This window comes from Agrobacterium larrymoorei, assembly GCF_005145045.1.
In the GTDB taxonomy this organism is placed as follows: domain Bacteria; phylum Pseudomonadota; class Alphaproteobacteria; order Rhizobiales; family Rhizobiaceae; genus Agrobacterium; species Agrobacterium larrymoorei.
In genome coordinates this window covers 2,431,003-2,892,375 of the sequence record NZ_CP039691.1, presented here as the reverse complement: position 1 = coordinate 2,892,375, position 461,373 = coordinate 2,431,003, and the positions used below count along the sequence as shown (strand labels likewise).

The window sequence follows — 461,373 nt, the reverse complement described above, 5'->3', positions numbered from 1 at the left end:
GCTCAGGAAAACGCTGTCGCCCATGCCGAATTCAGGAATACGAGGACGGTTCTGAATGCGGTAGAGTGGGTTTTCACATTCGGGATTGGCGAAGATGGTATTGGAATCCCAGTAGCCGTCCTCGATAAAGCGCAGATTGGGACGCATCGTTCGCAAGTAATAATAGAGCAGATGCAGATGAGTTCTGCCTGCCAGCTGGCACATGGTTACGGCGTCGTGGAAATGGCCAAGTGCCTTCTTGCCTATGATGTGAACGGCATCTCCGACCCGGTAATGGTCGCGCCAGTGGTTGCGATATTCCCGCCAAGGGAAAAAGATAGAGGTGTCGTCAGGCGCAACGTTCCAGGCATCGAAACTCTTTCTGAAATCGAGGTCGAAGCGCGAAACGATCAGCGCGTCGCAATCCTGTCGTTCAAATACGGTCTTGAGGCCTGCCTTGTAGGTTTCGGCTTGCGAGCTGCCCTTGGCGTCCAGAAGTATCGTCTCGCAATCACCGATTTTTTCCTGAATCTCGGCCAGTGCCGGACTGTCATATGTCGCAAGGTAAATCTTGGCTCCGGGACTTGCGGCACGAACAGGGTCAATCAACTTCTCGATTAGGGAGTCGATGTTGTTGCGCCCGTCCAGCGGCAGACCGAACCGGTCGTTCTCTAAAAAATTATTGCCTCGTATCAATATAGAATATTTCATTCAATTCTCTCTAGCGCTTTCAGAAAGCAATTCGTCGGCCCAAAGCTGCTCTTGCCTTGTCCATTACCGTTAAGTCTTCAAACTCTTATTTGCTGTAGCCGTCGCCAAGCTTGCCTTGCGGAAACCGATGAGGCGGCAGAGACACACCATTCCTCAAAAGCAACCGCTGATACCGCCATCGCGGCTGGTCTATGCCAAACCATTCTGTAATAAACGGAACGGTTGATTGCCGAGGCCTTGCCTCAGCCTGTTCCTGGAGTATCGGAATGGCCGCAAGGCTTGTTGCTTTTGTCACTATGCTTGCAGTTCTAGCCAGTTGCGGTGGCAGGCCAATCGGGGTCATGACGCCGACGGGGCAGGTGGTTGCGGGGACGACGCCTGTTAGCCTGCTGGTGGCGACCACGCGGGCGCCTTCCGATGACAAGGCCATTCTGTTTGGAGGCGAGCGCGGTACGGGCTTGAAGGTGGATGCTGTTACCGTGTCCATCCCGCCGGATGCCAATCGCAAGGCGGGGCAGGTGCAGTGGCCGAAGAAACTTCCGGCAGATCCGCTGAAGGATTTCACCACGATTTCGGTTGCGCCGGTCACGTCCGAAGCCGAAACGCGAAGCTGGATCAGGCAGCACAGTCCCAAAGATCGCCGCGTGCTGGTCTTCGTGCATGGCTTCAACAATCGATACGAGGAATCGGTCTATCGCTTTGCCCAGATCGTCCATGATTCCGGCACGGATGTCGTGCCGGTGGTCTTCACATGGCCGTCACGCGCCAGCATCTTCGATTACAATTATGACAAGGAAAGCACGAATTACTCGCGCGATGCGCTGGAAGAGATGCTGACCCGTCTGGCAAAGGACAGCTCCGTCAGCGATATCACCGTCATGGCCCATTCCATGGGAACCTGGCTTGCGGTGGAAGCCCTGCGCCAGATGGCGATCCGCAACAAACGCGTGCTGCCGAAGATCAACAATGTCATCCTCGCCGCGCCCGATCTGGATGTGGATGTGTTTGGCCGCCAATATGCAAGCCTCGGCAAGGATAAGCCCAAATTCACCCTGTTCGTTTCGCAGGATGACCGCGCACTCAGCCTCTCGCGCCGCATCTCCGGCAATGTGGATCGTCTCGGCCAGATCGATCCTTCCGCAGAACCCTATCGCAGCGAGCTGGAAAAGGCTGGGATCACCGTTCTCGACCTGACGAAACTCCAGTCGGGAGATCGTCTGAACCACGGCAAATTCGCCGAAAGTCCCGAAGTCGTGCGCCTGATTGGAGATCGCCTCATTGCGGGCCAGACGGTGACGGACTCGGATGTCGGTTTGGGCGAAGCCATCGGGGCCGTAGGCATCGGTGCCGCACAAACGGTCGGCACCGCGGCCAGCGTCGCCATCAGCGCGCCGATTGCAGTGTTCGACCCGCGCACCCGCGAGAATTACGGTCGCCAGGTCGAACGGCTCGGTCGCTCCGTGGAGAACACTGTCGGCTCCGTCGGCGATACCGCAACAAGCGTTGTCGATCCGCAAGCCAACTCCGGCAGGCGCGCATCCAGCGATTGCTCGCAAGGCGTCAATCGAGGCACCTCCGAGTGCCGGGACAGATAAAGCGCCAATATACAAACAGTATTTTATCGTCTAAGACAGGAAAAATCTCATTTCGGAGTAGTGTCCCATGCGCTGGAAACGCACCCTTCAGCTTCTCGATGTTCATTGCGAAGGGGAGATCGGTCGCGTTGCCACCGGCGGCGTGCCGAAAATTCCGGGCGCCACCGTTGCCGAGCAGCTGCACTGGCTAAACACCGATCCGAAAGGCGAGGAGCTTCGCCGTTTCCTGACGCTCGAGCCGCGCGGCACGCCTATCGGTTCGGTCAACCTGCTTCTGCCGCCCAAGCACCCGGATGCCGATGCCGCCTTCGTCATTCTCCAGCCGGATCAGGCCCATGCCAGCTCCGGGTCCAACTCCATCTGCGCCACCACGGCCCTTCTCGAAAGCGGCATGGTGGAAATGAAGGAGCCGGAAACCATCGTGATGCTGGAAACTGCGGCGGGGCTGGTGAAGGCCACCGCCACCTGCCGGGACGGACGCTGCGAAAAGGTGAAGCTCACCATGGTCCCGTCCTTCGTGCATGAGCTGGATGTCGAGATCGACACGCCCGATTGGGGCCGTATCCGCATGGACATCTCCTATGGCGGTATTTTCTATGCGCTGGTGGATGTGAAGCAGATTGGGCTGACCATAGACAAGGCCAATGCCGCAAAGCTGGTGGCTGCCGGCATGGTGCTGAAGGATATCGTCAATCGTGATATTCCCGTGGTTCATCCGGAAATTCCCGCCATATCAGGCGTGGCCTATGTCATGTTCCGCGATACGGAAGAGGATGGCACCATCCGCACCTGCACCACCATGTGGCCGGGCAGGGCGGATCGCTCCCCCTGCGGCACGGGCAATTCCGCCAATCTCGCCACGCTGCACGCGCGCGGCAAGGTGAAGGTGGGTGATACCTACAAGTCCCGCTCCATCATCGGCACGGAATTCGAGGTCGGCCTTTCGGCTTTGACGGACGTTGCTGGCAAGCCAGCCGTCATCCCCACCATTACCGGGCGCGGCTTCACCTTCGGCCTGCACCAGATCGCGCTCGATCCTTTCGATCCGCTGGCGGATGGTTTTGCCATGACCGATGTCTGGGGTCCGCAGGCGGGCTCCATCGGGGATGCGAAAAAGTAGCATTTGGGCGCTGTTTTCTCATTCGGAATGATGTTAAACGGGCGCAATTCCAGAGCGCTCCGAGGCTAATACGATGAAGACGATCACCCTTCGCCGCCCAGATGACTGGCACCTGCACCTGCGCGATGGCGCAATGTTGGAAGGCGTAATCGGTGATACGAGCCGCCACTTTGCGCGCGCCATCATCATGCCGAACCTCGTTCCGCCGGTCGTGACGACGGCGGATGCGCGCGCCTACAAGGATCGCATCGTCAAGGCCATTCCCGCTGGTGATCGCTTCGAGCCGCTGATGACGCTCTATCTCACCGAGCATACCAGCGCCGATGACGTGGAAGAGGGCAAGGCAAGCGGCCTCATCACCGCCGTCAAGCTTTATCCCGCTGGCGCCACCACCAATTCCCACGGCGGCGTGCGGGATATGGATAAGGCCATGCCGGTGCTTGAGCGTATGGCCAAGGTAGGCCTGCCGCTCTGCGTCCACGGCGAAGTCACCACGCCGGAAGTCGATATCTTCGACCGTGAGAAGGTCTTCATCGATACCGTTCTGGAGCCGCTGCGCCAGCGCCTGCCTGAACTGAAGGTAACGATGGAGCATGTGACGACGAAAGATGGCGTGGACTACATCAAGGCGTCCAAGACCAATCTCGCGGGCAGCATCACCACGCATCACCTCATCATCAACCGCAACGCCATTCTGGTTGGCGGCATCAAGCCGCATTATTATTGCCTGCCGGTCGCCAAGCGTGAGGAGCACCGCCTTGCGCTGCGCGCTGCCGCAACATCCGGCGACGCCCGTTTCTTCCTCGGCACGGATTCCGCCCCGCATGTGGACCCGTTGAAGGAGTGCGCCTGCGGCTGCGCTGGCATCTACACTTCCATCAATACCATGAGCTGCCTTGCTCATGTCTTCGAACAGGATAATGCGCTGGACAAGCTCGAGGCCTTCGCCTCGCTGAACGGCCCTGCCTGGTACGGCCTTGCGCCCAACGAAGACACGATCACGCTCGTCAAGCGGGATGAGCCGGTGGCATTTCCGGAAAAGATCGAGACGGGCGCAGGCCCGGTCACGGTTTTCGACCCGATGTTCCCGCTGCATTGGGACGTTGCCTGATTACTCGGTGGCTCAAGTCACCACCGCGCTGTTGTTGATGAAAGTGCCGCCAAAACCCCGGCGTCATCCTCGGGCTTGACCCGAGGATCCACCACCGCCCTGCGGAGATCAATGGATCCTCGCCTCAAGGGCGAGGATGACGGAGAGAGTGTGGTGGGAGCCTTTCTTGGATTTAAAACCGGCTGGCCCAGTCGTTTATGTAGATGATCACAAAGAGGAAAACGCCGATGTCCCAGTTCACATTCACTGATCGCGCCGTGGTGGCGGAGCTTGTCGCGAAGATGTTGTGGGAGATCAAGGCCGTCCACTTCAATTCAGAGACGCCCTACACCTTCGCTTCCGGCATGAAGAGCCCCGTCTATATCGACATGCGCAAGCTCATCTCCTATCCGCGCATCCGCTCGGCGGTGATGGATTTCGCCGCCGCAAAGATCGTCGCGGATGCGGGCTTCGAAAAGTTCGATTGCGTCGCAGGTGGCGAGACGGCGGGCATTCCCTTTGCCGCTTTCCTCGCCGAACGCCTCAATCTGCCAATGATCTATTGCCGCAAGAAGCCGAAGGGCCATGGCCGCAATGCGCAGATCGAAGGCCATATGCCGAAAGGCGCGCGCGTGCTGGTCATCGAGGACCTGACGACGGCAGGCGGCTCCATGTTTACTTTCATCGATGCCATCCGCGCCGCTGGCGGCATTGTCGATCACGGCATCGCGCTCTTCTATTACGATATCTTCCCGGAAGGGATCGCGCGCTTCACCAACGGTGATGTGAAGCTGCATTACCTCAGCACATGGCGCAATGTGCTGGAAGCGGCGCGCAGCGAAAAGCTGTTCGATGACAAGACCTTGTCGGAAGTGGAAGCCTTTCTGGACAACCCGCTGCCCTGGTCCGCCGCACGCGGTGGCGTCAGCGAATTGCCGCAATCCTGATTTTGGTTGAGGCCGAAAAATCGACAAGTGCACGACTGGCCATTTCAGGCGAAGTTGTTTAAATCGATTTAGTTTTGAGACTGGAGGAGAACCGGATGATCCTGTGTTGTGGTGAAGCCCTGATCGACATGCTGCCGCGTGAAACCACGAAAGGCGAAGCGGGTTTTGCGCCCTATGCGGGCGGGGCAGTCTTCAACACGGCAATAGCCTTGGGTCGCCTCGGCGTTCCCTCCGCCTTCTTCTCCGGCATTGCCGATGACATGATGGGCGAAATCCTGAAGGAGACGCTGAAGGCCAGCAATGTGGATTACAGCCTCTGCGCCTTCTCCAACCGCCCCTCCACGATTGCCTTCGTGAAGCTGGTCGATGGCCACGCGACCTATGCCTTCTATGACGAAGGCACCGCAGGCCGCATGCTTTCGGAAACGGACCTGCCGAACCTCGGCGGAGATTGCGAAGCCATGCATTTCGGGGCCATCAGCCTCATCCCGGAACCCTGTGGCAGCACCTATGAAGCACTTTTGGTGCGCGAACACGAAAAGCGCGTCATCTCGCTGGACCCCAACATCCGCCCGGGCTTCATCAAGGACAAGCAGAAGCACCTTGACCGTATCAACCGCATGGCCGCCCTGTCGGATATCGTCAAATTCTCGGATGAAGACCTCGCATGGTTCGGCCTTGAAGGCGACGAAGATACGCTCGCCCGCCACTGGCTCCACCACGGCGCCAAACTCGTCGTCGTCACCCGCGGCTCGAAAGGCGCCGTTGGCTACACCCAGCAGCTTCGCGTCGAAGTCCCCAGCGAACGCGTAGAAGTCGTCGATACCGTTGGCGCAGGCGACACCTTCGACGCCGGCATCCTCGCCTCCCTCAAACTCCAAGGCCTCCTCACCAAACCGCAAGTCGCCTCGCTCACGCAAGACCAGATCGCCAAGGCATTGGCGCTGGGCGCAAAGGCTGCGGCGGTGACGGTTTCACGCGCGGGGGCAAACCCCCCTCGGGCGAATGAGATTGGGTTGTAAGATTAAGGACGCTCAACATTTTCTCCGGCACGGACATAAAGGTATTTAACAATCCGGATTCTACCCGCGCAACATACAGTTGAAGTTGCCTAGTGCCTGGTGTACCACCTAAATAGCTGGAGCGGGTGGGATGAAATTACGAGCAGGAGAACCTTGGAAGCCGACGCGTATAGAACGCATCAGTGATGTGCTGAACACCAGTACTAGGCCTCTCTTGGTGGTTACTGATGTTGGTCTGGCTGTGCTCAAATATGTTGGTAATGCACAGGGTGAGGACGCGCTCGTTGCAGAATTAATAGCTGCTGAATTAGCCGGAATGGTGGGTCTCCGAACGCCGGACTTTGCCGTCGAAAGAATCCCTGAGATTCCTACAAGAGACCCATTTATAACGGCTCGTGCTGGACCAGCATTCTTCTCTCGGTGGGAGCCCTCAACCAATCTCGCGCCAAATTCCCAACTTTTGCGAAGTTTGAGAGATCCAAAAGATATCGCGAGACTTGTCGTCTTTGATACATGGTTGCGTAACAAGGACAGATTTTCTGAAGATACACCCGGTGGTGTCACCAACTATGACAACATCTTGATCGTTCCTGACAAGCGAAAGACAAAACTCCTAATTATCGATCATAGCCATGCCTTCGCAGAAACTACGCTCGAGAATGAAATCAATGATGATTGGGCAAATGAAGAGCAGGTTTATGGATTGTTTAACGAATTTACTCCCATGCTGCGACGTACCGATGTAGAATCAGCCATTAATGTCATTTGCTCTCTGGTGTTCAGTGACATAAAGGATATATGCCGTTCGCCGCCGCTTGAATGGGGCTTCAGTCCGAAGCTGGCCGAAACCCTCGCTGAGTTGTTAGTCGAGCGCGCTATTAAAATGCGTCGATGGTTACCAACTGCGATTTTCGACCAATTTGAAATGGATTTTAACAGGAAGGAGGATTGAAATGGACGCTCTAAAACTTCTCTACAGCATAATTCAATTCAGTCCTTTCCCGGACCGTTTCGAGTATGTAAATGTTGGGGTTGCTGTTTTTGATGTCAGTAGTGGTGACGTTTCAATTAAGGTCGCTGACAATCTGTCAAGGGTAAAAAAATTCTTCGGCGAAATTAATGCAGCTTTTTTGAAGAGCGCGCTTAAGGATTTCGCTACGAGGGTGAAGTACGATTTCTTTAGCAGAGGGGTTTCTATCTCCTCTATCAACGACTTTAACTCCAGACGAGCAGATTTGTTTCGTCTGACTCCATTGAACTCGGTAGCTGGTAATCGTCCCATAGTGGTCGCTAATAAATTATTTCGTGATCTGGTCGAATGGGATGCTCACCCGAAAAAGATCGAGCGGATCAACAGCGTACTTACCAGCGCTTTTCGTGAAGCAGGAGTGCTTCAACTACTTGATAAGCGACCGGAACCTGTGCGCATAGAACAATACGGTGTTAGTATCCAAGCTGATTATGGGTACCAAAATGGCGTTTATAACCTTATCGATTCTGCGCGCTTTGACACACCTAGTCGCGGGCTCGCCGAAGCTGGTAAACGTGTACTAGAGGGTAAAGCCCTCCGCGAAAATTTGGCAAAACGTCTAATCGTAGTGGCTGAATTCGGATCGCAGTCAGACAATTTCGCCGACAATCTACGCGAGGACTTCGAAAGGGTCGGGGCAAAGCTATTTAAGATAGATGAAGTCGATGATCTCGCTGAAGAAATTCGCCGCACGGCGCATAACTGATTGCTGTCTCTTATATTATTTGGCCAACGTCAAAACATTAATAATAGGTGCACTCGTTAAGCAGTTGTGCCGGAAATAAAACAAAATTCTCCCAGTCAACACCTTCGAGCAATGCTATTCGTTGAAATTTTGTGCGGCATGCTGAATATAAGGGCAATCCTTCCATCTGCGCGTTAGATGCCCTCCGGCACCTCCACGCCTTCACGGAATTCAAAACATGTCTGCTTCATCTTCCTCAGCCCGTTCTCCAAGAGCGCCTAAGAAGCCCATTTATGCGTCCTTCGGGTTTCAGGTTTTCGCCGCCATGGTGGTCGGTCTTGTGCTGGGTTATGTGGCCCGGCAAATGGGCGCGACGGAGGCGGGGCCGAACTGGCTGGTCCAGACGCTGTCCACCATCGGCTCTATTTTCGTGCAGCTGCTGCGGGCGCTCGTCCCGCTGCTGATCTTTACCGCCATCGTTGCCAGTATCGCCAATTTGCGGGAGCTGAACAATGCCGCGCGGCTGGTGTGGCAGACGCTTCTGTGGTTCGCCATCACCGCGCTGATTGCGGTGGTCATCGGTATCACGCTCGGCCTCGTCATCCAGCCCGGCCTCAACACCGGCGTTGCGGCCACGGCAGCTGCGGCACCCTCCAGCACCGGCTCGTGGCTGGATTTCCTGAAAGGGCTCATCCCCTCCAACATTCTCGGCCTTCAGGCCTCCACCAAGGTAACGCCGAGCGGGGCGACGACGTCGCTTAATTTCAACGTCCTGCAAATCCTTGTCGTTTCGATTGCCGTTGGTATCGCGGCCTTGCAGGTGGGTGAAAAGGCGGAAGCCTTCCTGTCCTTCAACCGCTCGCTGCTGGCCATCACCCGCAAGATCCTCTGGTGGGTCATTCGCCTGACGCCCATCGGCACCATCGGCCTGCTCGGCAATGCCGTTGCCGTCTATGGCTGGGAGGCGCTGGCCTCGCTCGGCTGGTTTTCGGCGGCTATCTATATCGGCCTCGCCATCGTTCTTTTCGTGGTCTACCCGATCATCCTCAGCCTCAATGGCCTGAATCCGTTGCGTTTCTTCGCAGGCGCATGGCCGGCCATTCAGCTGGCTTTCGTCTCCCGCTCCTCCATCGGCACACTGCCGGTCACGGAACAGGTAACGGAACGCAATCTCGGTGTTCCGCGTGAATATTCAGCCTTCGCCGTGCCGCTGGGCGCCACCACCAAGATGGATGGCTGCGCAGCGATCTACCCGGCCATCTCGGCAATTTTCGTGGCACAATTCTATGGCCTGCCGCTCGGCATTCAGGAATATGTGCTGATCGTCTTCGTCTCGGTGCTCGGTTCCGCCGCAACCGCAGGGCTGACGGGCGCGACGGTTATGCTGACGCTCACGCTCTCCACGCTCGGCCTGCCCCTGCAGGGCGTCGGCCTGCTGCTGGCTGTCGATCCGATCCTCGATATGGGCCGTACCGCGGTTAATGTCGCGGGGCAGGCGCTCATCCCCACCATCGTCGCCAAGCGTCAGGGTATTCTCGATCAGGCTGCCTATGACCGGCAGGAACGCATCGATGCGCTCGATCCGGCTGCAACGCCCGCCGAGTGAAAAGAACGGCCGCTGAAACGAAAAATCGCCGGTCGCCCGGCGGTTTTTTATGGAAGCTCAGTCATTCCGCAGCCTGCGTCAAGCCGCTCCCGCGCGCCGGAATGGAACCGGGGGGATGGCCGATAATGCGCTTGAAGGCGCGGCTGAAGGCGGCTTGGGAGCCATAGCCGAGCTTGATGGCCGCAGCCTCGATGGGCATGTTTTCCCGGCCGATCCATTGCATTGCCAGCCGCATGCGCAATTCGGTCAGATACCGCACCGGCGTCATGCCGGTGATTTCCAGAAAGCGCTCGGCGAAGACGGAGCGGGAAGCGCCCATCACGCTTGCGAGTTCCGCCAGCGACCAGTCGTGACCCGGATTGTTGTGAATGGCGAGGATGACGCGCCCGAGACGCGGGTCGCGCAGTGCCGCGACCCAGCCGGAGGAATCGCCGCAGCCGCATTCCACCCATGCCCGCACGATGAAGGCCGCCACCACGTCTGCCAGCCGCGCCAGAATTCCGGCAAAGCCCGCGCGCGCCTGCCGCGTTTCCCGCTCCATCGCCTCCAGCATCGGCAAAAGCTCGGGGTAGCGGGAAATCAGCGTGCCAACGAACATCACCTCCGGCATCAGCCCAACAATCGGGTGAAGGCCGCCGAGATCGAACTCCATGCAGCCGCTGAACACCAGCACGCGCTCCTGGCTCGGCACATCGGGGCCGCATGTCTTGATGGCGCTGACGGAGTTGCAGAGCGGCGCGGCATCCAGCGAGCGGATATTCTGGCAGGGAATGTCCGGGCTAGACACCAGTGAATGCGCACCGCCGCGCGGCAAAAGCACCGCATCGCCCGTGTTCATCGCATGTATGATGCCGGATGCCGTGCGCAGATAAACCGGCCCGCAGGCAACGAAGTGAAATTGGGCACGCCCCTCCACCTCTCCGAAACCCAGCCCAAAGGGTGCAGAGGCCTCGATGCGACGGTAATCCAGCCCGACCAGCCGCATTCCCATCAGCAATTCGCTGATGAGGTCGGGATCGGGCACAGTGTGATTTTCGGACTTTCGATCAAACATAACGGATTTTGTGGCATGGATAGTCCGAAAAGTCCAGTCTATGTTCATGTCATCCACCTCCTCCCAAAGGACAAGACCGATGAACCCGACCTACACTTCCATCTCGCCCCAGGATGGCGCGCAAGCCCCTGCCTGGGGCGCCGTCACCTCCATGGCGCTCGGTGTCTTCGGGCTGGTCACGGCAGAATTTCTGCCCGCCAGTCTGTTGACGCCAATTGCCGCTGAACTCGGCATCACCGAAGGCGCCGCAGGCCAGGCGGTCACCGTCACCGCCGTCGTCGGCATGGTGGCCAGCCTTTTGATCACTTCTGCCGCCCGCCGCATCGACCGGCGGCATTTGATGATGGCGTTTTCCGCGCTGCTCGTCATTTCCAACCTCATGGTGGCAGCCGCCCCCGGCCTGACGATGCTTTTGATCGGACGTCTTCTGCTAGGCGTCGCACTTGGCGGCTTCTGGGCCATGTCCACCGCCATCGTCATCCGCCTCGTCCCGCCACAAAGCGTTCCGCGTGCGCTCTCCATGGTGTTCAGCGGCGTGTCGGCGGCAACCATCGTTGCGGCTCCCGTCGGCAGCTATGTCGGTGAACTTGCCGGTTGGCGCTTCGTCTTCGTGCTCACCGCACTTCTCGGCGTCATCGCCTTCATCATGCAGTTCCTCACCCTGCCCAAGCTTGCGCCCAGCGGCACCAGCAGCCTCAAGACATTGGGCGTGGTGCTGACGAGACCCGGCATCGCTCTCGGCCTCATTGCCGCAACGCTGGTCTTCGGCGGCCACTTCGCCTTCTTCACCTATCTGCGCCCCTATCTGGAGGCTGATATCGGTGCGAATATCGGCATGGTATCTGCCCTGCTGCTCGGTTTCGGTCTGGCGAATTTCGTCGGCACGCTCACGGCGGGCTCGCTGATCAGCCGCAGCCTGCGCTTCTCGCTGGCCGCCCTGCCGCTGCTCATGGCATTCATCGCCTTCCTGATCGTTGCGACAGAACCGCCGCTGCCCGTTGCCGCCGTTCTGGTGGCTGCATGGGGCTTCCTCTTCGGCGCGGTACCCGTTTCCTGGTCCACCTGGCTTGCCCGAACCATTCCCGATGAAGCGGAAAGTGCAGGCGGTCTTCTGGTTGCCTCCATCCAGTTCGCCATCGCCATGGGCGCAGCCGTCGGCGGCATCATCTTCGATATGAATGGAGCGATAAGCGTTTTCGCCACCAGCGGTCTGGTTCTGGCACTGGCTGCCATCGGCATCATTCTCGGCGTCAGGCCAAAGCCGCAGGTCAGCATTGCCTGAGACTGTCTGACATACACACATGAAAAAGCCGGGGCTCTCAACCCCGGCTTTTGTCATTCTGAATATGTCTTATTTCGCCAGACCTGCCAGAGCCTTCACCAGACCCTGAGTCGAGCTGTCATGTCCTTCGGCACTTTCCTTGCCTTCCACCACGGGCAGCAGGCCGGTTGCCAGTTCCTTGCCAAGCTCCACGCCCCACTGGTCGAAGGAGTTGATGCGGAAGAGCACGCCCTCGACGAAGACGCGGTGTTCGTAAAGCGCGATCAGGCGGCCCAGCGCGAACGGGGTCAGCTTGTCATAGACGAAGGTGATCGAGGGGCGGTTGCCGGTGAAGACGCGGTGCGGCGCAATGAAGTCCGCCTTTTTGTCTTCCATGCCCTTGGAGGTCAGCTGCTCTTTGGCTTCCGCCAAGGTGCGGCCCTTCATCAGCGCTTCGGATTGCGCAAGGCAATTGGCGATCAATAGCTGGTGCTGGTGGCGCAGGTTCTGCTCGAAGCCATTGGCGGCAATCATGAACTCGGCGGGAATGATGCTCGTGCCCTGATGGATCAGCTGGTAGAAGGCGTGCTGGCCGTTGGTGCCGGGCTCGCCCCACACGACCGGACCGGAATTGCCTTCGACCGGCGTACCGTCGATGGTCACGCCTTTGCCGTTCGATTCCATATCCAGCTGCTGGAGATAGGCCGGGAAGCGGGAGAGACGCTGGTCATAGGGCAGAATGGCGCGGGTCGGATAATCCAGCACATTGCGGTGGTAGAAGCCGATAAGGCCCAGCAGCATCGGCAGGTTCTGCCGGAAAGGAGCCTCGCGGAAATGCGTGTCCATGGCATGCGCGCCGTCAAGGAACTTGCCGAAATTCTCCGGTCCGATGGCAATCATCAGCGGCAGGCCAATGGCCGACCAGATGGAATAGCGACCGCCGACCCAATCCCAGAAGCCGAACACGCGCTCGCTGTCGATGCCGAAATTCGCGACCTTGTCGAGCGCTGTGGAAACGGCGCAGAAATGGTGCTTCACCGCCTCTTCGCCCAGCTTGTCGGCAATGAACTTGCGGGCAGTGGCCGCATTCGTCATCGTCTCGATGGTGGTGAAGGTCTTGGAAGCGATGATGAAAAGCGAGGTTTCCGGGTCGATCAGCTTCAGCGTATCGGCAATATGCGCGCCATCGATGTTGGACACGAAATGCGCGCGCGGGCCATCATGGAAGGGCGCCAGCGCCAGCGTCGCCATAACTGGGCCGAGGTCCGAACCGCCAATACCGATATTGATGACGTCGGTAATCTTTTTGCCCGTTGCACCCTTCAGCGAGCCGGAGCGGATTGCATCGGCAAACTTGCCCATGGCCGAAACTACGCCGTTCACATCCGGCATCACATCCTTGCCATCCACCAGAACCGGCGTGTTGGAACGGTTGCGAAGCGCGGTGTGAAGCACGGCGCGGCCTTCGGTGAAGTTGATCTCCTTGCCGGAGAACATCTCGTCGCGCTTTGCCGCAACGCCGCCTTCGGACGCCAGCTTTTCCAGGAGCGCCAGAATATCGTCATTGACGGCGCATTTGGAGAAATCCATCAGCAGGTCGTCAAACTTCGCGCTGAACCGCGCAAACCGGTCGGCGTCCTTGGCAAAGGCTGCGCGAATATCGGTTGCGTGGGTGGCGGCTGCGGTGGATTTCAGGGTCTCGATGATGGCCTGCATGGAAAGCTCCTCATGCTCCGTGGAAGGATGAGGAAACTATTCTTTTTCATCGGGCCAAATCAAGGCGCGATATTTTAAATCGATTGAATTTTCATCGCCTATTGGCGCTACGCACACCTCATTCCCGTCCTTGTGACAGGAATCCAGTCGACGCGCGTCTGCGCGGCAACGAGGTCTTTACGCCCAAAGACTTGGGCTGGCTGGATTCCTGTGACAAGCACAGGAATGAGGGTAAGCTAGGGTGCCTTCACGCGCTCAACTCGCAGGCGTCCAGACGCGGCACTGCCTACCAGATCAGTTCGCCAGCTTGCGAAGTTCACGCCGCAGGATCTTGCCGACATTGGTTTTCGGCATTTCCTGAATGAACTCGATATGCTTGGGCCGCTTGTAGTTGGTCAGGCTCTTGGCGCAGAAGGCTTTCAGCTCTTCCACCGTCAGCGCCTGATCCTTCTTCACCACATAAAGCTTCACCGCTTCGCCGGAATGTTCGTCCGTCACACCCACGGCAGCGCATTCCTGCACGCCCGGATGGGCGGCGGCCACTTCCTCGATTTCGTTGGGATAAACGTTGAAGCCGGAAACCAGGATCATGTCCTTCTTGCGGTCCACGATCTTGATGTAGCCCCGCTCATCCATGAAGCCCATGTCGCCGGAGCGGAAGAAGTTGTCCGCCGTCATCACCTTTGCGGTTTCATCCGGTCGCTGCCAGTAACCCGGCATGACCTGTGGGCCGCGAATGCAGATCTCACCCACTTCGCCGAGCGGCAGACTGTTGCCGTCATCGTCGCGGATATCCACGTCCGTAGATGGCACGGGGAGACCGATGGTGCCGCTGAAATCCGACTGGCCCAGCGGATTGACCGTTGCGACCGGAGATGTCTCGGAAAGCCCGTAGCCTTCGCAAATCGTGGTACCGGTTATGGATTTCCAGCGTTCCGCCACCGGGCGCTGGACGGACATGCCGCCACCCATCACGAGAACCAGCGAGGACAGGTCCAGCTTGCGGAAATCCTCATTGTTCAGCAGCGCATTGAACAGCGTGTTGATGGCCGGGAACACGTGCGGCGTGTAGCCGGAAAGCTCCTTGACGAAGCCCGGAATATCACGGGGATTGGCAATCAGCAGGTTATGGCCGCCGAGTGCCACGCCCATCAGCGAATTCACCGTCAACGCAAATATATGGTAGAGCGGCAGCGCGCAGACGAAGTTCATGACGTCCGGGCGCTTCTTGTGCAGGAATACGGCATCCATCCACAGCGCGATCTGCGCCTTGTTGGCCAGAAGGTTGCTATGGGTTAGCACCGCGCCCTTGGAAACGCCCGTGGTGCCACCGGTGTATTGCAGGAAGGCGATATCGCTGCGCTTGATCTCTACCGGCTTCAGCGACAGGCCGCGCGATTGCTTTAGCACATCCTTGAAGCTGATCGACTGCGGCAGCGCAAAGGCCGGAACCATCTTCTTGACCTTGCGCACGACGAAATTGACGATGTGGCCCTTGAAGCCCAGCAGGTCGCCCATGGTCGCCACGATCACGTGCTTGACGTCCGTCTTCGGCAGCGCCTGCTGCACCACATGGGCGAAATTTTCCAGCACGAACAGCGCCTTGGCACCCGAGTCCTTCAGCTGGTGTTCCAGCTCGCGTGGCGTATAGAGCGGGTTGACGTTGACCACGGTGAGGCCCGCGCGAAGAATGGCGTAAGTGGCGACAGGGTTCTGCAGAATATTCGGCATCATCACCGCAACGCGGTCGCCTTTTTGCAGGCCGATGCTTTGCAGCCACGCGGCAATGGCGCGGGTCTGCTGTTCCAGTTCACGGTAGGTGAGCGATTTTCCCATGCTGGAAAAGGCCTTGCGACCCGCATATTGGGCGCAGCTCTTTTCCAGAAGCTCGGCCAGCGATGCGTAGCCAAGATCGGGCAGTTCCGCCGGTACGCCCTGCGGGTAAGATGCAAGCCACGGACGCTGCGCAGCGCCGGGTTCCTGACGTATCGGATTGGTATCGCTCATTCCTGTCCTCCCACACTGATGCCGCAACGTTCCGAGCGTTTAGTCCATCTGCGGGTTCCTCATCCAGCAGATTACGGCCTCAAAGCATTGCAAGCGTAGATGATGCTCCCGCAATCATCCACTCACATCAGCGTATTTAACTCTAACGTAAACGTCAACTGCGCTTTGGCGGCTTTCGCGGTGCCGGGGTACGGCTTCGAACAATTGCTTTTTGACTTTAATCCTGATTTGCGCAATCAACAAACCGACCGCATCATATGGACATTTGGAATGGCAGAAGTTGCAGCGCTACAGCTGAACGGTATCGGCAAGACATTTGCCGGTGTCCCCGTATTGGCGGATATCGATCTTTCGGTTTCGAAGGGAGAGATCATCTGCCTCGTCGGGCGTTCGGGCTGCGGCAAGTCCACACTTCTGCGCATCATCGCGGGCGTCGAAACGCCGGATTTCGGTGCGGTGCGCATGAATGGTGCGGAGATTGCCGGGCCTTCCGTCTTCGTGGAGCCGGAAAAGCGCCGCATCGGCTTCGTCTTTCAGGATTACGCACTTTTTCCCCATCTCACTGTCGAGCAGAACGTCATGTTCGGGCTGAAAGGGCTGCCGAAGGCCGAGGCGAGGGCACGCGCCGCCGAGATGATCGAGCATGTGCGCCTGTCCGATCTGGCCAAGCGCTATCCCCACACGCTGTCGGGCGGCGAGCAGCAGCGCGTGGCACTGGCGCGCGCGCTTGCGCCGAAGCCGGATATTCTTCTCATGGATGAGCCATTCTCCAACCTCGACCGCGGCCTTCGCGATAGCGTTCGTGAAGAGACGCTGGGGCTTCTGCGTGCGCTGAACACCACCGCCATCATGGTCACACACGATCCGGAAGAGGCGCTCTCCGCCGGAGATCGCGTCGTTCTCATGCAGAAAGGCCGCATCGTGCAATCGGGTACGGGATATGAGGTGCATGACAATCCTGTCAGCCGTTACGCGGCGGATTTCTTCTGCGCCTTCAACAAGGTGGAGGGCAGGGTGCGAAACGGCCATCTCGAAACGCCGCTCGGACATTTCCCGCATGGCGGAAATCTGCCGGAAGGCACCTCCGCCTTCGCCTATATTCGCCCCGGCGCGATCGATATTTCGGGTGATCCGAACGCCGCTGCGGTCAACGGCCACATCTCCTCCCGCGTCTTCATGGGAGAGATCGAGCAGCTCTCGATCCGCGTCCCCGGCCTTGCCGACGATCTGCGCGTTCGCAGCATGAAACGCGCCCCCGCAGGGCTGAGAGACGTCCGTCTTTCCGTCGATCCCAGTCGCGTACTGATATTTACCCAGGATTGAATATAAGAATTTCCTACTAAAATAAGAGCCCCATTTTCAACTCAAAGTGATTTCGAACATAGGAATTGGCCGATGAAATAACTTGATTTGTTTCGTCATGTATGGTCGATGCCTCCCCGACACCATTTGAGTCTAAAGGGGATGGACATGGGTTCTTTCTACGCCAAGAAGATTGCACTGCTTGCCGGTGCCGCCACTATCGCACTGTCCGGCGCTGCCAATGCGGCAGAGCTGAACATTTACACCACGCGCGAACCGGCCCTGATCCAGCCATTGCTGGAAGCCTTCACCAAGGAAAGCGGCGTCAAGGTCAACACCGTGTTCCTGAAGGACGGTCTGGCTGAGCGTGTCTTGAGCGAAGGCGCAAGCTCTCCGGCAGATGTTCTGATGACGGTGGATGCGGGCAATCTGGTCGATCTGGTCGAAAAGGGCGTCACCCAGCCGGTCGAGTCCGAAGTTCTCACCAAGGCTATTCCGGCTGAATTGCGTGATGCCAAGGGCAACTGGTTTGCGCTTTCCATGCGTGCCCGCGTTCTTTATGCCGCCAAGGATCTGGACCTGAGCAGCTTCAATTACGAAGATCTGGCGGACGCCAAGTGGAAGGGCAAGGTCTGCATTCGCTCCGGCCAGCATCCCTACAACACCGCCCTTTTTGCCGATTACGTCGCTCACTACGGCGCTGAAAAGACCGAAGAATGGCTGAAGGGCGTGAAGGATAATCTCGCCCGCAAGGCTGGCGGCGGTGACCGCGACGTGGCCAAGGACATCCTCGGCGGCATTTGCGATATCGGCCTTGCCAATTCCTACTATGTCGGCCTTATGCGCTCCGGCAAGGGCGGCGAGGATCAGGTGAAGTGGGGCGAGGCGATCAAGGTCGTTCTGCCAACCTTCAAGGATGGCGGCACGCAGGTCAATATTTCCGGTGCAGCCGTTGCCAAGAATGCGCCGAACAAGGCTGAGGCCGTTAAGCTTCTCGAATATCTGGCTTCCGATGAGGCGCAGAAGATTTATGCCGAAGCCAATTACGAATATCCGGTCAAGCAGGGTGCCGCCCTCAACGAAATCGTCGCCTCCTTCGGCACGCTCAAGATCGACAACAAGCCGCTGACGGAAATCGTGTCCCACCGCAAGGAAGCCAGCCAGCTGGTGGATAAGGTCGGCTTCGACAATTAAGACAAAGGTCGCTCGACGTCCTCTCGGGTCGGCTCACCCACACGCGTCGTCATCCTCGGGCTTGACCCGAGGATCTACGCTCTGGCATCCCGATCATGGATCCTCGCATAAAGGGCGAGGATGACGGAGAGGGAATGAGCACAGGACCCAATCTCAGGCGCCCGTTTCACACGGGCGCCTTCACCGTTTCAAGCATCCCCGCGTGACGAGCGCAACAAGGCCTTAAAATCCGCATGGTCTCCGAAACTGCCAGCCACACACCGATCAATTCCAGACCGCGCGTCACATCGGCGATCTGGTGGCTGGTGGCGTCCGTCTGCGTAGCAGCGCTGGCGCTTCTGCCAATTCTGGCACTGGTAACGGAGGCGGTTCAGGGCTCGCAAGGGCTTTGGGCGCATCTTGGCGAAACGGTACTTGCCAATGCCCTGCCTGAAACACTGATCCTGCTGTCAGGCGTCGGTCTTCTTGCCGGTGTGCTGGGAACGGCAACCGCATGGCTTGTTGCGGCGCATGATTTTCCCGGTCGAAAAATCCTGGAATGGGCGCTGCTTCTGCCGCTCGCCATGCCGACCTATATCATGGCCTACGCCTATCTCGATATTCTCCATCCGCTCGGGCCGGTGCAGGGGGCAATCCGTTGGCTGCTGGGCTATTCCAGCCCGAGAGAATTTCGCCTCGCCGATATTCGCTCCATGACTGGCTGCATCCTGCTGCTCGGCTTCGTGCTTTACCCTTATGTCTATATTCCCGTGCGGGCCATGTTTCTCACGCAGGCGGGCAATCTGCTCGAAGCCGCGCGCATGCTCGGCACCTCTCGACGCTCCCTGTTCCTTCGCGTTGCCGTTCCGCTCGCCCGCCCGGCGATCGCAGTCGGCGTCAGCCTGGCATTGATGGAAGCCTTGAACGATATCGGGGCCTCCGAATTCCTCGGTGTTCGAACGTTGACCGTATCTATCTATACGACCTGGGTCACCAAATCGGATTTGCCGGGGGCAGCGCAAATTGCGCTTTGCATGCTGCTGCTCGTCGTGGCGCTGGTCGCCCTGGAACGCTGGGCGCGACGCAGGCAGCGCTACTCGCTGTCTGCCCAAAAAAGCAAGGTGCTGGAGCCTCTGCGAATAAAGGGCGCGTATGGCTGGCTGGCTCTCGGCCTCTGCGGCCTGCCGATCCTCATCGGATTTGCCGGTCCCGCACTCTACCTCGTCGTGGAAGCCTGGAAGCGCTATCAGTTCAGCGGGCTTTCTTCGCGCTTTGCCGCGGAAGCCTTCAACACTGTCGCCTTCGCAGGCACAGCTACCATCGTCACGCTCTTCTTCGGCCTTGTGGTGGCTTATGCCCTGCGCCTCGTTCCCGGAAAAGCCTCTCTCTGGTCCTTCCGTTTGGCAACGGTCGGCTATGCCGCCCCCGGCACGGTGATTGCCATCGGCGTCCTGATCGCGCTTGGCAGCTTCGACCGCTTCGTTGATCAAACCATGCAAACGTTGTTCGGCATCTCCACCGGCCTGTTGTTGATCGGCAGCGGCGCAGCACTCATCTTTGCCTATACGGCCCGCTTTCTGACGATTGCCGCTGGCGGCATCGATGCCGGGCTCAGCCGCATTCCAACGTCTTTCGATCATGCCGCCCGCACCCTTGGCCGCACGCCGGGCGCAACGTTCCGCCATGTCCATCTGCCCCTGTCGAAAGCCGCTCTTGCCGCAGCAGGGCTGCTGGTCTTTGTGGATTGCGTGAAGGAACTACCGGCAACTCTCCTCCTGCGCCCGCTCAATTTCGAGACCTTCTCCACCCAGCTTTATGGCGAAGCCGCGCGCGGAACCTATGAGGAAGCCTCCATCGCAGCCCTCGCAATCGTCCTCATCGGCATTCTTCCGGTCATGCTTCTTGCGCGCATCGGCAGGCATCAAACAGGCAAGCCTTGAGAAGAGCGGCAGAAATAATCTGTTGGCGAGCGATTTTTCGCCCAAGAATGTTCAAATCTCCCCGAAAGCGAACAAGCGTTACACCTTAATCTTGATGTAATTACTCATCTTAATTACATCACGCGCGCCAGCCCATGCTCGGCGCGTTTCTCCGGGGCGTTACGTGAAAAAGACCAACCATATCCTCCTCACCCGTCTTCTGACGGGAACAGCACTCCTCGTTCTCGGCGTGCCGCATGCGTCCTTTGCCCAAGAAGCCGGCACGACTGTCCTCGAACAGATCACCGTGCAGGGCGCAGGAGACGCGACAGGCACCGGCCCCGTGGATGGCTATGTCGCCAAGAAATCCACCTCCGGCTCCAAGTCGGACACGCCGCTGAAGGAAATTCCGCAGTCGGTGTCGGTCATTGGTCGCGAAGAGCTCGATGACCGTGCAGTCGTCACAAAGGTAGACGAAGCACTGCGCTACACACCGGGAGTTCTGACCCAGCAATTCGGTGTCGATGCGGATACTGACTGGTTCTATCTGCGAGGCTTCGATGCGAGCCAGACAGGGGTTTTTCTCGACGGTCTCAACCTGTTTTCTTACGCGTTTGGAAACTTTCAAATCGATGCTTACAGCCTCGAACGCGTGGAGGTATTGAAGGGTGCGTCTTCAGTAATCTACGGTGGCGCAAATCCCGGCGGTATCGTTCAGTTGACCAGCAAACGTCCGCAGGACGAGCCGATCCGTCAGACTGAAGTCGGCATCAATAATTTTGGCAACGCATTCTTCGGTTTCGATCTGGGTGACAAGATCGATGAAGAGGGTGTCTGGAAATATCGCGTAACGGGCAAGGTTGCCGGTGGGGATACCTACACCGACTATTCCAATGATCTTCGTGGCTTCATCATGCCGCAAATTTCATTCGAGCCGGACGCGCAGACAAGCGCTACGGTGTACGGCTACTTCTCGGCACTGGATCAGGTGCACACAGGTAACAGCTTCCTTCCATATGAAGGAACTGTGGTGAACGGTTCTTTCGGCAAGATTTCTCGGGATAGTTTCTTCTCGGAACCGGACATGGACAAGGGCCGCGCCTATCAGTCGTTGGTCGGTTACGAAATCAGCCACGAATTCGACAATGGCTGGAAGCTAAGCCAGAACGCTCGCTACGCATATTTGAACAAGCACGAGACTGGCGTCTTCGGTAACGGCTTGACAGCTGTCGGTTCCGATACCCTCAATCGTTTTGCGTCTGACGAAGTGAGTAAAGTCGACAGTTTCAATATCGACAATCGCGCGGAAAAAGAGTTCGAAACCGGCGCGCTCGATCACAATCTACTGCTGGGTCTGGATTACAAACACTTCCAGCTGGACCGCGTTCAGCGCGCTGGCAGTGCGGACCCAATCAATGTCGTAAACCCTGTCTATACGGGAAATTACACGCTCGGCTCGCCCTATGCGGATGAACTCATCACGCAGCAGCAACTCGGTGTTTATGCGCAGGACCGCATTCGGTTCGGTGATGGCTGGCTGGTTACGCTCAATGGCCGCTATGACTATGTCGACACGGATGTCGAAAACCGGATAGGTGCATCAAGAAGCTCCAACGACAGCGCCTTGAGCGGTCGCGCTGGGCTTGCCTATGAATTCGACAACGGTTTGACGCCTTACGTTTCGGCCTCCACCTTTTTCAATCCGCTGGTCGATAGTCTCGCAAACGGCGAAACCGCAAAGCCGGAAGAAGGACATCAATTCGAAACCGGCGTGAAATATGAGCCGGACTTCTTCGACGGTACCTTGAACGCCTCTGTCTTCAAACTCGTCAAGCAGAACGCCATTGTTTCTTATACCGACAGTAACAATAAGTTCGTCAGCGGCCAGTTCGGAGAGGTCGAGTCTCAAGGTGTTGAGCTTGAAGCCAAGGTCAATCTCAATGAAAACTGGAAGGCGCTTGCAGCTTATTCCTATACGGATATCGAAATCACGGAAGACGCCAATCCTAATCTCATCGGCAAGTCCCCTTGGCTCATTCCCAACCACACCGCGTCTCTCTGGCTTGATTACAGTTTTACAAACGATACACTCGAGGGCTTGAGCCTCGGTGGTGGAGTGCGTTTCAAGGGCAAATCCTATGCTGATCAGTTGAACCAGCTGGAAGTTCCAAGTGCGGCAGTGTTCGATGCAGCGATCCGCTACGAGAAGAATGATTGGACGGCTTCGGTCAATGTCGCAAATCTGTTCGACAAGGAATATGTCGCAGGTTGCGCTGGCGCAAATGTCTGCGCATGGGGCGATAGCCGCACCATCACCTTCAAGCTCTCCAAAAAGTGGTAACGCGGGAAGGGCAGGGCGCTCCTGCCCTTCATTACCATCAATTCATTTGCGCTGCCCGTATCACGGCGATAAAAGATGAGTGAATTAATCTTCTTTAGAAAGGTATCGTCATGCTGGAAGCAAGGTCGGAGCTCAAGACGGAGAGCGGTTCCAAATATCTCGTTCAGCTATTCAAGCATTTCGCCCACAAGATCGATGTCACCTATGACGAAAAGCATGGCGAATGCCAGTTCGATTTCGGTGCGGCAAAGCTCGATGCGGAAGCAGAACGCCTGAATATCTTCGTCTCGGCACCCGATCAGGAAAAGCTGGAGCGGGCAAAGTCCGTGGTGGAAAGCCACCTCCTGCGCTTCGCGTTTCGCGAAGAAATCGAGAGCCTGAGCTGGCACTGAGCCGTTCTCGCGCCGCACCTTGCGGCGGCAGGGCTTGCCCGGTATAAACATGATCAATCAATTCATGTTTGCCGAGTAACACGCAATGGCGTTCCGCCCCCGAATGGAAACTGATATCAGCGGCTTCTCCGTCATCGGAGGGCCGCGCACCCGTGTCTGGGATGGCGTGGTGGCGGATCTCTGGGATGTGCGCTGCTCGCCAAATGCAGGCGGCCATTATGTCGGCAAGGACCCGCGGCTCGTTTTCATGCTGGATGTGCAGGCGGATGCGGGCGGGCGCTTCACCATGCAGCACCGCAAGCGCGGCCAGCATAATTTCTCCATCGCCGAGCCGATCACCTATGTTCCCGCCGATGAGCAGCTCTGGACCGATCTCTCCGGCGTGCGTTTTCTAAGACATCTCGATCTGCATTTCGATGCAGCAGCCCTCAGCAAACGACTGATGCAGGATCTCGATCAGGAGGCGCTGCTCAGCCCGCGCCTGATGTTCCATGATGAGCGACTTCTCGCATTGGCCGGTCTCATCGCCTCCGAATGCGATAACGACAATCCGCTGCACCAGCTTTACGGTGAAAGCCTCGTGCTGGCGCTGCTGACGGATTTCCTGAAAGTCCGGCCCGGCCCTGCGAAAAAGCGCACGAAGCTTGCGGCATGGCAGTTGCGCAGCGCCACCGATTATATGCGCGAACATTGCCTGCGCGGCATCCGCCTTCAGGAACTGGCTGAGCTTACCAACCTTTCCCAATCCCAGTTCAGCCACGCTTTCAAGGCCTCCACCGGCCTGCCTCCACATCAATGGCAGATGCGCGCACGCATCGACCGGGTGAAGGAGATGCTACGCGAGGGCAAGATGCCGCTCACCGAGGTCGCCATGCTTACCGGCTTTTCGGATCAGGCACATTTCTCCCGTGTTTTCAGAAAGATGGTCGGCGTCTCCCCCTCCATCTGGCAGCGCCACCACCACTAAGACGTGGCGCGATTCCGTCTATGTGAGCAATGCGTGAAGGAACGATTTTCCGCCCAACGCGGTTAGTCCACCATCACACATGCAAAAAGAGGAGATTGCATCATGGTCCATCATGAACCCCGCGCCGGTCAGGATCCTTATGTGAAGGACACGCCAAGCTTCATTGCCAGCGACAAGGTCGAAGGCACGAATGTCTATGGCGCAGATGGCAAGAAGATCGGCTCCATCCAGCGCATCATCTTGGAAAAGCGCGGCGGCCGCGTGGCTTATGCGGTGCTGAGCTTCGGCGGTTTCATGGGCATCGGTGATGAATATTATCCGCTGCCGTGGGAAAAGCTGCATTACGATGAAGAGCTGGATGGCTATCGCGTCGATCTCACCAAGGACCAGATCGAAAACGCACCGCGTTTTGCAGATCGTGAAGACGATAGCTGGTATGGCCGCGATGACCGCAAGGTCTATGACTATTACGGCGTGCCGCCATACTGGATGTAAAACTCATGAGGATGCGGCCCCAAAAGGGGCCGTTTCTTTATGTTCGAATTTATGTTGCAAAGAAAAGGGCCGCTTAATGCGGCCCGTTCAACTTCGCTTCCGAAATGGCATCTTCAAAGCAGCGGCGTGCTTCTTCCGGGGTCTTGCGCCCGTCAAGCGCCGCGCGGCACGCGCTTCTGGCCCGAACGAACGTCAGGCCACGCACATGCGGCCAATTTTCCGACATCAGCGCCAGTGCATCAAATGGGCCGGAAATAACGTTTCTGGTATTTTTGTCGAAATTCACTTCGACAGGCTCTGTCCATACAGTCTGTTTCATCGGACACCTCCCTAACAACCCATGTCAACGCTCCACACGATGACATGGTTCCCATTAGTGAGATTATGCGCAAAAGTTGAAATTTACAACTGGCTTATGCGCCTTACCGAAAACCGAAGAAAGAAAGGATTGCCAGAACGATGACGACCAGGCCGACGATGTAGATGATCTGATTCATAAGGCTTGCCTCCGCGTAACGGCTCAGGTGTCATCCTGATACCTATGCTAATATTCACCGTAACGTGAACGGAGGCGCGAAGTTCCCGAAAAAGACATATTTTCCGTTGTGTCGAGTGGATCGTGCCTGTCTTCAGTTCTCCAGGGTAAACTGCACGACATCGATCCGCTCTGTGCGGAAGCCAGCCGCACAATAATGCAGGTAGTACTGCCACATCCGGCGGAAGCGCTCATCGAAGCCGAGGGGTTCGATCCGCTCCCAGTTGGAGATGAAGGCGCGGTCCCAGAGCATCAGCGTGCGGTCATAGTCTTTGCCGAAGCGCAACTCGTCGGTGGTGGTCAGGCCTTGGGCAGAGGCAGCCTCGCGGAAAGCGGTGATCGAGGGCAGCATGCCGCCGGGGAAAATGTAGGTCTGAATGAAATCGGCATTGCGCCGGTATTCATCGAACCGCGCCTCATCGATGGTGATGACCTGAACCACGGCCTTGCCGCCCGGTGCCAGAAGCTCGCGCACGCGCCGGAAATAGGTCGGCCAGTTTTCCTCGCCCACGGCTTCGAACATCTCGATGGAAACGATCTTGGAAAACTGCCCCTGGCAGTCGCGGTAATCTTCCAGCCGGATATCGGACCGGGCGGAGAGACCCGCTTCGGCAAGCCGGTTGCGGGCAAAACTTGCCTGTTCCTGCGAAAGCGTCAGCCCCGTCACGCGGCAACCGGTTTTGGCCATGGCATATTCGGCAAAGCCGCCCCAGCCGCAGCCAATTTCCAGCACATGATCGTCAGGACCGATGTTCAACTCCTCAACGATGCGGTCATATTTCGCATTCTGCGCTTCCGCCAGCGTTTCTCCGGGACGCGTGAACAGCGCGGAGGAGTAGGTCATGGTCTCGTCCAGCCATGCCCGGTAGAAATCGTTGCCCAGATCGTAATGGAAAGCGATGTTGCGGCGGCTGCCCGCCTTGGAGTTGCGGCGCAGGCGGTGGCGTAGATAGTCTATCGCGGCCACGAGGCGCGATGGCTCGGAAAGCGAAAGCCAGTTGTGTTCGTTGGCCAGCGTCACTTCGATCAGCGTGGAAATATCAGGGCTGTCCCAATCGCCATCCATATAGGCACGGGCAAATCCCATATTGCCGCCGGTCAGAAGACGCCGGACCAGCCGTCCGCGATTGATCGAAATCACGCCATGCGGGCCGTTCTCGGCCCCTTGCAGCACATATTCCTGCCCCCCCGGAAACACCAGGGTAAGGCGTCCATGGGTCAGGCCGCTCAGTCTGCGGCAGATCATTCGCTGCCACAGAGGCGCACTGGAGGTGAGAAACGGACGCGTTTCCTGTTCAGCGTGGCTCATTGTTCATGCCTCCCAAAGTTGCGGCAGTTGCGGGCACAGAGCTCGCAATGCGGCTTTCAGCCGCCTTGTGCCGGTAAAGCGGATTGCCCTTCACCCAGAGGATCAGGGCCTCCCAGTGAATGGCGCCCATGATTTTTAGCGTCATCAGCGGGTGAGAAAGAAAAGATCTGGCCAGAGCGCCATCGGTCAGCGGGCGGCGCTTGCCGGAAAAGGATGCAAACAGAAGATCGCCTTCCGCATCGCGTTCATTGATGGCGATCTGCACCGCCTCCTGCGGCGGCTGGATGCGGAAATCATAGGTGCAGTCCATCGGCACGAAGGGCGAGACATACATCTCCTTGCCGCAGGAGTGGCGGACCGTTTTCGCCTCGGCATCCGGCGTGGGAATGATGTAGGTGTGGCGCTCGTGAAAGGTGTTGCACACCTCATAGAGAATGGCGACCAGCCGGTCTCCATCCGTGCGGTCATGGCAGAAATAGACCGTCAGCGGATTGAACACATAGCCGAAAATGCGCGGATAACAAAGCATCTCCACCCGCAGGTCATCGGTCTTGAGTTCGATGCCCGCATCGCGCAGCCGCGTTCCGCACCAGTCCTTCAGTCCGCCCTTTTCGCCAAGGCCATGGTCCTTGTCGTGAAAGCTGAAGACGGCAAAACGATTATGCGAAAACAGCCGCAGCGTCGCGTCCATCAACGGCAGTTCATCCAGATCGAGCAGCAGCGAGAAGACGCGGTAATTGAGCTTGTGCGCATGCGGGCGGTGGCGCGCATGCGCCACTTTTCCGGCATAGATCGCAGAGCGCAACGTCATCAGACGCGCTCCTTGACCGGTGTCAGGAAGATACGACCGGATTCGTTTTCGACGTTCCACGGACGCTTCACGCCGCCAAGCGCTTCGGCAACTGCCAGACCCGACTGAATTCCATCCTCATGAAAACCACTGCCGAAATGCGCGCCGCAGAACCACGTATTACGGCGGCCCTGCAGCGACCAGAGCGTCTTCTGCGCTTCCATCGCGTCTGCATTGAAAAGCGGATGGGCATAATCGAAGGTCTGGATGATCTTCGCCCGGTCGATCGGACGGGATGGGTTGAGCGTCACGAACAGCAGCGTTGCCTCGTCTAAATGCTGGAGCTTGTTCATCCAGTAGGTCACGCAAAGCTGTTCCGTGCCTTTCGCACCCGGTTCGCTCAGGTAGTTCCAACTGGACCAGACCGCGCGCCGGTCCGGCATCAGCCGCGCATCGCTGTGCAGAACGGCTGCGTTGCGGGTATATTGAAAAGCGCCGAGCAAAGACTGTTCACTCTCGTCCGCATCAGCCAGAAGCGAAAGCGCCTGATCCGCATGGGTGGCGATCACGACATCGTCGAACATGGAGAGATGGCCGGCGCGATCCAGTATCTTCACGCCCTCATTGGTGCGCTTGATGCCGGAAATTCGGCTGTCGAGAACCACCGTTCCCCGGAATTCCGCCATGATGCGCGATACATATTCCCGGCTACCACCCTTCACCGTGCGCCATTGCGGACGCCCGGAAAGCTGCACCAGACCATGGTTGACGAAGAAGCGGATAAAGGCCTGCAACGGATAATCGCGCATATCCTTCGCCGTCATCGACCAGATGGCGGCACCCATGGGCAGCAGATGGTCATCCACGAAGCCGTCGGAGTAATCGTTGCGATCCAGATAATCACCAAGGCTGACACCTTGCAGCGCCGGATCATTCAGCAGATCGGGCGCGATTTTGTAGAAGCGCATGATATCGCGCACCATCTTCCAGAAGCGCGGGCGCAGCAGATTGGTTTTCTGTCCAAGAAGACCGCCGAGGCCGGAACCCGAATATTCAAGCTTGCCGCCATGCAGGGAAGCGGCAAAGGACATTTCTGTCTCAAGTGTCGGCACACTCAGATGGGCAAAGAGCGCAACGAGATTGGGGTAGTTCTTTTCATTATAGACGATGAAGCCCGTATCGACGGCGATAGGCTTTTTACCGGGGCGCTCCACCGTTACCGTGTTGGCATGGCCGCCCAGCCTGCTATCGGCTTCGAAAAGCGTCACATCGGCGGATTTATCCAGCAGCCAAGCGGCTGAAAGTCCGGAGATGCCGGAGCCGATGACGGCGACCTTGCGCCGTGTCCGCCCCTGTTCTGTCCGCGCCGAAATATTCATGACATCAAGGTCCATCTTCTTCATGTCGGGTTTTACGCAGCATGCAGCGGGATGGATTTCCGGCAGGCGAAAATTTTGTCATCTACCGTACTTTTGGTGATCCACCGGAATTATCGACCCGTAATCGTGGTCATGACAATAAACGTTTCCATAGCTACGGCGTCGTGCCACTATATTAGCAGTAACGGGCAAGAGCCCGTTGCCCGGAAAAAGCATGGAAGCAGGATAAAGCCGATCCGCATGGGTGAAACGGTCCAGAACAATATCGAGGTCGAACTCCCCGGCCTGCTGAGAGCGATTGCTTCGGATCGAAGTGTCGAAGCATTCGAAACAGTCTTTCGATATTTCGGGCCACGCGTGCGGGTCTACATGTTACGGCAGGTGCGCGATGCACAGGCCGCCGAGGAACTGATGCAGGAAACCATGATGACGGTCTGGAACAAGGCCGCCCTCTTCGATCCGGCGCGGGGCAATGTCTCCGCCTGGATTTTCAGAATAGCCCGAAACTTGAGAATTGATGCGCATCGTCGCGACAAGCGCCCGGAATTCGACATGAACGACCCGGCCTTCGTGGCCGATGACGCGCCGCCTGCGGATGCGCAGATGGAAGAGGTTCAGGATGCCGAGCGCCTGCACCGCGCACTGGCGGAACTGCCGCCCGAGCAGCGGGACCTGCTGAAGCGCTCCTTCTTCGAAGAGAAATCCCATAGCGTCATTGCGCAGCAGCTTGGCCTTCCTATTGGCACGGTCAAATCGCGCATCCGGCTGGCATTCGCGAAACTCCGCACGGCGCTGGAGTCACGCACATGAATATTCAGCACCACATGAGCGACGAATTGCTGCTGGATTACGCATCCGGCAGCCTGGCCGAAAGCTGGAGCTTGGCCGTCGCCACGCATCTGGCGCTCTGCCCCGCTTGCCGCAAGCGTCTCGCCGCCATGGAAATGGCAGGTGGCGCGCTTCTAAGCGAGATTGGCCCAGCAGAAGAGGTTTCCGACGACCAGTGGCAATCGATGAAGGCCCGTCTTCGCGAAACACCATCGCCAAAACCAGCCACGGCTTCGTCTTCCGACGTGAGAATGTCCGTCCTGCCCGAACCCCTCCGCTCCTATGCGGGCGGTGATGTGGACAAGTTGAAATGGAAACCACTCGGCCCCGGTGCCTACCATTTCCCCATCCCGACGCGCGATGGTGAAGCGCAGGTTCGCCTGCTCCGCATCCCTGCGGGCAAGCCGGTGCCGGAACACACCCATGGCGGTCGCGAACTCACTGTTGTCCTTTCCGGCTGCTTCCGCGATGGCGACGACGTTTTCCACCGCGGCGATTTCGAAGAGGCGGATGAAGACCTGACCCACCAGCCGATCGCAGGCGAGGGGGAAGACTGCATCTGTCTCGCGGTCACGGACGCACCGCTCAAGTTCAAAAGCTGGATCGTGCGGCTGGTCCAGCCGGTTTTGGGGATTTGAGGGGTGATAGGCGTTCTCTACGCTCCCTCATTCCTGTCCTCGTGACAGGAATCCAGCCAGCCCAAGTCATTGGGCTGAAAAGACTAATCTCGCCTCGCAGACGCGAGCCAGCTGGATTCCCGTGACAGGCACGGGAATGAAGGCGGTGAAGAAGGAAACACATATGATGCAACTCCTCATCGCCTACATCACCACAGCCATCGTCTTCTTCGGCATAGACTTCATCTGGCTGTCGAAACTCGCGGTCAACTTCTACAAGCGGGAGATCGGCGGTCTCATGCTGGCAAAGCCGAATTTCGTTGCAGCAGGTATCTTCTACCTCTTCTACATTGCCGGTATCGTCTATTTCGCCGTTGCGCCCGCGCTGCGGGATGGAAATGCTGGTGAAGCACTCCTTTCCGGCGCCATCTTCGGCTTCCTCGCCTATGGCACCTACGACATGACCAACCTCTCGACCCTAAAGGGCTGGACCTGGCGTCTTTGCGTCGTGGATATCATCTGGGGCACGGTGCTGACCGGCGGTGCCGCCATTGCTGGTTTCTTCCTCACTCAGGCCTTCATCTGAACGGCGTCCACCATGCCGCGCCATTTTACGTGATAGTCCGATAATCCCGCAAGCGGCTTTACCGGATGGTAAGACTGACGTGGGGCATGGCGGGTGGCGAGAAGCGCTGCGCCCAGCGCCGTGCCGGAAGGGCTTTTTCCATCCGCGACCAGAACTTCCGCACCCGTCACGGCGGCCAGTGCGCCCGCATAAACAAGGTTCCCAGCAAAAGGCCCTTCGATGATGGCAGGTCCGGAATTCCCCACCAGATCGAGGCATGTGCCCGTCATCATCGCCGCATAGAGGCAAGCCGCGACATACCGCTCCGCATCGTCTCTTGGCTCACGTAGCCAGTACCCGGCTTTCCCCGGAAACGGCCCCGAACCATCGACTGCGCTCGGAAGATAGATGATCCCTTCCATCACGACACGCTCACACGCCCGCTCGAGCGCATCCGGCGAGACCGGACCAATGCCAGAGGTCAATATTTCGAACTCGCGCCCACCCATGAAGCGGGCCGAAGGTACAGGCTTGCCGAAAGCATCGACATTGACCAGCGTATCGCGTGCCGGGTCCAGCTTTTCCAGCGAAGCGCCGACGCCGAAACAGACGACCCATGTTCCGGTGGAAACGACGGCGAAGGAACCTTCCCGTACCATCAGATGCGGCAGCAGCGATGCATTGGAATCATGCAGGCCGCAATAGACCGGCATGTCGCTGCCAATTCCGATCTGCCCTGCAATCTCCGGCAAGACCGGCCCGAGCCTATCGAAAGCCGACCGCACCTGCGGGAACAGTCCGTCGATGCCCAGCCGTTTCGGCAGGCTCGAAAACACGCCCGCATCCGGCCGCCAAAGGTCCGTATGGCACCCGAGCGACGTAGCCTCACTGGCTTTGATGCCGGTCAGCCGATAGGCCCAATATTGCGGATAGGTGAGAATGGCCGAGACATGCGCAAAGGCATCGTGAAAAGCGCTCTTCTGATAATGCAGCTGTGCGCCAAGATTGAGCCCGATGGGCAGACCCGGTGAATAGGTTTCGCGAAAGGCTGGCCGCAATTCGGCATAATTCTTCTGGATATCCAGCGGGTAGGCATGCTCGTAATCCAGAACCGGCAGCGCCAACGCGCCCGCAGCATCGATCAGCGCGGCACTCGCACCATGGGTCGTGATCGAAATCGCCTGATAGCCGGGCGCTTGCGAGAAAGCAGTCAGCCCTTCCAGAATGAAATTCCACAGAGCGTCTATATCGTAATGCGGGTAGGGCGGGCCGCTCAGAACCCGGTTGGCGGTTCTGAGGGATGCAAGCTCCTCGCCGCTTGCGCCATCCACCACGATCAGCTTGGCGTGCGTCTTGCCGATATCGATGACGGCGACGTTGCGGATGGCTTCGCTCATGGCAGATGAAACAGCGTGACGAGATCGGTCGCGACCGGGGAATTGTCCGGGTTGCTTTCCATGATGTCGGCCATGTGCGCCCACCAGCGTTTCATCACCGGATGCTCGGGCAGCGCCGCCATGCCGTGGTTCTTGGGGCGTGTCAGCACGCCGAAGAGGATATTGGTTTCGGGGTCGAGATGGATGGAATAATCGCTCACCCCAGCCTCATGCAGCAGCGCCACCAGCTCCGGCCAGATCTCGTCATGACGCTTTTTGTACTCGGCCTGCCTGCCCGCAAAGAGCTTCATCTTGAAGGCATGTTTCTCAAGTTCCGGCATGTTTACCTCATGGCCCGCAGGCGGCGAACGACGATTGGAATGGCGATGGTGATGATCAGAAGCAGGCCGACGAAGATCGACATGACGATGCCCGGCACGTTGAGAAGCCCCAGCCCGAAGGTCACAAGCCCCATCACGAAGGCCGCAATCACCACGCCGCCTATGGTGCCGGAACCGCCAAGGATAGATACGCCGCCCAGCACCACCATCGTCACGACCTCCAGTTCCCAACCTTGCGCGATGGAAGGTCGCGTGGAGCCGAGCCGCGAGGTGAGGCAAACGGCGGCAATGCCGCTTATCAGACCCGTCAGCAAAAACAGAATGAACTTCACGCGCTCCACCGGAATGCCGGAAAAGCGGGCGGCAAAAGGATTGTTGCCGATGACATAGACCTGCCGCCCGAAATTCGTTGCATGCAGCAGGATGGCGAAGATCACCGCCATGACGACGAAGAGGACGAATTCGAAGGAGATCACCCAGAACACGTAACCCTGTCCGAAGTAAGCGAAATCCGCCGGATATTTCCCGAAGGCCTGATCGCCCAGAACCATATAGGAAATGCCGCGAAACAGGCTCATCGTGCCGATGGTGACGACGATGGAGGGCAGCTTCAGCCCGGCCACGAGAAAGCCGTTGAACGCACCGCAGGCAAGCCCGACACCGATGCCGATAGCGACCAGTCCCGGCGTTCCCACACCCATCTGCACCGCATAGCCCATGGCGGTGGAGGCAAGCGCGATAATGGCCGCCACCGAAAGATCGATTTCTCCGGCGATGATCAGCAGCGCCATGGCAAAGGCAATCAACGCCTTTTCGGTAAAGTTGAAGGTCGCGTCGGAAAGATTGAAGGCGTTGAGGAAGTAAGGCGAGGCGAAGGAATTGATGATGAAGATCAGGATCGCGACGCCCAGCAAAAGCACTTCCCAGCTTGCCATCACACGGCGGAAAGGCGTGCCGAGCTTGTCGGGAATGATGCGGGCTGTCGCTTGCGTTTCAGGGTGTACCATGCTCATGCCGCGGCCTCCTTCGTCTCTTCGGTGGCCGCTCTATCCCGCAGAATGATGCGGCCCTTCTTGGCTTCGGCCCGCGCATTGAACACCACGGCCAGCACAATGACGACGCCGGAAATCGCCATCTGCGCAAAGGGTGAAATGCCGATAACCGGCAGCGCATTCTTGATGACGCCGAGCAACAGCGCGCCCAGCACCGCACCCAGAACCGAGCCGATGCCACCCGCAATCGAAATGCCGCCGATCACATTCGCCGCGACACTATCCAGCTCGAACCCGGCTGCGATATCCACATAAGCCACCGCATAGCGCGAGACCCAGAGATAGCTCGCGAGCCCGGCCAGCGCGCCAGACAGCACGAAGGCCAGAAACCGCGTGCGCCCCACATCGATACCCGCATAGACCGCCGCACTCGGATTGCCGCCAGACGCATAGGCCGAGCGCCCGAAGGATGTGCGGCTCAAAACCAGCCAGGCACCCGCAATGATGAGGATCGCCACCCATGAAAGCACCGGCATTCCAAGGATCGGCGTTCGCGGCACGTTGAGAAAGGTCGGCGACATTTGGTGTGCATTCACCCATGCCCCGCCAGAGAGAACGAAGGCCATGCCGCGATAGATCGTTAGCGTTCCCAACGTCACCACGATGGAGGGCAGGCCTAGCCACCAGACGAGAATACCGTTGATGGACCCTAGAAACGCGCCGATGGCGACGGCCATGACGATCAGAAAGGGCAGGGGAATACCGGGAAAGGCCGCATTCGTCATCGCCACCGCCATGCCGGTAAAGGCGAGATTGGCGGCAACGGAAAGATCGATGGATTTCGTCAGGATCACCGTCATCTGGCCCAGTGCCAGAATGATCAGGATCGACGTATCGTTGAAAATATTGACGAGATTTGCCGGGCGCTCGAAGCCCGGAGAACGCAGCGAAAAGCCGATGATCAGCAAAACGATGATGCCTGCCAGCAGCCATTCGCGGTTTTTCAAAAGTGTTTTCATGGCTTAGGCCCCCCCACGCATTGCCAAATCACGCGTTTCCTGTGGCGGCGCGCACCAGCTTTTCCGGTGAAAATTCCGCCCGCTCGAACGTGCCCGCCATCAGCCCTTCGCGCATCACGATGGCGCGGTCGGACATGCCGAGAATTTCCGGCAGTTCTGATGAAATCATGATGATCGACAGCCCCTCCGCCGCCAACTCGCTGATGAAACCATGGACGGCAGCCTTGGAGCCAATATCGATGCCCTTGGTCGGCTCGTCCAGAATGATCACCTTCGGCTGCGTCGCCAGCCACTTGCCGATCACCACCTTCTGCTGGTTGCCACCAGACAGCGTGCCCACCGGCACGGACAAGGCGGCGGCGCGAAGATCGAGCCGCGAGGCATATTTGCGCGCCAGTGCAAACTCTTCCGCAGCCTTCAGAAAGCCTTTTCGCGATGTTCGGGCCAGCGAAGGCAGCGACATGTTCTGGTAAATCGGCATCTCCAGCGCCAGCCCATGACGCCCGCGCTCTTCCGGCACATAGACGATGCCCGCCCGGATCGCATCTTCCGGCGAGCGGATGGAAATCGTCTGCCCGTCCAGCGCCAGCGTGCCGGAGGCTGGCCGAGTGATGCCGAACAGCGACTGGCAAAGCTCCGAGCGCCCCGCGCCGATCAGCCCGTAGAGCCCCAGAATTTCCCCCTTGCGCAGATCGAGCGAAATGCCACGAAACTCCGTCTCATGGCTGTAATCTCGGATCGACAGCACCGTGCCGCCAATGTTCACGCTCTGCTTGGGAAAAGCATCCTTCACATCGCGACCCACCATCAACCGCACGATCTCGTTCTGCGGCGTGGCGGCAAGCTCGCCCGCACCCACCATCCGCCCATCGCGGAAGACGGCATAATTCTCGGCGATTTCGTAGACCTCATCGAATTTGTGGCTGATGAAAAGGATCGCCTTGCCCTGCCGTTTCAGGTTCTCGACAATGCGGAACAGGTCATCGATTTCCTTGCGCGACAGCGCCGCCGTCGGCTCGTCCATGATGACGATGCGCGCTTCCACCGATAGCGCGCGCGCAATCGCCACCAGATGCCGCTGCGCAATCGACAAATCCTTCAGCCGTATCGTCGGGTCGATCTTGCTTTCCAGCCGTTCCAGCAGCGCCCGCGATTTCTCGTTGATCGTCTTCCAGTCGATCAGCCCGAATTTACCCTTCGGCGCATGGCCGAGGAATATGTTTTCGCCCACCGACAACTCATCGAACAGCACCGTTTCCTGATGGATCGCCGTCACGCCCGCATCGATGGCATCCTGCGCGCTGTGAAAATTCACCGGCTGCCCATCCAGCAGGATTTCGCCCTCATTGGGCCGGTAAATGCCGGTCAGGATTTTGACCAGCGTGGATTTCCCCGCACCGTTTTCGCCGATGAGCGCCGTGACCTTGCCAGGATAGAGCCGGATGTCGACGCCATCCAGCGCTTTGACGCCGGGGAAAATCTGGCTGATGCCGCGCATTTCCAGAATGGGAGCTGAACTTCCCATTGCCTGTGCGTAAGGCGCTGTCGCATCGGTCATTTGTTCTACAGCCATCGTCATTTTCAGAAATCCAGAGGCTCACTTTGGAGTAGGTGAAGCCCACACACTCGACGTCATCCTCGGCCTGACCCGAGGATCCATCCCCGTATCCACAGCTGCGACGTCAATGGATCCTCGGGTCAAGCCCGAGGATGACGCCGAGGGTGGGGTGAGTGAGAGTGCCTCATCAACGCGGTCAGTGAGGCACTCGTCAACAATCAGAAAATCTTCGAAAACTGATCGATGTTCTTCGCATCGTAAACGAACGGATCAGCCATGGCCGCTTCGCTGTTTTCACCGACCTTGATCTTGCCCATGCGACCGGCTTCGATTTCCGAACCGGGCTTACCATCGGCATCGCCCTTCACGAGATGATAGGCGATCTGGGTGGCGGAGTAGCCGAGGTCGATCGGGTTCCAGATGGCGAATTCCTTCGTTGCACCGGACTTGATCGCGCCCGCCATTTCCGAAGGAAGCCCGAGACCCGTGACGAAGACCTGACCGATTTTGCCCGCATCCTTCACCGCCTGAGAGGCGGCCAGAACGCCGACTGTGGTCGGGGCAACGATAACCTTTACATTCGGCTGCGAGGTGAGCAGGCCCTGCGCTTCGCGGTAGCTCTTGTCGGCCAGATCGTCACCGTAAACCGTGGTTACGAGGTTGAGGCCGGGGAAGTCCTTCAGCTGCTTCTTCATCTCATCGATCCAGATATTCTGGTTCGTGGAGGTGGTGGTGGCAGACAGAATGGCGAAATCACCCTTGCCGCCTTCCAGATGGTCTGCCGCCAGCTGCAGGCACATCTTGCCGATCAGGGCGTTGGAAGAAGGGTTGAGCTGAAGAATACGGCCTTCAGGCGCTACACCCGAATCCCAGGAAATAACCTTGATGCCGCGCTGCGCGGCCTTCTTCAGGGCAGGCACGACCGCATCCGGGTCGTTGGCGGAGATGGCGATTGCATCTACGCCTTGAGCGATCAGCGAATTGATCACTTCGATCTGGCCTTCGGCGGTGGTGGTGGTCGGGCCGGTATAGATGATTTCTACGCCGCCAAGTTCTTTTGCTGCTTCCTGCGCGCCTTTATTGGCCGCCTCGAAGAAGCCGTTGCCGAGCGACTTGACGACCAGCGCGATCTTCATGTCCTTGGCCTGCGCCATGCCGCCGAAGCCTGCTACGCCGATCGCAACACTAAGGGCCAGCGCTTGTGTCAATTTTCTGCGTGTAAGTTTCATTCCCTTTTTCCTCCCGTTTGAAACTCTTCCCCCCGGTGCTCCTCAAGCAACCGAAGCGGAATCCTCCTCTGTCGGCGGTCTTCCCGCCTGCGAAGCTGTCGCCCCGGCAATGACCAGCGTCACGCCAGCGGCTTCCACCATGCGCGCCGCCTCGTCTGAAATATCCTCATCGGTAATGATGGTCGAAACCGTTTCCAGTGGCGTCAGGATGAGGCTTGAGCGTTTGCGGAACTTGGAGCTGTCGATCATCACGATCAGCTCTTCCGCCTGCCGCATCAGCTTTTGCTCGCTCTGGATCACCAGCGCGTCCGATTCCATGATGCCGAGTGCGCCCACACCCTGCGCGCCGATGAAGATGCGCCGCGCATAAAAATTACGGATCGCGTCATTCTCGAAAGGCGACAGGATCAGGCTCTGGTCGCGATAGATCGCCCCGCCCGGCACACTGACATTGCACTTGGAATGCTTCACCAGATGTTCGGCAATCGCAAACGAATTTGTCATTACCTGCAAGCGCCGCGCAGACATGTAATGCACCATCTGGAACGTCGTGGTGCCGCCATTGATGATGATGGCGTCACCCTCTTCGCAAAGGTCCACCGCCTTGCGTGCAATTGCGCGTTTCTTGTCGATATTGACCGATTCCGACACGCGGAACGGGCGTGCCGCGAGATTCCCAAGCTGCGGCGGGTGCACCGCTTCGGCTCCGCCACGCACGCGGCGCAGCTTTCCCTGAACGTGCAGAGATGCGATATCGCGCCGGATCGTCGCCTCGGACGCATCCGTCAATTCGGCAATATCCTGTACCGTCACCACAGGCTTTTCCTGTACGGCGCTTAGGATAATGCGATGGCGTTCGCTCTCGTGCATGGGGTCCTCCTGCTCGCAATCTTTCGCAAACTTCTTATGTTGTCAATCAAGAACGATCAAATTGTTTAATGTTGCGCCGCACAATGAAAAATTATGATCGTTTATGATTGACATTGCGCTTTTGAATGCGCGATACCTGCACATCAAGGGAGGCGGGTTCATTCGAAATCCGCAGCAATCGATGTGGGAGGATATCGCGATGGGACAATCCCGTCTTCTCGAAAACCGCTGGGACGATGCTTACGCGGCAAAGCTGAACGAGCCGGGAAAGCTGCTCTATCGCTCCAACCTGCTGGGCGCAGACAAGCGCATCACCAATTACGGCGGTGGCAACACCTCCGCCAAGGTACTGGAAACCGATCCGCTGACGGGCGAAAAGGTCCGCGTCATGTGGGTCAAGGGTTCCGGCGGTGATGTCGGCACCATCAAGCTGGATGGCTTTGCCACGCTCTACATGGAAAAGCTGGAAGCGCTGAAGGGCATCTACAAGGGTGTGGAAGATGAAGACCGCATGGTCGGCTTCTTGCCCCATTGCACCTTCAATCTCAACCCGCGCGCCGCCTCCATCGACACACCTTTGCATGGTTTCGTCCCTTTCGATCATGTCGATCACATGCACCCGGATGCGATCATCGCCATCGCCGCTTCGAAGAATTCGAAGGAACTGACGCAACAGATTTTCGGTGAGGACATCGGCTGGCTACCATGGCGTCGCCCCGGCTTCCAGCTGGGTCTCGATCTCGAAGCCTTCGTGAAAGCCAACCCCAACGCCAAGGGCGTCGTGCTGGAAAGCCACGGCCTCTTCACCTGGGATAATGACGCGAAAAAGTGCTACGAACTGACGCTCGCCATCATCAACAAGGCCATAGAGTGGTTTGCCAGGGAAACCGAAGGCAAGACCATCTTCGGCGGTGCTGTCGCCAAGACGTTGCCGCAGGAAGAGCGCCGCGCCATCGCCGCCCGCCTGATGCCGGAAATCCGTGGCCGCATTGGCCGCGATGAGCGCAAGCTCGGCCATTTCGATGATCAGGATGCCGTGCTGGAATTCGTCAACTCCGCGCAGTTGAAACCGCTAGGCAGCCTCGGCACCTCCTGCCCGGACCACTTTCTGCGCACCAAAATCCGCCCGCTGATCCTCGATCTCGACACATCCAAGCCGGATGTGGATGCGCTGCTCGCCGGTCTGGACAAGGCGCTGGAGGACTACCGCGCCGATTACACTCGCTATTACGAGAGTTGCAAACACGATAATTCGCCGAAAATCCGCGATCCTAATCCCGTCATCTTCCTCATCCCCGGCGTTGGCATGTTCTCCTTCGCCAAGGACAAGGCGACGGCCCGCATCGCCGGTGAGTTCTACGTCAACGCCATCAACGTCATGCGTGGCGCTTCCACCGTGTCCGAATATCAGGGCCTTCCCGAACAGGAAGCTTTCGATATCGAATACTGGCTGCTGGAAGAGGCGAAGCTTCAACGTATGCCCAAGCCCAAGAGCCTCGCAGGCCGCGTCGCCTTCATCACCGGCGGTGCCGGTGGCATCGGTCGCGCCACGGCGGAGCGCTTGGCAAGCGAAGGCGCCTGCGTCGTGCTGGCCGATATCGATGAGGGCGCTCTGGAAACGACCAAGGGCGATTTCGAAAAGCGTTACAGCACCGATGCCGTCCGCACCGTGAAGCTGGACGTGACCAAGGAAGATGCGGTCCTTTCCGCATTCACCGAGGCCAGCGTCGAATTCGGCGGCGTCGATATCCTCGTCTCCAACGCAGGCATCGCCTCATCCGCGCCGGTGGAAGATACCACGCTTGCCATGTGGAACAAGAATATCGACATTCTCGCGACAGGTTATTTCCTCGTCTCGCGCGAAGCCTTCCGCCTGTTCCGCCGCCAGAAGCTCGGCGGCAACGTCGTCTTCGTTGCCTCCAAGAACGGCCTTGCTTCTTCGCCCAACGCATCCGCCTATTGCACGGCAAAGGCCGCGGAAATCCATCTCGCCCGCTGCCTCGCACTGGAAGGCGCAGACGCCGGCATCCGCGTCAACACGGTCAACCCGGATGCGGTTCTGCGTGGCTCGAAAATCTGGAACGGCGAGTGGCGCGAGCAGCGTGCGGCGTCCTCTAAGATCGAGGTGGACGATCTCGAGGAACATTACCGCAAGCGCTCCATGCTGAAGCTGAACGTGTTCCCGGAGGATATAGCGGAGGCGATCTACTTCCTGGCCTCGGACGTATCGGCAAAGTCTACCGGCAATATTATCAATGTCGATGCGGGGAATGCGCAGAGCTTTACGCGGTGAGGGAGAGTGGCGGAGACCATTCCTCCACCCGTCATCCTCGGGCTTGACCCGAGGATCCATCCAAGCCTACCCAATCCATCGGTAGTGGATCCTCGGGTCAAGCCCGAGGATGACGGCAACGGGGAGCGGAGTAAGTGTCTACTTACGCAGAATAACCCAAATCGCATGAATGATGCCGGGCAGATAGCCGCACAGCGTCAAAAGAATATTGAGCCAGAAATGAAGACCGAGGCCAACCTGCAAAAACACGCCGACCGGCGGCAGGATGATGGCGAGAAGAATGCGAATGACGTCCACGATTGATAATCCCGTCTGATTGTTACCGTGCCAGTAACGTGAAGAGGGCGGGAATGGTTCAATGACAGCGTGGAGCAAAGGGAGGAAGAGATGACGGAATTGAGGATTGCGGCGGATATCGTCGCCCACGAAAACGAACAGCGTGAAAAAGCCCACAGCGCGGATTACGCGGCGCTGGGCGAGCACCTGTCCCGCCGCAACATCGATATAGATGCGATCACACGCAAAGTCTCCGAATTCTTCGTCGCGGTCCCGTCCTGGGGCGTCGGCACCGGCGGCACGCGCTTTGCCCGCTTCCCCGGTAAAGGCGAGCCACGCGGCATTTTCGACAAGCTGGATGATTGCGCCGTCATCAACCAACTGACCGCCGCAACACCCACCGTCTCGCTCCATATTCCATGGGACAAGCAAGACCCGGCGCGCCTAAAGTCGCACGCAAGCGCGCTCGGCCTCGGCTTCGACGCCATGAATTCCAACACCTTTTCGGACAGCGCGGACCAGAAGCATTCCTACAAATACGGCTCGCTCAGCCACACCGATGCCGCCACGCGCCAACAGGCGGTCGAACATAACATCGAATGTATCGAGATCGGCAACGCGCTTGGCTCGAAAGCACTGACCGTGTGGATCGGCGATGGCTCCAACTTCCCCGGCCAGAGCAATTTCACCAGAAGCTTCGAGCGCTATCTCGATGGCATGGCGCAAATCTACAAGGCGCTGCCGGATGACTGGCGCATCTTCTCCGAACACAAGATGTACGAGCCTGCCTTCTACTCGACGGTGGTGCAGGATTGGGGCACGAACTACCTCATCGCCAACACGCTCGGCGAAAAGGCCTTCTGCCTCGTAGATCTCGGCCACCACGCGCCCAACACCAACATCGAAATGATCGTCGCCCGCCTCATCCAGTTCGGCAAGCTCGGCGGTTTTCATTTCAACGACAGCAAATATGGCGACGACGATCTGGATGCGGGCGCAATCGAACCCTACCGCCTCTTCCTCGTCTTCAATGAGCTGGTGGATGCGGACCATCGCGGCGTAAAAGGCTTCCACCCCGCCCACATGATCGACCAGTCACACAACGTGACCGACCCTATCGAAAGCCTGATCTCCAGCGCCAACGAAATCCGCCGCGCCTACGCTCAAGCCCTGCTGGTGGACCGCACCGCGCTTGAAAGCTTCCAGCAGGAAAACGATGCCCTCATGGCATCCGACACACTGAAACGCGCGTACCGAACCGACGTGGAACCCATTTTGGCCGAAGCCCGCAAACGCGCCAACGCCGCCATAGACCCCATCGCCACCTACCGCGCCAGCGGCTACCGCGCAAAGGTCGCTTCCGAGCGCCCCGAATCCAAGGCTGGCAGCGGCGGCATCATCTAAACCTTGGTAAGATGCACGCTACGATAACCCCACCCACCGTCGTCCTCGGGTTTGACCCGAGGATCCACGAACCACGCAGCTATGGACATTCATCTCGGGCGAGAATGACGTCGAACTCGCGTCAAAACCATTAACAAACCAGCATGCGAACCGATGCGCCTTCACCCTTCTGTAACCAAATATGTCTGCCGGTAAGAGATTGTGAGTTTCGCCCCACCATCTCCACATTCACGTCTATGTTAGCGCTCATGAGAAAGCCGATAGACAAAGCCGGACTGATCTTCGTCGCACTCTTATGCGTCCTGATCGGCCTCGTCCTGAGCATCGTCCTCTTCGACGACAAAATCCAACTCGCGCCCCAGACGCAGGATGGCTCGCTGATACCGAGAACGGTGCCACAGCAGCAGTAATTTAGTAATCGACTACATTACTGGAATGCCACCAACCCGTTGATGCCTTCAACGCACTTCGGCCTCCGTTAGAGGGTCCGGTCGACTTACATGCATGATGGTTGGTGAATAATATGCCTTCGGGTAGAGCCCAGGTAGTTCCTCTACTATACCGAGTTCGATTAGTTTATCGATTGTTCCCTTTGCTGCTGCATAGGTCACGTTTAGTTTCTCTGCTGCTTCACTAACTGTAATCACAGGTCTCTCAAAAAGAGAATCGATTATAATCAACGGATTTGAAGAGCGACTGGATTTGGATGCGAGTGCTCTAAAGTTTTCATGGAGTGAGATAATTCGATCGATAGCGACGATAACGCTGGTGCATGTTTCGCAAATACGTTCGCAAAAAAAGTGAATCCAAGACGCCCATTCGCCTTTTGCTGAGACATTGAACATTCTGTCTATATATTCATCTTTATGATGCTCCATCGCGGGGCTAATATATAAGATTGGCATGTCTAGCAGACCATTATGCACGGCCATCAGTGAAATGAGCATTCTACCCATTCTTCCATTGCCGTCAGCAAACGGATGAATGGCTTCTATTTGATAATGAACGAGCGCTAAATCGATAAGTTTTTTGAAAGCAGATGCTTCCGTATCTCGATTAAGATAGGCTTCAAGGTCATCCATGCATTTTTGAGTTTCTGCTGGCGGTGGAGGGACATACCGAGCGCCGTCAATAGTACGGCCGCCAATCCAGTTTTGATCCCTTTTATATTCTCCCGGTCGCTTTTGCGCGCCACGAGTAGAACTGAGTCCACTTAAAAGAATTTCATGGCCTTTTTTTATTACTCGGTGAGAGATAGGAAGGGATGCTAACATCTCAAGCGAGGCATTCAACGCGTTTAGATAGTTAACTACTTCTCTTGTAGAGTCGTCGCTGTCTGTTTCCAGACCCGCTTCCGCTAGGAGTAGATGACTGTCCGTGGTGAAGGTTCCTTCCATCGCTGATGATGTGAGCGCTTCGTTTCGCTGTAAAGGGCGGACAAGAATGTAAGGGTTGGTGAGACGCCTACATGCGCCTTTCAATTCGCCCAATTTTTGAAGCGCTTCTCCGACGCATGTTGCAATAGTCGCAAAATCCAACGGAGGAGGGAGAGGTGCAGGGACAAACGCATACTGGTTCTGGATAGTCGGGACCAAGATACCTGTTTCGTTAGATGTAAACGATGAACGGTGCATTTATAGCTTCCTATAAGGTTTGAACCAACCTTATAGCAAAATCGGGTTTAGCTATAAAGTGAGAATGAGACCTTATAGCTGTCGAATCAGCATGTTGACGATTAACTCCGTGATCCTCTAAATATTGAGACCATTAGCAAATCGAGATGCTGAAATACGTTGTCACCAGCGATGATAACTTGGCCTCTTGTGCAACGGAAGTTTTTGATTTCAAAGGAAATGGTGCCGCTTACGTGACTCGAACACGTGACCCCGTCATTACGAATGACGTGCTCTACCAACTGAGCTAAAGCGGCCTGGCCGTTGCGCCGAATAAGGCTTCGGCGTGGCGTATGGCGGGCTGATACAGCCATTGGCGGAGGATTTCAAGTGTTCAAATTCGGCTTCTTGAAATTTTCCCCGCCTGCTGCGCGTCCCGACGCGTCAAAGGTTGAGCAGGCGGGCTTTTGCGCTTTGATATTCCGCGGCCAGCCGGTCGACCAGAGCGGACACGGGTTCTACGGCTTTCACCGCGCCCACGCCTTGGCCCGCGCCCCAAATGTCTTTCCATGCCTTTGCGCCGGTCGAGGCGGCGGCGAAGTCCATCTTGGAGGGGTCGGCCACGGGCAGGTTGTCTGGGTCCATGCCTGAGGCGAGGATCGAGGCTTTCAGGTAGTTGCCGTGCACGCCGGTAAAATAGTTGGAGTAAACAATGTCATTGGCCTGCGCATCGACGATGGCCTGCTTATGGGCATCGGTAGCGCGGGCTTCCGTCGTGGCGATGAAGGGTGAGCCGATATAGGCCATGTCCGCGCCCATGGCCTGTGCCGCAAGGATCGCGCCGCCATTGGCAATCGCGCCCGCAAGAAGCAGAGGCCCATCGAACCATTCGCGGATTTCCTGCACCAGCGCAAACGGAGACAGCGTTCCCGCGTGGCCGCCAGCGCCGGTCGCAACCGCGATCAGGCCATCCGCGCCCTTGCGAATAGCGGAGTTGGCGTGGCGGTTGTTGATGACGTCATGCAGAACGATGCCGCCATAGGAATGGATCGCGGCGTTGACCTCCGGCACCGCACCGAGAGACGAAATCACGATCGGCACCTTGTATTTCACGCACAGCCCCAGATCATGTTCCAGCCGCTTGTTGGACATGTGCACGATCTGGTTCACGGCAAAGGGCGCCGCCGGGCGGTCCGGGTTTGCCGCATTGTGTGCTGCCAGTTCTTCGGTCATCATGGCCAGCCATTCGTCCAGCTGGCTTTCGGGCCGCGCATTGAGGGCGGGGAACGCACCCACGACGCCCGCCTTGCACTGCGCCAGCGTCAATTCGGGGTGCGAAATGATGAAAAGCGGCGATGCGATGACCGGCAGACGAAGATTGTCCTTGAGAATGGACGGCAGCATGGTTCCTCCCACAGAATTGACGTTTACGCGCACGTAAGATGTAGCGAAGCGGGCAGAGCTTGAAAAGCGAAAAAGTTCGATGAACGTCGCAAACCCTTTTGCGCTGGAACGCCGATACCGCCATGCCGCTTCGCTGTCCGTTTGCAGACACTTCGTTCCCGCCTCGCCATAGTGGTGACGTTTTCCCCAAGCCAATCTGCGCTTTACGGGCGAGGTGGCTTGCGGTTGCGCGCGCTAAACGTTACCGAATCGTAAACAGCATGGCGAGACAGCGGCCTCGCGCGGCCTCGAGAAAGAAGGACCGAGAGTGAGCGGACTGGAAACGGCAATCAGGAATGCCCTCGAAAAATCGGATAGATCGAATGCCGAGGTGCGCGCGCGCATTTACCAGTCTTCCCGGCAGGCGCTGGAAGCGGGGCTGCGCAAGCAGGGCGTAGACGATCCGAATGTGGTTGCCCAGCAGCGCCAGCGTCTCGAAGGCCTCATCCACGCCATCGAAACGGAAGAGCGCAACCGGCTTCTGGATGTGGTGGAAGATCACGTCCGCCGCGAAGCTGCCCGAACGCCCCCTCCGCCCGTGCCACAGCAAACCCAGCGACCCGCCGATTCGTCCGCCGCCCCCTCCGTCGCGCCAGAGCGTCGGCACGAGGATGATGTCGATGAGGCCGCCATGGCGGTGGAGCCCGAATTGCGCAGCGAGAAGCGCGGTCATGTTGCGCCGCAGCCAGCCCCGAGCATGGATGATTTCCGCGTCGAGCGCTCCGATGACGCGCTTCGCAACATGACATCGTCTGCCGGGCCGTCATTCGAAGCGTCTTCGCTTGCCTTCAAGCCGGAGCGCGCTGCAAAGGCGCGCCGCAAGAGGGGCATCATCACCCGTCTTTTCATCTGGTTCACCTTTCTGGCTTTCATCGCCTTGGGCGCATGGTGGGTCTATAGTTCCGGCTTGCTGCTCAGCCCGGCGGATCGCGATACCAGCGTGCCGAACCCGCCGCCACAGGTGCAGTCGGAAGATTTCAACGGCCATGAGGCAACGCCGGAGCCAACGCTGTCGGCCGGTCGCGGTTTCTCCTCGGACTGGCAGGAAGTCTATAATGCCGAACGCGGCAATGCCGGGCTTCAGCCCGGTTCGCTTGCAGGCGTCGAAGATGTCGTCACCGGCGGCGGAAAGGCCGTGCGCGTCACCTCCCGCACGGCGGAACAGGGCGGCAATATCGCCATCGCCGTTCCCGTGGACGTGCTACGCGAAATGGCCGGAAAATCCTCCACCATCGCCATCACCCTGCAATCGGCCAGCGACCGCCAGACCCAGGTCTCCGTCGCCTGTGATTTCGGCAGCCTCGGAGATTGCTCCCGCCACCGCTTCACCGCCACGCAGGAGCGCGCGGATATGCTGATCAACGTCAATTTCGACCGCGCCATGGCTCCCAACACCCCGGGCCGCATCCTCATCAACAGCGATATCGACGGCAGCGCGCGCCCGATCAATCTCTATTCGGTCAGGATTTTGCCGGGGGAGTGAGGGGAGACCGCGTGGCAAAAACCCCTCACCAAGAACACCTAGGACTTCGCTCTGCGAAGTCGAGGTTTTCTATCCTCTCCCACAAGGGGAGAGGAAAATTTGCCTCACCGTCTCGGCCTTCTTAGGCGTTATGGGACGAGAAACAGTGCCGCGGGGCTACCTCTACCTCATCCTGAGCCTGTCGAAGGGGTGGGAGAGGAAGAAAAATCATGATCTTAGCTTCAGCTAAGTCATAGATTTTTTTCGGTAGAGGGGTTACGCTTTAAACTCCACCTCACTTCAAAAACTTAGGCCCGCTTCCCAAAATCTTGTCATCTATCTCGCCAATCGCCTTTTTATCCTTACCGTCATAATCCAGAGACGTCAGAATATGGCGGATGAGGTTCAGCCGCAGGCGGCGTTTGTCGTTGGCGCGGATGACGGTCCAGGGGGCGTCGTCTATGTTGGTCTTGTCCAGCATCTCGTCGCGGGCTGCGGTGTAGTCGTCCCATTTGGTGAGTGCCGCGATGTCCATGTCGGAAAGCTTCCAGGATTTCAGCAGACTTTGCCGCCGGTCATGGAAGCGCTCGAGCTGGGTTTCCTGGCCGATATCGAGATAGAACTTGAACAGGTGCACGCCCTCATGCACCAGCATCTTTTCCAGCCGCGGCACTTCCTTAAGGAAGCGTTTGTGTTCGTCCGGCGTGCAGAACCCCATCACGGGCTCCACGCCTGCGCGGTTATACCAGGAACGGTCGAACAGCACGAATTCTCCGGCCGTCGGAAAATGCGCGATGTAGCGCTGGAAATACCATTGGCCGCGCTCTGTTTCCGTCGGCTTCGTCAGCGCCACGATGCGCGCATAGCGGGGGTTCAGATATTCCCGCACCGCGCCAATCGAGCCGCCCTTGCCAGCCGCGTCGCGCCCTTCGAAAAGGGCGATGATGCGGTGGCCGGTGGCCTGCTGCCAGAACTGCACCTTGACGAGTTCAACCTGCAAAGCCTCTAGCGCTTCCTCATATTCCTTGCGATCAAGCTTCTTGTCATAGGGAAACCCGCCGGAGGTCAGCTTCTGGTCCTCCACCCAGTCCGGCAGAACCGGATCGTCGATGTTGAAGACGCGCTCTTTGCCGTCGATTTTCAGTGTGACGGACCGGTCCTTGGCGGTTTCGCTCATGATCTCTCCCTTTTGAAACGCGTCGGCTTCTTTCTCTAACTTCAGCCTGAAGAACATGGATTTCAAGAGCGAAACGGTCGCTTCCGTTCCCTAGCTCTGTCCACATAATTCTTCGCGCCTTCACCAAGGGAAAAGACAGGGCGAAGAATCTCTGTCATGAAAGGGGTCTATGAGGGGGAGATTGGGACATGAGCAGATCGGGCAGCGAAAGCAATGGCAATGGCAGTCATGGAAGGAGATAGTGCATTCCGGCGGTATTGGCGCAGAATGCGCAGCAACTGGCTTGCCGTTCTCGTCGTCTCCATGCTTGCCGTCGTCGCGCTCACGGAATTCCGCACGCCCTATCTGCCGGTTGCCCTGTGGCTGGCCTCGATTGTCGCCATCTTCTCCATCAACACCGGCTCCTCGGCAAAAAGCCGGGAGGAAAAGAAGCAGAAGGTAGAGGCGGAGCCGCAGGAAGCCGTCAATCCGGGGCTGATTGCAGGCGTGCGCGCAGGGCTTGCCGTGCTGGATACGCCCGTCTTCATTCTGGATCAGAATGCCAGCGTGCTGTTTGAAAACACCGCTGCCGAACGTGCCTTCGGCACGCTTCCGGTCGGCTCGCATATTTCCGGTCGCCTGCGCTCTCCCGGTCTTCTCGATGTCATTCGCGAAACCATCGCCACCGGCACGCCAAATCAGGTGGAGCATTCGGAGCGGCTGCCTTCGGAGCGCGTCTTCATCGTCCGCATCGCACCGGCGGATATGCCGCAGGCCGCAGGTGCGCCTTTCTATATCCTCTCCTTCCGCGATATTTCGGATCTGCGCCGCATAGACCGCATGCGTAGCGATTTCGTTGCCAATGCCAGCCATGAACTCAGAACGCCGCTCGCATCGCTGCGCGGCTTCATCGAAACCATGCAGGGACCGGCAAAGGAAGATCCGAAGGCGAGAGAGCGCTTCCTCGGCATCATGCTGGATCAGGCCACCCGCATGAGCCGTCTGGTGGATGACCTCATGTCACTGTCGCGGCTGGAGCTTCGCGCCAACATCGCGCCGGATCAGAAGGTGGATCTGGTGCCGCTTCTCGGCCATGTCCGCGATAGTCTTCTGCCGCTCGCCAGCGATCTCGAAGTCGCGATCAACCTCCATATGCCGGAGGGTCCGGTGGAGATAACGGGTGATCGGGACGAGCTGGTGCAGGTGTTCCAGAACCTTGTCGAGAATGCCTGTAAATATGGTCAGGATGGCAAAACCGTCGATGTTTTCCTGCGCGCGGAAACGGGCCAGCAGGTCGAAGTCAGCGTGCTGGACAAGGGTCCGGGCATTCCCGCAGAGCATGTTCCGCGCTTAACGGAGCGTTTTTATCGCGTCAGCGTCGCCGATAGCAGATCGAAAAAAGGCACCGGGTTGGGGCTTGCCATCGTCAAGCATATCCTCACCCGCCATCGCGCGCGCCTCATCATCCGCTCGGAAATCGATGTGGGCACGGACTTCACCGTGCGTTTTTGACATAAAACCCTCATGTGGTTTTGTGTCATCTTAATTTCTCCTTTTAAACCAATAGGTTGATATGTCACAAATCTTTCATCGAAGTGACATAAAAGGGTGTGGCAAGACTGGTTATGAAGAGGCCGCCGGGGCAGTCCAGAAAAGGACTTAAGGGGTAAGTCTCTTGCCGGCAGAGTTCACAAATGCCCTTAAGGGCCCCACGACGGGAGAGTCACATGAATATCGTTAAATTGTCCGCAGCAGCTCTGGTGGCTTCCGTTGCCTTCGCAGGTGCCGCTTCTGCTCGCGACCAGATCCAGGTTGCCGGTTCCTCCACGGTTCTGCCTTACGCAAAGATCGTTGCTGAAAGCTTCGCTGAAGCATTCCCGAACTTCAAGGCTCCTGTTGTTGAGTCCGGCGGCACGGGCGGTGGTCTGAAGGCATTCTGCTCCGGCGTTGGTGAAGGCACCATCGACATCGCGAACGCTTCGCGCCCAATCAAGGCTGATGAGCTTGCAGCTTGCAAGTCCGCTGGCGTTGCAGACGTTCAGGAAGTCAAGATCGGCTATGACGGTATCGTTTTCGCCATGGACTCGTCCAACAAGGACGTGAAGCTCGAGCCTAAGGATCTGTATCTCGGTCTCGCCGCTGAAGTCGTCAAGGATGGCAAGCTCGTTGCCAACCCTTACAAGAAGTGGTCCGAAATCAACAAGGAACTGCCGGACGTAGCAATCGCTGCCTACATCCCTGGCTCCAAGCACGGCACGCGCGAAGTCTTCGAAGAGAAGATCATGGCTGACGGCTGCAAGGAAGCCAAGGCAACCGACGCGATCAAGGGTCTGGTTCCAGATGCCAAGCAGGCTGCTGCAAAGTGCATCGCAGTTCGCAAGGACGGCGCTGCTGTCGACATCGACGGCGACTACACCGAAACGCTTGCTCGTATCGCTGCAAACAAGACCGGCGTTGGCGTATTCGGCCTCGCTTTCTACGAAAACAACAAGGACAAGCTGAAGGTTGCAACCGTCAGCGGCGTCGTTCCTTCCACGGAAACCGTTGCTTCCGGCAAGTACCCTGTTTCTCGCCCGCTGTTCTTCTACGTCAAGAAGGCTCACCTCGGCGTGATCCCTGGCCTGAAGGAATATGTTGAGTTCTTCACGTCCGACGAAATGATCGGCCCTGACTCTCCGCTGGCTAACTACGGCCTGGTTGCTGCTCCAGAAGCTGAGCGCAAGGAAATCCGCGCCAAGTTCGAAGCCGGCACCACCATGTAATGATATCCGGTAAGCGCAGCATAATTGCTGCGCTTACCATCCTTCCTGTTGGCAATGTGCGATTGCGGGCAGGGTGGTGCGGACCGAGGGTTGACAGTTCCTATTTATCGTAAGACCAAGCCGCCGATAAATATGATGTATCAACCCGGAATGCGTGCGCTGAATAGAAAGACGGTGCTGATGGCTTTCACAGCCTGAAGCGGTCCGCATCTTTGCAAAGTATCTGATACCGCATCGTACCTTTAGGTGCGCCGAGGAAAGTCTCCATGAACACATCCCTTCTTTTGGCTATACTGGCGCTGATTGGCATCGCCAGCTACGTGCTCGGCACACGCCGCGCCGTGGCGCTTGCGGGCGGTCGTCCCTCCAGCATGCATTCCCGCGCCGGTTATCACGGCTCGTACGTCCTCGTCTGGGCGATCATTCCCTCGGCGCTCATTCTGGCGCTGTGGCTCGTCATCAGCCCCATGATCATTACGTCTTCGGTTCGTGCCGGTTTCCCCGAGGAGATCAAGGCGCAGCCGGAAGCGCAGCAGAGCCTGACATACGGCATGGTCGGTTCCATTGCGCGCGGTCTCGACCGCCTGTCTTCGGAAGAATATGCGCAGGTCAAGGCCGATCCGGCCACGACACGCGCGCTTCTGGCCTCCAAGGGCGTCGCCATCGCCGGTGATCCAGAGCCCTATATGGTCGAAGCAGCGGAAACGCTGAACACGCTGACGGCAACCAGCCGCCTCGCCATGGTCGCCGTCGTTCTTCTAGCAGCCCTCGGCGGTGCCTTCTATGCGCTGCGCGGCATCGCTCCGCGCTTCCGTGCCCGTAACACGGTGGAGAAGGTCATTCTCGGCGCGCTGCTCGTCGCCTCTTCCATCGCGATCCTGACCACCATCGGCATCGTGCTGTCCATGCTGACGGAAGCGATCCAGTTCTTCAACATGGTGCCAGCGCACGAGTTCTTCTTCGGAACCGTATGGGACCCGCGTTTCGCCGCGGCTGGCTCCACCGATAGCTCCGGTCAGTTCGGCCTCATCCCGCTTCTCGCCGGCACGCTCTATATCGGCTTCGTCGCCATGCTGGTTGCTGTTCCGGTCGGTCTGTTCTCGGCCATCTACATGGCGGAGTATGCCACGCCGCGCTTCCGCTCCATCGCAAAGCCGCTGCTCGAAGTTCTCGCCGGTATCCCGACCATCGTTTACGGCTTCTTCGCGCTCACCACGGTCGGCCCGTTCCTGCGTGACATTTCCGCCCAGATCAACGGCCTGACGACGGGCGATTACTCCAACTTCATCCAGGCACAGAGCGTCATCACCGCAGGCTTCGTCATGGGCATCATGCTGATCCCATACGTCTCCTCGCTGTCGGATGACATCATCACCGCCGTTCCCCGCGCTCTTCGCGATGGTTCGCTCGGTCTCGGTGCCACTCGTTCGGAAACGGTCAAGAAGGTCATCCTTCCCGCCGCTCTGCCAGGCATCGTCGGCGCCATCCTGATGACCGCCTCGCGCGCCATCGGTGAAACCATGATCGTGGTTCTCGCCGCCGGTGTCGCCGCCCGCCTACAGCTCGATCCGTTCGAGCCGATGACGACGGTAACGGTCAAGATCGTCAGCCAGCTGACGGGCGACCTTGAGTTCACCTCGCCGCAGACGCTCGTTGCCTTCGCGCTTGGCATCACCCTCTTTGCCATCACGCTTTGCCTCAATATCTACGCGCTCTACATCGTGCGCAAATACCGGGAGCAGTACGAATGACCGAGGTCGTTACTCCGGGCAGCCTTGCCCCAGCCGCAACGAAGAAGGTCCGTCGCGATATCGGCATCAAGCGCCGCTACGCTGCAGAACGTCGCTTCCGCGCCTATGGTCTTGCCGCCATCTCGTTTGGCCTGCTGTTTCTCTTCCTTCTGCTCTGGTCGGTTGTCGGCAAAGGCTATACCGCCTTCCAGCAGACGATGATCACCATCCCGGTCGAGTTCTCGCAGCAGATCATCGATCCGGACAATGTGCGCGCACAGAACCCCTCCAAGCTGATGACCGCCAATTATCCGGTCGTCGCCCGCAACTCGCTGGCAAAGGTGCTTGGCGTTTCGCTGGATGACCGCACCGGTCTTCGCGCCGTCAACGCGCTGATTTCGGATGGCGTGCGCACCCAGCTGCGTGACATCGTTACCTCCGACCCAAGCGTCATCGGCACCACGCGCACCGTATCGCTTCTGGCCTCAGGTGATGTCGACAGCGCCTTCAAGGGCCAGATCGACATGACGGTGGACCAGCAGAACCGCCGCATCTCCGACCAGCAGGTCGGCTGGATGAACCAGCTCGTGGAAAAAGGCCAGCTGGGCAAACAGTTCAACACCGGCATCTTCTTCAACGGCGCATCCAGCCGTCCAGAAGCCGCAGGTGTCGGCGTTGCCCTCATCGGCTCCTTCTACATGATGCTGATCGTTCTGGTGCTCTCGCTGCCCATCGGCGTCGCAGCCTCCATCTATCTGGAAGAATTCGCGCCGAAGAACCGCCTGACGGACCTCATCGAAGTCAACATCAACAACCTGGCCGCCGTACCTTCCATCGTTTACGGTCTGCTCGGCCTGTCGGTCTTCATCAACTTCATGGGCTTCCCGCGCTCGGCCTCGCTGGTCGGCGGCCTGGTGCTGACCCTGATGACGTTGCCGACCATCATCATCGCCACCCGCGCTGCCCTGAAGGCCGTGCCGCCATCCATCCGTGCTGCGGCTCTCGGTCTCGGTGCATCCAAGATGCAGACCATCTTCCATCACGTGCTGCCGCTCGCCATGCCCGGTATCTTGACCGGCACCATCATTGGCCTCGCGCACGCCCTCGGCGAAACCGCACCGCTGCTCCTCATCGGCATGGTCGCATTCGTCGCAAACTATCCGACGACGCCCATGGACCCGTCCACGGCGCTGCCGGTGCAGATTTACATGTGGGCGAACGAAGCGGAACGCGCCTTTGTCGAAAGGACATCTGGCGCTATCATCATCCTGCTTCTGTTCCTCCTCGTCATGAATGTTGGAGCAATCCTGTTGCGCCGCCGCTTCGAGCGTCGTTGGTAGAGGGAGAACCGAACTATGAACATGTTGTCGGAAGCAGCAGTTGAAAAGGCGCTGGACAAGAAAATGAATGAAGTTTCGTACAAGATGATCGGCAAGGACGTTTCCGTCTATTACGGCGAAAAGCGTGCCCTTTACGATGTGAACCTCAATGTTCGCGAAAACACGGTAACGGCTCTCATCGGCCCTTCTGGTTGCGGCAAGTCCACCTTCCTGCGGACGCTCAACCGCATGAACGACACCATCGATGGCTGCCGCGTCACCGGCAAGATCACGCTGGATCAGGACGATATCTACGATCCGTCCATCGACGTCGTGGAACTTCGCGCCCGCGTCGGCATGGTGTTCCAGAAGCCGAACCCGTTCCCGAAGTCCATCTACGAAAACATCGCCTACGGCCCGCGGATCCACGGTCTCGCCCGCAACAAGGCGGATATGGACCAGATCGTGGAGCAGAGCCTGCAGAAGGCTGGTCTCTGGAACGAAGCCAAGGATCGCCTGCACGAATCCGGCACGGGTCTCTCCGGCGGTCAGCAGCAGCGTCTGTGCATCGCACGCGCCGTTGCCGTTTCGCCGGAAGTCATCCTCATGGACGAGCCCTGCTCGGCACTCGACCCGATTGCGACGGCCAAGGTGGAAGAGCTCATTCACGAGCTTCGCGCCAACTATACCATCGTCATCGTCACGCACTCCATGCAGCAGGCCGCCCGCGTTTCGCAGCGCACGGCCATGTTCCACCTCGGCCACCTGGTGGAAGAGAACGATACGGACAAGATGTTCACCAACCCGGATGACCAGCGCACCCAGGATTACATCATGGGTCGCTTCGGCTGATCAGCCACGAGTGACGTCATCACACCGCGCCAGCCGCTCGAGCCCAGAAGGTGGGCTTGCGGCAAGGCGTTTCGAAACCGGAGAATTCGAACATGACAAATTCCCATATCATGTCAGCCTATGATGAAGAGCTGAAGTTCCTCACCCGCCGTATCGCTGAAATGGGCGGTCTGGCCGAACAGATGTGCGCCGATGCCGTGCGTGCGCTGGTCAATTCCGATGCGGCTCTTGCCCAGAAAGTCATCTCCGACGACACGATCCTCGATCATGCCGAGCGTGAAATCGGCGATAAGGCCATCGTCACCATCGCAAAGCGCCAGCCCATGGCTGCCGACCTTCGCGAAATCATCGGTTCGCTGCGTATCGCAGCCGATCTGGAGCGCGTCGGCGATCTCGGCAAGAACACTGCCAAGCGCGTGATCGCGGTTGCCGGAACCGGCGTTCCGCGCAAGCTCGCCCGTGGCCTAGAGCATCTCTCCGAACTCGCGCTCGTGCAGCTGAAAGAAGTGCTGGATGTCTACTCCACCCGTTCTGCGGAAAAGGCTCAGGCCATCCGCGAGCGCGATGAGGAAATCGACGCCATGTACACCTCGCTCTTCCGCGAGCTCCTGACCTACATGATGGAAGATCCGCGCAACATCACCACCTGCACGCATCTTCTGTTCTGCGCCAAGAACATCGAGCGCGTCGGCGATCACGCCACCAACATCGCCGAAACGATCTACTACATGACGACCGGCAGCCAGCCGGAAGGCGAGCGCCCGAAGGACGATAGCTCCAACACGCTCGGCGCTGTCACGGAATAAGTTTTGCAGCATCGGCTTGGAAAGATCGGGAAGGTCTTCGAAAGGCTCGATGCTTGGATCAACACGCTGGAGCGTCATCATGGGTCCGGGGGGACTGACGCTCCAGAGAAGACTGGCGGAGTTTGAAGCCAATGGTGCCTAAAATTGCAGTTGTCGAAGATGAAGAGGCCCTTAGCGTTCTTCTTCGCTACAATCTGGAATCCGAAGGTTATGACGTCGATACGATCCCGCGCGGCGATGAGGCGGAAATTCGCCTTCAGGAACGCACGCCGGATTTGCTGATCCTCGACTGGATGCTGCCCGGCGTCTCCGGCATCGAGCTTTGCCGCCGTCTGCGCATGCGCCCCGAAACCGAGCGCCTGCCGATCATCATGCTGACCGCCCGCGGCGAAGAAAGCGAACGCGTTCGCGGACTGGCCACCGGCGCGGATGATTATGTGGTCAAGCCCTTCTCCACACCGGAACTCATGGCTCGCGTCAAAGCCATGCTGCGCCGCGCCAAGCCGGAAGTGCTGTCTTCAGTGCTCAAATGCGGCGATATCGAACTGGACCGCGAAACCCACCGCGTCCACCGCAAAAGCCGCGAAGTCCGCCTCGGCCCAACCGAATTCCGCCTCTTGGAATTCCTCATGACCTCGCCGGGCCGCGTTTTCTCCCGCTCGCAACTGCTGGACGGCGTCTGGGGCCACGATATCTACGTCGACGAACGCACCGTAGACGTCCACGTCGGCCGCCTCCGCAAAGCCCTCAACTTCTCCAGCATGCAGGACGTCATCCGCACGGTGCGCGGCGCTGGATATTCGATGGAAGCGTGATTGCGGTCTTTGGCACTCATTCCAACCGCCATCGCCATCCTCGGACGTGACCACTTGCCTTTTGCGAGTTCGCGGTCGAAGCACAACCCCTCACCTGAAAAATCTATGACTTAGCTAAAGCTAAGATCATGATTTTTCTTCCTCTCCCACCCCTTCGACAAGCTCAGGGGGAGAGGTAACCCGCGGCGCCGCTTTTACTGGATCGTAAACGCGAAGATGGGGTAGAAACGGTGCGGTCTTTTCCTCTCCCCCTGTGGGAGAGGATAGAAAACCTCGACTTCGCAAAGCGAAGTCCTAGGTTTTCTTGGTGAGGGGTAACCTCTGCCCACCAACGCACACCCCACCCGCGTCATCCTCGGGTCAAGCCCACCGCTGTCCGGTTTAAATGTGCGGATGTGCGGATGTGCGGATGCGCGGCAAGGCTTTGAATGCATTGCAGTTCCATCCTTGAAATCCGGTTGGGACACGCTTTGACCGCGTTTGCTGCGGGGTGGCGAAAGTGCAGCCCCACTTCCGTCATCCCGGACTTGATCCGGGATCCAGCCAGACCAAGTCTTTGGTCTGAAAGACTTTTTCGACGCGCAGACGCGCGTCTGCTGGACCCCGCATCAAGTGCGGGGTGACGGGTGGGGCAGCTGTTCTCGTTCCAAACTAGCCGCCCAGTTTAAACCGGACAGCAGCTGGCCAAGCCCGAGGATGACGGCAGTGGGTGCCTTAGCCTTGTTGCCGAATTACGGCCGCATCAGCACGCCCAATAGTGACCCGCCCCGTAATGGGACAAATCCCAGCATAAAGAATTTTTCAAAAAAAAAATCCCCCCAACATTTTTCCCCACCCCCAAAACCACCCGTACACTCCCCCTCATCCCGCCGCGGATACACCGCAAGGCGTTGCGGCGAGGCGGGGTCGGTGCTGGGGGTGAGGAGGTTACGCGGCCTCTCCATTCCCAGGGTCGAGCAGCAATCCCCCCGGCGGCAACGGGAGGAGGACATGGCGTCGGTTTCGGACCGGCTGGCGCAGTTCTCCCGATGCCCGACCTGGCCGGATCGACAAGCGGCGGTGCGAACAACGGCTGTCGGGTTTCGATCCATCCGTCAGGATTTCGCCGCCGGGCGTACCGACAGCTCATCGTCTCATGGTCGAACGCGATCATGAAGATAGAAGCGAAAGTCAGGCGGTACACAGGAAGACGCTGCATCTGCCGCGTTCACCCCGAAAAGGTGAACGGACGGATCGTAAGGCAACCATCTGGCCAGCACTCGAAACGTGCTGGCGAGTGGGAGCCTTGCGGAGAACGGATCGGGACTGCGGGCTGTACGAGATGTTCGGCGCCCGCATCCTCGAAGGCAGGTGTGGCTGAACTGGCAGGGCGATGGCGGGCAACCATCATCGCACCCGGATGGGAAGGGTTGGGCCTTGATCAAGTCCGACCGGTTCTCCGGCAAGGTTTTTAACCCTTGCCATCCGGGTTATGCCAGCCGTGGCAAGAGGATTGCGGCTCTGCCGAAAGAGCCGAACGGGGCGCTGAGAGGTGCCACATACTAAACTACCCAACGAGGCAGCTTTCTGCGCCCCGTCCGAAATGCCATGGCCCGAACAAGGCGATGGAGAGAATGAGAAGATCAAGCCACGGGCAGATGCTGCCGCGTGAACGGCGAAGCTTGGCATGAAGCTGGCCGGGATTTTTGACATTTTGTTTGCGAGGGAGAACCCCTCACCAAGAAAACCTAAGATTTCGCCTTGCGAAGATCGAGGTTTTCTATCCTCTCCCACAAGGGGAGAGGAAAAGGCGGCACCGTTTCAACGCCATCAAAAAGAAAACGCCGCAAGGGTGCGGCAGGTTATCTCTCCCCCAGCATCCTGAGCCCGCCGAAGGGGTGGGAGAGAAAGCAATTTCAACACCTTAGCGCCAGCTAAGTGTTAGAAATTGCAAGTGAGGGGTTTCATTTTATCGCGTCCATAGCAAAAATAGGACGCCGGGTCTGATAATAGAACCCAGACCTTTTACCACCCAGATATCCTCTCACCACGAAAACAAAATCCACCACCCACACAACAAAAAGCGGACCGAAGCCCGCTCTCCAAAACTCAAAATGTCGCCAAATCCATCAGGCCTTGCGGCGTTCGCTGACGGGCTGATACGCCATCTTGGCGTGGAACTTGCAGTAGGGCGAAGACTCGGAAGCTTCGCAGCCGCAGAAGTGGAAGTCGTCCTTCAGCGGGTCGCCGACCGGCCACTTGCAGGTGCGTTCGGTCAGTTCCGTCAGCGTCAGGCGGCGGGAGATCGGGATGACGACGTTGGAGGAAGGGCGCGCATATTCGAGCGTCTCGACCGCGTCGATGTCCATGTCTTCCTTGAAGGCGACGGCACCGGAGGTGCGCACTGGAACCGGGCGGTTTGCTGCCGGGCGGGCGGCGGCGAAATTGGCCGGGCGTTGTGGCGCGGAGGCCGGGCGCTTTACCGCAGGACGGGAGGTTGCAACCGTGCCGCCAGCCTTGGCGCGGCCCGGCAGGTTCAGCCGGTGCACCTTGCCGATGACGGCGTTGCGGCTGACGCCGCCCAGCTGTGCTGCGATCTGGCTTGCGCTCAGGCCTTCGGCCCATAGCTTCTTGAGCTTTTCAACCCGTTCATCCGTCCAGTTCATACCGCTTCTCCGCTCGTCGCTCAGGCAGAATCCGTCTCCAATGCCGTGGAGCAAACCACGCGCAGAGCATCTGCCAGATTGTAGGTGACTAGTTCCGCCGCATTGCAGTCTAGTAATTGACGATTAACCTAATCGCCGGTTGACTCCGTGACAAGAGTCGCAGGAATCATCTGGAATCGATTTCTCGGTTTTCCCCAACTTGCTTGGTCTGTGAGTCAGAAAGGCAACAGTTGGTGGCTCGGCGCCCAGCCTCTACTAAGGCTTGAGAAAGCGCTCAAGTGCCGAGATTTGTTGACATCCGACGGCGAAGTGACAATAGTGCGCTTGCAGTGAAGAGAACATGCAGGCCGCCGCGAGGCGGCATTTTTGATTTTCAGGGCAGGGATAACCCCTTAGCCCTATTGACAGAGGTCTTGACCGACCTGACGTAAGGAGTGATGCAGCCATGGCCGAAACTTCGCCCGAAACTGGGTCGTTGTTCGATACGTTTTCCAGAGCCCCCTTGCGCTTCGACCGAGGCGAAGGCGTTTGGCTGATCACGGAAAGCGGCGAGCGATATCTCGATTTCGGCGCAGGCGTCGCCGTCACCTCCGTCGGCCACAGCCATCCGCACATGGTCGAGGCGCTCAAAGGTCAGGTCGAGAAGGTCTGGCACCTCTCCAACCTCTATGAAGTGCCGGGTCAGGAAGTGCTGTCCAGGCGGCTGACCGATGCAACCTTTGCGGATAAGGTGTTCTTCACCAACTCCGGCGCAGAGGCGCTGGAATGCGCCATCAAGACCGCGCGCCGTTACCACTATACGCACGGCCACCCGGAAAAATTCCGCATCATCACATTCGAAGGCGCCTTCCATGGCCGCACGCTGGCAACCATCGCGGCTGGCGGACAGGCGAAGTATCTGGAAGGTTTCGGCCCCAAGGTCGAAGGCTTCGATCAGGTGCCGTTCGGTGATCTGGAAGCGCTGAAGGCGGCCATCGTGCCGGAAACGGCGGCGCTGCTGATCGAGCCTATTCAAGGTGAGGGCGGCATCCGCGTCGTTGAGCCGGAATTCCTGCGGACGCTGCGCGCACTGTGCGAAGAGCATGGCCTGCTGCTGATTTTCGATGAGGTCCAGACCGGCGTTGGCCGCACGGGCAAGTTCTTCGCTTATGAATGGTCGGGTGTGACGCCGGATATCATGGCCGTTGCCAAGGGCATCGGCGGTGGTTTTCCCTTCGGCGCCTGCCTTGCAACGGCAGAAGCGGCTTCGGGAATGACGGCGGGTGTGCATGGCACGACCTATGGCGGCAACCCGCTTGCCATGGCCGCTGGCAATGCAGTTTTGGATATCGTGCTGGGAGATGGTTTCGTTCAGCATGTGCGCGATGTCGCGCTCGTCTTCCGTCAGGGTCTGGCATCACTGAAGGATCGTTATCCCGACGTGATCGAGGAAATCCGTGGCGAGGGCTTGCTGCTGGGCATCAAGGCCAAGGTGCCTTCGGGCGATCTGCTTCAGGCCATGCGTGCGGAGCATCTGCTGGGTGTTCCGGCTGGCGATAACGTCATCCGCCTTCTGCCGCCGCTGGTCGTGACTGCGGAAGAGGCTCGCGAGGGCTTGGCGCGCGTCGAAAAGGCCGCCGAAGCACTCACCACCAAACTGGCAAAGAGCGCCTGATTTTTCAAAGAGGCGCGCGAGGGCCGGCATAGGGTGGCCCGCATCCATGGGACTATATTGAAATGGCATCTGCAAAGCATTTTCTAGACCTTTCGGCCGTCGGTTCGGAAGACCTGCGGGTCATTCTCGAAGACGCCAAGACACGCAAGATCGCAACGAAGAACGGCATGGCGGACAAGCCGCTGGCGGGCAAGATGCTGGCCATGATCTTCGAAAAGCCGTCCACCCGTACCCGCGTTTCCTTCGATGTCGGTATGCGCCAGCTGGGTGGCGAGACGCTGTTTCTCTCCGGCACCGAAATGCAGCTCGGTCGCGCCGAAACCATTGGCGATACGGCCAAGGTTCTGTCGCGCTATGTCGATGCGATCATGATCCGCACCACGGACCATTCGCGCCTGCTGGAACTTGCAGAACATGCGACCGTGCCCGTCATCAACGGCCTGACGGACGAGACGCATCCGTGCCAGATCATGGCCGATATCATGACCTTCGAAGAACATCGCGGCCCGGTGAAGGGCAAGACGATTGCCTGGACGGGTGATGGCAACAACGTGCTGCATTCGCTGGTCGAAGGCTCGGCACGCTTCGGCTACAAGATGAACATGGCCGTGCCCATGGGCTCGGAGCCGCTGGACAAGTATCTCAATTGGGCGCGCAACAATGGCGGCGAAATCATGCTGTGCCATGATGCCGACCGCGCGGTTGCCGGGTCCGATTGCATTGTGACGGATACCTGGGTTTCGATGAACCAGGAACACAAGGCGCGCGGCCACAACATCTTCCAGCCCTTCCAAGTCAATGATGCGCTGATGAAGAAGGCCAATGGCGACGCGCTGTTTATGCACTGCCTGCCTGCGCATCGCGGCGAGGAAGTAACGGATGCGGTAATCGACGGCCCGCAGTCCGTGGTTTTCGATGAGGCGGAAAACCGCCTGCATGCGCAAAAGGCCGTCATCGCCTGGTGCATGGGCGTCATCTGACGCTTCGCTTTGCCTTAGAGGCTTGGCTGAGCCGGAAACTTGAATTTCCGGCACGGCTCCCCATTTCTAGGCCAAGCAGTGCTGCCGGTCTCTTCGGCAGCCTTTCATCCATTGTTTATCGTGACAAATGAGCCGGGAGTGGTTTTGTTTTGCCAGTCTCCGCTCTATCTTTGCGAAAACTGACGATTAGAGCCTTAGAGCCGCCGCTTATGGCAGTGGCCGTTTTCTGCAATATCGGAAAGCAGGCGTGAAGGAGTAGGACCATGGCAGACGTAACCGTAGAACTGGACGATCTCGATTTCGCTGGCGATGACAAGGTTGTCCCCTTTCAGGTGGAAGGGCTGGACGTTCGCGGTCGCGCCGTGCAGGTCGGCCCGCTGCTGAACGCCATTCTTCAGCGCCACGAATATCCGCCGGTCGTCGCCCGCCTGCTGGCAGAGGCGCTTGTACTGACGGCTTTGATCGGCACCTCGCTGAAATTTTCCGGCAAGCTGACGGTGCAGACGAAGGGCGATGGCCCGGTCGATCTGCTGGTGGCGGATTTCAGCGCGCCGCAGAACATGCGCGCCTATGCCCGCTTCGATGAGGAGCGTCTGGCGGAAGCGACAGCGGCAGGGCAGACCTCGCCGGAACAGCTTCTGGGCACCGGCATCCTTGCCTTCACCATCGATCAGGGTATGGGCATGCAGCCCTATCAGGGCATCGTGCCGCTGGACGGCTCTTCGCTGGAGGAAATTGCGGGCGTTTATTTCCGCCAGTCGGAACAGCTTCCGACAAGGGTGCGTCTCGGTGTGGCCGAGTTCTTCGACCGCGACGCCGAGGGCAAGCCGCGCCATGGCTGGCGTGCGGGCGGCCTGATTGCGCAGTTCCTGCCGCAGGCACCGGAGCGTCTGCGCAACCGCGATCTTCACGGCGGCGATGGCGATGAGGGCACCTTCGAACAGTCGGAAGACGACGCCTGGACCGAAGCCGTCACGCTGATCGACACGGTGGACACGGACGAGTTGACCGACCCGCAGGTGCCGGTGGAGCGGCTGCTGTTCCGCCTGTTCCACGAACAGGGCGTGCGCGTTTACGAGCCGCAGGCCATCATCGACAAGTGCAGCTGCTCGCGCGACAAGATCAAGGGCGTGCTCTCCGGCTTCTCCGCAGAGGAAATCGAAGACAGCCAGGAAGACGGCGTCGTGGCAGTGAGCTGCGAATTCTGCTCCACCACCTACCGCTTTCCGGTGGAAGAGCTGACGGCCTGAGCCTCAGGACGGCTCGAAATTTAGCAAAGGGCGGGATCATCATCCCGCCCTTGCTTTTCGCTGAGATCAAGGAGCCGCGCAGGCGAAGTTGCTGCCATCCTTCACGTCGCCATTGCCGGAATATTTGGCCGATTGGGGGTAGGGGCAGAGCGGTCGGGTCATCGTTGTCTTGCCAGCGATGACCTGTTTGGCCTGAATGACCTCCGGCGCTTTGCCGTTCTCCACCCAATCCATCAGCGGCGTAAACGCATCGAACGTATCGGTGCCATAACCCATGCGGCAGTGGAACATGCCGGGCACCATGAACAGACGGTAGAAGTTCTCCGTTTCCTTCTCGCCCATCGCCTTGCGCACGGCTTCATAATATTCCACGCCCATCAGCGGGTTCAGCGCTGGGTCGGACCAGCCGAAATAGGTGATCATCCGACCGCCGCGCTTGTGGAATTCACTGAGATCGGGATTGTCCGCATCCACCAGTCCCTTGACGATGCCCGTCTTTTCGAACTGCGTGTTGAAATCATAGGTCTTCCAGTCCAGCTGCTTGCCGGAGGCGGGCAGCAACGCCATGTTCTTCACGAAGGTTTCGCCATAGGCCAGCTGTCGGCTCGGGCCTTTTTCGCTGATCACCCATTCTTCCCAACCGCTTACCCCGGCAGGGTCCAGACCCTCGGTTCCGGGCACGACGCCCGGAAAGACCTGCTTTCCATTCACCTGAACGCCACCCGCTATGGTCTTCAGGGTTTCCACCTGCGCCTTGGTGAAGCAGTCGTCGCCGCCGGTCTCGCAGATTTTCAGGTCGGCAACGGGGTCGAATGTGCACTGTCGCGGATCGGCAATCAGCCCATCCTTCGCGCCATCGATGGCATCGCATTTCTCCATCACCGCTTTCGCCAATGCGGGAAGCTGCGCCTTCCTGATCGGCGCTTTGGCCAGCGCCTGGGCGTTCCAGATGTTCCACAGCCCGGTATCGCTGAACCGCAGCACCGGAGCGCCCGCAAGAATGCCGTCGAAATCCCCCGGATAACGCTGCGCCGCCATCAAGCCCTGCCGCCCGCCGGTAGAGCAGCCATCCCAATAGGAGAAGCTCGGATGCCGGTCATAATAGATTTCGGCCAGTTCCTTCGCCGTATTGACGGTAACATGCACCGCGCGCGAGCCGTAATCGATCAGAAGCGCCATATCGGAGGCGAAATCGCCGAGATTATAGGTCTGCGCGTCGTGTCCCGTATTCTGCTGGACGGTAAGAAATCCACGCGAAAGTGCTGCATTGCGGGTTTCAATGCGCGATGGCGCGGCCAAATCTTCTCCAGCATATCCCCCGTTGCCGAACATGTAGACACGCCGGTTCCACTGGTCCGGAAACGCAAGCTCGAAACGGATTTGCGGTCGAATATATCCCGTCACATGGCAATAGCCTGGAAGCTTGTCGGTTGCCTCCACATGCCGGGCACTAAGCGTCGTCACCTCGTCCATCAGACGATTGTTCAACATCGCGCAGGAGATGTTTGCCGAAACCGTTGCCGATTTCAGATCGTCTCTCCCGTCCTGATCGATAAAGCGGCTTCGATTTTGCGCCATGGAGGGCGCTGCTACCAATAGGCCTGCAATGGCAGTGGCTGCCAGCAAGTAATATCGCGTCATGTGTTTTCCTCCCGAGAAACCTGTGACGGACCGAGAGTGCCGCAAGGTTTCAGCGAGGACAAATAACGAAACGGGCGCGATTCATAACCAAAGCTGTTGGCTAGATCAGTTCAGCACCCGCGCAAGACCGGGGCTATCCAGCGAGAAGGCGGGAATGGCGACGATGAACACTTCGCCGGTATCGGACTGCATCTCGTAATGGCCGAACATCATGCCGGACGGCGTATCCAGCGGGCAGCCAGATGAATATTCATAGGTATCGCCGGGTTTGAGATGCGGCTGCTCCCCCACCACGCCCGGCCCGGAAACCTCGTCCACCTGTCCGTTCTGGTCGGTTATGTGCCAATAACGGTTGACGAGTGTGATGGCATTGCCAGAGTTGTTCGAGATGACGACCGTGTATCCCCAGACGTAACGATTGTCATCCGGGTCAGATTGTTCTTCAAGATAATAAGGGTCGACTGTGACCTCTATCTCTCTCGTCAATGCACGATACATGTACGCGGCCTTGAGTAATTTCGCCTTCACCAATCTACACTAGCGCATTGGCGCGCAAATCGGAATCGATTTCGTGTGAGGTGATGCGTAGTTTCAATGTGTTAGAGCGCTGAATGTCTGGCGATCCGGGTTGTTGCTACACCCAATACACACAAAATCGTGAAAAGATCGTAGAAGAATGCGCATCTTCCGCGCGAAAATCACGGCGCATAATAAAAGGTCTCGCGACCTCAGGTCGTCTCCAGAAGAAGAAAAGCCCGGCGCTGAGGCTGGGCTTTCGATTATCAGGCAGAGACCTTCGCCAGCGCCGCGGCGAAATCTTCCAGCAGATCGTCGGTATCTTCGATGCCGCAGGACAGGCGCAGCGTGCCGCCGGAAATGCCGAGTTCGGCACGCGCCTCGTCTGTCAGGTTCTTGTGCGTGGTGGTGCCCGGATGCGTGATCAGGCTCTTCGCATCGCCCAGATTGTTGGAAATCTTGACGACTTCCAGCGCGTTCTGCAGCTTGAACGCCGCTTCCTTGCCGCCCTTCAGCTCAAAGCAGACGAGCGTCGAGCCGCCGGTCATCTGGCGGGCGATGATATTCGCCTGCGGGTGGTCGGCACGGCCCGGATAGATGACTTTGGCGATCTTGCCCTGATCGGCGAGGAAATCGGCAATCTTACCCGCATTGGCCGTCTGCTGGCGCACGCGCAGCGGCATAGTCTCGATACCCTTCAGCAGCGTCCAGGCATTGAAAGGCGAAAGCGCAGGGCCGGTATGGCGGAAGTAATCCTGAAACTCTTCCTCGATCCACTTCTTGTCGGAAAGCACCACGCCGCCAAGGCAGCGGCCCTGACCATCAATGTGCTTGGTGGCGGAATAGACGACGATATGCGCGCCCAGTTCCAGCGGCTTCTGGAAGAGCGGCGTGGCGAACACGTTGTCGACGACCAGCTTCGCACCGACCTGATTGGCAAGCTTGGCAACGCCTGCAATATCCACGATTTCGAGCGTCGGGTTGGTCGGGCTTTCGAGGAAGAACAGCTTGGTGTTCGGCTGGATTGCCTTTTCCCAATTGGCAAGATCGCGGCCATCGACCAGCGTGCATTCGATGCCGTATTTCGGAGCAAGCGTTTCCACCACCCAGCGGCAGGAGCCGAAGAGCGCACGGGCGGCAACGATATGGTCGCCCGCCTTCAACTGGCACATGATGGCAGCGGTGACGGCGGCCATGCCGGACGCGGTGGCGCGGGCGTCTTCGGCACCTTCCAGCAGGCACATGCGCTTTTCAAACATGTCATTGGTCGGACCGGCATAGCGCGCATAGATAAAGCCTTCGGTCTCACCCTTGAAGCGCGCTTCGGCAGCTTCGGAGCTTTCGTAGACGAAGCCTTGTGTCAGGTAGAGTGCTTCCGAGGTTTCACCGTAAGGGGAGCGCTGCGTTCCGCCGTGAACCAACTGGGTTGCCGGGCGCCATTTCTTGCTCATGTCATCACCTTCAAAACAAAAAAAACCGGCCGCAAAAGCAGACCGGTTACAAGCACCCGGTCTTTTTAGCCACTTGTTTAACGTGGCTGCAAGCCGACCGGCCAAATCACCACGGGATAAGCTTGCCTTAACTCCGTTAACGACTTGCGTCAATGCTTTCCTTTTGGTTTTGTCGCGCTGAACAGGGATGATGAAAATGACGAGAACGACGGGCATATTGGCCGATGGCGCAATCAAAGAGCTGTTCGCTTCCGGCCACCTGACAAGCGAGCGCGAGCTGGATGTGGACCAGATCCAGCCAGCTAGCCTTGATCTGCGTCTCGGCGCGAAGGCTTATCGCGTGCGCGCCAGCTTCATGCCCGGCCCCTCGACCAGGGTCATCGAAAAGCTCGACCGGCTTCGCCTGCATGAGATCGATCTCAGCGAAGGTGCGGTGCTGGAAACAGGCTGCGTCTATATCGTGCCGCTGATGGAGGCCTTGGCTTTGCCAGCGGAGATGTCTGCCTCGGCAAACCCGAAAAGCTCTACCGGTCGTCTCGATATCTTCACCCGCGTCATCACCGATTGCGCGCAGGAATTCGACAAGATTCCGGCGGGATATAAAGGGCCGCTCTATCTGGAAGTCAGCCCGCGCACCTTCCCGATCGTCGTTCGGCAGGGCTCGCGCCTGTCACAGATCCGTTTCCGCATCGGCCATTCGGTGCTGAGCGAAGGACAGTTGCAGACGCTGCATGAAAACGAAATTCTGGTTGCCAGCGATACCCCCAACGTCTCCGGCGGCGGCATCGCGCTTTCCATCGATCTCGAAGGTTTCGGCAAGGATGGTCTGATCGGCTATCGCGGCAAGCACCACACCGCTGTCGTGGATGTGGACCAGAAGGCGGCGCATGACGTGCTGGATTTCTGGGAGCCGCTTTATTCTCGCGGTCGCGCCGAACTGATCCTCGACCCGGATGAATTCTACATCCTCGTCTCCCGCGAGGCCGTGCACGTACCCCCGCTCTACGCCGCCGAAATGACGCCTTTCGACCCGCTGGTGGGCGAATTCCGCGTCCACTACGCAGGCTTCTTCGACCCCGGCTTCGGCCACGCCAGCGCCGGCGGCACCGGCAGCCGCGCGGTGCTGGAAGTCCGCAGCCACGAAGTGCCCTTCATCCTCGAACACGGCCAAATCGTCGGCCGCCTCGTCTATGAACACATGCTGACAACCCCCGAAGGCCTCTACGGCACCGGCCTCGGCTCCAACTACCAGGCCCAGGGCCTCAAACTCTCCAAACACTTCCGCGCGGAGTAAAAGACCACGTCTCAGCCGCGCTTGACAGCCGCGACGTTCTATTGGAAGTTTTCGGGCGTTGCGGGTGTAGCTCAATGGTAGAGCAGCAGCTTCCCAAGCTGAATACGAGGGTTCGATTCCCTTCACCCGCTCCGGCGACCTTTCCAACAAGATCAACAAAGTCCAATAAACGCTGTTTTTTGAACTTTTTTGCCTCGCGCGCGCGTAGCGACGTGCAACGGTGAGCAGTGACATCCAGCAGTTTTGACGGTAATAATCGCGGTATTCGTCAACACGGTCGGAAGTCGATACCGTAAATGAAACTGACAGACATTCAGGTTAAGAACGCTAAAGCCGACAGCAAGTCGCGTAAACTTTCTGACGGGAGGGGGCTTTATCTGTTCATATCAGTCGCTGGTGGCAAGTCCTGGCGGTTCGATTACGACTTTTTCGGCAAGCGGAAAACCCTGACGATTGGGGCGTACCCCCAAGTTGGATTGGCAGATGCCCGCAGATTGCTTGAAGAAGCAAAGAACAAGCTCTCAGAAGGTTTGGACCCGTCGCTCGCAAAGAAGCGTGACCAACTGGCTGCGGCAGCTACTGCGGGGAATACGTTCGGTGTGATTGCTGACGAATTTATCGATAAGCTCAAGCGTGACAAGCGCGCAGAGCCTACCATCACGAAAAATAAATGGATGTTGAACGAGCTAGCAAAAAAGCTCAGGCAATATCCGATCACTCAGATCACGGCCAAGGACGTTCTCGCGGTACTGACGAGTATTGAGAAAAGCGGGAGGGTAGAGAGTGCACTGGCGACCCGATCAACGATCGGCCGAGTTTTCCGCTATGCCATTGCGACGGCGAGGGCTGAGAACGATCCGACGTCTGCACTACGCGGAGCTCTTCAACGTCATGTACCCGTCAGCCATGCTGCTCTTACTTCAAAGCCTGAGATGGGCGGGTTAATGCGAGCTATTTACGGCTATGAAGGCTGGCCTTCTCTGGTCGCCGCATTGAAAATTCAAGCGCTCTGTTTCGCTCGCCCAGGAGAAACACGTTCTATGGAATGGGCTGAGTTGGACCTTGAAAAGGCTATTTGGACGATACCGGCGACAAAAAGCAAAATGCGTCGTGAACACTACGTACCGTTGTCGCGACAAGCGGTCAAAGTCATTGAGGAAATGAAGGAGCTATTTAGCGAGCGCCGCCATGTTTTCCCATCAATGATGTCAGGAAAGAAGGTGTTATCTGAAAACTCGATGAATTCAGCGTTGCGCCGAATGGGCATCACTGAGACGCAGCATACGGCACACGGCTTTCGGTCCTCAGCGAGTAGCATCCTGAATGAGAGCGGAAAGTTCCGATCTGACGCAATCGAGGCGCAACTTGCTCATTTAGACGGGTCAAAGATCCGGAGAGTTTATAACAGGGCCATCTATTGGGATGAGCGTGTCCGTATGATGCAGTGGTGGGCCGACATGCTGGATGATGAGCGACTATTGAAAGTGTAGTTTGCTGATCATACGATTGTTAAAGTTTCGTATTGATTGAAAGAATCAAATGAGTCGTAAAAAATTCATTCAGTCTCTCGGGGCAACATGTTCGAATTGGACATGGAGCTGGTCATTTGTAAATAACGATGCTCGTTTCGTCGTTTTTGGCCTATGGCAGGACAAAGACGACGGTAAGCTTGGCTTAATATTGCACAAAAATTGGGAGCACCTTGGCGAGCGGAAGCAGTATGGTTATGCTCAGGCGATCAGACACATCCAACTGGTGGAGAAGGAGAGCTACAAAATCTACACCTTTCCGATGGTGGGAGAGCGTCGCGACCCGGCGAGAGGCGAGCTATCACCATCTGCCATATCAAAGTTCACGCCCGTAACGACTGAGCGCCTTTTGGTGCCACTCCCGCACGGGTGGTATGTAGCGCCGCTGTCTGCGAATTACGAAACCGTCGCTGAGATCGTTAAAGATGAAGATGAGTATGGAGACTTTATTGAGGGTGCCGTTTCACCCGTGCTTGTGAATGCCTACGAACGAAATCCACACGCTCGCAAGGCTTGCATCGCGCACTACGGAGCAGCATGTCAAGCATGCGGACTTGACTTCGGTACGATCTACGGCCCCCTCGGCTCAGGCTATATCCACGTACATCATGTGAGGCCCATCCATCTTCGTGGCGGTGCCTACGTAGTCAATCCGGTGAGAGACCTGATCCCCTTGTGCGCAAACTGCCATGCTATGGTGCATCGGGGAAGCGAGCCGCTAACAGTTGACGAGCTGCGCTGCATTTTGGACGAGAGGAGGCGTGCTGTTCTTCCGCAGGTACACTCAGTGTAATAATGAAAGATGCGGACGGGGCTTTCGTTTGCAGTAAAGCGAGTGTTCCCGTTCTTTTTGTGAGGCGCTCAAGTTCCTTTGATCAGCGATCTTTCCGAGACTAACTAGTCGACTACTCACCAAAAAAACAAGGTCCCGCCGATGCGTAGTTGCCGTAGCGAATTGATGTCGCGTGTCCGTAGCAAGGACACCAAAATCGAGATTGCTGTTCGAAAACTTGCTCATAGGCTTGGTTACAGATTTCGAACCAACGTTGCAAAGCTTCCAGGTAAGCCTGATGTGGTCTTCCCTCGTTTCAACACAGCCTTATTTGTGCACGGTTGTTTTTGGCATGGTCATTCTTGTGAAAAGGGCCGTCTTCCGAAGACCAATGCCTCGTTTTGGGCAGAAAAAATCGAGACAACTAAAATCAGAGACAGGCGGAACGCTCGGGAGCTTGAAGATCTTGGATGGCGTGTTTTTGAGTTGTGGGAATGTCAATTGAAGGATGAGGCTCAAACCATCGACTTCCTCAAAACGATTCTTCGACGGTGATAAGGCGGAGCAAAAAGTGAATTGAACTAGAAGTTTTCGTGCCGTTGTCTAGAGTGTGCATTTGATTCGGTTGGAAGTTTTTTAGGGGGTTTCATGGCGGACAGTTACACTAAGACGTTGCCGGAACCCAAACCCATTTACGTAGTTGATTTCTTTAGTGGTTGCGGCGGTGTCAGCTACGGATTCAAGACGACTCGGTCAACGACACACGCGTTCGAAGTGTTGGCTGGTATTGATATCAATCCTGATTCTCTTGCCACTTATGCCGAAAATGTCGAGACTTCAGCTATTCTCAAGGACGTGTTCACCATTGCTGAACAGCCCGAGTTGTTGATGGACCTCGTACCTCGACTGCGGGATCGGCAGCCGGATCAACCTCTGGTTTTCATCGGTTGCGCTCCGTGTCAAGGGTTTAGCGCTCACCGAAAAAAGGACCCTAGGGATGACCGGCGAAACAATCTGATGCTAGCCTTTGCGCGAATTTGCGCTCATTACCTGCCAGACTTCGTGGTGATGGAAAACGTTCCCGAGATCTTGCGCGGCCGTTTTAGCCAGTACTACGGTCACGCGAAAGCCGAATTTGAAAGCGTCGGATACAATGTATCCGACGGTATTTTGGACCTGAGTCTATTTGGAGTGCCGCAAAAACGCAGGCGCGCTGTTGTCCTTGCATCGATCCGCGGAAAAGTTGAGTTGCCCGAAGCCCCCCTTTCAGTGAAGCAAGCTCGCACCGTACGAGATGCTATATCTCACTTAAGGCCGCTTGGGGCTGGTGAGGTGGATCCTTACGATGCCTATCACAGGGCTCCGAAGCACATTGACCGCATCTTAGATAAGATAAAAAAAATTCCCGCCGATGGCGGTGACCGAAGGCACTTGCCGAGAGATGAGCAGTTAGCATGCCACGCCGACATTGACGAGGGGGAGGCGCCGGGGTTTACCGACGTATACGGTAGGCTTCGCTGGGATACTCCGAGTGTGACGATCACAGCTAAAAGCAGTACTCCATCGTGTGGTCGTTTCCTTCACCCAGAGCAGGATCGAAATATCACCCCCCGAGAAGCAGCGATTTTGCAGGGGTTTCCTCATTCCTATATGTTTAAGGGAGCTTTCATTAGCCAGTATCGGCAAATCGGTGAGGCGGTGCCCCCTCTGTTTGCCCGGTTTCTTGCAAAAGCTGTGCTAGATGCAGTGCAGCCCACTCGGCGTTTTACCCCGGCGTCGACTAAAATGAACGACCGCAGTGTCAAGCCTGTCGTGGTCGACGCTTTCTCTGGAGCGGGAGGGTTGTCGCTCGGGTTTCATTGGGCTGGCTTCGAGACCGGCTTAGCTTTCGATGTTGATCAGGATGCAATCGCTACCTTCAACAAGAATTTCGGCCCAGTTGGTCGGGTTGCTGACGTCAGAGATCAGGCGTTAAGGGGTGCAATTCGCGCTAGAGCCGGGGATAGGCCACTCGTGCTCGTCGGTGGTCCGCCGTGTCAAGGTTTTTCGCAGCAGCGGCGAGGTAATGATGACGATCCAAGAAATAATTTGGTACTCGAGTTTGCTCAGTTGGTTGAGGACCTCAAAAGCCTCCCGTCGGTTATCATCCTTGAAAACGTTACGTACCTGAACTCCCCACGTGGGCGAGATATCCTACGTACATTTAGATCTAGGCTTGATAGTGCAGGATACGAAGTTGAGAGATTTGATCTCAACTCAGCTGAATTTGGGGTGCCGCAGCTGCGTCACCGAATAATCCTAATTGCCAAACGCCGTGATCTTGCCAATCCTCTAATTGCTCCATCGCCGGGCATTGGAAACTGGCCAACTGTTGGCGATGTTTTGAGGGGACTTCCAGAGGATGGAGCGCCAACAGAATTATCAAATCATCAGGTCAGCGCTGAAGGCAGCAAAAACAAGCAACGAATCGCTTATGTTGATATGGGGCGGGGCCGATTGGCGATACCACAAGATTTGCAACTTGACTGCCACAGTTCGTACAACGGGCACTTAGATGTTTATGGGCGGCTGGATTGGTTCGGACAAGCGAGAACTATTACTGGTGGATTTGACAGCTTTACTCGAGGTGAATTTGGGCATCCATTTTTCAATAGATCAATAACTCACAGAGAGGCAGCGCGGCTTCAAGGGTTTCCCGATTGGTTCGAATTTATGGGAAATCGTTCGGCGGTCAGACGGCAAATCGGCAACGCCGTTCCGCCTCCGCTAGGGTATTCGTTGGCGGTATGCGCGCAAAGTCTTATTGGGTTTGAGGTTGAACGGCAGCCGAGCACGGAGTTCGCTGCATGACTTCCGATATTGTTAAATCTTACACACTTACCCGCAATGTTCTAGGTGATACAATTGCCCGATCAGCCGAACGTGTCTCCAAATACATCAATTTGATTGGTGACGGCCTCCTTGGAGACGACTATCGGAATTTGAGCAAGGTTCAGAAAAATGATATTTCGGCCCTTGCATCTAATACAGGATTATTTGTTCAGGCGGACGAGGGTGGGTATTTGCCTACTGAGCTTAACAGAAACTACAGGATCCTTCAGGCGCAAAATCCAAATGATTCGTGGCAGTGGTTGCTTACGCGGACGTTGTGGCATCAGCAGGTCCCAAACGGGTCAAACGGAAGATATAATGCGCCAGCGAAAGCAGCAGGCGTTGAGTTTAATCTATTCAAAAGCATAGTTACCGTTACCCAGATACTTGCGGGTATGTCAAATGACGAGCGTTTTTTATACTACTCAGAACTCCTTTTTATCCTCAAAAATGATGAAAACTGGGCTCTCGAACCTTTAAGTTTTCTCGCTCAGCTTATGCATCTACGTAAGGCTGGGCTTGTAGATAGAAATCGTGCTTTGCTGGAAGACTTAGAGGACGAGTACGGGGCCGGTCGAGACAACCTCAATACTGTCTTTGTAAAGGCGTATCGTCAAACAGGGCTTTTTTCATTCAAGGTTCTTGGCGGCGCGAATGTCGGTATAGCTCTTGCAGCCGACCTGACGCCGGTGCTCCAGCGTCGCGTCCGACATGTCATCGACACAGACTTGAGTGGCGATCCGATAAACGAATGGACGAAGTTCATTGGCCATCATGCGAATGATATTCCACTTGAGGTTGATTTAGTGGACCAGCATGATGAAGTTGAAGAGGATACGGTGGCTGCCGAAGTCATCGAACAGCGCGACATTGCGGACTTAGTATCTGATTTTCATGAACATTTAGCCGCAGCTGGTCTCAGGTTCTCACGCCAGTTTGTAGCGCGCTTTGTCGCCGCCGTGCTCACAAAGCCGTTTGTTATACTTTCAGGTCTCAGTGGTTCTGGCAAAACGAAACTCGCCGAGGCTTTCGCAATCTGGCTGACGGGTTTATACGTTAATAACGATGCACTCAGCGCTGGCACGGAGGTGCGAGCTACCACTGCAAAATATCGCGTTGTGCACTCTGATAGCCACGCAGTAACGTTGCGATCGGAGGACGACGCGGGCGGCGAAAAGCTCACAACGCTGCCAAGAGGTCTTATCGACGATTGGGTCTCGGTCATTCTCAGGGAAAGCCTGACACGTGAAACCAAGGCACGAGACATACGTGAATTAGTTGGGCCTGAGACGAGTTACGATCTTCATTTAAATGGGCTAGAAAGCCACCTTAAGGCTGTTGCGTTCGCTGTCGTGGAGAATAAGGCTCGGCTAGTTCCGCAAAACAGATTTTGTGTTGTCCCCGTCGGGGCGGATTGGACGAGTAGCGACCGTGTTTTGGGATACCCAGATGCCCTAGATGTACAAGCTTACGTGAAGACACCGTCTCTTAACGTACTTCTCGGTGCCCATCTAAACGCAAAGAATGTCCATCTGCTCATAATGGACGAAATGAATCTATCTCATGTCGAGCGTTACTTTGCTGAGTTGCTTTCTGCTATAGAAACAAGGAGCACGATAAACCTTTATGATCCCGTATCCGGACCGCGCGGGGACGTCCCACATAGTATATCGAAGTATCCGCCTAACTTCGTGGTGATTGGAACGATCAACGTCGATGAAACGACGTATATGTTTTCGCCAAAAGTTCTCGACAGATCTAATGTCTTGGAGTTTCGAATGAACGCGGAGGATCTAAGAGATTATCTAAAGGTCCCAGCTAAACCCGATTTCACGAAGCTTACCGGGTTGGGTGAGGGATTTGCTTTCCTTTTCGATGGATGTTTTGAAGCGCCCAAGTTGGACGCTGGAATGATAGCAGACCTGACGGAAGAGTTAGCGATTGTGTTTGAGATCATGCAAACTTATGGCTCTGAATTCGGTTACCGTGTCGCTTCGGAAATAACTAATTACATCGAGATTTACTTGGCCCTGCAGCCGCAAAATGCGAACGCTTTCGACGAAGCACTTGATGCTCAGCTCGTGCAGAAAATTCTTCCGAAGCTACACGGGGGTGAGCGGGAATTAAGGCCGATCCTATGGGCCTTTGCAGCACTGGCGGTGGGCAGCGACGTGACGCTAGCGAAATCTTCTGGGCTAGAGCACACTCGTAGCCGTGTCCGGGCTGCATTGCTGTCGGAGGGTGGCGATCCTACCTCCGAAGCTGTCGGGCCGGCAAGATTTCCGCTTACGTTGGAAAAAGTCACACGGATGCTGCGGCGATTGCGCCAGAATGGATACGTGAGCTTTGCTGAGAACTAGACATTATGATCTTGAGCTTTTTCAACGAAAAGTTAGATTTGGTCGGCAGTGTCACAATTGTCGCGAAGTCTGACATTGTGGGTCTAGCTCCGCCGCTGATCGTTATGTCAGGTGCGGAAGCACAAGCTCTTGGGGAGCCCCCATTCCAGCTCTTGGAGGGCAGTTCATATGAATACGTCGTTCAAAAAGTGGGCTTAGAGCTCAAAGAAATCCCGACTATAATTCAAAAGACCCGTTTAAAGGGAGAGCTTGACCGCGGCACCATGGCGACTGGTCTCAATGTGGGCACGATCCATCTAACCTTAATAGATCAGGCAGGGAATGAGCTTGGCACGGCAGCCGTCGAGGTTCGGTCAAGGAAGCTGGATTATCGTGTCGAATATAGAGACATGATGGATGACATATCTCGTTGCGCTGTCGACCTGATCGGTACTATGGCAAGTTACGCCCAGGGGCGTCGTGAAATAACTTTGAAGGGTGACCCCAATACATTACAGCAGCGCTATTTTCTGTTGCGCGGTATTCTTCAAGGACGACCCTTCCGTCAGGCAGTTGCTCAAATTCTCGAGTCGCCACATTCCAAGATGAGTGCAGTGGAAAGCATCGGTGATGTGCGCAAGGGCATCAAGCCGACCAGGACCGTACTAAATCAGATTGCTGCGGCAAGACGGCGTATTAAGGTACCAAATGGTCACGCTCTTCAGGACCGAGGAATAAGCTCTATCCCCCACGAAGTGGCCACTACTGTTTCAGTAGTTAGCTATGACACTCCAGAAAATCAGTTCGTAAAACGGGTTTTGGAGATTCTGCGAGCCACACTAAGCGGGATAAAGCATCTTTATGAGACAATCGCAGATCTAAAGTCTCAGCAACATCTCAGCGTACTGTCGGACATGCAAAGCATGACCGATTGGCTGGATTCCGTTTTAAATTCCGATCTCATGCGAAGAATTAGTCGCGCTGGTGCACTAAGCTATTCGAGTCCCGTACTTCAGAGAAAGGTTGGATACCGCGAGTTGCTTCGCGGCTGGCTTGCTGCTCAGATGGCGTCTCAACTGAGTTGGTCAGGAGGAGAACTTGTTTTCGGAGCGGGCCAAAAGAACGTGGCTACACTCTATGAGTACTGGTGTTTTCTACGGGTTGTTGAAGCTGTCCAACAAGTAGCCCATTTGCCGGCTGACTTCGCTAAGGGGCTTATCCGACAAAATGGAGGTGGGCTTGAATTCACTTTGGCTAGAGGCAAGCAAGCAGACATAATCGGTGTCACCGAGATACTGGGTCGTCGCTTGAAGGTCAAAGTTTCGTTCAATGAAACGTTCAGACAGCGGGCGAAGTATCACAATGCAGGATCGTGGTCTCGAGAAATGCGCCCAGATGTAACTTTAACGTTTTGGCCCAGTGACTTAGCTCCGAACGACGCTGAAGCGGTTGGACTTGTCTCGCGCATTCATTTCGATGCAAAATACAAATCAAAGGTGTCTTCGTTCAGAAAAGACCCTGACGATAATGAAGACGCTTCTGTGATCTACAAACGCGACGACTTAGCAAAGATGCACGCTTACCGCGACGCGATACGCAGGTCGGAGGCAGCCTACATACTATATCCTGGGGAGAGTGGCGGTGACGACTCGTTCGAGATCTACGATGAAATATTGCCGGGATTGGGCGCCATCTCGCTAAGGCCGGGCGATCCCCGCGGCCTAGAGATCTTAGTGGCTAAGATCCGCCTCTTGGCTCAGAACTGCAGTATGCAACTCTCACAACGCGAATATTTATCGTACTCGCAAAATTATACTAAGCGGATCGAGCCGAGTTTATTGAATGCGCTTCTGCCCGATCTTTCTCCGACGATAATTGGCGAAACACAAGCACCCTCGATCCGACTAGATATTCAACGAATTCGCCATATTTTTATGTGCAACATCAACACTGCCAAGGACATTAGATTTGATGGGGCAACTAGGGTACTTTCCGTGCCGGTCAGAGAGCTCGTACCTGAAGCTTTTTCAATTGGACTGAAAGACCGACTCATTTTCATAACTGAGGGTACCGTCAAGAGGCTAGCGTACGTTGATCAAGTAGGGCTTGGAGTTGGGGAGGTACGGCTCTCGGTTTCACTCTACGACTCGGATGCGCTAGTTGCACTAACCGATGAACTCACAGTGCGAGGCTCTGGCGCTTCGTCAGACTTCTGGCTTATCAGTCTTTGACGGCAACGTGGTCAAACGCTGTCTGAAGATCGTGATTTGATAACGCGATAAACCTGCATTCTACTGCAACCGACCGCTCTCCCGATTGCTGCAGGGCGCTCGCCTGCTGCATGAAGCCGAAGAATGGCTTCATGGTCTACACGCACTTTCCCACCCTTATAGACCCCATTGAGCTTTGCATTCCGAATTCCTTCGCGTTGGCGTTCTTTTATGAATCGCCGCTCCATTTGTGCGACCATCCCAAGAACGGTGAGAATGACTTTGCCCATTTCGCCTTTGGTCGTAACGTGAGGCTCAAGCACCGTGATGAACGCGCCGCGTTGTTCGCATTCGTAAACGATGTTGAGTACGTCGCGGGTATCGCGCCCTAGTCGATCAAGCCGGGTGACGATTAATTCGTCCCCTTGGCGCATGAATTCGATAACGGTCTCTAGCTCGGTTCGGCCTTCACGGCTACCGCCCGACACCTTTTCTGAGCGAATGATTCCGCAACCCTCAGTTCGAAGTCGGTCAAGCTGAACCTGCAAATCCTGATCAATAGTGCTGACGCGTGCGTAACCGATGCGAGCCATGTGTAACCTCAAGGTTTAGGCCTTAGGCTACCTTGTCACAAATAGTCGCTGTCAACCCAGATGTTACATCGAGGGCTGTAACTATCGCAGCGTCACATAGGGGTATACCCTGATGTGCAAGTGCTTTTACGTCGTTGAATAGTCAGTGCGCCCTTCCAGCAGCCTGCCGCATCAGCGTCACAACTTTTCTTCGAGCGCCCCCAGAGTAAAACAGATTGAGCCCACTACGGTACAATTCGGGAACGAAAAACTCATCTCCGTACCGAAAAAGAACGCCATTGTCTTCAAGAACCCTAAGGTCTTCACCGCCAAGCAGTTCGTGCGCGCGTTCGAACGACCAAGGCAGTTCACGCTGATTACCAACTAGGTCCTCAATCTTGCGGAATATTCTCTTTAGATCGACGTTCTCCTCGCCGGTTTCAGATACTCGCTCCTTGCTACAAGGTCCAATTGCATCGCGCATTGCGCGCGGACTTAAAAGTCTTTGGTCGTAGTAAACGTCGCTAGGGGTAGACCTCGAAGCTGACTCCGCAAGAAAGCGCACGAGGTCTCGAGCTTTTATGCTGCGATTGAAATCCGAAAGCGACGACATTGTCCATTCGAGAGATCTTGCTTCCCGTGAGGTATTTGGCCCCATTTTCCAACCCCATAGCTCAACAAGTGCCTGACTGCGCTGCTCTTCGTCTAACGTCGCTAAGCTCTCTGGAGCAATGGTTGACGATAAGCTGCCAGCTTGTTCCGCGACCCATAGAGCCAATGCAGACGCCTCTGCCCAATTCCAACGGAGAGCAAATGCGGAGTAACGATCGGCGAATTGCTTATAATTATTGACCATGGCGTATCGAGCCAAGTCTTCTCGAACAAAAATAACACATCCTACGCTTTTGGCCGGAAGCTGAGAAAGCCAATCTGGGACAAGTCTAAGCAGGGCCTCTACCGCTGCTTGCTCTTCTACACTTGTCCGGAGTTTTGAAAATAATGTCTCCACCCCATCGAATATGCCCACTACTGCTTGGCCGGGCTGGAGCGAGTCAATGAATGGTCCAAATGCGTTAGGCTTTCCGGTCTGAAAACCTGCACGCCACGCGATCATATCCAGCCAGAACTCTCGCCACGCAACTGCACTACCAGCATCCGGCCGTTGCAATTGATCCTGAACAGCGTCAGCAATTACCTGATCATTGAGAGGGATTCCACCTGTTAACGCGGCGGCGGCGTCAGAGGTTACTCTACGCTCTTCCTCTCGAGCTTTTAGGTCTAAATCCTGAGGTGGAGTCACGGGCAATACTAACGCGCCAGTGGTTCGATTATCTTGTGAATATTCTACCCCGAGCTTCTGAATAAAATTTCCCCATGTCTTAGATAACGCAAGTGACATGAAGGTATATGATTTGCCTGATCCTTTTTCTCCGATCACCGTAACTGTTGGTGGCGTGCTTTGGTGCCGTTCAGCTAGGTTTACCAAAGAGGCTGTTGGGTATATCTCAGCTTGTGGCTTGCTCTCCGCAAAAATGCTTCTTTTCGCGTATTCAGCGAGGTTTTCACGACGCGCTTTTGCGTCAGCGAGAACGCCGTGATGTTTAGAGTCTAACGATTGTGGTGCCGGGAGGAGTGAGCCGAAAATCGAATGCATTTGGTCTGGGAGAGTGGTTTTAGCTAAACTGCGTAGTGCTTCTCTTAGATCGCGGGGCAGTATTGTTACAGTCGGCTCTGCATCAACAACGGAGGTAGTTATGGACGCCTCCTGAAAAGGGTTCCCGTGTTGGTCATCATTTTCGTCAGACGACGCTAATTGCGCCAAGAACAAACGTATTTCTTCCTCAAATGCCGACATTGCATTCAGCGCGCTCTCTTGTCCAAACCCTGCATCCTTAAGTCCAGGCGGGCTTTGGTTAATAATGACTGTTGGCAGACTTGCGTCGAATCTGGTGTTTGACGCTCCTCGCCACTTGGCGGCCATCTCTCGCATCCGCTCCAGAAGCATGATAGTTCCGTCGATAGCTTGGCCGTTCAACGTACTGACGAGAACATGCTGAAGCCTAGGGTCAAGAAAAAGAGATGCAACCAACTCAGAGAGACCAGCACGAAGATCGACGATGACGAGATCAGCGCCCATTTTTTTCCCAAGGCGCGCGACTAATGAGCCCACAAAGAAAGGAGATCTTTTTCCAGAAACAGTGAGCGACTCAGGTGATACGCTTGGTAAGCCGAGGTCTCGTGTGCAGGGAAGAACAGTCAAGCCGTCGATATCTTGGTCTGCGAGTCTACTGGCAACAATCTCAATCGCATCGTTCGCTTCAATCTCCAGAGAAGTCGAGGCGATTGCAAGTAGATCCGCAAAGGCAATTCGTGGATTTGGCATCGAATGTTTAAGAAGGCTGGATATTCCAGGAGCTTCGAAATCTGCGTCGATGAACAAAACACGACCGTGAGATTTTTGCACTGCCGACGATAAAGCAAGTGCCAGTGTGGTTCGTCCCATCCCACCTTTAAACGAATGAAAAGTAAGAACTGGGGGGCAGTCACCTAAGTCATCTGTCTCGGCGACTTCATAAGGCATATTATAAACCACTACTGATCCCGACATAAGGGTGGGGCGAAGCCGCAGTCGCTGTCCCGATTTCCAGTCTTCGTCAACTCTTTCAAACTCTACTGGAACAACGCGAGGCGAGCCGGAACTCGTAGGCTCGAGCGCGATCGCAAGCTCTCCCTCCAAAAATCGCGGGCCAAAAACTTGTCTGAGCCAAGTTTTAACTGGCTCTAGTGTCGCTTGAGGGAGAAGATAAAGCGCCAAGCGGGAAGGTAACGGTTGTGCTCTAAGTACCTCAGGAGGGGCGGAGCGAACCGTTTCATCGTCTCGGAGGCGGTCGAGCAAGTCGAGATAGGTATAAAGCTCTGTCATTTTAGATTCCCTGCGTCGCCATTCGTGTTTCAACCGCATCCAATATGTTTTCCAGCCACAGTTCGACATTGACCACATAGACGTCGGCTATCTTGACACCGTAGCGGGCGGCTTCATGTAATTTGTAAGGCGGAAAAGCGGTACCGTTTACGGTGAATGAAAGAGGGGAGGTTCCAATATCTACCGGGAGGAGTCCAGCGGCTTGGCATAGCTGCTCGATATTGTGCAGATCAATATCGCGTTTCGGCAGCCCCAAACTCGCTGTCAAGGCAGTCTTGAGGTCGCCGGTAGTGGCAAGCGAACCCGCCGTCATTAATAAATACTTCAAACCGCACTCTGTGGCGTAGAAAAGTGAAACAAACCGAGAGCGTCTCGGCACTCCGGTTACGCCTGACGCTAATCGATGGCGTTGGAAAGCCCGTCTGACATCTACAGAATCGGACGAAACTTGAGCCATGAGCATCCTCCACAATTACCGCTATCTTGTTCACGACCGTCCACGTCGTATACAAGTCAGGTTACTATCATAAGTCGAACACACAGGCCAAGCCTGCACCATGATATAGAGATCTAAGATAAAGCCTGAAGCATTGGCGTTCCCCGCCTCTGCCACTGCGAATTTGCCGGACTCGTGTTCCCAAGTTCTTAATTCGGCTAAACGCCAGAGATTTTTCTACTTAAATTGTTGTTGCAATCTTGCCAAAGCGTGTAGCTCAAAGATGACAGTATATGCGTTCTCTGTTCATGGGCTTCGTTTGTTTATACATCCGATGAATTGCTCGAACGGCTTCGACGCCGAGGCGAGACTGATGGTGGTGATCGTCTCACCGCCCTTGTCGCTGATCGTCAGTTGCTTGCCGTCTTTGGCGTCTGTCAGGATGTCTTTCGGCAACCCGTAGAATTCATGCCATCCCGAATAGTCAGCAACATCCCCATCGGCGACATATGAGCGAGCGCCGTCGATTTTCCACGTGGTCGTGACGTTGCCGGTGAAGCCATTTTCCACGAAGCCAGCGAGTGCTTCCCCGGGCGCTCCCATGAAGCCGACCAGTATGTCGCCTTGTTTTGTCTCCACATAACAAGTATCGCCCCAGTCCTCTTCCCGTTTTGCGAACGTCCATGAAGACTTTGCTGTTTGGGCCGGTCCGTCAGATTGGGCCAAGAAGTCTTGGATGTTTGCATTCTGATCAGTCGATGGTCTCGATGTGTCGACATTATTGTTGGGAGCTGAACCGAAGTTCAAACCGCTTTGACCTGAAGACTTTGCGAACGGTGAAGTGGTAGATGGTTCTGCTGATTTGAAAATAGACGGGCCCAGCCTCGTCAGTTCAGTCAGGCAATTTTTAAGTTCGCTGCTGAACGCCACTGCTTCACCGAAATCGACAGCAGGAACAACCCAAATCGGCTCGTCCCCGTCGAAGTAAACGATGAAAGAAGCAGGTTTTATTGGTTTGGTCATGACTTTCACCATGTTGTCCACCATGGATGCCAATTCGCTTGCGTGTGGTGCGGGGATCTCTCCGTATAATTCATTGCCGTTGAGAACTTTGGCATCAAATACGACCGTTCCTGCGCCGCGCGCACCTATCCTGACTTTGGTTGTCTGATTAACCGGCAAGTTCCACTGTTGCTTGATGACCCGCAATCTAGGCATGACTTCATCGATGCCGACCAGATCATATTCGATGGCCACCGACTTCGCCGCCCAGTTAACACTTCGCAGTACGCAGGAAGCCGTTTTGTCTTCAGTATCCGAGGTTTTTGATAGAACCTCCCATGTGCTGCCCTTATAGTAAGACTGTTCTTCGGCGCGTGCGTGCGTTGCGACGGCAGCGGCGACGCTGACACCCAGCACTGCGAGGATCATATGGGCTTTCTTGTTCATCAGGATTTCTTTCGCTTCGCTACTTGCAGCACGTAGGCTTCAGGCCAGTCTTTGCGATGGCTGAAGGTTTTGGAGGATGTTGGCTTTCATCCTAGTGAACTCATCGTCGGTGATTGCACCCGAGGCACGTAGAGCGGCCAGTTTTTCGATACGTTCGATCTGGTCAGCCGAACCGGACGAATTGACCTGACGCGTTGGGTGACTACTGCCACCCGTACTTGCGGCAGCTTCCTGCCTGCGAGGCTTCGACGGCGTGCTTCCGACCACGATGAAGGCGATGATGCCGATGAGCGGGATGAGGCATGTCAGCGCCAGCCAGCCGCTTTTATCGAGGTCATGCAAGCGCCTGACGATGATGGCGAGTGACGGCAGGTAATGGCCGATGACAATCACCGCAGAAACGAGTGGTTGCGGTTCATTCGGCCCGGCAATGATCACGTCGATGATCAGACCGCCGAATGCAAGGGCGAGTATCACAAGATGAAAGTACCAAAACTCACTCCGGGTGGATCGACCTGCAAAGGTCGCGTAGCGGCGCATGGCCTCGATATAGGCGGTCATGATGATTCCGATGCGTGTGTGATGTGATCAGGGCCGGGTGAACGGGGGCGTTATGCCGTGGGCTGGCTTTTCTTCCGCTTGGCCGAACGCCATGTGAAGAAGCCCATGACTGCCAGCGCGATGGCGATGTAGCCCCAGATCGTGATGTCACCGAAGTTGCCCTGCGTTGAAGCAAGGAAAGCCAGCAGCCCGGCGATGAAAAACATGATGGCCCCCACCAGCGGCAATGCGAACGAAAAGGCCCCTGCAATGAAAAATACGAGGCCGACCAGCATTCCGATTGATGCAGCAGCACCCGTGGCGCTGTCATTGGCCAAGCCACTGCCTGCGGTCACTGCGCACGACTGCAGCAACACGAGGAGGCCAAGAAACAGGCCGATAATTCCTACTGCGATTTTCATAGTACCCCCGTAGCGATGCGTCGGCATCCATCTAAGATTGAAATTTAATATGTCGGATATATGCCATGGCGTAATGGTAGGCAAGGTGGTCGCCATGCGAGTATGGAACATCGTGAGCGTATTGGAAGAAACCTTAGAACAGTCAGGGTCGCACAACGTATGACGCAAGAGGATCTTGCTGGATTGGCGCGCGTTGACCGAACGACCATAAGTGGAATCGAGCGTGGCGATTTCAATGCGTCGGTCGACCTTTTGGCACGGTTGGCCGATGGACTATCTGCTGACATTTCTGCTTTTTTCGCCATTCCCGAAAGCGACGAACGGCCAGAGCCGTTGAAAGCTGGCCGCAAACCGGGCCGGTAACTGCCGCCCAAACGCTGCTGTTTTATCAAGGGCAATATGCTTGGTCGGAGTTTCATCGCTCAATACTCCCCTGCCAGCATGATGGTCAGCACCTTGCAGGTCACTGCATCAGGGTCAGGCGAGCCGTTCTGTAAATCGCGGTCGTAGTAATCGATCTTCCAGAAGAACAAGGCTTCGTTGACCTTCACAGCGCCGAAGTCATGTTCACCGTAAGGGTCGTTGCCGGGTGAGAAATCAGCAAAGGCCTGAACAGCCCTGATCACGTTGCGACGGGTGTTCTCATCGAGAGCGTTCACCCCCTGTGTCAGCATCACACGCCCTCCGACCAAACTTGATCGAAAGGCGTCGTTCTTGGCGCGGATGGTTGAGGTTCGTTGAACCGCAGCCGCATTCAATGCTTGCGTAAGTGCGCAGGCCATCGCTGATCAAGCCTCGACATAGGCAGGGTGAATGATGGCGACCTGATCGATACGGCGCGTAAATGCCGGGTCATCAAGATAATCACGCCACTGAAGCCGCAAGCTACCTTCAGCTTTCACCTCCATGACTTTCGCCTCATACCAGCCTTCAAGCGGGCCTTCCGTCGCCAGTACCACGCTACCGACGATGATCTTGTCGAAGCTGTCGGGCAGGCTTTTCGGGCGCACTGGATGAGTGACATCGGCAGGCGGTGGTTCAGGCGCGGCGCGTGGCTGTTCAAGCCGTTCGCGTTCTTCATCGGAAAGGTGCGCTGCAATTTCGTTATAGAGGTCTTGCTTGACGAACGGCACGAAGGCCTTGCCGCTGTCGAATAGCTTGCCTTGAGGCAATCGCGTCAGAAGCGACCTGATCTCATCGCTCTCAACTTTCAGGGCAAACATACCCATCAATTCGGCGGCCTTTTCGGCGGGGCGGGTGTCGGTAGCTGGGAAGAACGATGCATGCGGCTTTCGCTTGTCGTCGCGGCCCAAAATGATGATTGGGCAAGGTAGGGTGATGGGCGAAGCAGCGGTCGTGGTTGCGGTGGTCATATTTGTATCTCTCCAAATAGAAGAGGGGCCGTAACGGGCCCCTCACGCTGGCAATATTGCCAACTTGTAATGATATATCATTACAATTAGGAGTTGTCAACAAAGGCGACATGCGGCGCGCTTGGGAACATCACGTTACATTGAGGTCAAGAGATTTGAATCAAGCTGGATCTCCCACTAGTTGTAATATACGAGGCTACTGCAGCCTCCGACATGCTGGAGCAAAACGCTTTATTTTAGCATCGCTCTTAATTCATCGATCGACAACATCGGCTCGCGCCGGTGGATCATGGCGTGACAATTGGGGCAAACTGGCCTTAGGTGTTCAACGGGGTTCACCACGTAAGTCTTCTTGATTTTTTTAAGGGGAAGAAGATGGTGCACATGGATGAAATTTTTTCCTCGCTCACCGTAACGTTCGCCAAAGTCGAGGTCGCACCCCTGACAGCGTGTACCGTAGTAACTCAAGCAAGCCGCGCGGGCAGCTTCACTTCGCTCGTAGCGGTTGACTTTGACGCCTGTCACCGCTCCCTCTTCATAAGTTTCCTGTGGAGCCGCCTCGTCTGGAAACAACTGATCAGAGTAACCGCCGGGACCGTTCCAGTACCTAGGCTCAGGACTCATTAATCGAGCCAGTAGCAGCAAGTTGCTGCGATGAGGATTGCGGATAGGAAGGTGTGAGCGCATCGGTCGTATCGGGTGGCGATGCGCCTCCAATCCTTGATCCTACCAAACATGTTCTCGATACGATATCTTTGCCTATAGAGGACTTTGTCGTAGTGGGCCGGGTTGCGTCGCTTCTTACGTGGTGGGATGCAGGGTGAAATGCCTTTGTCTTTCAATCCATTGCGGAACCAGTCGGCGTCGTAACCACGATCTGCCAGTAATTCCTTGGCGTTGGGTAGGCGATCAAGCAGGTGCCGGGCACCCTGATAGTCGCTGGCCTGACCCTGAGTGAGGAAAAACAGCAAGGGCCGTCCCAAGCCGTCGGTGACAGCGTGTAGCTTGGAATTCAGGCCGCCTTTCGTTCGTCCGATGCAGCGGGAAAGAGCCCCTTTTTTAGCAGGCTGGCTGCGGTGCGATGGGCTTTCAAATGGGTGGCATCGATCATCAGCCTGTCGGGTTGACCTGCCTTCCCCGCAAGTGCCTCGAAGATTCGGTTGAAGACGCCGAGCCTGCTCCAGCGGACGAACCGGTTATAAAGCGTCTTATGTGGACCGTATTCCTTCGGCGCATCCTTCCATTGAAGTCCATGTTTCAACACGTAAATGATGCCGCTCACGACCCTCAGATCATCCACGCGCTCGATGCCGTGGGCAAGAGGGAAATAGGGCCGGATGCGGTTGAACTGAGATGGCGTCAGCAAAAACAAATCACTCATGGCAAGTCCTCCTACCATGAGTGAATCAAAAGATCGTCAAATTGGAAAGGATGATTAATTAATAGGGCCTGAGCCTAATGACTGGGCTTCCCCACTTTAGATCAGGCGGCGCGGTGACATAGTTCTCTAACTTGACGAGTACTCCTCTACTCGCCGCCCGATGAAGCGCATGTGCGACCGCAGAAAAGGCGGAGTAGTGGGTACCCGCACCCTGTCCACCTTCACCATAGCGAGTGACGAGTGACTTCCAAAGCTCAGGGCGAGCAGAACGAAGAGCGTCTATGAAATGAGCGGTGTGAAAAGGGCGTGGCGCGACGCTTTTCATCGTCGCAACGATTATGTCATCCGATAAAAGACTGGAGACACGTGACGCGAAGGCTTTCTGCCCGGCAGCACGAGCATCCTCCACGTTTCGGAACTGCTCACTTAGCTCCTCTCCAAGTACGAAGACTGTGTAGATACCACTATTGGTATGCGTATGAGTCTTGTTCTTCAAAATGGTGACTGCTGCAATCTCATCTATTTTGCCTTCGGACATGGGTCGGTGTCCATGGGCATCGAACGCAAGCGCATCTTTGGAAGTAGTCATATCAAGCATTCCAAAAAAAACGGTCTGATGAAACCATTTATCTCGACATATTGCCAGCTGTCGTCACTCATCGGAGGCACCCGTCGCCCCGAAAGATGTGGCCGTAAACAAGCTACGGCGAAACGCCAATTAAATTCGTAAGCAAACGACACGCGGGGATATCGCCACGCGTGCACGCGCTTGCCTCATCAGGAAACGCAAATGCCGGAACCCGCGAGGGTAAAGGCATATGGGTCAACTGTACCTATAGGACACGAGTAGTACCCAACAACACACCCACACAAATAATCAAACCAACCATGAAGGAATACAACATGACCGATGCGCAGATAATCGATGGTTACATCACCATGATGGAGGAAAGGGTATTTGGGGGCTGGGAACCATACCTCATCACTCTCATGTTCAATCAGTTGACAGGCAACGAACAGACCAAGCAACGCCAGATGCTGAAAGAATGTGAAATCGTTTATGCTCGCCTTCTCACAAGGCTGATCAAAAGGCCGCACAATACCCCGACTGAGCAAATGCCGTTCTGGATATCATGCTTCGATTGGCCCGTGAACAAAAGGGAGAAAGCGGCTCTCCCGGATATTCTGACCAATGATGGAATGCATGTTCATGCGTTTTTCATGGTGCCGCCAAATGCGAAAACCGGCGATAGGCTGGGTGACATCGTGGCGCGTTCGCCAAAATCTTTTCTAGTAGGAGAGGGAATGTCGTTGGCGCGGCTGCATGTCGAGCCGATAGAAAAGACTGCGCCGAGGGCAGCGTTGTACACGTTGAAACAGGTGCCGCGAAAAAGAATGACTTCGGCAGACATTTTGGTGCTGCCGAAGTCACAGAGTGAACTTATCTAACCGAGTGCCACCCTTTAAAGGTCAGGCGCAGACTCTTTGGCCTTAGGTTTTGCCGTTCCTACTTTGTGCACATGTAGTTCGAGCGGCGGACCTAACGCCGCCAGCGTCGCCTTCATCCAGAGCTCCGAACCCACTTTATGGGCCATCAAAGACTTCTTGATGTTTGTGAACCGCAAGACCGCATTCACGTCGAATTTCGCACTTTTCATTTCTTTTTGGCGGGAAGAATCGCCGCTTTTGTTCGCAATTAGCGGATTGCTTTTCTTGCTTTCTTTTGTGACCGCCGTGGTACGAGTCGCTTCTTTTTTTTCTTTTTTATCGTCCTCGGCCAGTTGCTTCTCAAGCTTCTTTTTCTCAGAATTGGCCGTAGAGAGCTTTTTGAGGCCCTCTGTCATCATTAGCTTTTTCAGCTTCTTACCGGTGATGCCTTCCTCTACCGCCGACGCAACAGCATTGTAGTAGAAACTAGCTTTCTGCTGCGCCTTCTTTCCAGGTCCCACCATGAATTTAATGGCAAATCGCACTGCATGTTCGATCTGATGAGGCTTTGGCGGCTTTGTTTTTTGCCAAGAACCGTCACAGAATAGCTTCCACTCATTTTTGTCAGCTTTCAACGCTAGACCAATCTCAACGGCTGAAACGATATCACTATAAACCGCCTTGCGATGAGCTTTTCGCCTAGCCTTGAAGGCGTCGTGAAGTGCATCAAGCCTTTCGATCAGAGACTTCCCCCTTTCTTTCTCGGATTTTTTCGGATTATCCGATTTTTCTATACTTCTGCCAAAAGAGCCGGCGTTGGCTTTCTTTAAAGTTTGGACGGAAGACATATTATTTTCCTCCCATATCAATTTCGCGCAGGAGGGCATTGATATCCTCAGCCCGCCATACGGTAACCCGTGGTGAAATCTTGCGTGGTTGCGGAAATTTTCCGGTTTTTACGCCTGCCCAAAAACCTGACTTACTGATTGGTAGGGGGCCATCGGGTCGAACGATCTGGTTAAGGCGTACAAATCCCGTTTGCGGGAAGATGCGGGTCGCAATGTTTTCAGGCTGTTTTTCGTCGCGGATACTTAGGTGTTTCATCGGTTTCTCCGTGTGAGTTGTTGAACACGGAGAAATGATGGCTCGAAACTTATCGATTTATAATTCTGTATTTATCCATGGATGGGGCGTCCAAAAATGGACAGGTATGATGTATTTAAATATTGATTACATTGCGAAAAGCCGTGTTAAATGCTGCGGTCTCAACGATACTCAACTTTTGAGGTGCGAAGGCGGTGGCATGCCCGCCACCAATTAAGCTTATGGTTTTCCGTTCGAGGTCCGGGTCGCCCATCCGAGCAAATATATGAGCGGCAACATAGCGAGCCCGACATACCCAAATGTCGAGATAAGGTTGGTGATTTTCGTACGAAAAGAAGCCGTCCAGAATGAGTTGCAAAAGCGTTTTCCTATTTATGCGGATAGTTGACGCCGCGTATAACAGTGCCAGCGTTTGCTTGTTCTGGCTCCAGCGCTGGTGAAGCAGGGATCGGGACACATATTTTTCTTTGTATGGAAAGGGTGGCTTCGTCGCTTTTAACTCGTCCAGTACGAGCACCGCTTTATTGAGACTTGGAATAAAAGGGCGGCCACGGACACTGAATTGATCAATAGCGTGGTGAAGAAAGGTCATGGCTAGAACTGCCGTGTTTATAACTTTCTCGTCTCGTTCGAATGCGATCCACATCATCTCGAACGAAGGATTCTGTGCGAACGCTTGATAGCCGCCCAAGCTGTCATAAATTTCGATCAAAAAGTCCATGCTTGTGAGGATGTAACGGGCCGTTATGTCTCTCTCCAAACTCAACTGAGCTTCGCCCAGTTTCCATTCAGTATCGTGCATATGGTTTAGTGCTGCGTGCACCATGAGAATTTCCCGCACGCGACGCTCTCTAGGCATAATTAGCCATCCGCCAAAACTTGCGGCGAGAACCTCCTTGTAGCCGGGGTAATACTCCTTGCTATCGAGCAGCACCTGCAAGATTTCCTTGGCTTTGTATTTGCCGACAAGCGCGAGGACGGTTGGACGAATGTGATCTGTCACTTGATGACTGGGAGCCCAGCGCCGCTTCAGTGCATCGAGAGCGGTGACGACATCTCGCATCTCTTCTGATTCCATTACTTCTTTGATGTCGACCATGCTATCCCGCCTACCGTTGGTGAACCGGGCGACCGTATCTGATTCACCAACATTTAAGCAGTGCGATGCGGCATCCACCTTCCAGTAAGAGCAGGTTCGTCCAGTGACATCCGCTTAGTTTTCGGTATTTTAAGCGGTATAGATGTCGATAATCATATATTATATGATATATATCAAAGACTTGTATATCTGTTTCGATTCCCTTCACCCGCTCCAGCTTTCCGCACCTTTACCCGTTAAGTTCAGACAGCATAAGTCTCACAGTGCCGACCAAGCTCTCGCGCAAATTCTCCGCTATAATCGCTGTCTTCATCACAAAATACATCTTTTCGTTGAGATAAGATGCGATGCGTGTTTCGATGCGGCCTGTACGTGCGATTCTTTTGTTTTTGGCATTTATAGTATCTTCGAGAGGCCCATGTCCGTTTCAGATGTGATTTTCCGCCCGTTCGAGACGATGATACGTCCGCTGGATATTCCGTTTCGACCCCTTCCGTCCAAAGGGCCGATTTCGGTTTTGTGGCATTTCATTTCGATGTTTCGCGGCGTTCTTCTGGCGCTGGCCTTGTCGTCCATGGCCTTTGAGGCGATCAATCTGGCGATTATCTGGGGGTTGTCGGTCATCGTTGACGGCGTGACTGCTCAAGGGGCGGCAGCCTTCCTGAATAATGAAATGCCTCTCCTTATTTTCCTGGGATTGCTGATCTTTCCGGCGATGCCTATCGCGTCGTTTCTGCTGAACACGCTGAATTCTCACACGCTCGGTATTGCAATGCCCGCCGCCATTCAGTGGCAGGGGCATAAGGCGGTGGAGCGGCAGGACCTTGCTTTCTTCCACGAGCTTTATGCGGGGCAGGTTGCATCAAGGCTGTCGCAGGTGGCCTCAGCGGTGCAGCAGCAGATTATCAATGCCTTCCAGATTGGGCCGCGTTTCCTGTTGCAGATGGTCGGATCGGTGCTGTTGCTTGCAACGCTTTCTTGGCAGCTGGCGCTGCCGGTTCTGATATGGATTGTTCTCAACGTGCTGCTTGCGGTGAAGCTGGCGCCCGTTTTCACCGAAAGATCGCGGCAATCGGCAAAGCAGCGCAGCCTCGTGTCGGGAGCCATTACCGATCTCTACAGCAATATGCAGATGATCAAGCAATTTGCCGCAGAGGATAGCGAGGCGGGCGCAATCCGCAGGATTTTGAACAAGGCGGTCCACACGCAGCACAAAGAGCAACGGGTCTTTCGGACATCCGAACTCATTGTCGTTTTGTTGAATATGGCGCTTTGGCTGGCCATTCTGTCTGTGGGTCTTTCCGGTCTTGTGAAAGGCTTCATCACCATCGGTGAGTTCGTTGCCGCGGTTTACATTCTTCAGCGCTTGTCCGGGCACACCTTCACCTTTTTGCAGATGGGTCAGCAGATTTTTCAAGCCATAGGCACGATCAAGGACGCTATGCCGGTGATGACCACCCCACCGACGATTTGCGACAATGAGGATGCGTCCGAGCTGAAGGTTGGTCGGGGAGAAATCCGGTTTGACCACATCCGTTTTGCCTATAAGTCTGGCAAGCCGATTATCGATGATCTGTCGCTTACGGTGCATGCGGGAGAGAAGGTTGGGCTCGTTGGGCTTTCGGGTGCGGGCAAAACGACGCTCGTCAATCTGCTGCTGCGTTTCTACGACATACAGGATGGGTCGATCCGTATCGATGACCAGAATATTCGCGATGTCACGCAGGCAAGCCTGCGACGCAATATCGGCGTCATCGCGCAGGATGTTGCGCTGCTGCACAGATCTGTCGGTGACAATATTCGCTACGGGCAACCGGAGGCGACGCAGGAGGATATCGAGCGCGCGGCGAAGGTTGCGAAGGCAGATGGCTTTATCGCGGAACTGGCGGATGGCGACGGGCGGAAGGGGTATCAGGCTTTCGTCGGGGATCGCGGGATCAAGCTGTCCGGCGGACAGCGACAGCGCGTTGCCATTGCAAGGGTGCTGCTGAAAGACGCGCCGATACTTATCCTCGACGAGGCAACCTCTGCGCTCGACAGCGAATCCGAAGCCGCCATTCAGGAGAAGCTGGACCTCGTGATGGAGGGCAAGACCGTCATTGCCATCGCCCATCGCCTGTCCACGATTGCGCAGATGGACAGGATTATCGTGCTCGATAAAGGCCGCATCATCGAGGAGGGGACACCGGAGGAATTGGTAAGGCAGGATGGCCTTTTCGCCCGGCTCTGGAAGCGACAGATTGGCGGGTTCATTCCGGAGGATTGATTTCCACCTATTGGCACTGTCCGGCGTCCGGTTGAGAACTCTGCCGCCTGACCCCATATGGGATCAAACGAAGGAGTTTTTCCATGGGCAAGATAATCGTCGGTTCCGCTCTGCTGGTCTCGACCCTCATGATCAGCGGGTGTCAGACGTGGCATAGTCCTTATCGTGGTACCCAGTGGCGTATGGATCAGGTGATGGATGGTGATCCGTTCCGGGAGGGGGATGGAAACCGGGGTGGAGATTCCGGGAATATTTATATCCGGCGCTGATCCTCTCCGTGACTGATGGCGGCGGAATTTCAGCCGCCTTTATTGCTCGGCTTGTGCGGGGTCTTGTTCCAGACGAAGGGCTTGTAGCGAAGTTCATAAACCGCGCGCCAGGCGGCAGCCGAGAGCATCAGCCAGTAGAGCGGTGTGAACAGCCATTTTCGCCCGACCAGTTTTCGCTCGTGCGCGATCATGCCGCGCAGGCCCATCATCAGGAAGATTGCGTAGCTGGCGATGATGTTGGTGGTATCGATGGCGAAGAAGGTGAGTTGGTAGGGCGAGATTGCGCTCAAGCCACCTGTCCAGAGCATGCACGCAATATAGGCTATATAGGTGAGGAAGAGGGGATGCGTCAGCGATGAGAGCAGCATTCCGCCGATCATGAGATGAAAGACGAGGTAAGCGCGCCAGCCCATCTGGCGTGCAGTGGAAAGCGGTGAGCGCATCATTACCAGCCATGTCTGCAGCCAGCCCTTGAACCAGCGTGCCCGCTGGGCCATCCAGACGGGCAGTTCGGTCGGCGCGTCTTCAAGCGTGGGATAATGGATGACGTCGCAGCGGTAGCCGAAGCGATAGAGCCGCAGCCCCAGATCCGCATCTTCGGTGACATTATAGGGATCCCAGGCTCCGACTTCCTTCAAGGTCGAGGCGCGGAAATGGTTGGAGGTTCCGCCGAGCGGCAGGGGCATCCTGGTTCTGGCCAGCATTGGCAGCATGCGCCGGAACAGTGCCGAATATTCCAGCGAGAAGGATGAGGTGATCCAGGATGTCTCCGCATTGCTGATGATGAGCGGGGCTTGCAGGCAGGCGAGACTATCCGGTGCGTGGCGGAAGCGGGCATAGGCTTCTCGCAACTGGCTGCGATGTGGCCTGTCTTCCGCATCGTAGACGGCAACGAATTCTCCCCGGACGCCTGCCAGCGCGTAATCGAGCGCTTTCGGCTTGGTGCGCGGCAGGGAGGGCGGAACGCGCACCACCTCGAAATGGCGCCCGAGTTCAAGCCGATCGATCGCGTTGAGCGTCATGGGATCGTCTGCTTCACAAACAAGCTTGATATCGAGCCGGGATTTGGGCCAATCCAGACGGTCCAGCGCGGTGACAAGCTGTTCGATGATGGCTTCTTCGCGGTGTAGTGCGACGAGTATGGTGTAGACCGGAAGCTGGTCGTCCTGGGCTGCATCCAGCAGCAGGAGCGTGTTGCGGTCAGGGGCTCGCTGAAGCGGAGAGAGCCGGAAAAGGAGCGCTGCCAGATAGAGCAGCGATGTGAAGATGTGCAGGAGCTGAAGCGTTGGCACGGCGGAGATGCACAGGGAAACCGCAAAGAGCGCGGCACCCGCGCCGATGAAAAAGCCCTGCTTGCCTTCCATGACGATGCGCGCCGAATAATGCGGGCGGGCCTCGAAAAGCTGATTGATCGTCTGGCGGGTTCGTCGCTCCGACCCTGCCTGCCAGACGGCTTCGCGAAGGGCGCTTGGCGTTGTTACCACCAAATCTTTGCGGATGGCGGGCCGCGCCTTCAGCGCTTGCCGGAGCCTGCCGATGGTCTCGAGGTCTGGAACGACCGCGATATATGGTTTGCTGTCTTTTGGCGAAATGCGCACCATCCGGCTGTCTGCCAGCTGAGTGTCGAGTGCGGGTGTATCGACAACGATAGTGGCATCCAGCGTCTCGACAAAGGCAAGGCGAAGGTATCGCGCAAAGGCGCCGTACCACGCATTTTCGGTAACGAGCCCGTTTGCCAGCAATTCGTCTTCAAGCGTCGTGCCGTTACGCTCGGCCAGTTCCGAAAACGTATCGATATAGGGTTTTCCGATGCCGAGCTCGGCCAGAAATGCGAGGTCGTCGCGGTCCGGCGGTGCCGGGCTTAGCAGGAAGGGGTCGTCCTCCAGCGGCTCGAAGGCAACAAAATCGTCCTGCACAAGCATCGCGTTGGGCGAATCTTGTGTATACTCATCCAAACGCAACATCGTACCCAGCCACCCGCAAGTGGTACCCTTACCCAATACCCGTGTCGGATCATATACATGCGCTCTTTGGTTGCACCCCTGAAATTGCTGGGTATTTCTGCATCTCTTCTTTGTGTTTCACTTTTTTCTTCTCAAGGCGCGCTGGCGGAAAGCGCAAGCCTTCCGGTTCTGTTCGACAAGCAGGAGCGTTTGCCCGGCGCCGATCTATCGACCGTGCCGCGGGTGCGCTTTCTGATGTCGGTGGATTTTCCGCCCTTTAATTTTACCGATCAGGACGGACGTCTGGTTGGTTTCCATGTGGATCTGGCGCGCGAAATCTGCGCGCAGCTGAAGATCGAGAGCAAATGCCAGGTGCAGGCGCTGCCATTCGATGAGCTGGAAGCAGCACTGGAAATGGGGGAGGGCGAAGCGGTGATGTCCGGTGTCGCGTCATCCTCTGATCTGCGGCGCAGTTTCAGCTTCACGCGGCCCTATCTGCTTTTGCCCGCGCGTTTTGCCGTGGCGAAATCCGCCAAGCTGGATGGCCAGACCGCTTTGGCACTTTCCGGCAAGAAGGTCGGTGTCATCACCAATTCGCGCCACGAGCAGATGCTGAAGGCATTTTTTCCCAAGGTGGCGGTAAACGGTTTCGGCGGTTACGAGCCCATGTATGAAGCGCTGAAAACCGGCAAGGTGGATGCCATCTTTGCCGATAGCCTGCGCCTGCCGTTCTGGGTTGCTGGCACGGCTTCGGATAATTGCTGCGCCATGTTCGATGGGCCCTATATGTCCGACAAATTTCTGGGCGAGGGGCTTTCCATCATGACGGTCGATCCCGAGAACAAGCTGGTTCCGGCCTTCGATCAGGCACTTGCCGCACTCTCCCGTAATGGACGGCTGGAAGAGATTTACCGGCGCTATTTCCCTTACGGGCTGTTTTAGCGTTTCCAGCAAAAGTGCGAAGCGGTTTTGCGTCTGGACAACGCGTTAGACAAACAATTAGATCACTGGCTGGCCCAGATGATGCGGGCCACCCACTCCACTTCGGCAAGCTCGAAGCTGCGGTTTGGGTGTTCCGGGTTGAGGGATAGAAGCTCGATGGTCTTGGCGGTCTGGCGGGCCAGAATTTTTGCCATGACCTCGCCATCCCGGCTTTTGACGACGACGCGGTCGCCACGGCGCACCTGGGCACCGGGCTCCACGATCAGCACATCGCCGTCGCGGTAAAGCGGCATCATGCTTTCGCCCTGCACTTCCAGTGCATAAACGCCCGCCTTGTTGGCGGGCGAGGCGGGAAAATCCACCACATCCCAGCCCTGACCGACAGGAAAGCCACCATCATCGAAAAAGCCGCCGGAGCCCGCCTGCGCAAAGCCGAGCAGCGGAATGGCGCTGACTTTTCCCACCGTCACATCTTCCGCGGCAATGGCTCTTTCGCTTTTGCCGAAGGCATATCCGAAGAACTGATCGATGGTCGCACCGGTGGCATCGAGGATTTTGGAAACGGATTCCGTCGATGGCCAGCGCTGTCGCCCATCGGGACCAAGCCGCTTGGATTTGTTGAAGGAAGTGGGGTCGAGCCCCGCCTTGCGGGCAAGGCCTGAGGGCGTCAGGTGATGACGGTCGGCAAGCGTATCGATCGCGCTCCAGATATTGTCATGTGAAAGCATCGTTCAATGGCCCGGATGAAACTGCGGCGTCAGGCGGCGTCTGTCAGTCGATGGTAAAATAGCCAACACTCCGAAAAGAGTAAAGAGAAAAAGGAATAAAATCCTTTTCTGCTTTCATTGTGGAAGCGGAGTGTATGCCGCTTTCCAAGCCATTGAACATAAACCCTCTTTCATACACCGGCATGACGTGACGCCGGTTTTTGCCTCATGCAACCAGCATGGGCACGTTGAGCTTGGATAGCTGAATGACCGCCTGCGTGCGGCTATCGACATTCAGCTTCAGTAGAATGGCAGAGACATGCGCCTTGATCGTGGCCTCGGAAACATTCAGCTCATAGGCGATCTGCTTGTTCAAAAGCCCTTCACCCAACATGCCGAGAACGCGGCTTTGCTGCGGTGTCAGCGTTCTGAGCCTGCCGATCAGATCGGTCACGTCCGGGTCCTGATCGCGGCTGGATTGGCAGGCGGCGGGAATATAGACATCGCCTTCCAGAACGGCGCGGATACCGGCGCGAATGTCCTCGATGCCGGAGGATTTGGAGATGAAGCCGGAAGCGCCAAGTTCGATGGCGCGGCGCATCGTGGCGGGATCGTCTGTGGCGGAGACGATGATGATGGGCAGGCTGGAAAATTCCGCGCGCAATGCCATCAGGCCGGAAAAGCCGCTGACGCCCGGCATGGCGAGGTCGAGCAGCATGAGATCGGCCTCCGCTTCGGCATCTGCACAGGCTCTTGCCGCTTCGAAATCACCCGCCTCGATGATCCTGTTGTCGCCTTCGAGCCCGCTGACCGCCTGACGCAGAGCGCCGCGAAAAAGCGGATGGTCATCTGCAATGATGATTGTGAGTTCTGACATGCCGCGCCCCCTCCCAAGAGCATTTCATGTGTACCTCCCCGGACAGGCTGCATGCAGCTATCCTTGACGTGGAGGATTGCGCCAAATCGGCTGCAATACAAGCACTAGATTTGCCAGGGCGGGCCATACACGCGGTTTGGCCGTAAAAATCTGTGTGAAGCGATGGACATCAGCCACCTTTTACGGCACACCCCCTGCAAATGAAGGAGACGCCGCATGAGTGAAACGCCCCCCGTCATCTACAAGATCGTGCCTTCCTCTCTTTGGCAGGAGGCAAGGGAAGCGGGCGTTTTCAAGGGGGCGGCAATCGATTTGACAGATGGCTACATCCATTTCTCCACTGCAGAACAGGTGAAGGAAACGGCGCTGCGCCACTTCACCGGTCAGGAAGATTTGCTGCTGGTAGCCGTCGATGGCGGCGCGCTGGGTGAAAAGCTGGTATTCGAGCCCTCGCGTGGCGGAGACCTCTTCCCGCATCTTTACGGCGATCTGTCGCTGAATACCGTGCTGTGGGAAACGCCGCTGACGCTGGCCGATGACGGCGCACACCAGTTTCCGGAGATTTGAGCATGAGCGGACTATTTTCCTCTGTCGGCCGCAAGGGGCTGTTCCTGCTGGACCCCGAAGTGGCACATGGCGCCTCGATTGCAGCGCTGCGCAGCGGCTTCATTCCCACCTGCCATGTGCCGCATGATCCGCGCTTGCAGCAGAGCGTTGCGGGTCTGGTCTTCCCCAACCCGCTCGGCATGGCGGCGGGTTATGACAAGAATGCGGAAGTGCCCGGTCCGCTGTTGAAGCTCGGCTTCGGCTTTACGGAAATCGGCACGGTGACGCCGCGTGCGCAATCCGGCAATCCCAAGCCGCGCATCTTTCGTCTGGTGGAAAACGGGGCGGTCATCAACCGCCTCGGCTTCAACAATGAAGGACATGCGGCGGCGCTGTCCCGACTGATCGCCGCTGGCCTGCGCGGCATCGTCGGCGTCAATATCGGTGCCAACAAGGATAGTGACGACAGAATCGCGGATTATGTGAAGGGGATCGAGACATTTTCCTCGGTCGCCTCCTATTTCACCGCCAACATCTCCTCGCCCAACACGCCGGGCCTGCGCGATCTTCAGGCGCGGGAAAGCCTTGCCGCGTTGTTGACCGCGGTTCTTGCGCAGCGGGACCTCGAGGCGGAAAAGCTCAACCGCCATATCCCGGTTTTCCTGAAAATCGCACCTGATCTGACCGAAGAAGGCCTTGACGATATCGCCGCCGAAGTGCTGGCGCACAAGCTCGATGGCCTGATCGTGTCCAACACCACGCTCTCGCGCGATGGTCTGAAACCGGGCCGCAACAACCACGAAACCGGCGGCCTTTCCGGCAAGCCACTGTTCGACCTTTCAACCACGGTGCTGGCCAAAATGCGCAAGCGCGTCGGCCCGGACCTGCCGCTCATCGGCGTCGGTGGCGTATCTTCGGCAGAAACCGCTCTTGAAAAGATCAAGGCCGGTGCCGATCTCGTGCAGCTCTATTCCTGCATGGTTTATGAGGGGCCGGGCCTGCCGGGAACGATTGTCCGCGGGCTTTCGCGCATTCTGGAACGCGATGGTGTGGTGAATGTGCGGGAGTTGCGCGATAGCTCGGTGGAGAGCTGGGCGGCGAGCGGGATTTGAACGGCTGACCAGTCGCATCTTCAGAACCTAAAGCGGGTCGCAGTGAATAGGATTCACCGCGACCCGCTTTAGATCATTATTTTCTCGCATGTACGTTATCGTTTAATTGAAGACAATTAAACGCGACATGCTTTAGCCCAGCAGGTTCCCAAACCGCACCGAGTAAATCCGGTCACGCCCCATCAGATGCGCAATAAGCGCATCGTGATTAAACAGCCCGCGCATGGCCTTGTGCCGAAGGTCCAGCCCTCCGCTCATGACGCCGAAGGCAGGCATCAGCAGCCGCGCGCCATCCGTCGCAAAGCAGGGGCGGCGCACGGTTTTGTCGCGGCGGCGGACTGTTGCGGAGGGGTGCAGGTGGCCGGCGATTTCGCCCAGCGCTTCCGCTGCTTTCGCCTTCGGCTCGTGGCGGAAAACGAGGTTTGCGTAGAACATCTCATCGGTGGAAGAACCCGGCAGATCGACCGTGCCATCGGGATCGTGGTTGCCGTTGATCCAGATCCATTCGCGGCCCCGCGCCATTTCGCGGATGATGTCGCGCAGCGGCAGCGGCAGGTGTTCTGAACCTTTGCGATCATGAAAATTATCACCGAGGCTGACGACGATCTTCGGGTCGTAGCGGGTGATGAGGGAGGCGAGGATTTTCAGCGTCGCAATCGTATCATAGGGCGGCAGCATCATGCCGCGGCGGGCAAAGGCCGCGCCCTTTTCCAGATGCAGATCAGACACGACAAGCAGTGAAAGATCCGGCAGATAAAGCCCGCCCAACGGATCGCACAGGGCCGCGACGCCGTTGATGGCGGTCTCGGCGCCCTGGCATTCGAAGCCGGTGGAAAATCTTTCGCTCAAGGCAAGGCGGCTCAGCAATTCCGGTTCAAGCTTTCTTCATTTCGTCAGTTCACGGCACCGCTTGTCAGCGGCTCAGGACATGGCCTCGGCGATCAGCTCGTCGGCGGCTTCGGCCAGCACGTCGTCCTGCGCTTGTCCGATTACCGTCTCGCGTCCGATTTCCAGCATGACCGGCACGGCAAGCGGAGAAACATGCTCAAGCGCGCGGTGATGCGTGTGGCCCTTGATTCGCCTTAGCATATCGCCAAGTCGGGCAATGTCCAAAAGCCCCGCCGAAGCATCGCGTCGCGTGGCTTCCAGCAGGATGTGGTCTGGCTCATGGCTGCGAAGAACGTCATAAATAAGGTCTGACGAAACAGTCACCTGCCGCCCGGTCTTTTCCTTGCCGGGATGGCGGCGCTCGATCAGGCCGGAGATGACGGCGCAGTTACGGAAGGTGCGTTTGAGCAGGTAGGATTCGTCCAGCCACGCTTCGAGATCATCGCCCAGCATATCTTCGTCCAGCAGGTCCGGCAGCGAAAGGCGACCCGATTCAAGGCGACGGCCCATATCCTCCATCGCCCAGATCGCCAGCGAATAATCGGTGGCGACGAAGCCCATCGGCTTCGCGCCAGCGCGCTCCAGCCTGCGGGTGAGCAACATGCCGAGCGTCTGGTGCGCCAGTCGCCCCTCGAAGGGGTACATGACCATGAAGAAGCGCTTGCGGAACGGGAATGTTTCCACCAGAAGCTCGTCGCGCTTGGGGATGATCGACTTTTCCTTCTGGATTGCCAGCCAGTCCCGCACCTGATCCGGCAGGGCATGCCAGCGGGAGGGATCGGCCAGCATGGAGCGGACTTGGTCTGCGAGATAGGTGGACAGCGGAAACTTGCCGCCTGCATAGGACGGTATCTTCGGGTCCAGCGAGAAGGCCTGACTGACGAGGCATTCGTTTTCGCGGATGCCTTCGAAACGCAGCACCTTGCCTGCAAAGAGGAAGGTATCACCCTGCACCAGCTGTTCGAGGAAATGCTCTTCCACCTTGCCGAGAGACATGCCCCCGCGCCCGACCGTGCCCTTGGCGTTGCGCTTGACCATGCGGACATTGAGTTCGGCTGCTTCGACAATGGTGCCGAGGTTCAGCCGATATTGCTGCGCCACCTGCGGGTTGGACACACGCCAGCGCCCGTCCTTCATCTGGCGGATGCGGGCATAACGCTCATAGGTGCGCAGCGCATAGCCGCCAGTCGCGGTAAAATCCACCACGCGGTCGAAGGTCTCGCGCGGCAGGCCGAAGTAAGGCGACGCGCTAGTCACTTCGCGGTAAAGCTCATCGGCATCGAAAGGCTCGGCGCAGGCCATGCCCAGCACATGCTGGGCCAGCACATCCAGCGCGCCCTCGGCAATGGGCGGCGTGTCCTGCGCGCCGATATAGTTCGCATCGAGCGCGGCGCGGCACTCCATTACCTCGAAGCGGTTGGCGGGCACGAGAATGGCTTTGGACGGCTCATCCATGCGGTGGTTTGCGCGGCCTATGCGCTGGGCAAGACGGCTTGCCCCCTTCGGCGCACCGACATGCACGACGAGATCGACATCGCCCCAGTCGATCCCGAGATCGAGCGTTGAGGTGGCGACGACGGCGCGCAGCTTGTTCTCCGCCATCGCGGATTCCACCCGTCGCCTCTGCCCGGCATCCAGCGAGCCGTGATGCAGCGCAATCGGCAGATTGTCCTCATTGATCGTCCAGAGTTCCTGAAAAATGCGTTCGGCCTGCGAGCGTGTGTTGACGAAGATCAGCGTCGTCTGGTGTGATTTCAGCTCGGGATAGAGATCCTGCATAGCATAGCGCGCCGAATGGCCGGACCATGGAATGCGCTCTTCCGTATCGAGGATCGAAATATTGGGCTTCGCGCCGCCCTCGACGGTGATGAGACCGGCAGGCCCTTCCCCCTCCACCTGCGGCGCGAGATAGCGCTGCAAATCCATCGGGTCGGCAACAGTCGCTGATAGCCCGATGGTGCGCATGGCAGGCGCGTGGCGGCGGATGCGGGCGAGCGCGAGCGAGAGCAGATGCCCGCGCTTGGAGGTGACGAGCGAGTGAAGCTCATCCAGCACGACATATTTCAGGTCCTTGAAGAAGCGTTCGGCTTCCTTGTTGGCGAGCAGCAGCGATACCTGCTCCGGCGTCGTCAGCAGAATATCCGGCGGCTTCACCTTCTGCCGCTGGCGCTTGGCCTGCGGCGTGTCACCCGTGCGGGTCTCGACCGTGATCGGCAGCCCCATCTCCGACACCGGCTTCATCAGGTTGCGCTCGATATCGACAGCCAGCGCCTTCAGCGGCGAGATATAGAGCGTGTGCACACCGACGAAGGCCGAACCCGGCGGCACCTTGCCGCGCTCCGCGAGATCGGTGAGCGAAGCCATGAAGCCACCCAGCGTCTTGCCCGCGCCCGTCGGCGCAATCAGCAACATGTTTTCCCCGCCGCGAGCGCGGGCGGAAAGCTCCAGCTGGTGCGCACGCGGGCTCCATCCCTTTTCCGCAAACCATTTCTGGAAGGGGAGCGGTAGCGTGCCAACATGCGTGCCGGCTATCTGAGGGTCGGTGTGTTTCACACCACTAAAGTAGTGAAATTATTCCGTAAAAGAAGGGTGCTTATTGGATGGAAGCATTCCTTTTTTCCGTCATCGTGGGCTTTAAGCCACTGCTGTCCGATTTAAGTTGACGAGCGTTCCTGCACCCTTCCCCAACTGGGGTGTCTCGACGGTTCCACCCCCTCGACGTCATCCTCGGGCTTGACCCGAGGATCCATGACCCTTTGATTTCGTTGAGAAGAATGGATCCTCGGCTCAAGGCCGAGGATGACGGCAGTGGGCTTGTGTTCGAGGACGACGTTCGTCGGCGTGGCGCGGTTACATCGCGATATAACGATCATTCCGGTGATTGATCGCAATCACCAAATTCATCACCAGCGCACCGAGAATGGAGCAGAGAATGATGAAGGGGGTGGCGACGAAGAAGGAGAAGAACAGGACCGTGCAATCGAATGCGAGTTGCGTGAGGCCAGCGCGGATGCCGAAACGGTCCTGAATATAGAGCGCCAGAATGCCGAAGCCGCCGAGGCTGGCGCGGTGGCGGAAAAGGGCGAGCATGCCAGCCGCCACCGTCAGCCCGCCGAAGGCTGCGGCGATGACCGGGTTGACATTCTGCAAGACGATGAGGTGCGGCAGATATTCCGAAAGCAGCGCCGTCGAGCCCACGGCGCAGAAGGTCTTGATGGTGAAGGCAAGCCCGAGGCGGCGCAGCGCCAGATAATAGAATGGCAAGTTGGCGAGGAAGAAGATCAGGCCGAAGCTGAGGCCTGTCGCATAATGCAGGAGAAAGGCGACGCCCACCACGCCGCCGGTCAGCAGCCCGCCGCCGGAGAGAAGAACGACGCCGAGCGAGATCAGCATGCTGCCTGCGATCACGGCCAGTGCATCTTCCAGCAACGAATGCTTCGCCGATGTCGATGTCCAGAATTTCGCCAGTTTTCGTTGCGCAACGTCGCTCATGATCGCCCCCGATAAGCTCATGCCTGTCTTTGCGCCGGGTGAGGCAAAAATTCAAGCGTCAGCGCACGACGATGTAGCGATCCGAGCGGTGGTTGATGGTGAGGAACAGGTTCAGCACGAAAGCGCCGACGATGGAGTAAAGCACCGTCTGCGGATTGATGACGGAAAAGGCGGCGATCATCACGCAGATATCGAAAGCAAGCTGAAGGAGACCGGCGCGAATGCCGAAGCGATCCTGAATATAGATCGCCAGAATGCCGACGCCGCCAAGGCTTGCACGGTGGCGGTAGAGCGCGAGCAACCCGTAGCCTAAAAGCAGGCCACCGAGAACGGAGGCGAAAAGCGGATTGATGCTATCTATCACCATCCAGCGCTGCTCCAGTTCCGTCAGCACCGAAACGAGTCCGATGGCAATGAAGGTTTTCAGCGAGAAGGCAAGCCCAAGGCGGCGGAAGGAAAGATAATAGAAGGGCAGATTGACGAGGAAGAACATGAGCCCGAAGCTGATGCCGAAAGCATAGTGGATCAGGAAGGCAACGCCCGCCGTACCGCCGGTCAGCAGACCGACTTTACTCAGCAGATAGAAGCCGAGGGCAGAAACGATGCTGCCAGTCACGATGCCCTGAATGTCTTCCACCGGCGCATGTTTTGCAGGATCGGCACTCCACATGCCATAGACGCTTCTCGTGAATGCCATGCCGAACTCCGGGAAAAAACCGCTTCGATTTTTATGAGATGTCCCGCGTCCTGCCATTCGCAGAAGCCCTGAGACGCCTTTATTTTGCACTGCAAAAAGCGTCTCGACAACATGCTTCCGTCAGCAGTGCTGACCTATCGATAAAAATGCAATAAGCGAGAAGGTCAGCCCTGTTTTCTGGCAAGAAACAGAATGCCGGACAGGGGTTTTCCGGCATCTTTGCGAATGGTGGTTTTTCGGGTTTGCAGCACTTCCATGCCAAACGAGGTCAGCAGCGTGCGGACATAGGCTTCGGAATGCGCATAACGCAGCGAGGGTTGCAACACGAAACCCTCCTCGCCATCCGCATCCTCCACTGAAAAGGCGAAGAGCCCCTGGTCGGCCAGCAGCGCCCTCACCAGCGGCATCACGGCTTCGAGGCTTCCGAGATACATCATCACATCCGCTGCGGCGACAAGATCGGCCCGGTCCTTCGCAAGCCCTTCGGCAAACAGCCCGGACGCATCCTCATCCAGCGAAAGATCTGCCTGTGCCAGATGGTGATAAATGCCTTTTTCTTCCGCCTTGGACAGCATGTTGGTGGAAATGTCGAAGCCTTCCAGCCGCTCGGTCCAGTCGTGAATTTCCACGCCGAGAAGCCCGGTGCCACAGCCGATATCCACGATACAGCCAAAACGTCCGCCTTCCGGGCGAACGGTTTCGATCAGCGCCGCCAGCTTTTCCGGCACGCTATATTCCAGCTTTTTGACGAGAGACGTCTCGAAACGGTCGGCGTAATCGTCGAACAGACCTTCCACATAGCGGCTCGACGGCTGTTCCGGGGTTTCGGCGGCGCCCAGCACGGCGAGTTTCAAGGGAGCGGCGAAAATCCCCTCATCATCCAGCTCGGCTACCTTTTCATAGGCCTCGACTGCCTTTTCCGCGGCACCCGCCTTCTCGCTATATTCTCCCAGCCGAAACCAGCCCGCCGCCCATTGCGGCGTCAGTTCCAGCGCCTGCTCGATCAGCTCTGCGGCAGCGGCATGGTCTCCGCTTTCAGCCAGCATGCGGGCATAATCGGCGCGACGGTCCGCAATGACATCGCCGGAAGAAAGCTGGTTCTGGGCCATTCGCAAATTTTTCCTGAAGGAGGTGGGCTCTCTTTCATCAAGCCATAAAAAAACTCAAGTCCTATTTCATGGCGGCAACAAGATGGCTCGCCAAAGCTTGCATGGAAGCCATAGTCTTCATATGTCTTGCTTTGGAAATTAGGAGATTTGCTGATGGCCGGTGAGGTCAACAAAGTGCTGGGTGACAGCGTTGGGCGCACGATCGTCAAGCTTCTGGTCGTATCGCTGATCGTCGGTTTTGTGATGGCCGTGTTCGGCCTGACCCCGTGGAGCATCATTTATGGCGTCAGGGATTTCGTACTGAACCTTTGGCACACCGGCTTCCGTGCGCTCGGAAGCGTCGGAGATTATCTCCTTGCGGGTGCGGTGATCGTCATCCCCGTCTTCATCATTCTTCGACTTTTGAGTTTCCGCGGCTGACATGACCGAACATTCCCTGACGACATTTTCCCGGCGCGGCTTCGTGCTGCTTTCCGCTGGCTCCGTTCTATCCGCCTGCGTTTCCGTTCCCACCAACAAGGGCGTCTCTTCCGGCGCGCGGGATGAAACGGCAGCGGCACTGCCCATGGTCAACGAGCTTCGCCGTTCCAAGGGCCTATCCACGCTTTCCGCCAACAGCGCCGCGCAACAGGCTGCCATCTTTCAGGCCAACCGCATGGTCAAGGCCCAGAAAATGGCCCACCTCATCGGCCTTACCGACAGCTTCCTCATCCGCATGAAAAATGGCAACGTCCCACTGCCCGCAGCCGAAAACGTGGCCGCCGGACAGGACACGGTGGAGCGCGTGGTCAAAGCCTGGATCGGCTCTCCGCACCATCTGGAGAATATGCTGGGCAATTATGGCGGGCTCGGCTTGGCGGTTGCTTACGACGGGGCTTCGAAGAACCGGCCTTACTGGGCCATGGTTTTGTGTGCTTGACGCGGCCTAATCGCGCCGGAACAGCAAACTTGCACCCCAGCCGGTGATCACAGCCAGCAGCACGCAAAGAATGCCATAAACCACCGGTGTCTGATGGGCAGCGTTGGTTATGGCCTGTTCCATGCCGGTTTTTACCACGCGCAGGCGTAGTTCTTTTTGGGCAATCGGGGCGCCACTCTTGAAGAGGAAGGCGCGGGCGGTGTGGACGCCGTTGGGAACGTTTGCAGGGAGGCGCAGTGTGGCCCAGAACAGGCCGGTACGTTCCAAGCGAACGCCGGTCGTATCGTTGCGGTAGATGCCGCTGGACAGTTTCAGGCGGCGGAAAGCGTCTTGGAAGTCATAGACATTATCCGGCACGCCGGAGAAGACCGCGCTGTTCAGCGGCAGGTGTTCCACGCCAAGGCCCATGGCCTTCAACGTGCCGGCAGATGCGATATCGTTGATGTTGCGCGTGCTGGCCATGGAATAGGATTCCGGCAGCGGCGCGAATGTGATGGCGCTGGTATTGATCCAGATGCCCGCAACGCGGCTTTTCTTGCGCACCGTCGTATATTCGTTCGGGCCTTCCAAAGTCACGACAATGTCATATTGACCGATGGCGAGCAGCAGCTGATCGGCATTGTTGAGCGCGCCGAACATCGTGAAATCGGCACCGCGAAAATCCGAGGCGATGGAGATTTCAGAGGTCGACGCGCCGATCTCGATATTTTCCTGAAGCGTGCGGGGCTGGCCATCCGCGCTTGGCGATATGGCGAGCGGCGGCGTCTGTGCCGTGGCAAGACCTGCCGAAATACCAAGCATCATCACGATCAGGGCAGCGCGGATCAATAGCCCAGCCCTCCGACGGCAACGGAAAACAGGTCGTCCGGGTGAACCACCAGGCCGATGGCAAGGCGGATGCCGACGGCAAGAACCAGAAGTGCCAGCAGCGCGCGCAGCTGTTCGCCACGCAGCTTCTGACCCACGCGCACGCCATATTGCGCACCGACGACACCCGCCAGCATGAGGATGAAGGCAAGCACGATATCGACGGAGTAGTTCGTCGCGGCCTGCACGATAGTCGTATAGGCGGTGACGAAAATGATCTGGAACAGCGATGTGCCGACAACGACATTGGTGGGGATGCGCAGGAGATAGATCATGGCCGGGACCATGATGAAGCCGCCGCCCACACCCATGACGGAGGTGAGAATGCCGATGCCGAAGCCGAGAACGATGATGGGGATGACGCTGAGATAGAGCTTCGATTTCTTGAAGCGCATCTTCAGCGGCAGGCGGTGCACCCAGTTGTGGTGGCCGGGGCGGCGAAGCGTCACGGTCTCATTGCGCGCGCTGCGGCGAATGGCCGAGATGCTTTCCTTCAGCATCAACCCGCCCACGGTGGATAGAAGGATGACGTAAAGCAGCGAAATGATGAGATCGAGCTGGCCGATGCTGCGCAGAAGCGTGAACAGCCATACGCCGACCGTTGCCCCGCAGAGACCGCCGATCAACAGCATGAAGCCCAGCTTCACATCCAGCGTGCCGCGACGGAAATGGGTGATCGACCCTGAAACGGAGGAGGCGACGACCTGATTTGCGCCCGTTGCGACGGCAACGACCGGGGGGATATTGTAGAAGATGAGCAGCGGCGTGATGAGGAAGCCGCCGCCGACCCCGAACATGCCGGAAAGAAAGCCGACAGCCGCGCCCATGCCGAGGATGATGAAAATATTCACCGACAGTTCTGCAATGGGCAGATAGACAGTCACATCAGGACCCCGGACATCGTTCCGTGCAAAAGGCAAAGCCGCCGTCAGACGCGCTTCAAGGACATTTTTCTCATGTGCAGGCAGGGGCAGCGAAGCCCGCCGCGTTGCCATGGTCATGCCCATGGAGGCAGTGACTGTCAATTATTCAAAGGCAAATACGTTGATATTTTGGAAAGAAGAACAGGCCGTGATGTTTCCATCACGGCCTGTCGCGTTTTCCTACAGAAAATCGGCTTATTTGTTGCGTGCCAGAAGCGCCGTCACCAGTTCGTCGGTGATGCGCCCATCGGGGCTCTGGCCAACGGATTTCTGGAATTCCTTGATGGCGGTGACGGTGTTCTTGCCGAGCTTGCCATCTGGGTTTCCCGCGTTGAAGCCGTTATTGTTGAGGATTGCCTGAATGTTGCGGATGGCCTTCTGCATATCGACCGATGAGGTCTTCACGGCATCGCCATTCGTCCACTCGTCGGGCAGGTTCACGCCATTGGCATCTTCGTTGAGAGGAAGAACCTTCCACGCCTCGACCTTTGCCTTGGCGCTGGCAAGCTGTTCCGGTTTCATGGCCTTTGCCACATCTTCGCGCTTCTGCGCGGCATCGGCATCGCCATCGCGGGCGGCAATGGCAAACCACTTGTAGGATTCTTCCAGGCTCTGCTGAACGCCGCTGCCGCGGGCATAGAGAATGGCGAGGTTGAACTGGCTGTCACGAACGCCAAGATCGGACGCCTTAATGAACCAATCGGCAGCAGCCTTGAAATCCGGCTGACCGGCGGCATCGGATGCAAGCAGCACGGCGAGATTGTGCATAGCACCCGCATTGCCCTGACTTGCGGCCATTTCGTAATAGCGCTTGGCTTCCGGCAGGTTGCGCTCCACGCCGTTCGCCTTCTCGTACATGTTGCCCAGACGGTACTGCGCGGGGGCAAAGCCACGGTCCGCCGAAAGCTTGTACCACTTGGCCGCTTCTGCGCGATCCGCAGCAACGCCGAGGCCATCGGTGTAACGCGATGCGATTTCGAAGAGAGCGAGCTTGTCACCCTTGGCAGCGGCTTCGGAAAGAGAAGCAGGCGTGATGCCAGCGGGCACGGAGATGGTCTCTGCGGGCTGTTCGGCAACAGGCTGCGCTTCCACCGGCTGCGGTGCATTCTGCCGAAGGCCAGCGGACTGGAAGGTTGACGGTTGCGGAATGTCGTCTGCGTTGCGGATTGCCGCTTCGACACTTGTGCTCGGCTGAAGATGCTCGGCCACGTCATTGCCGTGGGCAGGTGCCGGAGCCTGAACGGCGGGCGCTTCATCCGGCAGTTTCGCGCCGCCAATGGGGCGCGTGTCGATCAGGTGCTGGCCCTTGTCCGCATCGGCCTGCATGCGGTCGGCTGCGGCCTGTACCTTCTCATCCACGGGCGCAACGGAGGGAACCGTGACAGCAGGTTCGATGACGGGCATTTGCGGGGCCGCAGTGGATGCAGCGGTCGGTTCGACGGCAGGCGTACCGGTGGTCAGCGGCGCGAGGGGTGCCTGCTCCGGGCTGACGAGGGACTTGACCATGGGCATGGCCATCATTGCCAGCAGAATTGCGCCGATGCCGAGAAGCAGCGGGCGGCGATAGCGCGCCAGCGCGGATTCGCTTTTTGCAGCCTGACCATCGCGCTGTACAGCGGAGGAGGAGGCTTTTTCGGGCAGCGTTTCCTGAGCGGCGGCCTGTGCGGCACGGCGGGCGGCGGCAATGAAATCGGCGCGGTTATCGCCATCCTTGGCACCGGCGCGTGCGGCGGCGTTCTGGCTGGCGCGCACGCGCTCAAGGATTTTCTTGACGTCCGGTGCGCCGGAGCCGGGCTCCAGCAACTCGTTATCCTCATCCGAAGACAGAACGTCGATAGGGTCGAGCGCTGGCGCGGGATTGACCTGCGTGCGTGCCCTGACTTCAACGACCGGCGCTTCCTCGGTCTTGGCCGCGCTGGACTTGAAGCGGCGCGTGAGGCTGGACAGCAGACCGCGTTTTTCCTCGACCACCGGCTTTACGGCTGCGGGCGGAACGATGGTATCGACAGCAAGATCACCCTGCACGGCCTGCGCCTGAGTTGCGGCGATCAGCCCTTCTTCGGGATAGGCGGCGGCAGGCATGCGTGCCGGGGAGGAGGGTTCCTCTTCCTCGTAAACGGGTTCTGCTGCACGGGGATTGTCCAGCGCATCCAGACGGCCTGCGATTTGCACCAGCGTTTCATGCAGCGCCTCGAAGGTGCGGTGCGTGCGCTCTTCCGTGTTGCGGCTTAGGCCTTCCAGCTTGCGCAGGTCGTTGGCAAGTTCCGCCAGGACAGCCATGTCAGCCGGGCTCGCGGTGTTTGCGAGATTGTTGCGGGTATGCGATTCCAAGACCGCTTCCGCCGCCTGACGGGCCGCCTCGATGATATATTCGTCGTTGGACGCCATATAGTCTTCGATGGCACTCATGCGGGCATCGAGTTCCGGTGGCATGCCCATTGGCTGAGGGCCGCTCTGCTCCTTCAGGATCGACGACAGGCTGGCGATCTGGTTTTCAAGGCTTGCAAGCGCGCCGGTGTCGGTGTGGCCGGAACGCGTCGTTTCGTCCAGCTTGGCGGCAATCTTGCCGAGGCGCTCTTCAAGGCGCAGGAAGGCGGAATCGTACGACGCGGTCTTGCCGGAAGCCGGGCGGGCTTCGATATCCTCGATTCGGCGAGCGATCTTTTCCAGACGCTCGGCAAGCTTCTCGTTGACGGCACCGCTGCCCAGCTGATCGATTTTCTTGGAAATATCGCTGAGGAACGAGGTCAGTTCCGGTTGGCTGGAAGGGCGCTGCGAACGCTCCAGAAGCAACGAGAGCTGGTCCAGCCTTTCGCTGAGCTTTGAGACGTGGCGCTCGGAGGACAGGTCCTCGATCCGGTTTGCCAGCGCATCGAGACGCGATGTCAGCGCTTCGGACGGCTTGTCCTTGGCGGCAACGTCCTTCAGCTGATCCAGCTGGCGTGACAGGCCGCTGAGGCGGTTTTCCAGCCGTTCTGCAAGCGCGTTGTCTGCGGACTGTTGCGGACGATTGCTGGCCGCGGCAATGGCGCGGCTGATCTCATCCAGCCGATGATCGAGACCGGAGAAATGTTCGCTGAGAATGCGGTCGTTCGGCTGGACGTGGCGGCCCAGCTGCTCGACGAAACCGGCAATGGTGATGAGCTTGTCTTCCAGCGCGCGAATGGCTGGGCTTTCGCTCATGCTGCCGATCTGGCCCTTGATGTCATCCAGACGATAGGCAAGCGCAACGATTTCTTCCTGCAAGGGGGCCGTATCGAAGCCGCGCAGCGTATCCTCGACATTGTCCCAACGGCGCTCCATGCGGTGCACGCTGTCTTCGCGCGCCATCTGGTCCACGAGCGCGCGCAGCTCCTCGAATTCGGAACGCAGCGCATCCGCATCCGGCGCGGAGGTGTTGCCGAGGAGGTTGATGCTGGCGGCAAGGCGCGCCACATCCTCACGGATATCCTCGGCGAAATCCTGATTTTCGGCAAAAGAGCGAATGTTGCGCAGCTCGCTGCGAACGCCCTGCATTTCGCGCGCAACGCCTTCGGAAATCTCGTTCTTCAGCTCCTGGCGCAGATTGACCAGAGCTTCGGCGACTTCGCGAAGTGCCGCATCGCTTTCTGCAGGCGCTGGAGCGGGCGCCGTCGCAGGTGTTGGCCGCATGCGTTCGGCGCGCGGCTGTTCCACGGGGGCGGAAGGGCGGGGGCGATGGGCGGGAATAGCGGTCGAGGTGCGGTAATCGCGCTCGTCGTAGCGGCGCTCCTCATAACGGTCGCTCGCGCGGGCAGGGCGGCTGATTTCGGACTGCTCGCGCTCCCAGCGGGCATCCAGGGCCTGCTGGCGCTTGCGAATTTCATCGACGGGATCGAAGCGTGGCGGCTCTGGCTCGCGCGCGGCACGCGGCGGCTGAGGCCGGGCTTCCGCACGGCTGTCACGATCCGGATCCTGACGGTTGCGGCCTGTCTGCGCGCCGAGCAAATCCTCGAGGCGAGCTTCCAGACCTTCGATGGTACGATTGAGCGCGTCCAGAGACGACCTGTCACTGTTTCGCTGGGAATTCGATCGCAATCCGCTCATCTTCCTGCTCGCTTCGTCTTTTGCCTGTTGTGTTGCTTCACCCGCTGGCCAGTGGGCGAAACAAAGGTCTTTTGCATTTCATGACAGGAACCACATTGCATTTCGAAGCAGTCCCCCTGAACAGGAACAATTGCCGGGATATGGTTAATTAATTATTAATTAGAGATTCCTGTATTAACACTTATTTAAATATCAGGCTTGCGCGAGGCTTAATCAGAATGACACCTTCTTGAAGCAAGCTGTCTTCCACGCCCAAAATTTCTCCACAAAGCAAATTGACGTTTACGCGCACGTCAAATATTGTGACGTCATCTTGAGGCCGGATCAGGTCCGGCGAGCGATGCGGAGGAACATCGGTAATGCCTGTTTACAAGGCCCCTGTTAAGGATACGCTTTTCATTCTCAACGACGTTCTGGGTCTGGAGCGTTACAATAATCTGCCCGGTTTCGAAGACGCAACGCCCGACATGATCGAGGCGATTACCGGCGAGGCTGCAAAGCTTGCCGAAGAACAGCTTTTCCCGCTCAACCTTTCCGGCGACCAGCAGGGTTGCAAGCGCGCCGACGACGGCTCGGTTTCCGTGCCGGATGGCTTCAAACAGGCATATGACGCCTATTGCGAAGGTGGCTGGAGCGGTCTTGCCGTACCGGCAGAGTTTGGCGGGCAGGGCCTTCCCTATACGCTTCACGCGGCTGTCGGCGAATATATGTCTTCGGCCAACCTGTCGCTGATGATGTATCCGGGCCTGACGCAGGGCGCAATTGCCGCGATCCTCGTGCACGGCACGGACGAGCAGAAGCAGACCTATCTGCCGAACATGGTTGCTGGCACATGGTCCGGCACCATGAACCTGACCGAGCCCCATTGCGGCACGGACCTCGGCCTTCTGCGCACCAAGGCGGTGCCGCAGGGCGATGGTTCCTACAAGATCACTGGCCAGAAGATTTTCATCTCTGCTGGCGAACATTCCATGACGGGCAATATCGTCCATCTGGTTCTCGCCCGCATCGAAGGCGCGCCGGAAGGCACGAAGGGCATTTCGCTCTTCATCGTGCCGAAGTTCATGGTCAAGGAAGACGGTTCGCTGGGTGATCGCAACGGCGTCGTCTGCGGCGCCATCGAGCACAAGATGGGCATCCACGGCAACGCGACCTGCGTGATGAACTATGATGACGCGACCGGCTATCTCATCGGCGCGGAGAACAAGGGCCTGTCGGCCATGTTCGTGATGATGAATGAAGCCCGCCTCGGCGTTGGTCTTCAGGGTCTTTCTATCGGCGAAATCGCCTACCAGAACGCCGCCGATTATGCGCGTGAGCGCATTCAGGGCCGTTCGCTTTCCGGTGCCAAGAGCCCGGACAAAAAGGCCGATCCAATCATCGTTCACCCGGACATTCGCCGCACGCTGCTGACGATCCGCGCCTATAACGAAGCGGGCCGCGCCTTCCTGCTGTGGACCGCGCTGCAATCGGATATCGCGCACCGCTCGACAGACGAGAAGGAGCGCCAGACGGCTGACGATCTTCTCGGGCTCGTTACACCGATCCTGAAAGGTGTGCTGACCGACAAGGGTTTTGACCACGCGGTTGCCGCCCAGCAGGTCTATGGCGGCCACGGGTACATCGAGGAACATGGCATGAGCCAGTATGTCCGCGATGCCCGCATCACCATGATCTATGAGGGTGCCAACGGCATTCAGGCGCTCGATCTCGTGGGCCGCAAGCTCGGCCTCAATGGCGGCCGCGCCGTCATGGCCTTGTTCAAGGAAATCGGCGATTTCTGCGAGGAAAACCGCGCCGACGAAAACCTCGTCATCTACACCAAGGGCCTGAAGAAGGGCTTGAACGACCTGCAGGCCGCGACCATGTGGTTCATGCAGAACGCCATGGCGAAGCCCGACAATGCCGGTGCCGGATCCACCGATTACATGCACCTCTTCGGCGTGGTGGTGCTGGGTTACATGCACGCCCGCATGGCAAAGGCCGCGCAGGCAGCCTTGGCTTCCGGCTCTTCGGATGAAGAGTATCTGAAGGCCAAGCTGGTAACGGCGAAGTTCTTCATGGAGCGCATCATGCCGGAAACGGTACTGCGCAAGACCCGCATCGAGGCTGGTAGCGATACGATGATGGAGCTGGCTGCGGAGGCATTTTGAGGGCGGTCGAGGCAAGATTGACCCCTCACTTGCAATTTCTGAAACTTAGCTGACGCTAAGATTTCGAAATTGCTTTCTCTCCCACAAGGGGAGAGATAGGTGGCTGCCGTGCCACTTGCGCCTTTACCTCTCCCCTTGTGGGAGAGGATACAAAATCAAGATCTTAGCAAAGCTAAGTCTTAGATTTTGTTGGTGAGGGGTTTTCTTCTCACCCGAGAGATCAAAGGGCCTTGCGCCCACAGGGAGATGAGAAATGACCGACGTTTATATCTACGACCACGTCCGCACCCCTCGCGGACGCGGCAAAAAGGACGGTAGCCTGCACGAAGTGCCGTCCGTTCGCCTCGCCGCAAAGACGCTGGAAGCGATACGCGACCGCAACGGCCTCGATACAGCAACCGTCGATGACATCATCATGGGCTGCGTCGACCCCGTCATGGATGCCGGTGCCGTGATCCCGAAGGCCGCCGCCTTCGAGGCTGGCTACTCTACCAAGGCACCGGGCATGCAGATTTCGCGCTTCTGCGCCTCAGGTCTCGATGCCGTCAACTTCGCCGCGGGCAAGGTCGCAGCCGGTTCGGACGAAATCGTTATCGCGGGTGGTGTCGAAAGCATGTCGCGCGTCGGCATGGGCATGTCCGGCGGTGCCTGGTATATGGACCCATCGGTCAACTTCCCCGGCTTTTTCATGCCGCAGGGCGTGTCTGCCGATCTCATCGCCACCAAATACGGCTTCTCCCGCGATGACGTCGATGCCTACGCCGTCGAAAGCCAGAAGCGCGCCGCCCACGCCTGGGAAAACGGCTACTTCAAAAATTCCGTCGTTCCCGTAAAAGACCAGAACGGCATCACCATTCTCGACCGCGACGAACACATGCGCCCCGGCACGGACATGCAGGCGCTGGCCTCGCTCAACGCATCCTTCCAGATGCCGGGCGAAATGGGCGGCTTCGAAGCCGTCGGCATCATGGCCCACCCGGAAGTGGAGCGCATCAACTACGTCCATCACGCCGGTAACTCCTCGGGTATCGTCGATGGCGCGGCTGCCGTGCTGGTCGGCTCGAAAGCCGGTGGCGAGAGCATGGGCCTGAAACCCCGCGCCCGCATCCGCTCCTTCGCCAATATCGGCTCCGACCCGGCACTGATGCTGACCGGCCCCGTCGATGTCACCGAAAAGCTGCTGAAGAAGACCGGCATGTCGATTTCCGATATCGACCTCTTCGAACTCAACGAAGCCTTCGCCGCCGTCGTGCTGCGCTACATGCAGGCCTTCGACATCAGCCACGACAAGATGAACGTCAACGGCGGCGCCATCGCCATGGGCCATCCGCTCGGTGCCACCGGCGCGATGATCCTCGGCACGGTGCTGGACGAGCTTGAACGCCGCGATTTGAATACGGCGCTGGTCACGCTCTGCATCGGCGCGGGCATGGGCACGGCGACTGTTATCGAGCGGGTTTGATCGAGGCTTCATACCTCTCCGCCGTCATCCTCGGGCTTGACCCGAGGATCCACAGCGACGCCGCTGGATGGTCGGGTCAAGCCCGACCATGACGGAGAGAGAGGCAGCCGGGCAGAAAAATTCAGGGAAGAGGAATCCCACAATGAGCACTTACACCAATTTCACCGTCGAAACCGACACAGACGGCGTCGCCCTCGTCACTTGGGACATGCCGGAAAAATCCATGAATGTCTTCACCGCAGAAGTGCTGGAAGAGCTGGACGCCATCGTCGATGCGACCGTTGCAGACGCTGCCGTCAAAGGCGTGGTCTTCACCTCCGGCAAGAGCACCTTTTCCGGCGGTGCCGATCTCTCCATGATCAAGTCGATGTTCTCCTTCTACCATGAAGAGAAGGAAAAGAACCCGGACGAGGCGGCGCAGAAGCTGTTCGATCTGGTCGGCAAGATGAACTGGCTCTATCGCAAGATCGAAACCAACGGCAAGCCATGGGTTTCGGCCATCAACGGCACCTGCATGGGCGGTGCGCTGGAGCTTTCGCTGGCCTGCCATGGCCGTGTGGCCTCCAACGCGAAAAGCGTAAAAATGGCTCTGCCGGAAGTCAAGGTCGGCATCTTCCCCGGTGCCGGTGGTACGCAGCGCGTGCCGCGCCTCACCGATGCCCAGTCCGCGTTGCAGATGATGACGACAGGCCAGACGCTGACAGCGCAGCGGGCCAAGGCCATGAACCTCGTCCATCAGGTCGTGGAGCCGGATCAGCTGATCCCAGCCGCAAAGCAGATGATCAAGGATGGGTTGAAGCCCGTTGCTCCATGGGATGAAAAGGGCTTCAAGGCCCCCGGCGGCGGCATCTGGACGCCAGCCGCAGCCCAGCTCTGGCCTGCCGCGCCCGCCATTTTGCGCCGCGAAAGTGCTGGCAACTACCCGGCTGCTCTCGCCATCCTCAAATGCGTTTATGAAGGCCTGCAACTGCCCTTCGATACGGCGTTGAAGGTCGAGCAGCGCTACTTCACGGAAATTCTCCGCTCGAAGGAAGCATTCGCGATGATCCGCTCGCTGTTCATCTCCATGCAGGAACTGGGCAAGGGCGCGCGCCGTCCCGCCGGTCAGCCGAAGAGCGACCTCCAGCATGTCGGCGTCGTCGGCGCTGGCTTCATGGGCGCATCGATTGCTTACGTCACCGCCGTTGCCGGTCTCGAGGTCACGCTCATCGACCGTGACGACGAAGCCGCCGCCAAGGGCAAGGCCACCTGCGAAGGTCTGGTGAAGGATTCGGTCGGCAAGGGCCGCATGACGCAGGAAGAGGCCGCCGCCATTCTCGCCCGCATCACGCCAAGCTCCGATTACGCATCGCTAAAGACCGCGAACCTCGTCATCGAGGCCGTGTTCGAAGACCGTGACGTGAAGAAGGCCGTTATCGAGGCCGTGGAGGCCGTGCTGCCGGAAGGCGCAATCTTCGCCTCCAACACCTCGACGCTGCCGATCACCGGGCTTGCAAAGAACTCCAAGCGTCCAGCGGATTTCATCGGCATCCACTTCTTCTCGCCGGTCGAAAAGATGATGCTGACGGAAGTCATCCTCGGCAAGGAAACCGGCGACAAGGCTCTGGCCGTGGCGCTGGATTATGTCGCCAAGATCAAGAAGACCCCGATCGTCGTCAACGACACCCGCGGCTTCTTCGTCAACCGCTGCGTGCTGCGCTACATGGCCGAAAGCTATGAAATGCTGATCGAAGGCGTTCCCGCAGCCATGATCGAAAATGCCGCGAAGTTCGCAGGCATGCCGGTCGGCCCGCTGGCGCTGAACGATGAAGTCGCCATCGACCTCTCCTACAAGATCCTGAAGGCCACCGCTGCCGATCTCGGCGACAAGGCGGTCGACCCGCGCCATATGGAACTGGTCAAGAAGCTGGTGGAAGACGAGGGACGCTTCGGTCGCAAGAACGCCAAGGGCTTCTATGACTACCCGGCAAAGCCTGCCAAGAAGTCTCTCTGGCCCGGCCTGAAAGACCTCTATGCGCAGAAGAAGCCGGAAGATTTGGACATGGACGTGTTGAAGCAGCGCTTCCTCGTCACCGTCGCTCTGGAAGCGGCCCGCACGGTGGAAGAAGGCATCGTCACCGATCCGCGTGAGGCCGATGTCGGCTCCATCCTCGGCTTCGGCTTCGCGCCTTACACGGGCGGTGCCCTCTCTTATATCGATGGCATGGGCGTCGCCAACTTCGTGGCGCTGGCGCAAAAGCTCGAAAGCGAATACGGCTCGCGCTTTGCGCCAACCCCGCTGCTGAAGGATCTGGCCGCAAAGGGCGAGACGTTCTACAGCCGTTTCGATCCCTATGCGGACGCTGCCAAAGCGGCCTGATCTGCCATCACTCAACCACAGACAGGCCCTTCGGGGCCTGTTTTGCTTTATGCGACAATTTTTAATTGTTTTATCGATGTATAATATGGCGCTATTACATAGCGTTAGGACGCGTCCTGCAAATTAACTCTGCTTCTATATTTATCCGTTACTTCGATGTTATTCTAATGACTCAGCAGCGGATTTCCCTCTATATGCGGTCAGGCAACAGGTGAGGCCCTGTCGTCATTCCCGTTTCGCGCCTCGACCCAGAGGACTTCTCATGAAAAGAACCATCCTAGCGGCAGCCATTGTTCTCGCGCCATTTTTCGCGCAGGCTGAAACGCTGAAATTCCCCAGCGAAGCGCCAATCGCATCGGTCAAGATTCCCGATGACTGGGGCCCGAAGGAAACCGAATCCGGCATTGACGCCACGTCTCCCGATACCGCCATATACTTCTCCATCGATGTCGCAAACGACAAGACCATGGACAAGGTCATCGATGACGCCATCAAGTTCCTGACCGACAACGGCGTGGAAATCGATGCCAGTTCGAAGTCCGACTCCGGCGATGTCGAAATCAACGGCATGAAGTTCGGCAGCCTCGAATTCGACGGCAAGGACGAAGACGGCCCCGTCGATGTCTCCCTCGGTTTCGCGTCTCCTCGCGACGGCAAGATGCTGGTCGTGACCTATTGGGGCTCCAAGGAAATGGGCGAAAAACATCACAACGAACTGGTCGGCATTCTCCAGTCCCTCAAGCCGGTTCGGTAATTCATTCCGCTGAATTACGATTTCATATAACTGAAAAGAGCCCGCGGCAACTTCACTCCCGCGGGCTTTGTTCGTCTTTAAAGAATGGCTGGCGGCCCATGGCACTATCCCAGCATTTCAGCGAAGAGCTGCATCCTTTTGGCTGTTACCGCGTTTGGAAACTATCGATGTCGGACTGCGGCGATCGCAGTCAAAAACGCTGTATTTCAGAGGAGCATTACATGAAGGCGCCCGCACGATCCCACGGTTTTGAAAAGCCATCCGATCTGGAAGACGAGTTGGCGCAACTGGACGAGGAGCGCGCCGATCCCGAGTTGAACACGGCATCTGACGCCACTCCGGCGCGGCGAGGAATATCCACGAGCGCAAACCGCTCCATTCAGCGACAGATTGACGATCTGCGCACCGATCTCGAAGCGCTACGCAGACAGGTGGAGAAGCTTAGCGGCAAGAAGCCGCATCCCAAACATAAAAACGAAGAACTCGCAGCCTGGCTACCCATGATCCGCTCCATTGCGGTAACCTCGCTGGCAGGCCGAATTTTCGCATCCTCTCCAGTCATGGCCCTGCTGGTGGCCGCCGTGCCATTCGCGTTGGGCGTCTCCGCAGGTTCGAAATAAGCGGGCACATTCATCCTTCCTCAGAGTGGCAGGGTTGGAACTGTGGGGCTTTCACAAGTCCCACCCTTTCATCTTTGGGGCATCGAACGACGATCCACAGGCGCTTCTAAAAAACTGTCAAAAAAGTTGTTTTGGGCGCTTGCCATGGCCGAACAAGATGCTATAACCCCGCTCACTTCCGGGGCGGCAAACACTCCGGCGCTTGAAAAAGCAAAGGTTCACCAGAGCCTGTAGTGCCCGAATAGCTCAGTTGGTAGAGCAGCGGATTGAAAATCCGCGTGTCGGTGGTTCAAATCCGCCTTCGGGCACCATTTTTCTTCAATAATATCAAGATTTTATGGTGTGGATGCTTATCGGCGCTTTGTGATGTATCTCGTTTGGGTGTCATTCTGGGTGTCAATTGCTTGTGTAAGGCAATTCGCGGTGCAAAGATGACTGCTTAGGAATTTCTCTTAAATAGTGGCCACATCCTTATAACCCTGCAGTTTCTGAGGTCGGCGCGAGAGCTAAGAGTTATCGGGCCAAGTCGATAACAACGACATTGATTCGAGCCTTCAACTCGCTAGGCATATTGTCCAGAAGCTTCTGTCGAAGCTCCCTTGCAGACTTAATGTCATGCTTTTTTACGCCTGCAACGTCGGTCTCAGCTCCAAACCAGTAAACCAGATAGATACCCTGTCGGGCAGCGCTTGGATGAATTGAATAGCGTGCGTCCAATTGCTCTGCTGCTGCTGTGTAGAGTTCTCTGTGCCATTGCCCTTTCGCTTCGATTACCAGCAAAGCGTTTTGCCCGGCAATATTGCAGAGAATGCCGATATCCGTGCGATTGCTGTCGCGTTGATGCAGCTCAATGGCCACGTTCAAGCCCAACGTTTCGCAGCGCTGCTTGAGGCGGTCAGCAATGATTTTTGTCGTGCCGTTTTCATCCTTTCGGATGAACGTGCCATCACTCTGTTTGTCGTAGAACAGATTCACCGGATCAGTTTCTGAACCATTCAACCAGTCTTGAATTTCTTCAAATATTTCTATCAGTAACGCTCTCATATCCTCAACAGAAGCAATCTTCTGATTGTCGAGCATTTGTGTGACATCTTCCGGCGTGGGAGGTTCGAAACCCTCTAACGCTTGCTTTTTCAACGCACTTGCCTTGGTTGCCTTCAGGGAGATTGTGAAATCGGCAAAGCGCGTATCAGCAAGAAGGTTGTTGAGCACAGGGATTGAATGCATCGGCTTATCACGACCGATAGCCCACACGATGTCCGTTAGGAATCGATAGGCCGTTTGCTCTGGAGGATCGCCGGTGCCCCAGTGGTTTGGAAGGTGAACCTTGGGCCACAGATCAATGAACGTGGTTAAAATGATCTCAACCTTTTTTGCCGAGAGTTCCTTCCAACCAGAATGCTCATCGCGATTTAACCGACTTGCGACGGTTTCCAACGCCAAAAGTCTTTCTTTACTCTCTGATAGCCAATTGAGGGTGGCTTCATCAGGCATTTCACAGATAAAGAATTTTCGAAGACGCCAGAAGTCATGGGCAATTGTCCAGCGTTCGCTCTGCTTGTCGGTGCCGCTTGCGTTATCGAGATCAGCGAGACGTTCATCAACATACGTTTCGAGCCAACTGTTATCACAGCTGATCGAGACGAAGTCGAATAGGCTTTTCATCGTGTTCAGATGCATATGCGGGTAGCGCTGAATCCACTCTAAACATAGCTTATCACGTATAGGCTCGAATTGCGGTTTGTGCAGAATCCAATAGATTTTGGAGTGCTCTAGCTCAGTGCTGGCAATCTGAGGTTCGACGTAGCGGCGGGCGAAGTTTTCAGCGTCATCGGCGGTGGCCCAGATTTCTCTCTCTAGCTCATTACGGAAGGCCGGGATATCGTCTTTATTACCACCGCTATAAGATACGTCAGCGTCCGTTCTAACTGCCTGAAGGATTGATCGGTCAATCCCGCGTAGTGTTCCATTCTTGCGATAGTGTGCAAGGCATGCAGCATAAGCAACAGTAACTATTTTGAAAGTGCCACGTTCGATGGCTATTTTTTCCAACGGAGGGATGTCCGGCTTTAAGAAATCAAAGCTGTTGCAGAGTGCTCGGATATGAAACTCGTCGTCACCCATTTCGGGCAAGCGATCTATTTTGCCGAATAGGTAATTTCGCCCTATTTCTTTGAGCCATCCCCAATGGCGTCCTGATTCGATCTGAGCGCGGTTTTCGTCAAAATGTTCCTGATCTTTTCTACGGATTTCATCTTGTCTCCGATCTCGCTTACGTATCATCGCGGACCGCCGCAATAAGCACGGTTTTGATTGAGCGGAGTGCTCATTCATTGCCCTGTGCGCTAGCGTCCATTGTCTTAAGAAGGCCGGTTTTTCCAACGCCTGTTTCCGCATATGGGCGCGATAAGTATTTTGGAAATTTACCTTCTCGTACCGGCGATGGTGTTCAATGAAATACGACCAAAGAAGATCGTTGTCATGTTCGAAGGCAAAGTCAGTAAGCGCCTCAAGGTCAGCCTTTTTAAATGAGAGGCCTGAGTGACCGGGACCGGAGAACATACTGAATTTTAGATCAAATATTAAATCTCGGTCATCCAGTTCTTGGAAAGCAAGCCGATGTACGGCTTGACGAAGTTCGTCATTGGCCTGCAACTCCAAAACCGCCCGGCTATCGCTCCCGGAGCGTCCATATCTATATCGAACATTTTGAAGCCAACGCCAAAGCTGTTCCGCGTTTGGTTCCTGCACGCCAATTTCGAATAGGCGGTCCAACAACTTTCCGATCAAATAGCTTCGACCGTAACGGCAATAACAATTATGAAGCTCATTTTTATCGCAGTCGCATGTCAGGCCATCGCTTAAAGTATCAATTAGCGAAATCAATGCCCCCGCATCAAATATACTGATGAGTGATATGAGGAAATATCGGGACGTTTCTTCATCATATGTGTCGGGATCGGTCTGAAAGCAGTTTTCTGCAATTGAATAAAATAATCGATGTCCATCATTCAAAGAAAGGTGATTTGTATAACTAGCCTCGAAAAGTTCAGAGGCAAGTTCCACTGCTTGATGCGATTCTTCCGCTAGCAGAGCTTCAAACGTCCTAACGGTTTCAAAATTCGAATTTTCCGAAAGCACGCGCAGTGCGCGTGTGCGCTGGTATATATCCTGGCTTCTATCGAGCAAAAGCGTCGTCAAAAGATCGGTTAACTTCTCTGCCGCAGTTGTTCCTCTCAGAAGTTCCAACAACAAAGAACTTAATCCGTCAGATGTCGGCGTTTCCTCCAGAATTTTTTCGACGTCAGCAACAACATCTTCGGTAAAGAAGCCGTTCGCGCTGAACTCGCGCCACACGTCAGATCCCCTGAAATGGGGATTGATTTCGGCCACCTCAGCAAGCTTTTTAAGCAGGTAGGACTTAGATGACGCCGAAAGGAAAGATGGGTCACCGTTTGAGATGATGGCGTATGGATCAATGTCGATCACGGCACGTTCGACCGAAACTCCGCCTTCTGTGGCCATCCATGCCAGCAGTCCACGAAGTTCATCACGCGCTACATCGTTGGGTGCGATCACCGACATTAGGCGCTTAAGTGAAAGCCGATCTGATGGGGCTTCAATGCGTCGCGTTAGATACCGTGCAGCAGCATGTTCGGCGATGATGCGGTGAATTGGCTCATGCTGATCCTCTGAGTCAGCTGGCTTGAACAATCCGGTATGCGCGGCTTCATAGCCACTTCTACCTGTGCCCAATAATGCTGAAACAGATGGGAAGTCACGGTCGGCGTTTCGTTCCGTCAAACTGATACCGGACGCACCGCTCAAAAGCAGTTTGGAAAATAGTTCTTCCGCATGTGCTACCAGCTGTGGAGTGGGCGTCCTATCCGCTTTAATGATTTCCTCATTATTTTCACTCGCAAGCTGATTGATAGCGTCTGCAAATACCTTGCGCTTTGTTCCGAAATTTCCACCATTCTGCGTGTAGGCGTCTGCGAATATCTTCAGCATTTGAGGGTTGCCGAGCAAAGGGCCAATATCCAGACTGGCTAAGCCATCTTTGAATTTCTCGTAGCTATGATCCGGTTTGTAGGTTTCGAATAGTTTGAGCTGTTCATCTTGGTTTAGGGGCTTCAAATACGCTATTCGCGGCTCGACGCCGAAAACTTGCTTAACAGCCATCGTCCGTGCGTTTTCCCACTGCGCTGACCTACTGGCAAAAAATACTCTATCAGGGTTCAGTTCTTCCGCCTTGATAATCAACTGGTCAACAGCGGACTGGTCGATCTTGGCGACCTCATCAACACCGTCGATTATTAGAACAGTATTATCTTCGAATTTGGTTTTGTGCCGGAACTGACTGGCGCGAATACGTTGTACGCCAAAATGCGCGGCAAGCGACTTCATGAGTTCAGTTTTACCTGCGCCGGGTTCAGCGAGCAGAATGGTGACTCTATCGCCATTCTGCAAAAGCTGACCGCTTTCCAGCTTATCTCCGATCTGAACAAGGCGCTCTATGTACGTCATTTTGTCGGTGATCGCTGTGTTTAATGACCCTCTTAAATAACTTTAGTATACGCTTAGGGTCGGGTTGGCACCCTGTTGCATTCCAATGCCCACAACTTTTAAGTTACTTATTTGAAAGCAACTCCCTCGCTTTCGCCGACATGACGATGCCTTGACGCACAGCCACAGTTCGTGCGGCGTGCTTCTTTGCCCGTGCTTGATATTCCACGCCTTCGCAGCACAAATATGTTATAAGAGTAGAATAGGTTCGTTATCGAGAGCCGCCTCAAAATACGGCGTGATTTTCAGCACGTTATAAAACGCCCCGGCTATTCATCTTTTTGCACACATCGAAAATCGATTTTCCGACTTCGTTTATGTTCATTACTCGATTAACTTCATAAAATATGTCACCGCTTCTGGCAGTCATGTGCCTGATACGCTCCATCGTCTTCCACAGATTACCTTCTTTAAACGCAAGATAATGCAACTGGTCGACGCTTAGCCACCACGTAGACATAGCAAAATCAAAAAGACCACGTTCGTTTGCTGGCGCATATGAGGACACAATTTCGTTGAGCGCCTGGTTGATGAATTTAAGTCTTTTATTGACATCTGTAAGGATTTTTTGTGCTTCAGGCACGCTCGAAGTCATGTAAGTATTGGACAAAGCCTCAATAAAACTCATCGTCATATCGCGGTTCTGTAGTGATCCATGATCGAAAAGGTTTAACGCTACCTTCTCCACGGAACGTCCCCCTAAACGGACCACTTGGCCGTCTTCAAATTCGATCATTCCTACTTTTCGAAGGTGTGCCTCATGCTGAGCGAGTTGTTGAAGTAATTTCAGGAAACTGCCGCTAAAGTCCCGAAGCCCATCTAGCGTATGTCCGCTCCGTGCGCGGTTAGTTAGAGGCTTCTTTGTGCACTCGACTAAAAAAATTTTCTCACCAGTTTCGAAAACTAGATCAGCTTCTAATATCTCGTCCCTTATGGCATTCCGATATTTTTTGCCGCTAACAGATACCGGCATTCCTGCGCTCTCAAAAATTTTAAGAGCTAAACGCTCCAACGCTCGACCCATAATATTTTCAAGATCGGGGACCTGAGCTTTTCGCATTTCTGAGTAGATGCACTCCACAAAAGCTCGGCCGACAACAGCCCGGGGCTGAATTAGGAGGCGATTGTATGATGCACGTAAGATTGGAAAGTTTGTAGCCGAACGATGCTGAGTATCTGAGGGGGTCTTGTATGATTGATTGACCCCGGACGCAGGTGACGAGATAGCTTTAAGGAGTGCTCTTGAAGCTTCCTTAGATGATTGTGCTGCCTTCAATATCCGCTCATCTGCGATCGATAATCTGTATTCCAAAGCGCATTTCAGAATCTGCTTTCCCAAGAGTTTCCAATCTGCGGCACTAGCAATCGGAAACTCGCAACCTTCCGCCTCTAATGAATCAATCCAAAGCGTTAACAGTGGTTCACTTATTTTCGGTTGCCACTGAGGGATGGCGAACAACTCATCATAGATTACTGTCTCAAACATAAATCCTGTAAAGGACATTCGGGATAGACTCAAGTTTTCATAAGATGAGTGCGGCTCTACATCTAATGTCGCAGCCATCGCAACCGCCAGCGATTCCATGGCCTCCAACACGGGTTCAGGATTGCGTGCGGTTGGTGAGGCCACATGCTTCAGGGCCAGCGAGTAAATATAATGCCATGGTGTGCCTGATCTCGTTTTACTGTACAGGGTCGTAGGCATCCGAGCATGTAGAAGAGTGCCATCCTCAATGCGCCCTGATTTTTTCATCAGGCCTAGCAGAGCGTTAGCTGCATGTTCTCCGCCAGCCCGCTTGATTTTCTTTTCGATTAGATTGCAAACATCTTTGTAAGAGCGTTTAGTCAGGCTGGCGCCTCTGCCATCAATTCGAAATGGGAAACCTTTATGTGCAAGCTTTAGTAAGGCTTCACCCAAGAATCTCTGTCTGTCAGAAACTTGCACTCCACGGCGAAAACTGCTTCCCTGCATGTGAATGAGAATCTGATCGAATGCTTGCGACCATTGCTCAGTCTTTGCTAATTCTATGATGTATTCGCTATCTCGAAGAGTTTCCCACAACTCCCACAAAATCTGAAGTTGATCCCTATGAAGCTTCTTTGCGCAGAACGCAGCTTCAGCAATCTTCAAGAGCCGAAACAAAGCGTCTATCGGCCAACCTCGGTCAAATTCGCAATAAAGTAGATTTTTTACGTTATCACGCGCGGTTCGTGCTTCATCATTTCCTGTACTTGGCAAACTGCTGTCTACTGGCGGCAATTTTCCAATATACGGCCTCGTCAGAATATCAATTTGGCTAAAGGCTTCAATCGGTAAGGTGCGAAACAACTTGCGACTTTCTTTAATTTTGTAAGCCTAAAAACCTCCGCAGATGACTTGGGACGGCTACGAAAGAATCACAACAGAGAAGTAACAATAGCAACTCTGCCGTGAAAGATGCACGACAGAGAAATGTCGCTTAAACAATATTCAAAGCATCAAGCTATTTATTAGGTGGGGTCTGAGCAAACAGTTCTCTCACATCCTTCTCTCCTGCTGACCCCTTAACCCATTGCCACGGTGATTTAGGTTTGTGGGACTTTGCTAACTCCGGATACTTTTTCTGATCGCGGACAGCATCGCGAAGACGTTCCCGCGCCTCCTTTGGGTGGATTTTCAGTTCGGCGCAAAGAGCTTTCAGAGTGATGATTTCAGGTGCTTTGTCTGTCATTGATCGTCTCCTTCGGATTAAGACGATCTATCTATTAAGATGACCACAAAGAGCGTGTCAGGGAAAATCTTGCGATCTTTCGAGTTTTTCAATGGCGGCAAGCAGCCTATCGAGCAACGCCGTTGGGCTTTCGTCCATGGCCTTGGCTAGCTTCGCGAATTCGATTACGTCGATACGCCGTTCAGCACCTTCCACTTTCGCCACATAGGACTGCGGCTTGCCGATACGGTTGGCAAGCTGTTGTTGCGTCAGTTTAGCCTCCCGCCGCGTTTCTATGAGAAGTTCGACAAGACGCCTATACTCGGGTGTGTGGGTGGATTTCGTCACGGGTTCCGATGTCCAAAGAATTCTGGAGCAATCGCAGTAATCCCGATTTAGAATTATCCCACTTCGGGATATTGTGTTGCATAATCTTCGTGGAGTGCAGCAATGGATATCGTCGCATCAAACTATATGCCCCTGTTTGGAATGGCGGCCTTTGTTGCCGGTATCTTCCTGTGGCTGCAATGGCAGGGCCGGTTCCGACCGATGCTCATTCCACGCTTGGAGATCGAACGTATTGCTGACGAACTGGTCGAGCAGCATGATGATCGTGCCGAGGAGTTCGCTGCGATGGAGGAAGATCGCGCTTGGCGTTATTCGAAGAGCTTCGAGCAAGGCAAGTGGAGACGGGTTCGCGCTGAGCTTGAGCGTCGGAGCAATCTGTAGTTGACCGACAGACCGTGCGGGCATTAGCGCACGCGGCCGCGTAATATGAGCCAGCGCGCCTGTGACACAAGCATCGGCGCGGTGAATACGTCAATGACGACAAACGCGCTGATGGCGCGAATGTGTCGATTTCCAACGCATGAATATGCCCACATGACACCCAGTAAATCCTGATGGCATCGCACAGCAATCAGAATGCTTGCTTTCATTAGTGAATTCGCCCCATCCTTTGTCCCGACAGATTGATGAAATGTTTTGTTGTCGGTCCGTTGGCTCCGGCGCGCATCAGTCAACATGGGACACGAAGCGCGCCTACATCATGTGGCCACAGGTAGGGGGAGGGCGTTTTTTTATTTGCGACATGCACAGTCGCGGATCAGCAGGGTTACACACCACCAAGGTTTTGATCCTGTAGCTTCTGGTAAAGAGCGCCAAGAACGCCAAGGGCGTCATGTTTTCGCTCGGCGATGTTGAGAAATGTAAGTGCGCCATGAATATACCTGACGATGTTGGCGTTCTTGGCGCACTTGCTTTTAGCGGTTGTCACTCTTCATCCGGCAAACTCAGATACCATTTGTCCCTAGCCTTTGAAGATTTGACGCTCAGCGAGTGCCGGGCGCGTTCCAGCGTCTTTTCAGAAATGCCTCGCGCTGCTGCCTCCTTCTCAACTGTGGTTGTCGGTTGACGACCATTTTTCAGATAGACACGCAAGAACTCTATGGCTTCATCGAGCGAGGACATGCGCTTCTTTCCCTCGGTCGGACTCATCAGATCATCAACAGTGATGTCTGACGGGCCAAGCCAGTTGAGGCGGGCAATGTCGCCTTCTTTCTCGGAGTAAAGCTCGTATGTCTGCGTTTGCCCCCTCGGCGCGATATTATGCTTGATATGCACTATCAGTTTCGTACCGCTGTCATTCGGATGCTCGCAGACCAGAAACGCCGAACGCGCTGCACCGATTACATCCATCGACCCACCACCTTGATAGATCGCCTTGTCATGCTTCGCTTTCGTCAAATGCCGAATAATCAAAACGGCAGTCTCGCCAGCTTCGGCGATTTCTTTAGGAAAGACAAAAGCTGCCTGATGACATTCGGTTTGTACATATCCTGCCCACTCGGCACATACGCGAACAGCGGATAAAGAATGAGCAAGTCAGGTGGTTGCCGTCGCACCTCGCGCATTAGCGCAGCCAGCCCCTTTTCATCAAGGGACAGGAAATCGCCCTGCACCCGAATGCGCTCGACGTTGCCTCCCATCGCGTCAATGCGCGGACGTATCGTGTAGGCTGCGTCATCTTCAGCACTCAGATACAAAACGCGGCCCTTCCTGAGTTTTTGCCCATCCGGCAATTTACCCCCTATGGAAACCTGCGCGGCCAAATGCATGGCAAGATATGACTTCCCGATACCTGGGTCGCCTTCCATGATGGTGATCATGCTGAAGGGAATGAACGGCTCCCAGAGCCATTTAACCTCTTTCGGTTCGATGGACACGAGGTCAACGAACAGCTCTTTTTTCTGTTTCTTGATCATTTCCTGCCCTCAATTTTGCAGATGACACGAGAAATTTCATCGTTGAGCTTGTCGATATCGCGTCCGTATTTTTCGATGAAGTAGGGGTTCTGCCACAGCACAGAGCCTATCTCGTCTGGTGTTGCACCAGCCTCATGCAGCCCGGCAATCATGTGGTAGACTTGCGCAGATCGATCTCGCTCGTAGGCTTTCTTACTGCGAATGAGGGTGCGAACCTTCGGGTGAAGGGACTTGAAGTAGCGTTTCAAAACCGCATCACGGTCATGCTTGGTGGATTGGCATCGATAGTGGGCAACGCAGACGCAACTGCATGACGAACGCCTTCTAATGGCCGAGGGCGCGATGTAATTTCTGACCAGTCGCTTTTGATGATCTTGACGAACGGCTCGTTATATTGGGGTTTATGGTTCACCGATCCGGGGATACGCAGCATCTTTGTCGCGGACCAGCCGCTATTGTCACCACCATGCCGATAGGCGAGCGACTTGGAGAATAGTTCAGCATCGGTCGCCCGGTGCGTCCTATCCCACAACCATAGACCTTGATAACTCTGAGGAGATGTTTCCCAGAGGATACTTGGCACAGGCTCGTAAATGGATGGTTCGCTGCGATCTATGTCGCACCAGCCGAAAGATGTCGGCAGCGCGTATAGCTGCTTGCGGCGCTCCTCTGAAAAAGAATTTGGGCAAAAATACTGGTCGTAATCCCAGCGGGAATACTCTCGCAGCAAATCTAGGGTTTCCCGCCAAGAACCAGCGTTTTTTATGGCGTGGTCTTCCCATTTACCTGTGGTCACCTGTTTAAAGGCGAGAAATGTATAGCTGCCCTCTGCGATGTCGTTACAAACATCCTGCAAGAACTGGTGCTGACTACGGATAATATGATCATCGTCGTTGAGGTCGCGGAAAAGCTGAGAGTTGCTATGCGTCCGTTTCGGGCTTGATAGATTTTCATGTTTTAAGCCTTGGAAATGCTGGCAACGCACACAGATGTCCGTTCACGCTGGGACAGCGTGCTGTTGCCAATAAATTGTAGGGAGAGGGTCGGGGCGCTAGTGAGCGTCCGGCGAAAGCATTTTTCGGGTGTCGCGAGATAGAATCTAAAGGCCGCGCTTCATCTCATCGGCCATGATGCGGTCGATTATTTCAGGATCGCACTGTGTGTCGATGAGGAACTCGCGGATACCGCCGTCCCACGTCCTGATGTCGGCAAGTAGGCTTTGAAGTTCTTTGATGCCGTTCTCGGTCAGACCCTTCGTGCCATCTTCAGTGCCATCGCTGACGTAAACCAGTTCGCCTTCGGAGATGTTGTCCGAGTTGGCCGTCACTTCTTCGATCAGTTCGAGGTTCTCGCCGATCATGCCGGCGACTTGGTTGAGTGTGTAAATGAACCTTGAGCGTGCCATCAGGCAGCCTCGCACCGAGCGTTTGCCGGCGTCCAGTTCCAAGGCAGCAGATTTTCAAGTCGGTCTTTGGGATGATCCTGGATCCGGGCCAGCACATCGGTCAGATAGGCTTCCGGATTGTGGCCATGAAGCTTTGCGGTTTCGATGATGCTCAAGATATTTGCGATGCGCTCACCACCCTTGTCGGAGCCCGCAAATAACCAGTTCTTTCGGCCAATTCCCAGTGGTCGCATGGCACGCTCAGCTATGTTGTTGTCGATTTCAACCCGGCCGTCATCAAGATAGACGCTCAATGCTGCCCATCGTGACAGCGCATACCGCATCGCTTCCGCCAGCTTCTGTTTCTGTGGCAGTGTTGTCTGGACATCCTCAATCCACTCTTTCAGCTCGTCCAGGATGGGTTTGGCATGCTGCTGGCGCAAATCCCGCCTCTCGTCAGGCAACATGCCACGGATACGATCCTCGATATCGTAGAGAGCACCAATGCGCGACAGCGCTTCCTGCGCGATCGTTGATGGCTTGAGTTTGATCACGTCATGGAATTTGCGGCGTACATGCGCCATGCAGGCAGCCTCTATGATCTGATTGCCGTACAGCTTGTTGTAGCCAGCATAGCCGTCCGCGTGCATCACGCCACTGAAGTTGGAAAGATGTTCGGCTGGGTGAACCCCCTTGCGGTCAGGGCTGTAATAATAAGCGATCGCTCCGGGCCTGGGATCTTGATAGCCACGCCCATCGAAGACGTAGACCCAGACCCTCCCGGTCCTGGTCTTTCCTCGTCCAGGGTCGAGAACATCGACCGGAGTGTCGTCGGTATGGATCCGATCGACGGCCGCGATATGCGCTCTGATCAGCAAAATCAGGGGGCCGAGCAAAGCCGATGCATGCCCCATCCAGTCGGCCATCACGGAACGGGAGATATCGATCCCAAGCCGATCGTACATCTCCGACAGTCGGTAAAGTGGGATGTGATCGTCGAATTTGGCGACCATGATATGGGCAAGCAATCCGGGACCGGGTTTGCCGCGCTCGATCGGCAGGGTCGGCATCTTGCCAGACAACGAAGTGTCGCAGTCCTTGCAAACGAAGCGCTTTTCGACATGGCGAACAATCTTCACGGATGCCGGCACATGCTCCATGACCTGGACCACCTTATCAGGTGCTTTCAGGAACGATGTCCCGCCGCAGGTCGGGCAATTGCACGGCGCCGGATAGATCCGCTCTTCTGTCGGCAGCCCATCCGGCAAAGGTCTGCGTTTTGGCTTTTCGCAGGCATCTTCCAGCTCCGGCAGTGGTGTCCTTCCAGAGCGAACCTCAGCCTCGGCGCGGGACGCTTCAATCTCCTCGAGCATCAGTTCGAATTGTTCGATCTTGCGGTCTATTTTCTCGGACGAGGCCCCATGCTGTCGATGGCGCAGCAACTCCAACTGCGCGCGCAAAATGTCGATTATGGTATCGCGCTTGGTAACTTCCGCGTCTTGTCGCTCGAGTTTCGCCGCCTGTTCAGCAACCAATGCACGCAGTGCAGATAGCTCGTCCTGACCCTGTGGCGGCGTTGTTTCCATACCCAAAAATGTAACTGATTTGGCCCTTTAGCGCCAGCATTTTACCCCTGACACCCTTGCAAAATAACGCTTTCAGCCCGTGCGATGAGGCGCTGACGTCCATGTCGGTCGTCGCCAGTCGATCCCCTCGACGAGCATCGACAACTGAGCCTGCGTCAGATGCACAACGCCATCTTTGGCCGCCGGCCATGGGAAGTATCCGCGTTCCAAAACCTTGTAAAACAGGCAAAAGCCTTGGCCGTCCCACCATAAAAGCTTGATTCGGTCCGCGCGCCTGCCGCGGAACCCGAAGATCGCGCCAGAACCAGGCGCTTGTCTGATCACCCCCTCGACCAGCGCTGACAAACCGTCGATACCGCGACGCATGTCAGTCACTCCGCAGGCCAGATAAACCTGTACATTCCCTGACGGCCCGATCATGCCGCCTCCACGCAAGCGACGAGCGGGCCAAGCAGTTTCAACTCAACGTCAACAGGAACCTTCAAACTCCGACCGTTTCGAAGCAAGATCTCGACGATCGCCAGCCTCGTTGCCGTCGTAGACGCCTGACTTACGCCAAACTCCTCCACGATTTCCACTGGAAGGAACACCGTCGGTCGATCAACATAGTTGAACGACTTTCGCCACAAGCGGATCTGGCCAGGATGAACGTCATGCCGGCGCGCCACGTCACCAATGCGAGCACCCGGCTCATCAGCTTCCGCCAGTATCCTCAGCTTCGCCTCGTCCGACCAGCGCCGTCTGCGCTCGGTACCGGACATGATCTCCATGCGGGCCATGAAACCTCTTTGCTCTGGTATTTATGTCAGCACTAATGCTGGTTCTAATGCCAGAACATCGCCTGATTTGCCCGATCAGCAAAAACAGCTCACCGGACGCTCACGGGCGCTATGCCCCGATGTCAGAAGTCGGCGTAGGTGAAGTTCTCACCGTCTTTGATGGATTTCTCGCACCACGCCATGACCTTATCTCTAGGCCATGCGAGTCTTGTGCCACCGAGACGCGCCGCTTTTGGAAAACGTCCAGCATTTTGCCATCTAATTAGGGTTGCTGAAGATACACGAATTCCCAAATCATGCAGGTCTTTCCTGCTTAGGAAAATCTGGTTTTCGAGCGAGATTTCAGTTCGTTGCTTTGTCATGGTAACACCTTTCTGCATTAGCCGCCCCGATCTCTGTCAGGAATATGCAGATGATGCCGAATGCTCTCGCTTCAGTCTTTGAACAATAATGCGCTGTTATTCTTCGTTGACGTATTCGCGCAACAACCGAGTGACGATTGGCCGAATCTGATCCGGGCCAGCAGGCTTCGTGAAAATCTTACCCTGCCAGTCGGAAGCAGCATTTATCAGTGTTGCGCTTAGTTCACCTGTCATGTCCTTCAAAACGGCGTTCCTTTCGAGCTGGTCGCGGCACCAGCGCTCAATTTTATTAAGATCATATGCAGGTGGAGCACCCCTTGTTTCGTTTTGCCTGATTAGGTGCTCAATCAAATCTTTGGCGTCGACTTTGACATCTATCTGCCGTGAGATCATTCGCCCAACTGTAGAGTTGGCGATGCGAACCTCTTCAAAGTCGTCCCTTGCCAGCGGACGGTTGACGGGCTGAGATCCTCTATGGGGCAAAGCGATATTACGCATTGGCCCATGAAAATAACGAACGTCTCCTCGGACAAGAATTTTTTGAAGGAAACTGTGGACCACATTCCTCCTGTGGTCACCGGCAGCGCGATACCGAACACTAGCCGGTTTCATCAATGGGCGCTTGAGAGGAATCTCTTGATTTGAGGCTTCGCGGGCCATGCCTTCATAGGGCATTTTGTCAGCGTCGGTCAGCGCTTTGAACTCGCTCCAGTGCCAACCCACCGGAAAAAGAAAATATCCTATAAGGTTGGCTGCTGGGCGAAGCCTGATTTCCCAATCATCTCTGTGGTGTTCCCTGACCGTAAGCCAGACTGATGGGAATGGGAGTTTGTCAATTGCATCACGCGATCCGCCCATATTTGCAACGCTCCTGCTTCTCATCGAAATACGCGTGGCGATTGTAGATGGATGCGACCCCGGAGACTATCCCGGATTTATGGTTCAACACAGCTTCGATGATGTGCGGTTGCACCTTGAGGATTGCCATATTCGTTGCAGCGGTGCGGCGAACATCATGAAAGCGCCAGTTCTCAGCTTCTAGACCGACAAAGATGTCCAGACGATCCTTGAAGCGGCCAAAGCCTGAAATCGGCGTCTTGCCTGTCGAAGTGAATACGTATTCGGAACCAAGAAAGCGCGGAATAGATCGCAGAATGTCGAGTGCCTGCCGGGACAGAGGCACGATATGCGCAGAGCCGTTTTTCGTACGCTCAGCTTTGAGCGTCAGAGTTCCACGTTGTAGGTCGATTTTCGACCAGCGCATGGATGCGATTTCGTTGCGGCGCTGGCCGGTCAGCAAAAGAAGTTTGCCGAACTGCTCGAAGGGGTAGCCTTCAGCTTCACATCCATTCCAATAGGCAATGATTTCGTTATCTGTCAGGACACGGTCGCGCGACTCCTCCTTGATAGGGGGCTTCAGGCCGACCACGGGCGAGATTTCTACGATGCCCTGATCGACGCACCACGTATAAAGTTTCTTGATCGCGGCCAATCCACGGTTCGCCCGTGTGCCTTTGCCTCCCTTTGCGCCGATGTCGCTAATCAGGCGTTCAAGTTCACGCGTTACATCCCCACGCTTGATGGAGTTGATTGGTATTGCATGAAGGCCGCTCATGCGCATCAAAATGCTTTGAGTACCCTTCCAGTCCTTGGTGTGCCGCTGGGCGTGTCGCGTGATGAACTGGGGTATGATACCACCGAGCGTCAAAACTGGCGGTGCTGGCTCAACCTCGCGCTGTTGGAATGTGCCCAGTTGAATATCGCGCAGCAGTGTTTGTGCCTTTTCACGCGCATCCTTCAAAGACAGAACCGGATACGTGCCGAGCTTGATGCGTTTCGGCTTCTCATCAACGCGGGTCGCCAGATACCAGACCTTTCCACCGGCATTCGATACGCGAACATGAAGGCCGGACAACAATTCGTCGCGGACCTCGTACCGCTTGCCTTCGGCGGGAGGGAGATTGTCGAGGAGTTTTGGTGTAAGTTTCTTTCTCATGACGCAACAATAAGATTGCAACGTCCGCGTGTCAGGGTGCGATTTGGGACGCGTAGAGATATAGCGGAGCCAATTTGATGGTCTCCCCAAGCTCGATGGCGTTTAGATTAGCTGATTACGTTGGTGTTTTGGATATGCCAACCACTATCATTCGCTTTATATCTCCAGCCCGATCTCTAACGAAATAGACCTGCACGTAAACGAGATCGCGTTTCATGTTGTCGATCAACGTTTTTTTCACCGTTGGGAGAATATCGTAGGGGATACTAAAGTTTAGAGTTTTAGCTCCATTCTCAATTTTAATTTTCCCCCAGCCATTGTCTTTGTTGAACTGCGTAATATCGCCAAGTATCAGGTTCGGGGTTTTGTCAACAATTGCAGTTTCAATCTCCGAAGCCATTTTTCGATTTAGGAACAGTACCGGGCGCGTGTCCTCGTGAGCGGATGACCTGATTTCTAAGGTGTCGGCACTTGTTCTCAACGCTGTCGCCATCTCACTAATCAACGGAGCGGACATTGCAATCAGTTTCTGGCTCTGACTAGAGCTAATCGAAGATACAGCCGCCTCGTTCTCTACTAGTCTTTGCTCTCGATGGTATTCCGATATCCGGCGCTTGACTAATTCTTGGGTAGAATCCGAAAAGCTGTCAGCAGACACCCGCCCAGCAATCACGTCATCTACAAGAACACTGAGTTTGGATGTCGAGCTTGTTGGTTGTTGGCCATCGGACGGTGCTGACACTGTGGATAGCGTTGGCTCATCGATTTTTTCGATTACTCGTTCACTAACATAAGCGACAAGGTCAGCCAAAGATATGTTGATGAATGGATTCTCGTCTTCAGACTGACCTGGGTCCTCTACATTAATATTGAACGAACCCTCAGACTGACTTTTCAGTTGTATGCTGAAATTGGATTTGTTCGTAATGCTCTTTACGAATCTGCCGTGTTGTCGAAATTGCGCCAACTTAACGACGAGACGCGCAGCGGCATATTGAAAGCGGGCAGACTCATAGAAGTTCATTCTGTGTGAATCTGCTAACGCACCCTCGAAATGAAAGGTCAAAGTCTCCGACATCTAAAAACTATTCCCCTGCGACGCCCATCGCACCCTTGCTACCGTTCACCGTACGTTGCATCTTTCGCTTATTATTTCAACCTTTCCTTATCTAGATGTAACCGTAGCAAAGCTAAACAGAGAACGAGATAGAATGAACGAAATCAGTATAGGAGCCGTCGGGGCTGCCGCGATAGCAGGTTTAGTTTCTCTGTTAGGGCTTGTTATTGGCAAAGAGCAAAAAGTATCGGAGTTTAGGCAGGCGTGGATAGATGAACTGAGAAAATGTGTGGTGTCATATCTCGTAAATATCAATGCAATATGTGACGCCCTACGCCTAGCAAGAGCCGGCAGAGCAATTGATGATGCAGCGTTGCTAGCAAATTACAAACTGCTCAATGAGGCGAGCCATGGAATTACGCTTCGTGTGAACCCATCTGAGGAGCCTGCAAAAGCACTTCTAAAATCGATGTCTGAGTTTGAATCCATCTCTCAGAGCAATTCAAATTTAACTCCTGAAAAAATACGAGAGCTGGAAAAGGGATTCATCGACTCTTCACAAAAGCTCCTGAAATTTGAATGGACGCGTGTAAAAGAAGGCGAAGCTAATTTCGTTTGGACGAAGAGAATTGTCTATGTGATCATTTTATTGATGCTCGCACTTTTAGCTTATGCATGGTTCACTGAAAAAAAGACAGAAAGAGGAGCGGTAAGCGTCCCTTGCTTTTATTTGCTTCAAACAAATGGCAACAGTTGTTCATAGTGCGTTGAGCCAACAACTGAGTTCGAGCGATAATGGGTAATAGTTACCGTGAAGCTGAGCGACACAGGTATCTGGGTGTCTTATGGGAGCCACAGCCGCTGAGATTGAACGGTTGGCGATGAAATTTGATGATACGGTTTGGCAGCTCTGATCTTAATGCGTTCAACATCTTACTGAAGCTGATTGATACGAGATGAGCCCAACGTATCCCTCCGGCGTGGACCGCCTTGCGAGTTTTTGGCGATAACGTGATTTTGCGCTCTTGAGAGTGGACTTAAGAGCGCAATGAGGAACTATGGCACAGGCCATTTTGCTGACGGGTCAAGAACGGCGTCGTCGTTGGTCACCGGACCGACGGCTGGAAATTCTGGAGGCAGCATTTGCTCCTGGGGCAAATGTCTCGGAGGTAGCGCGTCGTTTTGATGTTTCGACGGGGCTGCTCTACACGTGGCGGCGCCAAGCGCTGACTGTGAAAGATGGGCCTGCTTTTGTGCCGGCAACAGTTCTGGATGTTTCTAGCGGTGGCGATGGTGGTGCGGCAACCATAGTTGTGGACTTTGCGAACTGTATCAAGGTGAGGATTGCCTCCGGCGTGCCTTGTGATCTTGCCGCTGCAGTGATGCGAGCGCTCAAATGATCCCGATCAGTTCGAGCGTGCGGGTTTGGATTGCGAGCGGCCATTGCGATATGCGCAAGGGAATGCAGGGTCTTGCTCTGATCGTGCAGGAAGGTCTTGGTCGTGATCCGTTCAAGGGGGACGTTTTTGTTTTCCGCGGTAAAAGCGGCCGGCTGATCAAGGCTCTTTGGCATGACGGAATTGGGCTTTCGCTGTACGCAAAGCGGCTCGAGCGTGGCCGTTTTATTTGGCCGGTGACTGAGGGCGGAGCAATTGCGCTGACGGCTGGCCAGATGTCCTACTTGCTTGAGGGAATTGACTGGCGAAACCCGCAGCAGACATGGCGTCCGACGAGCGCTGGATAGCGAATTTTGGCGAGGATTTGCCGCCATTGCCATCAAGAAAAGCTGTGCAAATCAGGGGTTTTGTGATTCACTTCGAGCATGGAACCGGGCTTCGAAAATCACCGCGATCATGCTGCTGCTCTTGAAGCAGAATTGGCGACAGCGCGGGCGGAGCGTGCTGCTGCTTTGGCCGAATTGGCTGTTGCCAAGGCCAAGGAGGCCGACGATCAGGCCATCATTCTTCGCCAGAAAGTCTATATCGAAAAGCTGCAACGGGAGCTTCGCGGTCAGAAGTCGGAACGGACGGCGCGGCTGATTGCGCAGATGGAGCTGATGCTGGAGGACGCCGAAGCGACGGCGACCGAAGATGAGCTTGCCGCCGAAATGGCCGTTGCTGCAGCATCTGCGATTGCGGTCACCGGCTTTACGCGCAAGCGGCCGGTCAAGAAGCCATTCCCGGAACATCTGCCGCGTGAGCGTGTTGTGGTGCCAGGGCCGGTTGCCTGCAGTTGCTGTGGCGGTGAACGGCTTCGCAAGCTCGGCGAAGACATCACCGAAACGATGGAGAGCGTACCGCGGAGCTGGAAGGTCATTCAGACGGTGCGGGAAAAGTTCACCTGCCGTGACTGCGAGAAGATCAGCCAGGCACCTGCACCCTTCCATGTCATCCCGAGAGGATGGGCGGGGCCAAGCCTTTTGGCGATGATGCTCTGCGACAAGTTCGGCCAGCATATTCCCCTCAATCGCCAGGTCGAACGTTTTGCCTTGGAGGGTGTGCCGATCAGCCTGTCGACTGCAGCAGACGCGATTGGTGCGTGCTGCCAGGTCCTTGACCCGCTGGTGCGACGGATTGAAAGCCATACGTTCGCGTCTGAACGGATCCACGGTGATGACACGACCGTGCCGGTTCTAGCTCTCGGCAAGACCGCAACCGGCCGGATATGGAGCTATGTCAGGGACGATGCTCCGTTCGGCGGAACGGCTCCACCGTCGGTGATGTTCTATTATTCCCGGGACCGGGCCGGCGAACATCCACAGGCACATCTGGCCAATTATAGCGGTATCCTTCAGGCGGACGCCTATACCGGCTATGGCCAGCTCTATCTTCCTGATCGAAGTCCGGGCCCGATTTATGAAGCGGCGTGTTGGGCGCATGCCAGGCGGCCATTCTTTGCGCAAGCCGATCTGGAGGCCAATGCGCGCCGAAAAGGGCAGGGTAAAAGTGCCGCCGTTATCTCACCAATCGCCTTGAACATGGTGCAGCGGATCGACGCGCTGTTCGAGATCGAACGCCAGATCAATGGCCGCACTGCCGATGAGAGAAAAGCGATCCGCCAGCAATTATCAAAGCCGTTGATCGACGAGATGGAAATATGGATACGCGACCACCGCGCCAGGTTGCCGCGTGACAACGACCTGGCAAAGGCATTTGACTATATGCTGAACCGCTGGGAATCCTTCACCCGCTTCCTCGACGACGGCCGGATTTGCCTGTCGAACAATTGCGCGGAGCGATCTCTGCGTGGTGTGGCCCTTGGACGAAAAGCCTGGCTATTTGCCGGTTCCGACCGCGGAGGGCAAAGGGCGGCAGCCATGTACAGCCTGATCGTCACCGCGAAAATGAACCGCACTGATCCACAGACCTGGCTTGCAGATGTTCTCGCCCGCATCGCCGATCATCCTGCCAGCCTGATCGATGAACTTCTTCCCTGGAATTGGCGGAACCCCGCAACAAAATCTCTGCAGCAGGCGGCCTGATGGCAGGTCCTCTCGTTCGCTTGAAGATCACGCTCGATGACGTTGATCCCTTGGTGATGCGGCGCGTTGTCGTGCCGTTCCGCATTCGGCTCGACCGGCTTCATGATGTTCTCCAGCAGGCTTTCGGCTGGACCAACAGTCATCTCTATGAGTTCAGGATCCGTGACATCGGATTCGGCGTGCCTGATGGCGGCTTTGATGACCCCATTGATGCTCGCAAGGAAACGCTTCTTGCCGCCATCGAAGATATCGGCGCGAAGTCATTCAAGTATCTCTATGACTTCGGTGACGGCTGGACGCACACAGTGAAAATCGAAAAGACCTTTCCGGCTACCCCCGGCTTTGATGATCCTTTCCTTCTCGAGGCTGTCGGAAGGTGCCCGCCAGAGGATGTTGGCGGCCCTTGGGGCTATGAAGAGTTCCGTGAGGCTATTGCCGACGTCAACCATGAGCGACATCAAGAACTGCTCGAATGGTGGGGAAGTTCAGACTACGACCCCAGCCAGGCCGATGCAAGAAATCTCGGCAAAAACGTCGAGGCTCTGGCTGCGAAATGGAAGCGCAGATCGCGCAAAAAAACCTGACACTGCGGTCCTCGGCGAATGCTTACAGCCCAACTGTGGTATTTCCCAGTCCTGTTGAAAATCCGCGTGTCCGTGGTTCAAATCCGCGTTCGGGCACCATTAACTCACTAAATTAATTGGTGTTTCAAAAGATTTTTTGGATTCCCTGTAGTGGAAATGTATTAGGCTGTACCGGCAAATCAATTATTATCTAGAGTCGCAAAGCACGGGCAGCATCGAAAATTTGATCAAAATATGCAGTGCTCGATCCAGCGATAAGGGCGTCGTTAACAGTAATTTAGCTGAAACAGTCTGGCAACTCACGCCAGTGTGCGCCTAGACCGGCCGAGGCACGTGTTGCGCCGAAGGGTTTGTCACTCATCACCAAGTTTAAAACTGAAGTTGACTCTGATTTGCGGCCTAAACGAAATCCAATTTAATTAATTGTCACCACATTCTAAGCGCTTTTCGCTCTATTGACTTCTGCCGAGGCGTGGACGGAGCTTTATGTGAATTTCCAATTCGACGCCTTCTTCGCTTCGTAGTGCTCAGCGATATTGGAAAGGATGCAATGTACTGATGGCTAATTGGGCGCCTAAAGCTAGAGGTGGAAATAGGTGAGGTGCACCTGATCGGTGGCTAGTCAGATGTTCGTACACCCTTACAACGTTGTTGCTTCTCCCAAACGTTTCTCATAAATCAAGTTAAAATTTTGGAGGAAATTGCTGTGGCTCTTGCCGATTGCCGCATTTTACAGTTGCCGAAAATCTCGGACGTTCGAGGCAGTCTCACTTTTATTGAGGGCAGCAACCATATACCATTCGAGGTCAAGAGGGTTTATTATCTATACGACGTTCCGGGCGGTGCAGATCGTGGGAGCCATGCCCACAAAAATCTGCATCAATTTATGATTTCGATCTCCGGAAGCTTTGACGTCCGGCTGGATGATGGTACTGCTCAAAAGACATTTCATCTCAATCGGTCCTATCAAGGCCTCTATATTTGCCCTATGACCTGGCGATATCTGGATAACTTTTCTTCTGGCGCGGTGTGTTTGGTGTTGGCCTCCGAGGCATACGACGAGGTGGACTACATTCGCGATTATCAAGATTTTCGAAACACGGTGCTGAAATGAACGTTCCCTTCTTAAATCTCAAACTGAGTTATGACGAGCTTGCTGAAGACATCGAAGCAGCTGCGCTAAGGGCTTTGAGATCGGGATGGTATATCGGCGGTGAAGAGGTCGCAGAGTTCGAAGCCGATTTTGCCCGATATTGCGGGGTAACGGACGCAGTGGCGGTTGCAAATGGCCTAGAGGCTCTTGAGCTTGCTTTGCGCGCCTTTAATGTAGGTGTGGGTGATGAGGTCATAGTGCCTTCGAATACGTTCATCGCCACTTGGCTTGCTGTGACGAGAACAGGTGCCACTATAGTTCCAGCCGAGCCGAACAACGACACTTACTGTATCGACGCTGACTCTGTCCGGCACTTGATTACTGCAAAAACGAGAGCAATTATTCCGGTTCATCTTTACGGCCAAGCTGCGGATGTTGATGGGATCGCCGAAGTGGTTAAAGGTACCGATATTGCAATCATAGAGGATGCTGCGCAGGCGCATGGTGCCAGATATAAAACGCGCAGAGTGGGCACTACGCGTTTTGCAGCTGCGTGGAGTTTCTATCCAGGAAAGAACCTGGGCGCATTAGGTGACGCAGGTGGGATAACGACAAGCGACACGAACGTGGCTGACCGGCTCAGGCTTCTCCGCAATTACGGTTCTAAAGAAAAGTATGTTAACGAGATTGCCGGGTTTAATAGCCGCATGGATCCCGTTCAAGCTGCTGTACTGAAGGTTAAGCTGGGCGTATTGGACGACTGGAATGCTCGTCGCTGCGAAATCGCGCGAAGATATATGAATGCATTTAGAGATACCGCACTTATTTTGCCCCTTGTTCCGACTTGGTCTCAGCCAGTTTGGCATCTCTTTGTAATACGTCATGCCAAAAGAGACTGGTTGATGGATCAGTTGAGCCAGAGGGGGGTGCAGACGCAAATCCACTATCCAATTCCACCACACATGCAAAAAGCCTATCAACATCTCGAATATGAGCCTCAGTCCTTCCCAATTGCGGCTCAACAAGCGCGAGAAATGTTGAGCTTGCCCATCGGCCCGCAGATGACGGATAATGAAATAGATCACGTCATTTCATCTGTGCTTGCAGTTTTGGATAATGCGTGACCATGAGAGAAGCCGAAGAAAAGGCGAGCCCCCTTTGCTCTGTTGTTTGCACCACCTATAATCACGCAAAATTCTCACGAGCGTCGATACAGTCGATAGCAGATCAAGATTATCCCAACATAGAGATCATTGTCGTTGATGATGGATCCACTGATGGGAATGTGGACATTGTAAGAGATGCTCTGGAAGCTAGTGGAAGGCCGTACACACTTTTAGCTCAAAACAACACAGGTAACGTTCCTATGAACGTTAATCGAGGCCTCGCTGCCGCGAGGGGCGAGTATGTGTCACTAACTTCGCTTGACGACATTCTACTTCCCAGTTGCATTTCAACGAAAATAAAGCGACTGGAAACTGACCAAAATCTGACATTCGTAGCAAACATCTACACCGTAGAAATTGATGCTGGAGACAACGTTCTAAGTGAGGCGACATCAAGGGCTGGCTTGAACCAGCAGATATTCAGCTGCACGCTAGATTTGCTTGAGTACGATTTCAAAAGTTTAGGTGCGTTTTACGTGCAGGGTGCAGTATTTAGACTGTCGGTTATACGCGCCTTCGGCGGTTACGATGAAGACTTGATCGGGGACGACATCATTTTCCGCACGAAGTTGCTTAATTATATGGTGGCTTTTCCAAATCTCACTTTTGCTTTCGAAGATAATGCCGGGGTTGCCTATCGTAAGCATGGAGGCAACATTCATGCTAATTTACTGCGGCAGATCAAATGCTTGGTTCAATGGAAAGAGCGGTATTACAAAGATCGCCCATTCCCGAACCGGATGTGGCGATCAGTGAATCTCTTTTTCAAAGAGGGATTATTAAACGGTCGCCGACATGAAATCGAGCAGGCAAGAAATCTCCACCATGATATCGACAGGCAGTACTTGGGTTTCCGGTCGACATGGAAGGCTAGAGGATATCGCTTTAGGCATATGTGGAACAAAGTCAGTGGGCGCGTATGATGAGCTATCTACTTGAGTCCGCCCGATGTGGCTTGTCCCTGAACCACCATTTTAAGCACAAATTCTTTTGGGTATGCGTTCACTTGCGCGTTGCAGCCTGCTAGCCGTAAATCTCAGCCCCGAAAGAACAAGGTACTAATGAGAAGAAGTCATGACTAAAAAGCTTTTAATCGTCGGTGCTGGTGAATTCGCCGATATCGCTTATGAGTATTTCACGAATGATTCCTCTTATGATGTCGTCGGCTTTGCCGTTGAAGAAACTTATCGGACTGGCCATCAGCACCATGGTCTTCCTCTCGTCGACGTTGAGCGCTGCGAGCAAGAATTTCCACCGGACGATGTTTCTGTTCATATCGCCATAACGAGCACCGAACTTAACCGTGTGCGCGAACGTCTTTATCTTTTGATGAAGTCTAAGGGCTACGTGTTCGCCAATTACATAAGTTCTCACGCTTTCGTTTGGCGAACGGCAATCGTAGGGGAAAACGTTTTCATTTTTGAAAACAACGTTGTCCAGCATGGCGTAGAGATAGGTGACGGCGTCGTAATGTGGAGCGGTAACCACATCGGACACCAAAGCAAGATAGGTGCATTCTCCTTTTTGTCATCCCACTGCGTCATTTCAGGCTACTGTAAAATTGGCCGCAGAAGCTTTATTGGGGTCAATGCAACTTTTGCGGACCACATCGTGACGGGTGACGACTGCTTTGTAGCTTTGGCTGCTGTCGTTAACAAGTCATTCCCAGATCCAGGGATTTTGCTTACCGGTCATCCTGCTGCGCCGTCCAAGGTCAGTAGTTATCGCTATTTTAAGTTAAAGGCTTAGGATGAGTTGGAAGAAGCTTGGAAGAGTTTTTTGCCCTGAAGGCGTATATGAGTGGGCCGAACATTCCTTTATGACCCCGGTGCCCTTGCAGATCACCGAAGACGTAATTCGTATCTTTGGCGGAGTCAGGGATAAAGCTGGCGTATCTCGTATTTCATGGATTGATGTTGATCGAGTTGATCCAACCAAAGTTCTTCGGGTTGCAGATAAACCAGCACTCGGAACTGGTCAGCCAGGCATGTTTGACGATAATGGCGTCATACTCGGCGACATAATTCGACAGACATCTTCTGAGTTATGGATGTACTATGTTGGCTTCCAAATCGTTCAAGAAGTGAAATTTCTCGCTTTTACTGGTTTGGCTATTAGCCACGATGGCGGATCGAGTTTTACAAGGGTGCAAAATACTCCGGTCCTAGACCGATCGCCCAAGTCTCCATTCATTGGAGCACTTCACAGTATTGAGAAACTGACTACAGGGTATCGAGCGTGGATATCATGTGGTCACGGCTGGAAAAACATACAAGGAATTTCTTACCCCGAATACAACTGTTGGATGATAGAAAGCCCTGATGGGGTTAGTTTCGATATGAATAATGCAATAAAGATAATGGATGTTGAAGGATCCGAATATCGTATTGGCAGACCTAGAGCGAACAGAAACGGTGATGGATATGAACTTCGGGTAACTTCCGATACGGTGGATAAGAGATATGAGTCCTTTTTAGCCGTGTCCAAAAATGGAATCACTTTCGAAAGGACCAAACTTGTAGAACTACCTCGCGGCTCCGTAGGTGACTGGGATAGCGAGATGACGTGTTATCCGGCCAAGATTGTCACGGAGCAGGGCGACACCTATTTGTTTTACAACGGTAATGGCATGGGTCGCTCAGGTGTCGGTGTGGCGATTTGGGAGGAGTCTGGTGGCTGATATCAGTGTTCACTCATATCGTTCCGAAAACAAGCTGGAATGGAACGATTGGATATCGAGTTCGAAGAATGGTACTTTTCTCCACAATCGCGACTTTATGGATTACCACGCTGATCGATTTCATGACGCCTCAATTATGGTTAGGCAAGATGGAGTATTGATCGCGGTATTGCCGGCAAATAGCGCGGAGGGAGCGATATTTTCCCATGGTGGTCTCACCTACGGCGGCGTAGTTACGGGGTCGAAAATGCGGATTGAGATTTTTCTCAAGACGTTTAACGCGATTTTGGAATTCTACCGGGAGCAGGATGCAAAAAGGCTCTACTACAAGCCTGTTCCTCATATCTACCAGACGCAGCCTGCTGATGAAGACCTCTACGCACTATTTCGCCATAATGCCCGATTGATACGATGCGATTTGTCCTCCGCCATTCCTCTTGCACGGCGCCTCAAGCCATCAAAGTCAAGGAAACAGGCTGTAGCGTTGGCGAAGAAGGCTAATTTGGTTGTACGTCAAAGCCGGGATTGGCAAGCTTATTGGAATATACTTTCTGAGGTCTTGGCTCATCGTCATGAGGCTTCGCCCACGCATTCTCTTAGAGAAATTGAAATGTTGGCTCGAAGTTTTCCCGATGAAATCAGTCTCTTCGGCGCGTTTGAGAATGATAAGATGGTTGCCGGCTTAGTTATTTTTGACTGCGGCAGAACCGTCCATGTCCAGTATATAGCCGCGTCTGCACGGGGCCGGGAAATCGGAAGCGTAGATTTCATCGTTTCATATTTAATGGAAAATATATTTATGGGACGCGATTGGTTCGACTTCGGGATTTCAACGACTTCTCAAGGGCGTCAGTTGAACGAGGGATTGGCTCTGCAGAAAGAGATGTTCGGCGCTCGCAGCGTCGTTTATCAGCAGTTTGAGATCGATCTGGCATAACTCCATCACTCCAAAACAAACCGATACCCCACCCCAGGTTCCGTCTGAATAATCTTCGGCTGAGCGGGATCGCGTTCTATTTTCTGTCTCAGCTGGCCGATGAAGACGCGGAGGTAGTGGAGGTCTTCGCTGTGGGCGGGGCCCCAGACGGAGGTTAGGAGCGTTCGGTGGGTGACGACGCGGCCGGCGTGGTGGGCGAGGAGGATGAGGAGATCGTATTCCTTTGGCGTCAGCTTGATGCCGGTGCCTTCGCGGGCGACGAGGCGGCGTTGGGTGTCGATGGAAAGGCCGTCCACGTCAATCGAGGAGGGTTGCGTTTCGGTTTTGCCGACGTGGCGCATGGCGGTGCGGATGCGGGCGGTGAGTTCTCCGATGCCAAAGGGTTTTTCGATATAGTCGTCAGCACCGAGATCGAGTGCAGCGATTTTTTCGGTTTCGCGGTCGCGGGCGGACAATATGATGATGGGAAGCCTGGACCAGCCGCGCAGATTGGCGATCACATCCTTGCCGTCCATGTCTGGCAGACCAAGATCGAGGATGATGATATCCGGGGCGGCGGTGGCGACGGCCTTGATGGCGTCTGCACCATTCTCCGCTTCGATGACGTCATATCCGGCAGCGGCGAGCGCTGGCCGCAGAAACCGCCGGATTTGCGGCTCGTCATCCACCACCAGAATACGTCCCAGCGTCATTGTTTCTGCCTGCCTTCGCTCTGCTCGTTCAACGGAAAACGCATGACGATGCGCGTACCACGCTTCTTCACGGCAGGGCTTTCCGCATGAATGTGCCCGCCCATCGCCTCGATAAAGCCGCGGGCGATGGAAAGGCCGAGACCCGTTCCCGGAGAGCGTCCGTCCGATTTTGAGCGACGATAGAATTTTTCAAAGACGCGGTCGAGGTCCTCGGCGGGAATACCCTTGCCGTGATCCGTGACCGAAACCACGATCTCGTTTGCATCGCGCCGCGCATAGACATTGACCGGATCGCCACCGCCATATTTGGCGGCATTGTCCAGCAGGTTGAAGAGAACCTGGCCGAGAAGAACGGAATCCGCACGGATGACCGGCAAATCTTTTGCGATGCCTGTCTCGAAGCTTTGGCTCGGAAAGTACTTTCGGGCACGGTCGACTGCGGAGCGGACCACGTCGGCGACATCCACCCAGTCTCGTTTTGCCTGCAAGGTGCCTGCGGTGATGCGGGTCATGTCCAGCAGGTTGGCGACGAAGCGGGTGAGGCGCGCACTTTCCTCTTCGATAGATTGCAGCAGATCGTCCCGGCTTTCCGGCGGCATGCGGTCGCCCAGTTCCCGCAGGCTGGTGACGGAGCCGGTGATCGTTGCCAGGGGCGTGCGCAGATCGTGGGAGATGGAGGAGAGAAGCGCCTCGCGGTATCGCTCACCCTCCAGCCGCGCGGCCTGCTCGGTGCTTTCGGAGGAAAGGCGGGCGCGGTCGATTGCCGTTGCGGCCTGATCGAGAATGGCGGCAAGTTTGCGCTCGGCGTTGGAATCGAGCCCGTCTTCACCCGGCTCAAAACCGCACACGCCGACGACACCATGGGGGCTCATCAGCGGGCGGAACTGGAAGCGGCAGTTGGGCAGAGTACCGGTGCCGGAGCCTGAAGGTTCGGAGCGGCTGTTGGCCCAACGTGCTGCCGTCAGTTCGGAGACGCCGAGTTCCGTATCCGGCGGCCAGGCGGCCACGACTTCCAGATCCTCGCCCTTGGGCAGAAGCATGACGACATTGCGCCTTACGCTGCCTTGCAACTGCGTGACGGAGGCCCAGAGCACTTCTTCAGGCTTTGCCGTTCCGGCCAGTTTGCGGGAAAAATCGTAAAGCGCCTGCATATCGGCGGCACGCTGGCGAGCGGCCTGCGCCTGCTCGCGAATGCGCGAGGCAAGGCTTCCTGCCAAGAGCGCGGCGACGATGAAGACGGCGAGTGCAAACACTTCATGCGGAGAGGCGATGGTGAAGGTTTCGACCGGCGCGATGAAGAAGAAGTTATAGGCAAGGGCCGAAAGAATCGCCGCCATCATGGCCGCGATGAAGCCCGCAGCGGAGGCCGCGCCAAGAACGGCGAGCAGGAAGAGAAGCGAGATATTCGGCAGGTGGGTGACCTGATCCAGCGCAAGGCCAGCCACCGTGGCAGCTGCGACCGTGCCGACCGCGCAAAGCAGCGATCTGGACAGGGCGGAAAGATGTGGCAGGCGAGAGCGCTTGGCCGCCGCGGATTGCGGGGTGGCGGCGCTGTCGGCGGTCACCAGATGCAGGCCGATGCCTGTTGCCTCTTTGGCCAAGGCGTCTGAAAGGGTAGGGCGAAGCGGATTGGAGAGCCACCTGCGGCGCTGTGAGCCTATGACGATCTGCGTTGCGTGTTCGCGCCGGGCGAGCTTGAGGATTTCGGTTACGAAGTCGTTGCCGGTCACATGGCGGGTTTCCGCACCGAGCTTTTCGGCGAAACGGAAGATGTCGTCGATGCGGCGCAGGCTTTCCTCGTCCATGGTTTCCTGATCGTCGCGCAACATGCTGACGACTGTCCAAGGCGCATTGAGGCCGGATGCGAGCCTGCTTGCCACGCGCACAACCTTGTCCGAAAGCACATCCGGGCCGATGCAGACGAGCAGCCTTTCCGCAGTTGCCCAAGGCCCTTCAATAGCGTTCTGGCGAAGATAATCGACCATCTGGTCGTCCACGCGGTCTGCGGTGCGGCGCAGGGCCAGTTCGCGCAGGGCGGTAAGATTTCCGAGGCGGAAGAAGCGGTCGGTCGCGCGCTTGGCGCTATCCGGCAGATAGACCTTGCCTTCGTTCAGACGCTGGATCAGCTCGCCCGGTGGAAGATCGACCAACACGACCTCGTCTGCGCGTTTGAGCACCGTGTCCGGCACGCGCTCGCGAATGGTGACGCCGGTGATTTGGGCAACGAGATCGGACAGGCTTTCCAGATGCTGGATGTTGAGCGCGGTCCAGACCTCGATGCCAGCGGCAATCAGCTCTTCGATATCCTGATAGCGCTTCGGGTGCCGGAAGCCTTTCGGGTTGGAATGGGCTAACTCATCCACCAGGATGACGCGCGGTTTGCGGGAAAGCGCGGCGTCCAGATCGAATTCCTGCAAGGGCTTGCCGCGATAGTCGAATTCAAGGCGGGGGAGGACTTCAAGACCTTCGAGGAGGGCGGAGGTTTCCGCGCGCGCATGGGTTTCCACCAGCCCCACGACGACATCCACGCCATCGGCTTTCAGGCGACGGGCGCGGGCGAGCATGGCGTAGGTTTTGCCCACGCCGGGTGCGGCACCCAGAAAAATAGTAAGCTTGCCCCGGCGGTCTTTCTCCGCCAGGGCAAGCAATGCATCCGGGTCAGGCCTGTTCAGGCCGTCACGATCATTTGGCGCCATTCGTCTCAGCTCTTCAGCGCATCCAGCGCAAGGTTAAGCTCTAGCACATTCACACGCGGTTCGCCGACTATGCCAAGCTGGCGTCCTTCGGTTTTTGTTTGCACCAGAGCCTGCACATCTGCCGGGGAGAGATTGCGTGCCTTGGCAACGCGTTCCACCTGTGCCGCGGCAAAGGCCGGGGTGATGTGCGGATCGAGGCCCGAGCCGGATGTGGTGACGGCATCGGCAGGGACGGGAGAGGCGATGCCCGCCCCGTTCAGGCGCGCGACATCGCCTCCAACCCGCTCCTTCAGCTTGGCAGATGTGGTGCCAAGGTTGGAGCCGGAAGAAGCGGCAGCATTGTAAGCATCCGGGCTTGTCGCGGAGGGGCGCGGCCAGAAGTAACGATCGGACGTGAAGTTCTGGCCGATCAGGCTGGAGCCGATCACGGCGTCACCTTTGCGGATCAGCGAGCCGTTGGCCTGTGCTGGCATCAGCGTTTGGGCAATGCCGGTGATGGCAAGCGGGTAGCCGAGCCCTGTGAGGGCGATGAAGAAAGCCAGAATGACGATGGCGGGGCGAATTTGGTTCAGCATGATTACACCAGATGAAGCGCGGAAACGGCGATATCGATGACCTTGATACCGGCAAACGGCAGAAGCAGACCGCCGAGGCCGTAAACAAGGAGGTTGCGCCTAAGAAGCGCAGCCGCGGCAGAGGGACGATAGGCCACGCCCTTGAGGGCAAGCGGAATCAACGCGATGATGATCAGGGCATTGAAGATGACCGCCGAGAGGATGGCCGATTGCGGTGAAGACAGCGCCATGATGTTGAGGCTGCCGAGCGCCGGATAGGTGGTGACGAACAGCGCCGGGATGATGGCGAAATATTTGGCGACATCGTTGGCGATGGAGAAGGTGGTCAGCGAGCCGCGCGTCATCAGCAACTGCTTGCCGATTTCCACGATCTCGATGAGCTTGGTCGGGCTGGAATCGAGATCCACCATATTGGCTGCCTCGCGCGCGGCCTGCGTTCCCGTCTGCATCGCAACGCCGACATCGGCCTGGGCAAGCGCTGGGGCATCGTTGGTGCCATCGCCGCACATGGCAATCAGCCTGCCGCCCTTCTGTTCACGGCGAATATAGTCGAGCTTGTCCTCCGGCGTCGCTTCCGCCAGAAAGTCATCGACACCCGCTTCAGAGGCGATTGCCGCAGCCGTAACCGGGTTATCGCCCGTAACCATGACGGTGCGGATACCCATGGAGCGCAGGGCGGCGAAGCGCTCCTTGATCCCGGGCTTCACCACGTCTTTCAGGTGAATGACGCCGAGAAGGCGGCTGCCTTCAGCAACACCAAGCGGCGTACCGCCAGTGCGGGCGATGCGATCCACCGCCTGATGAAACTCTGCCGGGGCATTGCCATCGGCTGCACCGCTGAATTTGAGGATGGCGTCGATGGCGCCCTTGCGGAAGGATTTGCCGTTCGTATCTACGCCGGAAAGACGGGTCTGGGCGGAGAAGGGAACGACGGCATCCACAGTGATCTTCGGCGTCTTCAGGCCGAATTCACCTGTGGCGAGTGCGGCGATGGAGCGGCCTTCGGGCGTTTCATCGGAAAGGCTGGCAAGCAGCGCGGCTTCGGCCACCTGTTCGGCGGTGACGCCGGGAACCGGAATGAAATCCGCCGCCATGCGGTTGCCGAAGGTGATGGTGCCGGTCTTGTCCAGAAGCAGCGTATCGACATCGCCTGCAGCTTCCACCGCGCGGCCCGAGGTGGCGATGACATTGAAGCGCACGAGACGATCCATGCCTGCAATGCCGATGGCCGAAAGAAGGCCGCCGATGGTGGTGGGGATAAGGGTGACCAGAAGGGCAGCGAGAACCGTGACCGAGACCAGCGTGCCAGAATATCCCGCCAGACCCCAGACCGTGACGACCACGATGAGGAAGACGAGGGTAAGGCCCGAAAGCAGAATGGAAAGCGCGATTTCATTCGGTGTCTTCTGGCGCTCCGCGCCTTCGATCAGCGCAATCATGCGGTCCACGAAGCTGGCGCCGGGCGGGGTGGTGATGCGGATTTTCAGCTGGTCGGAGAGAACCTGCGTACCACCGGTAACGGCGGAGCGGTCGCCGCCCGATTCACGGATGACGGGAGCGGATTCGCCTGTGATTGCACTTTCATTGACCGAGGCCACGCCTTCGATGACTTCGCCATCGCCGGGGATCAGCTCGCCTGCATCTACGATGACGATATCACCGACCTTGAGCATTGTGGCCGCAACGCTTTCCTCTTTGCCGCCGGCAACGATGCGGCGGGCGGTGAGATCGGAACGGGTGCGCTTGAGGCTATCGGCCTGCGCCCGCCCGCGCCCCTCCGCCACGGCTTCGGCAAAGGTGGCGAAGAGAACGGTGAACCAGAGCCATGCGGCGATCTGGCCGGAAAAGACAGCGGTGCCATCGTTCAAGATAAGGTCACGGATGAAGAAGATAGTGACCACTGCGGCGACGATTTCCGTGACGAAGATGACGGGGTTGCGCATCAACTGTCGCGGATTGAGCTTTATGAAAGCATTTTTGACGGCGGGCACGATGATGGCCGGGTCGAAGAGGCTTGGCCTTGCGGGAGCCGATGGGTGTTGGTTGGATGACATGGGGTTCGCCTCTTAGAAAGTCTGGCCAGCAAGCATCGCGAAATGTTCGACGATGGGGCCGAGTGCGAGGGCAGGGAAGAATTGCAGCCCGCCGAGGATGAGGATGATGCCGATGAGAAGGCCGACGAAAAGCGGACCATCCGTTGGGAATGTGCCGCTGGATGCAGGCACGCGCACCTTGGCGGCAAGCGACCCGGCAATGGCCATGACCGGTACGACATAGGCGAAGCGACCGAGCAGCATCGAGATGCCGAGCGTGGTGTTGTACCAGGTCGTGTTGCCGGAAAGGCCGCCGAAAGCCGAGCCGTTATTGCCCGCAGCGGAGGTGAAGGCATAGAGAATTTCCGACAAGCCATGCGGACCCGCCGTGCCGATACTGGCGACGGCAGACGGCAGGATGGCCGAGATTGCGGTGAAGCCGAGAATGACGGTGGGCAGGATGAGAACCGCCAGCATGGCATATTTCATCTCGCGGCCTTCGATCTTCTTGCCGAGAAATTCCGGCGTGCGACCGACCATGAGACCGGCGACGAAGACGGAAAGAAGCGCAAAGACGATCATGCCATAAAGGCCCGAACCGACGCCGCCGGGCAGAACTTCGCCCAGCTGAATGAGGAACATCGGAGCGAGGCCACCAAGCCCGGTGAAGGAACCGTGCATGCCGTTGACGCCGCCATCCGAAAGGCCGGTGGTCACTGCGGCATAAAGAGCAGTCATGGCCTGACCGAAACGGACTTCCTTGCCTTCCATATTGCCTTGCGCGGCATCGACGCCAATCGAGGTAAGGATCGGGTTTCCGGCGCTTTCCGCCCAGTAAACGGTGGCGACGCCTGCAATCAGAAGAACTGCCATGGCGCTGAGCAGCACCCAGCCCTGACGGCGGCTACCGACCATCTGGCCGAAAGTATAGATGAAAGCCGCCGAAATGCTGAGCATGGCGAAGATGTTGAGATAGTTGGCAAATGCCGTGGGATTTTCGAAAGGATGGGCGGCGTTGGCATTGAAGAAACCGCCGCCATTGGTTCCGAGCTGCTTGATGGCTTCCTGGCTGGCGACGGGCCCGAGCGAAATGACCTGCTGGCTTCCCTCAAGCGTCGTTGCCGTCACGCTTGCATCCATGGTCTGCGGCAGACCCATGGCAACGAAAGCGAGCGCCACGACGACGGCGAGCGGCAACAGCACATAAAGCGTGGCGCGGGTCATATCGACCCAGAAATTACCGAGCGTGCTTGCCTGCGAGCGGACGAAAGCGCGGGTAAAAGCAATGGCAAGGGCCATGCCGACTGCCGCTGAGAGGAAGTTCTGCACCGTCAATCCAGCCATCTGACTGAAATTGCTCATCGTGGATTCACCGGCATAATTCTGCCAGTTGGTGTTGGTCACGAAGCTGACGGCGGTGTTGAAGGCAAGATCCGGCGGCACGTTGGCAAAGCCCTGCGGATTGAACGGCAGGACGGCCTGAAGGCGCAGGATGGCATAAAGCGCGAGAAAGCTGGCAATGGAAAAGACGAGCATGGACAGCGTGTAGCCGAGCCAGCCCTGCTCCTTCTTCATATCCACGCCTGCCGCAGCATAAAGACCGCGTTCGACTGGAGAGAGGACGGGCGACAGCCATGTCCGTTCACCGGAAAAGACTTTCGCCATGTAAAGGCCGAGCGGTTTGACAGCCAGAAGCACGGCAACAAAGAGGAGGCTGATCTGCAGCCACCCGAGAATGGTCATGGGGATTCTCCAAAAAGATCAGAAGCGTTCCGGGCGCAGCAATGTGATGATGAGATAGATGCCGAGGGCGAGCGCTACGACGAGGCCGAAAAGGGGTTCCAGCATGGCAGCACCCTCAAAGCCTGTTGAGGGCGCGGGCATAAAGCGCCAGCGCGATCAACGTGCCGAAACCGAGCGCCAGAAATAGAAAGTCGGGCATGTAGTTCTCCTGTTATTTCAGGAGATCATGATGAGCCGCTTGAGGTCAGGTTTCGATTGGGAAGATGGCCTGCCTGCATAAGGAAAACATAAAGATGGGCGCAGAGCCTTTCAGCTCGCGCCCAGTTAAATGCCACAGATGAAAGCCTCAGAGGCTTTCGCGATTGCTCGGGTTCTGTTCGGCGCGGTCACGGTAAAGTGCGGCGCGGCCCAGCAGCATCAGGGAAACCGGCGTCGTGATCGTCATGAATATGCCGATGAAGATTTCGTGGAAAACGAGGCGGTCGCCGGATACGGAAAAGTAGATCATCGACGCCATGACGATGCCGCCTGTGCCCCAGCTGGTGCCGAGAGTGGGGGCGTGAAGCCGTTCATAGAAGCTTTGCAGCTTGGCGAAGCCGATAGTGCCGATCAGCGTCAGCGACGAGCCGAGCAGGACGAAGAAGGCGACCAGAATAGCGGCCCAGAGCGGAAATTCAGCAGCGTTGCTCATTCGATGACCTCCCCACGCATCAGGAATTTCGACAGTGCGACCGTCGAGACGAAGCCAAGGACGGCGATCAGAAGCGCTGCCTCGAAATAGATGTCATTGCCGGTACGCAGCCCGAAGGTCATCAGCAGCAGCATGGAGCTGACATAGAGCGTATCGACGCCCAGCACGCGGTCCTGCGCGCGCGGTCCAATCGCTATGCGATAGACGGAGATCGCCATGGCAATCGCGAGGAAGATCTGGGCCAAGGAAAATGACCAGAAAAGGATAATCGAACTCATTCGAATATCTCCATCAGCATTTTTTCGTAACGGTTCTTGATAAGGTTTACCCAGGTACTTTCGCTGACATTATCCAGAACATGGATCAGCAGCGTGCCCTGCGATGAATTATATTCCAGCCAGGCGCTGCCCGGCGTTGCGGTCAGCACGATGGCGAGAACGGACAGCCCGAGCGGATCGCGTATATCGAGCGGGATTGTGAGGAAGCCCGAGCGGCTGTTCTTCTTGCGCCCGAAGAGGATGAGCGTGGCAACCGCGATGTTGGAGCGGATGATATCGTAAAGCACGACGAAGGTCAGCTTCACCACCACATGCCAGTTGCGGATGCGAGGCTTCGCCGGTCGCAGGGATGCCATCGACCAGCAGGCGATCAATGCCACCGCCGTTCCCAGAAGAAAATGACCGGGCGAGAAGCTGTTGATCGTCATCCAGAAGATGATGAGTGCGACGGTGAGGACAGGGTAGGGAAGGATGCGGCTGATCATTGCGCGGCCTCCCCGGGATTGCCCGCCCGCGGCGCTGTCATCACGCCCTGAATGTAGCTTTCCGGCAGGTCCAGAATGCGCGCCGTTTCCTGCATATAACGCATGATCGGCCCGGCCTGAACCGTCATCGCCAGCGTCATGGCCAGAAGCAGCATAACGGGCGCGATTTCGATGACGAAGACGCGCGGAACTGTTCCTTCCAGCGAGCCCCAGAAAGTGCGGATGCCCGCACGCGTCATCGAGATGAGGGCGGCAAGGCCGGAGAAGACGATGAGGAAGACGATCCACCAGGACAGCGTGGAGATGTTGTTATCCGCGCCGAGGCCATCGGGATTGAGGATGGCGGACAGCATGGAAAACTTGGCAATGAAGCCGGAGAGCGGCGGCAGACCGGCAAGCAGGATGCCGCAGGCGGCAAAGCAGGTGCCGAGAACCGCCATGGTGCCGGGCATTGTCACGCCGACTTCCTCTTCCTCTTCGTCCTCGTCACCCTCACCATAGGCTTCCATGGTAACGGCAAGAACGTTTGCACCCGCATCCTGCCCGCGCTCCACCAGTTCGATCAGCATGAAGAAGGCGCTGATGGTGAGGGTGGAGCTGACGAGGTAATAAAGCGCACCGGCGGCAACAGTGGGATTGCCCGTGCCCATGGCCGCCAGAAGCGTGCCGGAAGAAACGAGAACCGAGAAACCTGCAAGACGCCCCAGCGCCTGCGATGCGAGAACGCCAATCGTGCCGAAGACGATGGTGGCAATGCCGCCGATCAGCAGCGCATCATGCCCGAAGCCAGCGGAATCGCCCGCCGTCTGGCCGAAAAGCAGGAAGGACAGGCGCGCGATGACATAGATGCCCACTTTACTCATGATGGCGAAGATGGCGCCGACCGGGGCAGATGCCGCGCCATAGGCCGACGGTAGCCAGAAGTTCAGCGGCCACATGCCTGCCTTGACGAGGAAGGCGATGCCCAGAACGGCGGCACCCGTTTCCAGCAGCATGCGCTGATCCGGGTTGAGACCCGCAATGCGCTGCGCCAGATCGCCCATATTGAGCGTGCCGGTGACGCCATAGATCAGGCTGACGCCGATGAGGAAGAAAAGTGCTGCAACCAGATTGATGGCGACATAATGCAGCCCGGCCTTGACCCTCAGCTGACCGGAACCATGCAGCAGCAGGCCGTAGGATGCGGCGAGCATGACTTCGAAGAAGACGAAGAGATTGAACAGGTCACCCGTCAGGAAGGCACCGTTCACGCCCATCAGCATCAGATGGAAGAGTGAATGGTAATGCGCACCCGCCTTGTGCCACTTCGCCAGAGAATAGACGAGCGAAGGTATGGCAAGCAGCGAGACCAGCAGCACCATCAAGCCTGAAAGCCGGTCTGCTACCAGCACGATGCCGAAGGGAGCGGGCCAGTTGCCGAGAAGATAGACGCCGGTCGAGATGATCGCCGCGATCTCGGTGTTGACCGTGGAATTGACTTCCATGAACAGCGCGATGGAGACGGCGAGCAGTATCAGCGTCGAGATGAAGCTGATGGCCGCCTTCGTCTTGCGCTTGCGCTCGTCGATGAAGAGCAGGATTGCGCCCGTCAAAAGCGGAACCATGATGGGGGCGATGACGACGTGGGAAGGGAAGGAATTCACTTGCTCTCCCTCCCGTCGACATGGTCGGTGCCGGTAAGGCCGCGTGCCGCGAGAAGCACGACGAGAAAGAGTGCCGTCGTGGCAAAACCGATGACGATGGCCGTCAGCACCAGTGCCTGCGGAACGGGATCTGTCAGCGTGGAGGTGGCCACACCATCGAGCAGGACCGGCGGCGCGTTGGTCTTGATGCCGCCGACACCGAAGATGAACAGGTTGACCGCGTATGACAGCAGCGAGAGGCCGACGATGACCTGATAGGTGCGCGGGCGCAGGATGAGCCAAACGCCCGATCCGGTCATGATGCCGATGCCCAGAGCCAGAATGAGTTCCATTACACCTCCTCCGCTTTAGCGGCGTCTGGCGTGCGAACCTTGTAATTACGCAGCGATTGGTGCGCCAATGCTATCAAAATAAGAACCGTCGAGCCGACCACGAGCGAGAAGACGCCAAGGTCGAACAGCAGCGCCGATGCCGTCGGCATTTTGCCGATATAGGGGATTTCCGTGTACTGGAAATAGGAGGTCAGGAACGGATATCCGAAATACCAGGAACCCATGCCGGTTGCCGCCGCCATCAGAAGGCCGAAGCCCATCCAGCGCAGCGGCAGGATGCGGATGCGATCTTCCGCCCAGCGCGCACCGCCTGCCAGATATTGCAGCAGGAAGGCGACCGCCATGGTGATACCGGCAGAGAAACCGCCGCCTGGCAGATCATGCCCGCGCATGAAGAGGAACACCGAGAAGGTGATGATGACCGGGAACATCCACTGCATGATGACCGAAGGCACCAGCAGATAATCCCGCACCGTATCGCCCTTGCTGCGATCCGGGTTTTCCGCATCGAAGGCGTTCTGGATCAGCTGCTGCTCCGGCAGGCCGATACTGTCATGCGCCGGGCGGAAACGGCGAAGCAGGGAGAAGACGGTCAGGCCGACGATTGCCAGAACCACGATTTCGCCCATCGTGTCGAAGCCGCGGAAATCGACAAGGATGACGTTAACGACATTCGTTCCGCCACCTTCCGAATAAGCGCGCTCGAGGAAGTAGTTGGCGATTGTGTTCGGCACGGGAAGCGTCATCACCGCATAGGCGATGACGGTCATGCCGATGCCGCAGAAGACGGCGAGCAGGAAATCCCGGCCGCGACGAAGCTGGGCAGGAAGCTCGTTGTTGTTATCCACCTTCTCCACACGCTTCGGCAGCCAGCGCAGTCCGAGCAGAATGAGAACCAGCGTTACGATTTCCACGAGTAACTGGGTGATGGCAAGATCGGGTGCCGATAGCCAGATGAAGGTGAGGCAGGTGACGAGACCGGAGACGCCGAGCATGACGAGGGCGGCGAGGCGGTGATATTTCGCCTGCCAGGCGGCACCCATGGCCGCAATCATGCCGATGCCCCATAGCACGGCGAAGATCGGATCGAAGGAGGTGACCTGCGGCAGAGTGAGCGCGAATTCAGAGGATACGAGCGGCGAGAAACCGGCAAGCAGCGCGACGAAGATAAGGATGCGCAACTGCGGCTGCAGGCGGCGCGTTCCCAGCGTGCTTTCCAGCCAGCGCGCCCACTTCCAGGACACGGTGACGATGATACGCTCGAAAATGCGCTGTCCTCGCAGATGGCGGAAAATCGGAGGGCCGTCATCGCATTTGGAGAAATAGCCGCCGAGCGCCGCATAAAGTGCAACGCCGCCGATCAGCGCCACGATACTCATGGCAAGCGGCAGGTTGAAGCCGTGCCAGATGGCCAGGCTGTAAACCGGCGTTTGCGGACCGAGAACCGAAAGTACCGCTGAATGCAGGAACGGGCCGATGGACAGGCTGGGCACGATGCCGACGATCAGGCAGGCCAGCACCAGAAATTCGATGGGGAAACGCATCCAGCGCGGCGGCTCATGCGGCTTCGGGTTCGGAATATCATGCGGCGGCGGGCCGAAGAAGACCGTGTGAATGAAACGCAGCGAATAGGCGACGGCGAATGCGCCAGACAGCGTTGCGACATAGGGCAGGGCCTTGTCCAACAGCGAATCCGCATGGGTTTCCACCGACTCGGCAAAGAACATTTCCTTGGACAGGAAGCCGTTGAACAGCGGAACCCCGGCCATGGCCGCGCTCGCCGCCATGGCAAGCGTCGCCGTGGCCGGAAGGTAGCGGTAAAGACCGCTTAAGCGCCGCATGTCGCGGGTGCCGGTTTCATGGTCGATGATGCCTGCCGCCATGAAGAGCGATGCCTTGAAGGTGGCATGGTTCATCATATGGAAGATGGCGGCGACGGCGGCAAGCGGGCTTCCGAGGCTCAGGAGTGTCGTGATCAGGCCGAGATGGCTGATGGTCGAATAGGCGAGCAGGCCTTTGAGATCCTGCTGGAACATGGCGAAATAGGCGCCGAGCAGCAGGGTGATGATGCCACAGAAGCCGAGCAGCCAGAACCATTCCGGCGTTCCCGCAAGGACCGGCCACAAGCGCGCAAGCAGGAACACGCCCGCCTTCACCATGGTTGCCGAATGCAGATAAGCCGAAACCGGTGTCGGTGCTGCCATGGCATTCGGAAGCCAGAAGTGGAAGGGAAACTGCGCACTCTTCGTCAGCGCACCGATCAGGATCAGGATAAGCGCGGTCACATAAAGCGGATGGGCGCGAATATCCGCCGCTTTGGCGATGATCGCGTCGAGATCATAGCTCCCCGCCATGTGGCCGAGAACCAGCAGACCGGCCAGCAGGCAGAAGCCGCCGATACCCGTGACCGTCAAGGCCATACGCGCGCCATCGCGGGCCGTGGCGTTGTTGTGCCAGTAACCGATCAGCAGGAAGGAGAAGATACTGGTCATCTCCCAGAAGATCGAAAGAAGAATGACGTTGCCGGACAGAACGATACCCAGCATGGAGCCCATGAAGGCAAGGAAAAAGGCAAAAAAACGCGGAATGGGATCTTCTGCGGACATGTAATAGCGGGCGTAAAGCACCACCAGAAAGCCGATGCCGGTAATCAGAACGGTAAACATCCATGCAAAGGCATCGAGCCTCAGCGTGAAGTTCAGGCCGAGCTGCGGCAGCCATTCCACATCATATTTGAGAACCGCGCCGCCTTTGACGCTGCTGTAGAGAAAAATCGTGGCGATGAGGCCGAAAAGCGCGATGCCGCCTGCGACCGCTACCGGACCGCGAGCCGCACCTTCGCGGGGCATCATCGCCGTGGCGAAGCTGCCGATGAAAGGAAGGGCGATCAAAATGGGAAGAATGACGTCAAGTCTCATAAAGGGCGGCAATTTTCTCTGGCGTTAAGGTTCCGTGGTCGTTGCCCGCTAGAGATGCCCATGCCTGCAAACAAGCAGGCGGCGCAGCTGAAGCGCGGCTTATGAGGTTGTTGTGGGAGGCCCGCGAGGCGAAGCCGTTCCGGTGAGTTGCGCGGCGTGCAGAACCGGTTGCTCGCTGCCCAACCCGATCTGGGTCTGCATGTACTCCGTTACCAGCCCCGGCACGGATAAAAATGCGTAAACAAAATCGTGAACGCTTGTGAGACGCCAGCAGGCCGACATATCGGCGGATGTTGCGCACTGGGCCTTTTCAAAGGCTGCGGAAAAACGGTTCTGCTCGGGAAGGTGAGAACGTTCAAGCCGCTGGGGCTTGAGCGCCGGTCCGAGCGTAACGGAGGCCTGCACACCGATGAACACGAGCATGCCCGCAACGAAAAGGCTGATCAACCTGACAGGATGGCGCGGGGTCCCGCGATGTCTCCCCATCCATGGCAAAGTCATGAACTCCTTCGTCGTATCAGCGTTTCGTTAAACCATCACCGTAAAGCGAATATCCTATGGGTTTGTTTTAGGGTAACGTCGCAGCCATTGTCCAGCGCAAGCCCGCGAAAAATATGAAAACCTTACACAATTTGGGAAATGTTCATCGACTGAACTTTCGCTAGGGCAGGTGGAACCTGTAAATTCAATGACAAATTTTAGCATTTAGTGTCCCCGCACTGCTTTCTTAACTTTCGAGCAAGGAATTAACCATAAAGATTGGACGTATTTCACGGCGGAATGGAGACATTATCTCCTTCCAGGCATGACGCCGCGCTGCCGTACCGGGTCGATCCGGTATTTCATTGGTTGCAGAAGGCTCAGCTTGCGTTGGTGCGGCATCTTTTTCGGTGCTCATTTCGTGAAAAATCCCTCCCGGATACTGGCATTCTCCATCCTTAATCCGCCGATTATTGCATCGGTAACTTTGGGGACGTCGCTTGGGGCAGGAATTGCCAACAGATCAAACGCGAAAGGCCGCAGGCGGTAGCCTGGGTGGCCGCTTGCGTTTTGCTGGTCTCGATCAGGACCAGTGCGATCTGCTGCGCCGTTACCGCACGATGCTCGAGCCGCACGTCAAGGCCGGGCTCCGCGACCTCATGGTCCGCTTCCAGTCCATGCCGGACTGTTCTCCGTCCTTCGAAAGCGAAAACCAGCTTGACCGTCTGCACGACATGCAGACGGCGCACTGGTCCGTGCTGACCGACGCCCGTTTCGATGCGCTCTATGCCGAACGCGTCAAGGTTCTTTCCGATACCGAAAGCCGCATGGGGCTCGACCCGCGTTGGCACGTTGCCGGTCACGCCGTCGTTCTGGAAAATCTGCTTGCCGGTTTGATTGCCGAAAAGGCGCCGCGTTCGCTGCTGCCCGGCTCCCGCAAGCGCCAGCAGGAACTGACGGACGCGGTCAAGGCCGTGGTTCGGCTGGTGATGGTCGATACCGAGATTGCCGTTTCCCTGCGCTTCAACGAATTGCGCATCCGCCACACTCAGGAACTTGCGCGCCAGCGCGAAGGCGATCAGGCCGAAGCGGTGACGATATTGGGCGATGCGCTCAATGCTTTTGCCGCAGGCGATCTGACCGCTCGCATTCAGGGCGACCTGCCAGAGGCCTATCGCGATCTCGCCAACGCCTTCAACAGCGCATTGGACAAGATCAGCGCCTCCATGTCTGCCACACAGATGAGCGTTCAGCAGGCCCATGCGGCTGCCGAGCGTATTTCGCAGAATGGTCATGCTCTGGCATCCTTCTCCGCCGAGCAATCGCGCCGCCTGACCGATGCTTCCGAAGTTCTGGGCACCGTCATTCATGATGTGCGCGACAGCAGCGAGCGCATATCCGCAGCCGAAGCCGCAGTTTCGCAGGCGCGCAATGCGGCGACTGCAAGCGGCATGGCCGTAGGCGAAGCGATCACCGCCATGTCCGATATCGAACAGTCGGCAGAGCAGATCGGTCGCATTATCGGCTCTATCGACGAGATCGCGTTCCAGACCAATCTGCTGGCGCTGAATGCCGGTATCGAAGCTGCCCGTGCTGGCGAAAGCGGTCGCGGATTTGCCGTGGTCGCTCAGGAAGTGCGCGCGCTCGCCCAGCGTTCCGCCGATGCGGCGCGCGAGATCAAGAGCCTCGTCAACGGCACCAAATCCCAGGTGGATGAGGGCGTTCGCATGGTTCACCGCACGCAGGAAGCCATCGAGGGCGTGGTGCGTCAGGTATCCGGCATCAGCGACATGATCGGTGACGTCGCCCGCCGCACCAGCGAGAATTCCGGCAGCCTCGGCAATGTTTCGCAGGAACTGAACGCCATCGGCACCGATGCCGATCGCTCCGCCCAGCGCCTTTCGTCTTCCGCCAAGGAAGCAGACGACCTTCATACGGTCATCCTCGAACTCGGACGCACCGTGCGCGAGTTCCGCATTGCCCGGCAGATGCATGCCGAAGAGGCGAAAGAGGCCAGACCGCCAAAGACTTACGCGACCGCCATGCGCCAGGAAGAGCCCATGGACTACGGCTACGCGCAACAACAATTCAGACGCCAAGGAGTGATTTGATGGCAGCAAGGAAAGCAGCGCAGTCGGCACTGAAGTTGTCACCGGTGCTGGACCTCAACCAGGCATCCGTTCTGCACGGAAAGCTGACGGAGATGAGAGGTTCGCCGGTTGCCGTCGATGCCTCCGAGGTCGAGCGCGTCGGTGCACAGTGCGCACAGGTATTGATGGCCGCCATCAAGGCATGGGAGGCCGATGGCAAGCCATTCACAATTTCCAAGGCATCGGATGCCTTTGACAAAACCCTTAAACTGATCGGCGTAGATATCGATCATATGCTCCCGAAGGAGGCATAGAAATGAAGAAGAAGGTTCTGACCGTCGACGATTCCAGAACGATCCGCAACATGCTGCTGGTCACGCTCAACAATGCGGGTTTCGAAACGATCCAGGCTGAAGACGGCGTCGAAGGTCTCGAAGTTCTCGAGGGCTGCGATCCTGACGTCATCGTCACGGATATCAACATGCCGCGTCTCGATGGCTTCGGCTTCATCGAGGGCGTTCGTCGCAACGAAAAGTACCGTGCGGTTCCAATTCTGGTTCTGACGACCGAAAGCGATGCAGAGAAGAAGAACCGTGCCCGCCAGGCAGGCGCGACCGGCTGGATCGTCAAGCCGTTCGATCCCGCAAAACTCATCGATGCCATTGAACGCGTAACTGCCTGATACGGGACCCTTCACGATGGATATGAACGAAATCAAAGAAATCTTCTTCCAGGAGTGCGAGGAGCAGCTCGCTGAACTGGAATCGGGTCTTCTTAAACTGAATGACGGCGACCGCGACCCGGAAACCGTGAATGCCGTCTTTCGTGCCGTTCATTCCATCAAGGGTGGAGCAGGTGCATTCGGTCTCGACGAACTGGTGGCTTTCGCCCACGTCTTCGAAACCACGCTCGATTGCGTTCGCTCCAACAAGCTAGAGCCTGATCAGGACGTCCTGAAAGTCATGCTCAAATCCGCCGACGTGCTGGCCGACCTGACCAACGCCGCCCGCGATGGCGGCAGCGTCGAAGAAAGCCGCACACGCGGTCTGGTCAAGGAACTGGAAGCGCTTGCCCATGGCGAGAAGCTTTCGCCCGGTGCAGCCGCTGAACCGGCTGCCCCGAAGGCTGCCGCTCCGGCTCCGGCTGCCGCGGCATCCTTGCCGAAGCCGACGGATGAGAGCGGTTTCCAGCCGGTTGCCTTCTCTTTCGGCGATTTCGAGGACGACACCATTCCTCTGATGGAAACGCCGACCTTCAACGTCACCTTCAAGCCGAAGGCGTCGCTCTATTCCAAGGGCAATGAAGCGGCTCTCCTGCTGCGCGATCTCTCCCGCATCGGCGAGATGAGCATCAATTGCGACATGAGCGCGCTGCCCGCCTTCGAAAGTGTGGATCCGGAAGCTGCCTACTTCTTCTGGACGATCTCGATCAAGACCGACAAGGGCGAAGAGGGTATCCGCACCGTCTTCGAATTTGCCGAGTGGGATTGCGATCTCGAGATTACCGAAGTGATCAACGAGACACCTGCCGACGAAGAGCTGCCGATGATCCCGGTTCCCTTCGATCTGTCGGTTCTGGATGACGACACGCCGGAAGAACCCGCTGTTCAGCCTGCGTCCATCGAAGAGCCGGTCGCAAAGGCCGTTTCGACGGCTTCCGCTGCAACCGAAGTCACCCGCTCCGTTGCCGCTGCCGCCGAGAAGAAGGAAGCCGCTGCCGCCAATAACGCCGCTGCTGCCAATGCAAGCGCTGGCCAGACGATCCGCGTCGATCTCGACCGCGTCGACCGCCTGATCAACCTCGTGGGCGAGCTCGTCATCAACCAGGCGATGCTTTCGCAGAGCGTCATCGAAAACGACACGACCGGAACCTCCGCCGTCAACATGGGTCTGGAAGAACTCCAGCAGCTGACGCGCGAGATTCAGGATAGCGTCATGGCCATCCGCGCGCAGCCGGTGAAGCCGGTCTTCCAGCGCATGTCGCGTATCGTTCGCGAAGTGGCGGACATGATCGGCAAGCAGATCCGTCTGATCACCGAGGGTGAAAATACCGAAGTGGACAAGACGGTCATCGACAAGTTGGCCGAGCCGCTGACGCATATGATCCGTAATGCCGTCGACCACGGCATCGAAACGCCTGAAAAGCGCGAAGCCGCGGGCAAGAACCCGGAAGGCACCGTCAAGCTTTCGGCCAAGCATCGCTCGGGCCGCATCCTGATCGAACTTGCAGACGACGGCGCGGGTATCAACCGCGAGCGCGTGCGCCAGAAGGCCATCGACAACGACCTGATCGCAGCCGATGCCAACCTGACGGATGAGGAAATCGATAACCTCATCTTCATGCCGGGCTTCTCCACTGCCGACAAGATTTCCGACATTTCGGGTCGTGGCGTGGGCATGGACGTGGTCAAGCGCTCGATCCAGGCACTTGGCGGTCGTATCAGCATCACGTCGCGTCCGGGTCTCGGCTCCACCTTCACCATGAGCCTGCCACTGACGCTTGCCGTTCTTGACGGCATGGTGGTGACGGTTGCCGGTCAGACGCTTGTCGTGCCGTTGACGGCAATCGTCGAAACGCTGCAGCCGGAAGCCGCGAACATTCATTCGTTCGGCGCCAACCAGCGCCTGATCTCGATCCGCAACTCCTTCTGCCCGCTGGTGGATGTGGGCCGCATTCTCAACTTCCGTGCCACCCAGGCAAACCCCGTCGAAGGCGTGGCGCTGCTGGTGGAATCGGAAGGCGGCGGTCAGCGCGCACTGATGGTGGACGCGATCCAGGGTCAGCGTCAGGTCGTCATCAAGTCGCTCGAAGCGAACTACACCCACGTACCGGGCATCGCTGCGGCAACCATTCTCGGCGACGGTCGCGTCGCTCTCATTCTCGATGTGGATGCAGTTGTCGGCGCTTCGCGCGGGCAGTCGTTGAAGCAGGAAATGTCTCTCGCGGCAGCCGGTTGAAAGTGGTGATGAATGACAGCGCTTAAGTTCAACGATCAACGCCAGTCCCCGGACGAAGTGCTCGCCAGCGGAGAATATCCGCTGACGCGCAAGGACCTGTCCGAGATCGCCGCGATGATTTACGCGGATGCGGGTATCTATCTCAACGATACCAAGGCGTCGCTCGTCTATTCGCGCCTGTCCAAACATATCCGCAATCTCGGCCTCTCCGGTTTCCGGGAATATTGCGCGCTCGTTTCCTCGCAGGAAGGCGCGCATGCGCGTCGTGAAATGCTGTCGCATCTCACGACCAATTTCACGCGCTTCTTCCGCGAGAACCACCATTTCGATCACCTTCGCGATGAGGTCCTTCCGGGCCTGATCTCGCGCGCGAAAAACGGTGGCCGGGTTCGCATCTGGTCTGCTGCCTGCTCGGACGGGCAGGAGCCTTACTCGATCGCGCTCACCGTTCTCGGCATGTTTCCCAATGCTGCCGATTACGACTTCAAGATTCTGGCAACCGACATCGATCCCAAGATCCTCGCGCAGGCGCGGGCAGGGGTCTATGATGAGAACTCGCTGGAAACCGTCTCGCCTGCCATGCGCAAGCAGTGGTTCCAGGATGTGGATGCCGGTGGCCGCCGCAAGTTCCAGATCAGTGACAAGGTCAAGCGCCTGATCACCTTCAACGAACTGAACCTGATGACGCAGTGGCCGTTCAAGGGCGGCTTCGACGTGATCTTCTGCCGCAACGTCGTCATCTATTTCGATGAGCCGACGCAAATGAAAATCTGGTCGCGCTTTGCGGGCCTGCTGCCGGAAGGCGGACATCTTTATATCGGCCACTCCGAACGCGTTTCGGGCGATGCCAAGTCGCTCTTCGACAATACCGGCATCACCACCTACAAGTTCATCGGAAAATCTGCCGGGAGGAGAGCATGAGCGCCCCGGCAAGAGTACTCGTCGTTGATGACTCGCCCACCATGCGTGGGCTGATCTCGGCTGTTCTCAAGGCCGATCCGGACGTTCAGGTTGTCGGCCAGGCCGGCAACGCCATGGAAGCGCGCGCCGCCATCAAGGAACTCAATCCAGACGTCGTGACGCTGGATATCGAGATGCCGGAGATGAACGGGCTCGAATTCCTCGAAAAAATCATGCGCCTGCGCCCGATGCCCGTCATCATGGTATCGACGCTGACCCATCGCGGTGCCGACGCTTCGCTAGCGGCGCTCGAAATCGGTGCATTCGACTGCGTTGGAAAGCCGGGACCGGGCGATAGCCGCCCCTTTGGCGATCTGGCTGAAAAGGTGAAGGCCGCAGCCCGCTCGCAGCACCAGACCTATCGCAACGTGACGGTGGAAAAACCGCAGGCACCGCCGCAGCCGACCGCAGTTGCGGATTACCGTGTTGGTCGCAAGATCGTCGCCATCGGTTCTTCGACCGGCGGCGTCGAGGCGCTGATCACGGTGTTGCAGAAGTTTCCGGCCAATTGCCCACCGACCGTCATTACCCAGCACATGCCGCCGACATTCACAAAAAGCTTCGCCGAGCGCCTCAACCGCCTCTGCGCGCCTGTCGTGGAAGAGGCGACCGATGGCGCACGCCTGCAGACCGGCAAGATTTATCTGGCCCCGGGCGGAGAGCGCCATTTGCAGGTCGTTAATCATGCCGCACCATGCTGCAGGCTTTTGGAACGCGAACCTGTTAATGGCCATCGACCGTCCGTCGATGTTCTGTTCGATTCCGTGGCTGAACTGGCTGGACGCAACGCCGTCGGTGTCATTCTGACCGGTATGGGACGCGATGGCGCAGCAGGCTTGCTGAAGATGCGCCATGCCGGTGCCCGCACCGTCGGACAGAACGAAAAAACCTGTGTCGTCTACGGTATGCCGAGGGTCGCTTACGAACTCGGTGCCGTCGAACATCAACTTCCGCTGACCGCAATCGGCGAAGAAATTCTGAAACTAACCGCCGCCCGAAAAGAAGGTTCTGACTAATGTCTCTCGCAGAAAAAATCAAAGTTTTGATCGTTGACGATCAGGTCACAAGTCGCCTGCTCCTGAGTGATGCGCTCACGCAGCTCGGCTTCAAGCAGATCACTGCCGCCGGTGACGGTGAGCAGGGCATGAAGATCATGGAGCAGCAGCCCCATCATCTGGTGATCTCCGACTTCAACATGCCGAAGATGGATGGTCTGGGCTTCCTTCAGGCGGTTCGCACGAACCCGACGACGAAGAAGGCCGCCTTCATCATTCTGACCGCGCAGGGCGACCGCGCGCTGGTTCAGAAGGCAGCGCAGCTGGGCGCGAACAACGTTCTGGCCAAGCCGTTCTCCATCGACAAAATGAAAGCGGCAATCGAAGCCGTATTTGGATCGCTGAAATGATCGAAACCGCAGTCAAGCGCGTGCATATAATTCAAGGCGAGTTCAAAATCGCCAACGATCCCGATGTGGTTCTTTCGACCATTCTCGGCTCGTGCGTGGCTGCGTGTCTCAGAGACCCCGTTGCGGGCGTCGGCGGCATGAACCATTTCCTGCTGCCGGGTACGGGGGGTATGGGGGGTGGAGATGCAACCCGTTATGGGGTGCATCTCATGGAACTTCTGATCAACGGCTTGCTCAAGCAAGGCGCACGCCGTGATCGACTTGAGGCGAAGGTCTTTGGGGGCGCGAAGACCATCGCCAGCTTCTCCAATGTCGGGGAACAGAATGCTCTGTTTGCCAATCAGTTTTTGCGGGACGAAGGCATTCGGGTCGTCGGCGGTTCCACCGGCGGAGACCTTGGGCGCAAGGTGGAATTCTGGCCGGTCTCCGGTCGCGCACGTCAGCATCCGTTGAGCGGCGCGGAAACCCAGAAGACCGTCGCGCTGGAAACGCGTCCCGCACCAGCACCGAAGCCAGTTGCAAGCGATATCGAGTTTTTTTAATCACGGAGTTTTATATGCATATCGCCGAGCAGGCCGGATTTACCGCATTCGAAGAGGCGCTTCCCGACGTGTTGATGCGGGTCGTTTCCGAATTGCACGACGTGGCATATCTGATTGAACGCATCGAACCGCAATTGCTGGAAGTGACATCGGGCGCCGTTACGCCGGAAGGCATGAAGCTTCTGCAGGGCATCGATCTTGCCGTTCAGAAGACCCGTGGCCTCGCAGAATTCATCGACACCATCACGGGCTCCATCCCGGCGAATTGGGCGGTCGACGTAACGACGGCCCTCAGCCTCGTCAAGCTGGCGGAAATGCAGAAGGCGCTCGGCGCAGGCATGCGCCACGGCCATTCACAGCCTCTCGACAAGGCATCGGGCGATTTCGACCTGTTTTAGACTATAATTTTGGATTGCCTACCGTGCTTCCGGCCGCGATTTGGGTCGAAAGCACGGCTTTTCATCACGTTTCTTCAATTAATATCACCGAAGGCGCCAACTTCCGTTGCAAGTAAAGCGCCGCACAAGCTTGAGTGTATTATCTAAGCGTCAGTTTCCAACAGCTGTAGGCCGTCGTTGAGTGGTGGCCGCTTCAAAGGTTCTGATTGCTATGAATGCATTAAGTGGTGGCAAGACTAACGATTCGCTTCTTCCGAATTTGGTGGAGCTGGCGAGAACCCAAAGACTGTCACTGATCGATCTTTTGAAGTTCGTCGAAAGTCTCACGTCTACCGGCAGAAGCCACGACGCTATACAGCTCTACAAGACATGGATTGCATATAACGAGACGCATCCTGCGTTGAAGATGGTGTATTTCAACTACTCCGTCCTCTTGCGCCAGCTTGATGATCTTGCAGGTTCAATCAATGCCATGCAGGCAGCGTTGAGATATGACGCCGAGTTTGGACCGGCCCACATCAATCTCGGTCGCGCCTATGAAGATAGCGGGCTTGCACCGCTGGCTATTCAGCAATGGCAAAGCTTTGCCCAAGCCACGTCTGAATCGACGCCGGACCGTGTTTCGTACCGCCTGATGGCGTTGCAGCATATCGGTCGCGTCATGGAAAATGCCAGTCTGATGGAAGAGGCGGAAGCAGCACTTTGGCAGGCAATGGAATTACGGCCTGAGAAGCTGGAATCCGGTCAACATTGGAGCGCGCTTCGCCAGCGTCAGTGCAAATGGCCGATCCTGACACCGTCCAGCCACGTCACGATGCGCCAGCTGACGGATTCCATGTCGCCTTTGACATTGGGATGCTATTCCGACGATCCGATGTACCAGCTTGCCAAGGCTTGTGAATATGCCAAGGGCTTCGTCGGTCGTCCGGATATCAAGGATTTCCCTCGCGGGAAGGTGCGTCAAAAGTCTGGCACAGGCCAGCGCCTGCGCGTCGGCTACGTTTCATCGGATTTGCGTGATCATGCCGTTGGCTTCGCACTTCGGGAAGTGCTGGAATTGCACGACAAGAAGAGCGTGGAAATCTACGCCTATTACTGCGGTGACCCTGTCACGAACGACCCGACGCAGACGCGCATGAAGGCGGTTGTGGATTGCTGGCGCGATATCGGCGCGCTTTCGGATGAGGCCGCAGCACGGCAGATTTCCAGCGATGACATCGATGTTCTGATCGACGTCAACGGTTTCACCAAGCACGCACGCACGAAAATATTCGCCTATCGCCCGGCTCCGGTCATCGTCAATTTCTGCGGCTATCCGGGTTCGATGGGCACGCCGTTCCATCAATATATGATTGCGGATCCGCAGATCGTTCCGCCTTCCAGCGAAATTTATTACTCCGAAAAGGTACTGCGTATCGCCTGCAACCAGCCGCTGGACCGCAAGCGCGTCATCGCGGACCGTCCATCGAGGCAGGAATCTGGTCTGCCGGAAGACGCTTTCGTCTTCGCCTGCTTCAACGGCATGCAAAAGATCACGCCAAGCACCTTCGACCACTGGATGAAAATCCTGCTCGAAACGCCGGGCAGCATTCTCTGGCTGCTCAGCGGCAGCGAAAAGACGGATCAGCGCCTGCGCGAACTTGCAGAGGCTGCAGGCGTTTCGGCAGAACGCATCTTCTTTGCGCCCAAAGCACCGAATGCGAAGCACCTTGCGCGTATTGCGGTCGCCGACCTCTTCCTAGATACCTTCCCCTATGGTGCTCATTCCACAGCGGGAGACTCGCTGACCGCTGGCCTTCCAGTCCTGACGTTCCCGGGTAAGTCGTTCGCCGCGCGCTTCTGCAGCAGCGTCGTATCCGCAGCAGGTGTCTCCGAACTGCTTTGCAAAAACCCTGAAGACTACATCGCCAAGGCGATTGGTTTTGCCAGGAAACCAGCAACCCTCAAGAAGCTCAGGGACAAGCTCGAAGCTAATCGCGAGAAGAGCGTGCTTCGCGATATTCCAGGGACTGCACGGCGTCTGGAGGAATTATACTGGCAGATGCAAGGCGAGGCAGAGCGTGGCGAAACGCCGGTGCCAGATCTGCGCAACATGGATGTGTATTTCGAGATCGGCTCTGAACTCGTTCTCGAAAATCTCGAATATGTCGATGAACAGGCATATCGCACTCGCTATCTTCAGAAGCTGAAGGAGTGGCATGATTTCTCACCGATCCCGCATGACAACCGTCTGTGGACGCAAGAAGCTTTCGCCAACCTTTGAATTCGGTCAGGTCTATCGTGTCCCAGCAGAAAAAAATCGCCATCGTCGGCGCTGGATTGTCCGGCGCCGTCATTGGTCGCGAACTGGCTCAGGCCGGTCATCAGGTCGAGATTTTCGATAAGCGCTCTCATATCGCAGGCAACTGCCACACTGAACGCGACAGCGAAACCGGCGTCATGGTCCATGTCTATGGACCGCATATCTTCCATACTGACGATGCGGAAGTGTGGGATTACGTCAATCGTTTCCAGACCTTCATGCCCTATAAGAACCGCGTGAAGACGACCAGCCGCGATCAGGTCTTCTCGCTGCCGGTCAATCTGCACACGATCAACCAGTTCTTCGGCAAGACATTCCGCCCGGATGAAGCGAAGGCCTTTATCGAAGAGCAGGCCGACAAGACCATCACAGATCCCCAGACCTTCGAGGAACAGGCGCTCCGTTTCGTCGGGCGCGATCTCTATGAGGCGTTTTTCCAGGGCTACACGCAAAAGCAATGGGGGTGCTCGCCAACCGCACTTCCGGCCTCGATCCTGAAGCGCCTGCCGGTGCGTTTCAACTATGACGACGATTATTTTTTCCACAAATTCCAAGGCATGCCGGAGAATGGCTATACCGAGATGGTGGAGCGTATTCTCGACCAGCCAGGTATCGATGTTCGACTGAACAGCGGCTTCGAGCGTGCGGATGCAGACGATTACGATCACACCTTTTATTCCGGCGCGCTGGACGGGTACTTCCAGTACGTCAATGGGCGGCTCGGTTATCGCACGCTCGATTTCGAGCGCTTCACCTATGACGGCGACTATCAGGGCTGCGCCGTAATGAATTACGGTGAGGTGTCAATTCCGTTCACCCGCATCACGGAGCACAAGCATTTCTCTCCATGGGAAAAGCACGAGGCTTCCGTTTGCTACAGAGAGTTTTCGCGCGAGTGCGGCCCTGAGGATGTGCCTTACTATCCGATCCGGTTGGTCGAAGAGAAAGAGCAACTCGCACAATATGTGGAGTTGGCAAAGGCGGAGAAGGCGATCACCTTCGTCGGTCGTCTGGGCACGTATCGCTATCTCGACATGGATGTCACGATCCGCGAGGCACTCGATACAGCGCGCCTCTTCTTGTCGTTGAAGGATAGCGACGGATCCATGCCATCCTTCCTCAATCCTCCGCTGTAAAGCTGCCCATCATTCGGGAAAACTGACAGCCTCGCACAAGCAATCAAACCTAGGATTGTCCTTACGTAAAGATGGGCGCGGCTTGAGAGAAATCCGGCGGCGTTCGTCCGGACATGTCGTCCATATTTGAGCTCGTGTTCAGGGTTAGCACATGACATCGATCGTTCCTTCGCTCAGCGTCAGCCAGATCAGAAGCATGACGACGTCGCAGATATCAGAGTGGACGACCGAGGACATTTCCTTCCTGAGCACTGCCCAGATCAAGGCTCTGTCGTCAGATCAGATTTCCGCGCTCGATGTGGAAGACGTAGAAACGTTCACAACCAAGCAGCTGAGCGCGATATCGACCGGCTCCATTGTTGGCCTCAGCCTCGATCAGCTCGCGGTATTGACCAAGATTTCGATTGCAAGCCTGAGCAATGGCCAGGTTTCCGCACTGACTGCCTCGCAGCTGGAGGCATTGACCACGGATCAGGCTGAGGCACTGACCCCCTCGCAAATCGGGTCGCTGACGTCCGAGCAGCTGGCTGCGATGGAAGATGAGGATATTCGGACATTCTCGACCGCAGATATGGCGGCGATATCTAGCAAGGCTATCGCGGGCTTGAGATTGGCCGTGATGGACGATTTCACCCCAGCGCAATTCGCCGCCATCAGTACGAGTGCATTTCGCGCTTTGACGACTGATCAGATCAAGGAATTGACCGAAGTTCAGCTGGGTGCGCTGACCCCGGCGCAGGCAGCGGTGCTTACCGCAACGCAAGCCTCTGCCCTTTCTGCAGGGTCAATTACAATCGGTAGTCTCTCTTCAGGCACTATTGCAGCATTAAGCGCCAGCGCGATATCGGGTCTGACGAACGACGTACTGGACTTTTTCTCCGATGCGCAGTTTCAGGCCATCACGACCAAAGCCATTACCGGTCTTACTACCGAGCAGATCGGGCAGCTGGATTCCGGTCAGATCGGTGCGTTGACCGCGGCTCAAATTGCGGCATTCAAGCCGACCCAGCTTGCAGCGCTCGGGCCCGACTACGTCAGCGATCTTTCACCGGAGGCAATAGCAGGCCTCAGCACAACGAAAATCGCATCCCTTTCGACGGATCAGATTGCGGCCCTGACCACCGACCAGATAGCTGGGCTCACAACGGCCCAGATGAAAGTGCTGAAATCGACACAGGTGGCAGCACTTGGTGAGGCGGGGGTCAAGGCGTTGACCCCCGTCCAGATCGAAGCCATGGGCACACGTGCCATCTCGGGCCTCACGTCTGAGCAGATCGACGCACTAACGGATTTGCAGGTTGAAGCCTTCACGTCCGCGCAGGTGAAAGCTTTGGGCTCCGATCAGATCGCGGCGCTTAAGGAAGAGCAGATCAAGAAATTTTCCACCGCCGATATGGCGGCAATCGGCACCGGCGCTGCGGCAGGGCTAAGCAAGGCAATCATAGCCACGCTTAGCGAAGCTCAAATCGCAGCGCTCAGCTCGACAACATTTTCGAAGCTGACGACCGATCAGATCGGTGCGCTAACGACGTCGCAACTGGGCGCTTTGACCAGTGTTCAACTGGCCGCACTAACTTCTACGCAGGTCACGGTTTTTGATACGAAAACGATTGCAAAGCTGTCTTCCCTGGCCATTACCGCGCTCTCCAGCAAAGCGGTTTCCGGCCTCGACACCGAGATAATTGCAGCGCTGACAACCGCTCAGATCGCCGCTTTGAGTACTGGCGTAGTCGCAAGACTGACCTCTGATCAGATTGCCGCACTCTCTGTTGATCACATCGAAGCCTTGACGTCTGTGCAGATCAAAGTCCTGAGCTCATCTCAGGTTAGTGCGCTGGGTACAGATGATATAGCAAAATTTACGACCGACGAAATCGCAGCGCTTTCGACGAAGGGCATCACTGGTCTCAGCACCGCTGCCGTTGCTGCGTTGACCACGTCGCAGATCAAGGCGTTATCGACGGCAGCCTTTGCGGCGCTCTCTACAGATCAACTCGGCGCTTTGGATGCAGATCAGCTCGAGCAATTGACGACGCTTCAGTTGAGTGTCTTGAAATCGGCACAGATCAAGTCGCTATCGACAGACTACATCAATTCTCTCACAACCGAACAGGTAGGGTCACTCAGCACGGTCGCGGTGGCAAACCTGACGACTGCCCAAGTTGGAGCCTTGACGACGGCGCAGCTGGCAGCTCTGACGTCGGTACAGGTCAGAGCCATGACCTCCGCACAGATGTCTGTATTGGAGTCTACCGATCTCGCAGTCTTTTCGGCGGCAGACATCAATGCCATCAGTTCCAAGGCGATCCAGGGTCTTTCGACAGCGGTCGTTGCGTCGTTGTCTGTCGACAAGATTGCCGCTCTGGCGACAGCGGCAGTGGCTGCACTGACAACCGCGCAGATGGATGTGCTGACCGCCAGTCAGATGTTGAGTTTCTCATCTGCGCAAGCGGCCGTATTGAGCTCTACGCAGCTTTCTGTCCTGTCGTCGGAGCAAGTCGTCGCTACTCTGGTTACGATTGATGAAAAGATCGTTCAAACCGGCGGTTTCTCGACCAATGCCATCGCTGCTCTCAGCACGAAGGGCATTCCCGGGCTCGCGACCTCGATTATCGCCGGTTTGACCACTGCACAGGTGGCCGCATTGAGCACCAGTGCCGTCTCCAAGCTCAGTAATGACCAGGTAAGTGCCCTGTCGAGCACGCAAGTTGCGGCCTTCGATGAGAGCCGAGTCAAAGCATTCGCTTCAACGCAGATCGGCTCCTTGTCCACAGCGGCCATTGCATCCCTGACTGACACGCAGATTGCTGCTCTTTCGGCGAACGCTGCCAAAGGGTTGACCTCGGATCAGATCAAGGCACTCTCCACCAAGCAGATCGCATCATTGACGAGCGCTCAGATCGCCGTTCTCACATCGTCCCAGCTGGAAGGTCTTCAGGCGGAAGACATTGGCGTCATTTCCGATGCAGCTATTCAAGCCATAAGCTCGAAGGGCATCGCAGGCCTCTCCAAAAGCGTTGTCGAAGCGCTGACGACAAAGCAGATCGCCAAGTTGAGCACCAGCGCGGTCGCGGCATTGAGCGCGTCGCAGATCGAGGCCCTCACGACACTTCAAGTCAGCGCTTTTACGACAAGTCAGATATCTGCTCTGGGTTCCCTTCAGGCAGCAGCGCTGGATGTCGACGACGTTGCGACATTTGATGCCTCAGAAATAAAGTATCTTTCGGGCGCGGCGGCTTCAGGCCTCAGTACAGCGGTGATCAAATCGCTGACGACGGACAAGATGGCAGCTTTATCGACTTCGGCCATTTCGAAACTGACTTCTGACCAGATCGATGTTCTCAGTCAGGATCAGTTGAAGGCAATGACGACCAATCAGATGGCGGCGTTGAGCTCCACGCAGATCGCGGTGTTGAGCACTGCCGATCTTGCCGTCCTGACAGCAGATCAGGTCAAAGCTTTACAGACTGGGGCTGTGACAAACCTTTCAGATGCACATCTCGCTGCATTGACGGCTGATCAGCTGAAAGTGCTGACGACAACGCAAGTCGCAGCACTGACTTCAACCCAGATAGCAGCGCTGAGCACGGCACAGATCGAAGCTCTTACGACTGATCAGATTGCCGCAATCGGAACTGCGGGTATTACCGGGCTGACCGGCAAGCAGATCGCTGCTTTCACTACAAGTCAGGCGAAGGCACTGACCTCTCTACAAATCTCCAAATTGACCGAGGATCAGATCGAGGGATTTGAGGCAGAGGATCTTGCGGTCTTCTCGACCGAAGATATCGCAGCGATCACATCGGGCGCAGTGGTGGGTCTTTCGACCCAAGTTTTGGCGGCGTTGTCGACCACCAATCTTTCGGCATTAAGCAAGGCGGCGATTGGTGGACTTTCGACCAAGCAAATCGGGGCTCTGACCACCGATCAGGTGGGCGCCTTGACAACGGGGCAAATTGCCGGCCTAACCGCCGATCAGGTCTCTTCCCTGGGCACCGATGACATAACAAAATTGACGACAGTCCAGGTAGCAGCTTTCAGTGCCAGCGGAATGTCGGGCTTTAGTACCACTCAGATTGCTGCTTTTACATCGGACAAGGTTGAAGCACTGACGGCTGTTCAGGTTGGTGCATTAAGTGCAGCGCAGATCGAGGTCATCGGTACTGAGAACATCAAAAAGTTCTCTAACGCTGACGTTGGAGCGATCAGCGCCAGCGTCATCGATTCCCTTTCAACGGCGATTATTGCAGCACTGACGACGGCCCAGATCACTGCTCTGAGCACTGCCACGGTGGCTGGTATGACGACGGCTCAGATCGGTGTACTGACGACCGGACAGCTGGTCGCGCTTTCTACCAAGCAGATTGCAGCGCTGACGTCACAGCAGGTTGCTGCGCTTACCTCGGACCACATTGCATCGCTTGGCACGGCAGCCTTCGGCGCACTCAGTTCGTCGGCGATAGCCGGGCTTTCCACCGCGACGCTCGCAGCATTGACAAACGAAGATCTGAAAGCCATCAGCGCGGGAGGCATTTCAGGCCTGACGACAGCGCAGGTGGCAGCCTTGACCATTGCCCAGATACCGTCGCTGACAACGAAACAGATCGCTGCCTTGTCCTCCAGACAGGTTTCGGCGCTTGGAACGGCAGGTATCGGTGCTTTCGACACCTATCAGATTGCTGCACTGACGACAGACGGTGTCACGGGCCTTTCGACCGCCCAGGTTTCGCAACTCAGCCTGACCCATGCCGAGGCGCTGACCTATCAGCAGGTAGCGGTGCTAAACTCGTCGCAGGTGGCGGCACTGAGTGCCGATCAACTCGGCAAGTTCTCGACAAAGGAAATTGCGTCTCTATCCGCAGGCGCGGTAACCGGTCTTTCCACCGATACGATAGCGGGACTGACGACTGAAATCGTTGCAGCTCTGTCATCGACCGGGATTGCCGGACTGACAACGGCTCAGGTCGCGGCTCTAACCGCAGCCCAGATCGGTAATCTGACGACGTCTCAGGTCGCGTCACTGTCTTCCCGTCAGGTCGCTGCGCTGGGAACGGTTGGCGTCGGCGCATTGACAGCGGCCCAGATTTCGGCGCTCAGCGATACCAGCGTACCTGGACTGACATCTGATCAAATCGTGGCTTTGAACACGTTGCAGATCGAAGCGCTCAAGACTTCCCAGGTTGCGTCGCTGACGTCGGCACAGGTGGCGGCGCTCGGAACGGATGATCTTGCGGTGTTCTCGACGGCGGAGCTTGCCGCCCTGAGTTCCAGCGCGATCCTTGGTCTTTCTTCTGCAACGCTCGCGGCACTACCAAGCGACCGCATTGCCTATCTCGGCAGCACGGGCGGCATTCAGGGACTGTCTACATCGCAGATTGCCGCACTGACGAGTGCCCAGCTTGGAGCGCTGACAACGGCGCAGATCGCTTCGCTAGGATCACGTCAGCTTGCGGCACTCGGCACGGCGTCCATCGGCGCCCTGACGACGGCGCAGATTGCGGCTATCAGCTCCGCCAGCATTCCGGGGCTGACGTCGGATCAGATTGCAGCGCTCAATACGTCCCAGATCGAGGCCTTTACATCCACTCAGGTCGCAGCCTTCACCTCGACGCAGGTGAGTGGACTTGGAACGGACGACATTGCCGTCTTCTCGACAGCGGAGCTTTCCGCTCTTTCTTCCTCGGCTATCGCAGGCATGTCCGCGGATACGATTGCAAGCCTTGCTCCGGATCGTATTCCAACGCTCGGAACGGCCAGCATCTCCGGCCTATCCAGTGCGCAGATCGCTGCGTTGACGAGCCTGCAAATCGAGGCGCTGACAACGGCGCAGGTGGGAGCGCTTGGCGCCAAGCATGTGGTGGCGCTGGGAACAGCAGGTGTCAGCTCTCTGTCTACGACGCAGATTGCCGCGCTCAGCATTGCGGGCGTTGCTGCGCTCACCACTGGCCAGATCACAGCGCTTTCGACTTCACAGGTCGAAGCACTCACCGCCACACAGATCGTCGCGCTAAGCTCTGGTCAGGTCGCAGCCTTGGGAGCAGACGACATTCTGGTCTTCTCCACCGAAGACATCGCTGCTCTGACATCCAACGGCGTAGCCGGTCTGTCCGATGGCGCGATCGCAGCCCTGACGCCGGAGCGTGTCGCTCTTCTCAACGCCTCTGCGGTCTCCGGGCTGACCTCCAGCCAGATCAGCACCATGACCGTCGATCAGGTCGAGGCGTTCACGCCTGAACAGGTGGCGGGTCTGGGGTCAAAGCAGATCGGCGCACTGAGCGCAGAAAAGCTGAAGGCCTTCTCCACTGCCGATATCGCTGCAATCAGCGCGACGGGTATCGGGGGATTGTCGACCGCAATCATCGCCTCGCTGACCACCGATGTCATTGCCTCCCTGAGCACGCTCGGTATCTCCGGGCTGGCAACGTCACAAATCGCTGCCCTGACCGGCGACCAGATCGGCGCTCTTTCCACCGCGCAGGTGGGGGCGCTGACGTCGAAGCAGGTTGCTGCGCTGGAGACATCGGATATCGCGGAGCTTTCAAGCGCGCAGGTCGCGGCTCTCAGCGTCAGCGGCGTAGCCGGTCTCACCAGCGATCAGATCGCGCATCTCACGCTTGAGCAGCTGCATGCCTTCTCAACCGGCCAGATCAACGCGCTGACTTCCACCGCGATCTCTGGCCTGACGGCGGAGATGCTGGATACGTTTACCGCCGAAAAGCTGTCGGCCATCAGTTCTGCCGCCATGCCGGGTCTAACGACGGACTTCATCGCGGCCCTGTCGACCGGCGAACTCGCGGCACTGAGCACCGGGGCGGTATCCGGACTGACGAGCAAGCAGATTGCAGCGCTGACGCCGGAGCAGATCGACGCCTTCTCGACGACGCAGATTGCGGCGCTCAGCGCCGATGGTCTCGCGGGGATTTCGGCAGATGCGATGGCGACATTCTCGACAGCCGATATTGCCGCGATCAGCGCCGCTTCGATCAGCGGCCTGTCGACAGCGATCATCGCTGCACTGACCACGGCTGATCTTGCAGCTCTCAGTGCAAGCCAGATGGGTTCTCTCGGTTACAATCAGGTTGTCGCGTTGAGCACCGCGCAGATCGATTCGTTGAGCACGAAGCAGTTGAACGGGCTGACAGCAATTCAGGCGGCAGCTCTTGGCACCGATGACATTCACGTCCTGACAACCGAGGACATCATTTCCCTCGGTACGAGTGCGGTCTCTGGTCTGTCGACAAGCGTGATCGCGGCATTGACCACGGCACAGAGCGAAGCGCTGACGCCTGCACAGGTGGGGGCGCTCACCTCGGCACAGATCGCGGCTCTGTCCAAGGAGAATATCGCGACATTCTCCACGGCAGATATCGCGGCCTTCAGCTCGAACGGTGTCGCGGGTCTTTCGACCGATACGCTGGTCAGCCTGTCCAGCGCGCAGATCAACACGTTGCTCAACACCCACATGGGTTCGCTGACATCGGATCAGGTCGCGGCTGTTATATCCACCTATCTGGCGGCCTGATCGGGCCGTTAGGGGTGGCTTACGAAAGCAAGAAGGGAAATGCTCGCGCAAGCTTCGTCATCTAGTTTGGTATCGGGACCATAAGGTCTCGGACTTATTGAATGACGGTCGGGACAGAATGAATCTGTTAAATCAAATCCCTCAGATTTTTAAAAATTTCGCGGCTTTAGGCCAGACGCGGCTTTTGGTGCTGGGTGGTGTGGGCGTTTTGTCCATGGCGATCATTCTCGCCGCCGCTCTCTACGTCAACAAGCCAGCTTACGAAACACTTTACGTCGGCCTCGAAACGATGGATCTGAACAAGATCAGCATCGCGCTCGCCGAATCGAACATGGATTTTCAGGTCGGAACGGATGGAACGAGTATCCAGGTTCCGGTAGGGATGACGAGCAAGGCAAGACTTCTTCTGGCCGAGCGCGGTCTGCCTGACAGCGCCAATGCAGGTTACGAACTGTTCGACCATGTGGGCTCTCTGGGCCTCACTTCGTTTATGCAGGAAGTGACGCGTGTTCGCGCGCTTGAGGGCGAAATCGGACGCTCCATTCAGCAGATCGATGGTGTGGCCGCAGCACGCGTGCACATCGTCATGCCGGATGTGGGCAACTTCCGCCGCGGCGAACAGAAGCCGACGGCCTCCGTCATGATCCGCGCAAGCGCTTCCGCCGGTCGCAAGGCCGCAGCTTCCATTCGCCACCTCGTTGCTTCCGCCGTACCCGGGCTGGAGGTGGACGACGTGACACTTCTCGATTCCACCGGCCAGCTGCTCGCTTCGGGTGATGAGGTCGGCAACGGCGCGATGAACCGCTCGCTGACGCTGGCGCAGAATGTTCAGCAGGAACTGGAAACCAAGATCGACAAGGCGCTTGCGCCTTTCCTCGGTATGGACAACTTCCGCTCCAGCGTAACGGCTGAACTGAATACGGACAGCCAGCAAATTCAGGAAACGGTCTACGATCCCGAATCGCGTGTAGAACGCTCCGTTCGCACGACGAAGGAAGACCAGAAATCTCAGGAAACGACGCCGGATTCTGCTGCGACCGTGGAGCAGAACGTTCCGCAGGCAGCGCCGCAAAGTGGCGGCGGCGGACCGAAGTCTTCCGACGAATCGGCCAAGAAGGAAGAGCAGACCAACTACGAAATCAACTCGAAGACGACGGCGACCGTTCGCAACGGCTACACCATCGACAAGATTTCCGTTGCAGTCGTGGTCAACAAGGGTCGCCTTGCCAAGATGATCGGCGAACCTGCCGATCAGGCCAAGATCGACGCCTACCTTGCCGAAATGCAGAAGATCGTGACCTCGGCAGCCGGTACATCGTCCCAGCGCGGCGATATCGTAACCATCACCGCCATGGACTTCCTCGAAACGCAGCTGCTTGACGAGGCTGTGGCTGGACCGGGCTTCGGTGAAGTGCTGAGCCGCAATTCCGCAGGCATCATCAACTCCCTCGCTTTCGTCGCTGTTGCCTTCCTCGTCGTCTGGTTCGCAGTCCGCCCGGTTGTCCGCACCATGTCCGGTGGCGCCGCTGGCTCCACTGCGGAACTTGGTCAGGAATCCGCAGGCCTCGAACTGCCGGACTTCTCCCCAGCCATGGGTGGCGTCGGCGGTGGCGGTGGCCTCATGGACGGCTTCGGCGCGGACTTCGGCTTCGACAGCACCGACGATCTTCTGTCGGGCGACTCGGGCGAGGGCGACTTCAACCGCCGCGTTCGCGAAGGGCCGGAACGCCGTCTCTCCCGCATGGTGGAAATCAGCGAAGAACGCGCCGCCAAGATTCTGCGCAAATGGGCAGTCGAAAAAGCAGCATAAAGACAAAAGGCCGGATTATTCCGGCCTTTTTTGTTTCTTCTAAAATTCGGGCTTTGGATCATTCCGCAACATGGTTTACTATTTGTTCATCAAGGTGCCAAATTAACCTGCGTAAGTTCAGAAAGATGACTGTGCGAGGACGAGAACGTGAATATGGTTCTTGTTGCGTAGTGGGAGACGAAAAGAGTGGATACCGCGTTTCAAAGCGATGGTATTTCCCTCACCGTCTCCTAAAATGTAATGATTCGGTCACCAGGGGTGTCAGTCGTTTCGGCGATCGTCCTTCTCTGTATGGAAATGAATTCCATCCCGGTTAAGCATCTCCGCAAGGGGAACAAGAGGGCGTAGGCTATTGAAAGTGGATGTCGATGTTCGCAGGCTGTCGGCTACGCCAGTTGAAACGGTGGTGAGACCTTTGCCTCGCGATCAACTCATTCGAAGAATTTCTGCCACGGCTGCGGACGGAAACGTTACAGCTGCGCTGGAGCATTTGACCTCCTATGCAGGCGCCTCGCATTATCTGCTGGCACGCGAAGACCTGCTGCAGGAAGCAAGCCTCAATTTCATCGTTACATCCGACTGGCCGTTCGATCTGGTGCGAAAGCTTGCCAACGAACTGACCAGCGCGCAGAGCCGCTCCAGCGAGATGGAAAAGTGCCTGACGCTGTTGAAACCAAGGCTGATGTATCTGCCAGACGATGCATTGGTGCCAGTGGGCATAGACCGCCAATACTGGGCGCTCACCTTCTGCGTGGGGCGCATTCGTTTTTCGCTGCTTCTAATGTTTGCCGAAGGGGCTTTGCCTGCTGAAGAGCGCCTTCAGGAAGCCGCTATGCTGGCGGGTTATTTCGCAAGCTTCGGCATCGTCGCGGAAGCGCGCACCGAGCGTGATATCGAATTGACGGAGCGCGAGCTCGAATGCCTGTTCTGGATTGCCGAAGGCAAGACGAGCGATGAAATGGCCATGATTCTTGGCATCTCGCGAAACACGATCAATAACTACATCACCAGCGTCATGCGCAAGACGGCAACCAAGACCCGGTCGGAGGCTATTGCCTACGCGGTTCGCAACAATCTGGTTTGAGGAGCGCATCATGGGCTTTATCAAGGATATGGACAGCGAAGCGACCGGGCACCAGTCCCACGCAAAGCTCATCCCTTCCGTCACGCGCTCCGATCTCTTCCCGAAGCTGATTGCGATGCAGCGAAGCCTGGGAGCGAAGAACTTCGTTGTCTTCCGGGCCATCGCGGCGGGCTTTCCCAACAAGAGAAAACTTTCCTGCGAACTCGAAAACTGGGGCATGAACGCCAGCGAGCAGAGCACGAGGCTGGTGCAGGCCCTTGGCGACCGCCTTCTCGATCATCTGGAACGGTCTCTTCTTCCCGTCGCCTGGAAAAACGAGAATGATTCGGGTTTTGCCGATCTTCCCGATGTTCCATCTCTGCTGCTGCGCGTCGATAATGACGTGCTGGCCTATTCGGGTATCGCTTTTCCGGTCAGGCTCGGAACCATTGGCAACGGTTATATCATTTTCTGCGGCGGCAACCTGTTGCTCGACAATGAATTGATGCTCGAGCAGCATATAAAATGTAGCCAGATCATGGTCGACCTGCTCGCGTTGGACGAGCGCCGGGTTGCGCCGTCGGAAGCGCTCAGTGAGCGCGAGGTGGCCTGCCTTCAATTGGCGGGAGACGGCCGCATCAGCGAAGAAATTGCCACCAAGCTTGGCCTTTCTGTGCACACGGTCAATGCCTATCTCGGCTCCGCCACGATAAAGCTGGACTCCGTCAACCGCATCCAGGCCATCGCAAAAGCCATTCGGCTTGGATATATTCACTGAGCAAATAGTTCAGAAAAATATCTGTAACATATTATTAGTGATACTTTTTCGCCGAGGCCTTGCTCTGCCTAGCAATCAGTAGGTTTTTACTTCATCCCAAGAAAACACTGATTTTATAGGCTTATCAGCACTTGATAAGCATCAAGCGGCAGTGAAAAGCCCAATTAAATCCAGCATTTAAAGTTGTACCGGATTCCCCGAATTTTAACACTTTTGCTTCAGATTGCAAAAATCAATAAATCTCGGGGATATGGTATGGTGAGTTTTTTTTCGAGATCCATCGTGGTTCAGATGGTGTGTCTGACCATTGGTCTCATCTTCCTGGGCATCGTTGCCGTAGGCACCTCGACGTATGTCCGGTTGAAGGAAGACGTGATGCAGAGCGCGCTGCTGGATACGCAAAGAGCGGTCCGCACGATGGCGATTCTGTATGAAATGAAGGTGGGCGGCGCGACCGTTTCCATGCAGGACGGTGAATTGAAGTCCGTGAGCCGGCCAAGCGTCGGTACGCTGCTCGATTTCGATCTGGTGGATCGCACGGGTACGGCCAATGGCGGCGTTGCAACCGTATTTGCCACGCAAGGCACGGATTACGTCCGTATTTCTACCAACGTGAAGAACGAAAAGGGCGAGCGCGCTGTCGGCACCAAGCTGGCACTCGATAGCCCGGCCTATCCGAAAATGGCCAAGGGCGAAGCCTATTTCGGCGAAGCCAAGCTGTTCGGCAAGAATTTCATGACGGGCTATATGCCGGTCCTTTCCAAGAATGGCACGACGGTCGGTATTCTCTTCGTCGGCGTTCCGATGGAAGTGTATCAGGGACACATCAACGGCCTGCGCGATATCGTTGCGCTCTGTGGCCTCGGCGTCATGCTGGTTTTCGGCTTCCTCGGCTACTACGTCATCAAGCGCGGCCTTCGCCCTCTGGGCATCCTGACCTCCGCGGTCAAGTCGCTTTCCGAAGGTAAGCTGGAAACGGACATTCCATACACAACGCGCCAGAACGAGTTCGGCAACATTGCCCGCGCACTGGAAGTGTTCCGTGAAAATGCGCGCGAAAAGCTGCGCATCGAAGGCCAGAGCGCTGAAGAGCGTGCGGAAGCGGAAGCTGAGCGTGGCCGTAACGATGCTGAAAAGCGCGAAACGGACCGTCAGATCGAGTTTGCCGTCAATCAGCTTGCAGGCGGCCTTGCACGTCTTTCCAGCGGCGACCTGACGCAGACCATCGACACGCCGTTCTCCGGTCGTCTCGAGCAGCTGCGCACGGACTTCAACGGTTCGCTGGCAAACCTGAAGGACGTTCTGAACCAGATTCGTGAAAGAACCGTGGTCATTCAGCACAACGGCATGGAGATGCGCGAATCGTCCAACGACCTGTCCCGCCGGACAGAATCGCAGGCGGCTTCGCTTGAGCAGACAGCTGCTGCGGTCGAGGAAATCACTGTTACCGTGAAGTCTTCGGCTGAACGTGCCCGCGAAGCCAACCAGGCCGTTCGTGTGACGCAGCAGAGCGCCGATAGCTCCGGCTCCGTCGTCAAGAACGCCGTGGATGCCATGGGTCGTATCGAAGATGCGTCGAAGAAGATCGAACAGATCATCGAGGTTATCGATGATATCGCCTTCCAGACCAACCTTCTTGCGCTCAATGCCGGTATCGAAGCGGCGCGTGCAGGCGAGGCAGGTAAGGGCTTTGCGGTCGTGGCACAGGAAGTTCGCGAACTTGCCCAGCGTTCTGCCGATGCGGCACGCGAGATCAAGACGCTGATCAACCAGTCCACGCAGGAAGTGAATTCCGGTTCGCTGCTGGTTCAGGAAGCCGGTCAGGTTCTCTCCAACATCAGCCAGCAGATCGTCACCGTCAGCAAGCACGTCGAAACCATCGCAACGGCAACGCAGGACCAGTCTTCCGCGCTGCAAGAGGTCAACAGCTCCGTCAACCAGATGGACCAGATGACCCAGCAGAATGCCGCCATGGCCGAAGAGTCCAGCGCTGCAAGCCAGATGCTGGCAGACGAAGTCGAGGCTCTGCTCGGTCTCGTTCAGCGCTTCCGCATGGACAATGGACATGCCACGCAGCAGACGCGCTACAGCCGCGCTGCCTGATATAGGCCAGATACTTTCAAAACGAGAGCCGCCCTACCGATGGGCGGCTCTTTTCATTTGTGAAACCGACACTATTCGGCGGCTGCGCGACGAATATTGAAAACCTGCGTCATATAGGCCCGCAGTGCTGCCGGGCGAACCGGCTTGTGCTGCACGCCGATGCCATGCTTCTCAGCTTCCGCCCGCACCTCTGGCGTGCGATCCGCGGTAATGAGAAGTGCTGGTATTTGCGACTTATAAGCTTCTCGCAGATGCAGAATGACATCGATACCGGTGCCATCGCCAAGATGATAATCCGCGATGATCATGTCAGGCGCAGCGCTTGCAGCGGAACCGGCCTCGGCAAGAGAGGCAGCCTGTGAGACCTGACAACCCCAACCGGACATGAGCAGCGTCATGCCCTCCAGAATCTTCGGCTCATTGTCGATGCAGAGGACGCGAAACCCGTTAAGCTGTGTTCGTTCGGGCGCTACAGTTCCGCGTTCGGCAAGCTTGCTGCTGCGCGCATGAATGGTCTCGCGCGGCAATTGCACGGTGAAGGACGTTCCTTTGCCCGGAACGGAGGAAAGGTGAACCGGGTGATGCAGGATGCGCGAGAGGCGGTCCACGATGGAAAGACCGAGCCCGAGACCCGCCGCAGCCTTCATCCCCTCATCCAGACGCGCAAATTCCTTGAAGATGGTCCGGAACTTGGAGGAGGGGATGCCGATCCCCGAATCCATCACCTGAATGACGACATCCTTGCCGCGCCGCCGCGCGCCGATCAGCACCTTGCCGGACACGGTATATTTGATGGCGTTGGAAACGAGGTTCTGGATCAGCCGCCGCAACAGATTGATGTCTGAGCGCACCATGAGTGAGGTGGGCATGACGACGAGCTTCAGGTTCTTCTCGCGCGCCATGGGCGCAAAGTCGGTTTCGATGCGCTTCAGCAATTCATTCAGCGGAACAGGCGCCACACGCGGCTTCATGGAGCCGGTATCGAGCCGTGAAATATCGAGAACGGCGCCGAGGATGGTTTCGACCGATTCGAGAGCCGAATCGATATTCTGCACCAGATTGCTGTTGTCCGACGGCCCGATCCGCTCCACCAGGGCGGAAGAATAAAGCCGTGCGGCATTCAGAGGCTGGAGAATATCGTGACCAGCCGCGGCGAAGAAGCGGGTCTTGCCGATATTGGCCTGATCCGCTGCTGCCCGCGCTTCCGCCAGTTCGTGGTTGACCCGCATCAACTCGCCGGTGCGTTCCGCCACACGCTGCTCCAGCGTCTCATTGGCCTGTTTCAGCGCCTGATCGCTCGCCACGCGCTGGGTGATATCGGTAAAGGTCGCGACGACGCCCTTATCCGGCATCCCATTGGAGCGCACCTCGATGATGCGCGCGCCGCCCGCAAGCACAAGCGAGAAGGGCCTGTCCATGGTGAGAAACTGGTTGATGCTATGCGCCTGATCGCCCGAGGCAATATCCCCGCGCTCCTCCAGCATCGTTACAATTTCACTCAAGGGCAGACCGACGCGACCGAAATGTTCGGGCAAATCCAGAAGCGTGCGGAAGCGCCTGTTCCAGATCGTCAGCTGTTGCGAACTGTCGAAAACGGCGATGCCCTGGTCCATCTGCGCCAGCGCCGTCTGCAACATGTCCTGATTATATTGCAGTGCCTCGCTCGCCTGATCAAGCAGCCAGGCCGTATCGGCGCTGGTGTCTTCGGCTTTCTGCAATATCAGGGAAAGCACCAGCCGCGCTGAGGAAGAACCGATGGCGCTTCCCAGAAGCTGTTCGGAAAAATGGATCAGCGCCATATCCGCAGGCTGTTCGTCCCCGAGCGTTCGTCCTGCGGATTTTTCATAAGCGGAGAGGGAGCGCAGCATCCGCTCCTCGCCGAGATAGCGTGCCACCGCGCTCTTCAGATCGCCGACGCTGACCCGGGTCTTCCAGCCGCGGGTGGCGAATTGCGATCTGGAATGACGCTTCACGAAGATGCCGGACTGGATGCGTTCAACGGGTTTAGGATTGCGGGACAGAGAGCCAAGGACGAAGGCAAGGCAGTTTATGAGCAGGCTCAGCGTCACGGCATTGACCAGCGGATCGGCTCCCGGCGCGCTGAACACCTCCGATCCCGGAAAGACGAAGCTGAGCACGGTTGCCGCGACATGAGAATAATCGGGGCCGCCGAGGCTTGGCAGGAACAGCAGATAGGCCCAGACGATGAAGCCGGAGGTCAGCCCCGCAATGGCGCCCCGCGCATTGGCACGTCGCCAAATGAGGCCGCCAAAGAGGGCAGGGGCCATCTGCGCGATGGCGGCAAAGGCAAGCAGGCCGATGGAGGCGAGGCCGGATGTGCTGTCTGCCGCGCGATAATAGCAATAGCCCAGCAGCAGAACGACGAAGATGGCAGTTCGGCGGATGTTGAGCAGCGTCTTGGCGAAATCATCGCTATGGGGTGAGCGGGTGAGAAGCTTCTGCCGCAGAAAGATCGGCATCAATATGTCGTTGGACACCATGATCGAAAGCGCCACGGACGCGACGATGACCATGGCCGTGGCCGCGGAAAAGCCGCCGATGAAGGTGATGAGCGACACGACCGGCATGTCGTTGAACAATGGCAATTGCAGCACATAGAGATCGGCATCGCCATTGCCGCCGATGTTGAGCAGACCCGCAACGGCAATGGGCAGCACGAAGAGATTGATGGCGATGAGATAGAGCGGCAGGAGAAAGCCCGCCATGCGCAATTCCTTCGGCGTCCGGTTCTCCACCACGGTAACGTGGAATTGCCGGGGCAGAAGAATGATCGCAAATGCGGAGAGAAGCGTCAGAACGATCCAGCGACTGATGGGCGTGTGGTAGGACACCGCGTCCATGACCTGCGCATTCTCGGATGCAAGCTGCCACAGCTGCGAAGGGCCGTCGAACAGAAAGAAGATGACATAGACGCCTGCGGTACAGATCGCGAGCAGCTTGACGACCGATTCCATCGAGATAGCGAGGATCAGCCCATCCTGATGCTCGGTGGCATCGGTATGGCGTGTGCCGAACATGACGGCGAAGCCAGCCATGACGACAGTGACGATCAAGGGCAGATCGAGAAAATAGAGATTGCCGCTGCCAATTCCGTAGTCGCGCGGATCGACCATGGCAGCAACGGAGCTGGAAACGGCCTTCAATTGCAGGGCGATATAGGGAATTGCACCCACCAGCGCGATGACGGAAACGATGGTCGCGACCGTTGGGTTCTTGCCATAGCGCGCGGCGATAAAATCCGCGACGGAGGTCAGCTTCTCCGCCTTGGCCAGCTCCACGATGCGGCGGATGATCGGCATGCCCAGCGTGAAGGCGAGGATGGGGCCGGTATAGATGCCGAGGAATTCCAGCCCGCGCTCGGAGGCAAGCCCGACACCGCCGAAATAAGTCCATGACGTGCAATAGATCGCAAGGCTGAGTGAATAGACGATGGGCCTGCCCCTGTTGGGCGCCGTTTTGCGACGGCCTTTACGGTCGCCATAACTCGCTACTGCAAAGAGCAGGAGAATATAGGCGAAAGCCGAAACAAATATGATCCACCCAGGAAGCACTCCGGTTCCCCCTCAACCTGATGCATAACCATATGACAGATTGGGAAAAATGAGAATTGGGCGCACATTGGCATAAAGTTCAATGCGCCCCGGAACCGAACAATTCCGTTGTGCGTCATATATCTGCATATTCGCAAATAAGTGATATGTTCAGTGCGCTGGCAGACTCAGGGTCAGCAAGGAAGAGGGCTTCAAAGAGGGACGTCTTTATGCTCAACGAATTCAAAACATTCATCGCGCGCGGTAACGTCATGGACCTTGCCGTGGGCGTCATCATCGGCGCGGCCTTCAGCAAGATCGTCGATTCGGTGGTCAACGATCTGATCATGCCGATCGTCGGCGCCATTTTCGGTGGCTTCGATTTCTCCAACTACTTCATCCCGCTCAGCTCCAGCGTCACGGCACCGTCACTTGCCGCAGCGCGTGCGCAGGGTGCGGTGTTTGCCTATGGTAACTTCATCACCATCGTCATCAACTTCCTCATCCTCGCTTGGATCATCTTCCTGATGGTCAAGGGCGTGAACAGGATCCGCGCCTCGGTAGAGCGTGAGAAGGTTGAAGAGAAGAAGGCACCGGCTCCACCGCCGGAGGACGTAAAGCTGTTGACGGAAATCCGCGATCTGCTGAAGACACGCTGATCCATAAGCAAAATCCGTGGTTCCTTCACGGAATATCATGCACAGCTTACGCATCATGAGATAAGAAGGCACTCGAACGGAGTGCCTTTTTAATGTCGATCCTGAACAGTCTCAGCAGCCGCTCGCTGGCGGCCCCTGAAAGCGGTATTGTCGAAGTCAAGAAATACGCCCATGCCCGCGCCAACCTTCTGCCCCTTTGGGTGGGCGAAGGTGATCTCCCAACCCCGGACTTCATTGCGAAAGCCGCCGCCGATGCGCTAACTTCGGGTGAGACCTTCTACACCTGGCAGCGCGGCATCCCCGAGCTCCGCGATGCGCTTGGCCGCTACTACCAACGCCACTTTGGCAAAAGCCTGTCCCCGGACCATTTCTATGTCACGGGCTCAGGCATGCAGGCCATCGTGCTGGCCGTTCAGGCGCTGACTTCGCCGGGCGACGAGATGATCTACCTCACGCCCACCTGGCCGAATATCGTCGCCGCCATCGGCGTTGCGGGTGCAAAGGCCGTTCCGGTCGGTATCGATTTCACCAATGGCAAATGGGATATCGATATCGCCAAGCTGGAACAGGCGATCACGCCAAAAACCAAGGCGCTCTTCATCAACACACCTTCCAACCCAACGGGCTGGACGGCGACCGAAGACAATCTTCGCGATATTCTGGCGCTCGCCCGAAAGCACGGCCTGTGGATCATCGCGGATGAAATCTACGCGCTCTATTATTATGCCGGGGCTCGCGCACCATCTTTCCTCGACATCATGGAAGAGGGCGACAGGATCGTCTTTGCCAACTCTTTTTCCAAGAACTGGTCGATGACCGGCTGGCGCGTCGGCTGGCTGGTTGCACCGCCGGAGATCGGGCAGGTGATCGAGAACCTGATCCAGTATTCCACATCCGGCGTCGCGCAGTTCATGCAGCGCGGCGCAATCGCTGCGCTCGATCATGGCGATGATTTCGTGGCGCAGAATTTTGCGCGCGCCGCACAGTCCCGCGATATTCTCTGCGATGCCTTGATCGCCACCAATCGCGTCGAGACGCTGAAACCGGATGGTGCGCTCTATGCCTTCCTGAAGATCGATGGCGTTACCGACACCCGCGCAGCCGCCTTCGACATCGTCGACAAGGTCGGTGTCGGTCTCGCGCCCGGTCGCGCTTTCGGTGCAGGCGGAGAGCTTTTCCTGCGCGCATGCTTCCTGCGCAACCCGCAGCAGATTGCCGACGCAGCCGAAAGACTGTCGGATTATATTCTGGGCAAAGCGGCCTGAAGGTCAGTTTCTTCGGGCATTGCCATGGGTAAAGAAGGCGCACGAAATGTCGTGCGCCTTTTCTTTTGAGACATCCTCATCGTCCAGATCGATAAACGATTTGGGCTCAGCGTCTCGAAATGTAGCTACGGGACGCGCCGTCATGCGGTCTGTAGCATAGTTCTGGTTTGGAAATGCAGCGAAGCTGCGAGGAGGGGGTCAGTGCGTCGCGTTCATCGCAGACGTATCGACTTTCTTGTAGAATTTCGCATTTCGCAGGCTGTCTGCCAGAAATGCGGTATTCTCGTTCGGATCGTTCGAAGGGTTCTGGAAGTTGATGTAATTGATATTCACACCAGCATGATCCTTGCCCAGCATCAGCTGCGCGTAGATCGTCACACCCTTCGGCTTGATCTCAAGGTCCAGCGTGATCGATGGGTACGTGTCCCAGTCGAGCGTGTAGTCTCCCCCAATGCCGAAATAGACAGTGCCCGGATGGAAGTAGAGTTCCGCCGCCGAATCAACGAGATCCGACAGGCTGTTGTAATATTCAAACTTTAACAGAGATATCAGGTCAGCCGCGTCAATCAGGCGAAGCTCAGCCGCTACGGGGCTGATTGCACGTGCAAGTATCTCTTCTCTTTCAGCCGAATATGGGCATTTTTTCATATTGATCAGTTTACCCGTCTTTTGTTTTGGCGCGCGGCGTAAACCTTGTGAATGAGTTCCGCAACGGCCTTATAAAATACTGACGGGATGACACTATCCACCGAGACTTGCGCAAACATGGAGCGTGCAAGCGGAGGGTCCTCAAAAATGGGGATATTGTTTTCTCTGGCTATTTCCCTGATGCGAAGCGCAATGAGATCCTGGCCCTTGGCGACTACCACGGGCGCATCGCTTTCTTCGCGAACATAGCGAAGGGCAACGGCATAGTGGGTCGGGTTCGTAATCACGAGCGTCGCGCGCGGCACGCCGTCCATCATGCGGCGACGGGCGCGGTCGCGCGCAATGGAGCGCTGGCGGGCCTTGACCATCGGGTCGCCCTGGGACTGCTTGTGCTCGTCCTTGATTTCCTGCTTGGACATTTTCAGTTCGCTGTGCCAGCGATAATTCGTCCAGAAATAGTCGCCGACGGCAAGAATCCCGGTCGCGAAGAGAATCACCATCATCATCTTCTTCAGCAGTTCATAACCGGTCGGCATAATGAGTTGCGGATCGGAAATCAGTGCTGTCAGAAGCTTGTAGTAGTCATTCTTGAGCACCATCACCATGATGATGGCGACGACGACGACCTTGAACAGCGATTTTCCGAAATTCACCAGACCGTTGACGCTGTAGATACGCTTGAAGCCCCCGACCGGCGATATCCGCTCGAACTTCGGGGTAATACGATCGCCAACGAATTGCGGAAGGTTCTGCGCGAAGGACTGGCCGAGACCGAAGACGATGAACAGGATCGCCGCCGGAAGCAGAAGCGCGCTGATTTCCTTTGCCAGATGAAGACCGAGCGAAATGAGATCGCTTGCATTATTGAGATGCCATTGCTCGGGCCGCTCGAGAATATCAGCCAGCGTTTCGCTGAGGCGCCTGACCCCGTCCGGTGCGAAGAAAACAAGAAAAAGATAGAATGCGAGGGAGGACGCGAAGAGAGAGGCTTCGGTGGACGCAGGGATGTTGCCCTTTTCTATCGCGTCGCGAAGTTTTTTCTCTGTTGGTTCTTCTGTTTTACTGTCCTTGTCATCGTCTGCCAAGGCAATATCCCTTCAATCGAAAAGGCCCGCCATTGGCTGGCAGGCCATCGATGAGAAGGTACAGGCCGGAACGGAACCCGGCAAGATATAAGGTCTTTGCTCCCGGCTTTATCAACCGGGAACAGATCATGCCGCTGCGGGCTGACCGCCTTCCGGCACTTCCTTGAGCAGGATCTGGCCGGAATTGGCCAGACGAATGGCTTCCTGAGCAACGGCGCGGCGGGCCATGGCCACTTCGCGGGTGTTGATCGAGGCCGCTGGCACTGCAAGATCGGACTCGATCATGCGGCGCTGGCGCGGGCTGATGCTGGACAGCACGCATTCCTTGATTTCCGCCGTGGCGCCGCGAAGCGCCATGGTGAGGATATCTGCCGAAACGTCGTTGAGCAGCATGAGGCGGCTGCGCTGCGGCATGTACATGAGGTCTTCGAAGAGGAAGATCTTCGGCTTGACCTTGTTGGCGGCTTCCTTGCTGAGCGTTTCCAGCGAGCTGAGAAGCGTGTCGACCTGTGGCTTGTCCAGCTCGTTCATGAGGTCTGCGACCTTCGCCGAACCGGCTGCATTGCGTTCCGCTTCGATTTCCGCGATCAGCGCCATGACGCGCTTTTCGATGATCTGCGTTGCGGTGGGGCTGACTTCCTTCATGTTGACGGTACGGTTCATGATGTCCGCACGCTGCTCGTCCGGGATCGTTAGAAGAACCTTGGCGCCGAAGGACGAAGGAAGCATGGAGAGGATATAGGCAATGGTCTGCGGATGCTCGCGCATCAGGAACTTGCCGATGAACTGGGGATCTGCATCCTGAAGCTGGTCCCAGATGGAGGTCTCGTAGGCCTGGAAGGTTGCGCGGCGACCAAGAAGGCCGTCCACCTCTTCAGGGGTCAGGCCTTCTTCGAGAATGGCTTCGATGGCCTTGGCATTATCCATAAGGCCGGTGCCCTCCGTGAAGAGGTCTTCGAATTCCGCAACGATCTGGGCAAGCTCATCCGGTGGGATGACGCGAAGTGTCTGGGCCGAATTGATGATCAACTGCAATTCGGCCTGCGTGAAAAACTTCAACAGCTTTCCAGCCACGCCTTTGCCCATCGCCAGCAGTACCGCGGCGGCCTTGTCAGCCTGAGACAACGGTTTCCCTAAAACCGGGTTACCGAAATCCTCAAAGTCCATCATGGTCTTTTCTCCGTCCCCACAGGGATTAGGCCTTCTTGGTACTTAGCACTTCAATAAGCTTTACACCAAAACGAGTATCGTCATTTTCAAGTACGGTGATTTCGCCGCGCGCAATACAGCGGCCATTCACCATGATTTCCACTGGCTCGCCAATTCTGCGGTCCAGCGCAATTGTTGCTCCCTCTTCCAGACCCATCAGACCAGACACCAGCATACGGCTGGTTCCCAGAACGATCTGGACATCGATAGGGATGTCCATGATGAGGTCCATGTTTTCCGCCAGACCGCTGCCAAGCGGCGGTGCGGAAAAGGATGAGGCCGCAGGGGCCGCACCGAAGTCGTCCATCCCGAAGCCGCCGGTATCGCCACCGAAGGCATCCAGACCGCCGCCTGCCGGTTCTGCATCGGTCGTGCCGAAGTCACCGAAATCGCCGAAGCTGGAGAGAGAACCCTCAGCGTCGCTTTTCAGCACATCCCGCAGACCACCGATAGCTTGATCCAGCTCGCCCGGGTCGTTGAGCGAGGCCATCAGATCGTCGTCGGGTACAGGTGTCTTTTTCGTAGCCATGCGATAATTATTCCCTTTGAAACTTGCGTCAGCCTGCCCAAAACCCTAAGTGGTATCGGCGAGTTTTAACCCATCAAATGTCTTAGAATTTCGTCATCCGTCGTGACGTTGTTTTTGACCCGGACCGTGTAACGGTCACCGGCGCGCCCAAACTCGCAATTATACATTTTTGCTCCGTTTGCGCTGACTTCGACGCAGATATCATCCTGCTTCGCGTCCCGGAAAGGAATGACGTCTCCTTCCACGAGGCGTGAGATTGTTTTGAGCGTGAGCGTCTGAAGCCTGATCTTGGCCTCAAGCGTTACCTGGGAACGCTTCACCTGCTCGGAAATCATCTCCATCCACTCTTCCTGCTTCTTCAAAGCCTGTGCCGATGGCTTCGGTGCAACGATGGTGGTTTTCAGCAGCGTGCGCTGCGGGATGATCAAAGCGAACTCTGAAGCAACCTTGCCGATTTCGATTTTCACCCGGATCAGCATGCCGAACTGGCCGAACATGGCCTCTTCGAAGGCGCTCTTTCCGGTTGCATTGAAGGGAGGCTCGATGGTCGCCTCGAAGCCGCCCGGCGCGTTGACGGCAGAGCGAAGCACGCCGCCAACCCGACCAAGCACCAATGCTGCAAGATCGAGTTCGATCTGCGACAGCTGTCTCGATTCCGGTTCCGTAATCGTGTCGGGTGCCGCACCCAGCATGCGCTCCATCAGCGCCATGATGAAGCCGTTGCCGATACCCAGCATGAAATTGCTGCACCAGTTGCGCAGCGAACAATCCGCAACGGCGAAGTCGCGGTTGAGCTTCTGGATCAGATCGGTCATCAACCCCGATTCGCAACCGGCATATTCCACATCGATGGAAATGCCGGTCTCGCTGTGGAAGATATCCGGCAGGAAGGCGCTGTAGAGCTGGCCGATATCCGTGCCGATCTTGCCGATGGTCTTGCTGTCGCCCAGCCCGCCGGTAAGCTTGGCGAGCAGCGAGGATTCCATCGCAACTGGGATTGTCTGTTCAGCAGCATTCGCCATATCAAGCCGCCTTCTGATCGCCGCCGGGGTTCATCATTTCCTGCTCGACCGCATCGATCGAAGGACGCTCGTAACCGGAAATCGTCTTGCGGCCATATTCGAGAGCGACCTGCGGAACCGAACCGTTCATATAGGCGATCAGGGTCTGCTTCACGATGATGTAGAGCCGGTGCTGTTTGGTGCGGACGATCTTGATCTGCGACGTCAGCGGATTACAGATCGAGTAGGACAGGATAATCCCGAGCATGGTGCCGACGAGTGCGGCACCGATGAGACCGCCGAGAACCGCAGGCGATTCGTTGATCTTGCCCATGGCCTTGATAACGCCGAGAACGGCGGCCACGATACCGATGGCCGGGAAGGAATCACCCATAGCCGTGATGGCGTGGTAAGGCTTGAGCTTGTCGTTGAGGATCGTCTCGATTTCCTCGTCCATCAGCGCTTCGATTTCATGGCTGCGGGCGTTGCCGATGATGATCAGGCGAACATAATCGCAGATGAAGGAGGTCAGTTCCTTGTTTTTAAGGACCGACGGAGCCGTCTGGAAGATGGAGGATTCGTCCGGGTTGTCGATGTGAGCTTCGATCTCGTTACGCGACTTCGTGCGCAGATCACGCATCAGCGAGTAGAGAACGCCCAGCACGTCCAGATAATGGCGCTCTTTCGGCACGGCGAACTTGAACGCTTCGCCAATGGCCTTACCGGAGTCTTTCACGACCTTCATCGGGTTGGCCATGATGAAGCCACCGATACCGGCGCCGCCGATGATGACAAGCTCGAACGGCTGGAAAAGTACGTCCAGATGTCCGCCCATGGCCATGTAACCGCCGATAATACAGCCGAAAGTAATAACCAGTCCGATAATAATGTTCATCTGAAGCTCGCACCTGACGCCAATTTCACACCCCGATGGATAGGCATCATGCCTTGCGCGAGGCTGGCTTGAAGGCCGGTCCGGCTTTTTCTTTCCCTTCCTGAAGCGCGGTCAGCCCGCGTCCCTGTCAAAAGCGGCGATCAAAAGTTTCGCGCAAGCAAACCTCGCTAGGTCTCAAGCCAACATGCGGTCGTTCCGGCTGCACGTCTTTGCTCTGATGTCCGAACAGGAGAAGAACATGCAATCTGGTCTTTACGTTGGTATCTCGTCCCAGATCGCGTTGGAACGTCGTCTCACCACCATCGCCGACAACATCGCCAACATGAATACGGCTGGCTTTCGCGGTACCGAGGTCAAGTTCGATGAGGTCATGAGCCACACGAAAAACGATCTCAAGGCGAACATTGCCTTCGTGACGCAGGGTAACGACTATCTCTCCACCCGTAACGGCGAGTTGGAGCGCACCGGCAACTCCTTCGATTTCGCGATCAAGGGCGATGCCTGGTTTGCGATCAACACACCGGCGGGTCAGGTTCTGACGCGCGACGGACGTTTCTCCATGTCCACGACAGGCGAACTCATCTCCACGAAGGGCTTCCCGGTTCTCGACGCCGGTGGCGCGCCGATACAGCTAAACCTCACCGCAGGCGAGCCAACAGTTGGAACGGATGGCCGCATCATTCAGAACGGTGCGACGGTCGGGCAGATCGGTCTCTTTGAAGCAGACGCGAACAAGGGTTTCGTCCGTTATGAAAACAGCGGTGTGATCTTCTCCGAAGCGCCGCAGCCGGTGGTCGATACCGCAGGCGTCGGCGTGCTTCAGGGCTATGTCGAGCAGTCCAACGTCAATGCCATTTCGCAGATGACGCAGCTGGTTCAGGTGAACCGCGCCTTCGAAGGCATCTCTTCGCTGATGAAATCCACCGAAGACAACTTCTCTCAAGCCATCCGCACGCTTGGCGGCGGGCAGTAATAGGCGCTCAGGCAGATGGATAGCGAGACAGAGACCGACATTGCACTTCAGCCAGCCGCAGAACCGTCTGAGGCACCGGAAACGCTTGAGGTCGCGCAGGCTCAGTCGCCGATTTTTGCAAGATTGGAAATGCTTGCACACATCGCTGGGGCGCAGCTGTCATCGGGCAAGCTGTATGCCCGCGGCGGCAGGGTCAGAACCATTGCCGCCGGCCACTATACCGTCAGCGGCCTTTCCGAGCATGTTCGCCTGGGTGAATTCGTGGTGCACAAGAGCGCGAATGGCCTGCATCTGGGCGAAGTCGTTCGCGTCGAGCCAGATCTGATCTATGTTTGCCCCATCGAGCCCGGCGACCCCATCGGCGTCAACGATGTGGTGCTGCGGGAAGGCGAGTTCCGCGTTCAGCCGGACGATAGCTGGTGCGGGCGCACTATCAGTTCACTATGCAAGCCTATCGACGGAAAGGGGCCGCTCATCAAAGGTCCGCGCAGCCGCTCCGTCATGACCCTGCCTCCGCCCTCCATGACGCGCAGCCGCGTCGATACGGGCTTCCGCACGGGCGTCAAGGCAATCGACATCTTCACGCCGCTTTGCCTCGGCCAGCGTCTGGGTATCTTTGCCGGATCGGGTGTCGGTAAATCGACCCTGCTTTCCATGCTTGCGCGCGCGGACTCTTTCGACAAGGTCGTGATCGCACTCGTGGGCGAACGCGGACGCGAAGTGCGTGAATTCATCGAGGACACGCTCGTCGACAATATGAAGAAATCCATCGCTATCGTGGCAACGAGCGATGAGAGCCCGATGCTGCGCAAGATGGCGCCGCTGGTTGCTATGACGGTGGCCGAGCATTTCCGTGACAAGGGCGAGAACGTTCTGTTCATTGCCGACAGTATCACGCGCTTTGCCCAGGCCATCCGCGAAGTGGCGATTGCCGCTGGCGAGCCGCCGATTGCGCGAGGCTACCCTGCTTCCGTTTTCACCGAACTGCCAAAGCTGCTGGAGCGGGCAGGGCCGGGCGAAGAGGGCGCCGGTACGATAACGGCGATCATCTCCATTCTCGTCGATGGCGATAACCACAACGATCCGATTGCCGATTCGACGCGCGGTATTCTCGATGGGCACATCGTGCTCGACCGTTCGCTTGCAGATGAGGGGCGATATCCGCCGATCAATCCGCTCGCGTCCATCTCGCGCCTGTCCCACAAGGCGTGGACGCCGGACCAGCAGAAACTGGTCTCGCGCCTCAAATCGCTCATTCACAATTTCGAAGAAACGAAGGACCTGCGCCTGATCGGCGGCTACCGACCCGGTGTCGATGCCGAACTCGATATGGCCGTAAGGCAGGTTCCTTTTATCTACGACGTCCTCAAGCAGTCGCCGGGAGACCGAAAGGTCATCGATGCCTATGCCGAACTGGCGACCGCACTTCGAAACGCGCCGGCCAATAACCAGCCGGTGCCTGCTCAGCGGCGGGGGCCCTGATGATTAGAATCAAGAAGAAGATCAAAAATGCTGCATCAGGCGGTCAGGAAAATGCCAGGCGCAGCCGGGAACTGGACCGGTTCCTCACGGGCGGCCTGCTGTTCGTCGCAGCCGCGGCTGCCGGTTTGCCTTGGTATGTATTTCTCAATCCCGATAAATTCGGCATCAGCGGCAATGGCTGGGAAGCGCTGAAACACGTTCCGCAGCGCGGCGGCGGCGGAGTGGAGACTATCGTTCCACATTACGACGAAGGCATTGCTGGCAATGGAAAAGCCGCTGTCCCGGATGTCCAGATCGATAATGTCGTAACCGCGACCGTTCCCGCCAATGGCAAGGGCAACAACAATGCCGACGAAACATCGGTTCAGCCGTTCCCCGATGGCACGCGGTTCAAGCTTTTGCACGTCTCGAACGGTCGGGCACTGATCGAAGACAAGTCAGGCATGTTCCTCGTCCAGATCGGCTCCATCCTCCCCGACGAAAGCCGCCTTCTGTCCCTGTCGAATGTTCAGGGTAAGTGGCAGATCGTGACGTCTGCGGGAGAGGTTTACTCCGAATAGCGATCTTCACCGCAGCCGGTGTTCTCCATGAGCATACAAAAAAGGCCGCCTCTTGCGAGACGGCCTTTTTTCTTATCCGGCATTTCACCGCGTCATGAATGGCCCATCGCGTTTCGGCAGGGCGGGCACGTCGAAGTGATCCGGCTCGAGACCCTGCTTTGCCCGTTCGACCATCGTTTCGTAAGCCGATTCCAGATGACGGCAGTACCGTTCCGCGTCGAATAGCGGCGTGACGAAGCGGTTCGCATCGATGCGATCACGGATCGGCTTTAGGCTTGCCGGATCTTTCGCGTAGGCGACGGCCTGTTCGACGTAATCGCGTTCATTTTCGGTTATCAGCTCCGGTGCGCCGATGGCGTTCAGAAGGCTTTCGCTGACGCGCGAAGCAAAGTTCGTACCCTTCATGGTCAACACAGGCAGGCCTGACCAGAGCTGCTCGGAGGTGGTGGTGTGGCCGTTGACGGGGAAGGTATCGAGGCCGAGATCTGCTGCCGTAATACGGTTCAGGTGGAGTTCGAACTGCAATTTCTTCATGAAGAAGACGCGCTTGGCAGGAATGCCGCAGGCGATGAACTTTGCCAGAATATTGGTTCGGCTCGCATCGCTATTGTGCAGGATCCAGATAACGCTATTCGGCGTCTTCTTCAAAATCTCGCACCATAGCTCAACCACTTTCGGAGTGATCTTGCGGTTGGCGTTGAAGGAGGCAAAGACGAACGCGTCTTCGGGAAGCCCGACTTCCGACCTGCTGACCTTGTTTGCCAGCGGGCGGTTGGCGGGATCGTTGGGCTGATAGGTTTCCGGCAGGCGGACGAATTTTTCGTGGTAATGCGGCTTGGAGCTATCGGGCAGAACGTAATGGTCGCCGATGGTATAATCGAGATCGACATTGACCACGGAACCGGGGAAGCCGATCCAGGTGACTTGAACGGGCGCCCCGCCCATGTTGAGGATCGATGTGCGGTTACCCGCCGTATGTCCCTTCAGATCGACCAGAATGTCGATGTTGCGCGCCCTGATTTCGTCCAGTGCTTCCTGGTTCGTCATGTCACGGACGGTAACGACATCGCCCCAGAGACTGCGGTCGGCCTCGTTGCTCTCCATCGAATCCGGAGCCGAGTGGCAGAAAAGCGTGACTTCGAAACGATCACGATCATGCAGCTCGAGCACGCCGCGGATGAGCTTCATCGTCGCGTGTTTGTCGAAAAAGTCGGACGAGAGATAGCCGATGCGAATCTTCTGGCCCCACTGATGGGGAAGCGCACGGCGCTTGACGGTCATCTCCGGAGAGAAGGCTGGCGTGTTGCTTCGCGCGAGCTGGTTGATGTGCTCGTCGCCGCTCCAGTGGATGTTGAAGAACGTACCGTCGCGCGAGACGAATTCCAGATCGCCCGCGGCAACAGCTGCATCGATGATCGGCTGATGCTTCTCGATGGCGTCATATTTGCTGTGTTCACGGCTGAAGACGAGATACATCAGTCGCACGCCGTTCTGGCGGGGAATTCTGGAGAGAAGAACGCGCGCGGTCTCGATATCTCTTGGATCGAACAGATCCCAGGTCATGATAGCAATGCGCGCGCCGAGCTTCATATGCTCGATGTCGTCGCTTTTCATCAGAATGGTTTTCAGCGTGCGGGCAATCCGAAGTTCACCGCGTTCGACCAGCAATGTGCCGACGATATAGGCGATGTCCGGGTGTTTGTGGAAGCGGTGGATCAGCTTGTTGGAAAGAGCGAGCGCCTTGTCCTTTTCCCCGCAGGCAAAAAACAGTCTGATGCTTTCAACGAGATGGTCTTCAGCATCCAGTCCGCCCTGCATATAGGCCAGCTCATAGGAAGTTGCTGCCTGATCTTGCAGGCCAAGCCGGGACAGTGTCTTTGCCAGGAGGCCATAAGTCCGGGCATCGCGGTGGGTGTCGATCAACCGGTTTAACGTCACCAGTGCATCTGTATAACGCCCTGTCTTGAAGTGTTTTGAGGCGGTTGCATAGCTGACTTCGTTCAACATCGATCTCGTGTCTTCCCTTTGCTCGTCATCATCGACGCGCCAAAAAATCCGGATGCGCCATTTCTGCCGATAGAAAAATTCGACCAAGCATAAGGGCCGAAGCTTGCTCGAAACGGGTATGTTTGAGGCTACTTATTTATAACCTGCCGCATTTACCGAACATTAACCATCAAATCGATTGGGGGCGGTCTGATCCTCTAAATTAAGAACTTGGAAATGCTTCAAGCCCATTTTCATCCTCACGTGACGGGTTTGGTGTCCGACGAAAAATGGAACCGAGTGGCATGATGCCGAACCGTTTGCGCCGGTAAAAACCCGGCATGTCCCTCTCTTGTACCGCGTTAAAGGGGCAACTATGTCTAGCATTAACTTCAATTCGAGCGCTACGACCGCTCTCCAGACTCTGCGCAACGTCAACAGCAAGCTGAGCGACACGCAGAACGCCGTTTCCACAGGCCTCAAGGTCTCGTCCGCTTCCGACAACGCAGCTTACTGGTCCATTTCCACGACCATGAAGTCCGACAACAAGGCTCTGAACGCTGCGACTGATTCGCTGGGCGTTGGCGCTGCGAAAGTCGACACGGCTTACGCTGCAATGGACAGCGCGATCGAAGTCGTTAACGAAATCAAGACCAAGCTGACGACCGCAAGTGAAACGTCGGTCGACAAGGACCAGGTCCAGCTCGAAATCACCAAGCTGCAGCAGCAGCTTTCTGCTATCGGCCAGGCTGCATCCTTCAACGGCGAAAACTGGGTCGTTCAGGGCAACACTGCCTCCACGACGTCGGTTGTCGATGGCTTCATTCGTGAAAGCAACGGCGCAGTCAAGGTTACGACGGCATCCTTCGAAGCCGGCAGCTACGCAATGTTCGAATCCATCGATGATGGTGAGGGTTCCGGCGGCGTTCTCGGCAGCGTCATGGAAATCTCGCTGACCAGCTCTATGACTCAGGGCGATATCGACGACTACATGACGACTGTTGAGACGGCTCTCAACACGCTGACGAAGGGCGCAGCTGCTCTCGGCGCTCTGTCCACCCGTATCGATCTGCAGAGCGATTTCGCAAGCAAGATTTCCGATGCCATGGACGCCGGTGTCAGCAAGCTGGTCGATGCCGACATGGAAGAAGAGTCTGCCAAGCTTTCTGCTCTGCAGACGCAGCAGCAGCTGGCAGTTCAGTCCCTGTCGATTGCAAACTCCAGCTCGCAGACAATCCTGTCGCTGTTCCGCTAAGCCGGATCGAAATTCTAAAAGGCCGGGTTTTGCACCAGGCCTTTTTCTTTGTCTTAATCTTGGTTAACAAAGTATTTACTTCTTTTTTCTCAAATTAACCATATGTTCATCAATTATTTTCCAGTTGTTAACCTTAATAAGTTTAGATCAGGTCATCGAAGCGACGGCTGGGGATTGATATATATCATTCAGCAGGCATGAGGCTGATTGTCGTTTACCGGTAAAACCGGAATGTCCCTTCAATTATATTTGCCAAAGGGGCAATTAATACTATGACCAGCATTTTGACCAACACTTCTGCTATGTCTGCACTGCAGACGCTGCGCACGATCAACTCCAATCTTTCTACGACTCAGGATCGGGTTTCTTCTGGTGAGAAGGTCGGTCAGGCTTCTGACAACGTGGCCTACTGGTCGATTTCCACCACCATGAATTCCGACAAGAAGTCGCTGAACGCTGCAACGGACGCTCTGGGCGTTGGTGCTGCAAAGGTCGACACCGCTTACGCCGCCATGGACAGCGCTCTGGACGTCGTAGACGAAATCAAGGCTAAGCTGACGACTGCCAGCGAAACTTCCGTCGACAAGGATCAGGTCCAGCTCGAAATCACCAAGCTTCAGCAGCAGCTGACGGCAATCGGCCAGGCTGCATCCTTCAACGGCGAAAACTGGGTCATCCAGAGCGACTCCAGCTCTGAAACGACTGTTGTCGATGGCTTCATCCGCAATTCGGATGGCACCGTTAAGGTAACGACTGCCACGCACGAAGCTGGCACCTATGCAATGTTTGCCACGATTGACGATGGCAAGGGCAGCGGCGGCGTTCTGGGCAGCGTTATGGACATCGTTCTGGACAGCTCCGCAACGCAGGGCGACATCGACGCATTCATGACGACCGTTCAGACAGCGTTCGACAAGCTGACGATCGGTGCTGCTGCTCTTGGCGCGCTCAAGACCCGTATCGATATGCAGGACGACTTCTCCAGCAAGCTGAGCGACGCAATCGAGTCGGGCGTAAGCCGCCTGGTCGATGCCGACATGGAAGAAGAATCAGCCAAGCTTTCCGCTCTGCAGACGCAGCAGCAGCTTGCAGTTCAGTCCCTGTCGATTGCAAACTCCAGCTCGCAGAACCTGCTTACCCTCTTCAGAGGTTAATTTCAGCTTCAAGTTTAGAAAAAGCCGCGCTTCTGCGCGGCTTTTTTTTGTTTTTCTTGGGAGGATTAAAGTCATTTATTTACAAATAGTTAGCATATATTAACGCTCAGATCTGTTGTTAACTTGGCGTTCATCTAGGTAAAAAAACTCCTACGATTAAAGCTTTGTTAACCATAAGGCTGTTTTCTGTGGTCATCGAAACAGCGCACCGAACGAACAGGTCGGTAAGCATGAAGCTGCCTGTCGCGTTTCCCGGCAAGACCGGAATGTCCCTTCTTATAAAGATTGCCAAAGGGGCCAATTAGATGACCAGTATTTTGACCAACACTTCCGCGATGTCCGCCCTCCAGACGTTGCGTTCGATCAATACCGATCTCTCCGGCACGCAGGATCGCGTTTCGTCCGGTTATAAGGTCGCACAGGCCAAGGATAACGTCGCTTACTGGTCCATCTCCACGACCATGAACTCGGACAACAAGGCGCTGAACGCCGCATCCGACGCGCTTGGTGTTGGCGCTGCAAAGGTTGACACGGCTTACGCTGCGATGGAAAGCGCGATCAGCGCCGTTGACGAAATCAAGTCCAAGCTCGTGACTTCCTCCGAAGAATCCACGGACAAGGGACAGATTCAGCTCGAAATCAGCAAGCTTCAAGAGCAGCTTTCCGCAATTGCTCAGGGCGCGTCCTTCTCCGGCGAAAACTGGATGGTGACCGGCGACTCGACGCAGGCAAGCGTTGTTGACGGCTTCATTCGTCAGAATGACGGTACGGTAAAAGTTACCACCGCAACCTTCGCAATTGCATCTTACGCAATGTTCGAAACGATCTCCGATGGCGTGGGTGAGGGCGGCCTTCTGGGCGACGTCATGACCATCATGCTGACCAGCGAATCGACGCAGGAAGATATCGATGGCTTCATGACAACCGTCGAGAACGCCATGAGCTCGCTGACGGACGCTGCCGCTGCTATCGGTGCTCTTCAGACCCGCGTCGATCTGCAGGATACCTACTCCGCCAAGCTTTCCGACGCCATCGAATCGGGTGTCAGCCGCCTGATCGACGCAGACATGGAAGAGGAATCGGCCAAGCTTTCCGCGCTCCAGACGCAGCAGCAGCTGGCAATCCAGTCTCTGTCGATTGCGAACTCCAGCGCACAGAACATTCTCTCGCTCTTCCAGCAGTAAGTCTGGGCACGGGGATAACAGGATTGGCCGCGCCTCCACCGGAGCGCGGCCTTTTGTATTAAGGTCAAGGGTTTGATCTCCCGTGATTTTTTACCTGACGCAAGCTTCGCCATAGCTTCGCGTGGTAATTCACTTGCGCGGGGTTTCGCCTTTGGTTAACTCAAGGTTAACCGGTTGCGCCGGCCTGCTTCGCACCTCTTCATGATGAGAGCGTATACCGCCAGAGCATGGCATGTCCTTCTACTCGTCGCGATATTGGTGCCATGACAAAGATCATTTCCTCAAGCTACGTGCAGAGCGCTCTTCAAACGCTTCTTTTCAGCAACGATACTTTGCAAAAGACGCAGGAGAGAACGACGTCCGGCCTCAAGGTGGGTTCGGCGGCGGATAATGCTGGCTATTGGTCCGTTGCCACGAACTTGAAGTCGGAAGGAAGTGTCTTGAGCAGCGTGGGTGACGCGCTCAACCTCGGTGCCTCCAAAGCCGATACGGCCTATGAAGGCGTCAACTCCATGATCGACATCGTCGACCAGATCATGACGCAGCTGACGACCGCTTATGAATCGGGAACAGATCGGGATTCTATCAACAAATCCATAACGGCTCTAAAGAGCAACCTTGTTTCCGTCGCTCAGGCCGCAAGCTTTTCCGGCGATAACTGGTTGTATAATACCTCGGACCAACTGGCCGAAAACCGGTCCATTCCCTATTCCTACAAGAAGGGTGCAGACGGCGGTGTGACGCTTCAGTCGCTGACCGTTCCCACGGCTGAAACGACCATGGTCGATACCAGCGATGCAAGCAGAGGCCTGCTCACCAAGACGATAGATGCCAGCGCTTTGAACCCCGATGGCACGTCCACCGGTTCACGCGAGTATTATCTCGTAGACGTCGATGCCGCCTCCGGCACCACCGGGCAGGAAATTTCCATCTCCAACGATACGACCCAGGAAGAACTGGACGATATGGTTGCCGTCGTTGGCGAGATTTCCTCTCGGCTCAACCAGCTCGGCAGTTCGCTTGGCACCATGTCCAACCGAATCGATCAGCAGACGACATTCGTCGGCGCGCTGAACAAATCGCTGGATACCAGCGTAAGCCGTCTCGTTGACGCTAACATGGAAGAGGAGTCGACCAAGCTCACCGCCTATAAAACCCAGCGCGACCTGGCGGTCGAGGTGGTTTCGATGGCGAACAGCCATCGCAAGAGCCTCGCCAATCTCTTCGCTTAAGGTGGCTTCATCCTCGCACAAGTTTGGCTCTCTAGCTTGCATCCTTGAATAGCTGCCATTGTGCGGGGTGCTTTTTGAAGCAGTCCTTCTGGCAGCACCAAACGGCTTGCGGATGAACGCGGGCCCTTCTCAAGTTGAAGAAGACAACTGCCATGTCTGGTGCCGGGTGCGTCGATGAGTGAAGCGCTGACTAAATATCTCAAGGACTTCAGCCAGTTCGTTCCGGCGGAAGAGCCTGCGCCGCTCGCCATCGAGATGCCGGCCTTGTCCCTCGACGATGATTGGGCGATTGAGCCTGAGCCAGCCGTCGATATCGAAGAAGAAAAGCGAAAAGCCGCTGCGGAGGCTGAGGAAGTCACGCAGCAGAAGCTCCGTGCCGAGCATGAGGCCGAACTGGAAGCCCTGAAAGCCCAGCACCAGCAAGAGCTGGAAGCCCAGCGCGTCAGGTTCGAGGATGAGATTGCCGGGCACCTTGCGACTTCCGTCATCTCCATGAAGCAGGCAATCGCGTCGAATGTCGAAGATGCATGCTTCAAGCTTTTCGCGAATCTTATGGAGCGTGACATGGCCGAAAGGGCCGCGTCAGAGCTTTCTCAGCAGGTGCTTCGCGAGATCGAGGGCGGCTTTGCAGGCACGATCAGGATCAGCGGTCCCGACCGTCTTTTGACGAAGATGCGCGAAGACCTGCGGGATGTCGACAACCACATCGATTACGATGCTTCGGACGATATTGATATTCAAGTTCAAATGGATAGTTCGGTTTTGATGACGAGACTGGCAGAGTTTTTCCAGACCCTAAGAGGATTGTCGGATGAGTGAGAGCGAAAATCACCACCACGGCAAGAACGAAATCATCATCGTGAAACGCCACAAGGGCGGTCATGACGGTGCCCATGGTGGTGCCTGGAAAATCGCTTACGCCGATTTCATGACGGCGATGATGGCCTTCTTCCTCGTCATGTGGCTGGTCAACGCCTCCAACGAAGAGACGAAGGCCTCCGTCGCGAGCTATTTCAACCCGATCAAGTTGACGGATGAGAAGCCCGCGGAACGCGGCTTGAAGCAACCCGCCAAAACCGCCAAGGGCGAGGAAAATCAGCAGAAATCCGAAACCAAGGCTGAAAAGCCTCGGGAAGGTGACGCTGCTGCCAGCGGTCAGGATATGACCTCGTCTTCGGGCGAAAATGTCAATTACTCGGAACAGGCCCTTTTTGAAAACCCTTATGCCGTTCTTGCAGAAATTGCGCAGGAAGTTGGCCAGCAGGCAAATATCAGCGTGAAGGGCGAGGGTGGCGCAGCCGAATCCGGCCCGGCGACCGGTGCTTCTGGCGGTGAGGCATATCGCGATCCTTTCGACCCGGACTTCTGGAGCAAGCAGGTAGACGTACCAAATCAGCCGAACGCCATTTCGGTGCAGGATACGAGCCTGCCGGAGAAGGCGCCGAAGCCTCAGGATGCAAAGGCGGCAGCGCAAAAGCAGGATGTTGCAGGCATTATTGGAGACCCGAACGACTTGGGGCTCCCTCCAAACGCGAAGGCGCAAGCGACTGCGGAAGTCTCAGATGACGCGACGGATGTTCAGGATGCAAAGCCTGTAAAAGTCGCGGCAGCCACACCGCAGGCCAAGCCGGATGTCGCTCCAGCAAAGCCGGATGCTCAGCCGAAGCCGTCACAAGCTCAGGACAAGACGGCAAAAGAACTGCGCGACGAGATTTCCCAGCAGGTCGCCGGTGTTGCCGGCAAATTGGCGGAAGGCATCGTGGTGACGCCTGCCGAGGGTGGAACGCTGATTACCATTTCGGAAAAGGCAAGCAATGCGATGTTCGATGTCGGCTCTGCCGTGCCGCAGAGAAACCTTGTGCTTGCAATGGCAAAGATCGGCGAAGTGCTGAGCAAGCAGCAGGGTGCGGTGGTTATTCGCGGCCATACGGATGGTCGCGCCTATAATAGCGGTGGCAAGGACAACTGGACGCTGTCCATGGATCGCGCGCACGCAGCCTATTACATGCTGGTGCGCGGCGGGCTGGATGAAACGCGCATAAAGCAGCTGTCCGGCTTCGCCGACCGCCGCCTGCAAAGCTCTGACGATCCATTGAATGGCGCGAACCGCCGTATCGAAATTCTGCTAGAGGACGGTTGAGGCGACACAATGATGAGAGCCACTCACATTGCTGCTTTGCTGATGAGCGCTTCCGGGCTTCTGGGGGCGGGCACAAGCCATGCGCAGAGCGATCTGCCGCCATCGAAAATTCTGCGTTCCTTGCAGTTCGTGCAGGATTCGGTGGTGATGGGCGATCATGCCGCGCGCGATATGCAGAAATATCTGCTCGAAACCTTCGACACGACGCTTCGGACCTCGGATCCGTCGATCTTTTCCGATTCCAAAAACGCCGATGCGGCTTTGGCATACATCATGAGTGGCGGTAATCCCGCGACGCTGGATTATCTCGTCGCGCGTGATGTGCAGGGCTATTTCGACAGTCGCGTCATCAACGTCTTGCAGAAATATTTCACCGGTCGGGGTGGGCAGGTAGAGAAGGTCGTGGCCGATCTGATCCCTGAATATCAGAAAAACCGGCTCGGACCCTACCTGATGCTGATTGCGGGCAATATCGCAATCAACCGCGATCCGGTAGCGTCTCTCGCCTTCTTTGACGATGCAAGACTGACGGCTCCCGGAACGATTATCGAAGAGGCCGCGTTGCGCCGTTCGATTGCGGCGGCCATGCAGGCGAAGCAGCATGAAAAGGGCCTGATCTACATCCGGAAATACGCGGTGCGATTTCTGCATTCGCCATACGCATCGCAATTCGCCGATCTTTTCGTGAGCTTTACGATCGAGAACTACGGCCCGGTGACGACGCAGGATGTGGAAGAAATTGCGGAGTTGATGGATGCCGAGCGCGCGGAGGAAGTCTATCTGCGCATAGCCCGGCAGGCTTCGCTGCGAGGTCAGGTGCCACTGGCGCAGTTTGCCACGGAAAAGGCGAATGCTCTTTCCGACGAAACCGGCGACAAGACGCGCGAAGCGCTATCGAAACTCTATTCCGGCTTGGCCAATGTTTCGAGCGATGCCGTCGAGATTGCCAATGAGGCGCTGTCTAGCATTCCCGCCGACGAGTTGTCGCCGCGTGATCTGGCCCTGCGTGATGCTGCAAAAGCAATCGCCGAACAGATCGTGCGGGATCCGGCCACCTCACGCGCAGGCAATGCTGCCGAAAACCAAATGATTGCCAGCGGCGACGATCCCCGTGCGCCCGCTGCCGTAGAGCCCGTGAGCGGCTCTTCCCCGAGCACCCAGGATGCGGTGCCGCTGAAAACCTTTTTCGACAAGAACCGCGCTCGGCTGAACGAGATCGATTCCCTGTTGAAGCTGGAGGAGAGATGAAATGAACGTTGTCACCAATCTCATGCCCAACCCGTCCGATACGGCGAAGGTGAATGCCCGGCAGGATAGGAGCGGATCTTCTAACCAGGGCGGTTCCGGTTTTTCCGATACGCTCGGTTCCTTCGACAAGAAGCCGACCGCATCCCAGCCCTCCAGCAGCGGGTCGAGTTCGGCTGCATCGAACTCATCTTCCTCCAGCGCCAGCAGCACGACCAGCAGCAGCGCCAGCACGGCTTCATCGGCCTCTTCGCAGTCAACGACGGCCAATAACGGGACCGCATCGCAGACGAGTGGAAGTGCGACGCCAGCCAACGCGGCGGCTGCGAAACCTGCGACGACACTTCCAGCTGTGAAGGGCCTCCCAGACACGACTTCATTGGGAGGCGCTCTGACGGCGGCCACCGGCGAAGTTCCTGCCGCTACCGCCCTGCCACAGACGGGTGTCGCGATGCCGACGGAGCCGCTGGACCAGAGCGAAATCGCGGGCATCACGGATGCGCTCAGCGATCTGGCGAAGCTTGTCAACGCTTTGGCAAATGGCAAGCCTCTTGAGGCGACCGCCGAGGGAGAAGATGCCGAGGGCGTAGTCGAAGACACGACGGATGAAGAGGGTGACGCGGCGGATACACCCATAGCCGACGATAACCTTCTATCGCTTCTAGCGGCAAGCACGATGCCGAAAGAGCAAGCCGCGACAGCTGTTGGCGGCTCCGATGATAAGCAACCGGCAAAGGGCGCGTTGACCGGCCTGGCGGGTCTTGCCGATGGCACTACTGCGGTGGACGGTGACGCGACTGCCTCCACGACCGTCGTAAAGCTGACGAAGGAAAATGCACCTTCTATCGATATGCATATCGCCGCTGCCGAAGATGGTAAGGTGAAGGTGGATGTTTCCATGGCATCGGGCGCACATACGGACGTCGTCCAGGTGGTCGATAGTCGCCGATATCTTGCGCTGGCACCGACAGCCAACGCGGCTGCCATCACATCGGCAGTCACTTCCGATCCGGATTGGGCGACTGCCATGAGCGGCCAGACCAGTTCGACGCCGTTGGTAACCAGCACTGGCCAAGTGGTCCACACGCTGAAAATCCAGATGAACCCGGTCGAGCTTGGCCACGTAACCGCGGCGCTGAAACTGGTCGGCGATGAGCTGAGCGTTCATCTCACGGCCCACACGCTGAAGGGTTATGCGGAACTGCAGAAGGATGGCTCCAGCATCATGGACGCTCTCAAGGCTCAAGGCTTCAGCGTGGATCAGGTAACTGTTTCGGTCGCCACCGGTGCCGATCGTCAGGATAGCGCCACTGCCAACAGGCAGCAGGGCGATATGAACCAGCAGAGCGCCCAGCAGGGCAGCCAGCGCGGCAACGAAGAGCGGTCGCAGGAACAGTTCTATCGGCAATCACGCACCAGCGTCTCCGAGGAAATAAGCAGCAATGATATTTCGGTTCAGCCTGAAGCACTTGATCGCGTTACCAGCGCTCGTCCTGACCACGTTTACCTGTGAGGCTTCCCAACCGGTCGCCACTGTGGAATGCGAACGGCAGATCCACAGTGCGGCGGGCAGCTACGACATTCCTGAGGGTATTCTCTATTCCGTGGGATTGACGGAGACGGGCCGCAAGGGCTCGCTGAGCCCCTATGCGATCAACATCGAGGGCAAGGCTTACTTCCCGGCAAGTCTGAACGAGGCCTATCAGCTGGTACAGGATGCGCAGCGACGCGGTGCCAAGCTGATCGATATTGGCTGCATGCAGATCAATGTCTATTTTCATGGCACCGAATTCAACTCCATCGGCGAGATGTTCGACCCGGCGAAGAACGTTGCCTATGCCGCAAAGTTTCTAAGGCGGCTCCACGACAGGCATGAGACCTGGACGATGGCGGTAGCAAGATACCACGCAGGTCCAAACAACGACCCCGCCCAGCAGCGCTATGTCTGCCGTGTGATCAGCAATCTGGTTGCCACCGGCTACGGTCAATGGACCGCCAACGCCCGAAATTTTTGCCAGAGCTAACCAACTTTAAGTTGTTGTTAACCTCTTTGGATTAGCCCTTCCGGGAAATGAGGCAGGATTCCGTCAAATGTGACGAGTCAATCCCCAAGATATTTTCCACAGCCTTATCCCACAAAAAAATATCCTAATTTGAGCGAAGGCATACTATATATAGTTCAAATCAGCACAATATGGTTAATCAACTATTAATTTGTACCTGTGTTTTCCCATAATTGTGGGAGATTCGCCCGATTCGTACACCCTAGGACGTAGGTGAGCTACACTGATTCGGAGGCGGACGAATGATCGTGGTAGTTGATGAGCGAAAGCTCGTTAAGGACGGGTACACAGCCCTTTTCGGGCGAGAGGGAATTCCCTCGACTGGATTTGATCCAGCAGAATTTGGAGAGTGGGTTAACACCGCAGCGGACTCGGACATCGCTGCGATTGAAGCGTTTCTGATCGGCCAGGCAGAGACAACGCATGAACTCCCAAGAACGATCCGTGATCGTTCGCAGGCACCGGTTATTGCAGTCAGCGATCAGCACTCGCTCGACGCAACACTGGCCCTGTTCGATTGCGGTGTGGATGATGTCGTGCGCAAGCCGGTTCATCCGCGTGAAATCCTTGCACGGGCAGCGGCCATTCGCCGCCGCCTTCAGGCGATTACGCAGTTTACGGATATCGGCCCGATCCGCGTTTTTTCGGACGGTCGCGACCCGGAGGTCAACGGCGAAGTATTTGCACTTCCCCGCCGTGAGCGCCGTATCCTTGAATACTTAATCGCCAATCGCGGACGTCGCGTTTCCAAGTCGCAAATCTTCAACGCGATCTACGGCATTTTCGACGAGGAAGTCGAAGAAAACGTGGTTGAAAGCCACATCAGCAAGCTGCGCAAGAAACTGCGCAAGAAGCTGGGCTTCGACCCAATCGACTCGAAGCGGTTCCTCGGATACTGCATCGACTGGTCCTGATAGACATCGCGGGTTTCAACGGAACCCGCGATTTTTGTTTAGAGCATTTTCGCCTTTCTCAAAAACGCTTCAATGCTCTAAGTCTTTGTTTTTACGAATTGTCCAGACGCAAAACCGCTTCGCACTTTTGCTGGAAATGCTCTCGTCAATTCAATTGCGTATTTCAGTTTCGACCGGCTTCTGCCGGTCTTTCTTTCTGGGCCAAGCCTGCCTGCCGCCAACCTCGCAACCGATGAAATTTTCGATCAGCGACGAAAGCAGACAGCCTCACGCAAGGCCCGCATCTTAACTTCATTACCAACAGGATTAGAGGATTCGACATGAGCCTTTTTGGAACGATGAAAACCGCCGTATCCGGCATGGGCGCGCAGGCCAACAAGCTCGGCACGGTTGGTGACAATATCGCCAATGCCAGCACCACCGGCTACAAAGGAGCATCAACTGCTTTTTCCACGTTGGTCCTCTCTTCCAGTGGCGGCAACTACAACTCCGGTGGCGTGTCTACGAGCGTCAACTATTCTATCTCGCAGCAGGGCGCGCTTCAGGCAACGCAGTCTTCGACAGACCTTGCCATTTCGGGCGATGGTTTCTTCGTCGTACAGGATACCGCAGGCAACGTTTTTCTGACGCGCGCAGGATCGTTCACAGCAGACTCTGACGGCAATCTGGTCAATGACTCTGGCTTTACGTTGCTGGGCTATGAATACACCGGAACAACGCCGACCACCGTTATCAATAGTTACGACGGCCTTGTGCCGGTTAACGTCAAGGCCAATGGCATGACGGCAACGCCCTCCACCACCGGTTCGTTGACTGGTAACCTCAGCGACTCAGCGCCTATTCTGGATCCCACGGTAGATTTGAACGACAATACGTCCACAGTCACCGTGGACCAAATCAGCGTCGTGAAGACCTCAGCCACTGGCTATGATTCCTTAGGCAATACTATCAAGTATGACTTCTACTTCGCAAAGAATGGCGACGGCACATGGGACGTCGCGGTCTACGACTCGTCGAAGGGGTCCTCTACTGGTTTCCCGTATTCCGAGGGGCCTGTTGCAACCGACACAATGGTCTTCGATTCAGATACAAAGACATTTGATGTCACGGAACTTACGATCGATGATACCGAAAATGATGTCAGCATCACGATGGATCTGTCCGGCATGACGCAATTTGCCGCATCTACATCGGTAATCGAAGAAGGCGCAATCAACGGCAATCCAGCTGAACAGGTGCAGTCCATCTCCATCTCTGCCGACGGAACTGTCTCTGCAACTTATGCAAAGTCGCAGCCAAGGCCGCTCTTTCAGATACCTCTTGCTGATGTTGCAAGCCCGGATAAGCTTAGCGTTCTCTCTGGCAACGTATTCCAGACCAGCGCCGAGTCCGGTGTCGTAACACTCGGATTTGCCGGTCAGACAGGCTTCGGCACGATCAATCAGAAGCAGCTTGAATCGTCCAACGTCGATATCGCTACCGAACTGACGGAGATGATCCAGGCTCAGCGCAGCTACACGGCAAATTCCAAGGTCTTCCAGACGGGTTCCGATCTGATGGAAACTCTCATCAATCTGGTACGATAAGTCTTAGGGGACGAGTGGATGTCGCTTAACACGGCGCTTAATACAGCAAAGGCAACTCTGAGCAATACTGCGCTCCAGAGCGCTGTCGTCTCGAACAATATTTCGAGCGCCAGTTCTACAGATTATAATCGCCGGGCAGCGATAACCACTACCAATGCGTCCACGGGTGCAATTACCGTAAAGGTAGAACGTGCAGAAGATTCAGCGCTTCTAAAGCAGACGCTCGCTGCAAGTTCTGACGATGCTGGCAAGCAGAAGTTCCTCGACGGCATGAACTCGTTGAGCGTCGTTCTCGGCGGCGAGGAATACTCTGCAGCTCCATCCACATATCTGGCAACGCTGCAGAACTCTTTGCAGAACTACGCGGCTTCGCCAAGCGATGTGACCCTTGCTTCTGCCGTTATCAGCGCATCGACAGACGTCGCCAATGCCCTGAACACTTCCACTCAGTCGGTCCAAAATCTGAGAGCGGATGCTGACACGGAAATTGCCACGACGGTAAAGACGCTTAATCAGCTTCTGTCTGACTTCGAACAGGCCAACAACGCTGTTAGGTCGGCTACTGCATCTGGCGCGGATCCTAATAACGCACTCGACCAGCGAGAGGGATTGCTCAAGCAAATCTCCCAGATCGTCGGTATTTCTACCACGGTTCGCTCGAACAACGATGTCGTCATCTACACAACTGATGGCACGACGCTTTTCGAAACCACGGCTAGAAACGTATCCTTCGAACCTCAGGCCGCTTACGACGCGGATTCCGTTGGCAACAGTCTCTACATCGATGGCGTCGCCGTAAAGACTGGTTCCGGCAGCAACACGAATGCCAAGGGTAGCCTGCCTGCGCTGCTTCAGCTGCGTGACGAAGTTTACCCAAGCTACCAGTCCCAACTGGATGAAATCGCGCGCGGTCTGATCAGCACCTTTTCGGAAAAGGACGGTTCCGACAATCCTATTGCCGGACTTTTCACGACCAGTGATGGCTCCGATGTCGATTTTGAGACCGCTGAAATCATTCCTGGGCTGGCCGGTCTGCTGACGGTTTCGCCAGATGCAATATCTGACACAACCAAGCTGCGCGACGGCAGCATTGCGGGCGACAGTCCAAACACGGATGGATCGAGTGGTTATTCGGACGTACTCTACAAGTATATCGCAGGCATGAGCACTCAGGTCGAGTTCGATCCCAAGGCTGGAATTTCTACCAATGCCAGCTTGCTGAGCTTTGCGACGGACTCGGTCGGTTGGGTTGAGGAATACCGTAGCAACGCTACATCGGCTGCTGAAAACACGTCCGCCATGCTGACGAAGTCCAAGGAAGCCTATTCCAACGCGACAGGCGTCAATCTGGACGAGGAACTGATCCAGCTTCTGGATATCGAGCAATCCTACAAGGCGGCGGCGAAACTCATGTCCACCGTTGACGACCTGCTGAAAACATTGATGGAGGCAGCGAACTGATATGAAAACATCTTCCATCTCCTCTCAAACCATTAGCAACGCCATGCAGCTGACCGTCTCCAATGCCCAAACGGAAATTGCCAAGCTTCAGAAAGAAGCCGTGACCGGCACCTATGCCGATACCGGACTGGAGCTCGGGACAAGAACGTCCACAAGTCTCGATTACACGCGCGAGAGCAGCCGGCTTCAGTCCATCATCGACTCCAACTCGGTTGCCGAGCAGCGTATGGATGCTTCCCAGCTGGCAATGGAGAACATGTCTTCATCTGCGCAGACGCTTCTCAATTCGGTCATCGCGCTCAGCGGCAACACGGATGGTAGCAGCCTTGCAGTTGCGGCAAACACCGCGACCTCGGTTCTTGAGAACTTCACCAGCTACGGCAATACGGCTGTGAACGGTGAGTATCTGTTCTCGGGCATCAATACGGATGCGCAGACGTTGGGTGATAGCTTCATCAGCGACATCACGACGGATTTCAACGACGCATTCAACACAGCCTTTCCGGATCCATCATCTGCGACTGCAGACGATATGAAGACGTTCCTTGAGGACTATCAGAGCGGCTTCGACTGGTCTTCCTGGACCAGCGCGTCGGAAACGACGATGAGCAGCCGCATTAGCACTTCGGAAACCGTATCTACATCCACGACCGCCAACTCGGATGGTTTCAAAAGCCTGGTACTGGCGAGTGTGATATCGTCCCAGCTGGTAAACTCTGGATTGAGCACCGGTGCCCTGGCGGTGGTGAACGATACGACGACCAAACTTGCTGGATCTGCCATTTCGGGCATCGACACTCAGCGCGCACAGATAGGCTTGTCCCAAGAGCGCGTCGAAAAGGCGAATACCTATATGAGCGCGCAGAAGACCATTATCGATACGCAGCTGAACGACCTCGTCGGCGTGGATACCTATGAGGCGTCGACGCGCCTGACCACGCTGCTGAACCAGGTCGAGACTTCCTACACGATTACTTCGAAGATTCAGGGGCTTAGCCTCGTGAACTTCCTCTAGCAGGAACTATACCGCCGATGACGGGCGGCAAATTGGGCCATGAAGGAAAGATAAATGTTCCAGTTTTCATATGCGGAGATAATGGAGGATGACCCCAATATCGCCCGTGATAGGGAAAGACAGGTTTTAGAAAGATCGATCGAGCTTTTGGAGGTCGCCAAGCTTCGGGAGAGCTACGGCAAGGACGGTATAGAGGCAATATTTTACACCAGACGCGTTTGGACACGGTTCATAGACGATCTCAAGCAACCCGAGAACGAGCTGCCCGTGGAACTGAAAGCCAATCTGATTTCCATCGCCATCTGGATTTTGCGGGAATGCGAACAGATACGCAAACGCAAATCGAAGAACTATCAGGGCATTATTGACGTTACAACCATCATCAAGGATGGATTAAAATGAAAAGTACACTGCGGATTTCCTTGAAGTCTGGGGAAAAGATCTTCATCAACGGCGCGGTATTGCGCGTCGATAGAAAAGTATCTCTCGAATTCCTCAATGACGTGACATTTCTTCTTGAAAATCACGTTCTACAGCTTGAGGATACGACGACGCCTCTGCGCCAGCTGTATTTCATCGTGCAGATGATGCTGATCAACCCGGAAGGCAAGGAGCAGTCCCTGACCCTCTTCCGCAAGTCGATCACGATGCTGCTTGCGACATTCAAGAACGAGGAAATCCGTTCCGAATTGAAACGCATAGATGCCACCGTTTCCTCCGGTCGTCCTTTCGACGCGCTGAAGACGATCCGTGGCCTCTATGCCAAGGAAGAAGCGATCCTCAATAGCCAGGAGATCACTCCGGCGGTAGTCAACGAACTGAGAAGGGAAATCGCACCATGGTAGACGCCGTCACCGGTACGACATCCACGACAACCACGACGTCCACCGCCAAGACCGATGCGGCCAAGGCGACGCTGGATTACGATAACTTCCTGCAGTTGCTCATCACGCAGATGAAGAACCAGGATCCGACGGATCCAATGGACGCCACCGAGCAGGTTTCCCAGCTTGCGACGTTCTCGAACGTCGAACAGTCGATCAAGATGAACACGAATCTGGAGAGCCTTATCTCCGCTTCGTCGCTGTCAAACGCTTCGTCCTACATCGGCAAGACGATTACGAGCGCTGACGGAAATACATCTGGTGTGGTTGCTTCGGTAGAGGTGACCTCTGACGGCTTGACTGCCACGACCGTTGCCGGCTCCAAGATCGCCATCGGCGAAGGCATCAAAATCTCTCAGACAGCGTCTTAACGGGTTCTGTCGAATCGTATAGCATGGTTTGCAGTGGCCGCATGACGCAGGCCACTGATCAAATCGATGATCCGGCGTTGCGACGCCGGATAGACTGAGCGGACTGAGATGAACGAGGCGGACGCTCTCGATATCATGCAAAATGCGATCTGGACGGTGCTGATCGCAGCCGGTCCTGCTGTTTTGGCGGGCATGCTGGTCGGCATTATCATCGCGTTCATTCAGGCATTGACGCAAATCCAGGAAATGACGCTGACCTTCGTTCCGAAGATCATCGCCGTCATGGTCGCAATCGCCTTGTCCGCCCCCTTCGTCGGCGCACAGATTTCCCTTTTCACCAATATGGTCTTCTCACGCGTCCAGTCTGGCTTCTAGCTCGGTTGACGGCGGTCTCTGTCGCGATACGTAACGCCGCTGTTTTCAGTGACGTTCTCGGAAATATTCCAGATCAGCCGTATCTGCTATCCTGGGACGAATTTTAACGGGCCTAAGCTACAGCCTGCGCCACCATCTCGGGGTGCTGTCCGATAACGCGTACATAGGCAACAGCGAAGTCCGGGGCCGTCGCTCTTGCTTGCTCCCAATCTCTCAAAGTTCCAACAGGAACGTGGAAGCGGCTCGCGAACTCCGATTGGGACAGGCCGAGAGCCGTTCTTGTCTTGCGAATCAACCGCGCCCGCTGGCCTCGGTCCATGGCTTCTGCTGTAATATCGAAGTCTTCTTCATCAGACGGGTCAGCAGGCAGAGTGATATGCTCTTTCTTTACCTTTATTGCTCCTTCTAACCGATATGAAACGAGGCTGTTCGTTTCGCCAAACCTTACGAATTGACGGAATTATCAGGTGGTCATCAGCGAGATGGTGCGGCCCCTAAAGTTTGGCCCTGATGAATATGAGAGCCCAGGTTTCCTGGGGTTTCGGAGAAAAATCGTTCATCTGCCCATTGCAGAAAGTGCGATTATCGGTGGCCGGAATAGCCTTATAGGCAAAGAAAAACCCGCTTTCGCGGGTTTTAAAAACTGTATCCGGATGCTGCGTTACGCCAATCCAAGCCGTTGAACGTCAGACCTTCGATAGAATCTGGCAATTTTGCCGGTCGGTTCAAAGATCGGTTTGATCCCTTCCTTGTCCAACGTCTGCTTCAAACCGGCAATCTGTTTGCCATTCTCACGGGCCATTGTGCTCAACGAAATGTGCTTATCCAGAAATTGCTCGACGGCTACCGGATGGACGAAACGTTGGTGGACGCGAGTGCGAGGATGACGCCGCATCTCTACCGGGAGGACCTCGCGCTTAAGAAGTTCGTCGATGGTGACGGTCGTCGTGCGCAGTGCTTTCTCCAGCGCAGCTACATCAAGATAGTTCTCGGCCTCATCAAGGGCCACGTGCGGAAGGACCTCCTGCGGATCAACGAGCAGGTTCTTAAGGAGCAGCTCATCGCCTGACCACGACACCTTTGTCAGCTTGCCGCCGAAAATGAGATCAACGATCTCGGGAACCTTGCAATGGCAGATAGCTGTGGCGATGTGGATCGAGACGAGGCCATCGTGCGACACACAGTTCCGTTGCGCCTTGAGCCGTGCCAGGAGGCTTACCACGCTTTCACGAGAGATGCGCCGGAATACCCTTGCATAGTCCTCCGAGTTCGCATGATGCGGCAGGTGTCCCTGCTGCAGAAGGATATCAAGGAATTGCCATGTGCAGCCCAGGAGGCTGGCTGCCTCAGATGTCGTGAGGAGCTGTGTCTCCAGGACCAGCTGTTCATGCAGAGCTGCACGAGGAAACACGCGTGCGGCCTTTATACCACCATCCGGGGTGGTCGTAGTGTATCCGTATTTCTCAATTACGTTCTTCACCCGGTCAGGCGTAAGCTGGTACTTGACGGCCGCAGAGCGAACGGTGTGGACTTGACGTTCCTTGACTTCGGTGAGGAAGACATCGCCTGCCTCCATGGGAATGTGCTGCTCGGCGTGGCGCTGAAACAGCTCAACGACCGGTCGATAGTCAGGGTCATTCACGAACTTCCGCAGCCAACGACGTGCTACGCCATAGATATCCATGAATTCGGTGGCAGTTTCGATAGCCGCATGAACATGGTGGGAGAGAAAAGACAGGACCGCTTCTTTGCCCTGCTTGGCAATCAGGAAGCCCTCCCGGCGGCATGAGCCATTCATGAATCCATCCGGAATGCGGTTTCGCGCACGTCCGTCCTCAGGAAGGTTTTGAAAATGCCCGATGACGGTGCAGAACTCTGCCGCCACATAGGCCGGGAGTTCGTCCAGAAACTCGGACGCCTTTCCTGCGCCGTTCACGCGATTAGAGAAGTAGGCATCAGCCAGGTCCGGCTCGCGAATTTCAGGAAGGTTCAAACCCAGTGCGTCAGCGCGCCGAGCAATCCATGCGGTGATATCGCCAGCCGAGATTGCCTCCAGGTCGCACCCGTGGATCGGGCATGTGCCGATCACCATCCACCGCCATGCAGCACGAACATAAGGACGTGTGACCGCGCGACCATGCCCTGCAGCCATGTCCTGACAAAGGCAATGGCGGCAAACCCGGAGAGTTGCCATTTCCAATTGTGACCGCCGGACGGATGTCGCCCCGAAGGTCGTCACATTATGCCCGGTTAGCGCAAACCTTTGGAGGCGTCGTGTTGGAACGCCAGACCAAGCCGACAACAAGCCCGCAGTCTCATCATTCATGGTCTGCAGCCCGGACAGGGGCAGGTTGGTCATCCAGCAAAACTCATCCAGATTACGGTAGCTGTTGGCTTTCGCCATCCTGGAAACGAACATTACGCGGCACTCGTCATCATGGAGAGCGACTTCTCGGGCAAGCTTTAAACCGAACATCATTACTTCTTTCGTTTGGCAACTGGTTTACGCAGGTCGGTGAGCGCGTTCTGGGGTACGATGTCCCGCCACTTGCTTCCACGGAAAGGGTTGTCCTCGCGCAGACAGGCCTTGCGGACTTGGTACACACCTTCAAAATCAGACAGCGTGACCTTCCGGCGATTAGCGTCCATCGCGGCAAAGCAGGCTTTTTTGACGTCGTCACAGATCGTGCCGAAGCGTCCTTGCCCTGCCAGTATGAGGCGCGCCGGAAGCTCGTCCTTTTCAGTCCAGCCGGGTTCAAGGCCTGCGTGCTTTACGACGATATTGGACAAAATCTGGTCCGCCGCCCTCAGGTCCCTTGGGTCTTTCAAGAGTTCAAGGCGAACGGTGTTAGAGCGATTGCTCAGCTGATCATCACCACCGCTGATGAAGTTTGCCAAGTCATCGACGCCAGAGAAGATGGCGTGGAGCGGCCAGTTCTTGATCTGGAGAAGGCTCTTCACGTCGCTTTGCACCGACTTGATAGCGTGTTCCGTATTGTGGAGCACCGTGTCCTGCATTTCGTCGATATGAAGGTACTCGACCCTGTGATCACGCAACTGATCTTTCAGGAAGTCGTAAAGTTCTGGATTGCTAATTCGTTTGTTCCGGACGACCGTGCCAAGTTCCTTCAGTATTTTCAGGGCGAGTTCCCTGGAACTGCAGGGCGACGGCGCTTCAATGCTGATCATGGGTCGTACCCACTCGCCCTCCTCATCCTGGTAAGGCTGAAAGCTCGGCTTCTCTCGGAAAAGCTCCTCCAGCATGCGCGACTTTCCCGTATTGGATTCACCGATCACGAAAAGGGCGCGTTCCTTAAAGCCACCACCCTCACGACAGGCTTTCGCGTTGGCAATGAGGTCATCAAGGTGTTTGCTGACCTCATGATATTTTGCGTAGCGCAGGTACAGCTTGTGGAGATGCAGCTTGCGGTCCGACGGGGTCATAGTGGGGGAGTTCATGGCGATGCTGGCGTCGGTCATTCGATCTCTCCAAAATGCGAAGGTTCGTCATTGTTGTTGTCGGAATAGGCGCGAGCTTCCGCCGTGCTTTCCAGCATCTCCTCGGGGGTCGGAGGACCGGCGAACTCACCGCCCTGCGGACCTACGTAGCCGTCGTGGAGCGGGTCGTAGGCGATTTCGTCTTCGTGCAGTTCCACTTCGTTCACCGCGTCTTCCTCCGTGAACGGGCGGCCTTCGAACAACTGGTCGGTAGCGTACGAAATCTCTTCCGGGCGTAGTGTATGAAGGGAGATTCCCGCGCGCATTGCAGCGCTGGTACCAGCACGACGCATGACGTTGATAGCCTCGTACATGATCGGCAGGTTGGCTTCGGACTTCACCCCGTTGCGGCGGTTGAGGTCCTGCTTGGCAAGGTACCATTCTGCCAGCGAGATGTTCGTCGGCATCCCAATGCAATTTTCGACCGTCAGCCAACCTTCGCCGGTATAGACAGACACAGCCGAGAGATCGTTGCGATGCGTGCGCACCGGGTACTCCTTCGAACCATCCTTGCGGCGGAGGGTTTGCAAAACGTCTGAGTTGTAAGGAATCCCGTGAACCGTCACGCCCGCGCTGTCGATGATGCGTTTCTTGATGACACCGAAGATGTGGCGTTTCTCATGACGTCCGGGCATGGCACGCACACGGTAGGTTTTGGTTTTCTGAACCCAGGCTTCGTGCGGGGTCAGATTGTTGAGGCGTGCAGACGGGCGATTGTGGTGGATGTCGCAGATTGCGCGGATCACCAGATTGATGAACTCATCGACTGCCAGAGCCGCGTTTTTCTCAGCGTCATAGTCGTTCTTCTCCACCACGTTGGAGAAGGTGCGCCCGTCGAAGAACATCATGATGTCGCGCGCAAGCGTTTTGAACAGGCTCTCGATGAAGGGGCGCTTCCAAGCTTGACCAGCGGGCGGACGCGTCAACGCAATCTTGCACATGAGGAATGCATCACGCGTCGCATCTGCAATGTAGGGCGCACCATTGTCTGTGTAGACCACCTCAGGACGAACACCGAACCACGGGGTCTTCGCACCCACCAGCTTGGCAATATCCGTCTTGTCGGTCATCACCATTTCGAGGGTATCGACAACAAGGGCCGAGGACGGATTACGTCCTCCTTTGAGTGCCAGCACATAGTTGGTGGACGTGTCTACAGCACCGCAGAACCAGATGCGCTGCGGATTCTCCATCAGGTATTCCTGAATTGCTTTCGGAAGCATTTGCCAAAAGCCGGACCCCTGCATGGCCGTCATGGCATCGGCGTTCCAATCGTCCATCTCGACGTGTTCGCCGGGACGCTCGGTATCATAGGAATCCATTTTGGGCTTGAACTGGGCGCGAGCGTAGGGAAGCCCTTCGCGGCCCGCAACGACCTCGAACTCGTCCATGGCATCAATCAGAGCTTCGAAACGTTTGCGCCCGGGAGTAATGAGCGGTGCCTTTCCAACACGGCTTTTGTTTTCCTCTGCGATGCGGGCATGGACATCACGGAGCAGCTTTGCCTTCGACGGCTTGCGGCGGCTAGCATAGTTGCGTGCTTCCTCCAGCCAGATCGCATAGCTTTCGGCGCACTCGACCTTCGGATTGCGGAACCCGGGTCCATTGCGACGGTAAATGAGAGCGCGAACATCACGACCGCAGCTCATGTACTCGCGAAAATGACGGTTAAAGCTGCGGACGGACGGTGTGTTGAAAAAGCTCGTGCTGGCATCGCAGCGCGTTTTCCGCTTAGTGCCATCCTGTTCCGTCAGTTCCTGCGCCTCGATCTGGATTTCGAGGCTCCATTTCTTGAGCAGACCCGCAAGTTTCTCGCTACGGGGGAACTTGCGACCGGTTTCCGCGCAATGCTGCTCATAGCGAAGGATCAACGCTTCGTGGAAACGAGCGATGGCCACGTCACGCGGCTTGAAGTCGTCGACGCGCTTGTCGCCGACGAGATGACGCAGCCTCGTCTCCGTCTTGGTGTGGAAATTGTAGTGGACCGATGCCTTGTCGTTCATCAGCGCCTGGCGGATTTCAGCATGGGAAATACGCGTCTCGAAACGGTGGTCCGTTTCCCGTTGGAAACGATATTCGTTGTTGTCGTAGTCAACAGGGACCCAGTTGGTGCCACGGTAGGTGAAACGGTCGAGCGGGCCCATTTCGGTGATCGGAGTGTATTCGGTCATCTTAATTTCCTTTGGACATAGCTTCGCCGTGCTCAGGCACGACGTGTCTGAGTGAGGGCAGGATTGGGGTTGGCTAGAGGTTGATGGTGAACCAGGTCAGTTCATTGACCCGGCCGCGTTGAACTGGTTTGAGGACTTGCAGATCGATCAGCCGCCAGATCGCGATGGTGCGATCCGTCCGTTCGACATGCGGCACATACAGCTGGAAGAACTGTATCTGGCTACCGCTCTGCCCATGCAGCTCTCTCAACAGCGTGCGTACATGGCCCTCATCATGAAATTCGCGAGACCAGAGGATGGTCTTTGCATTGCGAAAATCGTCCTTGGTCGCGTGCCGCTCAGTCATGATTCTCATGTCATCGAACAGCGCGCGATGTATTCTCTGGACACCAGCGAAGACGGGGTAGAGTTCGGCTTTTTCGCGCTCGTATTTGACCGCAATGGCCAAACGGAAGCCGCTTTTGAACCGGGCCCAGTAATCGAAGGTGTGTTCCCGCAGATGTCCCTCCGGGTCGACATACGTCACCTTCGGAAATTGGGAACGAACTTCCACGATGCCGTGGCGGGCCTGGATGACAGCAGATACCTGCTGCTCAAGCTCGCTTTCATGCTGGACCTGGCGATTGTCGAACACCGACGCGCCGTTGGTTTTCAGCATGTGTTTCACAGGAACGTTGCGTGCGCCACCGTGAAGACGAGGTGGCACCCAATGCTCAGGTTCAACGTGGGAATTGGGGGGAAAGCTGGTCGCGCTTACCATTTGGACGTACGCATCCCGACCATCGCGTTTTTGTCGGCATCAATCCCGCCATCCTGGAAAACCTGGAAGCGAGAATGAACGCCCTCTCCGTTGCCGGAGCGCAATTCGGTCAAGATGGCACGACGCACCAAAACATGGTGCAGCACATTTTTCGATGGGCGCATAGATACCTCCTGGGCGCACATGGGTGGCAGCCCATCCGGAGGTAGAGGACACAGTGTCCTTACTTCAGATGGAGCTGAGGAAGGTCGTTCCTAGATTGACGATGCGTATCATCGTGGGGCTCCGTGTTTGAAACTGGAACAGAAGATAGTCAGAGGTGGTACCGGGAGTCTAGCGAGGGAATCTGTGCGTTCAAACTATGGTTAACGAAATCTATACTCGCAGTCCGAGCTTACGGCTCACAACGGTTTGAGCGGCGGTATCATCTCTGTGTCCACCACCTCAGTGTTGCTGTTCGCCACGTACCTCTGAACTTTCGCCACAGCAACTGAGCAAAAAGGCTCGTTTTCCTCTTTTGGTTGTGGGTAATTGCCATCTCGTCCAATGTTTAGGTAACTTTTGCTCGTTAGGCTCGCCGCAATTCAAACGAATCTGACGGCAAAAAATGACCATCGCGATCAAATACAAGAAAATCGACGACTCGGAGGGCGAGTATTATGTCAGCCTGGACGGAAACGCTGGAGAATCGGTAGGCACGGGCGACGACGGCCGGGTCAAGGCTTTGGGAAAAGTCGCTCACAGTAGGGCGTCGAAAGAAGTTCAAAAGAAATGGCTGGAGACACTGAAAGAAGCAGAAGCAAAGTGCGAGAAGGAGTTCTCGCTCAGCACTAGCAGGGTTTTTCTAACGCTTACAGTGGATGGCAAAGAGTCCTACAAGAGAGCGTCCATCGACGAACTAGCTGTTGTCATCAGCCAAATTGAAGCGCCCACAAAGGGTCACCGGCCACCCGGTTTTTAGAGGCCTGAAAACGCTTAGCGTTAGCGATTCTCTCCAAGCCAACGACGTCTGCGGGAGAGCTTTCAAGCCAATACTCATAGTCCAGCAGTGCCCCGTTGCCATGTATAGCTTCGAGTTGCTGCCAGCTATTCAAAAGCAATCTCGCATCAATGACCGCAGCTTCATACTTGCCAATGGGATCGATAATGAGGTTTTCATCAATTCGCTGAAGCCAAGTAGACAACCCATTGGTATCTCCACGTTCAACGCAACTGAAGGCAATACTGACCCTGAAAGGGACTTCTGACGTCCATTGCCAGTCCGGGTCCTTTGCCTTTTCAGTCCGCTCAATGATTGCCGCCTGTAAGGCACCCAGATAGTCGATACTCATCAGCTTAATCCGCTAAGTCATTCATTGGATTCTCGCTGAAGATTTCCATCGGCGCAAATACGCTCACTCGCGTTTAACGCTTCCTCTCTCCTATAATGTCAATCGGGGATTGATTCGGGGGTGGTATGCTGGAAGTCGACAAAAAACGCGAAGCAACAGCTTCGATCAGGGGCTATTTCTACCAGCTCGATGCAGCGTTACTCGAAATCCTGAACGCGGGCCTGGACGAGAGCGTTGTCATCGAGGGCATTGAAGACTTCGACCGCTACACCGATGAAGGTGTCATCTACGGCCAGGTAAAATACTACGCTGAGCAGAACCTAACAGACTCGGTGCTGCGCGATCCCCTGCATAAGCTCTTTGTTCATTTTCACGGGCTCGAAGAAGCACGACGCGAAGGCCGGAAATACCTGCTGTACGGGCATTTTTCGGAAGTCAAGATCGATATTGGTGAGCTTTCGGTCGAGCGCTTTAAATCGGTGATGGAATACCGGAAGGAAGTGAAGGCCGCTGACGGTACGAAATCCTACGAAAAGAAGTCTTTGCTCGACGGCATGGCCGCACCAGATGAGCTAATCGAGGCGTTCTGCAAGAGCTTCAGCATACAAATCTCGACGGAATTTTCTGAACATCGCAACATCGTCATCGAAACAATACGGAAAAACCAAAACGTCTCCGCGTTTGAGGCCGAAGGCTTTCACTATCCAATGGCCTTCGACTACATCGCCACACTCGCCACGAAAAAAGATCACAACGACCGCAAGGTCACCCGTCGTGACCTGCAGGAACTGCTCAAAGGTACTCAAGCTATCCATAATCGCTGGCTTCTCCGGGAGAAGGATGCAAGCGAGTACGCGAAGCATATGAAGCGCCTGTACTTTTCGCCCACGAACGGCGCAGGAATCGTCCGTGCTTTCATCATTGAATGCGATGCGGCAACCGACGCTTCGGTTGTCTGCGACCAACTCAGGGCAATCGGCAACAACTGGAGTTCGGCTAAGAAGCGCCGCATCCAGAGTTCCGAGCGCTACGCGCCATTCATCCTGTTGCGCGGCGCGGATGAACAACTCATCATGCAAGTGAAGAACGAGCTTTTCGATACTGGAACAGTTTTCGTAGACGGTTTCCCATATCGCGGGTCTCTATTCCGCATCGATCACGTTCATAGCCAACAGACCCATGAGCACCAGATCGAGATTCGTCTTGTTGACGACGTTGACCAGTTGCTGGAGGTCCTGGATGGGGTGGGGCGGAAGTTGTGCCACATATACGACTTCTTCCTTAAACGCCCTGCAACCATGGCGCTGCCGGGTCCAAAGAGTCGGATGTATTCGATCCCCGTCAGTAGCATCTCCACAATCACGAAAATTATCTGAGGACATACAATGACTGAGGAAATCGCCAATGCCGAGGTTGTCGCCGTTTACCCCAACAAAGTCCGAGTGGCCGTCGATGATCTCTTGAACTTCCAGGCGGCGGGAGAGTCTCTTCGCGTTGGGTCCTTTCTCAAGGTCTCGGACAATGACAACGTTTCTCTAATCTGCATCATCGAAAGCTTTTCAATCGAGATGAAAGAGGTGAAGGGCGACGGCAGCAGTGACTACAAGCGCGTCTATATGATCGATGCGTATCCCCTCGGGACCCTTAAAGACGGAAAGTTCAATCGCGGCGGTGACGAACTCGCCATTCCACCAAAGAAGGTCGTCCCGGCGACGAAAGCGGAAATCGCAGCCATCTATGCAGACTGCTATGCGGCTGAAGACCGCTTTTGCTTTTCGTCATTGACTAGGCAGCGCGATATCGTGGTCCCTGTCCATGGCGACCGGTTTTTCAACAAGCATATTGCTGTTGTCGGTGCGTCAGGATCGGGCAAGTCGTCGAGTGTGTCGTCAGTTCTGCAAAAGGCAATATCTGCCAGAACCGGCGAATACCACGGCCTCAACAACTCCCATGTCCTAATATTCGATCTTCATTCTGAATACGCCTCTGCCTTCCCGAAGGCCAAAGTGATCACCGTCGATGACCTCGTGCTGCCCTACTGGCTCCTCAATGAGGATGAGATGGAGGACATGTTCCTGGAGTCCGGGGACAACAACAACTACAACCAGGAGGCATTACTTCGCTCAATCATCACGGTTGCGAAGCGCATAGCCAACCCAAAAGTTCTGAAAGTCAATTTCGACAGCCCGCTGCCATACAACATAGACCATCTGGCTAATGCTCTTCGCCATCTCACACGTGAGAAGGTCGACAGTGAGAACTCGCTGACCATCAAACTGAAAGACGGTTCGCAGAAAGAATTCACGGACACGGATGACCAGCTCACGCATTATTGCACCGAGAGCTATGAATTTGCGATCAAGGCTACGGGTGTAAAAAAAGGCCCCTACGCCGAGGGGAGCATCGACAAATTCGAGAGACGCGTAAGGTCGAAGATCACCAACTCCCGCTTAGGGTTCATCTTCGGTGACAAGGCGAAAAACGCAACCTTAGAAGATGTCATAAAGCAGTTTACTGGTTACCGTGATGCGTTGGAGACCAACGTCACCATAATCGATCTCAGCGGCATCCCCTTTGAACTGCTCAGCATCACCGTTTCGCTAATCTCCCGCCTTATGTTTGATTTTTGCTACTATGCTCGTCGGGTCGAGAGCAAAACAGAACAGCCATTTTTGATGGTATATGAGGAAGCTCATAAGTATGCTCCGAAGAGTGGTCTTGCCCGCTACAAGGCTTCACTAGCCGCAATCGAACGCATTGCCAAAGAAGGCAGAAAGTACGGAATCAGCCTCCTGATTTCGAGCCAGCGGCCGTCTGAGATATCAGAGACTATCTTTTCGCAGTGCTCCAACTTCTTGGCAATGCGCCTCACCAACCCTGATGACCAGAGCTATGTCCGCCGACTATTGCCGGATACCCTTGGCAATCTGACCGAGGGAATGCCTGCGCTTGAGCAAGGAGAAGCACTTCTTATCGGAGACGCGGTCATCATGCCGTGCGTCGTGTACGTGGAGAAATGCGATCCAGAGCCTTCTTCCAGCGATGTGAAATATCTCACGCTCTGGAAAGAGGAATGGAAGAAAATTGATTTCAAAAAGCGCGCGGACAATTGGCGAGGATAGTTATTGTCTGCCGATATGAAGCTCATTCAGTCACGGAGATGGCAATGAATACCACGAAGGGGAAGCCTTCACTGAAAGTAACATATAATCTCGACCGGATCGTCCGTGCAATCCAACTGAGTGGCGATGCTATGTCTAGGACGAAACTGAGGAACCAGCTTCAGTTGACGGACGACGAATTGAACGCCGCGTTAGATCATGGCTGCAACGAAAAATTCCTACAGAAAGGGGATTATAATTTTTACGCTGTAAAAAAGCCGTTCGTGATCAGTGAAGAACGTTTTTATCCGGCGGTTGAAATTGGCCTAAAGAGGCTGTGGGTCGCAGAAAATTTCCACGAGAACGAGTTTTACCTGGAAGAAACCGCGAACAAGGACAGCAAGATCGCTGGACGCTGGACGCGTCCAGATTTTACGATGATCTCGCATAAGAAATTTGCGTGGACTATAGGGCACGAGTTCGACGTTGTGACGTTTGAGGTGAAGCGCCCTGACAGTTGCAATGTTTTGGCGGTCTTCGAGGCCCTGTCGCATGCTACAGCTGCGACACGCGCTTACGTGGTTTTCCCGATTGACGCATCTGAGTGGGCTAAATCTGATCCGGCACAGGAAGCCCGAGTTAAAGACGAATGTTCTCGCCACGGTGTCGGACTGATCTTGATTGAGAATGTCTACATCGATCCCCAACCCGTTCATGTGATCAAAGCGGTCAAGCGGGAGATCGATCACGAACGCTGCAGTAACTTCCTAGAAGCCGTAGTGTCTACCGAGGGAAAGCAGCGCATCTCAGTGTGGAAGTAGTGATGACATGAAGGTTGGGTACACCGAGTTCTCCTTTGGATACGCGTTTACCGAAAGTCTCATTCGGTCACACCCCGCCGGAGCAACGGGCGCGCCGGTTTTCCCTAATTTGGTCCAAGAGGCGCAACTTGGATACGACGTCCAAATCCAAATGCCAGCAGTGCCACTTTTCTTTCAGTTTAAGTTGCCTGACCGTATGAAGAAGGAAACCGCGTTCGAGGTATCTACCGGCAGCTGTCCATGCACAGTTGTTCCCCGCAATGGACAAACGGGCATGCTGGAAGGGATATCGGTTCGATTTCGCTACCTTAAAACAGCAAGCGCTGGTCAACAATCCAAGCGCATATCAAGGCGGCCTGGAGCCCCGGATTTATACCCCAACCCAGTTTGGAGCCGTAGACCTTTTCGTTGTCTCTGGGCCTCGCGATAGTGTGGCAGCTGACGCCGACCAGATCGAGATGGATGCCTTCTATTCGTTCGGCGATCCTGGGAGCGTACTTACGAAATGCGATGGCTCATCGAATCCATTCGGAAACCAGCTGTTGACATTTGGAAGGGCCGATCCCAGCGATCACTGCCCGATAGTAATGGTACTTAAGGACGCCAACTGAAGCATCGATATGCTGACATTTGACATCAAGCCGCCTGGCGTAGATCGGTAATTTTCTGAAATTCCGACAGGAGGTCTGGATGGAATTGCGCGAGGTACCGGACAACTCGGGCATTCCGAGCAGGCGGGCTAAGTAGCCAGTCGCAAGAACAAGATCGAGGTGATCCGTGCCGTAGTCCTGCTCGATAGTTTTGAACTCCCTGTCGAGCGATGTCGTTTCGTGCTCCATAAGCGCAATTTGTTCCTCGCTTAAGCCGCCGATCTTTTTCTTCGGGCGAACGAGCATCGTATCTGGTGTCGCAGCCACCAGCGATTGCGCATACGTCACTGTGAATTTGTTCATTGCGATCATTAACTGTGACGCCTCGATCTGGCGCATAGGCTTCATTTTCTTCAGCTGCCCAATCGTGTTCAGTGGAACGTGCTTCTCCTTCAACATCTCGACAGCCTCTGGGCAAATGCCTTCCAACAGGCTTCGTTTGTGTCGGATACTGGAGATGTTGACATTGAGCGCGCGAGCCAATCGCTCCTCCGGCACACCCTTTTCGATGGCCTTCAATATCATCTTATGTTCTTGGATCGTAGCCAGGCGGCTTATTCGTCGATTGTAGGTATAGGCTTCGTCTTCAGTCGCGACCAAGCAGACGACTTCCGTTTCACCGCGTTTAGCGAGAACGTCCAACCGGATGTGTCCGTCAAGCAAATGAAACTTTTCGTGGTCATGCCGATCCCTAATAACAACTGGCGGCTCGATGATACCGACTTCCGCAATCGATGCCGCTATCTGAGAATACTTCACAGATTTCACGGCAGAAGGCGAGAGCTGCTTAAGCGGCATTATTTCTTCAATCGGAATTCGAAGGCTTGTGCTCTCGAATGACAACGGTACGGCGTTGCTCGGTGCGGTCATTGCCGATCCCTTTCGTTTCCCAGCCTGGAAACCAAGGCTTCTGGAAGTGAAACCAGCCCTTCTTCCGCCAGCATGTTGGAGAAATGTTTGTCCGATAAAAGTTTGCGCATCGCTTCTATGACAAACACCAGGCGAGCTTTCGCCGTTTCGGCGCGACGGATAAGTATCCTCTTACGATCAACGTCCTCCTGAAAGGCCCTCAACAACGCCTCCGATGACACCGGTCTTGTCCTGGGTTTCGATTCGACCTGTTTTAGCCCTTTCCCTTGCTGTCGACGCTGCTCGATAAGTCGCTTGGCAGCCATGAGCTTTTTGCCGCGCAGGAGCTTTCTTTCATAGGCTGATTGAAGGGCAGCCTGAATATCATGGTCTTCGGCTTCGGCGATTTCCAGAGCTACGCTAAAGGGTATCTGGCCAGTTTCCACCGAGCGCAGAAGTCGTTCCTCTCCCTTTTCCAAAAGCCGAACTACGGCGTAGACATACTCGCCTGACAGACCCGTCATGCGCGCAATTTCCGGCACACTGTGCCCACGCCCTTTCATTGCTCCAATGTCTTGAAGATAGTCGATTGCCCGATGCTGTCGTCGCGCACAGTTCTCAACGATGCTGGCGACGAGGCAATCCTCCTTGTTCGCGTTCACGACGAGGGCCGGTACTTCCTGCTGCCCCAGAGCCTTAAAGGCTTCGAGCCGCCCCTGTCCGCAAACCAGATCATAATATGGTCCACCAGCTTCCATTCGGCGGGTGACGGTGATGGGGCGTTTAAGTCCGACCTGTCCTATGTTCGAGATTATCTCTCTAAAATGCTTCTTGTTACGCTCACGTGGATTTACAACGGTTATCCGGGAGATGGGGATCATCTCAACCTTCTGAGCCGGTATAGCTGTCATCGGACGACCTCCATCAATGTACGGCGCGTTGCCATCGCATAGAACCGCGAGAGGGATTCATAACGGTATGCGTCGAGCGACAAGCCATTGAACTCGCATAGCCTCAATACGGCTTCGTGCATGTCCAGCAGCGGCAACAGATAGTAGTCGTATGGCTCGGTGTTGCCGGGAGCCATGCGAACCACCAAGGTGATGTCGGGCTTGAGCAGGGAATCTAATCTCACCTTCCACCGAAGAGCGCCGGAAGACGTTTGGATGCACCGAACGATGACTATCGATGTGGTGAACTCATGGTTGATTGTTAGCAGGTCGGTTGCCGGAGCCTGGTCGACGTCACCCCCTGCCAAACGAATACCTTCAAGCACCTCTTCCAAAAGTTTGGGGTACAAACGGCGCAGAGACCGGTTGATCTCCAGATACTTGTAGTCATGGTCGGGCACGAAACCCACAAGTGCGTATGCACGTAATAGACTGCCAAAGCGATGCGAATACGAACTACTGGAAGGGCAATCAGATGCTTCGTCGATAATCAGGCCTGACAAGTAGCCCTGTTGTTGGAACACCTCTGCGAGCTTCTTGAGCATAATTTCATCGGACAGGCGTTCCGACCTCCGAGTGATTATCGCCCGAGCTTGTGCGAAAAGCTCGATGGGCACAATTCCGGTGAATGCACCGTCAGCGCGAACCCAGTCCTCCTCAGGATTGTTCACGTGGGATTGTTTCAGCTTACACGACGTGCGCGCCCAAACGTTGTTGCCAACATATTTCTCGTTAATCAGCACCTGATGCACGGTGCCTCGTGTCCACGACCGGCCCCAATCCGTGAGGATTCCCTCCTGATTTAGAATTGACGCGATTTCGGCTTCGGTCCGCTCCGACCTGACAAATAGATCGTAAATCCTCCGGACCACCTGGACTTCTTGCTCTGGGCCGGGCACCAGAATGACACGGTCCGTCGCGATACTCTTGTGTTCCCCCCGTACCAATTCACCTTTCGGGTTGCCATTTTGGTCGATTAACTGACGGCGAAGGCCGAAGCCTGGAGCGCCACCTTGCCGATAGCCAAGCCGAATAAGATTGGCTTGCCCGTTGAATACCTTGACCGACAGTTCCCTGCTATACTCACCGGCCATTGCTCGCTTGACGGTCTTGATGATGGATGAGCCCATGCTGCCGTCATTCTCGAATTGCTCTGCGCAATAGTGGACCAGAATGCCGTGACGCTTGCAGCGCAGTTCGACCTCGGCAGCTTCATCAGGGTCCTGAAACCGGCCCCATCTGCTAACATCATAGACAAGTACGACTTTGTAGTTGGCTCGGCCAGATTCGACATCTGCAAGCAGACTTTGAAGCGCATCCCGCCCAACCAAGCGAAGCCCGCTTTTGCCCTGATCGGCATAAGAGCGGACGATCTCAAATCCAACCTTCTCGGCGTATCGGCGGATGACCGCGAACTGATTGTCAGTCGAATACTTCTGATGCTCGGTGGACATCCGAACATAAGTTGCAGCAGGAACTCTTGGTTCTTCGGGTGTCGCTGAGCGACCGCCCTTTTGGCTCCAGTCGATGACCATCAGATGTCAACAATTCTCGCTACCGTTCATTCGGGGCGGCCGGAGTATATATCGAGGAGACTAGGAACATGGTTCGGAAATCGGGCACAACTGTTCCGCCTTCTGCGGCGGAAAGTCGTCATGAATATTCGCTTGCGGTGTCCCGTGCACTTCGAGAGGAGTTGGGTCGAAGCGCACGGGCAGCGAAAACCATCATGCAATGGACTGGAGCGAGTGAACGGGCCGCCAAATATTGGCTTGCCGGGTCCAGAGCACCAAGTGGACCACAGCTTGTCTTGCTGGCAAGGAATTCAGATGCTGTCCTTCACGAATTCCTTCGAATGTCTGCACGTGATCTATTCTCCGTCTCCATCGAGCTAGAGGCCGCCGAAGCCTCACTTGCCAGGGCGAGCGCCATTTTACGAGCGTTGCGCCTCAACGGTTCATAGGTTCTTGCCTGAGCGATCAAAATCTGAGGGGAAAACGACCTCCGTCCTCTGATGACGGCAGGGACGCTCTCCTCTACTGGCCGATAGCCAAGATTTAGGCACGGCTTGCAAGAAACAGCGCCAGGGATTGCGGGCAGGAGCCGCCAGCATTGGTCGGGAACGCAGCAGGAGGCAACTGGATTGGATTGCGGCTGGATTTAAATGGAGTGCACCTGGTCGATGCGGCCCACTAAGTCGCAGAAATTCGATTTGATGACCTGAGCTACCTTGGCTTCAGGATAGTTCAAGACTTCACTAATAATTGGCAGTGCTCTTTCGACGTGCCAAGGCATCAACGGCGCATCGCCGTCGGTTGCGAAAGGCCCGTCAGTTTCGGTCAGGAGCCGATTGCGCGGCATGGAGGAGAGCAATTCGCGTCCTTTGCGGCTCCGCAACATCGCTGGTCCGACGCTGAACCAGCAACCCAGCTCGATTGCTCGGTCTAACTCCTTCCTAGTGCCGCTAAACCAGTGGAGAACCGGCAAACTCTTGCTCAGATTCGCTTCGATGACATTCAACACCGCTGTTGCTGCGCCACGAGAATGGATCGACAATATCCTGCCGCCGTAGCCCTCAGCGTACTTCAAAATGATCGAAAAGACCTCGGTCTGAAGCTTGAGGCTAGGCGAATGATCTGGTGATCCATCGATGCCGATTTCTCCGACATACTTGGTCTGCTCCATGAATTTTCGCACGTCGTCGACTTCGCGATGACGGGCGGCGACCAGCTCGGGGTGAAGCCCGACGGCCACTCGAATGCGCTTTCGGCCTTCGGTCAGCCTGATGTTGCCGAGAAAAGCCTTCGGCGTGGTGGTAACCGCCAAAACAAAGGCATCGCGTTTATCTGCCTCTGCGATCACCCGACCAGGATTTGGGTAGAGGTCCAGATGGCAATGCATGTCAATCATCGGAGTCCGGTCGCTTCGAGAAACTCGCCTATTTCCAGAAGACCTTCCTCAGCCACTTTCCGGTACTCATCAGCCTTTACGCCGAAGGATGTTGCTCCAATCGCCGGACCAATCCAACGGCGAGCGCCATGCCGATTTACATAGTCGAGGGCGGTCAACGTTTGCATGACGTCGTCATACTCAGCGAACGCCTTACCATGAAACTCGTTGTTGATGCGACCCTGCACGGTGAGTTCCACCTTGGGATGGATATAGGCTGTGGTATCTCCGTCGATACGCCCACTCCATTTCAAGAATGCAGATCGACGGACCAGGCAAGGTAGGCACCGACCACAATGCGTGTAGCTGCGCCCAGCGCGTCCGCAACTCATCGATATCGGAGCGAGTTCGGCCAGAAGCTCTTGGCTTCGGCATTCCGCCATCATCACGCCCTTTGTTTTGAACTGGTACAGGTTGCAAAGCCGGACCTTTATGCCAAGTTCGTCGAGTAGGCTCTGGAGCATCTCAATGAACTTCGGATGCGTCGTTCTCGTGCTGAGGCTACCTCTCCTCATCGTCGTGAGAGGCACATTCAAACTGATAAACCCGTTCTCCGGCGTATGAAGGTCGACGGTTTCACCAGCAACATATTTATCCAAGAGCGTAGCAGCGAGCACTCCAAACGCGATGAACACAATGGAACGGGGGCGCTGAGAGATTTCGGCAGCAACGCCTGCAGTCCTCGGATCAGCGTTGAGCGAGAGAAGTCGTTGTCCAGCACCGGTTCGCGCGGCAAACTTCTCTTGTTTGGCAACGTCTCCGCGAACCCTATTCGATACATATACTGGGTGATCAACACCCTTGGTTTCCATATCAATGGCACCAATAAGACTGTCCAGGCCGCCTGACAGGAGAGCCACGCAGGTTTCCGGTCGTGAACCAGCGATCTTCTTGGGAGGAGCTGGATGATATCCGCCTTCAACAAAGGTCAGATTCCAGAAGTCACCCGTCAGGAACGAGAGCATTGCCGAAATCTTTTCGGACAGCACTTGCCATCGATGAGGGTCGCTGACTCCGACGGTCAGTTCGATCTCACGGGTCCAGCCATCAGGGCTGACGGTTGCTCGGTTCACCAGTCGGTCAGCACCCACCACGCCGAGCGCCAACGCAGTAAAATCCCATGCCATTGTCGATGGCGACCGCCCCGCCCATTTGAAGAGTTCGCTGGCAACGGATAATCCTGCGTGGCCAGATGTCCGGCTCAGAGCGCCTAGATCACCTTCGAATATGCTGATGCGATGATCCATGCCGGAGGGGGATGGCTGATCGGGTCGGAGCGCTGCGATCTTCATTCGAGATAGCTTTCGAAAATGTCCATAACCTGGGCAGTGACGTCGCGGGCGATTTTCGCCGATGTGCTGCGGCTGATTTTTGAGCCGCTTGCCTTCACCTTCACGTATTGCGTCCGGTACGCTTCCCGAACGAAGTCGCTGATTTCCTTGAGCCGGTCATTTGCCAGAACAGCGCTACCATGGGCCGCTCGCTGGACGGAGGCACCAATGTCAGCAACCAGTATATTGAAGGCGGAGTACGACAGGGTTCTAACGAAGCACTCCTCCGCCAATTCAGGTGGGAGATTGGTGACATCGGCATTTTCGTTCTCATTGAGAACCGAACTGACGGCCTCGGCAATCGCTTCGCGTACACCGGCATCGTCGAGCGACACTTCACCAGGATTGACTGCCTCCGCAATCCGTTCGGCAACCTCACTGTGCGATAACCCCGCCAAGGTCGAAACATCGAGTTCTGACTTCTCACCGTCAACGGTAGCAGCGCCATCGCCCCGAGATAAGATATCGAACACCCCTGCGGCAGCAGAAGAGGACTTAATCATTCGACGGGAAGTCGTTGCCGACCCACCGTATCCCTTCTTCACATAGTTGCCGAGTGCACTTCGAAGACTACGGCTATCACCTGTCTTGGCAAAGTTGCCGATTGCGCGACGGGCTGACGTGAATCTCCGAGCGGGAGCTAGGTCAGTCGGTGTTGCATTATCCTGACCCTCATCTGGTGGTGCCTCATTCGGCTTTTTGGGAGGCGTCGGTCCATCAGGTCGCTTTTCCGGTGGCTTTTGTGAAGGCGACGGCGAACCACCATCTCCTGGACGCGTCAAAGGCTTAGGCGGCACTTGCGGCGTTGGCGCATCTGGTCCCACCCAGTTCGGCACCAGAGGGACATTTTTTCCGGGTCCGCTACTCGTCTTCGACGTGCCCATTATTTGCCCGCCTTTAATTCGGCAGCTACGGCTTTGCTGACTGTGGTCGGAAGATCGGGACGCTTTGCCAGCCCAACTATAACTTTCTTTCCCCACTCGGACGTGGCTAGTCGCGGGATGAGGCCAGCTTTGAGTGCTGAAGAGGGCACATTCCCGAAGAACACGATCAAGCGTTCAGCCTGTACGACGTCATTCTCCGCCATCGCGCTAAGCCCATAAAGTATCGAAGGCGTTCCCCATTCGGTCTCAGCACTCGCTTTGTCCAACAAGCTGGTCATGATCAGTGCCCGCTCGTCAGGTGTAACAGTAGTGAACTGTACTTTGACCGACTGTGTCGGCTGAATCTTCAGGGCCAGAAGTTGAGTGAGAAGTGATGCCGCGTTTTTTGACAGTTTGTTCTCGGCAGCGATAATCGGGGCGCTTTCCCGACCTACATGAAGTGCCCCTCGAAGATCGATCCCTCCCAAGTCAGGCGGAAGTTTCAGCCAGTCTTCAATGAGCTTTGCGTCTTCTTTCCATCCTGATGGCCAGCGCGCTTCATCGATAGCTTCGCCCTTACGAACATCGGCTTCCAGATCACGAAGGATTTCCGATTTTCCGTGCGATGCGGTGCTAATCAGTTCGGCTAGCGAATTGAATGACGTTGCTGAGGCAAATCGCTCAAACAGCATAAGCTTTGCAAACATTGCGTCGTTGACAGTGATATGCTGCACCTTCGCAAGGCTTCGCCGGATGGATAGGGTATTCATGAAGCGCTTTATAAGGCGAGGATTTCCGTTCACTTTGGGCGAAACAATCATCTGGCGTGCAAGACGGTCAGCAAGCTCAAGCTCTGCTTTCAGCGATGCCGGACACTGCTTGATCAGTCCCTGCACGAATTCGGCATCTACAGCCTCCCCTTTCCAACTGGTGGCGAGGCGCTGGTTGACGGCAATTCGAACCTGTTCCTTTGCTTGTTTATCGGTGGCGCTGTCCTCGCAAATCACAGTATTCTCGACGAAGAGCATCATCAGGTAAGCCTTCACCTCATTCGTGCCGAGCGGCGGGACTCGGAGCGGAACTTGGATGAGCTTGTCGAAGTAACTAATGACGATGTCATCATCCACCTTGGTGCCTGGAAAGTGGACCCGAACCGCTTCTTTGATCATTTTGTCGTCAGCCGCGATAATGAAGGCTGTCCGCTTCATAAAGAGGAAGAGGCGCATCGCCTCAAGTGTCCCGATCACTGTCGGCGGAAGACAACGATCCAGGTCGTCGACAAACACCACCAAAGTTACCTTCAGATCATCCAGTAGCTCCTCGAACTCGGTCCGAATTGCGTGGATCATCTGAGGAGGAGTCTGTTGGCGCTTCTCGGACGGCTTAAGCAGACCTTGCGCCGACTCCGCGTGTTCTTTTATCGTTGAAGAGGCGGAGTCATAGTCGTCACTGGTAATGTCGCCGTCGGTGAGGCTATCGTAAACGCCTTTTCCGGCGCGTGCGAGCGCCCCGATTGGCACGCCAGTGTAAACGGTCGCTGCGAGTTCGCCCACAAATCTGAGGCTCCTAAAAACATCGATGCGCTTGAGAAGTTTGACGCCTTTTTCAACGCTCGTTTCTTGTTCCGTTGCGCATTTCGTTAGAGCGTCAGCGATTTCCTCCATGAGGGCCGCCTTCGCGTCATCGTGTCCTTGATAGAGCCAAGCATTGAAATTGACGAAGAGTAGTGACTGCTTTCCTTTGGCCCCTCCGGTGTCTTGCTTTTGCGCTTCCTTAATCCGAGCATTCAGATCAGCTTCGACAAGTTTCACCATTGACGATTTGCCAACGCCCCAGCCGCCCGAGATGCCAATGCTCAGTGCCTGGCCTTTCGCGTCGAGGATCATCTGCGAGACCAAACTCGCCATGACATTGAAATTCAGGAAATCACGACCAGTTTCTACGTCCGCCCACATCCCAGCCATCCTCAATGAGAGGGTGAGCGTCGCTGTTGATTGCAACCGATGCAAGCGCAGTCAGAGCGTATTTGTGTTTTAATCTACGTTCATCCACAGAATCAGACGATTGTTCGAGCGGGGTACTCGTTGTAATCGCCTCGGGATGTCGTCGACATTTGACTATAGTCAATCCCAGTGGCATCGACACAAATGCAGGTAGCATGGATACACAAAGTAAATGTTCGATCCAGTTCTTCAAGCGATACAGGGCGCAATCATTAATATATGCGTTTCGGACCCAAAGACTGGTTCGATGCTGGGACGGCTGAAGCTGCAGCCGAGTGTAGACATCAAGACCGCGTTGAAGGTGGATCGAGGCGTGCTCCTCTACAGCCCAGAGCATGTGAAAAGTCTAACCATGGCCGAATTGAAGAAGGCTCTGGCGAACTGCGTGGAGAAATAGCCATTGTCGCCTCCCTCAAAAATGCCGTTGACACGCTCGATATTGTTCTCTATTTGTTCCATTCATGAAGAACGGAACCCTACACATCATACGAATATCCCGCTGATCCACCGCCTCGCGAGAGGCTGTCGTCAATTGCGTGTATATTCGAGTTGTGTAGATGAGTATTCAGTCGTTGCCTTCTGGCAAGAAGTCCCGCACGTCGCAAACAATTTTCTCCCAGCCCAAATTTAACCGCTGCGTAGGCCGTTTCGTCGCCAGGGACCAACTGGCGCGGGATGTGGCGTGCTTGTTGGAATTCGAAGACGAGGTTTCGAGCTGGAACTGCCGGTCTCTGCAGCTGCGCCACGGGTTTGATACCTATTCTCCGGATTTCGTCGCCGAACGTCCATCTGATATCCTGGTGATTGATGTCGTTGGCCATCGACGCCCGCCCCCTTGGGTTGCCGAGGCGGTTGCTCGGGAAGGGTTCACCTACAGGACAATGTCGCGCGGAGATATTGATCCTATCCGGCTGAAGAACTGTAAGGACCTGCTTCAAAGCGCTGTTGGCGAAGTGAGTTTGGGCGACCGGGTGCGATTGCTGTCCGTTCTCGATGAACAATCGTCCCTGACCCTAGCTGAGAGCCTCACCGTATTCCAGGAAACCCAGCCAATACGTGGCTTGGCAAATATGGTCGTAACGCGTCTTATCGAGATCGATATCGACACCGCGCTGATTGGACCAGAGACCGTTGTTCGCCGCTATCGCGGCTAGACCCATCACCAAGACATTCGATGTTCGAAGTTCGTGGCTCAAGGCCGCGAGGAGGATAACTGTGCCTAAAACAAAGTATTCGCTGAAGACGCCACAAGATGCCGCGCTGTACTGCACACTCAGGCGTGCGCTCAGGAAGGCTCCGGACTTTATCAGAGGCGCTGACAGCGTAGTCCTGCTGAATGTTCCGTCAGACCGATCTGGCGAGGATTACGATCCATGCGCCGAAAATCTCCTGCTTCGATTCTCTGCGGACCGGGATGACATCGCCTACATGATGATCGCGGCTACCGATAAGCCAAGGACCATTCTCAAGAGGATGGATGGGGACTTCAGCCGAAAGCGCCGACTTCTTATTTTCAGGGAACAGGGTGCCGAGGTTCCTTTTCAAGTCTCCTTGAAAGTTGACGTTGAAGCCGACCTCCCACCGATCTCGACAATGGACTTTCGGATCGGATGCCGGATTGCTTATCAGATCGACGTCAGTCCCTCTGAGGCAGAAACGGCAATGTCGTATCCGCTGCCGCATGTTTGGGCAGCACTGCGGCGAGGTCGTCCAATCGGGAACGCGTTGGCGCGTCTGGCCGAGGCTACTGCCCTTAATGCCAAACCGTCGAAAACCAAGAGCGAAAGCCTGCCGCCTTTACAGGACACGTTTGGCTATGGCCAGGCAAAGGACTGGGGCCTTGAGCTGGCCCGAGACTTGATCGACTGGCAGCGCGGCAAGATTGATTGGTCGGAAGTCGATACCGGGATCGTTCTGTCAGGACCGCCTGGAGTTGGGAAGACGCAGTTTGCCGCCGCCCTGGCCCGACAGTGCAATGTGCCCATCATCGCAACGTCTCTGGCGCGATGGCAGTCAAGGGGACATCTTGGTGACCTCCTGAAAGCCATGAGAGGTGACTTCGAAAAAGCGAAGGAAACTGCGCCATGTATTCTATTCTGCGACGAGTTGGACAGCTTCGGCGACCGTAATTCCTTCTCGGCAGATAACAGAGACTACAGCACGCAGGTGGTGAACGGGTTTCTCGAACACCTGGACGGCCTCGACGGGCGTGAAGGCGTCGTGGTGATCGGCGCAACCAATGCTCTGGATCGTATCGACCCTGCCATTTTGAGACCCGGGCGACTGAACAGACATGTTGCTATTCCCCTGCCAACAGCGACAGACAGGATCGCCATCCTGCAGCAACAGATTGGTCAAACGCTGCCAAGAAAACATCATCCAAAGTTGATCGCAGCCACCAACGGGTTTTCCGGAGCTGATCTCGCCAAGGTGGCCCGAGACGCTAAGCGCATTGCCCGACGAGCTAAACGGGATGTCACTATGGCTGACATTGCAAAATCGTTACCAGAAATGGTGGCGATCACAGGCGAACTGCGGCGGGCGCTCGCGGTTCACGAGGCGGGCCATACCGTCGCGGTCCTCGCGCTAGATCATGGGAAATTTTACGGTGCCATGATCATCGATCATACGCGCAACGACAGTGAGACTGTGCCCGGTGGTGGCGCATACTTCGAGGTGCCCAACGTCGCATACCGCACGGTTCGAACCTACAGGGATCGTATTGCAGTGTTGCTAGCAGGGATTGCTGCCGAGGAGGTGGTCCTTGGGGCTGTGAGTGATGGAGCTGGCGCAGGCCCGAATTCTGATCTCGCCCAAGCGACCCGTATTGCCACGATGTTGCAGAGCGGTATGGGCATGGGTAATCGCCTTCGTCATAGCCTGGCAAAGAGTGACCGCGACCTTGAGGCACTTCGCCTTCGGGACCCGAGTGTCGCGGTCTGGGTGGACGATGTACTTCTTACCGAATTTAAGCGTGCGAAGCAGATGGTCCGCAGTCACCGAAAACTCGTGGAGGCTATTGCCGACGAGCTGGAGGTGAAGGGGAAAGTTTCTGCTGATCAGGTCGCAGCGATGGCGGCAAAGCTCGAAGCACCGCCAAAGTGCACAGTAGATATCGCTGTAGTTGAAAAATTGTCGACCACTACTTGACCAAGATTACGAGCCTCTGCGATGTTGATTTAGGGGGCGCTTATGAAAAAAAGATACTGGCTGTTGTGCGGCATACTTTTGTTTGGGCTCTCCAAACTTGGCGGCATGCACACCCAGCAGCAGTACGCGGTAGCGCCCTCGACTCCTTCTAGAAGTGCGCAGCCCGCGCCAGCGAATCCGTTGCGGGATCAAATTAAGACGACTTCTACACCCTCAAGTTCCGCGAGTATCGAGCAGCCTGACCACGAAATACCCACGAAGCCTGAGCCGCAAACAAAGTTCGTCGGAGGAAGTAGTGTCGCCTTACGGCAAAGCCCGACCCAGAAAGGTTCGATCCTAGATAGGCTCGACGCCGGGAGACGAGTTACTGTTCTGGATAGTGAAGGCCAGTGGTCCCGCGTGAAGGATAACCTGACTCAGCGGGAGGGTTGGATTGCGAGCCGTTTGCTGACGAGCAAAGAGGCAACCGTCGAGCAAAAGAAGCACAAAGCTGAAGAGACAGCTGTAGTTGCGCCGAAAATTTCGCCTTCTATTATCATCCAGCGAATAATCGCCGAGTCGATAGCGGGTTATCCTGGCACTTGCGCTTGCCCTTACAGCACGGATCGACGTGGTCGGAAATGTGGAAACAGAAGCGCCTACTCAAAGCCTGGCGGTTATGCACCTATCTGTTTCGCTGGCGACGTAACGAAATCAATGATCGAGGCCTACAACTAATTGACCAGCTTGCGATAATTCTCTGTCTACAGTTTCGCAACGGGTGCATCGGCATCTAGTTTAGCTTGCGCCTCTCCTAAGTAAAACGACTTGACCGCCTCGTGGTTACGCAGCCCCTCAGGCCGATAAGGTTTTGTCTCATCATAATGGATGACGCCCGGCAACTTAAACCTCGCCAAAACGCTCGGATGGATCGGTGCATTCGGCGGAATCGGCCGAACGCATGACTTCCATGGAAGCCACCCGGACTTGATCTCGTCATGCTGGATGCCTGCACTAGATGGGTAGAGGTGGAGCCATGTTTGATCGACGGTTATCGGATTTGGCACATTGGTGGCCCTATCCACCATCCAGGCCAAGGCTATGTCCGAAAGCCGCGACTCCGTTTCTAGATAGCTTCCGCCGATATCGGAGTGTACGCCAGCGAACCAGACCTGCTCAAACCATGCGTCCGCCTTTCCTGCCACATCGGTAGACTGGGGCGTCCACGGTACACGCTCAAACTTTGCCCGGTTCTCATCTATTGAAAGGGCATGTTTAGCGAAGGCGACTCTGGGATTGAGGAAGGTGTCATAAAACTTCATCCGCCAGCCGGTCAGATGGATGGTTTTCCACCAAGGATCACTGAGCCCGGTTGCCCATTTCAAGTGCGTTGCTACATACCAGGCGACACCAGCAACCGCACAGAATGCAAACACAGAGAACAACCACGTGAAAGGGTTAATTGGCCAAGGCATCAAAGCCCAAACTAACGCTCCGAGCCCAAGCACGACTATCGCCGCCACAATGATGATTATTGCTTGCTGGATCGCGTTGACACCCAATGCGCCGACGGTGTCCCAAACGCCTATGAAATAGGGCACGACATTAGCTTGCGCCTCCGCATCTGCGGATTTGTATTTGCTGCGAAATTTTGCTGCTAGCTCTCTGCGCTGGGCGTCCAACTGGTTGTCGCGCCGTCCCGCTCCGTGTTGATACACGTTTTTGATTGCTTCGTTAGCAACCTCGCGGGCAGTCTTTGGGTCGCGGTAAAACGGCGTCTTCCCATCTTCCATTGTCGTTGGGACACCACATAAGCCTAGCACGCCTCCTACGCATCGAGCAGTGTAAGCACCACGGCTAAACCCGAATAGGAATATTCTGTCGCCCGGCTCCCACGACTGAAGAATGAATGTATAGCAATCGACAATGTTCTTCGTAATTCCGAGGCCAGTCGCTTGAGAGAGAACGTTGTACATTCTTCGCAGAGGGCCGATTTTGATGTCATCGGCATCTGACGCCGATCCCAGGCCCGCGTCGTAAAATGCGACTTGTTGATCTGGGTTGATCGCAGAGTCTGGCCCACATCTTGTCGCTCGAAACAATTTGTAAACGTTGCTGCGTCGCTCATCAGGCAACAGGCCACCTGCTTGTCCGGTACCGTCAGAGAATATGAGGATATTCTTGGGCATCGTCAGTGACCTTCTCCTAATGTAAGTCAGTCACAAGTATTACCAGAAAAGTTTGTCTAACCGAAATCTCAACCTGAAGTTATCCAAAAGAACTTCGGATATGCCGAAGTCTGCAAAGCACTCCGGTGAATGCGTTCACCGGGTCAACTCGCGTTCGTGTCGTTTAGATTTGATTAAGCTCGTTCCCTTAGCAAGCCGCCCCCGGGCTGGGCTATCATTTGGAACGGTAACCTGAATGAGCATAGATCAATCAGCTGTCGTCTTTCGGCGAAAGATCGCGAGCTTCTGCGAGATGAAGCTAGCACCCCTTACAAATTCGGAGCAACTCCAGGCTTTATCAGAATACATGATTGGCCTTGTTGACGACAAAATGCCTCCTCCAATGTCCGGCAAGCATGTCGACTGGAGCGAAGTGTCCGTGACCTGCAGACTTGGCCGTTCGTCAGAAAAACTTCGGCGCGTTGCGCAGTACGGGTTTGATGCTATCGTCCGTTGGCTCGATCAATCCAGTCCGCAAATCGCCAAACCTGCGATCATCAAAAAGAAACGGAAGCAACCAAACCGCGCGGGGAAGGCTGGAGTGCGAAAGCTTGACCGAAAAGCAGTTGATCCAGATAAAAAATCGCGGCCTGGGCCGAAGCCTAAACCCATCGAAGAGTTTCCCGAACCGCTTTTCGAGAGTTATGAAGAGCCCGTTTCCTTTCAAGCCGCGCTCCAGTTTCACATCGACCGTTTTGGTGAGACCTACTACCATCTGCATCGGGCGATATTCCGAGAAGGCGATGCCCTTGAGGCAGGCACCTTGTTGAGCTGGTTGAAAGGGACGAAAGTGCCGCGCAGCGTGTCCAGCCTGGAAATTCTCAATCGGATCGAACGTCGATACCGCCTGCCGCACAATTATTTCAAAGAAAAGCTTCCGCACCAATCTCGTGCCGGGGTCGGATATGATGTCGGTGACGATATTTCTCCGGCGGAGCGTCGGCGTTTGGCTTGGCATCTGCCGGATGACTTCAACTCATTGCCAGAAGAAAAGCGTGCGGAAATACTAGAATGGGTAAGGCGAGTTATTCTGACCGGTGCGACGGACTATCGTCGTTATCAGGCACTCGCGACGCGACAACGATATGCGATCCGATTTCCTGGCGTGACCTATGGCGGCTCTCACAAGCCGATGACATCAACCCGTAAGGTAGTCGAAGAATCCAAGGACGAACTGGAAGACCCTGATATGCTTTCCGGGGTGATCGACGCGCCGACGCATCTAGCGCATGAAATGGCTAATCTGATGTCCTTCAAAACCGCGACCCTGACTGCTGTCGGATTCAAACGAAACGGTGTGTGGGGTGAAGAAACGGCATCCCAGAAACTTGAGCACTTGGGTCTCATGTTCGGCGCACTCGCTGCTTCACCCGAGGGCGAAGTCGCTGGACGGGGCGTACCGTTAAATGCTTTGACATTTGGTCTACTTGTTTTCCCCGGCATATGGGATTGGTATTTACAATGGCGCGAGAGACGAAGGGGGTTCTACACTGCTTGGGAGGCTGACATGCTCAGCATTGCCCTGTCGCTTACCCGCGAAGAAACTGGATGGATCAGGCAGCATCCTGAACTTATCGAGCGTGTGGTGCCGGTGACTGGCTTGGTTACGAAAGAGGAGATTGCCTTCGCACGACGTGATTGGCATGCCTGCTGCGATGCTTTTCATTCCCATGCAAGGAACCGCATCAGGGAAATCCAGCGAGTGATGCGAGTCCACAGGGACCCGTTCGAGCCAATCATGTGTGTGCTGGAGGCACCAAGCCCTCTTGCTGAGTATCGGAAGATTACGGATGAGATACTTCTTCGAATGCCGGATAAGGATCGTTACCCAAGAGCGGCCGCAGAATCCGTTCGATCATTTCTGATGTTGCGCCTCGGGCTGCACCTGGGTCTCCGACAGAAGAATCTTCGGCAACTGATGTTCTGCCCACGAGGGCACTTCCCGACTTCGGAACGGCGACTGGAGGAAATGCGGCGCGGAGAAATTCGCTGGAACGACCGAGAGAACGGGTGGGAGGTCTTGATCCCGTCTGTCGCGTTTAAGAACGCAAATTCCTCCTTCTTCGGATCGAAGCCGTTCAGGCTGATCCTGCCAGACTTGCTCGATCTTTATCACTACATCAACGCTTACATCGAACGGCATCGGAAGGTTTTACTGGGGCAGGCTACTGATCCTGGCACTTTCTTCATAAAAACAGTCAAACTTTCGAGTGCTGATGCGGCCTACAATCAAACGACGTTCTATGAAGCCTGGCGTCTTATCATACAACGTTACGGCATCTATAACCCATACACGGGACGTGGGGCGATTAAGGGCCTGTTACCTCACGGCCCCCATAATGTCCGGGACGTCTTGGCGACGCACATTTTGAAACTTACCGGGTCTTATGAGCAGGCGAGCTATGCTATCCAGGATACACCGGAGATGGTTCAGCAGCACTATGGACGCTTCCTTCCGCAGGACAAGGCAGCTCTCGCAGCGAAGATATTAAACCAAGTCTGGGAAGCGGCGTAAATCGGTTGGAGGACCAGCGATTGTCCAGCGTTGCTGGTCCTTGGCTTTTCGGGGGTTTATCGGCAGTAGTCATCGAATGTGTCTTCACCTTCCCAAGAGAGACCATGTGCGATTGTGAACGCTTTTTCTGCACCCACGCGGGAAAAGAAACATCTGTGGTTCTCGTGTACGAAGCACCTACACGTAGAGCGACCGTGGCTTTAAACCTCGCACTAGCGTAATTTCTCCACCGGCTCAGAGCAGCTTGGTATGGATAAACTTCCTAGCTGCTCTATCTTATGGGAAAACTTTGGATCGCTCTGCTAGAGCATAACTTGAAGTTGACCGAGCATGCCACGTGTCGTCTTGTGGATTGTAAATGCCTGGAAGGGGGTAGTAGCTATTAATCAGCAGGAAGTCTTTGACATTAAAGGTTGCAATCGGCAATTGACTCACCAGCGCCGCTGCCGCGATATGGAGGTCCTGTCCCAAGCGAATTCTTTTGGCTCCTGGATGCGATACGAGGAGATTGCGAAGCCTGGGATCAGCAGCCAAATTCCCCCACACCTCGGCAACATCCTTTCCTGTCTCCAGGATCGGCATGCCGGTAGCGATAAGCCCTTGGTACCAAGTGGTCAGTCTAACGGCTTTGATGGGGTCACGAGAACAAAGCTGCATGATCCCCTGTTGAAACTCGACGATAGCAGCTGCTGGGATAACGAGGTTCGGCGCATCTTTTATAAACCGGAGGACGTGCGGGTTCGGTTTAACCCTGCTGGTTTCGCTCAAAACGCACGTATCGAGTAAGTATCCGGTCGTCATAGAAGTGCCCGCTAAACTCAAATGCGAGCAACGTCCGAAATAATGGTTAACAGGCGATTAACGGGCGTTATTCCGTCGGGATTACGCTTCGGGCCTCCTCTTATGGGAGAGAACTATGAATAAAGAAGATAGAAATTCCAGAGAGGAAGACGGAATGTCAGCCAACATTATTGCCATTCCGGAAGAGGGAGAGCTGCGGCGTTTCTTTGAGCGCCTGCGAGCTGCTGGGACGCTTAAGGTCAAAGATAGTGGCCATGAGTATGTCATTAAGATTTCAAGATCGCAGATGACAAATGAAGCGAGGGATTTTTTGACCCGTGGGGGACCGATACCTGAATAGTCGCCCAAATGCCTACGCCATCCATCGCGTGGCTTTTCAACGTAGTCGTCGCACACGGACAGTCTCATCCATTCCTTCGACATGCAGTTCGAGGCCATTGATACCATCGATCACGATGGCGTTCGGACGGTAGGCATAGTGATAACTGTATTTGTATTCAGCTTGCCCCCAAACGTGGCCATTTTCGAACTGAAATAAGCTCTGGCCTTCATATCCTTTGAAGTCAGAAACAATCACGCCCTCTTCGACGCAGCTTACCTCACGGACTGGAACTGCCCCCGGCACCCCCTCCACCTCAATGACAAGATTCGACCCTTGTTGGAAAACTCTTACACGGGGCCGGTATGCGTAGTGGTAATGATAGTGATGGACACTCTGCTGAAAAACGTGGCCACTATCTAGCCTGAAGACCTGGCCTTCGTCGAAGCCGTTGAATTCATCCGAAATGCGGCTGTGCAAATTGTAAGACATTTTCGATTTACCTATCGATCATCAACTAATTTCTCGGGGAAAATTCTGCCTAACGCAATATTGGATTGTACGAACTCAACCTGAGATGCATACACAATTGCGAAAAAGACAGCCTGATTGCGCTTTTAGCATTCGCCACGAGGGTGTCGTATCCAAATGCGTAGATGAAAATTCTTCTGGAAATTGACAGTTCCTCGAACTGGCGCTCTAGCGCTATACCAGCGCAGAACGTGAACCCTTTCGCGAGGGCAAGAGCGCCTCTTATTACATTGCCGAGCAATCAGTCGATGTCATGACTATGTGGCCGACCAGCATTTGACCAACGGAGAACCCAGGTGTTCAATGTCTTCATAAGATAAAGCACCTGATTCTCCTGTAGATTTTGCGAGAAAGTATGTCCGATAATCCGGATTTTGAGCATCTTAACGATCTTCCGAAGCGCGACACGAACAACGAGATCGAGCAGAAAGCACAGCGTGCGTTCCGAAACTTTGTTGATAGTTCCGAATCCTGCTTTATCCAAACACCCGACACCAAGGACTTCGGTACGGACTATCAGCTGGAGGTTTTAGAAAACGGTTCGGCAACCAACGTCAGGATTCACGTTCAGTTAAAGGGCACAACAAAAAATGCAAATTGCGATGGATCGGTAACGATAGGGGTTGAACGCAGCAATCTGAACTACCTGATGGTGCAGAGGTATTCCCTTTATGTTTGCTACCATCTTCCGTCCGCCCGACTCCTTTACGCGCCGGTTGATGCAGTCATCACCGGGTATAGCCACAGCGGTAGAAGCTGGACTGAACAAGACACGATCAGTGTCCGGTTTACAAAGGTCTTGGATCACGAGGCTCTAGATTCCCTCGCAAGCCTCGCCAGATTGCAGGCCATCGCATCACGTGATTATCGGTTTAGCTTGACGGTTGGTCGCGCTGAGGACCTTGGGATTTTCGTTGGCTCTGCTCTGCCTGAAATTCACGTGCCGGAGGATCAAAACCGAGCTGCCGAGCTTTTGGAGAGCCTTTATTATAACAACAAGGAAGAGATAATTACCGCTGCGTTTGATCGGTTCGCAGCGGTTCTTGGCTCGAACCATGAGGCCATGCGTTTCTGCTACATGGCCGAGATTAATCTCGGCATGTCAGGCCATGGAGACGCAAAGCGTATTTCTCGTGCAATCGACTTCTTTGTTAGACTGATCGAAACTGACCGTTTCGAAATAGGAGGACTGCATTTTACAATCGGCAATGGCCAAACGGCGCTTAGAGACGAGGAGGCTGCCATTTCGTCTTACGTCAAAGCGCTTGGGCAATTGGACACCGTTGATGATCGGGAGTTGGTAGCTCAATGTCTCAAGAATATGGGCAGTAGCTACTTTAAGCTCGGTGAGCGAGATAAGGCCGCACAGCATTTTGAGGATGCACTGAAGCTTGCTCCGACACTTGCAGAGGCTCATCATGCTCTTGGTGTACATTTCGTGCAGCAAGGGAATTACGAAAAGGCGCTCAACCACCTCGATAACGTTGTTTTCGATGATGGTAGGATTTCCAAAAGCTCATCAACTCTAGGCTGGAGGATCAACTGCTACTTTAATCTTCATCGTACCAAAGCGGCATTTCGAGAGATTAATTCCTTATTGGCGCACGCTGCTACACAAGAATGGATATGGCCGTGGACAGCACGGCAGGTGGCTAGTTTCGGCCTGGTATCAGTCGAGAGCGCTCAAGCAAGCCTTGATTTTTGGCACCGGTTTAGAAAGGCCAATCCGGCCAATGATTTTGCTTACTCACAAATCCTCCTCGCTAAAGTCTACCTCAAGATGAACGGCATCGATATCGGGGTTGAATACAGCAGTTTCCGCAGAGACTTCGAGCCTCTTATCGCCTCAGCTGATGCAAGCCAAGCTCCTTTCCTTTGGGATCGTCTTGGTCACTTTGCACAGATAGATGGTGATTGGGATGAGGCCGCGAGGTGTTTTCATCATGCATACGACCTTGGTGGAGAGGAATACGGATATTGTTTGGGAACAGCCCTAAACTTCCTGAATCGCGGCCAAGAGGCTATCTCGATTTTGAAGGAGCAGGCCGAACGCGTGCAGCCGGACTCCATGAGCTGGTTCCAGCTCGCTGTTGCTTACGAACAGGCAGGTGAAGATGGGGCGGCAACTTCCTCCTACCAAAAAGCCATTGCTCTCGACCCCGATTACGATCTGGCCTGGTTCAATCTCGGAGGAGTATTTTGGAATGCTGGGGCGACCGAAGCCGCGCGGAAAACTTGGCGAGCAGCCGTCGAAAAATTCCCTGACCATGAACTGGCGATTAAGTTGCAGAGCGAACCGGGGTTTTTGAGAGATTGAATCGCAGCTCTCTTGATATTCCGAAACTATTCCTCCTCAAATCAATGTCGGCCCAGGAGGACCCCGTTTTCAGGTTGGTATCGCAGTCTGGTTGAAGCCGAGCAATAGTTTAACGACCGAGTTCCGACCTGGATGGGGCCAAACACTTGGCTGAACGCGCATGTCAAATGTAAAGTACCAGCACTTCCTCGCCCGGCATCATATGTCCTGGTTCGCGAACGCCGACGGAACGAGTAGTTTCTGGTCGCTGACTGATGGCGTTCTCCAAGAAGATGTGAAACTGGCCGAGATCGGAGGGCAGAACAATCTGTATGAATCTCCCTAGCTAGACAGGAACTTCGTCGAGAAGCAGGTTCTGAATAAGATTGAAACCGATTTTTTTGACGCCAGGTCCCGCGCCATGGTCGACAGGGCCGTTCGGAAATCTGATGACCGCCAGGCCGTCCGGCGGTACATCGCGGCTCAGTTCATCCGTGAAGGGCATCTCCACAAGCGGCTCGTTAATCTGGAACACGACCTTCTATTTCTAGCGAAAGAGATGGGGCTCGAAAGGCATTGGGGAGCCGAAGGAGTTTCGGCCGAGGGGCGGCGCAAGCGGGCTAGCGCGACGATGGCGAAAAGTCTTGTTGAACTCGACGACTTGGTCAGGATGTTGAAGCACCATGTTGTCATCTTCGTCCAGCGCCCGCAGAGCGACCTCCTGCTACCAGACCGTGGCTTCGTCCAAGTCTACGCAGAAAATGGAAATCTCCGCACGGACGGCTTGAAGTCATCGACCCTGAAAATCCTGATGCCGATTGCTCCCGACGCTGCGCTCAAACTCGTTCGGCCGCGCAAAGGCGCTAGGTTTGCAGACCGCATTACTATGGGCGACAAGGAGCATGCGGAGTTCATTCACAACCTCGGCCTTAACGCTAAGTCATTTGTTGCGGGTACCAAGCAAGCTCTCGCCGCTGTGGACTTCAATGAGCTGCCGTATTTTGATCCCAACACGGAGCGGCTCTCGATGGTAATGCAAATCTACAGGGCAGGTGAGCTGGATCGCATCGTTGACAACTTTTGGGCAAAGCAGGTCCCGCATTTGCCGAGAGCTAAGGTGCGAGCATGGTTCTATCGCGAAAAGTTCATTCCGGCGGTCAACAAGCTTTTCAATCCGCATAATGATCCAAATGCTGAAGTCATAGGGTTCATCCCTTGATACCGCAAAGGTGGGTCAAGCCCGATTTCCGGGTTCGCTCGTTGCAGACCGGCGGAAACAAACGCTCCAATTCTGCGGGGACGCAAATAACGGCACTTTTGACCAGAGAGGCGTGCCGTAGGGACAAACCTTAAGGCCCACACCACGAGAGTGAGTGAGTAACGACATTTTGGAAAAAAATGGTGCTGCGAAAGAGGATTGAACTCTCGACCTCTCCCTTACCAAGGGAGTGCTCTACCACTGAGCTACCGCAGCATTTGGGGCCGAAGCGAAGCGCCTCGACATCAGGTGGGCGCCTATTGCCATAGGTTTTTGATGAGTGCAAGCCGCAAATTGCGACTTCGCCAAACCTTTCTGCAAAAATCCGCAGCATCTGTTGAAAAGCCTGAAATTCGTTTATGACACCCCGCATGGACGATCACCACGATATTTCCCCGGAGCAGCCAGGTGCGCAGGCCCAGAGTGGGCCGGGCGAAAAGGCGAAGCAGAGAGACGCGGAGCGCAAGGCGCGCGCGGCAAAAAAACTGCGTGAAAATCTTGCGCGGCGGAAACAGCAGTCGCGTGCTCGCCGGGCAGGGGATGCGGATGAGACAATAGGTCTGCCTGCCGCAAAAACGGACGAATCGTCCTGACAAGAACAATCAGGCGAAAATTGAAATGGACCGGGGTTTCGTCTTCCGCATGATTTAACCATTGCGCGGCATCTTATCTTTTTTCAGCGCCGCTGTACTCTTTGCAGCCCGGCGCCAACACATGCCTCATCGGCATCAAGGAAAGGCGAGCAGAAGCTCGTAGGGACGTATGGATCGCATCAGAATCACAGGCGGGAACGAGCTTAACGGCATTATCCCGATTTCCGGCGCAAAGAATGCCGCGCTTCCATTGATGATCGCCTCGCTGCTGACCAGCGATACGCTGACGCTGGAAAACGTGCCGCATCTGGCTGATGTCGAGCAGCTGATCCGCATTCTCGGCAATCACGGTGTCGATATCGCCGTCAATGGCCGCCGTGAAAGACAGGATGAAGGCTATTCCCGGACCGTGCACTTCACTTGCCGCACCATCGTCGATACGACTGCTCCTTATGAACTTGTGTCCAAGATGCGTGCGAGTTTCTGGGTCATCGGGCCGCTTCTGGCGCGTGAAGGCAAGGCGCGCGTTTCGCTGCCGGGCGGTTGCGCCATAGGCACGCGCCCTGTGGATCTTTTTATCGAGGGCCTGGAGGCGCTTGGCGCGAACATGGAAATCGACGGCGGCTACATTAACGCAACCGCACCGAATGGCGGCCTTGTTGGTGCCACCTATACCTTCCCCAAGGTGTCCGTGGGTGCAACGCATGTCATGCTGATGGCGGCGACACTCGCGCGCGGCACGACGATCATCCACAACGCCGCACGCGAACCGGAAGTGGTCGATCTCGCCCAGTGCCTCATCGCCATGGGCGCGAAGATCGAAGGTGCGGGCACCTCCACGATCACCATCGAAGGAGTGACATCGCTATCCGGCGCACGCCATCGCGTTCTGCCAGATCGTATCGAAACCGGAACCTATGCCATGGCTGTCGCCATGACGGGCGGTGATGTGGTTCTCGAAGGCACGCACGCCTCGCTGCTCGATAACGCGCTCGATACGCTGAAGCTGGCGGGTGCTTCGATCACGGAAACGGAAAGCGGCCTTCGCGTGGTGCGCAATGGCAATGGCATCCATCCAGTAGATGTGGTGACGGAGCCTTTCCCCGGCTTCCCGACCGATCTTCAGGCGCAGTTCATGGCGCTGATGACGCGTGCGCAGGGCGTATCGCACATTACCGAAACCATTTTCGAAAACCGCTTCATGCATGTGCAGGAACTAGCGCGTCTGGGCGCCAAGATTTCGCTCTCAGGCCAGATGGCGCGCATCGAAGGCGTTTCGCGTCTGCGCGGCGCTCAAGTCATGGCAACGGATCTTCGTGCATCGGTCTCGCTCGTTATCGCCGGTCTGGTCGCCGAAGGCGAGACGATGGTCTCCCGCGTCTATCATTTGGACCGCGGCTTCGAGCGGCTTGAAGAGAAACTCAACCGCTGCGGCGCGCAGGTAGAGCGCGTCAGCGACTAACACCATCATCTTCGTCGGGGGCCGAGTTGCAGAACGGTCCCCGACTGCCTATCTCCAGACAAAGCCTGAATTTTCAGGGACACTGGATGATGCGGACCTCTCCGCAAGATGAGGATAAAGAAACGATGAGCGGCCTTAAGCTGATGGCGCTGGATGGAGAGGATCTCTCCATCATTTCCACCCACATGCAAGACAGCGTCTTCAAGTTGAAAGACGCGTCTTTCGATGCACGGCACGGTCAGTTCGTGCTGTCCGTCAACCGTTTCGTATGGGAAAACGGACTCAAGAAAAACCACCCGCCGGAGCGTTGCCGCACCGCATTCGTTCTGAAACGCGTCTCCGCCGTCCGCTCCAGCGGCATCAACCGGGCGGACAAGGAACAGGTTCATTCACTTCTTGCCGTGCGCTTTACCCAGAAAGGCGAGGGGCCGGATGGCACGGTTGAGCTGACCCTTTCCGGCAATGGCGCGATCGCCCTGGATGTGGAATGCATAGAGGCGCAACTGACCGATCTCAGCGGCGCCTGGGAAACCAACGCGAAGCCTTTCCACCCGGCAGACTAAATCTTGCGTGAATGCGGGCAGGGAATTGCCTTGCCCGCATGTTTCGATTTATGCCACATACCCATGCGCCGCACGTCTTGCGATGCGGCAGAGATTTTGCTCCGCTGATGATGCGGGGCTGCGGAAAGGGTAAGTGCAGTGGCAATCTGGCTGGAGCAATCGTCTTCTGATTTCGAAAAGGCATTCGCGGCGTTCCTGACGACGAAGCGCGAAGTCTCCGAAGACGTAAACGCGGTTGTGCGCGACATCATCGATGATGTGCGGAAGCGTGGCGACGAGGCCTTGGCGCATTATTCCCTGAAATTCGACGGGCTGGATTTTTCCCAAGTATCCATGCGGGTCACGGAAGCGGAAATCGATGATGCCGTCGGCCAGGTCGATCCTGCCGTTCTGGATGCCCTAAAATTTGCGGCCCAGCGCATCGAGAAGCACCACGCGCGGCAGATGCCGAAGGACGATATTTACGAAGACGATATCGGCGTCGGTCTCGGTTCGCGCTGGACGGCAATCGAGGCTGTCGGCCTCTATGTGCCGGGCGGCACTGCGAGTTACCCAAGCTCCGTTCTCATGAATGCCGTTCCGGCAAAGGTTGCAGGTGTGGAGCGCGTGGTTATGGTCGTTCCGGCCAATGCCGGCAAGATCAACCCCGCTGTTCTGGCCGCTGCGCGCATTGCAGGCGTGGAGGAAATTTATCGTATCGGCGGGGCGCAGGCCGTGGCGGCTCTTGCCTATGGCACGCAGACCATTGCACCCGTTGCCAAGATTGTCGGTCCCGGCAATGCCTATGTGGCAGCCGCCAAGCGGCAGGTTTTCGGCACGGTCGGCATCGATATGATTGCAGGCCCATCCGAAGTGCTGGTGATCGCAGACAAGCACAATGACCCGGACTGGCTGGCCGCAGACCTGCTGGCACAGGCCGAACATGATCCCGGTGCGCAATCCATTCTCATCACCGATGATGCGGAGCTTGGCCACGCGGTGGAAAAGGCCGTTGAGCGCCAGTTGAAGCAATTGTCACGTTCAGAGACCGCCACGGCAAGCTGGCGCGACTTCGGCGCTGTCATTCTGGTGGATGATCTTGCCGCTTCCATTCCGCTCGCAAACCGCATTGCGGCAGAGCATCTGGAGCTTGCGGTAGACGACCCCGACGCTCTGATGGCGGGCGTGCGCAATGCCGGTGCGATCTTCGTCGGTCGCCATACGCCGGAGGTGATCGGCGATTATGTCGGCGGCTCCAACCACGTTCTGCCAACCGCGCGTTCCGCGCGTTTCTCTTCGGGTCTTTCGGTGCTGGATTTCGTCAAGCGCACCTCCATACTGCGCCTTGGGCCGGATCAGTTGCGTAAGCTGGCGCCCGCAGCCATCACGCTCGCCAATTCCGAAGGGCTGGATGCGCATGCGAAGTCCGTTGCCATTCGTCTCAATCCGGAAGGGTAAGGCATGGCGGCTGGCGAATTCAGACTCTGCGATGTGGTGCTGGACGAGAGTATCGGCCGGTCCACGCCTGACGTGGAGCATGAACGCGCCGTCGCGATCTTCGACCTGATCGAGGAGAACAGTTTCGAGCCGCTGGGGCACGAGGGCGGGCCCTATAAGCTCGATATCTCGCTGGTGGAAACCAAGCTGGTCTTCGCTATAACCACGGAAGACGGCAAGGCTGTCGCAACACACATTCTTTCGCTCACCCCCTTTCGCCGCATCATCAAGGATTATTTCCTGATCTGCGAAAGCTATTATGAGGCCATTCGGTCTTCCACGCCAAGCCAGATCGAGGCAATCGACATGGGGCGGCGCGGTATCCACAATGATGGATCGCAAACGCTGATGGATCGTCTCTCCGGCAAGATAAAGGTGGATTTCGATACGGCCCGTCGTCTCTTTACGCTCGTCTGTGTGCTCTATTGGCGGGGGTAGAGATGGAAGCTCCGGGTGTCGTTGACTTGAAAGACAAGGCACCGCGCGCCATATTATTCATGTGCGGCATGAACTCCATCCGCTCTCCGATGGCCGAAGTCATCGCCAAGCAGATCATTGCTCCCGGCATCTATATCCAGTCCGCAGGTGTACGCGCAGGGGAGCGCGATCCTTTCGTCGATGCAGTGCTGGAAGAAACCGGCCTGACGCTCGGCAAGCACAAACCGCGCACTATGGAGGAGATCGAGGACGATTTCTTCGACCTCATCATCACGCTGACGCCGGAGGCGCACCACGCCGCACTGGAATTGACGCGCTACAACGCTCTCGACGTGGTCTATTGGCCGACGATGGATCCAACGGTCGAAACCGGGTCGCGAGAACAGAGGCTGGAAGCCTATCGCGAGGTGCGAGATCACCTCAAAAAGCTTATTTCAGAGCGTCTTCCGCAGCGTGCACAGCCATTTTCGGAAACGCTTTAGACCAAGCGACAATTTAGGTTCACAAATAGGCGGCGATTGTGTAGTTTCCGCGCAATTTTCCCGGACTCTTACGTTCGGTATCATCAAACAGGAAGAAAAACCCTATATGACAAAAGAAGAAGTCCTTGAATTCCCGGGCGTCGTGACCGAACTCCTGCCCAATGCGACGTTCCGTGTGAAGCTGGAAAACGAACACGAAATCATTGCTCACACAGCGGGTCGCATGCGCAAGAACCGTATCCGCGTTCTCGCGGGCGACAAGGTTCTGGTTGAAATGACCCCTTACGACCTGACCAAAGGCCGTATAACTTACCGTTTCAAGTAATAGCCCGACAGATCGGACGGCTGGCAGAGCATGACAGACTTAAAACAAAAGCTGATTCTGGCTTCCGGATCGCCACGCCGTCTTGAGCTCCTGCATCAGGTGGGTATCGAGCCCGCACGTCTGATGCCCATGGATATCGACGAGACGCCCGCACGTCTGGAACATCCACGCACGCTCTGCCGACGCCTCTCGCTTCAGAAAGCGCAGGCCGCCCACAAGGCGGTGAAGGGCGAGCTTGCCTGGAAGGATGCTTACGTTCTGGGTTCGGATACGGTCGTGGCCGTGGGCCGCCGTATCGTCGGCAAGGCCGAATATATCGAAGACGCCAGCGCCGCGCTTCATCTGCTTTCGGGCAGAAGCCACTGGGTCTATACCGGTGTGTGCCTGATTACCCCCGGCGGCAAGGTGCGCCAGAAAGTGTCCGAGACCAAGGTCCGCTTCAAGCGCCTGTCGCAGCACGAAATCGAAAACTACATCGCTTCCGGCCAGTGGCGCGGCAAAGCCGGGGCCTATGGTATTCAGGGCATTGCAGGCTGCTTCGTGCAGAAGCTTACCGGTTCTTACACCAATGTCGTAGGACTGCCGCTCTACGAAACGACGTCACTTCTGGCCGGTGAAGGCTTCGAGGTGGCGCCGGGCTGGCAGGAGGGCTGACCGCCAATGACCGCAGACTCCAAAGTCACACCGCTCAGAAAAGCACAGCCTTGCCCGGAGTGCAAAAAACCTTCCACCCGCGAAGACTATCCCTTCTGCTCGGATCGCTGCCGCTCGCTCGATCTCGCCCGCTGGCTGAACGGCTCCTACGCCATTCCGGTGGCGGACGACGAGCAGAAGGCCGACGAAAGCCCACGTCGTGATTCCGATTCGGAAGACTGGTAGACCTTCAGTTTCAGGACATACAGGCTTCTCTTGCAGGGTCGGCTTATGACCGGCCCGTTTTTCCGTATTCCTACTTGGACGACAGCTGTGCGACCGCCAGAAGCGTATCGGCGCTGATCGATGTCGAACTGCCGCTCAGGATAGACAAGGCAGGAGACGACGTGTTGGCGTTTTGCGTGTCGTAAAGCGCTGTGAAGCGCTTGACCAGATCATCGACATAATCCGGATCCTGAAGCTTCGACAAATCCAGAAGTTTCGTCACCATCTCGGCCTGTTTTGTCACATCCATGTTGGCGATGCTGGATGGCAGGCTAAAGGCGGTCTTGAAGAAGGCAAAGATGGCGTCATCGCTTAGAATGCTATAGGCACTCGTCAGGTCTGGCGCCTTGCGCGAGAAATAAAGGGCCAGACGAACGCCTTCGTTGGCATCGCCCTGCTGTTCTTCCAGCGTCTGCCGAGCATATTGCGATGTCGTCTGCATGATGGCACCGCGCTGCTGACCGCCCTGCTGGGCGCTCGCATCCAGCTCCCCCTTCGTATTGAAGTTGAAGGACGCGATGATCTGCGCGAAGGCAGGGTTTTCCTGCGTGTTGACGAAGCTCTTTGGATCGGAGAGATCCGACTGGAACATCTTCTTGAGATCGGAAGTCGTTACAGTTTTGGGATCGATGCCGTGCGCTTCGAAAATGAAATTCGTCAGCCGCGTGTCGGCGACGAGATCATCGACCGACTTCACTTCCATCATCTTCGATTTGTAATACTCGATTTCGGTATCGGCCTTGTCGCTGGCGGTCTTGCGTTCCGTGCCCGTCAAAGATCGGATTTTGTTGGCCTTGTAATCGGCGGAGAAAACATCGGTCACGCTTTCCGCCTGTGCAAGAAGCGGCGAGTCCACCTTGCCGTCAGATGTGAAGTTGAACGCGTTCACGAGATCCACGAAGCGCTGATCCTTCAGCGAATTGACATAACTCTTCTTGTCGCTCACGTCGCTCGTCAGGATTTTCTTTAGCTCGGAATTGGAAACTTCGTCGGGATCGATGCCGTAAGCCCGAAGGGCCACATCCCATATTTCCGTAATCTGATCATTGCCGTTGACCTTGTCCTTATTGTTGGGGACGAAGAAGTCATCCAGCGAGGTTACGGTGGCAATTCGCGTATCGTAGTTGGTAACTGCCGCATCGATTGCGGTCGTCTGGTCTTTCGTGAAAGCCGCCTTGTAGAGCTTGGCCAGATCTTTCGTCTGCTGGGCATCCTGAGGCGCGGTTCCATCGGCAAGCGTGCCGTCCGCCGAGAAATTGAAAGCGTCCAGCAGTTTCGTATTGCCGTAATTATTGGCAAAACTCTCGCTATACATCAGGCTGGCGACGCTGCTGGGAAGGATCGTCTTGCTGAGGCTGAAAGCGGTTTTGGCATATTCGAGCAGGCGGCTGTCGTCCGTCAATTCCTTGGCGGAGGTCACCTTCGCGACATTCTTTTCCCAATAGCGCTGATTGGCTTCAAGCAGTGTATTGGATGGATAGCTCGACATTTTAGCAACATAATCGAGCTTCAGGTCTTCCGTTTGATCCGCGGTCTGGGTTTGGCCATTCACTGTCCCATCCGCATTGAAGTTGAACGCTGCGGCAAGCTTTTTCCAGGCGGTGTCCTTGGCCTGATTGGCGACGCTGTCCTCGTCCTCAAGATCGCTTGTCAGGACCTGTTTCAGATAGCTTTTCGATGTGTAGGTAGGATCGAGACCGACCGCGTCCATCATATAGGTCCGCAGTCTGGTATTATTTATCAGCTGATCGACGCTCGTCACCTTGCCGATCTGGGCGGCAAAATACGTGGACTCCGTCTTGATATTCGTTTCTTCGGTCGTGAAAGAGGCCTTGTAGGCGTCTGTGAGGTCGGTCAGCTGCCCGCTGTTCTGAGCCGTTTTCTTGTCGCCACTGAAATTGAAGGCTTCTGCAAATTGCAAATAACGCTTGTCGGTGAGCGTATTGGCAAAGCTGGAACTGTCGGTCAGATCGCTTTCCAGTACCTTGCGCATGAAGGCTTTGCCGTAGGTCATTTCTTCGAGGCCATAGGCCTTCATGGCATAGGAATAAAGCTTGTAGTCATCCAGAAACTCATCGACGGTCGTGACCTTGCCGATATTGGCTTCGTAATATTCCGTGTCGCGCTTCACAGTCGACTGGTTAGCCACCGTCGACAAAGACGATTTCAAATCGCGGTTGACGATGAGATAACTGGTATAGGTGGAGAGCGAAGTCGAAGCCATGACGAGCCTTGTATCTTGCAGACCGTCTCATGGCCGACGAGTGACGCGCTATCATCGCGCGAATAACCTTCCAAATCATATTATAAAAAGACGCCTGACCAAAGCTAAATTTTCCCGTTTTTGCAGGTGGATTTCCTCCATTCTCGCGCAAGCTTGATGTCTTAAGGCTCGGACGTCGATCTGTGTCCAGTTGGTCGGCATGGTCTTCGATGGACGGAAGATCAGGACGTTTCTGCCGGTTCTCATGATGAGATGGAGTTAGAATGGCTACGCCACCCAGCATATTGCCTCTTCCCAAAGTTGCCCCGGGCGGGCGCGACATAGGGTTCGCAGCCGGTATCGTTGCTATCCTTTGCATATTGTTCCTGCCAATCCCGGTCTTCATGATCGATATGGGCCTGGCATTTTCCATTGCCTTCTCCGTCCTCATCCTCATGGTTGCGCTGTGGATTCAGCGTCCGCTGGATTTCTCGTCCTTCCCGACGATCCTGCTGATCTCGACGATGATCCGACTGGCGCTCAACATCGCCACGACGCGTGTCATTCTTTCCCACGGCAACGAAGGACACAGTGCGGCGGGCGGCGTTATCGCGGGCTTCTCCAGCCTCGTCATGTCCGGCGATTTCGTCATCGGTCTTATCGTCTTCCTTATCCTCATCGTGGTGAACTTCATCGTCATCACCAAGGGTGCAACGCGTATCGCGGAAGTCGGCGCGCGCTTCACCCTCGACGCTATTCCCGGAAAGCAGATGTCGATCGATGCCGACCTTTCGGCGGGCATCATCAACGAAAAGGAAGCGCAGCACAGACGCCGCGAACTGGAAGAAGAAAGCGCCTTTTACGGCGCCATGGACGGTGCGTCGAAGTTCGTTCGCGGTGATGCGGTCGCCGGTCTGATGATCACGGCAATCAACATTTGCGGCGGCATCATCATCGGTGTTTTCCGCCACGGCATGCCAATCGGCGAAGCCGCCGACGTTTTCGTCAAGCTGTCCGTCGGCGACGGTATCGTCTCTCAGGTTCCCGCCCTTATCGTTTCGCTTGCCGCCGGTCTTATCATTACCCGTGGCGGCACGCTCGGCTCCACCGATACCGCCGTCATCAACCAGCTGAGCGGATATCCAAAGGCGCTTTCCGTTGCTGCCGGTCTGATGTTCGTTCTTTCGCTGGTTCCCGGCCTGCCATTCCTGCCATTCGTTTCGCTCGGCATGCTGCTGGCACTTGGCGCCTGGTTCATTCCACGCCAGATGGATCGCGAAAAGGAAGTCGCGCGCGCAGCCGAAGAGCAGAGCGCGTCCAAGGCGGAAGATGCCGAGAAGGATACGGTCAAGAACGTCCTTCGCACCTCCGAAATCGAACTCGCACTGGGCAAGCAGGTCTCCCCACGCCTTCTCGGCGCGCATCAGGAGCTTGGCTTCCGGGTGGGCAAGATGCGCAAGAAATTCGCCGCGCAATACGGTTTCGTCGTGCCGGAAATCAAGGTCACGGACGATATCGCGATCCCGGACAAATCCTATCAGATCAGAATTCACGGCACGACGGTTGCGGCCAATACGCTGCGCGTGGGCGAAGTTCTGGTCATCACCGGCAAAGGTCGCAGACCGTCGGTCCCGGGGGATGAAGTCAGAGAACCCGCTTTCGGCATGCCTGCCGTTTCGGTTCTGGAACACTTCATCGAAGACCTGAAGCGCGAAGGCTTCCACCCGATCGACAATATCTCGGCGCTTCTGACGCATGTCAGCGAAGTCATTCGCAACAACCTGCCGATGCTTCTATCCTACAAGGACGTCAAGATCCTCATCGAGCGTCTGGACCCGGAATACAAGAAGCTTGCCGACGAGATCTGCTCGTCGCACATGTCCTATTCCGGCCTTCAGGCCATTCTCAAGCTGCTGCTGGCAGAGCGTGTTTCCATCAGAAACCTGCATCTCATTCTCGAAGCGGTGGCCGAGCTTGCGCCGCACCTGCGCAAGACCGAACAGATCGTGGAACATGTGCGCATCCGCATGGCGCAGCAGATTTGCGGCGACCTTTCGGACAATGGCGTGCTGCGCGTTCTGCGACTCGGTACCAAGTGGGACGTGGTCTTCCAGCAGGCGCTGAAGCGCGATCCGAAGGGCGATGTCGTGGAATTCGATATCGATCCGCGTCAGGTGGAAGAGTTCAGCAACGAGGCAAGCAAAGTAATCCGTGAATACATGGATGTCGGACTGCCATTCGTACTTGTGACATTGCCCGAAACCCGTACATATGTACGAATGATCACAGAACGACTGTTCAGCACCTTGCCCGTGCTTTCGCACGTCGAACTGGCCAAAGGCACGGAAATCAAGATACTCGGCTCCATTTCATGATCTCTGATCCACAAGGTACTGTTATGGCGCTGTTTCTGGCTTTCTGCCGGATCGGCGCCTGCCTTATGGTGATGCCGGGTTTTTCTTCCGCCAGACTGTCTATGCAGATCAGGCTCTTTCTTGCGCTGACACTATCAATGGCACTGCTGCCATTGATGTGGGACGTCATCTACCCGGTCGCCAAGGGTGATACGGTTACCTTCTTCCGCTCCATGCTGTTCGAAACCATGATCGGCGCGATGTTCGGCCTGATCGCCCATCTCTATCTTCTCGGCATGCAGTTTGCGGCAACCATCATGGGCACGGCCATGTCCTTCACCGGCCCGCCGGCGCAGGATGTGCTGGAGGATACGTCGGAAAGCCAGCTTGCCAGCTTGCTGACCTTCGGCGTGCTTCTGGTGCTGTTCCTGCTGGATTTCCACCATGTCGTGTTCAAGGCGCTGGTGGAGTCCTACACCTCGATCCCGATCAGTGGCGGGATAACCATGCAGCGCATGTTGATTTCGCTCACCGATACGCTCGTTGCGTCGATGAACATCGCCTTGCGGGTTGCGAGCCCCTTCATTCTCTATGGCTTTCTCTTTAACGTCGCAATCGGCCTCATCAACAAGCTAGCGCCGCAAATCCCCGTCTACTTCATCTCCACGCCATATGCGCTGGCTCTCGGTCTTCTGCTGCTCTATTTCGGTATCGCGGCGGTGGTAAACCAGTTCGTCAATGGCTTCTTCACCGTTTTTGCGAATATGTGAGCGCTATGGCAGATCAATCCAAATCCAAGAAGCTCGACAGATTGGCCAAGGTTCAGGGACATCTCAAAAAGATGGCGGAGAACGAGCTGGCAATCACCACCCGCGAGCGCAATGAGCTGACCGAAAAGATCGAGACGCTGAGCGGTTACTTGACGTCTTTCGATCCTATCCATCAGGATATGCTCAAGCATTACGTCATGCGCCACAGCCGGTTGAAGGCACGCGATGTGCGTCTGGAATCGATCCAGAACGCGCAGGAAACGCAGGTGCTGAAGGAAACGAAAAAGGGCGAAAAGCTTCTCGACAAGCGCGATGCTGCACGCGAGGACGAAGCGCGCGAACGCGACGACAACAGCATCTATGAGCTGATCGACCTGCAAATCAGCCTGAAAGACTCCAGCCTAAAGCAAGGTTAGCGGCGTATCGTCATCCGATCAAAACGGAAAGGATGACGACGTGGCGATTTCTCCTCCAAGCGACCTCGTGCTCGATGTCGTAAACGCAGCGGACCCAACGCAGGTAACCGCAGCGCGGGAAAAACTGCGCTCCATTGGTGCCGCCAGAGAGGCTTCGGTTCTGACCGCCAGCAATGACGGTTTCGCTTCGGCGATCAACAGCATCCAGACGCCGGAAAGCCAGGCGGGCTTGGGAAAAATCCGTGCCTCTGCCGAGCATGAAAAAATCCCTGAGACCTATCGTAAATTCGAAGCGAGCATCCTTTCGACCTTCATTCAGAACATGATGCCGAAGGAAAGCGAAGATGTGTACGGCAAGGGCTCTGCGGGCGAGTTCTGGAAGAGCATGATGTCCGAGCAGATGGCGGATGCCATTTCCAAGCGCGGCGGCATCGGCATTGCCGAGCAGGCTTACTCGCAGGCCCTGCAGCGCCAGCGCAATGCCGCAGGCCCGACCGCCGAAAATGTTGACGACAAGAAAATCGCCATGAGCATGGTGACGGACTTCCAGCGCCGCATTCTGTCCGACACCGACACCAAGAAAACCGACACCTGATCAGGCGGAGAGCTGACATATTATGGAATATGTAAATAACGATTACAGAATTCAGGCCGTTCTCGGCCGTCTCGAAGCGGTGATCGACAACGAGAATGAGCGGATCGGCAAAGAACCGGATTTCGATTTCAAGCTGTCCAACGCGCATAAGAGCCGCTGCCTCTACGAACTCAGCATGCTCATCCGCGATGTCGATGGCCCGCAGATCGCACAGGCGCATCACCAGCAGATCGTAGACATCAAGTCGAAGCTTGCCATCAATACCCGCCGCGTCGAAGCCAATCTCCGTGCTGTCAAAGCTGTCGTGGACCTGCTGAAGGACGCGCAGAAGAAGGCGGAAGATGACGGCACATACACGCTGCAACAGTTCGCTCGTGAGGCGCAATGATCAAGCTGCTTGCCACGGGCGTCTGGATTCTGGTGCTGACGCTCGGTGGGGTTTTTGCCGCCGCGAAGTTCGGCAATCCGAACCCGGACGACCATAAGGCCGACGTACCGCCGCCGCCGCAATATGTGCAGAGCGAAACCGTCACGCTGCCGGTCGTGACGGAAGGCAAGGTATCAGGCTATTTCCTCGTGCGCTCGACGCTTGTCGTCGATGATGCGCTGATGAAGGAAATCAAGGTGCCGATGCCGACCTTCCTCACGGATCAGCTCTACACGCTTTTGGTGGGCGACAAGATTCTCGATCTGAAGGACAAGGGCAAATTCGACGTTGCCGCGTTCAAGGGCAGGATCAAGGATGGTCTGAACGCTCGCCTCGAAAAGCCGCTCGTCAAGGACGTGCTGATCGAGCAGATGGATTTCATCTCCAAGGAAGACATCGAAGCGAAAGACCCGTCCCGCAAGCCGGAGCGGATCGTCGTCAACACCGATCCCCCACCGCCGAAGCCTGTGGCAACCGGCGCGTCTCACTGACGGGAAACAGTTAGGTTAAAACTACGAGACCTGAATTGATCGGCGGATCGATTCAGGTCTTTTTCGTATGGTGCTTCGGCAACGCAACGGGAAGTGCGTCGCAAGCCTTTGGTCAGTAGAAGGAGCGGACGAGGGAGCCGACAAGCAGGTTCCAGCCGTCGATCAGCACGAAGAACAGGATCTTGAACGGCAGGGAGATCGATGTCGGCGGCAGCATCATCATGCCCATCGCCATGGTGATGGTCGCGACGACCATATCGATGACCAAGAAGGGGAGGATGATCAGGAAGCCGATTTCGAAGCCGCGCCGGATTTCCGACAACATAAAGGCCGGAACCAGAACGCGGTACTGCGGCAGCGTGCCGTTCATGGCTTCCTGCCCACGCTCGGCTGCCAGATCGACAAAGAGCGCCAGGTCCTTGGGCCGCGTGTTGGCAACCATGAAGGTACGGAACGGCTCGGCGGCACGCTCCACCGCCTGAGCTTCCGTGATCTGGTTCTGCAACATCGGCTGAAGACCGTCCTGCCAGGATTTCTCAAAGGTTGGCGCCATGACGTAGAAGGTCATGAAAAGCGCCATGCTGGTGAGGATCATCGTGGACGGGGTGGTGCCAAGGCCCATGCCGGAGCGCAGGATGGAGAAGGCGATGATGAAGCGCGGAAAGCTCGTCACCATGATGAGGATGCCGGGCGCGATCGAAAGGACCGTCAGCAATCCGAAGGTGCGAATGATCCAAGCCGCAGCAGAGCCATCGACAGGCAGATTCAACAGATCCGCCGGCGATTGCTGGGCAAATGCGATCCCTGGGATCAGGGCGAAGACAATCAGGCAGGTGAGTGTTCGAATCATTCTATCACAAAGGTTCTGAATAGAACCTTGGATACGCGCCCTTTTGATCTGAGGTCAACGATTTCTGTCAGGTCATCCCTAAGATATTGAAAGCCGCGTGGGCCCTGGATTTGCTGAAGAGAGACCGTTCTGAGGTAAGCCATGATCTCCTGATGGAGTTCCTCGGTCAGCGCCGTGTCCGCCGGGCCGGTAAATTGGAGCGCAAGCTCGATCCTGACCCAGTTGTCCGCAGGGTAGCCGAGATTGGTCACGATGGGGTCGAGCGTGACGAGGGCAGGGGCGTTGGGGTCGGCTTTTCCATGCTCGCCCCCGGCCGCAGGCGCTGCCCCATGCTCGCCTGCGGCGGCGGCGGGCGCCGCTGCTGCATGGGCCTCGGCCTGCTCGGAGGCAGGCGGTGCGGGAACGAAAAGCGTCTTGCCAACGAACCAGCCGCCACCCAGACCGAGCAGCGAAAGCACGGCAATGGCGCCGATAACCGGGATCGGCGACTGCTTTTTTGGTGCCGGGGAATCAAGTGCCATCAGGTTGCTCATCTGGGTGTAGGTCTGTCTCGGGTTCGAGGCCGTCAACCGAGGTCGAGGGCGTCATGCATGTCGGGCAAGGCGGCAATCGTCAGATCGGCGAGAACAGGTCCACGACCTGCTGTCCGACCGGAGGCTGCTGCACTTCCATGAGGCGCCCGCGTCCGCCGTAGGAAATACGGGCTTCTGCGATCTTCTCATAGGAAATGGTGTTTTCCGAATTCACATCCTGCGGTCTGACGATACCGGCAACGTTGAGGATGCGGATTTCGTGGTTGACGCGCACTTCCTGCGAGCCGGAAATCAGGAGGTTGCCGTTTTCCAGAATGCCGGTGACGACGGCAGCGACAAGCAGCGTCAGCTTTTCGGACCGATTGATGGTGCCCTTGCCGTTCGCTTCACTGTCATTGTCGAAGCTGAGCGAGGAATCCGCCTGCGGCTTCCAGCCCAGAATCTGGGCGTCCGCCTTCCAGCTTGTCGAGCGGTTGTTCTTACGCGTGCGGTCCGTCTCGTTATCGAACGAGGCCTTGTCGTTGATCTGGATGTTGACGGTCAGAATATCACCGATATTGAGAGCCCGCGCATCCTTGAACAGAGCAGCTTTGCTGTCGCTCCACAGCGAGTAGCCACTGGCTGCGTGAAGCGGCTGCTTGGGATAGGCGGCCAATTGCGGCGCCTGGCTGAACTGCAGGCCGCTGCCGATCGGGCTCATGGCTGGCGCATTGCCGATTTCCTTGAGCGTCTGGCTTTCCGTCACGCTCTTGCACCCGGTCAGGATGCTCGCAGCTGAAAGGGCGAGAATGAGCGCTTTGTTCATGATGGGTCTCTTGATGTGGTTTTGTCCGTCGCGCTGGACATGATGGAGGCGACGATGGCAGCCTTCTTGGCGTCCATTTCGCTTAAGATCAGGCCAGATTGGCGAGGCGGCAGTTTCATGATGATGGCGGCGGCAACGCCTGCATCGATCTCCTGCAGCTGCGGTGCAGCGGCATCCGGCTTCATGGTCTTGTAGATGTTGATCAGATTGGCTTCCGCTTGCTGAAGAAAATCGTTGCGGCGCTTCAGCCAGTCCTCATATTCGGCCTTTCGGGCCTCGAGGATCGCGACACGCTCATTGATGTCTTCCTGCAGCTTTTCCAGATCCTGCTTCTGCATCAGGTAACGCTGGTCGCGCGCCTGATCGACGATATTGCCGCAATATTGCTGGATTTCCTGGCCGCTGCTGTCACCGGTCGTCACTCGTACCTGCTCCTGCGCCCTTGCGGAGGGCAGGGCGCCCGCGACGACGAAGAGAGCGAGAAGAACGCGCTTGGGCGTGAAGATCTTGAGTGTCTTTGCCGTCATTGCAATACCAACTCTGCTTGTAGCGCGCCCGCGGACTTTATGCCCTGAAGGATGGCGATGATGCCGTCTGGCTTGACGCCGATATTGTTGAGCCCGGCCACCAGCGAGCGAAGGCTCGGTCCCTCGAGGATCGCAACCGGACCACCGGTCTTTTCCGCCTGAATATCGGTCTGCGGCTGAATGGCGGTCTGGCCGTTCCGCGCAAACGGCATCGGCTGAATGACCTGCGGCGTCTCCGTCACCTGCACCGTCAGCGTGCCGTAGCTGACGGCGACCTGCGAGATGCGAACATCGGCGCCAATCACGATGGTCCCCGTCCGCTCGTTGATCACCACCTTGGCAGGCGTATCGGTTTCGACGGCGAGGTTCTCGATGCTGGCCATCAGCCGCGTCAGGTCCGCGGTCCGAGGCTTCTGGATGAAGATGACCTGACTGTCGCGCGCATCGGCAATCGGTTCACCGAAGGAAGAACGTGCATAACCGTTGATGGCATCGGCGACACGCGTCGCGGTGGAGAAATCGGGATTGCGCAATTGCAGAACCAGATTGACCGAGTCCTTGAACTGGGAAGGCAACTCGCGTTCGATGATCGCGCCGCTCGGCACACGCCCGGAGGTCGTTACGCCTTCCGTCAACTGCGCGGCCTGGCCGCCTGCATTGAAACCGGAAACGATGACCGATCCCTGCGCCACCGCATAAATCTGCCCGTCAGCACCGGACATCGAGGTCATGATGAGGGTGCCGCCGCGCAGCGAAGAAGCGTCGCCGAGCGAGCTGACATTGACGTCCAGTCGGCTGCCGGGGCTTGCAAAAGGTGGAAGATTGGCCGTGACCATAACGGCTGCGACGTTTTTCGCGCTCGTCTGGTTGCCCTGCATCGAGATGCCGAGATTTTGCAGCATCGCGCGCATGGACTGTTCGGTGAAAGGCGAAGAACGCATGCTGTCGCCGGTGCCTTGCAGACCGACGACCAGACCGTAGCCGATCAACTGGTTTTCGCGACCCGCCTGCAGGGAGGCAATATCCTTAACCCGCGCATTGACCTGGGCGACGACGGCAGGCGCTGTCGCGAAGAAGGCGGCGACCGCAATTGCCGCGATCATGAAACCCTGACGCAAACTCATTGCTCTAAAACCTCCACCGATCCGTCTTTCATGGCGGTGCCGCTGATGGTGACGCCGGTGTCTCTATTGCGAACGCGCACGACCTCCCCGGACATGGCGTCTTCTATCGCCGTGCCGGAAGCCGAAAGGTTCATGCCGCCTTTTGTGTAGGTGATGCGCACATTGGCGCCCCGCTCGACTGCGAAAGGATCGCGCAGTTCGCCGAGCGGGATGGTGCGTCCGGCTATCAGGGTCTTCTTGGATACCTTACCGACGACATCCGCCATCGCTTCCGTGTAGCCGGGCGCAATGTTGGGGTTGGTAACAGGAACTTCCGTCAGCTTGCCGCGGCTGATGACTTCGCCCGGAAAAATCGTGGCCGTGGGAACAATAGCGATCCTCTCTCCCGAAATCGCCATAGACGGTGCGAACACCGCAACAGCGACTGCGAGCGCAAAGACTGCCTTGCGACCTTGGACAGGCGTGATTTTCGGGCGGAACTTCATGTTACCCTACCTTCGGTTACTTCAGGTTCTGGCTGACGATGGTGGCCATTTCGTCGGCGGTGGTGATGACCTTGGAGTTCATTTCATACGCACGCTGCGCGGAAATCAGGTCGGTTATTTCCTTGACGGAATCGACGTTGGAGCTTTCCAGATAACTCTGTTTGAGCTTGCCGAAGCCGGTGGACTGGGGAGTCCCGTCGACAGCGTTGCCCGAGGCTTCGGTTTGGGCAAACAGGTTGTCGCCGAGAGGACGCAGGCCTGCTTCGTTTGCAAAGTTGCTCAAGGTCAGCTGGCCCAGCTGGGTCAGTGTATCCGCTGTACCGATACGAACTGACACGGTACCATCTTCCGAAATTGTGGTTTCGGTCGCGTCCGTCGGAATTGTGATCGCAGGCGAAACAGGATAGCCATCCGTCGTAACGAGACGACCGGTGGAATCCTTGTTGAAGGAGCCTGCACGCGTGTAGAGCGTCGTGCCGTCTGGACCGTCTACACGGAACCAGCCCTTGCCGATGATCGCGACGTCGAGATCGTTACCGGTCTGGGAGATTTCGCCCTGAATGTGCAGCTTGCGCACCGCAGCCGTCTGGACGCCGAGACCGATATTGGCGCCTTCCGGCACCACGGACTGGTTGGCACGGTTCATCACGCCCTGTGCACGCTCGGTCTGGTACAAGAGGTCGGTAAATTCTGCGCGTCCGCGCTTGAACGCGGTCGTGTTGATGTTCGCGATGTTGTTCGCGATGACCTCAAGGTTGGTCTGCTGGGCATCCATGCCCGTCGCTGCGATTGCTAAAGCTCTCATTGTTTTAGGTCCTCAAGGGTCAGATCTGCATTTTCACGACGTCGAGATAGGCCGAGACGATCTTGTCTCTGAGCGCTACCGCGGTCTTCAAGGTTTGGTCGGCCTGCATCACGGCATCCACGACTTCACGGGTATTGGCCTTGCCCTGAATTCCGGCGAACGACATGGTTTCGCTCTTCTTCAGCGAGTCGACCGCATCCTGCGCCACGCCACCCAGCACGCTGGCAAAGGTGGGGCCGGTTGCAGCCGTGGCGGCGGTGGAAACCGCGGCACCTGCAAGCGAAGACAGCCCGCTGGCGACATCCTTGACGCTGTCGAGGGTGGAATTGTTGGTCAGCGATTTTACGCTGCTGATAGAATCGATCATCACTGAGCCTTCAATAGGTCGATGGTTGAGGTGATCAGGTCGCGTGTCTGCTTGATCACCTGAAGATTGGCTTCGTAGCTGCGGTTGGCTTCGCGAAGGTCGGCCATCTCGATCAGCATGTTGACGTTCGGTAGCTTCACCATGCCCTTTTCGTCCGCAGCCGGGCTGTCCGGGTCGTATTCCTGCGTGAAATCGGACTTATCGACGCCGAGCTTTTTGACACCCACCAGATTGGTGCCGCTGGTGCGGTCCATCTCGTTGGCGAAGGTAATCGTCTTGCGGCGATAGGGGTCGGCACCGGGGGTGTCGCCGGTCGTGCGCGAGTTGGCGATGTTTTCCGAAACGATGCGCAGACGCGTTGCCTGCGCTTCCATGCCGCTGCCTGCAATCTTCAGGGAAGAGGAGAGAGAATCGACCATCTTACTTGCCCACCGCCGTCAGCATCATCATGTGGAAGGAGCGCACCAGCTGCGTGTTGAGCTCGAACTGCCGCTTGATTTCACCGGTCTTTGCCATTTCCGTAGACAGCGAAACCGTGTTGCCGGATTCCTGAATGCCGATCTCATTGTTGAGATTGGCGTCCTTCAGACCGATCTTGCCAGCGCCTGCCACTGCCAGTTCCATATGCGCAGGGTTGGTGCGCGCCATCTGCATTCCGACTGATTGCAGTTCGGATTCGAAGGGCACAATATCCTTTGCGCGATATTCGGGCGTGTTGGCATTGGCGATGTTGCTGGCGACGACTTCCTGACGGACAGAAAGCCATTCGGCCTGCTTGGATGCCAGCGCAAACAGCTGAATCGGCTGCATGACAGTTCTCCGTGTTTAACCTGTCCCTGATTTAGGCCTGTAATCTTGCGCGGGACTTACGGACGGGCGCTTCCCGATGAGCCCCACAAAAGCGTGATGAAAATGCACTCGGACCGGCGCCGTTAACCATTTGTTTGCCGTATCGCTTTAGATTTTGTTGATATTTCCGGCAAAACGCGCGGTTCCAACAGCCCAACGGGTTTGCGATGGTTCTCTTGAGAAACAGGCTTGTCATTCCAGCAATCGAAGGGCTTCGCGGAAAGCTTCGGCCCGCCATGTTCAAGCGGCATCTGCTTTCGGCAGCATGCATCGTCAGCTTCGTTGCGGCTGGGGCATTCCTTCCCGGCATCGTCTTTCCGCCAAATGCCGAGACCTATCAGTCGCACGCAGTGGTGAAGGTCACTGCGTTGAACGGCAATATCATCGAGACCCGGCGTCTTGCCGCCACCATGCAGCAGAACCTGCTGTCGCCAGTGGCGCTGACGCTCACAGTCTCCGACCTGAAGCTGAAAGCCGGAGATGTGACCGGCGCGGACGATCAGGGCCGGATCGGCATCCTGCTGGATATGGTTCTCGGCACGCAGGAACCGGAAATTCCCGCGAGCGCCATCGAAGCTGCCTTGCAGAATTCCGTGACGATCGCCTCGGCCTCCAATGACGAGATCGATATCACCGCCAGTGCAGCATCGCCTGAGGCGGCGCAGAAAATCGTCGATTATCTTTCCCGACGCGTGGCCCGCGATGTTGGGGGAGACCATTCCGAGCCGGAGTTGCGCGCGGTCGAAAGCGCCCGCAAGGCGCTCGATGCGGCAGAAGCGGCGCTGACCGGCTTCCAGATGCGCCATGGTAATGATGCCGTTTCACGTATGCAGACCTTGCAGCAGAAGATGCATGAGGCGGATATCAATCTCTCGGCTCTGGCTCAAAGCGAGCATGATCTCTCGCAGGCCGTCAACACGGCATCTGCCATGAAAGCGGATGATGTTCTGACGAAGACACTGCCGCCGCTGCCTGCCTTCGTTTCTCTGGAGCAGGTTCGGGAGAGCTATGGCACCGCAAAGCTTGCGCTTGCTGAAGTCAGCATCGACCATGGGCCGAAGCATCCACGCACCATCGCGGCGCAAGCTGCCGTCGATGCCGCTCGTGCCGCAGCCATGCCCGCAATGCGCCGCGCGCTGGAGAGCGTGAAGGCCGATCTGAAAACAGTGGCAGCCTCCCTGAATGAACAGACAGAAGAGAAATCTGCGCTGGAACATCAGCTTGGTGAAATGGGCACTGCGCCGGATGAACTCGCCAAGCTGGAAAAGGCACTGGACAAGGCCCGCCGCGATTACCTGGTAGCGAGCGAGAAGGCCGGTCCCTTTGCCGCACCGCGCATCAGCGCAGCCGTGAGCAAGCCCGCCTTGCCGGGCATCGCCCAGAAGGACGGCACGACATCGACCATGATGGCCGTGGGTGGTGGCCTTGCAGGTCTGCTGATGGCGCTGTTCGTGCTGAGCTTCAGGCGTGAAGAAAGTGAACAGTCGAGTGAGGTCGAGCCTGTGGAGCCAGAGGCTGTCGACGCAGACCCGGTTGTTGCCAGCCAGCAGGCGGAACTCGTCGAAATGGAACCCGACATCTTCCACGATCTGGTCGAGCCCGAAGCCGAGCCGGTTCCGGTAGAAGAGCCGGAGACCGCGTCGGCGGATGAGCCAATGCAGGAACTCACCGATCTCGAAGCAGCAAACGACATTCCGCTCGATGAGCGCGTCCGTCAGGTTCTGATGTCGAACCGCGTCGCTGAGGAAGATGTGGCGAAGAAGGAAGATGGCTTCCGGCTACCGCCATTGCTTGCCGCTGCCCTTGAGGGCAAGGCGGAGCACCCTCAGGCAGAAACGGAAGAAGTGAAGGCGTTGCGTCAGGAGCTTGCCCGGCTGAAGGCGAGACTGGACGACGTTACCGAAGAGAAGATCAATCATCGGCGCGGCTGATGCTCTGATTTTCCTTGCAATCTAAAGCCCTGCACAGCATTACGGCGTTGGATCGCGCAGGCGGTTCCGATGAAGCTGTATTGTTCTCAGGAGGCAGGCATATGGTGGTGGTGATTGACGGCAAGGCGAAGGCAGCGTCCGTAACGGATGCGGTGCGCGAAGCGTCCGAACGTCTGGAGCAACAGACCGGTACCAAGCCCGGACTTGCAGTCGTAATCGTCGGTGACGATCCAGCCAGCCACGCCTATGTGAACTCCAAGAGCAAGATGGCGAAGCAGTGCGGCTTCAATTCCATTCAGCACACCTTAGCCGAAACGACGACTCAGGAAGAGCTCGAGGCGCTGGTTCGGACGCTGAACGAAGACAGCTCCATTCATGGCATTCTGGTGCAGCTGCCGCTGCCGAAACATCTTAATTCAGATCCGGTCATCCAATTGATCCTGCCGGAAAAGGATGTGGATGGCCTCAGCACGCTGAACGCCGGAAAGCTCGCCATCGGCGATCTGGAAACCGGGCTTATCTCCTGCACGCCTGCCGGTTCCATGCTGCTGGTCCGCAGCATTCATGGCGATGATCTTTCAGGCCTAAATGCCGTCGTGATCGGCCGCTCCAACCTTTTCGGCAAGCCCATGGGTCAGCTTCTCCTCAACGCAAATGCCACCGTTACCATGGCGCATTCCCGCACCAAGGATCTGGCATCCGTCTGCAAGTCTGCGGATATTCTGGTCGCCGCCGTCGGTCGCCCGCAAATGGTCAAGGCCGATTGGGTCAAGCCCGGCGCAACCGTGATCGATGTCGGCATCAACCGCATTCCCGCGCCTGAAAAGGGCGAGGGCAAGTCGAGGCTGGTGGGTGATGTGGCCTATGATGAGGCAAGCGCCGTTGCAGCAGCCATCACGCCGGTCCCCGGCGGTGTCGGCCCCATGACGATTGCGATGTTGATGGCTAATACGGTGATCGCGGCTTATCGCGCTCAGGGTAAAACCGCGCCAAAGTTCTGAAGATCAGCGTGGTGCGGGGCCGGTCGATGCGCGCACCACGAGTTCGGCGTTCCACAATTCCTGAAAAGGGTCCGTCTGCCCGGTCTTGATCTGCGCGATCAACCGTTCGGCGACGCGCAATCCCGCTGCCCGCAGCGATGACCGCGTCGTCGTCAGCGGCACGGAAAAATTCACGGGCTTGAGCAGCGGCAAAACGTCGTCATGGGCAATCAGCGAAATATCGCGACCGGGCCTCAGGCCCCGCTGGTTGAGTGAGCGTATCGCCCCCAGTGCCAATGCAGTCGAGGCGCAAAGCACGGCGGTCGGCTTCTTTGGCTGGTCGAGCAGCCGCTCCATCGTGAGGAACCCGGCCTCATCCGTCATCACACTGTGGCTGACATTGTCTGGATCGAGCGAATGGCCCTGTTCGGCGAGTGCCGATTCCACGCCGCGATAGCGCCTGAAGGTGAAGTCGTAGCCCTCCGGTCCGTTTAAAAGCGCGATGTTCTGATGGCCAAGCTGTAGCAACAGCGACGCGGCATCGTGAAACGCGCCTTCATTGTCCACATCGAGAAAGGGGTAATCCGGCTCCACGCCCCAGGAGCGGCCATGCACCATGAAGGGAATGGACAGGCTCTTCATCATCGCGATGCGGCTGTCGTTTTTCTTCATATAGGCAAGATAAATGCCGTCCACGCGCCCGCTTGCGGCCAGTTCTTTGAGCGCGCTCTCCTCGTCCTTGGGGTCGGTGGGCATGATCACCAGATGGAAGCCCTCGCGTGCCGAAACCTCGCCAAGCCCGCTCAAGAACTCTCCGAAATGTACATCCGATTGATGTTCAGGGCCGGTCGGCATGACGAGGCCGATGGAGCCGACCTTGCCGGTCGCAAGCCGCTGGGCGGCAGCATTGGGGCGATAGCCGGTGCGTTGCGCGGCTTCGATGATCTTCTTTCGTGTTTCCGCGTTCACTTCCGGATAGCCGTTCAGGGCACGGCTGATGGTCGTCTGCGAAATGCCGAGTAACTGCGATAATTGCTTCAGATTCACGTCGCAGCCTCCTCCCAATGTCATTCTGAATATCGTCTGAGATCGAAACGGCTCCTCCACCGTTCCCAAACCGCTTTGAACGCTATCAATTGTCCATCAGCGCCACAATCTGAAAATGCTCGCTGCAGTGCAAATAATTTGTTTTGCAACGCGGAACAAAGCAGATTCGGTTGTAGTTGATGAAGGCACTTGACTCTCTTTGATCCTCAATGAGATGAATAGCCAGCCAAAGCGCTTTGAATTATGAAATTGCAAAGGCCAAGCCTTGTTCTGTGGTGGGAGGTAGATCACATGAAAAAGACATTCTTGACGACAGTCGCTATTGCCACGCTCCTTGCGGGCGGTTCATTCGCAGCAGAGCTGAAATTCAAGCCGGGTGAAGACAGCAAATTCAACTGGAAGAGCTATGAAGACTTCAAGACGGCCAATGCCAGCCTGAAAGGCCAGACCCTGACCATCTTCGGGCCATGGCGCGGTGAGGACGAGGCGCTGTTCCAGACGGTTCTCGCCTATTTCGGTGACGCGACCGGCGTCAATGTCCGCTATTCCTCCTCTGAAAATTACGAGCAGCAGATCGTTATCGACACGCAGGCAGGCTCTCCGCCGAATGTCGCGATCCTGCCGCAGCCGGGCCTTCTTGCCGATCTCGCGGCCAAGGGACTTCTGGTTCCGCTGGGCGATGAGACCGCCAATTGGGTGAAGGACAATTACGGTGCCGGTCAGTCCTGGGTCGATCTCGGTTCCTATAAGAACAAGGATGGCAACAAGGCCTACTTCGCATTCCCGTTCAAGGCCGACGTGAAGTCGCTGGTCTGGTACGTGCCGGAAAACTTCGAGGAAGCCGGTTACAAAGTGCCGGAAACCATGGAAGACCTGATCAAGCTTTCCGATCAGATCGTGGCTGATGGCGGCACGCCTTGGTGTATCGGTCTCGGTTCAGGCGGCGCCACGGGCTGGCCTGCGACAGACTGGGTGGAAGACATCATGCTGCGCACCCAGCCGCTCGACATCTACCAGAAATGGACGACGAACGAGGTGAAGTTCAACGATCCGCGCGTTGTTGCGGCTATCGATGAATTCGGCAAATTTGCCAAGAACGACAAATATGTGAGTGGCGGCGTGGCCGCGGTTGCCTCCACCGACTTCCGCGATAGCCCGAAGGGCCTCTTCGACATTCCGCCGAAGTGCTACCTGCACCATCAGGCATCCTTCGTTCCGTCCTTCTTCCCGGAAGGCACCAAGGTCGGCACGGATGTCGATTTCTTCTACATGCCGACCTACGCCTCCAAGCCCGATCTCGGAAAGCCCGTTCTCGGTGCCGGAACGCTCGTCACCATCACCAAGGATTCGCCTGCTGCCAAGGCTTTCGTCGAATTCCTGAAGACGCCGATTGCGCATGAAGTCTGGATGGCGCAGTCCAGCTTCCTCACGCCTTACAAGGGTGTGAATACGGATACCTACGCCAACGAGCAGATGAAGCGTCAGGGTGAAATCCTCACCACCGCCACCACCTTCGGCTTCGACGGTTCGGACCTCATGCCGGGCAAGATCGGCGCCGGTGCATTCTGGACGGGCATGGTCGATTTCGTGGGCGGCAAATCTGCCGATCAGGTTGCGAACGATATCCAGAAGGCCTGGGACGGCCTGAAATAACTCTTTGATCTGGCCCGGCAATTCAGGTTGCCGGGCATTTCCTTCGACATGACCGGCGGGGAATAGTGCCGGAAGATAAAGAAAGATCGGGGAGGGAGTGATGATCACTCAGATCGTGTCTGCACTGGGCGTCGTCATCGTCGGCGTCTTTGCCTGCGCCGCATATTACTGGCTGTCGGATAAGGCTCTTCAGTTCATTTTTCCCGTCAGGGATGGCGATGTCATTCATGCGTCGCGCAATCTCAACAAGCGCGCCGCCGTGCGCCCGTGGTTGTTCGTCGGCCCGGCACTGCTGCTGCTTGCCGTCTATCTGGTCTATCCGGTCATCGCGACCTTCATCCTCTCCTTCTATGACCGAACCGGCACGAACCCCGTCGGCCTCGCCAATTACCGCTGGGCCTTATATGATGCCGGTTTCCGTCAATCGATCTTCAACAACATCCTCTGGCTCGCCGTCGTGCCCGCCGCATGCACCTTCCTCGGCCTCGTCATCGCGGTCATGACCGACCGTATCTGGTGGGGCAATATCGCCAAATCCATCGTCTTCATGCCGATGGCGATCTCGTTCGTCGGCGCGTCGGTCATCTGGAAGTTCATTTATGAATATCGCGGCGAGGGGCAGACGCAGATCGGTCTTCTGAACGCGTTGGTGGAATTCTTCGGCGGCACGCCGCAGGTGTGGATTTCGATGCCTTTCTGGAACAACTTCTTCCTCATGGTCATCCTCATCTGGATCCAGACAGGCTTTGCCATGGTCATCCTGTCTGCGGCGCTTCGCGGCATACCGGAAGAGACGGTTGAAGCCGCCGTCATCGATGGCGCCAATGGCTGGCAGATTTTCTGGAAAATCCTCGTTCCGCAAATCTGGGGCACCATCGCCGTGGTCTGGACGACGATCACCATTCTGGTTCTGAAGGTCTTCGATATCGTGCTGACCATGACCAACGGCCAGTGGAACACCATGGTTCTGGCGAACCTGATGTTCGACTGGATGTTCCGTGGCGGCGGGGATAGCGGGCGAAGTGCGGTTATCGCGCTCATCATCATGGCCGCCGTTACGCCGATCATGATCTGGAACATTCGCCAGGCAAACCGCGAGATGGAGGGCCGTTGATATGAGCTTAATGACCCGCATCCGCCGCATCGGCCTGCCGCGCCTCATCGTCCATGTCAGCGTGCTTTTCGTCGTCATCCTCTGGCTTTTGCCGACGCTTGGCATTCTCGTCAGCTCGCTGCGGGACAAGGATCAGATCACCGTTTCAGGCTGGTGGACGGCCTTCTCCAGTTCCAGCCAGACGGAAGCCTTGCGCCTCGGCGATCCTTCCACCCAGACGCAGCAGGGCGACCGCTTCGTCATCGCAGGCAACGTCTTCGGAGAAGGCAAGAGCGGCAATGTCTCCGCCTTCGGTGTGCGCGTGCAGGAGCCTACCGCCTTCAACGCTGGCGAAGCCGCCGATATTGGCGATGGCGAAACGCTGCTCGTCAACAAGGACGGCAGCTATCAGTACAGCAAGAATGCAAGCTTCGAAGGCTCGCGCGCCAAGCGCGTCTATGTGGCGGTCGCAACACCGCCGATCTTTACGCTGGACAATTACCGCACCGTCCTGATGTCGGAGGGCATCGGCCAATCCTTCGTCAACTCTCTGACGGTGGCAATCCCCGCCACGATCATTCCGATCCTGATTGCGGCCTTTGCGGCTTATGCGCTTTCGTGGATGAAATTCAGCGGACGCTCGCTGATGATTGCGCTGATCGTCGGCCTCATCGTCGTACCGTTGCAGATGTCGCTCATTCCGCTGCTTCAGCTTTATAACTGGATCGGCAATGTCTTCGGCGTGCCTTCCAAAACCTATGCCGGTATCTGGCTTGCGCATACAGCCTTTGGCCTGCCGCTCGCCATCTACCTGCTTCGCAACTACATTTCCGGTCTGCCGAAGGAAATCATCGAGAGCGCGCGGGTCGATGGCGCGAGCGATTTCGAAATCTTCGTCAAGATCATCCTGCCGCTATCCTTCCCCGCGCTCGCTTCCTTCGCCATCTTCCAGTTTCTCTGGACATGGAACGACCTGCTCGTCGCCATGGTCTTCCTCGGCACGCAGAAGGATGAGCTGGTGCTGACGGGTGCGCTGAACGCTCTACTCGGTTCGCGCGGCGGCAATTGGGAAATCCTCACCGCATCGGCCTTCGTCACCATCGTCGTGCCGCTTTGCGTCTTCTTTGCGCTCCAACGTTACCTTGTGCGCGGCCTGCTGGCAGGCTCCGTCAAGGGAGGCTGATCGATCATGAATGCTCATACCCAACAGGATACTGCGATGACTGATAGTGTTTCCTCCGCTCTTAAGGCAGACAAGGACTGGTGGCGCGGCGCCGTCATCTATCAGATCTACCCGCGCTCTTATCAGGACTCCAATGGCGATGGTATCGGCGACCTGAAGGGCATCACATCGCGCCTTGAGCACATCGCCAATCTCGGTGCGGACGCCATCTGGATTTCGCCCTTCTTTACTTCGCCGATGAAGGATTTCGGATACGACGTGTCCAACTATGTCGATGTCGATCCAATGTTCGGCACGCTCGCCGATTTCGACGGGCTGATCGCGGAAGCCCATCGCCTCGGCATCCGGGTGATGATCGACCTCGTTCTTTCGCACACGTCGGATCAGCATCCATGGTTCGTGGAAAGCCGCTCCAGCCGCCAGAACCCGAAGTCGGACTGGTATGTATGGAGCGATGGCAAGCCGGATGGCACGCCGCCCAACAACTGGCTGTCCATCTTCGGCGGTGCCGGCTGGCAGTGGGACCCGACCCGCATGCAATATTACATGCACAACTTCCTCACCTCGCAGCCGGATCTCAATCTGCATAACCCGGACGTGCAGGAAGAGCTGCTGAACATCACCCGCTTCTGGTTGAAGCGCGGCGTCGATGGCTTCCGCCTCGATACGATCAACTTCTATTTCCACGACGAGCAACTGCGCGATAACCCGGCCCTTGCGCCGGAGCGGCGTAACGCCTCGACCGCGCCAGCGGTTAACCCCTATAATTTCCAGGAGCATATCTACGACAAGAACCGCCCGGAAAATCTCGAATTCCTCAAGCGCTTCCGCGCCGTGCTGGACGAGTTCCCAGATATCGCAGCGGTGGGTGAAGTGGGTGACAGCCAGCGCGGTCTGGAAATCGTCGGTGAATACACCTCCGGCGACGACAAGATGCAGATGTGCTACGCCTTCGAATTCCTGGCACCGGACGCGCTGACGCCTCAGCGCATCTCGGATGTTCAGGCAGCATTTGCGCAGGCTGCGCCTGAGGGCTGGGCCTGCTGGGCGTTTTCCAACCATGATGTCGTGCGCCACGTCAGCCGCTGGGGTGAGATCGTCGATGACAAGGATGCCTTCGCCAAGGTTCTCGCCGCATTGCTGATGACCCAGCGCGGTTCGGTCTGCATCTATGAGGGCGAGGAGCTTGGCCTGACGGAAGCGGAGATCGATTTCGAGCATCTGCAGGACCCATACGGCATTCAGTTCTGGCCGGAATTCAAGGGCCGCGATGGTTGCCGCACGCCGATGGTGTGGGATGCAGGCCATGCACAGGCCGGTTTCTCCACATCGGACAAGACCTGGCTGCCGATCCCAACCGAACACAAGATGCGCGCCGTCAGCGCTCAGCAGGGCAACGAGGCGTCGGTTCTGGAACATTATCGCCGCTTCCTTTCATTCAGAAAGCAGCATCCGGCCTTCGCCAAGGGCAAGATCGAGTTCCATGAGGCCGATGCGACGGTTTCGAGCTACAGTCGCATCTTGGGTAACGAGACGATCCTTTGCCTGTTCAATCTCTCGGCGGTGCCTGCAAAGGCCGAACTGCCGGAGGGCCAGTGGGAGGTGCTCGAAGGGCACGGCTTCGGTGCAGAATTGAACGGCAACACAGTTGAACTTCCGGCATGGGGCGCATTCTTCGCCCGCCACGCGTAAATCGACAGGGAGGAACACCGCATGACTGGCCTTATTCTAAAGGACATCCGCAAAGCCTACGGTCAGGTGAAGGTCCTGCACGGCATCGACCTCGATATAAAGCAGGGCGAGTTCATCGTTTTCGTTGGCCCATCGGGCTGCGGAAAATCCACCCTGCTGAGAATGATCGCCGGACTGGAGGAAATTTCCGGCGGTGAGATGTATATCGATGGCCAGCTGGTGAATGAAATCCCGCCATCGCGTCGCGGCATTGCCATGGTGTTCCAGTCCTACGCGCTTTACCCGCATATGACGGTCTACGACAACATGGCCTTCGGCATGAAGATCGCCAAGGAAAGCAAACAGGAGATCGACCGGCGCGTGCGTGCCGCTGCCGAAATCCTGCAGCTGACGCAATATCTGGAGCGTCTGCCGAAGGCGCTGTCGGGCGGCCAGCGCCAGCGTGTCGCCATCGGTCGCGCCATCTGCCGCAATCCGAAGGTCTTCCTCTTCGATGAGCCGCTGTCCAACCTCGATGCTGCCCTGCGTGTCGCAACGCGTATCGAGATCGCCAAGCTCAGCGAGAAGATGGCCGATACGACCATGATCTACGTCACGCACGATCAGGTGGAAGCCATGACGCTGGCGGACCGCATCGTCGTACTGAATGGCGGGCGCGTGGAGCAGGTGGGCGAACCGCTGGAGCTTTATGAAAACCCGGCAAACCTTTTCGTCGCCCGCTTCATCGGCTCGCCTGCGATGAACATCATCGCGGCAACGGTAAAGGCGGCTGGCGAGACGACGACGCTTGAGCTTGCCGGTGGAAAGACGCTGTCGGTCAACATTCCGACTACTTCCGCCGAGGTCGGAAAAAGCGCGTCCTTCGGTGTCCGCCCGGAAGATCTGGCCATTGCAGAGGGCGACGACTACCTTTTCGAAGGCAAGGTTTCGATTGTCGAGGCGCTTGGCGAAGTCACGCTTCTCTATCTCGAAGCGCCGGAGGGGCAGGAGCCGATCATCGTCAAAATACCGGGAATTGCTCCGGCCAAAAAAGGTCAGGTTCTGCGCTTCTCCGCACCCTCGGAAAAGTTGCATCTCTTTGATGCGCAAGGGCAGACTTATCGCCGCTAAAGCGCCATTCGGAACGGCTTTTTAACTATGATTCAAAGCCGTTCCAGCTTCTCATAAAACTGTCATTCATTAAAAAATATGTCATCTCAGGCGTTTAGATAGGGAAGTGTCGAGCGTTCGAAGGGCTTGTTGCACTTTCCACAGCTAGTTGTCGCATGTGTTTCATATCGAAACGACGACAGAAATTGTTAATCTGTTCTGCCGTAGTCTTCTCTTCAAAGACGTAGAAAAGGATACAGCCGTGAACGCGCGGGCAAATATTGGCAAACCAAGTTATATGAGCAAGGAAGAATCTTTCATGTATGACCGCGAAGGGCGGTTCAAGATGGAAGACACGATGAATGCTGGCCGTATCGAATATACCGAGAAGGCCGTCATGAACATGGCGGCCCGCCGCTGTGACGTCGTGAAGATTTCCCAGTCGGAAGCCATACTTGCCCTGATGACGCAGTATAATCTGCCCGGCCAGTTCTACCTCGATATTCCCGACGCCCGTATCAACAAGATCGGCTGTGTGCTGATGAAGGTGAATGCGAACAACACCATTCAGGTGCGCTTCCTGCGCCTTCTGAACCAGAAGGAAATGGACCGCATTTTCGTGTTCAGCACCCATCCCAACCACCGGGATCGCACGCTCAGCATCAAGTCCTGGTAAGGACATCTGGTCGAATTTGAAAAGCCCGCGTTTCGAAGGAAACGCGGGCTTTTTCATAAGCGCCTGAAGCTGGAAAACCGTACTCAGTGGAAAACGCTGGCGCCCTGATCGGCTGGACCGGCATTGCGGCGGAAGGTGGCGAAGAGTTCTCGGCCCATGCCCCATTCATTGCCGGAAAGATCGGCACGCGCCGGCTCGCGCTTGGCAAGCTCCGCTGCCGACACCAGCACTTCCAACGTACCGGAAACCGCATCGAGCCGGATGATATCGCCGTCGCGGATGAGCGAGATGGGGCCGCAATCGGAGGCTTCCGGCGTGACGTGGATGGCGGCGGGCACTTTGCCGGACGCGCCGGACATGCGGCCATCGGTCACGAGCGCGACCTTGAAGCCGCGGTCCTGAAGCACGCCGAGCGGAGGCGTCAGGCGGTGCAGTTCCGGCATGCCGTTGGCCTTCGGGCCCTGGAAGCGAACTACGGCGATGAAGTCGCGGTTCAGCTTGCCATCCTTGAAGGCATCCTGAAGTTCCTGCTGATCGTTGAAGACGATGGCAGGGGCTTCGATGATGTGGCGTTCCGGCTTGACGGCGGAAATCTTGATGACCGACTTGCCGATATTACCGGTCAGCATCTTCAAGCCGCCGGTTGGCTGGAACGGGGTTTCGATGCGGGCAAGAACTTTAGGGTCATGGCTCTCTTCAGGCGATGCCTCGCGCAGAATAGCGCCGTCGTCGCCGAGTTTGGCGTCGATCGTATAGGCTTCGAGCCCATGGCCGAAGACCGTGCGAACGTCGTCATGGACGAAGCCATGCTTGAGCAGCTGCTTGATGAGAAAGCCCATGCCGCCTGCGGCATGGAAGTGGTTCACATCGGCCAGACCGTTCGGATAGACCCGCGCCAGAAGCGGCACGGTGTCCGAAAGATCGGAAATATCCTGCCATGTGAGGATGATGCCAGCCGCCCGCGCCATGGCGATGAGGTGCATGGTGTGGTTCGTTGAGCCGCCCGTTGCGTGCAGACCGACCACGCCGTTGACCACGGAGCGTTCATCGATCATCTCACCGGCAGGCGTAAACTCGTTGCCTTGCGCCGTGATCGCCAGCGCCCGCTTCGTCGCCTCGCGGGTGAGCGCATCGCGCAGCGGCGTGTTCGGGTTGATGAAGGAGGAGCCGGGCATGTGGAAGCCCATGATCTCCATCAGCATCTGATTGGAGTTGGCCGTGCCGTAGAATGTGCAGGTGCCGGGGCCGTGATAGGACTTGGATTCCGCTTCCAGCAGCTCCGCACGACCGACCTTGCCTTCGGCATAAAGCTGGCGGATACGCGACTTCTCGTCGTTGGGCAGACCGGATGTCATCGGACCGGCAGGAATGAAGACAGCAGGCAGATGGCCGAAGGAGAGCGCGGCAATGACGAGGCCGGGCACGATCTTGTCGCAGACGCCGAGATAGACCGCAGCATCGAACATGTTGTGAGAAAGGCCGATACCCGCCGCCATGGCGATGGCATCGCGAGAGAAGAGCGAAAGCTCCATGCCCGGCTGGCCCTGCGTCACGCCATCGCACATGGCTGGAACCGCGCCAGCGACCTGCGCAATGCCGCCCGCTTGCTTCGCTGCATCGCGGATGATGGCGGGGAAGGTCTCGTAAGGCTGGTGCGCCGAGAGCATGTCGTTATAGGCGGTGACGATGCCGAGATTGGGAACCCGGTCGCCGGCAAGGAGATCCTTGTCGGCGGGGGAACAGACCGCAAATCCATGGGCAAGGTTGCCGCAGGAAAGTGTTGACCGGTAAACGCCCTTGGAAACCTGCAATCGAAGCCTTTCGAGATACGTCTCGCGATAGGGTTTCGAACGTTCAACGATACGGGCGGTGATAGCCTGAATACGTGAATCGGCAGCCATGTGCGTTCATCCTGTCTTTCGTTGGAACGTCGGCCTTTAGCACTTGGGAATGCCTGAAGGCCGACGATCTCGTTTCAATTGTGGGCCGAACGCCGCTTCCGCCAAATTGCGGAGCTTATGGCGCCCAGTAGATATTGACGGTCGAATCCGCCCTGTTCAGCACCGAGCGGATCGGCATCTCGTCCTCATCGAGATCGGACTGTGCCTTTTCCAGCGTTTCCTTCTTCGCCGCACCTTCGATATGCAGCACAAGAAAGCTGGCATCGTGCAGGGCGGAAAGATTGAAGGTCAGACGCTCTTCGCCCGCGCCCTCGGCTTCCATAGGCAGAACCGAGCGCGGCTCATCGAGATCGAGCGCTTCTTCGAGATTGTCGCCGCCCGGAAAGAACGAGGCCGTGTGACCATCCGTTCCCATGCCCAGAATGACGATATCGAAAGGATCGCAAATATCGGCTGTCTTCGCCGTTGCCAGCGTGGCTGCATCTTCGGGAGAGGCTGCGGACTGGTAAAGCGGCACGAAATAGGCGGCCTTGGCCTCGTTCTGCAACAGGTTGTCGGCAACCAGCTTGTGGTTGGAGCGGTCGCTATCGGCAGGCACGAAACGTTCATCCACCAGCGTCACGCTGACCTGAGGCCATTCCAGCGAATGCCTGGAGAGAGCCTGAAAAAACAGCTTCGGCGTGGAGCCGCCGGAAACGGCAATGCTTGCCGCCCCACGCTCTTCGATGGCGGCTTTCAGCCGTTCGGCAACATCAGCGGCGAGCTTTTCCGCCAGTTCAGGGCCATTGTTGAAGACGTGCATTTGAGGTTCCATCCGTGTCACCCTCAATCTGCATCGTGCCAGGTGCGGCCATCACGCTCGATCAGCGCAATCGCACCGCTTGGACCCCAGGTGCCGGATGTGTAGCCCTGCACGCCCTGACCAACGGCCTCCCAGCTTTTCAGGATCGGGTCGACCCACTTCCATGCCGCCTCCACCTCGTCGCGGCGCATGAACAGCGTCTGGTTGGAGCGGATGGTGTCCATCAGCAGGCGCTCGTAAGCATCCGGGTTGCGCACGTTGAAGGCCTGGGCGAAGCTCATGTCGAGCGAGACCTGACGCAGGCGCATGCCGCCCGGACCTGGATCCTTGATCAGCAGAGACTGCTTCACGCCTTCATCCGGCTGCAAGCGGATGACCAGCTTGTTGGCCTCTACCTTGCCAGCGGCATCGTCAAAGATCGAATGCGGGATTTGCTTGAAGGTGACGACGATTTCCGAAACGCGGGTTGCCAGACGCTTGCCCGTGCGGATGTAGAAGGGCACACCCGCCCAGCGCCAGTTGGCGATTTCCGCCTTGATCGCGACGAAGGTTTCGGTGTTGGAAACGCCGCCTTCCAGCTCTTCCAGATAACCCTTGACCGGACCGCCTGCGGAAGCACCGGCACGATACTGGCCGCGCACGGTGTTCTTTTCCACGTTGCTGTCATTGATCGGCTTTAACGCGCGCAGAACCTTCAGCTTTTCATCGCGAACGGCTTCCGCTTCCATGGAAGAGGGCGGCTCCATTGCGACGAGGCAAAGCAGCTGAAGAATATGGTTCTGAACCATGTCGCGCAACGCGCCCGCCGTGTCGTAATACCCGGCGCGACCTTCAAGGCCGACGGACTCGGCAACGGTGATCTGTACGTGGTCGATATGGGCGGAGTTCCACAGCGGCTCGTAAAGCGCGTTGGCAAAGCGCAGAACCATGAGGTTCTGAACCGTTTCCTTGCCGAGATAATGGTCGATGCGGAAGATCTGCTCTTCCTTGAAGACATTGCCCAGCGTGTCGTTGAGCTCCAGCGCAGACGCCAGATCGCGACCGATTGGCTTTTCCACCACGATGCGCGTGGATTTGGTGATCAGCTTGTGATCACGAATCTTGGAGGCGATATCTCCGAAGATGGCCGGTGCAACAGCAAGATAAAAGGCGCGGATGCGGTCCTTGCCTTCGTCCAGAAGCTTCTTCAGCTTGTCCCAGCCATTGTCGGACTTGGCATCGACCGGAATATAGAAGAGGCGCTGGCAGAATTTCTGGACCTGCTCCTCGTCATATTCACCGGATTTCAGATGCTCCTTCAGCGCGTCCTGAGCGAATTTGCGGTATTCGTCATGGCTCATAACCGAGCGGGATGCGCCGATGATGCGCGTCGGTTCGGACAGCTGGTTCTCCACCTGACGGTGGTAAAGTGCTGGCAAAAGCTTGCGCTCGGCCAGATCGCCAGTGCCGCCGAAGACGACGCAATCAAAGGGCTCGACTGGAATGATTTGACTGCTCATACCGATTCTCTCGATCTCTCAGGGTTGGGGGCATCCATAATCTAATCGATTTAAAAATGCCAGACTTGTTATGCGGAATTATCGTTTTTGCTGGTAAAGTCTTGTTTATGCTCATCAGAAGCGGGGCTTCTATGTCTGCATTCCTATCCTTGAACTTTAAAACCTGTCGCGCAGTGCATACCATGACAGCGCAAGAAAAAGGAGAGGCGCGCGCAAGGATGCACCGCCCGGGAAAGAGGGAACATCCAGCGCGGAAAACTGCTCGAGCGCCCTGTCCCGGTTCACCACCATTTCGGCAAAAAGCTTGCCGCAATAATTGGCGAGCATGACGCCGTGGCCGGAATAGCCGCCGATGGAAAGCACGCCCGGCATGACCTCGCGCACGAATGGCTGGCGGGACATGGTGATACCGACAGACCCGCCCCAGGCATGGGTCATCTGCACGTCGCCAAGCTCGGGATAAATCTCGGCGATCTGCTTGCGGATGTGCTTCGAGATATCGCGCGGTGAATCCGCCGTGTAAGCCTCGCGCCCACCGAAAAGCAGGCGGTTATCCTTCGTCTTGCGGAAATAACGCACCACGAAACGCGAATCCGCCACCGCTTCCTTTCCGGGAATGACGTTTGGAAATCTGTCGAGCGGCTCTGTCGCACCGATGAAAGAACGGATCGGCATGATATGGGCAGCCGTTACCGGCTCCAGACCATCGATATGGGCGTTGGTGGCAATCAGCACCCGGTCGGCGGTAATCGTGCCGGCTGCGGTTTCGATTACCGTCTTCCCGCCGGCCTGCCGGATTGCCTTGGCGGGTGTCTTCTCGAAAATATAGGCTCCTGCCGCCTTGGCGGCCTTGGCCAAACCTACCAGCAGTTTCAGCGGGTGGATGTGGCCGGTGCCCGTGTCACGCACGCCGCAATAATAATGGTTGGAGCCAAGCCGTTCTGCCGTTTCCGCCTTTTCCATAAATGTAACATGGCTGTAGCCATAGCGACCGGCCATGGCCTCCACGCTTCGGCGATAATCCTTCGCATAGGCCTGTTTGTGGGAGACGTTCAACTGGCCGGGCAGGAAGTCCATGTCGATGTCGATGTCGATGTCGTTGTCGCGGGCGAAATCCAGCACATAATGCTTGGCGCTTTCCGCAATATCGAACAGCGCCTTCGACCGTTCGAAGCCGATCTGATCCTCGAGCTCATCCGGCCAGGCACGCTGGCCGGTGCCGAACTGCCCGCCATTGCGACCGGAGGCGCCGTCTCCGAAGCGATGCGCTTCGATAAGGGTGACCGAAACGCCAGCCTTGGCCAGATTGTACGCCGCCTGAAGCCCGGTAAAGCCGCCGCCGATGATGGCGACATTGCTGACGCGCGATCCGTCCATGGCCGCATAGCCCGGCCTTTCCGGAACCGTTGCCTCATACCAGGAGATGCCCGGAGATATCGGGCTTTGCCATGCCATTTTGATCTTGCCTTATACGTTCAGCAGCAGGAACTCGCGCTCCCACGGGCTGATGACCTGCATGAAGGTTTCGAATTCGCCGCGTTTCAGGCCAGCATAAAGGCCCACGAATTCATTGCCGAAGACACGCTCGAACTGTTGCTCGCCTTCCAGCAGCGCCACGGCTTCGAGAAGCCCGCGCGGAAGCTCGATAGAGCCTTCGTTCGCCGTTTCATAGGTCGGCTCGGTCGGCTCGATATTGTTCATGATGCCAAGCCAGCCGCAGCCGAGCGATGCGGCAAGCGCCAGATAGGGATTGGCATCCGAACTCGGCAGACGGTTTTCCACACGCCGCGCCTGCGGGCCGGAAATCGGCACACGGAAGGCGGTCGTGCGGTTGTCGTAACCCCAGGCGTTGTTGACCGGGCATGCCATATCCGGCGTCAGGCGGCGATAGGAGTTCACGTAAGGCGCCAGCATCACCAGCGCATTCGGCACATAACGCTGCATGCCGCCGACGAAGGAGAAGAACTCCTTGGAAGGACTGCCATCCTTGTTGGAAAACACGTTCTGGCCGGTCTCGATATCGATGACCGACTGGTGGATATGCATGGCGGAACCCGGCATGCCCTGCATCGGCTTTGCCATGAAGGTGGCGTAGATGCCGTGCTTCAGCGCCGCCTCACGAATGGTGCGCTTGAACAGGAACACCTGATCGGCAAGCTCGATGGGATCGCCGTGGCGCAGGTTGATTTCCAGCTGCGCCGGACCTTCTTCATGGATGAGGGTATCGATTTCGAGACCCTGCTTTTCCGAAAAATGGTAGATATCGTCGATCAGCTCGTCGAATTCGTTGATGCCGGCAATCGAATAGCTCTGCCCGCCGACGATGGAGCGACCGGAACGGCCTTTCGGCGGATGCAGCGGATAATCCGGGTCGTCATTCATCGCCACGAGATAGAATTCTATCTCGGGTGCGACGACCGGCTTCCAGCCTTTTTCCCTGTAAAGCTCAAGCACGTTCCGCAGCACGTTACGAGGGGTGTAGGGAACGAACTTGCCTCCCTGATCCACCACATCGCAAATCACCTGCGCCGTCGGATCGCTTTCCCACGGAACGACGGAGAGCGTGGACAGGTCCGGTACCAGCTTCAGATCGCTATCGCGCGGCTCGTAGCGGAAATTCGCCGTCTCATCGGGATAATCGCCGGAAATCGTGTGGCGATAGAGAGCCGAGGGCAGGGCCAGCGACGTATCGCCGGTGAATTTCGAAGTCGGCATCATCTTGCCGCGCGGCACGCCTGCAAGATCGGGGGTAATGCATTCAATATCTTCAATTCCGCGGGCCTTCAGCCATTGCGCCGCGTCGCGCCAGGTGGACACGCCGCGGGTGGAGGAGAGGTCGGGAGAAACTTTCTTTGCCATGGTTGCCGGTTTTTTCGGGCGGAGCATGGTTTTCTTGGGGGGCATAAATCACCGTGTCTGTTTGGATCGACGCCATAATAGTCAGACTTTGACAATTGGCGAGAGGGGAAAGCGCATTGACAAGAAGACGGACTTCGAAAAGAGGAAGTGGACCAAACTTAAGGAAATTCCATGACGGAAAAATGTGACGTGCTGATACTGGGTGCCGGTGCCGCTGGCATGATGTGCGCCATTCGTGCCGGTCAGCGCGGTCGCTCCGTCATTCTTCTGGATCACGCGAAGGCCCCGGGCGAGAAAATCCGCATTTCCGGCGGTGGCCGTTGCAATTTCACCAACATCCATACGGGCCCGAAGAACTACCTCTCGCAAAACCCGCACTTCGCCAAATCCGCGCTTGCCAGATACACCCCGCGCGATTTCCTCGATCTGGTGGAAAAGCACAGGATTGCCTGGCACGAAAAGATGCTTGGTCAGCTCTTCTGCGATGATAGCGCCAAGGACATTATCCGCATGTTGCTGGCGGAAATGCAGGCCGCTGGCGCAAAACTGTTGCTTCAAACCGAGATATCGGCTGTCGAACCCATCGCAACGGGCGGCTACCGCGTCAGCACCTCTCAGGGCGTTATCGAGGCGGGGAGCCTCGTGCTCGCCACAGGCGGCAAATCCATTCCCAAGATGGGTTCCACCGGCTTTTCCTATCGCATCGCCGAACAATTCGCCCTGCCGCTGGTGGAGCCACGTCCCGGCCTCGTGCCGCTGACGCTGGATCCAGCGCAATTGGAAAAGCTCTCTGCCCTTTCCGGCGTCGCGGTGCCTGCCGATGTCTCGCACGGCAAGACGAGTTTCCGCGAGGCGCTTCTCTTTACTCATAGAGGTCTGAGCGGCCCGTCGATCCTGCAAATCTCGTCCTACTGGCGGGAGGGGGAGGCGATCCGCCTCAAGCTGGAACCGGACTTGGACATTGCCGAAAGGTTGAAGGCGGCAAAAAAGGCGAACGGAAGACAGTCCGCGCAAACGGCGCTAAGCGATATTCTGCCCAAACGCCTCGCCCAATATCTGGTCGAACAATCCGGCATCTCCACCCATCTTGCGGACCTCTCCGACAAGGCGCTGGCATCGCTTGCAGCCAGCGCGCAGGACTGGCAGATCAAACCCTCCGGCTCGGAAGGATACCGCACTGCCGAGGTAACTTTGGGCGGTGTCGATACCACGCATCTAGACTCGAAAACCATGCAGGCGAAATCGGTGCCCGGCCTGTATTTCATCGGCGAATGCGTGGACGTGACGGGCTGGTTGGGTGGTTATAATTTCCAATGGGCATGGGCGTCCGGCTTTGCCGCCGGAGAATCTGTGTAGAACTTCCAGTTCTTAACACCTTGTTAAGAAGCGCGAGTCATGCTGACCTCTATGCCAGCACAACGCGAGTTGGAACATGAGGTCTCGCTGGACGCCGTAACCCGGCATTGAACGGTTATGTTTTTCGTTGGAAGCCGCTCATGAACACGTCCAGAAATCGCGCCCGCGCTATCGCCATTGCCCGCACTCGAGACGACAGCCTCGTTTTCGCTTTCCGCCTGAGCCTGATTACAGTCGGCGCAGTTGCCGCGTTGCTGGCCTTCGCGCTTTAAGCTTTTCCAAAAGCTTTTCATCTTTCGAAGCGCTCTTGAAGCGCGCAAGCAAAATTGCGGCGCGCAGGCATCTGCGTAAAATTTCTCCTCCGCATCTCGCTTTTCCCGCGGTCCTTCCGGCTGCGGAATTTTGATCATACTGAACGCCGCGTAGATTTCATGCATGGTGACCTCTCCTGTTTGAGGCACTAATCTGAACGCATATTTTTTCTTTATCTGCCGCCGATATCGCCTTATGTTTTTCAATAATGAAAAACGTAAGTTGGGATTTCTATCAGCTGTTTCTCGATGTCGTGCGTGGGGGAGGGCTCACGGGCGCTGCGGCTTCGTCCGGTCTCAGTCCGGCGACCATCGGACGAAAAATGCTCGAGCTTGAGCAAAAGATTGGCAAATCTCTCTTTGTGCGAAGCCAGACCGGATATGCCCTGACGGTGGATGGCCGGACGCTGCTGGATAATCTGCAAGCCATGGAAGCCGCTGCTTCCGGCATCGATGGCTGGCGAAAATCCAGTGGTGCAAGTTCGCTTGTTCGCATTGCGGTCGGCACATGGAACGCCCAGCTGATCATGGGGAATTTTTCTGCGATTTGCAGCGAAAGAGATAGCTTCCGTATCGATCTCTTCATCGCCGAGCAGCGCGCGACTCTAGCGCATCGTGAAAACGATATAGGCATCCGGGCATTCGAGCCCGAAGAGCGCAATCTCGCTGCAATCAAGACAGGCAGCGTTGCCTATGCCGCCTATCGTTTGCGTAATGCGCCTCAATCCGTGGCGGATCGCTGGATTGCGGTAGACAAGGAAAATGCGATTTCTGCTTATTTGCGTTGGCCGCACGAAATGAAATCGCAAAACATCGTGGTGACAATCAATCGCCCCTTTGCGCTGCGGGAATTGATCCTATCCGGTGCCGGAACGGCTGTTCTGCCCTGCTTCATCGGAGACGCGGATAGCAGGTTGGTGCGGGAAGGGGTGGAGATCGATGATCTGCGCCACCAGCAGTGGCTGGTAATGAACAATGAGGACCGCCACCGCCGCGATATACGGACGGTGGCGGATCGCATGATCAAGCTTTTCAAGCAGCATTCCGACCTTTACGCAGGTCGCGGTCCGGGCAGAGGCTAGCCTTCCGGCCAGCGCCTCTCCTTGTCGCTTTGGTGGAAGCGCTTTACGCAGCCGCCTTCCCCTGCGCCACAATGACCGGGATCAGCAGGTCGCCCCAGTTTCCGTCGCCGCCGTGGTGGCGGGCGGAGCGGACGAGTTCGACGGAGATGCCTGCTTCCACGGCGTTCATCACGGCTTGGTTGAGGCGGTGCAGGTCGTTGGCCAGCATGCGAATAGCAGCCTGCTGGTCCTGCGTCATGGCAGAGGATTGTTCTTCTGCCCGTTCTCTAACTCTCGAAATCGATGCCATTGTCTTTTCCTCCGATTGACTGGTTATTCTGCGGCCGGGCGGAACTGGTCGTGCTCGGTCGATTCCTTCATGGCGGTGGTGGATGAGGTGCCGCCGGAGATTGCGACGGATACCGCGTCGAAATAGCCGGTGCCGACTTCCCGCTGGTGCTTGGTTGCGGTGTAGCCGTTGATTTCGGCTGCGAATTCCGCTTCCTGAAGCTCCGAATAGGCGGCCATCTGACGATCCTTGTAACCGCGTGCCAGTTCGAACATGCCGTAATTCAACTGGTGGAAACCGGCAAGGGTGATGAACTGGAACTTGTAGCCCATGGCACCCAGCTCGCGCTGGAACTTGGCAATTGTCGCGTCATCCAGATGTTTCTTCCAGTTGAAGGACGGCGAGCAATTATAGGCAAGCTTCTTGCCCGGATGCACCTTGTGCACGCCTTCTGCAAATTTGCGCGCCTGCTCCAGATCCGGCTTCGATGTCTCGCACCAGATGAGATCGCAGTAAGGAGCGTAGGCATTGGCGCGGGCGATGCAGGGCTCGAGACCGTTCTACACCTGATAGAAGCCTTCCACGGTGCGTCCGGCATCGTAATCCACGAAGGGCCGATCACGCTCATCGATGTCCGAAGTCAGAAGCTTGGCCGCTTCCGCATCGGTACGTGCGATGACGAGCGTCGGCGTGCCCATGACATCTGCGGCCAGACGCGCGGCGGTCAGGTTGCGGATATGGGCAGCCGTCGGGATCAGAACCTTGCCGCCCAGATGGCCGCACTTCTTTTCCGATGCCAGCTGGTCCTCATAGTGAACGCCAGCCGCACCCGCTTCGATAAAGGCCTTCATGATCTCAAACGCGTTGAGCGGGCCGCCGAAACCGGCTTCGGCATCCGCGACGATAGGCGCAAACCATGTATCGACAGAAAGACCCTTGCCTTCAGACGTCTCGATCTGGTCGGCGCGTTGAAGTGTCTTGTTGATACGCTTCGCCAGTTCCGGCGCGGCATTGGCGGGGTATAGAGACTGGTCTGGATACATGGCGGACGCCGTGTTCGCATCCGCCGCAACCTGCCAGCCGGACAGGTAGATGGCTTTTAGTCCCGCACGAACCATCTGCATGGCCTGGTTGCCGGAAAGAGCGCCAAGCGCGTTGACGAAACTTTCCTCGTTGATCAGCTGCCAGAGACGATTAGCACCCATCTCCGCCAGCGAATGGCGGATTTCAACGGAGCCGCGAAGCTTCAGCACATCCTCGATGCTATAAGTGCGCTCAGTGCCATCGAAACGGCCTTTCGGTGCGGCTGGAACCAGTTTGTAAAAATCAGTCACATCTCTCTCCCATGTTCATCAATCAAAATCACTCACCGCTATTCAGCTCCTCGGAAGCGGCGATTTGATGTGACTGAATTTACATTTCATGGTTGATAGTGGCTAGATAAAAAGGAAAATCAGTGACTTGAAACGGGTTATGCTGTATCGTCTTTGACAGATTGACCTTGTAAAATTGTCAGTTTTGTAAATCATGTTGATTGTACGTGCTTTGTCAAAGAGGGAGGTGACATGGCGGAAAACAAGATATTCGCAGGGCCTAGGGTCCGTCGCGTGCGCAACAGTCTTGGTTTGACGCAGACGGCGATGGCGGAGGCGCTTGCCATATCGCCATCCTATCTCAACCTCATCGAGCGCAACCAGCGACCGCTGACAGTGCAACTGCTCCTGAAGCTCGCCTCCGTCTACAAGGTTGATCTGGATGATCTGCAGGGAGAGAGCGGCGGCACGGCAAGCCAGCTTCGAGAAGTTTTCGCCGATCCGCTTCTGGCAGGCGAAATTCCATCGCCGCAGGAATTGGTGGAAGTGGCGGAAGCCGCACCCAATGCAGCAGGCGGTGTCGTCAAGCTCTATCGCGCTTACCGTGAGCAGGCCAAGCGGTTGAGCGATCTCTCCGATCTTCTGGCGCGGGAAGGCCACCAGACGACATTGTCCGATGCGCGGCTGCCAATCGATGAAGTTCGGCAGGTTTTTGAAGCGCGGCCCGCTCATTTCGCTGGTCTCGATTCCGCCGCGGAAACCTTCCACGCGTCGCTCGCAACGGGCGATGACCTTGCCGCAACGCTGAAATCCTGGCTGCAAAAGAACCACGGCATCGTCGTGCGAAGCCTGCCGGTTCATGCCATGCCGAACTTGCGGCGGCGCTACGATCGCCACTCCATGCGGCTGTTCCTGTCCGAGCGGCTGTCTCCGCATGATCAGTTGCGCGAGCTGGCGATGGAGGTTTCGCTTCTGGCCTTGACGGCTGAAATCTCTGCCGAGTTGGAGGCTCTTGCTCTTTCGGGAGAGGAGGCGAGGCGCATTGCCCGTTTCGAACTGGCGCGATACGCCGCCCACGCTCTCATGATGCCCTATGCAGCCTTTCTCTCTGCGGCCCAGAGAGCGCGTTACGATATCGACGTGCTGCGCGCCCGCTTCAACGTATCCTTCGAGCAGGCGGCAAACCGCCTCGTCACGCTGGCGAAGCCGGGGGCTACGGCGGTGCCTTTCTTCCTTATGGAAACCGACAATGCCGGAAACCGGTTTCGCAAATCCGGTGCGCAGGGCTTTCCGCAAGCGCGCTTTGGCGGGCTCTGTCCACGCTTGAACATCCACGCCGCTTTCGCCCAGCCGGGGCAAGTGCTGGTGGAAAGTGCCGAAATGCCCGATGGCGGGGCCTATTTGACCATATCCCGCACGTTGGAAGGGCCGCAGGCAGGGTTTGGGGAACGGGTGCGTCGCACTGCACTGATGCTGGCTTGCGAGGCCGGTTTTGCCAAGGATCTGGTCTATGGGGATGCTGTGGGAACAAAGACCGGGGTCGTCGCCATCGGCCCTTCTTGCAGGCTGTGCGAGAGGCAGGGGTGCCTCTCGCGCGCCGAGGCGCCGCTTACGCGCCCGCTGGGTCTGGATGAGATGGTGACAGGGCTCAGCGTGTTCGATTTCCAGTAAGCGACGAAACACAATTGTTTGAAACTGCGGCGCTGCACATTTCCCGCTTGCGGCGAGAAGTTTTCCTTTTTAGTCTCCGTTCAAAACAAGGGGTTCGCGCAGATTTTCCCACCATGCGCTTTAAGCAGGAGAGATCATGAGACATCGTTCGCTTCGTTTCACTCTGGCAGTTGCCGCGGCGGTTCTCGCCAGTGGCGCGGCCTTCGCTCAGGAAAAGGTCGTCCACGTCTATAACTGGTCGGATTATATCGATCCGTCCCTCCTTGAGGAATTCACCAAGGAAACCGGCATCAAGGTCGTTTACGACGTGTATGACGGCAACGAGGTTCTCGAAACGAAACTTCTGGCTGGCAATTCCGGCTATGACGTCGTGGCTCCGACATCTCCGTTCCTCGCACGCCAGATCAAGGCAGGCGTTTACCAGAAACTGGACAAGTCCAAGCTTCCGAACCTCAAGAACATGTGGCCGGAAATCACGACGCGTCTGGCGCAGTACGATCCCGGCAACGAATATGCCGTCAATTATATGTGGGGCACCACCGGCATCGGCTACAATGTCGATAAGGTCAAGGCAGCACTTGGCGATGTGAAGATCGATAGCTGGGACGTTCTGTTCAAGCCGGAAAATGCCGAGAAGCTGAAGTCCTGCGGCATCAACATTCTCGATGCTTCCGACGAAACCTTCGCGATTGCGATGAACTACATCGGCAAGAACCCGGACAGCAAGGAAACCGCTGATCTGGAAGCAGGTGGCGAGGTCTATCAGAAGATCCGTCCTTACGTGAAGACGTTCAACTCCTCCGCCTATATCGATGAGCTTGCCAATGGCGATAGCTGCATCACCATCGGCTGGTCGGGCGACGTGCTTCAGGCAAAGACCCGCGCCGAAGAGGCCAAGAACGGCGTGAACGTGAACTACGTCATCCCGAAGGAAGGCACCTATATCTGGATGGATTCCTTCGCCATCCCTGCCGATGCGAAGAATGTCGACGCGGCCCACGCCTTCATCAACTTCATGATGAAGCCGGAAGTCGCCGCCAAGGCATCGGACTACGTTCAATATGCCAACGGCAACCTTGCTTCGCAGGCGGTGATGGATGAAGCGGTCGTCAAAAATCCTTCGGTGTACCCGGATGCGGAGACGATGAAGAAGCTCTTCACCATCTCACCCTACGGGCCTCGTGAACAACGCGTTCTGAACCGCGTCTGGACTCAGATAAAAACCGGCAGCTGACCGGGTTTCGAACAAGGGGCAGGCGGTCAACTCCTGCCCCTTTCCCGTTCAGTCTCAGAACCGCAAGTCAACAGGGCAGGTCATGGCGAAATCACTCGGTCCGGTAAAACGTAAATTCTCTCCTTGGACCGATCCCTCTGCGGTTCCCTTCATCCGCTTCGAAAATGTAACCAAGACATTCGGTGATTTCACTGCCGTCGATAATCTGACGCTGGATATTTATGAGCGCGAATTCTTCTCGCTGCTCGGCCCCTCCGGTTGTGGCAAGACGACGCTGATGCGCATGCTGGCCGGTTTTGAGGAACCGACGCAGGGGCGCATTCTCTTGCAGGGCAAGGATATTTCCGGCGTGCCGCCATACAAGCGGCCCACCAATATGATGTTCCAGTCCTATGCGCTTTTCCCGCACATGTCGGTGGAAAAGAACATTGCTTTCGGTCTGGAGCAGGATGGATTGCCGAAAGCCGATATCAATACCCGCGTAGAGGAAATGCTGCGCCTCGTCAAGCTCACGGAATTTGCCCGGCGCAAGCCAAGCCAGCTTTCCGGCGGCCAGCGCCAGCGTGTGGCGCTGGCCCGTTCGCTCGCCAAACGCCCGAAAGTGCTGCTGCTGGATGAGCCGCTGGGCGCGCTGGACAAGAAGCTGCGCGAAGAAACCCAGTTCGAATTGATGGACCTGCAACAGACGCTCGGCCTCACCTTCCTTATCGTCACGCACGATCAGGAAGAGGCAATGACCGTTTCCGACCGCATCGCGGTGATGGACAAGGGCATCGTGGTTCAGGTGGCGACGCCTGCGGAAATCTACGAAGCGCCGAACAGCCGCTACGTGGCGGACTTCATCGGCGACATCAATATTTTCGAGGCGAACATCAACGAAAAGACGCCTGCCGATGGCAGACCGGCAAGCGTGGTGCTCGATTGCGAAGGACTTGCCGTCACCGTGGAGCAGGATTGCGCGGCGAGTGTTGGAAACAACGTCGCCTTCGCCATCCGCCCGGAGAAAGTGCGCATATCGCTCGATCAGCCCGCCGATACGTCGATGAATGTTGCCCACGGAGAAGTCTGGGATATCGGTTATCTGGGTGACTTCTCGGTCTTCATCGTCAAGCTGGATGACGGGCGCATCATGCGGGCCGCGCAGGCCAATGTCTCGCGTCTGGTGGACCGGCCCATCACCTTCGGTGATATGGTCTGGTTGAACTGGAAAGCCGATTCCGGTCTGGTCCTGACCCGATAAGGAGAGTGACACATGGCGATCTCGTCTCCTGAAAACCGGCAGAGCCCGACGCGATGGCTGGTCGTGGCAGTGCCCTATCTGTGGCTTCTGCTCTTCTTTGCAGCACCTTTCTTCATCATCGTGAAGATTTCGCTCTCCGATACCGCGATTGCGATGCCGCCTTATGTGCCGGTCTTCGAAGGCTTCAGCCGCATCGGTGATTTCCTGTCGCAGCTGGATTTCGAGAATTATTTCTTTCTTACGGAAGACCCGCTTTACATCGAAGCATACCTCTCGTCGCTGCGCATCGCTTTCATTTCGACAGTGCTTCTGCTGCTGATCGGTTATCCCATGGCACTTGCCATGGCGCGCGCGCCGAGCCACATCCGCCCGACGCTGGTAATGCTGGTCATCCTGCCGTTCTGGACCTCGTTCCTGATCCGCGTCTATGCCTGGATTGGTATTCTGAAGCCGGAAGGTCTGCTGACGGTGCTGTTCCAGACCGTCGGTCTGCTGGGGCCGGATCAACAGGTCAACATCTTCCGCACGGAGATTTCGGTCTTCATCGGCATCGTTTATTCCTACCTGCCATTCATGGTGCTGCCGCTTTATTCGGCCTTGGAAAAGCTGGACAATACGCTGCTCGAAGCCGCTGCCGATCTCGGTTGCCCGCCATGGAAAGCCTTCTGGAAAATCACGTTCCCTCTGTCGCTTCCCGGCGTCATTGCCGGTTCGATGATCTGCTTCATCCCGATCACCGGTGAGTTCGTCATCCCTGATCTTCTCGGCGGTGCGCAGACGCTGATGATCGGAAAGACGCTCTGGACCGAATTTTTCGGCAATCGAGACTGGCCACTGGCATCCGCCGTCGCCGTGCTTCTGTTGCTGCTGCTGGTCGTGCCGATTGCGATTTTCCAGAACCAGCAGAAAAAGGTGGGGTGAGCCATGAAGCGCGGTAAACTCGACACGACCATCCTCACGATCTGCTTTGCATTCCTCTATATTCCGATCCTCGTTCTGGTGATCTATTCCTTCAACGCATCCAAACTGGTGACGGTATGGGGCGGCTTTTCGCTGCAATGGTATCGCTCCATGTGGTCCAATCAGGGGCTGATGGATGCGGCATGGATCACCGTGCGCGTCGCGATTTTGAGCGCCACCATCGGCACGATCCTCGGCACGCTCGCGGCACTGTCGCTGACGCGTTTTGCCCGCTTTCCGGGCCGTATGCTGTTTTCCGGCATGATCTATGCGCCGCTCGTCATGCCGGAGGTCATTACCGGCCTGTCCTTGCTGCTGCTCTTCGTGTCCATCGGGGTGGATCGCGGGTTCTGGACAGTGGTTATCGCGCATACCACTTTCACCATGTGCTACGTCGCCATCGTGGTGCAGTCGCGTCTTCTGACCTTCGATAGAAGTCTGGAGGAAGCGGCGCTCGATCTCGGTTGTCCGCCGGTCAAGACCTTCTTCCGCATTACCCTACCGCTCATCCTGCCCGCCGTCGTTGCAGGCTGGATGCTGGCCTTTTCGCTGTCGCTGGATGATCTGGTCATTGCCAGCTTCACCACGGGGCCGGGTGCAACGACGCTGCCGATCAAAATCTATTCGCAGGTGCGCCTTGGCGTAACGCCCGAGATCAACGCCATCTGCACAATCCTGATTGCGCTGGTCACGGTGGGTGTCATCTGCGCTTCCATCGCCTCGAAGCGAACGGAGCTTCAGCGGATGAGGGACGAGCACGCCGCCGCCAAGGGCTGAATGATTGCGCGGGCAGGAGGAGGCCGCCGATGACTGACAGCAAATCGCTCTGGACACCCTCTGCCGAGCGCATTGCGCGCTCGCCCATGACGCATTTCATGCACTGGTGCGAAAAGCGCTATTCGGTCGAATTCGCTGACTATGATGCATTTCACCGCTGGTCGGTGGAAAGCCGCGAAGACTTCTGGAGTGCGGTCTGGACCTATTGCGGCGTGATCGGCGAACCGGGCGACCGGGTGCTTGTAGATGGCGACGACATGCTGAAAGCGCGGTTCTTCCCGGACGCGCAATTGAACTTCGCAGAGAATTTGCTGGTCCGAACCGGGGCCGATGACGCCATCATCTTTCGGGGCGAAGACAAGGTGCGGGACCGGTGGTCCTGGGAGCGCCTGCGAGGCGAAGTCTCCCGTCTGCAACAGGCATTTGCCGCAATGGGCATCGAACCGGGAGACCGGATCGCGGCCATGATGCCGAACATGCCGGAGACTGTGGCGCTGATGCTGGCGGCAACCTCGCTTGGCGCCGTCTGGTCATCCTGCTCCCCGGATTTTGGCGAGCAGGGCGCGCTGGATCGTTTCGGCCAGATCGAGCCTAAGCTTTTCATCGCCTGTGATGGCTATTGGTACAATGGCAAGCGACAGGATGTGACCCCGAAGGCGCGCGCGGTGGCGGAGACACTCGGCGTGAAGCTGCTGCTGGTTCCCTATGCCGGTGGCGAGGGTTCAGCCGATGCAGCGGGCGGCACAATTCTCTATCATGACGTCATCCGCGATTTTGTCGCAAAGCCTCTTGTCTTCACCCGTCTGCCCTTCAGCCATCCGCTCTATATTCTCTTCTCGTCCGGCACGACAGGCGTGCCCAAATGCATCGTTCATTCGGCGGGCGGCACACTGCTGCAGCACCTGAAGGAGCATCGCCTCCATTGCGAATTGAGGGAGGGCGAGCGGCTCTTCTACTTCACCACCTGCGGCTGGATGATGTGGAACTGGCTGGTTACCGGCCTCGCCTCCGGCGCAACGCTCTGTCTTTACGATGGCTCACCCTTCGCACCGGATGGCAATGTGCTGTTCGACTATGCCGCAGAGGAAGGCTTTGCCATCTTCGGAACCTCGGCAAAATACATCGATGCCGTGCGCAAGGCCGGTTTGGAACCGGACAAAACCCATGATCTCGCAAAACTTCGGCTAATCACCTCCACCGGCTCACCGCTTTCGCCGGAAGGCTTCAACTTCGTCTATGATGGGATCAAAAAAGACGTACAGCTCGCCTCCATCTCAGGCGGAACGGATATCGTCTCCTGCTTCGTGCTGGGCAACCCGGTCAAGCCCGTCTGGGAGGGTGAAATTCAGGGGCCGGGACTTGGGCTTGCCATCGACGTTTGGGATGAAGAGGGCAGGCCAGTTCGTGGTGAGAAGGGAGAGCTCGTCTGCACCAAGGCCTTCCCGTGCCAGCCCATCATGTTCTGGAATGATCCCGACGGCGCGAAATATCGTGCGGCCTATTTCGAGCGCTTCGATAACGTCTGGTGTCACGGCGACTTTGCCGAGTGGACGCCGCATGGTGGGCTCATCATCCATGGCCGCTCGGATGCGACGCTCAACCCCGGCGGCGTGCGGATCGGCACTGCCGAGATTTACAATCAGGTTGAGAAGCTGGATGAGGTGCTGGAAGCACTCTGCATCGGGCAGGATTGGGATGGGGATGTTCGCGTGGTGTTGTTCGTTCGGCTCGCCGAGGGCGTGACGCTGAACGAGACGCTCACGTCCACCATTAAAAACCGCATCAGAAACGGTGCTTCACCCCGTCACGTTCCGGCAAAGATCATCGCGGTGGCTGATATTCCTCGAACAAAGTCCGGCAAGATCGTGGAGCTGGCCGTGCGAGAAGTCGTCCACGGACGCCCCGTCAAGAACAAGGAAGCGCTGGCCAACCCGGAAGCGCTGGCCCTCTTTGAAGGTATCGAGGCGTTGCAGCACTGAGTGGCTTGGCAGTCGTCGCGCCAATGTCGGCGCCGCGCATCTTTCATTATGCTGAAACAGCTGCATCGAAATAGGATTTATTGCCCCTCAAAGGTCCAGTGCCGCTTTTACCTTTTGTTAAATTGCGCTGTTCAAATGTAAACCCAACGTGGGTCCATCCAATGACGGGATGGCAGGGCCGGTGGCTCCAAAAAGACATGATGTATTTTCGTTCTTAACTCTCGTTGATAAGCACACATTCAAAGGCAGCGTCAGCTGCCTTTTTTTTATGTGTCCGCATCCAGCGAGCGGGAAACAAGAATGACAGGCACAAGCCCTGCAGCGATGATGATGAGGGCAGGGAGTGCGGCATCCTGAACACGCGAGCGCGAGGCGCTCTCATAAACCAGTGTTGCCAAGGTATTGAAGCTGAAGGGCCGCAGCATGATCGTGGCTGGAAGCTCTTTCAGGGATTCGATGAAAACCAGAAGCGATGCCGTAATGGCGCCGGGCCGGATATTCGGCAGCAGCACGCCCGTCAGCGTCTGAAGCCTTGTGCGTCCAAGCGTTCTCGCTGCCATGTCCAGATGCGGAGAAAGCTTCTGAAACCCCGCATCGATGGTCCCTTCCGCCAGCGTCATGAAACGAACGCTGTGGGCATAAATGATGGCGATGGCCGTGCCTGATAGAAGCAGCCCTGTCGAAACATTGAGATGCGTGCGCAACAAGCCATCCAGCGCGTTGTCGAAACCGGCAAGCGGCAGCAGCACGCCGATGGCAAGCACCGTCCCCGGAATGCCGTAACCCAGCGCGCCGATGCGAATGGCCGAGCGGGTGAGTGAAGAGGGGTTGGTGCGCTGGGCATAGGCAAAAAGAAAGCCGCCCAACAATGTCAGCAGCGCGACCGGAACGGACACTTCCAGACTGTGATACAGCGCCTTGACCAGTTTTGGATCGGCCATGGTATCCAGCCTTTTTGCGGCATAGCTGCCAAGCACGAAGACAGGAATGGCAAAGCCGGACAGCACGGGAAGAACGCAGAACAAGGTGGCCATCCAGCCGCGTGCAGGCGACAGCTTTATGCGCACGGAACGCTGCGCCATGGCCGTTGCCTTGCCTGCAACAAAACGCTGGCGGCTTCGCGCTTTTCGCTCGGTAATGATAAGGGCGGCAACGATGATGACGAGGATGGAGGCAATCTGTGTGGCACCGGCAAGATTGCCGCGATTGAGCCATGTCTCGTAGATGGTGAAGGTCAGCGTGCGCACGCCCAGATATTCCACGGCGCCGATATCGTTCAGCGTTTCCATCATCACCAAGGCGAGACCGACAATGATGGCAGGGCGCGCCATGGGAAGTTGCACGGAAAGGAAGCTGCGCAACGTCCCGGCACCCAGTGTTCTGGCTGCTTCCGAAGCGACACGCCCCTGAAGCCCGAAGGCGGCGCGTGCCGAGAGATACACATAAGGATAAAGAACCGAACCCAGAACCAGAACCGCGCCGCCGAGAGAACGGATATCCGGGAACCAGTAATCGCGGATGCTTTGATAGCCGAACAGCACGCGGATGCCGCTTTGCACCGGCCCGGTGAAATCGAGAAATTCGCCGAAAGCATAGGCCGCCAGATAGGATGGAATGGCGAGCGGCAGCACCAGCGCGAAAGACAGAAGACGGCGGAAGGGAAACTCGAATGCGCTGACGAACCATGCGCTCAGCACGCCAAAGAAAGTTGCAAAAGCACCTGTCATCAGAAGAAGCAGAATCGTCTGCATGCCCGCACGCGGCAACACATTTGCCAGCAGATGCTGCCATCCGGCAGTGCCGCCGGTCAGCGCCATGGAGAAGATGGCAATCAGCGGCATGGCGACGATAGCAGCCAAAAGCGCCGCGCCGATGGACAGCGCGCCTAACCGCAAGGCGCGGGCACTTTGCGGAGTTGATGTAGTTTCGGATGGCTGCAAGGCTTCTTATCCTTCCGCGGCCCGCAAGAAATCGAGGCCACGGAAATTGCTAATCCCGCAACGGGTCAGTTCGCAAGCACTCGCTGTGAAGGAAAGCTGATTTCCACCAAAGTTCCCTCATTCGGGGTTGAGGTAATCGAGAAATTGGCGCGGTTGGCATCCACCATCGCTTTCGTCAGGGGCAGTCCAAGGCCCGTGCCATCGCCGCGCACGCGGCTGCTTGATGCAGAGACCTGGCGGAAAGGCTTCATGGCCTGCTCCAGTTCCGAGCGCGTCATGCCGATGCCCGTATCGCGAATGCGCATGGTGACGCTGCCATTCGCCTCATAGGCGGTGGATACCACGATCTGCCCACCCGACGGCGTGAACTTGATGGCGTTGGACAGAATGTTCAGCAGGATCTGCTTTATCGAGCGCAGGTCGGCCACGATCTGCGGAACAGACTGGGATAGAGCGGTGCGGATGATCACACGCTGGTTGTTCGCCTGCGGCTGAACGATGGACACGGCTTCCGCAATTGTTTCGTTCAGCGAGACCGCGCGGAAATCCACATCCATCTGGCCCGCTTCGATCTTGGAAATATCCAGAAGATCGTTGACGATATCCAGAACATGGCGGCCAGACCGCACGATGTCGTTCGAATATTCGATATAGCGCGGATGACCCACAGGGCCGAAACGCTCGGTCGCCATCATATCGGCAAAGCCGATGATCGCATTGAGCGGCGTGCGGATTTCATGGCTGACGCGCGCAAGGAAGTCCGTCTTGTGGGCATTGGCGGTTTCTGCCGCGCGCTTGGCGTTGCGAAGGTCCTCTTCGGTGCGCTTCCACTGGGTTATATCGCGAATGACGGCGCAGTAACCATTGGTGGATTTCAGCCTGCCGATAGTCATGAACAGCGGCAGGAAGCCGCCGGATGCTTCGCGACCGATCACTTCACGGCCATCATTCAACACGCTGGCAACGCCGTTATTGGCAAGCCCGGAAAGATAATCAAGCACCGCCCGCTGGCTCTCATGCGCAAACAGCGTCACGAAGGGCTTGTTGGCAATCTCTCCGGTATCGTAGTTGAAAAGTGCGTTGGCGGAACGGTTGAGAGAGCGGATATTGCCGTCCTCACCCACCAGCACGACGCCATCGGTGGCGGTTTCGAGGATCGAATGAAGCTCCTCGATCTCGCCCTTCATCTTGGTAACATTGGCCGCATCTTCCGCCTCGATGTTTTCGGGCGGCAACGCCTCCGCCTGATTTTCATTGGCGGGAAGGGAAGCCGGGGCCACCATCTCTGTCGGGATCAACGACAGCATCAGCGCGCCTGCATCGTCCCAGCGAACCGATTGCAGCTTGGCACGCACGGGAACGAGATCGTTTTCCGCAGTGACCGCAATCATACCGCCGGTGTGATCCGAATCGGCCTGAAGATCATCCCGTTGCAACAGCGCATCCAGGCCACCCACATCGGCCAGTTCGTCAATGTCGGCATAGCCGGTCAGGCGCAGAAACTCCGGGTTGGCGTGGAACAGCCTATCGCCGCTATGGATGAGAAGAGCAAGCGGCATCTGATCCACGATCTCAGCCGTCAGGCTGGAGGCGTGGCGAATAGCTAGCGTCTCGACGCTCAAGGCCTTTTCAGCCTCTTCCTCGCCATCGTCTTTGGGCTCTTCTTCTTCGGCAGTCACGCGGCTGGATGACGGTATATGCGTGAAGGCAACAGGCTCGTCACCACGCGTGTAATCCGCGAAATCATCCTCATCCGCTTCGATTGCCGCCGGGGCTTCCGTCGATGTCGGCACCGCGTCCACAGTATCGTGCTGCGTCGGTGCATCCTGCTGGGTATGCTCCTCCTGAATTTCGACCTGCGACAAAGCCTCGGTCTCAACCGGCTTGTCTTCGGAGCTCTCGACCGGCTTCAGCGTACGGCCGATTTCCCGGAACGCAGCCTCCTCACTGGCGCTCAGGCCATCACGGACCCGATTGCGGTGTTCCTCGAAACGCACGACCTTGTCGGAGTAGCGACGACCGGGCGTCTCGGTGATTTTCAGAACCGGAACTTCCGTTTCAGGCGGCTCGTAGCTTTGCGGAGGCTCGGGGTAGGCTTCAGCCTCATTGATGGACGCATCCTCAATCTCAGGCTCTGCCTCGAGCAATTCATTTTCTTCGACAACCGCCTCGGTATCGTCAGGCAGAGTGTAAAGAACCGTCTCGTCTTCAGGAATGTCCTGTTCCGGCTGCTCGGAATGCTCGCTCTCGCCGCTCAGCGCCAAGCCAACTGCGTTCGGGTCTTCCACCGCATCGGCAATTCGCACGATGCCGAAGCCGCGGAAGCCGTCGAATTCGCGTGAACGCGTGTATGTGGGCAAGGCCGCGAGATCAATCGGCACCACAAGCGAGGTGCCTTCCACCGGCCAATAGATCGTTTTGCCCGACCATGTATCGCGACGGTTCAGAAGCTCGGCGATCTTGCCTTCCGGATCGAGGTTGAAAAGGGCCGCCAGATCGGAAAAGCTCATGCCTTCGACAGCAGCAGCTTTCTGCCCGACAGCATCGGCAAATTCATGGGAAATGGAGCTGAAACGACCGTTGGCATCAATTTTCCAGACGAAACGGGATGCACGGCCATTCGGGTTGAAAGCGAAAGGCTGAACAGCCCCTGGAGGCGTCTGCTCGACAACGGGTTCAGCTTTCTCGACATTGGCAGGTGCCTTTTGCTCGAGCGCCAACTCCTGCTGAGGCTCCGCCGTGGCGACAGCCACTTCTTCTGCACTATCAGAAGATATTTCCGCATCTGCCGAATCAGAAGGTGCGACGAGTTCCTCTACATTGTCCTGAGCTTCAGTCTCAAGCTCCTGAGAAGAAGCCGCAAGCGTGTCATCCGCAACAGCCTCGTCATCGCTCCCATCAATGTCCTCTGGCTCGGACACTTCCTCGATTTCGGCAACGGCATCCAGAACGCTGGCAAATTCCGCTTTGCGAAGATTTTCCGCCTCGGCCTGGGGAATGATCGGCTCCACCTTCGGCTCGGCACTCTCCTGCACGAAGTCGGAAGAAGGATCGAGCGTACCGAGCGCCGTCTCAACCACGAACACCAGATTAAGTGCGGGATCTCGCGTCAGCTGGCCTGTGGCAGCGGGAAGGTAGCCCTTACCGGTGGGCACAGGTCTTTTGACCAGCTTGCCCTCCTGGCCGGATGCCATGGAAATCAGCGTTCTTGCCGTTTGCGGCGCGATACCAAGGGCTGCAAAACCATCGGACGCGGCAATGATATTGGCACTGTCATCCAGCACCGCCATGTGAATATCGGCGTCATCGAAACCCTCGATCATGCGGCGCGCACGCTCTTTGAGCGATGGCTGCGCCTGATCGAGTGCTGCGGAAAAGAGGATGGCTGGCTGGCCTGGCTCGGCTTCGATCACTTCTGCGATGGCTGCTACGGCAACGCTGCGAAAACCGGAAAGAACGCGGATGGTGAATTGCTGCCGGTCGCCGATCTTGGCAAGGCGGCTTGCCGCACCAGCCAACTGGCGGAAGGTGACATCCTGCGCCTTCGGACCATGCTCGAGCAAATCATAGATCAGCGGCGTGCCGAAAAGCGCTGCCCCGCGCCCATTGGCCCAGAGCGCGTTTTTCATATCCATGGAAAAAAGCGCCATGGCTTCGCCGCCAGCGAATTTTTCACGCACGCGCTCATGCACTGCAATGTCGATAAACGGATATTGAACGGCGGGCATGTCGAAACCTATTCTGGCACTACCTGACGTTGCCTGCCGCACGGCCTCCTCATGAGACGCTAAACAGCCTGCATCGGCTTGATGTTAACAGAATCTTAAATAACTTCACAGGGCTGCCGGGTCCATAATCTCTGGATGGAATTGCCAAACACAGTTAACGCCATCCCGACCCGACCTGCCAATCCGATAGTGCTGGCGAAGTGGCGATTTTGCAATCGATTGCTATGGGCCCGCACTCGCCATCCACCACTTTGCACAATGTCCACCGCCGACATCGAAAACCCGCTTGCTTTCCGTGCCTTTTTTCGCAAAAATTATCGAAGGACTTGCAAAAGGGAAAAACACCCCGTATGTGAGCCCCCGTGGCGCCGAAGCGCTGCATGTGCGGTTGTAGCTCAGTTGGTTAGAGCGCAGGTTTGTGGCACCTGAGGTCGGTGGTTCGACCCCACTCAACCGTACCATTCTCTTCTCCCCGTCAGTCATTCGTCACTTAGACTTTCGGGGAGAAGAGAATTTCCTTCCTCCTTCTCAATCAAGTTCTTCTGCCTCCTCACCCGTTCCTTAGCGCTCTGCTCATCGGGCTCTGTGCTTTTCCAAAAACCAGTTGGCTAAAATGCTACAGACTGGTATGGTTGCCCCAACGTAACCTTTATTGGACGCCAGCGGCATGCCTTCGGGCTTTTGCGCGGCGGAGTGGATAAAACAGTGATTGACCCCGGCAGCGGCGTAAAGCCGCCGGAATCAGGGGCGTCGGTGGCAGAAAAAGGGAAGGCGAAGCGTTCCCGTCGTGGCAAGGGCAAGCGAGGCGGCAAGAACCGTCCGGCTTCTGCTTTGCCGCAACTGCATATGGCCGATTCCCGTCCGGATTCCCCACCTTCTGGCAATCTCGAGCCTGGCTCGGAGGCGCGCAAGCGCAAGCGGCGCAGGCGTTCCCGCGGGCAGGGCGGTCAGCAGCCATCTACACCGGCGAATGCAGAAGCTCAGAAGCCTGGCATTGCCTTGCGATCTGAACAAGCACCTGCTCCCGGAAAGAGAAAAGCGCGAAATCGCAAACGCACCCACCGCGATCCGCAGGGAAGGCCGCTGGTTCCGAACCATGCGCCGCGTCCCGCCGCAAAGCAGAATGGTGCGGCAGGTCATGGCTCTTCAGGAGGGCTTGATACCCAGCATGCTTCCCATGGGCGACATCCCGGTACTCGCGATGCCTATGAAGGCGGCGCGGATATGTATGCCGCGCTCGATCTCGGCACGAACAATTGCCGTCTTCTGATCGCGCAGCCGACACGACCCGGCCAGTTCCGGGTTGTGGATGCGTTTTCGCGGATCGTTCGCCTTGGGGAAGGCCTCGTCTCCACCGGCCGTTTGTCCGATGATGCCATGGACCGTGCCGTCGAGGCCTTGCGCATCTGCGCTTCGAAGCTTTCGGGCCGCCCGATCCGCCGCATGCGCTTGATTGCGACGGAAGCGTGCCGTGCGGCTACCAATGGCGAAGAGTTTCTAACCCGCGTAACGCGCGAAACGGGCCTCCAGCTCGAGATCATCAGCCGCGAGACGGAAGCACGGCTTGCGGTGTCAGGCTGCTCCTCGCTGGTAGGGCGGGAAGCGCGCTCGGTGGTGCTTTTCGATATCGGTGGCGGCTCGTCGGAAATCGCAGTTATCCGCGTGAACGAGAATCGCTCGAACAGGCTTGCCAACCACATCACGCACTGGACCTCGCTTCCGGTCGGCGTTGTCACCCTGTCCGAGCGCCATGGCGGTCGGGATGTGACGCCCGAAATATTCTCCGCCATGGTCAACGAAGTGGAAGGGCTGCTCGAGGCATTTCATTGCCCGCCGATCAATGGCCAGTCCGCGCAGGAAGATTTTCACCTCATCGGAACCTCTGGCACCGTGACCACGCTTGCAGGCGTGCATCTCGATCTGCCTCGCTATGATCGCCGCAAGGTGGATGGGCTGTGGCTTTCCGATGCCGAGGTGACGGCGATGCAGGACAAGTTGCTGGCCTGGGATTTCGCCGGGCGTGCGGCCAATGCCTGCATCGGGCCGGACAGGGCCGATCTGGTTCTGGCCGGGTGCGCCATTCTGGAGGCGATCCGCAGGCGTTGGCCCGCGCGGCGCATGCGTGTAGCAGACCGGGGGCTTCGCGAAGGTCTCCTGACCGATATGATGGCAGATGATGGCGCATGGCGCCGAAACAAGATACGCCGTGCCCAGACAGGTGGCCGGACAGAGCGGAAGGGTTGATATGAGCAAGGCGCCCACAAGTACGAACCGTACCGGACGCAAGATCGGCCAGAAGGTGAAGAAGACGAAGCTCAAGGCATCGTCCCGCCGCTGGCTGGAGCGTCATATCAACGATCCCTACGTGCAGCGTGCCAGGCTGGAAGGCTACCGCGCCCGTGCAGCTTTCAAGCTTCTGGAAATCAACGACAAGCATCAGATTCTGAAAGATGCACGCCGCATCATCGACCTTGGTGCCGCGCCCGGCAGCTGGTCGCAGATCGCGGCCAAGGTAACGGATTCGACCGAAGACGACATCCGCGTGGCGGCCATCGACTTCCTTGAACTGGACCCGATCCCCGGCGTGAAAATCCTGCAGCTGGACTTTCTTGACCCGACTGCACCGGATCGTCTGATGGAAGCCGTTGGCGGCACGCCGGATCTGGTTCTTTCGGATATGGCGGCCCCCACGACCGGCCACCAGAAGACGGACCACATCCGCACCATGCATCTTTGCGAAGTGGCGGCGGATTTTGCCGTGCAGGTTCTGGCCGAAGGCGGCCACTTCCTCGCCAAGACATTCCAGGGCGGTACTGAGAAGACATTGCTGGATATGCTGAAGCAGAACTTCAAGCAGGTCATCCACATCAAGCCAGCTTCGTCGCGCTCGGAATCGGTGGAAATGTTCCTGCTCGCCAAGCACTTCAAGGGCCGGAAAGCGGCAACCGTTTCAGCGGAAGAGGCCGAGTAAGACTTACTCGGCTGGCTGCTCGATCTTGCGGCGATGGCCGGAAACGGCGTCTCCGGCGCTTCTGTCCATCGCAATCAACGGCACGATGGCAAAGAGCGATACCAGCGCCACGATGACGAAGGCATGGTGGAAATCGGCAAGCTGCAGATGCGCACCGGAGATGAAGCCACTCACTTCGAGTATAGTGGCCGCAAAGGCGACGCCCAGCGCAAGGCTGATCTGCTGCAGCACGGATGCCATGGATGTGGCCTGACTTGCCTGACTGTCAGCGATATCCGAATAGCTCAACGCATTGGTGCCGGTGAAGAAGAAGGACCGGGCAAAACCTGCTGTCACCAGAAAGATCATGATCAGCGGGTAGGGCGTATCTGGCGTGAAGAAGCTGTTGGCGAGCGTCGTAAACGCGCCGACGATGCCTGCACTGATCAGCGTCGTCTTGAAGCCGGTTGCTGCAAAGACCCGTCGCGCCATGAATTTGGTGGTGATGGCGCCGATGGCACCGGCAAAGGTGATCATGCCGGACTGGAACGGGTTCAGACCGAAACCGATCTGCAACATCAATGGCATCAGAAAAGGTATCGCGCCCGTCGAAATACGGAAGATCGTGCCGCCGATGGAGGCTGCGCGGAAGGTGGTGTTTTCAAAAATCCTGAAATCGAGGATCGGGGCCGGGTGCCTCTTTGCGTGGCGCAGGTAAAGCGCGCCACAGATGAAGCCGATGATGATGGCGGCGATGCCGATTGCAGGCGGCAGCGCGGGCAGGCTGACGACGGAAAAGCCGAATACCACCCCGGAGGCCGCCACGCCGGAGAGGATAAAGCCGATTGTATCCATGGGCGGCGGGTTGGTCGTTTCGATCTCCGGCAGATAGATCGTGGAAAGCCAGATGCCGATCACGCCGATCGGGACGTTAATGAGGAATATCCAGTGCCAGGAGAAATAGGTGGTGATGAAGCCGCCGATGGGCGGGCCCGTCAGCGGGCCGACGAGGCCCGGAATCGTCAGAAGCGCCATGGCGGAAACGAGATCGCTACGCTTGGTGGTACGCAACAGCACGAGACGCCCGACCGGCGTCATCATCGCGCCGCCCATACCCTGGAAGAAGCGGGACACGACGAACTCAACCACCGAACCGGAAACGGCGCAGCAGATGGAGCCGATGACGAAAACGGCAATGGCGAAGCGAAAGATTTTCTTTGCGCCATATTTGTCCGCCATCCATCCGCTGATCGGGATGAAGATGGCAAGCGCGACCATGTAGGAGGTCAGCGCAAGCTTCAGCGTGATGGGGCCAACGTTCAGATCGCGCGCAATCGCAGGCAGGGATGTCGCGATGACGGTCGAGTCCATCTGCTCCATGAAGAGAGCGACGGCGAGAATGAGCGGAATGATTCTATTCATAGAAATGTCTGCGGCGACCCGCATCCGAAAAGGTTTGGTTACCTTACTACGCCTGCCCACAGGCTTTGCCAACTAAACTTTTGGCAATAATCCCGTTTTCATCACGTCTCTGTGAGAGGCCTATTCTGAACCTGATCGTCGTTGAACTATTGGTCTAAGGTTTGCGTCCAATGAACGACATCGGAGGGATTTATGAACGGTTCTATGAAGATCAGCAGGCGTGTATTGATCGGCTCGGCAGGCTTCGGTGCTCTTGCCGCACCTTTCGTGCTGCGCTCCACTGCATTTGCCCAGACGGCTCAGCCCCAGACATCCATGGAGATCAATCACGCAATGCCCCCGGAAACAAATCGCTTCAAGCTCGGCAATTTCGAAGTTCTCGTCGTCAAGGATGGCGCGCGTCCCTCCGGCAAGCCTGGAGAAACCTTCGGCACGAACCAGACGCCGGAAGCAGTTGGCGAGTTGCTTGAGAAGAATTTCCTGCCTGCAGATCAGTTCGTCAACAGCTTCTCGCCCGCCCTGATCAATACGGGTTCGGACCTCGTTCTGTTCGATACGGGCTTCGGTGAGGCCGGTCGCGAATCCGGCAATGGACGCCTGATCGAAGGTCTGGCCGCCGCCGGTTACACGCCGGAAGACGTGACCGTGGTCGTGCTGACCCATTTGCATGGCGACCATATTGGCGGCCTGATGGAAAAGGGCAAGCCCGCATTTCCAAAAGCTCGTTACGTGCTCGGCCAGGCGGAGTATGATTTTTGGACGGATGCAAAGCGCGTTGGAACGCCAGCCGAAGGCGGTCAAAAGGCGGTGCTCGCCAACGTCAAGCCGCTGGCTGAAAAGGCTACCTTCATCGGCGATGGCGCGGAAGTCGTTCCCGGCATTACCTCCATCGCAGCCTTCGGCCACTCTCCCGGCCACATGATCTTCAATGTCGAATCGGGCAACAAGCGGCTCATCCTGACGGCGGATACCGCCAACCATTTCGTGCTCTCGCTTCAGAGGCCGGATTGGGAAGTGCGTTTCGATATGGATAAGGCCGCCGCAGCCGCCACCCGCAAAAAGGTCTTCGACATGATCGCAACGGATCGCCTGCCGTTCCTCGGTTATCACATGCCGTTCCCGGCTGTCGGTTACGCGGAAAAGCTGGATACGGGCTACAGGTTCGTGCCGAAATCCTATCAGTTCGATATCTGATTTTGCTGCATTGCGACACACACGAAAACCCGGAAGCCTTTTCCGGGTTTTTTTCTATTCCCTTACCGTCATAACCGTGTTACGAGCCCTCGCCAACTTCCAAGCATTTCTTTGCAGGACCGTCGGGGTGAACAATTCGTTCCGGATCGGCCATGCATTCCATACTGAAGGACTTTGGCCATGGCTCGCATCATTGAAACTCCCACAGGTCTAGACGCGCTGACGTTCGACGACGTGCTCCTCCAGCCTGGGCATTCCGAAGTGATGCCCGGCCAGACGAATATCGCAACGCGCATCGCTCGCGATATCGAGCTGAACCTGCCGATCCTTTCCTCCGCAATGGACACCGTGACCGAGGGTCGTCTGGCAATCGCCATGGCGCAGGCTGGCGGCATCGGCGTCATTCACCGCAATCTCACCCCCATCGAGCAGGCCGAAGAGGTCCGTCAGGTCAAGAAGTTCGAAAGCGGCATGGTCGTCAATCCTGTCACCATCGGCCCGGACGCAACGCTTGCGGAAGCACAGGCGCTGATGAAGGCGCATGGTATTTCCGGTATTCCGGTCGTTGAAAATGGCGGTGCGGGTGGCCACAAGTCGGGCCGACTGGTGGGCATTCTCACCAACCGCGACGTTCGGTTCGCGTCCGATCCAGCGCAGAAAATCTACGAACTCATGACGCGCGAAAACCTCGTCACGGTCAAGGAAAGCAGCGTCGATCAGCAGGAAGCACGCCGCCTTCTGCACAAGCACCGCATCGAAAAGCTGCTGGTGGTGGATGGCAAGGGCAACTGTGTCGGCCTCATCACCGTCAAGGATATCGAGAAGTCGCAGCTCAACCCGAATGCGACGAAGGATGCTCAGGGCCGCCTTCGCGCCGCCGCCGCCATCAGCGTTGGTGACGATGCCGTCGAGCGCGCCGAGCGCCTGATCGAGGCGGGCGTGGACGTCCTCGTCGTCGATACCGCGCACGGACATTCCCAACGCGTTCTGGATGCGGTCACGATCGTCAAGAAGATGTCGAACTCGGTTCGCGTCATCGCAGGCAATGTTGCCACTGCCGCAGGCACCAAAGCGCTGATCGATGCGGGCGCGGATGCGGTCAAGGTCGGTATCGGTCCCGGCTCCATCTGCACCACGCGCATCGTCGCCGGTGTCGGCGTTCCGCAGCTCGCGGCCATCATGTCGGCGGTCGAAGCTGCGCATGAAGCCGATATTCCAGTGATTGCCGATGGTGGCATCAAGTTCTCGGGCGATCTGGCAAAGGCGATTGCCGCCGGTGCTTCCGCCGTCATGATCGGCTCGCTGCTGGCCGGTACGGATGAAAGCCCGGGCGAAGTCTTCCTTTATCAGGGTCGTTCCTTCAAGGCCTATCGCGGCATGGGTTCCGTCGGCGCCATGGCCCGCGGCTCGGCAGACCGTTACTTCCAGGCGGAAGTACGCGACACGCTGAAGCTGGTACCGGAAGGCATCGAGGGCCAGGTTCCGTACAAGGGGCCGGTTTCCGGCGTGCTGCACCAGCTGGCTGGCGGTCTGAAGGCCGCCATGGGTTATGTCGGCGGCGCGACCATCAAGGACTTCCAGGAGCGCGCCACCTTCGTTCGCATCTCCGGTGCAGGCTTGCGTGAAAGCCACGCTCACGACGTAACCATCACCCGCGAGAGCCCGAACTACCCCGGCGCGGTTTGATCTTTCGTTTTAAATCGATAAAACGATCTGACGATTTGAACGCTCTCCGAACCCGGTTCGGGGAGCGTCTTTATGAATGAGGAGAAAAGCATGTCACCCACGACCGCAATGTTCTGGCCAATGATTGCCCATGCTTTTCTTGTCTTCGGTCTCTATGCGCTGCTCTTTTACCGCCGCAGGAAATACACCTTCCTCAATGGCGATGCGGTTCGCCGCTATCGCGACGCGGGTGAGGAAGCGCCGGAAAGCCGGGTGGTCAACAAGAACATTGCCAACCAGTTCGAATTGCCGATGCTGTTCCACGCAGCCTGCCTGCTGCTTTACATCACCGATGCGGATAATATCGCAACGATCATTCTCGGCTGGATCTTCGTTCTCACGCGCTATGTACATTCCTATGTTCATGTCACCAGCAACACCCTGCGCACCCGCGCCTTAAGTTTTGCGATCGGCTTCGCGTCGCTGGTTATGATGTGGGGCTGGCTCTTCATCTGGCTTGCGCTGGAATAGCAGAACCCAAATCACGCAAAATTGTGCTGCGTCGGCCTGAATGACGCAGCTTTTTGTCACGCTCAGCGGTTAACTCTCGTTTTAACAAGGGAGGAAGAAGCGATGGCGGATAAACCTGAAATCACCCAGGCGATGATCGATGCTTATGATGAGTACACGCATCTGAGCCTTGATCGTCGCAAATTCATGGAAAAGCTTTCGCTACTGGCGGGCTCGGGTGCGGCGGCGGCTGCCATTGCGCCGCTGCTGGCTGCTAATGGCGCGCAGGCGGCAATCGTGCCTGCAAATGACGAACGCTTGACGGCGGAAGATGTGACCTATCCCGGCGCAAGTGGCGAGATGAAGGGTTACCTCGTTGTGCCGAAAAAGGCCTCCGGCCCGCTCGGCTCGGTCATCGTTATTCACGAAAACCGTGGCCTTAACGATCACATCAAGGATGTCGCGCGGCGCGTGGCGCTTGAAGGCTTCGCGGCACTGGCGCCGGATTTCCTGTCGTCCAAAGGCGGCACGCCTGCGGATGAAGACAAGGCACGCGAAATGTTTACGGGTCTGGACATGACCGCCACTGTCGCCGATGCCGAGGCAAGCCGGGTCTGGCTGTCGAAACGCGATGGTGCGAACGGCAAAGTTGGTGCGGTCGGCTTTTGCTGGGGCGGCGGCCTCGTCAACCGCTTCGCCACGAAATCGGCAGGCCTGAATGCAGGCGTTGCCTATTATGGCGCGCAGCCTCCGGCAGCCGATGTTGCAAACATAAAGGCACCGCTGCTTCTCCATTATGCGGGTCTGGATGACCGGATCAATGCGGGCATCGAAGACTACCGCAAGGCGCTGGAAGCCGATGGCAAGAGCTTCGAAATCTTCGTCTACGACGGCGTCAACCACGCCTTCAACAACGATACGTCGAGCGCCCGCTATGATAAGACGGCTGCGGATCTGGCATGGGGAAGAACCATAGATTTCTTCCGCAAGAACCTCGCCTGAACTGCCCCCCTATGAAGACGGCGAGGCGCAGTCCCTGACGGCCTGCGCCAACGCCTCGATATCGGCCTTGCGGGCGCTGGATTTGCGCCAGACGAGACCGATCTCGCGTGCCGGTGCGGGTTCCGCGAATGGCACGATACGCAGATTGTTGCGCGTCGTTTCCGTGGAGATCGCAATCTCCGGGATCAGCGTCATGCCCATATCGTGCGAAACCATCTGCAACAGGGTTGCCATGGAGGTCGCGCCATAGTTGACCAGGCTGCGCTTGCCCGCCGTGCCGCAAACGGCCAGAGCCTGATCGCGAAGGCAATGTCCTTCCTCGAGAAGCAGCAGCCGGTCCAGATCGACCTTTCCCTCATCCACCGGCGACATCAGTATATTGTCGTCATTCTTGGCGATGGCCATGAAGAAACGGTCCGTGAAGAGATGACATGTCTCCAGCCCATCGCCATCCACCGGCACCGCTGCGATCACGGCATCCAGCTTGCGCGCCGCAAGATCGGAGAGCAGGCGGTCGGTGACGGCTTCCTTGAGCTCGATCTCGATCAGTGCGTGGCGGGCGCGTAGATGCGGCACCAGTCTCGGCACCAGATAGGGAGCGATTGTGGGAATGATGCCGATGCGGACAAGTCCCTCCAGCGCACCGGTCGTCTTGCGCGCGGTCTCTTCCAGCCGCTCGACTTCCAGCAAAATCGCCCGCACATGCCGCAGAACATCCTCGCCTTTGGGCGTGATGGTAATGCCGCCACGTCCGCGCTCCACCAGTTTCACGCCGAGATGCTCTTCCATTTCCATGATCTGGACGGAAAGAGCGGGCTGGCTGATATGCGCTTCCGCCGCCGCCTTGCCGAAATGCTGCGTGCGAGCGAGGGCATCGAAGTATCGCATTTGCCTGAGTGTCATCATGATAGGATTTTCCTATCATTAGTCTTTGAAATGAGACAATGAAATTATCGAAGCCCTATATCAGCTTTGGTATGTTGCTCGATTGTTATCAAGATATTTTGATAAATCATAAGCCGGATATTTTACGTAAATGCCGATATGCTATTCATTCGTAAGGGGGGCGAATGATTTTTATAAAGGTATAGGCAATGGGATCGACATTAGGTAACGCAGACGCACTCAATCCAAGACGTATGCCGCAACAGGAGCGAAGCGTTCAGCGCGTCCATGTGATCCTTTCCACCGCAGCAAAACTTATCCGCGATGGCGGCGTTGCTAAGCTCAAGATAACCGAAGTCGCCAAGGAAGCGGGCATACCCATTGGCTCGGTTTATCAATACTTTCCTGACAAAACGGCGATTGTGAAAGCGCTTTTCGAAAAAGCGGTCATGAACGTCAATACGAAGATTTTGGAGACGTTGGGACAAGTCCAGTCATTGGATGAGGCGCTGGATGCCGTCTTCGATATCATCGAATGGTACCACCGCGAACTTCTGCACAGTCCCGAAGACATTGCCGTATGGTTCGGCACGGAAACCGACCTCGATCTGCTGCGCATCAACATCGAAGCAGCCAGAATCATGGGTGACCAATTCGCCGCAGCCACTCGCAAGTTCCTGCCGGAAGGTTTCGAGGCCGATATGGAAGCGCGGACCTTCCTCCTGTCCTATCTCACCGGCGGCGCGGTAAAGCTGGCAGTTGTCAGCGACCGCGACATGGCACAGCGCCTGCTGAAGGAATGGCGCTTTGTCATCAAGCAAACCGTGTTTCGCCCGGGCTGATTACCAGCCGGGCGCGGTATAGGCCGTCTTCAGCTTCGGCATGCCAGAAAAAATCTTGATCTGCGTGTCCAGCTCTTCCGGGGGCTGGCTGAGCGAAATATTGTCGAGGCAGGCAGTGATGTGGTCCGTGATGGCGTTCATCAATGATGGCGACAGGCCGGGACGCTTCATCAGGCCGATCTGCACCGGAGGCAGGGGCGGGAAGCCGTCCGCGGATGTCAGAACCCTCATGCCCGTTCTCAAGGTGGATTCCGGCAGAACCGAAACCGCCATCCCGGCCAGAACCGCAGCCGCAATCACGGTGGAAGACCAGCTGGTGAAAAGCACCTGATATTCACGTCCATCCGCATCAAGCGCAGAAGCGGCAAGCTGTCGCCAATGGCAGTCGCGCCGCCCCACTGCAAGTGGGACTGGAACATCGTCACGCAGGGGGTGATTGGCGGATGCCACCCAGCAAAGCGGTTCGGTTCGGACGATATCGGAGGTGCGCGCCCGTGGATTGTGGGTTACGAGCGCAATATCGAGCTCGCCCTTCGCCATCTTTTCGGCAAGGCTGACGGACGGCTCGCAAACGATATAAAGCTCGACATTCGGATGCGTCTTGGCGAAGCGCCCGATAATCTCGGGCATATAACGGTCGGCATAATCATCCGGCGTGCCGATGCGCAACGTTCCTTCCAGACGGTTATCGTCAAAAGCTGCGACTGCCTCATTGTTCAGGCGTATGATGCGTCGCGCATAATGCATCAATTTCTCGCCCTCGGCGGTCAGCTTGTTGCCGCGCCCGTCCTTGGCGAAGAGTTGTTTGCCCAATCTCTCCTCAAGCCTGCGCATCTGCATAGAGACCGCCGATTGCGTCTTGAACACCCGGTCGGCAGCCTTGGTGAAGCTTCCCGAATCCACGATTGCGATGAAGGTATGCAGCTGATCGATATCCAGAGGCGCGGTCATGGCAGGCCATCCATAAGAGCTATTGATAACTGACATTAGAAACATTCGTTGGACTGATCAATAGTCTTGCGACATTTTGACGCTCAAGACATCCGATCAACCACGCCACTGCTTCACGGCCGCGGCAATAACGCCTCCACAAGTCTTCGTGCCGGAACGCGCGAGGACCATAAATTCTCGTGCCTCATAGGAAGGACAGTGTCATGCGCACGGCAGAACGGAAAATGGAATTGCAACTCACAGCACCGCACGTCTCATTCTGGAGCCGCGCCGGTGTGACACGCGAAGGCGTGTTCAAGCTGGTGCGATCCATCGCCAACCGTATTGCCGTGAACAAGCTGACGGAGATGGACGATTATCAGCTTGCCGATATCGGCCTCGTTCGTGCGGACGTCATGGATGCGCTTGAAACGAGCCTGCTGGATGACCCGGCCCTGCATCTGGCGCGGGCTGCAAAGATGCGCGCCGGTACGCGTTTCCTTCGGCTTCGCAAGAGCTGATTTTCAGGCCGCTCACGGCCTCACACGTTTCCCCGCAGGGTGATTGCCAATAACCCTGCCATTTGCCCGGTGCCAGACCAAGCTGCACCGGGCTTTTTTATTTGTGGCTCCAGCGACCTCTAGAATGAGGCCGAGCGCCTCTCAATATTGATAATCTTCGAAGACAGGCAGGACGGACTGCTGCCAGCGACCATTGTAAAGCGCCAGCATATCCTCGGCGAGCGTGGATTTCTTGGCCAGAACCTCTTCCAGCGGCGAAAGGAACACACTCTCATCCTGCCCGTCGCCATTCAGCCGCGCGCGCTTCTGCAGGCCGGTGCGCGAGATGGATACGACTTCGCGGGCAACATCGAGCAAATCGCGACCGGCTATCTTCGCCTTGAGGCCTTCAACCGGAACCGTATCGCGCATATAGGCCACGTCATCGACGGACCAGTCGGCGGTAAAACGATCGGCTGCGGCAAGCGCATCATCGTCATAGAGCAGACCGACCCAGAAGGCCGGAAGCGCGCAGATGCGGCGCCATGGGCCGCCATCGGCACCGCGCATTTCAAGGAAGCGCTTCAAGCGCACGTCCGGGAAGAGCGTGGACAGGTGGTTGGTCCAGTCACCGAGGTTGGGCTGCCAGTCCGCAATCTGGCCCTTCAGTGCACCGCCCATGAACTGGCGGAAGGTGATGTCGGTGCAATCGCGGTACTTGCCATCGCGCACGATGAAATACATTGGCACATCCAGCGCCCACTCCACATAGTCCTTGAAGCCGAAGCCCTGCTCGAAGGTGAAGGGCAGAATGCCCGAACGATTGTTGTCGGTGTCGCGCCAGATATCTCCACGCCACGAGAGCAGGCCGTTCGGCTTGCCTTCGGTGAAAGGGGAGGAGGCGAAGAGCGCCGTTGCAAGCGACTGAAGCTTCATCGAAACCCGCATCTTGCGGCGCATGTCGTCTTCGGAGGAGAAGTCCAGATTAACCTGGATCGTGCAGGTCCGGTACATCATGTCCAGACCCTGCGTGCCGACTTTCGGCATGTAATTGGTCATGATGTTGTAGCGGGATTTCGGCATTTTCGGCGTTTCGTCCAGCGTCCAGATAGGGCTGCCGCCAATCCCGAGGAAACGGATGCCCATGGGCTCCGCAATCTCGCGTACGGTGGCCAGATGCTGGTTGGATTCCTTGCAGGTCTCATGCAGGTTTTCCAGCGGTGCGCCGGAAAGCTCGAACTGGCCGCCGGGCTCGATGGAGATCGCGCCCATACCACTCGGTTCACCAAGCCCGATGATGTTGTCGCCATCCATGATCGGGTCCCAGCCGAGCTTGGCCCGCATGCCCTTCAGCAGCGCGGAAATGCTGGCATCGCCATGGTAAGGAACAGGTGTGTGATCCTCACGGAAAAACGCGAATTTCTCGTGCTCCGTGCCGATACGGAATTTCTCTTTCGGCTTGCAGCCGCCCGCCAGATAATCGGTCAGTTCCTGCACAGATGAAATCGGGGTCTGGTCAGTGGTGTCGCGGGCCATGGAATTACCTTGTTGTCTTGTGCTGCCTGTGCAGGCATCTCGAAAATCGCTGATAGGGCGCTGCGGTTGCGCAGGCAAATGAATTTCTTTTAAGCATGGCCAAGCGCGGCGATTTTGCGCATTCGCCGCACTTGAAGGTGAACTATTTCCAATCGCCAATACCGGCCTGAATGACCGCCAGTGCTGCCACTGCCGCCGTATCCGCCCGCAGGATGCGGGGTCCGAGCGGTATGGGCGTCACGCAGGACATGCCGCGCAAAAGATTTCGCTCCTCTTCCGAAAAACCACCCTCCGGCCCGACGAGAAGCGCAAGCTGCCGCTCTTCGATACGCTGAAGGACAGGTAGAGGGTTCTGCCCCTCATCGCCTTCATCGCAATAAATGATGCGCCGCGACGATGGCCATGTCTCAAGCAGATCCTTGAGTTTCACCGGCTCCTCGACCTCGGGAATGGCAAGGATGCCGCATTGCTCCGCCGCCTCTATGACATTGGCCCGCAGCTTGTCCAGATTGGTGATCTTGCCCTGAACATGCTGGGTGATGACCGGGCGCAGCACGCCTGCACCCATTTCAACGGCCTTCTGCACGAGATAATCCAACCGCCCGGTTTTAAGCGGCGCGAAGAGATAATGCAGATCGGGTTTTTCCGGCTGCGGACGCGTCTCTTCTATGGGTACCAGCAGGATTTTCTTGCGGGTGGGGAAGGAAATCCTGGCCTTCCACTCACCATCCCGACCGTTGAACAGCAGGATTTCTGCGCCATCGGCCATGCGCAGCACATTGGCCAGATAGTTGAACTGGTCGGCATTGGCTTCCACACCCTCACCGGAGCGTAAAGCCTGATTTACGAAAAGCCGCTGCATTCTGAAATTGGCGCGCATGTCTCTACTTCAATATCATATGAACAGAAAATACATGATCCCGTAAAACGCCGCAGCCAGGGCGGAGCTTGCAGGAACGGTTATGACCCAGGCGGCGATGATGGTCATGAAATGCGAGCGGCGCACAAGATAGCGCCTGCGCACTTCAGACGGATTTTCGTCACCATCGTCCTTTTCACCACGCTTGTCGCTGGCCTGCTGCGTCAGTTCCTGCCGCCGCCGTGAGTTCTGGGTGTACCATTCACGGAAGAAACCGACGCCGAAGACCGCACCGATCGCCGTATGCGTCGTGCTGACGGGCATGCCGAAGCGGGATGCGATCAACACCGTCAATGCCGTGGAGACCGAAACGCAGAAGGCGCGCATGGGGTTGAGCTTGGTGATCTGCTCACCCACCAGCCGGATGAGGCGCGGCCCGAACAGCAGAATGCCGCAGGAGAGGCCGAAGGCGCCGATCAGCATCACCCATTGCGGCGCCCGCGCGGTCTCGCCGACGATCTGCCCGTAACTTGCACGCACGATGGCAACGACCGGGCCGATGGCGTTCGATACATCATTGGCGCCATGCGCAAAGGACATGAGCGCTGCCGCAAAGATCAGCGGCCACTGGAAAAGCTTGCGCAGCGACTGGTTGCGATTGTCCAGCCCCTGCGACTGGTTACGGATGAGCGGGATGGAGAGCCGCCAGCCCAAGAGCCCGACGACGAGGCCGGAGCCAGCGGAAAGCTTCAGCGATACATCCTTGATCTGATGCATGCCGACGCGCATCAGATAGGCAGTGAAAACACCGGTCATGACGCCGATCAGCACTGGCACCCACACGCGGGCAGCCGCGATCTTGTCATCGCGGTAGATGATGAATTCCTTGATGAAAGCCAGGAAGATGATGGCGAAGAAAGCGCTGATGAAGGGCGTCGCAACCCAGGTCAGCGCAATGCTGCCAAGCGAGGGCCAATCCACCGCGCCCAGACCATAAGCAGCCGTACCCGCACCCGCAACGCCACCAACGATGCTGTGCGTGGTGGAAATGGGTGCCTTGAGCAGATTGGAAAGGTTGACCAGCAGCGCCGCAGCCAGAAGGGCTGCCAGCATTGCCCAGGCAAAGAGGAAACGGTCCGGGATGGTTTCGGTATTGATGATACCGCTTGAGATCGTCTCGACCACATTGCCGCCGGTGATGACGGCGCCCAGCACTTCGAAGATCGCGGCCAGAATGAGTGCAGCCGTCAGCGGCAGCGCTTTCGCACCAACCGCCGGGCCAACATTGTTGGCCACGTCCTTCGCGCCGATATTCATGGCCATGTAAGCGCCGATGATGACGGCTGCGAGGGTAATCGTCGCGCTCGGCGTGCTGCCCGCATATTCGCTGCCAATGAGACCGACGATGACAAGGAACAGAAGGCCTGCACCCGGCGCCACCAGCCTGCGGCTGAGATGGTTGGTCGCTTCTTCGACCCGGGTCAGCTTGTCGAGGTCCTTGTCGAGCGTTGGTTTCATGCGGTTTTCGGGCGGCTGCGCCATTCATTGAGCCTTATGTGCGACACTCGTCGCGTTTCACAGGCGCTGGCGAGAAAAAATGATCTTATAGATTTACAGCTTTTTGCGCGGGAATCTGTTGTATTTGCGCCATTTGTTTGCCGAAGCTGATGAAGAGCTCTCGAAGCTCAGGCTCGTTCACCCGTTTTCGGGCCTCATCGGGCAAGACCCATTCGAGCTTGCGACTTTCCCGCTCTGGAAAATTCTTTACGAGATCGGCGACTTCAAGCAGATGCACCTGAACACGGCAGGTTACTTTCACGCCGTTGCGCAGCTTCTTTTCATAATGGAAAAAACCGAAAGGCTCCTTGTTGGCGCTGCCACGCACGCCTGCCTCTTCGAAAGCCTCGCGCTCTGCAACGGCATGGGCCTTCTTGCCCTCCATTGGCCAGCCCTTGGGGATGACCCAACGGCCCGTATCGCGGCTGGTCAGCAGAAGCACCTCGACCTCGCCACTCTTCTTGTTCAGCCGGTGGCAGATCGCGCCATATTGCTGGCGGGGAGGGCGCCGCAACATCAATCCGAGATCATTTGCCAAACGGCTAAGAATATTCAATGTCCGATGTTCCTTACAACGAGAATCGAGAAGGCACTCCAAACCATCAGATGTGCGATTCGTTTCATTGTCAGGCTCAAATATTAGCAGGTCAAGATATCCTGCTTACACTGCACCAGCATTTTTGATGATAATCAGACACGAGGCTCGATGGCGCTGGAAATCCAGTGCTTCAGCCCAGATATAACGCCATCTGCCTCCGCTTCAAGTGCAGTAAACATATTGTGCTTACTTGTTGCAAAAGACTTCAGCTCATCCAGCGCATTCGAAACCACGATGCCGCGCACCTGCGGCAGCTCGAACATGGCGCGGTCATTGCCCGTATCGCCCGCAACCACAGCCTCATCGAGGCCAAGTTCCAGATGGTCGCAGAGCCAGCGAATGGCAGCACCCTTGTCAGCTGCGCGGGGCAGAACGTCGAGATCGCGTCCGCTAGAATAAACGATGCGCGCCTCTATCCCTGCCTCATTGAGACGTTGTTCGATATCGGCAATCGCCTGATCGTCTGCATCATGCAGATACCAGCTGGACTTCAGCCCATGTTGATACCGTTCCGGCTGGATGCTGATGCCGGGAATGTCGCTCATGAGCGATATGATTTTTTCCGTATCGAAGCCCTGACCGAGCGAATTCGTGTAGGCCTGTCGCAAGGACGGCTGGTCGCGGCAGGAGAGCATCGTGCCCACGCCACCGATTATGTAATCGGGCTTCGGCAGAGGCACCGCTTCCATCAGTTCCAGCTGGTCGTCAAGCAGTCGTCCGCTGTTGAAAACCAGCAGCGGACGGGTTTCGTTAGGCAGAGACTGCCAGAAATCCCGGAACCGGGCCGTTGCGTCATTATTGCCGACAACGGTCCCGTCCAGATCGGTGGAAAAGAGGCGAACCGGTTTCAATCGCCATCATTCCATGGTTCGGCCCAATCGGACTCTTCCAGCACCGGCAGCATGGTGCGGCCTTCGACGACGGAAAGAAGCTGCTGCGCAATGCCCGTCCAGGTGAACAGGCTGCGTGCCTTGTGAGCACCCATGCGCGACAGGCGTCCGTAAAGACGCTCGTGCTTGAAGGGCTTCATCATGGTGATGCCCAGATCTTCCTTGTCGAAAGGATCGGCAAAGAGCGCATGGCGGCCATAGCTCACCGCACGGAACAGACCGCCATGAACGGTGACGACCGTGGGCGTACCGCTCGCCATCGCTTCGATAGCCGTCATACCGAAAGGCTCGTATCGGCTGGAAAGCACGAAGAGATCGGCAGCGCGGTATATATCGGGCAGGTCCTCATCGGATACGTAACCGGAGAAGGCGACCTTGTCTTCCAGCCCCAGCGTTTTGACCCGCTCCTTCAACTGCTCGAGGATCGTGGTTTCCTGCTGATCCATATTTTCGCCGCCAACGGCGAGATGAAGCCTTGCTTCCGGTTCACGTTCCGCCAGAACCGAGAAGCCGTCGATCAGAAGATCATAGCCCTTGTTCGTCGCAAGGCGCCCCAGCGCGAGAACGGTCTTTCCCTCGAAGCCGAAACGCTGGCGCAGCATCTGGCGCGAGGCTTCGGATACGGGGAAGAAGCGGTTGTCGTCATATCCCGGCGGGATCATATGGACCTGCTTGCGCTTCAGCCCGTAATCTTCCAGCAGTACGTCCAGCTGAACCGGTGTCGTCGCAATCACCATGTCGCAGCTGCGGTAGATGATGAGTTCGTGCTGAATACGTTCCTTGAAGTTAAACTCAAGCTCGAACGTATCCGCCTTCTCCGGATAGTCTGTCTCCATCTGGCGTTTCTTCCAGATGCCGAGGGAATGCGGCGTGTGAAGATGCGGGATTTTCAGCGCTTCCGACAGACGCTGACCGGCAACGCCAGCGTCCCAGTAATGACTGTTGATGAAGGAATAGCTGAGGTCATTGCGCTTGATGAAGCGCAGCGCGTTTTCACACCATTCCATGAGGTGGCGGTGGAGATATTCCTTTGGAATGAAGTCCTTGCCACCGCAGGGAATGCGCACGACGCGCACACGTTCGTCCACTTCATCGATTTCGGGCTGGTCTTCGAAACGGCGTGTGTAAAGGTCAACCGTATATCCCAGCTGACCTAGTTTCTTCGCGAGTTCGAGGACATAAACCACCTGCCCTCCGGTGTCTGCGGCGCCAAGCGGCGGGTGTGCGGCTACATAGCCATGCGTCGATATGAGTGCTATCCGTGGATAGCGTTCAGTTTCGCTCGTGGTAGTCATCGCGTCCCATCTTGGTAAAATTTTCCAATAACCCGTCAAGAACGTGTGAAAAGCGATAAAGTTCCCGGCTGAAAGGCGTTGGATGGATTTTTCGTTCTCAAGATGAGGTTTACGCCTACTCCAGGTCGCTGGTCGTTGTCTTCTCCCAATACGGAACCGGACCATAGAGCCCTGCCAAATAATCGATGAACAACCGCACCTTGGCGGGCAGAAATTTTCGGCTGGGATAGACCGCCGACAGCGCCACGTTTCTGGAGCCCTCATAGCCGGGCAGAACCTGAATAAGCACGCCCGACTTCAATTCCTGCCCGATGTCCCAGGTGGAGCGCAGGGCGATGCCAAGGCCCGAGATCACCGCCTCGCGGATGACCTCGGAAGAGTTGGTGATCAGCAAACCTTCAGGCCGCAGATTGAACGCGCCATCCGGCCCTTCCAGCCGCCAAAGGTCATTGTTGTGGGCGGGAAGGCACCGGTGCTTCTTCAGTTCTTCGATGCTTTTCGGCAATCCATGTTGCTCGACATAAGCGCGGGATGCACACAGCACGCGCCGCACCGGCGCCAGACGTTTCGCCACGAGGCTTGAATCGGATAGGTCGGCAATGCGGATAGCCAGATCATAGCCGCCCGCAACAATGTCGATGAAATCATCGCTGAGCGTAAGGTTGATCGCAAGCGACGGGTGCTGCTCCATGAAACCTTTGAGATGCGGCGCGACATGCATGCGCCCGAAGGAGGTGGAGGCGGAAACCTTCAGGGTGCCCGTCAGCATATTGGAGCGACCGGAAACGAAGTCCTCCGCCTCCTCAAGACCTTCCAGAACGGCCAGAATTCTCTGGTGAAAGCCATGCCCGGCCTCGGTCAGCGAAATCTGCCGTGTGGTCCGTTGAAACAGCCGAGCGCCGAGCTTCTCTTCCAGCCGCTTTATCCGCTTGGAAATGACGGCGGGCGAATAGCCCAGCTCCTTGGCCGCAACCGACATGCTGCCAGAAGCGGCGACGCTGGCAAAGACTTCGAGATCACCCAGATTTGTCATTACTCTGCGCCAATTCTTTCCATTATGGAAAGAATCTGTAGCATTCGCCGGGGTTGCCTCCAAGGTGTAAACCCGCATAGATTCGCATAGGAAAAGATGCGGGGAGGCATCTGGAAGCCATGTCGCAATCGATACAATTCTTGCAGCCGCGCCCCTCCGTCCTTTCGAGCCGGGATCGCATCGTGGCGGATCTTGCCGATCTTCTGCCGCCGGAGTGTCTGGTGCATGAGCCTCGAGAGCTCGTGCCATTCGAAACCGACGCCTTCGTTTCCTACCGCAAGGTGCCGCTTGTTGTGGCACTGCCAAAAACGACGGCGCAGGTGGCAGCGGTGATGAAGTACTGTCATCGCTATGGCATTCCGGTGGTCCCGCGCGGGGCGGGGACGTCACTTTCCGGCGGCGCAATCCCGCAGGAGGATGCCGTCGTGATCGGCCTTTCGAAAATGTCCTCCATCATCGAGATGGATTTCTTCAACCGCACCGCCACCGTTCAGGCTGGCGTTACCAACCTTTCCATTTCCGATGCGGCGGGGCCGGAAGGCTTCTTTTACGCGCCCGATCCAAGCTCGCAACTTGCCTGCACCATAGGCGGCAATATCGGCATGAATTCCGGTGGTGCGCATTGCCTAAAATATGGCGTGACGACCAATAATCTTCTCGGCGTGAAGATGGTTCTGGTGGACGGGACCGTTCTGGAACTCGGCGGCAAGCATCTGGATGCGAGCGGTTATGATCTCTTGGGTCTGGTCTGCGGATCGGAAGGGCAACTCGGCATCGTTACCGAGGCGACAGTGCGCCTGATTGCAAAGCCGGAGGGCGCACGCCCTGTTCTCTTTGGCTTCGAAAGTTCGGAAGAGGCAGGCTCCTGCGTGGCGGATATCATCGGCGCAGGCATCATTCCGGTCGCCATCGAATTCATGGACAAGCCTGCCATAGAAATCTGCGAGGCCTTCGCCAAGGCGGGGTATCCACTGGATGTGGGGGCACTGCTCATCGTGGAAGTGGAAGGCTCCGAGGATGAGATGGATGCCATGCTGGCTGATATCGTCGCCATTGCGCGCAAACACGACGTCAAGACCGTGCGCGAATGCCAATCCGCCATGGAGGCAGCCGCCATCTGGAAAGGCCGCAAATCGGCCTTCGGCGCAACGGGGCGCATCGCCGATTATATCTGCATGGATGGAACGGTGCCGCTCAGCCAGCTTTCCTACGTGCTGAAAAAGACCAGCGAAATCACCGACAGCCTCGGGCTTCGCGTCGCCAATGTCTTTCACGCAGGCGATGGAAACATGCACCCGCTGATCCTCTTCAATGCCAATGACCCGGAGGATGCCGCGCGGGCGGAGGAGGCTGGCAACCAAATCCTCAAACTCTGCGTCGACGCCGGCGGCTGCCTTACCGGCGAACACGGCGTCGGCATCGAGAAACGCGACCTGATGCGCCACCAATATTCCGATGCCGACCTGAAGCAGCAGATGGCGGTGCGCGCTGCATTCGATGAGGGTTGGATAATGAACCCCTCCAAGGTGTTTCCCTTGGAGGGGCGGGGGTGATAGGCATGTTTGTACGTCGGCGCACGCCGCTACACCCCCCTCTGTCCTGCCGGACATCTCCCCCTCAAGGGGGGAGATCGATCTGCCGCGACGTTGCGGCTCGAAATTGGCCTTTGTTGTCTGGGCGATGTTATCACGTCTTGCTGATCTCCCCCCTTGAGGGGGAGATGTCCGGCAGGACAGAGGGGGGTGCCGTCACATGCTGACCCCACATTCGGAAGCAGAAGCCGCCACGATAATCCGAGACCACGCCGAGGCCAAAACCACACTGGCCATCATCGGTGGCAACACGCGTTCCGGTTTCGGCAACAAGGTTCAGGCGGAGGCGACGCTGTCTTCCCGAGCCATATCGGGCATTGTCGCGTATAATCCCGCCGAGATGGTGATGACCGTCAAGGCCGGAACGCCGGTGGCGGATGTGGAAGCGGCACTTGCCGAGGCCCGCCAGATGATGGCCTTCGAGCCGATGGATCATCGCGCCATTATGGGCACATCGGGCGAGCAGACGATTGGCGGCGTCTTTGCCGCGAACGTCTCCGGTCCGCGCCGTTACGTTGCCGGTGCGGCGCGTGACAGCCTTCTCGGCATCCGTTTCATCAACGGTCGGGGCGAGGCCATCAAGGCGGGTGGACGGGTGATGAAGAACGTCACCGGGCTGGATCTCGTCAAGCTCCTGGCGGGCTCTCACGGCACGCTTGGCCTCCTGACGGAAGTAACCTTCCGCGTGCTGCCGGTGCCGCCCGCTGAAAAGACAATGGTGATTTCCGGCGTTGAGGATGCCGTCGCCAGCAACGCCATGGCCGCAGCCATGGCAACCAGCGTCGAGGTTTCCGGCGCCGCCCATCTGCCGGAAAGCGTGAAGTCCCGTTTCATCAATGGAGTGCTGCCGGACGGTGCTGCCACGGTGTTGCGGCTGGAAGGGCTTGCCGCGTCTGTCGAGGCGAGGGCGCAGAAACTGCAAGCCATCCTGTCGTCCATCGGCCCCAGCATGCTTCTAGCGCAGGATGAAAGCCGAGCGCTGTGGCGCGAAATCCGCGATGTGAGGCCTTACGAGGGAAATACGGGCAAGCCTCTATGGCGTGTTTCCGTGGCCCCGGCGCAGGGTCACAAACTGGTTGCCGCCTTGCGTATGCAGGCGGGCATCGATGCCTTTTATGATTGGCAGGGCGGGTTGATCTGGATGCAGATGGAGGCTGACCCCGAAGCCGAATTGCTCCGCCACTACATCACAACCCTCGGCGGTGGCCATGCCACCCTTCTGCGGGCAACGGATGACGTGCGTCAGGCGGTTTCGGCGTTTGAGCCGCTCAATGCCGTTGAGCTGGCGCTGTCGAGGCGGGTCAAGGAAAAGCTCGATCCAGCGGGGATTTTCAACCCGGGCAAGATGGGAATTTAGCATGCAGACTTCCTTCTCACCCGAACAGCTTGCCGATCCGCATGTAGCAGAATCCGAAAAAATCCTGCGCAAATGTGTGCATTGCGGCTTCTGCACTGCCACCTGTCCAACTTATGTTACGCTGGGAAACGAGCTGGATAGTCCGCGCGGGCGCATCTATCTCATCAAGGATATGCTGGAAAACGACCGCCCTGCGGATGCGCAGGTGGTCACGCATATCGACCGCTGTCTGTCCTGTCTTGCCTGCACCACCACCTGTCCCTCCGGCGTGGACTATATGCATCTGGTGGATCACGCGCGGGTCCATATCGAGAAAACCTATCGCCGCCCTCTCATGGACAGGCTGATTCGTGGTCTGCTCGCTGCCGTCCTGCCTCACCCCGCGCGGTTTCGCGCAGCGTTGAAGCTTGCGAAAGTCGGGCGCCCCTTCGCGCCTCTCTTCGGCAAGGCGGGTGCGCTCAAGCCGCTTGCGGCCATGCTGGAGCTTTCGCCTCAAACCTTGCCCCCCGCTTCTGCAACAAGCCAGCCGGGAATTTACAAACCCGGCACGAACAAACGCGGACGCGTTGCCATTCTCACGGGCTGCGCCCAGCCGGTTCTCGATCCTGCGATCAACGATGCCACGATCCGGCTGCTGACGCGCTTCGGTATCGAGGTCGTGGTGCCGGAAGGGGAGGGCTGTTGCGGTGCGCTGGTTCACCATATGGGCCGGGAGGAGCAGGCGCTCGGCTCTGCCCGTCGCAATGTCGATGTCTGGATGCGCGAGATCGAGCAGGGCGGGCTGGATGCCATCATCATCACCGCTTCCGGCTGCGGCACGACGATCAAGGATTATGGCCATATGCTGAGGCTCGACCCGGCCTATGCGGAGAAGGCGGCCAAGGTCTCTGCGCTGGCAAAGGATATTACCGAATATCTTGCGACACTGGAGTTGCAGCAGCTGGATCGCAACGGCCTGTCCGTTGCCTATCATTCCGCCTGTTCCATGCAGCACGGCCAGAAGATCACCGTTGCGCCGAAGCTGTTGTTGAAGGCGGCGGGTTTCGTCGTTCGCGATCCTGCGGAAGGGCATCTCTGTTGCGGTTCCGCTGGCACCTACAACATCATGCAGCCGGAAATTTCCGGTCAGTTGAAGGCGCGCAAGATCAAAAATATCGAGGCGACGAAAGCCGACATCATCGCAACCGGCAATATTGGCTGCATGACGCAGATCGCAACGGGAACGGCGATGCCAATCCTTCACACAGCGCAGTTGCTGGACTGGGCCTATGGCGGTCCAAAGCCTGAAAAACTGAATGCCACAAAATAAAAAACGAGCGGGGTTACCGCTCGTTTTTTATCGGTCTGCAGCTTTTGAAGCGCTTCCTGTCCCCCTGGCGTCCCCCGCCAAGCTTTCGGCCAAGAATTAACGCCTTGGCGGGCTTAAGCAAGCTCAATCATGCAATGTGCCACTATCGGACACGCAGTGAATACTTCAGCGTTGCTATCAGATCACAATAACCTTGGTGCCGACAGTCACGCGCTCGTAAAGATCGGTCACATCCTCGTTGCGCATGCGGATGCAGCCCGAGGAATTGTTGCTGCCGATTGTCCATGGCTGGTTGGTGCCGTGAATGCGGTAAAGTGTGGAGCCGAGATACATGGCGCGCGCGCCCATCGGGTTTTCAGGGCCGCCCTCCATGAAGGCGGGGAGGTAGTGGCCCTTGGCCGCTTCGCGCGTGATCATCTCCTTCGGCGGCGTCCAGCTCGGCCATTCGGTCTTGCGGGTTACCTTGTGCGTTCCGGCCCATTCGAAGCCCGGCTTGCCAACGCCAACGCCGTAACGGCGGGCCTTGCCATCCCCCATCACCAGATAAAGAAAGCGGCTTGGCGTATCGATGACGATAGTGCCGGGCGCTTCCTTGGTCTGGTAATTCACCATTTGCGGCAGGAACTGCGGATCGGTGCGAAGGCGCGGGGCGTTGGGGCGTGCCGCAATGGCTTGTGGACGCTGCGGAGCAACCTGCCGCTGCCAGAAGGGCCGCGAGACCGGGCGCTGCGGATAAACCACCGGGCGGACCTGAGCACCACCAAGCTGCATGACCCACGGTGCCGTCAGATCGGGGCTGACGACCACGGGCGGGCGTTCGCGGTAGCGATCATTGGCAAGGGCAGGCTGCAAGGCGGCTGAAACGATGCTCAGCGCAATAATCAAGGATTTCATCGACATCGGGTGGACTCTTTTACATGACACCGGAAAAATGATCCTCACGTTCGCATGGCCGCGCCAGCGAATGGTAAAGAGCGATTGTTAAAACGCCTGAATTTGCTGAAACTTTTCAATAAGGTTAGCAGGCGGTTTTAAAACGAGGTGAATCAATGGTAAGAACCGCATCCAAGCTTCAAGAGATGGCCCCGAATGACTGAAACTGGACTTTTGACAGGTGAAGACGGCCAGGTGCGCTGTTTCTGGCAGCAGGGTCTTGACGATTATCGTCGCTATCACGACGAGGAATGGGGCTATCCCGTCACCGACGACAGGCGCCTGTTCGAGAAAATCTGCCTTGAGGGCTTCCAGTCCGGCCTTTCCTGGCTGACCATTCTGCGCAAGCGCGAGGCCTTCCGGGCCGCCTTCGCCGGTTTCGATTTCGAAAAGGTCGCTCAATTCGATGAAATGGATATCGAGCGCTGCCTTGCGGATAAAGGCATCGTGCGCCACCGCGGCAAGATCGTTTCCACCATCAACAATGCTCGCCGGGCCGTTGAGTTGCGCAATGAATTCGGCACGCTGGCGCGTTATTTCTGGAGCTTCGAGCCGGGGCAGGAAGAACGCCCGCCGGTCTTCGATTATGCGACGCTGCGGGCAAACCCCATCACGCCAGCCTCCACCCGTCTGTCCAAAGACCTGAAGAAGCGCGGTTGGACCTTCGTTGGTCCGACCACCGTTTACGCTTTCATGCAGGCCATGGGCATGGTCAATGATCACATCGAGGGTTGCCATTGCCGCCCGCGCATCGAAGCTTTGCGACAGGAGTTTTCGCGACCGTGAGAAAGCTGGTTGGATGCATGATTGCCGGTCTGCTGGCTCTTTCCGTTGCGGTACCCGCCGTGGCGGAGCAGCGTAATGTCGATGGCATGTGGCTGGATGATGGGGAACATCTCAAGCGCGTCGAGATGCCGCCTTCAGGCCCGCTGGTACTCAATGGCTGGACGCGGCAGGGCAGAGGCGATGTTTACCGGCTGAAAGTGAAGGCCGGGGAAAAGCTGAAGGTCGGCCTCGCCAGCCGCAGTGAATTCGTGGTGATGGCCGTTTTCGATTTCGGCAAGCCGGAAGACGACGCGATCTTCTTCAGCGATGCCGGTAACAACGAAGCCGTTCTGACGCCGAAAGCGGATACCGAATGGCTGATCCGCCCCATTCTCGTCCTTAGCTCATCCCGCCGTGGACTTGGCGCCAATTACTCGATCACGGTCGAGCGACAGCCTTAGCCGACGACGGCAATCAAGCCGACCGAAAGCGTGCAGAGCTGAAGCAATGCGGCGGTCGCTGCAGCGATGACCTTTCCCCCAGCATGGCGTAGCGAGCGGATATCGACCGAAAGACCGAGTGCGGCCATGGACATGATGGTCAGCACATTGGCAAGGCTGGAAATAGGTGCCAGCGCAACCTCCGGGATAAGGCCGAACGAGCGGGCCATGATCATCAACACGAAGCCGAGAATGAACCACGGCACCATGCGCTGCAAATCCAGCCGTCCCTGCGCACCGCGTCCATGGATGATCGAAAGTGTAGTGACGACCGGACCAAGCATCAAAACGCGGATCAGTTTCACCACCGTACCGGTCTGGACGGCAACGGTGCCGAAGGGCGCGGTGGCGGCAAGAACCTGTGGCACCGCATAAACCGTCATGCCCGCGAACAGGCCGTAGTGCGTGGCATCCATGGGAACGACGCCGGGAATGAGCGGCATGATGATGACGGCTGCAACGCCGAGAACGGCGGTGAAGGCAATCGCCGCCGCAACATCTTCCGCCTTCGCGCCGATGGCCGGGGCCGCGGCAGCAATGGCGGAATTTCCGCAGATGGAATTGCCGCAGGCAACCAGAACGGCAAGTTTCGGCTCGAGCCCAATGGCGCGGCTGATGCCGTAGCTTCCGACGAGCGACAAGACGACGACGATTGCGATGCCCAGAATGAGCAGGCCGCCAGCCCCTTTCAAAATAGCGAGGCTGAGCGAAGCGCCCAAAAGCACGACCGCCACTTCCAGAAGCGTCTTCGCGCTGAATTTGATACCGGTTTTCGTCACGTCTGGAAGCGTGGTAGAGCTTCTAAGCAGCACGCCGAACAGGATTGCCAGCACCAGATCACCAAGCCAGGCGTGCCCGTTTAGCTTCACCTGAAAATCCTGCGCAAGAATGGCCACAACGCTAATGACACCGCACAGGGCGATGCCGGGCACCAAGCGCAATGCCGGGCGGAGCGAAAAGGGCAGGGATGAGGTGAGTGAACGATGATGAGCCATGGCTAAATAATCACCCAATCATCCATTTCATTCCATCAAATAATATGGCATGTTTCATTCGGTTAAATCGAATGATTGCGTATGACTTTTGAACAGTTGAGAATTTTCGTCGCCGTCGCCGAGCGGCAGCATCTGACCCGCGCTGCCGAAGCGCTAGGTCTGACGCCCTCGGCTGTGAGTTCCGCGATCAAGACCTTGGAAGCCTATTACAATGTGGAACTGTTCCACCGGGTCGGACGCGGCATCGAGCTTACCGAAAGCGGGCGGGTTTTCGTTCAGGAAGCACGAGCGACCCTGAACCGCGTTCGCAGTGCCGAATTGATTCTCTCGGAAATGGGCGGCCTGACCCGCGGAGAAATTCGCGTTTTTGCCAGCCAGACCATTGCCAGCTACTGGCTGCCGCCCATTCTCATGCAGTTCAAGCAGCTTTATCCCGGCGTTTCCGTGACACTGGAAGTGGGCAACACGCGAACCGTGACGGAAGCCGTGTTGAAGGGACTGGCCGAAATCGGCTTCATCGAAGGCCACATCGATGAGCCCGCCTTGTCGGTAAGGCCTGTCGTTTCGGATAAGCTGCTGGTCGTTGCAGGCCCCTTGCACCCATTCGCCGACGGGCGGCATCTGACGGCTGAAGACATAAAGTCCACCAACTGGGTTTTGAGGGAGCAAGGCTCCGGCACGCGCTCCGCCTTCGAGGCGGCGCTGGCGGCAATGGATATTTCATTGAGCGATCTGAATGTTACGCTGGAACTGCCTTCGAATGAAGCAGTCGTCGCGGCAGCCCGTGCGGGAGGTGCTGCCGCAGTCGTCTCCGCATCCGTTGCCTCGCTGATGTTGCGGCAGGGGTTGCTGGCGCGTGCGGGCATCGATCTTCCCGCCCGGCAATTCGCCCTTCTGACCCACAAGGAAAGGCGCAGCAGCCGCGCGTCCATGGAGCTTGAACGGCTGAGCCGGGAATCATCCGAGAATTACAAGGCGGGACTGGCCGGGCTTTGACTGGCATTGACAGAAAGAAGCGCCCGGGGGCGCTTCTCCATGCTGGCATCAATAGCCTTTTGACTTCAACCATTCCTTCATCATGGAAATCTCCGCTTCCTGCGCTTTGATCACCTCTTCGGCCAGCTTGCGGATTTCCAGGTCTTTGCCGTATTTCAGCTGGACCCTGGCCATGTCGATGGCACCCTGATGATGCGGGATCATGCCGCGCACGAAATCCACATCGGCGTCGCCGGTGTAGTTCTGTGACATGTCGATGTGCATCTTGCCAGCGATCTGTTTGAAAGCTTCAGTCGAGCCACTCTCCTTTTTGGAGATGTCATGTCCGTCATGGCTTTTCATGTCCTGCGAGAGTGCGGGCATAGCGGTAAGTGCGACCATCGCTGCTGCGAGGCCGAGTGTTTTGATTGGCATGGGTTATCCTCCTGTGCCGATAATGTTTCGAATGATGGGATATCGAAACGATCAGGCGCGGGGAGGGGGCAGAGGCGGCGCTGGCTGGTTGCCGATGAAAGCTGCCTGCACCTCCGGCAAAGGTGCCGCGTGAGGTGACGTGCCCTTTTCGGCAAAGGTCAGATCAGGCAGCAGAACGAGACACGCGGCGCAAAAGGGCGCGTGTGTCATGCTGCCTTTGTGTGGGCAGGGATCGCTTTGATTTTTTGCATCTGCGGATGCTGATGCGACAGCGTGACCAGAGTGATCGCCCGGCATCTTATGGCTCAACTGCGGTCCCATCACTTGCATTGACATATTCGCCGCCATGCCCGGCATCATCCCGTACATAAGGCAGGCGAGAAACATCAATGTGCGAGTGAGCAAGCGCATGGCCTTAATCTAGCGCGCCAATCTGGAAAATAAAATGGCGCTCATCGCACCTCGCTCGCCACGACCTTGTGGATGATCTGGTAATCCCGGCTCTCTTCGCCGAAGGGTGCCAAAGTCCAGTCCCATCGGTTTGCGATCTTCGGGATTTCAACCCCGTGCAGCAGGTCTTCCTGCTGGTGCAGCTTGCCGTTTTTGTCGATGAGGTTGAAGCCCGTATCGGTAACGAGGCACACTTTGCAAGGCAGGCCCTCGAGACCATCGACATGCGCCTTGATCAACCGCTTCAGCGCATCCTCCGGCATGCCGCCTGCGCCTTCTTTTTCCAGCCTGTGACGTGCGCCGGTGCCGATCTGCGACAGCAGATTGGCTGAAACGACGAGATCGAGATAAGGCACCAGCCTCAAAAAGCTCAGAGGCTCAAGTTCGCTCCCTGCCTTTAACGCGTCATAGCCGGAGAGATCGCGGCTGTTGAGAACTACGTTGCGATATTTGCGCCCATAGAGCCTGGCTCTCACGCTGGCAAGATGCACGAGATCGACCAGAACGACGGTATCGAAAGCTGCCGCAAGCTGCTGCCACGGCACATCCCGCAACAGGCCGGAACCGAGAACGACCGCTGTGCGCCGCTGCTTCAATTTGGCGGCGGTGGACAGAATGAAGCGCTTGCTGTTCTGCTCATGCTCCGCCCACGCCTTGCCGCAGCGATTGGCGCGCGCCCAGAGATTGACCGAGTATTTGATGTAAGGGCGAAATTCCGGCTGCGTCTTTCGGTAGGTCGCAGCATAATTCAAGGCTTCAAGGATCATGGATTAACGATATACTTCCCGGCGGTGGCCGATTTCGATGGCGATAATGACAAGTTTTTGATCCTGAATGTCGCATATAATACGATAGTCACCGACGCGATAACGCCAGAATTTGCCGAGCTCTGAGCCTTGAAGTGCCTGACCGGTTCGTCTTGGATTTGTGTCTGCGGAAATCCGATCACTCAAAAATGCAATGATCCGCGTTGCGTCCTGTCTGCCAAGCTTCTTCAATTGCTTGCGCGCAGACTCTCGAAATTCAATTTCCCAGATCAATATCGCGCATCACTTCTTCAAGACTATAGGTGCGCTCACCATTTGCAATGTGTCGCCGCGTCGCTTCTTCCGCCAGATACAAATCCTCCATATCCTCGATGTGCTTTTCGATGGCTTCTCGGATATAAAAGGCGGAGGTGCGGCCCGTGCGCTCTGAAAGCGCCTTCAGCCGCTCATAGGTATCATCCGGCAGACGGATTGCGGTTTGTTTGCTCATGATGCGACCTCACGGGGCAGATTGGGATACATGCATCCCATATAGTCCATCCCGCCGCCAAATGCCAGCATTACTGCTGCCGCATGCCTTGCCGCGCCGGGTTTCATCCTCTAATACACCGGCTTGATTTCAAGAGATAATTGGACCGGCATCATGAGCGAAAAAGCAAAAAAGCCTCAGAAACTGAAAGCCCGCCTGCCGCGCGGCTTCGTGGACCGTTCGGCTGCCGATATCCATGCCACCAACGAGATGATCGAGAAGATCCGCAAGGTCTATGAGCTCTATGGCTTCGACCCGGTAGAAACCCCGCTCTTCGAATATACCGATGCACTCGGCAAGTTCCTGCCAGACAGCGACCGCCCGAACGAAGGCGTGTTTTCGCTTCAGGATGATGACGACCAGTGGATGAGCCTGCGCTACGATCTGACAGCACCGCTCGCCCGCCATGTTGCTGAGAATTTCAACGAAATACAGCTGCCATACCGCACCTACCGCGCCGGTTACGTCTTCCGCAACGAAAAGCCCGGCCCCGGCCGTTTCCGCCAGTTCATGCAGTTCGATGCCGATAGCGTTGGCGCACCGGGCGTGCAGGCCGATGCTGAGATGTGCATGATGATGGCCGATACTCTGGAAGCACTCGGCATCAAGCGCGGCGATTACGTCATCCGCGTCAATAACCGTAAGGTTCTGGATGGCGTGATGGAAGCCATCGGCCTCGGCGGCGAAGAAAACGCCGCCCGCCGCCTCAATGTGCTGCGCGCTATCGACAAGCTCGACAAGTTCGGTCCGGAAGGCGTGAAGCTGCTGCTCGGCGCCGGTCGTAAGGACGAGTCTGGAGACTTTACAAAGGGCGCTGGGCTGGATGAAGCGCAGACTGCTATCGTATTAGAAATGCTTGATGAAAATGCGATGTTTGCTGTCTCCGGGGCTGCGGTCCAGCCGAGATATGAAAGCTCGTTAGCGAACATGCGGGGCGGCGTCATGTTCAGAAATCCGCCGACGTTGACTTACAATGACGTGAGCGCAGGCGAGATTACAATCCTATCGGAAGGTCTAAAAGAGCTAGATACCATTCGTCTATTAGTCGAATCGGCGGGCTACGGCTCTGACCGCATCAAGATCGACCCCTCCGTTGTCCGAGGCCTCGAATACTACACCGGCCCCGTCTACGAAGCCGAACTCACCTTCGACGTAACCAACGAAAAGGGCGAGAAAGTCGTCTTCGGTTCCGTCGGTGGTGGCGGTCGTTATGACGGGCTTGTCTCCCGCTTCATGGGCCAGCCCGTTCCGGCAACCGGCTTTTCCATCGGCGTCTCGCGCCTTATGACGGCGCTGAAAAACCTCGGTAAGCTCGGTCAGGCCAAGCCGCTCGCGCCGGTTCTCGTCACCGTCATGGATGGCGATGTCGAGAGCATGGGCCGCTATCAGCGCTTCACGCAGGCTTTGCGCGCAGAAGGCATTCGCGCCGAAATGTATCAGGGCAACTGGAAGAAATTCGGCAACCAGCTGAAATATGCCGACCGCATGGGCGCCCCCATCGCCATCATTCAGGGCGGCGATGAGCGTGAGCAGGGCGTCGTGCAGATCAAGGACCTGATCGAAGGCAAGCGTCTCTCCGGCGAGATCGAGGACAATGCGGCGTGGCGCGAAGCCCGCGTGGCGCAGGACGTCGTGCCGGAGGCCGAGCTGGTGGCGAAGGTGAAGGAAATTCTGGCCGCGCAGGCCGAAGACCGGCGTCGGGCGGAAGGTCTACCTTACGATCCTAATCAAGTCGGCGATACCGCAGAAGATATTTGAGCGTTGCCATGCCCCTGATCGACATGCCGGAATTTTCCGGAGAGCTGCTGGAAGAGTTTGCTGCGCGCAAGACCGCGCGGGTAAACACGCCGGTCATTCAGCCTGCCGCGCCGTTTCTGGATATGGCGGGTGAGGATCTGCGTCGGCGGATATTTCTGACCGAAAGCGAAACGGGCGAGAGTCTGTGTCTGAGGCCGGAATTTACCATTCCCGTCTGCCTTCGCCATATCGAAACGGCAACCGGCACGCCGAAGCGATATGCCTATCTGGGCGAGGTATTCCGCCAGCGCCGCGATGGGGCGAACGAGTTCTATCAGGCCGGTATAGAAGACCTTGGCGATACGGATGTAGCCGCTGCCGATGCGCGGGCGATCGGAGATGCGATTGGCATTCTCAACCGTTTGCTGCCGGGCCGGGCGCTTTCCACCAAGCTGGGCGACCAGAAGGTTTTCGAGGCCGTTATCGCGGCCCTTGGCCTGCCACTCGGCTGGCAGAAGCGCATGGTGCATGCCTTTGGCGATACGGCGCATCTCGATGCTCTCTTGGAAAGCCTCGTTAGCCCCAAGCCGATGACGGGGCTCGATGCCCGCGTTGCCGGCCTTCTGGCCACGGGTGAGGAAAAGGTGCTGGTCGATTATATCGACAGCGTCATGCAGGAAACCGGCTATTCCACCAATGCCAGCCGTCCGCCACAGGAAATCGCCCGCCGCCTGCGCGAAAAGCTGGCGCTGGCCGCAACGCGCCTGCCGGATGACAGTTTTCAGCTTCTGAAGCAATTTCTGGCGCTTCAGGCTCCGCTATCACAGGCATCGCAAACGCTGTCCGACTTTGCCGAAAAGGCGAAGCTGAAGCTTAGCGGCGCTCTTTCGGATTTCGATAAGCGCGTCGCAGCCCTTGCCAATGGCGGGGTCGATCTCGATGCCGTGACCTATGGCGCGGCCTTCGGTCGTCCGCTGGACTATTACACCGGCCTCGTTTTCGAAATCACCGAACAGGGGCAGGCGGCGGTGCTGGCCGGTGGCGGACGGTTCGACCGGCTGATGACGCTTCTCGGCGCGACGGACAATATTCCCGCTGTCGGCTTTTCGCTCTGGCTGGACCGCATCGAAGCTGCGAGGAACAACGCATGACCATCACCATCGCGCTGCCCTCGAAGGGTCGCATGAAGGAAGATTCCTCGGCAATTCTGGAACGGGCTGGCTTGAAGGTCACTGCCATCGGCAGCGACCGCTCCTACCGCGCCCGCGTCGAAGGCCGTGACGATATTGAGATCGCCTACCTCTCAGCCTCCGAAATCGCCCGCGAAATCGGCAATGGTACGGTGGATTTCGGCGTGACCGGCGAAGACCTCGTGCGCGAAGACCTGAGCGATGTGGACCGCCGCGTCGAGTTCTGCGCCCGCCTCGGCTTCGGCCACGCGGATGTCGTGGTCGCCGTGCCGGAAATCTGGCTGGATGTGGACAGCATGGCCGATCTTGGCGATGTCGCCTCGGAATTCCGCGCCCGCCATGGCCGCCGTCTGGCCATCGCCACGAAATACTGGCGGCTGACGCAGCAGTTCTTCTCCCGCCAGCACGGCATCCAGCTGTACCGCATCGTGGAAAGCCTTGGTGCTACCGAGGGTGCGCCAGCGGCAGGGCAGGCGGATATCATCGTCGATATCACCTCCACCGGCTCGACGCTCAAGGCCAACCACCTCAAGATTTTGACGGATGGCATCATCCTGAAATCGGAAGCCTGCTTCGTGCGTGCGCGCAAGGCAGAGCATGAGGGCAATGCTGTGGTGAGCGAGATTGTCTCGCGTGTCCAGAAGGCACTTGGCTGAGATCGGAATTGCTCTATGCTTTCTCTCTACAGCATTTCCAGCAAAAGTGCGTAGCGGTTTTGCGTCCGGACAATGCGCCAAAGCAAGAAGTCAGAGTATTTTTGCGTTTCGAAGAAATGCTGAAATGCTCTGTAGGGAGGAAGCCATGCGCATTACTGGCCAGTGTCACTGCGGCAATGTTCGATTTGAGGCGGAGGCGGACCCGCATCAGGTTGGCATTTGCCATTGCACCGATTGCCAGCGCCTGAGCGGCTCACCGTTTCGCGTGACACTTCTAGCAAAACGCTCCGATATCAAGCTCACGGGCAGCGTGCCGAAAATCTACCGCAAAGCTGGCGATAACGGCAATATGCGCCATCAGCACTTCTGCGGAGACTGCGGATCGCCGCTTTTCACCAGCGCGGAAGTAGAAGACGACAACTGGGGCATCAGATGGGGCGCGATTAACGAGCGCTCCGAATTGAAGCCTCGTGCGCAGATTTGGACCCGTTCGAAGGCGGAATGGCTGGACGAAATCGAAACTCTGCCTGCCTATCCAAAGGATTTCACCAATTAAGAGACCGCCGGATCGCTCCGACGGTCTCATCAACTCTATGCGTCTGGTCGATTAAGCGTGGGCCAGAGCAACGCCGCGCTTGGCATCGATGGAGTAAGCGCCAGCACCGAAAGTGCCGAGCAGAATGTAAGCACCAGCCAGCGTGATGTTCTTCATCAGCATGATGCCGTTCAGCGTGTTGATCCAGCCGAGAGCCGCATCAGGCCAGCCAGGAACGGCAACCGTGCCGCTGTGGAAAACGAGGCCGGTGAATACGCAGAAAGCAGCCAGCGCAAAAGCGGCAAGCTTCGTCTGGAAGCCGACGAGTACGGCAAGGCCGGTCAGGAGTTCGAAGGCGCCTGCGAGATAGGCGAGAGCCGTCGCGGCAGGAAGGCCAGCGCCGGTAATCATGCCAGCCGTGCCAGCAGGATCGGCCAGCTTGCCGAAGCCGGAATAGATGAAAATGAAGGAGAGAAGAATACGTGCGACGAGCACGAGTGCATTCTGGCTGCTGGACATGGACGTGTCTCCGTTTGAGGGGCGATCTCAGCCCGCGATGAATTTCTGGAGACGGTTGTGCCGGATTTATTGAATTGACGAAAGATAAACGGAAGAAGACTGTTTGTTCAATATTTGTGGACAATGAATGCGTGCTAGCTCATTGATATGGCCTTATCCCGCCCCGAATTAACCAACTGCCAGGCCCAAGTGACTCGATCTCATATGGCGCGAGGTCCTTTAACGGTACAAATCTAGAAGATTGGCTGTATGCGATGAGCAAACCCTTAGCTTTTTCAATGACGATGTAAGTTTCGCAAGACACCAGCTCACCAGATCGAAGTGGGACAGCCTTGTCACCCACGCACTCTTTTATGTTGGGTGCACCGGAAAAGAGTATCGAAAGCGTCCATCCACTAGCCAGCCATATTCCTAGAAATAGAGCGTAACCGATAGGACCTCTCGTCAACAGTCGAGGCGTTACGTAAAATCCAACCCCGACAACAAAGGTAAAAACAATACCGGAAAGGCCGAAGATGAGGAGAAATGGTGAGATAAATACAAGCGGACCAATAATGACCGCAGCATAGGGGTTTTTCAGAACCCAGTCCGTGAAATCCCATTTCCGCTGCTCATGACCAGCGGGTGGAGCATCGAATAATTTACCGAAGTACTTCAAGCAGATGACAAGAATTAGTGATTGGGAACTGAAGACCGTGAAATACAGCAAGGTAGAAACAAAATAGATGTTGTTTGACGGAGTTGGCGTAGGCAGATTGATGATGTCGTACGCGCATGATCCTGTGGCAAACAACAACACCGCCGCACAAACCAGAAGCAATCTTCCATATAAAAAAGACGGCGAGACTTTAGTATATATTGCTTCCGACTCTATTTGCGACACGTAGCGCTTACCCTTTGGTTGCGTATTTTGATTTTAGCTCGCTATGCGCTATAGGGTGTTTAAAGTTACCACAACGAAAAAGGGCGGCCCGAAGACCGCCCTTTCGTGTTCCAATCGGAATGGACTGATTAGAAGTCCATGCCGCCCATGCCGCCGCCTGGCATTGCAGGCATTGGAGCGTCCTTCTTGGGCAGCTCGGCGATCATGGCTTCGGTGGTGATCAGCAGGGAAGCAACCGAAGCTGCGTTCTGCAGAGCCGTGCGAACAACCTTGACCGGGTCGACGATGCCGAGCTGAATCAGGTCGCCATACTCGCCCGTCTGAGCGTTGTAGCCGTAGTTGTCTTCGTTCTTTTCGAGGATCTTGCCGACAACGATGGAAGCTTCGTCACCTGCGTTGTCTGCGATCTGGCGAACCAGAGCCTGCAGAGCGCGGCGGATGATATTGATGCCAGCTTCCTGGTCGTCGTTTTCACCCTTGGCAGTGATCTTCGTGGAGGAACGCAGCAGGGCAACGCCGCCGCCCGGTACGATACCTTCCTGAACAGCAGCGCGCGTCGCGTTGAGAGCGTCGTCGATGCGGTCCTTCTTTTCCTTCACTTCGACTTCCGTCGAACCGCCAACGCGGATAACGGCAACGCCGCCAGCGAGCTTTGCAAGACGTTCCTGCAGCTTTTCGCGGTCGTAGTCGGAAGAGGTTTCTTCGATCTGGGCCTTGATCTGCGCGACGCGGCCTTCGATGTCGGACTTCTGGCCCGAACCGTCAACGATCGTCGTGTTTTCCTTGGAGATCGAAACCTTCTTCGCCTTGCCAAGCATGTCGAGCGTGACGTTTTCGAGCTTGATGCCGAGGTCTTCGGAGATAACCGTACCGCCGGTCAGGATCGCGATGTCTTCGAGCATGGCCTTGCGGCGGTCGCCGAAGCCAGGAGCCTTGACGGCAGCAATCTTGAGGCCGCCACGCAGCTTGTTGACGACGAGCGTAGCAAGAGCTTCGCCTTCCACGTCTTCAGCGATGATGACGAGCGGCTTGCCGGTCTGAACGACAGCTTCGAGAACTGGCAGCATGGCCTGAAGGTTCGAAAGCTTCTTCTCGTGGAGAAGGATGTATGCGTCTTCGAGGTCCGCAATCATCTTTTCCGGGTTCGTCACGAAGTAAGGCGACAGGTAACCGCGGTCGAACTGCATGCCTTCAACGACTTCGAGTTCGGTTTCAGCGGTCTTGGCTTCTTCGACGGTGATAACGCCTTCGTTGCCAACCTTCTGCATTGCTTCAGCAATGTCGAGACCGATCTGACGCTCGCCGTTTGCAGAGATCGTGCCGACCTGTGCAACTTCTTCGGACGTGTTGATCTTCTTCGCCTTTGCCTGCAGGTCCTTGACGACTTCTGCAACAGCGAGGTCGATACCGCGCTTCAGGTCCATCGGGTTCATGCCGGCAGCAACTGCCTTGGAACCTTCGCGAACGATAGCCTGCGCCAGAACGGTAGCCGTGGTCGTGCCGTCACCAGCGATGTCGTTGGTCTTGGAAGCAACTTCGCGAACGAGCTGTGCGCCCATGTTCTCGAACTTGTCTTCCAGTTCGATTTCCTTGGCAACGGAAACGCCGTCCTTTGTGATGCGCGGTGCGCCGAAGGACTTGTCGATAACGACGTTACGACCCTTCGGGCCGAGCGTTACCTTTACTGCGTCTGCGAGAACGTCAACGCCGCGCAGCATCTTTTCGCGTGCGCTGCGGCCGAATTTTACTTCTTTAGCTGCCATTTTCAAAACTCCTGGTTTCGAATGGCCGGAACGGGGTCCGGCTTGAAATTAAAAGGATGCGACGGGTTCAGCCGAAAATCAGCCGATGATACCCATGATGTCGGATTCCTTCATGATCAAAAGGTCTTCGCCGTCGAGCTTGACTTCCGTGCCGGACCACTTGCCGAACAGTACGCGGTCGCCAGCCTTGACGTCGAGTGCGACGACCTTGCCGGACTCGTCACGTGCGCCGGAGCCAACAGCGACGATTTCGCCTTCCTGCGGCTTTTCCTTGGCGGTGTCTGGAATGATGATGCCGCCCTTGGTCTTGGCTTCGGACTCAACGCGACGAACGACGACGCGGTCATGAAGTGGGCGGAAAGTTGTGCTTGCCATTGTCTATTCCCTCGATCAAATGACACTTGCGGATCGAAACGACCCGCCTGGATGGATGTTAGCACTCTCATTTGCCGAGTGCTAGCGAGACGGAGATAAGCAGGCCCTCTGGCGGAGTCAAGAACGGCCTGTCGGAAAAATTTCATGTAAAATGGTTACTGCGATTGCATGACAGATTTTTTGCGTTCCGAAACTTCATCCACCGATCCTTCTCTTTCCGAACTGACGCTCGTCTTTGCCCGCATCGGCCTGTTGAGCTTCGGGGGACCCGCCGGGCAGATCGGCATGATGCACCGTGTGATCGTGGATGAGAAAGGCTGGCTTTCCGAAGAACGGTTTCTGCATGCACTGAACTACTGCATGCTTTTGCCGGGACCGGAGGCGCAGCAGCTCGCGACCTATGCGGGCTGGCTGCTGCACGGCAGGCGCGGTGGCATCATTGCCGGAACGCTGTTCACCCTGCCCGGCTTCCTCGTCATCGTTGCGCTTGCTTCCGCTTACTCGCTTTATCAGGATACGCACTGGCTGCCTGCGCTGCTGTTCGGCCTGAAGGCGGGTGTGCTGGCCATCGTCATCGAGGCATTGCTGCGCGTGGCAAAACGGGCTTTGACCAGCCGCTTTCTCGTCGGCGTTGCGGCGGCGGCCTTTGTGGCGCTATTCTTTTTCGCGGTGCCGTTTCCGCTGGTCATTCTTGTTGCAGGTATCGCAGGTTTTTTAAGGGCGAGGGGCAGGCAGACGCCTGAAGCATCCGTTGCTGACGATCAGCCAAAAATGCTGTCTTTGAAGAGGCGGCTCGGCGGCGCTCTTGTCGGTGTCGCAATCTGGCAGATTCCCCTGCTGTTGGCTTGGCTATTCGCTGCTCCGCAAACGCTGGTCGATCTGCAAGGCTTCTTCTCAAAGCTTGCGGTCGTCACCTTCGGCGGCGCATACGCCGTGCTGGCCTATGTCGCGCAGGTGGTGGTGGAAACCCATGGCTGGATGACGGCAACCGAGATGCTGGATGGCTTGGCCCTTGCCGAAGCGACGCCCGGCCCGCTGGTGCTAGTGCTTTCCTACATCGGCTTTCTGGCGGCATTCCGGCACCCCGGCGGTCTTGAGCCTCTGCTGGCGGGCGTGCTGGGGGCAAGCATTGCCGCATGGGCCACCTTCGTTCCCAGCTTCATCTTCATTTTTCTCGGCGCACCCTATGTGGAGCGGCTGAGAAACAACGCGGCTTTGTCCGGTGCGCTTGCGGCCATCACCGGTGCGGTGGTCGGCGTCATTCTCAATCTGTCGGTCTGGTTCGGGCTGCATGTGCTGTTCGGCAAGGTGGATCGCGTCGAGCTTTTGCCTGCGATTAATCTGGGCATCTCGCTGCCGCAGTGGCAGACGCTCGATCTCGCATCACTCGGCCTTTTCGTCGTCTCGGCAGTTATGCTGTTTCGCTTGAAGCTTGGCATGGTGCCGGTGCTGGGCCTTTGCATCGCGGCGGGTCTCGTGCGGCTCTGGCTCGCTTGAACAAAGGCCATCATTTGTCTTTTTCACTTGCCATCGCCATCGCCCTTTGCGATGTCACACCTTGCAATCACGAAATAGCTGGAAGCTTTGAATGGCCCATCGCATTGCCACCCTTGGCGAAATTACCCACCAATTCGACGTTATTCTCTCAGATGTGTGGGGCGTGCTGCACAATGGCGTATCGGCGTTTCCAGCGGCGGGCGTTGCCTTGGCAGAGGCGCGCAAGGCTGGAAAAACGGTGGTCCTTATCACCAATTCTCCGCGTCCGTCGGAAGGCGTCATCCCGCAGCTGCGTGCGCTTGGCGTGCCGGATGAGGCCTATGATCGTATCGTAACTTCCGGCGACGTGACGCGTGATCTCATCGCGCAGGGGCCGAAAACGGTGTTCCTGCTGGGGCCGGAACGCGACCTGCCGCTGTTTGACGGGCTGGATGTCGAAGTGGTTTCCGAGACGGAGGCAGAAGCGGTGGTCTGCACCGGTTTCTTCGATGACGAAACCGAAACGCCGGAAGATTACACCGAAATGTTGAAGGGCTTCGTTGCCCGCTCCGTGCCGATGATTTGCGCCAACCCGGATCTGGTGGTGGAACGCGGAGAGCGCATCATTCCATGCGCGGGTGCGATGGCCGCTTATTTCGAACAGCTCGGCGGCGAAATCCGTATCGCTGGCAAGCCGCACGCGCCGATTTACGAGGCCTGCTTTGCCGCGGCAAAGGAAGTGCGCGGCGAGCTGCAGCAGGACCGTATTCTCGCCATCGGCGACGGCATGCCGACCGATGTGAAGGGCGCGATTTCCGCTGGTCTCAACCTGCTTTATATCAGCGGCGGCATCCATGCGGCGGAATATACGCTGAACGGCGAGACTGACGAGGCATTGCTGAACACCTATCTGAAGAGCCAGAATGCCGCGCCCGGCTGGTGGATGCCCCGCCTAGCTTAAGGTTTTCTGGCTTAGAGGCTATCATGACCGTTTTTCACCGCAACGAGATGAAAGAACCGCTGCCCGCCCAGTTGAAGGGCGGCGTGGTTGCCATCGGCAATTTCGATGGCGTCCATCGCGGCCACCGCGCCGTGCTGGATCGTGCGCTGGAATTGGCAAAATCGCGCGGCGTCCCGGCGCTTGTGCTCACATTCGAGCCGCATCCGCGCACGGTGTTCAAGCCCGACGCGCCGGTGTTTCGTTTGACGCCCGCGCCGCTGAAGGCAAGGCTTCTGGAAGCGGAAGGCTTCCAGTCCGTCATCGAATATCCCTTCGACAGGGAATTCTCGCAGCGTTCTGCGGAAGATTTCGTCAAGGCGGTGCTGGTGGATTGGCTGGGCGCAAGCGGCGTGGTGACCGGCTTCGATTTCCACTTCGGCAAAGGCCGCGAAGGCGGTCCGGCGTTTCTGATGGAGGCGGGCAGCCGTCACGGTTTCGATGTGACGCTGGTCGATGCGTTTCGCGATGAGGGTGCCGAGGTGATTTCCTCGAGCCGCATCCGCCAACATCTGGCTGAAGGCGATGTCGTCGGCGCGGCTGGCCTGCTCGGTTATCGCTACACGGTCGAGGCGGAAGTGATCGGCGGGCAGAAGCTTGGCCGCACGCTGGGTTACCCCACCGCCAACATGGCGCTGCCCCCGGAAACGGAACTGAAGCCCGGCATCTATGCCGTGCGCTTCCGCAGGGCGGATGGCACGCTTTACGATGGCGTGGCAAGCTTCGGCTATCGCCCAACGGTGACGGAAAATGGTGCGGCGCTTCTCGAAACCTATGTTTTCGATTTCAGCGGCGATCTCTACGGCGAAGTCTGTTCCGTGTCCTTCTTCGGCCATTTGCGCGATGAACTGAAGTTCGACGGGCTGGAGCCGCTTGTCGCGCAGATCAAGCGCGATGACGAAGAGGCGAGGGCGCTTCTTTCCGGCGTCACGCCTCTGAACGACGTTGACGCCAAGATCGCGTTCTGATGTCTGTTTTGTTGGATTTGTCTGCAGACGTCTGCAAACAAAATCCTTCCTTTTTGGCTGGAAACCACATAAACAATCGTCATGCACCAATATCGGTCGACGTTCATATCCCGAATTATTGGCCCGGCCTTCCGCCCGCTCTGAGAGCCGGAAGGTCCGGGATTTTGGCGCTTGTTGTAAGCGCTCTCCGCTTTTGCCATCTTGCACTCAAGACGGCGCGACCTTTCGAGGGCGCCGCATAACGGTATGATCATGAACGACACCGCAGAAAAAATCGATTATTCGTCAACGCTTTACCTGCCGCAGACGGATTTCCCCATGCGCGCTGGCCTTCCGCAGAAAGAGCCGGAACTGGTCAAGCGCTGGCAGCAGATGGACCTTTACAAGAAGCTCCGTGCCTCCGCCGCCGGGCGCGAAAAATTCGTGCTGCATGATGGCCCTCCCTATGCCAACGGCAATATCCATATCGGCCACGCGCTGAACAAAATCCTGAAAGACGTTATCACGCGCTCCTTCCAGATGCGCGGGTTTGACTCGAACTACGTTCCCGGCTGGGACTGCCACGGTCTGCCTATCGAATGGAAGATCGAGGAAGCCTACCGCGCCAAGGGCAAGAACAAGGACGAGGTTCCGATCAACGAATTCCGCAAGGAATGCCGCGAGTTTGCCGCTGGCTGGATCAAGGTCCAGTCGGAGGAGTTCAAGCGCCTCGGCATCGAAGGCGATTTCGAAAACCCCTACACGACCATGAACTTCCACGCCGAAGCGCGCATCGCTGGCGAACTGCTCAAGATCGCCAAGAGCGGCCAGCTCTATCGCGGCTCGAAGCCGGTGATGTGGTCGGTCGTTGAGCGCACGGCTTTGGCTGAGGCCGAGGTCGAGTATGCGGATGTCGAGAGCGACATGATCTGGGTGAAGTTCCCGGTGAAACGTGCGTGGCGTTCAACTGGGCTGCGCGGAGTAGATGGTCTGGCGGACGTCGCTAAGATGGAGGCAGAAGCTGTTGCGACGGCGAAGCTAGGTGACGAGTTGCTGGGTGCCTCGGTTGTCATCTGGACGACAACACCATGGACAATCCCCGGCAACCGCGCCATCTCCTTCTCTTCGCGCTTCCCCTATGGTCTCTATGAGGTCGAAAGCGCTGAGAACGATTTCGGCCCGCAGCCCGGCGAAAAGCTGATCTTTGCGACGAAGCTTGCAGATGAAGCAGCTAAGAAAGCGAAGCTGACATTCAAACTGGTTCGTCCAGTCGCTGCGGATGAACTTGGCGCGATCACGTGTGCCCACCCACTAGCTGACCTCGGTTACGACTTCGTCGTGCCGCTTCTCGATGGCGATCACGTCACCGATGACGCAGGCACCGGCTTCGTCCACACCGCGCCAAGTCATGGCCGCGAAGACTTTGATGCGTGGACGTCCAAAGCTCGTGAAATCGAGGCCCGCGGCATCTCGTCAAAAATCCCGTTCCCGGTTGCCGATGACGGTTTCTACACCGAAGACGCACCCGGCTTTGGCCCATCCGCCGAAGGTGGCGCCGCGCGCGTCATGGACGATAACGGCAAGAAGGGCGATGCCAATGAGCGTGTCATTAAGGCGCTTATCGCGGCCAACAACCTGTTTGCCCGTGGCCGCCTGAAGCACAGCTATCCGCATAGCTGGCGCTCCAAGAAGCCGGTCATCTTCCGCAACACGCCGCAATGGTTCGTTTATATGGACAAGGAACTTGGCGACGGCACCACGCTGCGTTCCCGTTCGCTGTCCGCCATCGATGACACGCGTTTCGTGCCAGCCGGTGGCCAGAACCGTCTGCGCGCCATGATCGAGAATCGCCCGGACTGGGTGCTCTCGCGCCAGCGCGCCTGGGGCGTTCCAATCGCCGTCTTTGCCGATGAGAAGGGCGAGGTTCTGGTGGACGAGGCCGTCAATGCCCGCATTCTTGAAGCTTTCGAGGCCGAAGGTGCGGATGCATGGTTTGCGGAAGGCGCCAAGGAACGGTTCCTGGGCAATGACCACGATCACGCCAAGTGGCAGCAGGTCATGGACATCCTGGACGTGTGGTTCGACAGTGGCTCCACGCACACCTTCACGCTGGAAGACCGCCCGGACCTGAAGTGGCCTGCCGATGTCTATCTGGAAGGCTCCGACCAGCATCGCGGCTGGTTCCATTCGTCGCTGCTGGAAAGCTGCGCAACGCGTGGCCGCGCGCCTTACAACGCCGTCGTCACCCATGGTTTTACCATGGATGAGAAGGGCGAGAAGATGTCCAAGTCCAAGGGCAACGTTACTGCCCCGCAGGAAGTGATAAAGGACGCGGGCGCGGATATCCTTCGCCTCTGGGTCATGACCTCCGACTACGCGGACGACCTTCGCGTCGGCAAGACGATCATCCAGACCAACGTCGATTCCTATCGCAAACTGCGCAACACCATCCGCTGGATGCTCGGCACGCTCGCCCATTATGAGGGCGAGGAGATCGCTTACAACGATCTGCCGGAACTGGAAAAGCTGGTGCTGCACCGCCTGACGGAGCTCGATAAGGTCGTGCGCGAAGGCTATGACAATTTCGAATTCAAAAAGATCGCCCGCGCGCTGGTGGACTTCTCGAATGTCGAGCTTTCGGCCTTCTACTTCGATATCCGCAAGGATGCGCTCTACTGCGATGCACCGTCTTCGCTGAAGCGCCGCTCGGCGCTGTATGTCATCGCCAAGCTGTTCGACTGCCTCGTCACCTGGCTCGCGCCCATGCTGCCTTTCACCACGGAAGAGGCGTGGCTCTCGCGTTACCCGGATGCGGAATCGGTGCATCTGGTTCAGTTCGCGGCAGTGCCTGCGGAGTGGAGCAACCCGGCGGTGGATGCCAAATGGGACAAGATCCGCAAGGTCCGTACCGTCGTGACCGGCGCGCTGGAAGTCGAGCGTCGCGAAAAGCGTATCGGCTCCTCGCTGGAGGCAGCACCGGTCGTTCACGTCAACGATGCGGAGCTGAAGGCAGCGCTGGAAGGTCAGGATTTCGCGGAAATCTGCATCACCTCGGCCATCTCGGTGGTGGCGGGTGAAGGCCCGGCGGATGCGTTCCGTCTGGGTGACGTGCAGAATGTCTCCGTGGAGCAGAAGCTGGCGGAAGGGCAGAAATGCGCCCGTTCCTGGCGGATCACGACGGACGTCGGTTCCGATCCACAGTACCCGGATGTCTCCGCCCGCGATGCCGCAGCGCTTCGCGAGCTTGCAGCCTGAACCAAGAAAATGGCCGGATGAATTGCACTTTCGCCGTTCATCCGGTAAACCTGCCTGAAAATGGTCGGAATTAAGCATCAATGCATGCTGCCGGTCGTCGGGACGGCTACAGCACGGGTACGAGAGTCGAAAAGGCTTTCGAGGGGCACGATGCGTAGTTTTAATATGAAGAGCGGCTTCGACACGTTTTTCAAGACGGGATGACGCTCTGGGGCGGAAGGGTTTCAATGAGCATGACGCAGAGTTTTCGCATGTATCGCACCGTTGCGGGCATTTCCTTCGCTTGCCTGGCGCTGAGCGCGTGCACCAGCCCCACCTATGGAACGGGCAAAACCTCGGCTGAACAGCTCGTGGATGACCTTGGCAACGCCACGTCCATTACCGGCGATCAGAGCAAGCGCAACCTGAAATACAATCCGCGCCCTGGCCTCGTGGTGCCTGCACAGGCCCGCGCCGAACAGCTGACCCAGCCGCAGCAGAGCCTCGCCAACCGCGAGACCAACCCGCAATGGCCGGAAACGCCGGAAGAAGCGCGTGAGCGCCTGCGGCAGGAAGCAGATGAGAATAAGGATAATCCGCATTATCGTTCTCCTCTGCTGGCCGGTAACGGCACCAACGGTCAGATGACCGAAAGCCAGAAGTGGGAAGCCTTCCGCAAGGCTAAACAGGACGCAAAGGGCGGTTCCATCGTGAACTCCAACCAGCGCAAATACCTGACCGACCCACCCGCCGAATACCGCAACGTTCCTCAGGACGAACTCGCCGATCTGGGCGAGCCGGAACTGAAGAAGGAAAAAGAGCGCAAGAAGAACGCCGCAATGGCCGGAACCGGCAAGAGCTGGTGGAATCCGTTCCAGTAAGGTTGAGAGGTACGCAAACCCCTCACTTGCAATTTCTAACACTTAGCTGACGCTAAGATGTTGAAATTGCTTTCTCTCCCACAAGGGGAGAGATAAATCCGCTGCGCCGTTCTACCTTATCTCAGCGTTAAAGATGAAGTGGAGATGGTGCGGCGCCTTACCTCTACCCTTGTGGGAGAGGAAGAAAAATCATGATCTTAGCTTTAGCTAAGTCATAGATTTTTCAGGTGAGGGGTATGTCACGGGCGCCCGCCTATTTCGTCTTCGTCACTCCCGCTTCCCCTGAAAAAAACCGCGCAAAATCTCGGCGCTCTCCACTTCGGCGATACCCGAATAGACTTCCGGCGCATGGTGGCAGGTTGGCTGGTTGTAGAACCGGACGCCGCTTTCCACGGCCCCGCCCTTGGGGTCGTTCGCACCGTAATAAAGCCGTCGGATGCGGGCGAATGAGATTGCCGCGGCGCACATGGTGCAGGGTTCGAGCGTGACGTAGAGGTCTGCACCGGGTAGCCGTTCCCGGCTCAATTCTTCGCAGGCCATGCGGATGACGGCGATTTCGGCGTGGGCGGTGACGTCGTTCAATTCGCGGGTGCGGTTGCCCGAACGGGCGATCACACGGCCCTCGTAAACGAGCACGGCACCGATCGGCACCTCGTCCCGCTCACCGGCTGCCTGCGCTTCGGCAAGCGCCAGGTCCATGAAATGCGTCGTTTCGGCCATTCTGCTGCAATTTCCTCTTAACCAGTGCCGCGTGACCTGATAGGACACGGCAAACAACAGGCAAACTACAAATGACATTCAAAGACAAGCCGAAGCGCGCTGGTGGCAAGACATTCGACCGGGGCGGCAAGCCGAAATCATCGGCAAAGCCGTCCGAGGCCCGTGAAAAGAAGCCTTTCAAGGAAAAGGCGGATGCACCCGTTGTAGAAACGGCAGCAGGGAAACCCGAGCGCATCTCCAAAATCATGGCGCGCGCAGGCGTGGCTTCACGCCGCGATGTCGAGCGCATGATCATGGAAGGCCGCGTTTCGCTGAACGGCGTCAAGCTTGAAAGCCCGGTGGTCAACGCCACCCTCGATGACAAAATCGAGGTGGATGGCCAGCCGATCCGTGGTGCCGAGCGCACACGCCTCTGGCTCTATCATAAGCCCGCCGGTCTGGTGACGACCAATTCCGATCCGGAAGGCCGCCCGACCGTCTTCGACAATTTGCCGGGTGAGCTTCCGCGCGTGCTGTCCATCGGTCGTCTGGATATCAACACCGAAGGCCTGCTGCTGCTGACCAATGATGGCGGTCTGTCGCGCGTGCTGGAACTGCCGACCACCGGCTGGCTGCGCCGTTACCGCGTGCGCGCCCATGGTGAGGTGGATCAGGCAGCGCTTGACAAGCTGAAGGACGGCATTGCCGTGGACGGCGTGCTTTACGGCGCAATCGATGCGACGCTCGACCGCACCCAGGGCCACAATGTCTGGATCAGCATGGGCCTGCGCGAAGGCAAGAACCGCGAAATCAAAAACGTGCTCGGCGCGCTCGGTCTCGAAGTGAACCGCCTGATCCGTATCTCCTACGGCCCGTTCCAGCTTGGCGATCTACCGGAAGGTCAGGTCATCGAGGTGCGCGGACGCATGTTGCGCGACCAGCTCGGCCCTCGTCTGATCGAGGCAGCGGGCGCGAATTTCGATGCGCCGATCTACGACCACAAGGTCGAAGAGGACGAAGAAGAAGCGCCTGCAAAGCCAGCCAAGGCCGAATGGGGCAAACAGGACAGCGGCGAACGCAAATCGCGCGATGGCGCGGAACGTCCCGCTGGCCGCTTCGATAACAAGCGCTCCGACAAGCCCGCAGGCAAATTCGGCGCCAAGCCTGCCGGAAAGTTTGCGTCCAAGGGCCGGGATGAGGACGAGGCGGATGATCGCGGCCCGAAGCGCCCGCCGCTCGGCAGCAACCGCACCGCCAATGTCTGGATGGCGCCCGGCGCCAAGCCCACACGCGATGGAAAGGCCCGCAAGCTTTCGGCCCGCGCCGAAGCGGAAAGCCTGTTCAAGAAGCCGTCGGCACAGGCTGAAGCCCGCCGCGCCATTGTCAAGCATAATGACGATGAAGGCAGCTGGATTCGCTCCGATTCGCCGAAGGAAGATGATCGTGGCGTACGTGGTCGCGGTGAACGCGGCGAGCGTTCCTTCGGTGACAGAAAGCCACGCGAAGCAGGCGACCGCCCATCTCGCGGTTCGTTCGGCGATAAGCCGCGCGGAGATCGCAAGTTCGGGGATCGTCCGTTTGGCGACCGTAAGCCACGTGAAGACGGCGAGCGCTCTTTCGGCGACAGGCAGAACCGCTCGGATCGCCCGGCGCGTGGCGACAGATCATTCGGCGACCGCCCAGCGCGTGGAGATCGCCCGTTTAGTGATCGCAAGCCGCGCGAAGAAGGTGACCGTTCCCCTCGGGCTGAGCGTTCCTTCGGGGATCGTCCGGCCCGCAGCGAACGTCCTTTCAGCGACCGCAAACCGCGTGAGGATGGTGATCGTCCCGCACGTAGCGAGCGTCCGTTCGGCGACAAACCGCGTGGCGCAAAGCCCTTTGGCGGCAAGCCTGCCGGTGGCAAGCCGGGCTTCGGCAAGCCTCGCGGTGAGCGCTCCGAAGGCGGTGCCGGCGGTCGTGGATTCGGCGGCAAGGGCGGCGCGAATAAGGGTTCGGGTGGCAAAGGTCCGGGCAATGGCGGTGGACGCGGCCCCGGCGGTAAACCTTCCGGTGGCAAGCCTTCTGGCGGTAAGGGAATGACGCGTAATGCGGATCGTAGGCGGTGAGTTTCGCGGCCGTACTTTGGCCGCTCCCAAATCGAATGCCATCAGGCCCACAATCGACCGGACGCGTGAAAGCCTCTTCAACATTCTGAGCCACGCTTATCCTGAAAGTCTGGAAGGCACCCGCATTCTGGATGTCTTCGCAGGCACGGGCGCGGTTGGCCTCGAAGCGCTTTCGCGCGGCTGCCGGGTGGCGCTGTTCGTGGAAAACGGCGTCGAGGGCAGGGGTCTGCTCTGGGAGAATATCGATGCGCTGGGCCTGCATGGCCGCGCACGAATTTTGCGCCGCGATGCCACCAAGCTTGGCGGCGTCAACAATATCGAGCCCTTCGATCTGCTTTTTGCCGATCCCCCCTATGGCTATGGGCATGGCGAAAAGGCGTTTCAGGCGGCCCATCTGGGCGGCTGGCTCGTGCCCGGCGCGCTCGCTATTCTGGAAGAGCAGGGCGATGCGCTCATCGCTGTCGATCCCGTTTTCAAGCTGCTGGAAAGCCGCACTTTCGGCGACACGAAGATGCATTTCTATCGCTACGAGCCCTGATCAGAACAGCGCTCCTTAACACGGACAGTGACATGCAACTTCGCGCACGTCACTGTCCTGTCGTCTTTGTGTCATAGAGCCATTTCCAGGATGACGTTCGCGGTGCTTCGAGCCATGCGAACGAATGACAGGAAATGAGGCTGTTCTCGTGGCTGCGAAGAAAAAGAAGCTTTCCGAAAAGAAACGTAAACGCAAAGAGACGGCCCCGGAACGAAGCGACCCCACCTTTGCCGTGGCGCTTGGCGGTGGCGGCGCGCGCGGCATCTGCCACATCAATGTCATCGAGGCGATGGACGAGTTGGGCATTCGCCCCAGCGCGATTGCGGGTGCTTCCATCGGCTCCATCATGGGTGCTGGCATGGCAGCGGGCATGAGCGGCAAGGAAATCCGCGAATATACGCTGGAGCTCATGGGCAAGAAGGGCAGTGTCGCCAACAGGCTCTGGAGCCTTGGCCCCGCCTCCATGCGCCACGCCGCCTTCGGCTTTCGGCTCGGGCAATTCAATCTCGAACTCATTCTCGATGCGCTTCTGCCCTCGGCGCTGCCACGGGATTTTGCCGAACTCGGCATACCGCTGAAGGTTATCGCAACGGATTATTACGCGCAGATGGAAGTGATCTGCGAAAGCGGGGATCTGAGGCAGGCGCTGGCCGCATCCTCCGCCATTCCGGCACTGTTCATGCCCATCCGCATGAATGAGCGCATCATGATCGACGGCGGCATCTTCAATCCCGTGCCTTACGAGCATCTGCTGGATGACGCCGATATCGTCATTGCCGTGGATGTGGTTGGCGGGCCGGAAGGCGATGGCACCACCATGCCGAACCGGATCGAAAGCCTGTTCGGTGCCAGCCAGTTGATGATGCAATCCGCTATCGGCCTGAAGCTGCGCATGCGCCCGCCGCATATCTTCCTGCGCCCGCCGGTCAACCGTTTCCGGGTGCTGGATTTCCTCAAAGCTCATGAGGTTCTGAATGAATCGGATGGTATCAAGGACGATCTGAAGCGCCAGATCGATATGCAGATTGAGCTGTTTCATCGCGGGCGAGGACTGGATATCTGAAGTCGCGCAGTCAAATGCGGGTGAAATACCGCTTTGGCCTTGATGCGGCAGAGGCTGCACAATAAATGAAGGTCAACGAAAGGCCTTCTCATGTCCTCAGAAATCGATTCCTCCAAGCTTCTCGAACGTGCAAGTGAACTGGTCGATCTGGCCCGCCGCGCAGGCGCCGATGAGGCGGATGCCGTTATCGTGCGGTCTCGCTCGCAATCCGTCGGCGTTCGCCTCGGCAAGGTCGAGAGTACGGAATCTTCCGAAAGCGACGATTTCTCTCTGCGCGTTTTCGTGGGAAAACGCGTCGCCAGCGTATCGGCCAATCCCGGCTTCGACCTGAAGACGCTGGCAGAGCGTGCCGTGGCCATGGCCAAGGTTTCGCCGGAAGACCCTTATGCCTGCCTTGCGGATAAGGAACGGCTGGCAACGACCTATGAGGACTTGCAGCTTTTCGACCCGACCGAGGTCTCGGCGGATCAGCTTCGCGAAGCGGCCTTGGCTGCCGAGGAGGCAGCGCTGGCGGTGAAGGGCGTTTCCAATTCCTCCGGTGCCGGTGCATCCAGCGGCATGGGCGGTCTCGTGCTGGTCACCTCGCATGGTTTTTCCGGCAGCTATATGGGCAGCCGTTTTGGCCGTTCCGTCAGCGTCATTGCGGGTGAAGGCACCAAGATGGAGCGCGACTACGACTATGATAGCCGCCTCTATTTTGCCGATCTCGATGCGCCGGAAGAGATTGGCCGCCGTGCAGGCGAGCGGGCGGTTCAGCGCGTCAACCCACGTCAGGTGGATACCGGCAGCAACGTCACGGTGGTTTTCGATCCGCGCATCGCACGCGGTTTCGTCGGCTCCATCGCGGGCGCGATCAATGGTGCGTCCGTTGCCCGAAAGACCAGCTTCCTGCGCGACAAGATGGGCCAGCAAATCCTCAAGAAAGGCCTGTCCATCACCGACGATCCGCAGATCGTGCGCGGCCCGTCCTCACGCCCCTTCGATGGTGAAGGCGTGCGTGGGGAAAAGATGGTGATGATCGAGGACGGCGTGTTGAAGCACTGGTTCCTCTCCACCTCTACCGCGCGTGAAATCGGCCTGGAAACCAACGGTCGCGGCGTGCGCGGCGGTACCTCCGTATCGCCCGCATCCACCAACCTTGCGCTGGAACCCGGCGATATCTCGCCGGAAGATTTGATCCGCCAGGTTGGCACCGGCTTCTATGTGACCGAACTGATCGGCCACGGCGCCAATATGATCACTGGTGAATATAGCTGTGGTGCCAGCGGTTTCTGGATCGAAAATGGCGAGAAGACTTTCGCCGTTTCGGAGGTCACCATCGCATCCAATCTCAAGGACATGTTCATGCGGGTTACGCCCGCGAACGATATCGACCGCAAATACGGCGTTGCCGCACCCACGCTTGCCATTGAAGGCATGACGATCGCGGGACGGTGATATGCCCTCGCGGCGGTTGCTTTCACTTGCGCATCATGCGCAAGTGATGGCTTGACAATAATATGCGCGAAACCGCGCAGAACGACGAGATAATGGCTGATCTTGCTGGGGCCGACTGGCGCTCCGATCTACAACTTGTTCTGGATGCCGCTCGCGAAGCTGGCCGCACTGCCCTGCAATTTTTCCGCAAGGACCCGGAAGTCTGGTGGAAGAATGGCGGCCATTCGCCGGTCAGCGCTGCCGATTATGCGGCCAACGATATTCTCGAAAAAATGCTTCGTTCGGCCCGCCCGGATTATGGCTGGCTTTCCGAAGAAACAACGGATGACGACGACCGGCTGTCGCGAGATACGCTTTTCGTTGTCGATCCTATCGATGGCACACGCGCCTTCATCAATGGCAAGGATACGTGGTGCGTTAGCGTGGCCGTCGTTCATAAGGGCAGGCCGGTTGCCGCAGCGCTCGTTGCCCCCGCCTTTCAGGAGGAATTCACGGCGTTACCCGGCCAGCGCTCGCTTAAGAACGGAAAGCCGTTGGCCGTCGCTGCGGATCACGAGGGATCGATACAGCTTGCCGCGCCTGAAGATGTGATTGCGAGGCTGCCTCAGGATTTCAAAACATCGGTCAGGCGCATTCCGCATGTTCCGTCGCTCGCCTACCGGCTCGCCATGGTCTCGGATGGGCGCATCGATGGAACACTGGTGCTGCCCAATTCGCACGACTGGGATCTGGCGGCGGCGGATCTCATTCTGCAGCAGGCGGGCGGTCAACTGGTGGACCTCGAGGGCAAGCCGTTGGTCTACAATCGGCGGCAGGTCAAGCATGGCGCGCTCTGCGCTGCCACCGGCCACCTTCTGCCAACTTTGCTCAAGCAGCTGAACAGGTCTTCCAGAGGTTGATTTTTGCCGGAAAATCCAGCAGATGAAGGCCTCTTGGGACTACAACACGAAAAAGAAGAGACTAGACGATGACTGAAGGCGCTAACCAGAAACAGCTTCTCCACCTCGTATTCGGTGGCGAACTCGATAATCTTCAGGATGTACAGTTTCGCGATCTCAAGGCTCTGGACATCGTCGGTATCTTCCCCGACTACGCATCGGCACTCGGTGCATGGAAGTCCAAGGCCCAGCAGACGGTGGATAACGCTCACATGCGTTATTTTATAGTGCATATGCACCGTCTTCTCGATCCTGAAAGCAAATAATCGCTGCTTTCCTACTTCCTTTGTACTATAGCTGGAAAAAACCAGAGCTTGTGCGAGTCCCTCTAGGGAAGCGCACAACATGTGGATTTCGGCGCATTTTTTGCCGTGCAAATTCCACCCTGTAACAAAAAAAGACGCATTTTCATAAGAAGTAGGCGACGATAAAGATAATAGGGGAAAAGCATTGCGCGAAATGATCGAGGGCAGCATATCATGAACAGCCGTATCGCCCGTTTCGCCCTTTCGGGTTACCGGATTGCAGGCGTTGCCGCCTATCCTTTTGCCCGCCCCTATCTTTCCTACCGCGCAGCCAAGGGCAAGGAAGACAAGCGCAGACGGCTGGAGCGCTTCGGCTATTCAAGTGCGGAGCGTCCGCGCGGGCCGCTCGTCTGGTTTCACGCCGCAAGCGTGGGAGAGACGCTGGCTCTCATCCCTCTGATCCGTGAAATCCGCAAGCGCGATATCCATGTGCTTCTGACCACTGGCACCGTTACCTCCGCCGAGCTCAGCCGGACGCGTCTGGGCGATGATGTCATCCATCAATATGTGCCGCTGGATATAAAGATTTCCGTCAATCGCTTCCTGAACTACTGGACACCGGATGCGGCGATTACCGCAGAATCCGAAATCTGGCCGGTGACGATGATGGAGCTTGAGCGCAGGCACATTCCGCAAATCCGCGTCAATGCACGTGTGTCGGATCGCTCCTTCGACCGGTGGAAGAACCATTCGGATTTTGCCGAGGCCCTGTTCAGCAAGCTTGCTCTGGTCGTGGCCCAGTCGGATATGGATGCGGAGCGTTTTCGCGATCTCGGTTCCTGGCCGGTGGTCATTTCCGGTAACCTGAAGGGGGATACCGATCCGCCACCATTCGATCAGGCAGTTTTCGATCACTATTGCCGCCAGATCGGCAATCGTAAGACCTGGGCTGCCATCTCCACCTTCGATGGTGAGGAAAAGGCGGCAGCGACCGTCCATTCGGCCATCAAGTCGCGTGACGGGCAGCTGACCATCATCGTTCCGCGCCACCCGGAAAGGGCGGACGAGATCGAGACCATGCTCAGGGGCATGAATTTGACGGTGGCGCGCAGAAGCCGCAACGACGCTATTACGCCTGAAACGGATATCTTCCTTGGCGACAGCATCGGCGAAATGGGTCTTTATCTTCGCCTGACCGAGCTTGCCTTCGTGGGCCGCTCGCTGACCGCTGAAGGCGGGCAGAATCCGCTGGAGCCCGCCATGCTGGGATGCGCCGTTCTCTCCGGCGCGCATGTGCAGAATTTCCGCGAAGCCTATCAGAAACTGCTCCGCTCCGGCGGCGGTCGCATCATTCGCGATGTGGAGATGCTGGCGAAGGCGGTGCATTACCTGCTCGTCAACGATAATGAGCGCTACAAGATGATCGACGCCGGTGGCAAGGTCATTCAGGAAATGCGCGGCGCTCTGTCCCTGACGGTAAAGGCGCTTGAACCTTACATCAACCCGCTGACGGTTTCGGCAAAGCTGCAACCGCGCGTGGCCATGGGCTGATCTCGTGAACAGCGTTGCAACGCCAAGACCTGCTTCGGCCATCGCCGCCGTGCTTTTCGACAAGGATGGCACGCTTCTCGGCTATGATGCCAGTTGGGGGCCGGTGAACCGCGAATTGGCGGCCATCGCCGCTGAAGGTGACCCGGAACTGGCCGACCGCCTGCTGCTTGCCTGCGGCATGGACCCTGTCACAGGACATGTGAAGCCGGATAGCCTGCTCGCCGCTGGCAACACCGCGGAAATCGCGGCAGGGCTGATTGCGGCGGGGTCGCGCTGCGAATTGCTGTGGCTCACGCAAAGGCTGGACCGGCTGTTCACGGAAGCCGCAGGAAAATCCGTTGCCGTTACCGATCTCAAGGCTTTTTTCGCCCGGCTGAAGGGCAGAGACTACAAGCTTGGCATCGCCTCCAGCGACAACGAGGCGTCGATCCGCGAAACCGCAAGACGTTTCGGCTTTGAGGCAGACCTCGATTTCGTCGCAGGCTATGACAGCGGCCACGGCACCAAGCCGCAGCCGGGCATGGTGCTTGGCTTCTGCAAGGCGATAGGGCTTGCTCCCGAACGCGTCGCAGTGGTCGGTGACAATAATCATGATCTGCATATGGCGCGCAGTGCCGGTGCTGGCCTTCGCATTGCCGTGCTGACGGGAACGGGCTCGCGTGAAAGTCTGTCGACGGATTCCGATTACTGCTTCGATGATATTACCGGCATCGAAACGCTGCTGCCGCAACGCGCCACCGTCTGATTTGGTACGGCTTTTGCAAAATCCTTACTTTTCTGGCACATAGCTCCTTCTACCCAAGATTTAATCGGGGAGTTAAGGGGCTTATGGTTTCAGAGGCACCGCCATTCTGGTGGGAAAAGTCCGGCTGGCAGGCCTGGGCTCTATCTCCTTTTTCCTTCCTTTATGGACGGATCGCCGGTCGCCGCATGAAGGTGGCGAAGCGCGCTTCGGTTCCGGTACCCGTCATCTGCATTGGCAATTTCACCGTCGGTGGCGCTGGCAAGACGCCAACGGCCATCACCATTGCCCGCGCGGCACTGGCCCGTGGCCTGAAGCCGGGGTTTCTCAGTCGCGGATATGGCGGTACGCTGGATGTGACCACGCTTGTCGATGCCGATCACCATCGCTCCGTCGATGTGGGCGATGAGCCGCTGCTTCTCGCACGCGAAGCCACGACCGTCATTTCCAGACGGCGCGTGGAGGGCGCCCAGCGTCTGGTGAAGGAGGGCGTGGACCTCATCATCATGGATGACGGCTTTCAAAGCGCCCGGCTGACGCTCGATTATGCCCTTCTCGTCATCGATACCAAGCGCGGCATTGGCAATGGCCATCTGGTGCCGGGTGGCCCCGTGCGTGCACCGCTGGCCGAGCAAATGCGGCAGGCATCAGCAATTCTGAAGGTGGGTGATGGACAGGCGGCAGACGCGATCATCCGTACCGCCGCCCGCGCCGCAAAGTCTGTTTTCGTCTCCTCGATAAAGCCGCGCCCGCAACCCGGCCTCGTCGGCACGCGCGTACTCGCCTTCGCTGGCATTGCCGATCCGGGTAAATTTTACCGCACGGTGGAGCAGCTTGGTGCCGAGATCGTGTCTGCCCGGTCCTTCCCGGACCATCATCATTTCAGCGACGATGAAATCGCCGATCTGATGGAGGAGGCTGCAAAACTCGATCTTCTTCCTGTCACGACCTCCAAGGATGCCGTGCGCCTGACCGGCCATCACGGCAAGGCTGCGGAGCTTTTGTGGAGCAGTCAGGTCGTGGAAATCGACATGGTCTTCGATGATCCGAATGCCGCTTCTGCGATGATCGATGCGGCCTTTGAAAACTGCCGCAGGCGTTTGCTCACTCACAAATAGATTTACGCTGCTGCAAGACTCTCGCCACCGTGAAGGAACAATCACCCCCTGCAACTCTTTTCTTTCTGAGTTGACGCACAGTTTTTCGTGTTCATCGAATGAGGGAGAGAGCAATGCCGCAAAGTAATGTGGAGAAAAAGACCTTTACGCCGCGCGAAAGCAGGCAGGGTTTTCAGGGTCGGCCAGTCTTGATCATTCTGGTCATCAGCCTTTTTCTTGCGCTGGCCGTCTGGCTGGTTGCCGAAATCTGGGGTGAAAGCACGGCACCCGCCACGCCGGAAACGCCGCCTGCCCCCGGCCCGAGCACCACGAGCCAGACCGTTAATCCCGGCGCACAGGGCGGGCAGTCCTTCGATAACAATCCGCCGGCTGGCGCAACGCCGCCAACGGAAGGTACGGACCGCAACCCGAATACGCAGGCGCCATAAGCGCCTGCACACCACAGACACCCAAATGGAAAAGCCGGAGCACATGCCCCGGCTTTTTCGTTGACTATGAGTGGTCTCAAGCGGCCTTCTTGCCCGCTTCATTCAGAGACGCAGCGGCAAGGGCGGTGAGGTCCTCATCCGTCTTGGATTCTTCCTGCAGGGTCGCATCCAGCAGCGGAACGGCCTTCGCGTGGCCAAGCTGCTCGGCCCAGGCCTTCAGCGTGCCATAGCGGGCAATCTCGTAATGCTCGACCGCCTGCGCGGAAGAGATGAGACCGGCATCTAGAGCAGGGCTGCCCTTGAAATCATCCATGATCTCTTCGCCTTCCGCGATGATGCCCTGAATGGCTTCACAGGTTTTGCCCTGCGCACGCTTGCCGATGATTTCGAAGACTTCCTGCAGGCGCTCGATTTGTCCCTGCGTTTCTTCCTTGTGCTTTTCGAATGCAGCCTTCAGCTTATCGCTGTTGGCGGCCCGCGCCATCTTCGGCAGCGCCTTCAGAATCTGGCGCTCCGCGTAATAGATGTCTTTCAGCGTGTCATAGAAAAGATCGTCGAGCTTCTTCTCAGCCATGTCATTCTCCCAAAGGTTGGTGCGGCTTATTGCGCGGGCCTACTAACCTCGGGAAAATTCGATTGTTCCGAAAGATGCGTTCAGGAAGAACGCTTTTGGTTCGGCAAGGCACCTGCGCGCTTCTCCGCTTCCACAGAGGCGGCGGCGTCCGCATAGGGCTCCTGACGCGCAACGCTCCAGTAGCGCAGTTCATCGACCGGAATTTGAGCGCCCGTCATAGCGCAGACGACATAGGCGCCGGTCTGGACGATGCGCAGGTCACCATCGAGATACTCGATCTTTGCTTCGCGATGTCCACCGTCGAATCTGTTCATGCGCCTGCGTCTCCTTGATGCTTCAATGTCACGGCGCATGTCTAATCCCGCGCGGCTTGGAATACTACCCTGCTCAGCTTCTGCCGAAAAGCTTTTCGATATCGGCGAGCTTCAGCTCGATATAGGTGGGGCGGCCGTGGTTGCACTGGCCGGAGCCGGGCGTGTTTTCCATCTGCCGCAAAAGCGCGTTCATTTCCTCCGGGCGCATGCGCCTGCCGGAGCGCACCGAACCGTGGCAGGCCATGGTGGCCGCAACATATTCCAGCTTGTTGGCAAGGCTGCTGGCCGTATCCCATTCGGCAATTTCATCTGCCAGCTGGCGGATGAGACCCTGCACATTCACTTCTCCCAGCATGGCTGGCGTCTCGCGAACGGCGACGGCGCCGGGGCCGAAGCGCTCTATGGACAGGCCCATGGCGTCGAAACCTGCCGCATGTTCCATCAGCCGGTCGCAATCTTCTTCCGGCAGATCAACGATTTCCGGGATCAGCAGCACCTGCGAAGCGGGGCGTTTTGAATGCAGCGCCTTGCGAAATTCCTCGAACACCAGACGCTCATGTGCGGCATGCTGATCGACTATGACGAGCCCGTCTTCCGTCTGTGCCACAATGTAATTGGCATGAACCTGCGCCCGCGCCGCACCGAGCGGATAACGCGATGGTTCGACGGATGTGTTCGCCGCTTCGCCCAACGTCTCGGAACGGGCGGTCGGCATGGTGATATCGGCAAAGTGGGATTGCGCGGTCTCCTGCAAGGCAAGCCCACCGGAAACATTGAGCGGCCTCGATGGGGAGTTTGCAGGCGTCCATGCCTGCGATGCGAAAGGCCTGACCGTCGAGGGGCTGTAGCCGGGCCGGAAGGCGCTCATCATCTGCGCGGCACCCGTCGTGGCGGCGCGGTCGCCCTCGCGGGTCAAGGCTTGGCGTATCGCACCGACGATGAGCCCGCGAATGAGGCCGGGGTCGCGAAACCGCACATCGGATTTCGCCGGGTGCACATTGACATCCACCAATGCCGGATCGAGCCGCAGGGAAAGCACGGCAACGGGGTAGCGCCCATGCGGAACGGTTTCGGCATAAGCGCCGCGTATGGCGGAAAGCAGAAGCTTGTCCTGCACCGGACGGCCATTCACGAACATATATTGATGAGCGGAATTGCCGCGATTGAACGTGGGAACGCCCGCAAAGCCGGTCAGCGTCACATCCTCACGGACGGCATCGATCTCGATGGCATTATCCTTGAACTCGGCACCGAGGATTTGGGACATGCGCGCCAGATGATCGTCTCCCGTTGCTGGAAATTCGAGCGTCGAACGGTCCGTGCCCGATAGCACGAAGCGAATGCGCGGAAAGGCGATGGCCATACGCTTGACGATTTCGGTAATCGCGCCCGCTTCCGCCTTCTCGGTCTTGAGGAACTTCAGGCGGGCGGGAGTGGCGAAAAACAGATCGCGCACCTCGACTATGGTTCCGGCATTCGAAGCCGCGGGGCGAACCGGCGAAAGCTTGCCGCCAGTCACCGAGATGATTGCGCCCTCGGTAGCACCCTGCTGTCGGCTGGTTATCGTCAGCTTGGCGACGGATCCGATGGAGGGCAGGGCCTCGCCGCGAAATCCGAGCGTGCGGATATCGTCCAGCGTAGCGGAAATCTTGGATGTGCAATGCCTGCGGATGGCCAACTCCAGATCCGCAGGAGACATGCCGGAGCCATTGTCTGTAATGCGCACCAAACCCTTGCCACCGCCCGCGGTCGCAATCTCGATGCGCGTGGCACCGGCGTCGATGGCATTTTCGATCAATTCCTTCGCGGCGCTGGAGGGTCGTTCGATGACTTCCCCGGCGGCGATCTGGTTGATGAGGGTTTCTGAGAGCTGTTGGATTGGCATGGGGCCATTGTCGTGGATTCGGTGGCAGGGCGAAAGCAAAATCGCATATTCCATACGGGGTGATCGCGGCTGGCATATGGTTGTCCACGCCAATTATTCGACTTCGGTCACGTTAAGTCCGCCTTAATGTTAAAACAGTATCACTTCAGCAGCTTGAAATGACTGATCCACACGCCTTTTCAGGATGGCTGATAGGTGCATGACGGGAACGCTGGGTGTCGTCTGCATGATCCTGAAAAGGCTGTTCGAGCTTTACGCCCGCATGTCCTGCTATTGCGCAGCCTTTGGCTGTCACCGTTATAGAGTTGGATTGAGCATTTGCTCGAAAAGTGCGTGTGAGGAACTGCCATGAATGATTTGGCGCCAGAGGGCGCAGCCATTCAAACAGCTATGCTCGACGCTGTCTGCGACGCTATTTCCGCTGCGCTGATCATCTATGACCGCGACGACCGCATCCTTTTCGTCAGCCGCCGTATTCTTACTTTTTTCCCGCTCTGCGAGGAGCATGTTACACCCGGCATCAGGCTGAAGGATTTTCTCGGCGCGCTTTACGATTGCTGCAGGGCAGGTAACGAGGCAGTGCCCGGACGGGACATGGGCCGGGACGAGTGGATCGCAGAACATCTCGCCACCCATTGGAAGGAACGTTCCGAGCGGGTAGAGCAGCGCCCCGGCGACAGATGGCTTCGCTACACCAAGAGACGCCTGCCTTCAGGGCTCGGCATCTGCGTGGTTGCGGATATTTCCGAGCAGAAGAAGCGGGAAGATCAGTGGCGCGTCGATATCGAGCGCGTGCAGATCACCGAAGAAATTCTCGATAACCTGCCGCTGTCCATCTTCGTCAAGGACCGCAATCGCGTCTATTCGGCGGTCAACAAGGCTGGTTGCTCGCTGCTGGAAACATCGCCGGAGCTTATTCTGGGCCGCATGGTTTCCGATATTCACTCCAACCCGCTCGCCTCCCGCATCGATGAAATGGATGTGCGCGTGCTGGAAACCGGCGTGCCCGCGATTCTGCCCGAACGCGTCACGCGGCTGACCGGGGAAGAAATTCTCGTGATCACCAGAAAGCAGCGCGTCGGCAAGCCCGGGCGCTATTTTCTCGTGACCACGATGGATGATGTCACTGCTTTTGCCACCACCGGCAAGGACGGCAAGTCCCTCATCCACGGGCTCGAACATCTCGATTTCGTCGCCAGTTCCTACATGGATGACGAACACCATCAGGCTTCACTGGTGCTGAAAGACCGTCGCATTCTGTTGGTGACGTCCAACGCCCATTCCGGCGAGATGGCGGGCAAGAAGCTCTCCGCCGTCGGTGTCGATTGCGCAGTTGCAACCAGTTTCGATGAGCAGCGTGCCTTTCTCGAAATCGCGGCCTCTTCCGGTGTGAAGATCGATCTCATCATCGTGGATGTGCAGATGGAGCTCGGCTGCCTCGATCTGCCTCCGGCCTATGGCGTGGACGTGATGACGCTGGATGACTTCCAGTTGGGAAGCTCGCTTATCAACCTCGTCACCCGCCATTTCCGCTCTGCCGATGTTCTGCAAAGGACTAGGCAGCAGGAGGAGGATATCGCTATCACGACGCGCGCAGGCAGCGAAAAGCCGAAGAAGCGCGGGCTCGATGTTCTTGTGGTGGAAGACAACAAGATTAACCAGATCGTCTTTTCGCAAATTCTGGAAGGCTTCGAGATCAATTACAGGCTGGCACAATCCGGCGAAGAAGCACTGCGGCTTTTCGAGGCGGAAAGCCCCGCGCTTATTCTGATGGATACGACACTGCCGGATCTCGATGGCTTCGAGGTGTGTAACCGCATTCGCCGCATGGAGGGCGCGCAACGCGAGCGCACGCCAATCATCGGCGTTATCCCCCTGGCTTTTGAGGGGGATCGGAAAGCCTGTATCGATGCTGGCATGGATGACATGTTGCTGAAACCGATCAGCCCGGATATAGTTGATGTGCTGCTAAAGCGTTTTCTGCCCCAACATGCGCGCCGCCTTCAGGGGTGAACACGCCCGCTTGTACCGGATGCGGGTTCGTGGGCATGCGTGTATTGTTTCTTAATATTTGCCTTTCATTGTACACGAAATCGTTACAGGTCGGTCAGGACGCGCGAATGAAGTCGCCAGAGCCAAATGCGCCTCAGATAAGTCAGCATGAGCTTCAGGCCATGGCGTATAGCGATCCGTTGACCGGGCTTGGCAATAAGTACCGTCTGCGTGACAGGATAAGAATGCTGGCCGCAGAGCGCGCCAGCGACCCCGCACCCTTCGCCGTGGGCGTGGTGAATATAGATGGCTTCAAGCCGATCAACGATCTTTTCGGCGTCGAGGCAGGCGATGAAATCCTCTGTCAGGTCGCCCATCGCCTGAAGGCCTGCGTGCCGGATGGTGCCATCGTCACGCGCCACGATGGCGACGAATTCGCCTTCGTGCTTCCCCTGATCTTCGAGCGCAACGGCGCGGAGCGGGTCGGGCATATGATCAAGGACGTCCTGTCTGCCCCTTACGATCTGGGCGACCGCAATGTCCGTCTTTCCTCCTCTTTCGGGTTCGCCATCCATCCCTTCGCTGGGGAGGAGTTCGAGGATCTGATGAAAAGCGCGGAGACTGCGCTTTATCGATCCAAGCGGCGCGGGCGGGGTCAGGTCACGGTATATTCGCGCGAGATCGCGCAGGAAATGAAGCGCGCGACGCAACTCGAACAGGCGCTTCGAAATGCCATCATCACGGATGCGGTGGACGTACATTTTCAGCCCATCGTCAGGCTAACGGACGATACGGTGATCGGCTTCGAGGCGCTGGCCCGCTGGCAGGATCCCGATCTCGGTTTCGTTTCTCCAGCCGTTTTCGTGCCGATTGCGGAGGAGCGCGGATTTATCGATGCGCTGTCGGAAACCCTGTTGCGAAAGGCGGCGGAGGCTGCGCTTTCCTGGCCGCGTGAGCTGTTCCTCTCATTCAACCTGTCTTCGGCACAGTTGATGGACCCCGGCACGGCGCAGAATATTCTCTCCATCCTCTCCCGCGTCGGCCTCGATCCGAGACGGGTCGAACTGGAAATCACCGAGACCGCCGTGATGACCTCAGCCGATACCGCTCAACGCATCATCACCGAGCTTCAGCAGGCCGGTGTGCGCATTTCGCTGGACGATTTCGGAACGGGGCAATCGAGCCTTGGCCGCCTGCGCGACTTCACCTTCGACAAAGTCAAGATCGACCGTGCTTTCGTGTCCCGCATCAGCACGGATCGTCCCTCGGAGCACATCATCAAGGCAATCGTCGCCATGTGCGATGGTCTCGACCTTGAAGTCGTGGCGGAAGGTATCGAAGACCGGACGGAAGCGGAGAAGCTGCGCGGTCTGGGTTGCGCCATGGGGCAGGGCTATTTCTATGGACGGCCCGTCGATGCAATTGCCACGCATCGGTACTTGCAGGAAAATTACACCCAGCCCGGTCGGGAATTCGTCTCATAAAAAAGGCGCCAACCGGCGCCTTTTTTGCTGCATTATTCGTGGACGTCAGAGCTTGTAGGCTCCGTCCAGCACACCCTTCACGCTGATGCCAAGATCGAAGGTCGCACCGTAAAGCGGATTGGCCTTGATCTTCTCCTCATCCAGCCCTTCGCAAGCCGAAGTGACGAGCAAGCGGTCGGCGCCTTGGCCGAAGAAGGCCGGGCAGGTGGTTTGCGTTGCGGGCACCTTGTAGCGCTCGATATGCTCACCCGCCGGATTATACCGGTCAACCGCGCCCTGTCCCCAGCGCGCGTTCCAGATGTGGCCTTCGGCATCGCAGACCGAACCATCAAGACCACCATCCTGACCAGCACGGTCGATGAAGACGCTGGATGCGCCGGTCGGTAGGCCGGTTGCGGGGTCGATGGGAACCTTCATCATGCGGTTGGCGCGCGTATCGACGTAATAGGCAGTCGCGCCATCGGGCGTGAAGCAGATGGAATTGGGAATGCTCAACGTGTCGAACAGCCTGGTCACGACGCCTTTGGCGACGTGATAGATCGCGCCCGCGCCATCCTCGGCCTTCTTGCCCATGGTGCCGATCCACAGCGCGCCGCTTTGATGGATCCGGCCATCATTGGAGCGATTGCCGGGTTTGCCGGGTTCGAATTCCACATGCAGCGAAAGTTCGCCGCTTGCGCGGTCGCGAATGAACAGGCCTTCATCCGAGGCCAGAAGCTGTAGCTGCTCATCGATGCGCGCAACGACGCTGGCCATGAAGGGAAGGAAGACCACGTTTTTCTCACCCGAGACCGGATCGAGTTCGTGCAGTTCCTTGCCGAGAATGTTCAGCCAGCAGGCGCGGTTCGTCAGCGGGTCGAAACTTGGGCCTTCACCCAGCATCATCTGGTTGGCATCAAGAACCGTGCCCTTGAATTCATGCGTCGTCACCATGTCTTATGCTCCAATCGCCGCGTCATAGGCTTTGATGGTGAGATCGGCGCGCTCGCGCGCTTCGCTGGCGCTCATGCCCGGCTTGTAGAGGCTGCTTCCAAGGCCGAATGCCGTGATGCCAATGCTGGTGTAATCCGTAAAATTCTTGTCGGACACACCGCCAACGGCGGCAACCAGGGTGTCCTTCGGCAGGATGGTGCGGATGGCGCTGATGCCGGATGGACCGAGCACGCTCGCCGGGAAGAACTTCAGGCCGGTCGCTCCGGCTTTCAGGGCCAGCAGCGCCTCGGTTGGCGTCAAAACGCCTGGCATGGTGACCATGCCTTTTTCACGCGCGGCGGTGATGACGTCGGTATCGACATTGGGGCTGACCATCAGCTTTCCGCCAACGGCGTCGAGCCTTGTCACGTCTTCCACGGTCAACATGGTGCCGGCACCAATCAGCGCATCGGCTGGCGCCATTTTCGCGGCGATTTCGATGGAGCGGAAGGGGTCTGGCGAGTTCAGCGGGATTTCGATTGCACGAAGGCCGCTTTCCAGCAGCGCGCCGACGACGCCTTCTGTTTCTTCCGGCTTGATACCGCGAAGGATCGCGACGAGGGGATATTTCATGTCAGGGAAGGGAATGCGCATGAGCGTGTAAGTCTCCTCAGTGCCAGATGGTCGTTGCAGCGGCGATCAGCCCCCGGCGAACGGCATCATCGGCGTCGATAATGGTAAAATCAATCGAAAGAGCGTCGAAGGCCGCCTTGTACAACGCGCCAAGGCCGCCGGATGCGATCAGGATGACAGTGGATTCCTTTGGCGCGCTGGCATGTGCCCCGGCAATTTCCAGCCCGATCAACATGCCGGAAAGCTTGGCTTTTGCATCTGTGGCCGAAAGCCCGTGCAGCAGCTGACCCGACCGCAAAGTGAAGAAGCGATTGGTCGCCATTTGCGGGTTTTCGTAGATATCCTTCACCGCATCGCGGAACGCTGGAAGATCGCCGGTGAAGCTTTGCGCATCGGCAACCGCATGCGACAGGATCGAGTGCTTCGAAATGACGTCGAACATCTCACCCGTCATGAAGGTGGAGAAGCCGGTGACGTTGAGGTCTTCCACCCGCACCCATTTGGAATGTGTGCCGGGCATGCAGACGAGCTGGTGGCCGCTGCGGTGATGTTCGGAGAGCGCGCCAAGAAGCTGCGTTTCCTCGCCACGCATCACATCCGGCGTCTGTTCCGCGCGTTGCGCAAGGCCGGGAAGAATGCGGATATCGCCCTTCTGGCCGAGTACAGGCGTCGCGCGATCCAGAACTTCGGAGAGGTTGGCGGGCACATCCACATAACCGGCTTCGACCCAGCCCTGGCGTGCACCAGCCATGCCGCAGATGATGACGGGCAGGCCTTCCGGGGCGGAAATGGCGGCGAGATGCGACGCCAGAACCTCGGCAAAACCTGTCTGCATGGCGGTCGTCATGCCTTCGGAACTGCGGCGTTCGGCAAGGACCGTTCCGGATTTGCTCAACAGCCACAGCCGGAAACTGGTCGTACCCCAGTCCACGGCAACGAAAGCAGCATCGGACATTATAAAAGACCTCCATCGATAATCATTGTTTGTGCGGTCATGGCGGCGGAGGCATCCGATGCCAGGAAGAAGCAGGGACCGACCAGATCCTCACCCGTCAGTGCACGCTTGAGACATTGCCGGTTGACCGTGCTGGTAATGCCGTCATCGGTCAGCCAAAGCTCCTTCTGCCGCTCCGTCACGATCATGCCGGGCAGTATGGCGTTGACGCGGATATTCTCAGGACCCAGCCGCCCGGCAAGGCTTTTCGTCAGGCCTATGATACCAGCCTTCGCGGTCGCATAAGCGGGCAGATCGCCCATATTCAGCAGATAGGAAATGGACGAGAAATTGATGACAGACGCGCTTTTCTCTTTCCGCAGAAAGGGCAACGCGGCCTGTGTTACAAAGAAAACCTGCTTCAGATTGACGGCGTGGTTTGCATCCCAATAGTCGCTTGTCACGCTTTCAATGTCGTGACGGTCGTCCCATGCGGCGTTGTTGATGAGCGTCTTTACACCACCAAGAGCCTCGCCAGCCGACTGGACCGCATGGGCAAGCTGCTGTTGATCGCGCAGATCGGCCTTGAAGAACAAAGGCGATTTTCCGCCTGTGGAAGAAAGCCTTTCAACCAGAGAAACGCTCGCCTTTTCATCGATATCTATGAAGGCGACATTGGCCCCTGCGGCTGCGAAGGCCTCCACCAGCGAAGCCCCGATCCCGGAACCGCCCCCGGTGATGAGGACACCTTTGTCAGCAAATTCAGACGAATGATCCAAATCGGTCATGACCCATCACATAGATGTTGAAAGTTCCATTATTTGGAACTAAGTTTTATTAATTGGAATAACACTATTAGCTGCCGCGAAAGTCAAGTCGCACCACTTGCTCCACGAGGAAAAACGCCGTGCCCTACAGCTCCGGTCAGGAAAAGCAGGAAATTGCCACCGGAACACTCGGCAAGGCCATATCGCTGCTTGAACTTGTGGTGATGTCGCCTGAGCCGCTTCGCTTCACCGATATATTACACCGGTCGGACCAGCCGCGCGGCACGCTTCACCGACAGCTTTCCCATCTTGTGGAGGAGGGGCTTTTGGAGCAAAGGGGCGACCAGACCTATGTCGCGGGAATCAGGCTGCTGAAATTTGCAGCCAAGGCCTGGAGCGGTAGCGACCTGCGATCCATTGCCGCACCGCATCTGCGCGCGCTGCATGAGCAGACCGGAGAATCGGTGCATCTCGGCGTCATCCGCGGCACCGAAATCATCTATCTCGACAAGATCGACGGCAAGCATGCTGTGCGAATGTATTCGCAGATAGGCAGAACCTCTCCATTATACTGTACCGGCGTCGGCAAGGCCGCGCTCTCGCTTCTTCCCGAGCCGGAGCTGAAGACGATAATCGAATCACTCAACTTCCAGTCCTTCACCCCCAGCACGATCGACACGCCCGAGCGGCTGCTGGCTGAAATCGAGACGATCCGGGAGCGTGGATATGGTTTCGATCTCGAGGAGCACGAGACGGGCATCCAGTGCATCGCCGTACCGATTTCCGCGAATCGGCAGGATTTCCGCGCCGCGATCTCGGTGACGGGGCCAGCCTACAGGCTGACCCGCGAAGTGCTTGAAGGCTGGGCTCCGCTGGTCAAAGACATTGCGAGAGAGATTTCTGTAGACGCATCACTGCGGCTTGCACCCTTGGGTGAATAGAAAAACCCGCCTTAAAAGCAGGAAAGTCTAAGTCATGCATAAATTGTGAGGAATGCTCACATCAACTTTCGTTTGCATAAAATTAACAATTTGATAACTATGCTTTGACGTGATTTCCCCGAAGACACATTCATTAATTGATATGTTGAACTGTAAAGACAAGTAACGAATGCTCAAACCTGAAATAGACAACTTTGCTGTCATGGGGGCGGATAGCGCCCAGGACTTGGCACGTCTGCAAACTCAGTTCGATATCTTCAGATTCTTGAAAAAGATGAGCGAAAGCTGGGGCATGAAGGCATTCATGGTCATGAACCTGCCTCCGCAAATGGCGCTTGAGTTGTCGCATTACACGGTCATCACCAACTGGCCCGCCGAACTTCTTCATCAATACGATCACGACGGACTTCTGGCGACGAGCAATGTGCTGAAGGAATTGAAGCGCGGTTGCACGCCCTTTCTCGTCGATGAGGCGTTTCTTACGCGCGGTCAGGAACCATCGAGCGCCAAGACCATCGTTGAACTCTTTGCCCGCTTCGAAATGTCGAACGCCATCTGGTGTCCCGTGCAGGATGCGACCGGCATGCGCGGTGCGGTTTCGCTCTCGGGAAGCCGAAGCAGCTTTTCTCCTTCGCAAGTGGCGGAGATATTCTACCTCGCGACTCACATCTATGGCCGCCTTGCGCATGTGCGAAGCCTCGACGCGCGCATCCCCGAAACGCTGACGGACCGCGAGATCGACTGTCTCAATTGGACGGCTGCGGGCAAGACAAGCGCGGAGATCGCCGACATTCTTGTTCTTTCGGAACATACGGTAAATCACTACCTGAACCGCGCGACCAAGAAGCTCGATACCGTCAACCGCACGCAGGCTGTCGCAAAAGCTTTGCGCGTGGGCTTGATAAAATAGGGATATTTTCTTTTTCCTGTTGTTATCTGTCTCGCTGTGAGTGATCTTGGCTGAGCGACGGCACAGGAGACGCATTTGGCAGGCACGCGGCGCTTCAAGGCAGCTTTTACCCCGACAGTTGACTGTGCAGTGCTTGTTGTTGCTCTTGAAAAAGGTTTTGCCGCCGATGAGGGCGTGAACCTCGAGCTGATAAGAAAGAATTCCCCTCGTTCTGTTTTTGCCGATTGGGTTGCAGATGAGTTGCACGGTGCGCATTTGCCCGTATCGCTGCCTGTTGCATCGGCTCTGACGCTTGGCGGTATGCAAGCCGATCTGATCGTGCCCTTCATTCTGGCCACAGGCGGCTCATCGCTCACCGTCAGCCAGTTGCTTCACGATGATCTTTTCGAGCAGGGAATGAAGATACCGGAGCCGGGCTCCGTGTCGCGCGCGCTTTCACGGGTCGCACTGGCTCGCCAGAAGGCGCAGCTGCCTGCGCTGACATTTACCACGGAACACGCCCTTTCGCCCTCGGCCTATGAGTTCCGCTATCTTCTCGCCAGTTCCCGCCTCGTCACCCCGCGCTATATCGTCTTGATCGAGGCACCTCCTGCGGACATGTCGGAGTTGCTGGCCAAGGGGGAGATAGACGGCTTTTACGTGGCCGAACCCTATGGAAGCGAGGCGGTTCTGCGGGAAACGGGGCGAATCATCACCACCAAATCGCACATCTGGCAGAACGCGCCTGAAAAGGGTTTGGCTGTCTCGAAGCCGTGGGCCATGGAAAACGAGGCAACGCTGCACGCCCTGTTGCGGGCTCTTTACCGCGCGGGTGAATGGTGCGCCAGCCAGGGCAATATCGAAGAACTGGCAGGACTTCTGGCCGCGCCGCAATATCTCAGCCGTGAAGGCGATCTTATTCTACCTGCGCTGACCGGGTTCATCCCCCACTCTCCGACACGCCTGCTGGAATGCCACCGGTTCTTTTCCACCAGCGGAAACGCCGCAAACTTTCCGTGGCAGAGCCAGGCTCTCTGGTTCTTCAACCAGATGGCACGGTGGAACGATTGTCCGGTGGATTATATTGCCGACGGCAAGGCCTATGAGGCCGCGAGCGAAGCTTTCCGCCCAGATATTTTTCGCAAGGCGCTCAAACCGATTTTTGCGCCCGTGCCTGCTGCCAACATGAAGCTGGAAGGGACGTTGAAAGCGCCCGTTCATGTCGGTGCATCCCGCGCATCGCTGTTACTGGGCCCGGATGCCTTCTTCGACGGTCAGGTTTTCGACCCGGAGAAACTCACCCCCTATAACGAAACCTGAAGGCCGAACGAAAGTTTGCTCTTTATCATTGGCGAAGGGCGCGGGCTTGTTTATCTAACCCCTGCTGAAGCACGAAGGGTTGGATCAGGGCATGGCGCAGGCAGACAAGACACAGATCGAAAAGGCTCTGGATAAGGTCATCTATCCCGGCAGCGAAAAGAGCATCGTTGCGCTGGGCATGGTGTCTGAAATTTTCCTCAGCGATTCGAAGGCCTATTTCTCGATTACCGTGCCAGCGGATCAGGCCCACGAGATGGAGCCTTTGAGGCTCGCCGCTGAAAAGGCGACACTCGACGTGCCGGGTGTGAAGGCCGCTATGGTCGCGCTCACGGCCAACCGCAAGCCGGGCAGCGCGTCCTCTCCCGCCCCGAAAGCACCCTCTCAGCCAGCCGCGCCGCAACCAAGATCGAAGGCCGGTGTTCCCGGCATCGGTGCCATCATAGCCGTCGCATCCGGCAAGGGTGGCGTTGGAAAATCCACCACCGCGGTCAATCTGGCTCTCGGTCTGCAAACGCTCGGCCTTCGCGTTGGGATTCTCGATGCAGATATTTACGGCCCTTCCATTCCAAGACTTTTGAAAATTTCCGGCCGTCCCCAGCAGGGGGAAGGGCGCATCATAATGCCCATGGAAAATTACGGCCTGAAGGTCATGTCCATGGGCTTTCTGGTGGATGAGGAGGCGGCGATGATCTGGCGCGGGCCGATGGTGCAGTCCGCCCTCATGCAGATGCTGCGGGAAGTGGCCTGGGGCGAACTCGACGTTCTGGTGCTGGATATGCCGCCCGGTACGGGCGACGCGCAGCTTACCATCGCCCAGCAGGTGCCGCTTGCCGGTGCCGTCATCGTCTCCACGCCACAGGATCTGGCGCTGATCGATGCGCGCAAGGGCATCACCATGTTCCGCAAGGTGGAAGTGCCTCTTCTCGGCGTCGTCGAGAATATGAGCTATTTCATCGCGCCGGATACCGGTAATCGCTACGATATTTTCGGCCATGGTGGAGCGCGGGCGGAGGCGGAGCGTATCGGCGTGCCTTTCCTCGGAGAAGTGCCACTCACCATGTCCATTCGTGAAATGTCCGATGCCGGAACGCCGGTCGTCGTGGCAGAGCCGGAAGGGCCGCAGGCGCTCGTTTACCGCGATATCGCACAAAAGGTGTGGACCGAGGTTGGCAGGGGCTCGAGCCGGTCTGCGCCAAAAATTGTATTTGAATAGATATTGGCGAAAATCGACAAGAATTGGCGCTCTCATCAATGCGCCACTCGCATATCTATCGTTCTTCTGAAGCAGACCGACACGCTAATAGTAAAGTAAAAAACTACCCAATACTCTGTATTATATGGGATTTTGACGGAGGGAGCCTGGCGGCATCCGCTCGTGCCGAAAGTGCTTTTTGAAAATACCGCTTGATTCTTTACAGCGTTGGGAGCATAGCCCTGCGCCGTTTGAACCGCAGCCATCTTCGTGCGTTTGCGGAAGCCACGCATGATGTGTTAGATCAGCCTGCCGACAACCATTCGGCGCTGCGGACCGGAGAAACTGATTGATAAAAGCCTATCGCTCGAATTGCGAGGCGATCAGCCTGTCGGCGGACTGCGCGTTCACGCAGATGTCGGAAGACATTGTCTGGATCGATCTGATCAACCCCACCCGCGACGAGGAAAAGCATGTCGAAGCAATGCTCGGCACGGAGCTTCCCACGCGTGAGGACCTGAAAGACATTGAGCCTTCCAGCCGCCTCTATACGGAAGATAATAATGTCTTCATGACGGCATCTTTGGTCTGGAAAGCAGATTCGACCGATCCGCAACTGACCGACGTCGCTTTCGTCCTGATCGGCAACCGGCTTGTGACGATCCGCTATGCAGAGCCGAAATCCTTCAATCTCTTCATCGCCGCCATTACGCGTGTTCCTCATGATATGAGAAGCGGCGCGGCCCTTCTGCTGAAGCTGCTCGAAACCATCGTGGATCGCACGGCGGAAATTCTGGAAAATACGGTCGTCGGCATCGATAAGGTCGCGACCGGCATTTTCGGCGGGGAAGCGCGCAGCAAGCGCAAGGCGCCGCGCTATCTGGAAGAAAAGATCGCCGAGATCGCGTCCTTTCACCGCCTTGTTTCCAAGGTGCGCGATAGTCTGACGTCTCTTGCCCGTGTTCAGTCGTTTCTTCAGGCAACAGGCCTTGTCCAGCAGGATAAGGAGGCCAAGGAAATGGGCCGCTCCATTGCGCGCGATATCCAGTCGCTCTCCGAACACGCCTCTTATATTTCCGGCAACCTGACCTTTTTGCTGGATGCTTCGCTTGGCATCATCAATGTCGAGCAGAACGCGATCATCAAGATTTTCTCCATCGCATCGGTGGTATTCCTGCCGCCGACGCTGGTGGCTTCCGTTTACGGAATGAACTTCGCGCATATGCCGGAGTTACAATGGAGCCTTGGTTACCCGCTGGCAATTTTTGTCATGCTTATATCGGCAATCATTCCGTTTATCGTTTTTCGCTGGAAGGGCTGGCTCTAAGAGAGCCAGGATTTACATGGCCCACCCCTTTGACAAGGAAATTCTCGACAAGCCCGACGTGGAAGATCACCACGTCAAGGGCCTGTTTCCGGCGATGCTCGGCTCGATCGGGGTTGTATATGGCGATATCGGCACCAGCCCGCTCTATGCATTTCGCGAAGCCCTGAAGCCCATCTCGCATGACGGGCTGACGCAGGCCGAGGTCATCGGCCTCATCTCGCTGATGATCTGGTCGCTGACGATCATCGTCACCATCAAATACATCTGCTTCCTGCTGCGCGCAGATAACGATGGCGAAGGCGGCACGCTTTCGCTGCTGGCGCTGTTGATGAAGACCGCAGGCGCGCGACGCAATGTCCTCATCATGCTCGGTCTCATCGGTGCGGCCCTCTTCCTGGGCGACGCGATGATCACGCCAGCGCTTTCAGTGCTGTCCGCCGTGGAAGGCCTGAAGCTCGTGACGCCGCAGATGGATGAGTTCATCATTCCCATTTCGCTCGGTATTCTGGTCGCCCTGTTCGCCATCCAGTCCCATGGTACAGGAACGGTGGCGAAATTCTTCGGACCGATCACCGCTGTCTGGTTCATCGTCATGGGTCTGGTCGGCCTGCTGCATATTTCGGACGATTACAGCATTCTCTATTCCTTCAACCCGCTTCACGCCGTCGAGTTTCTGCTGAACGAAGGTTTCTACGGCATCGTGGTTCTTGGCGCGGTCTTCCTGACGATTACAGGCGCCGAGGCGCTTTATGCCGATCTGGGTCACTTCGGTCGCAAGCCCATTCAGTGGGCATGGTTCGTGCTGGTCTTTCCGGCGCTCACACTCAATTATCTCGGGCAGGGTGCTCTGGTTCTGAAAGACCCGGCGGCCATGTCCAACCCCTTTTACCTGATGTTCCCGCAATGGGCGCTTCTTCCAGCCGTCATTCTGGCAACCGCCGCCACCATCATCGCCAGCCAGGCGGTTATTACCGGCGCGTTCTCCATGGTGCGTCAGGCAATCAACCTCGGCTATCTGCCGCGGATGGAAATCCTCTTCACCTCGGAGACCAATACCGGACAAATCTACCTGCCATCGGTCAACACCGTGCTGCTCTTCGGCGTGGTCGCGCTCGTTCTCACCTTCAAGAGTTCCGACGCGCTTGCCACCGCTTACGGTATCTCGGTCACCGGCGCGATGGTTGTGACCAGCCTTCTCTTCTTCCAGTTTGCGCGCACGCATTGGAAATGGTCGCTGTCGCTCTGCCTGCTGGTCATCCTGCCGTTCATCTCGCTGGAACTGATCTTCCTCGGTGCAAACCTGCTGAAGATTCACGATGGCGGTTATGTGCCGGTCCTGCTCGCCATTGCCTTCACCGTCATTATGATGACATGGCAGCGCGGTTCGAGAATTCTCTTTGCCAAGACGCGCAGAACAGATGTGCCTTTGAAGGCTTTCGTGTCTTCGGTTGAGAAAGAAAGCGCGCATGCGCCGGTCCGCATTCCCGGCACTGCAATCTTCCTGACGGGTGATCCTGAAACCGCGCCCGCCGCACTGCTCCACAATCTCAAGCACAATCACGTCCTGCACGACAAGAACGTCATCCTGACGATCCGCACCGAGGATACGCCAAGGGTTCATCCCGACCAGCGTTACACCAAGACCAAGATCAGCGAACGCTTCGTGGTGGTGGAACTGCATTTCGGCTTCATGGAAACGCAGAACGTCACGCAGGCGCTCGGTTATCTGCGTCGCACGGGATACAAGTTCGACATCATGTCGACTTCCTTCTATCTTGGCCGCAGAAAGCTGGTGCCGGATCCCAAATCCAGCATGCCCGGCTGGCAGAACCGTCTGTTCATCGCGATGGCGGAAAGCGCTGCCGATCCTTCGGAATATTTCCGCCTGCCGGCAAACCGCGTGGTCGAGCTCGGTTCACACGTCGTCATCTGACATCGGCGTTACCTTGAAATCTCAAACGCCGTCCTCGCTCACGCGGGGACGGCGTTTTAGTTTCCGCTCACACATTAATGTGAGCAGGCTCTCGCTGAGCCTGCGTTAACCAAGCATCAAGGTTAATGAGTGATTATCCGGCTGTGTAGCAAGTCGTTTGCGTGTGTCCGGAGTACTGGTTTTGCGTTCAAGAAAAATGTCGCGTCGCAGGTCCTTCATGTCTTATGAGAAGTGGGCCTCGCCTGTCGTCTTCGGCCTTGCCGCCTGGCTTGCCTTCCCATCGCTTGCAGCCCGCGCCGATCTGGCGTCTTTGCTGGCCGGTCTCGATGCCGGTGGCGAACAGTGGCGCATGGTGCTGACCAACTCTCCTGCCGGTTCGGTTCACAGCGCATCGCTCGCCTTCAATGACGCGACGGAAACCGCCGCCATCAGCGGCGCTGGTATGACGCTTCCCGATGGCCGAAAGGTTGCTTTCGTCACCAACAAGTCGGGCAAGGAAACCACGCCCGATAGCGACCGCGTCAACCGCGCGGCCAAAAAGGGCAGGGTGGTTGCCACCGAAATCATGCAGCCACCGAAAGCCTTCACGGCAGGCTCCGTCCTCCAGCGCACCAGCATGATCGATATCGAACCGCTGAAGCGCAAGGATCGCACCGCTTTCGTAAAGCCGAAGAAGAACAAGGATGTCGAACTGGCATCCTTCTATTTCCGTCGCGATGAGAAGAAGGCCGACAAAACCGTTTCCCCGATGCTGGCGGACCTGATTACCAACCGCACCCCGGATGTGCTGGCAACGGCCTATGCGCCTGCCGAGCCGGATTTCGCGCGCGAATCGCCTTTCGATGCAATTCTGAAAAAGCCGGATACGGGTCGTTTCATTCCACCGATTTCACCGGATGACCATGCCTGGGCGGCAACGCCTCTGCCTGCAGAGACGTTTTCCGCCGCTGAACAGCAATGCCTCGCATCCGGCATATATTTCGAAGCGCGTGGCGAATCGGTAAAGGGACAGGCAGCCGTCGCGCAGGTCATTCTCAACCGCGTTCGCAACCCCGCTTACCCCAAAACCATCTGCGGCGTGGTCTATCAGAACAAGGATTGGCGCAATCGCTGCCAGTTTTCCTTTGCCTGCGATAATATCAAGGACCGCGTAAACTCCGAGCGGCACTGGAAAATGGCCCGCGAAGTGGCCATGGCGACGACGTCAGGCAAGATCTGGCTCAAGGAAGTCGGTTCCGCCACGCATTACCACGCCGTCTATGTGCGTCCCGCATGGGGCAAGAGCATGAAGAAGGTCGGCAGAATCGGGTTGCATGTCTTCTACCGTACCTATGGTGGCGGCTGGAGCTGATAATCACGCGGTTTTAGGTGCAAAAGTCGTGTCAAAATTGCCGATTCCCTCGCTAAACACGGCAAAGATTCACTGATTATCCCTCAACTCATTGTTTTCGCAGGCGAAATTTGTGCTGAAACAAGCGTTGACTGTGCCTTGACTAGAGAAGTCCCTAAAACTATGTTGCGCGCGACTTCAGAGCGGGCTGGAGCAGGCTTAAAGCACTGCCGTTTACAACTCCAAAGAGTTCTGGCGACGTCGGAACGGAGAGAAAAGGGCAGGATTTAAAAATGAGCAGCAACCGTAACGATAGTCTGGACGAGCGCCGCAAGCGCCTTGCTGAGGGATTGGCAAAGGTACAGGCGGAGGACGAGGCGGAAGAGAGGATAGAGCGCAACGCCGAAGAAAGCCGTAAGGGCTTTGGGTTGGCGATGAAGCTTTCATCGGAGTTCATTTCCGCCGTCATCGTTGGCGCCATGCTGGGTTATCTTCTGGACCATTTTGCCGGCACGTCGCCGTGGGGGATGATCATTCTTCTGCTTCTCGGCTTCTGCGCGGGCGTGCTGAACGTTCTGCGGTCTGCGGGCGTGGTGGCCAAGCCGCCGCTGCTCGAAGAAGGGCTCGGAAAAGATAAGGGTGGGAAGACGGGCGGGTGACGCTCCTTTCCATATAGTGATGTGAGGTGCCGCTTTAAGCGGCGACAGGTAAAGAGGGCAGCCGGTGGCAAACGATCCGACCCATCAGTTCTTGGTGCAGCCGATCATCCCGATCGAGATTGGCGGCGTCGATTTTTCGTTCACCAATGCTTCGCTTTTCATGGTTGCTACCGTCGCGGTCGCTTCGGGCTTCCTGTATTTCGCAACGTCGAACCGCGGTCTCATCCCGACCCGCATGCAGTCCGTTGCTGAAATGTCTTATGAATTCATTGCCTCGATGCTGCGCGAAGGCGCGGGCAAGAAGGGAATGGTCTTCTTCCCCTTCGTGTTCTCGCTGTTCATGTTCATTCTGACGGCAAACCTGCTCGGCATGTTCCCGTATTTCTTCACGGTCACCAGCCAGATCATCGTTACCTTCGCGCTGTCGTGCCTGGTTATCGGAACCGTCGTCGTCTACGGTTTCTACAAGCATGGTCTGCACTTCCTCGGCATTTTCGCTCCATCGGGCGTGCCCAAGGTGCTGCTGCCGCTGGTGGCGTCCATCGAAGTCATTTCTTTCCTTTCGCGTCCAATCAGCCTGTCTGTTCGTCTTTTCGCGAACATGCTGGCCGGTCACATCACGCTGAAGATTTTCGCAGGCTTCGTCGCCTCCATGGGTGCTCTGGGTGCCCTTGGTGTCGGTGGCGCAATCCTGCCGCTCATCATGACCGTCGCAGTCGTCGGTCTCGAATTTCTCGTCGCCTTCCTTCAGGCATATGTCTTCGCGGTACTGACTTGCATGTACCTGAACGACGCCGTGCATGGTGGTCACTGAGAAGTAAAGTCGCTGGCCCCGGTAACGGGTGTCAAAAATAGCCGCAACAACCCATTTCTAAGGAGCTTAACATGGAAGCGGAAGCAGCAAAGTACATCGGCGCAGGTCTCGCATGCCTCGGCATGGCTGGTACGTCCCTCGCTCTCGGCCGTATCTTCGGCGATTTCTTGTCCGGCGCACTGCGCAACCCGTCTGCCGCTGACAGCCAGTTCGGCCGTCTGGTATTCGGCTTCGCCGTTACGGAAGCTCTGGGCATCTTCTCGCTGCTCGTTGCTCTCCTTCTCCTGTTCGCTGTTTAATTTCAGCATCAGGTTTGGATCACGGCTGGCGGCCCGCTTGCCGTGATCCTTCGCATTTGCAGTACCCCTGGAGGTGAGCATGTTCGTGACCGAGGCTCTTGCCCAGTCAGCACCGGCGTCAACTGAAACGACGACGGAAACACCCGCTGTCGGCCAGACGGCCCCGGAAGCCACGCATACGGAAACCGGAGTGGCGCATGACGCCGGTCATGGTTCCGGCGTATTCCCGCCGTTCGATCAGTCGACCTACGCATCCCAGCTTCTGTGGCTGGCTATCACGTTCGGCCTTTTCTACGTGCTCATGAAGAAAATCATCGTGCCGCGCGTTGGTGGCATCCTTGAGGATCGTCATGGCCGCATCGCACAGGATCTCGATGAGGCGTCCCGGCTGAAGTCCGAGGCTGATGCCGCTATCGAGACTTACGAAAAAGAACTTAGCGCAGCACGCGCAAAGGCTGGATCCATTGCATCTGCCGCCCGCGACGCTGCAAAGGCAAAGGCCGATGCGGACCGCGCCGCCATCGAAGCCGAACTGTCCGAAAAGCTGTCGGCTGCCGAAGCGCGCATCGCGTCGATCAAGAGCCAGGCTTTTGCCGATGTCGGCACCATCGCCGAAGAAATCGCGACCGCTATCGTCGATCAGCTGATCGGCACGAAGGTCAAGGACACCGATGCCAAGGCAGCCGTTGCCGCCGCATCCGACGTGAAGGGAGCTTGATATGGCATTCGATGCAACATTTTTCGCTCTCGTAGGTCTTGTCCTCTTCTTCGTGCTGATTGCTTACCTCAAGGTTCCAGGCATGCTGGCTGGCTCGCTGGACGAGCGCGCCAAGAACATCACCGAGGAACTGGCCGAAGCCAAGCGCCTGCGTGAAGAAGCACAGCATCTGCTGGCCGAATATCAGCGCAAGCGCAAGGAAGCCGAAGCTGAAGCTGCAGGCATCATCGCTGCTGCAGAACGCGAAGCAGCGGCGCTGACGGCAGAAGCCAAGGTGAAGACGGAAGAATTCGTCGCTCGCCGCACGGCACTGTCGGAGCAGAAAATCAAACAGGCCGAAACCGACGCCATCGGTGCCGTTCGTTCTGCCGCCGTCGATATCGCAATCGCAGCTTCCGAGAAGCTGCTTGCCGAAAAGACGACCGCTGCCGCAAAGACGAAGCTGTTCAAGTCCGCAGTTGGCGAAGTCAAGGCTCGCCTGAACTGATCTGACGGCTCAATACCGCTCATCGAAACCCCTCCGGAAGGTCTCCGCGAGGGGTTTTTTGTTGTGTCGCAACCCGACAAGCCCAGTGAGTGATCCCTATAAATTGAGTATAAAATTCACCTTCCAAGTAATGGAACGGGCATATTCTGCTGGGGCCACTAATTTGATTTAACTTTAATGAAATATAAATAAAAGTTTTAGAATATACAGTTCTAAAGGGTGGGAATATCAATATCAGATTGTCTGTTTTCCAGAGGCCACGCGGGGTCGCTGTGAGGCTGCGTGCGGTCTGAAGCATGCGCATTTTCAAATTATCCATAGTCTTCTATCTGGGGTGACGATCATGAAATTATCGATCGGTGCAGTTTTGGCCGGCCTGTCGGGCGTAATGCTGCTGGTTGCGGGTGTGCAGGGCAGTTTCTCCGTCATGTCGCTTTCTCAGATCAAAGGCGGCATCGAGGTCATTGTCGGAGAGCGTGTTCCCGCATTCATCAGTCTGGGCGCAATCAATGCCGACGTCGGTAGCGTGCGAAATGCGCAAAGCGCGATCGTGAGCGCCACCGGAGCCGCACAGGCCGATTTTCAACGTCAACTCACCCAGGCGAAGAGCGACCTCGGCGATAATTTGAAGGAATATCAGACCTACCTCGTCGATGAGGCGGACAAGACGCATCTCGCAAACTTCACCAGCAAATGGGCAGCAGCGGAAAGCCGTTGGTCGCAGGTCGAAACTCTTGTCAAGGCCAGCAGGATGGACGAGGCGAGGGCGCTTTTCGTTGGCGATGCACTCGGCGCTTATAATGATGCGAAGAAAGCACTTCAGGATGCCGTGGACGACATGGAATCCGACGTTCGCGGCGAAGGCGATGCGACAGAAGCGACGGCGTCTTCGGCGATCACGCTGAATTACGCATCGCTGGCAATCGCGCTCGTCATCGGTTTCGGCGCCGCAGTCTTCGGCAATATGTACCTGGCGAAGCCGTTGGTGCGGATGACCGGTGTTATGCGCAAGCTCTCCTCCGGCGATACGGCAATCGATATTCCAGGCCGCGAGCGCAAGGACGAAATCGGCGCGATGGCAGATGCCGTTGAGGTTTTCCGCCGCAGCGCGATTGAAAACCAGAGGCTCGAATCCGAGGCGGAACGAAATCGCCAGCAGGCGGAGGCGGAGCGGCTGGAAACCCAGCGTCGGGCTGAAGCGGATGCAGAAGAGCGGCTGCGCGCAGCGACATCCGGCCTTGCCGCGGGTCTGCGCCGTCTGGCATCCGGCGATCTTGCCTTCCAACTCAATGACGCCTTCTCGCCGGATTTCGAACCGCTGCGCCGTGACTTCAATCAGTCGATCACGCAACTTGGCGCAACGCTTACGGAAATCTCGCATTCCATCGACGCCATGAACAACGGTACGCGTGAAATCGCCGAAGGTTCGGTCGATCTTTCCCGCCGCACCGAACAACAGGCGGCAACGCTTGAGGAAACAGCTGCGGCTCTGGACGAAATCACCGTCAACGTGGCCAACTCCACCAAGCGCGCGCAGGAAGCCCGCGGCGCGGCAGGCGAAGCAACGCGCGCCGCCAAGGTGTCCGGCGATGTCGTCGCGACTGCGGTCGACGCGATGCAGCGCATCGAGCAGTCATCCGGCCAGATATCGAACATCATCGTCGTCATCGATGAAATTGCCTTCCAGACCAATCTCCTCGCCCTCAACGCGGGCGTGGAAGCGGCACGAGCTGGTGAAGCGGGCAAGGGCTTTGCCGTTGTGGCTCAGGAGGTGCGCGAACTCGCACAGCGCTCCGCACAGGCCGCAAAGGAGATCAAGGAACTGATCAGCAAGTCTTCCAGCGAAGTGGAAAGCGGAGTCAAGCTGGTGCAGCAAACCGGCGATGCCCTGAAATCCATCAGCCACCACGTCGAGGCGATGAACGATCACATGGGCGCAATCGCTTCCTCCGCACAGGAACAGGCCACCGGCCTTGCCGAAGTCAACACGGCAGTCAACCAGATGGACCAGACCACCCAACAAAACGCCGCCATGGTGGAAGAAACCACCTCCGCCACCGCCGCACTGGCCAGCGAAAGCGACAAGCTGCGCACGCTTCTCCAGCAGTTCAGGCTCACGGAGCATGGGGGCCAGCGAGACGGTTACCAGATGCGGCTTGCGGGTTAGAGTCACTGCTGTTCTGATAGATTTCAGTTGCTGACGTAAAAGCTGCCGATCTTTTTCCGTCGTGCCGACCTCTAGTCAGTATCCATCAGGATAAGTCTTTGGCCTGAAATAGCGTGGTAGTCGGACATTTGTGCATTGGATGAATTAACGTTCACGGCACTGCTGTCCGGTTGATATTATAGACCTAGTATAGGGTATCGACTGCATTTCGTTTTTTGTACTCTGTGCGAACTCGGACTCGCCGTTGCAACGCTGGCTGGGAATGCAGCAACGGCACTCCCCACCACTGTCATCCTGGACTTGATCCGGGATCCAGCCAGACCAAGTCTTTGGTCTGAAAGGTTTTTTGACGCGCAGACGCGCGTCTGCTGGCCCCCGGCTCAAGGCCGGGGTGACGAGTGGGGGAGCTGTTTTCGCCTCAAACTCCCAACTCAGCTTAAACCGGACAGCAATGGAGCAAGTGCGGGACGATAGCGAAATGGCCCTTTACGCAACATCCTGCCTGAGTGGGCGAAAGCTCATGCGGTGCAGTGAGCAGGCACCGTGGGCTTCGATGGCGCGGAGGTGGACAGGGGTTCCGTATCCGGCGTGGAGCTCGAAGCCATAGGCGGTGTGGATTGTTCCGGCGCGTTCCATCATGCGGTCTCGCGTGACCTTTGCGATGATGGAGGCGGCTGCGATGGAGACGGAGCGGGCGTCTCCCTTGATGACGGCTTTCGCTTCGCAGGAAATTCCGGGTGGCTGGTCGCGGCCATCGGCAAGAACAAGGGCAGGTGGGACTTCAAGCCCCAGAACAGCGCGGCGCATGGCATCGAGACTGGCGCGCAGAATATTCATGCGGTCGATGAGGACCGGCCCGGAGGAGGCGACGGAAACGAAGGAGCTCCCGATGATGAGATCGAACAGCGCCTCCCGCTTCGCCTTCGTCAGCTTTTTGGAATCATCCAGCCCCGGCGGAATATTGTCGGGGTCGAGAATAACAGCAGCTGCGACGACGGGACCGGCCAAGGGGCCGCGCCCCGCTTCATCCGTTCCTGCAACGGGCCAGAGCCCGCGCTTGCGTGCCTCAAGCTCCATGCTGAAATCCGGTGCTGCCGGAGCAAGGTCGAACAGGGAAGGAGAATCGGATGCTGTACGTCGTTTCATGCGGCGAAACTCGCACAGACACCCGATCTCCCGCAAGCCCCCGGTTGCGGCGATGACGACAACCCATAGGGGCGTGGTTGTCATCTATGGCTGACCAGAGCCATGGTCATTTTCCCATAGGCGGCGGGGAAACGACGATCGCACGCGAGGCGGCGGTACCGGGGGCAACGCCGGTGCGTCAGGGAAGCGCACCGGACATTCTTTCAATACAAAAACGGCGGCGTTACCGTTCTATGAGCGGACGGTGCGAGCAGCATCCCCACGCAAGATATTCATCTAAAGCGCAACACAGGTCTCGCGCTCATATGAATGCTTCAAGTTCCGGTTTTGCGCATTCTAAGCAAAGCCGCTGCACAGTTTGCACACCATGCCTAAAGCAGCGAAAGCTGAACGCCAGCACCGCCGGGCGCAACGAAGAGATCGTCCCGCAACTGGATGCCGCGGCGGATGAGACCGAGCCGTTTCGTTGCCATTTCGAAGCGACGACCGATCTGCCATGCGTAGGGGCCTGCGCCCTTCATGCGCTTGCCGAATTCAGCATCGTAATCCTTGCCATCCCGCATGGAACGCACGAGCGACATGACGTGGCGATAGCGGTCCGGGTAATTGCGCAGCAGCCAGTCCCGAAACAGCGGGCTCACTTCAAGCGGCAACCGCAGCAGCACATAGGATGCTTCCGTCGCACCCGCAGCCTTCCCGGCATCCAGTACGCGTTCGATCTCATGGTCGTTCAGCGCCGGGATGACGGGCGCCATCATGACGGCAACAGGAATGCCCGCTTCCGTCAATTGTTTGATCGCGTCCAGCCGTTTGGATGGCGTGGATGCGCGCGGCTCCATGCTGCGGGCGAGCTTCCGATCCAGCGTCGTCACCGATATGCCAACCTTGACCAGCCCCTTCTTCGCCATAGGCGCAAGAATATCGATATCACGCGTGATCAGGGCCGACTTGGTAACGATGGCGACAGGATGCTCCGCCTTGGCCAGCACTTCGAGAATCTGGCGCATGATCCGCCATTCCTTCTCGATGGGCTGATAGGGGTCGGTATTGGTACCGATGGCGATGACGCGTGCCTTGTAACCGGGCTTTGCCAGTTCACGCTCCAGCAGCTTGGCCGCGTCAGGCTTGGCAAACAGCTTGGCCTCGAAATCAAGGCCCGCCGAAAGCCCCATATAGCTGTGGGTAGGCCGGGCGAAGCAATAGATGCAGCCATGTTCGCAGCCGCGATAGGGATTTATGGAGCGATCGAAAGGAATGTCGGGCGATTCGTTGCGAGTGATGATGGTGCGAGGCTTTTCCACCTGCACATCCGTCTTGAACTCCGGCAATTCCTCGATAATATCCCAGCCATCTTCAAAGGCTTCATGCTGCAACGTCTCGAAGCGCCCACCCGGATTGATGCCAGCACCCCGGCCACGACGGCGGTCGATCTCGATCCGCAGGCCAGAGGCATCGGCCAGTGCGTTGGCAATATCCGGCTTATGGCTCGGCTGATAGGCAGCCTGCCCTGTAAGAACATGTTGTCTCATCTGATGCTCCTGACCGGCAGATGCCAGCGAGTTGGATGAAGAAATTCCTACCGTGAAAACGAGAACATTACAAGAACAAAATGAATGTCATTCGCGTGTCGATCAAATTGCGGCCCGCAAAGCCAACTTCTTAACTCTATGCACGGGCAATCGGGAAAATCGATTTGGCTTTTGCGATCAATGATGTAGGAATTTTATCGATGAGATGTTGCAGGTGCCGAACGCCTATCTCTTCACGGTTGGGACGAACGACAAGCTGACAAGATATGCTGACAGTCATCATGGAAAGCCGAAATCACGAATCGGAACTCGCGCACACGCTGTCTGCGCTGGTCTCGGGCGCGGTGGAAGGTTTGGTCAGCGATGTCATCATTCTCGACCATGCATCGCAGGATGGTTCGGCCCGTGTAGCGGAGGCGGCGGGTTGCCGTTTTCATGAAAGCTGGAATGTGAGCGAGATCATCGAATCGGCACGCGGCGACTGGCTTTTGCTGGTCGAACCCGGCAGCCGCCCGCAGGGCGGTTGGATCGAAGAAATTCTGGAATATGTGGCGCTGAACAGGAGCCCGGCGCAATTTGCGCCTTCGCGGCATTACAGGCCGTCGCTGCTCACGCGTCTTTTTCACCGCGGACCTGCGCTCGAATATGGGCTGCTATTGCGCAAGCAGGATGCGCTCAATCTTGCGAATTCCGGCCTTGCGCTCGATGATTTTCCGAAGTCGCAGAAGCCACGCAGGCTCGGGGCGGAGCTTATTCCGGCCTCTGTGCTGAAGGCTGCTCGCTGATTAGCCTTTGTTGCGGCGCAGGTGCTCATCCAGACGCGGCATGATTTCCACGAAATTGCAAGGCATATGCCGGTAATCCAGCTGGCCTTTCAGAATGCCATCCCAGGCATCCTTGCAGGCGCCGGGGGAGCCGGGCAGGACGAAGATGAAAGTCGAATTGGCAAGGCCCGCCGTTGCGCGGGACTGGATCGTAGAGGTTCCGATCTTGTCATAGGAGATGCGGTGGAAGACTTCCGAGAAGCCATCCATGCGCTTTTCGAACAGGGGTTCCAGAGCCTCGGGCGTAACGTCGCGACCCGTGAAGCCGGTGCCACCCGTGGTGATGACCACATCGATTTCATCGGAAAGGGTCCAGCCATGCACCTTGTCGCGGATCGCATCGCGGTCATCCGGCACGATGGCACGGTCCACGAGGCGATGGCCCGCCTCTTCGATCCGGGCGACCAGCGTCGCGCCGGATTTATCGTCGGCAAGGCTGCGCGTGTCCGAAACAGTGAGAACGGCAATGCCGACCGGGATAAATTGTCTGCCTTCGCTCATGATCCTTGCCTCGCTATCGTTGTCGTTTCCTGAACATACCATTCCGGCTGTTGTTCCCGAAGTCGAGCGGCTGCTGCCTGCGCTTGCTCCCATGATGGAAACAGGCCGAAACATGTTGCGCCGGAGCCGGACATACGCACGAACTCGGCACCATTTGCCTTGAGCAGAGAAAGAACGTCCTGGATCTGGGGCAAAAGGCGCATCGCTGGGGGCTGGAGATCGTTTCTCAGCGCACCGAGCATCGATAACCAATCATCATCCGCCAAAGCGGGAAGGGGAGCGTTGTTCTTGCTTTCCAGCAGCCGGAAAATGGCGGGCGTGGACACGCCCTGTAGTGGATTGACCAGTACGAGCGAAAGCCGCGGAAAATTCGGCAGGAGGGTAAGCTCCTCACCAATGCCACGCGCAATCAACGGCGTGCTGGCAAGGCACATCGGAACATCCGCGCCAAGCTTCAGCGCGATTTCGCCCAAAGAATCGCTGTAGACCTGAACGTTCCAGTGGCGGATAAGACCGCGCAAGGTTGCCGCCGCATCTGCCGAACCGCCGCCAATGCCGGATGCAATCGGCAGGTTCTTTTCCAGATGAATGGAGACAGGCGGGGTGGCCGTGCCGCCTTCTTGCAGATGCGCCCGCAGCAGATCGCGTGCTTTCAGCACAAGATTGCTATCGGGGTCGGCATGTTTGAGGGCCAGCGCAAAAGGCCCGGAGATGGAAAACCGGTCCGCATCCGCATCGCTAATGCGAAGCACATCTCCGGCTTCTGTGAAGGTGGCCAGCATCTCAAGGAGGTGATATCCATCCTGCCGTTGGCCGGTCACATGCAGCGCAAGATTGATCTTGGCGGGAGCGGCCTCGATGATTTCGACCGCTCCATTCACATCATGCGAAAGCATCGGGCGTCAGGATTTTTTATCCGGCGCGGGCGCAGGTGTTGCAGGTGGAGGAGGGGCCTGATCCTTCTTCGCGGTGTTTTCCGCTTCTTTTTCCAGAGGCGGGAGGCCGTTGGCGATCTTTTCCTTCACCTTGGCCTGATCCACATCGTCGCTTTCGCCGATCAATGCGCGGTTCCACTGGTAGACGGCCTCAAGCTTGCGGCCAACGCGCCAATAGGCGTCGCCCAGGTGATCGTTGATCGTGGGATCACCGGCGCGAAGCTCGATAGCGCGCTCCAGTTCTTCCACGGCTTCATCGAATGCGCCGAGGCGGAAATGCGCCCAGCCGAGCGAATCGACGATGTAACCGTCATTCGGGCGAAGCTCCACCGCGCGGCGGATCATGTCGATGCCTTCATCGAGATTGATGTTCTTGTCCACCCAGGAATAGCCCAGATAATTCAGAACCTGCGGTTGCTCGGGGTTCAGTTCCAGCGCGCGCTTGAAGTTCGGCTCCGCCTTGTCCCACTGCTTCAGGCGCTCATAGGCAATGCCGCGCTGGAAGAAGATGGTCCAGTCCGTCTTTTTCGGCACAGCGCCGATCACTTCGACAGCCTTGTCGTAATTGGCCGCCATTGCCGCGTAATCCTTGGCATCCGAAAGCACGGAACCATAGGCAAGGTAGGAGCGGATATCGGCAGGGTCGGATTCCAGCAGCGCCTTCAGGTGCTGGCGCGCCTCATCCACCTTGTCCGTTTGCGCCAGCGTCAGGCCAAGCTGCAATTCGGAAATGCGGTGCATGGGCGAATCGGCAGGCACTTCGCGATAGAAGGCGACGGCTCGGTCCGGCTGCTTTTGTGCTTCGGCAAGGCCACCGAGCAGGATCAGCGTATCCGCGCTCTGCGGATCGAGCGCGCGAGACGTTTGCAGGTAAAGCGTCACGATTTCTTCAGCACCTTCGCGGTTCAGCGCACCGGCAATGGAGAACATGACGGAGGCCGCACCTTCAACGGGGGTCTGAACCTGCTGGTCGGGCTTGTCACCCTTTTCGATGCTCTGGCGAAGCGCCTTCAGCGGCGCGTAGTTCGGTGCAAAGCCATCGCCTACGGCAATGGTGTCCAGCGCCTTCTGCTTGTTCCCGGCCTTGGCTTCAAGACGCGCAAGCGCCATCACGGCGCGCATATATGTGTCGGTTGCCGTTGCACCGCCTTCGCGGTCCGCCACGGCTTCGCCCAGGCTCTTGCGTGCGGCGTCTATATTGCCGGATACGAGCGCGATGGAACCGGCATTGTATTTCTGGAAGATCGAAAACCAGCCGGGGCCCTTCATGCCATTGACCATGGCCAGCGCTTCCTTGCCCTTGCCAGCACCGGCGCGCGCCCAGGCGGAGAGAAGTGTATTGACCATGCGGTCCAGATCGTTCGGGCCGCTATATTTCAGGATTTTCTCGGCGGAGGAAAATTCCTTGTGCTTGATGGCGGCAAGCGCGCGCACGATTGTCGTCACGCGCTCTACGGAACTATCGTCCTTCAGGCTGTCGGCAATCTTTGCGCCAGCCTCGAAATCACCGCTCAATAGTTGAGCGATCATCAGGCGCTGACGGATTTCCGTGTTGGCCGTGTCGAAGTCCAGCGCCTTCTTGTAAAGCGTGATCGCGGTTGCGTAATCCTGATCCACATCGGCAGTGCGGGCGGCAAGGAACGCGCCTGAGAACGTATTGACCTTTTCAGGATCGAACTTGACAGCCGTCTCGGCCTTGGCGTCGGCGGGCTTCGTCTCTGCCAGCGCGGCAGAGCCCGCGCCGATTGTGAGTGCGGCAATGAAAGCCGCGCCGCAGAGAAGACGAATTGCTGGTTTGCGCCGCATGAAGGAACCTTTGCTTTTGTGCTTATGCACCGAAAAATCAGTTTCCCGCCTTACAGTTCGGCGCAGAACGAATGCACCGGGACGCTGTAATGCTTGAATTGGAATGTGGTCTCCCAAACCGGAATCGATTCAGACCACCACGCATCACGTCACGACAGAATGGCTTTTTTGAAGCAAGCCTGCAACAAATTACGCCTCTGATTTTGGATTTGTGAAATGTTGCCGCCGGGCGAAAGATCACCTCACCACGGCAACATTGGGCCTCAGTTCACGCGGTCGATGCAGAAGTCGATGACTTCCATCAAGGCGTCCTTCCAGGGCGATTTCGGCAGGGGCGCCAGCGCATCGCGAGCAATGGTGCCGTAGTGATTGGCGCGGGTGATAGTGTCCGCCAGACCCTTGTATTTCTTGATCAGGCCGAGCGCGACCTCGAGGTTTTCATCCGTGCTTTCGCCATTCTCGATGGCGCGCTTCCAGAATTCACGCTCTTCCGTCGTTCCACGGCGGTAGGAGAGAATGACCGGCAGAGTGATCTTGCCTTCGCGGAAATCATCGCCCGTATTCTTGCCCAGATCGGCGGATTTGCCGCCATAGTCCAGCACGTCATCCACCAGCTGGAAGGCGAGGCCGAGGTTCATGCCATAGGATTTAAGCGCGCTGCGCGTTGCCTTGTCGGTCTTGGCAACGATGGGCCCGACTTCTGCGGCTGCGGCAAAAAGCGCCGCCGTCTTGGCGCGGATGACCTGCAGATAATCGTCTTCCGTCGTTTCCATGTTCTTGGCGACGGAAAGCTGAAGCACTTCGCCTTCGGCAATCACGGAAGCTGCCGTGGAAAGCACGTCGAGAGCATCCAGCGAGCCGACATCCACCATCATGCGGAAGGCCTGACCCAGCAGGAAATCGCCGACGAGAACGCTGGCCTGATTGCCCCAGATGGTGCGGGCGGTGGATTTTCCGCGACGAAGATCGCTCTCATCCACCACGTCATCATGCAGAAGCGTTGCCGTGTGCATGAACTCTACGCTGGTGGCGAGCTTGATGTGGTGATCGCCATCATAGCCGAACATGGAGGCGGAGGCGAGCGTCAGCATGGGGCGCAGGCGCTTGCCACCGGAAGAGATCAGATGGTTGGCAACTTCCGGGATCATCTGCACATCAGAACCGGCCCTGGACAGGATAAGCTGATTAACGCGCTCCATATCCGGACGGGTCAGGTCGACAAGCGGCTTGACGGATGCGAGTTTGTTTTTGCTTTCTTCAAGCGGTATGACGACGCCCAACGGACCGGACTCCTGTTCGAATTTGGGTTTGACAATAGAAAGCGACGTTGGTGGCGGCAAGTGGCGATTTGCCACGCGCCGTTCAAAAATATGGGATTCTTGATGGAAACTTACGTATGCGTGAATTGATCCGTACAAATGACGCCGTTCTGCTCTCTTTCGCAGAAAGCCTGATGAAGGATGCCGGCATCCATTGCCTGATCGCAGATCAGGGCATGAGCATTCTCGAAGGTTCACTGGGCCTGTTGCCGCGCCGCTTCCTTGTGGAAGACGAAAGGTCGGATCAGGCCCGCCGCATTCTTATCGATGCGGGCCTTGCCGACGAACTGCGCGACCACGAGGGCTGAAACGCCATGGTGTCGGAGACCATCGACGCATTCCACCGGGGCCGCTTTCATCTGGTTCAGCCGAAAGGCAGGGGGCACCGGGCGGGTATGGATGCCATGCTGCTCGCCTCGCTTGTAGCCGATGACAAGCCTTGCCGTGTCGCCGATTTGGGCGCAGGGGCAGGGGCCGCTGGCCTTGCTGTGGCAGCGCGTCTGGACACGGCAGAGGTCACGCTTTTCGAACTCTCCGACGAGATGGCCGATTTCGCCCGCCGTAGCATAGCTCTGCCGGAAAATGCCGCCTTTGCAGGCCGCGTAAATGTGCGGCAGGCTGACGTGACCTTGCGCGCCAATGCCCGTGCCGAAGCTGGACTGCTGGATAATCACTTCGATCACGTCATCATGAACCCGCCATACAATGACGCCGAAGACCGCAAGACGCCGGATGCGCTGAAGGCCGCAGCCCATGCCATGACGGACGATCTTTTCGAACACTGGATCCGAACTGCAAGCGCAATCACTGTCTCAAGAGGTCAACTCTCCCTCATCGCCCGCCCGCAATCGGTATCCGACATCATCTCTGCCTGCCACCGCCGCTTCGGCGGCCTGGAAATCACCCTCATCCACCCAAGACCCGGCGAAGACGCCGTCCGCATGCTCATCACCGCCATCAAGGGCTCCCGCGCAAGGCTCACATTTCGCGCCCCGCTCATCATGCACGAAGAAGACAGCCACGCATTTGCGGCTGTAGTGGATGATTTGAGCAATGGGAGGGTGGCTTATAGGAGGCGATGATACGAGGATATGAAGACGTCTATCCGAGTGTTGTAGAAGGGCGCTACGCAGCAATCCTCATCCATCATCCTGAGCGTGTCGAAGGGGAGGTGCCCCCCAAGGGCCTCGAAGGGCGAGGGTTGCGGGCGACCAACTATGCCCTTTGAAAAACCCCAAAGTTTGCAAGGTTGAACTCACCCGACGAATGCGGCAGTTTCACCCTATGGAAGCTACAGTTTATATCCTCAGATGCAGAGATGGTTCCTATTACACCGGCCTGACGAAGCAGCCGGTGGAAGCTCGCGTATGGGAGCATAATGCTGGCATCTATGAGGGCTATACTTCAAAGAGGCTGCCCGTCGAACTGGTGTTCACAGAGACCTACGACCGGATCATCGACGCGATTGAAAGAGAGCGGCAGATCAAGGGTTGGTTGCGGCGAAAAAAGGAAGCTCTCATTGCTTTGGCGTATGAGGCGTTGCCGGAGCTTTCGCGTCGAAAGAGTTTGATGTCTAATTCGGATAGGTAGTGGCGCGGGTGGCCGCCCTGATGGTTCGAGGCTACAGCTTCGCCTCCGCACCTCACCATGAGGGCGGAGAGACCCAAATGCCAACTGATAGCGGTCGTCTTAGGCAAGGGATAGCCTAGATGCAAACAGAGCAACCCTCATCCTGAGGTGCCCCGCAGGGGCCTCGAGGGGCGAGGGTTGCGGGCTGCAGCCTGCGAACCCCACCATCCTTAGCCGAACAAATTATCCCCACCCCACCATTGCGTTTGCCCCCGCGATACATACATCCCCTTGCAGAGTAGAATTGCCAAGAGGATGAGATGGCCGGATTTTTGAAGCGCCTAGTGCCGAAGCGGTTTCGTAAACAGGAATTGATCGTGCCGGTGGTGCGTATGCAAGGGGCGATTATGGCGGGTGGTAGCCAGTTTCGTCCGGCGCTCAATCTGGCTTCCTATGCGCCGCTTCTGGACAAGGCCTTCGGCATGAAGGACGCGCCGGTCGTGGCGATTTCGCTGAATTCGCCCGGCGGATCGCCTGTCCAGTCGCGCATGATCTACAACCGCATTCGCCAGCTTGCGGAAGAGAAGAACAAGAAGGTTCTGATCTTCGTCGAGGATGTCGCGGCATCCGGCGGCTATATGATCGCGCTGGCCGGAGATGAGATCATTGCCGATCCGACATCCATCGTCGGCTCCATCGGCGTGGTTTCCGGCGGCTTCGGTTTTCCGGAAATGTTGCGCAAGATCGGCGTCGAGCGCCGCGTCTATACCGCCGGTGAGAACAAGGCGATCCTCGATCCGTTTCAGCCGGAGAAGGAAGGCGATATCGATTATCTGAAGTCGCTCCAGCTCGAAATCCATAATGTTTTCATCGATATGGTCAAGCTGCGCCGTGGCACAAAGCTCAAGGACGATCCGACGCTGTTTTCCGGCCTGTTCTGGACCGGCATGCGCGGCGTCGATCTTGGCCTTGTGGATGGGCTGGGCGACATGAAGGATGTGCTGCGCCGCCGCTATGGCGAGAAGGTCAAGCTGCAACTCATCAGCGGCAGCCGCAGTCTGTTCGGCAAGAAGGTGCCGGGCGTCGATCTCTCGGCCAATGCCATCGCCGCATCCGCCGCTTCGGGGCTTGCGGAAGTTGCGGAAGAAAAGGCATTGTGGGCCCGATACGGATTGTGATGGAATTGATTTAGATGGCCCAAATGCTGACGCTCGCCCTGCTCGTGATCGGGGCGATCATTCTCTACAAGCGCTTCGTCAACGACGCCGAGAAGCTTTCCGCCAAATCCAAGCGGCAGGAAAAGGAGCGCCAGACAGGCGCTGCCGGGACGCTGGTGAAAGACCCGGAAACGGGTGAGTACCGCGTGAAGAAAGAAGACGAAGTCTGATGGTTCTGGCGCGGCGCGGCTCACCAACCGCCGCCGCCTCCACCCCCACCGCCGGCCCCCGAAAATCCGCCGCCGCCCGAAAAGCTTGAGGACGATGAACTGACCGGTGCCGGAATTGTCGAGGCGATGGTGGACGCCATGGATGACGAGAAGCCGCCGATACGCTCTCCGAAATTGCTGTAATTGCCGCTATACCAGCCGGGGGCGTAAGCCGCCGCACCAGCGGCGGCGGCAGCTAGCCACGTCTCGAACGCCTCGCTCCACGGCTTTTCCACACCAAGCGCCACAGCGTAAGGCAGCAACGTCTCGAAATGCTGCGGCGACATTTGCGGCGCGCCCTGCATGTTCATGCGATCTTTTTCCGCAACGGTTAGATAAAGCCGTAGCCCCTCGATGCCGTCCATCAGCTTACGACCGAGCGGCGTGGGTGCGTCCATCAGGAAGAGGAAAAGCACGTTGATGAGTACGATGAGCGCGACCGCCACCAGCGCAAGCGTGCCGGTGTCATGCGCATGCTCGAAGAACAGTCTGGCAATAAGGCCGAGGATGAGCGTGGCGGCGACAAAGCCCGAGACGGCCATGAAGAGGATTGCTCCCAGCCGTGATAGCAGGCCATCCCACTGTCTGCGCTGCTTGCCGAAAAGGGTCGCGCCCACCGCGAAGAATATCGCTGTCGTTACAAGCGAGATGAAAACCTCGGCATCGCCTTCATCGAACCCGCCGACAATGAGCGTGATGAGAAGGATGGTGAAGCTGAGCATGAGACCACCGACGATGTAACCCATATTGCTCTTGTAATATTTGTTGCGATGTTCCTTCTCGATGGCAGAACGAAAGCTTTCTCCAGCCTTCTGAACCTTCGCGCCGTTGGTTTTATTGATCGTCAGATCATCTCCGGTCGTGCCGATGGAGGACAGCAGCGTGCGCTGCCCAACTGGCAGGCTGTCCTCGATCTTTTTGTCCGTGCGCTTGATGACGAGCGACTTTTTCAAATCCTCGATCGTTACGAAGCCTTTCACGGCAAGATCCAACGCGGTCGCCGCAAGTGCAGTCCAGCCCGCACCGGAAAAACCTCTGTTGTCGATGTAATTCACCAGCGCTGGCGAAACGCCATCCGGCGGGTCCCAGCGCGGAACGATGACACCCGTTGCGGGATCGCGACCGACGGCTGCCCATGCCTTGTAGTAATAGGCCAGCACGATCAGCAGGCCGATGCCAGCGACGATCAGGCCCAGATGATCTCGCAGCCACCAGCGCCTTTCCTGCGAGGCGGACGGCGCATCCAGCACGCCCTTCGGCAGCTGCACCGCAACCGTCATGCCTTCCCCCTCATAGAAGGGGCGGGTGGAGGCGAAGAAGACCTCGTTGCCCTCGGTCAGCACACGCGCATCCTTGCCTTTCGCGCCGAGTTTGCCGGTAAAGACGGCGGTATCGGTGGGCTTTGCGCCCTGGGGAAGCGAGATGGTGGCGGAGATTTCGCGCATGGGAAACTGCCAGCCATTGCCGGTCACGTTCCAGGTCAGCTCGTCATAGGCGTCAAAATAGCGGATCTGCCGGTCGGTCGTGTAGGTGATCTGGAAGATGTGTTCGCCGGTGGGGAGAAGCCGGTCGGCATTGCCCGTATAGATGCGAATGCCGCCTTCGATATTTTCCGTGCGCCAGTCTTCCGGCGCACCATCACGCTCCACGGACACCACGTTGAAACCAACCTTGGTGCGGTTGCCATCCTTATCCAGCGCATAGAGCGGAAAATCACGGAAGATGCCGCGCTTGATGCGGTTGCCTTCCGCCCGCGCGGTAATCGTCTCGGTCACCGTCAGCGTGCCGCTTTTCGCAACATCGACAATCGAGTGGTAGGAGAGGATGAATTCTTCGGCAAAGGCCGGAAGCGCCGTGGCGATGAAGACGAAAAGCGCGAGAATTCGGGCGAATATGGTCTTCACGAGTGCGGTTCTCCCTTTGGCCTTTTCCTCATTTGCGTCTCAGCAAGCAGCGGCACCCCTCACCAAGAAAACCTAAGACTTCGCTTTGCGAAGATCGAGGTTTTCTATCCTCTCCCACAAGGGGAGAGGAAAGGGCGTCGCACCCTTTCGGCTTACTCAAGCTCTGGTAGAATCCAGAGCGGTGCCGCAGATTACCTCTACCCTTGTGGGAGAGGAAGAAAAATCATGGTCTTAGCTTCAGCTAAGTCATAGATTTTTCAGGTGAGGGGTTAGTCTCCGCAACTTACTTATCCACCTCATCATACTTCACACCCAACGACCCCAATGCCTTCCAGTACCCCGGATAGGTCTTGCCCACACAAGCCGGGTTCTGAATGCCGATCCCGCCGGTCTTCAATCCCGCAAGCGCAAAGCTCATGGCGATACGGTGATCGTGGAACGTGCCAATGGACGCATTCACCGTCTGTCCTGCCAGTGCAGGATCGGCATGCACGATCAGATCGTCGCCTTCCTCATGCGCAAGCCCCTTGCTGATCTGGTTGAGGCCGAGCGAAAGCGCGCGGATGCGGTCGCATTCCTTCACGCGCAGATTGGCGATGCCGACGAAGCGGACGGGGGTGTTGTTGTAGGCGGCCAGCACGGCGATGGTCGGGATTGCGTCCTGCATCTGGCTGCCATCGATCTCGGCGGGCAGGTTGGGGAACTGCGCCATCACCGCATGCGCCTTGGCATCCGGCTGGGTGAAGGCTTCGGCAGGCGTGCCGATATCGATCTTGCCGCCGGTCAGCAGTTCCGCGCCCCAGAGATAGGTGGCCGCGGATGCATCGGGCTCGATGTGGAAATCGGTTGCCTTATAACCGGTGGGGTGCACGCGCCACACGGCGTTGCTCACCCGCTCCACCTTCGCGCCGAAGGCTTCCATGGCGGTAACGGTAAGGTCGATATAGCCCTTCGCACCGATGTCCTCACCGGCCAGAATGATGTCGAAAGCCTGCGCACCACAGGGTGCCGCCATCAAAAGGGCCGAGACATACTGGCTGGAGAGATTGCCATCGATGGTGACGCTTTCCCTGGTGAAACCCTTGCCAGTTCCCTTCACCGTCACCGGGGGGCAGCCTGTCGGCGCCGTAGCGTCGATGCCGAGCGCTATCAGCGCATCCACCAGCGGCTTGATTGGGCGTTTGCGCATATGCTCATCGCCATCGACAACGACGGTGCCGTTGACGGAAGCTACGGCGGCGGTGAGGAAGCGCGTTGCGGTTCCGGCATTGCCGAGGAAGAGCGGCTTGTCCGGCGCGGTGAGCACGCCTTGGCTTTCCACCACGAAACTCGTCGCATCCGGCTCGGTCACCTTGACACCCATCGCCTGCAAGGCTTCGGCCATATAAAGCGTATCATCGCTTTTCAGCGCGCCGGTCAGCACGCTTCTGCCCTTGGCAAGACCGGCCAGCAGCAACACGCGGTTGGTGATGGATTTGGAGCCGGGCGGCTCAACCTTGCCGGAAAGCGGATGGTCTGGCGGGGTGATGGTCAGTTCGATCATGTCTTTATCGTCTTCTCGCCAGCGCACTGGCTTCCAGCATTAGAATTTCACGGAAGGAACGGCGCGATCCGCCTCGTTTGTGATCTCGAAATAGGGTGCCTTGGCAAAGCCGAACTGGCCCGCAACGAGATTGGAGGGGAAGCTTTCCACCTTCACATTCAACTCGCGCGCAGCGCCATTATAGTAACGGCGCGACATCTGTATTTCGCCTTCCAGCGTTTCCAGAGAGCGCTGCAATTCCAGAAAGTTCTGGTTGGCCTTCAGGTCCGGATAGGCTTCCGCCAGCGCGAACAGCTTGCCGATGGCCTGCCCGAGCAGACCTTCCGCCTGCGCACGTCCCTCGACATCACCGGCAGGCACGGCCTGCGCACGGTTGCGCAGATTGACCACCTCTTCGAAGGTGCTCTTTTCGTGGGCCGCATAGCCCTTCACGGTTTCGATGAGGTTGGGGATAAGGTCGGCGCGGCGCTTCAACTGAATGTCGATGCCCGACCACGCCTCTTCCTTCATCTGCCGCGATTTGACGAGGCCGTTATAGAAGAAGACGACATAAAGCGCGATTGCCGCGACGATGGTCAATGCGATGAACATGCAGCTTCCCCCTCATGAAAACCCCAACGAGCCGAATGCCCCGGCTCGTCATCATCACCTGACCATTTAAGGCGTCAGGCCGCCGTATTCCAGTTCACACCACCGGCATCCGTCATCAGGAAAGCCTCGCCGCAGGCCTTGGACAGAGTGCGGACGCGCAGAATGTAGCTCTGGCGCTCCGTCACCGAAATCACGCCGCGTGCATCCAGAAGGTTGAAGACGTGGCTTGCCTTGATGCACTGGTCGTAAGCCGGAAACACGCATTTATGCAGCATCTGGTTGGCGTTATCGCCCGGCGCACCAGCGGCCAGAAGCGCCTGGCATTCCTTCTCGGCATCGATGAAATGGCGATGCAGCATGGCCGTATCGGCATATTCGAAGTTATGGCGCGAATATTCCTGCTCTGCCTGCAGGAAGACGTCGCCATAGGAAATCTTCTCGTCGCCTTCGCGGCCGTTGAAGTTCAGGTCATAGACATTGTCCACGCCCTGCACATACATGGCCAGACGCTCGAGACCATAGGTCAACTCACCCGCAACCGGCGAGCACTCGATGCCGCAGACCTGCTGAAAGTAAGTGAACTGCGACACTTCCATGCCATCGCACCAGCATTCCCAACCCAGACCCCAGGCACCCAGCGTCGGGCTTTCCCAGTCATCTTCCACGAAGCGCACATCGTGCAGCAGTGGGTCCAGACCGATGGCCTTCAGCGAGCCGAGATATAGCTCCTGCAAGTTCGACGGGTTCGGCTTCAGAATGACCTGATACTGGTAATAATGCTGCAACCGGTTCGGGTTTTCACCATAACGACCATCGGAAGGACGGCGCGACGGCTGCACATAAGCGGCCTTCCACGGCTTGGGGCCAAGCGCGCGCAGCGTCGTGGCCGGGTGGAACGTGCCCGCACCCACTTCCATATCGTAAGGCTGCAACACTGCGCAGCCCTTGTCCGCCCAGTAATTATGCAGCGTCAGGATCAGCGCCTGAAAGGAACGCTTCGGGTTCATATGGTCTGGAACGTCGGTCATTGCGGTCATCACGGTCAAGAGAGGGTACGTAGGCTTAACCTACATCGGTTGCGGACAGGTGCCATGGGTAGGGGTTAAAGGTCAAGGCTTCTGTGAGATCGTTGCCCTTGAGTGTGCGGCTTACCCCCCTCTGCCCTGCCGGGCATCTCCCCCACAGGTGGGGAGATCGAATCGTGGATAGCTGCCGCCCATCTCTAACCTTGCGGATGGAGCGAAGGTAGCGCCGCTTGCTGATCTCCCCACCTGTGGGGGAGATGCCCGGCAGGGCAGAGGGGGGCGAACTTGCTCTCACGTCAACGATCAATCAACTCACATTAACATTGTGCATTCACCGGAAATTTTGCTAGCAGAGGCCAAAGAAAATCCATCACACCGGAAATTGACCAATGCCTGATCTTCTGCTCGAACTTCGCTCCGAAGAAATCCCCGCCCGCATGCAGCGCAAGGCGGCGGGTGATCTGAAGAAGCTTGTCACCGATGCGCTGGTGGAAAGAGGGCTGACCTATGAAGGTGCGCGCGAATACTGGACGCCGCGCCGCCTGACGCTGGATATTCGCGGCCTTAACGCCCGCTCTGCCGATGTGCGTGAAGAAAAGAAGGGACCGCGCACGGACGCGAACGAGAAAGCCATCGAAGGCTTTCTGCGCGGCGCTGGCCTCTCCGATATTTCGCAGGCGCAGGTGGTTTCCGATCCGAAGAAGGGTGATTTCTACGTCGCCATCGTCAACAAGCCGGGCCGTCCTGCCGAAGAAATCATTGCCGAGGTCATGCCCGGTATCATCCGGTCCTTCCCATGGCCGAAATCCATGCGCTCCGGCTCGGCCTCCATGCCGAAGGGATCGAGCTTTGGCGGCATCGAAGGCAAGGGTTCGGAAAGCCTGCGCTGGGTGCGCCCGCTGCAATCCATCGTCTGCATGTTCGGCCCCGAGCATGACGAAACGCAGGTCATCCCCTTCGAGATCGATGGTGTCGTGGCAGGCAATGTTACCTATGGCCACCGTTTCCACGCACCGGAAGCCATCACGGTACGCCGCTTCGATGATTACGTGGCAAGCCTCGAAAAAGCGAAGGTCATTCTGGATGCCGAGCGCCGCAAGGATATCATCCTGCATGACGCCAAAGATCTGGCTTTCGCAAACGGTCTGGACCTCGTGGAAGATGAAGGCCTGCTGGAAGAAGTCTCTGGCCTCGTCGAATGGCCGCAGGTTCTGATCGGTACCTTCGAGGAAGATTACCTGCAAATACCCGCAGAAATCATCCGCCTGACGATCAAGACCAACCAGAAATGCTTCGTCACCCGCCCGCAAGGCGCGACCGAAGGCCTCTCAAACCGCTTCATTCTGGTCTCCAACATTCAGGCGACAGATGGCGGCAAGGAAATCATCCACGGCAACGGCAAGGTCGTGCGCGCGCGCCTGTCTGATGCCAAGCACTTCTGGACGCGCGATCAGGGCGATCTGCCGGACCTCGAAACGTTGAAGGAATCTGCTGCCAAATTCGGTCTGGACCTTGCCAAGCCGCTCGACCAGCGCATGGCAAAGCTCGACGCGCTGAATGTCACCTTCCATGCCAAGCTCGGCACGCAGGGTGGGCGCGTGGCGCGCATCCGCAAACTGGCGCGTCAACTCGCCCCTATCGTCGGTGCCGATGCCGCTCTGGTAGATCGCGCCGTCGTTCTGGCCAAGGCCGATCTGCGCACGGAAGCCGTGGGTGAATTCCCCGAACTTCAAGGTCTGATGGGCCGCAAATATGCGCTGCTCCAAGGCGAAAACGAAAGCGTCGCCGCTGCCATCGAAGAACACTGGAAGCCGCAAGGCCCAACCGACGCCGTTCCGCGCGACAAGGTTTCGCTAACGGTCGCGCTTGCCGATAAGCTCGACACCCTCGTCGGCTTCTGGGCCATCGATGAAAAGCCGACAGGCTCGAAGGACCCGTTCGCGCTTCGCCGTGCGGCACTTGGTGTTGTGCGTATTATTCTGGAGCGGAATGTGCGGCTGCCGCTGCTCAGCGTTGTTAAAGATCCCGACCTTATCTCCTTCTTCCACGACCGCCTGAAAGTCTATCTCCGCGACCTCGGCGCACGTTACGACCTCATCGAATCCGTGCTGACACCAGAGTCCGATGACTTCCTCATGGTCGCCCGTCGCGTCGAAGCGCTGACCGCCTTCATCACCGGTGAAGACGGCAAGAACCTGCTGGCAGGCACCAAGCGCGCCACGCAACTCCTCGCCGCCGAAGAGAAGAAGGGCACCGTCGTTGCCGACGGCGTTTCAGAAGAACTTTTGAAGCTTGACGCGGAAAAAGCGCTCTATTCTGCCATCAAAACCGCCTCTGCCGACGCGGCAAAGGCCGTGGAAGCGGAAGACTTCCGTTCCGCTATGCAAGCGCTTTCCACGCTGCGTGCGCCAGTCGACAAGTTCTTCGAAGATGTCCTCGTCAACGACGAAGACCTCGCTGTCCGCGCCAACCGTCTGGCTCTGCTGAAGGCTATTCGCGAAGCAACGGGCACGGTTGCCGATTTCTCGAAGATCACGGGCTGAGGAAAACTTGCGCATGGTAACGTTTATGGTACTATGCGCATGATCAGGATCGTTGAATATCTCGATCAAAGGGGTGCGAGCCCCTTCGAGCGTTGGTTCAGTAAGATCGATGCTAGAGCAGCCTCAAAGGTTACGATTGCCTTGACCCGCATGGGACAGGGCAATTTTTCGAACGTGAAAACCGTCGGGTCGGGCGTTCTGGAATACAGGATCGATTATGGACCGGGTTACCGCGTCTATTTCGGTAGAGATGGTGAATCGCTGGTCATTCTGCTGATTGGCGGCACCAAGACCAGACAGCAGAATGATATCGAAGCAGCTCATGCCTTCTGGCAAGATTACAAATCCAGAAAAGGGTCTTGAAGTGGCGCTGACGCGAGAGTTCAGGGAGACAGTGAAGACGAGGGTGGAGAGTGATCCCGATTTTCGCGCTGCTCTCCTGTCCGATGCCGTAGAGCTGTTGCTTGAGGGCGATGTTGAAACCGGCAAGGCGGTGCTTCGCGATTTCATCAATGCGACCATAGGCTTTGAAGCTCTCGCAGTCGAAGTCGATATGCCGTCCAAGAGCCTGATGCGGATGTTCGGTCCGAAGGGAAATCCGCGCGCCGATAATCTGTTTTCCGTCCTTCATGCGTTACAGAAAGATTCGGGCATCCACCTCGCAGTTGCCGCGGCTTGATGAAATCCAAAATCCTCATCAGCGCCTGTCTCCTCGGCCATGCCGTGCGATATGATGGCAAGGGCAAGCCGCTTGCTCATCCGGCTATCGAGCGCTGGCGGGAGGAGGGGCGGTTGGTGACGATCTGTCCGGAAATGGCGGGCGGAATGCCTGTGCCGCGACCACCCGCTGAAATCGAGAACGGTGCTTCCGGGCTTGATGTGCTTGAGGGGCGGGCGCGTGTGCTGGAAGTTACCGGCGCGGATGTGACTGCGGAGTTCATTGCCGGTGCAAGAAAGGCGCTGGCTTTCGCGCAGGAGCACAGTTGCGCCTATGCTTTGCTCATCGATGGAAGTCCGTCATGTGGCTCGACGGCGATTTATGATGGGACGTTTTCGGGTGCGAAACATGCTGGAAACGGTGTGACGGCGGCGTTGCTATCGCAGGCGGGGATTGCTGTATTTTCCCATAAGGATGTCGACGCTTTGGACGCTCTGACCCAATAAAAACGCCGGAGATTTCTCCCCGGCGTCCCTGTCTTCTCAATTTGAAATCCAATCAACTCGCCATGCGCATCTGGTGCGCCATGCCGTGCAGCGAGCCGGACTGGTGGTGCGAAACGCGGAAGGTGCTGATGAGGTTGATCAGTTCTTCGGTGTCTGCGGCCAGCGCTTCTGCCGATGCGGTGGTCTCCTCGGCCATGGCGGCGTTGTGCTGCGTGGCAGCATCCAGCTGGTTCAGCGAAGAGGAGATGGAGCGCAGCGTCGTGTCCTGCTCGGCTGCAGAGTGAGCGATTTTGCTGACGATTTCGCTGGCGGACTTGATCTGGTCGGAGATGCGCTTGAGTGCATCGCCGGTTTCGCCGACGAGACGGACGCCGTTTTCGACTTGATTGGAAGAGCGAGCGATCTGGTCCTTGATTTCCTTGGCTGCTGCTGCGGATTTCTGGGCCAGTTCGCGCACTTCCTGAGCAACGACGGCGAAGCCCTTGCCTGCCTCACCGGCGCGCGCGGCTTCGACACCGGCGTTGAGTGCCAGAAGGTTTGTCTGGAAGGCGATATCGTCGATGACGCCGATGATCTTGGAGATTTCTTCGGCGGATTGCTCGATGCCGCTCATCGCGCCGATCGCTTCTTCAACGATCGTATCGCTGCGGCTGGCATCGGTGCTGATGGAGGTGACGCGCTTTGCGGCTTCGCGCGCGCCTTCGGAGGTCTGGCGAACGGCAACCGTCAGCTCATCCAGCGCTGCGGAGGTTTCCTCAAGGTTCGCGGCCTGACGTTCGGTGCGCTGGGAAAGCTCGTTGGAAGCCTTGCGGATTTCGTCCTTCGAACCGCCGATGTCGACGCTCTTCGTGTTCACCTTCGTCATGGCCGCATCGAGATGCAAGATGGCTTCGTTGAAATTGTCACGCAGATCGGAATAGCGTGTGCCGAGATCGCGGCAGCGAACGGTAAGGTCACCGGCAGCGAGCTTTTCCAGCGCTTCGCCGATGGTGGAGACGACGCGGGCCTGAAGCTCGGCTTCGTCGCGCTGCATGTCGATATTGGTCTGGCGCTCGGTATCCAACTGAAGCTGCTGCTCTTCCTGACGCGCCTGCATGGCGTGGCGCTCGCGCACCTTCTGCTGAAGCGACGCGGTGGCCTTCGCCATCAGACCCACTTCATTCTTCATTTCCGTGTGCGGAATGGTCATCGCAACGTTTTCATTGGCCACTTCGCCAAGCGCGCGGTGAATATCGCTGAGCGGCTTGGTGATGCCGCGGATAACGTAATAGGCCAGCGCAAGACCAAGACCGAAAACGAGAATACCGACCGAGAGCGCGCCGATGATGGTTGAGCGAACCTGCGCCTGAAGATCGTCAACATAGACGCCGGTCACGACCACCACCTGCCAGGGCTCGAACGCCATGGCGTAGGAGCTTTTCAGGAAGCCGTCGCCTTCCTGTCCGGGCTTCGGGCCGTAGAAGCTGGTTTCGCCGCCGCCAGCGCGCGCCAGACGCACCAACTCGTCGCGGTAGTTGAAGCCCTGGCTGTCTGGCTTGCCCTTGAAGCTCTGTCCGACGCGCTTGGGGTCTGGATGGAAGAGCATCTTCACATCGTAGTCATAGCCGAACATGTAACCATCCGGCACGTACTTCATCGAAGAGACGATGGCGAAGGCCTGTTTCTGTGCTTCCTCGCGGGTGAGCGCGCCAGCCTTTTCCTTGTCGTAGAAGGACTGAAGAATGGAGATGGACGACTGCACCTGCGTCCGCAGCATGCCGTAGCGCTCTTCATAAATGGCGTTGACGGAGGATTTGATCTGGAAATAGGTCGCAACAGTGAAAGCCGCCATAAGCGCGATCACCAGCATGATCAGTTGGCGGGAAATGGGGAGGTTCTTCATCGTCGCTCTCGAAAAACGTTGCGCCATCGGCTGCCGAGGGCGTCAAACAAGCTTGTTTTCTGGGGAAATGCGCATCCTGCGCCAAACATGTGCTGCATCGCACATTCTTCATTTCAGGAAGCGTCAGAAATTTGAAGAAATGCTTAAGTAAGCGCCCGGCAGAGCAGTGCCGAGAAAAATAAATTGCGTTTTATCAAAAACAGAGCAACGGCGTTCCATTGCTGGTTGTCCAATACAGCGATCGGACGACTCTGGATAATCGTGTGGTAAATCTAGTTGGATTGGCGCAGCGGTAGCGACGTGATGCTATCCAGCCCGCGAAGATCGGCATCGGCCACGCCTTCTGCCCGCCCGGTCGGGCGCTCCACCGCAGCCGTGGTCGTTTCGCTATCGATCTGCACGGGGGCATCGGCTGCCACCGGCGCATTCTCCTGCGGAAGCCAGATTGGGTTGGAGCTGACGAAGGTGACGGGTGATCCGCCAAGCCAGGCTTCGGTGCGCACTGTTTGCCTGTGGCCACCGATATCGCGAATGGAAACGTTCTGCGTTCCCGGCTGCAGGGTGGTTACTGGCTGAGGCGCGGTTTTTGGTGCAGGGCGCGGGCAGCCTTCGCAGGAAATGGCGATGATACTGTCATTTGCCGTGCGCGAGCCATGCACCACCTCGATGGAGGATGCCATTGCCGTGCCGTTTGCCAGCACCAGTGCAGCCGTCAGAACAACCTTGCGCATATCAAAACCCCGTATCTTTAACCGAGGCTGATCCTAAGCACTGTTCCTTTCCATCAGGTCAGGATGTTTGGTAAAAATTGAGCGAAATGCCGATTGTTACTTCGCTTTTTCACGGGCAACCGCCTGCCAGCCGATATCGCGGCGGCAGAAGCCATTGTCCCACTTTACCTTGTCGACAAGGGCGTAAGCGCGGGCCTGAGCCTCGCCGACAGTGTTGCCGAAGGCGGTCACGTTCAGCACGCGCCCGCCGGTCGCAACCAGCTGACCATCCTTCAAGGCTGTGCCAGCATGAAACACCTTGGCGTCATCGCTCGCCTCAGGGATGAAGGTGATCGGCGTATTCTTGTCATAAGAAGCCGGGTAGCCCTTGGAGGCGAGAACGACCGTCAGCGCCGGGTCATCGCGCCATTCTGCGGTTACCTGATCCAGCGTGCCGGTGGCCGTGGCATAGAGGATCGGCAGCAGATCGCTCTTCAGCCGCATCATCAGCACCTGGCATTCGGGATCACCGAAGCGGACGTTATATTCAATGAGTTCCGGGCCTTTCTTCGTGATCATCAGGCCCGCGAAGAACACGCCGGAGAAGGGATTGCCATCCTTCGCCATGCCCGTGATCGTCGGCTCGATGATCTCCTTCATCGTGCGCTGAACCATCTCCTCGGTCATGACCGGGGCCGGGGAATAGGCACCCATGCCACCGGTGTTCGGGCCGGTGTCGCCGTCGCCCACGCGCTTGTGGTCCTGCGCGGTGGCAAGGGCCAGTGCGGTCTTGCCATCGGAGAGGCAGAAGAAGCTTGCCTCTTCACCGTCGAGAAAGGCCTCGACCACCACTTCCGCACCCGCCGCACCAAATGCACCTTCGAAGCAATCATCGATGGCGGCCAGAGCTTCGCCTTCCGTCATGGCAACGGTCACGCCCTTGCCAGCGGCCAGACCATCCGCCTTGATGACGATGGGTGCGCCCTGTTCGCGAACATAGGCTTTCGCCGGTTCGGCAGCCTTGAAGCGCCGGTAAGCACCGGTTGGAATATCGTAGCGCGCGCAGAGGTCCTTGGTGAAGCCCTTGGAGCCTTCCAGCTGCGCGGCAGCCTTGGAGGGGCCGAATGTGGCAATGCCTGCTGCGCGAAGATCATCTGCGAGACCGGCGACCAGAGGCGCTTCCGGGCCGACGACCACGAAGTCGATGGCGTTTTCTTTGGCAAAAGCAATCACTGCTGCGTGGTCTTCGACATTGAGCGACACCAGCGTCGCATGGTCTGCAATGCCGGGATTGCCGGGTGCGGCAAAAAGTTCGGTCAGCTTGGGGGATTGGGCAATCTTCCATGCCAGCGCATGCTCGCGACCACCGGAACCGATCAACAGAACTTTCATGCTCAACACCCCTGTTTCGAATTCCTTGCGGCGTTAAGGGCAGGGGGGCGAAAGGTCAAGACGTATATGGAGATTTGCCGGGTGTAAGTGTGGCGAGAGGAAGTCGATTTCCCCTCCGTCATGCCGGACTTGATCCGGCATCCAGTCGACGCGCGTCTGCGCGGCGAAAGGAGTCCTTTCAGACCAAAGACTTGGTCTGACTAGACCCCGCATCAAGTGCGGGGTGACGGAGGGTGGAGCCATGCTTTTCTGTGGAATCGCTGCGCCACCATGTTGTCATGCCACAATCAGCCCTTATGTTCGGCCAGATTTTCAAAAGTTTCAGAGAACCATATGTCCGCAGATAACGCCCGCCTAGCTCCGACCATCGCTTCCGAAATCAACGCCCGTGCCGAACAGGTGAAGGCGGCGATACAGTTGCTGGATGAGGGCGCGACCGTTCCCTTCATTGCGCGCTATCGTAAGGAAGTGACGGGCGGGCTGGATGATACGCAGCTTCGCACGTTGGCCGAGCGCCTGTCCTATCTGCGCGAACTCAATGCACGCCGCGCCTCCATCGTCGATTCCATCACCGGTCAGGACAAGATGACCGATGAGCTGATGGTGAAGATCATGCAGGCGGCGACCAAGGCGGAACTTGAAGACCTTTATCTGCCCTATAAGCCGAAGCGCCGGACGCGTGCGGAAATCGCGCGCGAACGCGGCCTTGGCCCACTGGCGGAGGCAATCTGGGAGAACCGCGCCGCCGATCCGGCCAAGCTGGCAGAGGCATACGTGAAGGGCGAGGTTGCCGATGTGAAGGCCGCCTTGGAAGGTGCGCGCGATATCGTTGCCGAAACCATGACGGAAAATGCCGACCTGTTGAAGCGCCTGCGCGATTACATGCGCCAGAACGCCATGCTCCGCGCCAAGGTGGTGGATGGCAAGCAGGCGGCAGGCGAGAAATTCTCCGATTATTTCGACCATACGGAAAAATGGGCAACCGCGCCTGGCCACCGCGCACTGGCCATGCTGCGCGGCTGGAACGAAGAGGTTTTGACGCTGACAATCGATGTGGATGCGGATGATGCTTCACCAGTCAAGCCCGCGCAGCGCACTATCGCCAGTACTTTCGAAATCCGCAATGCCGGTCCAGCCGATCAATGGCTGATGGATGTCGCTGGCTGGACCTGGCGCGTGAAGCTTTCCATGTCGCTCTCGCTCGACCTGATGCGCGAACTGCGCGAGCGGGCAGAGGAAGAAGCGATCCATGTTTTCGCCCGTAACCTCAAAGACCTGCTGCTGGCAGCGCCCGCCGGTTCGCGCGCAACCATGGGCCTCGATCCGGGCATCCGCACCGGCGTCAAGGTCGCGATCGTGGATGGCACGGGCAAGCTGCTGGACACGACGACGGTTTATCCTTATCCCCCAAAGAATGATATTCGCGGCACGCAGGCGGAGCTTGCCTCGCTCATTCGCAAGCATAATGTGGAGCTGATCGCCATCGGCAACGGTACTGGCAGCCGCGAGACGGAAAAGCTCGTGGCCGATATGCTGACGCAGATCACCGGGCCGAAGCCGACCAAGGTCATCGTGTCGGAAGCGGGCGCGTCGGTCTATTCCGCCTCGGAACGCGCTGCCGCTGAATTCCCCAACCTCGACGTCTCCCTTCGCGGTGCCGTCTCCATCGCCCGCCGTCTGCAAGACCCGCTGGCGGAACTGGTGAAAATCGAGCCGAAATCCATCGGCGTCGGGCAATATCAGCATGATGTCGATCAGGGCAAACTCTCTCGCTCGCTGGATGCGGTGGTGGAAGATGCGGTGAATGCCGTCGGTGTCGATCTTAACACTGCATCCGCACCCTTGCTGGCGCGGGTTTCCGGTCTGGGTGCATCCATTGCCGATGCCATCGTTTTGCATCGCGATCAGGTCGGCCCCTTCGCCAGCCGCAAGGAACTGTTGAAAGTGCCGCGTCTTGGACCGCGCGCATTTGAACAATGCGCAGGCTTCCTGCGCATTCCAAACGGCAAAGAGCCGCTCGATGCCTCCTCCGTTCACCCGGAAGCCTATGTCGTGGCCAAGAAGATCGTTGCTGCCTGCGGTCGTGATCTCAGAACCCTGATGGGTGATAGCGCAACGCTGAAGGCACTGGACCCGAAAGCCTTTATCGATGAGCGCTTCGGTCTTCCGACCGTCAAGGACATCATCGCCGAGCTTGAAAAGCCTGGCCGCGACCCGCGCCCGAGCTTCAAGACCGCGACATTTGCCGATGGCGTGGATGAAATAACCGACCTGAAGCCCGGCATGCTGCTGGAAGGCACGGTGACCAACGTCGCCGCTTTCGGCGCCTTCGTGGATATCGGTGTCCATCAGGATGGTCTGGTCCATGTCAGCCAGCTGGCAGACCGCTTCATCAAGGACCCGCATGAGGTCGTCAAGGCGGGTGATGTGGTGAAGGTTCGCGTGGTGGAGGTGGATGTGAAGCGCAAGCGCATCGGCTTGACCATGCGCAAGGATGGCGGCGAGGCCGCTCCTCAGTCCATGCGCGAAAAAGGCAATGCCAACGCCATGCGCCACGCCACCGCCAAGCCAAAGGAGCGGGCAGAGCCCGCACAATCAGGAGGTGCGCTGGCGGCGGCTCTGGCCGAAGCCATGAAGCGTCGCTGACCCTTGGTTGAAAAAGCACCTTCCCTGATGAGGGAAGGTAGCTGTTGTTCAATGAAATCGTTCAGTATTTTTGAAAATACGACGGCTTGAAACTTTAGCGGAAAGAGATACGGTCACTTCGATAATAAGTGAGACTTAGCTTATTAAAGGGGGTAAAATGGCCTCGTCTCTGCATGCTTTGTTTGAGAAAATAGTCAAGACCGGTGATCTGGTCGTTACCGGGCCGGGAGGTCTCCATGTCTATGGAGATGGCCGCGGAAAACGCGTCGCCCTCAATTTCACCGATGAAGCGGCCATGCAGGAGATTGCCGCTGATCCGGCTCTCAAGCTGGCGGAAATCTACATGGAAGGGCGGATGTCCGTCGTTGAAGGCGACATCTATGATTTTCTGGCGCTGATCAAAAGCAACACGCTGAGCGAAGCGCTGACCTTCGGCATGGTGTGGCGCGGCATGGCCCGCATCATCGCCTCGCGCATCAAGATGCATATGCCGGTCAACCACAACAGACAGAATGTGGCGCATCATTACGATCTGAGCGCCAAGCTGTTCGACCTGTTTCTGGATGATGACTGGCAATATTCCTGCGCCTATTTCAACCCGCCCGGCATCACGCTGGATGAGGCCCAAGTCGCCAAGAAGCGGCACATCGTTGCGAAACTCATGCCAGAACCGGGACAGCGGGTGCTGGAAATCGGTTCGGGCTGGGGTGGCATGGCCATGTATCTGGCCGAAAGCTCCGACGTGGATGTAACGGGCATTACGCTCAGCGAAGAACAGTTGCGCGTGTCGCGAGATCGCGCCCAGAAGCGCGGCCTGACGGACACGGTTCGCTTCGAGCTTCAGGATTATCGCTACCTGCCTCCCGCAACGAAATACGACCGCATCGTCTCCGTCGGCATGTTCGAACATGTCGGTCCGACGCATTACAAGGAGTATTTCCACAAGGCGGCGGAAGTGCTGGAGGATGACGGCGTCATGCTGCTGCACTCCATCGGCCAGCCTTACCCGGCACTCGCCACCAACCCCTTCATCGAAAAATACATTTTCCCCGGCGGCTATATTCCTTCGCTCGCGGAAGTCACGCCTGCCATTGAGAAGGCGGGGCTGCTGGTCAAGGACATCGAAATCCTGCCCATGCACTACGCCCACACACTGCGCCACTGGCGCCAACGTTTCGTAGCGCGCAAGGCGGAAGCAGTGGCACTCTACGACGAACGCTTCTTCCGCATGTGGGAATTCTATCTCGCGGGCTCCGAAATGGCCTTCACCCATGAGAATTTCCATATCTTCCAGATCCAGCTCGCCAAGCGTGGAGGGGTGGTGCCGGATAACAGGGATTACATCGCACGAAATGAGGCGCGTTTGATGGAGTTCGAGAAGACGCGGGCGCCTTTGGAGAAGATTGTGTTTTGAGCAGATTCGTCAGCTTCCTCATTCCTGTCCTTGTGACAGGAATCCAGTCGACGCGCGTCTGCGCGGCGGGAAGAGTCTTTTCAGCCCAATGACTTGGGCTGGCTGGATTCCTGTGACGAGCACAGGAATGAGGGAGGTGACCAAATCGCCTCTTAACAAAAGCTGAAACCCAGCTACCCACTCTCGCTCCGATACGCTAAAACCCTGCCATGGTTGACCACAGCGATCTTTCTGGCCGCGTTTCGGACGCGCCGTCCAATAATTGGGTTTATCGGATTTTGCCGAGAAGCCTTTGGCCCTATGCGCAGCTGGCCCGGTGGGATCGTCCCATTGGCTGGCAGTTGTTGATGTGGCCGTGCTTCTGGTCGGCGGCGCTGGCGGCCAATGTGGCGAAGCCTCTGGGGGAATTTTCCTGGGGTATGCTGCTGTTCCACCTCTTCCTGTTTTTCGCAGGCTCCGTCGCCATGCGCGGTGCAGGCTGCACCTATAATGATCTTGTCGATCACAAGATCGATATGGCTGTGGCGCGCACGCGCTCTAGGCCGCTGCCATCGGGCAGGGTCACGCGTAGCCAAGCGAAAATCTTTATCGTGGTGCAGGCGCTCGTCGGTTTGGCCGTGCTGCTCTGCTTCAACGGTTTTTCGATCCTGCTGGGTATCGCCTCGCTGATTTTCGTCGCGATCTATCCCTTCGCCAAACGCTTCACCAACTGGCCGCAGTTCTTCCTCGGGCTTGCCTTCAACTGGGGCGCGCTGATGGGTTGGTCGGGTCAATTCGGGTCACTGTCCATTTCGCCGGTGCTGCTTTATGTGGGCGCGATTGCCTGGACGATCGGATATGACACAATCTACGCCCATCAGGACAAGGAAGACGATGTGTCTGTGGGAATCGGCTCCACGGCTCTCCTGTTCGGAGACAGGACACATGGCTGGCTGATTGGCCTTTATGGCACAACTCTGCTGTTCATGGTGCTGGCCTTCATCACGGCGGGCGTTAACGTGCTTGCTTATTCCGGCCTTGCCGTTGCGGCTTTCATGCTCGTTCGGCAAATCATGGTACTGGATATCAACAATGTGGCGCAGTGCCTTGCGCTGTTCAAATCTAACAACCGCGTGGGCGTCCTGATTTTTGCGGGCCTGCTGCTGCCGCTGATCTTTGCATAAAGAAAAGCCCGGCTGCAGGGCGCCGGGCTTTTTCTCGTCCGTACTTGAACCGCCTGTTCGGCAGGTTCCGTGGATCAGCTACGGGCGATGATTTCTTTGCCTTCGATGCGCATCGTCATGCCCAGCGAACCGGTGCTGCGGCGAACGAGGAAGCGGGGACGGCGATCTGCGAAATAGGAGTGGCGGCGGCGTGGGCGCGTCGTCTTGGTGCGCACGTTGCCGATGTGGTCTTCCAGCGGGCGGGCAACGCCATCGGCTTCCACCATCAGCATGGGAATACGGTACTTTTCCGACCAGCTGCGCCAATCGGCAGCGATGTCGCACAGGTCATGCGCCACCAGAAGCGGGATGCAGAGATCGGGATCGTCGTGGTGCAGTTCCAGCGTCACGGTAACCTGACCATCGCCATGGTCGATTGCCCGGGCCGCGACGCCTTTGAAGGCGCGAGCGGGAAGCGCAAACGACAGCGGAAGGCCGCTTGAATTCAGAACTTTACGCAAAACTGCGCCGCGCTCATCGAGCGTGATAGCGACATCGGCTGAACCGTTACCCTTGCCATACGTCAGCTGCTGCGGGAACCGCGTGGGATCGAGCCGGAGAGTTGCGCCTGCCCATTCGGGCTTCAGAACGGTGTTGGTCATATCATGCTATCCTTGTTTTACCTGAGAGCCGTTTCATGGTCTCGTTCGGGACTTTTCGTCCTCTGATAGGGTGAAGATAGCGAGCGCATGTTCGAGACAACTTAAAAATCGAGGTTAAGAAAACTTTGCATTCCCAAATGGTTAGCAAAACGCAGCCGGGTAAGGTTTCGAATTCCTGAATTGGGATGACACCGCAGGGCGCAGCAACTGCGCGCGGAAAGGCGACAAATCCCCGGAAAACAAAACCGATCCGCCCCCGTCCGGCCTTTGCTGAAATCACTTCAACAGCAGAGCATCGCAACGGCAATAGGCAGTTGCGCGAGAGTCAAAAATGATCGGGGAAGAGTGCATAAAGCCGCCATTTCGCGGCCTTCGAGAGCGCAATTAAACGACGTCGTTAAACCGTGACGACCTTGCCGGGGTTCATGATCCCGGCTGGATCGAACGCGGTCTTGATACGTCGCATCAGGTCGAGTTCGATCGCGGGGCGGATCGCGGCCAGTTCATCGCGCTTCAGCTGGCCAATGCCATGTTCGGCAGAAATCGAGCCTCCGAAATTAAGAACGATGCCGTGCACGATTTCGTTGATCTCTCTCCACCGGGCGATGAAGGCGGTCTTGTCCGCACCGACAGGCTGGGAAATATTGTAATGAATATTGCCATCGCCCAAATGCCCGAATGCGCAGATGCGTGCGCCGGGAATGGCGTTGAGAACGCCCTTTTCCGCCGCTTCCATGAAGTCTGGAATATGCGACACAGGCACGGAGACATCGTGCTTGATGGAGCCACCCTCAGGCTTTTGCGCATCCGACATGCTTTCGCGCATGTGCCACAGCGCCTGACGCTGGCTTTCGGAAGAGGCGATGACGGCATCCTGAAGCACGCCAGCTTCGAAGCCCTGCTCCAGCAAGGTCTCGATCATGGTTTGCGCCGTTTCCGCCGAATCGGAGGTGGAAATATCGATGAGCGCATACCAAGGGTGCGGCGCTTCCAGGGGATCGCGAACACCGGGAATATGCCTCGTGGTAAATTCGATGCCGATGCGCGGCATCAGCTCGAAGCCCGTCAGCGCCGTTCCGCAGAGCGTTGAGGCACGCTCGAAAAGCTTGAGCGCGTCAGCCGGAGAGTCGAGACCGGCAAAAGCGACCTGATGGCCGAGCGGCTTTGGAAAGAGTTTCAGAACCGCGCCGGTAATGATGCCGAGCGTGCCTTCGGAGCCGATGAAGAGATCGCGCAGATCATAGCCCGTATTGTCCTTCTTGAGGCGGCGCAGACCGTCCCAGATTTCGCCGGTCGGCAGAACGACTTCAAGCCCGAGGCAAAGCTGGCGCATATTGCCATAGGCCAGAACCGCGGTGCCGCCCGCATTCGTCGCAAGGTTTCCGCCGATGCGGCAGGAGCCCTGTGAACCGAGCGACAAAGGGAACATGCGCTCAACCTTCTCAGCCGCCTTATGAACCTCATCCAGAATGCAGCCGCCATCGACAACGATGACATTGGCGACGGGATCGATATCGCGAACACGGTTCATACGCTCCAGAGAGAGAATGACGTCGCTTGCGCCGCTGCGCGGCGTCTGCCCGCCCACGAGGCCGGTGTTGCCGGTTTGCGGAACGATGGCGGTGCCGGTATCACTGGCCAGCCTCATGATGGCAGCGACTTCTTCCGTTGTTCCGGGCCGCAGCAGCAAGGGCGATGCGCCATGATACAGCCCACGATTTTCCACCAGATGCGGCTCCAGATCGGATTGCTCTCGCAGCGCATTCTTTTCCCCGACAATGGCCACGAAGCGAAGAAGCAGTTCAGTGGGCAGGGTCGTGGTCGTCATGGGCCATTTCTCCGAGATAGGATGTCAGAGGCGAGGGGCGGCGGCGCGGGCAAGCCGATCATTGATCGCTTCGCCAAGCCCAGTATTGGGGATGGGGGTGATGGCGATGCTGGTGGCGCCGCTGGCATCGGCCAGTTTCAGGTGGTCGAACAGATTGGCCGCAGCTTCGGCAAGATTTCCGTTTGCGCTGAGATTGAGAACGGTTGCGGCTTCGCCTTCGCCTTGCACCGGCTGTCCGCCAAAGCGGATCAGGGCTTCGCATTGCTCCACCGAAGTCGCGTTCAGCCGCACCGCCGCACCGGGTGCATAATGGGACGCCATCATGCCCGGTGCTTCAATGGCGGCAGATGCCTTGGCAGGGCGCACAAGCGTGACACCGGCAATGCGTTCGATATCTTCCGCAACAAGCCCACCCGGACGCAGCAGGCGCACCGCGCCATCAGGCTCAACCTTGATAATGGTGGATTCGACGCCGACAGGCGCAGACCCGCCGTCGAGAATAAGTTCTATCTTAGCTCCCAGATCGGCCTCCACATGCGCAGCGCTGGTGGAGCTTATCTTGCCCGAGCTATTGGCGCTGGGCGCGGCGAGCGGCTTGCCGAGCTTGGCAATCAACGCGCTGGCAAAACCCTTCGGGATGCGAATACCGACAGTATCGAGGCCAGCCGTGGCGAGTGCATGGATCGGGCTTCTTGGCTTCAACGGCAGGATCAGCGTCAGCGGTCCGGGCCAGAAGGCTTCCGCCAGTTTGCGGGAAACCGGATCGAAAACCGCATGTTCTTCGGCCATGGCAATATTTGCCATATGGCAGATCAGCGGATTGAATTGCGGGCGACCCTTCGTCTCGTAAATGCGCGTAATAGCGGCTGGGTTCGTCGCGTCAGCCGCAAGGCCATAGACAGTCTCGGTGGGTATGGCGACGGGAAAACCGGCTTCGAGCACACGAACGGCCTCTTGCAATGCTGCTTCCGGCTGCTGCTCGATATTGATGTGACGCGCCATTCCTGAAGGACCTTTCCTTAGGAAGGCTCTTAGAATGTTTCCGTTCGTATGGAAAGTGGGTCCAAGAGTCTGTTTGGAAACTCGGCGGCGGAGAGCCGGAGAATGATTTTTGTGTCCTGCAAGGAGAAAATCGTAGGCGATATCCTTTGATATCGGCAAGATTTTCGACGCGGCGGGGCGCGAAAAGCATCGCCGGATCGACCCGTCCGAGTTTTCAAACAGGCTCTTACAGAGAGCGAATGAACTTCCGCATCTCATCCGAGCGTGCGCCCAGCATCAACACGTTCTTCAGCGCTTCTCTTGGGTCCTGCGTCTGGAACAGCAGACCATCGCGATGGATTGACTTGTCGATAGATACGGTCGCGCCGCCATCGCTCGATTGCATTGCCACGGCAAAATACATGCGCGAACGGCTCTGGTCGATCTTGTCGAAGAATTGTTCCTCGCCGCATAATTCCGCGAAGAAATTGGCGAAATAGAAAGACCACAGGACAGGCGTGCGCTTGTCGAAGCTCGTCTTGGCTGCCGTGACATGGCAGTAACCCAGATGCGGGCTGTCATCGATCAGGCGATTGAAGACCATCTTGGGAAAATGAATGCTGTTGTGAAAGCTGTTGAGGCGCGAATGCGTCATCTCGCCCGCATCCTGCAAGCGCCGCTTGGTGATTTCCGCCACCTGCTCGTGGGAGAGATAGCACCGGTCCTGCGGCAGCCAGGCCTCTTCGAAACGAACGATGCGACCGGTGCGCAGGAACTCGGAATGGGCCGTTTTAGACCGCGCAGGCGCAAGCTTGCGCGCGTTGGCATCGAAATACCGGATCCGGGTTCCCTTCTCCACGGCTGTCATCCCCATTGAAACATATGATCTTTTTACCCGTGAGCGGTTAACAGCCCGTTTCCGAACCATTACGGGAGTTAACAATTCAACCCGCATGGAAGCGACATCATATTGCGACGACATTCTGTGCCCGTCGCACGCTAAGCGACTGTTTTGCATCGGGAAAAGACGGGAACGCGATTTTGTCGCTCATGTCGCAATTTGTCGCCAATGCGGGATCGAATGTCGCGCAATGTGGTGCTGGAAATATGCGGCAATGATTAGATGAATCCAAGATCATGCGGCAGGATTGGTTACGCTGCCGCAACCCTACCTAAGGACACGGCCATGGAACTGCGTGAAACCGTATTGCGCCAATTGAAGAACCGCCGCGAAGGCTTCAGCCTGGAGCAGCCTTTCTATGTCGACAAGGAATATTTCCAGCTCGACATGGAAAACATCTGGTATCGCGACTGGCTGTTCGTCGGCCATGATTGCGAAGTGCCGAAGGCGGGCATGTACTTCACCACGCAGATCGGTGATTACTCCGTGGTCATCGTGCGCGGCAAGGATGGCACCATTCGCGCCTTTCACAATTCCTGCCGTCACCGCGGCTCGCGCGTCTGCACCAGCCAGAAAGGCCAGTCGGCACGTCTGGTCTGTCCTTACCACCAGTGGACCTACGATCTGGACGGCAGCCTGCTTTTCGCCCGCCATATGGGCGATGATTTCGACAAGAGGAATTTCGGCCTGAAGCCGGTCGCCTGCCAGTCCGTCGCCGGTTACGTCTTCATCTGTCTGGCCAATGAGCCGATGGATTTCGCCCCCGTGCGGGCGGAAGTCGAAGCCTATATGGCCCCTCACCGTGTGTGGGAGGCGAAGGTCGCCCATGAAAGCACCATCATCGAAAAGGGCAACTGGAAGCTCGTCTGGGAAAACAACCGCGAGTGCTATCACTGCGCCGCAAACCACCCGGAGCTTTGCCGTACCTATCCTGAAAACCCAAGCGTGACGGGCACGGATGGCGGCGCGAGCGATCCCGAAATCGGCGGTCATTGGGCGCGCTGCGAGGCTGCGGGCCTGCCGAGCCGCTTCAAGATCGATCCGAAGGGCCAGTTCCGCGTGGCGCGCATGCCGCTGATCGGCGATGCGGAGAGCTACACCATGTCCGGCAAGCGCGCCGTTCGCCGTCCTCTATCGGACGATGTCACGATCAGCCATATCGGCGCATTGCTTCTGTTCCATTATCCGACGACATGGAACCACTTCCTTGGCGATCACATGATTTCCTTCCGCGTGCTGCCGCTGGGACCGCAGGAAACCATGGTCACGACCAAGTGGCTGGTCCACAAGGATGCGGTGGAAGGCGTGGATTACAATCTCGAAGAGCTGACCCATGTGTGGAACGAGACCAACGATCAGGATCGCCAGATCGTCGAAGAAAACGCCTTCGGCATTCGTTCTCCGGCCTATGAGCCCGGCCCTTACTCCATGGAAGACGAGGGCGGGGTCATGCAGTTCGTCAACTGGTATGCCGATTTCATGATCGACCGGCTTTCCGGCGATAAACAAAAACTCTCAGCAGTCGCGTAACATCCATGACCATGGCCTCGACCTACAAGCATATCGATGAGATGAAGCCGTGGAGCGACCGGCTCCACATGCTGGAATGCATTTCGGTGACGCCGGAAACGCGTGATGTGATGACCTTCCTGTTTCGCTCTGAGGGCACGAACTGGTTTCGATACCTGCCGGGCCAGTTCGTAACGTTGGAACTACCGGTCGGGCCCGAGCCGCTGTTTCGCACCTATACGCTGTCCTCCAGCCCTTCGCGCCCGTACGCGCTGGCAGTAACTGTGAAGGCGCAGCAGGGCAGCATCGGCACGCGCTGGATGTTCGATAATCTGCGCCCCGGAATGCGCATCCGCGCGCTGGGGCCGCTGGGGGATTTCTCTTACGTCAAGCATCCGGGTGAGAAGTACCTCTTTATCTCTGCGGGCTCCGGTATCACGCCGATGATGTCGATGGTGCGCGATATGAGCGACCGCGCGCCGCAAAGCGACATCTCCTTCATCAACTGCTCGCGCACGCCCTCCGATATCGTTTTCCGCCACGAGCTGGAATATCTTGCCCGCTTCATGCCCAATCTTTCGCTGGGCTTCATCGTGGAAAGCTGTGGTCGCACGGAACTCTGGTCCGGGCTTCGTGGCATGGTGGACAAGGCAAAGATTGCGCTGCTCTCCCACGATTTCATGGACCGCACCGTCTTTTGCTGCGGCCCCGAGCCGTTCATGGCGGCGGTCAGCTCCATGCTGGAGGCATCCGGCTTCGATATGGATCGCTACCATCAGGAAAGCTTCTCGCCTGCCGCGCCTGTCGTCGTTGGAGAAAGCGCGCTGGAGGCGGATGGCGAGGCGCTGTCCATGGTGGGCTTCAAGCTCTCCGGCAAGGACGTGCCGTGCCAGCCAGGCCAGACCATTCTCATGACCGCGCGCTCTGCTGGTGTGCGCATCGGTGCTGCCTGCGAATCCGGCATTTGCGGCACCTGCCGCGTGCTGAAGCTTTCCGGCGAGGTGGAAATGAACCACAATGGCGGTATTCTCGATGAAGATATCGAAGAGGGCTATATCCTCGCCTGCTGCTCCCGCCCGCTGACGGATGTTCAGGTTGAGGCATGACGATACCGGGCAAAGCGTTAAGACGAATACGCCCGGCCTCCATCACATCACGCTGCCTTGACCGCTAACTGATGGAACCAGTTTGCATTTCTGCCGTTACTAAAACATCTGAGGCTGCGTGACTGCGGAACCCTTCGCTTTTCCTGCCGAAAGATTGATAAAGCAGCACGACATCAACGTGCCAAAAAACGGAGGAAATTCATGCTGAATTTGCGGAAGACCAGCCTCGCCACCGCTTTTATCATGGTCCTGACGAGCTTCACGCCATCGCACGCTTTCCAGGTTCCAAGCCCCATGACGAAGCCGATTGCCGCTTCGGACAGCGTTGTAGATGTCCAGTATCGTCGCCATCATCGTGAATGGCGTCATGGCCGCGACTGGCGTCGTGACCGTGATATGCGTCGTCATGGTTTTTACAACGGCCACCGCGGCTATCGCGATCGCCGTCCGGGATATCGCTACCATAACGGCTACTGGTTCCCGCTCGCTGCCTTCGCAGCTGGCGCAATCATCGGCGGCGCAACCAATCAGGCCCGCCCGTCTTACGGCAGCAGCCACCAGCAGTGGTGTGCGAACCGTTGGCGCTCATACCGTGCTTACGACAACAGCTATCAGCCCTATAACGGCCCACGCCAACAGTGCGTGTCGCCATATCGCTAATAGCCCCGTTTACGAAAGCCCGGCCAAGCCGGGCTTTCTTGCGTTTAGTGGACGACATCCGTTCAAGTATCTGTGATCATTTCGTTAATGCTGCATTCAGGCAGGAAGTCATAAGTTTGGTGTAGTGCGGGTAGTTTCTGGAAAGGAAAGATCCGCGGGAGAATAATCGTCGTAATTCACATGTTTCCGGTAGAGTAACCGGACGTGAATGGAGGAAGTCAGATGAATAATTACATGAAAACTATTTTGGCTGCCGGTCTTTCGGCGATTGTTACTGTCGGAGCCATTGTTCCAGCGGAAGCAATGCCCATCGCCCCGGTCGCACCTGCGGCTCCGCAGGCGGACAATAATCTGGTAAACGTCCAGTACTGGCGTGACCGTGACTATGGTCCACGCTGGTATGGCGGTCACCGCGGTTATCGTGAATATCGTCCGGGCTACCGTCGCCACAATGGCTACTGGTTCCCGCTGGCAGCCTTCGGCGCCGGTGCGATCATCGGTGGTGCGCTGGCACAGCCGCGCGAAGTCTACCGACCCGTGCCGGAATATCGTCCACGCCCGGTCTATCGTGAGTATCGACCAATCGTGCGCGGTGGCCTGAGCCAGAGCCATGTGAACTGGTGCTTCGGCCGCTATCGTTCTTACGATGCCTATAGCAACACGTTCCAGCCTTACCACGGCCCACGCCAGACCTGCTATTCGCCTTACGGCTGATTGCGGTCACATAGGCTGAAAAGCAAAAGCCGTCCGGCTCTATCCGGGCGGCTTTCTTATTAAATGATGCCGACGCGCCGCAGCAGATACCAGGACAGAAGAATGGATGCGATGATGAAGCCTGCCGCATACATCGTTCCGCTGGCGCCATCGATAAAGGGCAGCGCGCTGGTATTCATGCCGAAAAACCCGGTGACCAGCGTTGGCGGAAGCAGGAAGGCCGTCATGATGGAGAGGATATAAAGATGCCGGTTCGTCTCCGAGGAAAGCTTGGAGTCGATTTCTTCATGCAGTAGCCGCGCCCGTTCCTGCAGGGCATAGACATCGTAGTCCACCGATTCCAGGCGGCTCGTCAGCCGCCCGGCAATTTCCTCGAAACCGGCAGGCATCTCATCTTCATCCGCCGCAGAGGCGCGGCGCATCAGGGTCAGCACCGTGCGCAGATGCCGGTGCAGCCGCACGACAGTCCGTCTAACGGGCGCAAGCCTGCGTCGCTCGTCGCGCGGGGTCGTGTCGTAAACATAGTCCTCGATGGCGTTCAGCTCTTCCGTCGTTTCCAGCACGAGATTGATGAGGCTGCGCTGAAACTCCGCCACAAGCGCTTCGAAAATATGCGAGGGCGTGATGTAGCGCTTCGGGTTCTTGTCAATGGCTGCACGCAGCCGGTCGACCGAGCGCAGAGGTTGAAGTCTTGTGGTGATGATGAAGCGATCGGTGAGGGCGAAATGCAGCCAGCCGAGATCACGCGTTTCCTGATCGAACTCCCGCTGAAAATCGACCAGCGTGCCATAAAGCGCACCTTCATCGACAGTGATCGAAGGATGCGTCTCATGTGTCGTGAGGCTGGCCCGCAGATTTTCGTCCAGCCCCGGAATGGCCTCCAGAAAGGACGACACCCGCGTATCCGCCAGATTGAGATGCAGCCAGAAAAAACCGTCGCTGCTTTCCATGTCGCTCCATTGCGCATCCGGCGGTAAACGCGTGCAGGGAGTTATGCCTGGGCGGAAGCGATAGGCCCAGACGAGGCCGGGAATGGCAGGGTTTTGTATATCCATTGTCATGGTCCTGAAGGGCGGGGGCCGGACGGCGAAATAGGGATTTCGGCCATGGGAAGGCCGATCATGCTGACCAGAGTTTTATGACAGTTTCACCACAGCGATAGCCCCATGGGAAGGAATTTTCAAATTGACGTTTACGTAAAAATCATTTAGCCCGAGAACACATTGCATTGTAGGCAGACGCTTCGGGAGGAGGCAGGATGTACACCGCACCGGTAGACGAAATCGCTTTTACGCTGAAACACGTGGCAGGTCTCGGTGAGGCTTTGGACGCTGGCGTGCTGGGTGATCTAGATGAAGATGTCGTTGACGCCATTCTCCATGAAGCCGGTCGTTTCGCCACCGATGAAGTTGCGCCGCTTGCCGAAATCGGCGACCGTCAGGGCTCAAAGCTTATCGACGGCAACGTGAAGACGCCCGATGGCTGGGCCGATCTTTATCGCCGCTGGGCAGAAGGCGGCTGGAACGGGCTGACTGCGCCCGAGGAATTTGGCGGGCAGAACCTGCCGCATATGCTGAATGTTGCAGCACTCGAGATGTGGAACTCCGGCTCCATGGCTTTCGCGCTCGCGCCGACGCTGACCATGGGTGCCGTCGAGGCGCTCGTAAAGCACGGCAGCGACGCGCTGAAGGCGACCTATCTGGAAAATCTCGTGACCGGTAAATGGACCGGCACGATGAACCTGACCGAGCCGCAGGCGGGTTCCGATCTCGCAGCCCTGAAATCCCGCGCCGAGCGCGCCGAAGACGGCACCTACCGCATTTTCGGCCAGAAGATTTTCATCACCTGGGGCGAACACGACGCTGCCGAAAACATCATTCACCTCGTTCTCGCGCGCCTGCCGGATGCCCCGGCGGGCACGCGCGGTATTTCGCTTTTCCTCGTGCCGAAGTTCTTACCCGATGCGGCGGGCAATCCGGGTGAGCGTAACGATCTTTTCTGCCACGCGCTCGAGCACAAGCTCGGCATCCACGGTTCGCCAACCTGCACCATGATCTTCGGTGACGGTCGGTTCGGTGAGGAAAAGGGCGCTATCGGCTGGCTGGTTGGTGAGGAAAACAAGGGCCTCGCCTGCATGTTTACCATGATGAACAATGCCCGCCTTGCCGTGGGTATGCAGGGTGTTGCCATCTGCGAAGCCGCGACGCAGAAGGCTATCGAATATGCCAGGGACCGCACGCAAGGCAAGGCGCCCGGCACCAAGGCGACCGGAATGAGCCCGATCATCGAGCATCCCGATATCGCCAGAACGCTGCTGACGATGAAGGCGCTGACGCAGGGCTCCCGCGCCATCAGCTTCGCCTGCGCCCATGCCATCGATATGAGCCACGCCAAGAGCGATGCTACGGAGCAGAAATTCTGGCAGGAGCGCGCAGCGCTGCTAACGCCAATCGCCAAATCCTTCTCCACCGATGCCGGTGTGGATGTGGCTTCGCTCGGCATTCAGGTGCATGGCGGCATGGGCTTCATTGAGGAAACCGGTGCCGCCCGCTATTTGCGCGACGCCCGCATCGCGCCGATCTATGAAGGCACGAATGGCATTCAGGCCATTGATCTCGTTCTGCGCAAGCTGCCGCTTTCAGAAGGCCAGCAGGTTCGCGGTTTTATCGGTGAATTGAAAGCCGTAGCCGATGCCGTGCGCGCCTCCAACAAGCCGGAACTCGGCGAAACGGCTCGCTATCTCGATCAGAGCCTCGCTGATCTGGAAGAGACGACCGAATGGCTGCTGGACGGCATCGCCAAGAGCGAAACGACTGCCGTTCTGGCTGGAGCAACGCCTTATCAGCGGCTCTTCGGTCTGGCGCTGACCGGCACCTACCTCGCCAAGGGCGCGCTGGCTTCCGTCGATGATGGGCAGGGCGCGAAGCGTGATGCGCTTTGCCGTTTTGCCGCCGAGAATCTTCTGGCGGAAACTACGGCCTTGAAGGACCGCGTCATCTCCGGTGCCGCAAGCCTCGAATCCGCCCGCGCCGTGCTGGCTTAAGGAGTTGCCGATGTCCGATCATATTCTCATCGAACGTCCGCAATCCGCCCCCGGCGTGCGCGTCATTCGCTTCAACCGGCCTGAGAAAAAGAACGCCATCACGGATGCGATGTACCGCACCATGATCGAGGCCTTGCAAGACGCGGATGCCGATGCGGATGTCCGCGCCATCGCCTTCCTCGGCACCGAGGGCTGCTTTTCCGCCGGTAACGACATGGCAGATTTCATGGCCTTCGCGATGTCCGGTGGCAAGGGACGCCTTGCGGCGGGAGATTTTCTCCATGCGCTCGTCGGTGTCGGGAAGCCCATCGTTTCCGGCGTCGATGGTCTCGCCATCGGTATCGGCACGACCCTGAACCTCCACTGCGATCTGACGGTGGCGTCCAGCCGCAGCCTGTTCAAGACGCCATTTGTTGATCTGGCGCTCGTGCCGGAAGCAGCCTCCAGCCTTCTCGTTCCCCGCATCATCGGACACCAGCGCGCTTTTGCGCTGCTTGCCGCAGGCGAAGGCTTTTCGGCGGAACAGGCGCGCGAAGCCGGGCTGATCTGGAAAGTCGTTTCGGAAAGCGAAGTCGAAGCGGAAACGCTGAAGATCGCCGCCAGCCTTGCAGCCAAACCACCACAGGCGCTGAAGATCGCGCGCGATCTGCTACGTGGAGATGTCGGCGAAATCCGCAAGCGGATCGATGAGGAAATCGTCCACTTCGCAAGCCAGCTTCAGAGCGCGGAAGCGCGGGCCGCTTTCGAGGCATTCATGCGGCGTTAAGCCTCTCTCGTGGAAGGTGGCGCTCTTTACGGAACCGGAACAGATAAAGCTTATTCTGCCCGTAATCGCCCTCTTTCGAGAAAGCCGCCGCCATGCGCAGAACCGCCTTCGCAACGCTTGCCATCCTGTCGTTGTTCACCGCAGCAGAAGCCGCGAGCCTTTCGGCCCCGATCATGTCCCAGCCTGCGCAGAGCGATGTGATTCAGGTCGAAAACTTCAACAGCCGTTCCGCGCCAAGCCAGAACAACAATGACCGCCGCCGCCCGGCGCGCTTCGTCTGCGTCGTCACCCCGCCAGAAAGCGCGAACCGCTCGCGCCCCTATATCTGCCCGGTCCAGCAAGGCCGAGTCGGCGGTCGCTGCCGCTGTAACGGCGTCGTCGGCAACGGCAATATCGATACGGCTTGGTAGCATCCAGCCGATCTCCTGCTCGCGGACCTGTCGTTCCCCTCATTCCTGTGACGAACACAGAAATGGGAAGGAGTGAAGCGTCTGCCTCACTTCTCCAGCGTCGCCACCGCCTCGACATGCGAAGACCACAGAAACTGGTCTACCGGCGTCACGCTCGTTACGCGATACCCGCCCGCAACCAGAATAGAAAGATCACGCGCAAGGCTGAGCGGATTGCAGCTGACGGCGACGACCTTCTTGACTGTGCTGCGCGCCAGTTCCTTGCACTGAGCTTCCGCCCCTGCACGCGGCGGATCGAAGACGACGGCGTCGTAATTCTTCAGTTCCTTGATGATCAGCGGATGGCGGAAGAGGTCTCGCTTTTCGATGCTGACGGGCTTCAGGCCTTGCGTGTTGCGTGCCGCCAGATCAAGCGCCTTCAATGGCTTGTCCTCAGCCTCGACAGCGTGCACCTTGCCAACCCTTGCCAGCCGCAGCGAGAAGGTGCCTGAACCGCAGAACAGATCGGCGATGCGCTTGGATTTGCCGACATGCGCCAGCACCAGTTCCGCCATCGCATCTTCGGCCCGCTTTGTCGCCTGCGCAAAACTGCCGGAGGGCGGGGAAACCTTGACGTCGCCGAACTCGATCACCGGCTTTTGCGGCTCGATCAGGATTTCGCCCGAGAGCGAAACTCGCGAGATGCCGCGCATGGAAAGCACGGTCTTGGTCAGCACCTGCCGCTGCTTGTCATTGACCGATTTGATGCCTTCGAACGAAATATCGAGACCGGACAATGTTTCCATCACCGTGATGCGAAACGGCTCGGCATTGGCCGTAATCGACAGGCCGATCGCGCGGATGTCATCCAGCCGGGATACGATACCGGGCCGGGAGATGGGACATTCTTCGATATCGACGATGTGATGGCTGTTGGCCTGGCTGAAGCCGAGAAGCAGACCCTTTTCGGTCTTGCGGGCAGCGAAGACGACACGGCGTCGCTCGCCGGGGCGACAGATCACCAGCGGCCCGACTTCGACATCCAGCCCCTTGGAGCGCATGGCGGACACCACGAGATTGCGCTTGAAAGCGTGATAGGCCTCATCCGCCATATGTTGCAGCGAGCAGCCGCCACAGGTGCCGTTCTTGCCATCCGGCCCGAAGTGCCGACAGGCAGGCTCGCGCCGCTCCGGCGCGGCCTCGGTGATTGACATGATCGTGCCCTGATCCTTCACGCGGGCAATCGCCACCGTTTCGCCGGGCAGCGAGAAGGGCACATAGACCGTGCCTTCGGGACAGTGCGCAATGCCATCGCCCTGTGCACCGAGGCTCTGGATTTTAACGGTCTGGGTGCTCATGGCTTTCTGCCTCCGAGAAGGAATTCTACATTGCCATCCCCACCCGCAATGGGGGAGGGGATGAGGCCGAGGCTGACCCAGCCCATGTCTTCCACCAGCCAGCGCTCCAGCTCGGCAGCAACGAGGGGCGCGGTTTCCGGCTCTTTCAACAGTCCGGCCTTACTTATGGCATCGCGCCCCGCTTCGAATTGCGGCTTGACGAGGAGAACGGCAAGCGCACCCTCCACAGCCAGATCCAGCGCGGGCGCCAGCGCCAGCTTCAGTGAAATGAACGATACGTCGGAAACGATGAAGCTGATCTCGCGATCATCGATATCGTCCAGCGTCAGGAAGCGGGCGTTCAGCCCCTCGATGCTGGTAACGCGCGGATCGGCCTCTACGCGCGGATGGATTTGTCCATGGCCCACATCGATAGCGGTCACATGCTTGGCACCCCGTTGCAGCAGCACCTCGGTAAAGCCGCCGGTGGAGGCGCCAACATCCAGACATTCGTGGCCGGTGGGGTCCAGCTTGAAATGGTCGAGCGCCGCGACAAGCTTCAGGGCCGCGCGCGAGACATAATCCTGTGCCGGGTCGTTGATCTCGATAGCGACATCCTCTGCAAAGCTGAGGCTCGGCTTGGTGACGATCTTGCCATTCACGCTCACCGTTCCGCGCGAAACGGCATCGCGCGCGCGGGAGCGGCTGGCAAACAGGCCTTTCGAGACCAGAAGCTGGTCCAGGCGTTGATTTTCGGTCGTTTTGGTCATGATGCTTGTGTCAATGACGATCAATCGACCGCAGTGCAAGCGGTTTGTGATGCGCCCGATGCCAAGTGCCGCTTTTTACCAAACGTCACTTTCTTCACTTTTGCTACATTACCCTGCGGGAACTTAAACAAAAATCAACGGCTTTCGATCACTCTGCGGCCAAGCGTAGATTATCTCGCACCTGCTGCCATGAAGGCAAAATCCTCCAGAAGAAGTGTTTGGCCTTTGCACCCCTTGGGGCTGCGCGCCACTCGACATGTCGAAGAAGAGTTCTCGATGTCTTTGAAAAATCTGCCTATTAACGTCAAGCTGATGATGACTTTCGTCGCCTTGATGGGTGTGTGCCTTGTGGCATCGGCATTTGTCTTCCTCCAGACGATTGACGCCCGCCGTCTCTCGCAGGAGCAGGTGAAAACCGCCAAGCTCATGCAGAGTGTTGATGAAGCGAAAGCAGCCATGCTGGAGCAGGTCGTCAACCAGCGCGGCTACCTGCTTTTCCGCAGCGACAGCACCTATAATGACGTTTTCGCGCAGCGCGACCAGATGCTTGCGAAGCTGAACGAGGCGCGTGGTTACGCAGCCGGTCAGCCGGACATTCTGAAATCCATCGACGACATGGAAGCCACCGCGACCGTCTTTTACAAGCAGCTCGCAGAACCGCAGATGGCAGCACGCAAGACGACGGAAGCGCCCATCAGCGAAGTCATCGAAATTGGCCGCAACCAGGCCAAGGGCCAGGTTGATGGTTTCCGCGCTGCTGCTGCCAAGATCAAGGATCAGCTCAACGCCCTGTCGCAAACGGAAGTCGGCGCACAGGAAGGCGCCCATGCCAATCTGCAATATGCGCTTCTGGGCGGCGGTGCAGCAGCCGGTGTGGTTGCCGTTCTGCTCATCTGGGCGCTTTCTCGCGCCATCGTCACGCCCATCGTCGGCATGACCAGTGCCATGAGCCGCCTTGCCAATGGCGATAATAGCGTAGAGGTTCCCGCGCTCGACCGGGGTGACGAAGTTGGCCAGATGGCAAAGGCCGTGCTTGTCTTCAAAGAAGCCGGTGCGGAGAAATCCCGTCTGGCGGATGAGAGCGATCGCATGCGCTCCGCAACGGAAGCAGACCGCCGTCGCAACGAAGCGGAGAAGGAACGCGCCGAGGCTGAGCAGATGTTTGCCCGTGAAGAACTGGCAAAGGGCCTGCAGGCGCTGGCAGATGGCAATCTGGATTATCGTATCCAGCAGCCTTTCACGGCCTTCATCGAGCCGCTTCGCCTGAACTTCAACGGCTCTCTGGATACGCTTCAGCAGACCCTGCGCAAGGTTGGCGAAAACGCAGCCGCCATCAATGCCGGCGCTTCTGAAATGTTGGCAGCAGCCGACGATCTTTCGCGCCGCACCGAACAGCAGGCTGCTTCCATCGAAGAAACAGCTGCCGCTCTGGAAGAAGTCACGACCACGGTTCGTGATAGCGCCAAGGGTGCGGAAGAGGCCGGTGCTCTGGTTCAGCGTGCCCGTGCGGGTGCCGAACAGTCCGGTACGGTCGTTCGCAAAGCGGTCGCCGCCATGCAGGAGATCGAAAAATCATCCGGCGAAATCACCAACATCATCGGCGTCATCGATGACATCGCTTTCCAGACCAACCTTCTCGCACTGAATGCAGGCGTTGAAGCCGCGCGTGCCGGTGAAGCAGGCAAGGGCTTCGCCGTAGTTGCCCAGGAAGTGCGTGAACTTGCACAGCGTTCCGCAAATGCTGCCAAGGAAATCAAGGCGCTGATCAGCACGTCCGGCCAGCACGTCGAAAACGGCGTGAACCTGGTCGATGAAACCGGCAAGGCGCTTCAGATGATCGTGGCCGAGGTGGAAGAGATCAACACCCACGTCAGCGCCATCGTCACCGCCTCGCGCGAGCAGGCAACCGGTCTTCAGGAAATCAATACGGCAGTCAACACCATGGACCAGGGCACGCAGCAGAATGCCGCCATGGTGGAACAGCAGACCGCAGCCAGCCATTCTCTGGCGCGCGAAGCCGAAGCACTGAACGGCCTGATCGGCCAGTTCAACCTCGGCGGCGGTGCCCGTACCGCGTCCTTCGCACCGACACCTGTCCCAGCCGCACCGCGCCAAACCTCCTCAGCCGCGGCCAAGCCGATCTACTCGACCAAGCCAAGCTTCACCCCCGCCGCGGTAAAAGCAACGGCACGCCCAGTCGCCTCACCCGCCCGCGCACTCGGCCAAAGCCTCGCCAAGGCTTTCGCTCCAAAGGCAGAAGCCGCAGCCGCGAAGCCTGCCGAGCAGAACTGGGAAGAGTTTTAAGATTTGACATCAGGGATGGCGGAAACGCCATCCCTTAAGCCGCCGAGCGGCAAGACGTTTCTCAGCCACTGTATCCACGTTCTCCGCACAGCTCGTACAAAAAGAATAAGCGCCCGAAAAACGGCGACATCCCGTATCGAGTGGAAGTAGAAGATTGGCATGTTGTTCGATCTTCCTGACCCTGACCTCCTCTACGCCGCCCTGCTTGCCCGCGATCACCGCTTCGATGGCCAAGCTTTCGTCTGCGTATCCTCCACTGGCGTTTTCTGTCGCCTTACCTGCCCAGCACGCAAACCCAACCGGGAAAACTGTACATTCTTCGCATCGGTCGGCGAATGTATCGAGGCTGGTTTCAGAGCCTGCAAGCGATGTCATCCCATTCAGGCCTCGGCAATGGCCGATCCCGCCGTTGCGCAGCTGATGCAGGCCCTTGACGAGCGACCTGACTTTCGTTGGTCTGAGGATCATTTGGAAAGACTGGGTTATGACGTTTCGACGGTCCGCCGCAGCTTTAAACGCCATTTCGGCATGACCTTTCTGGAGATGGCGCGCCAGCGTCGGCTGCGTGAGGGATTTCAAACTCTAGGCTCAGGACTCATTAATCGAGCCAGTAGCAGCAAGTTGCTGCGATGAGGATTGCGGATAGGAAGGTGTGAGCGCATCGGTCGTATCGGGTGGCGATGCGCCTCCAATCCTTGATCCTACCAAACATGTTCTCGATACGATATCTTTGCCTATAGAGGACTTTGTCGTAGTGGGCCGGGTTGCGTCGCTTCTTACGTGGTGGGATGCAGGGTGAAATGCCTTTGTCTTTCAATCCATTGCGGAACCAGTCGGCGTCGTAACCACGATCTGCCAGTAATTCCTTGGCGTTGGGTAGGCGATCAAGCAGGTGCCGGGCACCCTGATAGTCGCTGGCCTGACCCTGAGTGAGGAAAAACAGCAAGGGCCGTCCCAAGCCGTCGGTGACAGCGTGTAGCTTGGAATTCAGGCCGCCTTTCGTTCGTCCGATGCAGCGGGAAAGAGCCCCTTTTTTAGCAGGCTGGCTGCGGTGCGATGGGCTTTCAAATGGGTGGCATCGATCATCAGCCTGTCGGGTTGACCTGCCTTCCCCGCAAGTGCCTCGAAGATTCGGTTGAAGACGCCGAGCCTGCTCCAGCGGACGAACCGGTTATAAAGCGTCTTATGTGGACCGTATTCCTTCGGCGCATCCTTCCATTGAAGTCCATGTTTCAACACGTAAATGATGCCGCTCACGACCCTCAGATCATCCACGCGCTCGATGCCGTGGGCAAGAGGGAAATAGGGCCGGATGCGGTTGAACTGAGATGGCGTCAGCAAAAACAAATCACTCATGGCAAGTCCTCCTACCATGAGTGAATCAAAAGATCGTCAAATTGGAAAGGATGATTAATTAATAGGGCCTGAGCCTAGCTGTCGGTGGCAAAGTCATTTCCGCCCAGCATGAAGCAAGTTTCAATTCGGCAAGCGCTTTTCGCTCGGCTTTTTCCCGCCTGCTGGGCTGCACCCCCGCAGATTTGCGAGCTGGTGGCTCATTGCAGGCAACCTGGATCTCCACCCCTCTGGGAGACATGATCGCGGTTAGCAGCCGAAGTCATCTTCATTTGCTCGAATTCATCGACCGCAAGGGCCTTCCAAGCGAACTGAAGCGTTTGCAAATAACATTGAAGGAAAGGATCGGCATTGGTCGACTGCCGCCCTCAGAACAGGCAGCCGAGGAATTAAGTCATTATTTCGCGGCCCGTTCCTCATTGTTTCAGACACCCTTGGCTTTGTCGGGCAGTCCCTTCACGCAACAGGTATGGCACGCGCTGCGCCAAATCCCGGCAGGCGAAACACGCAGCTACTCCGAAGTCGCACGCGAAATTGGAAGACCTCAAGCTACACGTGCGGTCGCGCGGGCCAATGGTGCAAATCAGATTGCGCTGATGATTCCCTGCCATAGGGTCATTGGAGCAGACGGTTCTCTGACAGGGTATGGCGGAGGTCTGTGGCGCAAACAAAGACTGATCGAAATAGAACGAAAACTCAAAGAACGTCATCAGGACCAAGCAAATGGTATCTCAGCTTGAAAAGGCTCACTATTTCCACAATCTCCACACCTCCAACGAGCCGCTGATCTTGGTCAATAGCTGGGATGCGGGAAGTGCTGCTGCCTGCGTGCGTGCCGGAGCAAAGGCCGTCGCGACGAGTAGTTGGTCGATGGCAGCAGCACAAGGTTACGAAGATGGCGAGTGTTTGCCCCTTGCCGACGCGCTTAAGACCGTCTCGCGCATCATTAAAACCACCGACGTTCCTGTAACGGTCGATTTCGAAGGCGGATACACGAACGATCCGAATATCCTTGCGCAAAATATTGAGATGCTTGTCTCATTGGGTATTGTCGGATTGAACTTCGAAGATCAGATCGTAGGCGGTGATGGGCTATATGAGGCAGACGAGCAGGCGGACAGGCTGCGCATCATCCGCAAAACGGCAGATGCGTCTGGCGTTCCGATTTTCATCAACGCCCGCACCGACGTTTTTCTAAAGCCGGATGCGCGCGCCAAATCGGATGCTTTGATTACGGATGTTCTCAGGCGAGCAAATGCTTACGCGGAGGCCGGTGCCGATGGCCTTTTCGTTCCAGGGTTAACCGATCAATCTTTGATCGAATTCATTTGTGCTCGGGTGTCGCTCCCGCTCAACATCATGATCGATGGAGACACGGTCCACCCAACAGCCTACGCAAATCTTGGTGTTTCCCGAATAAGCTTCGGCCCGGCACCTTATCTGCAAATGATCTCTCATCTGGAGAGCAACGCACAGCGCGCTTTTTTAAGTCAGTGAAGTGATGAGAGTAAACGGCGCATGTCAGAAGTAGATATGCGCCGATAGAGGCAACCTCAGTCACCCTGCAAAACCAACACCAACCTGCTTCTGGCCAAGCGCCTTGAAAACCGTGGAGACAATCCCGGCGCGGTCGAGGCCCGCTTCGGCATACATGGTTTCCGGCTTTGCCTGCTCCACCCATTGGTCGGGCAGGGTCAGCGTGCGGACCTTGAGGCCCGTATCGAGCAGACCGGCGCTTGCCATGAAGTGCAGCACCTGCGCGCCGAAACCGCCGGATGAACCCTCTTCCACGGTGACCAGAACTTCGTGGTGGCTGCTTAACTGGCGAATGAGATCGAGATCGAGTGGCTTGGCAAAGCGGGCATCGGCAACCGTGGTCGGCAGGCCGGCGGCATCGAGGTCTTCGGCGGCGGCAAGACATTCGGCAAGGCGCGTGCCGAAGGAAAGAAGCGCGATCTTCGAGCCTTCCTTGATGACGCGGCCCTTACCGATTTCGAGGATCTCGCCGCGGGCGGGCATCTCGATGCCAACGCCTTCGCCGCGCGGATAGCGGAAGGAGATCGGGCCATCATCATAGGCGGCGGCGGTGCGCACCATGTGCTTCAGCTCCGCCTCATCCGATGCGGCCATCACCACCATGCCGGGCAGGGTGGCGAGAAAGGTCGTATCGAACGAACCGGCATGGGTGGGGCCATCGGCACCGACGAAACCAGCGCGGTCGATAGGGAAGCGCACCGGCAGCCCCTGAAGCGCAACATCATGCACCAGCTGGTCATAGCCGCGCTGGAGGAAGGTGGAGTAGAGCGCGCAGAACGGCTTGTAGCCTTCAGCAGCGAGGCCCGCAGCAAAGGTCACCGCATGCTGTTCGGCAATGCCGACATCGAAGGTGCGTTTGGGGAAGAGTTCCGCCAGCTTGTCCAGCCCCGTGCCGCTTGGCATGGCCGCGGTAACGCCGACGATCTTTTCGTCCAGCGTCGCTTCCTGCACCAGAGCTTCGGCGAAGACGGATGTATAGCTCGGTGCATTCGGCTTGGCTTTCGCCTGCGCACCGGTGATGACATCGAACTTGTTGACGCCGTGATACTTGTCCGCAGCCGCTTCGGCAGGAGCATAGCCCTTGCCCTTCTGCGTCACGACATGGATCAGCACCGGACCCTTCTGGTTATCGCGCACATTGCGCAGCACGGGCAGAAGATGCTCGAAGGAATGACCGTCGATGGGGCCGATATGATAGAAGCCAAGCTCCTCGAACAGCGTGCCGCCCGTTACATAGCCGCGCGCATGCGTCACGGCGCGGGTAATGGCGCGGTCGATGGTCTTGCCGAGATAGGCCGTCAGCTTCTTGCCGAAATCGCGGAAGCCCATATAGGTGCGGCCCGAGGCGAGACGGGCCAGATAGGCGCTCATGGCGCCCGTCGGCGGCGCAATCGACATGTCATTATCATTCAGGATGACGATCAGACGCGCATCCAGCGCACCGGCATTATTCAGCGCTTCGAAAGCCATGCCCGCGGACATCGAGCCATCGCCGATGATGGATATGACCTTGCGGTCGCTCTGCCCAAGCTCTGCAGCAACGGCCATGCCGAGACCGGCGGAGATGGAGGTGGAGGAGTGGCCCGCACCGAAATCGTCATATTCGCTTTCAGCGCGACGCGTGAAGCCGGAAAGCCCGTCTTCCTGCCGCAGTGTACGGATGCGGTCACGTCGCCCTGTCAGAATCTTGTGCGGATAGCACTGATGGCCGACATCGAAAATCAACCGGTCTTCGGGCGTGTTGAAAACCTTGTGGATGGCAATCGTCAGTTCCACGACGCCGAGGCCAGCACCCAGATGCCCGCCGGTCTTGGAAACGGCATCGATCATCTCGTCGCGCAATTCCCTGGCCAGTTGCGGCAGGTCGCGATCCTCGATTGCTTTGAGATCGGATGGGAATTTCACCCGGTCTAGCAATGGTGTTTCTGGCATTCCGGTCAAACTATCGGCCTTCGTGTTTTTAGAATAACGCACTCTCTAAATGGGGGAGGGCGCAGCCTTCGACAAGCTCTTAATCGTTTTAACGAATTTCAACCCTGCGGCAAAGGGACAAACTCTTCTTCGTCTCCCGGTACGATATCAAAACGCCCGGTTCTCCACTCTTCCTTGGCCTGTTCTATGCGTTCTTTTGATGACGAAACGAAATTCCACCAGATGTACCGCCGGGAATTCAGCGCAGCACCGCCAAACAGCATGATGTGGCACCCCTGCGCGCCGCCCTTCAGTGTGATGTCATCGCCAGCGCGAAATGCCAGCAATTGATCCGCCGCAAAAACATCGCCAGCAACTTCCAGCGAACCCGAAAGAATATAGATCGCCCGCTCCTCATGGTCGGCGGGGAAGGGAAACTTCGCGCCGGGCGCCAGTGAAAGGTCGGCATATAGCGTATCGGTAAAGATCTTCACCGGCGACCGCAGGCCTGCAAAATTGCCGATGACGACGCGGCCCTGAGCGCCCGTCGCATCTATGACCGGCATCGCGCTTCGCTCCGTATGGGCGAAATCCGGCGCTATCTCTTCCTTGTCATCCGGCAGGGCCAGCCACGTCTGCAAGCCGGACATGGACAGCGGATGTCCGCGCAGATTTTCCGGCGTGCGCTCCGAATGAACGATGCCACGCCCCGCCGTCATCAGATTGATATCGCCGGGACGAATGACGAGCTCCGTGCCGAGACTATCGCGATGCTTGATCTCGCCATCGAAGAGATAGGTGACTGTGGACAGGCCGATATGCGGATGCGGCTTCACATCCAGCGCCTCGTCCGCCTTCAATATCGCCGGACCCATTCGGTCGAAGAAAATGAAAGGCCCCACCAGCCGACGCTCCCGCGTTGGCAAGGCGCGGCGCACGGAAAAGCCGCCAATATCGCTAGAGCGCGGAATGATCAGGTTCTCGATGGCATCACAGGCAAAAGCATCGCCCGCTGCCGGGTCATTCCCGGGAAAAAAAGACATGGAGGTTTCTCCTGCGTGATTAATCCCGAGATTACCACGATTTGCCGGGTTAGTGAGGATTGTCTTGTGAACGGTGTGTTATCGCAGGGAGATGTACATTAACCCCGGCGAACCGAACCCCTCACCAAGAAAACCTAAGACTTCGCTTTGCGAAGATCGAGGTTTTCTATCCTCTCCCACAAGGGGACCGTTGCGTAACTTCCGACATAAGCTGATTGCCAAACGACAAATCACCTTGGCCACCGCCCTTCCTATCGAGGGGCGGTTCTAGGTTCGTGTAGGCTGGTTGATGGGTGATATGGCTGAACTGCGGACACAGTTCTCCCCTCGGCTCACGCGCTCAGCGTCACCCAGCGGCGCATGTTGAACGCCATGGCCGCAAGCAGAACCTGGGCGGATGCCTTGGCAAGACCGATGTAGCGAATGTGGCTCAGCCCCATGCGGCGCTTGAGCGTGGCAAAGGTCGTCTCGACCGCAGCGCGTCGTCTGGCCACGGCACGGTTGAAACGGCGGGCTGCGGCTTTGAGAACAGGGTGATGCTTGTTGGGGCGCTTCATCAGACCGCAGAAAATCCCGCGCTCCTTCAGCATCGCGGCCCGTTGATGTGTGTGATAGGCGCTGTCGCCCAGAACCCGCGTCTCGTCGCCCACGATCAGCAGATCGGCAGGCACGGTATCGTTGATATTGGCCGGCGTGGTGATCACCCGCCGGATCAGGCCCGAACCTTCATCCACGCCCACATGGGCCTTGTAACCATAGCTCGAACCCTGCCGACCCTTGCGCCGGGTAAACGCCGCATCCGGATCGCGTGCGCTCGTCTGCACCTTGTCTTCTTTGTCTTCAGTGCCTTCGGCACCGTTGTTCGTATCTTGAGCACGCGGCGGGCGAGCAGCTTGCGTCTCGATGACAGTCGCATCCAGCATCGTGCCGCGCCGCAGGATCAGGCCTGCGGCATCGAGCTGCCTGTCAAGCTCGCCAAACAGCTTCTCCAGAAGTTTCCGTTCCACCAGCCGGTTGCGAAAGCGGCACAGTGTCGTGTGATCGGGAACAGCCTCATCGAGGCCAATGCCACAAAAGCGGCGAAAGGAAAGGCGGTCATAGATCGCCTCCTCCAGTTCCGCATCGGACAGGCCGTAAAGCTGCTGCAGCATCAAAGCCTTGAACATCGTCAGAACAGGATAGGCAGGCCGACCGCCAGTCTCCCCATCAGGTTCAAGCGACCGCAGCACCTTCTCGAAGCGATACCACTTCACCACCGACAACAGCTTGCCCAACCGGTCCGGCCCACTGCGCACCGTCACAAGCGCATCCGCAAAGCTGAACTGAGAACCGCTCTTCATCGCCATCCAAACACCCCTTCGATCGCTCACGAACAGAGTGAATCATATCCGTAGGGTTTTGCAACAGGCCCACAAGGGTAGAGGAACGGGCGCAAGCGGCGCGGCATACGCCTTATCTCTCCGTCCTGAGCTTGTCGAAGGGGTGGGAGAGAAAGCAATTTCAACATCTTAGCGTCAGCTAAGTGTTAGAAATTGCAGGTGAGGAGCCCTGCTACGCTCGGAAAGACCTCACTCACCATCCAGCGGCTCGACACCCTGCGGCTTGCCCGCACGATCCAGCCTGATCTTTTCGATGCGCTTTTCCGCCGTCGTCAGCAGCGCTTCGCAATGCTTTTTCAGGGCTTCGCCGCGCTCGTAGATGGCGATGGATTCGTCCAGTGCCACGTCGCCGCGTTCCAGGCGGGCTACAATGCTTTCCAGCTCGGCGACGGCTTTTTCGAAAGAATAACCGCTGACATCGGCTGTGTTGGCATTTTCCGTCATGTTCAACCCTTCATCATTCTCAAAATATGCATGGCCGCCGATTCCGCCAGCCCTTCCAGATCATAACCGCCTTCCAGCAGGCTGACGACCCGGTTGCCGGCATATTTGTCCGCCATCTCCAGAATTCGCCCCGTCGCCCAATCGAAATCCTCGCCAACCAGATTGATATGCGACAGCGGATCGCGGTGATGTGCGTCGAAGCCCGCGGAGATGATGATCAGGTCCGGCGAGAAATCGGCAATTGCAGGCAGGACGCGGGATTTGAAAGCCTCGCGAAAGTGGTCGCTGCCGGTGTTGGGCGAAAGCGGCGCATTGACGATGTTGTTCTTGGCGCCCGTCTCGTTTTTATCGCCGCTCCATGGGTAAAGCGGCATCTGGTGCGTTGAGCAGAACAGCACGGACGCGTCATTCCAGAAAATATCCTGCGTGCCGTTTCCGTGGTGCACGTCCCAATCCACGATGGCCACGCGCTCTGCGCCGTGAACCTTCTGCGCATGGCGCGCGGCAATGGCGGCATTGTTGAACAGGCAGAAACCCATGGCCTTTTCGGCTTCCGCATGGTGACCGGGCGGGCGGCTGGCGACGAAGACATTGTCGGCAGCACCCTTGAACACATCATCGACCGCCGCCATCGCAGCACCAATCCCCGTCAGCGCTGCCTGAAGGCTTTTTGGCGATGCATAAGTATCGGCCTCGATACGATTGATCTCGCCATCCTCTTCCGGAATCTGCCGCATGACGGAGATGAGGTGGCTTTCGGGGTGGGTGAGAAGCACGGCATCCTCATTCGCCTGCGGTGCTTCCCTCCGGTCCAGCCGCTCGAAATTGGGATGCTCGAGCGCAATGTTCAGCGAGCGCAGGCGATCCGGGCGTTCGGGGTGCCCATCGGGCGTTATGTGTTCCAGAAATATCGGATGCTCGTAAAGCCGCGTGGCCATGATGCTAACTCCCGAAAGTTCCAGCCAAACTCAGGCGCGTTGCGGCAGCAGCGGATAACCGGCCATCACGGCACGCCCGGCAAGAGCGGCCAGCACCGCTTTGATGACATCGCCCGGAATGAACGCCATGGAGCCAAGGAACGCCTTGGTGAAGCCGATGCCAGTTGCGATGGCGAGATAGGTAATGCCAAAAGCGTAAAGAACGATGACGCCACCCGCGACGCTTGCCAGGAAGAAGCCGAGCCCCTGCGTGAGCGCCGGTTGGCTCGCCTTGACCAGACGCTCGGACAGATAGCCCGTGACGAACGCGGCAGCGATCCAGCCGATGAGGAAGCCGGTCGTCGGCGTCGTGAAGATGGAAAGACCACCACGACCGCCCGAGAGAACGGGCAGGCCGATTGCCGCGATCAGGATCGTTAGCAGGACTGCGAGTGTTCCGCGCTTTGCGCCCAGAACCACACCCGCCAGCATGACGCCGAGCGATTGCGCCGTGATCGGAACCGGAATGAAGCCAATCGGGATCGGCGGCAGCAGGCCAAGCGCGATGATGATGGCTGAAAACAGTGAGATCAGAACAAGGTCACGGGTCTTCATGGGGCTCTCCCTTTTACGTCCTTGGAGGTTTGACCTCTGAAACCGCGCGCGTCAATGGCGTCCGCTATCGCGTCGGCATCCTTCAACGTCATAATAATGAGCGGCACGAGAACGCCATGCAGCTTTACACGGTGTCCGCGCGCGCGATGCGCATCCTTCAGCGTGTTGTAGCGGTTGATGACCTCTGGCACGAACCGAACCACGAGACCGACCGCAAGGCCGATATCCGCCGCCCGCGCCAGCCCCAGTTTTTCCAGAGGGTAAAGCGCTGCCGTGATTTCATCCATGAACTGCGAAATGCTGACGCTTGCGGTAATCGCGGTGGCGAGAAGTGTAAGTGCGCTCAATCTCAAAAGCGCAATGGTCGCATCCAGCGGAGGGATGAGCAGGAAGCTGATGGCGGCTATGACGGCGATTGTCAGGAAGATCGGACGCAGCCTGATGAAGGTTTCCTGCAATCCAAGGCGTGCCTGCCACAAGAGCAGCGCCGCGAGACCGACAGCCAATGTGAGCAAAAGCGGATCACGCGTCAGAAACAGGGCGATACTGAAGGCCGCGAGCGCGATCAGTTTCACACGCGGTGAGAGGCGATAAAGCCAGCCAGTTCCTTCCGCGTAAAGGCTTTTCATTGCAGCGCAATCTCCCGGTATCGGGCAATCACATCTAAGGGCGTGCCATCGGCAACTAATTCACCTTGATTGAACAGCAACACGCGGTCGAAGCTTTCCAGCAGCGGCAGATCATGGGTGATCACGACCAGATGCTGCTCCAGCCCGTTCATCGTCTTTTCCACAAGCGCACGGTTCTTCAGGTCCAGCTGGTTCGTGGGCTCGTCCATGATCAGGATTTTCGGGCCGGTAATGGTCAGCGCCGCAAGTGCCGATAGTTGCAGCTCTCCACCGGAAAGCTCATGCGCACGGCGGTCAGCGAGATGCTCGATACCGAAACGCCGGAGGATGGTGTCTACCGCAGCCTCCACGGCGCTCTTGCTCAACTCGCGATTCTTCAAGCCAAACGCGATGTCGTCGCGGATGATCGGCAGGATGATCTGGTTTTGCGGGTTCTGGAAAACGAAGCCGACCTCTTTCAGAACCGCGTCTGCGTCCTTCACCGTATCGAGCCCGTTGACGATAACCTGCCCGCTGCTGGGCTTGGTCAGGCCGTTGATCATCCGCGCGAAAGTGGTTTTTCCCGAACCGTTGAGGCCAATAATGCCGATGCGGTGTTGGTTCAAAGACAGGTTCAGCGGCGCAAGCGCCGTTCGCCCCTCGAAACTCACCCCCGCATTCTGGAATTGAATGTCCACGCCTTATCCTTTGCCATCCTTCGCGCCTCTATAAACACAATGACGGTCAGAAAAATCAAGAACAAAAAAAGAACATTGCATTTTCATCCACAGGGCCATAGGCTTTTCACATGGCGATTCTGGTTTCGAACGAAGCAGCACGACGTATCTTTCTGGCGCGGCAGGGTCTGTCTGCAGCGCCCAACAAGGCGTTGTCGAAGGACGGTTTGCTGCAACTCATCACCGAGCTCGGCTTCGTGCAGGTGGATAGTATCGCGACGGTGGAGCGGGCTCATCACCAGATCATCTTCTCCAGAAACCAGACTTACAGACGTGAGCATCTGACGGCTCTGCTGGAAAAGGATCGGGCGCTTTTTGAGCACTGGACGCATGATGCTTCCATCCTGCCATCCGCCTTCTATCCCTATTGGAAACACCGCTTCCGCCGCCGTGAACCAATCATGCTTGAACGGTGGCGAAAATGGCAGGGGGAGGGCTTCGACGCAGCCTTTGAGGAAACTTTCCAACGCATATCGCAAAACGGCGCTGTCATGTCCCGCGACATGAAGGCGGAGGATCACCAATCCGGCGGCTGGTGGAACTGGCATCCCTCCAAGACCGCGCTGGAATATCTGTGGCATACGGGAAAGCTGGCAATATCGGGCCGCGTCAATTTCCAGAAGGTCTACGATCTCTCCGAACGCGTCATTCCTGAGCATCACCATGGGCTGGAAGTCAGCCATGATGAATTCATCGACTGGGCCTGCCGGGAGGCACTGTCGCGGCTTGGTTTTGCGACATCGGGGGAGATTTCGGCTTTCTTCGATCTGATAACGCCGCACGAGGCGAAGCATTGGGTGACGGCCCATCGTGACGAGTTGACGGAGGTGTCGCTCGTTTCCGCCAATGGTGAGAAAGAGAGAGCGTCATTCGCTTTCGCGGGCTTTTCCGGTGATCTGGAGGCGGAGGCCTCCATCCAGCCGCCGCAGCGTATCCGGGTCTTGAGCCCGTTCGATCCTCTCCTGCGCAACCGCGCCCGCACCGAACGCCTGTTCGGCTTCTTCTACCGCATCGAAGTCTTCGTGCCGGAGCCGAAGCGCCAATATGGCTATTACGTCTTCCCGCTTTTGGAGGGAGACCGCCTGATCGGACGTATCGACATGAAGGCGGAGCGCAGGAACGGTTCGCTCGATGTGAAACGCCTCTGGCTGGAAAAGGGTGTCAGGCCCTCTGCGGGCCGACTGGGAAAGCTCGATGCGGAGCTCAATCGCCTTGCAAAATTTACCGGGGTAGAGAGCGTCCGATATCTCGATGGCTGGCTAGGATAGCTTTACCCAATCGCGTTAGCGCGGCTAAAGGATATGGCGTATAATTGAGCACAATTAAATGCGGCTTGCCCTGCTTCAACCAATATCCGTCGAGCTGATCTGAATGCCGAAGCCCTCGAGCCCGACATAATGGCGCTCGCGGGTGCTGAGAAGCTTGATGGAGCTGATGCCGAGGTCTTTGAGGATTTGCGCGCCGAGGCCGATTTCCAGCCATTCTTCTTCGCGCGTGCGGGCTTCGGCATGAGCCTCGTCCGGGTCGCGTGCCTTGCGGCGGCCCGAAACCTGGCCGACACCAACGGAGCCTTCGCGCAGATAGACGATGACGCCGCGGCCTTCTTCGGCAATCTTCTGCATGTAATGCTGCACCGGCTGCTTCTTGCCGAACACATCGTCTGCGACGTTTTCAGGATGCAGGCGCACCGGAATGTCGACGCCATCGCGAATATCGCCGAAGATCACGGCCATGTGCTGCATCGGGTCCCAGGGCAGGGAGTAGGTCTGTGCCTTGGCCGGGCCGAAAGGCGTGTCGATGGTAAATGCGCTTTCCATCTCGACCAGCGTTTCCTTGCGCTGGCGATAGGCAATGAGGTCTGCAACCGATACCTGCCTCAAACCATGGGTTTCGGCAAAGGAGGAGACCTGCGGGCCGCGCATCACGGTGCCGTCGTCATTCACCAGTTCGCTGATCACGCCGATCAACGGCAGCCCTGCCAGCTTGCAGAGATCGACCGCCGCTTCCGTATGGCCGGAGCGCATCAACACGCCGCCCTCGCGGGAGATGAGGGGGAAGATATGGCCGGGGCGGGTAAAGTCGGCGGCACCCACATTCGGGTTGGCCAGATTGCGCACCGTCAGCGTCCGGTCATCGGCGGAAATGCCGGTCGTCGTTCCGTGCTTGAAATCCACCGAAACCGTGAAGGCCGTGGTATGGGCACTGTCATTTTCCGCCACCATGGCATTGAGGTTCAGCCGCTTGGCTTCCTCGCGCGGCATGGGCGCGCAGACGATGCCGGAAGTGTGGCGCACGATGAAGGCCATTTTTTCCGGCGTGCAATGCACGGCAGAAACAATTAGATCGCCTTCATTCTCCCGGTCGTCATCATCCATGACCACCACGATCTCGCCCGCCTCGAATGCGCGGATAGCTTCAACGACGCGTTTCTGATCGTAGGCCATGGGAAACTCCTCGGTTATTTCAGGCGACCGGTCTGGCCGCGATCTCGCAGATAATGGTCGGCAACCGTGCAGGCCACCATGGCTTCGCCGATGGGCACGGCGCGAATGCCGACGCATGGATCGTGGCGGCCCTTGGTGCGCACCTCGACATTGTTGCCGTCAGCATCGATAGACTGACGCTCCGTCAGGATCGAGGAGGTGGGCTTGATGGCGAAGCGCGCAACGATCGGCTGGCCGGTGGCGATGCCGCCTAGAATGCCGCCCGCGTGGTTGGACAGGAAGATCGGGTTGCCGTCATTGCCCATGCGCATCTCATCGGCGTTTTCCTCGCCGGTCAGTTCGGCAGAGGCAAAACCTTCGCCGATTTCCACGCCCTTCACGGCGTTGATCGACATGAGATTGGAGGCGATATCCTGATCGAGCTTGGCATAAAGCGGAGCGCCAAGGCCAGCAGGAACGCCCTCCGCGATGACTTCGACAACGGCGCCGATGGAGGAGCCAGCCTTGCGAATGCCATCCAGATATTCCTCCCAAACCGGCACCATATTGGCATCCGGGCAGAAGAAGGGATTTTCGTTGACCTGCGCCCAATCCCAGTTGGCGCGGTTGATCTTGTGCTTGCCGATCTGCACCAGCGCACCGCGAACGGTCATGCTGGGCACGACTTTGCGGGCCAGAGCGCCTGCGGCCACACGCGCCGCGGTTTCGCGCGCCGATGAGCGTCCACCACCGCGATAATCGCGAATGCCGTATTTCAGATCATAGGTAAAATCCGCATGGCCGGGGCGATAGCGGCGGGCGATTTCGCCGTAGTCCTTGGAGCGCTGGTCGGTGTTTTCGATCAGCATGGAAATCGGCGTGCCGGTGGTGATCATCGTCTCGCCGTCCTCATCCAGCATCACGCCGGAAAGAACTTTCACGATATCGTCTTCGCGTCGCTGCGTTACGAAGCGGCTCTGGCCGGGCTTGCGCTTGTCCATCCAGGCCTGCACTTCGGCAAGCGTAAAGCGAATACCGGGCGGGCAGCCATCCACCACGCAGCCCAGCGCCGGACCATGGCTTTCGCCCCATGTGGAAACGCGGAAGAGATGACCGAAGGTATTATGCGACATGATGTACAGACCAGACCGGGATGCGCGCCTTTGAAAGGCACGCCATTTCGAAAAATACGCGGGGTCATCTCTTAGAGCGTTTCCGTATTGAATGGAAGCGCTGCGCCCGGCATCTTTCTGCCGGATTACGAGACCTGACGCCAGAGTTGCGCCGTGGCAAAGTTGGAGAAATCCTCCGGCGACAGCGGCTTTGCGAAAGCATATCCCTGCAACAGATCGCAGCCCATATCCTTCAGCATGGCGGCGTGGGCATGGCTTTCCACGCCCTCGGCCACCGTTTCCACGCCAAGCGAGCGGGCGATGTCGATGATGGAGCGCACCAGCGAACGCTCCTGCGGCGAGGCGAGAATGGGCATGACCAGCTGCCGGTCGATCTTCAGCCGCTTCGGCTTGATGCGCAGCAGGCTGATGAGCGATGTGTGGCCCGTGCCGAAATCATCGATCTCGATATCGATGCCGAGCGCCTTGATCTTCTCGATATTGCGAACGACCTTTTCCTCGCTCTCGTCGAGGAAGATCGATTCAACCAGTTCGAACGTCACTTCGCCCGGCAGGATCGCAAGTTCCTTCAGGCTTTCCGCCAGATGCTCGTCATGCAGGCGGCGAAGGGAGACGTTGACGGAAACGCGCGGCACGTCGAGCCCCTTGAGGGTCCAGATACGCCGATCCTGAAGCGCCGTTTGCAGAACGATCCGGTCCAGCACCTGAACGACATTGAGTTCCTCGGCGATTTTGAGAAACTTGTCCGGCGTCAGCAGGCCGCGCGTCGGATGCCGCCAGCGCACCAGTGCTTCGATGCCGGCAATATCGCCCGTCTGGACACAGAATTGCGGCTGGTACCAGGTCTCGAATTCCCCATTTTCCAAGCCGGAAAGAATCTCATCGGCCATTCGCTTGTGGTTGACGAGTTCCGCCTGAAGATTTTGCGTGAAGAATTCGTAGCGGTTTCGCCCCGTCGCTTTGGCGCGGTAAAGGGCAAGGTCGGCATTGATCAGCGTCTTGCGCGCGTCATGGGTGTTGCTTTCTCCAAAGGCAATGCCGATGGAAACGCCGCAGCGGCAGGTGAAACCCTGAAAATCGAAGGGATGCTTGAAAGCGGCAATGATATGCGTGGCCACCGATTTGACGTGATCCTTGTCGCCCACTTCCGTAATCAGGATGACGAATTCATCACCGCCGATGCGTGCGACGATATCGCCGTCCCGCACATTGCGGTTCAGAATTTCGGCGGTGTGCACCAGCATGGCATCGCCCGCCGCGTGGCCCAGCGTGTCGTTGATCTGCTTGAAACGGTCAAGATCGAGGTGGAGAATGGCAAAGCGCTTCCGGCCTGCCTCTTCGCCCAGCGTCGCCACTCTGTCCAGTTCGAGGTCAAGACAGCGCCGGTTGGCAAGCCCTGTCAGCGGATCATGCAATGCATTGTGCTCGATCCGCGATTTCGCTTCGATAAGCTCGGCATTGCGTGCTTCCGCTTCCTCCTTCGCGGATTTCAGCTCATCCGCGATCTGCCTGTCGGCTGTAACATCGAAGGAAATGCCGACGATCTTTCGATTTCCATTGGAACGCTGATGGATCTGCCCGACAGAGCGAACGTAACGAAGTTCCCCGTTCGGCAGCACGACGCGCTGGACGCTGGAAAGGTTTCGATTGTTGGCAATCGCTTCTGCAGCGATCTCCTCGACATAGTCGCGATCATCCGGGTGGAGGCAGGCTAACCACTTTTCATGCGAAACAATACCTGTGGTGAAGGCCAGCCCATAGAGCTGATGCATCCGCCGGTCCCAATAGGTCCGGTTGTTGGTAAGATCCGCTTCCCATATGCCGCAATTATAAGACTGCAGGGCCAGATCGAGCCGCCGCGACAGTTCCATCAGGTCATGCTCGCGCGAAGACAGTTCCTGAAGCGCAAGTTCCAGCTCTGCGTTTTTAACGTCGCTGCTATATTTGGAATCCTGCAACGTCTGCGCCATCTGCATATCGGATGTCACGTCCCAGATGATGCCGGTGATGCGGCGCGCGCCATCCGGCGTCACATAGTTCGATCCGGCTGAACGCAGATAGCGCACCGAGCCATCGGCTGCGGGTATGCGATAGACCTCGGAAAGGGTTTCATGGTCGCTCTCGCATTGATGCAGAAACTGGGAAACCTTCTCCCGATCCTCCGCAATCATGGCGGCAAGCCAATCTGCCAGTGGAATTTTCTTTTCAGTCGCAAGAAAGCCGTGAAGCGCTGCCGCTCTTTCATCGAGATAGCAGGATGACCGACCGTTGATTTCCCAAAGCCCGATATTGGACGAATCCATCGCCAGCTTGAAGCGTTGCGAAAGCTGAAGAAGCTTGTCTTCGCGCGCACGCAGGTCCGTCAGATTGCGGTTGCGCTCGGCCACCAGAATAAGGGTCAGAAGAAAGGGCAGGGTGATCCAGAAGGAGTCTGGATCGAATATGTGAATGGAAATGAAGACGGCTGCTGTCACCGCAATGAGTAGAAACGTAAAAGTCTTGCTTGTGCCTCTTAAAATTCGAGAAGCCATAAATGTGATCCTACAAAGATTATCCTAAAACTGAGCAGCATTCAGTCTCTTATGGAGGCGAAACTAAAATATATTCTGAATCAAGCAGTATAGAGAAACGCTGTCTGGGCGAATTATTGGTTCATTTGACCGTTCACGAGGAAAAACTGTCTAAAGGCTTGATTATTGGTTAAAATCCATTCATCAATTATACCGAAAAAGACATGGTTGCGGGCAAATTCCGCCACATTCGGGAGACAAATCTTGTTGCATGGAAAACTGATACGCAGCCTGAAGGAAGCTAAATCCATGCGCTTGATGATTGCCGCACTTTTGGCCACTGCAAGTCTGTTCGCACCGTTGAACGGTTTCGCGCAGAGCGTCGATGTCGAATCCACCATCAGCAAGGTCGATGTGAAGGGCCTCAGCATTACGCTGGCCGATGGCAAAAACTACAAGGTGCCTGAGGAGTTCAACTTCGAAGGACTTCAACCGGGCGTGAAGGTTCTGGTCTTCTACACCGAAGTCGATGGCAAACGCGTCGTGGACGATCTGGAAGTCGTTCAGTAAGCACCGCTCACACGGTTTCGCTTACCGACACCCATTCAGCAATATTCCTGTCCGTCTCCACCCGCAGAATGCGATCCTGCGGAATTGGAATATCCGACGCCTCATCCTTGTCCATGCTGGAGACAAGCCGGAAGATGGAGCGGATGACCCCGCCATGGCAGACACAGACGGTCTTTCGCTCGACCGACGATAGCCACGCGCCGATACGCCAGGAGAGGATTTCGTAGCTTTCGGCGTCTTCCCCCGGTGGAATGAAATCCCACTTCGCGGCCTTGCGCGCCTTTACCCTGTCCGGGAATGCAAGCTTGAGCTCGGGAATGGTGTAGCCTTCCCAATCGCCGAAGGAAACTTCGACAAGGCGCGCGTCCGTACGGTAGGCGGTGGGATCGAGACCCATTGCGCCGCGCATGAGCTCCATCGTCTCGCGCGTGCGGCCTAGCGGGCTTGCGACATAGTCGAACTCCGTCGCAGCAGGGCCAAGGATATGGGAGAGGGTCTTGCCGTTCCCAACTGCCTGGGAACGACCGAAGTCATTGAGGGGAATATCCTTTTGGCCTTGCAGCCTTCTTATCGCGTTCCAGTCCGTCTGTCCGTGGCGGATAACATAGACCAGCAAAGCAAAACCCCTGTTCAAACTCTTTCGTTCAAAAGGATTGATTGCGCCGCACGTCAAAAATGTGGCGGCGCACATCACTAAAAGCTTATCGCGCCTCGCCTTGCAATTCCGTGTTCAACAGAATCGAAAACAGACGCTTATGCCTTAATCCTTTACGACAGAGATGTCGGGTGCGTCCACCGCTTTCATGCCGATCGTGTGGTAACCGGAATCCACATGGTGAACTTCACCGGTAACGCCGGTCGAAAGATCGGACAGCAGGTAGAGCGCAGACTTGCCGACTTCTTCGATGGAAACCGTGCGCTTCAGCGGCGCATTGTACTCGTTCCACTTGAGAATATAGCGGAAATCGCCAATGCCGGAGGCCGCCAGCGTCTTTATCGGACCGGCGGAAACGGCGTTGACGCGGATGCCGCGATTGCCGAGATCTACCGCCAGATAGCGCACGCTTGCTTCGAGAGCAGCCTTGGCAACGCCCATGACGTTGTAATTCGGCATGACCTTTTCCGCGCCGTAATAGGTCAGCGTCAGAATGGAGCCGCCATCGTTCATGATGGGGTCCGCACGCTTTGCAACGGCTGCCAGCGAATAGACGGAGATGTCCATAGTGCGGTTGAAGTTGTCGCGGCTGGTGTCGAGGTAACGGCCCGTCAGCTCGTCCTTGTCCGAAAACGCAATGGCGTGAACGACGAAGTCGATCTTGCCCCAATGCGCTTCGAGATTGGAGAACACCGCATCGATGGTTTCCAGATCGGTCACATCGCAATGGCCTGCCATGAAGGCGCCAAGTTCCTGGGCAAGGGGTTCCACGCGCTTCTTCAGCGCATCGCCCTGCCAGGTGAACGCCAGTTCGGCACCTGCATCGGCGCATGCCTTGGCAATGCCCCAGGCGATGGAACGGTTGTTTGCGACGCCCATGATGAGGCCACGCTTGCCAGCCATGAGGCCGGATGTCTGAGCCATTGGATGCTCCCTATACTTTAGATCGAACCTGCCTATGGCATAGGCAGAACGCCTGTTCAAGAAGGCCTCAGATCATCTCATGTAAGGGAGCGTAACAAAGGGTGCGTTGTTCACCGCTTTCAATGGCTTGTCACAGATAAAGACCTTCGCGCATATGGCGCATGAGGTCCGTTACCTTGGCGTCCGGCGTCTCCAGAAGGACGATGCGAAGTTCGACGACAAGATCGCCGAAAGTACCGTCTTCCTTCTGCAAACCCTTGGCTTCCACGTGGATTGCCTTGTCGGAACCGGACCATGCAGGCACCGTCACCCGCTGCTCTCCGCGAGGGGATTGCACCGTAGTTTCGCAGCCCAGCACGGCATCCGCCAGCGAGATAGGCAAAGTTGTGTGGATATCGTGGTTTTTCACCGTGAACGCATCGTCACGCGCAACCAGAACAGTCACCACAAGGTCGCCGCGCGCCACATCCGGCAGCTTCAGGCCCTGGCCCTTCAGCCGCACGATATGTCCATCCGTTGTTCCGGCATCGAGCGTGAAACGCACATCGCGTTCGTCCGGCATGCGGATGGTGACGGATTTCTGGTCGATGATGTCATTGACGGTTACGATGGCTTCCGCCGTCATGTCAGGTGCTTTTTCCACCGCTGTCTGCGTGCCGCGAATGCGGCGGATCAGTGCGTTGAAGAGGCTGAGCGCAATCGAGCCGCCCGCTTCATTCTTATCCTGCGCATGCGCATGATCACCCTCTGCCACGGACGAATTCTTCTCGGCTTCCGGGCGCATCTTGCCCTTGGCTTCAGCGCCGAAGATGCGTTCCAGCATATCCTCCGCGGATTCCGGCTTGGCGGTCTGATCGGTGTTTGGCGCTGAGGCAGCGGCTTCGCCGGGAGCGGCATTCGCTTTTGCATTGCGCTCCTGCGCGCGCGCCAGCTCTTCCATCAGCTTCTCGGCAGCCTTGGCGCGCTCAGCCGCCTCACGGGCCGCTTCGCGCTGCTGCATGATTGTCTGTTCGCGCTTCTTGCCTTCCGCCGCACGGCGCGCCTGATCGTAAAGGCCGCGCTTGCGCGGATCCTTCAACAGGTCATAGGCCTGGCCAATTTCGGCAAAGCGTTCCGTCGCGTCCGGATCGTCGCGATTTTGGTCTGGATGCACCGTTTTGGCCTTGGAACGCCAGGCCGCTTTTATCTCGTCCGAACCGGCATCGCGCTTGACGCCGAGAATAGAATAGGGATCACGCATCCGCACCACCAGTTACGCCTGCAATTCCGGTCTCTCCTTTCGGGGACCTGGAAACCGAAGAACACTCGCCCTGAACGTGCGAGCCTGCGATTGCGTTGCACGGTCAAGTTCTTAAAAACTGGATCGACTGTGGCAAGAAGTTGCTAATCAGACCTTTACGCACGCCCTGCGCAGGCGTGTGAAGGCCCTGTTCTCGAAGACAGGGTAAACGCTTTATTTCTGATCGAAGCGGGTCATCAGCCAGTCGCCTGTCTCAGAAAGGCATGCCTGGCCGGTGTAACTGGCAATTCCTTCGAAGGAATGGCGCGTGGTGGCGAAGTTGCGGCAGACGAAGCCTGTGCTTCTGTCTTCGCGAATGGCGGTAACGACGCCAGCGCTGCCCGTTGCCGCATTGGCCCACGGAACAGGAGAATCGGCAACCTTTACCAGATCGGCGGAGGTTACCGCATTGCGTATCGTCGCGTCGTCGGAAAGGGTAGGCGCGGTCTGCTGGTTGGGAACAGATGCCGTGGAGAGCGACCGATCGACTTTTTCTCCACCGAACAAATCCAGGCTCACACAGCCCGTCAGCATCACGGCCATCGCAACAGCAGCGGAAACATCCACCACCGATGACAGGAAGCTCTTTGTTCGACTGTTCGACTTTGCTATGACGTTCACCATCTCTTACCCAGAAACCATCTCTGGTACGCAAATCAGCTCGGGAGCATTTTATTCAATATGTCGGAAACGGGGTTAACATCTAGTGACTTCACCGAAGAAAATGAGCCTTTCGCGCTTTTCGCCGAATGGTTGCGGGATGCAACTGCATCCGAGGTGAACGATCCGAATGCGGTGGCGCTTGCTACCGTGGATGAGGATGGCATGCCAAGCGTGCGCATGGTGCTGCTGAAAGGCGCCGATGAGCGCGGCTTCGTGTTCTACACGAATTTCGAAAGCCGAAAGGGCATCGAAATCCTCGGTCAGAAGAAGGCAGCCATGTGCTTTCACTGGAAAAGCCTGCGCAGGCAGGTCCGCATCCGCGGTCTGGTGGAGGTCGTCAGCGATGAGGAGGCGGATGAATATTACGCCTCGCGTCCACGCGGCAGCCGCATCGGTGCCTGGGCGTCAAAGCAGTCGCGCCCGCTCGAAAGCCGCTTTGCGCTGGAAAAAGCCGTTGCCGAATATACCGCCAGATATGCGATTGGCGATATTCCCCGCCCGCCGCACTGGTCCGGCTTCCGCATCAGGCCGCTGACCATCGAATTCTGGCATGACCGCAAGTTCCGTCTGCATGACCGGGTGGAATTCCGTCGCGAGAGCCCGGAGACACCTTGGGCCAAGGTGCGGATGTATCCTTGATGCCCGGCTATCGGCTAAGATTTTCGGGCGCGAAAAAAAACATTCGCGCCCGGCAAGGAGCCTATCGACTCGCCGTTCGAATTATGTTCTCTTTCGCACGAACGTAAGGAGAACATAATGTTAGCTGATCTCATGCAGCAATTCGAGCAAGCGTCGGCCAGATACGCCAATGCCAATGGCATTACCCGTGATCCCGACTGGTTCATGCTGAAACTTCAGGAAGAAGTGGGCGAGGTGACGCAAGCCTGGAATCGCCTCAGCGGCAGGGGCCGCACGAGGGGTAAGACACCTGAGGAAATGCATCAGGATCTATCCGACGAAGCTGCCGATCTTCTTGGACATATTCTGCTTCTGGCAAAGCAGAACGATCTCGATCTGCTGAGCTCCATCAAGCGCAAATGGCTGTTCGACCCGCTCGATAGCCCTAATCGCTGACGCGCATGTCGGCGGTTCGCCGTAGCAATGTTGCGACTTCCATGAGGTTAACGCAAATCGCAACGCACTTCGTCTGCATCAACTCCGTCTGCGGCGCGACATCGGGCACCATCACCGTCATCATGCCAGCGGAGGATGCGGATTGTACGCCGTGATAGGAATCCTCCAGAGCAACGCAATCGGCTGGGTCGATGCCCAGAAGCCTTGCAGCTGTCAGATATGGCATCGGGGCGGGCTTTGGCTCCGTATAGTCTTCGCGCGCGACGATATGGTCGAAGCGGGGAATGAGACTAAAAGGGCCAAGATGACGGTTGACGGATTCGTGTCGGGATGAGGTGGCTATCGCACGCGGTAATCCGAGATCATCGAGCAGATCGAGGATTTCGCTCACGCCATCCTTCAGCGCCACCCCGCCCGCCATCTGGATTGCCAGATGCCGCAGCCACGCATCCCGAAACGCATCCATCGGAAAATCCGCGCCATGTTCGGCGGTAATAGTCCGCGTGATCATGTCCCATGGGCTTCCGCAAACGCGCTGGTAAAGCTCCACCGGCAGCCCATGCCCACCTTCTTCCGAAGCGGCAAGGAAAGAATCGCGATATAGTTTTTCACTCTCGATCAGCAGGCCATCCATGTCGAAGATGACCGCACGCGGCAAACGGGGAAGCAGCATGTGAAACACCTCAGCCGAACCGGAAGGGGCGTTCGCCCAAGCTCTCGAAGGGCCGGATAAGGTACCCATCCGGATCGGCAACCACGAACTGATGATTTCCCACTTCGGTCTCGCCCTTGCGATACCATTTCTCTTCCAGCGGCAGGAAAAGCTTGACGCCCGCTGTCTCCAGCTTGTCGAGAATAGGCTCGAGAGACGGAACCTGAAGCTGCAGGTTCATGCCCCGCCCGAAAGGAAACGTGATCGGAGCATTCTCCTGCTCGAATGTCCGCCCCGCGCCAATCTGATCGATCATCAATTGCGCATCGCCCAGCGCCAGATAGGTAAACCCTTCCTCGGGCCGCTCATAAACCACATGAAAGCCAAGCAGATTGCAGTAGAACATCCGGCTTTTATACCAGTCATTAACGGCGAGTTCGGGGACGAGGGCATTGGGGATGAAGGTCATTAGGTAGTTAAGCCCTCTTCGTGTTCATTCAACTGTGTTTCAGGTAGCGCAGTGCCCGTAGGGATATAAATGTGATTAAAGCTATCAAGGGTATACTGAAGCCAAAGCCAATTATTATTTCAAGGTCGGATACCTGTTCGGCATTTTCAGCACCGTAGAGTGAAACTAGCTTCTCGGCCAGCGTGGGTGGAAAAGTCGGAAACATGTCTGGGCGGGTCAGCCACAAATGCGTTATAAACGCTGAGGCTACTAGAACCCATATTGTGAAGATTGCAGCGCCTATGGTCTTTTTCATTTTACGATGACCTTTCCATAGGACTCAAGAGCTATCCCCGGGATTTTGATTTTAGGTGCTTGAAGCAGCAAGGCTCTCAATCGCTGAAAGTCTGAACGGTGTTCTACCGTTATACAGCCTTCGCTTATCCCCATCGATCCCTTGGGGTGCAATCTGAAATTTCCACGCTTGATCTGGTTGCACAAGGTTTCGTCATCGATTTTTCCGTCAGCAGCGTACAGAGCGAACCATTCGGATCGACCGCTAAATAAGTCACGTAACGGTCCTAGTAGACCGCCTGACTGTCTGTCGAAAATGTGGTACTCTCCGGGAGGTATAGGCCCCTCTCCAACTGAGCAGGCGTGCTCCCGTTTATTGGCTTGCGCCCTAAGCCCGGAAAAAGCCGGTATAGAAACGCTCTGACGGGTCAATGCACTCATAGGCAAGCCGTTTAATTCAAACGTCCAATCCATTAAATATTCTCCATACACCAGATAACCAATCTGGATATCGTGAAAACAAAAAATGGCAAAAGTTGTAACGGCGAATTTTTTATTCAATTATAGATGGAAGAATTATGCCTTCGTCCCACCCACCGTAATCTGGTCCATCCGCAGATGCGGTTGGCCGACGCCGACCGGGACCCATTGGCCTGCCTTGCCGCAATTGCCGATGCCGGTGTCGAGTTTCATGTCGTTGCCGATCATCGTTACGCGCTTCATGGCATCGGGACCGTTGCCGATGAGCATGGCACCCTTGACCGGCGCGCCGATCTTGCCGTTTTCGATAAGGTAGGCTTCCGTGCAGCCGAAGACGAATTTGCCGGAGGTGATATCCACCTGTCCGCCGCCGAAGGAAACGGCATAAATGCCCTTCTTCACGGAGGCGATGATTTCTTCCGGCGTCTTGTCGCCGCCCAGCATATAGGTGTTCGTCATGCGCGGCATCGGAACGTGGGAATATCCCTGCCGACGTCCGTTGCCGGTGGCCGTCATGCCCATCAGGCGGGCGTTCTGGCGGTCCTGCATATAGCCGACAAGCTTGCCGTTTTCGATCAGCACATTGTAGCCGGAAGGCGTGCCTTCATCGTCCACCGTCAGCGAGCCTCGGCGGCTATCGATGGTGCCGTCATCCACCACGGTTACACCGGGGGCGGCAACCATTTCGCCCAAAAGACCCGCAAAAGCCGAGGTTTTCTTGCGGTTGAAATCGCCCTCGAGGCCATGGCCAACAGCTTCATGCAGCATGACGCCGGGCCAGCCGGAGCCGAGCACGACATCCATCGTGCCCGCTGGCGCATCGATGGCCGTGAGGTTCACCAGCGCCTGCCGCAACGCCTCATCTGCGCCGCGCTGCCAGTTTTCGGTCGTGATGAAATCACCGAAGCCGACGCGCCCGCCAATGCCATAGGAGCCGCTTTCCTGCCTGTCGCCTTCGCCCGCCACGACGGAAATATTGATGCGTGTCATGGGCCGCACATCGCTGACGCGATGGCCATCGGCGCGCAGAATATCCACCACCTGCCAGCTTGCCGCAATCGAAGCGGTGACCTGGCGAACCTTCGGGTCCTTGTCGCGCAGATAGGTGTCGATCTCGGTCAGAAGCTTGACCTTTTCCTCGAAGGAGGGAGAGCCGATAGGGTTCTCATCGCCGTAAAGCTTCTTGTTGGTGCGCTGGGGTGCTGCGGCATAGGAGCCGGAATAGCCCCGTGTCACCGCGCCCACCGCACCTGCGGCGCGTTGCAGGGCGGCGGTTGAAAGCTCGCCTGCATGGGCATAGCCCACCGTTTCTCCTGCCACGGCGCGAAGGCCGAAGCCCTGATCGGTGTTGAAGCTGCCGCCCTTGAGGCGGCCATTGTCGAAGGTCAGCGATTCCGCCTGCGCGTGCTCCACGAACAGTTCACCGTCATCGGCGCCGGAAAGTGCTGCCGCGACTTGCGCTCGCAACTGTCCCTCGTCGCAATCGAAAAGCGTCAGAAGGTCTTGGGTCATCGCGTGCTCCAGGCGTCGGTATCAATCATACCCACGCATTTAAGTGGTGAGGAGCGGCGGTGCAAGTCGCATCAGGGGAGGGCGTCGTAGCCCTCGGCAAAGCCGCTCAATTCGATCGGAATACCGACACGGTCCTGATCGACGGATTCGCGCAGCGCAAATACGGCATGCTTGCCAGCGCGCAGCACCTTCATCAGCTCGTCGTCGATATCGACTTCGACATAGCATCCCTCGGCAAAGCAGCGGGTGAAATAGGCACGGCCGATATTATTATTGTCGATATATAGCTCCATGCCATCCTTCAACAGCACACCGAGCGGTGCCAGAATGCGCAGGATGCGGGATTTGCGATCCGCCGTTTTCAGCACCACGACCGACAGACCCACTTCCGGGCGGTCGTCTGCAATCACGTTCTGCATCAGCGCGCATTGCTCTTCGGATGCACCGGCGGGCTTGTCGCAGATCACGGACCAGGAGCCATGCGTCGACTTTGGCGTGCCCGGTTGCTGCTGGGCGAAGCTCACGCCCGGCGCTATGCCAGACGCGATGAGAGAAAAGCCGGCGGCGACAAAAACGGCGCGCGCGATCGGGGGCAGACGCATGGATACCTCTGGAATTCGAATCAGTGCGGCTATTTTGCCTTCCGAAGCGGGAAATGAAAGAGCCGCAGGTTTCAATTCCAAGCGAGTACGGCCAAAATAGGACCTGTGAGCCGCTATCATCTTCATCCGCAGAAATTAAATCGCCCGCCGCCCGGGCCTTTTGCGCCCAAGGCGAAGGCTGAGGTGATGCCTGAAAACGACTCAAGAAAAATGGTTCTGAACCAAAGCAAGGCGATATTGCGGCGAAGGGCAAACTGTGATTTGAAGTCTATACTATAAGCATGGATTCTGCGTCTGAGATTGATCATGATCAGGCGCGTGAGGGAGAGGTACCGTGATTAATAGGATTTTCGCAAGCTTGGCGGGCATGATCTGTCTGTTCACGGCTGTTGGCGCAAGCGCCGATCAGCCAAGGGAATGGCAGATGGGATTGCAGGAGGCTGCCACGCCAATCATGCATGAAATTCGGTGGTTTGAACAATATACCCTGTGGTTTATCGTTCCTGTCACGCTTTTCGTTCTCGTTCTACTCGTTCTCGTCGTCGTCAAGTTTCGGGCTTCTGCAAATCCTGTTCCGTCCAAGACAAGCCATAATACGGCCATCGAAGTGGTCTGGACGCTCGCACCGGTTCTGATTCTTCTTTTCATTGCATTGCCATCCTTCAACCTGCTCAATGCGCAGCTGACGCAGCCGGAAAACCCGGACCTGACGCTGAAGGCCACCGCCACCCAGTGGCAGTGGAACTATGAGTATGAAGCGCCCGCTGGGGGCGAAACGCTGGCCTTCGACAGCTACATGCTGAAGGAAGGCGACCGCGCCGCAGCAGGCAAGGAAGACAAGGCGCGCTATCCGCGCCTGCTCGCCGTCGATAATGAACTCGTCGTTCCGGTCAACAAGACCGTTCGCATGCTCGTCACCGCTGCGCCGACAGACGTCATTCACGCATTTGCAATGCCAGCCTTCGGCGTCAAGATCGATGCCGTTCCCGGTCGCCTGAACGAAACATGGTTCAAGCCCGAGAAGGAAGGCCTCTATTACGGTCAGTGCTCCGAGCTTTGCGGCAAGGACCACGCCTTCATGCCGATTGCCATTCGTGTGGTTTCCGAAGAGCAATATAAAACCTGGTATACCGCTGCCGCTTCCGATTTGAGCGGTGCGAACCGGGCGCTCATGGCTTCTGTTGATGGCCCAAGCGCCATCCGCGTTGCCGGAAACGAAACCAACTGACACGAGGAGTGAGGACAATGGCTGGACATTCCACACACGAAGATCATCACTCTCATGGTCTTGAAGCCCATCACGACGATGATGCCCATCATGATCACAAGCCGAGCTTTGCGCAGCGCTGGCTGTTTTCCACCAACCATAAGGATATCGGCACGCTCTATCTGATCTTCGCGATCATCGCCGGTATCATCGGTGGCGGCCTGTCGGTCGTCATGCGTATGGAGTTGCAGGAACCGGGCATCCAGATTTTCCACGGTCTGGCGTCCATGGTCTATGGTTTCGAAGGCGACGCTGCCATCGATGGCGGCAAGCACATGTTCAACGTGTTCACCACCGCGCATGCGCTCATCATGATCTTCTTCATGGTCATGCCCGCCATGATCGGCGGTTTCGCCAACTGGATGGTGCCGATCATGATCGGCGCGCCGGACATGGCCTTTCCGC

417 protein-coding genes, 5 tRNA genes, 3 pseudogenes and 1 riboswitch (2 of these 426 cut by a window edge) are annotated in these 461,373 nt (G+C 57.1%); of the genes and pseudogenes, 229 read left to right on the top strand and 196 right to left on the bottom strand.

Going from position 1 to position 461,373, the window contains the following annotated elements:
- Positions 1-690, bottom strand: partial view of a hypothetical protein gene (locus tag CFBP5473_RS13955; protein ID WP_027675971.1) — the 5' portion only. Its footprint begins 15 nt before the window's first position; 690 of the gene's 705 nt are visible here — the first part of the coding sequence; its start codon is at positions 688-690; its stop codon lies beyond the left edge, outside the window.
- A gap of 266 nt (positions 691-956) precedes the next feature.
- Here CFBP5473_RS13955 and CFBP5473_RS13950 point away from each other — a divergent pair, with 266 nt between their 5' ends.
- From CFBP5473_RS13950 to CFBP5473_RS13915, 8 genes are all read left to right on the top strand, one after another.
- Positions 957-2,285: an alpha/beta hydrolase gene (locus tag CFBP5473_RS13950; RefSeq protein WP_027675972.1), complete on the top strand. Its 1,329-nt coding sequence runs from the start codon at positions 957-959 to the stop codon at positions 2,283-2,285.
- 67 nt (positions 2,286-2,352) lie between these two features.
- Positions 2,353-3,405, top strand: coding sequence for a 4-hydroxyproline epimerase (locus CFBP5473_RS13945; protein ID WP_027675973.1), 1,053 nt, complete (start codon positions 2,353-2,355; stop codon positions 3,403-3,405).
- A 73-nt stretch (positions 3,406-3,478) separates the two neighbouring features.
- A complete protein-coding gene (gene pyrC / locus CFBP5473_RS13940) occupies positions 3,479-4,516 on the top strand; it encodes a dihydroorotase (protein WP_027675974.1) in 1,038 nt (345 codons plus the stop codon).
- Between the two features lie 227 nt (positions 4,517-4,743).
- On the top strand, positions 4,744-5,442 hold the full coding sequence (locus CFBP5473_RS13935; RefSeq protein ID WP_027675975.1) for an orotate phosphoribosyltransferase: 699 nt from the start codon (positions 4,744-4,746) through the stop codon (positions 5,440-5,442).
- A gap of 95 nt (positions 5,443-5,537) precedes the next feature.
- Positions 5,538-6,464, top strand: a complete 927-nt coding sequence (locus CFBP5473_RS13930; protein WP_027675976.1) for a carbohydrate kinase family protein — start codon at positions 5,538-5,540, stop codon at positions 6,462-6,464.
- A 130-nt stretch (positions 6,465-6,594) separates the two neighbouring features.
- A complete protein-coding gene (locus tag CFBP5473_RS13925; protein ID WP_027675977.1) occupies positions 6,595-7,416 on the top strand; it encodes a HipA family kinase in 822 nt (273 codons plus the stop codon).
- Between the two features lies 1 nt (position 7,417).
- The gene (locus CFBP5473_RS13920; RefSeq protein WP_027675978.1) at positions 7,418-8,200 is read left to right on the top strand and encodes a DUF3037 domain-containing protein; all 783 of its coding nucleotides are present in this window, start codon (positions 7,418-7,420) and stop codon (positions 8,198-8,200) included.
- Positions 8,201-8,417: 217 nt separating this feature from the next.
- Entirely contained in the window at positions 8,418-9,785 is a 1,368-nt protein-coding gene (locus tag CFBP5473_RS13915; protein ID WP_027675979.1) for a dicarboxylate/amino acid:cation symporter, read from the top strand.
- Between the two features lie 61 nt (positions 9,786-9,846).
- Here the strand turns inward: CFBP5473_RS13915 and CFBP5473_RS13910 are convergent, their stop codons facing one another.
- The gene (locus CFBP5473_RS13910) at positions 9,847-10,839 is read right to left on the bottom strand and encodes an AraC family transcriptional regulator (RefSeq protein WP_037171144.1); all 993 of its coding nucleotides are present in this window, start codon (positions 10,837-10,839) and stop codon (positions 9,847-9,849) included.
- Positions 10,840-10,918: 79 nt separating this feature from the next.
- On the opposite strand from CFBP5473_RS13910, the gene CFBP5473_RS13905 reads away from it, so the two are divergent.
- The gene (locus tag CFBP5473_RS13905) at positions 10,919-12,121 is read left to right on the top strand and encodes an MFS transporter (protein ID WP_027675981.1); all 1,203 of its coding nucleotides are present in this window, start codon (positions 10,919-10,921) and stop codon (positions 12,119-12,121) included.
- 69 nt (positions 12,122-12,190) lie between these two features.
- Here CFBP5473_RS13905 and pgi read toward each other — a convergent pair whose 3' ends face one another.
- Together pgi and CFBP5473_RS13895 are read right to left on the bottom strand one after the other, a co-directional pair.
- Complete coding sequence (gene pgi, locus CFBP5473_RS13900; protein ID WP_027675982.1) at positions 12,191-13,816, bottom strand: glucose-6-phosphate isomerase; 1,626 nt, start codon at positions 13,814-13,816, stop codon at positions 12,191-12,193.
- 294 nt (positions 13,817-14,110) lie between these two features.
- Positions 14,111-15,823, bottom strand: a complete 1,713-nt coding sequence (locus CFBP5473_RS13895) for a long-chain fatty acid--CoA ligase (RefSeq protein WP_051441308.1) — start codon at positions 15,821-15,823, stop codon at positions 14,111-14,113.
- A 270-nt stretch (positions 15,824-16,093) separates the two neighbouring features.
- Here CFBP5473_RS13895 and CFBP5473_RS13890 point away from each other — a divergent pair, with 270 nt between their 5' ends.
- The 7 genes from CFBP5473_RS13890 to CFBP5473_RS13860 all read left to right on the top strand — a co-directional run bounded on the left by CFBP5473_RS13890 (position 16,094) and on the right by CFBP5473_RS13860 (position 24,412).
- A complete protein-coding gene (locus CFBP5473_RS13890) occupies positions 16,094-17,146 on the top strand; it encodes an ABC transporter ATP-binding protein (RefSeq protein WP_027675984.1) in 1,053 nt (350 codons plus the stop codon).
- A gap of 147 nt (positions 17,147-17,293) precedes the next feature.
- On the top strand, positions 17,294-18,319 hold the full coding sequence (locus CFBP5473_RS13885) for a Fe(3+) ABC transporter substrate-binding protein (protein WP_027675985.1): 1,026 nt from the start codon (positions 17,294-17,296) through the stop codon (positions 18,317-18,319).
- 233 nt (positions 18,320-18,552) lie between these two features.
- Positions 18,553-20,238 carry an ABC transporter permease gene (locus CFBP5473_RS13880; RefSeq protein WP_051441309.1) on the top strand — a complete coding sequence of 562 codons (1,686 nt, stop codon included), beginning with the start codon at positions 18,553-18,555 and terminating at the stop codon, positions 20,236-20,238.
- A gap of 163 nt (positions 20,239-20,401) precedes the next feature.
- Complete coding sequence (locus CFBP5473_RS13875; protein ID WP_051441310.1) at positions 20,402-22,558, top strand: TonB-dependent siderophore receptor; 2,157 nt, start codon at positions 20,402-20,404, stop codon at positions 22,556-22,558.
- Between the two features lie 110 nt (positions 22,559-22,668).
- Positions 22,669-22,950, top strand: a complete 282-nt coding sequence (locus tag CFBP5473_RS13870) for a DUF2218 domain-containing protein (protein ID WP_027675988.1) — start codon at positions 22,669-22,671, stop codon at positions 22,948-22,950.
- Positions 22,951-23,035: 85 nt separating this feature from the next.
- Positions 23,036-23,917 carry a helix-turn-helix domain-containing protein gene (locus CFBP5473_RS13865; protein WP_027675989.1) on the top strand — a complete coding sequence of 294 codons (882 nt, stop codon included), beginning with the start codon at positions 23,036-23,038 and terminating at the stop codon, positions 23,915-23,917.
- Between the two features lie 102 nt (positions 23,918-24,019).
- Positions 24,020-24,412 (top strand): PRC-barrel domain-containing protein, encoded by a 393-nt coding sequence (locus CFBP5473_RS13860; RefSeq protein WP_027675990.1) that lies wholly within the window; start codon positions 24,020-24,022, stop codon positions 24,410-24,412.
- 73 nt (positions 24,413-24,485) lie between these two features.
- On the opposite strand, the gene CFBP5473_RS13855 is transcribed toward CFBP5473_RS13860, so the two are convergent.
- The 4 genes from CFBP5473_RS13855 to CFBP5473_RS13840 all read right to left on the bottom strand — a co-directional run bounded on the left by CFBP5473_RS13855 (position 24,486) and on the right by CFBP5473_RS13840 (position 28,440).
- Positions 24,486-24,731 (bottom strand): DUF982 domain-containing protein, encoded by a 246-nt coding sequence (locus tag CFBP5473_RS13855; RefSeq protein ID WP_027675991.1) that lies wholly within the window; start codon positions 24,729-24,731, stop codon positions 24,486-24,488.
- A gap of 310 nt (positions 24,732-25,041) precedes the next feature.
- A complete protein-coding gene (locus CFBP5473_RS13850) occupies positions 25,042-26,256 on the bottom strand; it encodes an SAM-dependent methyltransferase (protein ID WP_027675992.1) in 1,215 nt (404 codons plus the stop codon).
- The gene (locus tag CFBP5473_RS13845) at positions 26,243-27,067 is read right to left on the bottom strand and encodes a DUF1365 domain-containing protein (protein ID WP_027675993.1); all 825 of its coding nucleotides are present in this window, start codon (positions 27,065-27,067) and stop codon (positions 26,243-26,245) included. Before CFBP5473_RS13845 ends, CFBP5473_RS13850 begins: the two co-directional genes overlap by 14 nt.
- Positions 27,067-28,440, bottom strand: coding sequence for an NAD(P)/FAD-dependent oxidoreductase (locus CFBP5473_RS13840; protein WP_234881812.1), 1,374 nt, complete (start codon positions 28,438-28,440; stop codon positions 27,067-27,069). The genes CFBP5473_RS13845 and CFBP5473_RS13840 overlap by 1 nt, the downstream gene beginning before the upstream one ends.
- Before the next feature lie 225 nt (positions 28,441-28,665).
- Here CFBP5473_RS13840 and CFBP5473_RS13835 point away from each other — a divergent pair, with 225 nt between their 5' ends.
- The 3 genes from CFBP5473_RS13835 (at position 28,666) to CFBP5473_RS13825 (ending at position 30,456) form a co-directional block, all read left to right on the top strand.
- Positions 28,666-29,235 (top strand): sigma-70 family RNA polymerase sigma factor, encoded by a 570-nt coding sequence (locus tag CFBP5473_RS13835; RefSeq protein ID WP_051441311.1) that lies wholly within the window; start codon positions 28,666-28,668, stop codon positions 29,233-29,235.
- A complete protein-coding gene (locus tag CFBP5473_RS13830; protein ID WP_027675996.1) occupies positions 29,232-29,891 on the top strand; it encodes a ChrR family anti-sigma-E factor in 660 nt (219 codons plus the stop codon). Before CFBP5473_RS13835 ends, CFBP5473_RS13830 begins: the two co-directional genes overlap by 4 nt.
- 163 nt (positions 29,892-30,054) lie before the next feature.
- The gene (locus CFBP5473_RS13825) at positions 30,055-30,456 is read left to right on the top strand and encodes a DUF2177 family protein (protein WP_328703241.1); all 402 of its coding nucleotides are present in this window, start codon (positions 30,055-30,057) and stop codon (positions 30,454-30,456) included.
- Here CFBP5473_RS13825 and CFBP5473_RS13820 read toward each other — a convergent pair.
- The 7 genes from CFBP5473_RS13820 to CFBP5473_RS13790 form a co-directional block, all read right to left on the bottom strand.
- A complete protein-coding gene (locus tag CFBP5473_RS13820; RefSeq protein WP_027675998.1) occupies positions 30,441-31,832 on the bottom strand; it encodes an FGGY-family carbohydrate kinase in 1,392 nt (463 codons plus the stop codon). The genes CFBP5473_RS13825 and CFBP5473_RS13820 overlap by 16 nt on opposite strands.
- Positions 31,829-32,152, bottom strand: coding sequence for an L-rhamnose mutarotase (gene rhaM / locus CFBP5473_RS13815; protein WP_027675999.1), 324 nt, complete (start codon positions 32,150-32,152; stop codon positions 31,829-31,831). Before rhaM ends, CFBP5473_RS13820 begins: the two co-directional genes overlap by 4 nt.
- A 2-nt stretch (positions 32,153-32,154) precedes the next feature.
- The gene (locus CFBP5473_RS13810) at positions 32,155-33,159 is read right to left on the bottom strand and encodes an ABC transporter permease (protein WP_106389425.1); all 1,005 of its coding nucleotides are present in this window, start codon (positions 33,157-33,159) and stop codon (positions 32,155-32,157) included.
- Between the two features lie 2 nt (positions 33,160-33,161).
- Positions 33,162-34,163: an ABC transporter permease gene (locus tag CFBP5473_RS13805; protein WP_027676001.1), complete on the bottom strand. Its 1,002-nt coding sequence runs from the start codon at positions 34,161-34,163 to the stop codon at positions 33,162-33,164.
- A gap of 28 nt (positions 34,164-34,191) precedes the next feature.
- Positions 34,192-35,721 carry a sugar ABC transporter ATP-binding protein gene (locus CFBP5473_RS13800; RefSeq protein ID WP_027676002.1) on the bottom strand — a complete coding sequence of 510 codons (1,530 nt, stop codon included), beginning with the start codon at positions 35,719-35,721 and terminating at the stop codon, positions 34,192-34,194.
- A gap of 218 nt (positions 35,722-35,939) precedes the next feature.
- On the bottom strand, positions 35,940-36,950 hold the full coding sequence (gene rhaS, locus CFBP5473_RS13795; RefSeq protein ID WP_027676003.1) for a rhamnose ABC transporter substrate-binding protein: 1,011 nt from the start codon (positions 36,948-36,950) through the stop codon (positions 35,940-35,942).
- Positions 36,951-36,992: 42 nt separating this feature from the next.
- On the bottom strand, positions 36,993-37,820 hold the full coding sequence (locus tag CFBP5473_RS13790) for a DeoR/GlpR family DNA-binding transcription regulator (protein ID WP_027676004.1): 828 nt from the start codon (positions 37,818-37,820) through the stop codon (positions 36,993-36,995).
- Between the two features lie 199 nt (positions 37,821-38,019).
- Here CFBP5473_RS13790 and CFBP5473_RS13785 point away from each other — a divergent pair, with 199 nt between their 5' ends.
- On the top strand, positions 38,020-40,113 hold the full coding sequence (locus tag CFBP5473_RS13785; RefSeq protein ID WP_037171167.1) for a bifunctional rhamnulose-1-phosphate aldolase/short-chain dehydrogenase: 2,094 nt from the start codon (positions 38,020-38,022) through the stop codon (positions 40,111-40,113).
- A gap of 138 nt (positions 40,114-40,251) precedes the next feature.
- Here CFBP5473_RS13785 and CFBP5473_RS13780 read toward each other — a convergent pair whose 3' ends face one another.
- Positions 40,252-40,410, bottom strand: coding sequence for a YqaE/Pmp3 family membrane protein (locus CFBP5473_RS13780; protein ID WP_037171141.1), 159 nt, complete (start codon positions 40,408-40,410; stop codon positions 40,252-40,254).
- 90 nt (positions 40,411-40,500) lie between these two features.
- On the opposite strand from CFBP5473_RS13780, the gene rhaI reads away from it, so the two are divergent.
- Together rhaI and CFBP5473_RS25090 are read left to right on the top strand one after the other, a co-directional pair.
- Positions 40,501-41,793, top strand: a complete 1,293-nt coding sequence (rhaI, locus tag CFBP5473_RS13775; protein ID WP_027676006.1) for an L-rhamnose catabolism isomerase — start codon at positions 40,501-40,503, stop codon at positions 41,791-41,793.
- A 248-nt stretch (positions 41,794-42,041) separates the two neighbouring features.
- Positions 42,042-42,203: a hypothetical protein gene (locus CFBP5473_RS25090; RefSeq protein ID WP_157835804.1), complete on the top strand. Its 162-nt coding sequence runs from the start codon at positions 42,042-42,044 to the stop codon at positions 42,201-42,203.
- 48 nt (positions 42,204-42,251) lie between these two features.
- On the opposite strand, the gene CFBP5473_RS13770 is transcribed toward CFBP5473_RS25090, so the two are convergent.
- The 3 genes from CFBP5473_RS13770 to CFBP5473_RS13760 all read right to left on the bottom strand — a co-directional run bounded on the left by CFBP5473_RS13770 (position 42,252) and on the right by CFBP5473_RS13760 (position 44,810).
- A complete protein-coding gene (locus CFBP5473_RS13770) occupies positions 42,252-43,427 on the bottom strand; it encodes a Fic family protein (RefSeq protein WP_084631690.1) in 1,176 nt (391 codons plus the stop codon).
- Positions 43,428-43,647: 220 nt separating this feature from the next.
- Positions 43,648-43,723: transfer RNA gene (locus tag CFBP5473_RS13765), tRNA-Thr, on the bottom strand.
- A gap of 127 nt (positions 43,724-43,850) precedes the next feature.
- On the bottom strand, positions 43,851-44,810 hold the full coding sequence (locus CFBP5473_RS13760; protein ID WP_027676007.1) for an NAD(P)H-dependent flavin oxidoreductase: 960 nt from the start codon (positions 44,808-44,810) through the stop codon (positions 43,851-43,853).
- A 307-nt stretch (positions 44,811-45,117) separates the two neighbouring features.
- Between CFBP5473_RS13760 and CFBP5473_RS13755 the strand changes: the two genes are divergently transcribed.
- On the top strand, positions 45,118-46,332 hold the full coding sequence (locus CFBP5473_RS13755) for a hypothetical protein (protein WP_027676008.1): 1,215 nt from the start codon (positions 45,118-45,120) through the stop codon (positions 46,330-46,332).
- 274 nt (positions 46,333-46,606) lie between these two features.
- Here CFBP5473_RS13755 and ppk2 read toward each other — a convergent pair whose 3' ends face one another.
- Positions 46,607-47,488: a polyphosphate kinase 2 gene (gene ppk2, locus CFBP5473_RS13750; protein ID WP_027676009.1), complete on the bottom strand. Its 882-nt coding sequence runs from the start codon at positions 47,486-47,488 to the stop codon at positions 46,607-46,609.
- 228 nt (positions 47,489-47,716) lie between these two features.
- On the opposite strand from ppk2, the gene phoR reads away from it, so the two are divergent.
- From phoR to phoB, 7 genes are all read left to right on the top strand, one after another.
- Positions 47,717-48,979, top strand: coding sequence for a phosphate regulon sensor histidine kinase PhoR (phoR, locus tag CFBP5473_RS13745; RefSeq protein WP_413228965.1), 1,263 nt, complete (start codon positions 47,717-47,719; stop codon positions 48,977-48,979).
- 215 nt (positions 48,980-49,194) lie between these two features.
- Complete coding sequence (locus CFBP5473_RS13740; RefSeq protein WP_027676011.1) at positions 49,195-50,229, top strand: substrate-binding domain-containing protein; 1,035 nt, start codon at positions 49,195-49,197, stop codon at positions 50,227-50,229.
- Between the two features lie 266 nt (positions 50,230-50,495).
- Positions 50,496-51,980, top strand: a complete 1,485-nt coding sequence (gene pstC / locus CFBP5473_RS13735; protein ID WP_027676012.1) for a phosphate ABC transporter permease subunit PstC — start codon at positions 50,496-50,498, stop codon at positions 51,978-51,980.
- Positions 51,977-53,299, top strand: coding sequence for a phosphate ABC transporter permease PstA (gene pstA / locus CFBP5473_RS13730; protein ID WP_027676013.1), 1,323 nt, complete (start codon positions 51,977-51,979; stop codon positions 53,297-53,299). Before pstC ends, pstA begins: the two co-directional genes overlap by 4 nt.
- Before the next feature lie 15 nt (positions 53,300-53,314).
- Positions 53,315-54,130: a phosphate ABC transporter ATP-binding protein PstB gene (pstB, locus tag CFBP5473_RS13725; RefSeq protein WP_027676014.1), complete on the top strand. Its 816-nt coding sequence runs from the start codon at positions 53,315-53,317 to the stop codon at positions 54,128-54,130.
- Between the two features lie 92 nt (positions 54,131-54,222).
- Positions 54,223-54,936, top strand: coding sequence for a phosphate signaling complex protein PhoU (gene phoU, locus CFBP5473_RS13720; protein WP_027676015.1), 714 nt, complete (start codon positions 54,223-54,225; stop codon positions 54,934-54,936).
- Between the two features lie 131 nt (positions 54,937-55,067).
- Positions 55,068-55,751, top strand: a complete 684-nt coding sequence (phoB, locus tag CFBP5473_RS13715) for a phosphate regulon transcriptional regulator PhoB (RefSeq protein WP_027676016.1) — start codon at positions 55,068-55,070, stop codon at positions 55,749-55,751.
- 2,108 nt (positions 55,752-57,859) lie between these two features.
- Here phoB and CFBP5473_RS13710 read toward each other — a convergent pair.
- Positions 57,860-58,396, bottom strand: coding sequence for a GcrA family cell cycle regulator (locus tag CFBP5473_RS13710; protein WP_027677054.1), 537 nt, complete (start codon positions 58,394-58,396; stop codon positions 57,860-57,862).
- Between the two features lie 445 nt (positions 58,397-58,841).
- Here CFBP5473_RS13710 and CFBP5473_RS13700 point away from each other — a divergent pair, with 445 nt between their 5' ends.
- From CFBP5473_RS13700 to CFBP5473_RS13690, 3 genes are all read left to right on the top strand, one after another.
- Complete coding sequence (locus CFBP5473_RS13700; RefSeq protein WP_027677053.1) at positions 58,842-60,050, top strand: aspartate aminotransferase family protein; 1,209 nt, start codon at positions 58,842-58,844, stop codon at positions 60,048-60,050.
- Between the two features lie 62 nt (positions 60,051-60,112).
- A complete protein-coding gene (gene argF / locus CFBP5473_RS13695) occupies positions 60,113-61,030 on the top strand; it encodes an ornithine carbamoyltransferase (protein ID WP_027677052.1) in 918 nt (305 codons plus the stop codon).
- A gap of 263 nt (positions 61,031-61,293) precedes the next feature.
- Positions 61,294-62,280, top strand: a complete 987-nt coding sequence (locus CFBP5473_RS13690; protein ID WP_027677051.1) for an Hsp33 family molecular chaperone — start codon at positions 61,294-61,296, stop codon at positions 62,278-62,280.
- Between the two features lie 66 nt (positions 62,281-62,346).
- On the opposite strand, the gene CFBP5473_RS13685 is transcribed toward CFBP5473_RS13690, so the two are convergent.
- The 3 genes from CFBP5473_RS13685 to CFBP5473_RS13675 form a co-directional block, all read right to left on the bottom strand.
- Positions 62,347-63,921, bottom strand: coding sequence for a DUF6351 family protein (locus CFBP5473_RS13685; protein WP_051441419.1), 1,575 nt, complete (start codon positions 63,919-63,921; stop codon positions 62,347-62,349).
- A gap of 105 nt (positions 63,922-64,026) precedes the next feature.
- Positions 64,027-64,419 (bottom strand): Co2+/Mg2+ efflux protein ApaG, encoded by a 393-nt coding sequence (gene apaG, locus CFBP5473_RS13680; RefSeq protein ID WP_027677050.1) that lies wholly within the window; start codon positions 64,417-64,419, stop codon positions 64,027-64,029.
- A 284-nt stretch (positions 64,420-64,703) separates the two neighbouring features.
- Complete coding sequence (locus CFBP5473_RS13675) at positions 64,704-65,888, bottom strand: O-succinylhomoserine sulfhydrylase (protein ID WP_027677049.1); 1,185 nt, start codon at positions 65,886-65,888, stop codon at positions 64,704-64,706.
- Positions 65,889-65,932: 44 nt separating this feature from the next.
- Positions 65,933-66,011: riboswitch (SAM riboswitch) on the bottom strand.
- Between the two features lie 73 nt (positions 66,012-66,084).
- Here CFBP5473_RS13675 and CFBP5473_RS13670 point away from each other — a divergent pair.
- The 8 genes from CFBP5473_RS13670 to CFBP5473_RS13635 all read left to right on the top strand — a co-directional run bounded on the left by CFBP5473_RS13670 (position 66,085) and on the right by CFBP5473_RS13635 (position 76,924).
- Positions 66,085-67,182, top strand: a complete 1,098-nt coding sequence (locus CFBP5473_RS13670) for a 2'-deoxycytidine 5'-triphosphate deaminase (protein ID WP_027677048.1) — start codon at positions 66,085-66,087, stop codon at positions 67,180-67,182.
- Positions 67,183-67,242: 60 nt separating this feature from the next.
- Positions 67,243-67,313, top strand: a tRNA-Gly gene (locus CFBP5473_RS13665).
- A gap of 165 nt (positions 67,314-67,478) precedes the next feature.
- The gene (locus CFBP5473_RS13660) at positions 67,479-68,672 is read left to right on the top strand and encodes a tyrosine-type recombinase/integrase (protein WP_027677047.1); all 1,194 of its coding nucleotides are present in this window, start codon (positions 67,479-67,481) and stop codon (positions 68,670-68,672) included.
- Between the two features lie 49 nt (positions 68,673-68,721).
- Positions 68,722-69,504, top strand: coding sequence for an HNH endonuclease (locus tag CFBP5473_RS13655; RefSeq protein WP_027677046.1), 783 nt, complete (start codon positions 68,722-68,724; stop codon positions 69,502-69,504).
- A gap of 141 nt (positions 69,505-69,645) precedes the next feature.
- The gene (locus tag CFBP5473_RS13650; protein ID WP_084631826.1) at positions 69,646-70,038 is read left to right on the top strand and encodes a very short patch repair endonuclease; all 393 of its coding nucleotides are present in this window, start codon (positions 69,646-69,648) and stop codon (positions 70,036-70,038) included.
- Between the two features lie 93 nt (positions 70,039-70,131).
- Positions 70,132-72,333 (top strand): DNA cytosine methyltransferase, encoded by a 2,202-nt coding sequence (locus CFBP5473_RS13645; protein WP_037171770.1) that lies wholly within the window; start codon positions 70,132-70,134, stop codon positions 72,331-72,333.
- Complete coding sequence (locus CFBP5473_RS13640) at positions 72,330-74,714, top strand: hypothetical protein (protein ID WP_027677045.1); 2,385 nt, start codon at positions 72,330-72,332, stop codon at positions 74,712-74,714. The genes CFBP5473_RS13645 and CFBP5473_RS13640 overlap by 4 nt, the downstream gene beginning before the upstream one ends.
- Before the next feature lie 5 nt (positions 74,715-74,719).
- Positions 74,720-76,924, top strand: a complete 2,205-nt coding sequence (locus tag CFBP5473_RS13635) for a DUF2357 domain-containing protein (RefSeq protein ID WP_027677044.1) — start codon at positions 74,720-74,722, stop codon at positions 76,922-76,924.
- Positions 76,925-76,935: 11 nt separating this feature from the next.
- Here CFBP5473_RS13635 and CFBP5473_RS13630 read toward each other — a convergent pair whose 3' ends face one another.
- From CFBP5473_RS13630 to CFBP5473_RS13605, 6 genes are all read right to left on the bottom strand, one after another.
- Positions 76,936-77,496 (bottom strand): recombinase family protein, encoded by a 561-nt coding sequence (locus tag CFBP5473_RS13630; protein ID WP_027677043.1) that lies wholly within the window; start codon positions 77,494-77,496, stop codon positions 76,936-76,938.
- Between the two features lie 142 nt (positions 77,497-77,638).
- Positions 77,639-80,398 carry a KGGVGR-motif variant AAA ATPase gene (locus CFBP5473_RS13625; RefSeq protein WP_027677042.1) on the bottom strand — a complete coding sequence of 920 codons (2,760 nt, stop codon included), beginning with the start codon at positions 80,396-80,398 and terminating at the stop codon, positions 77,639-77,641.
- A 1-nt stretch (position 80,399) separates the two neighbouring features.
- Positions 80,400-80,855, bottom strand: coding sequence for a hypothetical protein (locus CFBP5473_RS13620; RefSeq protein WP_136954369.1), 456 nt, complete (start codon positions 80,853-80,855; stop codon positions 80,400-80,402).
- 285 nt (positions 80,856-81,140) lie between these two features.
- Positions 81,141-82,283: a hypothetical protein gene (locus CFBP5473_RS13615; RefSeq protein ID WP_027677040.1), complete on the bottom strand. Its 1,143-nt coding sequence runs from the start codon at positions 82,281-82,283 to the stop codon at positions 81,141-81,143.
- 39 nt (positions 82,284-82,322) lie between these two features.
- Positions 82,323-82,844, bottom strand: coding sequence for a DUF805 domain-containing protein (locus tag CFBP5473_RS13610; protein ID WP_051441418.1), 522 nt, complete (start codon positions 82,842-82,844; stop codon positions 82,323-82,325).
- Positions 82,845-82,894: 50 nt separating this feature from the next.
- Positions 82,895-83,245: a hypothetical protein gene (locus CFBP5473_RS13605; protein ID WP_027677039.1), complete on the bottom strand. Its 351-nt coding sequence runs from the start codon at positions 83,243-83,245 to the stop codon at positions 82,895-82,897.
- Between the two features lie 159 nt (positions 83,246-83,404).
- Between CFBP5473_RS13605 and CFBP5473_RS13600 the strand changes: the two genes are divergently transcribed.
- A complete protein-coding gene (locus CFBP5473_RS13600) occupies positions 83,405-83,608 on the top strand; it encodes a helix-turn-helix domain-containing protein (protein ID WP_337678375.1) in 204 nt (67 codons plus the stop codon).
- 59 nt (positions 83,609-83,667) lie between these two features.
- On the opposite strand, the gene CFBP5473_RS13595 is transcribed toward CFBP5473_RS13600, so the two are convergent.
- From CFBP5473_RS13595 to CFBP5473_RS13575, 5 genes are all read right to left on the bottom strand, one after another.
- Entirely contained in the window at positions 83,668-83,919 is a 252-nt protein-coding gene (locus CFBP5473_RS13595) for a DUF3768 domain-containing protein (RefSeq protein WP_234881764.1), read from the bottom strand.
- 114 nt (positions 83,920-84,033) lie between these two features.
- Positions 84,034-84,618 (bottom strand): hypothetical protein, encoded by a 585-nt coding sequence (locus CFBP5473_RS13590; protein WP_027677036.1) that lies wholly within the window; start codon positions 84,616-84,618, stop codon positions 84,034-84,036.
- Between the two features lie 231 nt (positions 84,619-84,849).
- The gene (locus CFBP5473_RS25085; RefSeq protein ID WP_157835821.1) at positions 84,850-85,143 is read right to left on the bottom strand and encodes an HNH endonuclease; all 294 of its coding nucleotides are present in this window, start codon (positions 85,141-85,143) and stop codon (positions 84,850-84,852) included.
- 98 nt (positions 85,144-85,241) lie between these two features.
- A protein-coding gene (locus tag CFBP5473_RS13580) for an IS5 family transposase (protein ID WP_137394051.1) occupies positions 85,242-85,999 on the bottom strand; the annotation gives its coding sequence in 2 pieces (ribosomal slippage) (positions 85,242-85,666 and positions 85,666-85,999; 759 coding nt in all).
- 58 nt (positions 86,000-86,057) lie between these two features.
- Positions 86,058-86,588, bottom strand: a complete 531-nt coding sequence (locus tag CFBP5473_RS13575) for a hypothetical protein (RefSeq protein ID WP_136954368.1) — start codon at positions 86,586-86,588, stop codon at positions 86,058-86,060.
- Positions 86,589-86,902: 314 nt separating this feature from the next.
- Between CFBP5473_RS13575 and CFBP5473_RS13570 the strand changes: the two genes are divergently transcribed.
- Positions 86,903-87,448 carry a hypothetical protein gene (locus tag CFBP5473_RS13570; protein ID WP_136954367.1) on the top strand — a complete coding sequence of 182 codons (546 nt, stop codon included), beginning with the start codon at positions 86,903-86,905 and terminating at the stop codon, positions 87,446-87,448.
- Between the two features lie 14 nt (positions 87,449-87,462).
- Here CFBP5473_RS13570 and CFBP5473_RS13565 read toward each other — a convergent pair whose 3' ends face one another.
- From CFBP5473_RS13565 to CFBP5473_RS13555, 3 genes are all read right to left on the bottom strand, one after another.
- Positions 87,463-88,275, bottom strand: a complete 813-nt coding sequence (locus tag CFBP5473_RS13565; RefSeq protein WP_027676796.1) for a hypothetical protein — start codon at positions 88,273-88,275, stop codon at positions 87,463-87,465.
- Between the two features lies 1 nt (position 88,276).
- On the bottom strand, positions 88,277-88,531 hold the full coding sequence (locus tag CFBP5473_RS13560) for a helix-turn-helix transcriptional regulator (RefSeq protein ID WP_051441393.1): 255 nt from the start codon (positions 88,529-88,531) through the stop codon (positions 88,277-88,279).
- 115 nt (positions 88,532-88,646) lie between these two features.
- Complete coding sequence (locus CFBP5473_RS13555) at positions 88,647-89,630, bottom strand: hypothetical protein (protein WP_027676798.1); 984 nt, start codon at positions 89,628-89,630, stop codon at positions 88,647-88,649.
- Positions 89,631-90,048: 418 nt separating this feature from the next.
- On the opposite strand from CFBP5473_RS13555, the gene CFBP5473_RS13550 reads away from it, so the two are divergent.
- A complete protein-coding gene (locus tag CFBP5473_RS13550; protein WP_027676799.1) occupies positions 90,049-91,896 on the top strand; it encodes an ABC transporter ATP-binding protein in 1,848 nt (615 codons plus the stop codon).
- 83 nt (positions 91,897-91,979) lie between these two features.
- The gene (locus CFBP5473_RS13545) at positions 91,980-92,165 is read left to right on the top strand and encodes a hypothetical protein (protein WP_084631806.1); all 186 of its coding nucleotides are present in this window, start codon (positions 91,980-91,982) and stop codon (positions 92,163-92,165) included.
- 29 nt (positions 92,166-92,194) lie between these two features.
- Here the strand turns inward: CFBP5473_RS13545 and CFBP5473_RS13540 are convergent, their stop codons facing one another.
- Positions 92,195-94,087, bottom strand: coding sequence for a glycosyltransferase family 2 protein (locus CFBP5473_RS13540; protein ID WP_051441394.1), 1,893 nt, complete (start codon positions 94,085-94,087; stop codon positions 92,195-92,197).
- A gap of 99 nt (positions 94,088-94,186) precedes the next feature.
- Between CFBP5473_RS13540 and CFBP5473_RS13535 the strand changes: the two genes are divergently transcribed.
- Positions 94,187-95,050, top strand: a complete 864-nt coding sequence (locus CFBP5473_RS13535) for a transporter substrate-binding domain-containing protein (protein ID WP_084631808.1) — start codon at positions 94,187-94,189, stop codon at positions 95,048-95,050.
- 62 nt (positions 95,051-95,112) lie between these two features.
- On the opposite strand, the gene CFBP5473_RS13530 is transcribed toward CFBP5473_RS13535, so the two are convergent.
- Positions 95,113-95,778 carry a S24 family peptidase gene (locus CFBP5473_RS13530; protein WP_027676801.1) on the bottom strand — a complete coding sequence of 222 codons (666 nt, stop codon included), beginning with the start codon at positions 95,776-95,778 and terminating at the stop codon, positions 95,113-95,115.
- Between the two features lie 205 nt (positions 95,779-95,983).
- Positions 95,984-96,634, bottom strand: a complete 651-nt coding sequence (locus tag CFBP5473_RS13525; RefSeq protein ID WP_027676802.1) for a response regulator — start codon at positions 96,632-96,634, stop codon at positions 95,984-95,986.
- 216 nt (positions 96,635-96,850) lie between these two features.
- Between CFBP5473_RS13525 and CFBP5473_RS13520 the strand changes: the two genes are divergently transcribed.
- Complete coding sequence (locus CFBP5473_RS13520) at positions 96,851-97,201, top strand: DUF952 domain-containing protein (RefSeq protein WP_027676803.1); 351 nt, start codon at positions 96,851-96,853, stop codon at positions 97,199-97,201.
- A 2-nt stretch (positions 97,202-97,203) separates the two neighbouring features.
- Entirely contained in the window at positions 97,204-98,292 is a 1,089-nt protein-coding gene (locus CFBP5473_RS13515; RefSeq protein ID WP_027676804.1) for a quinone-dependent dihydroorotate dehydrogenase, read from the top strand.
- Between the two features lie 132 nt (positions 98,293-98,424).
- On the opposite strand, the gene pdeM is transcribed toward CFBP5473_RS13515, so the two are convergent.
- The 5 genes from pdeM to CFBP5473_RS13490 all read right to left on the bottom strand — a co-directional run bounded on the left by pdeM (position 98,425) and on the right by CFBP5473_RS13490 (position 104,478).
- Positions 98,425-99,159 carry a ligase-associated DNA damage response endonuclease PdeM gene (gene pdeM / locus CFBP5473_RS13510; RefSeq protein ID WP_027676805.1) on the bottom strand — a complete coding sequence of 245 codons (735 nt, stop codon included), beginning with the start codon at positions 99,157-99,159 and terminating at the stop codon, positions 98,425-98,427.
- Positions 99,160-99,213: 54 nt separating this feature from the next.
- Positions 99,214-101,733: a ligase-associated DNA damage response DEXH box helicase gene (locus tag CFBP5473_RS13505; protein ID WP_051441395.1), complete on the bottom strand. Its 2,520-nt coding sequence runs from the start codon at positions 101,731-101,733 to the stop codon at positions 99,214-99,216.
- 297 nt (positions 101,734-102,030) lie between these two features.
- Positions 102,031-102,672 carry a YitT family protein gene (locus CFBP5473_RS13500; protein WP_037171638.1) on the bottom strand — a complete coding sequence of 214 codons (642 nt, stop codon included), beginning with the start codon at positions 102,670-102,672 and terminating at the stop codon, positions 102,031-102,033.
- A gap of 58 nt (positions 102,673-102,730) precedes the next feature.
- Positions 102,731-103,342 (bottom strand): YitT family protein, encoded by a 612-nt coding sequence (locus CFBP5473_RS13495; RefSeq protein ID WP_037171645.1) that lies wholly within the window; start codon positions 103,340-103,342, stop codon positions 102,731-102,733.
- 191 nt (positions 103,343-103,533) lie between these two features.
- Positions 103,534-104,478, bottom strand: coding sequence for a class I SAM-dependent methyltransferase (locus tag CFBP5473_RS13490; protein WP_027676809.1), 945 nt, complete (start codon positions 104,476-104,478; stop codon positions 103,534-103,536).
- Positions 104,479-104,631: 153 nt separating this feature from the next.
- Between CFBP5473_RS13490 and CFBP5473_RS13485 the strand changes: the two genes are divergently transcribed.
- Together CFBP5473_RS13485 and CFBP5473_RS13480 are read left to right on the top strand one after the other, a co-directional pair.
- Positions 104,632-104,898 carry a DUF6460 domain-containing protein gene (locus CFBP5473_RS13485; RefSeq protein WP_027676810.1) on the top strand — a complete coding sequence of 89 codons (267 nt, stop codon included), beginning with the start codon at positions 104,632-104,634 and terminating at the stop codon, positions 104,896-104,898.
- A gap of 1 nt (position 104,899) precedes the next feature.
- Positions 104,900-105,397, top strand: coding sequence for a CAP domain-containing protein (locus tag CFBP5473_RS13480; protein ID WP_027676811.1), 498 nt, complete (start codon positions 104,900-104,902; stop codon positions 105,395-105,397).
- A gap of 6 nt (positions 105,398-105,403) precedes the next feature.
- Here CFBP5473_RS13480 and CFBP5473_RS13475 read toward each other — a convergent pair whose 3' ends face one another.
- The 3 genes from CFBP5473_RS13475 to CFBP5473_RS13465 form a co-directional block, all read right to left on the bottom strand.
- Positions 105,404-106,201: a TIGR02186 family protein gene (locus CFBP5473_RS13475; protein ID WP_051441396.1), complete on the bottom strand. Its 798-nt coding sequence runs from the start codon at positions 106,199-106,201 to the stop codon at positions 105,404-105,406.
- Between the two features lie 20 nt (positions 106,202-106,221).
- The gene (locus CFBP5473_RS13470; protein ID WP_027676813.1) at positions 106,222-107,148 is read right to left on the bottom strand and encodes a sulfite exporter TauE/SafE family protein; all 927 of its coding nucleotides are present in this window, start codon (positions 107,146-107,148) and stop codon (positions 106,222-106,224) included.
- Between the two features lie 234 nt (positions 107,149-107,382).
- Positions 107,383-111,252 carry a peptidoglycan-binding protein gene (locus CFBP5473_RS13465; RefSeq protein WP_027676814.1) on the bottom strand — a complete coding sequence of 1,290 codons (3,870 nt, stop codon included), beginning with the start codon at positions 111,250-111,252 and terminating at the stop codon, positions 107,383-107,385.
- 359 nt (positions 111,253-111,611) lie between these two features.
- On the opposite strand from CFBP5473_RS13465, the gene CFBP5473_RS13460 reads away from it, so the two are divergent.
- From CFBP5473_RS13460 to CFBP5473_RS13435, 6 genes are all read left to right on the top strand, one after another.
- Positions 111,612-113,405: an acyl-CoA dehydrogenase C-terminal domain-containing protein gene (locus CFBP5473_RS13460; protein WP_027676815.1), complete on the top strand. Its 1,794-nt coding sequence runs from the start codon at positions 111,612-111,614 to the stop codon at positions 113,403-113,405.
- A 253-nt stretch (positions 113,406-113,658) separates the two neighbouring features.
- Positions 113,659-114,867 (top strand): acetyl-CoA C-acetyltransferase, encoded by a 1,209-nt coding sequence (locus CFBP5473_RS13455; RefSeq protein ID WP_027676816.1) that lies wholly within the window; start codon positions 113,659-113,661, stop codon positions 114,865-114,867.
- 142 nt (positions 114,868-115,009) lie between these two features.
- Complete coding sequence (locus tag CFBP5473_RS13450; protein ID WP_027676817.1) at positions 115,010-117,226, top strand: FAD-dependent oxidoreductase; 2,217 nt, start codon at positions 115,010-115,012, stop codon at positions 117,224-117,226.
- Between the two features lie 262 nt (positions 117,227-117,488).
- Positions 117,489-117,980, top strand: coding sequence for a hypothetical protein (locus CFBP5473_RS13445; RefSeq protein WP_027676818.1), 492 nt, complete (start codon positions 117,489-117,491; stop codon positions 117,978-117,980).
- 221 nt (positions 117,981-118,201) lie between these two features.
- Positions 118,202-118,600: a hypothetical protein gene (locus CFBP5473_RS13440; protein ID WP_027676819.1), complete on the top strand. Its 399-nt coding sequence runs from the start codon at positions 118,202-118,204 to the stop codon at positions 118,598-118,600.
- 235 nt (positions 118,601-118,835) lie between these two features.
- Positions 118,836-118,911, top strand: a tRNA-Phe gene (locus CFBP5473_RS13435).
- Between the two features lie 202 nt (positions 118,912-119,113).
- On the opposite strand, the gene CFBP5473_RS13430 is transcribed toward CFBP5473_RS13435, so the two are convergent.
- The 4 genes from CFBP5473_RS13430 to CFBP5473_RS13415 form a co-directional block, all read right to left on the bottom strand.
- Positions 119,114-123,127 carry an NACHT domain-containing protein gene (locus tag CFBP5473_RS13430; RefSeq protein WP_027676820.1) on the bottom strand — a complete coding sequence of 1,338 codons (4,014 nt, stop codon included), beginning with the start codon at positions 123,125-123,127 and terminating at the stop codon, positions 119,114-119,116.
- A gap of 292 nt (positions 123,128-123,419) precedes the next feature.
- Entirely contained in the window at positions 123,420-125,495 is a 2,076-nt protein-coding gene (locus CFBP5473_RS13425) for a hypothetical protein (RefSeq protein ID WP_136954366.1), read from the bottom strand.
- A 154-nt stretch (positions 125,496-125,649) separates the two neighbouring features.
- Positions 125,650-125,877 (bottom strand): hypothetical protein, encoded by a 228-nt coding sequence (locus CFBP5473_RS13420; protein ID WP_027676822.1) that lies wholly within the window; start codon positions 125,875-125,877, stop codon positions 125,650-125,652.
- Positions 125,878-125,934: 57 nt separating this feature from the next.
- On the bottom strand, positions 125,935-126,204 hold the full coding sequence (locus CFBP5473_RS13415) for a helix-turn-helix domain-containing protein (RefSeq protein WP_027676823.1): 270 nt from the start codon (positions 126,202-126,204) through the stop codon (positions 125,935-125,937).
- A 102-nt stretch (positions 126,205-126,306) separates the two neighbouring features.
- Between CFBP5473_RS13415 and CFBP5473_RS13410 the strand changes: the two genes are divergently transcribed.
- Positions 126,307-126,585, top strand: a complete 279-nt coding sequence (locus CFBP5473_RS13410; RefSeq protein ID WP_037171641.1) for a hypothetical protein — start codon at positions 126,307-126,309, stop codon at positions 126,583-126,585.
- A 543-nt stretch (positions 126,586-127,128) separates the two neighbouring features.
- On the opposite strand, the gene CFBP5473_RS25260 is transcribed toward CFBP5473_RS13410, so the two are convergent.
- The 12 genes from CFBP5473_RS25260 to CFBP5473_RS13355 form a co-directional block, all read right to left on the bottom strand.
- Entirely contained in the window at positions 127,129-127,617 is a 489-nt protein-coding gene (locus CFBP5473_RS25260) for a hypothetical protein (protein ID WP_210239298.1), read from the bottom strand.
- Positions 127,614-128,120, bottom strand: a complete 507-nt coding sequence (locus tag CFBP5473_RS25255) for an AAA family ATPase (RefSeq protein WP_210163870.1) — start codon at positions 128,118-128,120, stop codon at positions 127,614-127,616. Before CFBP5473_RS25255 ends, CFBP5473_RS25260 begins: the two co-directional genes overlap by 4 nt.
- Positions 128,117-128,368, bottom strand: a complete 252-nt coding sequence (locus CFBP5473_RS13400) for a hypothetical protein (RefSeq protein ID WP_136954365.1) — start codon at positions 128,366-128,368, stop codon at positions 128,117-128,119. Before CFBP5473_RS13400 ends, CFBP5473_RS25255 begins: the two co-directional genes overlap by 4 nt.
- The gene (locus CFBP5473_RS13395) at positions 128,365-129,105 is read right to left on the bottom strand and encodes a DNA-primase RepB domain-containing protein (RefSeq protein WP_027676825.1); all 741 of its coding nucleotides are present in this window, start codon (positions 129,103-129,105) and stop codon (positions 128,365-128,367) included. Before CFBP5473_RS13395 ends, CFBP5473_RS13400 begins: the two co-directional genes overlap by 4 nt.
- A gap of 114 nt (positions 129,106-129,219) precedes the next feature.
- Positions 129,220-129,525 carry a hypothetical protein gene (locus CFBP5473_RS25650; RefSeq protein WP_035209878.1) on the bottom strand — a complete coding sequence of 102 codons (306 nt, stop codon included), beginning with the start codon at positions 129,523-129,525 and terminating at the stop codon, positions 129,220-129,222.
- Positions 129,525-131,090: an IS66 family transposase gene (gene tnpC / locus CFBP5473_RS13385; RefSeq protein WP_136954377.1), complete on the bottom strand. Its 1,566-nt coding sequence runs from the start codon at positions 131,088-131,090 to the stop codon at positions 129,525-129,527. Before tnpC (CFBP5473_RS13385) ends, CFBP5473_RS25650 begins: the two co-directional genes overlap by 1 nt.
- A 72-nt stretch (positions 131,091-131,162) precedes the next feature.
- Positions 131,163-131,510, bottom strand: coding sequence for an IS66 family insertion sequence element accessory protein TnpB (tnpB, locus tag CFBP5473_RS13380; protein ID WP_136954339.1), 348 nt, complete (start codon positions 131,508-131,510; stop codon positions 131,163-131,165).
- Positions 131,507-131,869, bottom strand: coding sequence for an IS66-like element accessory protein TnpA (gene tnpA, locus CFBP5473_RS13375; protein ID WP_136954338.1), 363 nt, complete (start codon positions 131,867-131,869; stop codon positions 131,507-131,509). Before tnpA (CFBP5473_RS13375) ends, tnpB (CFBP5473_RS13380) begins: the two co-directional genes overlap by 4 nt.
- A gap of 122 nt (positions 131,870-131,991) precedes the next feature.
- A complete protein-coding gene (locus CFBP5473_RS13370) occupies positions 131,992-132,249 on the bottom strand; it encodes a helix-turn-helix transcriptional regulator (RefSeq protein WP_084631875.1) in 258 nt (85 codons plus the stop codon).
- A 78-nt stretch (positions 132,250-132,327) separates the two neighbouring features.
- The gene (locus CFBP5473_RS13365) at positions 132,328-133,089 is read right to left on the bottom strand and encodes a hypothetical protein (protein WP_037172014.1); all 762 of its coding nucleotides are present in this window, start codon (positions 133,087-133,089) and stop codon (positions 132,328-132,330) included.
- On the bottom strand, positions 133,073-134,227 hold the full coding sequence (locus CFBP5473_RS13360; protein WP_037172016.1) for a tyrosine-type recombinase/integrase: 1,155 nt from the start codon (positions 134,225-134,227) through the stop codon (positions 133,073-133,075). Before CFBP5473_RS13360 ends, CFBP5473_RS13365 begins: the two co-directional genes overlap by 17 nt.
- A 115-nt stretch (positions 134,228-134,342) precedes the next feature.
- Entirely contained in the window at positions 134,343-135,251 is a 909-nt protein-coding gene (locus CFBP5473_RS13355) for a hypothetical protein (RefSeq protein WP_234881763.1), read from the bottom strand.
- Between the two features lie 187 nt (positions 135,252-135,438).
- Between CFBP5473_RS13355 and CFBP5473_RS13350 the strand changes: the two genes are divergently transcribed.
- The 11 genes from CFBP5473_RS13350 (at position 135,439) to CFBP5473_RS13300 (ending at position 145,225) form a co-directional block, all read left to right on the top strand.
- Entirely contained in the window at positions 135,439-136,047 is a 609-nt protein-coding gene (locus CFBP5473_RS13350; RefSeq protein ID WP_051441463.1) for a hypothetical protein, read from the top strand.
- A 295-nt stretch (positions 136,048-136,342) separates the two neighbouring features.
- On the top strand, positions 136,343-136,684 hold the full coding sequence (tnpA, locus tag CFBP5473_RS13345; RefSeq protein WP_136954364.1) for an IS66-like element accessory protein TnpA: 342 nt from the start codon (positions 136,343-136,345) through the stop codon (positions 136,682-136,684).
- Positions 136,681-137,028 (top strand): IS66 family insertion sequence element accessory protein TnpB, encoded by a 348-nt coding sequence (gene tnpB / locus CFBP5473_RS13340; protein WP_012478004.1) that lies wholly within the window; start codon positions 136,681-136,683, stop codon positions 137,026-137,028. Before tnpA (CFBP5473_RS13345) ends, tnpB (CFBP5473_RS13340) begins: the two co-directional genes overlap by 4 nt.
- A gap of 78 nt (positions 137,029-137,106) precedes the next feature.
- Positions 137,107-138,765: an IS66 family transposase gene (tnpC, locus tag CFBP5473_RS13335; protein WP_136954363.1), complete on the top strand. Its 1,659-nt coding sequence runs from the start codon at positions 137,107-137,109 to the stop codon at positions 138,763-138,765.
- Complete coding sequence (locus CFBP5473_RS13330) at positions 138,765-139,349, top strand: plasmid pRiA4b ORF-3 family protein (RefSeq protein ID WP_136954362.1); 585 nt, start codon at positions 138,765-138,767, stop codon at positions 139,347-139,349. Before tnpC (CFBP5473_RS13335) ends, CFBP5473_RS13330 begins: the two co-directional genes overlap by 1 nt.
- 706 nt (positions 139,350-140,055) lie before the next feature.
- Positions 140,056-140,463, top strand: a complete 408-nt coding sequence (locus CFBP5473_RS13325) for a sugar 3,4-ketoisomerase (RefSeq protein WP_027673714.1) — start codon at positions 140,056-140,058, stop codon at positions 140,461-140,463.
- Positions 140,460-141,566, top strand: coding sequence for a DegT/DnrJ/EryC1/StrS family aminotransferase (locus CFBP5473_RS13320; protein WP_027673715.1), 1,107 nt, complete (start codon positions 140,460-140,462; stop codon positions 141,564-141,566). The genes CFBP5473_RS13325 and CFBP5473_RS13320 overlap by 4 nt, the downstream gene beginning before the upstream one ends.
- A gap of 2 nt (positions 141,567-141,568) precedes the next feature.
- The gene (locus tag CFBP5473_RS13315) at positions 141,569-142,531 is read left to right on the top strand and encodes a glycosyltransferase family 2 protein (RefSeq protein WP_027673716.1); all 963 of its coding nucleotides are present in this window, start codon (positions 141,569-141,571) and stop codon (positions 142,529-142,531) included.
- A 151-nt stretch (positions 142,532-142,682) separates the two neighbouring features.
- Positions 142,683-143,357, top strand: a complete 675-nt coding sequence (locus CFBP5473_RS13310) for an acetyltransferase (RefSeq protein ID WP_084631432.1) — start codon at positions 142,683-142,685, stop codon at positions 143,355-143,357.
- 1 nt (position 143,358) lies between these two features.
- On the top strand, positions 143,359-144,288 hold the full coding sequence (locus CFBP5473_RS13305; RefSeq protein ID WP_027673718.1) for a glycoside hydrolase family protein: 930 nt from the start codon (positions 143,359-143,361) through the stop codon (positions 144,286-144,288).
- Entirely contained in the window at positions 144,281-145,225 is a 945-nt protein-coding gene (locus CFBP5473_RS13300; protein ID WP_051441142.1) for a GNAT family N-acetyltransferase, read from the top strand. Before CFBP5473_RS13305 ends, CFBP5473_RS13300 begins: the two co-directional genes overlap by 8 nt.
- Before the next feature lie 5 nt (positions 145,226-145,230).
- On the opposite strand, the gene CFBP5473_RS13295 is transcribed toward CFBP5473_RS13300, so the two are convergent.
- The 13 genes from CFBP5473_RS13295 to CFBP5473_RS13235 all read right to left on the bottom strand — a co-directional run bounded on the left by CFBP5473_RS13295 (position 145,231) and on the right by CFBP5473_RS13235 (position 159,812).
- The gene (locus CFBP5473_RS13295; protein WP_027673720.1) at positions 145,231-145,917 is read right to left on the bottom strand and encodes a response regulator; all 687 of its coding nucleotides are present in this window, start codon (positions 145,915-145,917) and stop codon (positions 145,231-145,233) included.
- Positions 145,914-148,613, bottom strand: coding sequence for a sensor histidine kinase (locus CFBP5473_RS13290; protein WP_027673721.1), 2,700 nt, complete (start codon positions 148,611-148,613; stop codon positions 145,914-145,916). The genes CFBP5473_RS13295 and CFBP5473_RS13290 overlap by 4 nt, the downstream gene beginning before the upstream one ends.
- Positions 148,614-148,618: 5 nt before the next feature.
- Positions 148,619-149,188, bottom strand: a complete 570-nt coding sequence (gene kdpC / locus CFBP5473_RS13285) for a potassium-transporting ATPase subunit KdpC (RefSeq protein WP_027673722.1) — start codon at positions 149,186-149,188, stop codon at positions 148,619-148,621.
- 2 nt (positions 149,189-149,190) lie between these two features.
- Positions 149,191-151,242 (bottom strand): potassium-transporting ATPase subunit KdpB, encoded by a 2,052-nt coding sequence (gene kdpB / locus CFBP5473_RS13280; RefSeq protein ID WP_027673723.1) that lies wholly within the window; start codon positions 151,240-151,242, stop codon positions 149,191-149,193.
- Positions 151,243-151,254: 12 nt separating this feature from the next.
- A complete protein-coding gene (gene kdpA / locus CFBP5473_RS13275) occupies positions 151,255-152,964 on the bottom strand; it encodes a potassium-transporting ATPase subunit KdpA (protein ID WP_027673724.1) in 1,710 nt (569 codons plus the stop codon).
- An 18-nt stretch (positions 152,965-152,982) separates the two neighbouring features.
- Positions 152,983-153,105 (bottom strand): K(+)-transporting ATPase subunit F, encoded by a 123-nt coding sequence (gene kdpF, locus CFBP5473_RS13270; RefSeq protein WP_084631435.1) that lies wholly within the window; start codon positions 153,103-153,105, stop codon positions 152,983-152,985.
- A gap of 205 nt (positions 153,106-153,310) precedes the next feature.
- Positions 153,311-153,655 carry a monovalent cation/H(+) antiporter subunit G gene (gene mnhG / locus CFBP5473_RS13265; RefSeq protein ID WP_027673725.1) on the bottom strand — a complete coding sequence of 115 codons (345 nt, stop codon included), beginning with the start codon at positions 153,653-153,655 and terminating at the stop codon, positions 153,311-153,313.
- Positions 153,652-153,933: a K+/H+ antiporter subunit F gene (locus CFBP5473_RS13260; RefSeq protein WP_027673726.1), complete on the bottom strand. Its 282-nt coding sequence runs from the start codon at positions 153,931-153,933 to the stop codon at positions 153,652-153,654. The genes mnhG and CFBP5473_RS13260 overlap by 4 nt, the downstream gene beginning before the upstream one ends.
- Positions 153,930-154,418, bottom strand: a complete 489-nt coding sequence (locus tag CFBP5473_RS13255; RefSeq protein ID WP_027673727.1) for a Na+/H+ antiporter subunit E — start codon at positions 154,416-154,418, stop codon at positions 153,930-153,932. Before CFBP5473_RS13255 ends, CFBP5473_RS13260 begins: the two co-directional genes overlap by 4 nt.
- A complete protein-coding gene (locus CFBP5473_RS13250; RefSeq protein WP_027673728.1) occupies positions 154,415-156,061 on the bottom strand; it encodes a monovalent cation/H+ antiporter subunit D in 1,647 nt (548 codons plus the stop codon). Before CFBP5473_RS13250 ends, CFBP5473_RS13255 begins: the two co-directional genes overlap by 4 nt.
- A complete protein-coding gene (locus CFBP5473_RS13245) occupies positions 156,058-156,393 on the bottom strand; it encodes a Na+/H+ antiporter subunit C (protein ID WP_027673729.1) in 336 nt (111 codons plus the stop codon). The genes CFBP5473_RS13250 and CFBP5473_RS13245 overlap by 4 nt, the downstream gene beginning before the upstream one ends.
- Complete coding sequence (locus CFBP5473_RS13240; RefSeq protein ID WP_027673730.1) at positions 156,393-159,311, bottom strand: monovalent cation/H+ antiporter subunit A; 2,919 nt, start codon at positions 159,309-159,311, stop codon at positions 156,393-156,395. The genes CFBP5473_RS13245 and CFBP5473_RS13240 overlap by 1 nt, the downstream gene beginning before the upstream one ends.
- A 99-nt stretch (positions 159,312-159,410) precedes the next feature.
- Entirely contained in the window at positions 159,411-159,812 is a 402-nt protein-coding gene (locus tag CFBP5473_RS13235) for a hypothetical protein (RefSeq protein WP_157835781.1), read from the bottom strand.
- 491 nt (positions 159,813-160,303) lie between these two features.
- Here CFBP5473_RS13235 and CFBP5473_RS13230 point away from each other — a divergent pair, with 491 nt between their 5' ends.
- From CFBP5473_RS13230 to CFBP5473_RS13155, 16 genes are all read left to right on the top strand, one after another.
- Positions 160,304-161,902, top strand: coding sequence for a globin-coupled sensor protein (locus tag CFBP5473_RS13230; protein ID WP_234881762.1), 1,599 nt, complete (start codon positions 160,304-160,306; stop codon positions 161,900-161,902).
- Positions 161,902-162,195 carry an STAS domain-containing protein gene (locus CFBP5473_RS13225; RefSeq protein WP_027673733.1) on the top strand — a complete coding sequence of 98 codons (294 nt, stop codon included), beginning with the start codon at positions 161,902-161,904 and terminating at the stop codon, positions 162,193-162,195. The genes CFBP5473_RS13230 and CFBP5473_RS13225 overlap by 1 nt, the downstream gene beginning before the upstream one ends.
- 2 nt (positions 162,196-162,197) lie before the next feature.
- Positions 162,198-162,563, top strand: a complete 366-nt coding sequence (gene cheY1 / locus CFBP5473_RS13220) for a chemotaxis response regulator CheY1 (RefSeq protein ID WP_027673734.1) — start codon at positions 162,198-162,200, stop codon at positions 162,561-162,563.
- A gap of 16 nt (positions 162,564-162,579) precedes the next feature.
- On the top strand, positions 162,580-164,838 hold the full coding sequence (locus CFBP5473_RS13215) for a chemotaxis protein CheA (RefSeq protein ID WP_027673735.1): 2,259 nt from the start codon (positions 162,580-162,582) through the stop codon (positions 164,836-164,838).
- Positions 164,839-164,850: 12 nt separating this feature from the next.
- On the top strand, positions 164,851-165,759 hold the full coding sequence (gene cheR, locus CFBP5473_RS13210) for a protein-glutamate O-methyltransferase CheR (RefSeq protein WP_027673736.1): 909 nt from the start codon (positions 164,851-164,853) through the stop codon (positions 165,757-165,759).
- On the top strand, positions 165,756-166,814 hold the full coding sequence (gene cheB / locus CFBP5473_RS13205; RefSeq protein ID WP_027673737.1) for a protein-glutamate O-methylesterase CheB: 1,059 nt from the start codon (positions 165,756-165,758) through the stop codon (positions 166,812-166,814). The genes cheR and cheB overlap by 4 nt, the downstream gene beginning before the upstream one ends.
- Positions 166,814-167,203: a chemotaxis response regulator CheY2 gene (cheY2, locus tag CFBP5473_RS13200; RefSeq protein ID WP_027673738.1), complete on the top strand. Its 390-nt coding sequence runs from the start codon at positions 166,814-166,816 to the stop codon at positions 167,201-167,203. Before cheB ends, cheY2 begins: the two co-directional genes overlap by 1 nt.
- Entirely contained in the window at positions 167,200-167,745 is a 546-nt protein-coding gene (gene cheD / locus CFBP5473_RS13195) for a chemoreceptor glutamine deamidase CheD (RefSeq protein ID WP_027673739.1), read from the top strand. The genes cheY2 and cheD overlap by 4 nt, the downstream gene beginning before the upstream one ends.
- A gap of 14 nt (positions 167,746-167,759) precedes the next feature.
- Positions 167,760-168,143, top strand: coding sequence for a chemotaxis protein CheT (cheT, locus tag CFBP5473_RS13190; RefSeq protein WP_037170673.1), 384 nt, complete (start codon positions 167,760-167,762; stop codon positions 168,141-168,143).
- Positions 168,144-168,354: 211 nt separating this feature from the next.
- Positions 168,355-170,406 (top strand): O-linked N-acetylglucosamine transferase, SPINDLY family protein, encoded by a 2,052-nt coding sequence (locus CFBP5473_RS13185; protein WP_037170674.1) that lies wholly within the window; start codon positions 168,355-168,357, stop codon positions 170,404-170,406.
- A gap of 17 nt (positions 170,407-170,423) precedes the next feature.
- Complete coding sequence (gene glf / locus CFBP5473_RS13180; RefSeq protein ID WP_027673742.1) at positions 170,424-171,581, top strand: UDP-galactopyranose mutase; 1,158 nt, start codon at positions 170,424-170,426, stop codon at positions 171,579-171,581.
- A gap of 151 nt (positions 171,582-171,732) precedes the next feature.
- Entirely contained in the window at positions 171,733-179,103 is a 7,371-nt protein-coding gene (locus CFBP5473_RS13175) for a hypothetical protein (protein ID WP_027673743.1), read from the top strand.
- Between the two features lie 118 nt (positions 179,104-179,221).
- On the top strand, positions 179,222-180,913 hold the full coding sequence (gene fliF, locus CFBP5473_RS13170) for a flagellar basal-body MS-ring/collar protein FliF (protein WP_027673744.1): 1,692 nt from the start codon (positions 179,222-179,224) through the stop codon (positions 180,911-180,913).
- Between the two features lie 352 nt (positions 180,914-181,265).
- The gene (visN, locus tag CFBP5473_RS13165) at positions 181,266-181,997 is read left to right on the top strand and encodes a transcriptional regulator VisN (RefSeq protein WP_027673745.1); all 732 of its coding nucleotides are present in this window, start codon (positions 181,266-181,268) and stop codon (positions 181,995-181,997) included.
- A 28-nt stretch (positions 181,998-182,025) separates the two neighbouring features.
- Positions 182,026-182,754, top strand: a complete 729-nt coding sequence (gene visR / locus CFBP5473_RS13160) for a transcriptional regulator VisR (protein ID WP_051441153.1) — start codon at positions 182,026-182,028, stop codon at positions 182,752-182,754.
- A 255-nt stretch (positions 182,755-183,009) separates the two neighbouring features.
- Positions 183,010-184,857 (top strand): methyl-accepting chemotaxis protein, encoded by a 1,848-nt coding sequence (locus CFBP5473_RS13155; protein WP_027673747.1) that lies wholly within the window; start codon positions 183,010-183,012, stop codon positions 184,855-184,857.
- Positions 184,858-184,928: 71 nt separating this feature from the next.
- Here CFBP5473_RS13155 and CFBP5473_RS13150 read toward each other — a convergent pair whose 3' ends face one another.
- Complete coding sequence (locus CFBP5473_RS13150; protein ID WP_027673748.1) at positions 184,929-188,429, bottom strand: PAS domain-containing hybrid sensor histidine kinase/response regulator; 3,501 nt, start codon at positions 188,427-188,429, stop codon at positions 184,929-184,931.
- Positions 188,430-188,638: 209 nt separating this feature from the next.
- On the opposite strand from CFBP5473_RS13150, the gene mscL reads away from it, so the two are divergent.
- Positions 188,639-189,067 carry a large conductance mechanosensitive channel protein MscL gene (gene mscL, locus CFBP5473_RS13145; protein WP_027673749.1) on the top strand — a complete coding sequence of 143 codons (429 nt, stop codon included), beginning with the start codon at positions 188,639-188,641 and terminating at the stop codon, positions 189,065-189,067.
- 92 nt (positions 189,068-189,159) lie between these two features.
- Positions 189,160-190,332: a pyridoxal phosphate-dependent aminotransferase gene (locus tag CFBP5473_RS13140; RefSeq protein WP_027673750.1), complete on the top strand. Its 1,173-nt coding sequence runs from the start codon at positions 189,160-189,162 to the stop codon at positions 190,330-190,332.
- 198 nt (positions 190,333-190,530) lie between these two features.
- Here CFBP5473_RS13140 and CFBP5473_RS13135 read toward each other — a convergent pair whose 3' ends face one another.
- From CFBP5473_RS13135 to motA, 6 genes are all read right to left on the bottom strand, one after another.
- Positions 190,531-190,980, bottom strand: a complete 450-nt coding sequence (locus CFBP5473_RS13135) for a hypothetical protein (RefSeq protein WP_027673751.1) — start codon at positions 190,978-190,980, stop codon at positions 190,531-190,533.
- 5 nt (positions 190,981-190,985) lie between these two features.
- Positions 190,986-192,065 carry a flagellar biosynthesis protein FlhB gene (flhB, locus tag CFBP5473_RS13130; protein WP_027673752.1) on the bottom strand — a complete coding sequence of 360 codons (1,080 nt, stop codon included), beginning with the start codon at positions 192,063-192,065 and terminating at the stop codon, positions 190,986-190,988.
- Between the two features lie 126 nt (positions 192,066-192,191).
- Positions 192,192-193,235 carry a flagellar motor switch protein FliG gene (gene fliG / locus CFBP5473_RS13125; protein ID WP_027673753.1) on the bottom strand — a complete coding sequence of 348 codons (1,044 nt, stop codon included), beginning with the start codon at positions 193,233-193,235 and terminating at the stop codon, positions 192,192-192,194.
- A 25-nt stretch (positions 193,236-193,260) separates the two neighbouring features.
- Entirely contained in the window at positions 193,261-193,803 is a 543-nt protein-coding gene (fliN, locus tag CFBP5473_RS13120) for a flagellar motor switch protein FliN (RefSeq protein WP_027673754.1), read from the bottom strand.
- Positions 193,804-193,868: 65 nt separating this feature from the next.
- On the bottom strand, positions 193,869-194,825 hold the full coding sequence (locus CFBP5473_RS13115) for a FliM/FliN family flagellar motor switch protein (protein ID WP_027673755.1): 957 nt from the start codon (positions 194,823-194,825) through the stop codon (positions 193,869-193,871).
- A gap of 1 nt (position 194,826) precedes the next feature.
- On the bottom strand, positions 194,827-195,699 hold the full coding sequence (gene motA, locus CFBP5473_RS13110) for a flagellar motor stator protein MotA (protein ID WP_027673756.1): 873 nt from the start codon (positions 195,697-195,699) through the stop codon (positions 194,827-194,829).
- A gap of 238 nt (positions 195,700-195,937) precedes the next feature.
- Here motA and flgF point away from each other — a divergent pair, with 238 nt between their 5' ends.
- The 3 genes from flgF to CFBP5473_RS13095 all read left to right on the top strand — a co-directional run bounded on the left by flgF (position 195,938) and on the right by CFBP5473_RS13095 (position 198,714).
- Complete coding sequence (gene flgF, locus CFBP5473_RS13105) at positions 195,938-196,672, top strand: flagellar basal-body rod protein FlgF (protein ID WP_027673757.1); 735 nt, start codon at positions 195,938-195,940, stop codon at positions 196,670-196,672.
- Positions 196,673-196,801: 129 nt separating this feature from the next.
- A complete protein-coding gene (gene fliI / locus CFBP5473_RS13100; protein WP_051441154.1) occupies positions 196,802-198,154 on the top strand; it encodes a flagellar protein export ATPase FliI in 1,353 nt (450 codons plus the stop codon).
- Positions 198,154-198,714 (top strand): flagellar protein, encoded by a 561-nt coding sequence (locus CFBP5473_RS13095; protein WP_234881760.1) that lies wholly within the window; start codon positions 198,154-198,156, stop codon positions 198,712-198,714. The genes fliI and CFBP5473_RS13095 overlap by 1 nt, the downstream gene beginning before the upstream one ends.
- Positions 198,715-198,798: 84 nt before the next feature.
- Here the strand turns inward: CFBP5473_RS13095 and CFBP5473_RS13090 are convergent, their stop codons facing one another.
- Complete coding sequence (locus CFBP5473_RS13090; RefSeq protein WP_027673760.1) at positions 198,799-200,721, bottom strand: O-linked N-acetylglucosamine transferase, SPINDLY family protein; 1,923 nt, start codon at positions 200,719-200,721, stop codon at positions 198,799-198,801.
- A 355-nt stretch (positions 200,722-201,076) separates the two neighbouring features.
- Here CFBP5473_RS13090 and CFBP5473_RS13085 point away from each other — a divergent pair, with 355 nt between their 5' ends.
- The 17 genes from CFBP5473_RS13085 to fliQ all read left to right on the top strand — a co-directional run bounded on the left by CFBP5473_RS13085 (position 201,077) and on the right by fliQ (position 217,579).
- Positions 201,077-201,955 carry a flagellin N-terminal helical domain-containing protein gene (locus CFBP5473_RS13085; RefSeq protein ID WP_027673761.1) on the top strand — a complete coding sequence of 293 codons (879 nt, stop codon included), beginning with the start codon at positions 201,077-201,079 and terminating at the stop codon, positions 201,953-201,955.
- Positions 201,956-202,227: 272 nt separating this feature from the next.
- A complete protein-coding gene (locus tag CFBP5473_RS13080) occupies positions 202,228-203,109 on the top strand; it encodes a flagellin N-terminal helical domain-containing protein (protein ID WP_027673762.1) in 882 nt (293 codons plus the stop codon).
- A gap of 305 nt (positions 203,110-203,414) precedes the next feature.
- Positions 203,415-204,293: a flagellin N-terminal helical domain-containing protein gene (locus CFBP5473_RS13075; protein ID WP_027673763.1), complete on the top strand. Its 879-nt coding sequence runs from the start codon at positions 203,415-203,417 to the stop codon at positions 204,291-204,293.
- 263 nt (positions 204,294-204,556) lie between these two features.
- Complete coding sequence (locus CFBP5473_RS13070; protein WP_027673764.1) at positions 204,557-205,525, top strand: flagellin N-terminal helical domain-containing protein; 969 nt, start codon at positions 204,557-204,559, stop codon at positions 205,523-205,525.
- A 174-nt stretch (positions 205,526-205,699) separates the two neighbouring features.
- A complete protein-coding gene (locus CFBP5473_RS13065) occupies positions 205,700-206,344 on the top strand; it encodes a hypothetical protein (protein ID WP_051441143.1) in 645 nt (214 codons plus the stop codon).
- On the top strand, positions 206,337-207,665 hold the full coding sequence (locus tag CFBP5473_RS13060) for a MotB family protein (protein WP_027673765.1): 1,329 nt from the start codon (positions 206,337-206,339) through the stop codon (positions 207,663-207,665). Before CFBP5473_RS13065 ends, CFBP5473_RS13060 begins: the two co-directional genes overlap by 8 nt.
- Positions 207,666-207,674: 9 nt before the next feature.
- On the top strand, positions 207,675-208,913 hold the full coding sequence (locus CFBP5473_RS13055) for a chemotaxis protein (RefSeq protein WP_027673766.1): 1,239 nt from the start codon (positions 207,675-207,677) through the stop codon (positions 208,911-208,913).
- Between the two features lies 1 nt (position 208,914).
- Positions 208,915-210,423 carry a flagellar hook-length control protein FliK gene (gene fliK / locus CFBP5473_RS13050; RefSeq protein WP_027673767.1) on the top strand — a complete coding sequence of 503 codons (1,509 nt, stop codon included), beginning with the start codon at positions 208,915-208,917 and terminating at the stop codon, positions 210,421-210,423.
- Complete coding sequence (locus CFBP5473_RS13045; RefSeq protein WP_106389323.1) at positions 210,353-210,934, top strand: transglycosylase SLT domain-containing protein; 582 nt, start codon at positions 210,353-210,355, stop codon at positions 210,932-210,934. The genes fliK and CFBP5473_RS13045 overlap by 71 nt, the downstream gene beginning before the upstream one ends.
- Before the next feature lie 281 nt (positions 210,935-211,215).
- On the top strand, positions 211,216-211,887 hold the full coding sequence (gene rem / locus CFBP5473_RS13040; RefSeq protein ID WP_027673769.1) for a transcriptional activator Rem: 672 nt from the start codon (positions 211,216-211,218) through the stop codon (positions 211,885-211,887).
- Positions 211,888-212,207: 320 nt separating this feature from the next.
- On the top strand, positions 212,208-213,473 hold the full coding sequence (locus CFBP5473_RS13035) for a flagellar hook protein FlgE (RefSeq protein WP_027673770.1): 1,266 nt from the start codon (positions 212,208-212,210) through the stop codon (positions 213,471-213,473).
- Between the two features lie 18 nt (positions 213,474-213,491).
- Positions 213,492-214,934 carry a flagellar hook-associated protein FlgK gene (flgK, locus tag CFBP5473_RS13030; RefSeq protein ID WP_027673771.1) on the top strand — a complete coding sequence of 481 codons (1,443 nt, stop codon included), beginning with the start codon at positions 213,492-213,494 and terminating at the stop codon, positions 214,932-214,934.
- A 1-nt stretch (position 214,935) separates the two neighbouring features.
- Positions 214,936-215,949: a flagellar hook-associated family protein gene (locus tag CFBP5473_RS13025; protein ID WP_027673772.1), complete on the top strand. Its 1,014-nt coding sequence runs from the start codon at positions 214,936-214,938 to the stop codon at positions 215,947-215,949.
- A 54-nt stretch (positions 215,950-216,003) separates the two neighbouring features.
- Positions 216,004-216,351: a flagellar biosynthesis regulator FlaF gene (flaF, locus tag CFBP5473_RS13020; protein ID WP_027673773.1), complete on the top strand. Its 348-nt coding sequence runs from the start codon at positions 216,004-216,006 to the stop codon at positions 216,349-216,351.
- The gene (flbT, locus tag CFBP5473_RS13015; RefSeq protein WP_027673774.1) at positions 216,348-216,794 is read left to right on the top strand and encodes a flagellar biosynthesis repressor FlbT; all 447 of its coding nucleotides are present in this window, start codon (positions 216,348-216,350) and stop codon (positions 216,792-216,794) included. The genes flaF and flbT overlap by 4 nt, the downstream gene beginning before the upstream one ends.
- Positions 216,788-217,204, top strand: a complete 417-nt coding sequence (gene flgD, locus CFBP5473_RS13010) for a flagellar hook assembly protein FlgD (RefSeq protein ID WP_027673775.1) — start codon at positions 216,788-216,790, stop codon at positions 217,202-217,204. Before flbT ends, flgD begins: the two co-directional genes overlap by 7 nt.
- Before the next feature lie 108 nt (positions 217,205-217,312).
- Complete coding sequence (gene fliQ / locus CFBP5473_RS13005; RefSeq protein WP_027673776.1) at positions 217,313-217,579, top strand: flagellar biosynthesis protein FliQ; 267 nt, start codon at positions 217,313-217,315, stop codon at positions 217,577-217,579.
- A gap of 112 nt (positions 217,580-217,691) precedes the next feature.
- Here fliQ and CFBP5473_RS13000 read toward each other — a convergent pair whose 3' ends face one another.
- On the bottom strand, positions 217,692-217,898 hold the full coding sequence (locus tag CFBP5473_RS13000) for a helix-turn-helix domain-containing protein (RefSeq protein ID WP_037170675.1): 207 nt from the start codon (positions 217,896-217,898) through the stop codon (positions 217,692-217,694).
- Between the two features lie 148 nt (positions 217,899-218,046).
- Here CFBP5473_RS13000 and CFBP5473_RS12990 point away from each other — a divergent pair, with 148 nt between their 5' ends.
- On the top strand, positions 218,047-218,262 hold the full coding sequence (locus tag CFBP5473_RS12990; protein ID WP_136954360.1) for a hypothetical protein: 216 nt from the start codon (positions 218,047-218,049) through the stop codon (positions 218,260-218,262).
- Here CFBP5473_RS12990 and CFBP5473_RS12985 read toward each other — a convergent pair.
- The 5 genes from CFBP5473_RS12985 to CFBP5473_RS25080 form a co-directional block, all read right to left on the bottom strand.
- Positions 218,241-220,058 carry a TniQ family protein gene (locus CFBP5473_RS12985; protein WP_084631444.1) on the bottom strand — a complete coding sequence of 606 codons (1,818 nt, stop codon included), beginning with the start codon at positions 220,056-220,058 and terminating at the stop codon, positions 218,241-218,243. The genes CFBP5473_RS12990 and CFBP5473_RS12985 overlap by 22 nt on opposite strands.
- Positions 220,058-221,059 carry a TniB family NTP-binding protein gene (locus CFBP5473_RS12980; protein WP_051441145.1) on the bottom strand — a complete coding sequence of 334 codons (1,002 nt, stop codon included), beginning with the start codon at positions 221,057-221,059 and terminating at the stop codon, positions 220,058-220,060. The genes CFBP5473_RS12985 and CFBP5473_RS12980 overlap by 1 nt, the downstream gene beginning before the upstream one ends.
- A complete protein-coding gene (locus CFBP5473_RS12975; protein ID WP_051441146.1) occupies positions 221,056-223,248 on the bottom strand; it encodes a DDE-type integrase/transposase/recombinase in 2,193 nt (730 codons plus the stop codon). Before CFBP5473_RS12975 ends, CFBP5473_RS12980 begins: the two co-directional genes overlap by 4 nt.
- Positions 223,249-223,321: 73 nt before the next feature.
- Entirely contained in the window at positions 223,322-223,906 is a 585-nt protein-coding gene (locus tag CFBP5473_RS12970; RefSeq protein WP_027673779.1) for a hypothetical protein, read from the bottom strand.
- A 95-nt stretch (positions 223,907-224,001) separates the two neighbouring features.
- Positions 224,002-224,172: a hypothetical protein gene (locus CFBP5473_RS25080; RefSeq protein ID WP_157835782.1), complete on the bottom strand. Its 171-nt coding sequence runs from the start codon at positions 224,170-224,172 to the stop codon at positions 224,002-224,004.
- Positions 224,173-224,615: 443 nt separating this feature from the next.
- Between CFBP5473_RS25080 and CFBP5473_RS12965 the strand changes: the two genes are divergently transcribed.
- Entirely contained in the window at positions 224,616-224,969 is a 354-nt protein-coding gene (locus CFBP5473_RS12965) for a hypothetical protein (RefSeq protein ID WP_027673780.1), read from the top strand.
- Here the strand turns inward: CFBP5473_RS12965 and CFBP5473_RS12960 are convergent.
- On the bottom strand, positions 224,920-225,339 hold the full coding sequence (locus CFBP5473_RS12960) for a hypothetical protein (protein ID WP_136954359.1): 420 nt from the start codon (positions 225,337-225,339) through the stop codon (positions 224,920-224,922). The two genes, CFBP5473_RS12965 and CFBP5473_RS12960, sit on opposite strands and share 50 nt — an antisense overlap.
- Before the next feature lie 125 nt (positions 225,340-225,464).
- Here CFBP5473_RS12960 and CFBP5473_RS12955 point away from each other — a divergent pair, with 125 nt between their 5' ends.
- From CFBP5473_RS12955 to CFBP5473_RS12945, 3 genes are read left to right on the top strand one after another with little or no spacing between them, the layout of a single operon-like run.
- Positions 225,465-226,715 (top strand): DUF4297 family anti-phage-associated protein, encoded by a 1,251-nt coding sequence (locus CFBP5473_RS12955; RefSeq protein WP_027673782.1) that lies wholly within the window; start codon positions 225,465-225,467, stop codon positions 226,713-226,715.
- Between the two features lie 9 nt (positions 226,716-226,724).
- Positions 226,725-228,461 (top strand): ATP-binding protein, encoded by a 1,737-nt coding sequence (locus CFBP5473_RS12950; RefSeq protein ID WP_027673783.1) that lies wholly within the window; start codon positions 226,725-226,727, stop codon positions 228,459-228,461.
- Between the two features lie 44 nt (positions 228,462-228,505).
- Positions 228,506-229,261 (top strand): hypothetical protein, encoded by a 756-nt coding sequence (locus CFBP5473_RS12945; protein WP_027673784.1) that lies wholly within the window; start codon positions 228,506-228,508, stop codon positions 229,259-229,261.
- Positions 229,262-229,776: 515 nt separating this feature from the next.
- On the opposite strand, the gene CFBP5473_RS12940 is transcribed toward CFBP5473_RS12945, so the two are convergent.
- From CFBP5473_RS12940 to CFBP5473_RS12905, 7 genes are all read right to left on the bottom strand, one after another.
- Positions 229,777-230,781 (bottom strand): plasmid partitioning protein RepB C-terminal domain-containing protein, encoded by a 1,005-nt coding sequence (locus CFBP5473_RS12940; RefSeq protein ID WP_234881759.1) that lies wholly within the window; start codon positions 230,779-230,781, stop codon positions 229,777-229,779.
- On the bottom strand, positions 230,778-231,671 hold the full coding sequence (locus tag CFBP5473_RS12935; protein WP_027673786.1) for a plasmid partitioning protein RepB C-terminal domain-containing protein: 894 nt from the start codon (positions 231,669-231,671) through the stop codon (positions 230,778-230,780). Before CFBP5473_RS12935 ends, CFBP5473_RS12940 begins: the two co-directional genes overlap by 4 nt.
- Positions 231,668-233,245, bottom strand: coding sequence for a recombinase family protein (locus tag CFBP5473_RS12930; protein ID WP_027673787.1), 1,578 nt, complete (start codon positions 233,243-233,245; stop codon positions 231,668-231,670). Before CFBP5473_RS12930 ends, CFBP5473_RS12935 begins: the two co-directional genes overlap by 4 nt.
- Before the next feature lie 625 nt (positions 233,246-233,870).
- A complete protein-coding gene (gene qatD, locus CFBP5473_RS12920; RefSeq protein ID WP_027673788.1) occupies positions 233,871-234,620 on the bottom strand; it encodes a Qat anti-phage system TatD family nuclease QatD in 750 nt (249 codons plus the stop codon).
- Positions 234,617-235,951, bottom strand: coding sequence for a Qat anti-phage system QueC-like protein QatC (gene qatC / locus CFBP5473_RS12915; RefSeq protein WP_027673789.1), 1,335 nt, complete (start codon positions 235,949-235,951; stop codon positions 234,617-234,619). Before qatC ends, qatD begins: the two co-directional genes overlap by 4 nt.
- The gene (locus CFBP5473_RS25345; RefSeq protein WP_234881758.1) at positions 235,948-236,535 is read right to left on the bottom strand and encodes a hypothetical protein; all 588 of its coding nucleotides are present in this window, start codon (positions 236,533-236,535) and stop codon (positions 235,948-235,950) included. The genes qatC and CFBP5473_RS25345 overlap by 4 nt, the downstream gene beginning before the upstream one ends.
- A gap of 338 nt (positions 236,536-236,873) precedes the next feature.
- Positions 236,874-238,808, bottom strand: coding sequence for a KAP family NTPase (locus CFBP5473_RS12905; RefSeq protein WP_027673791.1), 1,935 nt, complete (start codon positions 238,806-238,808; stop codon positions 236,874-236,876).
- 605 nt (positions 238,809-239,413) lie between these two features.
- Here CFBP5473_RS12905 and CFBP5473_RS12895 point away from each other — a divergent pair.
- From CFBP5473_RS12895 to CFBP5473_RS12885, 3 genes are all read left to right on the top strand, one after another.
- Positions 239,414-240,010, top strand: coding sequence for a hypothetical protein (locus CFBP5473_RS12895; RefSeq protein ID WP_027673793.1), 597 nt, complete (start codon positions 239,414-239,416; stop codon positions 240,008-240,010).
- A gap of 61 nt (positions 240,011-240,071) precedes the next feature.
- The gene (locus CFBP5473_RS12890) at positions 240,072-242,006 is read left to right on the top strand and encodes an AAA family ATPase (protein ID WP_136954358.1); all 1,935 of its coding nucleotides are present in this window, start codon (positions 240,072-240,074) and stop codon (positions 242,004-242,006) included.
- A gap of 42 nt (positions 242,007-242,048) precedes the next feature.
- Positions 242,049-242,723, top strand: a complete 675-nt coding sequence (locus CFBP5473_RS12885) for an SH3 domain-containing protein (RefSeq protein ID WP_027673794.1) — start codon at positions 242,049-242,051, stop codon at positions 242,721-242,723.
- Between the two features lie 26 nt (positions 242,724-242,749).
- Here CFBP5473_RS12885 and CFBP5473_RS12880 read toward each other — a convergent pair whose 3' ends face one another.
- Positions 242,750-244,174: a DUF2235 domain-containing protein gene (locus tag CFBP5473_RS12880; RefSeq protein ID WP_169696888.1), complete on the bottom strand. Its 1,425-nt coding sequence runs from the start codon at positions 244,172-244,174 to the stop codon at positions 242,750-242,752.
- A 235-nt stretch (positions 244,175-244,409) separates the two neighbouring features.
- Here CFBP5473_RS12880 and CFBP5473_RS12875 point away from each other — a divergent pair, with 235 nt between their 5' ends.
- A complete protein-coding gene (locus CFBP5473_RS12875) occupies positions 244,410-246,728 on the top strand; it encodes a hypothetical protein (RefSeq protein ID WP_027673796.1) in 2,319 nt (772 codons plus the stop codon).
- A gap of 276 nt (positions 246,729-247,004) precedes the next feature.
- On the opposite strand, the gene CFBP5473_RS12870 is transcribed toward CFBP5473_RS12875, so the two are convergent.
- Complete coding sequence (locus CFBP5473_RS12870; RefSeq protein WP_136954357.1) at positions 247,005-247,496, bottom strand: PIN domain-containing protein; 492 nt, start codon at positions 247,494-247,496, stop codon at positions 247,005-247,007.
- A gap of 148 nt (positions 247,497-247,644) precedes the next feature.
- Between CFBP5473_RS12870 and CFBP5473_RS12865 the strand changes: the two genes are divergently transcribed.
- On the top strand, positions 247,645-247,869 hold the full coding sequence (locus CFBP5473_RS12865) for a hypothetical protein (protein WP_027673798.1): 225 nt from the start codon (positions 247,645-247,647) through the stop codon (positions 247,867-247,869).
- 36 nt (positions 247,870-247,905) lie between these two features.
- On the opposite strand, the gene CFBP5473_RS12860 is transcribed toward CFBP5473_RS12865, so the two are convergent.
- Positions 247,906-248,340 (bottom strand): hypothetical protein, encoded by a 435-nt coding sequence (locus tag CFBP5473_RS12860; RefSeq protein WP_051441148.1) that lies wholly within the window; start codon positions 248,338-248,340, stop codon positions 247,906-247,908.
- Between the two features lie 394 nt (positions 248,341-248,734).
- On the opposite strand from CFBP5473_RS12860, the gene CFBP5473_RS12855 reads away from it, so the two are divergent.
- Both CFBP5473_RS12855 and CFBP5473_RS12850 read left to right on the top strand, forming a co-directional pair.
- On the top strand, positions 248,735-250,696 hold the full coding sequence (locus CFBP5473_RS12855) for a tetratricopeptide repeat protein (protein WP_027673800.1): 1,962 nt from the start codon (positions 248,735-248,737) through the stop codon (positions 250,694-250,696).
- A gap of 400 nt (positions 250,697-251,096) precedes the next feature.
- Positions 251,097-251,894, top strand: coding sequence for a hypothetical protein (locus tag CFBP5473_RS12850; protein ID WP_136954356.1), 798 nt, complete (start codon positions 251,097-251,099; stop codon positions 251,892-251,894).
- A 180-nt stretch (positions 251,895-252,074) separates the two neighbouring features.
- On the opposite strand, the gene CFBP5473_RS12845 is transcribed toward CFBP5473_RS12850, so the two are convergent.
- Positions 252,075-252,149, bottom strand: a tRNA-Thr gene (locus CFBP5473_RS12845).
- 155 nt (positions 252,150-252,304) lie between these two features.
- On the opposite strand from CFBP5473_RS12845, the gene CFBP5473_RS12840 reads away from it, so the two are divergent.
- From CFBP5473_RS12840 to yacG, 9 genes are all read left to right on the top strand, one after another.
- On the top strand, positions 252,305-252,526 hold the full coding sequence (locus tag CFBP5473_RS12840) for a hypothetical protein (protein WP_027673803.1): 222 nt from the start codon (positions 252,305-252,307) through the stop codon (positions 252,524-252,526).
- A gap of 169 nt (positions 252,527-252,695) precedes the next feature.
- Positions 252,696-253,988, top strand: coding sequence for a UDP-N-acetylglucosamine 1-carboxyvinyltransferase (gene murA / locus CFBP5473_RS12835; protein WP_027673804.1), 1,293 nt, complete (start codon positions 252,696-252,698; stop codon positions 253,986-253,988).
- 125 nt (positions 253,989-254,113) lie between these two features.
- Positions 254,114-254,551: a DUF2948 family protein gene (locus CFBP5473_RS12830; protein WP_027673805.1), complete on the top strand. Its 438-nt coding sequence runs from the start codon at positions 254,114-254,116 to the stop codon at positions 254,549-254,551.
- A gap of 138 nt (positions 254,552-254,689) precedes the next feature.
- Positions 254,690-255,988 carry a histidinol dehydrogenase gene (hisD, locus tag CFBP5473_RS12825; RefSeq protein WP_027673806.1) on the top strand — a complete coding sequence of 433 codons (1,299 nt, stop codon included), beginning with the start codon at positions 254,690-254,692 and terminating at the stop codon, positions 255,986-255,988.
- A 3-nt stretch (positions 255,989-255,991) separates the two neighbouring features.
- Positions 255,992-256,465 (top strand): UPF0262 family protein, encoded by a 474-nt coding sequence (locus tag CFBP5473_RS12820; RefSeq protein WP_027673807.1) that lies wholly within the window; start codon positions 255,992-255,994, stop codon positions 256,463-256,465.
- Between the two features lie 2 nt (positions 256,466-256,467).
- Complete coding sequence (locus CFBP5473_RS12815; protein WP_027673808.1) at positions 256,468-256,947, top strand: arsenate-mycothiol transferase ArsC; 480 nt, start codon at positions 256,468-256,470, stop codon at positions 256,945-256,947.
- 106 nt (positions 256,948-257,053) lie between these two features.
- Positions 257,054-257,272 carry a translation initiation factor IF-1 gene (infA, locus tag CFBP5473_RS12810; protein ID WP_027673809.1) on the top strand — a complete coding sequence of 73 codons (219 nt, stop codon included), beginning with the start codon at positions 257,054-257,056 and terminating at the stop codon, positions 257,270-257,272.
- A 30-nt stretch (positions 257,273-257,302) separates the two neighbouring features.
- Positions 257,303-257,926 carry a Maf-like protein gene (locus tag CFBP5473_RS12805; protein WP_027673810.1) on the top strand — a complete coding sequence of 208 codons (624 nt, stop codon included), beginning with the start codon at positions 257,303-257,305 and terminating at the stop codon, positions 257,924-257,926.
- A 6-nt stretch (positions 257,927-257,932) separates the two neighbouring features.
- Positions 257,933-258,151, top strand: coding sequence for a DNA gyrase inhibitor YacG (gene yacG, locus CFBP5473_RS12800; protein WP_037170678.1), 219 nt, complete (start codon positions 257,933-257,935; stop codon positions 258,149-258,151).
- Between the two features lie 70 nt (positions 258,152-258,221).
- On the opposite strand, the gene CFBP5473_RS12795 is transcribed toward yacG, so the two are convergent.
- On the bottom strand, positions 258,222-260,414 hold the full coding sequence (locus CFBP5473_RS12795) for a DUF1217 domain-containing protein (protein ID WP_027673811.1): 2,193 nt from the start codon (positions 260,412-260,414) through the stop codon (positions 258,222-258,224).
- Between the two features lie 263 nt (positions 260,415-260,677).
- Here CFBP5473_RS12795 and flhA point away from each other — a divergent pair, with 263 nt between their 5' ends.
- From flhA to CFBP5473_RS12765, 6 genes are read left to right on the top strand one after another with little or no spacing between them, the layout of a single operon-like run.
- Positions 260,678-262,768 carry a flagellar biosynthesis protein FlhA gene (flhA, locus tag CFBP5473_RS12790; RefSeq protein ID WP_027673812.1) on the top strand — a complete coding sequence of 697 codons (2,091 nt, stop codon included), beginning with the start codon at positions 260,678-260,680 and terminating at the stop codon, positions 262,766-262,768.
- Positions 262,765-263,517, top strand: coding sequence for a flagellar biosynthetic protein FliR (fliR, locus tag CFBP5473_RS12785; protein ID WP_027673813.1), 753 nt, complete (start codon positions 262,765-262,767; stop codon positions 263,515-263,517). The genes flhA and fliR overlap by 4 nt, the downstream gene beginning before the upstream one ends.
- Before the next feature lie 5 nt (positions 263,518-263,522).
- Complete coding sequence (locus CFBP5473_RS12780) at positions 263,523-263,933, top strand: hypothetical protein (RefSeq protein ID WP_027673814.1); 411 nt, start codon at positions 263,523-263,525, stop codon at positions 263,931-263,933.
- A 40-nt stretch (positions 263,934-263,973) separates the two neighbouring features.
- Entirely contained in the window at positions 263,974-264,528 is a 555-nt protein-coding gene (locus tag CFBP5473_RS12775) for a rod-binding protein (protein ID WP_027673815.1), read from the top strand.
- Positions 264,529-264,550: 22 nt separating this feature from the next.
- Positions 264,551-264,916, top strand: a complete 366-nt coding sequence (locus CFBP5473_RS12770) for a hypothetical protein (RefSeq protein ID WP_027673816.1) — start codon at positions 264,551-264,553, stop codon at positions 264,914-264,916.
- A complete protein-coding gene (locus tag CFBP5473_RS12765) occupies positions 264,913-265,446 on the top strand; it encodes a hypothetical protein (RefSeq protein WP_051441149.1) in 534 nt (177 codons plus the stop codon). Before CFBP5473_RS12770 ends, CFBP5473_RS12765 begins: the two co-directional genes overlap by 4 nt.
- 112 nt (positions 265,447-265,558) lie before the next feature.
- On the opposite strand, the gene fliP is transcribed toward CFBP5473_RS12765, so the two are convergent.
- From fliP to flgB, 10 genes are all read right to left on the bottom strand, one after another.
- Complete coding sequence (fliP, locus tag CFBP5473_RS12760) at positions 265,559-266,296, bottom strand: flagellar type III secretion system pore protein FliP (protein ID WP_027673817.1); 738 nt, start codon at positions 266,294-266,296, stop codon at positions 265,559-265,561.
- Positions 266,293-266,820: a flagellar basal body-associated FliL family protein gene (locus tag CFBP5473_RS12755; RefSeq protein WP_027673818.1), complete on the bottom strand. Its 528-nt coding sequence runs from the start codon at positions 266,818-266,820 to the stop codon at positions 266,293-266,295. Before CFBP5473_RS12755 ends, fliP begins: the two co-directional genes overlap by 4 nt.
- Before the next feature lie 88 nt (positions 266,821-266,908).
- On the bottom strand, positions 266,909-267,634 hold the full coding sequence (gene flgH / locus CFBP5473_RS12750) for a flagellar basal body L-ring protein FlgH (protein WP_027673819.1): 726 nt from the start codon (positions 267,632-267,634) through the stop codon (positions 266,909-266,911).
- The gene (locus CFBP5473_RS12745) at positions 267,631-268,161 is read right to left on the bottom strand and encodes a MotE family protein (protein ID WP_027673820.1); all 531 of its coding nucleotides are present in this window, start codon (positions 268,159-268,161) and stop codon (positions 267,631-267,633) included. The genes flgH and CFBP5473_RS12745 overlap by 4 nt, the downstream gene beginning before the upstream one ends.
- Positions 268,158-269,264 (bottom strand): flagellar basal body P-ring protein FlgI, encoded by a 1,107-nt coding sequence (locus CFBP5473_RS12740; RefSeq protein ID WP_106389328.1) that lies wholly within the window; start codon positions 269,262-269,264, stop codon positions 268,158-268,160. The genes CFBP5473_RS12745 and CFBP5473_RS12740 overlap by 4 nt, the downstream gene beginning before the upstream one ends.
- Positions 269,265-269,281: 17 nt before the next feature.
- Positions 269,282-269,770, bottom strand: a complete 489-nt coding sequence (gene flgA, locus CFBP5473_RS12735) for a flagellar basal body P-ring formation chaperone FlgA (protein ID WP_027673822.1) — start codon at positions 269,768-269,770, stop codon at positions 269,282-269,284.
- A 16-nt stretch (positions 269,771-269,786) separates the two neighbouring features.
- Positions 269,787-270,575 (bottom strand): flagellar basal-body rod protein FlgG, encoded by a 789-nt coding sequence (gene flgG, locus CFBP5473_RS12730; protein WP_027673823.1) that lies wholly within the window; start codon positions 270,573-270,575, stop codon positions 269,787-269,789.
- 19 nt (positions 270,576-270,594) lie between these two features.
- A complete protein-coding gene (gene fliE, locus CFBP5473_RS12725) occupies positions 270,595-270,942 on the bottom strand; it encodes a flagellar hook-basal body complex protein FliE (protein WP_027673824.1) in 348 nt (115 codons plus the stop codon).
- Positions 270,942-271,361, bottom strand: coding sequence for a flagellar basal body rod protein FlgC (gene flgC, locus CFBP5473_RS12720; protein WP_027673825.1), 420 nt, complete (start codon positions 271,359-271,361; stop codon positions 270,942-270,944). The genes fliE and flgC overlap by 1 nt, the downstream gene beginning before the upstream one ends.
- A gap of 1 nt (position 271,362) precedes the next feature.
- Positions 271,363-271,752: a flagellar basal body rod protein FlgB gene (flgB, locus tag CFBP5473_RS12715; RefSeq protein WP_027673826.1), complete on the bottom strand. Its 390-nt coding sequence runs from the start codon at positions 271,750-271,752 to the stop codon at positions 271,363-271,365.
- Positions 271,753-271,967: 215 nt separating this feature from the next.
- Here flgB and CFBP5473_RS12710 point away from each other — a divergent pair, with 215 nt between their 5' ends.
- Together CFBP5473_RS12710 and folD are read left to right on the top strand one after the other, a co-directional pair.
- On the top strand, positions 271,968-273,722 hold the full coding sequence (locus tag CFBP5473_RS12710) for a GumC domain-containing protein (protein WP_157835784.1): 1,755 nt from the start codon (positions 271,968-271,970) through the stop codon (positions 273,720-273,722).
- A 101-nt stretch (positions 273,723-273,823) separates the two neighbouring features.
- On the top strand, positions 273,824-274,723 hold the full coding sequence (gene folD, locus CFBP5473_RS12705; protein ID WP_027673828.1) for a bifunctional methylenetetrahydrofolate dehydrogenase/methenyltetrahydrofolate cyclohydrolase FolD: 900 nt from the start codon (positions 273,824-273,826) through the stop codon (positions 274,721-274,723).
- Positions 274,724-274,726: 3 nt separating this feature from the next.
- Here the strand turns inward: folD and CFBP5473_RS12700 are convergent, their stop codons facing one another.
- Positions 274,727-275,749: a LacI family DNA-binding transcriptional regulator gene (locus tag CFBP5473_RS12700; RefSeq protein WP_027673829.1), complete on the bottom strand. Its 1,023-nt coding sequence runs from the start codon at positions 275,747-275,749 to the stop codon at positions 274,727-274,729.
- A gap of 291 nt (positions 275,750-276,040) precedes the next feature.
- Here CFBP5473_RS12700 and CFBP5473_RS12695 point away from each other — a divergent pair, with 291 nt between their 5' ends.
- From CFBP5473_RS12695 to CFBP5473_RS12670, 6 genes are all read left to right on the top strand, one after another.
- On the top strand, positions 276,041-277,402 hold the full coding sequence (locus CFBP5473_RS12695) for an ABC transporter substrate-binding protein (RefSeq protein ID WP_027673830.1): 1,362 nt from the start codon (positions 276,041-276,043) through the stop codon (positions 277,400-277,402).
- Between the two features lie 100 nt (positions 277,403-277,502).
- A complete protein-coding gene (locus tag CFBP5473_RS12690) occupies positions 277,503-278,516 on the top strand; it encodes a carbohydrate ABC transporter permease (RefSeq protein WP_027673831.1) in 1,014 nt (337 codons plus the stop codon).
- A gap of 1 nt (position 278,517) precedes the next feature.
- Entirely contained in the window at positions 278,518-279,678 is a 1,161-nt protein-coding gene (locus CFBP5473_RS12685; RefSeq protein ID WP_027673832.1) for a carbohydrate ABC transporter permease, read from the top strand.
- 36 nt (positions 279,679-279,714) lie between these two features.
- The gene (gene bglA / locus CFBP5473_RS12680; RefSeq protein ID WP_027673833.1) at positions 279,715-281,370 is read left to right on the top strand and encodes a beta-galactosidase BglA; all 1,656 of its coding nucleotides are present in this window, start codon (positions 279,715-279,717) and stop codon (positions 281,368-281,370) included.
- A gap of 21 nt (positions 281,371-281,391) precedes the next feature.
- A complete protein-coding gene (locus tag CFBP5473_RS12675) occupies positions 281,392-282,480 on the top strand; it encodes an ABC transporter ATP-binding protein (protein ID WP_027673834.1) in 1,089 nt (362 codons plus the stop codon).
- Between the two features lie 298 nt (positions 282,481-282,778).
- On the top strand, positions 282,779-283,135 hold the full coding sequence (locus tag CFBP5473_RS12670) for a hypothetical protein (protein WP_037170703.1): 357 nt from the start codon (positions 282,779-282,781) through the stop codon (positions 283,133-283,135).
- An 83-nt stretch (positions 283,136-283,218) separates the two neighbouring features.
- Here CFBP5473_RS12670 and edd read toward each other — a convergent pair whose 3' ends face one another.
- The 5 genes from edd to CFBP5473_RS12645 all read right to left on the bottom strand — a co-directional run bounded on the left by edd (position 283,219) and on the right by CFBP5473_RS12645 (position 290,241).
- Positions 283,219-285,036, bottom strand: a complete 1,818-nt coding sequence (edd, locus tag CFBP5473_RS12665; protein ID WP_027673836.1) for a phosphogluconate dehydratase — start codon at positions 285,034-285,036, stop codon at positions 283,219-283,221.
- Between the two features lie 115 nt (positions 285,037-285,151).
- Positions 285,152-285,850 carry a 6-phosphogluconolactonase gene (gene pgl / locus CFBP5473_RS12660; protein WP_027673837.1) on the bottom strand — a complete coding sequence of 233 codons (699 nt, stop codon included), beginning with the start codon at positions 285,848-285,850 and terminating at the stop codon, positions 285,152-285,154.
- An 11-nt stretch (positions 285,851-285,861) separates the two neighbouring features.
- Entirely contained in the window at positions 285,862-287,337 is a 1,476-nt protein-coding gene (gene zwf, locus CFBP5473_RS12655) for a glucose-6-phosphate dehydrogenase (protein WP_027673838.1), read from the bottom strand.
- Between the two features lie 156 nt (positions 287,338-287,493).
- Complete coding sequence (locus CFBP5473_RS12650) at positions 287,494-288,792, bottom strand: NAD(P)/FAD-dependent oxidoreductase (RefSeq protein WP_027673839.1); 1,299 nt, start codon at positions 288,790-288,792, stop codon at positions 287,494-287,496.
- 12 nt (positions 288,793-288,804) lie between these two features.
- Positions 288,805-290,241: a glutamine synthetase family protein gene (locus CFBP5473_RS12645; protein ID WP_027673840.1), complete on the bottom strand. Its 1,437-nt coding sequence runs from the start codon at positions 290,239-290,241 to the stop codon at positions 288,805-288,807.
- Positions 290,242-290,367: 126 nt separating this feature from the next.
- Here CFBP5473_RS12645 and CFBP5473_RS12640 point away from each other — a divergent pair, with 126 nt between their 5' ends.
- The 3 genes from CFBP5473_RS12640 (at position 290,368) to CFBP5473_RS12635 (ending at position 292,945) form a co-directional block, all read left to right on the top strand.
- Positions 290,368-291,552, top strand: a complete 1,185-nt coding sequence (locus CFBP5473_RS12640; RefSeq protein ID WP_027673841.1) for a BaiN/RdsA family NAD(P)/FAD-dependent oxidoreductase — start codon at positions 290,368-290,370, stop codon at positions 291,550-291,552.
- A gap of 140 nt (positions 291,553-291,692) precedes the next feature.
- Positions 291,693-291,824 (top strand): hypothetical protein, encoded by a 132-nt coding sequence (locus CFBP5473_RS25590; protein WP_268884792.1) that lies wholly within the window; start codon positions 291,693-291,695, stop codon positions 291,822-291,824.
- Between the two features lie 248 nt (positions 291,825-292,072).
- Positions 292,073-292,945, top strand: a complete 873-nt coding sequence (locus CFBP5473_RS12635; protein WP_027673843.1) for a LysR family transcriptional regulator — start codon at positions 292,073-292,075, stop codon at positions 292,943-292,945.
- Positions 292,946-292,988: 43 nt separating this feature from the next.
- On the opposite strand, the gene CFBP5473_RS12630 is transcribed toward CFBP5473_RS12635, so the two are convergent.
- Positions 292,989-293,234, bottom strand: coding sequence for an SMc00767 family acetate metabolism repressor (locus tag CFBP5473_RS12630; RefSeq protein ID WP_027673844.1), 246 nt, complete (start codon positions 293,232-293,234; stop codon positions 292,989-292,991).
- Positions 293,235-293,257: 23 nt separating this feature from the next.
- Positions 293,258-294,547, bottom strand: a pseudogene (aceA, locus tag CFBP5473_RS12625) (isocitrate lyase).
- Between the two features lie 231 nt (positions 294,548-294,778).
- On the opposite strand from aceA, the gene CFBP5473_RS12620 reads away from it, so the two are divergent.
- The 6 genes from CFBP5473_RS12620 (at position 294,779) to CFBP5473_RS12595 (ending at position 302,387) form a co-directional block, all read left to right on the top strand.
- Complete coding sequence (locus tag CFBP5473_RS12620; RefSeq protein ID WP_027673845.1) at positions 294,779-296,197, top strand: helix-turn-helix domain-containing protein; 1,419 nt, start codon at positions 294,779-294,781, stop codon at positions 296,195-296,197.
- Positions 296,198-296,333: 136 nt separating this feature from the next.
- Positions 296,334-297,431 carry a polyamine ABC transporter substrate-binding protein gene (locus CFBP5473_RS12615; RefSeq protein WP_027673846.1) on the top strand — a complete coding sequence of 366 codons (1,098 nt, stop codon included), beginning with the start codon at positions 296,334-296,336 and terminating at the stop codon, positions 297,429-297,431.
- 82 nt (positions 297,432-297,513) lie between these two features.
- Positions 297,514-298,671 (top strand): ABC transporter ATP-binding protein, encoded by a 1,158-nt coding sequence (locus CFBP5473_RS12610; RefSeq protein ID WP_027673847.1) that lies wholly within the window; start codon positions 297,514-297,516, stop codon positions 298,669-298,671.
- 12 nt (positions 298,672-298,683) lie between these two features.
- Complete coding sequence (locus CFBP5473_RS12605) at positions 298,684-299,592, top strand: ABC transporter permease subunit (RefSeq protein ID WP_027673848.1); 909 nt, start codon at positions 298,684-298,686, stop codon at positions 299,590-299,592.
- A 3-nt stretch (positions 299,593-299,595) separates the two neighbouring features.
- Complete coding sequence (locus tag CFBP5473_RS12600; RefSeq protein ID WP_027673849.1) at positions 299,596-300,408, top strand: ABC transporter permease; 813 nt, start codon at positions 299,596-299,598, stop codon at positions 300,406-300,408.
- A gap of 29 nt (positions 300,409-300,437) precedes the next feature.
- Positions 300,438-302,387 (top strand): acetoacetate--CoA ligase, encoded by a 1,950-nt coding sequence (locus tag CFBP5473_RS12595; RefSeq protein ID WP_027673850.1) that lies wholly within the window; start codon positions 300,438-300,440, stop codon positions 302,385-302,387.
- A gap of 266 nt (positions 302,388-302,653) precedes the next feature.
- Here CFBP5473_RS12595 and CFBP5473_RS12590 read toward each other — a convergent pair whose 3' ends face one another.
- Entirely contained in the window at positions 302,654-304,228 is a 1,575-nt protein-coding gene (locus CFBP5473_RS12590; protein WP_084631454.1) for an ABC transporter permease, read from the bottom strand.
- 164 nt (positions 304,229-304,392) lie between these two features.
- Complete coding sequence (locus CFBP5473_RS12585; protein ID WP_027673852.1) at positions 304,393-308,055, bottom strand: ATP-binding protein; 3,663 nt, start codon at positions 308,053-308,055, stop codon at positions 304,393-304,395.
- A 384-nt stretch (positions 308,056-308,439) separates the two neighbouring features.
- Here CFBP5473_RS12585 and CFBP5473_RS12580 point away from each other — a divergent pair.
- From CFBP5473_RS12580 to CFBP5473_RS12570, 3 genes are all read left to right on the top strand, one after another.
- Positions 308,440-308,516, top strand: a tRNA-His gene (locus CFBP5473_RS12580).
- 244 nt (positions 308,517-308,760) lie between these two features.
- Positions 308,761-310,299 carry a Ppx/GppA phosphatase family protein gene (locus tag CFBP5473_RS12575; protein ID WP_084631448.1) on the top strand — a complete coding sequence of 513 codons (1,539 nt, stop codon included), beginning with the start codon at positions 308,761-308,763 and terminating at the stop codon, positions 310,297-310,299.
- A gap of 1 nt (position 310,300) precedes the next feature.
- A complete protein-coding gene (locus CFBP5473_RS12570; protein WP_027673854.1) occupies positions 310,301-311,026 on the top strand; it encodes an RlmE family RNA methyltransferase in 726 nt (241 codons plus the stop codon).
- Positions 311,027-311,029: 3 nt separating this feature from the next.
- On the opposite strand, the gene CFBP5473_RS12565 is transcribed toward CFBP5473_RS12570, so the two are convergent.
- Entirely contained in the window at positions 311,030-312,427 is a 1,398-nt protein-coding gene (locus tag CFBP5473_RS12565; RefSeq protein ID WP_027673855.1) for an MDR family MFS transporter, read from the bottom strand.
- A gap of 192 nt (positions 312,428-312,619) precedes the next feature.
- Here CFBP5473_RS12565 and CFBP5473_RS12560 point away from each other — a divergent pair, with 192 nt between their 5' ends.
- From CFBP5473_RS12560 to CFBP5473_RS12545, 4 genes are all read left to right on the top strand, one after another.
- The gene (locus CFBP5473_RS12560; protein ID WP_027673856.1) at positions 312,620-313,621 is read left to right on the top strand and encodes an MBL fold metallo-hydrolase; all 1,002 of its coding nucleotides are present in this window, start codon (positions 312,620-312,622) and stop codon (positions 313,619-313,621) included.
- Between the two features lie 180 nt (positions 313,622-313,801).
- Positions 313,802-315,307, top strand: a complete 1,506-nt coding sequence (gene guaB / locus CFBP5473_RS12555) for an IMP dehydrogenase (RefSeq protein ID WP_027673857.1) — start codon at positions 313,802-313,804, stop codon at positions 315,305-315,307.
- A gap of 108 nt (positions 315,308-315,415) precedes the next feature.
- On the top strand, positions 315,416-315,817 hold the full coding sequence (locus tag CFBP5473_RS12550; RefSeq protein WP_027673858.1) for an MAPEG family protein: 402 nt from the start codon (positions 315,416-315,418) through the stop codon (positions 315,815-315,817).
- Between the two features lie 102 nt (positions 315,818-315,919).
- Positions 315,920-316,798, top strand: coding sequence for a dienelactone hydrolase family protein (locus tag CFBP5473_RS12545; RefSeq protein WP_027673859.1), 879 nt, complete (start codon positions 315,920-315,922; stop codon positions 316,796-316,798).
- A gap of 9 nt (positions 316,799-316,807) precedes the next feature.
- On the opposite strand, the gene CFBP5473_RS12540 is transcribed toward CFBP5473_RS12545, so the two are convergent.
- Positions 316,808-317,704 carry a hydrogen peroxide-inducible genes activator gene (locus CFBP5473_RS12540; protein WP_027673860.1) on the bottom strand — a complete coding sequence of 299 codons (897 nt, stop codon included), beginning with the start codon at positions 317,702-317,704 and terminating at the stop codon, positions 316,808-316,810.
- A 188-nt stretch (positions 317,705-317,892) separates the two neighbouring features.
- On the opposite strand from CFBP5473_RS12540, the gene CFBP5473_RS12535 reads away from it, so the two are divergent.
- Positions 317,893-318,525, top strand: coding sequence for a TetR/AcrR family transcriptional regulator (locus CFBP5473_RS12535; protein ID WP_027673861.1), 633 nt, complete (start codon positions 317,893-317,895; stop codon positions 318,523-318,525).
- Here the strand turns inward: CFBP5473_RS12535 and CFBP5473_RS12530 are convergent, their stop codons facing one another.
- Entirely contained in the window at positions 318,526-319,476 is a 951-nt protein-coding gene (locus CFBP5473_RS12530) for a LysR substrate-binding domain-containing protein (RefSeq protein WP_027673862.1), read from the bottom strand.
- Between the two features lie 203 nt (positions 319,477-319,679).
- Between CFBP5473_RS12530 and CFBP5473_RS12525 the strand changes: the two genes are divergently transcribed.
- On the top strand, positions 319,680-319,976 hold the full coding sequence (locus tag CFBP5473_RS12525; protein ID WP_027673863.1) for a YjiS-like domain-containing protein: 297 nt from the start codon (positions 319,680-319,682) through the stop codon (positions 319,974-319,976).
- A 141-nt stretch (positions 319,977-320,117) separates the two neighbouring features.
- Here CFBP5473_RS12525 and CFBP5473_RS12520 read toward each other — a convergent pair whose 3' ends face one another.
- From CFBP5473_RS12520 to CFBP5473_RS12490, 7 genes are all read right to left on the bottom strand, one after another.
- Complete coding sequence (locus tag CFBP5473_RS12520) at positions 320,118-321,491, bottom strand: glutamate--cysteine ligase (RefSeq protein ID WP_027673864.1); 1,374 nt, start codon at positions 321,489-321,491, stop codon at positions 320,118-320,120.
- 142 nt (positions 321,492-321,633) lie between these two features.
- On the bottom strand, positions 321,634-322,371 hold the full coding sequence (locus CFBP5473_RS12515) for a 16S rRNA (uracil(1498)-N(3))-methyltransferase (RefSeq protein ID WP_027673865.1): 738 nt from the start codon (positions 322,369-322,371) through the stop codon (positions 321,634-321,636).
- A gap of 15 nt (positions 322,372-322,386) precedes the next feature.
- Complete coding sequence (locus CFBP5473_RS12510) at positions 322,387-323,892, bottom strand: inorganic phosphate transporter (protein ID WP_027673866.1); 1,506 nt, start codon at positions 323,890-323,892, stop codon at positions 322,387-322,389.
- A 61-nt stretch (positions 323,893-323,953) separates the two neighbouring features.
- A complete protein-coding gene (locus CFBP5473_RS12505; protein WP_027673867.1) occupies positions 323,954-324,463 on the bottom strand; it encodes an NUDIX hydrolase in 510 nt (169 codons plus the stop codon).
- A 134-nt stretch (positions 324,464-324,597) separates the two neighbouring features.
- A complete protein-coding gene (locus CFBP5473_RS12500; RefSeq protein WP_027673868.1) occupies positions 324,598-325,356 on the bottom strand; it encodes an HAD-IIB family hydrolase in 759 nt (252 codons plus the stop codon).
- The gene (locus CFBP5473_RS12495; RefSeq protein WP_027673869.1) at positions 325,353-326,690 is read right to left on the bottom strand and encodes a glycosyltransferase family 4 protein; all 1,338 of its coding nucleotides are present in this window, start codon (positions 326,688-326,690) and stop codon (positions 325,353-325,355) included. The genes CFBP5473_RS12500 and CFBP5473_RS12495 overlap by 4 nt, the downstream gene beginning before the upstream one ends.
- Positions 326,691-326,805: 115 nt before the next feature.
- Positions 326,806-327,723, bottom strand: a complete 918-nt coding sequence (locus tag CFBP5473_RS12490; protein ID WP_027673870.1) for a LysR family transcriptional regulator — start codon at positions 327,721-327,723, stop codon at positions 326,806-326,808.
- Between the two features lie 119 nt (positions 327,724-327,842).
- Here CFBP5473_RS12490 and CFBP5473_RS12485 point away from each other — a divergent pair, with 119 nt between their 5' ends.
- The 3 genes from CFBP5473_RS12485 to glcF all read left to right on the top strand — a co-directional run bounded on the left by CFBP5473_RS12485 (position 327,843) and on the right by glcF (position 331,981).
- A complete protein-coding gene (locus tag CFBP5473_RS12485; RefSeq protein WP_027673871.1) occupies positions 327,843-329,276 on the top strand; it encodes an FAD-linked oxidase C-terminal domain-containing protein in 1,434 nt (477 codons plus the stop codon).
- A gap of 199 nt (positions 329,277-329,475) precedes the next feature.
- Complete coding sequence (gene glcE, locus CFBP5473_RS12475; protein WP_027673872.1) at positions 329,476-330,672, top strand: glycolate oxidase subunit GlcE; 1,197 nt, start codon at positions 329,476-329,478, stop codon at positions 330,670-330,672.
- Position 330,673: 1 nt separating this feature from the next.
- Positions 330,674-331,981: a glycolate oxidase subunit GlcF gene (glcF, locus tag CFBP5473_RS12470; RefSeq protein ID WP_027673873.1), complete on the top strand. Its 1,308-nt coding sequence runs from the start codon at positions 330,674-330,676 to the stop codon at positions 331,979-331,981.
- A 177-nt stretch (positions 331,982-332,158) separates the two neighbouring features.
- Here the strand turns inward: glcF and CFBP5473_RS12465 are convergent, their stop codons facing one another.
- A complete protein-coding gene (locus tag CFBP5473_RS12465; protein WP_027673874.1) occupies positions 332,159-332,881 on the bottom strand; it encodes a L,D-transpeptidase in 723 nt (240 codons plus the stop codon).
- Between the two features lie 189 nt (positions 332,882-333,070).
- Between CFBP5473_RS12465 and CFBP5473_RS12460 the strand changes: the two genes are divergently transcribed.
- Both CFBP5473_RS12460 and CFBP5473_RS12455 read left to right on the top strand, forming a co-directional pair.
- Positions 333,071-333,700 (top strand): DNA-3-methyladenine glycosylase I, encoded by a 630-nt coding sequence (locus CFBP5473_RS12460; RefSeq protein WP_027673875.1) that lies wholly within the window; start codon positions 333,071-333,073, stop codon positions 333,698-333,700.
- Positions 333,701-333,717: 17 nt separating this feature from the next.
- Entirely contained in the window at positions 333,718-334,140 is a 423-nt protein-coding gene (locus CFBP5473_RS12455; protein ID WP_027673876.1) for a hypothetical protein, read from the top strand.
- On the opposite strand, the gene CFBP5473_RS12450 is transcribed toward CFBP5473_RS12455, so the two are convergent.
- A complete protein-coding gene (locus CFBP5473_RS12450) occupies positions 334,137-335,174 on the bottom strand; it encodes a YeiH family protein (RefSeq protein WP_027673877.1) in 1,038 nt (345 codons plus the stop codon). The genes CFBP5473_RS12455 and CFBP5473_RS12450 overlap by 4 nt on opposite strands.
- A gap of 81 nt (positions 335,175-335,255) precedes the next feature.
- Between CFBP5473_RS12450 and CFBP5473_RS12445 the strand changes: the two genes are divergently transcribed.
- Entirely contained in the window at positions 335,256-336,170 is a 915-nt protein-coding gene (locus CFBP5473_RS12445) for a LysR family transcriptional regulator (protein WP_027673878.1), read from the top strand.
- A gap of 48 nt (positions 336,171-336,218) precedes the next feature.
- Here the strand turns inward: CFBP5473_RS12445 and copM are convergent, their stop codons facing one another.
- The 5 genes from copM to relB all read right to left on the bottom strand — a co-directional run bounded on the left by copM (position 336,219) and on the right by relB (position 338,291).
- Positions 336,219-336,584: a CopM family metallochaperone gene (gene copM, locus CFBP5473_RS12440; RefSeq protein ID WP_027673879.1), complete on the bottom strand. Its 366-nt coding sequence runs from the start codon at positions 336,582-336,584 to the stop codon at positions 336,219-336,221.
- Between the two features lie 51 nt (positions 336,585-336,635).
- The gene (locus CFBP5473_RS25075; RefSeq protein WP_157835785.1) at positions 336,636-336,794 is read right to left on the bottom strand and encodes a hypothetical protein; all 159 of its coding nucleotides are present in this window, start codon (positions 336,792-336,794) and stop codon (positions 336,636-336,638) included.
- Positions 336,795-337,036: 242 nt separating this feature from the next.
- Positions 337,037-337,801 (bottom strand): hypothetical protein, encoded by a 765-nt coding sequence (locus tag CFBP5473_RS12435; RefSeq protein WP_027673881.1) that lies wholly within the window; start codon positions 337,799-337,801, stop codon positions 337,037-337,039.
- 3 nt (positions 337,802-337,804) lie between these two features.
- Positions 337,805-338,074: a type II toxin-antitoxin system RelE family toxin gene (locus CFBP5473_RS12430; RefSeq protein WP_027673882.1), complete on the bottom strand. Its 270-nt coding sequence runs from the start codon at positions 338,072-338,074 to the stop codon at positions 337,805-337,807.
- Positions 338,058-338,291 (bottom strand): type II toxin-antitoxin system RelB family antitoxin, encoded by a 234-nt coding sequence (relB, locus tag CFBP5473_RS12425; protein WP_027673883.1) that lies wholly within the window; start codon positions 338,289-338,291, stop codon positions 338,058-338,060. Before relB ends, CFBP5473_RS12430 begins: the two co-directional genes overlap by 17 nt.
- Before the next feature lie 153 nt (positions 338,292-338,444).
- On the opposite strand from relB, the gene hisS reads away from it, so the two are divergent.
- The 4 genes from hisS to CFBP5473_RS12405 all read left to right on the top strand — a co-directional run bounded on the left by hisS (position 338,445) and on the right by CFBP5473_RS12405 (position 342,469).
- Positions 338,445-340,088 carry a histidine--tRNA ligase gene (hisS, locus tag CFBP5473_RS12420; RefSeq protein WP_051441151.1) on the top strand — a complete coding sequence of 548 codons (1,644 nt, stop codon included), beginning with the start codon at positions 338,445-338,447 and terminating at the stop codon, positions 340,086-340,088.
- An 8-nt stretch (positions 340,089-340,096) separates the two neighbouring features.
- Positions 340,097-341,218: an ATP phosphoribosyltransferase regulatory subunit gene (locus CFBP5473_RS12415; protein WP_027673884.1), complete on the top strand. Its 1,122-nt coding sequence runs from the start codon at positions 340,097-340,099 to the stop codon at positions 341,216-341,218.
- The gene (gene hisG, locus CFBP5473_RS12410) at positions 341,215-341,913 is read left to right on the top strand and encodes an ATP phosphoribosyltransferase (RefSeq protein WP_027673885.1); all 699 of its coding nucleotides are present in this window, start codon (positions 341,215-341,217) and stop codon (positions 341,911-341,913) included. Before CFBP5473_RS12415 ends, hisG begins: the two co-directional genes overlap by 4 nt.
- A gap of 145 nt (positions 341,914-342,058) precedes the next feature.
- A complete protein-coding gene (locus tag CFBP5473_RS12405) occupies positions 342,059-342,469 on the top strand; it encodes a GFA family protein (protein ID WP_027673886.1) in 411 nt (136 codons plus the stop codon).
- 51 nt (positions 342,470-342,520) lie between these two features.
- Here CFBP5473_RS12405 and CFBP5473_RS12400 read toward each other — a convergent pair whose 3' ends face one another.
- The 4 genes from CFBP5473_RS12400 to groES all read right to left on the bottom strand — a co-directional run bounded on the left by CFBP5473_RS12400 (position 342,521) and on the right by groES (position 345,988).
- On the bottom strand, positions 342,521-342,967 hold the full coding sequence (locus CFBP5473_RS12400) for a DoxX family protein (RefSeq protein ID WP_027673887.1): 447 nt from the start codon (positions 342,965-342,967) through the stop codon (positions 342,521-342,523).
- 139 nt (positions 342,968-343,106) lie between these two features.
- Positions 343,107-343,850, bottom strand: a complete 744-nt coding sequence (locus tag CFBP5473_RS12395; RefSeq protein WP_136954355.1) for a hypothetical protein — start codon at positions 343,848-343,850, stop codon at positions 343,107-343,109.
- A gap of 128 nt (positions 343,851-343,978) precedes the next feature.
- Positions 343,979-345,613, bottom strand: coding sequence for a chaperonin GroEL (gene groL, locus CFBP5473_RS12390; protein ID WP_027673889.1), 1,635 nt, complete (start codon positions 345,611-345,613; stop codon positions 343,979-343,981).
- Positions 345,614-345,691: 78 nt separating this feature from the next.
- Positions 345,692-345,988 (bottom strand): co-chaperone GroES, encoded by a 297-nt coding sequence (gene groES, locus CFBP5473_RS12385; protein ID WP_027673890.1) that lies wholly within the window; start codon positions 345,986-345,988, stop codon positions 345,692-345,694.
- A gap of 168 nt (positions 345,989-346,156) precedes the next feature.
- On the opposite strand from groES, the gene chrA reads away from it, so the two are divergent.
- From chrA to CFBP5473_RS12360, 5 genes are all read left to right on the top strand, one after another.
- Positions 346,157-347,485, top strand: coding sequence for a chromate efflux transporter (chrA, locus tag CFBP5473_RS12380; RefSeq protein ID WP_027673891.1), 1,329 nt, complete (start codon positions 346,157-346,159; stop codon positions 347,483-347,485).
- A 91-nt stretch (positions 347,486-347,576) separates the two neighbouring features.
- Positions 347,577-348,425, top strand: a complete 849-nt coding sequence (locus tag CFBP5473_RS12375) for a TIGR01459 family HAD-type hydrolase (protein ID WP_027673892.1) — start codon at positions 347,577-347,579, stop codon at positions 348,423-348,425.
- Positions 348,426-348,448: 23 nt separating this feature from the next.
- Positions 348,449-349,429: a bifunctional riboflavin kinase/FAD synthetase gene (locus CFBP5473_RS12370; protein ID WP_027673893.1), complete on the top strand. Its 981-nt coding sequence runs from the start codon at positions 348,449-348,451 to the stop codon at positions 349,427-349,429.
- A 252-nt stretch (positions 349,430-349,681) separates the two neighbouring features.
- Positions 349,682-352,663 (top strand): isoleucine--tRNA ligase, encoded by a 2,982-nt coding sequence (ileS, locus tag CFBP5473_RS12365; protein WP_027673894.1) that lies wholly within the window; start codon positions 349,682-349,684, stop codon positions 352,661-352,663.
- Positions 352,664-352,890: 227 nt separating this feature from the next.
- Positions 352,891-353,523 (top strand): hypothetical protein, encoded by a 633-nt coding sequence (locus tag CFBP5473_RS12360; protein WP_027673895.1) that lies wholly within the window; start codon positions 352,891-352,893, stop codon positions 353,521-353,523.
- A gap of 267 nt (positions 353,524-353,790) precedes the next feature.
- Here the strand turns inward: CFBP5473_RS12360 and CFBP5473_RS12355 are convergent, their stop codons facing one another.
- Entirely contained in the window at positions 353,791-354,243 is a 453-nt protein-coding gene (locus tag CFBP5473_RS12355; protein ID WP_027673896.1) for a nucleoside deaminase, read from the bottom strand.
- 71 nt (positions 354,244-354,314) lie between these two features.
- Here CFBP5473_RS12355 and CFBP5473_RS12350 point away from each other — a divergent pair, with 71 nt between their 5' ends.
- From CFBP5473_RS12350 to CFBP5473_RS12305, 10 genes are all read left to right on the top strand, one after another.
- The gene (locus CFBP5473_RS12350) at positions 354,315-356,327 is read left to right on the top strand and encodes a pseudouridine synthase (protein WP_027673897.1); all 2,013 of its coding nucleotides are present in this window, start codon (positions 354,315-354,317) and stop codon (positions 356,325-356,327) included.
- Positions 356,308-356,865, top strand: coding sequence for a 16S rRNA (guanine(966)-N(2))-methyltransferase RsmD (gene rsmD, locus CFBP5473_RS12345; protein WP_027673898.1), 558 nt, complete (start codon positions 356,308-356,310; stop codon positions 356,863-356,865). The genes CFBP5473_RS12350 and rsmD overlap by 20 nt, the downstream gene beginning before the upstream one ends.
- A 232-nt stretch (positions 356,866-357,097) precedes the next feature.
- Positions 357,098-357,928 (top strand): patatin-like phospholipase family protein, encoded by an 831-nt coding sequence (locus CFBP5473_RS12340; protein WP_051441158.1) that lies wholly within the window; start codon positions 357,098-357,100, stop codon positions 357,926-357,928.
- Positions 357,929-358,018: 90 nt separating this feature from the next.
- Positions 358,019-359,365: a TldD/PmbA family protein gene (locus tag CFBP5473_RS12335; RefSeq protein ID WP_027673899.1), complete on the top strand. Its 1,347-nt coding sequence runs from the start codon at positions 358,019-358,021 to the stop codon at positions 359,363-359,365.
- A gap of 92 nt (positions 359,366-359,457) precedes the next feature.
- Entirely contained in the window at positions 359,458-360,264 is an 807-nt protein-coding gene (locus tag CFBP5473_RS12330; RefSeq protein ID WP_027673900.1) for a 3'(2'),5'-bisphosphate nucleotidase CysQ, read from the top strand.
- 68 nt (positions 360,265-360,332) lie between these two features.
- Positions 360,333-360,569 carry a DUF4170 domain-containing protein gene (locus CFBP5473_RS12325; protein ID WP_027673901.1) on the top strand — a complete coding sequence of 79 codons (237 nt, stop codon included), beginning with the start codon at positions 360,333-360,335 and terminating at the stop codon, positions 360,567-360,569.
- A 213-nt stretch (positions 360,570-360,782) separates the two neighbouring features.
- A complete protein-coding gene (waaA, locus tag CFBP5473_RS12320) occupies positions 360,783-362,099 on the top strand; it encodes a lipid IV(A) 3-deoxy-D-manno-octulosonic acid transferase (RefSeq protein WP_027673902.1) in 1,317 nt (438 codons plus the stop codon).
- Between the two features lie 4 nt (positions 362,100-362,103).
- Positions 362,104-362,844: an HAD family hydrolase gene (locus CFBP5473_RS12315; protein ID WP_027673903.1), complete on the top strand. Its 741-nt coding sequence runs from the start codon at positions 362,104-362,106 to the stop codon at positions 362,842-362,844.
- 83 nt (positions 362,845-362,927) lie between these two features.
- On the top strand, positions 362,928-363,959 hold the full coding sequence (gene lpxK / locus CFBP5473_RS12310) for a tetraacyldisaccharide 4'-kinase (protein ID WP_027673904.1): 1,032 nt from the start codon (positions 362,928-362,930) through the stop codon (positions 363,957-363,959).
- A 113-nt stretch (positions 363,960-364,072) separates the two neighbouring features.
- The gene (locus CFBP5473_RS12305) at positions 364,073-364,387 is read left to right on the top strand and encodes a hypothetical protein (protein WP_027673905.1); all 315 of its coding nucleotides are present in this window, start codon (positions 364,073-364,075) and stop codon (positions 364,385-364,387) included.
- Positions 364,388-364,463: 76 nt separating this feature from the next.
- On the opposite strand, the gene CFBP5473_RS12300 is transcribed toward CFBP5473_RS12305, so the two are convergent.
- The 3 genes from CFBP5473_RS12300 to mutL all read right to left on the bottom strand — a co-directional run bounded on the left by CFBP5473_RS12300 (position 364,464) and on the right by mutL (position 367,160).
- On the bottom strand, positions 364,464-364,961 hold the full coding sequence (locus tag CFBP5473_RS12300) for a YciE/YciF ferroxidase family protein (RefSeq protein ID WP_027673906.1): 498 nt from the start codon (positions 364,959-364,961) through the stop codon (positions 364,464-364,466).
- Positions 364,962-365,041: 80 nt separating this feature from the next.
- The gene (locus CFBP5473_RS12295; RefSeq protein WP_027673907.1) at positions 365,042-365,275 is read right to left on the bottom strand and encodes a DUF2093 domain-containing protein; all 234 of its coding nucleotides are present in this window, start codon (positions 365,273-365,275) and stop codon (positions 365,042-365,044) included.
- A gap of 73 nt (positions 365,276-365,348) precedes the next feature.
- Positions 365,349-367,160 (bottom strand): DNA mismatch repair endonuclease MutL, encoded by a 1,812-nt coding sequence (gene mutL / locus CFBP5473_RS12290; RefSeq protein WP_027673908.1) that lies wholly within the window; start codon positions 367,158-367,160, stop codon positions 365,349-365,351.
- Between the two features lie 348 nt (positions 367,161-367,508).
- Here mutL and CFBP5473_RS12285 point away from each other — a divergent pair, with 348 nt between their 5' ends.
- Complete coding sequence (locus CFBP5473_RS12285; RefSeq protein ID WP_037170685.1) at positions 367,509-369,173, top strand: response regulator; 1,665 nt, start codon at positions 367,509-367,511, stop codon at positions 369,171-369,173.
- Between the two features lie 107 nt (positions 369,174-369,280).
- Positions 369,281-370,636, top strand: a complete 1,356-nt coding sequence (locus CFBP5473_RS12280; RefSeq protein ID WP_027673910.1) for a putative bifunctional diguanylate cyclase/phosphodiesterase — start codon at positions 369,281-369,283, stop codon at positions 370,634-370,636.
- Between the two features lie 45 nt (positions 370,637-370,681).
- Here CFBP5473_RS12280 and CFBP5473_RS12275 read toward each other — a convergent pair whose 3' ends face one another.
- The 4 genes from CFBP5473_RS12275 to CFBP5473_RS12260 are packed head-to-tail and all read right to left on the bottom strand — an operon-like array spanning position 370,682 to position 373,903.
- Complete coding sequence (locus tag CFBP5473_RS12275) at positions 370,682-371,569, bottom strand: SMP-30/gluconolactonase/LRE family protein (protein ID WP_027673911.1); 888 nt, start codon at positions 371,567-371,569, stop codon at positions 370,682-370,684.
- 3 nt (positions 371,570-371,572) lie between these two features.
- A complete protein-coding gene (locus tag CFBP5473_RS12270; RefSeq protein WP_027673912.1) occupies positions 371,573-372,202 on the bottom strand; it encodes a 2-dehydro-3-deoxy-6-phosphogalactonate aldolase in 630 nt (209 codons plus the stop codon).
- Positions 372,203-372,218: 16 nt separating this feature from the next.
- Complete coding sequence (locus CFBP5473_RS12265) at positions 372,219-373,136, bottom strand: 2-dehydro-3-deoxygalactonokinase (protein ID WP_027673913.1); 918 nt, start codon at positions 373,134-373,136, stop codon at positions 372,219-372,221.
- Positions 373,136-373,903 (bottom strand): SDR family NAD(P)-dependent oxidoreductase, encoded by a 768-nt coding sequence (locus tag CFBP5473_RS12260; protein ID WP_027673914.1) that lies wholly within the window; start codon positions 373,901-373,903, stop codon positions 373,136-373,138. Before CFBP5473_RS12260 ends, CFBP5473_RS12265 begins: the two co-directional genes overlap by 1 nt.
- 119 nt (positions 373,904-374,022) lie before the next feature.
- On the opposite strand from CFBP5473_RS12260, the gene CFBP5473_RS12255 reads away from it, so the two are divergent.
- From CFBP5473_RS12255 to CFBP5473_RS12195, 13 genes are all read left to right on the top strand, one after another.
- Positions 374,023-374,823 (top strand): IclR family transcriptional regulator, encoded by an 801-nt coding sequence (locus CFBP5473_RS12255; protein WP_234881755.1) that lies wholly within the window; start codon positions 374,023-374,025, stop codon positions 374,821-374,823.
- Positions 374,824-374,992: 169 nt separating this feature from the next.
- Positions 374,993-375,733 (top strand): helix-turn-helix transcriptional regulator, encoded by a 741-nt coding sequence (locus tag CFBP5473_RS12250; protein ID WP_027673916.1) that lies wholly within the window; start codon positions 374,993-374,995, stop codon positions 375,731-375,733.
- Positions 375,734-375,808: 75 nt separating this feature from the next.
- A complete protein-coding gene (locus tag CFBP5473_RS12245; protein WP_027673917.1) occupies positions 375,809-377,032 on the top strand; it encodes an ABC transporter substrate-binding protein in 1,224 nt (407 codons plus the stop codon).
- Between the two features lie 91 nt (positions 377,033-377,123).
- Entirely contained in the window at positions 377,124-378,245 is a 1,122-nt protein-coding gene (locus CFBP5473_RS12240) for an Mrp/NBP35 family ATP-binding protein (protein WP_027673918.1), read from the top strand.
- Positions 378,246-378,573: 328 nt separating this feature from the next.
- Positions 378,574-379,551 carry a magnesium/cobalt transporter CorA gene (corA, locus tag CFBP5473_RS12235; RefSeq protein ID WP_027673919.1) on the top strand — a complete coding sequence of 326 codons (978 nt, stop codon included), beginning with the start codon at positions 378,574-378,576 and terminating at the stop codon, positions 379,549-379,551.
- Positions 379,552-379,645: 94 nt separating this feature from the next.
- Entirely contained in the window at positions 379,646-381,484 is a 1,839-nt protein-coding gene (locus tag CFBP5473_RS12230; protein WP_234881809.1) for a potassium transporter Kup, read from the top strand.
- A gap of 217 nt (positions 381,485-381,701) precedes the next feature.
- Positions 381,702-382,835: a cell wall hydrolase gene (locus CFBP5473_RS12225; protein ID WP_234881754.1), complete on the top strand. Its 1,134-nt coding sequence runs from the start codon at positions 381,702-381,704 to the stop codon at positions 382,833-382,835.
- Between the two features lie 272 nt (positions 382,836-383,107).
- On the top strand, positions 383,108-383,473 hold the full coding sequence (locus CFBP5473_RS12220; protein WP_027673922.1) for an AtpZ/AtpI family protein: 366 nt from the start codon (positions 383,108-383,110) through the stop codon (positions 383,471-383,473).
- Positions 383,474-383,537: 64 nt separating this feature from the next.
- Positions 383,538-384,287 carry a F0F1 ATP synthase subunit A gene (locus CFBP5473_RS12215; RefSeq protein WP_027673923.1) on the top strand — a complete coding sequence of 250 codons (750 nt, stop codon included), beginning with the start codon at positions 383,538-383,540 and terminating at the stop codon, positions 384,285-384,287.
- 71 nt (positions 384,288-384,358) lie between these two features.
- Positions 384,359-384,586: a F0F1 ATP synthase subunit C gene (locus CFBP5473_RS12210; protein ID WP_027673924.1), complete on the top strand. Its 228-nt coding sequence runs from the start codon at positions 384,359-384,361 to the stop codon at positions 384,584-384,586.
- A gap of 79 nt (positions 384,587-384,665) precedes the next feature.
- A complete protein-coding gene (locus tag CFBP5473_RS12205) occupies positions 384,666-385,304 on the top strand; it encodes a F0F1 ATP synthase subunit B (protein ID WP_027673925.1) in 639 nt (212 codons plus the stop codon).
- Between the two features lies 1 nt (position 385,305).
- Positions 385,306-385,791, top strand: a complete 486-nt coding sequence (locus CFBP5473_RS12200) for a F0F1 ATP synthase subunit B (protein ID WP_027673926.1) — start codon at positions 385,306-385,308, stop codon at positions 385,789-385,791.
- A 343-nt stretch (positions 385,792-386,134) separates the two neighbouring features.
- Positions 386,135-387,958: a methyl-accepting chemotaxis protein gene (locus tag CFBP5473_RS12195; RefSeq protein ID WP_037170690.1), complete on the top strand. Its 1,824-nt coding sequence runs from the start codon at positions 386,135-386,137 to the stop codon at positions 387,956-387,958.
- A 486-nt stretch (positions 387,959-388,444) separates the two neighbouring features.
- On the opposite strand, the gene CFBP5473_RS12190 is transcribed toward CFBP5473_RS12195, so the two are convergent.
- Complete coding sequence (locus CFBP5473_RS12190) at positions 388,445-389,104, bottom strand: ribonuclease HII (RefSeq protein ID WP_051441160.1); 660 nt, start codon at positions 389,102-389,104, stop codon at positions 388,445-388,447.
- A gap of 371 nt (positions 389,105-389,475) precedes the next feature.
- Positions 389,476-390,633: a PA0069 family radical SAM protein gene (locus tag CFBP5473_RS12185; RefSeq protein WP_027673928.1), complete on the bottom strand. Its 1,158-nt coding sequence runs from the start codon at positions 390,631-390,633 to the stop codon at positions 389,476-389,478.
- 266 nt (positions 390,634-390,899) lie between these two features.
- Between CFBP5473_RS12185 and CFBP5473_RS12180 the strand changes: the two genes are divergently transcribed.
- Entirely contained in the window at positions 390,900-391,418 is a 519-nt protein-coding gene (locus CFBP5473_RS12180) for a glycosyltransferase family protein (RefSeq protein ID WP_027673929.1), read from the top strand.
- Here CFBP5473_RS12180 and moaB read toward each other — a convergent pair whose 3' ends face one another.
- From moaB to CFBP5473_RS12160, 4 genes are all read right to left on the bottom strand, one after another.
- Complete coding sequence (gene moaB / locus CFBP5473_RS12175) at positions 391,419-391,958, bottom strand: molybdenum cofactor biosynthesis protein B (protein WP_037170692.1); 540 nt, start codon at positions 391,956-391,958, stop codon at positions 391,419-391,421.
- Entirely contained in the window at positions 391,955-392,854 is a 900-nt protein-coding gene (locus CFBP5473_RS12170) for a 4-(cytidine 5'-diphospho)-2-C-methyl-D-erythritol kinase (RefSeq protein WP_027673931.1), read from the bottom strand. Before CFBP5473_RS12170 ends, moaB begins: the two co-directional genes overlap by 4 nt.
- 6 nt (positions 392,855-392,860) lie before the next feature.
- Complete coding sequence (locus tag CFBP5473_RS12165) at positions 392,861-394,699, bottom strand: tetratricopeptide repeat protein (protein ID WP_027673932.1); 1,839 nt, start codon at positions 394,697-394,699, stop codon at positions 392,861-392,863.
- A 263-nt stretch (positions 394,700-394,962) separates the two neighbouring features.
- The gene (locus CFBP5473_RS12160) at positions 394,963-395,979 is read right to left on the bottom strand and encodes a polyprenyl synthetase family protein (protein WP_027673933.1); all 1,017 of its coding nucleotides are present in this window, start codon (positions 395,977-395,979) and stop codon (positions 394,963-394,965) included.
- A 116-nt stretch (positions 395,980-396,095) separates the two neighbouring features.
- On the opposite strand from CFBP5473_RS12160, the gene CFBP5473_RS12155 reads away from it, so the two are divergent.
- The 5 genes from CFBP5473_RS12155 to CFBP5473_RS12135 all read left to right on the top strand — a co-directional run bounded on the left by CFBP5473_RS12155 (position 396,096) and on the right by CFBP5473_RS12135 (position 398,974).
- Positions 396,096-396,326, top strand: a complete 231-nt coding sequence (locus CFBP5473_RS12155; RefSeq protein WP_027673934.1) for a putative signal transducing protein — start codon at positions 396,096-396,098, stop codon at positions 396,324-396,326.
- 6 nt (positions 396,327-396,332) lie between these two features.
- The gene (locus tag CFBP5473_RS12150) at positions 396,333-397,100 is read left to right on the top strand and encodes a tRNA1(Val) (adenine(37)-N6)-methyltransferase (protein WP_027673935.1); all 768 of its coding nucleotides are present in this window, start codon (positions 396,333-396,335) and stop codon (positions 397,098-397,100) included.
- Between the two features lie 202 nt (positions 397,101-397,302).
- On the top strand, positions 397,303-397,608 hold the full coding sequence (locus CFBP5473_RS12145) for a GIY-YIG nuclease family protein (protein WP_027673936.1): 306 nt from the start codon (positions 397,303-397,305) through the stop codon (positions 397,606-397,608).
- A 299-nt stretch (positions 397,609-397,907) separates the two neighbouring features.
- Positions 397,908-398,765 (top strand): S49 family peptidase, encoded by an 858-nt coding sequence (locus CFBP5473_RS12140; RefSeq protein ID WP_027673937.1) that lies wholly within the window; start codon positions 397,908-397,910, stop codon positions 398,763-398,765.
- Positions 398,766-398,779: 14 nt separating this feature from the next.
- Complete coding sequence (locus CFBP5473_RS12135) at positions 398,780-398,974, top strand: membrane protein (RefSeq protein WP_027673938.1); 195 nt, start codon at positions 398,780-398,782, stop codon at positions 398,972-398,974.
- A 20-nt stretch (positions 398,975-398,994) separates the two neighbouring features.
- Here CFBP5473_RS12135 and CFBP5473_RS12130 read toward each other — a convergent pair whose 3' ends face one another.
- The 4 genes from CFBP5473_RS12130 to CFBP5473_RS12115 form a co-directional block, all read right to left on the bottom strand.
- Complete coding sequence (locus tag CFBP5473_RS12130; protein ID WP_027673939.1) at positions 398,995-400,917, bottom strand: DUF2207 domain-containing protein; 1,923 nt, start codon at positions 400,915-400,917, stop codon at positions 398,995-398,997.
- A 283-nt stretch (positions 400,918-401,200) separates the two neighbouring features.
- The gene (gene aroA, locus CFBP5473_RS12125; protein WP_027673940.1) at positions 401,201-402,460 is read right to left on the bottom strand and encodes a 3-phosphoshikimate 1-carboxyvinyltransferase; all 1,260 of its coding nucleotides are present in this window, start codon (positions 402,458-402,460) and stop codon (positions 401,201-401,203) included.
- Positions 402,461-402,499: 39 nt separating this feature from the next.
- A complete protein-coding gene (locus CFBP5473_RS12120) occupies positions 402,500-403,051 on the bottom strand; it encodes a LemA family protein (RefSeq protein ID WP_027673941.1) in 552 nt (183 codons plus the stop codon).
- Positions 403,052-403,125: 74 nt separating this feature from the next.
- Positions 403,126-404,088 carry a glycine--tRNA ligase subunit alpha gene (locus CFBP5473_RS12115; protein WP_027673942.1) on the bottom strand — a complete coding sequence of 321 codons (963 nt, stop codon included), beginning with the start codon at positions 404,086-404,088 and terminating at the stop codon, positions 403,126-403,128.
- Positions 404,089-404,465: 377 nt separating this feature from the next.
- Here CFBP5473_RS12115 and glyS point away from each other — a divergent pair, with 377 nt between their 5' ends.
- The 4 genes from glyS to CFBP5473_RS12090 are packed head-to-tail and all read left to right on the top strand — an operon-like array spanning position 404,466 to position 407,783.
- Positions 404,466-406,619 carry a glycine--tRNA ligase subunit beta gene (gene glyS / locus CFBP5473_RS12105; protein WP_027673943.1) on the top strand — a complete coding sequence of 718 codons (2,154 nt, stop codon included), beginning with the start codon at positions 404,466-404,468 and terminating at the stop codon, positions 406,617-406,619.
- Between the two features lie 42 nt (positions 406,620-406,661).
- Positions 406,662-406,982, top strand: a complete 321-nt coding sequence (locus CFBP5473_RS12100; RefSeq protein WP_027673944.1) for a type II toxin-antitoxin system RelE/ParE family toxin — start codon at positions 406,662-406,664, stop codon at positions 406,980-406,982.
- A gap of 1 nt (position 406,983) precedes the next feature.
- Positions 406,984-407,298, top strand: coding sequence for a helix-turn-helix domain-containing transcriptional regulator (locus tag CFBP5473_RS12095; RefSeq protein WP_027673945.1), 315 nt, complete (start codon positions 406,984-406,986; stop codon positions 407,296-407,298).
- Positions 407,298-407,783 (top strand): 2-thiouracil desulfurase family protein, encoded by a 486-nt coding sequence (locus CFBP5473_RS12090; protein ID WP_027673946.1) that lies wholly within the window; start codon positions 407,298-407,300, stop codon positions 407,781-407,783. Before CFBP5473_RS12095 ends, CFBP5473_RS12090 begins: the two co-directional genes overlap by 1 nt.
- Before the next feature lie 52 nt (positions 407,784-407,835).
- On the opposite strand, the gene CFBP5473_RS12085 is transcribed toward CFBP5473_RS12090, so the two are convergent.
- The 3 genes from CFBP5473_RS12085 to purD all read right to left on the bottom strand — a co-directional run bounded on the left by CFBP5473_RS12085 (position 407,836) and on the right by purD (position 411,767).
- Entirely contained in the window at positions 407,836-409,665 is a 1,830-nt protein-coding gene (locus CFBP5473_RS12085) for a methyl-accepting chemotaxis protein (RefSeq protein WP_027673947.1), read from the bottom strand.
- A gap of 272 nt (positions 409,666-409,937) precedes the next feature.
- Entirely contained in the window at positions 409,938-410,396 is a 459-nt protein-coding gene (locus tag CFBP5473_RS12080) for a plant virulence effector HPE1-like domain-containing protein (protein ID WP_051441152.1), read from the bottom strand.
- Between the two features lie 96 nt (positions 410,397-410,492).
- Positions 410,493-411,767, bottom strand: coding sequence for a phosphoribosylamine--glycine ligase (gene purD, locus CFBP5473_RS12075; RefSeq protein ID WP_027673948.1), 1,275 nt, complete (start codon positions 411,765-411,767; stop codon positions 410,493-410,495).
- 333 nt (positions 411,768-412,100) lie between these two features.
- On the opposite strand from purD, the gene CFBP5473_RS12070 reads away from it, so the two are divergent.
- From CFBP5473_RS12070 to ubiA, 3 genes are all read left to right on the top strand, one after another.
- Positions 412,101-414,413, top strand: a complete 2,313-nt coding sequence (locus CFBP5473_RS12070) for a Tex family protein (RefSeq protein ID WP_027673949.1) — start codon at positions 412,101-412,103, stop codon at positions 414,411-414,413.
- A 157-nt stretch (positions 414,414-414,570) separates the two neighbouring features.
- Positions 414,571-415,827, top strand: a complete 1,257-nt coding sequence (locus tag CFBP5473_RS12065; protein WP_027673950.1) for an SAM-dependent methyltransferase — start codon at positions 414,571-414,573, stop codon at positions 415,825-415,827.
- A gap of 209 nt (positions 415,828-416,036) precedes the next feature.
- On the top strand, positions 416,037-416,990 hold the full coding sequence (ubiA, locus tag CFBP5473_RS12060; protein ID WP_027673951.1) for a 4-hydroxybenzoate octaprenyltransferase: 954 nt from the start codon (positions 416,037-416,039) through the stop codon (positions 416,988-416,990).
- Positions 416,991-417,064: 74 nt separating this feature from the next.
- Here the strand turns inward: ubiA and CFBP5473_RS12055 are convergent, their stop codons facing one another.
- The 4 genes from CFBP5473_RS12055 to CFBP5473_RS12040 all read right to left on the bottom strand — a co-directional run bounded on the left by CFBP5473_RS12055 (position 417,065) and on the right by CFBP5473_RS12040 (position 421,299).
- Complete coding sequence (locus tag CFBP5473_RS12055) at positions 417,065-417,631, bottom strand: DUF6101 family protein (protein ID WP_027673952.1); 567 nt, start codon at positions 417,629-417,631, stop codon at positions 417,065-417,067.
- A 397-nt stretch (positions 417,632-418,028) separates the two neighbouring features.
- The gene (locus CFBP5473_RS12050; RefSeq protein ID WP_027673953.1) at positions 418,029-419,459 is read right to left on the bottom strand and encodes an FAD-binding oxidoreductase; all 1,431 of its coding nucleotides are present in this window, start codon (positions 419,457-419,459) and stop codon (positions 418,029-418,031) included.
- Between the two features lie 24 nt (positions 419,460-419,483).
- On the bottom strand, positions 419,484-420,461 hold the full coding sequence (locus CFBP5473_RS12045; protein WP_027673954.1) for an L-threonylcarbamoyladenylate synthase: 978 nt from the start codon (positions 420,459-420,461) through the stop codon (positions 419,484-419,486).
- 226 nt (positions 420,462-420,687) lie between these two features.
- Positions 420,688-421,299: a DUF6656 family protein gene (locus CFBP5473_RS12040; protein WP_027673955.1), complete on the bottom strand. Its 612-nt coding sequence runs from the start codon at positions 421,297-421,299 to the stop codon at positions 420,688-420,690.
- Positions 421,300-421,626: 327 nt separating this feature from the next.
- Between CFBP5473_RS12040 and CFBP5473_RS12035 the strand changes: the two genes are divergently transcribed.
- From CFBP5473_RS12035 to CFBP5473_RS12020, 4 genes are all read left to right on the top strand, one after another.
- On the top strand, positions 421,627-422,871 hold the full coding sequence (locus tag CFBP5473_RS12035; protein WP_027673956.1) for an aromatic ring-hydroxylating oxygenase subunit alpha: 1,245 nt from the start codon (positions 421,627-421,629) through the stop codon (positions 422,869-422,871).
- Between the two features lie 11 nt (positions 422,872-422,882).
- Entirely contained in the window at positions 422,883-423,956 is a 1,074-nt protein-coding gene (locus CFBP5473_RS12030) for an FAD-binding oxidoreductase (protein WP_027673957.1), read from the top strand.
- A gap of 201 nt (positions 423,957-424,157) precedes the next feature.
- Positions 424,158-424,616, top strand: a complete 459-nt coding sequence (locus CFBP5473_RS12025) for a BA14K family protein (RefSeq protein WP_027673958.1) — start codon at positions 424,158-424,160, stop codon at positions 424,614-424,616.
- Between the two features lie 222 nt (positions 424,617-424,838).
- Positions 424,839-425,330: a BA14K family protein gene (locus CFBP5473_RS12020; RefSeq protein ID WP_027673959.1), complete on the top strand. Its 492-nt coding sequence runs from the start codon at positions 424,839-424,841 to the stop codon at positions 425,328-425,330.
- A gap of 59 nt (positions 425,331-425,389) precedes the next feature.
- Here CFBP5473_RS12020 and CFBP5473_RS12015 read toward each other — a convergent pair whose 3' ends face one another.
- Positions 425,390-426,385, bottom strand: a complete 996-nt coding sequence (locus CFBP5473_RS12015; RefSeq protein WP_027673960.1) for a transporter — start codon at positions 426,383-426,385, stop codon at positions 425,390-425,392.
- A 203-nt stretch (positions 426,386-426,588) separates the two neighbouring features.
- Between CFBP5473_RS12015 and CFBP5473_RS12010 the strand changes: the two genes are divergently transcribed.
- The 3 genes from CFBP5473_RS12010 to CFBP5473_RS12000 all read left to right on the top strand — a co-directional run bounded on the left by CFBP5473_RS12010 (position 426,589) and on the right by CFBP5473_RS12000 (position 429,549).
- Positions 426,589-428,373: an acyl-CoA dehydrogenase family protein gene (locus tag CFBP5473_RS12010; protein ID WP_027673961.1), complete on the top strand. Its 1,785-nt coding sequence runs from the start codon at positions 426,589-426,591 to the stop codon at positions 428,371-428,373.
- 10 nt (positions 428,374-428,383) lie between these two features.
- Entirely contained in the window at positions 428,384-429,139 is a 756-nt protein-coding gene (locus CFBP5473_RS12005; protein WP_027673962.1) for a crotonase/enoyl-CoA hydratase family protein, read from the top strand.
- Between the two features lie 92 nt (positions 429,140-429,231).
- Positions 429,232-429,549 carry a hypothetical protein gene (locus CFBP5473_RS12000; RefSeq protein WP_027673963.1) on the top strand — a complete coding sequence of 106 codons (318 nt, stop codon included), beginning with the start codon at positions 429,232-429,234 and terminating at the stop codon, positions 429,547-429,549.
- Positions 429,550-429,635: 86 nt separating this feature from the next.
- On the opposite strand, the gene CFBP5473_RS11995 is transcribed toward CFBP5473_RS12000, so the two are convergent.
- Entirely contained in the window at positions 429,636-430,886 is a 1,251-nt protein-coding gene (locus CFBP5473_RS11995; RefSeq protein ID WP_027673964.1) for a class I SAM-dependent RNA methyltransferase, read from the bottom strand.
- Positions 430,883-431,635 carry a TlyA family RNA methyltransferase gene (locus CFBP5473_RS11990; protein WP_027673965.1) on the bottom strand — a complete coding sequence of 251 codons (753 nt, stop codon included), beginning with the start codon at positions 431,633-431,635 and terminating at the stop codon, positions 430,883-430,885. Before CFBP5473_RS11990 ends, CFBP5473_RS11995 begins: the two co-directional genes overlap by 4 nt.
- Positions 431,636-431,911: 276 nt before the next feature.
- Here CFBP5473_RS11990 and CFBP5473_RS11985 point away from each other — a divergent pair, with 276 nt between their 5' ends.
- Positions 431,912-433,939 (top strand): methyl-accepting chemotaxis protein, encoded by a 2,028-nt coding sequence (locus tag CFBP5473_RS11985; protein WP_027673966.1) that lies wholly within the window; start codon positions 431,912-431,914, stop codon positions 433,937-433,939.
- A gap of 159 nt (positions 433,940-434,098) precedes the next feature.
- Positions 434,099-434,533 (top strand): annotated as a pseudogene (locus CFBP5473_RS11980) (bifunctional transcriptional activator/DNA repair enzyme AdaA); the annotation flags it as partial.
- A 4-nt stretch (positions 434,534-434,537) separates the two neighbouring features.
- Here the strand turns inward: CFBP5473_RS11980 and CFBP5473_RS11975 are convergent.
- A protein-coding gene (locus tag CFBP5473_RS11975; protein WP_137394051.1) for an IS5 family transposase occupies positions 434,538-435,295 on the bottom strand; the annotation gives its coding sequence in 2 pieces (ribosomal slippage) (positions 434,538-434,962 and positions 434,962-435,295; 759 coding nt in all).
- 74 nt (positions 435,296-435,369) lie between these two features.
- Between CFBP5473_RS11975 and CFBP5473_RS11970 the strand changes: the two are divergent.
- Together CFBP5473_RS11970 and CFBP5473_RS11965 are read left to right on the top strand one after the other, a co-directional pair.
- Positions 435,370-436,032, top strand: a pseudogene (locus tag CFBP5473_RS11970) (methylated-DNA--[protein]-cysteine S-methyltransferase); the annotation flags it as partial.
- Positions 436,016-436,789, top strand: a complete 774-nt coding sequence (locus CFBP5473_RS11965) for an isocitrate lyase/PEP mutase family protein (RefSeq protein ID WP_027677327.1) — start codon at positions 436,016-436,018, stop codon at positions 436,787-436,789. The pseudogene CFBP5473_RS11970 and the gene CFBP5473_RS11965, both read left to right, overlap by 17 nt.
- Positions 436,790-436,849: 60 nt before the next feature.
- Here the strand turns inward: CFBP5473_RS11965 and dxs are convergent, their stop codons facing one another.
- The 8 genes from dxs to CFBP5473_RS11925 form a co-directional block, all read right to left on the bottom strand.
- Positions 436,850-438,769 (bottom strand): 1-deoxy-D-xylulose-5-phosphate synthase, encoded by a 1,920-nt coding sequence (dxs, locus tag CFBP5473_RS11960; protein ID WP_027677326.1) that lies wholly within the window; start codon positions 438,767-438,769, stop codon positions 436,850-436,852.
- Between the two features lie 89 nt (positions 438,770-438,858).
- On the bottom strand, positions 438,859-439,782 hold the full coding sequence (locus CFBP5473_RS11955) for a pirin family protein (protein WP_027677325.1): 924 nt from the start codon (positions 439,780-439,782) through the stop codon (positions 438,859-438,861).
- A 332-nt stretch (positions 439,783-440,114) separates the two neighbouring features.
- Positions 440,115-441,128, bottom strand: a complete 1,014-nt coding sequence (locus CFBP5473_RS11950) for an IS5 family transposase (RefSeq protein ID WP_136954340.1) — start codon at positions 441,126-441,128, stop codon at positions 440,115-440,117.
- 222 nt (positions 441,129-441,350) lie between these two features.
- Positions 441,351-441,605, bottom strand: a complete 255-nt coding sequence (locus tag CFBP5473_RS11945) for an exodeoxyribonuclease VII small subunit (protein WP_037171757.1) — start codon at positions 441,603-441,605, stop codon at positions 441,351-441,353.
- Positions 441,606-441,607: 2 nt separating this feature from the next.
- The gene (locus CFBP5473_RS11940) at positions 441,608-442,543 is read right to left on the bottom strand and encodes a histone deacetylase family protein (RefSeq protein WP_027677032.1); all 936 of its coding nucleotides are present in this window, start codon (positions 442,541-442,543) and stop codon (positions 441,608-441,610) included.
- A 30-nt stretch (positions 442,544-442,573) separates the two neighbouring features.
- Positions 442,574-443,137, bottom strand: coding sequence for a biotin transporter BioY (locus CFBP5473_RS11935; protein WP_027677031.1), 564 nt, complete (start codon positions 443,135-443,137; stop codon positions 442,574-442,576).
- Positions 443,134-443,766 (bottom strand): energy-coupling factor transporter transmembrane component T family protein, encoded by a 633-nt coding sequence (locus CFBP5473_RS11930; protein WP_027677030.1) that lies wholly within the window; start codon positions 443,764-443,766, stop codon positions 443,134-443,136. The genes CFBP5473_RS11935 and CFBP5473_RS11930 overlap by 4 nt, the downstream gene beginning before the upstream one ends.
- On the bottom strand, positions 443,763-444,443 hold the full coding sequence (locus CFBP5473_RS11925; RefSeq protein ID WP_027677029.1) for an energy-coupling factor ABC transporter ATP-binding protein: 681 nt from the start codon (positions 444,441-444,443) through the stop codon (positions 443,763-443,765). The genes CFBP5473_RS11930 and CFBP5473_RS11925 overlap by 4 nt, the downstream gene beginning before the upstream one ends.
- A 110-nt stretch (positions 444,444-444,553) precedes the next feature.
- Between CFBP5473_RS11925 and CFBP5473_RS11920 the strand changes: the two genes are divergently transcribed.
- Positions 444,554-445,750, top strand: a complete 1,197-nt coding sequence (locus tag CFBP5473_RS11920; protein ID WP_027677028.1) for a winged helix-turn-helix domain-containing protein — start codon at positions 444,554-444,556, stop codon at positions 445,748-445,750.
- Positions 445,751-445,825: 75 nt separating this feature from the next.
- Here CFBP5473_RS11920 and ribB read toward each other — a convergent pair whose 3' ends face one another.
- From ribB to CFBP5473_RS11905, 3 genes are all read right to left on the bottom strand, one after another.
- Complete coding sequence (gene ribB / locus CFBP5473_RS11915) at positions 445,826-446,926, bottom strand: 3,4-dihydroxy-2-butanone-4-phosphate synthase (protein WP_027677027.1); 1,101 nt, start codon at positions 446,924-446,926, stop codon at positions 445,826-445,828.
- Between the two features lie 14 nt (positions 446,927-446,940).
- On the bottom strand, positions 446,941-448,038 hold the full coding sequence (aroC, locus tag CFBP5473_RS11910) for a chorismate synthase (RefSeq protein ID WP_027677026.1): 1,098 nt from the start codon (positions 448,036-448,038) through the stop codon (positions 446,941-446,943).
- Positions 448,039-448,163: 125 nt separating this feature from the next.
- Positions 448,164-450,569, bottom strand: a complete 2,406-nt coding sequence (locus CFBP5473_RS11905; protein ID WP_084631822.1) for a putative bifunctional diguanylate cyclase/phosphodiesterase — start codon at positions 450,567-450,569, stop codon at positions 448,164-448,166.
- A gap of 288 nt (positions 450,570-450,857) precedes the next feature.
- Between CFBP5473_RS11905 and CFBP5473_RS11900 the strand changes: the two genes are divergently transcribed.
- Positions 450,858-451,118, top strand: a complete 261-nt coding sequence (locus CFBP5473_RS11900) for a DUF1344 domain-containing protein (protein ID WP_027677025.1) — start codon at positions 450,858-450,860, stop codon at positions 451,116-451,118.
- Between the two features lie 7 nt (positions 451,119-451,125).
- Here CFBP5473_RS11900 and CFBP5473_RS11895 read toward each other — a convergent pair whose 3' ends face one another.
- The 4 genes from CFBP5473_RS11895 to CFBP5473_RS11880 all read right to left on the bottom strand — a co-directional run bounded on the left by CFBP5473_RS11895 (position 451,126) and on the right by CFBP5473_RS11880 (position 454,600).
- Positions 451,126-451,734, bottom strand: coding sequence for a histidine phosphatase family protein (locus tag CFBP5473_RS11895; protein WP_027677024.1), 609 nt, complete (start codon positions 451,732-451,734; stop codon positions 451,126-451,128).
- Positions 451,735-451,878: 144 nt separating this feature from the next.
- Positions 451,879-452,697 carry an enoyl-ACP reductase FabI gene (gene fabI / locus CFBP5473_RS11890; RefSeq protein ID WP_027677023.1) on the bottom strand — a complete coding sequence of 273 codons (819 nt, stop codon included), beginning with the start codon at positions 452,695-452,697 and terminating at the stop codon, positions 451,879-451,881.
- Between the two features lie 130 nt (positions 452,698-452,827).
- A complete protein-coding gene (locus tag CFBP5473_RS11885; RefSeq protein WP_027677022.1) occupies positions 452,828-453,937 on the bottom strand; it encodes a DnaJ C-terminal domain-containing protein in 1,110 nt (369 codons plus the stop codon).
- 213 nt (positions 453,938-454,150) lie between these two features.
- Entirely contained in the window at positions 454,151-454,600 is a 450-nt protein-coding gene (locus CFBP5473_RS11880) for an RT0821/Lpp0805 family surface protein (RefSeq protein WP_027677021.1), read from the bottom strand.
- Positions 454,601-454,657: 57 nt separating this feature from the next.
- Here CFBP5473_RS11880 and pdxH point away from each other — a divergent pair, with 57 nt between their 5' ends.
- Both pdxH and CFBP5473_RS11870 read left to right on the top strand, forming a co-directional pair.
- Positions 454,658-455,278, top strand: a complete 621-nt coding sequence (gene pdxH / locus CFBP5473_RS11875; protein WP_027677020.1) for a pyridoxamine 5'-phosphate oxidase — start codon at positions 454,658-454,660, stop codon at positions 455,276-455,278.
- A 117-nt stretch (positions 455,279-455,395) separates the two neighbouring features.
- Complete coding sequence (locus tag CFBP5473_RS11870; protein ID WP_027677019.1) at positions 455,396-455,713, top strand: nucleoside triphosphate pyrophosphohydrolase family protein; 318 nt, start codon at positions 455,396-455,398, stop codon at positions 455,711-455,713.
- On the opposite strand, the gene CFBP5473_RS11865 is transcribed toward CFBP5473_RS11870, so the two are convergent.
- From CFBP5473_RS11865 to CFBP5473_RS11840, 6 genes are all read right to left on the bottom strand, one after another.
- Positions 455,703-456,383 (bottom strand): HAD family hydrolase, encoded by a 681-nt coding sequence (locus CFBP5473_RS11865; protein ID WP_027677018.1) that lies wholly within the window; start codon positions 456,381-456,383, stop codon positions 455,703-455,705. The genes CFBP5473_RS11870 and CFBP5473_RS11865 overlap by 11 nt on opposite strands.
- Positions 456,384-456,396: 13 nt before the next feature.
- Positions 456,397-456,834 (bottom strand): bleomycin resistance protein, encoded by a 438-nt coding sequence (locus tag CFBP5473_RS11860; protein ID WP_037171754.1) that lies wholly within the window; start codon positions 456,832-456,834, stop codon positions 456,397-456,399.
- 28 nt (positions 456,835-456,862) lie between these two features.
- Positions 456,863-457,129, bottom strand: coding sequence for a hypothetical protein (locus CFBP5473_RS11855; RefSeq protein ID WP_027677016.1), 267 nt, complete (start codon positions 457,127-457,129; stop codon positions 456,863-456,865).
- Complete coding sequence (locus CFBP5473_RS11850) at positions 457,126-457,668, bottom strand: DUF2778 domain-containing protein (protein WP_210163874.1); 543 nt, start codon at positions 457,666-457,668, stop codon at positions 457,126-457,128. Before CFBP5473_RS11850 ends, CFBP5473_RS11855 begins: the two co-directional genes overlap by 4 nt.
- Positions 457,669-457,683: 15 nt before the next feature.
- Positions 457,684-459,099 carry a metalloprotease TldD gene (gene tldD, locus CFBP5473_RS11845; RefSeq protein ID WP_027677014.1) on the bottom strand — a complete coding sequence of 472 codons (1,416 nt, stop codon included), beginning with the start codon at positions 459,097-459,099 and terminating at the stop codon, positions 457,684-457,686.
- Between the two features lie 71 nt (positions 459,100-459,170).
- On the bottom strand, positions 459,171-459,701 hold the full coding sequence (locus tag CFBP5473_RS11840) for an invasion associated locus B family protein (protein WP_027677013.1): 531 nt from the start codon (positions 459,699-459,701) through the stop codon (positions 459,171-459,173).
- 367 nt (positions 459,702-460,068) lie between these two features.
- Between CFBP5473_RS11840 and coxB the strand changes: the two genes are divergently transcribed.
- A complete protein-coding gene (coxB, locus tag CFBP5473_RS11835; protein WP_037171762.1) occupies positions 460,069-460,929 on the top strand; it encodes a cytochrome c oxidase subunit II in 861 nt (286 codons plus the stop codon).
- A 17-nt stretch (positions 460,930-460,946) separates the two neighbouring features.
- Positions 460,947-461,373: the 5' portion of a cytochrome c oxidase subunit I gene (ctaD, locus tag CFBP5473_RS11830; RefSeq protein ID WP_027677011.1), read on the top strand. Its footprint extends 1,268 nt past the window's final position; only the first 427 of its 1,695 coding nucleotides appear in the window; it begins with the start codon at positions 460,947-460,949; the stop codon falls past the right edge of the window.

Coding starts and splice junctions, on each gene's coding strand:
- CFBP5473_RS13355 (WP_234881763.1), bottom strand. CDS start 135,251: ATGAACTTCTATGAGTCTGCCCGCTTTCAATATGCCGCTGCGCGTCTC.
- CFBP5473_RS13760 (WP_027676007.1), bottom strand. CDS start 44,810: ATGCTGCCGTCCATTCTCAAGGACAATCTTCGTCTGCCGGTCATCGCA.
- motA (WP_027673756.1), bottom strand. CDS start 195,699: ATGAACATTATTATCGGACTGGTTATTACTTTCGGCTGTATTATCGGC.
- CFBP5473_RS13490 (WP_027676809.1), bottom strand. CDS start 104,478: ATGGCCCAGAACCAGCTTTCTTCCGGCGATGTCATTGCGGACCGTCGC.
- CFBP5473_RS13540 (WP_051441394.1), bottom strand. CDS start 94,087: ATGCTTGTGCAGGACGATTTTGTTGCCTTCGAGCCGCTGGAGGACGAC.
- CFBP5473_RS11955 (WP_027677325.1), bottom strand. CDS start 439,782: ATGTCTTTTTTTCCCGGGAATGACCCGGCAGCGGGCGATGCTTTTGCC.
- yacG (WP_037170678.1), top strand. CDS start 257,933: ATGACCGCAGACTCCAAAGTCACACCGCTCAGAAAAGCACAGCCTTGC.
- CFBP5473_RS12300 (WP_027673906.1), bottom strand. CDS start 364,961: ATGGCTGAGAAGAAGCTCGACGATCTTTTCTATGACACGCTGAAAGAC.
- fliN (WP_027673754.1), bottom strand. CDS start 193,803: ATGGCTACGAAAAAGACACCTGTACCCGACGACGATCTGATGGCCTCG.
- CFBP5473_RS12780 (WP_027673814.1), top strand. CDS start 263,523: ATGGCAGATCAATCCAAATCCAAGAAGCTCGACAGATTGGCCAAGGTT.
- CFBP5473_RS12350 (WP_027673897.1), top strand. CDS start 354,315: ATGACATTCAAAGACAAGCCGAAGCGCGCTGGTGGCAAGACATTCGAC.
- CFBP5473_RS12940 (WP_234881759.1), bottom strand. CDS start 230,781: ATGACCGCACCGAGCAACGCCGTACCGTTGTCATTCGAGAGCACAAGC.
- groES (WP_027673890.1), bottom strand. CDS start 345,988: ATGGCAAGCACAACTTTCCGCCCACTTCATGACCGCGTCGTCGTTCGT.
- CFBP5473_RS12140 (WP_027673937.1), top strand. CDS start 397,908: ATGGCCGGATTTTTGAAGCGCCTAGTGCCGAAGCGGTTTCGTAAACAG.
- CFBP5473_RS13480 (WP_027676811.1), top strand. CDS start 104,900: ATGACCGAACATTCCCTGACGACATTTTCCCGGCGCGGCTTCGTGCTG.
- CFBP5473_RS13920 (WP_027675978.1), top strand. CDS start 7,418: ATGGACGCTCTAAAACTTCTCTACAGCATAATTCAATTCAGTCCTTTC.
- CFBP5473_RS13095 (WP_234881760.1), top strand. CDS start 198,154: ATGATTAGAATCAAGAAGAAGATCAAAAATGCTGCATCAGGCGGTCAG.
- CFBP5473_RS12805 (WP_027673810.1), top strand. CDS start 257,303: ATGACAGACTTAAAACAAAAGCTGATTCTGGCTTCCGGATCGCCACGC.
- CFBP5473_RS13485 (WP_027676810.1), top strand. CDS start 104,632: ATGGCCGGTGAGGTCAACAAAGTGCTGGGTGACAGCGTTGGGCGCACG.
- CFBP5473_RS13065 (WP_051441143.1), top strand. CDS start 205,700: ATGAGTGAAGCGCTGACTAAATATCTCAAGGACTTCAGCCAGTTCGTT.
- purD (WP_027673948.1), bottom strand. CDS start 411,767: ATGAAAGTTCTGTTGATCGGTTCCGGTGGTCGCGAGCATGCGCTGGCA.
- CFBP5473_RS12455 (WP_027673876.1), top strand. CDS start 333,718: ATGATTGCCGGTCTGCTGGCTCTTTCCGTTGCGGTACCCGCCGTGGCG.
- CFBP5473_RS12240 (WP_027673918.1), top strand. CDS start 377,124: ATGGCGCAGGCAGACAAGACACAGATCGAAAAGGCTCTGGATAAGGTC.
- fliP (WP_027673817.1), bottom strand. CDS start 266,296: ATGATTCGAACACTCACCTGCCTGATTGTCTTCGCCCTGATCCCAGGG.
- CFBP5473_RS13660 (WP_027677047.1), top strand. CDS start 67,479: ATGAAACTGACAGACATTCAGGTTAAGAACGCTAAAGCCGACAGCAAG.
- CFBP5473_RS25255 (WP_210163870.1), bottom strand. CDS start 128,120: ATGATCAAGAAACAGAAAAAAGAGCTGTTCGTTGACCTCGTGTCCATC.
- CFBP5473_RS13915 (WP_027675979.1), top strand. CDS start 8,418: ATGTCTGCTTCATCTTCCTCAGCCCGTTCTCCAAGAGCGCCTAAGAAG.
- groL (WP_027673889.1), bottom strand. CDS start 345,613: ATGGCAGCTAAAGAAGTAAAATTCGGCCGCAGCGCACGCGAAAAGATG.
- CFBP5473_RS12675 (WP_027673834.1), top strand. CDS start 281,392: ATGACTGGCCTTATTCTAAAGGACATCCGCAAAGCCTACGGTCAGGTG.
- pgi (WP_027675982.1), bottom strand. CDS start 13,816: ATGCAGGCCATCATCGAGACCCTGAAATCCACCGCAGCCGCCACCCAC.
- CFBP5473_RS13475 (WP_051441396.1), bottom strand. CDS start 106,201: ATGATGCTTGGTATTTCGGCAGGTCTTGCCACGGCACAGACGCCGCCG.
- coxB (WP_037171762.1), top strand. CDS start 460,069: ATGATCTGTCTGTTCACGGCTGTTGGCGCAAGCGCCGATCAGCCAAGG.
- CFBP5473_RS13895 (WP_051441308.1), bottom strand. CDS start 15,823: ATGAGCGATACCAATCCGATACGTCAGGAACCCGGCGCTGCGCAGCGT.
- waaA (WP_027673902.1), top strand. CDS start 360,783: ATGAACAGCCGTATCGCCCGTTTCGCCCTTTCGGGTTACCGGATTGCA.
- CFBP5473_RS25650 (WP_035209878.1), bottom strand. CDS start 129,525: ATGGCACGCTCAAGGTTCATTTACACACTCAACCAAGTCGCCGGCATG.
- CFBP5473_RS12305 (WP_027673905.1), top strand. CDS start 364,073: ATGCCGCAAAGTAATGTGGAGAAAAAGACCTTTACGCCGCGCGAAAGC.
- tnpA (WP_136954338.1), bottom strand. CDS start 131,869: ATGGCCCGCATGGAGATCATGTCCGGTACCGAGCGCAGACGGCGCTGG.
- CFBP5473_RS12590 (WP_084631454.1), bottom strand. CDS start 304,228: ATGCCGCTGATTGCCATCTTCTCCATGGCGCTGACCGGCGGCACTGCC.
- CFBP5473_RS12370 (WP_027673893.1), top strand. CDS start 348,449: ATGACCGTTTTTCACCGCAACGAGATGAAAGAACCGCTGCCCGCCCAG.
- CFBP5473_RS12905 (WP_027673791.1), bottom strand. CDS start 238,808: ATGTGGGCGGACGTAGAAACTGGTCGTGATTTCCTGAATTTCAATGTC.
- CFBP5473_RS12445 (WP_027673878.1), top strand. CDS start 335,256: ATGACTTTTGAACAGTTGAGAATTTTCGTCGCCGTCGCCGAGCGGCAG.
- CFBP5473_RS12400 (WP_027673887.1), bottom strand. CDS start 342,967: ATGTCCAGCAGCCAGAATGCACTCGTGCTCGTCGCACGTATTCTTCTC.
- CFBP5473_RS12485 (WP_027673871.1), top strand. CDS start 327,843: ATGTCGCAATCGATACAATTCTTGCAGCCGCGCCCCTCCGTCCTTTCG.
- CFBP5473_RS12200 (WP_027673926.1), top strand. CDS start 385,306: ATGGCATTCGATGCAACATTTTTCGCTCTCGTAGGTCTTGTCCTCTTC.
- CFBP5473_RS12695 (WP_027673830.1), top strand. CDS start 276,041: ATGAAAAAGACATTCTTGACGACAGTCGCTATTGCCACGCTCCTTGCG.
- kdpB (WP_027673723.1), bottom strand. CDS start 151,242: ATGTCATCCAACCAACACCCATCGGCTCCCGCAAGGCCAAGCCTCTTC.
- cheY1 (WP_027673734.1), top strand. CDS start 162,198: ATGAAGAAGAAGGTTCTGACCGTCGACGATTCCAGAACGATCCGCAAC.
- phoB (WP_027676016.1), top strand. CDS start 55,068: ATGGTGCCTAAAATTGCAGTTGTCGAAGATGAAGAGGCCCTTAGCGTT.
- CFBP5473_RS13640 (WP_027677045.1), top strand. CDS start 72,330: ATGACTTCCGATATTGTTAAATCTTACACACTTACCCGCAATGTTCTA.
- CFBP5473_RS13445 (WP_027676818.1), top strand. CDS start 117,489: ATGAAAAGAACCATCCTAGCGGCAGCCATTGTTCTCGCGCCATTTTTC.
- CFBP5473_RS12220 (WP_027673922.1), top strand. CDS start 383,108: ATGAGCAGCAACCGTAACGATAGTCTGGACGAGCGCCGCAAGCGCCTT.
- CFBP5473_RS11945 (WP_037171757.1), bottom strand. CDS start 441,605: ATGACGGAAAATGCCAACACAGCCGATGTCAGCGGTTATTCTTTCGAA.
- qatC (WP_027673789.1), bottom strand. CDS start 235,951: ATGAAGATCGCAGCGCTCCGACCCGATCAGCCATCCCCCTCCGGCATG.
- visR (WP_051441153.1), top strand. CDS start 182,026: ATGGACAGCGAAGCGACCGGGCACCAGTCCCACGCAAAGCTCATCCCT.
- CFBP5473_RS12685 (WP_027673832.1), top strand. CDS start 278,518: ATGAGCTTAATGACCCGCATCCGCCGCATCGGCCTGCCGCGCCTCATC.
- CFBP5473_RS13925 (WP_027675977.1), top strand. CDS start 6,595: ATGAAATTACGAGCAGGAGAACCTTGGAAGCCGACGCGTATAGAACGC.
- tnpA (WP_136954364.1), top strand. CDS start 136,343: ATGGCACAGGCCATTTTGCTGACGGGTCAAGAACGGCGTCGTCGTTGG.
- flhA (WP_027673812.1), top strand. CDS start 260,678: ATGGCTACGCCACCCAGCATATTGCCTCTTCCCAAAGTTGCCCCGGGC.
- CFBP5473_RS12115 (WP_027673942.1), bottom strand. CDS start 404,088: ATGACCGCAATGACCGACGTTCCAGACCATATGAACCCGAAGCGTTCC.
- CFBP5473_RS12935 (WP_027673786.1), bottom strand. CDS start 231,671: ATGACAGCTATACCGGCTCAGAAGGTTGAGATGATCCCCATCTCCCGG.
- murA (WP_027673804.1), top strand. CDS start 252,696: ATGGATCGCATCAGAATCACAGGCGGGAACGAGCTTAACGGCATTATC.
- CFBP5473_RS13255 (WP_027673727.1), bottom strand. CDS start 154,418: ATGATCAGCCGCATCCTTCCCTACCCTGTCCTCACCGTCGCACTCATC.
- CFBP5473_RS12605 (WP_027673848.1), top strand. CDS start 298,684: ATGGCGATCTCGTCTCCTGAAAACCGGCAGAGCCCGACGCGATGGCTG.
- folD (WP_027673828.1), top strand. CDS start 273,824: ATGGTGGTGGTGATTGACGGCAAGGCGAAGGCAGCGTCCGTAACGGAT.
- CFBP5473_RS12405 (WP_027673886.1), top strand. CDS start 342,059: ATGCGCATTACTGGCCAGTGTCACTGCGGCAATGTTCGATTTGAGGCG.
- CFBP5473_RS11995 (WP_027673964.1), bottom strand. CDS start 430,886: ATGAGCACCCAGACCGTTAAAATCCAGAGCCTCGGTGCACAGGGCGAT.
- CFBP5473_RS12610 (WP_027673847.1), top strand. CDS start 297,514: ATGGCGAAATCACTCGGTCCGGTAAAACGTAAATTCTCTCCTTGGACC.
- CFBP5473_RS13450 (WP_027676817.1), top strand. CDS start 115,010: ATGAGCACTTACACCAATTTCACCGTCGAAACCGACACAGACGGCGTC.
- CFBP5473_RS13365 (WP_037172014.1), bottom strand. CDS start 133,089: ATGGGCGGATCGCGTGATGCAATTGACAAACTCCCATTCCCATCAGTC.
- CFBP5473_RS12080 (WP_051441152.1), bottom strand. CDS start 410,396: ATGCGCAAGGTTGTTCTGACGGCTGCACTGGTGCTGGCAAACGGCACG.
- CFBP5473_RS13185 (WP_037170674.1), top strand. CDS start 168,355: ATGAATGCATTAAGTGGTGGCAAGACTAACGATTCGCTTCTTCCGAAT.
- CFBP5473_RS12270 (WP_027673912.1), bottom strand. CDS start 372,202: ATGCGCATTCCCTTCCCTGACATGAAATATCCCCTCGTCGCGATCCTT.
- CFBP5473_RS12195 (WP_037170690.1), top strand. CDS start 386,135: ATGAAATTATCGATCGGTGCAGTTTTGGCCGGCCTGTCGGGCGTAATG.
- CFBP5473_RS11860 (WP_037171754.1), bottom strand. CDS start 456,834: ATGACCTTCATCCCCAATGCCCTCGTCCCCGAACTCGCCGTTAATGAC.
- fliG (WP_027673753.1), bottom strand. CDS start 193,235: ATGATGGACTTTGAGGATTTCGGTAACCCGGTTTTAGGGAAACCGTTG.
- phoR (WP_413228965.1), top strand. CDS start 47,717: ATGGAAGGAGATAGTGCATTCCGGCGGTATTGGCGCAGAATGCGCAGC.
- CFBP5473_RS13055 (WP_027673766.1), top strand. CDS start 207,675: ATGATGAGAGCCACTCACATTGCTGCTTTGCTGATGAGCGCTTCCGGG.
- CFBP5473_RS13080 (WP_027673762.1), top strand. CDS start 202,228: ATGACCAGCATTTTGACCAACACTTCTGCTATGTCTGCACTGCAGACG.
- CFBP5473_RS12630 (WP_027673844.1), bottom strand. CDS start 293,234: ATGGCATCGATTTCGAGAGTTAGAGAACGGGCAGAAGAACAATCCTCT.
- CFBP5473_RS13045 (WP_106389323.1), top strand. CDS start 210,353: ATGATATTTCGGTTCAGCCTGAAGCACTTGATCGCGTTACCAGCGCTC.
- CFBP5473_RS13885 (WP_027675985.1), top strand. CDS start 17,294: ATGGGTTCTTTCTACGCCAAGAAGATTGCACTGCTTGCCGGTGCCGCC.
- CFBP5473_RS12065 (WP_027673950.1), top strand. CDS start 414,571: ATGGCCTCGTCTCTGCATGCTTTGTTTGAGAAAATAGTCAAGACCGGT.
- fliQ (WP_027673776.1), top strand. CDS start 217,313: ATGAACGAGGCGGACGCTCTCGATATCATGCAAAATGCGATCTGGACG.
- guaB (WP_027673857.1), top strand. CDS start 313,802: ATGGCTCGCATCATTGAAACTCCCACAGGTCTAGACGCGCTGACGTTC.
- aroC (WP_027677026.1), bottom strand. CDS start 448,038: ATGTCGCATAATACCTTCGGTCATCTCTTCCGCGTTTCCACATGGGGC.
- CFBP5473_RS12490 (WP_027673870.1), bottom strand. CDS start 327,723: ATGACAAATCTGGGTGATCTCGAAGTCTTTGCCAGCGTCGCCGCTTCT.
- CFBP5473_RS13535 (WP_084631808.1), top strand. CDS start 94,187: ATGCGCTCTTTGGTTGCACCCCTGAAATTGCTGGGTATTTCTGCATCT.
- CFBP5473_RS13025 (WP_027673772.1), top strand. CDS start 214,936: ATGAAAACATCTTCCATCTCCTCTCAAACCATTAGCAACGCCATGCAG.
- CFBP5473_RS12000 (WP_027673963.1), top strand. CDS start 429,232: ATGCGCAGAACCGCCTTCGCAACGCTTGCCATCCTGTCGTTGTTCACC.
- relB (WP_027673883.1), bottom strand. CDS start 338,291: ATGAGCAAACAAACCGCAATCCGTCTGCCGGATGATACCTATGAGCGG.
- CFBP5473_RS12450 (WP_027673877.1), bottom strand. CDS start 335,174: ATGGCTCATCATCGTTCACTCACCTCATCCCTGCCCTTTTCGCTCCGC.
- CFBP5473_RS11870 (WP_027677019.1), top strand. CDS start 455,396: ATGTTAGCTGATCTCATGCAGCAATTCGAGCAAGCGTCGGCCAGATAC.
- CFBP5473_RS12690 (WP_027673831.1), top strand. CDS start 277,503: ATGATCACTCAGATCGTGTCTGCACTGGGCGTCGTCATCGTCGGCGTC.
- CFBP5473_RS13590 (WP_027677036.1), bottom strand. CDS start 84,618: ATGACCACCGCAACCACGACCGCTGCTTCGCCCATCACCCTACCTTGC.
- CFBP5473_RS11985 (WP_027673966.1), top strand. CDS start 431,912: ATGTCTTTGAAAAATCTGCCTATTAACGTCAAGCTGATGATGACTTTC.
- CFBP5473_RS12025 (WP_027673958.1), top strand. CDS start 424,158: ATGCTGAATTTGCGGAAGACCAGCCTCGCCACCGCTTTTATCATGGTC.
- CFBP5473_RS12530 (WP_027673862.1), bottom strand. CDS start 319,476: ATGACCGCGCCTCTGGATATCGATCAGCTGCATACCTTCATCGCAATC.
- tnpB (WP_012478004.1), top strand. CDS start 136,681: ATGATCCCGATCAGTTCGAGCGTGCGGGTTTGGATTGCGAGCGGCCAT.
- CFBP5473_RS12135 (WP_027673938.1), top strand. CDS start 398,780: ATGGCCCAAATGCTGACGCTCGCCCTGCTCGTGATCGGGGCGATCATT.
- CFBP5473_RS12820 (WP_027673807.1), top strand. CDS start 255,992: ATGGCGGCTGGCGAATTCAGACTCTGCGATGTGGTGCTGGACGAGAGT.
- cheB (WP_027673737.1), top strand. CDS start 165,756: ATGAGCGCCCCGGCAAGAGTACTCGTCGTTGATGACTCGCCCACCATG.
- CFBP5473_RS12185 (WP_027673928.1), bottom strand. CDS start 390,633: ATGAGACAACATGTTCTTACAGGGCAGGCTGCCTATCAGCCGAGCCAT.
- CFBP5473_RS13410 (WP_037171641.1), top strand. CDS start 126,307: ATGGATATCGTCGCATCAAACTATATGCCCCTGTTTGGAATGGCGGCC.
- CFBP5473_RS13595 (WP_234881764.1), bottom strand. CDS start 83,919: ATGCTGACACAGGGGGTGAACGCTCTCGATGAGAACACCCGTCGCAAC.
- kdpC (WP_027673722.1), bottom strand. CDS start 149,188: ATGCTGAACCAAATTCGCCCCGCCATCGTCATTCTGGCTTTCTTCATC.
- CFBP5473_RS12360 (WP_027673895.1), top strand. CDS start 352,891: ATGAGCATGACGCAGAGTTTTCGCATGTATCGCACCGTTGCGGGCATT.
- mutL (WP_027673908.1), bottom strand. CDS start 367,160: ATGCCAATCCAACAGCTCTCAGAAACCCTCATCAACCAGATCGCCGCC.
- CFBP5473_RS13635 (WP_027677044.1), top strand. CDS start 74,720: ATGATCTTGAGCTTTTTCAACGAAAAGTTAGATTTGGTCGGCAGTGTC.
- CFBP5473_RS13800 (WP_027676002.1), bottom strand. CDS start 35,721: ATGACCGATGCGACAGCGCCTTACGCACAGGCAATGGGAAGTTCAGCT.
- CFBP5473_RS12190 (WP_051441160.1), bottom strand. CDS start 389,104: ATGAAACGACGTACAGCATCCGATTCTCCTTCCCTGTTCGACCTTGCT.
- CFBP5473_RS12230 (WP_234881809.1), top strand. CDS start 379,646: ATGCTCGGCTCGATCGGGGTTGTATATGGCGATATCGGCACCAGCCCG.
- CFBP5473_RS13690 (WP_027677051.1), top strand. CDS start 61,294: ATGGCAGACGTAACCGTAGAACTGGACGATCTCGATTTCGCTGGCGAT.
- CFBP5473_RS12585 (WP_027673852.1), bottom strand. CDS start 308,055: ATGCCCGCCGTTCAATATCCGTTTATCGACATTGCAGTGCATGAGCGC.
- CFBP5473_RS12855 (WP_027673800.1), top strand. CDS start 248,735: ATGTCCGATAATCCGGATTTTGAGCATCTTAACGATCTTCCGAAGCGC.
- CFBP5473_RS12415 (WP_027673884.1), top strand. CDS start 340,097: ATGCCCCTGATCGACATGCCGGAATTTTCCGGAGAGCTGCTGGAAGAG.
- CFBP5473_RS13235 (WP_157835781.1), bottom strand. CDS start 159,812: ATGACTTTGCCATGGATGGGGAGACATCGCGGGACCCCGCGCCATCCT.
- CFBP5473_RS13630 (WP_027677043.1), bottom strand. CDS start 77,496: ATGGCTCGCATCGGTTACGCACGCGTCAGCACTATTGATCAGGATTTG.
- glcF (WP_027673873.1), top strand. CDS start 330,674: ATGCAGACTTCCTTCTCACCCGAACAGCTTGCCGATCCGCATGTAGCA.
- CFBP5473_RS11855 (WP_027677016.1), bottom strand. CDS start 457,129: ATGAAAAAGACCATAGGCGCTGCAATCTTCACAATATGGGTTCTAGTA.
- CFBP5473_RS13855 (WP_027675991.1), bottom strand. CDS start 24,731: ATGAAACAGACTGTATGGACAGAGCCTGTCGAAGTGAATTTCGACAAA.
- CFBP5473_RS13070 (WP_027673764.1), top strand. CDS start 204,557: ATGACAAAGATCATTTCCTCAAGCTACGTGCAGAGCGCTCTTCAAACG.
- CFBP5473_RS12795 (WP_027673811.1), bottom strand. CDS start 260,414: ATGGCTTCGACTTCGCTCTCCACCTATACCAGTTATCTCATCGTCAAC.
- CFBP5473_RS12055 (WP_027673952.1), bottom strand. CDS start 417,631: ATGACCAACACCGTTCTGAAGCCCGAATGGGCAGGCGCAACTCTCCGG.
- CFBP5473_RS12565 (WP_027673855.1), bottom strand. CDS start 312,427: ATGAATAGAATCATTCCGCTCATTCTCGCCGTCGCTCTCTTCATGGAG.
- CFBP5473_RS12275 (WP_027673911.1), bottom strand. CDS start 371,569: ATGGTGACGACGCATGAATTCAAGGGCACGGTTCTTGATGCCAACCAG.
- edd (WP_027673836.1), bottom strand. CDS start 285,036: ATGGCTGCCGATTCACGTATTCAGGCTATCACCGCCCGTATCGTTGAA.
- CFBP5473_RS13905 (WP_027675981.1), top strand. CDS start 10,919: ATGAACCCGACCTACACTTCCATCTCGCCCCAGGATGGCGCGCAAGCC.
- CFBP5473_RS25075 (WP_157835785.1), bottom strand. CDS start 336,794: ATGACACACGCGCCCTTTTGCGCCGCGTGTCTCGTTCTGCTGCCTGAT.
- aroA (WP_027673940.1), bottom strand. CDS start 402,460: ATGATCGAACTGACCATCACCCCGCCAGACCATCCGCTTTCCGGCAAG.
- CFBP5473_RS12295 (WP_027673907.1), bottom strand. CDS start 365,275: ATGAACAGATTCGACGGTGGACATCGCGAAGCAAAGATCGAGTATCTC.
- CFBP5473_RS13865 (WP_027675989.1), top strand. CDS start 23,036: ATGGCGTTCCGCCCCCGAATGGAAACTGATATCAGCGGCTTCTCCGTC.
- CFBP5473_RS12120 (WP_027673941.1), bottom strand. CDS start 403,051: ATGTTCATCGCATTGACCATCGTCGCGGCAATCGCGCTTTATGTCGTC.
- CFBP5473_RS12465 (WP_027673874.1), bottom strand. CDS start 332,881: ATGTCGATGAAATCCTTGATTATTGCGCTGAGCATCGTTTCAGCCGCC.
- qatD (WP_027673788.1), bottom strand. CDS start 234,620: ATGATTGACATGCATTGCCATCTGGACCTCTACCCAAATCCTGGTCGG.
- CFBP5473_RS12015 (WP_027673960.1), bottom strand. CDS start 426,385: ATGGATATACAAAACCCTGCCATTCCCGGCCTCGTCTGGGCCTATCGC.
- CFBP5473_RS12930 (WP_027673787.1), bottom strand. CDS start 233,245: ATGGTCATCGACTGGAGCCAAAAGGGCGGTCGCTCAGCGACACCCGAA.
- CFBP5473_RS12170 (WP_027673931.1), bottom strand. CDS start 392,854: ATGCTTTCGCATGATGTGAATGGAGCGGTCGAAATCATCGAGGCCGCT.
- CFBP5473_RS12165 (WP_027673932.1), bottom strand. CDS start 394,699: ATGCGGCGCAAACCAGCAATTCGTCTTCTCTGCGGCGCGGCTTTCATT.
- CFBP5473_RS13845 (WP_027675993.1), bottom strand. CDS start 27,067: ATGACGTTGCGCTCTGCGATCTATGCCGGAAAAGTGGCGCATGCGCGC.
- CFBP5473_RS12595 (WP_027673850.1), top strand. CDS start 300,438: ATGACTGACAGCAAATCGCTCTGGACACCCTCTGCCGAGCGCATTGCG.
- fliF (WP_027673744.1), top strand. CDS start 179,222: ATGAATCTGTTAAATCAAATCCCTCAGATTTTTAAAAATTTCGCGGCT.
- CFBP5473_RS12635 (WP_027673843.1), top strand. CDS start 292,073: ATGAAAAACGTAAGTTGGGATTTCTATCAGCTGTTTCTCGATGTCGTG.
- CFBP5473_RS13135 (WP_027673751.1), bottom strand. CDS start 190,980: ATGAAAAAATGCCCATATTCGGCTGAAAGAGAAGAGATACTTGCACGT.
- cheR (WP_027673736.1), top strand. CDS start 164,851: ATGACAGCGCTTAAGTTCAACGATCAACGCCAGTCCCCGGACGAAGTG.
- CFBP5473_RS13420 (WP_027676822.1), bottom strand. CDS start 125,877: ATGACAGACAAAGCACCTGAAATCATCACTCTGAAAGCTCTTTGCGCC.
- CFBP5473_RS12860 (WP_051441148.1), bottom strand. CDS start 248,340: ATGTCTTACAATTTGCACAGCCGCATTTCGGATGAATTCAACGGCTTC.
- CFBP5473_RS13350 (WP_051441463.1), top strand. CDS start 135,439: ATGAACGAAATCAGTATAGGAGCCGTCGGGGCTGCCGCGATAGCAGGT.
- CFBP5473_RS13805 (WP_027676001.1), bottom strand. CDS start 34,163: ATGAAAACACTTTTGAAAAACCGCGAATGGCTGCTGGCAGGCATCATC.
- CFBP5473_RS13860 (WP_027675990.1), top strand. CDS start 24,020: ATGGTCCATCATGAACCCCGCGCCGGTCAGGATCCTTATGTGAAGGAC.
- CFBP5473_RS11965 (WP_027677327.1), top strand. CDS start 436,016: ATGGTATCTCAGCTTGAAAAGGCTCACTATTTCCACAATCTCCACACC.
- rhaS (WP_027676003.1), bottom strand. CDS start 36,950: ATGAAACTTACACGCAGAAAATTGACACAAGCGCTGGCCCTTAGTGTT.
- CFBP5473_RS12765 (WP_051441149.1), top strand. CDS start 264,913: ATGATCAAGCTGCTTGCCACGGGCGTCTGGATTCTGGTGCTGACGCTC.
- CFBP5473_RS12545 (WP_027673859.1), top strand. CDS start 315,920: ATGGCGGATAAACCTGAAATCACCCAGGCGATGATCGATGCTTATGAT.
- flgK (WP_027673771.1), top strand. CDS start 213,492: ATGTCGCTTAACACGGCGCTTAATACAGCAAAGGCAACTCTGAGCAAT.
- CFBP5473_RS12645 (WP_027673840.1), bottom strand. CDS start 290,241: ATGCCCCCCAAGAAAACCATGCTCCGCCCGAAAAAACCGGCAACCATG.
- CFBP5473_RS13520 (WP_027676803.1), top strand. CDS start 96,851: ATGAGTGAAACGCCCCCCGTCATCTACAAGATCGTGCCTTCCTCTCTT.
- CFBP5473_RS13430 (WP_027676820.1), bottom strand. CDS start 123,127: ATGACGTACATAGAGCGCCTTGTTCAGATCGGAGATAAGCTGGAAAGC.
- rhaM (WP_027675999.1), bottom strand. CDS start 32,152: ATGCCGGAACTTGAGAAACATGCCTTCAAGATGAAGCTCTTTGCGGGC.
- CFBP5473_RS13675 (WP_027677049.1), bottom strand. CDS start 65,888: ATGAGCAAGAAATGGCGCCCGGCAACCCAGTTGGTTCACGGCGGAACG.
- flgF (WP_027673757.1), top strand. CDS start 195,938: ATGCAATCTGGTCTTTACGTTGGTATCTCGTCCCAGATCGCGTTGGAA.
- CFBP5473_RS13670 (WP_027677048.1), top strand. CDS start 66,085: ATGACGAGAACGACGGGCATATTGGCCGATGGCGCAATCAAAGAGCTG.
- CFBP5473_RS11880 (WP_027677021.1), bottom strand. CDS start 454,600: ATGGTGAACGTCATAGCAAAGTCGAACAGTCGAACAAAGAGCTTCCTG.
- CFBP5473_RS13260 (WP_027673726.1), bottom strand. CDS start 153,933: ATGAGTTCGATTATCCTTTTCTGGTCATTTTCCTTGGCCCAGATCTTC.
- CFBP5473_RS13175 (WP_027673743.1), top strand. CDS start 171,733: ATGACATCGATCGTTCCTTCGCTCAGCGTCAGCCAGATCAGAAGCATG.
- CFBP5473_RS13310 (WP_084631432.1), top strand. CDS start 142,683: ATGACTAAAAAGCTTTTAATCGTCGGTGCTGGTGAATTCGCCGATATC.
- ribB (WP_027677027.1), bottom strand. CDS start 446,926: ATGGCCTACGATCAGAAACGCGTCGTTGAAGCTATCCGCGCATTCGAG.
- CFBP5473_RS13655 (WP_027677046.1), top strand. CDS start 68,722: ATGAGTCGTAAAAAATTCATTCAGTCTCTCGGGGCAACATGTTCGAAT.
- CFBP5473_RS12815 (WP_027673808.1), top strand. CDS start 256,468: ATGGAAGCTCCGGGTGTCGTTGACTTGAAAGACAAGGCACCGCGCGCC.
- flgG (WP_027673823.1), bottom strand. CDS start 270,575: ATGAGAGCTTTAGCAATCGCAGCGACGGGCATGGATGCCCAGCAGACC.
- CFBP5473_RS12250 (WP_027673916.1), top strand. CDS start 374,993: ATGCTCAAACCTGAAATAGACAACTTTGCTGTCATGGGGGCGGATAGC.
- CFBP5473_RS13840 (WP_234881812.1), bottom strand. CDS start 28,440: ATGGACCTTGATGTCATGAATATTTCGGCGCGGACAGAACAGGGGCGG.
- CFBP5473_RS13085 (WP_027673761.1), top strand. CDS start 201,077: ATGTCTAGCATTAACTTCAATTCGAGCGCTACGACCGCTCTCCAGACT.
- CFBP5473_RS25590 (WP_268884792.1), top strand. CDS start 291,693: ATGAACACGTCCAGAAATCGCGCCCGCGCTATCGCCATTGCCCGCACT.
- CFBP5473_RS12325 (WP_027673901.1), top strand. CDS start 360,333: ATGACTGAAGGCGCTAACCAGAAACAGCTTCTCCACCTCGTATTCGGT.
- infA (WP_027673809.1), top strand. CDS start 257,054: ATGACAAAAGAAGAAGTCCTTGAATTCCCGGGCGTCGTGACCGAACTC.
- CFBP5473_RS12180 (WP_027673929.1), top strand. CDS start 390,900: ATGCTGACAGTCATCATGGAAAGCCGAAATCACGAATCGGAACTCGCG.
- pdxH (WP_027677020.1), top strand. CDS start 454,658: ATGTCGGAAACGGGGTTAACATCTAGTGACTTCACCGAAGAAAATGAG.
- fliK (WP_027673767.1), top strand. CDS start 208,915: ATGAACGTTGTCACCAATCTCATGCCCAACCCGTCCGATACGGCGAAG.
- CFBP5473_RS13500 (WP_037171638.1), bottom strand. CDS start 102,672: ATGAGCGACGTTGCGCAACGAAAACTGGCGAAATTCTGGACATCGACA.
- CFBP5473_RS11940 (WP_027677032.1), bottom strand. CDS start 442,543: ATGGCCACGCGGCTTTACGAGCATCCGATATTTCTGGAACACATAACG.
- CFBP5473_RS12640 (WP_027673841.1), top strand. CDS start 290,368: ATGACGGAAAAATGTGACGTGCTGATACTGGGTGCCGGTGCCGCTGGC.
- CFBP5473_RS13295 (WP_027673720.1), bottom strand. CDS start 145,917: ATGACGCTGGGACGTATTCTGGTGGTGGATGACGAGCCGCAAATCCGG.
- CFBP5473_RS12615 (WP_027673846.1), top strand. CDS start 296,334: ATGAGACATCGTTCGCTTCGTTTCACTCTGGCAGTTGCCGCGGCGGTT.
- CFBP5473_RS13550 (WP_027676799.1), top strand. CDS start 90,049: ATGTCCGTTTCAGATGTGATTTTCCGCCCGTTCGAGACGATGATACGT.
- CFBP5473_RS13615 (WP_027677040.1), bottom strand. CDS start 82,283: ATGAACAAGAAAGCCCATATGATCCTCGCAGTGCTGGGTGTCAGCGTC.
- CFBP5473_RS12770 (WP_027673816.1), top strand. CDS start 264,551: ATGGAATATGTAAATAACGATTACAGAATTCAGGCCGTTCTCGGCCGT.
- tnpC (WP_136954377.1), bottom strand. CDS start 131,090: ATGGAAACAACGCCGCCACAGGGTCAGGACGAGCTATCTGCACTGCGT.
- rem (WP_027673769.1), top strand. CDS start 211,216: ATGATCGTGGTAGTTGATGAGCGAAAGCTCGTTAAGGACGGGTACACA.
- CFBP5473_RS12355 (WP_027673896.1), bottom strand. CDS start 354,243: ATGGCCGAAACGACGCATTTCATGGACCTGGCGCTTGCCGAAGCGCAG.
- bglA (WP_027673833.1), top strand. CDS start 279,715: ATGACTGATAGTGTTTCCTCCGCTCTTAAGGCAGACAAGGACTGGTGG.
- CFBP5473_RS11920 (WP_027677028.1), top strand. CDS start 444,554: ATGGCGATTCTGGTTTCGAACGAAGCAGCACGACGTATCTTTCTGGCG.
- CFBP5473_RS12515 (WP_027673865.1), bottom strand. CDS start 322,371: ATGCGCGCCAATTTCAGAATGCAGCGGCTTTTCGTAAATCAGGCTTTA.
- CFBP5473_RS12875 (WP_027673796.1), top strand. CDS start 244,410: ATGAGCATAGATCAATCAGCTGTCGTCTTTCGGCGAAAGATCGCGAGC.
- CFBP5473_RS12265 (WP_027673913.1), bottom strand. CDS start 373,136: ATGTCCGATGCTGCTTTCGTTGCCGTGGACTGGGGTACGACCAGTTTC.
- pstB (WP_027676014.1), top strand. CDS start 53,315: ATGAACATGTTGTCGGAAGCAGCAGTTGAAAAGGCGCTGGACAAGAAA.
- CFBP5473_RS13320 (WP_027673715.1), top strand. CDS start 140,460: ATGAACGTTCCCTTCTTAAATCTCAAACTGAGTTATGACGAGCTTGCT.
- CFBP5473_RS12150 (WP_027673935.1), top strand. CDS start 396,333: ATGGTGTCGGAGACCATCGACGCATTCCACCGGGGCCGCTTTCATCTG.
- CFBP5473_RS11885 (WP_027677022.1), bottom strand. CDS start 453,937: ATGCGTGATCCCTATTCTATTCTCGGCGTCAAGCGCGATGCCGGTTCG.
- CFBP5473_RS13305 (WP_027673718.1), top strand. CDS start 143,359: ATGAGTTGGAAGAAGCTTGGAAGAGTTTTTTGCCCTGAAGGCGTATAT.
- CFBP5473_RS13820 (WP_027675998.1), bottom strand. CDS start 31,832: ATGAGCGAAGCCATCCGCAACGTCGCCGTCATCGATATCGGCAAGACG.
- CFBP5473_RS13060 (WP_027673765.1), top strand. CDS start 206,337: ATGAGTGAGAGCGAAAATCACCACCACGGCAAGAACGAAATCATCATC.
- CFBP5473_RS12980 (WP_051441145.1), bottom strand. CDS start 221,059: ATGACCGACGCCAGCATCGCCATGAACTCCCCCACTATGACCCCGTCG.
- CFBP5473_RS13315 (WP_027673716.1), top strand. CDS start 141,569: ATGAGAGAAGCCGAAGAAAAGGCGAGCCCCCTTTGCTCTGTTGTTTGC.
- CFBP5473_RS13215 (WP_027673735.1), top strand. CDS start 162,580: ATGGATATGAACGAAATCAAAGAAATCTTCTTCCAGGAGTGCGAGGAG.
- fabI (WP_027677023.1), bottom strand. CDS start 452,697: ATGGCTCAGACATCCGGCCTCATGGCTGGCAAGCGTGGCCTCATCATG.
- glyS (WP_027673943.1), top strand. CDS start 404,466: ATGCCTGATCTTCTGCTCGAACTTCGCTCCGAAGAAATCCCCGCCCGC.
- CFBP5473_RS12525 (WP_027673863.1), top strand. CDS start 319,680: ATGCGCACGGCAGAACGGAAAATGGAATTGCAACTCACAGCACCGCAC.
- lpxK (WP_027673904.1), top strand. CDS start 362,928: ATGGTTTCAGAGGCACCGCCATTCTGGTGGGAAAAGTCCGGCTGGCAG.
- CFBP5473_RS13740 (WP_027676011.1), top strand. CDS start 49,195: ATGAATATCGTTAAATTGTCCGCAGCAGCTCTGGTGGCTTCCGTTGCC.
- CFBP5473_RS13290 (WP_027673721.1), bottom strand. CDS start 148,613: ATGGCGCCAAATGATCGTGACGGCCTGAACAGGCCTGACCCGGATGCA.
- CFBP5473_RS13560 (WP_051441393.1), bottom strand. CDS start 88,531: ATGAAACACCTAAGTATCCGCGACGAAAAACAGCCTGAAAACATTGCG.
- CFBP5473_RS12260 (WP_027673914.1), bottom strand. CDS start 373,903: ATGACCGATTTGGATCATTCGTCTGAATTTGCTGACAAAGGTGTCCTC.
- CFBP5473_RS25080 (WP_157835782.1), bottom strand. CDS start 224,172: ATGCGCCCATCGAAAAATGTGCTGCACCATGTTTTGGTGCGTCGTGCC.
- CFBP5473_RS12225 (WP_234881754.1), top strand. CDS start 381,702: ATGTCTTATGAGAAGTGGGCCTCGCCTGTCGTCTTCGGCCTTGCCGCC.
- glcE (WP_027673872.1), top strand. CDS start 329,476: ATGCTGACCCCACATTCGGAAGCAGAAGCCGCCACGATAATCCGAGAC.
- CFBP5473_RS12895 (WP_027673793.1), top strand. CDS start 239,414: ATGAGTATTCAGTCGTTGCCTTCTGGCAAGAAGTCCCGCACGTCGCAA.
- hisG (WP_027673885.1), top strand. CDS start 341,215: ATGACCATCACCATCGCGCTGCCCTCGAAGGGTCGCATGAAGGAAGAT.
- CFBP5473_RS12045 (WP_027673954.1), bottom strand. CDS start 420,461: ATGGCGCGTCACATCAATATCGAGCAGCAGCCGGAAGCAGCATTGCAA.
- CFBP5473_RS12495 (WP_027673869.1), bottom strand. CDS start 326,690: ATGACTACCACGAGCGAAACTGAACGCTATCCACGGATAGCACTCATA.
- CFBP5473_RS13850 (WP_027675992.1), bottom strand. CDS start 26,256: ATGAGCCACGCTGAACAGGAAACGCGTCCGTTTCTCACCTCCAGTGCG.
- CFBP5473_RS12840 (WP_027673803.1), top strand. CDS start 252,305: ATGGACGATCACCACGATATTTCCCCGGAGCAGCCAGGTGCGCAGGCC.
- CFBP5473_RS13515 (WP_027676804.1), top strand. CDS start 97,204: ATGAGCGGACTATTTTCCTCTGTCGGCCGCAAGGGGCTGTTCCTGCTG.
- CFBP5473_RS12970 (WP_027673779.1), bottom strand. CDS start 223,906: ATGCTGAAAACCAACGGCGCGTCGGTGTTCGACAATCGCCAGGTCCAG.
- CFBP5473_RS12670 (WP_037170703.1), top strand. CDS start 282,779: ATGTATGACCGCGAAGGGCGGTTCAAGATGGAAGACACGATGAATGCT.
- apaG (WP_027677050.1), bottom strand. CDS start 64,419: ATGTATCGTGCATTGACGAGAGAGATAGAGGTCACAGTCGACCCTTAT.
- CFBP5473_RS13910 (WP_037171144.1), bottom strand. CDS start 10,839: ATGTTTGATCGAAAGTCCGAAAATCACACTGTGCCCGATCCCGACCTC.
- CFBP5473_RS12965 (WP_027673780.1), top strand. CDS start 224,616: ATGACCATCGCGATCAAATACAAGAAAATCGACGACTCGGAGGGCGAG.
- CFBP5473_RS13950 (WP_027675972.1), top strand. CDS start 957: ATGGCCGCAAGGCTTGTTGCTTTTGTCACTATGCTTGCAGTTCTAGCC.
- CFBP5473_RS12955 (WP_027673782.1), top strand. CDS start 225,465: ATGCTGGAAGTCGACAAAAAACGCGAAGCAACAGCTTCGATCAGGGGC.
- CFBP5473_RS13570 (WP_136954367.1), top strand. CDS start 86,903: ATGACCGATGCGCAGATAATCGATGGTTACATCACCATGATGGAGGAA.
- CFBP5473_RS13610 (WP_051441418.1), bottom strand. CDS start 82,844: ATGACCGCCTATATCGAGGCCATGCGCCGCTACGCGACCTTTGCAGGT.
- CFBP5473_RS13605 (WP_027677039.1), bottom strand. CDS start 83,245: ATGAAAATCGCAGTAGGAATTATCGGCCTGTTTCTTGGCCTCCTCGTG.
- flgH (WP_027673819.1), bottom strand. CDS start 267,634: ATGAACAAAGCGCTCATTCTCGCCCTTTCAGCTGCGAGCATCCTGACC.
- CFBP5473_RS12330 (WP_027673900.1), top strand. CDS start 359,458: ATGGCTGATCTTGCTGGGGCCGACTGGCGCTCCGATCTACAACTTGTT.
- CFBP5473_RS13455 (WP_027676816.1), top strand. CDS start 113,659: ATGACCGACGTTTATATCTACGACCACGTCCGCACCCCTCGCGGACGC.
- CFBP5473_RS12600 (WP_027673849.1), top strand. CDS start 299,596: ATGAAGCGCGGTAAACTCGACACGACCATCCTCACGATCTGCTTTGCA.
- CFBP5473_RS13650 (WP_084631826.1), top strand. CDS start 69,646: ATGCGTAGTTGCCGTAGCGAATTGATGTCGCGTGTCCGTAGCAAGGAC.
- CFBP5473_RS12865 (WP_027673798.1), top strand. CDS start 247,645: ATGAATAAAGAAGATAGAAATTCCAGAGAGGAAGACGGAATGTCAGCC.
- flgA (WP_027673822.1), bottom strand. CDS start 269,770: ATGAAGTTCCGCCCGAAAATCACGCCTGTCCAAGGTCGCAAGGCAGTC.
- CFBP5473_RS11990 (WP_027673965.1), bottom strand. CDS start 431,635: ATGACCAAAACGACCGAAAATCAACGCCTGGACCAGCTTCTGGTCTCG.
- CFBP5473_RS13465 (WP_027676814.1), bottom strand. CDS start 111,252: ATGAGCGGATTGCGATCGAATTCCCAGCGAAACAGTGACAGGTCGTCT.
- pstA (WP_027676013.1), top strand. CDS start 51,977: ATGACCGAGGTCGTTACTCCGGGCAGCCTTGCCCCAGCCGCAACGAAG.
- CFBP5473_RS13555 (WP_027676798.1), bottom strand. CDS start 89,630: ATGGTCGACATCAAAGAAGTAATGGAATCAGAAGAGATGCGAGATGTC.
- chrA (WP_027673891.1), top strand. CDS start 346,157: ATGACAGATTTTTTGCGTTCCGAAACTTCATCCACCGATCCTTCTCTT.
- CFBP5473_RS12520 (WP_027673864.1), bottom strand. CDS start 321,491: ATGGCCCGCGACACCACTGACCAGACCCCGATTTCATCTGTGCAGGAA.
- ubiA (WP_027673951.1), top strand. CDS start 416,037: ATGGTTGACCACAGCGATCTTTCTGGCCGCGTTTCGGACGCGCCGTCC.
- CFBP5473_RS11950 (WP_136954340.1), bottom strand. CDS start 441,128: ATGGCGATGAAGAGCGGTTCTCAGTTCAGCTTTGCGGATGCGCTTGTG.
- pyrC (WP_027675974.1), top strand. CDS start 3,479: ATGAAGACGATCACCCTTCGCCGCCCAGATGACTGGCACCTGCACCTG.
- fliR (WP_027673813.1), top strand. CDS start 262,765: ATGATCTCTGATCCACAAGGTACTGTTATGGCGCTGTTTCTGGCTTTC.
- CFBP5473_RS13835 (WP_051441311.1), top strand. CDS start 28,666: ATGGGTGAAACGGTCCAGAACAATATCGAGGTCGAACTCCCCGGCCTG.
- ppk2 (WP_027676009.1), bottom strand. CDS start 47,488: ATGAGCGAAACCGCCAAGGACCGGTCCGTCACACTGAAAATCGACGGC.
- CFBP5473_RS12155 (WP_027673934.1), top strand. CDS start 396,096: ATGCGTGAATTGATCCGTACAAATGACGCCGTTCTGCTCTCTTTCGCA.
- hisS (WP_051441151.1), top strand. CDS start 338,445: ATGAGCGAAAAAGCAAAAAAGCCTCAGAAACTGAAAGCCCGCCTGCCG.
- CFBP5473_RS13245 (WP_027673729.1), bottom strand. CDS start 156,393: ATGGAACTCATTCTGGCTCTGGGCATCGGCATCATGACCGGATCGGGC.
- CFBP5473_RS12745 (WP_027673820.1), bottom strand. CDS start 268,161: ATGACGGCAAAGACACTCAAGATCTTCACGCCCAAGCGCGTTCTTCTC.
- CFBP5473_RS13770 (WP_084631690.1), bottom strand. CDS start 43,427: ATGCACCGTTCATCGTTTACATCTAACGAAACAGGTATCTTGGTCCCG.
- CFBP5473_RS13700 (WP_027677053.1), top strand. CDS start 58,842: ATGGCCGAAACTTCGCCCGAAACTGGGTCGTTGTTCGATACGTTTTCC.
- CFBP5473_RS13685 (WP_051441419.1), bottom strand. CDS start 63,921: ATGACGCGATATTACTTGCTGGCAGCCACTGCCATTGCAGGCCTATTG.
- flgB (WP_027673826.1), bottom strand. CDS start 271,752: ATGCAGCCGATTCAGCTGTTTGCGCTGGCATCCAAGCAGGCCGAATGG.
- CFBP5473_RS13935 (WP_027675975.1), top strand. CDS start 4,744: ATGTCCCAGTTCACATTCACTGATCGCGCCGTGGTGGCGGAGCTTGTC.
- CFBP5473_RS13785 (WP_037171167.1), top strand. CDS start 38,020: ATGGGACAATCCCGTCTTCTCGAAAACCGCTGGGACGATGCTTACGCG.
- CFBP5473_RS13330 (WP_136954362.1), top strand. CDS start 138,765: ATGGCAGGTCCTCTCGTTCGCTTGAAGATCACGCTCGATGACGTTGAT.
- CFBP5473_RS12030 (WP_027673957.1), top strand. CDS start 422,883: ATGGCCTCGACCTACAAGCATATCGATGAGATGAAGCCGTGGAGCGAC.
- CFBP5473_RS13870 (WP_027675988.1), top strand. CDS start 22,669: ATGCTGGAAGCAAGGTCGGAGCTCAAGACGGAGAGCGGTTCCAAATAT.
- CFBP5473_RS12070 (WP_027673949.1), top strand. CDS start 412,101: ATGTCCGCAGATAACGCCCGCCTAGCTCCGACCATCGCTTCCGAAATC.
- fliE (WP_027673824.1), bottom strand. CDS start 270,942: ATGATCGATTCTATCAGCAGCGTAAAATCGCTGACCAACAATTCCACC.
- CFBP5473_RS13495 (WP_037171645.1), bottom strand. CDS start 103,342: ATGTGGAGTGCCGATCCTGCAAAACATGCGCCGGTGGAAGACATTCAG.
- pstC (WP_027676012.1), top strand. CDS start 50,496: ATGAACACATCCCTTCTTTTGGCTATACTGGCGCTGATTGGCATCGCC.
- CFBP5473_RS13810 (WP_106389425.1), bottom strand. CDS start 33,159: ATGGTACACCCTGAAACGCAAGCGACAGCCCGCATCATTCCCGACAAG.
- CFBP5473_RS12085 (WP_027673947.1), bottom strand. CDS start 409,665: ATGAAGAACCTCCCCATTTCCCGCCAACTGATCATGCTGGTGATCGCG.
- CFBP5473_RS12960 (WP_136954359.1), bottom strand. CDS start 225,339: ATGAGTATCGACTATCTGGGTGCCTTACAGGCGGCAATCATTGAGCGG.
- CFBP5473_RS12650 (WP_027673839.1), bottom strand. CDS start 288,792: ATGGCATGGCAAAGCCCGATATCTCCGGGCATCTCCTGGTATGAGGCA.
- cheD (WP_027673739.1), top strand. CDS start 167,200: ATGATCGAAACCGCAGTCAAGCGCGTGCATATAATTCAAGGCGAGTTC.
- argF (WP_027677052.1), top strand. CDS start 60,113: ATGGCATCTGCAAAGCATTTTCTAGACCTTTCGGCCGTCGGTTCGGAA.
- CFBP5473_RS12335 (WP_027673899.1), top strand. CDS start 358,019: ATGTCCTCAGAAATCGATTCCTCCAAGCTTCTCGAACGTGCAAGTGAA.
- CFBP5473_RS13945 (WP_027675973.1), top strand. CDS start 2,353: ATGCGCTGGAAACGCACCCTTCAGCTTCTCGATGTTCATTGCGAAGGG.
- CFBP5473_RS13830 (WP_027675996.1), top strand. CDS start 29,232: ATGAATATTCAGCACCACATGAGCGACGAATTGCTGCTGGATTACGCA.
- CFBP5473_RS13880 (WP_051441309.1), top strand. CDS start 18,553: ATGGTCTCCGAAACTGCCAGCCACACACCGATCAATTCCAGACCGCGC.
- CFBP5473_RS13530 (WP_027676801.1), bottom strand. CDS start 95,778: ATGCTTTCACATGACAATATCTGGAGCGCGATCGATACGCTTGCCGAC.
- zwf (WP_027673838.1), bottom strand. CDS start 287,337: ATGAGCAGTCAAATCATTCCAGTCGAGCCCTTTGATTGCGTCGTCTTC.
- CFBP5473_RS12620 (WP_027673845.1), top strand. CDS start 294,779: ATGGCGGAAAACAAGATATTCGCAGGGCCTAGGGTCCGTCGCGTGCGC.
- ileS (WP_027673894.1), top strand. CDS start 349,682: ATGAACGACACCGCAGAAAAAATCGATTATTCGTCAACGCTTTACCTG.
- CFBP5473_RS11840 (WP_027677013.1), bottom strand. CDS start 459,701: ATGCGTCTGCCCCCGATCGCGCGCGCCGTTTTTGTCGCCGCCGGCTTT.
- CFBP5473_RS12510 (WP_027673866.1), bottom strand. CDS start 323,892: ATGGCGCAGCCGCCCGAAAACCGCATGAAACCAACGCTCGACAAGGAC.
- CFBP5473_RS13600 (WP_337678375.1), top strand. CDS start 83,405: ATGACGCAAGAGGATCTTGCTGGATTGGCGCGCGTTGACCGAACGACC.
- CFBP5473_RS13225 (WP_027673733.1), top strand. CDS start 161,902: ATGGCAGCAAGGAAAGCAGCGCAGTCGGCACTGAAGTTGTCACCGGTG.
- flaF (WP_027673773.1), top strand. CDS start 216,004: ATGTTCCAGTTTTCATATGCGGAGATAATGGAGGATGACCCCAATATC.
- cheY2 (WP_027673738.1), top strand. CDS start 166,814: ATGTCTCTCGCAGAAAAAATCAAAGTTTTGATCGTTGACGATCAGGTC.
- CFBP5473_RS12285 (WP_037170685.1), top strand. CDS start 367,509: ATGAATGATTTGGCGCCAGAGGGCGCAGCCATTCAAACAGCTATGCTC.
- CFBP5473_RS12550 (WP_027673858.1), top strand. CDS start 315,416: ATGTTCTGGCCAATGATTGCCCATGCTTTTCTTGTCTTCGGTCTCTAT.
- CFBP5473_RS13240 (WP_027673730.1), bottom strand. CDS start 159,311: ATGAGACTTGACGTCATTCTTCCCATTTTGATCGCCCTTCCTTTCATC.
- tnpB (WP_136954339.1), bottom strand. CDS start 131,510: ATGATCGGGCCGTCAGGGAATGTACAGGTTTATCTGGCCTGCGGAGTG.
- CFBP5473_RS13890 (WP_027675984.1), top strand. CDS start 16,094: ATGGCAGAAGTTGCAGCGCTACAGCTGAACGGTATCGGCAAGACATTT.
- CFBP5473_RS12540 (WP_027673860.1), bottom strand. CDS start 317,704: ATGATGACACTCAGGCAAATGCGATACTTCGATGCCCTCGCTCGCACG.
- CFBP5473_RS12050 (WP_027673953.1), bottom strand. CDS start 419,459: ATGACGACCACGACCCTGCCCACTGAACTGCTTCTTCGCTTCGTGGCC.
- CFBP5473_RS13625 (WP_027677042.1), bottom strand. CDS start 80,398: ATGACAGAGCTTTATACCTATCTCGACTTGCTCGACCGCCTCCGAGAC.
- CFBP5473_RS13155 (WP_027673747.1), top strand. CDS start 183,010: ATGGTGAGTTTTTTTTCGAGATCCATCGTGGTTCAGATGGTGTGTCTG.
- CFBP5473_RS12950 (WP_027673783.1), top strand. CDS start 226,725: ATGACTGAGGAAATCGCCAATGCCGAGGTTGTCGCCGTTTACCCCAAC.
- CFBP5473_RS13115 (WP_027673755.1), bottom strand. CDS start 194,825: ATGGCGAATGCTGCTGAACAGACAATCCCAGTTGCGATGGAATCCTCG.
- CFBP5473_RS12145 (WP_027673936.1), top strand. CDS start 397,303: ATGGAAGCTACAGTTTATATCCTCAGATGCAGAGATGGTTCCTATTAC.
- flbT (WP_027673774.1), top strand. CDS start 216,348: ATGAAAAGTACACTGCGGATTTCCTTGAAGTCTGGGGAAAAGATCTTC.
- CFBP5473_RS13140 (WP_027673750.1), top strand. CDS start 189,160: ATGTCGATCCTGAACAGTCTCAGCAGCCGCTCGCTGGCGGCCCCTGAA.
- CFBP5473_RS12985 (WP_084631444.1), bottom strand. CDS start 220,058: ATGATGTTCGGTTTAAAGCTTGCCCGAGAAGTCGCTCTCCATGATGAC.
- CFBP5473_RS13000 (WP_037170675.1), bottom strand. CDS start 217,898: ATGGACCGAGGCCAGCGGGCGCGGTTGATTCGCAAGACAAGAACGGCT.
- flgC (WP_027673825.1), bottom strand. CDS start 271,361: ATGGTCGATTCTCTCTCCTCTTCCCTGAAGATTGCAGGCAGCGGCATG.
- CFBP5473_RS13545 (WP_084631806.1), top strand. CDS start 91,980: ATGGGCAAGATAATCGTCGGTTCCGCTCTGCTGGTCTCGACCCTCATG.
- CFBP5473_RS13035 (WP_027673770.1), top strand. CDS start 212,208: ATGAGCCTTTTTGGAACGATGAAAACCGCCGTATCCGGCATGGGCGCG.
- CFBP5473_RS12020 (WP_027673959.1), top strand. CDS start 424,839: ATGAATAATTACATGAAAACTATTTTGGCTGCCGGTCTTTCGGCGATT.
- CFBP5473_RS12570 (WP_027673854.1), top strand. CDS start 310,301: ATGAGCAAGGCGCCCACAAGTACGAACCGTACCGGACGCAAGATCGGC.
- rhaI (WP_027676006.1), top strand. CDS start 40,501: ATGACGGAATTGAGGATTGCGGCGGATATCGTCGCCCACGAAAACGAA.
- CFBP5473_RS11900 (WP_027677025.1), top strand. CDS start 450,858: ATGCGCTTGATGATTGCCGCACTTTTGGCCACTGCAAGTCTGTTCGCA.
- moaB (WP_037170692.1), bottom strand. CDS start 391,958: ATGAGCGAAGGCAGACAATTTATCCCGGTCGGCATTGCCGTTCTCACT.
- CFBP5473_RS13370 (WP_084631875.1), bottom strand. CDS start 132,249: ATGCAGAAAGGTGTTACCATGACAAAGCAACGAACTGAAATCTCGCTC.
- mscL (WP_027673749.1), top strand. CDS start 188,639: ATGCTCAACGAATTCAAAACATTCATCGCGCGCGGTAACGTCATGGAC.
- CFBP5473_RS12375 (WP_027673892.1), top strand. CDS start 347,577: ATGGCCCATCGCATTGCCACCCTTGGCGAAATTACCCACCAATTCGAC.
- CFBP5473_RS13460 (WP_027676815.1), top strand. CDS start 111,612: ATGCCTGTTTACAAGGCCCCTGTTAAGGATACGCTTTTCATTCTCAAC.
- CFBP5473_RS13645 (WP_037171770.1), top strand. CDS start 70,132: ATGGCGGACAGTTACACTAAGACGTTGCCGGAACCCAAACCCATTTAC.
- CFBP5473_RS13525 (WP_027676802.1), bottom strand. CDS start 96,634: ATGTCAGAACTCACAATCATCATTGCAGATGACCATCCGCTTTTTCGC.
- CFBP5473_RS12280 (WP_027673910.1), top strand. CDS start 369,281: ATGAAGTCGCCAGAGCCAAATGCGCCTCAGATAAGTCAGCATGAGCTT.
- CFBP5473_RS11905 (WP_084631822.1), bottom strand. CDS start 450,569: ATGGCTTCTCGAATTTTAAGAGGCACAAGCAAGACTTTTACGTTTCTA.
- CFBP5473_RS12535 (WP_027673861.1), top strand. CDS start 317,893: ATGGGATCGACATTAGGTAACGCAGACGCACTCAATCCAAGACGTATG.
- cheT (WP_037170673.1), top strand. CDS start 167,760: ATGCATATCGCCGAGCAGGCCGGATTTACCGCATTCGAAGAGGCGCTT.
- CFBP5473_RS12560 (WP_027673856.1), top strand. CDS start 312,620: ATGAACGGTTCTATGAAGATCAGCAGGCGTGTATTGATCGGCTCGGCA.
- kdpA (WP_027673724.1), bottom strand. CDS start 152,964: ATGACCATTCTCGGGTGGCTGCAGATCAGCCTCCTCTTTGTTGCCGTG.
- flgD (WP_027673775.1), top strand. CDS start 216,788: ATGGTAGACGCCGTCACCGGTACGACATCCACGACAACCACGACGTCC.
- CFBP5473_RS12830 (WP_027673805.1), top strand. CDS start 254,114: ATGAGCGGCCTTAAGCTGATGGCGCTGGATGGAGAGGATCTCTCCATC.
- CFBP5473_RS12010 (WP_027673961.1), top strand. CDS start 426,589: ATGTACACCGCACCGGTAGACGAAATCGCTTTTACGCTGAAACACGTG.
- copM (WP_027673879.1), bottom strand. CDS start 336,584: ATGCCAATCAAAACACTCGGCCTCGCAGCAGCGATGGTCGCACTTACC.
- CFBP5473_RS12880 (WP_169696888.1), bottom strand. CDS start 244,174: ATGCCCAAGAATATCCTCATATTCTCTGACGGTACCGGACAAGCAGGT.
- CFBP5473_RS13090 (WP_027673760.1), bottom strand. CDS start 200,721: ATGTTGAACGAAGTCAGCTATGCAACCGCCTCAAAACACTTCAAGACA.
- CFBP5473_RS13710 (WP_027677054.1), bottom strand. CDS start 58,396: ATGAACTGGACGGATGAACGGGTTGAAAAGCTCAAGAAGCTATGGGCC.
- CFBP5473_RS12005 (WP_027673962.1), top strand. CDS start 428,384: ATGTCCGATCATATTCTCATCGAACGTCCGCAATCCGCCCCCGGCGTG.
- pgl (WP_027673837.1), bottom strand. CDS start 285,850: ATGGAACCTCAAATGCACGTCTTCAACAATGGCCCTGAACTGGCGGAA.
- CFBP5473_RS12460 (WP_027673875.1), top strand. CDS start 333,071: ATGACTGAAACTGGACTTTTGACAGGTGAAGACGGCCAGGTGCGCTGT.
- tldD (WP_027677014.1), bottom strand. CDS start 459,099: ATGACCCAAGACCTTCTGACGCTTTTCGATTGCGACGAGGGACAGTTG.
- CFBP5473_RS12885 (WP_027673794.1), top strand. CDS start 242,049: ATGAAAAAAAGATACTGGCTGTTGTGCGGCATACTTTTGTTTGGGCTC.
- CFBP5473_RS11930 (WP_027677030.1), bottom strand. CDS start 443,766: ATGAAAAGCCTTTACGCGGAAGGAACTGGCTGGCTTTATCGCCTCTCA.
- mnhG (WP_027673725.1), bottom strand. CDS start 153,655: ATGAGCAACGCTGCTGAATTTCCGCTCTGGGCCGCTATTCTGGTCGCC.
- CFBP5473_RS12090 (WP_027673946.1), top strand. CDS start 407,298: ATGAAATCCAAAATCCTCATCAGCGCCTGTCTCCTCGGCCATGCCGTG.
- CFBP5473_RS12850 (WP_136954356.1), top strand. CDS start 251,097: ATGGTCGACAGGGCCGTTCGGAAATCTGATGACCGCCAGGCCGTCCGG.
- CFBP5473_RS12210 (WP_027673924.1), top strand. CDS start 384,359: ATGGAAGCGGAAGCAGCAAAGTACATCGGCGCAGGTCTCGCATGCCTC.
- CFBP5473_RS13360 (WP_037172016.1), bottom strand. CDS start 134,227: ATGAGAAAGAAACTTACACCAAAACTCCTCGACAATCTCCCTCCCGCC.
- CFBP5473_RS13790 (WP_027676004.1), bottom strand. CDS start 37,820: ATGCACGAGAGCGAACGCCATCGCATTATCCTAAGCGCCGTACAGGAA.
- rsmD (WP_027673898.1), top strand. CDS start 356,308: ATGCGGATCGTAGGCGGTGAGTTTCGCGGCCGTACTTTGGCCGCTCCC.
- CFBP5473_RS13930 (WP_027675976.1), top strand. CDS start 5,538: ATGATCCTGTGTTGTGGTGAAGCCCTGATCGACATGCTGCCGCGTGAA.
- CFBP5473_RS12435 (WP_027673881.1), bottom strand. CDS start 337,801: ATGATCCTTGAAGCCTTGAATTATGCTGCGACCTACCGAAAGACGCAG.
- kdpF (WP_084631435.1), bottom strand. CDS start 153,105: ATGCCCGCGCCCTCAACAGGCTTTGAGGGTGCTGCCATGCTGGAACCC.
- CFBP5473_RS12945 (WP_027673784.1), top strand. CDS start 228,506: ATGAATACCACGAAGGGGAAGCCTTCACTGAAAGTAACATATAATCTC.
- CFBP5473_RS12035 (WP_027673956.1), top strand. CDS start 421,627: ATGGAACTGCGTGAAACCGTATTGCGCCAATTGAAGAACCGCCGCGAA.
- CFBP5473_RS13825 (WP_328703241.1), top strand. CDS start 30,055: ATGATGCAACTCCTCATCGCCTACATCACCACAGCCATCGTCTTCTTC.
- CFBP5473_RS13575 (WP_136954368.1), bottom strand. CDS start 86,588: ATGACTACTTCCAAAGATGCGCTTGCGTTCGATGCCCATGGACACCGA.
- CFBP5473_RS12975 (WP_051441146.1), bottom strand. CDS start 223,248: ATGACCGAATACACTCCGATCACCGAAATGGGCCCGCTCGACCGTTTC.
- phoU (WP_027676015.1), top strand. CDS start 54,223: ATGACAAATTCCCATATCATGTCAGCCTATGATGAAGAGCTGAAGTTC.
- CFBP5473_RS12740 (WP_106389328.1), bottom strand. CDS start 269,264: ATGATCGCGGCAATTGCGGTCGCCGCCTTCTTCGCGACAGCGCCTGCC.
- tnpC (WP_136954363.1), top strand. CDS start 137,107: ATGGAACCGGGCTTCGAAAATCACCGCGATCATGCTGCTGCTCTTGAA.
- CFBP5473_RS13075 (WP_027673763.1), top strand. CDS start 203,415: ATGACCAGTATTTTGACCAACACTTCCGCGATGTCCGCCCTCCAGACG.
- CFBP5473_RS13565 (WP_027676796.1), bottom strand. CDS start 88,275: ATGTCTTCCGTCCAAACTTTAAAGAAAGCCAACGCCGGCTCTTTTGGC.
- CFBP5473_RS13620 (WP_136954369.1), bottom strand. CDS start 80,855: ATGGCTCAAGTTTCGTCCGATTCTGTAGATGTCAGACGGGCTTTCCAA.
- CFBP5473_RS25090 (WP_157835804.1), top strand. CDS start 42,042: ATGAGAAAGCCGATAGACAAAGCCGGACTGATCTTCGTCGCACTCTTA.
- CFBP5473_RS12205 (WP_027673925.1), top strand. CDS start 384,666: ATGTTCGTGACCGAGGCTCTTGCCCAGTCAGCACCGGCGTCAACTGAA.
- CFBP5473_RS11935 (WP_027677031.1), bottom strand. CDS start 443,137: ATGAAGACCCGTGACCTTGTTCTGATCTCACTGTTTTCAGCCATCATC.
- CFBP5473_RS13440 (WP_027676819.1), top strand. CDS start 118,202: ATGAAGGCGCCCGCACGATCCCACGGTTTTGAAAAGCCATCCGATCTG.
- fliI (WP_051441154.1), top strand. CDS start 196,802: ATGCTTGCACACATCGCTGGGGCGCAGCTGTCATCGGGCAAGCTGTAT.